This is a genomic window from Papillibacter cinnamivorans DSM 12816 (genome assembly GCF_900176335.1).
Lineage (GTDB): Bacteria > Bacillota > Clostridia > Oscillospirales > Oscillospiraceae > Papillibacter > Papillibacter cinnamivorans.
Window position 1 is genome coordinate 1 of sequence record NZ_FWXW01000002.1, and the last position, 423,394, is coordinate 423,394.

Sequence of the window (423,394 nt, forward strand, 5' to 3'; positions counted from 1 at the left end):
TTTGGCATCGTTTGCGGTTCCGTCCGAAGGGCGGGAGCAAACCGCGTCGTCAGCTAGGTATAATAGCCGATTTGCGGCTATTATACCACAAACGCGAAGCGCTTCGTGGTATACGGCATCGTTTGCGGTTTCGCCCGAAGGGCGGGAGCAAGCCGCGCCATTGAGCCCGGTATAATGGCTGCTTTGCGGTCATTATACCAGAAAAAAGATAAAAAAGTCTATTCTTTTCTCACCCCGCACCGGCTTCCCGGCAGGATGGATAAACTCTTCCGCGAAGGCAATACTGAATAAAAAAGGAGGTGCCTTCGCTCCATGGCAATCGCTTTCACCCGCTCGGTGGTCCTGTATCTGCTCATCGTCATGGGCCTTCGCTTTATGGGCAAGCGGCAGATCGGGGAACTGGAGCTCAGTGAGCTGGTGCTCGCCCTTTTGATTGCCGACCTGGCCGCCGTTCCCATGCAGGACTTCGGGATTCCGCTTCTCAATGGGCTCATCCCCATCTTCACCCTTCTGGCCCTTACTATGGTGATCTCCGTCCTGTCCATGAAAAGCGTCCGGATCCGCTCCTTTGTCTTTGGAAAACCCAGTATTCTGGTGGAAAAAGGCCGCCTTATCCGGGAAGAGATGCGAAAAAACCGGGTCACCATCGACGAGCTCTGCGAAGAACTCCGCCTCCAGGGCGTCACCGATCTTTCCACCATTCAGTATGCCATTCTGGAAACCAACGGCAAGCTCTCCGTCCTGCTCTTTCCCTCGAAGAAACCCGCTTCGGCGGAGCTGCAGAACTTAAAGCCCGAGGACCCCGGCCTTCCCGTGATCATCATCAACGACGGGCGCCTCCTGCGCAACAATATGCAGCTGCGCGCCCTGGATAAGAACTGGCTGGACGACAGGCTCCTGCAGTACGGGGTATCCTCGGTGGACGACGTTTTTCTGCTTTCTGTGGATGAGTCCGGCGGAACCTACTTTATCGGGAAGGAGCCCAAACCGTGAAATATCTTATGATAGCCCTGGCCCTCCTCGCCGCGATCTTCGCCTCCGTCATGGCAAACGCCTCCTATATCTCCGTGAAAACCGGGGAAATCACGGCCCTTTTAGAGGAAGCGGACCGCCGCGCCGACTCCGGAGACTGGACCGGGGCGGAGGATCTGACAAAAAAGGCGCATGAAGAGTGGACCTCTCTGGGAGACTACCTCCGGATTGTGCTGAGGCATGACCAGGTGGATGAAGCCGACCGCTCCTTTTCGGAGGTGCTGGGCTTCATCGAATGTCAGGAGGCCGCGGAATACTGTGCCACCAACGACTCCCTCGTCACGCACCTGAAGCAGATGAACGACATGGAGCAGCTGAGCCTCAGCAATTTTCTTTCCATCCCTTGTCTGCCAGCAGCTTGTTCAGCTCCGTCATGAAAGTGTTGATATCCTTGAATTGGCGGTAAACCGAGGCAAAGCGCACATAGGCCACCTCGTCCACCCGTTTGAGCTTCTCCATCACCATCTCGCCGATCTTGGCCGTGCTGACCTCCCGTTCCAGGGAGTTTTGCAGGGTCTGCTCGATTTCGTCGGTCATCCGTTCCATCTCCGCCAGGGGAACCGGCCGCTTTTCGCAGGCCCGCAGGATGCCGTTTAAGAGCTTTCTCCGGTCGAAGCTCTGGCGGCTTCCGTCCTTTTTGATCACCATGATGGGGAGACTTTCCACCGTCTCGTAGGTGGTAAACCGCTTCTGGCAGGAAAGGCACTCCCGGCGCCGCCGGATGCTGGTTCCCTCCTCCGCCGGGCGGGAATCCACAACCTTGCTCTCCGGATGGGAACAGTAAGGACATCTCATAGGAACCTTCCTCTCTTGTGGTTTTTCATCGTTGCCGACAGTCGGGCCGTTGAGGCATAGTATCGTTTACTTGTGCCTTATGTTTGATAGTATAGCATACAAACACCATATATTGTTATGTTCAAATATAAAATTTCATAATAACGCTCCCCGGCAGCGCAGCTGCCGGGGAGCACAGCTTATCGAAAAAGTCTTTCCGTCCTTTTCGCCACCGGCGAAAAGCTTTTGCGGATTTCGCGTTGCGTTCCGTGACCGAAATCCGCAAAAGATATAATTTCAATGCCTTGCGGGAATTCACTTCTCGCAAGGCATACTTTGCGCGCCTTCGGGAAGGCGCGGTCCATCCACCTGTTCCCGTCGGAAAACAGAGTTTTCCGACGGGATTCGCTCCCCGGCAGCGCAGCTGCCGGGGAGCGTTTGCTCTCTTTTTTATGCGGTGGTCTGCTGGTTGCTGAACTTCTGGTACGCCTGGCTGATCTTCTGGGCTTGCGCCTGCTCGGGATTATACCATCCGCGGCTCTGGGCGGCGTTGAACAAGTCGCTCTGGATCTTGTGTTCTTCGTTCAGAATGTTCAGGAAAGCATCCCGCAAAGAGGTGCTTACGCACTCGTTTGCAAAGGTGTCGTAGGTGCTGCAGATCTGCTTCTGGCTGGAGAGAAAATCGTCGATTCTCTCCTGGTCGCTCATGGCTTTCATCTGATCCATTCCGTCCTCCTACTGTAAAAATTTGATAAGGTTGTTGAAATGCTGCTGATGCCGGTTGGAGATGTCCTGGAAACTGGTTTTAAGAGCGCTGTCCGTACACTCGTTGGCCACGGTCTGGTATTTCTTGATCAAAACCTTCTCGTGGTTGAGCTGATCTTCCAGCGCCATGAGTTCTTTTGCGGTTAGGTTGGGCATCGTACCACTCCTTTTTATGAATTGTCACTGGTAGTATTGCCCTGCCCTCCCCGATTATTCACAAAACCGGCAGACCTTCCGGATTAAATTTGTAAACCGCGTAACTTTTGCCGTCGATTCCCGCGATGCGCGCAAAACAGAAGGCGGGCATCAGGGGAAAGGGCCGCGCGGTCTGGAAGGGAAATGCCAGGAGCCTGTATCCCTCTTCGGTCTTCGTAAGAGCTCCCTGGGCGCCCGCCGCCGCGGCCGCCAGGATCGGATCCTTTAAAAACCGTTCCGGATTCCGCACCGGCTGCCAGCCGGAACCAGCCGGCTTTTCCTGCGGCGGCTGAGGCGGCGGGGGAACCGGGTTTTTTTCGCTCCGTCTTTCGGAAAAAGGAACGCTGAGAAAGGCTTCCCCCGAGGTGATCTGGGAGACTCCGGCTCTTCCCATCTCGTCCCGGCTGAAGCTCCGGCGAACCATGAGCCTGCCCTTTTCCGGCGCCATGGCCCCCAGATTCAGTCTTCCTCCGGGCCCCACCGCCGCAGCCCGGTAGATTCCCGCTCCGTCGTCCGGACATTCGGCTTCGAATACCGTGCGAAGTCCCTCTTCCCGCACCCGCAGGCTTCCCCGCTCCGTCCCGTTGATCAGCAGCGGATATCTCTCTGCCACGGCGGCTCCCTCCTTCCCTTTTCCCCGACGGATGTCCCTTTCCGCCGGTCCTAAACCCCACTCCCCCGGCCCCGTCTTCGCTCCGCTTGTTTTTTCAGGGCGCGCAATGCCGTGTCGGCACAAAAGACCGCCCGTACATATTGTTATGCACGGGCGGCCGGATTCATGTCCCTCGGATAAAATTGCCTGGGGTGGATTACTTCACGGTGTACGTTCCCCGCACCAGCACCTTCACCGCTGCGGTGGCCTTGATGCCGCGGTTTTCAATGGTGGCCATGTACAGGTGGTTCTTCACCAGAGACGCGCCGTTGTTGAGAGTGCTGCCGTCGGTCATGTCGATGAGACCGGGGGAACTGGATGCCACGCATGCCGCGGTCCCCACCCGGAGCATGATCTCCGTTCCGATGGTCCCGGTAAGGGTCTGCCCGCTGTTGAGCGAAACCACGGCGTATGTACTGCTTGTCCCCGGTGTCTGCCCGCCCGTCTGCACGGCTGCGATTTTGGTATCCATCTGCTGTGTGAAGGCGTTGATCTGTTCCGTTAATGCCGAGGTCAGAAGGGTGTTGTTGGAAGTGATCTTGGCGTCCGTCTGCTGCAGGATGCCGGGCGTCAGCGTGTCGGTGAGATAGCTCAGGGTAATGAGGGGATCGGTCTGGCTCCCCGACTCCGCGGCCAGCACGCCAAAACCGGCGAGGGTGGCCACGACCAGCACTGCTGCCGCCGCCTTCAGCGGCCATTTCTTTCGTTTCACAGCGGTATCCTCCGTATGATAGTTTGGTGGAACAGGAGGCGCCGGGCGAAAAGTCATACCCTTCTATGTATTCCTTCCCACCCGGATATCCTTTCCTGTTATCGTTACTCTTAAGCCAATTGATTGTTCTGCAGCCCGAAGCTCACGGCAATCGCCGAGTCCACCTGCTGCATCAGCTCCTCGTCCAGCCTTCCCATCTTTTCCTTCAGGCGCCGTTTGTCCAGCGTGCGGATTTGCTCCAGCAGGACAACGGAATCCCTGGACAGCCCATAAGCCTTTGCGGAAAGCTCGATGTGCGTTGGCAGCCTTGCCTTGTTGATCTGAGACGTAATGGCTGCGGCGATTACCGTCGGGCTGTGCCGGTTACCCGTATCGTTCTGCACGATGAGTACGGGCCGGATGCCGCCCTGTTCGCTGCCGATGACGGGGCTGAGGTCGGCATAATAGATATCGCCTCTTTTTACGCTGTTATCCACAAACTTCACACTCCGCCGGAAAAAAGTGTCCCTCCTGCGGCATCTCCGCAGCCAGGTCACTATAATTCTCCCACGCGGCAGTGAAATTTATACTTCACCGGGGATATAAATTCACGGCCTGCCCGGCCTGCATCCTCCTAACGCATTGTATGCGCCGGACTCCGCTTTTGCTCTTAGGCTCTCGCCGGCAGAACCGCACACCGCTCCCCTTCCCGGAAAAACAGCCTCGGCACCCGCTTGGAAATCCCGCACAGCAGCTCGTAGGCGATGGTTCCCGAAAGCTCCGCCGCCCGGGACACCGGAAGGTGCTCCCCGAAAATCTCCACCTCGTCGCCGGGTCTTGCCTCGGGAATGTCCGTCACGTCCAGCATGGTCATGTCCATGCAGACCCTGCCCCGGATTCTCGCCGGCTTCCCCCTCAGCAGCACATCGTACTGGTTGGAAAGGCTCCGGGGCAGCCCGTCGGCGTACCCCGCGGACATGACGGCGATCCGGCTCTTCTTTTCCGTCCGGAAGGTCCTGCCGTAACTGACGGTGATGCCGCCGGGAAGTTCCTTGATTTCGCTCACCACGGTCTTAAGTGTCATCACCGGGCGCAGCCCCGCCCCGCATCCCGCCTTTTCGCAGGGGGAAACCCCGTAGAGCAGAATACCGGGCCTTGCCATATCCAGATGGGTCCAAGGATAGTGTAGCACGGCGCCGCTGTTGGCGCAATGGCAAATGGAAAAGGTAACGGCGTACTTCTCCCGGAGCATGTCCCTGAGACGGACAAACCGGTCGAACTGCAGCCGGGTATAATCCTCCTCGTTCTCGTCGTCGGAAGCCGCGAAGTGGGTGAACAGCCCCTCCGGCAGAAGACCCGGGAGCTTTGCGATATGGGCCGCCTCCCAGGCCGCTCCGTCAAGGCTGCCCTCGTCGCATACAAGGCCCAGGCGGGACATTCCGGTGTCCGCCTTGATGTGTACCCGGAGCCTCTTTCCCAGCTGCTCCGCCGCCCGGGAAAAGGCCTCCCCCGTCTCCGTTTCATAGATGGTCTGGGTGATATCGTAATCCAGCAGATCCTCCAGGCACTCCACGGGGGTGTAGCCCAGAATCAGGATGGGGAGACGGATGGAGGCATACCGCAGCTGCATGGCCTCCTCGATGTTGGAAACCGCCAGATAATCCGCCCCCAGCTCCTCCAGCAGCTTTGAAATCTGGACCGCCCCGTGTCCGTATGCGTCCGCCTTCACGACGCCCATAAAGCGGCATCCGGGCGCGAGCATTTTCCGGATGGCGCCGTAATTGTAAGCTGTGTTGTCAAGGGAAATCTCCGCCCAGGTCCTCCTCAGTATGTCCTTCAAGCCCTTCTACTTCCTTTTCATGTAAACTCAAATTCCGTCACCTCGCAGCGGATCACCGTGAAATCCTCCACGGAGGTCTCCGCCTGCAGGGGAATATAACTCTCTTCGTCGAACCACGCGCTGTGGACGATGGGATCGCCGTCGGAGCTCTCGGTTTCAAATGTAATACGCAGGGTCTTGGTTTTCCCCAGGGTCTCCGCTCCCTCCTCCGTGGCCGCCCATTCCTTCCAGGCCCGCACCATGGCGGGAAGCGCGTCCATGGGGGTCAGCCCGTCTCCCGACAGGCGCCCGGTTTCGAGGCTCGCCCCGTCGTAGATGAGCTCCAGCCCGTCCTCCCGCACCACGGCCTGGATTCCCGCGATGAGCTCGGGTTCCAGCACCTCGATCTGGCCGTCTCCGTCCTTCACGTAGGTGTACCGCAGGGTGTATTCGTAAACCCGTTCCCCATAGTCGGCCGTGACCTTTGCAGTCATTACGAAGCCTTCGGCCCCGGTATACGTCTCCCGTACCTGCCGCGTCTTCTCCCCCGGGCTCCCGCCGGTACATCCGGAGGCAAACAGCAGGATCATCATCAGTGCACAGATCCGCCTGCGCACGCTTCACCACATCCCTGTTTTGTTTTCATACTGATATGGGATGGAAACGATGAAAATAAAAATCGAGTATGTTTTTCGTCCCGCAAGGCAGACGACGCCGGCGGGCTCTATGCCCGCCAAGGAGGATAACGACGCGGGGCGGAAAACAGGCCGATTTTTATCATTGGATTCATCGCATATCAGTATCAGTACTGCATCGTTGCTTTTGGGATTGCCTCGATCATGTCCGTGGGCGTCATGCCGTATTCGCCCTTTTCCGAAGCGGTCGTGTCCCCGGCCCGCCCATGGAGCCAGACCGCGCCCCAGGCCGCCCTTTCCGGGGAAAGACCCTGCCCCAGAAGGGAAACCAGCATGCCCGAGAGCACGTCGCCGCTTCCCCCCTTGGCCATTCCGGGGTTTCCGGTGGTGTTGATATAGACCCGCCCGTCGGGGAGGGCCGTCACCGTCCGGTATCCCTTGAGGATCAGAATGCATCCGCTGGCCTGCGCAAATTCCCGCGCCTGTGAAATCCGGTCCGCTTTCATAGGACGGCCCAGAAGCCGCTGAAACTCCCCTTCGTGGGGCGTCAGGATAACGGGACAATTCCGTTTCCATATATCTATATTCCCGGCAAGCGCGTTTATTCCGTCCGCGTCTATCACCAGCGGCACCCTGCATGTCTCCAGCACGGCCCGCACCGCCGCCGAAACCCCCTCGCTTCTGCCGAGTCCCGGCCCTATGAGGCAGGCGTCGCAGCCGCGAAGCTGCTCTAAGATAACGGGAACCGCTCCGGGGGACAGCTTTCCTTCCTCCTCCGGCAAAGAGATCACCATGGCTTCGTCGTTTTTCTCCGCCTCGATGCCGTGGATGGAAGCGGGAACGCCCAGAAACACCAGTCCGGACCCCGTCCGGACCGCCGCCCGCGCGGAAAAGGCGGGAGCGCCGGTATAGTCCCGGCTGCCGCATACAAGCAGCACCCTGCCGTAATCCCCCTTGTGGGAATCCCGCCGTCTCCGGGGCAAAAGCTCCCGCGTGTCCTCATCGTCCACCGCGAAAATTTTATCCGGGATACGGCTCAGCGCCTCCTCCGGTATCCCGATTCCGGCCACCCGGAGATCGCCGCACAGAAGGCCTCCCTCGCCGCAGAAGTGCCCGATCTTAGGATATGTGAAGGTAATAGTCTTTACACATTTTGGTGCCGCTCCAAGTATCTGCCCCGTGTCGCTTTCCACGCCGCTGGCGATGTCTGCCGCCACTACGGGGACCTTCAGCCGGTTCATGAGCTCCACCGCCGCCAGGGGCCGTCCCCGCAGGGGCGAGTTCAGCCCGATGCCGAAGAGGGCGTCGATTAGAACGCTTGCCCCGGCGCACCAGGCCTCGCATTCCGGGTCCCCCGGAATAAATTCCTCCGGCTCTCCCCCGGCCGTTTCGTAACGGGCGAGCATTTCTTTCAGATCCGGTGTGAACTTTTCCCTGTCCCCCGTGAGAAACAGGCGGACCTCCGCGCCGTTTCTGGCGAGGATCCGCGCTGCCGCAGCGCCGTCTCCCCCGTTGTTGCCGCCGCCGCAGAATACCGCGATGCGCTCCCCCGGGTTCATGAGGCAGCCCGCGGCTTCCTCCGCCAGGGCCGCCGCGGCGTTTTCCATCAGCAGCAGAGAGGAAATGCCCAGGGTGTGGATAGCGTACCCGTCCAGCTCCTTCATTTGTCTCGCGGTGGCAAGCTTCATTACGCTCCTCCCGTTTCTCCCCATTGTCCTCCGGTGCCCCTATTTTTCAAAATAGGTATACATAATTATAGTGCAGCCGGCGCCTTTCGTCAATTTCATCTTGCACCTTTTGGAATAATATGATATAAGTAGTGGGTACGGCCCCCTGCCGCGCCGTTTCCGGGCGGGTGTGGGGGCAAAAAGACCAAAATATGCAAAAAGCGATGACCGGGAGCAAGCGTAAGCTCCGCCGCCCCAGAGAGGGACGCCATTTCGGCTGTGAGCGTCCTGCGGCTTTTGCGCGGATTCCCCCGTGAGCTCCGTTTTGAACTCCCCCGCGGGGAAAGTAGAGACAGGCGGCCGCCCTCCGTTAACGGGTGTGAGTGTGCGCGCCGCTTCGGGCGTGCAAATGACGGGTGGTACCGCGGAGGTCTTGGCTTTCGTCCCTTGTGGGGCGGGAGCCGTTTTCGTTATCAGAGGAATTTATTCCCGGGCGGCCGTCCGGGAGTATTTCGTAATACTAAAACTTCAATTAAAAATGTTGGCAAAACAAGTGAAACAGTATGGCTGGCTCCCGCCTCCGGCGGCGGGCAACCATACGTCTTGTTTCATCTTTTTAATTTAGAAATGGCATAAAACCATGAATGGGAGCTGGCAGTATGAAAAACGAGCTGGAACAAATCAGAAAGTCGGCGCTTGGCGCCTTTGCCGCCGCCGCGGGGACGGCCGAGCTGGAATCCCTCCGGGTCAGGTTCCTTGGCAAAAAGGGGGAGCTTACCGCGCTGCTCAAGCAGATGGGGTCCCTGTCTCCCGAGGAGCGTCCCGTCATGGGGCAGCTGGCCAACGCCCTCCGGGAGGAGCTGGAAGGGGCTCTGGATGCCCGCGTGCGCGTCCTGGAGCAGGAAGCCCTGGAGGCAAAGCTCAGAGATGAGATCATCGACGTCACCATTCCGGGTACCCCCGTGACCGTGGGCCACCGGCATCCCCTCACCATTGTTCTGGAGGAAGCCCTGGACATCTTCGTGGGCATGGGCTTTGAAATAGCGGAAGGGCCCGAGGTGGAGCTGGCGTCCTATAACTTCACGCGATTGAACACCCCGGAGGGGCATCCCGCCCGGGAGTGGCAGGACACCTTCTACCTGTCGGAGGACAGCGGCGTCCTTCTGCGCACCCAGACCTCTCCCGTGCAGGTCCGGGTGATGGAGAAAAAAGCGCCTCCCATCCGTATCGTGGCCCCCGGCCGGGTCTACCGCAAGGACGAGGTGGATGCCACCCACTCCCCCATGTTCCACCAGATGGAGGGACTTGTGGTGGACAAGGGAATCACCATGACCGACCTGAAGGGCACCCTGGAAACTTTGGTAAAAAAGCTTTATGGCCAGGAGAGCCGCGTCCGCTTCCGCCCCCACCATTTTCCTTTCACCGAACCCTCCTGCGAGGTGGACGTCCAGTGTTTCCAGTGTCACGGAGCGGGCTGCCGCGTCTGCAAGGGAGAGGGCTGGATCGAGCTTCTGGGCGCCGGGATGGTGCATCCCCGGGTCCTGGCCGGCTGCGGCATCGACACGGATGTGTACAGCGGCTTTGCCTTTGGCATAGGTCTGGAGCGCATGACCATGCGCCGCTTTGAAATTTCGGACCTTCGCCTGATGTTTGAAAACGACATGCGCTTCTTGTCGCAGTTTTGATGGGAGGAACGAGCTGTGAAATTATCGAGAAAATGGCTCTCCGAGTTTGTGGATATTGAGGCTTCAGACCGGGAATACGACGAGGCCATGACCCTGTCCGGCTCCAAGGTGGAACTCACCGAGGACATGGGCGCCGGAATTGTGAATGTGGTCGTGGGCCGCATTCTGTCACTGGAAAAGCATCCCCATGCGGACAAGCTGCAGATCTGCCGGGTGGACGTGGGCGCGGACTCTCCCCTTCAGATCGCCACGGGAGCGAAAAACGTCGCTCCGGAAGACCTGGTCCCCGTGGCTCTGGACGGCTCCGTCCTTCCCGGCGGAGTCCGTATCGACGCGGGCGAGCTCCGGGGCGTCGCTTCCCTGGGCATGCTCTGTTCTGTAAAGGAACTCGGCCTTACGATTCATGACGTCCCTTACGCCGTGGAGGACGGAATCCTGATCCTCCAGGAACCCTGCTCTCCCGGCCAGGATATCCGGGAGGTCCTGGGGCTTGACGACCACGTGGTGGAGTTTGAGATCACTCCCAACCGGCCCGACTGCCTGAGCGTCATCGGCTTGGCCCGGGAAACCTCGGCGGTCTTCGGAAAGCCCCTGCATCTTCATGAGCCAAAGGTCAAAGCGGGCTGCGGGTCTTTGGAAAAGCTCCTCGCCGTGGAGATCCGGGATCCCGACCTCTGCCCCCGGTACACCGCCCGGATGGTGAAAAACGTTAAGATCGCCCCCTCCCCCGCCTGGATGCGGGAGAGACTCCGAGCCTCCGGCGTCCGCCCCATCAACAATATCGTGGACATCACCAACTACGTGATGCTGGAATACGGCCAGCCCATGCACGCCTTTGACTTCGCCTGCGTGAATGGAGGCAGGATAGTGGTCCGCAGGGCAGCTCCCGGCGAGGAACTGGAAACCCTGGACGGGACCCGCCGCCGCCTGACCCCCGGCATGCTGGTGATCGCCGACGAGCACCGTCCCGTGGGCGTGGCCGGCGTCATGGGCGGAGCCAACAGCGAAATCACCGGCAGCACCGCTGCCGTGGTCTTCGAGTCGGCAAATTTTAACGGCACCTCCATCCGGCAGACGGCCGTCGCCCTGGGCATGCGCACCGATGCCTCCAGCCGGTTCGAAAAAGGTCTGGATCCCCAGGGAACGCTTCCCGCCGTCCAGCGGGCCTGCGAGCTGGTGGAGCTTCTGGGAGCGGGAGAAGTCCTGGACTCTGTGATCGACGTGAAAGCGGCCGATTTTCCCGCCACCGTCCTCTCTCTGGACGCCGAGCGGATCAACCGCCTCCTGGGCACGGAAATCCCGGCTCCTGAAATGGCCCAGTATCTTCGCTCTCTGGGGTTCGCCGTCACCGGGGACCGCGTGGAGGTTCCCTCCTGGCGCTCCGACATCGAGCATTATTCCGACCTTGCCGAAGAGGTGGCGAGGCTCTACGGTTACAATCTCCTGCCCACCACCATGATGCGGGGAGAGACCACCCAGGGCGGCTTTTCGGACGTTCAGCGCGCTCGGCGGCTCGCGGGGACCCTTTGCCGAGGCATGGGCTACAGCGAAATCCTCACCTATTCCTTTGTAAGCCCCTCCTGCTTCGATAAGATCCGCCTGCCGGCATCGAGTCCCCTGCGAAATGCAATACGGATCCTCAATCCTCTGGGGGAGGACACCGGCATCATGCGCACCACTGCGCTCCCTTCCATGATGGAGACTCTCTCGCGCAACTACAGCTACCGGAATCCCTCGGCGAGACTTTACGAGCTGGCCTCCGTTTACCTGCCCCGCGAGGGCGAGACACTGCCCGAGGAGCGGCAGCTTCTCCTTCTGGGCGGATACGGGGACATGGACTTCTTTGAGCTCAAGGGCGCCGTGGAGGCGGTTCTCGCCAATATGAACATCCGCGGAGTGACCTTCGCCGCGGAGTCGGAGCACTCCTCTTACCATCCCGGCCGCTGCGCCTCGGTATCCGCCGGGGGCGTCCCGATGGGAACGTTGGGGCAGATTCACCCCCTGGTAACGGAAGAATACGGCATGGACACCCCCGCATACGCCGCCCAGCTGGATTTCCCCGCCATGCTCGCCTGCCGCGCTCCCGAGGCCCGGTATGTCCCTCTTCCCCGCTTCCCCTCCGTCTCCCGGGACATCGCCGTGGTGTGCGATGCATCCATCCCCGTGGCGGTGCTGGAATCCTGCATAGCCAGGGGCGCCGCAGGTCTTCTCAAAGAGGTTCGCCTCTTTGACATCTATACCGGCAGCCCTGTCCCCGCCGGAAAAAAGAGCGTCGCCTTTTCCCTGACCCTGCGCTCCGACGACAGGACCCTCACCGACGCCGAGGCGGATGCGGACGTCCGGGTCATCCTAGACCTTCTGCACCGGGAGCTGGGAGCCGTCCTGCGCTGACACCGGCCGCGGGGACCCCTCGCATTTGCTGAGGGATATCCCATTTTTTCGGTAAAAACTTTGCAGGAACCTTGGCGCAACCTCTTTACACCGTTTCCTTTTTACGTTATGATATTTCCATGGTTGTTCCGCCGCTTCCCGTTGCGGCCGGGCAAACGGAATGCCGTCTCCCGGATTCGGCTTTCCGGTATATCGACAGATTGTCGGGGGGTGAGCTGATGTCGGATTATACGCGTAAATTTGACCTGGGGCACGACAAGGATCAGGAGATCAAGGCCATCCTTACCGCGGTGTACGACGCGCTCAAGGAAAAGGGCTATAATCCCATCAATCAGATTGTGGGATATATTCTGTCCGAGGACCCCACCTATATCACAAACTACAACCACGCCCGGACCCTGATCCGGAAGATCGACCGTGACGAACTGCTCCAGGAGTTGGTGCGCCACTATCTCACCTACTGATTGTTTTCAAGGAAAACCCCGCCGGAAGGCGGGGTTTTAGCTTGTCGTAAAAGTCCCATCATCCTTTTTGCCACTGGCGAAAAGCTTTTGTGGATTTCGTGTTGCGCTCCGTGACCGAAATCCGCAAAAGGTGAAATCTCAATGTCTTGCGGGAATTCACTTCTCGCAAGACATACTTTGCGCGCCTTCGCAAAGGCGTGATCTTTCTCTCGTTTCCGTCGAAAAACAGGGTTTTTCGACGGTCTGAAGCCCCGCCGGAAGGCGGGGTTTTTATATGAACGCATCCCCTTCCCCGGTAACTATTTGCCGTCCGGATCCATCTATTCCAATTGGAAATCCGCGGAGAAATCAAGAAAACCGTATAATAGAGGCCCTTTGTGCAAATTATATAGTTTGTATATTTTTACCATCTAAAATTTGACTAAACTGTTTGACAAACCGGAGGCAATGTGTTACAATTTGGTTACAAGGTTTTAAAAAGGGGGTTACCATCCTTTGGAAAAAAATGAAAAAGCGAATGTCCTTACGTATAAGGGACGTCCGCTCAGGAGAAAGGGAAATCTGATATATTACGGCAGCATGGCCGATAAATACGTGATTATGATGCAGATTCTCGAGAGCAGGGCCAACAAGGATCTGGAGGTCGGCACGAAAGTGTCCGTTCAGCTGCAGCTCACCGATCCGGATCTCAAGTCCAGAGACAGAGTGGTTAAAAAGAGCGAAAAAGACAACTTGTACAGCGCCATGGATGTGGCGGCCGTCTGGCTGGAGCGGGCACTCTCCTCGAAATAGCGTCATATGTTGTGTTGGGGGATATCGGATTCGATATAAGAATTGACAACAGGGCTGCGCTCTCCTTCCGGCACCAATGAATAAAAGGTGAAAACGGAGGTAAACATGAAAAACCTGAAAGGATTCTTGCGTTACGGACTCATCGCAGCCGCGCTGATGGTATGCCTCACGGTTGCGGCGGCAGCGGCCGGAACCAGCCTCGGCGTCGCCACGGTGGACGCTTCTTCTCTTCGGCTCAGGGAATCTCCCAGCACATCCTCCTCCATCCTGGGCACCGCTTCCACCGGAGACACGGTGGTGGTCCTGGAAAAGCTGGACGGATGGTATAAGGTGAACTTCAAGGCAACCGAAGGCTACATGTCCTCCGAATACCTGACTCTGAAGGAAACCGCAGATGTCACTATCGGGTACGGACTGGTAAAAGCCACCTCCCTGAATATGCGTTCCGGTCCCGGTACTACATACAGCCTGGTCTCCGCCATTCCGGGCTCCGCCATCGTCAGCATCGTGGGGATCGACTCCGGCTGGTATAAGGTTACATACGGCGGAAAAACCGGATATGTTCTCAGCGATTACTTGTCTATCACAAAAGAATCCGCCTCCTCCCGCGGCGCCGATGAAGTGGTGGCCGACTCCGGTTCCACCGCCGCCGGGGAAGAAGTGGTGGCCTATGCAAAGCAGTTTTTAGGTTATACATACATATACGGCACTGCCGGCCCCAATACTTTTGACTGCTCCGGCTTCACTCAGTACGTTTACAAGCACTTCGGATACTCTTTAAACCGCAGCGCTGCCTCCCAGATGTCTAATGGGACCTCGGTCTCCAAGGCGAACCTTCAGCCGGGCGACCTGGTTCTCTTCCGGGAAATCGGCTCCAGCAAGGCGGCCACCCATGTGGGTATCTACATCGGGGGAAATAAATTCATTCACTGCTCCAGCGCGGGCGGCCAGGTGCGGTACAACAGCCTCAGCGACTCCTGGTATGCCAAGACCTACGTGGGAGCCCGGCGCATTCTTTCCTAGTAAATAAAAAAATCAGCCCGGCGCGCGGAACCTTCCGCGCGCCGGGTTTTTGCATTTTATGTGCCGCGCGGCCGCGGCCGTTTGGTATGTTTTTTGGCAACTTTTCAGAAAAAAGTTACCTCCGGCGGGGAGCGCGTAGCTCCCGTCCAAACCTCTCGTAAATAGCCTTCCGCGGGGAGTTCGGGAAAAGGCACCCCAGCGGAGCGCCAAGCTCCTGTCCAAACCCTTCGTAAATCAAATTGATTTTCTGCCATGGATATTGTATTTTAAAATTAAGCAAAAACCGCAGCCGCGGCTCCTGATCGGTATTAAAACAGGCTGGGAATCACACCCGCTTCCACAAAGTGCTTATAGATTCCACAAATATTCATAAATAACAGCAAAGCTAAAAAACCCAGCGCACCCTTCAGAGCGCTTTTCACTGTTTCCGGGTCGTCCTTGTTTTTCCAATACCGGATCCCATCCGTCACGAAATAATCCGCGCAAAAAATAACGGACCACATCAGTGCCAAAAGCGCCGCGCTGTTCGGTTTATAGAAAAAGATGTCGACAGTGTTTCCCACCAGAAGGCAGGATATTAAAAGCGCTCTTTGTAAAGCCGCAAACTTTTTTGCCTTTTGGGGCGGCAGGGCAAGATTTGCGCCCAGCGTCAAAAGAATCAGGATAATGCTTGAAATAAAGAAAACCGGCATATGTATCTCCTAAAATCCGAATTTGCATAAAGGCGGGATTGCAGTTTTGCAGTCCCGCCTCCATATCCCAAATCTGTTTCCGAAAAGCTCTTTTTTCGGATGTGATTAGCTCCGCCATTCGCAGCAAAACGTTTATACAGAAAACGCGGATAAATTGATAGTGCCGGACTGGCTTTCTAAGAAGCGTAGATTATATTATATTGTAAATCTATCGTTATAGTATGTGCATTTCAATCTCGTTATGGTAATTTTACCATTTCATTGATATCATGTCAAATTTTATATAAATGGGCGGCAGGAACTCTTCGGAACCTTTGCTGAAAAAGTAAAAAAAATGCGCCTTGATTGAGCCAAAAAGCCAATTCAAGGCGTATTTCGATGTGACAAAGATATAAACCAGGCCGCCCTGTATCGTAAGAGTAACGAATATCAAGTTCTATGGGCGTGTCCTCATTGAGAAACGGCGGTAAGCGTCAAAACAGTCCTCTGATTACGCCGTCCGCGTCCACATCGATCTTCACGGCGGACGGAACTTTGGGAAGCCCCGGCATGGTCACGATCTCCCCGGTGTAGACGACCACGAATCCCGCCCCCGCCGCAACCTTGACGCGGCTGACGAAAACGGTGAAGTCCTTCGGTCTTCCCAGCTGTTTTGCGTCGTCCGACAGGGAGTACTGAGTCTTTGCCATGCATACGGGAAGCTTCCCATACCCCAGCTCCTCCAGCTGCCGCAGCTCCTTCCGGGCCTGGGGCGAGAACTCCGCTCCTTCCCCGCCGTAAACCTCCCGCACCAGGGTGTCGATCTTTTTCCGCAGAGGCAGGTCATCCTCGTAGGCAAAGCGGAAACCGTTCCGCCCTTCCTCGATCATCCGAAGGACCTCCCGGGCAAGCTCGGTGCCGCCCTCGCCCCCCTGCTCCCAGACGCGGGAGGAAACCACCCGGACCCCCTGCTCCCCGCACCGGCGGGAAATCAGCTCTATTTCCTCCTCCCTGTCCGTGAGGAAGCGGTTCACCGCCACCACCGCCGGCAGGCGGAACACGTTCCGGATGTTCTCAATATGTTTTAAAAGATTGGGCATTCCCCGCTCCAGGCTGTCGGTCTCTCCCCCGCTGCCGTCGTTTGCGGCGCCCCCGTGATGCTTCAGCGCCCGCACGGTGGTGACGATCACCACGGCGTCGGGATGAAGGCCCGCCGAACGGCACTTGATGTCCAGGAACTTTTCCGCTCCCAGATCTGCGCCGAATCCCGCCTCGGTGACCACGAAGTCCGCCAGCTTCAGCCCCGCCGTGGTGGCAAGGACGCTGTTGCAGCCGTGGGCAATGTTGGCAAAGGGCCCGCCGTGGATGATGGCCGGGGTGTGCTCCAGAGTTTGTACCAGATTGGGCTTCACCGCGTCCCGCAGAAGCGCCGCCATGGCGCCCTCGGCCCGGAGGTCTCCCGCGGTGATGGGCCTATCCTCCCGGCTGTATCCCACCACCATCCGGCCCAGGCGCTCCCGGAGGTCCGCGATGCTGTCGGCAAGACAGAGGACCGCCATCACCTCCGAGGCCACCGTGATGTCGAACCCGTCCTCCCGGGGTACCCCGTTCACCCGGCCGCCCAAACCGCAGACGATGCTCCGCAGCTGCCGGTCGTTCATATCCATACACCGCTTCCAGGTGATCCTCCGAACGTCGAAATCCAGCTCGTTTCCCTGCTGGATATGATTGTCCATCAGAGCGGCCAAAAGGTTGTTCGCCGCTCCCACCGCGTGAAAGTCCCCGGTAAAATGGAGGTTGATGTCCTCCATGGGCACCACCTGGGCAAACCCTCCTCCGGCCGCGCCTCCCTTGATGCCGAACACCGGCCCCAGAGAGGGCTCCCGGAGGGTAAGCACCGTCCTCTTCCCCAGCCTGGAAAGCCCGTCGGCCAGGCCCACGCTGGTGGTGGTCTTTCCCTCTCCCGCAGGAGTGGGGTTGATGGCCGTCACCAGGATCAGCTTTCCCCGTACAGGCTTGTCCCGGAAGGCGGCCAGGTCGATCTTCGCCTTGTACTTTCCGTATGTCTCCAGCGCGTCGCCCGTCAGCCCCAGCTTGGCGCCGATCTCCTCGATGGGTAGCAGCTTCGCGCTCTGTGCGATTTCGATGTCGCTTCTCATTCCCATGGACCTGTCTCCCGCCTACAGTTTCTGATGCAGCCCTGCCGCCTTGAGGGTGTTTTCCAGGAGCATGACCCGGGTCATGGGCCCAACGCCCCCGGGAACTGGTGTAATGTAACTTGCCTTTACACTAACTTCTTCAAAAGCGCAGTCCCCGCAGAGCTTTCCCGCCTCGTTCCGGTTCATGGCCACGTCGATAACCACCGCGCCGGGCTTCACCATGTCGCCGGTGATGACCCCCCGCTTTCCCACCGCGGATACCAGGATGTCTGCCTCCCGGGTCACTGAGGGCAGATCCGCCGTCCGGGAGTGGCAGACGGTCACCGTTCCGTTTCTCTGCAGCAGAAGCAGCGCCTGGGGCTTGCCCACGATGTTGGACCGCCCCACCACGACGCAGCGTTTTCCCTCCACGGGGATCTTATATTCGTCCAGTATGGCCATCACCCCCGCGGGTGTGCAGGGCAGAAACACCGGCTTCCCGGTGAGAATGAGCCCCACATTGTAGGGGTGAAAGGCGTCCACATCCTTTTGAGGATCGATGGCGGTAAGTATCCTGTCCTCCGAAATAGCTTCCGGCAGCGGAAGCTGCACCAGGATCCCGTCGATATCTCCGTCCCGGTTGAGCTCCGAGATGAGTCCCAGCAGCTCCTCTTCCCCCGTGTCTTCGGGCAGGGCGTATTCCCGGCTCAGGATGCCGCATTCCGCGCAGTCCCGCTTTTTGTTGTCCACATAGGTCCTGGAAGCTGGATTGTTTCCCACGATGATAACGGCGAGGCCCGGTTTTTGCTTCATCCCGGCAACCCGGGAGGCGATCTCCGTCTTTCGCTTTTTGGCCAGGGCTTTTCCGTCCAGTATCACTGCCGCCATTGGATTATTCTCCTTTGTCTTCTTTGTCAGGTCCCGTAGGTGCGATTTCACCTGTTTTCCCGGCTTCCGCGGCGGGTTTCCCGTCGGTCTCCGTCCCGGCGCTTCCGTCCGGCGTCTCCGCGCCGCCGGTTGCAGGATCCGGTGCCGCGGCGCGATCTTCCGGTAAGGTCTCCGCTTTTGTGCCATTGTCCGACCCGTTCTCCGCCAGGCCCGCTTCCGGTGCCGCCTCTGCCGCGGTCGCGGCTTCCGCTCCTGCTCCGCCGGTAGCGGTAAGCTTGGAGAGCTTTACCCGCCTGTGGATGAAGTAGATAATAAGCGCCGCCGCGCAGGATACGAAACCCACCACCTGGGAAACCCTCAGCCCCGTGCCCCACAGATACAGGCTGTCCGTCCGCAGGCCCTCGATAAGTCCACGTCCGAACCCGTACCACGCGACATAGAGAAGGAAGATTTGTCCGTTGAATTTTCTCCGTTTGGAGAGGGACGCCAGGAGGAAAAAGCCAATCACGTTCCACAGGGATTCGTAGAGGAAGGTGGGGTGCACCTCCACATAGCTTCCGCCCCGGGGTACGACGCCCATCCGCCAGGGAAGGTCCGTCAAAGCGCCGAAGGCCTCGCGGTTGATGAAATTGCCCCAGCGGCCCACGGCCTGTCCAATGAGAAGCCCCAGCGCGCCCAGATCGGCCACGGCGCCGAAGCTGATTTTCTTGATCCTGCAGAAGATAAACGCCGTAATCACCGCTGCGATGATGGACCCGTATACGGCCAGACCTCCGTCCCAGATGCGGAATATCTCCGCCCAGTTGACTTTGGTAACGCCGTTGTCCTGATATTGATACAGGGAAAAATAGAAGATCACGTAATAAATCCGCGAGCCGACGATGGCGATGGGCACTGCGTAAAGAAGCAGGTCCAGAAAATCGTCCTGCTTGACCCCGAAGCGGTGAGCCCGCTTGTAGGTGTACAGGACGGCCAGCAGAAAGCCCGCGGCGATGATGATTCCGTACCAGTAGATGTCGTGTCCGAACAGGGTGAAGGCCACCCTGTCCGGATTGAAGGACAGGCCCAGGCCTGGAAATTGGATGGGGGTATGGTTCATTGCGGTTCGCTCTCCTTTGGTTTTACAATGGAAACGGCGGTTTTTTCCGGCTGGATCGTCTCTGCGATATACTCTTCCGCGTCCCGGGCCGTAATCGCGTCGAAGATCTCCGGAAAATCAAAATAATCCGCCTTTAGGAAATGAAATTCTGCCATCTGCACACAGGTGCCGTCGAAGCTGTTGAGGGCCCGCAGCCGGTTCCCGAAGGACGCTTTCCGGGTCCTTTCGAAACGCTCCTTGTCCAGTCCCTCTCTGCCGACCCTCCGGGCCTCCGCCAGAATGGCCTCCCGGACGGCGTCCGGGTCCTTGCTCTCTCCGCCCACGGCGATAAAGGCTCCGCCGGCGATAGCCTCGTAATCCCCGCCGAAATTCCGGTTGATGAGCCCCTTGGAATAGAGGTCGGCGTAGAGCGGCGAGGAATCCCCGAAGAGAAGGTCGCAGGCAAGACGCGCCGTAAGCGTCCTGCGCAGCCCCTCTTTGCCCTCCGGGCGGGGGCTGTCCTTGTATCCCATGAGAAAAATAGGGGTGGAAACCTCCATCCGGGTCTCGATCCGTTCCTGATACGCATTGGGAGACTCCGTTTTGCCGTAGTCCCTCTGGATCTCTCCCAGCCCCTCCTTGGGAAGGATCTCCTCCGCCAGGCGGAAGATATTGTCCGGCTCGAAATTCCCCATGACGCAAAGGACCATGTTGGACGGATTGTAGAAAGCCTTGTGGCAGTCGTACAGGGTCTCCGCCGTGATACCGGCGATGCTCTCCACCGTCCCGGCCACGGTGGCCCGGATGGGATGGTTCTCGTAAAGCGCCCGGCTCAGGTTGGTGTAGACACACCAGTTGGGATCGTCCTCGATCATGCGGATCTCCTGGCCGATGATCCCCTGCTCCTTCTGGACGCTTTCCGGCGTGAAGTAGGGCACGGAGACGAAGTCCAGCATGATCCGCAGGTTGTTTTCAAACCGCTCGGTGCTGTCGAAGTAGTATGCCGTCATGTCGCTTCCGGTGAACGCGTTGGGGGAGGCTCCTCCCTTGGCCAGCTCCTGAAGGGCGTTTCCGTCCTTGGTGTCGAACATTTTATGCTCCAGAAAATGCGCCACGCCCGCCGGTGTGTCCATCCAGCGATCCCCCAGGCGGAATCTCATGTCGATTCCTCCGTAGTGGGTGGCAAACAGCGCGTAGCTCTTGGAATACTCCGGCTTGGGCACGGCATAGATGGTAAGTCCGTTTCCCAGGGTGATCCGCTCGACGGTTTCCCCCAGCCGGCTGTATCGCTTCTCCATTATTCTCCTCCTTTGTCGGGGCCCCTGAGAAAGTAAATCGTATCCAGCCGAGCGGCCTCCGCCGCCCGGCGGATCTCCTCCGCCGTCACTTTTTCAATTTGAGCGGCAAATTCCATGGGTCCGTAGGGAAGCTCCTCCAGGGCCTGTCCCAGATAGAAATCTTCCATCCGGGTCTGGGAATCCAGCGTGGAACGCATGGCGTTGACCACCGACCGTTTCGCCGCCTCCAGCTCCCAGTCCTCCAGTTTTCCCTCCTGGATCGCTTTCAGCTGAGCCAGGATCTCGTCCCGGGCCTTCTCGTAGTTTTTAAACTCGATGCCCGAGGAAACCGTGAGGATCCCCTTGCTCCGGTGGAGCGCCGAGCTTGCGAAGTAGCACAGGGAGAGCTTTTCCCGGACGTTTAAAAAGAGCTTGGAGGTGCTGGTGCCGCCGTATGCCGTGTGGAACAGGGTCTGTGCGGGATAGTCCGGCGCGCCCCTGCCTCCCAGCCGGAAGCCTATGGCCAGCTTTCCCTGGGTAACGTCCATGGATTCCGTCACCACCTGGGGCTCCTCCGGGGCCGCCTTCTTCACCGCGGTGTCGACGGGTTCCGTTGCGCCGGGCCTCGGCAGAGATTCCAGCGCGTAAAGCATCGCGCCCTCCACCCGTTCGGGCGAGGCCGAACCGCTGTAAAAGAGCTCCAGGCGGGAAGATGCCAGAAGGCGGTTGTACTGCTCGAAAAGCTTCTGTCCGCTCACCGCCGAGGCGGCCTCCTCGCTGCCCAGCTTGTCGACGCTGTAATCTTCCTCCCGGCACATGAGCTCGACGAGCCTCTTGTCCGCATATTGCCGTTTGTCGTTCACAATGGCGCGGATCCTGTCTTTTAGGTTGTTCTTCTCTCCCTCCACATATTCCGTATAAAACCTTCCGTTCCGGGTGGCGGGGGAAAGCAGCAGCTCTCCCAGAAGATCGGCCACCGGCTCTAAAAGCTTTTCCTGTCCCGGCGTCAGAGCCTCGTCGATAAAGCTGCTCACAAACCCGACGCACTGCACCTCGCCCTTTTTCCGCACCACGCTTTCGATCTGCGCGCCGTACAGGCTGTCCAGCGCCGCCGAAAGCTGCTCCATGTCGGGATATCTCGCGGTGCCGCGGCGCAGGACCGACGGCAGCATGGCGTTCTTGGACGCCGAGGCCGCCTTCAGGGGAGTCAGCAGATTCATGCTCAAAAGACCGGTTTTGAACTTTTTCGTGCGGAAGGAAGTCAGGAATACACCGGGCATGATCTCCTTTCGGACTGCGTTGGTCAATTCTCTCATTCCTTTCCATGAGCTCCGTTTCCATCGGCAGATTTTCCGGAGCCTCGTCTCGTCCGGGCGCGCAAAAAAGGAAGCGCGGTCGCTCTCCCCTCTCATATCCGCGGCGGGCCCGGAATGGGATAATGGATATATTATACACAATAATTCAAATTATTGCACGGATTTTTAATATCATGCTTCCCATCCTTCGTTTTCGTTTGGAAACAGCCGTCCGGCGTTCTTGGAGCGGCGATTCCGGCATTGAAAAATCGGCTCGCCGCGCCGTTAGAGCCAAACCGCGAAACACCGCGGTCGCGTCAATCTGCCCTCCCCGCCGCACCGTCTCCCGCGCTCTGCTCCGGCGCTCACAAGCCCTCTCGCCCTGCTCCCCGTATAAAGAAAAACCCCCTCCCCGCCGCCGGAGAAGGGACAATCCGACTGCGTCTCACGCGTCCCCTCCCGGTCCTCGTCCGCCTCGGTCTCAATTCTTATAAATTTTGTAAAATAGTAGCGTTTTTTATCCCCCGCCGTCTTTTTTTCTGGAATAATCAGGTATATAATTTTATTGGATAAGTTCTTAATTCCATTAAACTTAAAGGATGTAAATAGCATATTCTGAGGTTGGTAGTGTAACAGATAAGGGAAGAAAAAGACTCATTCAGAAAGATGTCATAAAGAATAAGCGGAAGTAATCAAATGTCTTGTGGCTATCCACGACACTTTTTAGGTTGTGATTTAATGCTTAATTCGTTGCTGCTAATTGGTCGCTATGTAATCAGAGTACTTGCCCTTTGGGTGCTATGCAGTATTAATTGCGAATTTAGAAATTATAGGTGGGGCCACAAGTATATAAAAGCTTTTGATGCTGAAACTCCATTTCAGTTCATTTTTACAATTCTACAATCTCGTAAAGACACGGCCTTTCTTGGTGCGATAACATATGTTGGGTACTATTGTAGCATTATTTCAACAATCGCGATTATTGGAACCGTTGCCATCTCAGTGGTTAATAATAATTTGTGGTATGTTTTTGATACTGCGTTTATTGTTTGCGCAGCATTGAATTTAGTAGGTTTTTTACTTCAGGTTTTTGATAGCGTATTGAACCGAATATTTTTTAAATAGCATTATAAATATAAATATTTATTCCCATTCCCCGTATCACATGCCACTAAACACAACGAAGGTCTCCATACCGGAGACCTTCGTTTGTTCGTAAATAATATAAGCCGTATTGAGAGCCCTATAGCATTCCCCCGGCAGAGCGGAAGGGAGACTGTAATGTTGCCCTCTCCCCCGCTCCCGGATAACGCCGTTTTAAATCCGGCTTTACTCCTGCTTTTTGTACCGCCGGGGCAGATTGTACCTGCCGATCTTCCGCTCCAGAGTGGAGATGTTGATCCCCAGGCGGCCCGCGATCTCCTGAAGGGTCGCGTCGGCACGGAGGCTCCGGAGGATAAGTCTTGCCTCCACCGCCTCCATCTTTTCCTTCAGAGTGCGGCCCTGATTCCCCGCCAGGAGAAGTCCCGTGTCCTCCGCCAGGGAGCACAGCTCCTCCGGCAGGTTTTCGGTGTCCAGAACGTTGTTCCGCGACAGCACGTACATCCGCTCGATGACGTTGTTCAGCTCCCGGACGTTGCCGGGCCAGTCGTAGGCCGTCAGGATCCCCTGGAGCTCGACGCCCAGGGTTTTTTTCGTCCCGTTTTCCCGGTTGAGCCGGGCAAGGACGTGATCGGTCAGGGGCAGGATGTCCTCCCGCCGCTCCCGCAGGGGCGGAATATAGACCGGGATAACGTTCAGCCGGTAATAGAGGTCGCCCCGGAAATTCCCGTTTGCCACCTCTTCCTTCAGGTTCCGGTTGGTGGCGGCGATGACCCGGGCGTTCATGGGCTGCTCTTTGGTTCCGCCGATGCGGAAAAACGTCCGGTCCTGCAGCACGGTGAGAAGCTTCACCTGCAGCTGCAGCGGCATTTCCCCGATTTCGTCCAGAAATACGATCCCGTTTCCCGCCAGCTCGAAAATTCCGGGTTTTCCGCTCTTCCCCGCTCCCGTAAATGCCCCCGGCTCGTAGCCGAAGAGCTCCGATTCCAGGAGGTTTTCCGGGATGGCGCCGCAGGAGATCTTGATGTAGGGCGCATCTCCCCCGCTGAATTTGTGAACCAGCTTGCAGAAGACGTCCTTCCCCGCCCCGGACTCCCCCGTGATGAGTACGGTGGAGTGCACGTGGCAGATCCGGTAGGCAAGCTCCACCAGGTCCCGCATCTGCTTGCTCTTGGCCACCGCCTCGGCGTCCCCGGTTTCCACCAGGAGCTCCAGGATCCGCTGCCAGAGGGCCTGGTTGGCCTCCTCCTGCTTTCGCAGCTCCTGCTTGTATTCCAGATGGGTGATCTCCATCTGCCGGCGCAGCTTCATGAGCTCGGTGAGGTCCCGCAGGTTCCCCACGATCCCCCGGAACACCCCCTCCGCGTCGTAAACGGGGACCAGGGTGACCATGATCTCCCGCTCCGATTTGTCGGAGTACCGGATGACCTCCGACTTGGTTTTCCGAGTCTTGAATACCTCCAGGCACATCCGGGAGATGGGGTACCCCTGCTTCACCAGCTCATGGATGGAATTGCCCAGGATAAACTCCTCCGGCAGCCCCGTGAGCTCGGAGTAGGTCTTGTTGATATAGGTGATATAGCCGTTTTCGTCCGTGTAGGTAAATCCGTCAAAGGAAGTGTCCAGGATCTTGTCCAGGAAACCTGTTTCCAGCAGCTTGTCAAACTGTTCCTTTTTGATAAGAAATCCCCCTTTCACGGCAGAAGGCCGGTAAACCTCCACCAATTCATGTAAATGAACAGTGCGCTGAAAATGACCACCGGCGTGATCAGCAGCCCGTATTTGGAGATGGTTTTGACGTTGTAATATCCCTTCCCGTCACCCAGCAGGATGACCACATGGTGAAACGGCAGAAGGAAATGGCTCACGACGCCTATGAACACGAGGAACATCAGGATTTCCACGGGAAGGACGCCCTGGGTGATGGACATGAGTCCCGGGATCATCACGGACAATGTGGTGAGGTCGCTTCCCAGCACCATGTGCATCGCCATGGAGGAAACCAGGATGATAAGCGCGTAGACCCAGGAAAAAGTGGCCGGGAACAGGCCCCCGAATTGGGAAAAGATCTGTTCCGCCGCGCCGCAGGTCTTCATGGTCCCGCCGATGGAAAACACCGCCGTAAGGAAAATCAGAAGCTTGATATCCACGGTTTTCAGATCCGGGAGCCGGAGTAAGCCCGCCGGAACCATCAGCGCCGTACCCGCCACCAGAATGATGGTGCCGGAGATTCCGTGTACCTGCTCCAGCGCCCACAGGACCACCACCCCCAGAATGAGGATCAGGTATCCCTTTTCCCGCTTCGTCAGGCGCGTCTCCTCCTTGGAGATCCGAAGAGGCCGAGGAGCAAATTCCCTGAGCTCGTTCCGGAACGCAATGCTGTATACCCCCGCCGCCAGGAAAAAGAAAATAAAGGTGGGCACCATCATGTACTGCATCCACTGCGCCTGGTTCAGATCCACTCCCGCAAGGGCCATGAGAGCCACGTTCAAAATGATGTCGCCCTGCAGAAACGCCGTGTTCAGAAGGACCGAAAACATGAAAAGGCCGAACATCAGAGCCTGTTTGGTTCTTCCGGCTATGCCCACTTTATCAAAATATACGCTGAAAATCAATGAAAGGATAATAATACGGGAAAAGGACTGCGGAATGATGAAGATGGACACCAGAACGAGGATGGCCATGACCGCGATAAGGCTCCCCACCCGCCTGGAAAACCGGGACAGCAGCGGCTCGATGAGCTTGTCGGCAAGATTGCTGTTGGCGATCCCCTGGGAAAACAGGAAGGAAACCACGATCAGCACAAAGTTTTCCGACAGCGGCAGGGTCAGTATAACTTTAACGGGCGTTTGCGCCAGAAGGAAAAGGACCATAAGTACCACGGCCGCGATGGTTCTGTCCACGAGATTTCCCACCCACCAGGTAAGCACCATGATGAGGGATGCCAGGACCAGGCTCTGGTTCCAGTCCATTCCGAAAGGCCGCAGCAGGAGTACCAGCGCGGGCAGGATCAGGCTGAGCAAAATTTTCACGGGTCTGCTGATTTTCATAGGGCACCTCGCAAATAGAGTATGGGGTATCGGAGGACCCGCTCCTCCCTATCCGGTCTGTATCGGATTCGGAAAAGCGGGTCTGTGCTGCATCCGGTGAACCGTGCGCTGTTATTCGGGGGAAAGAGGCGGGCGCTTCCGTATTCCGCTGCCGGCTGGTTTTAAGATGCGCGCCGCCTCTTTCGGTCTTATACCGTTCTCGGCGCATTACGCCAAAAACAATATCAAAGCTTGAAAAACGCCTTCTCAAACTCCTCCGATAGCTGGGCCTGGAACTTGGGATGGGCGATGGCGATAAGAGCCTTTGCCCGCTCCCGTATGCTCTTGCCCCGGAGCTTGGCGTATCCGTACTCGGTGACGGCGTAGTCCACGTCCGTCCGGGAGGTGGTTACAACCGATCCCCGCTCCAGGAAGGACACGATCTTGGAGATCTTTCCTCCCGCCGTGGTGGAGGAAAAGGCGAGAATGGATTTGCCGCCCCTGGACATGCTGGCGCCCCGGACGAAGTCCACCTGGCCGCCGATTCCGGAAAACTGCTTTCCGCCTATGGTCTCGGAGTTCACCTGTCCCAGCAGGTCCACCTGTAGGCAGGCGTTGATGGACACCAGGTTGTCATGCTGGCAGATGATCCTCACGTCGTTGGTATAGTCCACCGGGCGCAGCTCGAACCTGGGATTGTGATCCACGTAGTCGTAGAGCTTCTGCGTCCCGTTATAGATGGTGGCGATGCACTTGCCGGGATTGAAGGTCTTTTTCTTGTTGGTGATAACCCCCGCCTCGATGAGGTCGATGATCCCGTCTCCCAGCAGCTCCGTGTGCACGCCCAGGTCCCGCTTGCCTTTCAGCATGTGGAGCGTCGCCTCGGGGACCGCGCCGATCCCCACCTGGATGGTGGCGCCGTCCTCGATGAGGGACGCGCAGATCTCTCCGATGGCCTGTTCCACTTCCCCGATGGCGGGAGGCGGCACCTCGAAGATGGGCCGGGAAACCTCAACCAGATAGTCGATCTCCGAGATATGCAGATAGGTCCCGAAGGTATAGGGCATCCGATCGTTCACCTCGGCGATGACCAGCCTCGCAGTTTCCACCGCGGCGGGCAGGTTGGAAGCCATGGTGCCGTAACTGCAGTAGCCGTCTTTGTCCGGCGGGGAAACCAGAACCAAAGCGACGTCCGGCTTGATTTCCGTCCGGATGATCTCCGGTATCATGTGGAAAAAGCAGGGGATGAAATCTCCCGTGCCCCCGTTCACGGCGTCCCGGGTCTGCTTGCCTGCAAAAGTAGTGGCGGCACGGAAGTACGGCTCCATGCCCGGCTGGGCATATTTCACCTCGTCCTTGGGATCCATCTGATAGATGCTCACGTCCCGGAAATGCTCCTTGTTTCTCGCCATGGCGTCCAGCAGTTCCTTGGCGCTGTTAACCAGGTCTCCCGCCATCACCTTGTCGCCGTGCCGGATATGCATCACAGCTTCGTCAGCGGTGACTCTTTTCCTTTTATACTCTTCTTTCCACATAGGAATGCCTCCTTCTTGTCGTTTCCGGCAGACGGAGGGTTCCCCCTTGCCGGTGTGCTGATGCGGCGGGCAGCCGCACGGCCGCCCGCCGCATCAGCAGATTACCGCTTTTTCAGCTTAAGAATCTCTCTGGCCTCGGCGGGGGTCGCAACCTCCATGTCCAGCTCCCGGATGATGCGCACCATCCGCTCCACCAGCTGGGCGTTGCTCTTGGCAAGCTCTCCCTTGCGGTAGTAGACGTTATCTTCCATGCCCACCCGGACGTTGCCGCCCTTGAGAAGGGTAAGCACCGTGCCCTGGAGCTGATTGGCTCCGATGGCCAGAGTGCTGAAATTGACGAACTCGTTCTTGGGAAGTTTGCCGATCATGAAATTTAAGTTTTCTTCGCTGTAAGAAATGGAAGCCTGGCTTACTTTATCCATTCCCATGACGAAGGTCAGGGAGATGGGATCGTTGAGAACGCCCGCGGGCTTCAGAACGCCGAACACCTCTTCCACAGTCACAGGATTGAAGCACTCCAGCTCCGGCTTGATTCCCAGTTCCTTCATCCGGGCCGCCGTTTTGATGAGCCAGGGGCGGGTCCATTCGTAGATCCAGGTGAGATCCTGCCAGGAGGTGCTGATGAGAGAGCAGTCCAGAGAACACATATCCGGCAGCAGTTCGGGGGGCAGCGCCAGGGCGGCCAGGCCGTCGTCCGCTTTGGAACCGGGGCGGGTGGCGGGAGCCGTTGAATTCTGGATGATCATATTGCACTTGGAGCGGATACCGCTGTTGATTTCCGCGAAGGTGTTGGTATCGCAGCTGGACTTGCCTTCCTTGTCCCGGGTGTGGATATGGACGATGGAGGCGCCCGCGTTATAGCAGTCATAGGCGGAAGCCACAATCTCATGCGGCTGTTCGGGAAGATTGAGATTCACGTTTTTTCCGTGGAAAGCGCCGGTCTGGGCTACGGTGATGATCACTTTTTTTGCCATGTGTTTGTCATTCCTTTCGTCGTTCTCTTTGGAATCCGGCTCGGCGGGCTCCGGTCTCGTTCAGCGCCCGTAAGTCGCTTTTCGGTTCTGCAGATAATAACAGCAATCCTTATGCCATCTTCCGTCGCTGTTTATACGGATTCCGCGCGGGCATTGATACGCAAAGAAAAAAGAAATCGCTTCCGCCAAATCTCGTCTTTTTAAACTGCGCATTTGCGCAAAATATTTATCGCATTTGCATAATTAATTCTCAATATTGCGCAATTTAAAACCGCTGCAATTCCGGGGCTTTTCTTTGGTTTTAGGCATATTCTCTCCACAACCTTCATTTCTGCGCATTTCTCCGCATTTTAGCGCTATTTTTTTGCCGGTGAAAAAGGAGCGGAATTGAACTCCGCTCCTTTCCGTCTAAAATACCGCCCGCACCTCGTGCTTTCCGGGATGCTCCTCCGGCCGGAGCTCCGCCACCCGCCGCCCGTCCAGAAAGAGGCCTTTCTCTTCTCCCCGCTCCGCCGTGATGACAAATTCGGCCTCCCCGGATTTCCACACGGCGGAAAAGCCGTCCCAGTGTCCGGGAAGACTTGGACGGACTGTAAGCGCCCCGTTTCGGAGCCGGAGCCCCAGGAGATATTCCGCCGCCACCCGGAAATACCAGGCTGCGGCGCCGGTGTACCAGGTCCATCCGGCCCTTCCCGCCCGGTCTCCCTTGGAATATACGTCGGCCGCCAGCACATAGGGCTCCGCCTTGTAGGCCTCCTCCCGCTCCGAAGGCAGGAGCATGGTGAGGAGTCGCTCCCCCGCCTCCTCCATTCCGGAAAGAAGGCACCCCATGGCCAGCCACACGGCGGCGTGGGTGTATTGCCCGCCGTTTTCCCGCACCCCCGGCGGATATCCCCGGATATAACCCGGATTGCCGCCTCCGCCGTCAAAGGGCGGAGAAAAAAGCTTGATAAGGCCGTGGGTCTCGTCCGTGAGGAGGCGCGCCGCGCTCTCGATTCCCGTTTCCGTCTTCTCCCTGTCCGCTCCCCGGACCAGGGCGGCGAAGCTTTGGGCGATGGAGTCGATTTTGCACTCCCGGTCCGCTCCGCTCCCCAGCGGCTCCCCGCTGTCGTAATATCCCCGGAGGAACCATTCCCCGTCCCAGGCCCGGTTTCCCGCCTCCGCAAGGCTTTCGGCGGCCTTCTCATACCCCTCGGCCCGGTCCGCTTCCCCCTGTTCCCGGCACAGCGGCGCGAATCGCTCCAGCACGTGGACCAGAAACCAGGTCAGCCAGGTGCTCTCTCCCCGTCCCTCGATCCCTACCCGGTCGAAGCCGTCGTTCCAGTCCCCGCCGCCGATGAGCGCCAGGCCGTGCGCTCCCGTCCCCCGCTCCAGGGCGCGGTCCAGGGCGCGGACGCAGTGCCGGTAGATCGGTTCTTTCAGAGAGGATACGCAGGGGCTGTCGTACCGTTCCCGTTCCTCCTTCCGAAGGGGCGGAGAGCTCAGATAGGGCGCCGTTTCCCCGAGAAGGGTGCTGTCCCCCGTTTTCTCCGTGTACTCGCATGTGGCATAGGGAAGCCACAGCAAGTCGTCGCTGATCCGGGTGCGCACTCCCTTTTCTCCCGTGGAGCCGTCTTTGGCGCCCGTCCCCGGGTGCCACCAGTGCTGCACGTCCCCCTCCTCGAACTGATGGGCGGCGGCCCGGAAGATCTGTTCCCGGCAGAGATTTGGCGCGGTAAGCAGCAGGTTGCACGCGTCCTGGATCTGATCCCGGAACCCGTAGGCTCCCCCGCACTGATAGACGGAGGCCCGGGCGAAAAGCCGGCAGGCCGCGGCCTGATAGACTGCCCAGCCGTTCAGATACCGGTCCAGCCTCTCCTCCGGGGTTTTCACCCGCAGGGCCCCGGTGAGCCCTGACCAGTATTCCCGGGTCCGCAGGAGGGCTTCTTTGGCCGCTCCCGGGTCCGTCAGGGCCCGCAGCCGCTCCAGCTCCTCCTCCGTCTCAAAGCAGCCCGTCACCAGCACGATCTCCTTCCGAAACGGAAGGACGGCGCCGAGGCAGGGATTGAGCCCCCGTCCCGTAAGCCCGTCCAGGCGTCCCCGGCTCCAGCTCTCGGCGTCGCAGGTATAGGATGAAATGCCCCCGGTGGCGGCAAACAGAAAGGTGATGTGTCCGAAGTCGGTATTATAGGGATTCTGGGCCAGGATTGCGCCCTCCTCCGCCCGGGTGACGACGTGGGGCTGCATCTGCCGGTCCGGCCCTAAAAGAAGCTCCGCGAACCAGGCGAGTTCCCCCTCTCCCTCCGTCTCCGCCAGCAGCACCCGGGCGTTTGTCTCCGGCGGCACGAAGGCGGTAACGCGAAACTGCGCATCTCCCACCGTCTTTACCCATTTTGCATATCCGAACCCGTAGGTCACCCTGCAGGCCAAACCGTCGCGATCGGCGAAAAGAGAGTATTCCTTTCCCTCTCGCCGCAGGGCAATCCTTTCCCCTCCCCGAGTTTCCAGCGGATCGTTCACCCAGGGCGTGAGCTTGTTTTCCCGGGCGTTTTCCGCCCACATGTGCCCCGTTCCGGCGTCGGTGGCGATATAGCCGAAGCGGGGATTGGAAAGGACGTGGCTCCAGACGGTCTCCGGAAGACGCCCCCGCACGGTGAAGGAAAAACCGCCCTCGGGGAGCCATTCCTGCGAAACCTCCGCCGCGGCCTCTTCCCGGTATGCCTTCTCTTGAACGGGCGGGAGCGGGTCATCGTCCCGGAGCTCTTCCCCCTCTTCCCTCTCTTCCGCCAGATACGCGGCGTTTCCCCGAATCAGTTCCGCCGTGCCGGGAACGGAGCCGTCCAGCAGATGGATGCCTCCCCGGGCTCCCAAAAGCCGCTCGCATCCCATGGCCCGCAGGGCTTCCAGCATGGCGCTGCGCAAAGGTCTCCGGTAATCTCCCCCGTCCCGGATCAGCAGCACCAGGTCCGACGCGCCCCCGCACAAAGAAAGAAGCCGGTACTGTTTGGCCAATGTCAGCCCCCGGCGGCATTCCTCCTGGGAGTCGATCTCGGCGGCCAGGATGGGCAGGTCCCCGGAGATGCCGTGGGCCCAGAGGGCCCTTTGCCCCTGGAGTGCGTCGTTTGTTAATCCGGGAAGCCTTCTCCGGTTCCGGGTGAGAAACGTCATCCGGCGGAGGATCACCATCGCCCGGCCCACCTCCTCCGGCTCCATCCGCATCAGGCGCATTCCGATCTCCAGCCGTCCCGGTGTTCTCGCCTTCGGCAGTTTCAGCACAAATCGGGCCGCGTTTTCAGCTCCCGCACCCGTCGGCCCCGCCGCCAGGGCAAATCTCGCCTGGTACTGTCCCCCCGCTTTCAGCCGGAGCGGAATGCGTACCAGGACGCATGGATCCGCCGCGTCTGCCCCTGGCGATCCTTCTCCATCTAGCAAGCCCTCTCGGAGCTTTTTGCGCCCGCCTCTGCCCAGAGCCTGCTCCCGGGAGGTCTCAAACCGCGCTTCCCTGGCGTCGCATAAAAAGGCCAGATGGCGCTCCTCCCGGTTTCCCCAGGCCCTCCGCCGCACCAGTACGCCTCCCTCCGTAATTTCCGCGGCCAGGGCCAGCCGCGAAAAGGCAGGATGGGCCTCGAATTCCCGCCGGGGGGCCAGGACCGGCTCAAAATAGACGATTAGCTCCCCTTCCAGCTCTTCTTTTCCCCCGTTAGAAAGGCGCACCTCCCGCAGCTCGCAGTTTTCATTTTCCGGCACGCAGATTTCCACGCCGGTGGTAAGGTTCCCCTTCTTCCCGGTGATGCCGAAGACCGCCCCGTCCGTGTGAAACCCGTACTCGACGGAAGGGTCGAACCCGGGAGCGGGAGTCAGGGAAAAGCGCTCTTCTCCCAGATGCGCGTAAAACTCCATACCCATGGGCGCCTCCGTCTGCCGGGGCTCGAACCGGGTCAGCTCGTTCTCCCCCCAGACGGAGGAGGTGAGCCCCGTGTCGGTGGCCAGCACGGTATAGGAGCCGTTGGAGAGCAGGACGCACCGGGGCGTCCAGGGGTCGTAGCCCCCGCCTTTTTGGCGCCAGTTCTCCCCGGAGGCCCGTTTGATCCGCTCCGGCACCTCCCGCAGGGCGGATTGGATGGTCAACGCGCCCACCGGCACCTTTTCCTGCAGCAGCTCGCTGAAGGCGGCCATGGTCCCGTCCTTCATGAACCTCCGCTGCATGGTATTCTCCCTCAGTGCGTTGTCCAGGGCCACCATGCTCATCCCCAGATGATGGACCATGAAGCAGCGCACAATCTCATAGCGGCCCGCCCCCGTCTGCCGGACAGGGGTGAAATCCGCCGCCTCGTACATGCCGTATTTTCCTTCCATCCCCATCTCTCTGAGACTCCGAAGGTTCCTGACGGCGCTCCTGGGAGCCGTCTCCAGAGCCAGAAAAGTGGAATACGGCGAGATCACCAGTTCCCGGTTCAGGCCCCGCTTGAAGCCCAACTTCTGGACCCCGTGGGCTTTGTACTGGTAGTTTAGGGCTCCGTCGAAGGCGTAGAAGGCGCTCTCCGAGATTCCCCAGGGGATCCTCCTGCCCCAGGTCCTGCGCCTGTGCACATAGACACAAAAGCGCGCGCTCTCGTAGATCAGGGAATTCTTATAGCACGGCATGAGAAGGTTCGGCATCAGGTACTCGAACATCGTCCCCGTCCAGGAGGCCATCCCCCGGTAGTCGTTCTCGGACACCAGCGCCCGCCCCAGCCGCCGCCAGTGCCTGGGCTCCACCTCGCCCCTGGCGATGGCGATGTAGCTGGTCTGCCGCGCCTCGCTGGCCATCAGGTCGTACCATCCGTCCATGGGTTTTTCCCGTTCGATATCGTAGCCGATCCGAAAAAGCTTCCTGTTCCTGTCGAAGAGGACCCCGAAGCGCATTGCTGCGGAAAGCTCCTCCGCCCGCTGTGCAAGCTCCCTTGCCTCTCCGTCTTTCATTTCCAGCAGCCCCTCCCGCAGCACGGTGAGGCAGCCGCAGAGATTCCCGCTGTCCACGGTGGAAACGCACCGGGGACAGAGGCATTGCGCGGTGCGGGTGTCGTACCAGTTGTAAAAATGCCCGTTCCACCGCTCGAGCCCCTCCATGGAGGTGAGGATTTTACCGATAAGCTCCAGCGCTTTCTGCCTGCTTGTCAGCTCCAGGTCGGCGGCCGCCAGGCAGCACAGCAGCGCCATTCCCATGTTGGTGGGGGAGGTGCGCCGCGCAAGGCCCGCCGCGGGCTGCTCCTGGTAATTGTCCGGGGGAAGGAAATGGTCCTCCTCCGTGAGAAAATCGGTGAAATAGCGCCAGATCAGGGCGCTCTGCCGCAGAAGAAAGGCCCGGTCCGCCTCTCCCAGCTTCTGCTTTGCCGGTTCTGTCCTCCCCAGCTTCCAGGCGAAAACGGGGGACAACGCCCAGACGATCCCCACTCCGCTCCCTGCCGGATACTTGGAGAACACGATGGCTATGGCGCCGATGAGGATCGACGCCCACATTTTTCGGAGAATATTTTCCCCGGCCTTCCCCGCCGCGGCCTCCTCCGCGTCGGAGGTCACCCAGGCAAGAAGCCTCCGCCTGGAGATAAGCATCCGGTACAGGGCGGTGGCGATGGCCGAGAAGGCGACGTACGCGTGGTACGGAAGAAGAACAAGCTGCACCGCTGTCTGCAGTATCACCCCGCCGAACCCCGCAATGATGGTGGAGTGATACCGCGCCCGAAGCCCCGCTCCCCGCCGGAAGGCCAGCTCCGCTCCGGACAGCAGGAGGTTTGAAAGCGCGCAAAGGATCGCCACGCCCGAGGTAACGGCGAAAAATTCTCCGAAGAAGATCATTCCTAATAATAAGGATACAAGGGTCAGTACCGGCGTAAGGCTCCGGCGCAGGTTGTCGAAGATCTTCCACTTGGTCACGGGGGTGAGGGGATTTTTCTCCCGCTGCCCCTCCCCGGCAGGAACGCGCGGCAGCAGCCACGGGGCGATCTGCCAGTCTCCCCGGATCCAGCGATGGAGCCTTGAAAAATAGGAGGTGACCCGGGCCGGATAGCTGTCGGTGAGCTCGATGTCCCCGATGAGCCCCGCGTGAAGATATGCTCCCTCCAGAAGGTCGTGGGACAACACGGTGTTTTCCGGAAACCTCCTGTTCAGGCACAGGAGAAAGCAGTCCACGTCGATGATTCCCTTGCCGCTGTAAGTTCCCTCGTCGAAGAGGTCGTGATAGACATCGCTGGTGGTGCTGCCGTATGGGTCGATTCCCCCCTGTCCCGCGAAAATCCGGGAAAAGGCGGTCCGGTTGGCCGCCTCCAGTTCAACCGAGATCCGCGGCTGCAACAGCCCGTATCCCCCCGTGACGATCCTGCGGCTCTCGTCCGTCTCCGGCCGGTTGAGGGGATGGAGCATCGCCCCGATGAGTTCCCGCGCGGCACAGACGTTGAGCCGGGTGTCGGAGTCCAGGGTGATGACGTACCGGATGTTTCTGAGTTCCTCCGCGTCTCCGGAAATCACCCTCAGGCCGCTCTCCTCGTCCCGCAGCAGCCGCATGAGCTCTGTGAGGGCGCCCCGTTTCCGCTCCCAGCCCATGTAGCGCCCGTCCCTCCCGTTGAGCATCGGTTTGCGGAAGAAAAGAAAAAAACCGCCGCCGAAGCGCGCGTTGAGCGCCTCGATCTCCCGCTTGGCAAGGCGCACCGCCTCCGGCTCCTCCTCCGGCGGCTCCGCCGAATCCGGCAGGTCCGCCAGAATCCCAAAGAGGAGGTTTTCCCCCGCGTCCCGGTTTGCAAAGCGGTACTGCTCCAGGAGAGACGCAAAATGCGCCCCCGCCTCGGGCTTACTTAAGAGAGTGGAAATCACGCAGAGGGTGCGGCCCTCCCGGGGCACCCCCTCCTCCAGCTCCAGCCGCACCACCGGCCGGGGCCTCGTCAGGCGCACGATGAGAAAATCTGCGGTGTTCTTGACGATGTCGGACACCGGCACCAGAAGAAGGACCGTGGTCCATGGGTTTTCCAGGAGAAAACCCATGAGCAGGGTGAAAAACAGGGTGATGAACACGACCCCTCCCACATAGAGCGCTCCCGTGTTCTTTTTTGGGGGATCTCCCAGGGGGCGGGTAAAAATATAATATCCCACGTGCCGCTCCTTGCCCTTCCCCTCTTCCGCGAGTCCCAGGGCCATCTCCGAGGCTTCGTACTCCGTGATTTTTCGTTTCCTTGCAAGGCGGGAGATCTCCTGCCGGTACCACTGCCTGGATTTTTCGTCCATCCTTCCGTATACCCCGGCGGGGTCCCGGCGGAGGATTTCCTCCACGCGGCTCTCCCCCTCCAGGATCTCCGTCAGGTTTTCCGCGGACAGCATCCGAAGGGAGGTAAAGGCGTTGCCCATGAGGCGGGTGAGTTTTTCGTGCCGCTCGCCGGCCCTGCCGGCAAGCTCCAGCAGCTCCTTCGGGGGGGCCGTACCCGCTTCCCGGGCGCGGAATACCGCGGCCTCCGCCTGGAAGGGGTTTCCCTCCCCGCCCCGGCGGATTCCCGTCATGACCTCCTCCAGCTCTCCGCAAAGTCCCGCTAGGGCGCCGATCAGGGCCAGCTTCAGCATGGGGACGAAGAGGGCCAGCTCCTTCTCGCTGAGCACCCGGGCCTGCTGCGACGCGTGAAGGAACAGCTCGATCCTCTCCGGCGTCAGCTCGTTCTGCGCCGCCCGCACCAGGGCGGCTGCCAGGTCGAAAACGGCGGGGACTTTTTCCTCCCCGGCGATGTAAGGCAGCTTCCCCCCTCCCCGTAAGGCGGCGGACGCTTCCTTTCCCTCCCGTTCGGCAAGATACCAGTTGTCCAGGAGCCATTCTATCTCCCCCGGAACCCGTTTTTCCTTCCCGGAAAACAAAGTCGCCCGCTCAAAGCAGGCCCGGATCCGTTTGAGCCTGTCGGCCGTTTTCCGCCGCAGGGAAGAAACGCTCCGCCGCCCGATCTCCCTTTGCATCCGCGCGGTGTTTTCCGCAAAGTGGATCAGGTGCTTCCCTTCCACCGTCAAGTCCATATGTTTTTCCGTCATGTCCGTATCTCCAGTGCGCTTCATTAGCCTTCTGTCCCCCTGAAGGGCGAATATGGAAAAGGTTCGGAAATCCTTCTCTCGCAGACTCATGGCTTATCATCCCCTCTCGTCTGCGCAAATATACGGCGATTCCGTATCCCTGAAATTCCGTTTTTCCGTCGGATTTGCTCTTGACTTCCCGGGTAAAATGGTGTAGCATTATTTATGTAAAGTCTTTGAGCTTTACAGTTTGGAGGTGCCGTCCATGAAAAGTCAGGCGTACCGAATGGCAATGCTCTATGATTTTTACGGGAATCTGCTCACCGAGCGGCAGCGCGACCTCTTCGACCTGTATTATAATGAGGACCTCTCTCTGGCCGAGATCGCCGAAAACTGCGGCATCACCCGGCAGGGCGTGCGGGACGTCATCGTGCGCGCCGAAGCGATCCTCTCCGAGATGGAAGATAAGACCAACCTTGTGCGGCGCTATCAGGAAATGCGCTCGGGGATTGAAGCCATAGAGAATGCCGCCGAGGAAATTCTGACGATCAACCGCCGCCAGTATGACAACGCCCGGCTCGCCGCACTGGCGGAAACCGTCCGGCAGACGGCGGAATCCATGAAAGAATAGCCCTTTTCATCCGGGAGCGGGCAATAAGCATCCATCCTCTGCTCCCGCTTTAGCTTATGGTACCTGGAGGTTTCTGGTATGGCGTTTGAAGGATTAACTGAAAAGCTCTCCGCGGCCTTCAAGCGTCTGCGGGGAAAAGGCCGGCTCACCGAGGCGGATATCCGGGAGGCGATGCGGGAGATCCGTATGGCCCTGCTGGAGGCCGACGTGAGTTATAAGGTGGTCAAGGATTTTGTCGCCCGCGTCAGCGAACGGGCCGTGGGCGCCGACGTGCTGGAAAGCCTCACTCCCGCCCAGATGGTAGTTAAAATCGTGAATGAGGAGCTCGTCTCTCTCATGGGGGGAGCCAACGCAAAGCTGGCCGTTTCCTCCCGTCCTCCCACGGTGATCATGCTGGTGGGACTCCAGGGCGCTGGCAAAACCACCAACGGGGCCAAGCTCGCCGGATACCTGAAAAAGCAAAACAGCCGCCGTCCTCTCCTGGTTGCCTGCGACGTCTATCGTCCCGCCGCCATCAAACAGCTGGAGGTAGTGGGTGGCCAGCTGGGCATCCCTGTCTTTCAGATGGGCCAGGGGGACCCCGTGGAAATCGCCAAAGCCGCGGTTTCCCACGCCGTGCAGCACGGGAACGACCTGGTGCTCCTGGATACCGCCGGCAGGCTCCACGTTGACGAGGAGCTCATGGCGGAACTGAAGAATATAAAATCCGCCGTCCGCCCCGCCGAGATTCTTCTGGTGGTGGACGCCATGACCGGCCAGGATGCGGTGAACGCCGCCAAGGCCTTCGACGACGCCCTGGGGATCGACGGCGTCATGCTCACCAAGCTGGACGGAGACGCCCGGGGCGGCGCCGCCCTTTCGGTCAAGGCCACCACGGGCAAACCCATCAAATTCGTGGGCACCGGGGAAAAGCTGGACAGCATCGAGCCCTTCCACCCCGAGCGCATGGCCTCCCGCATTTTGGGCATGGGGGATATGCTTACCCTCATCGAAAAGGCGGAGCAGTCCTTTGACAAAAAGAAAGCCGCCGAGCTTCAGTCCCGGCTGCGCGCCAATAAATTCACCCTCACGGATTTTTACGATCAGATGGTGCAGCTGCGGAACATGGGCGGCCTCTCCGAGATTGCCGCGAGCCTCCCCGGCGCCGCAGGAAAGGCTCTCCAGGGAGCCAAGATGGACGAAAAGATCTTCACCCGCATGGAGGCCATTATCCTTTCCATGACCCCCGGCGAACGGGAGAACCCCTCTGTCCTGAATAACAGCCGGAAACGCCGCATCGCCGCCGGAAGCGGCACCGGAGTGGTGGATATCAACCGCCTTTTAAAGCAGTACGAGCTGCTTCAGTCCATGGCCAAGCAGATGGCCGGCGGCAAAATGCCCAGGGGGATGCCCGGAATGCCCGGGGGTTTCGGGATGGGCGGAAAGAAAGGCCGTTTCCCCTTTTAAATTGCTGAAAATATCCCTCCGGATATTTTTTAGAATCTTTCAGGAGGTGAATACAAGATGGTTAAAATCAGACTCCGCAGGCTGGGCGCCAAAAAAGCCCCCTTCTACAGAATCGTGGTGGCCGATTCCCGTTATCCCCGCGACGGACGGTTCATCGAGGAAATCGGCACTTACAATCCCTGCGTGCAGCCCGCCGAAATCAAGGTGGATGCAGACCGTGCCGCCGCCTGGATCAAAACGGGCGCTCAGCCCACCGATACCGTGAAGGCTCTGCTGAAAAAAGCAGGGGCTCTTTGATTGGAGAGAATCCTATGACAGAATTGCTGCTGTATATCGCAAAGAATCTGGTGGACCATCCCGAGCAGGTCTCCGTCAGCGAAAAGCAGGGAGAGAACGAGCTTGTGCTGGAGCTTCACGTGGCGCCGGAAGACATGGGAAAGGTCATCGGCCGCCAGGGCCGGATTGCCAAGGAGATCCGCACGGTGGTAAAGTCCTTGGCCCAGCGTTCGAATCAAAAGGTCTCGGTGGAAATCGTCGACTGAACGGACATGCTGCCGGCGGTGCAGAGCATCGGATCGTTTGTCCCGCCGGCCGTCCGCCGGTTCTTTCGGCGCGGGAATACTCCCGCGCCGTCGGCGTTTTAAAAGCTCTCCGGCTGTTCGCCGCCTGCGAAAAGAAACGAAGGAGGAACCCCGGTGAAAAAGGAGTTTCTGGAGGTTGGGGAAATCGTCGGTGTCCATGGGATCCGGGGTGAAGTCAAGGTGGTCCCCTGGTGCGACACCCCCGAGTATCTCAAACACTTCGACACGTTTTATATCGGCGCGCTCCCCCGGAAAGCGCGGTCCCTCCGGATCCACAAATCCTTTGTGCTCCTGACCCTGGAGGGGATCGACGATAGGGACAAGGCCCAGGCCCTGGTGGGGTCGGTCCTTGCGGTTCCCCGGGAAGCGGCTTCTCTGGCCGAGGGCCGGCATTTTATCGCCGATCTCATCGGCCTGGAGGTTCTCGACGCGGATACCGGTGCCTCCGTCGGCCGTCTGGAGGAGATCTTTCCCTCCCCCGCCCATGATATCTACGTAGTCCGTGGCAGGCGGGAATACCTGATCCCGGCGGTGTCCGAATTTATCCGCCAAATCGATCCGGAACACGGCTTTATCCGCGTCCGGATCCTGGAAGGAATGGCCGCCGATGAGAATTGACATCATGACCCTGTTCCCCGACACCGTGGGAGACATGCTCTGTGAAAGCGTCCTGGGCCGGGCCCAGGAGCGGGGCTATATCCGCATCGAATGTCATCAGATCCGGGACTATACGGTGAACAAACAGAAGCAGGTGGACGACGCGCCCTACGGCGGCGGCATGGGCATGGTCATGCAGGCCGATCCCCTTTACAGGTGCTGGGAACACATCTGCGGGGAAGCCGGTTTCCGGGTACACACCGTCTCCATGTCCCCCGCCGGCAAGCTGTTCCGGCAGGAAGACGCCAAGCGGCTCAAGGAATACGACCGGCTGATTCTGGTCTGCGGCCACTACGAGGGGATCGACGAGCGCTTCGTGGAAGAGTGTGTGGACGAGGAGCTCTCCATCGGCGACTTTGTCCTCACCGGCGGGGAAATTCCCGCCTTGGCGGTGGCGGATGCGGTCTGCCGCCTGGTTCCCGGCGTTCTGTCCGACGAATCCTGCTTCACCGAGGAGAGCCACTGGAACGGGCTGCTGGAGTATCCCCAGTATTCCCGCCCCGAGATCTGGCATGAGCGCCGGGTGCCGGAAATTCTCCTGTCCGGGCATCACGTCAACATCGCCAAATGGAGAAAGCGCCAGTCCCTCCTGCGGACCCTTTCCCGCCGGCCCGATCTGCTGAAAGACGCCCGGCTGGACAAGGACTCCGCAAAAGTCCTGGAGGAACTTCGCCTGGAACAGGATCATTCTTCCCCGGGGGAACCCTGACTGCGCATGCAGGTGGATTCTTCTTTTACAGCTTAAAACAGCGTCGCCGAGGCAGCCTCCTTTCCGGGGCTGCTTTTTGTTGTGATAATCGGTGCTCTGCCGGATAGATCCGCCCGCGATTGAGATCCGACCCCTTCGGTAATTTTTTCATTTGCCGCTGTGCTGCTGTCTTCCGACCGTCGCCCTCCTTTGCCGCCTATGTAAAAAGCGCCGCTTTCCCGTTTTTTCCGTCCGCCTTCCGTCAGCAGCTGGAACTCCCTGCGGTGTCTGTACTTTTTGTTTGATTTTGTAATAATATTGTAACGTTTTTCGACCGAATATTATCCATTATTCTCCTTTCCGTTGACATAATTCGGGCCAAGTGGGGCTGGTTTTCCTCTCTCGGCCCTCCCTATTGACTTATGTGGTGAACGGGAGTATAATTAGCCAATAGTTTTTCATATAATGAAATAATTACAGTTTGTAACCGTTCGTTTCCAACGGCTGATGCTCCGCTTCCGCCGGGAGCGTATTGCCCTCCGGCAGCCATCTTCCCGGCCGCTTCCAGGTTGGCGGCGCCGTTTCAGCCGGCATTCCGTTGCCCCTTGCGCCCTTGAAGGGGCAGGTTGCCCGAGGTTGTATAAGCAGCCTTAAAACAGGCAATAAATGGAATGGTACGAACGTGCCGCGTGCCCTCGCGGCGCAGCGTAAGGGAGGTAATTATGCCAAAGCAAATCCTGTCCGACGCTTTTCGCACGGTTTGGTCCGCGCGTTGGCGGATCGGAACCACACTGCTGGTCTTCTCGCTTTTTGTCGGTGTGCTGGCAAACACTGTATCTGCGAAAACCGTCTATATCGTTTCCGACTCGGAACAGACAGCACCCCTGGATGCTTACGATGAAACCAGTCACGATCTCTTGGTTCAGGCCGGTATCCAGGCGGACGTCTCGGGTGAGACGGGCGTCCTCGGTGCAAGCTCGTCCCAGCTTATCGTCAATCGCAGCCAGGTTGTCACGGTGAAGTATAACGGCGCAGCAAGCTCCATCATGGCAAATACAAATGAAACGGTGAGCAGCATCCTCTCCCGGTTGGGAATCGACGTCTCTTCCCGGGACATCGTGTCCGTGGACATCGGCGACACCGCCGAGTCCGGCATGGTGATTTCCGTCACCCGCAAGATGATCTATTACCAGCAGGTCAGCGAAACTCTCGGCTATGATACCCAGCGCGTTGCGGATCCGTCAGTGCCTCTGGGCACAGAAACGGTGACGCAGAGCGGAACGGCCGGGTCCAAAACCTGCACCTATGAAATCGTCTATGAGGACGGCGAAGAGATTTCCCGCCAGCTGGTAAACGAGGAAGTTGCCGTCGAACCGGTAGACGAGATTGTCACTTACGGCACCAGGGCTCTTAAAATCGGTTTCTCCGATCCCATCAAGTCCGTCAGCGCCTTTGCCGGCGGCGGAGGGATCATCACCACCAGCTCCGGCGCAACAATTCAGTTTTCAGATGCGATCACCTGCACCGCCACAGCCTACACTACGGAGGGCAAATCCTGGAAAACCACTTCAACGGGCACCACTGCCCGGTACGGCGCAATCGCGGTGGACCCCACGGTCATTCCCTACGGCACGAAAATGTATATCGTGAGCAATGACGGCAGATATATTTACGGCATTGCGGTGGCGGAGGACTGCGGCGGCTCCATCAAGGGCAAAAAAATCGACTTGTTTTTCGACACCTATGACGAGTGCATCACCTTTGGGCGCAGAGACTGCACCGTCTATATCCTGAACTGACACCCGCCTGTCACGGCGCGGGAAGACTTATCCTCCAAGATACGTCTTCCCGCGCTTTTCTTTGTATGATACTGTTCTTCTATTAAAAGCGAATAAGATTTGCGAAGGAAATTTTATGTCCTGCAAGGCCGAGGAGGAAAGCGGGCTGACGCCCGCCGACGACGAGAACGCGGCAGGGCGGAAAATTGACCGCAAAGATATTTGCTCTTTTAGCGGAAGAACAGTATGAAACGTCTTTCCCCGCTGCAAAGCCTGTATCCCGAGTCCGTGTCTTGCCCTGGGCTCCGCGTCTGTGTTATACTGGGAACGAATTTTCTTCCTCCGTGAGGTAAAAGAAAGGGTTGTGTCCGGGTGGATCTGTGCAGTGAAAAAGAAATCAAATCGCTTTTGGACAGGCACGGGTTTCGTTTTTCCCGTTCCAAAGGCCAGAATTTTCTCGTGGACGGCCGTGTCCCCGAGGAAATTGTCCGGCGCTCCGGGATCGGCGAGGACTGCGGCGTCCTGGAAATCGGCCCGGGTATCGGCGCTCTCACCGTCTGCCTCAGCCAGGCTGCGGGGCGTGTCCTCGCCGTGGAGCTGGACAGGGCTCTGCTTCCTCTTCTGTCCGAAACTCTTTCCGGCTGCGGCAATGTGGAGGTCCTGTCCGGGGATGTTCTGAAGCTGGACCTTCCCGAGTTGGTCCGCTCCCGTTTTGCCGGGTTTCGTCCCATGGTCTGCGCCAATCTTCCCTACAACATCACCTCTCCCGTCCTCACGGCGCTGCTGGAAAGTGAATGCTTCCAGGCTGTCACGGTGATGGTCCAGCGCGAGGTGGCCCTTCGGCTCACCGCCCGGCCCGGAACGTCGGAGTACGGTGCCTTTACCCTGTTCCTGCAGTATTACGCCGTGCCGGAGCTTCTGTTTGACGTGCCTCCCGAAAGCTTCCTCCCCCGCCCCAGAGTGACCTCCTCCGTAATCCGGCTGCGCATCCTGGACTCTCCGCCGGCGTCTGTTCCGGACAAAGCTTTCTTTTTCCGCGTCGTCCGGGGCGCTTTCGCCCAGCGGCGTAAAACTTTGGTGAACGCCCTTTCCGCCGCGTTGGGAATACCGGATAAAGACGTCCTTGTCCGGGTCCTGTCTTCCTGCGGCCTTTCCCCGGATATCCGGGGAGAACGCCTGTCCTTCGAGGAGTTTGCCCTCCTGTCCCGCAGCCTGAAGGAAGCGCTTTGAATTTTCCCTCCCCGCCGCGCAGGGCCGCCTTTTTCCCCGGCGGCGGAAAAGAAATCGGGGGGATTGCTCATTTTGGCTTGCAATATCCCTCCGTATTCTCTATTATTGTAAATATATTATGTGGGATATGAAAAAATGGATATTTTGAGGATAGATGATTCAAGGGAGGAAACCGAAAAAATGCCATTGACCAAGAACAAAGCGGTTTTAAGCTGGATCGACGAGATGGCGGCTATGACGCGCCCGGATCGAATGGAGTGGATCGACGGCTCCGAAGAGCAGCTGGAAAAGCTCCGCGCCGCCGCCTGTGGGACCGGTGAACTTTACCGGCTGAGCGAAGAGAAGCTCCCCGGCTGCTACCTGCACCGCACGGCGGTCAACGACGTGGCCCGGGTGGAGCACAGGACCTTCATCTGCTGCCGGCGTCAGGAGGACGCGGGTCCCACCAACAACTGGATGGCTCCGCAGGAAATGTACGCAAAGCTTAAAAAGCTGTACGCCGGTTCCATGGAAGGGCGCACCATGTATGTAATTCCCTACTCCATGGGCATTGTCGGCTCCCCCTTCGCCAAATACGGCATCGAGCTCACCGATTCCATCTACGTGGTTATGAACATGGTGATCATGACCCGGGTGGGTACCGAGGTGCTGGACGCGCTGGGCGACAGCGGAGATTTCGTCAGGGGGCTTCATTCCAAGGCCCAACTGGACGAGGAGAACCGGTATATATGCCATTTCCCCGAGGATAATACCATCATGTCGGTTAATTCCGGCTACGGAGGGAACGTCCTTCTGGGCAAAAAGTGCTTTGCCCTGCGCATTGCTTCGTTTTTAGGCAGAAACGAAGGCTGGATGGCCGAACATATGCTGATCCTGGGCGTCGAGAACCCCAAGGGAGAAGTACGGTACATCGCGGCCGCCTTCCCCTCCGCCTGCGGAAAAACCAACCTGGCAATGCTCATTCCTCCTGAAATCTATGCGAAAAAAGGTTATAAGGCCTGGTGCGTGGGAGATGATATCGCCTGGCTCCGGGTCGGCCCGGATGGGCGCCTGTGGGCGGTCAACCCCGAAAACGGCTTCTTCGGCGTCGCCCCCGGCACCAACGAAAAGTCCAATCCCAACGCTCTGGCTTCCACCCGCCGGAACACCATCTTCACCAATGTGGTCCACAACCTGGAAGACAACACCGTGTGGTGGGAAGGCCTCAATAAAACGCCTCCGGAGCACGCTCTGGATTGGAAAGGCCAGCCCTGGGACGCTTCCTTGGGCACCAAGGGAGCCCATCCCAACTCCCGCTTTACGGCGCCGGCTTCGGGATGCCCCTGCCTCTCCCATGAGTTTTATAATCCTCAGGGCGTTCCCATATCGGCCATCGTTTTCGGCGGCCGCCGGGCGAAGACCGCCCCCCTGGTGTATCAGTCCCGCAGCTGGCGGCACGGCGTCTTTGTGGGCTCGGTTATGGCTTCGGAAACCACTGCGGCCGCTTCCGGCGCCGTGGGCGTGGTGCGCCGCGACCCCATGGCCATGCTCCCCTTCTGCGGCTACCACATGGGAGATTACTGGCAGCACTGGCTGGATATGGGGGAAAAGATCGGGCAGAAACCCAAGATTTTCAATGTCAACTGGTTCCGCACGGACGATAAGGGCGATTTCATCTGGCCCGGCTTCGGAGACAACCTCCGGGTGATTGAATGGATTCTCGCCCGTGCCTTTGATGAGGCGGATGCCGCCGGCTCTCCCATCGGATTTTTGCCGAAACCCGGGGACATCAATCTGGAGGGTCTGGATCTTGCCCCGGAAACCATGGAAGAGCTGCTGCGGGTGGACCCCGCCCTCTGGCGCGCGGAAGTGGACAATATTCGGGAGTTCTACGGCAAATTTGGAGACAAGCTGCCCCGGGAACTGGCGGAGGAGCTGGAAACCCTCAGCAAAAATCTGCAGTAACCGGCGGAGAAAATGAAAATCTTCTGTTAGGAGGCGGCTCATGGAAGGCGAAGAGTATACCAAAGACCGGAAGGAAGACGAAACGGCCGGCAGCTCCCGGTATCCCTCCGGGGAAGACGGCGCGATAGACGAGCAGGCGGCAGTGTCTGAAGAAGAATCCCCGGAAGACGACGAATGGGACGAGGAAAGCGAAACCGGCGGGGAAACGGAAGACGGCGAAGAGGAAGAAGCCGAAGAGGAAGAGTACGAAGACGAGGAAGAGTACGAGGATGAAGACGAAAGCGGCAAGGAAGACGGATTCCCCGAGCGTCAAACAGGCCCCTCTTCCTGTTATGGAAGCTGCCCGGTGGGCCCCGCGCAGGACGGTCCGGATTTCAAGGGCTTTTCCATGCGCTGGTATATCTTTTTTGTCAATATCCTCATGCCGTTTATCATCGTTCTGTCTCTGTTCCAGCTGTATCGGATCATTATGAACTTTTCCAGCTTGGTGGAAAACATCGGTTTGTCGATATCTATCAGCCCTCTTGCGGGTGCTTACAGTATCGTAACTCTAATCTCCCTCTTTGTGATGTCCATTCTCAGCATTCTGGTATTCTGGAACCTCAGAAAGTATAAGCTCCTGGGCTATCGGCTGTATTGGGTATTTTTAGGCGCCTTTGTTCTGTTCCGCATTCTTCTCATTCTCATTGCGTATCTCCTCTTGCCGGAAAGCGGCATCGCCGAACTCTATCCCTCGTTTATGATTGTCGTTTACGGGTTGACCGGCCTGTATCTGAAAAAGCGAAAACCCATTTTCACCTGATACCCAATATAAAACGCGGCCGTAAAGGCCGCGTTTTATTATTCTCAGGCGGCCTTGATGAACATCTGCGTCCAGTACAGCGTGCCGTTGGACTTTTTTGCAACTCCCACGCCGATCTGGTTGTAGGCGGGGCTGAGAATATTGCTCCTGTGCCCTGCCGAATTCATCCACATGTTCATGACCTCCTGGGCGGTCCTGGCCCCGTAGGCGATGTTCTCCCCCGCCGCGGAGCATTTGATCCCGAAGTTGTCTATCATCACGAAGGGCGAGCCGTAGGTGGGCGACTGGTGGTCGAAATAATTTTTGTCGATCATGTCCTGGGATTTGTACCGGGCCACCCGGGAAAGCTGCCAGTTGGCCGTCAGGGTCTGAAGCCCCCGGTTCGCCCGTTCGATGTTCACCAGCCGGATCACCTCGTTTTCCAGCGTCTTGATGTCGTCGATGTTGGGAATGGAGAGCACCTGCCCCGGATAAATGAGGTCCGGGTTTTTAATCTGCGTATTCGCCGCTATGAGCTCGCTGATCCCGATCTGGTATTTCACCGCGATTTTCCACATGGTGTCCCCGCTCTTCACGGTATAGCTCCCCGCCGCCGCAAGGCCGCTCACCGGGACAAACGTCAGGGCAAATATTAAAAAGCAGACGCAGAATTTTTGAATTCTCTTTTTCATATCGATCCTCCTTATCCATAGTGTTCCGGCAATCCGTCCCTTTATCTCATTCCCGTGCCGCCGCATCCCGCTAAATTTTCTTCCATTTTCTTAAATTATCGCGGGCCGTTATATTCCGTCCCTCTCGGTAAGAAGCCGCCGGAAATCCTTATTTTGTAATTTGGTATGCGATGCCCCTTCCCCCGGCAAAGTGAATTCATGAGATTGCACTTGACAAAGCCTCAGAACTTTGTATAATATATCATGCACTGAGAAAGTGCTCCGTTGCGGGATTGTGTAATGGTAGCACGACAGACTCTGACTCTGTTTGTGAGGGTTCGAGCCCTTCTCCCGCAGCCAAAAGGGAATCCCCCGTACTGTATTTGTACGGGGGATTCCCTTTCTTATAGCGTGAGGGTGCCGCCATCCTCAAAAGTGCGGCCCGTGAACTTTTCTTTGTCCTACAGATACGAATATCGCAGCACGGGCTTCATCTGCATGTCCTTGGCAAGGGCGGCCAGGGCCTTTTCCGCGTCCCGCTCCAGCATGGCCCCCACGATTTCGGCATGACAGTTTACCTGTTTTTCAATAAGGGACGGATACTGGAAAACCGCCAGAGACGTGTCCCTCAGGTTTTTGTAGATGGTGTCCGCCAGCACCTGGTTGCCCGAGAGCTTTCCCAGCGAGGAGTGAAAATAGGTGTTGGAGGTGTTGTACGGGTCCATGATACCCTCCGTCCCGGGCGGCGTCTGTAAAAGCGCCGCGATTTCGGCGTCGCCTGCCTTTTGGATCGCAATCATGAGAGCCATGGACTCCACGTGGTACCGCACCTGCTGGAACTGCCGGATATACTCCTCCGTAAGCCGGTTAACGAGATATCCTTTCCGCGGAAACCGGATGAGATATCCCTCCTGGCACAGCCGCTGCAGAGCCTCCCGCACCGGAACGCGGCTGACCTGAAACTTTTCCGCGATCTCCCGCTCGGCCAGCATCTGGTTTGGCATATACACGCCGGAAAGCAGCTCTTCTCTCAGCTTCCGGCTGATGGATTCCGCGTTGTACTGGCTCATAAAAACATCCCCGTCCGTTCAGGTATACCAGTCGAAAACCGGCTGGCTTCTAGCTTGCCGCTCTCGGCCATGTATCTTCGCCCGGTCCGCCTCTGCCGTGCCGGTCTAAAACAATCTGCATTCTTATTTATTATATTAGTATACCATATCGACATTTGTTTGAATATCGGATATTTTGAAATTGACAGGCATGTACGCATATGGTATACTTCATGGCATACCAGTGGTATACCAGATGGAAGAGAAAGTGAACCATGGAGTACGAATTTGATGTCCTCGTTTCCCGGGAGCATACCGGCAGCGAAAAATACGACGGTCTGCCCGACGGCTTCAGGTCTTTGGGGGCCATTACATACGGCGGCGCGGAACTGGACGTGAAAACCGCGCCCTGCATCCGGGAAGCCTTGGAAAAGCGCGCCCGGGATGGGATCTACGGCTACACAAAGCCCGACGATGCGTATTTTGCCGCCGTGGAAGGCTGGATGCGCTCGGTGCGTTCCTGGGACATTCGGCGGGAGTGGATCGTCCCCTCCTATGGGACGATGCAGGCCGCCTGTGCCGCGATCCGCGCCTTTTCCGGGGAGGGCGACGGCGTCATCGTCCAGCCTCCCGTCTACGTCCTCTACCACCGGGAAATCGCCCGCACCCGCCGGGAAATCGTCAGCAATCCCCTGATTCTTGAAAACGGGCGCTACCGTATGGACTTCGATCATCTGGAACAGGTAATGTCCCATCCAAAAAATAAGCTCCTGCTCCTGTGCAATCCCCACAACCCCATCATGGACCACTGGGAGCGGGAGGATCTGGAGACCGTGGCTCGTCTGGCGGAAAAACACGGTGTCCTCGTCTTCTGCGACGAGATCTTCGCCGAGCATGTGTGCGGCGGCACTCTGGTCCCTTACGCCGAGGTGGGCGGGGACAACTGCATTGTCGCCACGTCTTTGGGCAAGGCTTTTAATTTTACCGGCTCCAGCCATGCAAACGTGATCATTCCCGGAAAGCTTGTCCGGGAAAAATACATGGAGCAGAGAAATTACGATCATTACGGCAGCATCGATCCCTTTATCTACACCGCGACGCTGGCCGCCTACACTCCCGGGGGGAAAGACTGGATCGACGCGCTTCTTGCCTATTCCGGAGAAAACATCCGCCTCCTGTCCGATTTTTTCGCGGAATATCTGCCCCGGGTGCGGCCCTGCCGGCACCGGGCGGGCACTCTGGTTTGGGTTGACTTCAACGGACTTGGCCTCGGCGAGAGTGCCTTATGGGACTTCTTCGAAAACGAGGCGGCTTTCACCGGCGACAGAGGAAGCATCTACGGCCTGGGGGGCAACGGTTTTGTGCGGTTCCAGATGGGGACCCCCAGAAGCATCCTCCTGAAAGCTCTGGACCGGTTTCGGGCCGCGGCGGAAAAACAAGGATGGCTTATGTGACCTGATACACTACCGTATATTACATAATGAAAGGCGAGAGAAAGATGAAAATGAGGTCCCGTAAAATTCTTGCCGGCGTGACGGCGCTTGCCCTGTGCCTCGTCCTGACGGCATGCGGCAGTTCCCAGAGCGCGGCCACTCCCTCCCCCAGTCCCTCCCCCACGGAAACACCCCAGCAGGTCATCAAAGTCGGCATGATGGCGACTCTGAAGCCCTTCGTGTATACCGACGACAGCGACAATATCATCGGTTACGACATCGACATGCTCAACGCCATAGATGAGCTTCTCCCCGACTATACTTTTGAGTATCAGAATCTCCAGTTCAGCGTCCTGTTCACCTCTCTGGAAAACGGGACGGTGGATATGCTTACCGGCACCATCGGCCGCAACGCCGAGCGCGAAGCCAAATACCTGGTGCCCTCTATTGATTCGGGCTATGTGGTTTCCTCTCTCGTGGTCCCGGAGGATGACACCGCCACCAATTCCTTTGACGACATGGCCGGCAAGAAGATCCCCATGGACCCCGCCCGCTATGAGTACAACGTCATGAAGGAATATAACGACGAACACCCGGACAAGGCCATGGTGATCGTGGAAATGGCCGATGTGACCCAGGCCGACTCCATGAAGATGGTGGCCGACGGCCGGTGCGACGCAGCCCTCATCTACCGGGATTCCTTCGAGGAAATTCAGAAAGAGCTGGATCTCCCCGTCCGCATGAGCGACGTCTACGCCGTCAAGCAGCCCTACTGCCAGCTCATCAATCCCTCCCTCACCGAGTTCGGCGCCAAGTATGAGGAAGCCCTTCAGACCCTCATCGACAACGGCACCATGAGCCAGATTTCGGTCAAATGGCTGGGCTACGATATGTTTGCCGATAACTGAAATTGACGGATTCGGCCCTGCCGGATATAATCTAGAAAATACGAAACTGTCATCCCGGAGCGAAGCGAAGGAGCTTGTCCCGCCGGAAAACTCCTTACGCTTCGTCCCCCGGGGTGACTGGTTTTCGTTTATCGAAGCGAAGATCGGGTGACGGATATGGGAAAACTCTTCAGCGTGTCATACTTTGGAAATGTGATACCGAAGCTGCTGTCTGCTCTGCCCAGTACGATCGGCATCGTCCTGGCCTCTCTTGCGTTTGGGCTGGTGCTGGGCTTTCTGGCCGCCGCTCTTCGGATCCGCGGCGGCCCGGTGATGAGCCGGATCGCCGCCTTCTACATATCCTTCATGCGGGGCGTGCCCCTCATAGCTCTTATGCTCCTGGTCTATTTCGGTTTTCCTCAGCTCATGTCCTTTTTGGGATTCGAAGCGGGCTCCTGGCCGAAGTATCCCCTGGTGATTGCCTCCTTTGCCCTGAACGTCTCCGGATATCTGGCGGAAAATATGCGCAGCGCCTATCTTTCCGTGGACAAAAGCCAGTTTGAGGCCGCCCACAGCATCGGGATGACGGGGCTTCAGGGCTTTGTCCACATCATCTTCCCTCAGGCCGTCACCAATGCTCTGCCCAGCGTGGGCAATACCGTCATCATGCTCATCAAGGACACCGCCCTGGCGTTTTCTTTGGGCGTCGTGGACATCATGGGCAAGGCCGTTCTGATAAACGCCAGGAACTACGGCGCGCGCCAGGTGGAAATCTTCGTCGCCGTGGGGCTCATCTACTGGGCGGTCTGCTTTGTTCTGGAGCGGATTCTGGACCTCCTGGAGAAGCGGGGCAGAAAGCCCCTGCGTCTCGGTTAGGGGGGAGATCATGAGACTGGACACCCAATTCATGCTGGACTCGATACCCATTATCCTCAAAGCCCTTCCCGTCACCGCCTTCATCTCGGTTTTCTCCATGCTGCTCGGCGGCCTCCTGGGCCTTCTCATCGCCCTGATCCGCTACTATAAAATTCCGGTTCTGGACCGGCTTTTTCGGGTATATGTCTCTTTGATCCGGGGCTTTCCCCTCATGGTGCAGCTCTATCTTGCCTACTTCGGGCTCCCCTTTTACATCAATATGTACTGTCAGTCCGTGGGCATCGACAATCTGGCCAAAAACATTCCTCCCCTGGCCTTTGCCGTTTTCGCTTTTTCCGTCAACACTTCCGCCTATGTCTCCGAGGTTTTCCGCTCCGCTCTGGACTCTCTGGACAAGGGCCAGCGTGAGGCCTGTTCCTCCATCGGCATGACCTCCTTTCAGACCATGGCACACATCCTGCTTCCCCAGGCCATGGTGGCGGCCATCCCCAACCTGGTGAACCTGTTTCTGGGCAATATCAAGGCCAGCACCCTGGCTTACATGATCTCCGTCCACGAGATGATGGGCGTGGCGGTGGTCCTTGCCAACCGGGCGTACAACTATCTGGAGATTTACATCGTCACCGCCGTCATCTACTGGCTCCTGTGCGTGCTGCTGGAGCGGGTCTTCGCCAGAATGGAATTTCGCTTTTCCAGGTATAAAGTGAGGGTCTAGTTATGATCAGGGTAACCAACGTGCATAAAAAATTCAAGGACCTGGAGGTCCTCCGGGGCGTGGACCTGGAGGTGAAGGACGGCGAGGTCATCTCCATCCTGGGGCCCAGCGGCTCCGGTAAGACCACCCTTCTCCGCTGCATCAACTTCCTGGAAAAGGCGGACGAAGGGGAGATGGAGATCGGGGACCGGAAATACTCCCTGAAATACGCCACCAAGAAGCAGAAACTGGAGGTCCAGCGGAAAACCGCCATGGTCTTCCAGCTTAATAACCTTTTCGCCAACAAGACCGTCCTGGAAAACGTCACCATCGGGCTTACCGTGGTGCAGAAGATGAACAAGGCCGACGCCCGCCGGGTGGCGGTCCGGTACCTGGAAAAAGTGGGTCTGGGCGACAGGCTCTCTTCTTACCCCGCCCAGCTCTCCGGAGGCCAGCAGCAGCGCGTGGGCATCGCCCGGGCCCTGGCCCTGAATCCCAGCGTCATCCTCTTCGACGAGCCCACCTCCGCCCTGGACCCGGAGCTCGTGGGCGAAGTCCTCTCCGTCATCCGCCAGGTGGCGGAGGAGCATATTACCATGGTGATCGTCACCCATGAGATGGCTTTCGCCCGGGATATCTCCGACAAGGTAGTCTTTATGGACGGCGGCGTGGTGGTGGAGTCCGGGACTCCCGAGGATATCTTTTTGAATCCGCAGAAAGAGCGCACCGTCCAGTTTCTCCAGCGGTTCAGGCAGGTCGGGGAGGCGGTAAAATGAAAACGGAACTTGTGCAAATCGAAGCGGCTGAGATATTCCGCAGCCTCACCATGGAGGCCTGTGTCCCCCTCATGGCGGACACGCTGAAAAATCTCTCCGCGGGCGGCACCTTTCAGCCTCCGCGGTCCGTTCACGTTTTGCCCGGCGGCGGCCTTTTCGGCTTCATGCCCGCGTATCTCGGGCCCGACGATTACTTCGGCGCCAAAGTGGTCACCGGCTTTCACTCGAACCAGGGGACCGAATATCCCTCCCACATGGGCAGCGTCCTGCTTTTCGACTCGAAATACGGCGCCCTGCGCGCCATGGCGGAAGCCGGCGCCGTCACCCAGATCCGCACCGGCGCCGTGAGCGGCGCCGCCACCGGCCTTCTGGCCAGACGCGATGCCTCTTCCCTCGCCCTCATCGGGGCCGGCGCCCAGGCCAGGTCCCACCTGGCGGCCATGTGCCTCGTCCGGCCCATCAAGCGCGTCACCGTCTGGGATTATTACCCCCAGGCGGCCGAAGCCCTGGCGAAGGAGATCCGGGAGACCCGCGGCCTGGAGGCTTCCGCCTGCCTTACGGTGGAGGATACGGCAAAGGATGCAGACATCGTCTGCACCGTCTCACTGTGTAAAGAGCCTGTCCTTTACGCCCGTCATGTAAAGCCCGGGGCGCACATCAACGCCGTGGGCGCCTTCACGCCCACCACCCGGGAAGTTGCCTCGGATCTGGTGGCTGCGTCCAAACTCTATGCCGACAGCCGGGAGGCCATGCTCCGGGAATGCGGGGAGTATCTTGTTCCCAAGGCCGAAGGTCTGCTAAATGACTCCCATATCCGGGGCGAGATCGGCGAAATCCTCCTGGGCAGGTGCCCCGGCCGGGAAAACGACTCTGAAATCACCCTCTTCGACGCCCTGGGCCTGGCCTCGGAAGACGTTGCCTGCGCCAAATATGTCTATCTCAAAAAGCTGGGAAGGCTGTAACTTCATTCAAATTGACTCTTGACAAGGGCAAGCCGGCCGGGTTACAATAGCAGCAATTCATCCAAAATGAATATCGTCCCATAAAAGACGATGACGGGAACAAGACATCTGAAACGGTCTTCAGAGAACCGGCGTTTGGTGCAAGCCGGTGTCCGCGCCGATGTGCATAGCTCATCCCCGAGTCGCCCGTTCGAAGGTCCTCCTAGAACGGGACGCCTGGACAGCGTTACGGGTCCGGACCTTGATGGAGGTCGGCGAGGGCCGTTCGGGTAACCGGCGGTCAAAGTAGGGTGGTACCGCGTGAATGCTCACGCCCCTGACTTATTTTAAGTCCGGGGCGTTTTGATTTGCCTCGGAACACGGAGACTGCAAGGAGGTAGCAAAAATGAATCAAGGCTTCAAAAAGTACATTCCCTTCCGCCCCGAGGTAATGCTCACCCGGGATTGGCCCTCCCGCGTGGTGACCCGTGCTCCCGTCTGGTGCAGCGTGGACCTCCGGGACGGGAACCAGGCCCTGGTGGACCCCATGGGCATGGAAGCCAAACTCGCCATGTTCAAAACCCTGGTGGAAATCGGCATCAAGGAAATCGAGGTGGGCTTCCCCTCCTCCTCCGAAACCGAGTACGAGATCATCCGGGAGCTCATCGAAGGGGGCCATATCCCTGACGACGTGACCATCCAGGTGCTGGTTCAGGCCCGTCCCGAACTCATTGAAAAGACCTTTGAGGCAATACAGGGCGCCAAAAACGTCATCGTTCACTTTTATAATTCCACCTCCACCCTCCAACGGAAGGTGGTCTTCCGCTCCGATATGGACGGGATCGTCGATATCGCCGTGAATGCCGCGCGGCTCATCCGGGAGCTGTCCAAAAAGATGGAGGGCAGCGGCACCAACCTGCGCTTTGAGTACTCCCCCGAGAGCTTCTCCGGCACCGAAATGGATAACGCCGTTCTGATCTGCCAGCGGGTCATCGAGGAGATCGGGGCAACGCCCGAAAACAAGATCATCCTGAACCTCCCCTCCACGGTGGAGGGAAGCATGCCCAACCTCTATGCAGACCAGCTGGAATACTTCTGCAAGCGCCTGCCCGGTATCGGCTCCGCCGTTATCAGCGTCCATCCCCACAACGACCGGGGCACCGCGGTTGCCACAGCCGAACTGGCCCTTCTGGCGGGAGCCGAGCGCATCGAGGGCACCCTCTTCGGAAACGGCGAGCGCACCGGGAACGTGGATCTGGTCACCCTGGCCATGAATATGTACTCCCAGGGGATCGACCCCGGCCTGGATTTCAGCGACATCAACCGCATCCGGGACGTCTACGAGAAGGCCACCGGCATGCGTGTCCATGAGCGGCATCCCTACGTCGGGGCCCTGGTCTTCACCGCCTTCTCCGGCTCCCATCAGGATGCAATCAGCAAGGGCATGAGCTACATGGTCTCCAGCAGCACTCCCTTCTGGGAGGTCCCCTACCTGCCTATCGACCCCGCGGACGTGGGCCGGCAGTACGAGCCCGTCATCCGCATCAACAACCAGTCCGGCAAGGGCGGCGCCGCCTTCATCATGCAGACCAATTTTGGCTTCGACCTGCCCAAGGCCATGCACCCGGAATTCGGCGCCGTGGTAAAAACCGAGTGCGACCGCACGGGGACCGAGCTGCCCCCAGAGGAGATTTTCCGTCTCTTCCAGCAGGAATACATCGATATCAAAGAGCCCTATTCCCTCATCCGGCATAAATTCCAGGAGGAAAACGGCGAGACCGGCGAGCCCCATGTGGTCTTTTCCGGCACCATTTGCTATAGCGGCAAGAATTTTGAAGTTACCGGAGAAGGCAACGGTCCCATCGACGCCTTCTTCAACGCCGTCGGCGGAATGCGCATCTCCGGCTTCAAGTTCCTCTCTTACAGCGAGCATGCCGTTTCCACCGGTTCGGATTCCATGGCGGTCGCCTATATCCAGCTCCTCTCTCCCGCCGGCGTCCCCGTCTTCGGCGTGGGCATCTCCCACAACATAAACCTCGCCTCCATCCGCGGAGTCCTCTGCGCCATCAACCGCGCGGTGAAAAAGGCTTAATACTGATATGCGATGGAAACGATGAAAATAAAAATCGAGGATGTTTTTCGTCCCGCAAGGTAGACGACGCCGGCGGGCTCTATGCCCGCCAAGGAGGATAACGACCCGGGGCGGAATACAGGCCGATTTTTATCATTGGGTTCATCGCATATTAGTATACATCAGGATCCCGGTTCAAAAAGAACGCGGCGGCCGCAAAATGCGGCCGCCGCGTTCTTTTTGAAATAACCGATCAGTCCGGCATTCCGTCCAGATTCTGTTTGCCAAGCGTCCGCTTGCCGGCTTCGATCTCCGAAACGACGCGTACTACCGCGTCGCAGTAGGGGGTCTCAATGCCGTATTTCCTCGCCGTGTCGGAAACCACGCCGTTGATGGCGAAGATCTCGCATTTTCTTCCCTTCCGCAGATCCTGCAGCATGGAGGCCTCGCCCTGGTTTCCTCCTAGGGTCTTGCGAACCACATCGATGGCGTTTTTCTCTCCCTCGGGAGTGGTGAAATCATATAGCTTGAAGAAATCCACGCCGAAAATCGGGGGCAGGACCATGTTCATGGCCTGGCAGACCTTCACCACTTCCCTGCCGATATGGACGATGCACTTGGCGCCCTTGTCGTCCGCCAGGGCATCGCCGAAGGTTCCGCCTATAACGGTGGACATGCCGGAGAAGGTGGAGTTGATGAGTACCTTGGACCAACGGTCCGCCATAAGGTTCTCCGTCAGATGAACCGGGCACATTTTTTCCAGGATCGCCTTGACTTCCAGCAACCACGGGGTGATGGGGCCTTCCACGGTGCCCAGGTGGAACGTGAAGAAGGGCGAATCCTCCGTGCAGCTCAGCTGGGATACGCCCGGCCCCAGGAAGGTTGCCGGCCAGCCCACAGGGGAGCCGCACACCTGGCTCTTGGGCCACTTTTCGGCTACCGCCAGCTCCGGCAGGCCGTTCTGACCGGTGCAGATGATGGTGTCCTTATGACAGTGAGCCACCATCTGAGGAATGGCGGTTGCGTTGAAGGTTTGTTTTGCAAGGTAGATAAACAAATCGAAGGTGCCTTCCATCTGGTCGGGGGTGCATGCCTTGACGGGAATGGTCATCTCCACTCCGCCCGTTACTCTGGCGCCCTTTGTGTTCAGCGCGTCCACGTGCTCCTTCCAGGCATCCACCAAAGTGACGTCCAGCCCCCCGCGGCTGAGATACGCTCCCAGGATGGTTCCCAGGGAGCCTACGCCCATAACTGCAATTCTCTTGATCATTTTTATCCTCCTTTATATAAATAAATGAATATGGATCGCGTTTGTGAAAGAGCGCGGTCCGTCCGGATTCTCGGTTTCTCAGTCTTTCCAGATTTTGAATACACCCTCGTCCTGCATGTTTTTCAGCAAAATTACAATCAGCGGCAAAAGGATCATTCCGGGGAATCCGAACAGATGCAGGCCCAGATACATGCAGATCAGCGTCACCAGCGGGTGAAGGCCGATCCGCGCGCCGATGATTCTCGGTTCGATGATGTTTCGCACCACGGTAATGGTTACGTACAGCAGAAGGATCGCGATCCCATGGCTGAACTGACCGATAATGAGGTATATGATCGCCCAGGGGATGAGAATCGTGCCGGTGCCCACCACCGGCAGGATATCCACAACGGCAACCACGGCCGCGATGATGACGGAATAGTCGACGCCGAGGAGCGTCAGCCCTATCGCCAGCTCTCCATAGGTGATAAGCATGATCAATGCATACCCCTGGAGCATCTTAACCAAAGTCAGCCCGCTGCTGTACCAGATCCTGCTGGCGACGCTCCGGTATTTCTCCGGAATCTGGCGCTTGAAAAACCGTTTGATGGAGTCAAACTCCACGCTGATAAAAAAGGTGGCGACAATAAAGATGATAAAACTGAGAAGAAGCCCGGGAAGCTTGGTTGCCCCGTTGGCCACGAATCCCACCGCGTTGGCGGACAGATCGGTGAGAGCGTTCTGAATGGAGGAAAGAAGATCATTCGTAATCTGGGAAATCTGACTTTCCCATTCCACGGGCATGTTGTTCAGGATTCCCTCCATCTGCGCTTTCAGAGCTCCGGCTACCGAAGGCGCTGTGTTCTGGAACCAGCCGGGCAGCGTCCTTACGAAGCTGATGGTCTCGTTGATGGCGCTGTAGGTAAGAAACCCCAAAGCCAGTACGATCACCACCACCGCCACCAGAGTCACCAGGGGCGCGACGATTCCACGTCTCGCCGAGGTTCTGCCGCAGATCCAGTTGATGGGCTTCTGGAGCATGACCGCAAGAATGAGGCCCACGATGAAGGGCGCAAGCCAGCTCAGCAGATATTCCATCGTTACATAAAAAATGACCAGGATGATCGCGACAAACAAGGCGTCGATGATGAATTTCTTTTTTCTGTCTGTGGTCAAGATATTACCTCTTTCTGATAAACGCATATCTACATAAAAATTGCGAATACGCGCAGAACCTGCTGCATGATTTTCCGGTACCAGGGCCGCTTTTTCCACTCTTCCAGGCTTATTTCGCGGCTTTGTTCCAGCGTTTTCCGGATATCTTCTGTGATAGCCGGAACCGCCGGAGTTCCGCACATCCAGGCGCCGCACTCATAGTGCATCCGGAAGCTCCGGTAATCCATGTTGATGCTGCCCTCCACCGCCGCCTCGCCGTCGCAGACGATGAGCTTTGCGTGGAGAAATCCGGGAGAATACTCGTACACCTTCACACCCCGGGAAATGAGCGTCCCGAAATAGGACTCCGCCACAAGATAGGTGTACCACTTGTCCGGGATGGCCGGTAGAAGGAGCCGCACGTCCACCCCGCTCTCCGCGGCGATGCACAGCGTGTCCAGCATGCCCTCTTCCACCGCGAAATATGGAGTTGTGATGTATACATAGCGCCTGGCGTTGGAGATCATCTGCATGTAGACCGATTCGGCCGGGTTGTCGGGATTGTTCAGCGGGCCGTCCGAAAAAGGCTGGCAGTAGCCCGCCCCTCCGCCGCCGGCCGGAGGCCGGTATGCGTCGTACCCCTTGGGAAGCTGCCCGCCGGACATCCTCCACATCTGAAGAAAAATCTTGGTGAGGCCCCACGCTCCGGGACCCTTGAGGCGGACCGCGGTGTCCTTCCAGTATCCGAACCGCCGGATCAGGTTGGCGTATTCGTCTCCGATGTTGACGCCTCCCGTATAGGCGATGTTCCCGTCCACCACAGCGACCTTCTGATGGTTCCGGTAGTTGAGGTACAGACGGCTGATGTATTTGAGCACAGGGTTGAAGACCGCGACCTGGATGCCTTCCTTCCGCAACCGGGCCGCCGCCTCGTCGGAAAACCGCAGGATGCTGCCGAAATCGTCCATCAGTACCTTGATCTCCACGCCCTGAGAGGCCTTCCGCAGAAGGATCTCCTCGATCCGGCTCCAGATCCGGCCTTCCGCCACAATGAAAAACTGGAGCAGAATATATTGCTGTGCCCCCTCCATGTCGTGAATCAGGCTCTCCAGCATCTCCTCCCCTGAGGGAAAGTGCCTCGTGGCGGTAGCTTCATAGAGCAGGAATCCCTCTCGGTTCAGATATCGGCCGATTCGGCCCCATGTGGGGTATTCCTTTTCGAGTCTGGAAACGGCCTCCCCGCTGCGGATCGCTTCTTCGTCCGGCTCCGTCACCGGGGGAGCCTGCTTGAGAATCTGGTGCTTGCCCTGTATGTTTCCTCCCCAGAGCAGGTACATGAAAACACCCACGACGGGCACCGTCAGAACCAATATGGACCAGGCGAGCTTGGAAGTCATGCTGGTTTCCCGGTTGATGAGCCGGATGATGCAGATAAAGCCGATAATCTGCATGGCAAGGTAGGCAAAGGTCGCAAACTCATGCAGCAGCTGCACGAACAGGACAATGACCAGCAACTGTGAAAGCGCCAGAATGATGGCCACGGTAACGCGGAAAAAACCGCTGATCACGCTTCCAGTTTTTATTTCCCTGCCGCCGCTCATTCCACGTCCTCCATCGTTTCGCCGGATAGTCTCCCTCTTCGCCCTTTCCCCTTTCGCCGCATTCCGCCGGAGATTTCCGTTCTGTATCCTCGGGCGGGCCGACACCGTCCGGTTTGAACCCTCTTGGAATTCAGTATAATTATATAGTAGAATACATCCCATAGCAACTGTTTCAAAAGATTTAAGGAATTCTTAAAACGCTTTCGATTCGGCGTCGGATCGGCTTTAGTCGCACAAAACGCGCTTGCTTCCCGCCGCGGAACATTCTTTTCGGCGGCTTCCTCCGGGTTCTCTTTGAAACCGTGGAAAAAGGTCTTCGGGTTACAGCAATATCTTGTAAAATGTCTAGAATTGTATTGAAAAAAAAAATCTTTGTGGTAAAATAGTTGCACTGTGTAAAAGGAGATGGATATTTTGGCTGTAGAAAACATGTTCTGGATCGGTCTGGTCGGAGCTGCGATCGCTCTGATTTTCGCCTTCACGAGAGCCCGTATGATTATGACTTACTCTGAGGGCACCGACCTTATGAAAGAAATCGCGGCGGCCGTTCGGGCTGGAGCCAACGCGTACCTCAGGCGGCAATACAGGGGTGTTGCCAAGTTCTTTGTCGTTATGATCATCATCCTCGCGGTGTTGGCCTTTTTGGGTCTCGTTTCCCCCTTTGTTCCCTTTGCCTTCACCACGGGCGGTATTTATTCCGGCCTCGCCGGCTTCATCGGCATGAAGATCGCCACTTCATCCAACGCGCGCACGGCGCATGCCGCTCACGAAAGCCTCAACCGCGGGCTCCGGGTCGCCTTTTCCTCCGGCGCGGTCATGGGCTTTACCGTGGTCGGTCTCGGTATGCTTGACGTTTCGATCTGGTTCCACATCCTGAAATACGCGTTCCACGCGGACGCCGCCACCATCGGCTCCACCATGGTTATGTTCGGTATGGGTGCTTCCAGCATGGCGCTATTTGCCCGGGTGGGCGGCGGCATCTTCACCAAGGCTGCCGACGTCGGCGCCGACCTGGTGGGTAAAGTGGAAGCCGGCATTCCGGAGGACGATCCCCGCAATCCCGCCGTTATCGCGGACAACGTGGGCGATAACGTGGGCGACGTTGCCGGCATGGGCGCCGACCTCTACGAATCCTATGTCGGTTCGATCCTTGCCTCCTTCGCTCTGGGCGTCTCCGCAGGATACGGCTGGAACGGGCTCTTTCTCCCCATGGCCATGGCGGTTGTGGGCATCATTGCCTCTCTCATCGGAACCTTCTTTATCCGCACCGGGGAGACAACCGATCAGAAAAACCTGTTAGGTGCCCTGCGCAAGGGCACGTATATCGCGGCGGGTCTTTCGGCCATTGCGGCCTTCCCCCTCACCTACTTCATCATGGACGGGAACATGGGGATTTTCGCCGCCATCGTATCCGGCCTGGTAGCCGGCGTTCTCATCGGATATTTCACCGAGTACTTTACCTCAGACACCTATAAGCCCACCCAGGAGCTGGCGGAGACCAGCAAGACCGGCCCCGCCACCGTCATCATCGGCGGCATCTCTCTGGGTATGAAATCCACCGCCATTCCCATCATCGTTATCGGCGCGGCCATCCTTGTGAGCTATTATGCGGCTGGCGGCGGAGCCAATGCGTCTCACGGGCTGTACGGCATCGGCATTGCGGCAGTGGGCATGCTCTCCACCCTGGGCATCACCCTGGCGACGGACGCTTACGGCCCTGTGGCGGATAACGCCGGCGGTATCGCCGAAATGTCCGGTCTGGGCGAGGAAGTCCGCAACCGTACCGACGCTCTGGACTCTCTGGGCAACACCACCGCCGCCACCGGCAAGGGCTTTGCCATCGGTTCCGCGGCTCTTACCGCGCTGGCTCTGCTGGTTTCCTACGTGGACATCGTCAGGACCAAGGACGCGGCCCTCCTGAATATCTCTCTCACCAATCCTCCCGTTCTCATCGGCTTGTTTATCGGCGCCATGACTGTCTTTCTCTTCGCGGCGCTCACCATGTCCGCCGTGGGCCGCGCGGCTCAGACCATCGTGGTGGAAGTCCGCCGTCAGTTCAGAGAAATCGTGGGCCTTATGGAAGGCAAGGCGAAACCCGATTATGAGACCTGCGTCGATCTGTGCACCCGGGGCGCTCAGAAAGAAATGGTTGCCCCCTCGCTCCTTGCAATCATTGTACCCGTTGTGACGGGTGTCATACTGGGAGTAAACGGCGTTATCGGCCTCCTTGCCGGCGCCACTGTAACCGGCTTCGTTATGGCGGTGTTTATGGCTAACGCGGGCGGTGCCTGGGACAACGCCAAGAAGTATATCGAAGGCGGGCATCTGGGCGGCAAGGGCAGCGACTGTCATAAGGCCGCCGTCGTGGGCGACACCGTGGGCGATCCCTTCAAGGACACTTCCGGTCCTTCCCTGAACATTCTCATCAAGCTCATCTCCACCGTGTCCATCGTATTCTCCATGCTGGTCATCAGCTTCCACATCTTCTGATACTGGAAAATTTATAACAAAGGACCGCGCAGGAAACTTCCTGCGCGGTCCTTTGTTCAGGGTTCTGGGACTCTTCGCGGCATCCCGCCCGCCGCGGTTCGGATATGCAGAGGATCCTGCGGATGAGGATCCGATCATGGCATATTTCCGTCAGAACGGAGCATGTGTTTCTTTGTAAACTTTGTGTAAAATACGTATTGTGCAAAGAGTAAAAAAATGATATCCTAAAACCGCTTGAATTTTGTACTTTGTTCTCAGTTTTTGCCATAAAAACGCTAAGAAAGTAGATTTGAGATGACTATACCATTCACCGGTTTTCTGCAGCAGATGGTTTCCAATCCGGCGCTCTTTATCACCGTCCTCCTGACCCTGGGAGTGGTTTTGGTCAACGGCTGGACGGACGCGCCCAACGCCATCGCCACCTGCATCTCTACCCGCTCCATGGCGCCTCAGCCCGCCATCATCATGGCGGCGATATTCAATTTTCTCGGTGCCCTGGTGATGACCTCCTTCAGCGCCACGGTGGCTCAAACCATCTACAAGATGGTGGACTTCGGCGGCGATTCCCACGTGGCCCTGGTCGCCCTCTGCGCCTCTCTCTTCGCCATCGTCCTCTGGGCGACGGCGGCCTGGTGGTTCGGTATCCCCACCAGCGAGAGCCATGCTCTCATCGCCGGAATCTCCGGCGCGGCCATCGCCCTTCAGGGTGGTATGGCCGGAATCAATATGTCCGAGTGGATTAAGGTCATCTACGGCCTGATCCTCTCCGTGGGCATCGGCTTCCTGTCCGGCTTCCTGGTGGTGAAGGGTGTCGAAGGCTCCTGCCGCAGCATCGACCGGAGGCATGCTCAGGGAATATTCCGGAATCTGCAGATTGTGGGCAGCGCGTGCATGGCGTTCATGCACGGAGCGCAGGACGGCCAGAAATTCATGGGTGTTTTCATGCTGGGCGTCTTTCTGGCCATGGGCCAGGGCAACGTCACGGAGTTTACCATTCCCCTGTGGCTGATTGTTCTTTGCTCCGTAGTCATGGCTCTTGGAACCTCCATCGGCGGATACCGCATCATCAAAGCCGTGGGCATGGACATGGTGAAGCTGGATAAGCACCAGGGGTTTTCCGCGGACCTTGCAGCCGCTCTCTGCCTTCTTGCCGCCACGCTTTTAGGTTTCCCGGTCAGCACCACCCACACGAAAACCACGTCCATTATGGGCGTCGGGGCTGCCAAGCGGATTTCTTCCGTAAACTGGGGCATTGTAAAAGAAATGGGGGTCGCCTGGTTTTTGACCTTCCCCGGCTGCGGACTGATCGGTTTTCTCATGGCTTTCCTCTTTATGCGGATATTCTGAGACCGGCCCCCTTCTGAATGGACGGGGCGGAAAAGGATGATAGTATGGCTAACAAAAAAGGCGAGGACTATTTTGCAATTTTTGTGGAGCTGGTGGACTTTTCCTGTAAATCCGCCGTGCTCCTCGGCGAAATCCTCAACGATTACCACTCCGGCGAGCTCCTGGAAAAAATGATTGAAATGCACTCTCTGGAACACGGGGGCGACGCGGCCAAGCATGTCATGCGGAAAAAGCTGGCCAAGGAGTTCATCACCCCCATCGAGCGGGAGGACATCATCGCCATGTCCGATGCCATCGACGACGTGACCGACGCCGTGGAGGACGTCCTCATGCGGATGTATATGTGCAATATTCAATCCGTCCGGGAAGACGCCCTCAAGATGGCAGATATCATCGTAAAGTGCTGCAACGCCCTGCGCCTTGCCCTGGCGGAGTTTGCGAATTTCCGGAAATCGGAGATTCTCCACGGCCTGATCGTCCAGATCAACCAGCTGGAGGAAGAGGGCGACCGGCTGTATACGGAGGCCATCCGGCGTCTGTACGTCGGCGCTCAGGATCACCTGGAGGTCATGGCCTGGGATCACGTCTTTCAGTATCTGGAAAAATGCTGCGACGCCTGCGAGGACGTGGCGGACGTTATCGAGAGCGTCATGCTGAAAAATTCATAACGGGACTGTGTTTTCCGGCTGCCGCAATATGCTGAAACTGCATATTGCGGCAGCCTTTTTTTCTTTCTTTCGGCATAATCCCGAAATGGCTGGGGAAGCTGCGTATTGCATTTGTGCCGTCAAGTTGCTATTATGGTATTTGGTTTCCTGAAATATATATCTCGGAGGTTCCGTATATGATATCCATTCAAAGAAGCGGCGCATACTGGTCGGACGGGCATTTCCTTTCTCCGTCGGAGGGGGCGGCCGCCGGATTTCCCGCGCCGGAAGAAGCAGCGCGCGGCACCATCGCCTATTCCATTCTGAAGTCGCACAACACTGGCGGCGACATGCGGAATCTTCATCTCAGGTTTGATGCCATTGCTTCCCATGACATCACCTATGTGGGCATTATTCAGACCGCCCGGGCCAGCGGCATGGAGTCCTTCCCCCTGCCATACGTCCTCACCAACTGCCATAACAGCCTCTGCGCCGTGGGAGGGACCATCAACGAGGACGACCATCTCTTTGGCCTTTCGGCGGCTAAAAAATACGGCGGCGAGTTTGTTCCCGCCCACCAGGCGGTCATCCATCAATACATGCGCGAACGGTACGCCGCTTCCGGAGCCATGATTTTAGCCTCGGACAGCCATACCCGGTACGGAGCCTACGGAACCCTCTCCATCGGGGAGGGCGGCCCGGAGCTGGCCCGCCAGCTGCTGCGGAAAACCTATGATCTTGCCTACCCAAAGGTGATCGCCGTCTGTCTGGAGGGCGCTCCTCGTCCCGGCGTCGGCCCGCAGGACGTGGCCCTCTCCCTCATTGGGGCCACCTTCAACGAGGGCGTCGTCAAGAACATGGTCATGGAGTTTATCGGCCCCGGCATTGCGAATCTTTCCATGGATTACAGAAACGGCATAGACGTCATGACCACCGAAACCTCCTGTCTCTCTTCCGTCTGGCAAACGGACGACGTAGTACGCCGCTCTTTGTCCGTCCATGGGCGGGAAAAGGATTACAAAACCCTCTCCCCCGCCCCCGTCGCCTGGTACGACGGCGTGATCCGCGTGGATCTCGGCAAGGTGGAACCCATGATCGCTCTTCCCTTCCACCCGGCCAACGCCTATCCCATCCGTGTTTTCAAAGAAAATATGGAGGACATTTTAAACCGCGTGGACGAGGACACCCTGCGCCAGCTGGAACCCAGCGAGCGTCCGGCGAGTCTGCGCAAAAAGATCGTGAACGGTGAATTCATAGCCGATCAGGGCGTCATCGCGGGCTGCTCCGGCGGCACCTATCAGAACCTGATGGCGGCATCCCGGATCCTGGGCGGCCATCCCGTGGGAAGCGACGCCTTCTGGCTGTCCGTTTATCCCGCCAGCATGCCCATCCTGCTGGAACTGACCCGGCTGGGCGTGATGTCCTCCTTTATGGCTTCCGGAGCCTCCGTCCGCTCCTGCTTCTGCGGCCCCTGCTTCGGCGCCGGAGACGTGCCGGCCAACGGCGGTTTTTCCATCCGGCATACCACCCGCAACTTCCCCAATCGGGAGGGCAGCAAACCCTCCGACGGGCAGATCGCTTACGTGGCTCTTATGGACGCCAGATCTATCGCTGCCACGGCTTTGAATCACGGCCGCCTCACTTCGGCCCTGGAACTGCCGGAGCCTCCCGCCGACCCCGCGGACGAGCCCTACCGGTATGACGACAGCGCCTACGAGGCCCGGGTTTACCGCGGCGTGGGTCATCCCCACCCGGAGACGCCTCTGGTGTTCGGTCCCAATATTGCCGACTGGCCGGAGCAGATCTCTCTGCCGGAAAATCTGCTGGTCACCGTGGCTTCCGCGATTTACGATCCCGTCACCACTACGGACGAACTCATTCCCTCGGGCGAGACCTCCTCTCTTCGTTCCAACCCCGTGCGCCTGGCGGATTTCACCCTTTCCCGCAAGGACCCGGGCTATGTGGGCAGAGCCAAGAACATTGCCGCCCTGGAAACCCTGCGCCGGAAAAACCCGGCCGATCCCGCCGTCCTGGCCGTCATGGACGGGTACGACCCGGCAGACACCGCTCTGGGCTCCGCCGTCATGGCCATCCGTCCGGGAGACGGTTCGGCCCGGGAGCAGGCCGCCTCCTGTCAGCGGGTTCTCGGGGGCGTTGCAAACCTCGCGGGGGAATACGCCACCAAGCGGTACCGCAGCAACGTGGTCAACTGGGGGATGCTCCCCTTTACGGTGAAGGATATCGCCTCTCTTGATCTCGCTCCGGGGGACAGACTGTATATCCCTGGTATCCGGGCCGCCCTGAGGGGGGACGCGGAAGAGATCTCCGCACTGCTCCTGAAAGACGGCGCCAGGCGTCCCGTCACCCTGAGCCTGCCGGGCCTCACCCGGGAAGAGCGGGACATCATCCTGGCCGGCTCTCTGATCAATTTCTACGCCCCGTGACAGGAACTGCGCGTCGGGAAAGAGATGTGCTCTTTTTCCCGGAACCCGCCTGCGGGCAGGCCGGCGTTCTGCGTTGTGTTGGACCTGTTCTGAAATGAATCCCGCCGGATTTTGTCCGGTGCATTCTCCCGCCGCCGAAGCGGCTATGCCATGATAATCGAGGTCTTGAACCATGGAGAAAACCGCGCAGCCCCATCCGAGCCTCCTGAAGATTTTTTTAATCACGCTCCGGGTGGGATTTTTCACCTTTGGCGGCGGTATGGTCATGTTCGCCATGCTGGAACGGGAATTCTCGGACAGGCAGGGCTGGCTCACAAAAGAGGAGATGATCGATCTTCTGGCCATCGCCCAGTCTCTTCCGGGCGTCATCGCCGTCAACTCCTCTCTCCTCATGGGGTACCGGCTGGCGGGCACCCTGGGCGCCCTGGTGGCGGTCCTGGGCAGCGTCATTCCTTCCTTTGTCGTGCTCGCCTTTGTCGCGATATTTTATGACGCTTTCATCACGAACCCGTATTTTGCCGGTGCTCTCCGGGGCGTTCAGGGCGCTGTGGTGGGCCTTCTGGTCTCGGTGCTGCTTTCTACCCGCAAGAAGTCTTTTTCCGCCCGCTGGGGCTATATCCTCTTCCCCGCCGCCCTCTGCGTCACCATCTTCATTCCGTCCTTCAACATCGTCTTTCTGCTGCTGGGGGGCGCCGCCATCGGCATTCTCGTGAATTTCGTCCTGATGAAAAAAAGGAGGCCTGAAGACTATGAGTGAGCTTTTGGACCTCTTTTTCATTTTCTTTAAAATCGGATTGTTCACCATCGGCGGCGGCTACGTGATCATCTCTCTGGTTCAGCAGGAGCTGGTCTCTTTGGGCTATATGACCCTGAAGGAGGCCATCGATATGGTGGCCATTTCCCAGATGACCCCCGGCGCCTTCGGGATCAACGCAGCCACCTTTACCGGAATGCGGCTGTACGGATTCTGGGGCGGCCTGGCCGCCACCCTGGGTGTCATGCTTCCCTCCGTTGTGATCTGCATCCTGGTGGCAAAATTCTTCTTCACCTTCAATAAAAAGCCTCTGGTCCAATCCGCCATGATGGGCCTTCGGCCCGTGGTCTTCGGGCTCATCACCTCCGCGCTTCTGACCATAGCCAAGGCCAGTCTCTTCCCTTCCGGATTTTTCGGATTCGACTGGCCGGTTGCGGTCATAGCCGTGGCGGTTTTTACCCTGATGGTGAAAACGAAAATCAATCCGGTATATCTCATTTTAGGTTCCGGAGTCCTGGGCGCGATCCTGTTCCATTGAAATCGGCGGGGGACCCGTTCGCGGATTATCCTCTTTGATTTACAAAACGCGTTTTTAGGGGTATAATACTTCCACGAATGATTACGCGCGTATGCCGTCCTGCGGAAAGGAATGGAAAATGAACGAAACGCAGAAGCGGATCCTTGCCCTGAAAGCCGAAAAAGGGGCTCTGATCCTGGCACATTATTATCAGACAATGGATATCCAGGAGATCGCCGACATCGTTGGCGATTCCTTTGAACTTGCAAAACAGGCCAAAGCCGCCGGGCAGCAAATCATCGTCCTCTGCGGCGTCAAATTCATGGCCGAAAGCGCGAAGATACTCAATCCCGGCAAGACCGTCCTCCTCCCCGTCCTGGATGCCGGCTGCCCCATGGCGGACATGATAACCCCCGATGACGTCCTGCGTCTTCGCAAAGAGCACCCCGATGCCGCCGTGGTCTGCTATATCAACTCCTCCGCCGCCGTGAAGGCGGTGAGCGACATCTGCTGTACCTCCTCCTCCGCCGTGCGGGTGGTGCGCTCCTTGCCCCAGAAAAAAATCGTCTTCATCCCGGATAAAAACCTGGGCGCCTATGTCGCCTCCCAGGTGCCGGAAAAGGAATTTGTCTTTTATAACGGCTTCTGCCCCGTCCACAACGGCGTGACCCTGCGGGACGTCCTGGCGGCCAAGGAAGCCCATCCCGGTGCCAAAGTACTGGTTCACCCGGAGTGCCGCCCCGAGGTCCTCTCCCACGCCGATTATATCGGGAGCACCAAGGGGATTCTGGAGTATGCCGCCGCCTCCGGCGCCGACGAGTTCGTCATCGGCACCGAAAAGGGCGTGGCCGAAAGGCTCGGCAGCCTTGCTCCGGACAAGCGGTACTATGTCATGACCGATCGGTTTACCTGTTCCGATATGAAAAAAACCCGGCTTTCCGACGTTTTGCGCTGCCTGGAGACCGGGACCTATGAGATTCAAATGACGCCGGAGGAGATTTCCGCGGCCTATCAGAGCCTCGACCGGATGATCCGGGTGCCCTGAGGTATCTGCAGGGCAAACGCGGCCGCGCGGTTCTCCGGGGTCTGTTGTCGCATGTCCCCGGGTTGTTTATTCGCCGGCCTGCGGGATTGATTTCTCTTCCGACACTCGTAAAAGGGGTTGCTCTCCATGCGGTATGTGTTCAGCGGCGATCTGAAGATTCAAAAAACGTCCCGGTACGACGTGCTCATCGTGGGTGCGGGCCTTGCGGGCCTGTATACCGCGCTCCACGTCAGTCCGGATCTGAAATGCGCCGTCCTCTCCAAAGAGGGGATCGATATCAGCAATTCCTGGCTTGCCCAGGGGGGGATTGCCGCCGCCGTCGCCAAGGACGACCGGCCCCGTTTCCATTACCAGGATACGTTGGTTGCCGGTGCCGGCCTCTGCGACAAGAAAGCGGTGCAGGTCCTGGTGGACGAGGGCCCCGGGGATATCCACACCCTCATGTCCCTTCACGTGCCCTTCGACCTGGACGAGGAGGGCGACCTGCAGATCACCCGGGAGGGCGGCCATAACCGCAACCGTGTGGTGCACGCCGGAGGGGACGCCACAGGGCGCGAAACGGTGAAGGTCCTGGCCGCTCTTGCCGGCCAGCGTCCCAACATCTCCTTCCTGGAACATACCTTTTTTGTGGACATCCTCACCGGCGGCCCCGGCGGCCCGGTCACCGGCGCCCTCATCTTCCGGGACGGTGCCTTTGAGCTGGTGTCCACCCGGAAAATCGTCATCTGCACCGGCGGGATCGGTCAGGTCTACCTGCACTCCACCAATCCCGCCGTTGCCACGGGGGACGGCATTGCCGCCGCCATGCGGGCCGGTGCGAAGCTCCGGAATATGGAGTTTATTCAGTTTCATCCCACGGGGCTCTGGTCGCCCCACCCCGAGGACAGGGCTTTCCTCATCTCCGAGGCGGTCCGGGGCGAAGGCGGTCTTCTGAAAAACAAAGACGGGACCCGCTTTATGGTGGGTGTCCATGAGCTTTGCGAACTGGCGCCCCGGGATATCGTGGCCCGGGCCATCGTCCGTGAAATGGCAAAGACCGGAACCGATCACGTCTTCCTGGACATCACCAGCAAACCGGAGCAGGCCCTTGCCGCCCGCTTCCCCACCATATACAACGAATGCCTCCGCCGCGGCATCAATATCGCCCGGGACTACATCCCCGTCTTCCCCGTCCAGCACTATCTCATGGGCGGGATTCAGACCGATCTGAACGGCATGACCAACATATCGGGGCTTTACGCCTGCGGCGAGGCCGCCTATACGGGGGTCCACGGGGCAAATCGCCTCGCCTCCAACTCCATGCTGGAGTGCCTGGTCTTCGGCCGCCGGGCGGCGATGCATATTGATAAAAATATCGAGAGGGAGCAGTCCGCTCCCCTGCCCGTTCTTCCCCAGGCTGCTCCGCGTCAGGCGGGAAACCTGGACTACAAGGCTCTCCGCAGGAAGATCCAGGTCACCATGAACGACTACGGGTATGTGATACGGACAAAAGCGGGCCTTACCGAGGCCCTGGCCGTCGTCAGCGGCATCCTGGAGCAGCTCCGGCAGTGCTGCGACAACAGCAAGGAGTACTATGAAGTGTACAACGTCGCCCTGGTGGCCCAGTCCATCCTGGAGGCGGCTCTTGCCCGCCGGGAAAGCGTGGGGGCCCACTACCGTGAAGACTGAAGGAGGCGAAACATTCCATGAACTATCTGGGCCTTGACCGGCTGCTTATGGACGCCCTGGAGGAGGACATCGGGACCGGGGATATCACCACCCTTTCCTGCGTCCCGGCCGGCAGCGTCTCCCGGGGCGTCTTCCGCGCCAAGGAGGATCTGGTGGTCTGCGGGCTGGAGGTGCTGCGATGCACCTTTCTGCTGGTGGACCCCGAGGTAAGCGTGACCTTTCTCACCCGGGACGGTGATTTTGTGAACAAGGGAGATATTATCGCCGAGATCTCCGGCCCCTCCCGCAGCGTTCTCACCGGAGAGCGCACCGCCCTGAACCTTCTCCAGCGCCTCTCCGGCGTCGCCACTGTCACCGCACGGGCGGTGAAGGCGGTTTCCGGCACCGGCGCCCGGATTGCAGACACTCGGAAAACTACCCCGGGCCTTCGTGTCCTGGAAAAATACGCGGTGAAGACGGGCGGGGGCGCCAATCACCGATTCGGCCTTTCCGACGGCGTTTTAATCAAGGACAATCACATCGTGGCTGCCGGCGGCATCGCTCCCGCGGTGGACGCGGTGCGTAAAAACGCCCCCCATACCCTGAAAATCGAGGTGGAGACCTCGAACCTCGACGAGGTGGAGGAGGCTCTTTCCGCCGGCGCGGATATCATCATGCTGGACAACATGGATTACGGTCAGATGGCGGAGGCCGTCCTCCGTATCGGCGGCCGCGCCCTGGTGGAGGCTTCCGGCAATATGGGAGACAAGGATCTGCGGAAGGTCGCCGAGACCGGCGTGGACATCATCTCCATCGGCGCCTTAACTCACAGCCCTAAGGCTTCCGACATCAGCCTCCAGTTTGCAAAATAACCTCCGGCGGGTGATCGTAAAGTATATTGAGCTAAAATGGGCGAGGCATACCTGATGCCTCGCCCAATCTGTCGAAAAAGCCTCGCGGAGTTTCGCCGCCGGGCGGCGAAATAAAATCGGATCATTTTCGGGCGCGGCGTGTACGTGTCCGAAAATACTTCTCCGGCTGCAAGCGTCAAACCGTCCGCCTGGGGCGGACGGCGAGGCGCGCGGCAGACTGCAAGTCTCTTTTGGAAAAAGGCGTTCCGCCTTTTTCCAAAAGCTCGGGCGAGGCATACCTGATGCCTCGCCCTTTATTGTTTCGGACTCAGACCAGGATTAAACCCTAAACTCCCTGATCGTCCAACCTCCAGGCACCGTCCGCGCTGTCCCGGACGAGGATCATCTTCCAGTTGGGATAGTAACCCCGAAAGGTCTCGTCGTCTTCAATGGTAAAGTTACACAGCAGGACGATTACGTTTTCTTCCGCCACCCCGTTTATACTGCCTCTTCCGTATTGCATGTATGAAACGCGGTCTGCCTCGCACGCCTCCTCGTCGAACCACAGGTCGTTCAGAACCCGGGAAGTCGCCGTTTCGGCAAAGTATGTTCTGACGCAGTCCATTGCTCCCTGGATTTCGTCCTCCGTATAGGCGATATCCGCCGCGTCATGCCCGGAAGCCGGGCCGCCGCTTATTTCCGAAGCTTCCGCGTTTGTTTCCGCTTTTTCTTCGCCGACGGTAAAATCAGCCCAAACCGTGCGCTTAGTTTGAGGAGCCGCTTCATTGGCGTACCATACTTCGGTAACGATACGGTAATTTCCGGTTTCCAGCTTGTAAGACAGCATATATGGCGTAAGTGTATAAGTCTTGCCGGTCCCGACGGAAAGCTCCGTCGCCGTTAAATAAAAAAGCGTATCCTCTGTGAAAGGTACTGTCCGCCAGCTACTGCCGACCTTTTTTACAAGAACGAATTCCTCACCGCACATCAGACCGCTTTCCATTTCCCGGTTCGTCAGCGTGGCCGTAATGGCTCCAAATTGCGGAGAATACGCTGCTGCGTCGGTGGTGAACGTGACCCTGTCATATTCGTAACTTGGAAACCGATATATTCCCCAGCGGGACGGGCTTGCTTCGTCAGCCGGATTGACTGCCAGCCCCACTCCCGCAGCCGCGGCGAGCGTTGCGGCCGCAATGATGACCCATGCCGCCGGCTTTCTGAAATTCAGCACGTTTTTGATCCGCCCCTCCACGTTCCCTTCCCCGAAAGCAAGAGGGCTGCCGTTTATCATGCGTTTCTCCGCCGCCAGCGAAAGGAGTGACGCGGAATAGGCTTTCCGGATCCCTCCGCCCATTTCCCGGATTACTCTCTCATCGCAGCATCGTTCCATATCCGTGCCCATTAAGACATAGGCGGCCCACACCAGCGGATTGAACCAATGGATGCTCAGAACCAAAAAGGCAAGCGGTTTGACAACATGGTCATACCTTCGGATATGCGTCAGCTCGTGTCGGACAATATAGCCTTTTTCCTCCTCCGCAAGTCCTGCGGGGATATAAATCCTCGGCCTTAAAATACCCAGGACGAAAGGCGTTTTCAGGTTGTCCGCCTCGTATAGATTCTGCCCCGTGTTACGAGCGCTTTTCAGGCGGCTTTTGAGAATAAAAATTGATAGGACGCTGTAGATCAGCATTACGGCAATGCCGGCGAACCAAACGACGCTCAATAGGGGAATCACGGAATTGGCCACTGTTTTCGGCTCCGAAATACCGTCTCCGGCTGTGACCACATAGCTGCCGCCCTCGTCGGCGGAAACCGGCGTCCTGCCGGATGCCACGGCCGCTTCATATTCCTTTGTATGATCGTGAAAATACCATGTCTCTCCGATATAGTCGTCTGTCCACGAGGACACAATGGAACCGTTTTGCAGCCCGGAAGGGATTGCTGAAACAGGGCAGCTCAGAGACAGAGGGCAGACGAGGCGGAATAAAGCTATGCTCCACAGGGCATACGAAATGACGCTCGGCGCTTTTTTCAGCGGCAGCCGGACCAGCATAATGAAGACAATCACATAGCTTGCGGTCAGGCTCAGGTTCAAAACCGACAGAAAGGCCTTTGTCACGGCGTTTCCTCCCTGTGCTCGTCAATCAGCTTTTTCAGCTCTTCGGCCTGCCGTTGGCTGAGCTTCCCGCTTCCTATAAAGGCTGTCAGAAACCGGGGGAGAGAACCTCCGAAGGTATCCTCCACGAAGCGTCTGCTCTCCCCGCCGTACAGTTCGTCTTTTTTGACAAGAGACGTGACCGTTGCGTCCTGATTCCGGAATATGCCCTTTTCGCATAAATTCTTTAAAACCGTGTAGGTTGTGGATTTCTTCCAGTTAAATTCCTTTTCGCACAGCTTCACCAGTTCGCCTGAGCCGATGGGCTCGTTCCGCCAGACAAGCTCCGCGAATTTCGCCTCGCTCTGCGCCAGCTTGGTATCCTTCATACGTGATCCCTCCTTGGTCTATATTTCATAGACCGCATTTCAAGTCTATTCCTTATAGACCAGAATGTCAAGAAGAATTATCGCAGATACTCTGCTTGGTTTGCTCGAAGAATCGTCTCCCCTCACGTTCCGCCGGAAAACAGGATTTTCAGCGGAAAGCCGCCTATTTGTTCTGCGCGGATTCATCCGAAACGCCCGTCTTATCCTTGCAGATAGTCTTCAGCAGACTGAACCAAAATAGGATAAGCAGAAGATCGTAATGATTGTGAGACAATTGATTCAGCGGCATGTTCGGCAGGTATAAAACAGCGAACAGCGCCGCCGTTATGACCGCATAACTCCAGTCGGCCCTCAGCCTCCCCTTCCGGAACCATTCTTTTATATGATCCATCAGGAAAAAAACAGCGATCACCAAAGTATAGACATGCAGCCAGACAAGGTATGGGATCATATCGTAGTACCTGGCCGTATGATATCGGACGATGGGGTCGATAAAATTCAATACCGCCAAAGTAATTGCAAGAAAGCCGATTTTACAGATACCATATAGTATCGCTTTTTTGTTGTTCAACAAACACATATCCCCCTTTTCCGATGGATCCGGCTGGCGGAACGAACAGGCCGTCTCTCGGCTTATTCAAGAAAAGCCCCGGCTGCAAATGCAGCCGGGGCCCGTTCTACTGTACTTATTCTTCGTCTTCGCAGCCGCAGCCGCAACCGCAGCCGTCCTCGCCCAGGTCGAACTCCAGCTTTTCGCCGCAGTTGGGGCACTGGACGCCGCCGCTTTTCAGAATCTCCTCGTCGATGGTGATTTTTTCCTCGCAGGTGGGGCATTCCACCTCGTAGTACTCTTCGTCGTCTTCGTCTTCTTCGTCCTCGTCGTAGACGATGTCTTCCACCTGCGCAAGATCCTCGCTCAGCTCGTCGATCTCGTCGCCCAGAGCCAGATGGTTTTCCTCCAGGTCGGCGATGCTCAGGCCCACGTCCTCCAAAATGTCGATGATGACGGAAAACAGCTTTCCTTCCTTGGTCTCGGTGTCAAGGGTCAGGCCTTCGCTCAAGCCTTTGAGGTAAGCCACTTTTTCAGAAATAGTCATTCGTATTCTCCTTTTAAAATGTCAGTTCTTGCAGCGTTCCAGGTATTCTCCTGTGCGCGTGTCCACCTTGATTCTGTCCCCGATGTCGATAAAGAGAGGCACTTTGATGGTGGCTCCCGTCTCCAGGGTGGCGGGCTTGGTTACGTTGGTGGCGGTGTCGCCCTTAAAGCCCGGGTCGGTCTGAGTAACTTCCAGCTCAACGAAGTTGGGGGGTTCGACGCCGAATACGTTTCCCTTGAAGGAAAGGATTTTGACAAGGGTGTTTTCCTTGATAAAGCGAAAGCTGTCTCCCAAAACACCCTTGTTGAGCGGGATCTGCTCGTAGCTTTCGGTGTCCATGAAATAATAGAGATCCCCGTCGTTATAGAGATATTCCAGATCCTTGCGCTCCACGTAGGCCGGCGGGAATTTGTCCGACGGATTGAACGTGGTCTCGGTTACGCTTCCGCTGATGACGTTGCGCATCTTCACCCGGACGAAAGCGGCGCCCTTGCCCGGCTTCACATGCTGAAACTCCACTACCTGCATGACGTTTCCGTCCATTTCGAAGGTAACCCCGTTGCGAAAATCGCTGGCTGAAATCATATACCGTCCTCCCGATCCAATCGCCCGGTCCCCCGGGCTGAGTTCTGTCGATTGCCACAAATCATTCTATAATAGAATCCGCTGTTTTGCAAGCATTATGTCCTGTTTTAAAGAATAATCAGGTCTTTTTGTGCCTTTGTGATCACGTCGCAGCCATAAGGCCGCAGCACCATCATGTCCTCGATGCGCACGCCGAATTTACCCGGCAGATAAATCCCCGGTTCCGCGGTCACCACCGCACCCTCCGGCATGGAAGTCTCGTCCCCCGGGGATGCGTTGGGTATCTCATGGATCTCAATGCCCACGCTGTGGCCGAAGCTGTGGCCGAAGTACTCTCCGTACCCCGCCCCGTCGATGACGTTCCGCGCCGCGGTGTCGATGCTTTTCCCCGTCTGGCCCGCCCGGGCGGCCGCGATACCGGCAAGCTGCGCCCGAAGAACGATATCATAGACCCGCCTCATCTCCTCGTCCGCAGATCCCAGGGCGACGGTGCGCGTCATGTCCGAGCAGTATCCTTCCGCGATGCAGCCGAAATCCATGGTCAAAAATTCGCCGGTTCTGAGAACACGGTCCGTTGGGACCCCGTGGGGCAGGCTGGAGTTGGGCCCGGACACCACGATGGGGTCAAAGGACATCTTCTCCGCTCCGCGGCGCAGCATGCGGTAGGCGAGCTCCGCCGCCACCGCTTTTTCCGTCAGACCGGGCCGGATTACATCCAGGATCTCCTCAAAGGCCCCCTCCGCGATCCGCTGGGCCTTCGTTATCGCCGCGATTTCGCTCTCGTCCTTGGCGGCTCTCAGTCCCGTGAGGATGCTCTGGGCGGGAATAAACTCGGTCTTGATGGCGGCGACATAGGCCCGGTATGCGCTTACGCTGAGATGATCCTCCTCGAAGCCCAGCCTGCGGATACCGCTGGCTGCCACCGCCTGGCGGATGGCGGCGTTATAATTTTTGCTTCTGTCCACCATTTCGACCTCGGCGTCTCCGATGGACGCCCTGGCGGCTTCGATAAAGCGCGAGTCAATGAAAAAGAAGTTTTTTGTTTTGGTAACGACGGCGATACCGTCCGTAGAGTCAAAGCCCGTGGCGTAAAAGCGGTTGGCCTGGCTGGTGAGCAGGAAGCCGTCCAGCTCCAGCTCCGGGAGCTTCTCCGCGATCTGAGCAAATCGGTTTTTCTTCATGTTATCCTCCTGTCCGCCGCAGTCGCGGCGAAATGGTACGGCGCTCCCTCTTTTCATCCGGTGCGCCGGGTATCCGCATCAGAACGATTCCCTATTTTCCACTCTCCTCCGGTAGAGCTCCTTCATGGCGGCGGCGTCCTCGCTCTGCTCTCCCGCGGATTCGCAGATGACGGTGGGCGTGTATCCCCGTTCCGCGATACCTGCGGCCAGCGGTTCGAAATCCGGCCCCCAGCCGGGATCGGAAAAGTTCAGGTGCCGTTTTTCGCCGCCCCGGGGACTGTACTCCACCTTGGAAAAATGGCAGTGAAACCCGGCCGCCCTCTCTTTTCCCAGCGCCCGTTCCATATCCGCCAGTACGCGTATCGTCTCTTCCGCTCCGAACAAGCCCAGGCTTCTGGCATACAGGTGTCCGAAATCGACGCAGGGAATCAGCCTTTCGCTTAAATAACACAGCTCCAGCACTTCGGTGAGGTCTCCCAGCTGATTTGTCTTTCCCATCGTCTCGATGCAGAAGAAAATGCGTCCGAATCCGGCCTCCTCCGTCTCGGTCAGGAGGCGGGCAAGGCTCTCCCGGGCGTTTTCCAGCGCCTGCCGCCGGGAAAGACCCATAAGGCCCCCGCAGTGCACCACCGCCCGCTCCGCTCCCATGGAAGCGGCCGCTCGGCAGCTGTCTAAAATATAGCGGCGGTTTTTCCCGTAGCCCTCGTCGCTCGTATTTGTAAGATTGATAAAATAGGGCGCATGGAGGGAAAGAGTGATCCCGTGCTCCTGCGCCGCCCGTCCAAGGTCCTCGGCGGCAGCCCTGCCGATGTGGACGCCCCTTCCGCACTGGTATTCATAGGCGTCCAGCCCGATGGAGGAAAGCCAGGCCGGAGCCGGCAGCGAGCTCCGGCTCACATTCTCCAGATACCTCCTGGAATTGCCCGCCGTGCCGAATTTCGCCTTCACCGGCCGGCCCCTCCTCTTTTCCTGCCCAGGATCCGTGCCGGGTTCTCCAGCCAGTACACCAGAATCCTCCCCGGTTCTCTCAGCGGTTCCACCGGGTCCACCATAATTGCTGTAAAGCCGCATCGCTTTGCTCCTATGATGTCGGTAAACAGCAGGTCTCCCGCCACGGCGGTCTCCTCCGCCCTCCCCCCGGCGGCCTGCAGGGCGCGCAGGAGGCCTCTCCTCCGGGGTTTTCCCGCCCTTCCGATATACGGTACCCCCAGAAACTGTGCGTACCGTTTCACGCGGTCCTCCGACCGGTTGTTGGAGACAATATACAGGCTGATCCCGTTTTCGGCGAGGCTCTTCGCCCAATCCATCACCTCGGCCGTAGGCTCGGAGACCCGGCGGGACGCCAGGGTATTGTCCAGATCGCACAGAAGAAGGCGAATTCCCCTCTCCCGCAGCAGTTCCGGAGTAATTTTCGTGAACCTGGAAAGAACCAGATCCGGCAGCATTGAAAAACTCATAACCGTCCTCATATCCGCATACTTTAAATCAGGGTCCGTTTGAAAAATGGAACGCAGTCCACAGTCGGTACATTCTCCAGCCGGGTTATGGCAGCGTCCTGTTTGTTTTGCATCGACCGAGTATTTCGCTTTATATTTGCAGCAATCCACACGCTGTTTTTCAAACGGACCCGCAATATTATAATAAATTCCTCATGAATTGCCGGGTATCCTCGGCCGGTCGCATGCCGCAGCCCATGGCGCCGGCGGGTCTTCTCCCGCGGGCGTAAAGGACACGCTGTTGCTTTTATTGAAAGTACAGCCGCGCCATTCGGCATGTATTATAGCCGATTGCGGTTACCTGGAATAATAACCGATTTGCGGCTGTTTTACCACAAACGCGCAGCGTTTCGTGGTATTTGGCATCGTTTGCGGTTCCGTCCGAAGGGCGGGAGCAAACCGCGCCGTTAACCTGGTATAATAGCCGATTTGCGGCTATTATACCACAAAACGGACTATAGAAACAGGGTGATGCGGTTTTGGTAAACATGACTGTAATTCTTGCCGCCCCGCCGGATCAGCAGGCGGCCCTGCGCTTCGGCGTGCCGGTCGCCCACATGGGATACCGGATCGGGCCGGGCGGCCGGCTTGCCCGCGGCAATCTTCCCTCCATGCTTCGCGGGGGGCTCCTGATGCTCAGCGACTGCGGCTTCACCTCTCAGCTCGGGTGGGAAAACCTGTGCCGTGAGATCCTCCGGGAGTGTCAGGACAGACACTTTGAGGGCGTGGTTGCGGATTTCGAGACCGAACTCAACCCCCAGCTGGGCACTCTTCTTGCCGAGCTGTTTCCTCAGCTGGAAAAGCAGAAGCTTTCCTTCTACGTGTCGGAGCCCTATGCCGGCTTCTGCGTCGGGGCCCGCGTCCTCGTTTCCACCGCGCTCTCCGGCGGAACGCTGGTGCAGAGGCTGGGAGAGGCTTCTCACAAATATGGCGCCGCCCGCATCGCCCTGGATGTCCAGCGGGTCTCCATGGAATTTCCTCTCCCCTGCCCCGGCGGGATCGGCGCGGCTCTGCCTCTCTTCTCCCTCCAGAAACTCCTGGCCGAGCGCGAGCCCCCGGTCTTTTTCTCCCCGGAGCTCTGCGCCTACTATTTTCTCCTTTTTGAAAAAGAAGAATACCGCCTGGTTCTGTATGACGACGCCTGCAGCATTCTTCAGAAGCTGCACCTGGCCCGCCAGTTCGGGATTCGGGAGGCCTTCCTGATTTTCCCGGAAGTGCAGGACATTGCAAGGGAAATTATCTGAATAAAACAGAATGCCCCCGAAGTATCTTCCGCAGTAACTTTCTTAGTACCGGCCGCTAAAAAGCCCTGTGCATTTTGCACAGGGCTTTCAGTCTGATTAACTCCGCGTCCGCGCCGGGCCTTATCAATAGAACTTCTTGTTCTTGTTCTTTCTCGCGGCTTCGGATTTTTTACGGCGCTTTACGCTGGGGCTTTCATAATGCTCCCTTTTCCGGAGCTCTGAGAGCACGCCGGATTTTGCGCAGTTCCTCTTGAATCTTTTCAGGGCGCTTTCTAACGACTCGTTTTCCTTAATTCGGACTTCCGACACTATTTTCCCTCCCTCCGATATACCAATGGGGGGTCCCGCAATCCGCTCACGGAACGGATCAGTAATGCTTTGATACAGATATTATATTAACCTTTTGTTCCATTGTCAAGTAAATGCCAAAGGATTTTCCGCGCGCGGAAACCTCCCCCGCGGCACGGAGAAAAGGAAACTTCCTATACTTCCGGCCGCAGAATGAGATTGATGAGCTTATCCTGGACATAGATCACCCGGACAAGCTTCATTCCCGCCGTCAGCCTTCCTATCTTCTCGTCCGCCTTCGCAGCTTCCAGGGCTGCCGCCTCTCCGGCTCCCAGCGGAATTTTCACGGTGCTTTTAAGCTTGCCGCCCACCTGTACCGCGATATCCACCTCTTCCTCCAGGGTCTTGGCCTCGTCGTACTCCGGCCAGCTCTGGCTGCAGGCCATACCCTTGCCGCCCAGCATCTCCCACAGCTCCTCGCAGATGTGGGGCGCGAAGGGAGACAGCAGGATTAGAAGCGTCCGCATATCCTTGCGTGTAACGCCGTTTGTCGCGAAATCGTTGACCAAAGACATAAGAGCAGCGATGGCCGTGTTGAATTTCATCGCCTCGATGTCCTCGCCCACCTTTTTGATGGTCCTATGGATTGCCCGCTCCGAAGCGGGGGTATATTCCTCCCCCGGCGCCGCCGTCTCCCCCAGGTTCCACACGCGGTCCAGGAAGCGCTTGCAGCCTTTCACCGCCGCGGAGGACCAGGGCGCGGCCTTCTCGAAGTCCCCGATGAACATGATGTAAAGACGCATGGTATCCGCGCCGTACTGCTCAACGATGTCGTTGGGGTTTACCACGTTGCCCCTGGACTTGGACATTTTTTCTCCGCCCTCGCCCAGTATCATCCCGTGGCTGGTCCGCTTCTGATAGGGCTCCTTGGTGGGTACCACGCCGATGTCGTACAGGAATTTATGCCAGAACCGGGAGTAGAGAAGGTGCAGCGTCGTGTGCTCCATGCCGCCGTTATACCAGTCCACCGGGGTCCAGTACTCTAACGCCTCAGGAGACGCCAGGGCCTTGTCGTCTTTCGGGTCGGTATACCGCAGGAAATACCAGGAGGAACCCGCCCACTGAGGCATGGTGTCCGTTTCCCGCTCCGCCTTTCCGCCGCAGCGGGGACAGGTAGTCTCCACCCAGTCCCGCATCTTCGCGATGGGCGACTCCCCCGTGTCCGTCGGCTCGTAGGAATCGACGTTGGGCAGTACCAACGGCAGATCGCTCTCCGGAATGGGCACGTATCCGCACTTCGGGCAGTGGACGATGGGGATCGGCTCCCCCCAGTACCTCTGCCGGGAGAAGACCCAGTCCCTGAGCTTGTAGTTCACCTTGGCCTCCCCCAACCCGCGCTCAATGAGCCAGCGGGTGATGGCCTCCTTGGCGTCGGCCACTTCCATGCCGTTTAGAAAACCGGAGTTGACCATCCTGCCGGTTTCAACATCTGTAAAGGCTTCTTCCTGTACATTTCCTCCCGCCACGACCTCCACGATGGGAAGGCCGAACTTCTTGGCAAACTCCCAGTCCCGGGTGTCGTGTCCGGGCACCGCCATAATGGCGCCGGTTCCGTACGTGGCCAGCACGTAGTCGGAAATGAAAATGGGAATTTCCTCTCCCGTCACGGGGTTCACGGCGCGTACGGCCAAAAGCTCCACGCCGGTCTTGTCCTTGGCCATTTCCGTGCGCTCAAAGTCCGATTTCCGGCCCGCCTGCTCGCAGTACTCCCGCACCGCCTCAGGATTTTTCAGCCTGTCGGACCACTTTTTCACATATTCGTGCTCCGGCGCCATCACCATATAGGTGGCGCCGAAAAGGGTGTCCGGCCGGGTGGTGAAAACCCGGAGCTTGTCCCCCGCCGTGGTGGCGAAATCCACCTCCGCGCCGGTGGACCGGCCGATCCAGTTGCGCTGCTGGGTCTTGACCCGCTCGATGAAGTCCAGATCGTCCAGATCGTCCAGCAGCCTCTGGGCGTATTCCGTAATTTTCAGCATCCATTGGCTTTTTTCCTTGCGGATCACGGGACTGCCGCAGCGCTCGCAGACGTTGTCCACCACCTCTTCGTTGGCCAGCACGCATTTACAGGAGGTGCACCAGTTCACAGGCATTTTCGCCTTGTAGGCAAGCCCATGTTCAAAAAGCTTGAGGAAAATCCATTGGGTCCATTTATAGTAAGAGGGATCGGTGGTGTTGATCTCCCTGGACCAGTCGAAGGAGTACCCCAGCATGTCCAGCTGGGAGCGGAAGAAGGCGATGTTTTCTTTCGTAACCTTGGCCGGATGGATATGATTGGCGATGGCGTAATTCTCCGTGGGCAGGCCGAAAGCGTCCCATCCCATGGGGAACAGGACGTTGTACCCCTGCATCCGCCGTTTCCGGGCGATGACGTCCATGGCGGTATAAGGCCTTGCGTGTCCCACGTGGAGGCCGTGCCCGGAAGGATAGGGAAACTCTATAAGCGCGTAATACTTGGGGCGCTTGTCCCCGTTTTCCGCCTGGAAACATTCCGCCTCGCGCCATTTGTCCTGCCACTTTTTTTCAATCCGGCCGTAATCGTACTTCAATCCGTTCAACCCTCTTGTTCTGCTTATTTATCCGTCCCTTTCATTTCCGCGGACGGCTTGTTTCTGTCGTTTCTCCGGGACTCCCCGGTATCTGGAGAAATTTACTGGGCCGTGATCCCTGGAATGCTTACGGGAACCGCGTCGTTCCACAGCCGTTCCAGACAGTAAAAGCTCCTGGCCTCGGCGGAAAACAGGTGGACCACCACGCTGGAAAAATCCAGCAGGACCCAGGTTCCTCCACGGTATCCCTCCATGTGGTGCAGCGGGATTCCCTGTTCCTTGAGTGCCTTTTCCGTTTCGTCAGCCAGGGCTTTGATATGTGTGCGGGATGTGGCGGTGCATATTACGAAATAATCCGCCAGCGTCGTGACCGCCTCGGTATCCAGTACCCGGATTTCCGTTCCCTTCTTGCTGTCCAGTACTTTTGCAATCAGTTCCGCTGTGTCTTTCGGTGTCATTAACCTTCCCCTTTCAAAGAATTCTGAATAAAAACGTGCCTTGTCGGCATCATGATGCGGTTGTGGAACCGGATCCCCCCGCCGCCGGTCCCGAGGTCGGCGTAGGCTCTGCCGATGCCTCGGTGGGTGCCGGTGTTTCGGTGGGTTCCGTGCTCGGTTCGGTGGGTTCCTCGCTCGGTTCGGCAGGTTCTCCGGAGGGCTCCGGTGTCGCCGTGGGGGTCGCCGTCATCTCCGGCGTTTCTTCCGTGGGCGTCGGCGTCTCCGATACGCTGGGAGTGGCGGTGGGCTTGGCCGTGGTATGAGCGGAACCGTCCCCGTTCAGAGTCCCCGTGCTGGAGGAAAGGCTCCCGTTTGACAGGATGGACATGATATCCAGCCGGGAAGCCGTGATGTCTTCATAATACGGGTTGAGCGTCGCGTTCACCAGAGTCAGAAGCTCATCCTCGTGCAGCGTCACATAGGACTGATTTCTGAACGTGCCCGTACTGTTGGGCAAGGTATAAAAACTGATGTCCTCGGAGTCCAGCTTCATAAACTGCTGTCCGAACCAGATCATATTGCCCACGCTCAGGTCGCTGTCCACATATTCGGAGAATATCTCGGCAAACTGGCGGATCTTCGTGAGATTTCCGATCCGCAGGGTCTGCTCCGCCACGGCTTTCAGAAACGCCTGCTGCGTTTTGATTCTGCCCAGGTCCGCGTCCGGATATCCCTTCCGGAACCGGACGACCCCGATGGCCTCCTCGCCGGTCAGGTGCTGCATACCCTTGTCGATATGGATATGCAGGTTTTGGGTGGGATCGTCGTAGTTCATGTTGATGGGCACGTCGAAGTCCACTCCCCCGATGGTGTCCACCACCTTTACGAAGGCTTCCAGATCCACCTTGATATAATAGTCCACGTGGAAGCCGATAATTTTGGAAAGCTCTTCCTCCAGCCGCTCCACCCCGCCTACGCCGTAGGCGGAATTGATCTTTTTGATGCTCCAGCTGACATTGATCATGGTGTCCCTGGGTACGCTCACGATATTCAGCTTCTGGTTTTCCACATCGTAAGACGCCACCATGATGGTGTCCGTGTTGCCGTTTCCGTCGTCGGTTCCGCACAGGAGGAAGGTGTAAAATTTATCTTTGCGGTCTGACAGTACGTTGCCGCCGGTTTCGTCGCCGGGATTGTCGCTGACTGTGGGATCCCCCGGAATCTCCGGGGCCCGCACGAAAACCGCGTAAGCGGCCAGGCATACGACCAGCAGCGCGGCCACGGCAATCAGCGCAATGACGCCCTTCTTCATTTTCTTTTTTTTCAATCTTTTGCCGCCGGCCTGTCCGGCGTCGTGTGAGTCGTTATGGTCCCGCTCTTTCATGCGTTGGTCTTTCCTTTCAGCCAGTCCTGCGCCCTGACGGTCGCCGGATGGACCGGGCTTCCTTTTTCCTTCATTTCCTCCACCGTCATTTCAAGGCCGCGGAGGAGCGCCGAGTCCAGATCCCGGTACGCGAGGGCGCGCAGTTCTTCCACGCCCGGGAAAACCCGGCTGGGCTCAATATAATCGGCAAGATAGATCACCTTCTCAAGAAGGGTCATATCCGCCTTGCCTGTGGTATGCCAGTAAATTGCGCCGTACACTTCGTCGGACACTCCGAAATTCTCTCTGGCGATGGTGGCGCCCGTCTTTGCATGCAGCAGTTTGTTTGCCGTTTCTTCAATTTTATCAAGTATAATACCATACTGCCGGCACAATTGCAACTGCTGGGGCAGCTCCAGCCGCTTGGTGCAGTCGTGCAGAAGCGCGGCAATTCTTGCCTTCTCCGGATCCGCGCCCCAGCGCCCGGCCAGCTTCACGGCCTCCTCCTCGCAGCCAAGCACGTGGGGCACCCGCTTGGGCGCCAGCATGGAAAGAGCGGCCGAACGCAGCCCGTCCAGATCCCGGACAGGCTCCCGCCCGGCCCGCATTCCGTAAAGCCCCCGGCATGCGATGTAGTTATAGACGTCCGGATGTAAGTACTCGCGTCCAAGGCCCTGCGCCAGCAGCTCCCGAAGGTGGGAGGAGGAGATGTCCACCGCGGTGTTGACGACCACGTCCACCCTGGCGCCATATGCCGCCGTGAGGTACTGCCTCTGCCGCTCGATGGCCGGAAGCCTGGGCTGGGACGCCCGGGGAAATACCGCCACCCGGACCATGGACAGGATCCTTTCACTCTGATACCAGTCCTGCAGGGTGAGGAACATGTCGGTCCCCACCAGCAGCCAGAACTCCGCGCCGGGATATCTCTCCTGCAGCTGCTCCAGCGTGTGCACCGTGTAGCTTTTTCCCCCCCGGCGCAGTTCCGTGTCGTCTGCCTCGGCGCAGCAAAGGCCCTTTGAGGCCATACGCAGCATTTCCATTCTGGCCTCCCCGTCCGGGGACTGGTCCGGCAGTTCCTTGTGGGGCGGCAGTGCCGAGGGCGTCAGCAGCAGGAGATCCAGCCGCAGCTGCTCCGCGGCGCTTTTCGCCGCCTGGATGTGCCCGATGTGAGGCGGATTGAAGGTTCCGCCGTATAAGCCGATTCTTTTGTAATCCAGCATTCACTGACCTTCTCGTTATAAAATTGAGAATATATCGTTCCTACGGTAGCTTTACCCTCTCGGCCCGCGGCTCCCTCCGCCCTGCTTCGGCCCCGATCGTTTCCCGAATCCGTCCCGCTTCACGGAGATTGCCGGCCGTTTCCCTCCGGCGGCGCTCCCTCCCGTTCCGGCGGGCCGCCGCACCTTTCCGGAAGCGGCCTTGACGAAAGCCTTTTTTCCCGGCCCGCCCTGCTTCAGGGCCGTCTTTCCCCCGGCCTTCGGCCCTTTTGGTTCTGGCCTTGCTTCCTTTTGCTTCTTGTCCGGATTTTCCCGGTAGAGAACGAACCGGCTGCCGATCACCTGGACGCCTTCGCTCTCTGTAAGCGCTGCCAGACGGTCACACGCCTCCCGTGCCGTGAGCATGGCTGTCTCCAGCACCCGGCACTTGATGAGCTCCCGGGCTGCCAGAGCGTCCCTCGCCTGCTTGACCACAGGCTCGGTGATTCCGTCCTTCCCGATGTGAAGGATGGTGTCCAGGGAGTTGGCCTCGGCCCGGAGGGCGGCTCTCTGCTTACCTGTCAGCATGGTATTTCCTCAATTCCTCTAAAAATTGGTTCAGCGCCCTCGCCCGATGGGACACTCGGTTTTTTTCTTCCGGCGTAAGCTCCGCCATGGTCCGCCTCAGCTCCGGAATGTAAAAAACGGGATCGTAGCCGAATCCGCCGCTTCCTCTGGGTTCCCGGAGCAGCTCTCCCCGGCACTCTCCACGGACTTTTACCGTGTCTCCGCCGGGAAATACGCAGGCGATGGCCGATACGAAACGGCACCGCCGGTTTTCTTCCCCTTCCATCTGACGAAGAAGCAGCTCCCAGCGTTCCCTGTCGGAAAGCCCTTCGCCGCCGTACCGGGCGGAATATACCCCCGGTTTTCCTCCCAGAGCGTCCACCATGAGGCCCGAATCATCCGCCACTGCCGGTAGATTCGACGCTTCCGAAGCCGCCCTCGCCTTGATAAGGGCGTTTTCCTCAAAGGTTTCCCCCGTCTCCTCCGGATTGGTGGAAATTCCCGCCTCCGACTGGAGCATGACCTGGATTCCCAGTCCCTCCAGGATGGCCCGCATTTCGGCAAGCTTGTGCCGGTTGTTGCTGGCAAGGATCAGTTTCATATAAGATCTCCCGTGATCGATTTCTGTATAGCGTTGAGCTCCCGGATTCCGGCCCCGGCAAGCCGCAGCAGCTTTTCCTGTTCCGCCGGGGTGAAGGGTCTTCCCTCCCCTGTGGCCTGGAGCTCGATGAGATTCCCCTCGGAAGTCATGACGCAGTTGAAATCCACTTCCGCCCGGCTGTCTTCTTCATAGCACAGGTCCAGAAGCGCCTCCCCGTTCACGATGCCGGAGCTCACGCCGGCCACAAAGGTCCGGATGGGGAGTTTCGCCAGCTTGCCCTCCGCAACCAGGCGGCGGCAGGCCAGCACCAGGGCCAGAAATCCTCCGGTGACCGACGCGGTGCGGGTTCCCCCGTCTCCCTGCAGCACGTCGCAGTCCACGATGATCTGCCGCGGCCCCAGAAGCTCCAGGTCCGCCGCGCTCCGGAGCGCCCGGCCGATCAGGCGCTGGATTTCCGCGCTGCGGGGTGAAAGTTTGAGTTTTGAGATGTCTCTGGCAGTGCGCTCCCGGTTGGCTCTGGGCAGCATGGAATACTCCGCCGTGATCCAGCCCCCGCTTTTCACATGCAGGGGCACTTTTTCCTCCACCGAGGCGGTGCAGAGGACCCGGGTCTCTCCCATCTCCATCAGCACGCAGCCCTCAGCGAATTTGGTATAATCGGAGGTGATCTTCACCGGGCGGAGCTGGTCCGCCCGCCTGCCGTCGATTCTTGTCATACTGCTCCTCCCGCGGAAACCGCGGTTCTTTCTTCGTTTTTCTTAAAAATCACGATATTTCGACAATCGGTCTGCGCCAAAGCGCCCTGCGCTTCTTGGAAATTTCTTTCCGTTACAGCAGCGCGTCCACAAAGGCTCTGGGATCGAACTCCACGAGGTCTTCGATCCGCTCGCCCACTCCGATGTATTTCACGGGGATCTTCAGAGCGTCCGCCACCGCGATGACGATGCCGCCCTTGGCGGTCCCGTCCAGCTTGGTGAGAACGATCCCGGTGACCCCCGCCGCTTCCTTGAACTGCCGGGCCTGCACCAGGCCGTTTTGCCCCGTGGTGGCGTCCAGCACCAGGAGGGTCTCCCGGTCCGCCCCCGGCAGCTCCCGGTCGATGATCCGGCTGATCTTGTTCAGTTCCATCATAAGGTTCTGCTTGTTATGGAGCCGCCCGGCCGTATCGCAGAGGATCACGTCCGTCCCTCTGGCCTTGGCGGCGGAAATGGAGTCGAATACCACGGCGGCAGGGTCCGCCCCCTCGTGCTGCCGCACGATGTCGATGCCGGAACGCTTGGCCCAGATTTCCAGCTGGTCGGCCGCCGCCGCCCGGAAGGTATCCGCCGCGCAAAAGAGGACCCGGCGTCCCTGGGCCTTGAGAAGGCTCCCCAGTTTCCCGATGGTGGTGGTCTTCCCCACCCCGTTGACTCCGATCACAAGGATGACGGAAGGGCGGGTCCCCAGCCTGGGCGCCCGGTCCCCGGTCTCCAGCATCTCCGTGAGGATGCTCTTGAGCTCCTCCCGGATCTCCTCCGCTCCCTTGAGTTTTTGGGTCCGGATCCGCTCCCGGAGCTCCTCCGTCACCCGGAGGGAGGTCTCCACCCCCAGATCCGCTAAAATCAGGGTTTCCTCCAACTCTTCGAAAAAAGCCTCGTCCGCCCTGGAAAAACTGCCGAACAGTCCCCCCAGGGAACCTCCGAGGGCCTTTCGGGTTTTGGAAAGGCCCTCCCGGATTCGGTCAAACAGATTCATGTCTTGTCTATCTCCCCTTTCGCCCGGAGCCTGTCCCCCGGGCGAAACTCAGTTTTTGATATTCAGTTCGCGTGCCATCTCGTTGAGATTGATGGTCAGCATCCGGGAAACCCCCATCTCCTGCATCGTCACCCCATACAGCGTGTCGGCTTCCTCCATGGTGCCCCGCCGGTGGGTGATCATGATGAACTGGGTTTTATCCGCCATGCTCCGAAGATACCGGGCAAAGCGGACCACGTTCACGTCGTCCAGGGCGGCCTCGATCTCGTCCATGACGCAAAACGGGGTGGGCCGTACCTTCAGAATGGCGAAATACAGCGCGATGGCGGCGAAAGCTTTTTCTCCTCCGGATAAAAGCGATATGGTCTTGAGGGCTTTTCCCGGCGGCTGCACCCGGATTTCAATCCCGCAGTTGAGGATGTCTCCCGCGTCCTCCAGCTCCAGGGTGGCGCTGCCTCCGCCGAAGAGCTCCAGGAAGGTCTCCTGGAAGCACCGGTTGATGATTCCGAACTGCTCCGAAAAGATTCGCTTCATCTCCCCCGTAATGCTGGCGATGATGCTCTCCAGTTCGCCTCTGGCCCGCTCCACGTCGTCCCGCTGGCCGGTTAGAAACTCATACCGGGTGTTGATCCGCTGGAATTCTTCGATGGCTCCCAGGTTGGGGGAGCCCAGAGAGGCGATTTCCCGCTTGAGCTCGCCGATGCGGCGCCCCGCCTTGGGAAGGCTCTCCAGCGGAACCCGCGCGGCCTGGGCCGCGGTGTGGCTGAGCTCGTAGTTGTCCCAAAGGCGGTCCAGGATCTGCTTTTCCTCCAGGGCAGCGGTGGTCTTTTTCTGCTCCAGCCGGGCGCATTCCCGTTCCATGGAGAGGATTTCCCGGTTTTTGTCCTGGCTCTCGCGCTCCCGTCTGACCCGCTCGGCCTCCAGGGCGAGCTTTTCGCCGCCCAGTTCCCTGATCGTCCGGCGTTCGGCCTCTGCCTTCTCAAGGAAACGGCCGATCTCCGTTTCCAGCCGCTCCGCCTTTTCCTTTGCGGCCTGTTCTTTTTCCTTATATTCCCCGATGGTTTTCATGCGGCTCTCCCTGTCGCTGAGAAGCTCTTTCCCCAGGGCCTCCAGCTCTCCCAGGGCTTTTTCCTCCGCGCTCTCCTCCGCCGCGAGGGCGGCGGATTCCACCTTGAGTCCGGAGATTTCCTCTGCCAGGCGTCCGCCCAGGCGCTCCATCTCCGTCCGGCTGGAAAGCCTCGCCTCCGCCTCCCGCCGGTATTCCGCGGCGGAAGCCTCATGCCCCTGTGCCTCCGTCTCAAGAGCCGCCTTCGCCTCCCGGCTTGCTTCCAGGCGGCGGGAGATTTCTCCCCGCTCCGATGCGAGATTCTCCAGGGCGCGGTCCAGCTCCGTGAGCAGGACCTCGTGCTGCTTTTCGTTCCCCTCCAGCTTCAGGATCCGGTCCTCCAGCTGACGCAGCTGGGTGGTCGCCACCTCCAGCTCGTAACGGGCGGCGGTTTCTGTCCGCCTGGCATCTTCCAGATCCTTCACGGCTGCGGCAAGCCTGCCGTCCGTTTCGGCCGCTCTTTCTTCCAGGCGCTTGAGCTCGTTTGCCCGGGTCAGCACCCCCGCCGTGCGGTTGACGCTGCCACCCGTCATGGACCCGCCGGGATTGAGTACCTGGCCGTCCAGGGTCACGATGCGGAACCGGTGGGAGTATTTCCGGGCGATGGCGATGGCCCGGTCCATATCCTCCACCACGGCGGTTCGCCCTAAAAGGGACTTTATAATACCCTCATACTGCTTTTCGTATTCCACAAGGCTGCTGGCGAGGCCCACAAACCCGGCCTCCCGGGCAAGGCCCTCCTCCCGCAGCTCTCCTCCCCGGACGGAGGTGAGGGGAAGGAAGGTGGCTCTCCCCGCGTCCTTCCGCCGGAGAGATTCGATGGCGGCTTTTCCGTCCTCTTCCCGGCCCACCACGATATGCTGCAGCGCGGGTCCCAGAGCGGTTTCAACGGCCACCGTGTATTCGTCCCGGGTCCGCAGGAGATTTGCCGCCGGCCCGTGAATGTTCTTCAGGATTCCCCTTTCCGCTTCCTGCATCACCGTGCGCACGGCCTTGGAAAACCCTTCGTATTCCTTTTCCATTTCCGTGAGCAGATGAAGCCGGGAGCGGATGTTGTTTTGTTCCAGAGACAGGGCGTTCTTTTTTTCGCCGGCGTCCGCGGCCCGCTTTTCCCGGTTCTGCAGACGAAGCCGGTACCCGCCTATGGTATTTTGCAGAGACGCCGCCTCTTCCCTGGCTTCTTTCAGCTGCCGGGCCGCCTCCTCCGCCGCGCTTCGGGCGGTCTGCGCCCGTGCCTTCGCTCCGGTCTCCTCTTCCGCCGCCGCCCTGTCCCGGGCCTCCAGCTCCCCGTCGGACGCGGCAAGAGCGGCGATCTTTCCCCGTCCCTCCGCGGCGGCGGACGCTTCCAGAGTTTCCTTGGCAAGCAGGGCTTCGATTTCCGCACCGATGTTCCCGGAGGAGCGCAAAGCCTCCTCCGCTTCCGTGGCAAGCTCCTCGGTCCTGTACTGAATTCCGTCCTTGCGCTCTGCGATTTCGGCCAGGCGCCGTTTCCTCTCCTCCGTCTGGGCGGAAAGTCCCGCAGCCCGCTCCGCCTGGGCGGAAAGCTCTTTGCTGATCCGCTCCGCGTTTTCCCGGCTGTGTTCCATTTCCCCCTTCAGGATGGCGCAGGCCCGTTCCGCCTCGGCTTTTTCCGCTTCCGCGGCCGCAAGCCGCGAGCGGGCGTTTTCCGTCTCCATGTCCTTTTCTCGCATCCGCTGGGAATACCCTTCGGCGGCGGCATACAGAGCCTCCAGAGTCCGGTTTCCCTCCTCCAGCTGCCCCTTTGCCGCCTCGAAGTCGCTTAAAGTCTTGATGGAGGAGGATCTCAGCTTGTCCAGCTGGTCCATCCAGACAGAGACCTCCAGGCTTCGAAGCTCGTCCCTCAGCACGAGATACCGCTTTGCTTTTTCCGCCTGCTCCCGCAGCGGCTCCACCTGGAGCTCCAACTCCGAAATCTTGTCTCCGATCCGCAGAAGATTGTCTCTCGTGTGCTGCAGCTTGCGCTCGGCCTCCTCCTTCTTGTGGCGGAAACGGGAAATGCCCGCCGCCTCCTCGAAGACCTCCCGCCGTTCCTCGCTTTTTACCGACAGAATCTCGTCGATCCGCCCCTGCCCGATGATGGAATAGCCCTCCCGGCCGAGGCCGGTGTCCATGAAAAGCTCGTTGATGTCCTTCAGCCGCACCGAGCGCCGGTTGATATAGTATTCGCTCTCCCCCGAGCGGTAATACCTGCGGGTCACCATAACCTCGCTGCCCTCGGCGGGGAGAATTTCCTCCGTGTTGTCGATGATGAGGGAAACCTCGGCAAAACCCACCTGACTGCGTTTCTGGGTCCCGCCGAAAATGACGTCCTCCATCTTTCCGCCCCGGAGCGCGCGGGTGCTCTGCTCTCCCATGACCCAGCAGATGGCGTCGGCAATATTGGATTTCCCGCTTCCGTTGGGACCCACAATGGCGGTGATGCTCTCTCCGAAGGTCAGAACGGTTTTTTCGGGAAACGATTTAAATCCTTGTATTTCCAGCGCTTTCAGATACACGGGCGCACCTCGCAGCATCCGGCGGGGAAAACCTGACCCGGTCTGCCTCCGCCGCGATGAAATCAAATGTAAAATTATTCCTGTTTTGTTTCAGGCACAATTTGTATTATATCATAAACGCAAAGACGTTTATGATATAATTTGCCATATGGCGTTTCCGGCGCCTCGGCATAAAATTGCGGCGCGTGTCCTCCTGGAGGACGCATGCGATATAATAACTGCGCAGCAGTTATTATATCAATTTTAAAAAGGCTTGGCAACTTCCAGCAGAACGATTTCCCCTCCGTCCGGAAAGACGGGGCGCACCCGCAGGGAATGAAGGCCGAATTCCGCCTGGAGCTTCCGGATGTTCTCCCGTTTCTGACCGATCATGGGCGACACCCACTCCCGGCGCACCCCCAGCACCGCGTCCGATCCCTCCGGCACGCCCGCGAGGACCCTTTTGGCTCTTTGATACAGAAACCGGGAGCGGGCCATCTCTCCCAGCGCGGGATGGTACGCTCCCGCCGCCGCCTGGCCGCCGCCCAGATCCTCCGAAGGATTCAGCCCCGTGCGGATCACGGGGATACCGGCTTCATGGAAGATCTCCAGCAGCTCCCCGCAGAGCTCCGCCGCCGCTTCCACGCTCTGAGGCTCGTACTCGCCCCTCCGCCAGAGTTCAAAAAGCGCCGTGTCCCGAAGCACCACCGCGGGATAGATTCTCACGCCGTCCGGCTGCAAAGCGGCGAGGACCCGGCCTGTTTCCAGGGCCTTTTCCCGGCTGTCTCCGGGAAGTCCCGTCATCATCTGCAGAATAAGCCTAAACCCCGCCGCCCGGACCAGCCCCGCCGCCCGCTCCGTGTCTTCGGCGGTGTGTCCCCGCCGGCTCATGCGCAGGACCTCCCCGTCCATGGACTGAGCACCCAGCTCCACCGTTTGGACGCCCCCCGCCCGGAGCCGCGCCAGAGTTTCCCCGTCGATGCAGTCCGGCCGGGTGGAGACCCGCAGGCCGGTGAGCTTTCCCGATTGAAGAAAAGGCTGAACGGCCTGTAAAAACGCCTCCTGCTCCGCAGCGGGAATCGCAGTGAAACTGCCGCCGTAAAACGCGGCCTGGGCGCTCTCGCCCCCCAGCTTCGAAAGCCCCGCTTTCAGCGTCTCCGCCGCCGTCCGGGGAGTGACCGGCACCTGCTCCCCTGAGATGCTGTTCTGATTGCAGAACACGCACCGGTGGGGGCAGCCCAGATGGGGAATAAAAATGGGAATGATGCGTTCTTTTGCCATGGGAGCCTCCTGTCAAACCGGTTCGCCCGTCATACTGGTCATCAGGTCCTTCGAAGTTCATATAAAATCCGGCCCGGTTTTGAAAGCGCCGGTCTCTGTTTGAAAGCAGTTTCAAACAGAGACCGGCGTTGGATTTCCGGTCTTTAAGGAAACAGCAGCTCGATGGCCGCGCTGGCCGCCGCCTGCTCCGCTTCCTTTTTGCTGTGCCCGGTTCCCTGTCCCGCCGGCCGGTCGTTGAGCAGCACCTCCACAAGGAAGGTCTTGCTGTGATCCGGCCCGGACTCCTCCAGGAGCCGGTAGCTGAGTACCTGTCCGGTTTCTCTCTGAACCAGCTCCTGCAGCGCCGTCTTGTAATCCCGCATGGGTTTTTTCCCCGAACGCTCCGTCCTAGCGAAGATCTCCCGGTAAATGATCTTCCGCGCGGTCTTGTATCCCCCGTCCAGATAGACGGCGGCCAGCACCGCTTCCACGGCGTCCGCCAGGATGGAGGGCCGCTGCCTTCCTCCTCCGGATTCCTCGCCGCGGCCCAGCCGGATATACTCCCCCAGGTCCAGCTCCTTTGCCACCAGCACCAGGCTCTGCTCGCAGACCAGCGAGGCACGGAGCCTTGTCAGTTCCCCTTCCGGCATCTCTCCGTACGTAAAAAACAGATATTCCGCCGTAATCATGCCCAGGATGGAATCCCCCAGGAATTCAAGCCGTTCATTGCTCTGAATGTTCCGGGAGCGGTTTTCGTTGGCGTAGGAACTGTGGTTGAGAGCCAGTTCCAAAAGCGCGGGGTTTTTAAACTGGTATTTCAGTTTTTCCTCCAGCGTATTTGGCGAATTCATAAGCTGCATCTCCCGTGAAAAATCGAAGCCCCGCAAAAAGCAGGGCCGGGTTCGATCCCGATATTTTAATCGTCCAGCTTGTTTTGAATGAAGCGGACCAGATCTCCCACCGTTTTAAGGGAAGTAATCTCCTCGTCTCCGATCTCTCCCAGGTCGAACTCTTCTTCCATCGCCATGGTGAGCTCCACTATATCAAGTGAATCTGCGCCCAAATCCTCCTCAAAAGAAGTATCCATCGTCACTTCATCAATATTGATGGAGAACTGTTCCGCAATCAATTCGCTGATCTTTTCAAAAATCATCGCTATCCCTCCACTGACGCTTGTAGCCGCTCAGGCGGCCTACTGCAAAAATAATATGCACAAATTTCTTCTCTGTCAATAGTATTTTGGCAACTGGGATAAAATTATTCCCCGGCGCCCGATAGCTTCATGTAGCCGATATTGTCCTGGATATCCTCGATGAGGCCCGAGGACGCGAACTGCTGCGCCTGCCGGATGGCGTTCCGGATGGCGTACGCGTCGGAAGAGCCGTGGGCCTTGATCACCGGCCTGGAAATGCCCAGAAGCGCCGTTCCGCCGATTTCCCGGTAGTCCATCATCTTCTTGAGTTCCTCCATCCCGCCCATAACCAGAAGCGCCGCGAATTTGGACAGCGCGTTTTTCTTGAAGATTTTTTTGAGCTTTCCGGCAAAGAAAAGTCCCGTTCCCTCTACGGTTTTGAGCATGACGTTCCCTGTGAACCCGTCGGTCACCGCCACGTCCACGGCTCCCATCATCACGTCCCGGCTCTCTACGTTTCCCAGAAAGTTGATCCTCTGCTCGCGCCCCGCCTTTTCCAGAAGCTCATAAGTCTCCTTCTGAAGCGATCCGCCCTTGCTCTCCTCGGCGCCGATGTTCAGAAGACCCACCCGGGGCTCCGGACGGCCCAGGATGTGGGAGGCGTAATAGCTGCCCATGAAAGCAAACTGCAGCAGGTACTCGGGAGTGCACTCCACATTGGCCCCGCAGTCGATGAGGATCGTGCCGCCGCCCCCGGTGGGGACCAGCGGTGCCATGGCCGCCCTGCGGATCCCCCGGATCCGCTTTGTGATCAGCGTGGCGGCGGAGAGAAGAGCCCCCGTGCTCCCGGCCGATACGAAGGCGTCTCCTTTTTTATCCCGGAGCAGTGTCAGTCCAACGGTCATGGAGGAATCCTTCTTGTCCTTGAACGCCGTGGCGGGATTGTCCTCCATATCGATGACCTCGGAGGCGTGGGCGATCTCCACCCGCTTGGGCAAAGATTTGATTCCGTTCTCCTCCATGGTTTTAAGTATCAGTTCCCCGCAGCCCACAAGAAGGATATCCACCTTGAATTCCTCGGCGGCCTGCAGTGCGCCCTTCACGATTTCGCCGGGGGCGTTGTCCCCGCCCATCGCGTCCACTATGATTTTCATATGAATCGGTTTCTCCAATCCGCCGCCTGAGCGGCACAAGTTGAACTCCTGGTTCAGATTCTGTATGACATGAGCATCGGGCGTCCTTTTTTGCCGGTATCGTTCCGGCCAGGTGCGATGTAAAATGCCAATCTAATATTATAATGTGTATCCCGTTCGGTTTCCCGTCTCTTTTCTCCTTGGGTCAGAATGCCGGGGCCGTCTCGTCGCCGGAGATCTTTTCCCGGATGATCTCCAGGGCCCGTCTGGACAGGGCGAGGTTTTTTTCCTTTTTTCCCCGGACTCTTTCTTCCAGAGGCGCCATGATGCCGAAATTCACGTTCATGGGCTGAAAATGGGTAACGGTTTCATCGCTGATATAGCGGGCCAGCGCTCCGGTGGCGGTTTCTCTGGGCAGGTCCAGCGGCGGCATTTGAAGAATGCTCCTGGCCGCCTCAATCCCCGCCGCGAGTCCCGAAGCCGTGGATTCCACATAGCCCTCCACACCGGTGAGCTGCCCCGCGAAACGCACCCTGGGCTCTCTTCTGGCCTCATACCGGTGATTTAAAAGCCTCGGGGAATCCAGATACGTATTCCGGTGCATCACCCCGTAGCGCACGATCTGAGCGCTGTGGAGCGCGGGGATCATGGAAAAAACACGCCGCTGCTCGGGAAAGGTCAGGTGGGTCTGAAACCCCACCAGATTATAGATGCTGCCGGCGGCGTTGTCCCGCCGGAGCTGCACCACGGCGTATGGATCCCGGCCCGTTTTGGGGTCGGGAAGGCCCACGGGCTTGAGGGGCCCGTACCGCAGGGTGTCCCTCCCCCGGCGCGCCATAACTTCCACTGGCATGCACCCTTCGAAGACCTTTCTGTCCTCAAAGCCGTGCACCTTTGCCTCCTGCGCCGCCGACAGCTCCCGGTGGAAAACCTCGTATTCCTCTTCGCTCATGGGACAGTTGATGTAATCCGCCCCTCCCCGCCCGTAGCGGGAGGCAAAATACGCCCTGTCCATGTCGATGCTCTCAAAGGTCACCAAAGGGGCCGCCGCGTCGTAAAAGTTCAGATACTCCGCTCCCCCGAAAAACGCACGGATAGCCTCCGACAGCGTCTGCGTGGTAAGCGGCCCCGTGGCGATGATCACCGGACCCTCCGGGGGTATTTCCGTGACCTCTCCGGTCTTTGTTTCAATGAGCGGGTGGCTCTTCACAGCCGCCGTGACGGCTCTGGAAAACCCCTCCCGGTCCACCGCCAGAGCGCCCCCCGCCTCCACCCGGTGTTCGTCCGCGCAGCGGAGGATCAGAGAACGCATCAGCCGCAGCTCTTCCTTTAAAAGCCCCACGGCGTTTTCCATCTGGTCGCTGCGCAGGGAATTGGAGCAGACCAGCTCCGCGAAGTGTTCGCTGGAATGGGCGGGCGTCATCCGCTCCGGCTTCATCTCCAGAAGCGTTACGGGCACTCCTCGCTGCGCCAGCTGCCAGGCCGCCTCGCAGCCTGCCAGGCCCGCGCCCGCCACCAGGACCTTGTCAACCATTCTCTCCTCCGGCCTTTCCGGACTTTTTCGCCGTCTTTTTCGGTGCAGAGGCGGTTTTTCCTTTGGCTTTCGGCGCCGCCTTGGCTTCGGTTTTGCCCGCCGCCTTTCCTTTCGTCCCGGCCGCTGTCTTCCCCGCAGTCTTTTTCGCCGCTTTCGCTTTGCTCCCTGCGGCCTTTTTCGCGCCCGCCGAACGGGTTTTTGCGGCTTCTTTGGGTTCGGTTTCCCCTTGCCCGGCGTTCTTTTCCGCTCCCTCGGTCTTCCTGCGGTATCCCCGCTTGTCCTCCGGGAGGAAATTGGGACAGGTTTCGTTAATACAGAAGGGGCGTTTGAACCCCTTGCCTGATTTTTTAAACAGGGTATGGCCGCACTCCGGGCAGGTCTCCTTAACGGGAACGTCCCATGTCATGAAGGAACACTCGGGGTTTTTCTCGCAGCCGTAATAGGCGAATCCTTTTTTCGAGGTCTTTTTCAGAATTCTTCCCCCGCAAAGCGGGCACTTCCCCGGCATTTCCACCACGATGGGTTTGGTGAATTTGCACTCCGGGTATCCCGGGCAGGCCAGAAACCGGCCGAACCGGCCGGACTTGATAACCAGTTTTCTCCCGCACAGGTCGCAGGTCTCGTCGGTGACCTCGTCGGGAACCCGGATGCGCTCTCCGTTGAGATCCGTCTCCGCCTTCTTCATGGACGCGTCGAACCCCCGGTAAAACTCTTCCAGGATGGCCTTCCAGTCCCGCTTGCCCTCTTCCACGCCGTCCAGGCTCTCTTCCATCCGGGCGGTGAATTCGGTATCCACGATGTCTGTGAACTTTTGCTTCATGAGCCCCGTTACCACCTCTCCCAGAGGGGTGGAGCGCAGGTATTTTCCTTCCTTCGCCACATATTCCCGGTCCAGAATGGTGGATATGGTGGGCGCGTAGGTGCTGGGCCGGCCGATTCCCTTCTCCTCCATGGCCCGGATGAGAGAGGCCTCCGTATACCGAACCGGCGGCTGGGTAAAGTGCTGCTCCTTGGCAAGGCCGGCCAGAGCCACCGTCTCGCCCTCCTTCAAATCGGGGAGCGCCGACGCCTTATCTTCTTTTTCTTCGTCCTGACCTTCCTCGTAGACGGCCGTATATCCCGCAAAGCGGAGCGCCGAGTGGTTGGCCCGGAAACGGTATCCGGCCGACTCCACCTCCACGGCGACGCTGTCATATACCGCGTTTGCCATCTGGCTGGCCAGAAAACGGCTCCAGATGAGCTTATACAGCCTATACTGTTCGCTGGTGAGGTCTTTTTTCACGTCCTCCGGGGAAAGGTTTACGTTGCTGGGCCGGATCGCCTCGTGGGCGTCTTGGGCTCCCGCCTTGGTCTTGAAGCGCCGTGTGGACGGAGGATAGTACGCCTCTCCGTACCGGCCGAGGATCAGTGTTTTCGCTTCCCGAAGTGCTTCCTCGGAAATCCGGAGGGAATCCGTTCTCATATAGGTGATAAGACCCACGGTCCCCTCCCCGGAAATATCCACGCCTTCGTACAGCTGCTGGGCCACTGACATGGTCCGCCTCGGCGTCATGTTCAGCTTCCGGGAAGCTTCCTGCTGCAGGGTGGAGGTGGTGAAAGGCGGGGCGGGAGAGCGCTGCTTGTCCGCCCGCTTGACGGATACGACCGTAAAAGGGGACTGCTTTACAGCCTCTGAGACTGCGTCCACTTCCCCTTCGTTTTTCAGTTCCAGCTTCTTTTTCGTGTTGCCGTAAAACCGGGCGGTAAACCTGCCCGGCTCGCCGATCCGGCTCAATTGCGCGTCCAGGGTCCAGTACTCCTCGGGAACGAATGCCCGGATCTCCTCCTCCCGGTCCACCACGATGCGCGTGGCCACCGACTGGACCCGTCCGGCGCTCAGGCCCCTGCGGATCTTTCTCCACAGAAGGGGGCTCAGCTGGTATCCCACGATCCGGTCCAGGATGCGCCGCGCCTGCTGGGCGTCGATCAGGTTCTGATCCAGCGCTCTGGGGGAGGCGATGCTGTCGTTTACCACCTTCTTGGTGATTTCGTTGAAGGTAACCCGCTTTGTCTTTTCGTCCGGTAGCTCGAGAAGCTCCTTCAGGTGCCAGGAAATGGCCTCGCCCTCCCGGTCCGGGTCGGTGGCGAGATAAACCGTGCCGCTGCTTTTGGCGGCCCGGCTTAAATCCGCTATGACCTCTTCCTTGCCCTTGATAGGCTGATAATTCGGAATGAATCCGCCCTCGATGTCCACTCCCATCGTGCTCTTGGGAAGATCCCGCAAATGCCCCATGCAGGCTTTGACCTTATAGCCGGTCCCCAGGTATTTCCCGATGGTCTTAGCCTTTGCGGGGGATTCCACGATCACGAGATTTGTTTTCGCCATGCTGTCCTCCCTGTGTCCTGAATATATAGAAGGAGAAAACGCAGTGTGTGCCCGCCGCGCTTCTCTGAAGTAAAATTCCATGGTATGGATGCGGTTCGGGGCATCAACCCGCAGCGGCCGAATCAGCCGTTACCGCGCTTCCGCCCTAATACCGGACGGGGGCCGTCGCCTCAAAGCGCTTGCCCTTGTGCTGACGGACCGTTCCCCGCACCTCCAGAAGAGTAAGCGCGGAAAGAGCTCTTGGCGCGGGGATCTGGGTTTCCTCTATGATCATGTCCACCTGCTTCGGTCCCTGGGACAGGGACAGGAGGATCTCCCGCTGGTCCTGGGTAAAAATACCCTCCGTCTTTAGGTCAATATAATCGCTTGCGTCTTCCTTGTCAACCTCTTTTTTCTCTCCCGTCTCCAGCCGGACCGCGGGACTTGCCACCTTCAGGTCGGCCTCTTCTCTGTAACGTCGCCCCCCGTATCCGGGCCCAAAAAGCTCCTGGTCGGGGCATTCCGTTATTTTATGAGGATACAGGGCAACATATTCCCGCAGCACGTCCCAGGCGCCGGTGACCAGAATGGCGCCCTCCTGGATCAGGCGGTTGGTGCCGGCGCTTTTGGGCGCGTCCACGTTTCCCGGGACGGCAAAGACGTCTCTCCCCTGCTCCAGGGCGGTGCGCGCGGTGATCAGTGCGCCGCTTCTCTCGGGAGCCTCCACGATTACGGTACCCAGGCACAGTCCGCTGATGATCCGGTTCCGTGCGGGAAAATTGCTCCGCAGCGCGGGCGTCCCGGGGGGATATTCGCTGAGGAGTCCTCCCCGGACGGAAATGTCCTCGTACAGGAAACGGTTTTCTCTGGGATAGACGATGTCCAGGCCGCAGCCCAGAACGGCCGCCGTGGGCGCTCCGGCCCGGAGCGCTCCCTTGTGAGCGGCGGTGTCCGCTCCCAGGGCCATGCCGGATACGATAAGGGCTCCGCTCCTGGCCAGCTGCCGTGCCAGCCGTTCGGCGGTGGACAGTCCGTATGGGGTGCACTCCCGCGTGCCCACCACGGCGACGGCCACCTCTTCGTCAAAGGCAAAGACCTTTCCCTTGGTATACAGTACGCAGGGAGGGTCGTATATATTTTTGAGCCTGTCGGGGTATTCCGCGTCCTGCAGCGTGACGATCCGCTGGCCCGTCCGCTCGCACTCCCCCAGAATCCTGTCGGCATTGTCAAGCGCCTTGTCTCCGAGCGCACCCAGCGCCGCCTCGGAGATGTCCGGGATCAGGCGGTATTCCCCGTCGTCCGCGTAATAGGCGTTTTCCGGGGTTCCGAAATGGTCAAGAATCCGAAGCTTCATGGCGCTTCCCACCCCGCGGAGCGTGGAGAGCCACAACCAGTATTTCAGTGACGACACATCCTTGACCCCCTAGCCTTCCGAAGAATTCAAATGTTTGGGTGCGGTTGGGTGTTGCCGGCGGCGGTCGATATACTATTACTATTATAGAATATCCTTGTTCATTTCCCACATCAAAATCGCGGCGGCCACCGCTGCATTCAGAGATTCACAGCGGCCTGCCATGGGGATTTTGACGCATCCCCGGCACAGGGCCCTGGCCTCCCGGGAAATGCCGGACCCCTCGCTTCCCACCACCGCGGCTGCCCTTTGAAGCTTCACGGCTCTCACATCCTCGGCGTCCGCGTCCAGCGCGGCGGCATACAGGGAAATCCCGTTTTCCAGTGAAAATTGCTTGAGTTCCGGGTAGCCCATTTCCGACAGCGGCATGCGGAAGACGGCGCCCATGGTTGCCCGCACGGTTTTGGGGTTATACGGGTCGGCACAGCCCGGCAGAAGGATGACCCGGTCCATGCCGAAGGCGTCCGCCGTCCGGAGAACGGTGCCCAGATTTCCCGGGTCCTGAATCCCCTCCAGTACGATGAGCCTGTCCCGTCCTTCCCCGTCCTTCATGGGCCATTCGGGAATACGGCAGGCAAACAGGACGCTTTGGGGATTTTGGAGGGGAGAAACCGAGCGTAATAGCTCTCCCGGAACCGAAATGACCCGCGCGCTCCCGGAGATCTCCGGCAGCGATTCCAGTTCCGACGTAACAACGGCCGTAATCTCCGCCTTCCACTTCATGGCCTCCTCCAGCAGCTTCCCGCCGTCGCAGAGAAACTCGCCCTGCTTCCCGCGGTAGCCCCTGTCGGCGCCCAGCTTTCGGATATGTGTCAAAAGGGGATTTGTCCTGGAAGTAATCCGCTCCATGGTTGTCCCTTCCCCTCCCGGTAACGCGCCTTCTCTTTGAAAAGTAATGCGCAAAACGGGAGAGTTTCCTTTTTGTTATTCCTCCTGGGAAATGTTCAGCGCCTCGTGGGTGCCCACGGCAAACAGCACGTCCCCGGGCTTCACCTCGTAGTCCGCCTGTGGGGAAATCTGTACGCCGTCCGTCCCGCTGCTGCGTACAGCGATGATATTGATACCGTATCTCACCCGGATGTTCAGCTCCCGGATGCTTTTTCCGAACCAGTGCTTCGGCGCGGAAATTTCCGCGATGCTGTAATCGTCGGACAACTCGATCAGATTGAGTATGTTGGAAGAGGACAGGTTGTGGGCCAGCTTCACTCCGGAGTCGTGCTCGGGGAATACAACCAGATCCGCGCCGATTTTTTGCAGAAGCTTCATATGCACGGAACTTTGGGCTTTGCAGATAATCTCCTTGATTCCCATTTCCTTCAGGATCAAAGTCGCCATGACGCTGTCGGATATGTCGCTTCCGATGGCGACGATGGCGCAGTCGTAATTTCGGACGCCCAGGGACTTTAAGACCGCCTCGTCCTTGGCGTCGCCCACCACCGCATGGGTCACGCGGTCGGCGATCCGCTGTATGTTTTCTTCGCTGTCGTCAATGGCCAGCACTTCATGGCCCAAAGAGCACAGCTCCTCTGCCACCGCGGCTCCGAAGCGTCCGATTCCGATTACCACATAGGATTTCATATAGTCTTTCCTTTCCATAATCCGGCCGTCAGCCGATCAGAACGTCGCACTGCGGGTACTTGATCTTTGCCGGATAGCTGGTGCGCATCATCAGCGCGATTCCGAAAGTGGTGACGCCCACCCTCCCCAGATACATCAGCCCGATCAGCACGATTCGTGAAACTGCCCCCAGAGTGGGGGTGATGCCCGTGGTGAGACCCACGGTGCAGAATGCGGATACGCTTTCAAAAATTGCCTTGGTAAATGACACGTTTTCTCCCGTTGAAAGAAACAGCGCGCCCACGAGGCACAACGACAGGGCCAGAAACGCGATGGTTATGGCGCTGAGGGCCTTGCTGGGAGAAATGGTGCGCTCGAACACGGTGATCTGTCCTTTCCCCTTCAGCGTGCTGATCACGGTCAGAAGCAGAACGCACATGGTCACGGTCTTGATGCCGCCCGCCGTGGATCCGCTGGACCCGCCGATAAACATGAGGATCATGGTGACGATCTTGGAGGCTTCCGCCATACCGTTCTCGTCGATGGTGTTGAATCCCGCCGTTCTGGAGGTGATGGACTGGAAGAAGGATGCCATAATCTTTTGCCAGACTGGCATGTCCGCCATGGTTGCGGAGTTGTCACTCTCCAGTAAAAAAATACACAATGCGCCCGCAAGAATGAGCACCGCCGTAGTGACCAGAACCAGCTTGGTATAGACATGCAGGTTTCGGAGCTTTCTCGCCCGGTACACGTCCTCCCACACAAAAAATCCCAGGCCGCCGATTACAATCAGGCACATCGCGGTGATGCAGACCGCCGGGTTGCCGGAATACCATATGAAACCCGTATATGCTCCTCTGCTTCCCATAAGGTCGAAGCCGGCATTGCAGAAGGCGGAAATGGAATGGAACACTCCCCGCCAGATGCCTCCGCCCAGCCCGAAGTCCGGGACAAAGCAAATGGAGAAAATAACGGCGCCTATCAGCTCAAAGAGAAATGTGCCCACCAAAATGTGCTTCATGATGCGCACCACGCCCGTAAGCTCGTTGAGGCTCAGGGACTGAGCCATGGCAAGCCTTTGCCGCAGGCCGATCTGCCGCCGCATGGCAAAGAAAAACAGGGAAACGATGCTCATGAAGCCGAGACCGCCGATCTGGATCAGCAGCAGGATCACGGTCTGGCCGAAAACCGTCCAGTAAGTATCGGTATCCACCACCACCAGACCTGTCACGCAAGTGGCGGAAGTCGCCGTGAACAGCGCCGTGAGAAAATTCGTAGTCTCCCCGCTCTTTGCGGATATGGGCAGCATCAGCAGCAGGGCTCCCGCCAGAATAATTCCCAGAAAGCCCAGAACAATCAGCCGCGTGGTGTTCTGACCCTTCTTCTGGTGAAGGGTCATTGTCAGGTGGAGAAAAAACCGCCTGCCCAAAGTCAGTTTCATAGGATGTATATCTTATTCCTTTCCCAAACTCCCCGTCCGTCCGTGCCTGTCCTTGAGGCGATGCCTCCGGATCTTCGGGAAGGTCCTGCCGTGTTTCCGGCGAAAACAGCACACCCGGTTTTGCTCCGGGTGTGCTGCCGAATGTGCATATCCCCGAAGCAACAGTCTGGAACGCCGTAAGAACTCACTGCTCCAGCGGCTTCATTGTCGGGAACAATATCACATCTCTGATCGATGCGCTGTCCGTCAGGAGCATGACCAGCCGGTCGATCCCGATTCCGCATCCCCCCGTGGGAGGAAGGCCGTATTCCAGCGCCGTTATATAATCTTCATCCATCATTCCTGCTTCTTCGTCCCCCGCCTCCCGGAGTCTTACCTGGCGGAGAAACCGTTCCCGCTGGTCCACGGGGTCGTTCAGCTCGGAGAAGGCGTTTGCCATCTCCCTGCGGGTGATAAACAGCTCGAACCGCTGCGTCAGCCTCGGATCCCAGGGGCACCGCTTGGCCAGCGGGGAAACCTCCACCGGATGGTCCAGAATGAAGGTCGGCTGAAGAAGCTTATCCTCCACTTTCTCGTCAAAGCAACGGTACAGAAGATCTCCCCAGGTATCGGTGCCCTTCACCGGCAAGCCGATTCCCTTTACAGCGTCCCGTGCTTCCTCGCTGCCGGAAAATGTCTGAAAATCCAAACCAGTGTGTTCTTTTACCGCTTCCGCCATGGTCAGGCGCTTCCATGGACCCGTGAGGTCCACTTCCTCGCCCTGGTAAGATAGTTTCGTCGTCCCCAGGATATCCCGGGCTGCGTTGGTGATGAGCTCCTCGGTCATGTCCATCATATCGTGATAATCCGCGTATGCCTGATAAAACTCTACCGTTGTGAACTCCGGGTTGTGCTTCGGGTCCATTCCCTCGTTCCGGAAAAGTCTTCCCACCTCATAGACCCGCTCCAGACCGCCCACCACCAGGCGCTTGAGATGAAGCTCGGTGGCGATCCGCATGTACATGTCGATGTCCAGCGTGTTGTGGTGGGTGATGAAAGGCCGGGCGTTGGCGCCCCCGGAAATGGTGTTGAGCACCGGGGTCTCCACCTCCAGGTACCCCTTCCCGTCCAGATAATTCCGGACGGCGCGGATCACCTTGGTCCGGATTTCGAAAATCCGCCGTACCTCCGGGTTCACGATCAGATCCACATACCGCTGCCGGTAACGCAACTCCTGATCCTTCAGGCCGTGGAACTTTTCCGGCAGGGGCAGCAGCGACTTGGAGAGAAGCTGAATGGACTGCACGTGGATCGTGACCTCTCCCATGCGGGTTTTGAACACGTACCCCGTGACGCCCAGAATATCGCCGATGTCGTACTTTTTAAATGAAGCGTAGCCTTCTTCTCCCAGCTCGTTGACTCGGACATAGAGCTGGATTCTCCCCTGTCCGTCCTGCAGATCGCAGAAAAAAGCCTTTCCCATATTGCGGCGGCTCATAATCCGCCCCGCTACGGAAACGGTCTGGTTCTCCATCTGTTCGAACCGCTCTTTGATCTCTTTGCTGGAGCTGGTCTGGGTAAACTGAGTTATGGTAAAAGGATCCTGCCCGCCCTCCTGCAGCTCCTTCAGCTTGTCGCGCCGGATCTGCAGGATTTCCGACAGGTCCTGCTCCGGTGAAGCCGCCTCATTGGTGAATTCCGGCATTGCCCTTCCTCCTAAGTAGCTCTGATACGGTTTTTGTTACTTCTGTATATTGTCGATGCGATATTTGATAATACCGGCGGGTACTTCAATGGAGACCTCCTGGCCGATCCTGCCGCCCACGAGCCCCTTGCCAAAGGGGGACTCCTCGGAGATCCTGCCGTTCATGGGGTCCGCCTCCTGGGAGCCTACGATCTGATACTCTTCCGTCTCCCCGGCGTCCAGGTCGGTTACCACCACCCGGCTGCCCACGCTGACCCTGTCGGTGGGAATTTCGCTGTCGTCGATGACCACGGCGTGGGCCAGGATATTCTCCACCTCCGCGATGCGGGAATAAAGCTTCCCCTGCTCGTTTTTCGCCTCGTCGTATTCGCTGTTCTCCGACAGATCTCCGAAGGAGCGAGCCTCCTTGATCTGATCGGAAATTTCTTTTTCGCGCACAGTCTTCATATAAACCAATTCTTCGGTCAGTTCCTTCAAACGTGCCGGACTGAGCTTATACTCTTTCTGCATATCTCTCTTTCCTCTCTGCTGATCGTAATAGAATGCGGGATCGCATCGGGTTGCCCCAACCGCAGGTATTCGTCCCTTCAAACAAGCATAAATCATCACGCGCCTTTCAGAGAACCGCCAATAGGCGGAAATCCGGGCGCGCAACGGTGATATGGGGACGACCTCATTGTCTCGGTGCCGCGGTCGCCGTATTATAACATTCGTCTGGGTAAAAAGCTTGGTTCAGCAAAGTACCTTATTTATATTAGTGTATTATAGAGAGTTTGGTGGTTTCTGTCAAGTACCTTGCGGGGAGTGTTGAACCCCGTCGGATTTTTCCCCGGCGGCTCCTCCTGTATCCGCGTCTTCCTTTTCTTTTTTCCCGTCCGTTCCCCAGAGGATGCTTTCAATCTGAATGTCCCCGGGCCCCACCGAGCCGGATTCCATCAGTGCCGCAAGAAGCTGGTTTGCGTCGCTGTCCGGCGGAACTTTTATATCCAGCTCCCGGGGCAGTCGGAAGAAAGCTCCCGTCGCCGTCCCGGCGTTTTCCTCGGCGCCCTCGTAAAGTGCCAGGATTGCGCCTCTCCCACCTCTGGAAAGCGTCTCCGGCCGTGAAAACAGCACCAGCACGTCCGCCGCCGCGATTTGTTTTCCCGTCGGATTGAAGACCACGGGAACACCGAGATCCCGGCGCAGGGTCCTGCACAGGGACTCCCCCCCGTAGGAGGCGGCGACGGCTATGTATCTCACCTGCCTGGACAGTGAAAGCGCCGCTTCGCGCATCGGATAGCTCACGTGCTCTCCACAGACGGCAACCGTGGCCCTCTCCGGTTTTACCCCCCTCTCCTCCATAATCCGGAACACCAGCTCCGCCGCCATCCTTTGATACAGCGGCAAAACGGGAACCGGTCCGATCCCGTGCCCTGCAAACTCCCTGTAAAAGGAAAAGTCCCTGGGGAAGACGGCCCAGCGGATTCCCCGTCCGGCAAGCTCCCTTGCGGCCTTTTCCATTCGCCGCCGGGCCGGTGCCCTTCTCTCTCCGGGAAAAAACGGAACGCGTGCTGTCAGCACCCTTGTGCCTGAAAGCTCCCCGGCGTGAAGCTCCGGCTTTCCGAATCGGCTGCGCAGCCGGCTGATGAAATCCTCCGGCGGCGCAACCATCTCAATGAGACCGAACATAGACCTTCCCTCGCATACCCCGCGCCGCCCGGCATCCCGTACGGAGCCTTCGGACTCTTTCCGTTTCGTAAAAACGGCGCCGGCATCGTTTCGCCGGCCGGTAACTTATAGTATTGCGGATACAGGCGGTTTATACCTGGAATTCTTTACCCTTTCGCTCAACCACCCCCGCCAGCTGCCCCTTGGCGGCCTTAAACTGCCCTTCAATTAAAAAGCGGGCTTCCGCCCGCTTTTTAGAATATCTGTTCATTAAAAATATACTGTTTTGACGAAACCCCTGTGTCAGGAAATAGTGACAGCCTGGCTTGCCTTTTCCTTGACGACCGCCAGCGCCTTCTGCAGCTGCGTGTCCTGGTCCCTGGAAAGGGTTCCCGCCTGAAGCTTCGTCTGGTCCTCTTCGCTCATCTCCACCGGGTAATCCGGGGTAAGTCCGGTTCCGATGAGGCTGACGCCGTGAGGCGTGAAATACTCGTTGGTGGACAGGATGATGGCCGACCCGTCGGACAGCCGGATGGGAATCTGGGAGTATCCTTTTCCGAAAGTCTGCTCCCCCACGACGGTCGCCCAGTTATACTCCTGGAGAGCGGCGGCGAAGAACTCCGCGGCGCTGTAGGAGCTGGCGTTCACCAATACCGCCATGGGGATTTCAATGCAGCTTGCGTCCGAGGTATAGGTCTTCTCGTTTCCCGCCTTGTCGCGGGATATGAAGGTCGTCCCTTCCGGCAGGATGAAATCCAGCAGGTCCAGCAGCTCCGACAGCTGTCCCCCGGGGTTGTTCCGTACATCGAAAATGATGCCCGTGACGCCGGAATTGATGAAGCGGTTGATGGCCTGCTCCGTCTCCTGGTCCGAGTTGTCGTCGAAATTGTCGATCGTAATGAGGCCGATGTTGCCGTCCAGCAGCTCCGTGCTCACCACGGGAATGTTCACCGCCCGCCGCACGACGCCGGTAGCCTTCACTTCGCTGCCGTCGGCCTTGGTCACCGTAAGGTCCACCGTGGTGCCCGCTTCTCCCCGGATGGCGGCCGTGGCGGTGTCGTATTCCATGTCCGAAATCAGAACGCCGTTTACCGCGGTTATGGTATCTCCCGCCGCAAGACCCGCTTCCTGTGCGGGGGAATTGGGATATACCTTTGTGATATGGAATCCGGTTTCCGTGTCCTTGGCGTCGATCACGGCTCCGATTCCCACATATTTGTTGTTGATGTTTTCCTGGTAGCTCTCGTATTCTTCGGCGCTGAGGTAGTGGGACCACCGGTCTCCCAGACCGTCCACCATGCCTTTGACGGCGCCGTCCAGCAGCTCCTCTTCCGTATAGTCTCCCACGAAGGATTTTTCGATATCCGTTCTTGCCTCAATATACTTGGAAAGTTCCTTGTCCAGTGCCGCCCTGTCCTCCAGCTTGCTGTTGAACTGCCACTGCACCAGGAGAAATGTCACTACGAAGGTAACGGCCGCCGCCGCCGCGGCAAAAGCCAATACGGTTCCCAGTCTGAATTTTTTTTCCATTCTGTCTCCTTAAAAGAATCCGTAGAATTAAAATTTGGTCTCCGGATCCACCCTGGTTCCGTTTTCCGTGATTTCAAAATGGACATGGGGCCCGGTGGACCAGCCGGTGCTTCCGGAATAGCCGATCACATCCCCCTGGGAGACCGTATCGCCCTCGCTCACCAGGCGTTTGCTCATGTGGGCGTATAGGGTGGTGTTGCCTCCGCCGTGGCTGATGACTATGTAATTTCCGTAGGAGGAACTGTATTGGGAAAGTATCACCGTGCCGCTCTTGGATGCCAGAACATTGTTCCCGGTGGCGACTCCTATGTCGATGCCGTAGTGGAACTTATATCCGCCCTGAGTGGGATGTTCCCGGTATCCGAAGGGCGAGGTGATCCGGTGGCTTGCCGGGACCGGCCAGAGGTAGTCGCTTTCGCTTACAGTATCTTTTCCCTGCCGTTCCAGTTCCTTGATCTTCGCCTCGATCTGGGCCTGAACTTCTTCCTCTTCCTTGTCGATGTCCGCCAGGGTCTGGCTGTATTTGTCCGACTGCTTTTCGATGTCGCTCACCAGGTCCTGTGCCGTCTGGAGCTGGGTCTGAAGTTCCGTCTGCCGGTCGGAAAGCTCGCTTCTGGCCGTTTCCACGTCCGCCTTGTCCGCTTCCAGCCCGGCCTTTGTCTCGGCGATCTTTTCTCTTGTGGCCTTGAGCTGGTCGATAATGCCCTGGTCGTAATCCATGATCTCGCCGATGATGTCCAGATTCCCCAGCAGATCGCTGAAGCTGGCGGAATTGAAAAGCACCGACCAGTAGGAGACCGTTCCGGTTTCCTCCATATCCCGGACCCGGGTGCAGAAGAGGGCGTACTGCTTCTTTTCCAGCTCTTCCGTCTTCGTAAGCTCCGTCTGCTGCTCCTCGATCTGCACGGTGTAGTCGTCGATCTGGCTGTTGAGGTTTTGGATCTGATCCTGTATCACGTCGATCTGCTGATCCAGCAGCTCTCTTTTTTGAATGGCCGCGTTTTGATTCGCCTCCAGCGCCGCCAGCTGGGAGGAAAGCTCCTTTTTCCGCTGGGCCAGCTCCTCCGCGTTTCCCTTGAGAGCGTCTATTTCGTCCTGAGTTACCGCGGACGCGGTGGCGGAAAGCACGGAAATCAGCAAAGTCAGGATAAACAGCGCCGCCAGCGCCAAAGACAGAATCATGATAATCTTTTTCTTCGTCTTCTGCTTCAATTGGCTACCTCCCGTATGTACGCCTTCTCCGCTTGTCTGACGGAAAAAGTCAGACCTTCAAAAACTTCCGTATGGCTAAAAGGCTTCCGCCGACGCCCACCAAAAAGCCCGTGGCAAGGAAAATTCCGGCCACCGGCGCCGCCAGCTGTGCATACGGAATGACGGTGATCAGGTGAATGGTGTCGTTTCCTGCGATCTGTTTGGATACCAGGCCGTATATGCCCCACTGGGCGAAAAATGCGATGGCCGCGCCGCTCAGTCCCAGAAGGAGCCCTTCGTACACAAAGGGCCAGCGGATAAAGCCGTTGGTGGCGCCCACCATCTTCATGATGGCGATCTCCTCCCGCCTGTCGAAGGTGGCAAGCTTGATGGTATTGGAAATGATAAAGACCGAAACCGCCAGCAGGATGAGAATCAGCGCCATGGAAACCGCTCCCGCGATATTCCGGACCGTGATGAATCCCTCGGAAATCTCCAGATTGGCCCGTACCTTCGCGATGCCGGGAACCGCTTCCAGCGCCTTCACCGTGTCCCGCATCAGCGAAATGTCGGTCATCTTCACGCTGTACCGGTGCCGGAGAATCGTGGGATCCATGTCGGTGAAGAGACTGTCCCCCTGATATTGGCTGACAAAGTTCTCCATGGCCGTTTCCCGGGAAATGAACTGGCAGGATGCCACGTTGGGAACCTGCTCGATAACAGCGCCCAGTGCCTGGGCTTCCTCGTCGCTGAGGCTCTCGTTCACATAGGCCAGCACCTCGTTTTCCCGCTCCAGGCTCTTGAGCATGCTGTCGGCGTTTACCGCCACCAGAGTAAAGCTCCCCATAATTATGAGACAAGCCACGATGATTCCCACCGCGGCAAAGGACATGAACCCATGGAGAAAAATATTGTGAACGCCCTCGTGGACAAAATAACCGAAATTATATCTTTTCATTCTGGTAGTACCCGTCCATTCCGTCGCTGACGACCCTTCCGCCGTCGATTGCCACCACCCGCTTGGTAAAGCGGTTGACCAGCTCCTTTTCGTGGGTCACCACCAGCACGGTGGTCCCCAGTGCGTTGATTCTCTCCAGCAGCAGCATGATTTCAAAGGAACGCGTGGGGTCCAGGTTTCCTGTGGGCTCGTCCGCGATGATCATGCTGGGGTTATTCACCAGGGCTCTGGCAATGGCAACCCTCTGCTGCTCCCCGCCGGACAGCTCGCAGGGCCGGCAGGACAGCTTGCAGTCCAGGCCCACCAGCTCCAGCACGTAGCCCACCCGCTTCCGGATCTCCTTGGGCGACGTTCCGACAGCCCGCATGGCAAAGGTCAGGTTTTCGCAGACCGTCTTCTTCTCGATCAGTCGAAAGTCCTGAAAAATGACCCCCAGCGTGCGCCGCATGAAGGGGATCTGTCCGTCCCGGATGGTGTTGAGGTTATAGCCGTTCACCATGATCCGGCCGCTGGTGGGGCGGATCTCTCCGGTGAGCAACTTGACGATGGTGGATTTCCCGGAGCCCGAAGGCCCCACCAGAAAGACAAACCCGCCGTCCTCAATGCGCAGGGAAACGCTCTCCAGCGCCCTGGTTCCGTTGTCGTATGCTTTGGAAACGTCGATTAAGCGTACCATTCGATCCTCCCGAGAATGCTGACGAGGGCGGCGCTTTTTTGTTCCGCCGCCCGGGGTGGTTGTGTCAGGATTCGATTCCCCTGGAAATCAGGTACTTCTTCACCATCAGAGCCACCTTGAACGTAATGGCGTCGTCGAATTCCCTCAGGTCGAGGCCGGTGAGCTTTTTGATCTTCTCCAGCCGGTATACCAGGGTGTTGCGGTGCACAAACAGCTTCCGGGCGGTTTCGGAAACATTCAGGTTGTTTTCGAAAAACCGGTTGATGGTAAAAAGGGTTTCCTGGTCCAGGGCGTCGATGGGATTTTTCTTGAAAACCTCCTGCAGGAACATCTCGCACAGGGTGGTGGGAAGCTGATAGATGAGCCGCCCGATTCCCAGGTTTTCGTAGTTGATGATGGTCTTCTCCGTATCGAAGACCTTGCCCACTTCAATGGCGATCTGGGCTTCCTTATAGGCCTTGGCAAACTCCCGCATATGGTTTGCGATGGTGCCGATGCCGATGACGCAGCGGATCTGAAGCTCGGAACTGAGAGTGTCCTCCACGGTCTTGGCAATCCGGTACAGATCTCTGGAATCGGCGTTTTCGGGCAGCTGCTTGATGAGGGCGATGTCGGTTTCGTTGATATTGAGAACGAAATCCACCTGCCGGTCCGGGAAAAGCCGCTGAAGAATGTCGATGGCGGACACGTCCGCTTTTCCCGTCTGCCGGATCAGGAATACGCCACGGGGCACGTCGGTGACGAAATGCAGCTCCTTGGCCCGGATATAGATATCCCCCAGCAAAATGTTGTCCGAAATAATGTTCTTGATGAAAGTTCCCTTGTCGTGCTTTTCCTCGTAGTAAAGCTTCGCGCCGTTGAGCGCCACCGCCGCCAAAGAGCAGACGGTGGAGGCCTGCTCTCCCTCGCCCTCCACGAACACGGCGTAGTCAAACTGAGAGCTCCAGCCGGTCAGGGTCTTGAAAGTCTTGCCCTTGTACGTGAGGATGCTGTGTTCCGAACCGTTCACCGCAGCGGCGGCGTCCGTCCATTTTTCTCCGATAATGGAAAGATCGCTGCTGGCGACGACGGTACCCTCGGAATCGATGACGCCAATCAGCCCCTGAACGGTATCCTTCATCTGCAGGACAACGCTCTGAAAGATTCTGCTTGACATTTCCGTGTCCTCCTTAATTGTGCGTATTCCCTTAACGCAGTGTTGTCCGCGGCTTCGGATTGTCTATTTTTACACATATCTATATAATACTGGCTTCTTCGTGGTTTTTCAATAGAAATTTCACGGAATTGTAGAAAATGAGGCCCGTTTTTTGTTGTTTTTTTACTGGTCCTTCCGGATGCTTTTCCCTGACAAGGAAATTTCCTTTCCAGGGCTTCGGATGGAGGCGATTTCCGTTTCCGTCAGTTCCCGGTACTCTCCCGGGCCCAGCGTGGGGTCCAGAACCAGGCTTCCCATGGAAAGGCGCTTGAGAAATACCACCGTCTTGCCCCTGGACAGGAGCATCCGCTTGACCTGATGGAACTTTCCCTCCCGCAGCGTGACCCTAGCTTCCCGTCCCGCGGTGTCCGGCAGGACTGAAAGCTCCGCCGGAAGGCAGAGCGTCCCGTCGGACAGAACGATTCCTTCCCGGAAGGCATCCTCGTCCCCGGCTGTCATCTCCAGGTCGGTTCGGACGAAATACACCTTGTCCACATGCCGCCTGGGCGCCGTGAGCGCGTGAGCCGTCTGCCCGTCGCTGGTGAGGAGCAGCAGGCCCTCCGTGTCCTTGTCCAGACGTCCTGCGGGAAACAGCCCGACCCTCCGCAGCCTCTCCGGGAGCAGATCCACCGCCGTCTTCTCTCTGGGATCCTCCGTGGCCGAGATCACTCCCGCCGGCTTGTTGAGCATGATATAGTAAAATTCTCTGTAAGAAAGAGGGGTCCCGTCCACCGTAAGCGCGGCTGTTTCCGGGTCCAGCTTTTTCTCCGGGGACGATAGTATTTTCCCGTCGGTCCGGACTCTTCCCGCGCAAATCATCTCCTTGGCTTCCTTCCGGGAAACAATGCCTGTGGAAGCCAGAATCCTGTCCAGCCTCTGTTTCTTCATATTGTGCTCCTCCCCTGTCATAAGTTTGCCCGCTCCTGAATACTCATTTACCGGGATGTTGTAAGAAAGCTGCGGGTAAACCGGTTTTTGCTCCCGGTCCCGGACCCGTCCGGTCCGGAGGAGACAGGACGGTCGGCTGCCCCGCGCATCGTCGTTCGGCAAAGGAGGAAAGAGGTCCGGTGTTTATCTTCACCACAAAATTGACCCGCAGAAAAGCCGTCGCGTTTGTCCTGATCGTTGCCGCAATTATATGTGCTTTGATCTTCCTTGCCGGCAGCCTGGATTCCCGCTCCTCGGGCGTTTCTTCCGCCGCCATAACGGGGATCGACTCCAACGAGGACCGTGTGGCCCTTCTGGAAAGCTACGGCTGGCAGGTAAAGGCGGAGCCGGTGGAAACCCAGGATCTGACGCTTCCCCGCAGTTTTGACGACACCTATGCCGCATATAACGAAATCCAGAAAGCCCAGGGCTTTGATCTGTCCGATTATACGGGAAAACGCGTCAGACGCTTCAGCTACGAGATTCTAAATTACCCGGGAGGAGAGACGGGTGTCATAGCGCACCTGGTCGTCTATAGAAACTCCGTGATCGCCGGGGATGTCGCTTCTCCCGAACTCAGCGGCTTCATGCACGGGCTCGCCATTCCGGAGCCCTGACTTATTGTACCACGGACGCCCCCCGGCAATCCAGCGGAGAATCAGATGGATTCCCGGGTTTGAACGGCGCGCCGAATTCGAAAAGACGGGGGGTGCGGAACGAACGCTTCATCCGCTATTGTCCGCAGAATGCGGATATAAGCCCTGCGAAAACGTATACCGTTTATACGCGCCAGGCGGCGGGATTTCCCGCCGCCTGGCGCGTATGGAGCAGCGCCCCTTCTCCACTGCGGGAAAAGGGGCGCTGTGTTTGTTGATTTACGGTTTTATTCCAAAATCCGCCCTGTGAATTCAGGAGTTGATCTTGGTGACGACGCCGGAGCCCACGGTCCTGCCGCCCTCGCGGATGGCGAAGCGGAGGCCTTCCTCGATGGCGATGGGGGTGATGAGTTCCACGTTGATATCCACGTGGTCGCCCGGCATGCACATCTCAACGCCTTCCGGCAGGGTGATGACGCCCGTCACGTCCGTGGTCCGGAAGTAGAACTGGGGCCGGTAGTTGTTGAAAAACGGAGTGTGCCGGCCGCCCTCTTCCTTGGACAGGACGTAAACTTTACCGAGAAACTTGGTGTGGGGATGAATGGAACCGGGCTTGGACAGAACCTGGCCTCGTTCCACTTCCTTCTTGGTGATGCCCCGAAGGAGGGTGCCGATGTTGTCTCCGGCTTCCGCGTAGTCCAGCAGTTTCCGGAACATCTCGACGCCGGTGACCACGGTCTTCTTTTTCTCTTCGGTGAGGCCCACGATTTCAACCTCGTCGCCCACTTTGACCTTTCCGCGCTCCACACGGCCGGTGGCCACGGTGCCGCGTCCGGTGATGGTGAAAACGTCTTCCACGGGCATAAGGAAGGGCAGGTCGGATTTCCGTTCGGGGGTCTTGATATAGGTATCCACGGCGTCCATCAGCTCATGGATGCACTGGTACTCCGGCGCGTTGGGGTCGGTGGAGGTGGACTCCAGGGCTTTGAGGGCGGAACCCTTGATGATGGGGATGTCGTCGCCCGGGAACTCGTACTTGGTGAGGGTCTCGCGGACTTCCATCTCCACCAGCTCGATGAGCTCGGGATCGTCCACCTGGTCGATCTTGTTGAGGAATACGACGATATAAGGCACACCCACCTGACGGGCCAGCAGGATGTGCTCCTTGGTCTGGGCCATGGGTCCGTCGGTTGCGGCGATAACCAGGATCGCGCCGTCCATCTGGGCGGCTCCGGTGATCATGTTCTTAATATAGTCGGCGTGGCCCGGGCAGTCGACGTGGGCATAGTGCCGGGTTGCAGTCTGATATTCCACGTGGGCGGTATTGATTGTGATGCCGCGGGCGCGCTCTTCGGGGGCCTTGTCGATCATATCATAAGCGGTAAAGGTGGCCGCCTTGGGATCGCCCAGAGCGAGGACCTTGGTGATAGCGGCGGTAAGAGTGGTCTTGCCATGATCCACGTGACCAATGGTGCCAATATTTACGTGGGGCTTCGTTCTTTCAAACTTCTGTTTAGCCATGGTGAATGAATCCTCCTTATTTAATACAGTATATAATTCCGTTTATCTGGTGCTATTTTATAGCATTTTACCCGCAGATGCAATAAAAAACCGTAATCTGCCGGGTCATGCGTTTTGCGGGAAGCGCTTGTCGATGATCTTCTCCTGGATGGACTTGGGGATCTCCACATAGTGGCTGGGTTCCATGCTGTACTGGCCCCGGCCCTGGGTACGGGAGCGCAGATCGGTGGCATATCCGAACATCTCCGACAGCGGAACGAAAGCGTCGATCTGCTGGGCCCCCGTGCGGGCTTCCATGCCCTGGATCTGGCCGCGCCTGGAGTTGAGATCGCCGATGACGTCGCCCATGTATTCCTCCGGAACGATGACGGAAACCTTCATGATGGGCTCCAGCAGGACGGGGTCCGCCTTCCGGCAAGCCTCCTTGAAGGCCATGGAGGCCGCGATCTTGAAAGCCATTTCCGAAGAGTCCACCTCATGGTAGGAGCCGTCGTACAGCGTTACCTTCACGTCCACCACCGGATAACCGGCCAGAACGCCGGCCTGCATCGCGCCCTGGATGCCCTGATCCACCGCGGGAATGAATTCCTTGGGGATGGCGCCTCCCACGACTTTGTTGATAAACTCATAGCCCTTGCCCGATTCGTTGGGCTCGGCGATGATCTTGACATGACCGTACTGGCCCTTGCCGCCGGACTGACGGGCGTATTTGTTGTCCACGTCCGCCGACTTGCGGATGGTCTCCTTGTAGGCCACCTGGGGCTTGCCTACGTTGGCCTCCACCTTGAACTCCCGAAGAAGCCTGTCGACGATGATCTCCAGGTGCAGCTCGCCCATGCCGGCGATGATGGTCTGACCCGTCTCCTCGTCCGTGTAGGTCTTGAAGGTGGGATCCTCCTCGGCCAGCTTCATAAGGGCGATGCCCATCTTCTCCTGGCCGGCCTTGGTCTTCGGCTCGATGGCCACCCGGATGACGGGCTCGGGAAACTCCATGGACTCCAGGATGATGGGGTGTTTCTCATCGCACAGGGTATCCCCCGTGGTGGTGTTCTTCAGTCCCACCGCCGCGGCGATGTCGCCCGAATAGACGATATCGATGTCCTCCCGGTGGTTGGCGTGCATCTGCAGGATCCGCCCGAAACGCTCCCGGTGGCCCTTCGTGGAATTGAGCACGGATGAGCCGGTGGTGAGGGTTCCGGAATAGACCCGGAAGAAGGAGAGCCTTCCCACGTACGGGTCGGTCATGATTTTAAACGCCAGCGCGGAAAACGGCGCCGAATCGTCGGACGGGCGGCTGTCCTCTTCCCCGGTTTCGGGGTCGACGCCCTTGATATCGGGGACGTCCAGAGGCGACGGCAGGTAGTCCACCACCGCATCCAGCAGCTTTTGGACTCCCTTGTTCTTGTAAGAGCTTCCGCAGGTGACGGGGATCATTTTCACGGCGACGGTGGCTGCCCGGATTGCTTTCCGGACGGAGTCCATCGGCACCGTTTCCCCTTCCAGGTATTTTTCCATGATCTCGTCATCAAAATCGGAGACGGCCTCCAGAAGCTTGATGTGATATTCCTCGGCCAGCTCTTTCATGTCCGCAGGGATCTCTTCCACGCGCATGTCCTTGCCCAGGTCGTCGTAATAGATGTCGGCCTTCATCTCCACCAGATCGATGATCCCCTTGAAAGTATCCTCGCTGCCGATGGGAAGCTGAATGGGAACGGCGTTGCATTTGAGCCGCTCCTCGATCATGCGCAGAACGTTGAAAAAGTCCGCCCCCATGATGTCCATCTTGTTGACGTACACCAGCCGCGGCACATGGTAATGGTCAGCCTGACGCCAGACGGTTTCCGACTGGGGCTCCACACCGCCTTTCGCGCACATAACGGTCACCGAGCCGTCCAGGACGCGCAGAGACCGCTCCACTTCCACGGTGAAATCCACATGGCCCGGAGTGTCGATGATATTGATGCGGTGATTCTTCCAGTGGCAGGTGGTTGCAGCGGAGGTGATGGTGATGCCCCGCTCCTGCTCCTGCTCCATCCAGTCCATCGTCGCATTTCCGTCATGGACCTCGCCCATCTTGTAGTTTACGCCGGTATAGTAGAGGATCCGTTCGGTGGTGGTCGTCTTGCCCGCGTCAATGTGGGCCATGATGCCGATATTTCTTGTTTTCTCCAGCGGGAATTGCCTTGGCATACTATTGTCTCCTTCTTACCAGCGGTAATGTGCGAACGCTTTGTTGGCTTCCGCCATCTTATGGGTGTCCTCGCGTTTCTTGACGGCGTTTCCAAGGCTGTTGCTTGCGTCCATGATCTCGCCGGCGAGACGTTCCCTCATAGTCTTTTCGCTTCTTGCGCGGGAATAATTGGTCAGCCAGCGCAGGCCGAGTGTCTGCCTGCGTTCCGGCCGGACCTCCATGGGTACCTGGTAGGTGGCGCCGCCTACGCGGCGTGCCTTTACCTCCAGGGACGGCATGATGTTGTCCAGCGCCTGGGTGAATACGTCCAAAGCGTCTTTTCCTGTTTTCTTGTTGATGATTTCAAACGCGCCGTAAACCACCTTTTGGGCCACGCCCTTTTTCCCGTCGTACATGATACCGTTTACAAGCTTGGTCACCAGGACGGAGTTGTATAAGGGGTCCGGTAAAATTTCTCTTTTGGGTACGTTTCCTCTTCTGGGCACTTTGCTTCCCTCCTTCACAATCTGATTTCATAGGTACTCGAAAGCATGCCCGCTTCCGTACGGACCGCCCGGAAAAAGACGGCCCGCTGTGCCTGCCCGAGGTTTATAAATAAACGTCAGGGCAAGGCGTTTACCTTGCGCCCAAGGTATGATGCTTCATTTTTAGGATATCGCAAACGGCCCTACTTCTTGGCTGCCGTTTTGCCCGCCTTCGGCCGCTTTGCTCCGTACTTGGAGCGCGCCTGCTTGCGGTTTGCCACGCCCTGGGTGTCCAGAGTGCCGCGGATGATGTGGTAACGGACGCCCGGAAGGTCCTTGACGCGTCCGCCGCGGATCATCACCACTGAGTGCTCCTGCAGGTTGTGTCCCACGCCCGGAATATAGGCCGTGACCTCATAACCGTTGGTCAGGCGCACACGGGCGATCTTCCGCAGGGCCGAGTTCGGCTTTTTCGGAGTGGAAGTTCTCACCGCGGTGCATACGCCCCGCTTCTGGGGAGAAGGCAGATCGGTCTCCTGGTTTTTCAGGGTGTTCAGACCGTGCTGCATGGCGGGAGACGTGGACTTGTAGGTGACCTGTTCTCTTCCCTTTCTCACGAGCTGATTGAATGTCGGCATGTTTTTCCTCCTTTCCTCAAGCGATGGGGTTTGCCGTGGCCCCCTGCCGGCGTCGCCGGTACGGGGCCGGGAACTCCCGCGCTATCCCTTTGATGGAATACACGCAAAAGTATATTTTTACGCAATATGGCATTCATATTCCGTAAAAAACAAAATTACTTCAGGAGAACCGCCGCGGCGGCTCCCACTTCGATGCCGCAGGCCCGCCCCAGTTCCAGCATGGTGGGAACGGCTTCCGCGGGCACCCCGTGCTGCTGGCACAGTTCCCCCATTGTCTCCCGGATCTCCGGATCCGCGTCCTGGGCGAGAAAAGCCCGTTCTGCTGCGCCTTCCCGGATTGCCTTGCGGGACTGCTTGATGCCGATTACTTTTTTCCCTGTGCTCAGTAAAGAGAGCAAGCTCTGTCCCTCCTGTCCGGTTTTCCGCATGATTCAGTCTGCGCAGTTCAACCTGCGCAAAGTGAAATTATACCATACGGAAAATGGCCCGTCAAGACCGGTTTTATATGGTTTTTTCCGGAATTGGAGCAGTCCCGCGCCTTTCCGGTTCCGAAAAGGCCGGGACGGGCTCACATACGGTTTCCCTTGGTATTACTGCTCCGCTCCCGCCGCCGCGGGGACCGGCTCCTGCCAGGCTTCCTCCGCCTCCTCGGGCTCCCGGTAAACATCCATTCCGGAACCGGCGGGGATGAGCTTGCCGATGATGACATTTTCCTTCAGGCCGACGAGGTGGTCCACCTTGCCCTTGATGGCGGCTTCGGTGAGCACCTTTGTGGTCTCCTGGAAGGAGGCCGCCGACAGGAAGGAATCGGTTGCCAAAGATGCCTTGGTGATGCCCATGAGCATCTGCACGCAGGTGGCTTCCCGGAGGTTTTCCTCTCCCGAGGCGATCCTTTCCCGGATCTCCCGGTTGGCATCCTCAAACTCGAACAGGTCCGCCGTGGTGCCGGACAGGAGCAGGGTATCTCCCGGGTCTTCCACCCGCACCTTGCGCATCATCTGGCGCACGATGACCTCGATATGCTTGTCGTTGATGTCCACGCCCTGCTGGCGGTACACCCGCAGGACCTCCTGGATCAGATAGTTGTGCACCGCGGAAATGCCCCGGATCCGGAGAACGTCGTGGGGGTTGAGGGCGCCGTCCATGAGGGCCGTTCCCTTTTTGATCTCCTGTCCGTTTTCCACCCGCATGGTGGAATAGGGCACCACATAGGTCCGGGTGTCCCCGTCCTGGGGATTGGTCACCGTGAGGGTGCACATGGAGCCCTTCCGGGTTTCCTCCAGGGTGACGATGCCGTCTGTCTCGCAGATGGTCGCCATCTTCTTGGGCTTTCTTGCTTCAAAGAGCTCCTCCACCCGGGGAAGACCCTGGGTGATGTCGTCTCCCGCGACGCCGCCGGTGTGGAAGGTACGCATGGTCAGCTGCGTGCCCGGTTCGCCGATGGACTGGGCCGCGATGATGCCCACCGCTTCGCCCTCGCTCACCGGCTCGCTGGTGGCCAGGTTCATACCGTAGCATTTGGCGCAGACGCCGGAGCGGGCGCGGCAGCGGAGCACGGTGCGGATCTCCGCCTCGCGGATCCCGTGAGCCTCCAGAAGCTTGGCGTCCTCCTCGGTCATCATCCGATCCTTTGAAATAAGAACGTTCCCGTTTTCATCCAGGATGTCGCGAACGGGGAACCTGCCCCGGATCCGATCGGAAAACCTCTCGATGATCTGCCCTGCCTCGCTGATCTCGGAAACCAGGATCCCTTCCTCGGTCCCGCAGTCGGCCTCCCGGATGATGACCTCCTGGGAGACGTCCACCAGGCGCCGGGTGAGATACCCGGAGTCTGCGGTCCGCAGAGCGGTGTCCGCCAAGCCCTTGCGGGCGCCTCTGGAGGAGATGAAGTATTCCAGAACGGAAAGGCCCTCGCGGAAATTGGCCTTGATGGGGATTTCGATGGTCTTGCCGGCGGTGTTGGCCATCAGGCCGCGCATGCCCGCCAGCTGCCGGATCTGGTTCATGGTGCCCCGGGCGCCGGAGGTCGCCATCATGAAGATGGGGTTGAACTCGTCCAGACTGTTCTGCAGGGCGGCGGTCACCGCCTTGGTGGTTTTGTCCCACTCGTCGATGACCAGGCGGTAGCGCTCGTCGTTGGTGATGAATCCGCGCTTGTACTGGTTTTCGATCTTCACGATCTTCCGCTCCGTCTCCTGGATGAGAGTCTTCTTTTCCTCTGGGACCGTCATGTCGGAGATGGAGATGGTGATGGCGCCCTTGGTGGAGTATTTGTACCCCATGGCCTTGATCTGGTCCAGCACCCCTGCCGAGACGGTGAAGCCGTGCTTCTTGATGCACTTTTCTATAATGGAGGAAAGCTGTTTCTTTCCCGTTACGAAGTTGATCTCGTATTCAAAGAGGTTTTCCGGTTTGGACCTATCCACAAAGCCCAGATCCTGGGGGATGTTTTCGTTGAAGATCACCCGGCCCACGGTGGTGTCCACCAGATGGCGCCGGACCTCCCCGTCGATGACCAGCTCACGTCTGACCTTGACGGGGGAATGGATGCCCACGGCACCCTCGTTATAGGCCATCAGAGCCTCGTTCTCGTTGGAGAAAATCTTGCCCGTCCCCTCCTCCTTCCGCTCGAAGGTGAGGTAATAGGAACCCAGCACCATGTCCTGGGACGGAACGGTCACGGGGCCGCCGTCCTGGGGCCGGAGCAGGTTGTTGGCCGAGAGCATGAGGATTCTCGCCTCCGCCTGGGCTTCCGCCGACAGGGGAACGTGTACCGCCATCTGGTCTCCGTCGAAGTCGGCGTTATAGGCGGTGCAGACCAAAGGATGGAGCTTCAGGGCGCGGCCTTCCACCAGGATGGGTTCAAAGGCCTGAATGCCCAGCCGGTGCAGCGTGGGAGCGCGGTTCAAGAGCACCGGGTGCTCCTTGATGATCCCTTCCAGGGCGTCCCACACCTCGGTGCGGCCCTTGTCCACCATCTTTTTGGCGCTCTTGATGTTGTTGGCCAGGCCTTCCTCCACCAGCTTCTTCATGACGAAGGGCCGGAAGAGCTCCAGGGCCATCTCCTTGGGCAGGCCGCACTGATAGATCTTCAGCTCCGGACCCACCACGATGACCGAACGGCCGGAATAGTCCACGCGCTTTCCCAGCAGGTTCTGACGGAACCGGCCCTGCTTGCCCTTGAGCATGTCGGACAAAGACTTGAGGGCCCGGTTGTTGGCCCCGGTCACCGCCCGGCCGCGCCGGCCGTTGTCGATGAGGGCGTCCACCGCCTCCTGGAGCATCCGCTTTTCGTTGCGCACGATGATGTCCGGGGCGTTGAGCTGGATCAGGCGCTTCAAACGGTTGTTGCGGTTGATCACCCTGCGGTACAGGTCGTTCAGATCCGAGGTGGCGAAACGGCCGCCGTCCAGCTGCACCATGGGCCGCAGCTCTGGGGGGATCACCGGCAGAACGTCGATGATCATCCATTCCGGCTTGTTGCCGGAAAGCCGGAAGGCTTCCACCACTTCCAGGCGCTTGACGAGCCGGGCCTTTTTCTGACCCGAGGCGTCCTTGAGCTCTGAATGCAGGTTCGCGGAAAGCTGTTCAATGTCGATGGCCGCCAGCAGTTCCTTCACCGCCTCGGCGCCCATGCCGGCCTTGAAGTCGTCCTCATATTTTTCCCGCATATCCCGGTATTCCCGCTCGCTGAGGATCTGGTTCCTGGCAAGCGGGGTCTCTCCCGGGTCGGTGACGATATAGGACGCAAAATACAGCACTTTTTCCAGAATGCGCGGGGAAATATCCAGCAGCAGCCCCATCCGGGAGGGGATGCCCTTGAAATACCAGATGTGGGAAACCGGGGCGGCCAGCTCGATGTGGCCCATCCGTTCACGGCGGACCTTCGCCCGGGTGACCTCCACGCCGCAGCGGTCGCAGATCTTTCCCTTGTAGCGGATCTTCTTATATTTGCCGCAGTGGCACTCCCAGTCCTTGGTGGGCCCGAAGATCCTCTCGCAGAAGAGGCCGTCCCGCTCGGGCTTGAGGGTTCGGTAGTTGATGGTTTCCGGCTTTTTAACTTCTCCGTATGACCACTCTCGGATCATCTCGGGGGAGGCAATTCCGATCTTTATCGCGTCAAAAGCGACATAACTCATATTCGCTTTCCTCCTTATATTTCAATCGAATGTCCCGTCCGGCGTCCCGGGGTTTCCCCGCGCCGGGCCAGAAGATTATTCGATGTCAAACAGCTCGCCGTCCGCTTCCCCTTCTTCTCCGTCGTCGAAGGTCAGATCGTCCTCTTCGTCCTCCACGTCCTCGATGCCGAAGCCGCCGGCGGCGATTTCCTCCTCCTCGGCGACGTAGACGTCGTCCTCGCCCCTGCGGCTCTGGAAGGTATCCATGTCCTCGTCGTCCTTGAGCTCGATCTCACTTCCGTTTTTGTCCAGCACCCGGATATCCAGGCACAAAGACTGCAGCTCTTTCACCAGCACCTTGAAGGACTCGGGAACCCCCGGTTTGGGGACGTTGTGCCCCTTTACGATGGCCTCGTAGGTCCGGACCCGTCCGGTGACGTCGTCGGACTTCACCGTGAGGATCTCCTGAAGGGTGTAGGCCGCGCCGTATGCCTCCAGCGCCCAGACTTCCATTTCGCCGAAGCGCTGACCGCCGAACTGCGCCTTGCCGCCCAAAGGCTGCTGGGTCACCAGGGAGTAAGGTCCCGTGGACCGGGCGTGGATTTTGTCGTCCACCAGGTGGTGCAGCTTCATGAAGTAGACATATCCCACGGTGACGGGGTTGTCGAACTGATCCCCCGTGCGTCCGTCGTACAGGATGCTCTTTCCGTCGGGTCTGAGACCCGCGAGCTTGAGGGTTTCTTCAATCTCCGTCTCGTTGGCGCCGTCGAAGATGGGACTTGCCACCTTCCAGCCCAGAACCTTTGCCGCGTATCCCAGATGGACCTCCAGAACCTGTCCGATATTCATACGGGAGGGAACGCCCAGGGGGTTGAGCACGATGTCAAGAGGCGTTCCGTCCGGCAGAAACGGCATGTCTTCCTGGGGCAGGATACGGGATACCACGCCCTTGTTTCCGTGGCGGCCGGCCATCTTGTCGCCCACGGAGATCTTTCTCTTCTGGGCGATGTAGCATCTCACCACCATGTTGACTCCCGGGTTCAGCTCGTCGCCGTTTTCCCGGGTGAATACCTTAACGTCCACCACGATGCCGCTCTCACCGTGAGGCACCTTCAAAGAGGTGTCCCTGACCTCCCGGGCTTTTTCGCCGAAAATGGCGCGTAGCAGCCGCTCCTCGGCGGTGAGGTCCGTTTCGCCCTTAGGCGTGACCTTGCCCACCAGAATATCTCCCGAGCGCACCTCCGCGCCCACGCGGATGATGCCCCTCTCGTCCAGATCCTTCAGCGCGTCCTCGCCCACGTTGGGGATGTCCCGGGTAATTTCCTCGGGTCCCAGCTTGGTGTCCCGCGCGTCGATTTCATACTCTTCGATGTGAATGGAGGAAAAGATGTCCTCCCGTACCAGTCTCTCGTTAATGAGGATGGCGTCCTCGTAGTTGTAGCCTTCCCAGGTCATAAAACCAACCAGGATGTTCCGGCCCAGGGAGATTTCCCCCTCGCTGGTGGAAGGGCCGTCCGCCAGCACCGCGGTGGGCCCCACCCGGTCTCCCGCCGTGACGATGGGCCGCTGGTTGATGCAGGTGCCGTGGTTGGAACGGAGGAATTTGGTAAGCCTGTAATTCTTGTTTTCCCCGCCATCGTAGCGCACGGAGATGGAATTGGCGCTCACGTTTGTAACCGTGCCATCCCCCTCCGCGATGAGAGCCACCTCAGAGTCGATACAGGCCTTGTGTTCGATGCCGGTGGCCACGATGGGCGCCTCGGTGATCAGCAGGGGCACCGCCTGGCGCTGCATGTTGGAACCCATGAGGGCGCGGTTTGCGTCGTCGTTTTCCAGGAAGGGAATCATAGCCGTAGCCACCGAAACCATCATCTTGCTGGAAACGTCCACATAGTCCACCCTGGCCCGGTCCAGTTCGATAATCTCGTCTCTGTGGCGGCAGGTGATGCGTTCGTTTTTCAGGCAGCTGTTCTCGTCCACCGGTTCGCTGGCCTGAGCAATAATGTACTGGTCCTCCACGTCGGCGGTCATGTACACCACTTCGTCGGTCACCCGGTGGGTCTTTTTGTCCACCCTGCGGTAAGGCGCCTCGATGAAGCCGTACTGGTTGATTCTCGCGTAAGTGGCGAGGTAGGAGATCAGTCCGATGTTGGGTCCTTCCGGCGTCTCAATGGGGCACATGCGGCCGTAATGGCTGTAGTGCACGTCGCGCACGTCCATATTGGCTCTCTCCCGGGAAAGGCCGCCGGGGCCCAGGGCGGAAAGCCTTCTCTTGTGGGTCAGCTCCGCCAGGGGGTTGGTCTGGTCCATGAACTGGGACAGGGGCGAGGAGCCGAAAAACTCCTTGATGGACGCCGTCACCGGCCGGATATTGATGAGGGACTGGGGCGTCACGATATCCAGGTCCTGAATGGTCATGCGCTCCCGGATCACCCGCTCCATCCGTGAAAACCCGATCCGGAACTGGTTCTGCAGAAGCTCGCCCACCGAACGGAGCCTCCGGTTTCCCAGATGGTCGATGTCGTCCGAGGTGGCAAGCCCGAAAGCCAGGCAGTTTAAAAAGTTGATGGAGGAGAAAATATCGTCGACGATGATGTGCTTGGGGATCAGATCGTCGATCCTCCGGCGCACCGCTTCCTGCACATCCTCGTTTTCCGCGTTCTCCAGGATCTCCCGGAGGACCGAAAGCCTTACCCGCTCGGTAACGCCCGCCGCCGCCGGATCAAATTCTACGAACCGGCCTATATTTACCATGTAGTTGGAAAATACCTTCACCTGCTGGCCGTCCACCAGGACGGTGGCTTCGCAGACGCCCAGCTCGTCCAGTTCGTGGGCCCGCTCCCGGGAAATGATTTCTCCGGCTTCCGCCACTACCTCTCCCGTCATGGGATCGGAAATGGGAAGGGCCAGCTCGCAGTCCACGATGCGCTGCCAGATCGCCAGCTTTTTGTTGAATTTATAGCGGCCCACCGCCGACAGGTCGTACCGGCGGGCATCAAAAAACAGATTGTTGATGAGGGTCTCGGAAGAGTCCACCGTGGGCGGCTCTCCGGGGCGCAGGCGGCGGTAGATCTCCAGCAGCGCTTCCTCGTAGGTCTTGCAGGGATCCTTATCCAGCGTCGCCACCATCCGGGGATCCTCTCCGAATTTCTCCAGGATCTGCCCGTCGGACGTAAGTCCCAGCGCCCGGATGAGGCAGGTGACGGGAAGCTTCCGGTTCTTGTCGATCCGGACGTAGAACAAATCGGCGGTGTCGGTCTCGTATTCCAGCCAGGCGCCCCGGTAGGGGATCACCGTGGTCCCGTATATGGGCGTGTCGCTTTTGGGATCCATGGTACGGCTGTAATAAATGCCCGGGGAGCGGACGATCTGAGATACGATCACCCGCTCGGCGCCGTTGATGATGAAGGTTCCGGCGGTGGTCATCAGGGGGAAATCCCCCATGAAGATTTCCTGCTCCTTGATTTCCTCCGTTTCCTTGTTGCGAAGGCGCACCCTGACCTTCAGGGGAGCCGCGTAGGTTGCGTCCCTTGCCTTGCACTCCTCCACGGAGTACTTGGGATTTTCATCGATTTTATAGTCGATAAAGGTGAGTTCCAGATTGCCGGCGTAATCCGTGATGGCGGCTACGTCCGAGAACACCTCCCGCAGGCCGGTGTCCAGAAACCACTTATAGGAACTTTTCTGAATCTCCAGCAGGTTTGGCATCTCCAAAAGCTCTTCCTGTCTGGCAAAGCTCTTGCGGAGGGTTCTGCCATACTGCACATCCTTGACCATTCAACAACCACTCTCCGTTTCAATTTGTCTTCGCCCCGGCCGCGTCGTGTTTTCGCCGGGTTTCTTATCAAAGCGAGTTAATATAAACTTAATGTTTCCATCTTCATGCTGCGCCGGAACGGATGCCAGGTTTTCAACGCTCGGGCGCGTTGTCGGTTTCATCACCGTGCCACTTGATTCTTTTCGGAGAAACTGCTATACTGTGATGTAATAGGTGGAATAGTGCTTAGCGATAGTCATAAACAAGTGCTTAATTATATCATCGTTTTTTTTTCATGTCAATAGATTTGAGGGAATAATCCGGAAAGTTCCGGGTTATTTTTTTATTCCCTCGGGAAAACCTCCAGAATTCTCCTGTAATCGCGCGGCGGCTTCCCCGTCTTGTCCTTGCATTCCTGTCCGATGTGCTATATGCTGTACTCATGCCGGGCCTTTGAAGCCGCGGCGGAAAAGGACGGTGCGGATTCGGATCATGAACACAGCGGAAACATGCCGTGCATATCTGGAAAAAGGTCTGGACTTTATCCGGGGCCATAGGAGCATATCGTTTGCGGCGGCAGGTGGAGCGCTGATTTTGCTGCTTCTTGCCGAGCGCAGCCTGCTTTTTCTAAGCCGGGGAACCATGGGCGACCGGATTGCGGTTTTGATCCTTTTCCTTCTGCTGTACGTTCTTTCTCTTTTCCTGCTGCACCGGTCCGGGTATGCCCCGGGGCTTCAGGCAATGCTGTATTCCTCTCTGCCTCTGGCCCTTGCCTTTTTCCTCCGGGCCCTGAGTATGGATCACGTGACCCAGGACTATTCGTATTTTCTTGCCAGATGGGTGGAGTTTTTCCGGGAGCACGGTGGATTTTCGGGTCTGGCCCTCTCCGTGGGGGATTACAATGTCCCCTATCTGTATTTTCTCGCCGCGTTTTCTTACCTGAAGATCCCCGATTTGTACCTAATCAAACTGCTCTCCGTTCTTTTTGATATTCTGCTGGCCTATTGGGGCATGAAGCTCGCCGGCGTTTTGGCGAAAGGAAACGCCCGTCCCCTTGCCGCTTTTTTTCTCCTCCTGCTGCTGCCCACGGTGATCCTCAATGGAGCTTATTGGGGCCAGTGCGACAGCATTTACGGGGCTTTTGCCGTCCTTGCCCTGTACCTCGCTCTGTCCGGCCGGCCCGCCGGCTCCGTTGCAGCCATGGCGGTTTCCTTCGCCTTTAAACTCCAGGCTGTTTTTCTCCTTCCCGTCTATTTTGTTTTGCTCTTTACCCGGCGGATTTCCCCAAGATATATTCCCATGTTCCCCCTTGCCTATCTGTGGGTGATTCTTCCGGCGATTTTTCTGGGAAAACCCGTGGGAGATATCCTGAACGTCTACTTCAAGCAGGCCGATAACTATTCCCAGTATCTCACCATGAACGCCCCCTCTCTTTTTGCCTTCGTCCGGACGCCGGTGGACACGGAGTGGTACAGCACCCTGGGGATTCTCGCCGCCTTTGTCTGTGTGGCGGTGCTGTATGTCGTTCTGTTTCTCTTCCGGAACAGGGTGGGAAACCGCATTCTTTTTCATTCCGCTCTTCTTTTCTCCTTGGGCATCCCCATGGTACTGCCCCATATGCACGAGCGGTATTTTTTCCTGGCGGACGTTTTTACCCTCATTCTGGCCTGTGTGGCCCCCCGGAGGTTTTTCATTCCCGCTCTGGTGGTCTTCGGCTCTTTTCTGGGGTACTACGCTTATTTGAATCAGCGGTACCTTCTTTCTCTGAAGTACGGCGCACTGGCCCTCGCTTTTGCCGCGGCCGTCCTCCTCTGGGATCTTTTCATCCTTCTCCGGCAAAACGGGAAGGCCCGCGGCGCCGCTTAGCGCCTCCTTATAAATCCCGCTTCCCTTCTTCGATTTTCATGTTGACAAATCCGCCCCGTATCGCTATAATAAGCAAGCGGTTGTACCCTGGTTTTCTTCTGAATCCGGCGGTCCGCACCGTTATTCCGGGCGGAAAATTTCATATGCGAGAGTGCTGGAACTGGTAGACAGGCACGTTTGAGGGGCGTGTGTCTTATGGCGTACGGGTTCAAGTCCCGTCTCTCGCACCAAAGAGCCGATGCAGAAATGCACCGGCTCTTTTCTTTGTACTGAAGTGTTTTTATTGTATTGTATTGCGGCGTGTTCACTTCGACTGCACGTCCTTATTATTTGCCTAATAGATCCGCCATGCCCTGGATGCGCCTCTTGACGTTTTCTGCCCCCAGAGGTCCTAGGTTTTTGCATCCGCTAAGACGCCGACAGTGCCGATATATTATTGCTTTGCTGGCTTTGATCGGGACGACCGGCAACCGGATCTCAGACAGGCCGGTGGCTTTGAGCAGGAATATCCATCGGCTTATACATCAGCGCTTCGGTAAGCTCCGCCAGAAATTCGACGGATTCTTCAAAACCGTTTTCTATCCAGGTTTCTATAATGCTGATAAGTACGGCCGATATCTGAGCCGCGATATATTTATACGCCCTGGCATCCACGGCATTTCTGTCCAGCTTGGTTAAAATATGATCTTCCGTAATGTATGCCGACATGCTCTTATACGCGAACCGGATCAGTCCCCTGCTGTAGAACAGTAAAAGAGCCTCGCGGTTCTCCGTCACAAACCTGAAAGCGTTTAAAAGGATTTCACGAACGCTCATGTTCCGCAAGTCCATTCCGGATTCCATCTCATGAAAAATATCGTCAATTAAATAATGCACCACATCGTCTTTCGAGTGGAAATTATTATAGAAGGTTTTTCGGACGACGTCGGCTTTTCTGCATAGATCCGTAACGGATATCTCCTCGTACGTATTCTCCCGGATTAAGGATAGGAACGCGCCGGCTATGGCGTTTTGCGTCCGCTTTGCCATACAGTTTGTCTCAGCCTTATACATTACTCATATCGCCCGCTTTGTGTAAGATGTATGTTTATATGCCATTTTAATTGATTTCCGCCGCCGTCATTATATAATATACTTAATACTTACACAACTGTGTAAAATAAGGGTGAGAAAACATGAACGGCCGGCTTTATCTGCTTACCGGGGCAACCGGACTTCTGGGCGGGAATATCGTGAGGGAACTGATCGCAAGAGGCGAACGCGTGCGGGCGCTTGCTTTGCCCAAAGATACCGCGATATCCGGTATTCCACATGGCGTGGAGGTCGTTGAAGGCGGTCTCTTGGACGTAGGGGCCCTGGACAGGTTCTTCTCCGTCCCGGAAACTGACGAATTAATCGTGATTCACGCCGCGGGCATCGTTACGATGGATCCGGAACCCAGCGAAACCGTGCGGGCGGTCAATGTGGACGGCACAGGGAATATCATAGAAAAATGTTTACAGTATAAAGTTAAAAAACTGGTTTACATCAGTTCGACAAGCGTGATCCCGGAGCTTCCCAGCGGGCAGGTGATTCGCGAGGTCGAAGACTATGATCCCGATAAAGTGATCGGTTATTACGCAAAAACCAAAGCCATGGCCACCGGCTTGGTAATGAAAGCCGTGCGTAAAAATGGTCTGGATGCGTCCGTCGTCTGCCCCAGCGGAATTTTCGGGCCGAACGATTACGGCTTCGGGATGATCACAAGCGCCCTGATCATGGTGGCGGAAGGCAAACTGCGCATCTCCGTAGGAGGTACGTTCAATTCGGTGGACGCCAGGGATTTGGCCGCCGGCATTATCGCCTGCGCGGAAAGAGGACGAAAAGGTGAAGCATATATTATGGCAAGCCGCTGTTATACCTTCAGCCAGCTGATGGATGCCATATGCAAAGAAGCCGGAGCAAAAAAATATCTGTTTACGGTGCCTCTGTGGCTTGTCCGGCCCTTTGCCGGCCTAGGTACGCTCTACGGCAGGATGACAAAGAAGCCCGCGTGGTTCAGCCGGTTTACCGTCTATAACCTGGCGCGGAACAATGACTATTCCGCTGAAAAAGCCGAAAGAGAACTGGGGTTTCGGTGCCGGTCGCTGGATGAATCCATCGCGGATACCGTCCGCTGGCTGAAGCGGGAAGGAAAAATCCATCCGAATGTCGGGTCATAATGACGGCGACGACGGAAGCGGTCCAGCCATAGATCATTACGATATTGCCAAAACTGATTTTAAGATGTCCGGGTCGTGCGGAATTTTCGTCACGGGTGGAAATATGAATTGGGGGGATATCAATGAAGACTCTGAATCAGCTCATCGGCGGCTACACCTGTCTTTTGAGGCAGGGAGAGCTTCAGGCCGCATATAAGGGCATATTAGAATTTATCGGCAGGTTGCGGTCCGATTTCATGAAAATGTATCCCGATAGCGATATAGGCGGCGTCTATCCCGGCTACATGGACATGTCCTATTTTTCGTTCAGTACGAAGCTTCTGAAAGATAAGGGACTTAAAATAGCTATCGTATACCTGCACGAAAAAGGATGCTTTGAAGTGTGGCTTTCCGCCCGGAACCGGGAGACAAAAAGGAGATATGAATCCGGCATAAAACATATGGTTTCGGTCAATCCCGATTTGTTCCACGACGAAACCAATCCGGACGCCATCATAGAATATACGTTGGAACCTGAACCGGATTTTGAAAATCAGGCTTTATTGATCCATACCATTGAACATGGCGTCGATCAGTTCATTACTTCGGTGGCCTGTCTCTTATAGCGGAAAACCCCGGCTGCCCGCCATGCCGGTCCCCGCCGTTCGTTTTCTGAAACCGTCCCCCGCTCGTGCGGATTTTTTTAAGTTTGCCGTTCTCGGCATCCGCCCAAAAAGAAGAGCAGGCTGTGCCTGCTCTTCTTTTTGAAATTCTTGAAATGGGGATTGAGAAAAGTTCCGGTCATCTTGCTCACAGGTTTTTCCAGCTTACCGCACTCCCGTGAACAGCAGACTACCGTCATGTCCGAACAGAAAGTATTTTTCTTCGAAGCCGGGCGCCAGGGCGCGGACTTTGTAGTAGGAGTCGTAATAGGCGTACTGGTCGTAAATCATCACATGGGTGAGAATCGGGCCCATGGCCTCCGGAAGCGGCGTGATGGGATGGGTCTTCCCTTTCATGTCCGTCATGCTGTCCGTCTGGGGAAAAAGAAAATAGGGCATGTAGAACAGGTCCCCCACGATGATGCGGGGACCCTTGTCCGTGGGTACTCCGATGCACATGCTGCCCCTGGTGTGCCCCGGCGTCAGGTATACTTTCAGGCCGTTTGCCAGCTCCGCGTCGCCGTCCAGCATGACGACGTTCTTCATTTTGCGGAAAATCTCGATGACCGTCTGGTCAAAATCTCCCCGGTAAATCTGAATGGGCAGGGGGTTCAGCAGGTTTTCCCATTCCGCTTTCATAAAGACGGTCTCCGCGTCGTGAAAAAGGTGGCAGGCCCCGGTGTGGTCATTGTGCAGGTGGGTGTAGAGCACCATGTGGATATCGTTCGGCTCGAGTCCCTCCTTCTTCAGCGCCTCCGTCACCCAGGACGTGCCGCCCTCTGCGGGGCAGTTGTTCCAGCGGGTGTGTCCGTTTACGATGTATCGCTCGTTGATTCCGGTGTCCACAAGAACATTTATTCCATCCTTCTGCAGCAGAAATCCCAGATAGGGTGCGTCTAAAACGAGGTCGGTATCCAGCCCGGGGGTAAACATGCACTTGGGAGAGGTGATGGTTCCGAAATGCAGCACTTTGATGGTCCAGTTCATCCCGTTCACTCCTTTTAGCAAATCTTTCCTGAGATCAGTACTATTATATAAAATTCTTAATAAAAAGAAAAATAATTCTGAAAATATTCTTGCTGCAGAAGCGGTCGGACGGATTTTCGAAACGGCTGTTAAATATTAAATTTATGCAAAAGGAACATTGTACGATTTACAGGCCGGTTTTTTATGATATGATTTTACTGATTCAGTCTGGAATATGGATACGAAAGAAGAGAAAACTATGCCGGCCTGTGCAGCTCATTATCAGTTTGGCCAGGATGTGCTCCATCGTCTGGATGAACATTGGAAATCCTGCGCTCTCGCCCATAAGCGGGAATATGATATCGGTCTTCAGGGGCCGGATCCGTTTTTTTATTATAAGCCCTACCGCCGCAACGAAGTGGTCCGCTACGGCGAGGAACGCCACGGCCTTCCCGCCTGCCGGATGTTCGTCCCGATCCTGGAGAAGGTGCACGAAGGGGCGGCCCTGTCGTATATGATGGGCCTTATCTGTCACTATTCTCTGGATAAAACCTGTCATCCCTATGTTTTTGCCCACTGTAAAACCATTGACCAGCATGAACAGATGGAGTCCGCCTTTGACAGGCAGATCCTGTCCGCCCGGGGATGGACGGAGCCCCGGTATCTGTGCCTCAATCCCGACGGGCTGGATTATCCGGCGATGGCCTCTCTCTGGCCCGGTATGGATGGGGAAACCCTGCGCAAGTGTGTGAAATCCCAGCGCCGTCTGATCCGGCTTCTGGACTACAAGCGGGTCCTGAAGGTCTGTCAGACGGTGATCAATAAACCCGGGCGGTTTACCGCCATGTCTCTTCCCTCCTGTGTTCCCGGCAATCAGGCAGAGCATGTTCGGCATCTGGACGCGCTCTACCGGAAAGCTTTGGAGGAGTGCCCGGAGCTGATCCGGGCGGCCTGCGAAAGCATGGGTAAAAAACCCGTGAGCTGCCGGGGCTTTGAGCAGAACTATAAAGGGGAACCGGCCCCCGGACAGGACGGAGCCGCGACGGTCACCCCGTAGTACCGCTTTTTTACGGGCTTGGAATTTCAGGCAGCCGGGACGGCAGGCTTCGGTCCGCCCGTCCCGTTTCTCTACTTACGGAAACGATGCGGCTTTCGGCTGCCCAGAGGATCCTTCCGATTCTTTTGGTATAATAAAAATTGGGTTTGCGCAGCCTCTTACTTTCCGGTGCGTGTAATAACAGACTATTACCCATACATATCAAACTTTCTTCTGAAACTGTGCGGCCACGATGCGCTCTGCAAGGACCTGACGCAGGATACGTTTGTGAAACGGATCCGGGGGATTGAAAAAAATCGATATTCATGGAAAAGCGTCCTTTTCCACCTGTTTATTGGCTGGCGCGAAAAACGGGTATATAGATTATCTGCGAAAAAACAAGTGGATTTGCTATAAATGCGGCGCGGTGCAGGATAAAACGAATCTGTACTGCACATTCTGCGGAGCAAAGATCGGCGATACCTGTGAATGCTGCCGTTCTGCCGTCTGCAGGAAAGACGCGTTCTGCAGAAACTACGGCAGCAAACTTAATCGGAAGCAGGCGGCGGAATGAATAAAAAAAATCTCTGGCTGGTGATTGTCCCCCTCATATTATTCGCCATGCTTGCCGTATGTGTGAAAGCGGGCCTTACGGTGGGCTTCGAAGGCTGGGCTTACAGCGAAACCGTTGAACACATGTCGCCTCTGTATACAGGTATTGTAAAGGCAATCACGCATATTGGGGACTCGGCGGTGGTGATTGTCTTCTGTCTGCTGCTGATCGCCCTGCCAAAATCGAGAAAAACCATTGCTCTGCCTGTTTCCCTTTCGGTAATCCTGTCGGCGGTGCTGAACATCGTTCTGAAAAACCTCTTCGTCAGGCAGCGGCCCGATATCCTGCGGCTGATCAACGAAACAAGCTACAGCTTTCCCAGCGGGCACGCCATGATTAACGCCACTTTGTACACAATGCTGATTCTTCTGATCTTCCGGTATGTACCTAATAAGCTCCGGAGGCTGGCGCTCTCTTTCCTCTGTCTTGCTCTCACGGCGGCCATCGGCTACAGCCGCGTTTATCTGGGCGTTCATTACGCCGGAGATGTCCTGGGCGGCTGGCTGATAGGCTTTGCCGTCTCTCTGCTCGTGTTTAACCTGTGGAAAGACAAGGTATGGAGCAAAAAGCAGCTTCAATGAATTTGCGGGGTACTGAAGATGCAGGCTTGGATTACCTCTGTGATCAACCAATCCGGGTATATCGGGAGCGCGCTGCTGATTGCCCTTGAAAATCTCTTCCCGCCCAGCCCGTCCGAATTGATTCCGACCTTCGGCGGCTTCATGGCAGCCCGGAGGCTTGTTGTCAGACGGATCCTTCGGAGAAAGGCCCCGAAAAAAGATAAAATCACCCGGGTTGAAACAGGTCCTTTATCCCTTAATCAGCCGGTCACAGCCGTCCGTGCAGACGCCGGCGCCGGCTTCTCACCGCCAGTTTGCCAATATTTGAAATATCTATTGACTTCTTGCTCTTCCGGTTGTATTCTTATTAAACACACCACTCAAAAAGTGTAATCTGATTAAAGAGGTATTTCATGTACAACGACAAAACATTGGTCTGCAAGGATTGCGGACAGGAGTTCATCTTCACCGCCAGAGAACAGGAATTCTACGCGGAAAAAGGCTTCACAAATGAACCGCAGCGCTGCAAAACCTGCCGCGACGCTCGCAAAGGCATCTCCCGGGGAGCCTCCCGCCAGATGTACGACGCGGTATGCGCGGAATGCGGAAAACCCTGCAAGGTTCCTTTCGAGCCGCGCAATGACCGCCCTGTGTACTGCAGCGACTGCTTCAGGAAATAAACTGCGACCGGCCAAGTGCGCCCCTGTAGGGGCGCCTTTTGGTGCGTCTGAAAATCCCGCCGTGGCATTGCCCGGCGGGATTTTTTTGCGTTTTTCACTCCTTTTTCCATTTCTCAGGTCATTTTCATAAATAACATGTTTTATCTCCTGCCGTATTGACTTTCCCAGGGTGCCGTGCTATCATGTTTATAGTGTATATACACTATTTATGCTCCATGCGTTTACCGAAGGAGGGTTTCTGCATGTATCAGGTTTTGGAACCGTTTCAGCTGAATGGTCTCCTGCTGAAAAACAGGATTGCCCGCTCCGCAACCTATTCCTATATGCACAATACGGACGGCTATGTCGGCGGCGATGAAATCGGAATATTCGAGACTTTGGCAAAAAACCAGATCGGGCTAATCCTCTCGGGACAGCTTTACGTCAATCCGGATGGGAAAATTTCCGATGAGGAGCCGGGCCTGGATGACGACGCATTTCTTCCCCGCCTGCGGGAGCTGACGCGGGCGGTGCATTCCCATGGAGCCAAAACGATTGCACAGATCAATCATGCCGGAGCAAGGTCGAATTTGCACGTACCCCTTTCCCCTTCTGAAATCAAGCTTGCGGACGGCCGGGTGACAATGGAATTGACCGCGGAGGAAATCCGGCGTATTGAAGAGGATTTTGTCTCGGCAGCCTTCCGGGCAAAGGAAGCGGGATTTGACGGCGTCCAGGTGCATGCGGCGCATGGGTATCTGCTTACCGAGTTTCTCTCCCCCGCTTCCAACAGCCGCTCTGATTTATATGGCGGTTCCCTGGAGAATCGTTTCCGCATTGTTAAGGAAATCCTGTCTGGCATACGGGACAAATGCGGAATGGATTTTCCCGTATTCGTCAAGATCAACAGCAACCGGGAAGACGATGCCGCCTATGAAGCGGAACTTGGGTATTTTCTGAATGAATTCAAGGCCTTTGGAGTGACGGCGGTGGAACTGAGCGGATACGAATGGAGAGCCCATAAGGCGGACGAACGGAACTATTATCTCCGCCGGGCGGCCGAAATGAGGCGGCTCGCGGATATTCCAATCATGCTGGTGGGCGGCGTGCGCACGCTGAAGGACATGGAACAGGTCATTGAATCCGGGATCGACATGGTATCCCTCTGCCGGCCTCTCATTTGCGAACCGGACTTGATTCCCAAGCTCGCCGCAGGCCAGGAAAAAGCCCGGTGCATCAGTTGCAGCAAGTGCTTCGGGCTCTATACCCAAACAGGCAAACGGTGCGCCTTGCACGCCTGACGGCGGATCGCTCAGAAAAGAAAAGAATTATAATATATATCGGGAGGTAATATCCATGAGCAAGGTCTTTGACCCCATGGAACTGAAAAACATCCGGCTGAAAAACAGGATCGTCCGCTCGGCGACCGTGGATCCCTTCGGAAACAAGGGCGGGACAGTCTCGGACGCCCAGGTGGAGCTCTACAGAACCCTGGCGGAAAACAATGTGGGCCTCATTATAGCCGCCCAGAGCGGCGTTGCAGACGCCGGCAGGATTTCCGATGATCAGAACCTGATATCCCGGGACAGCTTCATCGACAGTCACCGCCGCCTGACGGACGCGGTGCACAAAGCGGGCTCCAAAATCATCCTTCAGATCAGTCACTGCGGCGCCGGAGCCATGAGCATAGACGGCAATCCCCCAATGGCCCCGTCGGATGTTCCCTACCCCGGCTCCAAGGTGATCCCCCGCCCCCTCGCCGTTGCCGAAATCGAGGAGATCATCGGGCAGTTCATCGCGGCCGCCGTGCGGGCAAAGGCCGCCGGATACGACGGCGTGCAGGTCCACGGGGCTCATGGCTATCTTCTTTCCTCGTTCATCAATCCCGTACAGAACAAACGCACCGACGAATACGGCGGCGGCATCGAAAACCGCTTTAAAATGGCGGAAAAAGTGATTCGGGGCATCGTGAATGAGCTTGGCCCGGACTATCCCGTCCTTCTGAAAATCAACTCCAACATCGAGGAAAACGACGAGACGTATTACTCCGATCTGGTCTATGTGGCAAAAACCTGCAAATCCCTGGGCGTCTCGGCCATAGAGTACAGCGGATACAATTTCACCCCCCTGGGCCGGAAGGGGCTCCACAATTATTATATGGACCGGGTCTCCGCTCTGCGGCGCGAAGTGGACCTTCCGGTCATCCTGGTGGGCGGAGTCCGGAGCCTTCAGGATATGGACGCAGTCCTCTCCTCCGGCATCGATATGGTCTCCCTTTCCCGGCCCTTTATCTGCGAGCCCGATCTTGTGACCAGGCTTAGAAATGGTCAGGAAAAGGCAACATGTATCAGCTGCAGTAAATGCTTCTATCTGTATTATAAAGAAGGCAGAAGATGCGTTTTCCACGAGGCGAAAAGCTGAATTCAGCAAAAAGCGGCTCCCGCGCCGAAGGCGCGGGAGCCGCTTAATATTTAAAGCTCATCGTTTTCCCACTGTGAAAAAGAGTATTCCTCTTTCAACGGGTTAAAATCCCGCCCAGACGGTGACCTCGTCCACCTCGGCGCGGCGGCTTTTCAGGCGGTTTGCCGGAAAAGCCGGGTCGGGATAACCCAGGGCGATGCCGATAACCGGTTCCCTGTCCTCCGGCAGTCCCGTGTGCTTTCGGATCACGTCCGTGTATAAAACCCCCTGGGCTTCGATGCACGTTCCCAGACCCAGATCCTCGGCCGCGAGGCAGATGGTCTGGGACAGCGCTCCGATGTCGTGGATCGGCCAGGTTTCGCCCCTGAGAGATTTGCTTACTGAAAGGATGATGGCGACGGGCGCGTCAAAAAACCGGAAGCCCCGCAGCAGCCATTCTTTTCTCTTCGCCTTGTCCTCTCTCTGAATGTCCATGAGGCCGAACAGCTCGATGGCAAGCTCCACCCTCCGCCGCTGGTACGCCTCCGGAAGCTCCGGATGTTTGGCCGCGGGAGCGCCCGACAGCACATTTTCCACGTTGTCCCGCCGGATGCCTTCCAGAGGTGCTCCCGTCACCGCCGCAATATGCCAGGGCTGCATATTTTCCGCGGAAGGCGCCCGCAGGGCGGTCTCCAGGATCTGCCGGACGACCTCCCGGGGTACGGGCTTTGCCAGATATCCGCGGATGCTTTTCCGGCTCAGGATTGCGTCTTTTGTTTCCATAGGTTCCTCCCCTTGTTTTCCGCCCCCGTTCCACCGGGGCCGTGCTGAATGAGCCTATTGTACCCTGAAACCACGCTTTTTGTCAAAGTCTTCCGCAAAGGCGCCATTCAAAAAGGGGCTGATGCATGATTCGCAAAATGCACCAAAATACTGACATTTTAGAGGTATCCCCCCGCCAATGGCGGGGGGATACCTCTAAAAATTGTGAAATATGTGCATTTTGCAACAGCCCCTCAACTGTGCTTACTTTGCGTTTTTCAGGAGAAATCGGATGGTGAGACCACCCTGATCGCCGCTTTCCGCCCAGATGGTGCCCCCGTGATTTTCCACGATAGTCCTGCAGATGGACAGGCCCAGGCCCGCCACCCGCCTGCTGGCATCCGAAGTGTAGAAGGGCTCGAAAATCTTTTCCAGATGCTCCTTCCCCACTCCGGGCCCGTTGTCGGAAACGGAAAACAGCGTGCTGCCGTCCTTCTCTTCGCAAAGCACCGCGATTTCCGGTTCGGCTGACGCTGCGTATTTGATGCTGTTTCCGATAAGATTGCCGAACACTCGGCTGATCTTCGGAAGATCCACCTCCAGAAGGCTACCGGGACAGGAGCAGGTGACGGAAAACCGGATGCCCAAAGAGGAAAGCTCGTCCCGGTATTCCTCCTCCGTTCTGGCGCAAAGTTGCCCCGCCGTGATGCGCTTGAGGCTCAGTGCAGGCTCCATGCTGAAGCTGATATAGTCGTCAAACTCCTCCACCAGTTCCTGGATTCTTCTGGATTTGGCGTAAATCGTCCGCAGATAGCTGTCGAATCTCTCCTTGGAAATGTTTTCGTTCTGCAGCCTCTCGGCGTATCCCATCACCGAGGTGAGGGGAGTTTTGATATCATGGGAGATGGAGGCGATGATCCGGTACTGCAGCTGCTTTTCCCGGTCCAAAGAATCCGCCAGCTCCGCGAACCCGTTCTGCAGAAGCCCGATTTCGTCCTTTCGGGCGGTCCGGGTGGGCTTGATTCCCAGCTTGTAAAGCTCCATGTTCCGCTGCAGGCCCACCAGGGGGCGCACCGTGTTCATATATAAAAAAAGATTTAAAAGAAACAAAGTAATCGCAATGATAATGATTTCCGCAATCAGCAGCTCCGTCACCAGATTGATGGAAGATAAAAACCCCAGAGAAATCGGGCGCGTCACCTCCAGCAGCAGCTCCTCCGCCCCTTCCGAAAACGTGGCTGCGGCGGTCACATCGAAGGCAATCCTCTTTTTCTCGCCGGTTTCGAAAATCAAGTCCCCCGAAAGCGACTTGACTTTGAACACGTATTCGCTGTCCCCGGCCAGGTTGGAGAGCGTCTCCCGGTAGTCGGCGTCGTCTTCCAGCCCCCTGGCGATATCGAAAACCTCCACGGACAGCGTCTGGTAGTTTTCCCGGTTTTCCGCCGCGATGCTCCCGGAAAATTTCAGGTTGTAGTACAGGCCGATGAACAGGATGTTGAAAATGAAGAAAACCAGAATGTAGAGGGGAATTTTAAACTGGATGCTCATGCCGCCCCTCCCGCCGGATTTACCAGCTTATACCCCACTCCCCAGACCGTCCGGATATACGCTCCGCCCTCTCCCAGCTTGTCCCGCAGGTTTTTGATGTTTACCGTCACCGTTCCCACGTCGCCGAATTCTCCGCCCCATACGGCGTCGAAAATCTGCTCCCTGGAAAGGACCCGTCCCGCGTTCTCGCACAGGCAGAGCAGCACCTGGAATTCCCGGGTGGAAAGCTCCACCGGCTTGCTCCGGAAGAACGCCTCGTAGCTGTCCCGGTACAATTCCAGCTCGCCCACCTGGAGCTTTTCCTGCCGGGCCCGGGTGCTTCTCGCCTCCCGGCGCAGATGGGCCTTCACCCGGGCCACCAGTTCCTCCACCACGAAGGGCTTTGTGATATAGTCGTCTCCTCCCATCTCAAAGCCCAGAAGGGTGTCGAACACCCGGTTTTTTGCGGTGACGAACACAATGGGGCAGCTCACGTTTTCCCGGATCCGTCTGCACACCCCCAGGCCGTCCGTTTTTGGCATCATGATGTCCAGCAGGATCAATGAAATATCCCGGTTTGAAGAGAGAAGCCGGAGAGCCTCCTCCCCGTCGTAGGCAATCAGCGTCTCAAAGCCTTCGTCCGAAAGTGCGTCCGAAATCAAATCGGCGATTTCCCGCTCGTCATCCACCACCAGAATCTTCTGCATTTCCATCCCCCCCGCCGGACGCTCCGGCCCGATTTATGCCTGGTTCAGTAATCCCCTATGGCTGAGATTCATATTACGCTTCCTGATACAGACCGAACAGTTTCAGAAGCTTCTGCCAGAAATTCAGTTCCGGCTCCACCGCCTCCGTGGGCTGCTCTTTTTCCGCGGGCTCAAAGCCTTCCGTGCGGATCACGAACTGCACGGCCGCGACGTCGGTGTTTTTCTCCGAAAGGAAGGAGGTCGGCGTATATCCGCTGTTGGTGTATTCCGCGAGCATGTCGTCCACCTTGTCCTGGATTTTGGTGTCCAGACCGCTGGTGCTGCTTTTCAGCTCCCCGATCCCGTTCCTGAGGCCGCTGACTCCGCTGTGGAGCTTCTTATAGCTGTCCGCCAGGGAATTGACTCCCTGTACCAGCTGGGAGATCCCGGAGTCAAGCTGGCTGTAGCCTGCGGAAAGCTGGTTTAATCCGGAGGAGATCTGCTCCAGCGATGAAAGCTGGGCAAGATATCCGGCCGCAAGGGCCTGCACCTGAGGATCGGAGGATGCCGACAGGGCCGTCGCCAGCGTCTTCAGCTGTCCCGAGGAGGAAATCACCTGGGACAGTCCGTCCGCCGCCTGAGAAAGACCCGAACCGATCCCGGAAGATGCTTCCGTGAGGCTGCTCCCTCCTGCCGCGACGCTGCTGAGCCCTGATTTGAATTGAGAGGAGCCGTTCTCCAGCTCCTTCGCCCCATCGTCAAGCTCCCCGATTCCGTCGGTGAGCTTTGTAAAATCACTCTTCAGGCCGTCAAGACCGGTAAGCTCGATGCTCATGCTCAGCAAAATCCCGCTTACGGTGATGGGATCCATCTGGAAATCCGTGGCTTCCGCTTTTATTGTATAGTCTTTTTCCTCGCCGGGCAAGTGCGTAAAGGTGATGCTCTTGTTCTTCCCGGCGTTTGCAAGGGTGGCTCCCGATGCTTCGATGGAGGAGAAATGCTCCGTGTCCAGAGAAGCGGAAATCTGCAGGGTAAAATGCTGGAAATACTCCTCCCCGAATCCTTCGTTCTTCTTAATGGAAATGGTGATTTCCACCTCGCCGCTCTTCCCTGCAAGCTCGCCTGGATCTATTTTTTCCCCGTCCAGCGTATACGTAATCACGATCCTCCAGGGAAGCTCTTTTCTGACCATATCTCCCTGGTAGGAAAATCTTCCCGCCGGCGCCGCAACGGTTGCCGTATCGTCGGTATAGGAAATCTCGTCCGTGGTGGTGAGATTTCGCACGGAGGAGTAATCCCCGTAATCCGTGATCTCCCCGGCCGTCTGAAGCTCGAAGGAATTCACCGCGTAAAGATTGTTCACGTTTCCGCTGTTGTCCGTAACGGCGTAGATGGTCTCTTCCTTCCCCTGCCGCTCTCCGCTCGCCGCGGCGCCCGCCGCCGTGCTGCCCAGAAGCAGCAGAACCAGGCCCATGGAGATCGCCCGTTTTGCCGTCTTCATATGCATCACCCTTTCCTTTCCGGTTTGTAGAATTTCAGTCCCAAGGTCGTTTTTTGAATAATCCCGTCGCAGAAATACAGCATAGCGGGTAAAAACAGCAGCACCATAGCCGCCGACAGAGCGGCGCCCCGCCCGATTAAAATGCCGAACTCGCCCACCATCCCGTTGGAGGAAATCTCGCCCAGTATAAACCCTGCCGACGCGAGGATGCCCGCCGAGGTGAGAATGGAAGCCGTGGTATTGGCCACCGTCTGGGAGATCGCCGCTTTTTTCGCATGGCTCCTCCGGTTTTCAATATATCGGTTTGTCATCAGAATGGCGTAATCCACCGTGGCCCCCAGCTGGACCGAGCTGATGATGATGAATCCCAGATAAGCCATACTGTTTCCCAGGAAATAGGGGATCGACAGGTTGATCCAGATGGAGGTTTCGATGGTCAGAAGCAGAATAATCGGAATGGAAATCGATCGGAAGGTGAGCAGTACCACAAGCCCGATTCCGATAATGCCGATGATGGCCACCACCTTGTTGTCCGCGATCACCGTGTCCCGCATGTCGTAGACGTTGGCGCTTCCTCCCGCAAGGTAATATCCGTCCCCGTACACGTCCTCCGCCGTTTTCCGGATCTGCTCCACGGCGGTAAAGGCCTCGTTGCTTTCCTGGGATGCACCCACGGTGACAATCATCCGGCTGTAGCCGCCGGAAACCAGATATTCAAGGGAATCGGCGGGAACGAACTCCTGAGGAATGACGGTGCCCACCGAATTGGAATAGGAGACCACGGAGGTGACCGAGGGAATTTCGTCCAGCTCGTCTGTCAGGATTGCCTCCTTTGCGGCGTCTCCCGCCGGAACCAGAAGGACCATCTGGTTGAACTTTCCGAACAGCGCGTCGATGGCCTCCTCGTCCCTGTACACCTGGGAGGTCTCATCGCTGGACATGGCGGAGGAACCGAAAATAAAGTGGTTGTTCTGCTGTGCAAGATATGCCGGCACAATCACAATGGCGACCACAACCACCGCCGGAATGAATACCTTCGTCACCGCCTTGCCGAATCCCGCAAAGGAAGGCAGGAAAGAGCGGTGGTGGGTGATATCGATGATTTTATAGGTGAACACCGTGATGACCGGCAGGAAAAAGAGAACCGACAGCAGACTGAACACGATCCCCTTCGCCAGTACGATCCCCATGTCCGGTCCCAGCTTGAAGCGCATGAACAGAAGCGCCGCGAAGCCGATAACGGTGGTCAGAGCGCTGGCAAGGATGGAGGAAAAAGACTTCTCCATGGCGCGTGCCATGGCTTCCTTCACGTCCATGCCTTCTCTCCGGAATTCGGCGAACCGGTGGAGAAGAAAGATGGAATAGTCCATGGATACTGCCAGCTGCAGCACCGAAGCGGTGGTCATGGTGATAAAGGACACCTGGCCGAATATAAGATTGGTTCCGTTATTTAAAAGGATCGCCACCCCCACGGATACCATGAAAAGCAGCGGCTCGAACCAGGAACTGGTGCTGATAAAGAGGATGATGAGGGTCAGCGGAATGACCATCAGCATAATGAGCTTCATTTCGCTGCCCAGCGTCTGCCTTGTCTGGCTGAGGCTCGCCGCGTCCCCGGCGACCGCTCCCTGGTCACCCACGATGTTTCGGATCTCGGGGACGGCCGTATCCACCAGATCGCTGTCGACGGTGACGGAAAACAGGGCGTTCCCGTCCTTGTACCACGAATGGAGAGTTTCCTGATCCATGGTCTCGGTAGGCTCTTCCAGGCTAACCTCGTCGTCCAGCCAGGTGATCTCCGTGACTCCCTCCACCGCCCCGATTTCTTTCTTGTACTCCAGTGCTTCCGGGATGCTCACGTCCCGCACCATCACCCGCAGGTTGGGGACGGGCTTGTCAAAAGCCTCGTTCATGACGTCGAGAGCTATGGTGGAAGGCGAATCCTCCGGCAGATAGTCCATCAGCTGGTAGTTGACCTTAACCTGCCTTGCCAGCACCGCCGAAACGGCCGCCGCCGCCAGAAATAAAATCAGCACAAGCCACTTATGCCGCAGGATCCCCTGTGAAAATGCCTGCATTTTAATACCTCCCCGGCCGAATGCGTCTGAAGACAATGTACCACAAAAAAATGAGGAAAATATCGAAAAAAAATTAAAAATTATTATGCCCGCTGCCCGGCGGGGCGGGTTTTGTCCCCGTGCCGTCTCCGTGGGACGCAAAGAAAAAACCGGGTGTGGTTTCCCCCGCCCCGATCCGTCCGCCGGAAGGGGCGCCGGTCGGTTTTTCTTGTCCGGCGCACCCCCGCCATTTCCCGCAGGTTTTACGGAAAAAACCATTGACAATAAAATGCCCAGGTGGTATCATACTAAACACGCGATGGTCCCAAGACGGCGTGCTTTTTTAAGCCCTCCGGCCGCGGGAAGCACGAAAGGCTTATTGCTTTACATGCTTTTATTTTCGGGACAAACTTATATGCGCGAGTGGTGGAATTGGCAGACTCGCTAGTTTCAGGTACTAGTGCCCAACCGGGCGTGCGGGTTCAACTCCCGCCTCGCGCACCATCAAAAGCCTTGATTTCTTCGGAAATTGAGGCTTTTTTCATACTTTTTAAGGGTAATTGATATTAGCCTAATTTCGAATTTTCCCCTTTGTCTAACGTTTGTCTAAGATTTGGTTTTATTCCGCAACTTTTAATAGCTCATTCATCTTCTCAGACATCTTCTTTTTCGCTTTAAAATCCAAATGTCCGTAGATATCAGCTGTAGTTGCAATCTGCGAATGTCCCAATAGTTCTTTTATTTCGTATAACTCGCAACCCTCATTAAGCAACAGGCTGGCTAGTCTCTTATCATCAGGTAAGGAGTTAAATAGTTGTTCTAATTTATCACGCTGCCTCTTAATTTTTGTTTCTTTTTTTAATACAGCCAAAGAATCACCTTCCTTTCTCTAAAAGTATTGAACTATCGCTAAAGCTGTTCAAGACCGGCTATCTTTTTCAAATTCTTCGGAGAGGGGCACAGAGAGGGCCATTCCCGGTTTCCTTTACTTCAGGTTATCAATAGTGTTAGGGGGGATATATAACTTGCTTTAAATAAAACTCAAAATATATAAAGTAGCAGATTTAGTCCATAATCATCTTTATTTGCGAAATTAATGGGTGTATTATGGAAATATGTAAGATTTATGATAAGAAAATTTAGTAATTCTGAGAAGCTAATATGTGATCTAGAAACGGAGGATTAAAATGGGACTATTCCGAAGTGGAGCGCAGAAGAGAGCTGAAAAATATCTACAACTAGCAAATTCTTTTATAGGTAATATTGAAAATGATGTAAATATCTTTCCCAATAACGACGGGATGACCAGAAAGGCGTATGAACCACTCCTTGGCCTATGTGCTTTATTAACTGCTAGCTTTTGTGCTGATCCAGATGCCGCACTTGATATGTTACCAACGTTTCAAAAACAAGTATTGCGACATCCAATTACAAAAGAAGAATATGATGCAATGACTCAACGTATTGGAAAGTATTATCTCGAATATCGTGATGCAGCTATAGATATACAGGAGAACGTTAAAGAATGGTTGGAACCATTTATGCAAAAAACAGTTGAGCTTACAGAGAACTATCTCCAAATAACTCACAATGACGAATCTTCCCGTGCTATACAAGGACATATGCAGGAATATATTATGCGCGCAAGAATTGAAGTAAGAAATATGTAAAGATGAAGTGTAGATTTCTATGTTTTATTTAAAGGAGCATTGTTATGGGATTCATTGCAGATGTTAAAGCCATGAAGGATATTGCTCGTATAAAATCTGGTGGCACAGCAAAACTTTCCATATCACAGATAACTTGTCTTATTACAAATATTCCAGATGCCCAGAAAAATCTTTCTAGATCAGAGTTTGAATCCGTATATGCCCTCTACAAAGAATTACGAAAATGCAATACAAAGATGGAAATGGATAAGTATGGCTATATTGATACTGCAGTAACGATTATCAAGAAGTTCGATGAGATTGCTCCTTATGTAAAGTATAGTGGCGGCAACGAACTTGAGTTCTCTTTTATGATGGATGATATCAGGAAAGGATCCGGTTTGTCTGATATCTTTAATACGCAGAAACGAAAAGAAATCGTTTTTGACGATGAAGATCAAAAATATATGGATTATATTGTTGAGCAGTCATTGGGGCAAGTTAATCAAGATGATGCGCATGAAATCATGAGAGTTATATATCATTATCATGAGTATGGAAAGGCAGCGGCTCTGAAAGAATTTGATAATATAGCTAAAAAACTAATAGAAAAAAATGGCCTAGATGCAATATTTAAGATATCTTTTATATCGGGATTATTTTACCCCAATGGCATTTTGACTAAGGAGGAATCTGATGAATTGGGCAAAAAATACACCAATCAATTGATTGAAATTGAGCTTCAGAACATTAACTAAGTCAGTAGTTAAAACACTCGCTCAATAGCGGTACGATTAAAACTTATCATAAATGGAGTAACCGGGCAGCTGGCCGCGGGACAATTTATGCAATACCGGAAAGCTGGAAATTTACAGCTGATAGAATACAATACATGCTTGATACATTTGGTATTTAGAATGATTTAAAGGAAAAGCAGAGGTGGAGATATGCAGCCAGTTTTTACATTGCAATATGCAGAATACAAGGTGGCAAATAAATTAAATGAACTCTTTCATGAGTGCTCTGTATTTGTCCCGGCCTCAAGCCAAGAAAAAGGAATTGATTTGCTTTTATATAACAGGAATGATCACGTAAATCAGGTTATTACAATTCAGGTAAAATCCTCACGCGTGTATTTTGGAAAGAAAACCAACACATTTCAGAACTATTTATGGTTAAACCGCTTTGATATCCAGCAAAATGCAGACTGGTATTTAATTGCCGGTGTCTATCCACGATTTCCTTCTGGAAAGGCTGTGTCAGAAGTAAATTGCAATAGTATAAATTGGGAAACCTTAATTCTTGCCTTTACAAACAGAGAAATGACGGAATTACTTGCATCTATAAGGCAAAAACGCAACCCAGCAAAACCAGATATCATGTTTGGCTTCGGCTTTAATACTCCTGATCATATTTATCTGACTCGGGGACATCCGGAACCTGATGATATGACACAATTTCTATTAGAACGACGCATTAACGATATGCTAAAGATGTTATTTAAATAATTCTATGAAGTAATTATTGCGTATTGTAAATAGAAAGGTTAACTCACATTGATAAAATTTTAAAATTGCTCTATAACCTTCCTAAGCGTTCCATTTAGCGATTGCAAATTGTTTGTTTTACCTAGATTTAATAAGTAGGTCTGATTAAAAACACAAGTAACATTTTAATAATTTGACGTATTATTTTAGTTATTTATGTATTATAATTAACTATAACTTCTACAAACGAAAGGAGAAAAACCTATGGCATCAAGAAAAACAAAAGAAGAACGTTTAGCTCTAATTGAACAAAAAATTGGATTTCATAAAAGCAGAATCGATAAACTTGAAGACCAAAAGAAAGCTTTATTAGCTCCACGCCTAAAAAAGAAAACAAAAGCAGAAACACTGAATGAAATTGCCAAAGCAGCTAAAGCTTCGGGAAAGTCTTTAGACGAGGTTTTGGATATGTTAAAAGTAAAAGAATAACTTAATATAAATAACCTCTGCTTTACAAAAGCAGAGGTTATTTATATTAAGTTTAGGACTAACCAGATATATTCATGATTTATTTTATAAAAAAGTCACTATAAAGCCATATTAAAAATGCAATTATCGCAATTAAAATAAAAATAGGTTTAAAGAATGCAGCTAATATACCCAATATGATTCCGATAATAATTGGAACCGTCATATCTTTTTTCTTCTCTTGATTCTTACTTTCGCTATCGTCTTTTTCTTTGACGATACTAGATTCTTTGTTGTTAACATTTTTCGTTTCAATATATTTATTTAACGCATCAGTTTCAAATTTAATGGTTTTACCACAATACATGCAAAATATACTTTCATCTGGTATTTGTTTCCCGCACTTACTGCAAGTCATTTTACGTCCCCCCATATAATCATCTACCGTATTCTTCTCTGTAACAATAATGGCCTATATCATAATTACATCCATGTAATACAAAAACATCAGACTTTATTGCTCTACATTTTTGATAATTATAAATCACCATGTTAATTCCATTTTTATATAAAGAACTTTCAAATCTAAATCCATCAACATTTAGGTTTTTAATAAATTCAGATATAAATTGGGTTACTAAATAATCATCTTGATTATTGGTAGGCATAGAGAATAATTTCGAAATCTCATTAATTGCATCCTTTATTGAATAGTTTTCATCTATTATGTCAGGCATATATCTATCTCTTGCAAAATCTACTATTTTTATTCTTTTATCTACATTGATCTCAGCAACACTAACATATTGTTCAAATAATGGTTTTACTTCAATAATTGCTGTTTCAAGCTGCTCTGAAGCATAAAGTACAGGAATAAATTTGGGGTTTGCTCTACCTCCCGGAATGCAAGATAAAAGTGGAACAAATGAGTTCTCTTTATTATATCCTAAAAATTGGCCTTCTCTAAGTTGATTAAAGTTGAAGTTTTCTAAATGTTGATAATAATTAAGGATAACACGTCCTCCATTAGCATCAATAAACTTAATAGTTGGTGTATCCTTAATATCATTTACAATTCTTGCTCTATATAATTTTGTATCTTTCTCAACTATTTTGATATTTGCTTTCACATATTTTTTTAAGTCATTAAGTAAAGGATGTTTAGGAAAGTACCTATTATTATATTTCAACTCATCAACAAAGCTAAACCAATAATTATTTAATTTATACATATCAACACTTCCATTTAATTAATCCTTTATCTTTATATCAAAGTATAAGTATTACCGTACTGTTTTTCAACATATTTTTCCTATACTTACAATCTGCACTAGTTATTCAACAATTTTGACACTAGAGATTTTTAATGCTAGACAAATCTAAGTATTAAAGATTTTTTAATGTTAGGCAAATCTATACACTAGATTTTTAAAAATGCCTTTAAACCAATCGACATCACCTAGGGATAGTTCTAGTGCATACAATGTACCACGTTTTGTCTACAAAATCGAAAAATATTCATTTATTCACAAATATATACACTGCAATCGTTACAGGGCACATCAATACAAAAATGCCTTCTAACCGTTGCAGGAGTGTAGTTCTATTTAATCTTAGTTAATGTCAAAAAGTAAATAGAGGGCTTAACCAATCCATAATTATCCAGTTTCAGGTACTAGTGCCCAACCGGGCGTGCTGGTTCAACTCCCGCCTCGCGCACCATCAAAAAGAGGCAAAAAAGATTTTATCTTTTTTGCCTCTTTTTGATGGGTTCCGCGCCCCTTGGTGCTGCACCCGATTGATTCAATCTGCCGGGCGAAATGAATCCGCCCGGCATCAAGATTTAGGCATGCGGCCAAAACGCTTGGAGCGCGCGATTCCGCGCGGCTCGCGGTAATAAATTTTATTTACAGTATTTTCCCGGCAAAGACTCTGCAGCCGCAAAGGCTGCAGGATTTTTCTTATTTCCTTGCTATTGGGGCCCGCCGTATGAAACTTTACCGGAACAGGCTCATCGGGCACTCAAGCCGGCACAGCAAGCACCTATCCCCCATTCCGCGCTCCCCGCGCATCCGTGCCGCCGGAGCGCGATGTATCGGTCGGATAAAAACGGAATATGTATATGTCACGGGTGCAATTTATTTTCCATACAGTCGGAGCTAAATATTCCAATTATTTGATATACGACGCGGGCTGTGATAAAATGGATAATATTCGTCTGGATACATAAGCCTGGCTTGCCTGGCCCTCAGCGAAGTGGGCGAAAATGGGGTCTCACCGGCCGTATGTTTTCTTTGTATTCGATTGCCGGCGAAATGGAAGGCATGGTGAAACAGCAGTCTGCGGCTTATGCCGAAAGATGCCCCGAAACCTTCCGACGGGGGCGCAAAAGGCCGCGGCAGCAGTGTGGCGCATCGTTATGTGTGGGGGGTGACGGGTTGGAAGACAGGCGTTCGCCGGGAGGATTTCGGATTAATATGGACGAACGGAAGCTTTCCATTCTTGTCCATTCTCTGTTTTCCGCGTGGATGCTGGCTTTCCTCTTTGAAGGCCGGATCTTCTATGCCCTCGCCGATGCTTATGAAGTCGACCTTGCCGGAATGGTTTTCAGCGCGGTCGCGGCTGTTTTTGCCGGGCTGCTGCTGTGCGGTTTATTTATAAAAACAAAGAAAGCTGCGAAACGGCTGTTTTTGGGTTCTTATCTTTTTTCCATCGCCGCATCCTGCATTTTCTTCTTCCCTCCCACCGGGCTTTGGACTGCCGGGATCGTCGCGAGTTCGTTTCTGGCCGGAGGCTGCGTGGCAGCCTGGGCGTTCTACCTGAAAAGCGGCACGCCGAGAAACGAGCGCATCAAAACGGTCGCGGATATGCTGATCTTGTCCAATATCTTTATGATACTGCTCAATGTAGCGGCCATTCATATCTCGCCGCAGACAGGGCTGGCGCTGGCCATGCTGATGCTGCTGTGCGCCTTCGCGTTTGCCCTGAAGCTTCCGGAGGAGGACAGCGCCGCTCCCTCCGTTTCCGCAGGGCGGAAGGAAAGCTCTGTAAGCATTGGAAAACTGCTGGTATTCTTATGCCTGTTCATCGTCATTATCACGATTAACTCAGGACTCATGTATCAGGTTGTCAATCCCGCCTTTGCGCATCTTGAGTGGCTGGCAAGCTGGTATTGGGCCGTTCCTTATATTGCCGCGCTTTTTATCATGAGAAATTTGCCCCGGCGAGTAAACCGGACTTACATCCTCTATGTGGCGATTTCCATGATCGGGCTTTCGTTTATTGGCTTTTTGAGTTTTGAGCGCTCGGTGGCCGGCTATATCGCGGTCAATACGCTGATGCTTGGCGCCTTCGGGGTATACGACCTGTTTTGGTGGAGCATACTCGGCGAAATGCTGGAGCTTCACAAAAATCCCGCCCAGATTCTTGGGATCGGCCTTTCCGCAAATGTGTTGGGCGTGCTGCTGGGCGGGCTGATCGGCGAGGCCGTCACATCCGCGGATATACACGGTCCCGACCCCTCGCTGCTGGCGCTGGCGGTGGTTTGCGTGACGCTCATCCTCCTGCCCCCCCTGCACAGGCATCTTGCCTCTTTGCTCAAAGGCCATATGTATCTCTCGGCGTTTTCCGAAATGTCCGCGCAGGAACAGACCGACCGGATCGGTCACGCCGCAAGATTCGGGAATTTGTCGGAGCGGGAAAGCCAGGTCGCCGCTTTGCTGCTTCAGGGTAAAACATACAGGACCGTTGCCGGTGAACTTGCCATCAGCGAGAACACCGTCAAATATTATGTAAAAAACATATATTCCAAATTCGATATCCAAAGCCGTGCGGAGCTGATTAACATCATGCTGAAAAAAGAAGACGCGGCTGCGCCGGAATAACAGCTGTGAAAATCATATGATTTTTAGCCCCTACCCGAAAAAGGTGGGGGCTTTATTCACGCATACTACCCGGTCGGGTGAAGTAATTCAGGCTGGAGAATGCTATGCTGTGACAGGATAATTGGAGGATATCCCGAAAAATCTCGTCCGGGATTGGAAACGGTTGATCGGCAGATTCCATAGCGGCAATAAAAATGAGGGGGAGGCTGTTATCATGGCAGGAAAGGGAAAAATAAAGGCATTTCGCGTGGTGCTGGCACTGGTCATGCTTTTCTCGGTGGGGCTGCCGGGGGCGGCGGTGTCTGCAGCTGCGCCCGATATGCTGGGAGAATGGAGTATTACGGCGCATTCTTCCCGCGGAAGCATCAATATCACAACTCAATCGGGAAGCGAATTCAGCGGGACTGTAAGTATTGACGCAGGCAACACGGAAAAGCTCATAAACGGCCGGATCAGCGGGAATACCGTCACCTTCACGCGGGCATGGGATTCAGGCTCCCTGCGTCAGGACTATACCGGCACTTTAACGGTAAGCGGCAGCAGCGCCAGTATGAGCGGTACTTTTTCACAAAACGGCGCCGGATCCTACACTTGGAGCGCAACCAAAACGACGCCGATGTCATCTCCGGCCACACCCGAGCCGACCCCTGGCACGGCTCCCGGCGGCCTGATCCCCATATCGGGCGCGGTGCTCAACGACCAGCTCAGCTTTAAGTTGGACGGTAAATCAGTGGTGCCCGTAGGGGACGACGGTACGCCCGTGCTGCCCATATCCTATAGCGGCACCACATATCTGCCTGTGCGGGCCGTAGGCTATCTGCTGGGACTGGGCATCGACTGGGACGGCGCCACAAAAACCGTGCTCATTACCAGCACCACGACTAAAACGGCGCCTGCGGCGTCTGCAGCCGCCAAGACCGGCAAACTGATCCCCATCTCCGGCGCGGTGCTCAACGGCGAGCTGAAATTTAAGCTCGACGGCAAGGCTGCCGTTCCGGTGGGCGACAACGGCACACCGGTGCTCCCGATCTCCTACAACGGTACGACCTATCTGCCGGTGCGGGCCATGGGCTATCTGCTGGGGCTGGGCATCGACTGGGACGGTGCCACCAAAACCGTGCTCATCACCAGGAGCCAGAGCGGTCCCGGCTGGTATTTCACGAAATGGGAGTATGTCGTCAGCTCAGCGGACGGAACCAAAACCGGAAGTTTTGCCAACGGCGACATATATACCGAAACCAGTGAGACCGCCGGAGAAAAGAATAATTTCACCGTAACGGTCACGAGAGTGGACAAAAACGGAAAAACGATCGCCTCCGGATCGGCAACGACAGTCTGGACCGACCCCCCGGCATATTTTGGGGCAAACGACCTGCCTGTCATTACCGTTGCCAGGACGGTGGGGTCCTCATGGGGGATCTCGCAGTTCTCGGTCACCTTCGATTCATCCACAATTAATCCGGGATACGGCACCGCAGGGAAAATCAATTTTGCCACGCCCGCCGGAGAGACATATATACAGGCCTACTCGGGAACGATGCAGGCGCAGAAGATGATCGCAGGTTCCCCCGGGGCTGAAAAAGCCGTTATTCTCCATCTGAACGGGTATGGATTCAAGTATTACTACGAGTGGCGGGAATAAAAATTCCGGCAGGCGGCCTGTAACGGTATGACGATTGCTCCGGTCGCGGCAGATACCTTTATACGCTGGAAGTTTTTCGCTTTCCATACTATAATGGATACTGCTGAAAAAATTTTGATCGGAGCGCGGAAATGAAATACGACGCTGTAATCTTCGATATGGACGGAACCATACTGGATACTCTGGAGGATCTGGCCGCGGCCCTGAACGACGCGCTGGAACGAAACGGCCTGCCCCGGCGCACCCGGGAGGAAGTCCGGCGCTTCGTCGGCAACGGGATCCGAAAGCTGATCGAAAGGGGCGTTCCTGCGGGAACCGGAGCCAGCGTCGTCAACAAAGTCCAGGCTGCCTTTACCGAGTATTACCGCGTTCATTATGCGGATACGACGCGGCCCTACGGCGGCATCCCGGAGCTGATCCGCATCCTCCGGCAGGGCGGGTGCAAAACCGCGGTCGTTTCCAACAAGCCGGATTACGGCGTTCAGGAGCTTTGCGATAAGTACTTTGACGGTCTTTTTGACTACGCCGTGGGAGAACGGCAGGGAATCCGCAAAAAGCCCGCGCCGGACTCCGTGTTCGAGGTCCTGAAAAGATTTCAATGCCCTCCGGAAAGGGCTGTTTACATCGGGGATTCCGAAGTGGACGTCGAAACCGCCCGTAATGCGGGGGTCGCGTGTATCTGCGTGGACTGGGGATACCGGGACAGGGAGTTTCTCGCAATATCCGGAGCGGAAAACATCGTGTCCGACGCAAAGGCGCTCCTGTCGGAACTGTAAGTGGATTAAGATTTGTCGCGCCGCGTTGTATCACGGAAAAGGACCCTGCAGCCTATAAGGCTGCAGGGTCCTTTTCCGGTCGACGCATTGCGGTCCGGCTGTTCAGTGCCGATTATTCTTCATCCTCAACATACCCCTGTTCAATGGCGTCGAAGTCGGCGTCGATTTCAACCAGGTCCTTCATGAGGCGTTCCCTGCATTTTTCGGTGGTCTCGTGCTCGTCGTCCCGTCTCCATTTACCGATGGAATCCTCCAGTTCGGAGTCGGAGATGACGTAATCGCGCCAGTCCTCGGAGCTGCCCCACTGTTTCCAGCGATGCGGAACAATGAAATATCGAGCCATAATTGTCTCCTTTCTATTCCTTCTCCCGGTATTCTGCAAACAAGCTCGGCTTATGGTTGGGGGATAACTTTCTTCACTAGTATTGTATCATTTTATGCCGGTCTATACAAGCGGCCGGGCCGGAATATGCCTGATCCGCTCCGCTGCAGCGCGGCGTCGACTTTTTCCGTATTCTGTGATAAACTGAGGCGCAGAAGGAAAATTGTCGCCTGACAGTCTGGGATAAGGAGCGGATCGTATGCCATTTTCGAAATTGCCCATGGAAAAAGCCTTCATGCTTATCGAACCGGGGCCCGTCCTCCTGATCTCCACAAGAGACGGCGGCCGGGACAACATCATGACCCTCTCCTGGCATATGGTGATGGATTTTACCCCCAGGATCGCCATCGCCACCGGGCCGTGGAACCATTCCTTCCGGGCTCTTGTGAACACCCGGGAATGCGTCCTCGCGGTCCCCGCGGTGGATCTTGCGGAAACCGCGGTCCGGATCGGGGACTGCTCCGGCGCCGACGTGGATAAATTCGAAACCTTTGCCCTGACGCCCCTCCCCGCGGCCGAAGTGAAAGCCCCCCTCATCGCCGAGTGCCTTGCCTGCCTGGAGTGCCGCGTGGCCGAATACCTGGAGCCACAGGGCATATTTATCCTGGAGGGGCTCCGCGCCTGGATCGATGCGGAGCGGAAGGAGCGCCGGACCTTTCACGCCGTGGGGGACGGAACCTTTGTAGCCGACGGGGAAACCTTCAGCCTCCGCGGCCTCATGGAGGACAAGCTGCCTCCCGGCGTGTGACGCCCGCTGCCGCCACAAGCGCAATCGGGCTTAATTATTATCCAATAAAAGGATTAATCAAGACGTATGGTTGCCCCTCGCCGGAGGCGGGGGGCAACCATACCGCTTCACTTGTTGTATCAGCATTTTAATGAAATCTAGTGTCAAACTGCCGGAGGGGACAAAATGGAATGCATCATACGCCGGGCCTTGCCGGGAGAAGAAACAGAGGTGTCCCGCATCATGGTCCGCACCTGGAAAACCGCTTATGCCGGGATCGTGGACGGGGCGTACCTGAACGCTCTGGATGAAAAAAACGAAAAACGCATCTCTTCCCTTCTCCGTGACATTGAGGAGGGTAAAGTCCTCGTTGCGGTCCTGGAAAATACGGTTGTGGGCTTTGCAATATTCGGCCCGGCCAGAGAAAACCGGTATTCCGGCCTGGGGGAAATCTATGCCCTTTACGTTGTGGATCCTCTGCAGAAAAACGGTGTCGGCAGGCGCCTTGTGAACGCCGCGAAAGAGGAGCTGCATCAAACGGGATACACGGAATTTGTCGTCGGCTGTCTGACAGACAACCCGTCCTGCCGCTTTTATGAAAAGATGGGGGGAATAAAAACGGAGGAAAAAAACCTCGCCATCGGCGGCAGAGATTACAGGGAAACCGTCTATCTGTTTGTATTCCCCGACTGAATGGATTTGCGGGTCCTCTCGGATTTCTATGTTTATTCTGCTCCCTGGTATAATTTCACGCCTGCAATGAAAACTAACCCAGGGTGAATAAAATGGCGGTTTCCCATCGAACGGTGATCTCTTTCGGTCTGGTGGCAATTCCCGTGGCAATGTATACGGCGGTGCAGGACAACGACATTCATTTCAATCAGCTGCATAAGGAAGATCAGAGCCGTATTCGTTACAAGAAAATCTGCGCCCACTGCGGTAAGGAAATGGCTGTGGAAGATATCGTGCGGGGATACGAATTTGACAAGGACCATTTCGTGGTGATTTCCGATGATGAGATTGAAAAGAGCAAAACCGAAAAGGAAAAATCCATTCAGATCCTGCATTTTGCCAATCTCAATCAGATTTCCCCTGTCTATTACGAGAAAACCTATCAGGCCGTGCCGGAGCCCGGAGGAGAAAAGGCTTTCGAGCTTTTAAGAGCGGCTCTCATGAGCGAGCAGAAGATCGCCGTGGGAAAAACTGTCCTCGGCACGAAGGATACTCTGATGGCAATCATTCCCCGGAAAAACGGGGTCCTTATATCCGCCATGTTTTACTCGGACGATATCAAGCAGCTGCAGAAATCTTATGAAAAGCCCGAGATAGCCCAGCAGGAACTGACGATGGCGAAGGCTCTCATCAATTCCATGGACACGCCCTTCGATCCATCCCGGTACCGGGACGAATATCAGCAGAAGCTCAAAGACCTGATCGAGGCAAAAATTGCGGGTAAGGAAGTATCCGTCGCCGGTCCGGAAAAGGAAAATAACGTTATCAGCCTGATGGATGCCTTAAAAGCCAGCGTGGAACGGGCGCAGACGGAGAAAAAGGGCGCATGACGGATCTGTTTGAAACAAGAAGCATTAAACCCATGTTGATCGGCGGATCATCCGGGCCCTTTGACAGCCCCGACTATATCTTCGAGCTGAAAATGGACGGCGAGCGGTGCCTTGCCTACCTCGATCCGCTGGAGGGCACGGACCTTCGGAATAAGCGAAATATAAAGATGCTTCAAAAAGTACCGGAACTGTCCGAAATCCACAGTCAGGTGAAAACGCGCTGCATTCTGGACGGTGAGCTGGTGGTTATGAACGCCGGGAAACCGGATTTTTTTGAAATTCAGCGCCGGTCTCTCACGGGAAATGACTTTAAGCTGCGTCTGCAGTCCAGGAAGAATCCGGCAAGCTTTATCGCTTTCGATGTTCTCTATATAACGGATCGCGAAATTACTGCTCTGCCCCTCATGGAGCGGAAAAAACTTCTTTCCGGCGTCGTTTCGGAAAACGAGAGGCTGGCCGTGTCTCGGTTTGTGGAGGAAAGCGGAACCGCGTTTTACGATCTCACCGTCCGTGAAAATTTGGAAGGCATCGTTGCAAAACGAAGGGACAGCGGATACGCTTTCGATAAACGCACGAAGGATTGGCTGAAGATAAAGAACCTGCAGGACGATGATTTCGTGATTTGCGGGTATATTGAAAAAGAACAGGGGATAGCAAGCCTTATCCTGGGACAATACCGGGGTAAAAAATTGGTCTGTCGCGGCCATGTGACTCTGGGGGTATCGTCGGACGTATTTCGCCGTATGGCAAAGGTGAAAAAGACGGAAAATCCCCCTTTCCATGAATTGTCTCCTGGGAATGACGCTGCGGTCTGGCTGGTGCCCGAGCTGGTCTGTACTGTTAAATATATGATGAAATCCTCCTCCGGAGCAATGCGTCAGCCCGTGCTGAAAGGGCTGCGGGATGACAAGGCGCCCCGGGATTGTACGGTAAGTTGAATATTTCTCTGCAAGTGAAGACCGCCCCGCAAGGGGTGGTCTTCACTAATGTCGCTGTCTTAAACGTGGCTCTTTCAGAACTTGCTTTCCGCATTCAGACCGCCGGCCAGAAATCGGGGTGGGACAGCGGCTCGCCTCCCGAAAGGGCCAGCGCCGACACATCGTTTTCCACAAACTCGTCAATGAGTCCCATCTTTTTGTGAAGCGTCAGTTCATCGGGCAGTGCAGAATGGGCGTTTTGGTAGCAGTGCTCGCAGGCCAGATTGCACTGATTGGTGAAATTCCATACGATAAGGATCGGAGAGGAAAATTTCTGGGGCGGCTCCAGCCCGTATTCCGATATGCTCCGGGCGATATTGGAATACGTCCTCCGGTAAAACGGCTGGGAATAGAATTCGCTTTTAGTTTCTCCGGTTCCGTCTCAGGATACGGGGGTCCGGTCCAGAAAAAGAAAATACGGCAGCTCCCTTGCCCGTGCCTTCTCCTGCCCCGCGTAAGCGGAGAGCCCCTCGCCCATGAGGGTCCTTCCGTCTTCGTCCCGCTCCTCAGGCCGTTTCATCCTCCGCTGCACCAGCGGATTGCCCAGAAAATCGCGTACCCGTTCGGCTGTGACCATAAAAAAAGCAACTCCTTCCATCGGCAACGTGCTGAAAAGCAGGCCTTGCGGCATTGCCCGGATGAACAAGAGCGCCTATGTCGTACGCGGTTCCCGTTTGCGTAAACGTTATTGTCAGTGCGTCTGCCCCACGGCTGTCAGCACTTCAATTTTGCCATTATTATACATCAAAATGGCGAAATTTCAACCTTCCTGGCGCCGTGTTTTTGCCGGATAATCCTGAAGATATCCCGTTTTCTTATTGCGATTTAATAGAAAGCCTGCAAAATTCTCTTTTAACGGAAGGAATCGGGCCCGGGCGGAATCGTCCGGGCCCGCGATAAAGTAGCTGGGAGGCCGGATTGACAACGGCCTGCATCCCTTATATACTTTTTTTATGATATCGCTGCGGCCCGGCCAGTCCGCCGCGACGCCGGAACCCCGGTGTCCGCCCGGTCTCCGGCCGTTTTTGAATGGGAGGAACAGTCGGTGGAGATTCTGCGGCAAATCGGCGTCATTCTGGGGGTCTGTCTTGCGGGAGTACTTCTTTCCTCCTTCCTTCCCCTCCCGGTGCCCGCTAACGTCCTGGGCATTGTCCTTCTCTTTGCGCTCCTCTGCCTTCGTATAGTAAAGCCCAGCCATATTGAAAAAACCGGTGATTTTCTTCTCCGGAATATGTCCTTTTTCTTCATTCCCGCCAGCGTTGGGATCATGGAGTACTACGCCGTCGTAAAGGATCATTTGGTCCTCCTTCTCCTGATCTGTGCCATTACCGCCGTTTTGACCTTTGCCGTTACGGCCTATACCGTCACAGCCATCATCCGGCTGCAGGAGAGGAGGAAAAAGAAGGGTGAATGAATTTATCTCCTCCCCGTACTTTGGGCTCTCTCTGAGCATTCTGGCCTTTGCTTTCGGGACCTTTGCCAATCACAGGCTGAGATCTCCCTTTGTAAATCCCCTCCTGGTGGCCGTCGCCCTCATCATTCTCCTGCTGAACGTCTTTCACATACCCCTGGACGACTATATGGAAGGCGCGTCGGTGATCTCCCTCTTTCTCGCCCCCGCCACCGTGGTCCTCGCCCTGTCTGTTTACCGGCAGATTCAGGTCCTGAGGCGGTACTTCGTCCCCATCCTCTTGGGCTGCCTTGCCGGAGCGGTCACCGCCATGACCAGCGCGGCCCTTTTGTGCAGAGCCTTCGGCCTTGGAGACGAACTGATGTATTCCATGATCCCCAAATCGGTCACCACCCCCATCGCCATGGAAATATCCCGTGAACTGGGTGGGATTGTGCCGGTGACGATCGCTGCGGTGATCCTCACGGGGATTCTGGGGGCCGTCTTCTCTCCCCTGCTCATCCGCCTGTTCCGCATTCAGAATCCCATTGCGGCCGGCGTCGCCATCGGCGCCTCCAGCCACGCCATCGGCACCTCCCGGGCCATCCAGCTGGGAGAGGTTCAGGGCGCCATGAGCGGCCTGTCCCTGTGCGTCTCCGGAATCATCACGGTGATCTTGTCTCTCTTTCTCTGAACCCCATTATCCTTCTCCCCGTCTTTTCATATGGCAACCGCCTGTTCCGGTCTGAGATCGGCTCATCCAGTCTTTATCGCTGCGGCCCGTACAAAACGAATGGAGAGAATATATGAATAAGAAAGTCGTCTGGATCGGTTTTTCTCTGCTCTTGCTTCTGGGATTGTACATAGGCATCGCCCTCCCCTTCACGCCTGCGCTGGATCCCCTGGGCAACAGGGTGCTCATGATGCTCCTGATCACGGTGGGCATCTGGATTTTCAAGCCTCTGGGCATCTCCCAGGCCACCGGCGGCTGCCTGTTCGCGGCCTCCCTTCTTATCATGGGCGTAGCTCCCGCCAAAATCTTTTCCGGCTTCACCAGTACTGCCGTCTGGACGCTGATCCCGGCCCTCTTTTTCGGCTTTGTCCTGGCTAAAACCGGCCTGGGAAGGCGGATCGCCTATCTGGGCATGAAATACGCCCGCCTCACCTATCCGGGGATCTTGTTCATCTGGGTGGTCATCGGCGTGGTTCTTTCCCTCCTCACCCCCTCCATCACCGTGCGTGTGGTCATCATCACCCCCATCGCCATGAATTGCGTGGATCTCTGTCATCTGGAGGAAAAATCCCGGGGGCGCTCTCTCGTCCTTCTCACCGCCTGGGCCATGGCTCTCATTCCGGGCACGGGCTGGCTCACCGGGTCCCTCAATGGGCCGATTCTCTCCGGCCTGTACGCGGGCGTTCCCGAACTGGGCCCCATCGATTCTGCCGCCTGGCTCAGCGTCGCCATGCTGCCGGCGGCTCTCATCAGTGTCCTGGTGGTGGTGGGCGGGTATATCGTCCTCCGGCCGGCGGATCGCCTGAATATTCAAAAGGACGCCTTCCTGCTGGAATATAAAAAGCTCGGCCCCATGAGCCGGGACGAGAAAATAACGATGCTCATTCTGGTGGGGGCCTGTCTTTTCTTCGCCACCTCCTCCTTACATAAAATCCCGGACGCCGCGGTCTGCCTCGTGGCCTTTTTTCTCCTGGTGGTCCTGGGCGTGATCCGGCCCCAGGAGATCAACACCGGTATCAACTGGGACCTGATGATCTTTTACGGCGTGGCCATGAGCCTGAGCGCCGTCTTCCAGGCCGCCGGCGTGTCCGCCTGGCTGTCGGACCTCCTGGTGCCCCTGTTCGCTCCCATCTCGGGCAGTCCCTGGCTTTTCATCCTGGCCCTGATGCCCATCCTCTTTCTCCTGCGCTTTATCGACATCGCGCTCTTTGTCCCCAGCCTCGCGGTGCTGGTCCCTATCCTGCCCCAGGTTTTTCAGGTTTACGGGGTCCACCCCCTGGTTTGGATTCCCCTCTTCAACATCGCCATCAACGCCTGCTTTATGAGCTATCAGAACGTCTTTGCTCTCATCGCCGAATCCAATATGCAGGGCCGGGGCTGGGTCCCCTCCCACTTTACCCGCTTCGGCGTCGTCTATTTTGTCAGCAGTATGCTGGCCCTCCTGGTCGCCATCCCCTATTGGATCTCCATGGGCCTTTTCTCATGACGCGCCAGTGTGCGGCCCGGCATGTTTCCTCTGAGATCAGCCGCCAACGCGATACTCCCGACCATAAAAAAATCCGGCCCGTAAGGCCGGATTTTTATGTTTTATTTTACGTTCTCCGCTGCAAAAGCCGGCTCCCTCTCCCCGAGAGGCACATAATCCCTGTGCTTGGCAACGCTTTCGTAAGCCGGACGGATGATCTTCCCGTCGTTGATGAGCTCCTCCAGCCGGTGGGCGCTCCAGCCCGAAATCCGCGCGATGGCGAAGATCGGGGTGTACAGCTCCAAGGGCAGGTCCAGCATGTGATAGACAAACCCGCTGAAAAAGTCCACGTTGGCGCTGACTCCCTTGTAGATCTTCCGCTCCCCGGCGATCACCTCCGGGGCGAGGCGCTCCACCATGGAATACAGACGGAACTCCTCCAGCATGCCCTTCTCCTCGGAGAGACGCTCCACAAAAGATTTGAAGATGTTCGCCCTGGGGTCGGACAGGGAATACACCGCGTGCCCCATCCCGTAGATGAGCCCCGCCCGGTCGAAGGCCTTCTTATTCAGCAGCGCATCCAGATAAGCGCGGACCTCGTCCTCGTCCTTCCAGTCGGAGATGGAACGCTTCATGTCCTCGAACATCTGAATGACCTTGATGTTGGCCCCGCCGTGCCGCGGGCCCTTGAGGGAACCCAGTGAGGCCGCCACCGTGGAATAGGTGTCCGTCCCCGAGGAGGTGACCACGTGGGTGGTGAAGGTGGAGTTGTTGCCGCCCCCGTGCTCCGCGTGGAGGACCAGCGCCACATCCAGGATCCGCGCTTCCATTTCCGTGTATTTGCTGTCCGCCCGGAGCATGTACAGGATGTTTTCCGCCGTGGAAAGCTCCGCCTTGGGCGTATGTATCACCAGGCTCTGCCCTCCCTGGTAATGGCTGTAGGCGTGATAGCCGTACACCGAAAGAACCGGGAAATTGGCGATGAGCTGCAGACTCTGCCGCAGAACGTTGGGAACCGTTATATCGTTTGCCTTGTCGTCGTAAGCATACAGTGTCAGTACGCTCCGGGCCAGGGTATTCATCATATCCGGCGTGGGCGCCTTCAGAATGACGTCCCGCACGAAATTTGTGGGCAGCGTCCGGTATCCCGCCAGCATCTTCTGGAACTGCTCCAGCTCGGCCTTGTCTGGCAGCTCGCCGAACAGCAGCAGATAGGTTACTTCTTCAAATCCGAACCGTTTTTCCCGGACAAAACCCCTTACGATATCCTCGATGTCGATTCCCCTGTAAAACAGTTTTCCTTCACAGGGAACCGTCCGATCCCCGTCCTTCATACTGGCCCGGATCTCGGATATTTCCGTCAGTCCCGTGAGGACACCCTTTCCGTTTACGTCCCGCAGTCCCCGCTTAACGTCATATTGGCTGTAATATTCCGGGGCAATCGCGCTGTTTTTTTTGCACAGCGTAGTGAGGTCCAGGATTTCCTTCGTGATCTCGCAGTACTTGTTGTTTTTTTCCATGGCCTTCTCCTTTCCGTTTCCATCTATGCCAAATCCGGCATGCGCGTCGGTGTTATTATAGATAATCGGGTCGATCGCGTACGTCCGTTTGGATCGATGCTTTGTGGGTTCCTGTGTATATATGCTCCTCGAAGGGCGGATGAACCGGATTTTGCTTCGGCCGCCGGTGCTGGGCGGCACGGCGGGTACATTGTTGAGGGATAAGGACTGTCACGCTTTTGTTCTTCCGCTGGCGATAGGCGTTTCGTGGTACATGGCATCGTTTGCGGTTCCGTCCGAAGGACGGGAGCAAACCGCGCCACTCAGCCTGGTATAATAGCCGATTATGGCTATTATACCATATCCCGTCCTTTTCCCGCAACCGCGTACCTTGTCGGATTTTGCCCAAAATGCAAAGCGGCATCCGCAGAATCTGCGGATGCCGCTGAGGCCTGTAAAATAAAATTACCAGAGCATCGCCTTGTTGGCATAGTCCCGGAGCTCGCTCCGGAAGTTCGGATGGGCGACGGCAATCAGGTTTTCCACCCTTTGCCGCACGGTGCGCCCCCGCATGGGCGCGATGCCGTATTCGGTCACGATATAATCCACAATATTGCGGGAAATGGTTACGATGGATCCCGGTGTAAGGAAGGGCTGGATTCGGGAAATGGTTCCGCCCTTTGTCGTGGACCCGATGGCGATGATGCCTCGGCCCCCCTTGGAGTGAAACGCGCCGTAAGCAAAATCGGAGGCGCCTCCCGTGCCGGAATACTGTTTCGGTCCGATGCTCTCGCTGCAGACCTGCCCCGTGAGGTCGATCTGCAGGGCGGTGTTGATGGACACCATGTTGTCATTTTGAGCGATAACGAAAGGATCGTTCACATAGGCTGCCGGCATCATGTGGAAGACGGGATTCCCGTCCATGTAATCATACAGCTCCTGCGTCCCGAAAGCGAACGCTCCCACTACCTTTTCCCGGTGCAGCGTCTTTTTAAATCCTGTCACGGCCCCGGCCTTCATGAGCTTTGCCATGCCGGAGGTGATCATCTCCGTATGGATGCCCAGGTCGCGCTTGTCCATCAGCTCGGCGGTCACCGCGTTGGGCATTCCGCCGATTCCCATCTGAATCGTATCCCCGTCTTTCACCAGCGAGGACACATACTTCGCGATGGCCTTTTCCTCCTCGGTGGCGCTTCCCTCCGGCAGAACGGGCATCGGAGTATCCACTTCCACTACGTAGGTGGCCTTTTCAATGGGAATCTGGGTCAGACCGTGGACCAGCGGCAGGTTCGGATTGATCTCGAAAATCACCGTATCCGCCTCGTTGATGGACTCCTGGGTCCACTGCATGTCCAAAGAGGTCCTGACAAAGCCGAATTCGTCCATGGGAGTTACCGCTGCCAGAAACACATTGTGCCGCCCGTGGCGCATAATCTCCTGATATCCGCAGTGCAGATGGGTGGGAAGCAGGGTCACATTCCCCCGGGGATGCGCCTCCCGGCAGTTTTGCCCGTAAAAAACCGTCAGGGTATTGATTTTACCCGCCATGTCCGGCAGTACGTTGAAAAGATACCGGTCGTTGCCCAGGCCTACCCAGACGTTTACGTCCTTCACCCGGTCCGCGATGGTATGAAGCTGGCGGAGGAGATTGATAGGCTCGTCTCCGTATCCCGCGTGCATAATGGTGTCGCCCGATTGAATGACGTCGAGGCACTCTTGTAATGTCCGCTTTTTAGATTCGTAAAGCTCTTTCTTGGTCATCTGGACTGGCTCGCTCCTTCATCTAATAGTATGGCACGGCAGAGCACCGAAACCCGCCCTGTACGGCTCGCTTTTCTCCGTGCGAAGGATATAAAAAAGAGAGCATGACCTGTGCTTCTGGCCATAGCCGATCAGCAGCCATGCTCTCTCTTTTACTTTAAAATCTTATTTCTCCATCTCGAAGATGCCGGCGCCTCCCATGCCGCCGCCGATGCACATGGTGATCAGGGCGTATTTGCCGCCGGTCCGCTTCAGTTCAGACATAGCCTTGCAGACCAGGAACGCGCCAGTGGCGCCCAGGGGGTGACCCAGAGCCATTGCTCCGCCGTTGGGATTGACCTTGCTCATATCCATCTTCAGGGTCCGCATCACGGCAAGCGCCTGGGAAGCGAAGGCTTCGTTGAGTTCGATGGTGTCCATGTCCGCGAGGGAAAGACCCGTGAGCTTCATGACCTTGGGGATGGCAACGATGGGACCTACGCCCATGACATCCGCGGCGACGCCGCCCACGGCGAAGCCGACGAATTTGGCGATGGGCTTGATACCCAGCTTATCGGCCTTTTCTCTGGACATAAGAACCACAAAGCCGGTGCCGTCGGTCATCTGGGAGGAGGTGGCTGCGGTGACGACGCCGTCGGGCTTGAAGCAGGGCTTCAGGTTCGAAAGGCCTTCCAGCGTGGTGCTCTCACGGATGCCTTCGTCCTGGGTGACGACCTTTTCCTTGCCGTCGGGGCCTACTACGGTGACGGGGATGATCTCGTCCACAAACTTGCCGGCCTTCTGAGCGGCGGCGGCTTTCTTGTGGCTCTCCACGGCCAGGGCGTCCATGTCATGCCGGGATACGTTCCAGCGCTCCGCCACGTTTTCAGCGGTGATGCCCATGGGCATATAGGTTCCGATAATGTTCTCGTTGAGCCACGCGTCTGCGGTGGAAAGATCGGGAGCCATGGAAACCTTGGACATGTGCTCCACGCCGCCGCATACGACCACTTCATACTGGCCGGCCATGATGGCGTTGGCGCCGGTGGCGATGCTCTGGAGTCCGGAGGAGCAGAAACGGTTGACGGTCATGCCGGGCACTTCGTCGGGAAGGCCGGCTCTCTGGGCAATCAGGCGGCCGATGTTGAACCCGGTTACGCCCTGGGGAAACGCGCAGCCGACGATCACGTCGTCGATGTCTTTGGGATCCAGCTTGGGAACCTTCTTCAGGACGCCCTGAAGTGTCTGAGCCGCGTACTCCACGGGATGCGTCTCCACGAAGGAGCCCTTGAATGCTCTGCACATGGCGGATCTGCCGTATGCAACCAGTACTGCTTCTTTGATTTCTGCCATAAATTACCTTCCATTCTGCCTTATAGGCTTAGTTTACACATGAATGCACAGCTTGCGCCGCTTCTTTCCCTTTGCCGGGCGGGGCATCCTGGGAGAAACGCCGTTTTATGAAAACCCTCCCGGCCCGTGTGGCCGAAAGCCACCGGAATAAAGCCCGCGCAATCGTTTGCGATTTTATATTTTATCATACATCCTGATGAAATGAAAGATGTATTTTCCTGCTTTTTCTTTCGTTATATGAAAAAATTACGAATTCCTTTAATTCTTTCTCCGAATGTTTCAGTTTCCGCATTCCACGCTGATTTCGTTGAAGATTTTCAGCAGATCCGTAATGGTGTACTGCCGTTTTTCGTCTTCCGCTGCATCCAGCACGCACCGCCCCTGATGCATCATGAGGATCCGGTTTCCGTAGCTTGCCGCGAACCTCAGGTTGTGGGTCACCATAATGGTGGTGATGCCCTTCTCCCGGACGACCTTTTCCGTAAGCTCCATTACGGTATCCGAAGCCTTGGGGTCCAGAGCCGCGGTGTGTTCGTCCAGCACCAGAAGCTCGATAGGCGTCAGAGTGGAGATGAGCAGCGCCAGGGCCTGCCGCTGTCCTCCCGACAGCGCTCCCACCGGAAGGTGGAGCTTATCCTCCAGTCCCAGGTGCAGAAGCTCCAGCTGGGACCGGTAAAAATCCGCCCGGCGCCGGTTGATCCCGCTTCCCAGGCCGTAGCTTTTTCCCTTGTTGTCCGCCAGAGACATGTTTTCCAGAATGGTAAGGGACGGGCAGGTCCCCCTGGCGGGATCCTGAAATACCCGACCGATCCAGGCGGCTCTCTCATAGTCCTTAAGACCCGTGAGGTCCAACTCGCCCAGATAGATTCTCCCCTCGTCGGGAAACAGGGTGCCGCAGAGGAGATTGAGAAGGGTGGTCTTCCCCGAGCCGTTGCTCCCCACCACGGACACGAATTCCCCCTCCCGGACGGAGAGGCTGAAGTCCTCCAGCAGGACCACCTCGTTTACCGAACCCCGGTTAAAAGTCTTGTCGATGTGCTCGAACCGCACCTTCGCAGTCACGGAAACGGGCTTGTTATCCGATGGACTCATCCAGCTGCGCCTCCTTTCCCCGTTTGAGCACTCCGTTGGATACCAGAGCCACGGTAAGAAGCACCGCCATCAGGAGTTTTAAGTAATTGGTGGGAAGCCCCAGCTTCATTGCGGCCACCAGGCACGCCTTGTAGGCAATGGAACCCAGCACCGCCATAGTGGTAAGTTTCAGAAAGGATACTCTCTTTAAAAGGCTGGTGCCGATGATGACGGAGGCCAGCCCCATCACCACCATTCCCGTTCCGCTGCTGATATTGGCGTATTCCCCCTGCTGGGCCAGAATGCTTCCGGAGAGAGCCGTCAGGCCGTTTCCGATGGCAAGGCCCAGGATCTTCATCCGTCCGGGATTGATGGCAAGGGAGGTGACGAAGCGGGTGTTGTCCCCTGTGGCCTGTAAAATGAGCCCCGATTTCGTCCGGAGATACCGGTCCAGAAGAAGCTTCACCACCAGGGCGGCGACGAACGCGATAATCAGGATGCGGTAGGTGTAAATCCCTTTCGGCAGCATGGATGCGATTCCGGAATTGAAGATGGTGGGCATGTTGTAGAAGGGCTTCACTGCGCTGCCCCCCGTGATCACGAGATTCACCGACCACATTGCGGTCATCACCAGGATGCCGGACAGAAGATCGGTGATCCGGAGCTTCACGTGGAGAAGCCCCGTGACGCAGCCCGCGGCCGCTCCGCAGAGGAAAGCCGCGGCGCAGGCAAGCCATGGATTGACCCCGGCGAGAATGAGCACTGCCGTAATGCAGGCTCCCAGGGGAAAGGTACCGTCCACCGACAGATCGGGAAATTTGAGGATGCTGTAGCTGACGGTAACTCCCATCGCCATGATGCCGTAAATAAATCCCTCTTCCAGGACGTTTTTGATCAGGCCCAAAAGAATCTCCATAGTACCCGTCCGTTCCTCTGTGCTGTAAGGCTCTGCGCCTTCCGGAAAAGCAAAACCGAAACCATTATATTCTCCCCGGCCGGTCTTGGCAAGCCGTTTTCGGCGGCCTGTGCTCCAGCCTCTTTTCGGTTCGCGCCGCCGCGCCCGGAAACGCGGCGTTTCCGGGCGCGGTCTGTCTCTAATGCTGTTTTAGCCGGTAAATCGGTGATATCAGTCCGCGCTTACGCTTTCCGCGTCGGCATAATCCGCCGGCAGGCTGATGCCCAGCGTCTTGCATACCGCCTCGTTATAGACGGGCGCGGTGTCGGACACGGACAGGACCGGCATGGTCTCGGGCGTCGCCTCTCCAGAGAGAATTTTCGCCGCCATGGCGCCGGTCTGCCGGCCCAGGGCCACATAGTCGATGCTCTCTGACGCGATGCAGCCGTTCTTCACCTGTTCCACCTCGGAGCCGAATACGGGAATGCCCGCGGTGTCGGTCTCGTGAAGAAGGGTGGCAAGGTTGTTTACCACATTGTTGTCGGTAAAGTTGTTCACGCAGTCGACTCCCTTGGAAACCAAAGTCGCCGCTCCGCTCGCCACTTCGGAGGCGCTGGTGATGCCCACGTCCACGATGGTGAAACCGTAGGTAGGAGCCAGCTCTTTAAATTTCGCCAGATGGGACACGGAGTTGGGCTCGCTGGTGGTGTAAAGAACGCCGATAGTCTTGGCGTCCGGCAAAAATGCCCGGATCATCTTCATCTGGGCTTCAAGGTTTAAAACGTCGGAGGTGCCGGTGCAGTTGGTATTGGGGGCGTCCAGGCTCTCAACCAGGCCCGCCGCCAAGGGGTCGGACACGGCGCAGAAGACCACGGGGATCCCCTGCTCCTTGGTGGCGCTGTAAGCTGACATGGCCGCCGGCGTCGCGATGCCCAGGATCAGGTCATATTCGGAGGAAGCCATGTTCTTGGCGATGAGGTCCGAAGTGGACATGTCGCCCTGTGCGTTCTGGAAGTCGACGGTGATGTTGTCCCCGTCCACATACCCTGCGTCCGCAAGGCCTTCCAAAAATCCGGTGTAGCAGTTATCCAAAGACGGATGGGGAGCGTACTGAATGACGCCGATCTTGAGGGGTTCCGCCGCGGGTTCCGTGGCCGTGGGTGTGGGTGTGGGGGAAGCCGTCTGTGTTCCTCCGGAGCAGGCGGCCAGTGCCAGCGCCATAAGCGCCGCCAGTGCGAGAGCAAGCGTTTTTTTGCCGAAGAGTTTCATAGCCATTCTCCTTTTCATCATTTTCCGTATACCTATCTTCTGTCTGAAAAATAAAAGCTTCCGTCCCCGTAAACAGGGACAGAAGCTGAATGCTCCTGCGGTACCACCCACATTGGCCAAAAGCCCGCTCGCTTCGCGCACCGTCATGCGCGCCCGATGGATAACGGGAGGGATCCCGTCGGCATCTACTCCGGCAAAGCCGTTTCAAGCCGCCCTCGCAAGTCCATTCCCCGGTTCCCGCCTGCCCCGGTCCCATCCTCCGCGGCTCTCTGAAAAGCAAGGTTCTCCGGCTACTTCTCTTACTCATAGGTTTATTGAATTGAATTGAATTGAATTGAATTGAAACAAATTATAAAGGCTTCCCTCTCTTTTGTCAAGCGATTTTTCGGATCTCCGGCAGGATTTTTCCGGTCTTGTTTCGCCGTTGGCCGCAGTTTTCGGCGAAAAATGGATCGCATTAACAAATCAGTAAGAATATTTGTAAACTGGGGTTGCCGTTATTTTTCCGTTCTCAGCCCATCCGATTGATTTTTTCTCTTTTGCCGAATCGCCGGCTTTGGCCCTCCCGGTGCCGCCGCCGGGGAAGATCCGGCCGTTTCCGAGGCATACGTCTCCCGGGCTTTTGTATTTAAGATTGGGAAACCCTCCCGACCCATTCGGCGATGTCGTCGATCACAGCCTGCGATACATGTCCCGGGGTGTCGTATTCCGTGGTGTCCCGCTTTCCGTTCCAGGGCATGAACAGATGGTTGAGCCCATCGTAGAGATGCCCTGTCACCTGATTTCCCAGCGTTTCTGTCCAAAGAGGATAGTCGGTCTCCGGAAACACCCGGTAATCCTCCGTCCCCTGGAGAGCCAGAACGGGACAGGTAAGCTGCTTTGCAGTTTCGGCTCCGGTGGTCTCTCTGAGGCTCAGCCAATAGGCCGAGGGAATATCCAGCAAAATCTGTCCCGGAGAATCCGCGGTGAGGGCCTTCACCCTTTCTCCCGCCTCAGCCACCTGGGAGAGCAGAGCTTCCTTGTTCTCCAGAGTGATGTTCTCCTGCTCCGACAGCGCCGCCCGGTACTGGTCCAGAATCACGTCCTCCAGCCACCGCAGTGTCCCCGCCAGGGAAATGACACCCGCCACCTCAGGACGGTCCAGGGCGACTTTGGGAGCCAGCATGCCCCCAAGGCTATGCCCCAAAACAAAAATCGGTCCCAGCCTCTCGTCTGCCGCCGCCAGCGTTACCGCAGCGGAAGCGTCGTTTAAAATCTCGTCGTATACCGTGGCTTTGTCTCCCAACTCTGACACCTCCGTGGGGTACTGGTAAAACCGCTTGTTGAACCGGATGGTTGCGATCCCTTGCGCCGCTAAGCCTCTGGCGATTTCCAGAAACGGCTTGTTTTCCGCTGCCCCCAGGGTTTCATCCATGTCCGTGTTGCCCCAGCCCTGAATCAGGATCACCACCGGCGGTTTTTCCGCGTCCTTCGGCAATGTGAGAAGGCCCTCCACCTTGCTCTCCCCTGCTCCCACCCGGATGGAGATCTCTTCGTAAAACTCCCCGGCCGGCGTTCCGGTTTCCGTTCTTCCGCCGCAGGCGGCAAGCCCCACCAATGCGGCGGCGCAGAGAACCAAAGAAAGCGCTTTTCTGATCACTCTGTTTTCCTCCTCCTGTAATCTGCGTCTCCCCAAAAACCTGTAAGACCGGATTTTAATCGGGATTTTACAGGACCTTCCCGATAAAAACTATGCTTTAAAAAGCCGGGGCAATCCCGAAATTTTCTCTGCCGCTGTTTTAAACTAAAAAAATATAAAAACCGGGGAGGGATTCTGCATCCCCCCCGGTATCCGTTATGATTGGGAAACCCTCCCGATCCACGCGGCGATATCGTCGATCACCGTCTGCGAAACATGGCCCGCGATGTTGTATTCCGTCACGTCCCGCTTCCCGTTGGTGGTCATGAACAGGTGGTTGAGCCCATCGTAAAGGTGGCTTTCAAAGTCCGTCTTGCTCTTCAGGGTTTCCTCCCAGAGGGGATAGTCCTTGTCCGGGTAGACCTGGAAATCCGCAGACCCCTGCAGGACCAGCACCGGGCAGGTAAGACGCTCCGCGATCTCCGTCCCCGTGGATTCCTTCAGGCTCATCCAATAGACCGACGATATCCCCAGAATCGTAACGGACGCATCACCCTGGGTGAGCGCCTTGACCTTCTGCACCTCGGCTTCCACCTGAGTAAGGGTCTCCTGCTTCTTTTCGTCGGTCATATCCGCCGCGGCGATGGCTTCCCTGTTCTGGTCCAGGATCACGTCCTCCAGCCCCCGCAGCGTCCCCGCCATGGAAATGATTCCGGAGACCTCCGGATGGTCCAGGGCGATTTTAGGAGCCAGCATGCCGCCCAGGCTATGTCCCAGTATGAAAATTCTGTCACCGTCCAACCGCTCGTCCGAAGAAGCCAGTGCGACGGCGGCCGCCGCGTCACTGAGCACCTCGTCGCCGACGGTCAGGTTGCCTCCCAGTGCGGTTGCCTCGTCGGGATACTGATAAAAGCGCTTGTTGTACCGGACGGAGGCGATTCCCTTTTCGGCGAGGCCCCAGGCAAGATCTTGAAACGGCTTGTTCTGTGCCGTCCCGATGGTTTCGTCCATGTCGGTGGAGCCCGAGCCCTGGATGAAAATCACCACCGGCGGCTTCTCCACATTCTTCGGCAATGTGAGAAATCCGTCCACCTTGCTCTCCCCCGCTCCCACCTGGATCGGGATCTCCTCGTAAAGGTCCGTAGAGGTCGCTTCGGGGGCCTCCACCGCCTGATAACTGAACCACAGTCCGGCGATTTTCCCCTCCGAGTCGTAGGTGAGTTTCGTCATAAGCCCGTTTCCTTCAAACCGGCTGAGTACGTTCACCACATAGTAGCCCTTGCTCTCCTCGCCGGTGACCTCCAGGATCTCCTGGAAGCTTCCCAGGCTCCCCACGGTGGTGGTCCAGGCGTCCTCCAGTCCCTTCGCGTCCAGCTGCTTTGAAACGGTGGCGTTGAATTCCCCGACCACGGAATCATAGTCTCCCGAAACCAGGTTCTCCACGCACTGCCTGGCGTCCTTTTCCAGCGCCTCCGTGTCGAATCCCTCCTTCTCCGTCCCTCCGCAGGCGGTCAGTCCCAGGAAGATGCCAGCGCAGAGCAGCAGGCAGATCCATTTTTGTCGTTTCATTTCCATTCCTCCCCGTTGTACGGCGGAAAGGTCCCGCCGTTTGAATGCATTAAAAACATAGGCCGGATTTTTCGTGCCTCAGCCCATCCGTTATATATTATATATAACAGATGGAAAAAATGCAAGGGCACCGCCAAATTTTCTCCTTATAGATCACAATAAAATACCGCCCTTCCGGGCGGTATTTCATACTGTCGAAAAACCTCGCAGAGTTTCGCCGCCGGAGTGGCGAAAAAAAATCGGATGATTTTCGGGTGTGGCGTGTACGTGCCCGAAAATACTTCCCAGGCTGTAAGTGTCGAACCGTCCGCCATAGGCGGATGGCGAGGCGCGCGGCAGACTGCAGGCCCTTTTGTCGAAAAAGGCGGAACGCCTATTTCGACAAACTCAAATACCGCCCTTCTGGGCGGCATTTGAAGTCAGTTACCGCATCTCTTCCTCCGTTCCGGTAGGAACCTTCCCCATGCCTTCGGAAGCCGGATGCACCTTCTTCCCCAGAAAGGAAAACTTGGTCTCGGAACAGATGGTGGCGACGAATATAAGGGCAAACCCCATTAGCATTCTGGCCGTCACCTGCTCGTGGTAAAACAGGACGGAGCATATGACTCCGAAAACCGACTCCATGGTGAGCAGGATGGAGGCCGTCGTGGGCTCCGTGTACTTCTGGCCGATGTTCTGAAAGAGAAGTGCGATGCCCGTGGCAAAGATGCCGAGATAGAAAAGGCTTCCTGTCGTCGAAGCGCTCCAGACCGCGGGAAACGGCTCGGAGACAAAGCCGAAAACCCAGGCCAGAACCGCCGCGGTGACAAACTGGACCAGAGTGAGCATGAAGATATCTTTTTCCCTGGAGAATTTCGCCACGGCAATGATATGCCCCGCGTACAGAAAACCGCACAGGAGGGTTAAAAGGTCTCCCGGAAGGATGCTCATGTCGTCGTTGAGAGACACGAAACCGATTCCGGCAATACAGAGAATGGCGGCTGCGATGTTGTACCGGTCCGGCCGCTTGCGGAGAAAGAGCCAATAAAAAAAGGGAACGATTACGCAGTAAACGGCGGTGAGAAAGGCGTTTTTGGAGGGAGTGGTTCCCGCGAGGCCGAAGGTCTGGGACACATAGGCTCCCAGCAGCAGAAGCCCCATGATCCCCCCCGCCTTCCAGTACTCCCGGTTAAGATGCCTTAAATGCTTCCGGAACAACACCGCAATCAGGGCGGAAGCCATGGTGAAACGGATGGCCAGAAGATAAAAGGTGGGCATAGCCGAAAGGGTGTTCTTCATCACCACGAAAGAACTTCCCCAGATGAACGCGGCCCCCAAAAGAGCCAGCTTGGCCGTCCCGCTGTTGTGCTTGAGAATCATTGATATACTCACTTTCTTCCGCGGCTTCCGGTATCGAATCATCGCTGCAAACGGCGGATTCCTTTGCGTTTTTCGTTGCCAAACGGGTTCCGGGCGGATATGATAGAATGCAGGGGCTGAGGGAAACCGCCGCGTACGAGGAAAAGAAGCCGCGGCCCTCAAAGCCTTGATTTTGGGGAAGGAGCCGGTTCCATGCCAGTACTCGGCCGGGAATTCTATAACCGCGATACTCTCGCCGTGGCAGAGGATGTCATGGGGAAATATTTGGTGCGGACCCTGCCCGAAGAAACTTTGGTCTGCCGCATCGTGGAAACCGAGGCCTATGCCGGCCCCGGAGATAAAGCCTGCCATTCCTACGGATACCGGCGCACTCCGCGAAACAGCGTTATGTTCGGCCTTCCGGGTTGCGCCTATGTCTACTTCGTTTACGGGATGCACCATTGCCTTAACTTCGTCACCGAAGCCGAGGGCGAACCCTGCGCCGTCCTCATCCGGGCCCTGGAGCCGGTCGTCGGCGGAGACTCCATGGCTCTTCGCCGGTACGGCCTTCCCTATAACGCCCTCAGCGCCTACCGGAAAAAGAATCTTTTAAACGGCCCCGGAAAGCTATGCCAGGCTCTGGACATAACTAGGGCGCAGAACGGAGCCGACCTCACGGAGGGCCCGCTCCTTCTTCGGGACGACTTGCCCGGCGTTTTCCTGGAGGACGCAACTGCCCGGGCCATCCTGTCCGGCCCGCGGATCGGCATCGGTTATGCCCAGGAGGCAAAAGATTATCCCTATCGATTCTATTATGAAAATTCCAAATAGGAGGCTCTATGTATATTTTTGATCTGGACGGCACCCTGATTGATTCCAACGGCGTCTGGGTGCAGATCGACCTGGACTTTCTCTCCCGCCGCGGCCTTTCCGTGACGGAGGAATATACCGAATTCGTTACCCACGCCACCTATCAGAACGCGGCGGGCTTCACCAAAGAATACTTCTCTCTCCCCGAAACGCCGGAAGAGATCATGAAGGCCTGGTCCGACATGGCCTTCGACGCCTATGCCCATACCGTTCCTCTGAAAGACGGGGTCCGGGAATTTCTGTTTCGGTGCGGCCGGGAGGGCCTTCCCATGGCCGTGGCCACCTCCTGCATGCCCCATCTGTGCGACGCCGCTCTCCGGCAGCACGGCATCCGGGACCTCTTTCAGGCGGTGATCACCGCCGACGAGGCCGGCTGCGACAAGCGGAATCCGGAGATCTACCTCATGGCCGCCCGGCGGCTGGAAGCGGCCCCGGAAGAGTGCACCGTGTTTGAGGACTCTCCCGCCGCCGTACTCAGCGCTCGCTCGGCGGGCATGCGCGTGGTGGGCGTTTACGATTCGTTTTTCGCCCCCTGGGAAGAAGAGATGCGCCGCCGCTGTCATGGCTATATCCGCAGCTTCAGGGAGCTCCTGTAATCCGCCCGTGAGGTTGCCGCAAGCCTTTACAGCTTGGTAAGGTAGGGTGCCGCGGTCTTTGCCATCAGGCGCTTGGTCCCCTTCTCGTCGAAGGCGATTTCCAGAAGCGCGTCCCCTCCCATGGGCTGAACCGTAAGGATCATCCCCTGGCCGAACACCTTATGCCGCACCATATCCCCCTTCCGGAAGTCCGGTAGGCCGGATGCCGGGGCCCCGGCCTGGCGGAACGCGGCTTTCTCCTTGGGCCGGCCCGTCGGCGCCGAAGAATGGACGGGCCGGGGTGTCCCGCTGAAAGCGGAAGGGGTTCCCGGTGTGTGAGCCGCCGGAGGCGGATTATCCGATTTGGGCGGGAAATATCCCTCCTCCAGTACCAGTGCTTCCGGGATCTCGTCCACAAACCGGGACCGCCGGTTGCTGGCGGTAAAGCCGAACAGCGTCCGCTGCACCGCGCAGGTGATGAACAGCCGCTCTCTTGCCCGGGTGATGGCCACATAGCAGAGCCTCCGCTCCTCTTCCATCTCTTCCGGTTCGCCGATGGACCGCATTCCGGGGAAGACCCCCTCCTCCGCGCCCACCAGATACACGTTGGGAAATTCCAGCCCCTTTGCGCTGTGCATGGTCATGAGAAGGACGCTGTTTTCGTCGGTCATCTCATCTAGGTCGGTGTAAAGGGCGATTTCATTTAAAAAGCCGCCCAGCGAGGGCTCCGGATCGTTCTCCAGATAATTCACGATACTCGACCGCAGTTCCCGCACATTTTCGGCCCTTCCCTGGCTCTCCACATCCCCCTTGGTCTCCAGAGCGGCGAGATACCCGCTGCGTTCCAGGACCGCGTCGTAAAATTCCGGGAGAGGCAGGGTTTCCGAAAGCTCCCGGAGCTCCGAAATCGTCCGGGCAAAGGCTTCCAGCCTGGCGGAGGCCTTCCCCAGCTCCGGATAGCTCCCCGCCTGCGCGGCGGCCTGGAACAGGGGGATATCCAGGGTCAGAGCGATGGCTTCCGCCGTCTCTAGGGTTCGGGCCCCGATCCCTCTGGGGGGAGAGTTGATGATCCGTTTCAGGCGCAGGGTGTCTGTGGGATTGTTTATAACGCACAGATAAGAGAGCATGTCCTTGATCTCCGCCCGGTCGAAGAAGCGGGTTCCTCCGATGATCCGGTAAGGGATGCCGTTTTGCTTCAGTGCGTATTCCATGGGGCGGGACTGGGCGTTCATCCGGTATAGGATCGCGTGGTCCCGCCAGTTTTCTCCCCGGGCGACCCCGTCAATGATCTGTTTTGCCACGTACCGGGCCTCGTCGTGCTCGCTGGCCGCCGTATAGACCGTCACCTCGCGCCCGGGCCCCTGGTCGCACCAGAGCTTCTTTCCCTTCCGCCCCAGATTGTGCCCGATCACCGCGTTTGCGGCTTCCAGGATCCGTCCCGTGGAGCGGTAGTTCTGCTCCAGACGGATCACCCGGGCGCCGGGATACTGATCCTCAAAGCTGAGGATATTCTCGATGGTGGCGCCCCGGAACCGGTAGATGCTCTGGTCGTCGTCCCCGACGACGCAGATGTTTCCCCTGCTCCCGGTCAGAAGGCTCGCCAGGAGATACTGCAGGTGGTTGGTGTCCTGGTACTCGTCGATGAGCACATACCGGAATTTGTTTTGATAATAGCTCCTTACCTCTTCGAACCTGGAAAGCAGGGTCACCGTGTGTAAGATGATGTCGTCGAAATCCAGGGCGTTTGCCTCCCGCAGCCGTTTCTGGTACTCCCCGTAAGCCCTGGCAAAACGGATCAGCCGCCAGTCCCCGCTTTTTTCGCATTCCTCCCGGTATTCCTCGGGTGAAAGCCGCCGGTCCTTCGCCCGGCTCACGTGGGCCAGGATCTGCTTGGGGGGAAAGGTTTTTTCGTCCAGATTGAGATCCCGCACCACGGCCTTCATCACCCGCTCGCCGTCGTCGGTGTCGTAGATGGTGAAATCCCTGGAATACCCCAGCCGGTCGATCTCCCGCCGGAGGATCCGGGCGCAGGCCGCGTGGAAGGTAAAAGCCCAGACATCCAGAGCGGAGGCTCCCAGCATCCGGGACAGTCGTTCCTTCAGTTCTCCGGCCGCCTTGTTGGTAAAGGTGATGGCGATGATGCTCCAGGGCGGCGCGCTCTCCACGGCGCACAGCCGGAGGATCCGCTCGTCCGGCTCTCCCTTCCCCTTCCGGACATAGTCCTCCAGATACTTAAGATCCGCTTCCGTGGCCCGGGGCGGTACCTCTTCGCTGTCGGAGCCCCGGCCGTACCGGAGAAGGTTTGCGATCCGGTGGATGAGCACGGTGGTCTTTCCGCTCCCGGCGCCCGCCAGCAGCAGCAGGGGCCCCTCGGTGGCCAGAACGGCCCGGCGCTGCTCCGGGTTGAGCTTCATGTGCTCCAGCTCGATGGCCTCCCGCCGCGCCTTGCAGTATCTTTTTTTGAATTCCTGTTCCGTCATTTTTTCACCATTTTCCGTTCGTTTGCCCGCCGGGCCTCTGATAGAAAAGGCCGGCCTCCATACAAAAAGCGGTTTGGCAAAACTTCCGTCCTGCCAAACGTGCGTTTTAAGCTTCTCTTTGCCGGACCCTCCGGGCTTAAAGCCGGCACAACATATTGTAGTATATTTCCCCCATGGGGTCAACACTTCCCGGCAAGCTTCCCTTCGGATTTTCCCGGCAGCCGGATTTCCCCTTGCAAACGCCTCCCGCCGGAGGTACTATGAAAGATACGCGGGATTTTCTCTCCCGCCGGATCAGATACCCCGAAACGGAGGCGCCGGTATGCACAGCTTTAAAAACGACTACAGCGAGGGGGCCCATCCCCGGATTTTGAAGGCTCTGGAGGAAACCAATCTGAAACAGACGGACGGATACGGGCTGGACCCGTACTGCCGCGCGGCGGCGGACCTGCTCCGCGCCCGGATGGAGTCCGATGCGGAGATTCATTTCTTCGTGGGAGGCACCCAGGCAAACCTCACGGCCCTGGCCGCCTTCCTCCGGCCCCACGAGGCGGCGATTTCCCCCTCCACGGGGCACATCAACGTCCATGAGACCGGCGCCGTGGAGGCCACCGGCCACAAGGTGCTCACCGTCCCGGCAAAAGACGGAAAGCTCACCCCCAAAAACATCCTCCCCATACTCCGGGGGCATTCCGGGGAACACATGGTGCGCCCACGCCTGGTTTATATCTCCGATTCCACCGAGGTGGGCACCGTCTATACAAAAGGCGAGCTGGAGGCCCTGAGCCGTTTCTGTAAAGAAACCGGCCTCTACTTATATCTGGACGGGGCCCGTCTCGGCTCCGCCCTCACCGCCCCCGGAAGCGACCTGACCCTGCCGGATCTGGCAAGGCTCACCGACGCCTTTTATGTCGGCGGCACCAAAAACGGCGCCCTCTTCGGCGAAGCCATGGCCGTCTGCAATCCCGCCCTCCGGGAGGATTTCCGCTTCCTCATGAAGCAGCGGGGCGCGATCCTGGCCAAGGGCCGCCTTTTGGGGCTCCAGTTTGAGGCCCTCTTCCGGGATGATCTGTATTTTGAGCTTGCCCGGCACGCAAACCGTCTGGCGGCCAGACTTCAGGACGGCATAGCAGAACTGGGATACCCCCTGTATCTGTCCTCCCCCACGAACCAGCTTTTTCCCCTCTTCCCGGAGGAGACGCTTTCCAGGTTGTCGGAGGAGTTTTCCTTTGAAACCATGTGGGCGGAGGAAAACGGCGGGATCTGCATCCGCCTGGTGACCTCCTGGGCCACCCCGGAATCCGCTGTGGACGCTTGCCTGAAAACCCTGAAGGCAATCCGGGACAGCAATTGACCCCTCGCGCCGTTTCAGCTGCTCCGCCCTTTTCTGAACATCCGGTACAGAACATAGCCCGTCAGCGCTCCCGCCAGGTTTAAAATGATGTCGTCCACGTCGAAGCTCCCCCGCCGGGTGACAAGCTGCAGCGTCTCCACGGCCAGAAAAAGCGCGGCGGCGCACAGGATAAATCCCGGCGTTTTCTCCGCCCGCCTGAAAAAGGCAGGAAGAAAAAACCCCAGGGGGATAAACAGGAAGAAGTTTCCCGCCAGGTTATAGAGGGGAATAATGGGGCTGATACGGCCTGTCTCCAGCGCCCGGACATACGCCCTTATCGTTCGGAAGGGTACGAGATTGGTGGTCGCTCTCGCGTATTCCCAAAAGGGTGTCCCCGTCCGCGCGCCTCTGGCCCAGAACAGGAGATACGCCATGATCCCCCCATAGAGGGCAAATCCGGCGCCCAGGAGCGCCCGTCTTGCTTTTTTCATACCGCAGTTGCCTTTCGGATTCTTTTGGCCCCTTTTCCTGTGGGAAAAGGGGCCTTTCAGTCTGTTTAAGGCCGGAGGATATCCGGCCTATTTTGTGCTGCAGCCGGCCGCCGCGCAGGTGCGCTCCCGTCCGTCCAGGTAGTCCTCCGCCAGGATCCCGTAGTGCACCAGGTCCCAGAATAAGCCCCGCTCCTTGACCTCCTGCCGGCCCATGCCCTCGTAAAGCATGCCGCATTTGCTCATTACCCTGCCGGAGCCTTCGTTGCCCGCGTAATGGGACCCCTCCACCCGGCGCATGCCCAGCGGTCCGAACGCCAGGGCCAGAACAGCGTCCAGCGCCTCGGTCATATACCCTCGGTTCCAGTGTCTCCGGTTGAGCATATAGCCGAAACTGGCTTTCTCGTGGGCGGGCTCTGGGCGCAGGTCGATGCAGCCGATGCACTTTCCGCTCTCCTTCAGCTCGATGGCGTAGATTCCCGGGCGAGTCATGTAATAGTTTTGGATGCTGGCCATGCTCTGTTCCCGCCGTGTGTGCTTCTCCCAGGTCAGATACCGCGTCACCTCTTCGTCGGAGGCCATCTCGAAAACATCCTCCAGATCGTCGGGGGTAAACGGCCGCAGGATAAGCCGCTGGGTGCAGAGCACCTTGTGCCGCTCCAGTATTTCAGTATATTCTTTCACAGTATGCCCTCCTGATGCGTGGGGAATCGGGCCGGACCCCCGCGCCTTTTAGCCTCCGGCGGGATGGACGTTCCTCGTTCAGATTACGGAACGCCACCGCGTCCGCAGCACCATTGCCGTTGTAAGCACCGCCGCCACGGAGTTGGAAAACAGGTTGCCCCAGAACACCGCGTACACTCCCAGGGTCGGCTCCGTAAACCAGATGAAGATCATCCGGATGAGCCAGATACGGAGAAATCCAATGAGAAGCGGCATCCGCGTCCGTCCCATTCCCACGAAGGCGCCCAGCTGAACCTGGCAGACCGCGAAACCGATGATGGAGAAGGCATAGGTGTGAAGAGCCGGAACGGCCACCGCCAAAACCTCCGGGTTCCGTGTGAAGCATCCCGTAAGGACATTGCCCAAAGACATGAGAAACGCGATCATGATAAAGGACGTGACGATGCTCATGCCGGAAGCCGCGGTGCAGGCGTGCTTTGCCTTTTCCGGCTGCCCGGCTCCGATGTTCATGCTCACCATGGTGGTCACCGCCGCGCCGAAGGCGGCCGGTACGATAAAGCAGACGCCGGTGATATTGCTCGCGATCCCGGCGCCGTTGAGCACCACCGCGCCGTATTTCTGCACGTCGTTGTTGATCAGGAAAATGCCCAGGCTCATGGTGAGGTTGGAGAGCATGGTGGGGATGCCCAGGCGCACCAGGACGGCCGTCAGTTCCCGCTCAAACCGGAAGCCCTTCAGCCTCAGCCGTTCCGGGCCTTTCTTCAGAAACAGAACATAAAACATCCACAGGGAAATCAGAAGCTCGGAAATCCAGGAGGCCAGCACGCATCCGAAAATGTCCAGACCCAGCCATGCGATAAAAACATAATTGAACAGCGTCTTGAAAGCCAGAAGCAGCAGGGCCGGTATGAAGGTATCCTCAGGGTGTCCCATGGCGTTTCGGATGGCGTTGAAGGCGGTCTGAAAGAAGGCGAAGGGAAGAACGGCGGAATACAGGGCCAGATACCGGAATACGCCCGCTGAGATCTCCTGCGTTACATGCCAGGAAATGGGAAACGCCGCCCCGATGAGAAGCGGTACGGCAATGAAAGACAGCAGCATGGTGAAAGCGGTGATCTGCACCGCCATCCGCCGCGCGTTTTCATATTCCCCCCTGCCGTTGGTCTGCCCGATGAGCGCCATGGCGGCCACGCCCAGCCCCTGGGCGATGCCGATCACAAGGTTGATCACCGGCTCGCCGTACGTGACCGCGCTGGCCGAAATGGAACCGGAGTAATTGTTGATGTAGAGCCCGTCGGTAAGGGGTAGAAGCGACTGGACCAAAGACATCATAAGAGTAGGAAAAGCAAGCAGCAGCACCGTTTTGGAGATGCTGCCGCGGAGGATCAGCTCCATGCGCTCCTCTGTGCTCTGATGCAGAAGCTGATACTTCATACCGATGATACCGCTGCCCTTCCATCCGTTCTCTTGCCTGACAAATCCGTCCAATAGAGAGTATTATAATGCGCTTTTCAGCAAAACGCAATTCCAAGACGCGCACAATCGCGAATTTTGTCTCTCAGGAAAGAACCGCAGGAAAAAAGGCGGAAGGTTTCCCTTCCGCCTCGGGCTGCCGAAGAAATTCTCCCGTCCGCCCGCTACCGGCGAAAAGCTTTTCGGATTTTTCGCCCGGCTCCGTAATCGGAATCCGCAAAAAAAGAAATCCCAATGTTTTGCGGGATCGCAAGGCATACTTTGCGCGCCTTCGCAAAGGCGCGATTCTGCCCCCGTTCCCGTCGGAAAACATAGTTTTTCGACGGTCTCAGAAATGTTCCCGCAGCATCTCCACCGCCCGGCGCTCGACCCGGGAGATCTGAACCTGGGAGACCCCCATGACCCGGGCGGCCTGATCCTGAGTCAAAGATTTGAAATAGCGCAGGAGGATCACCATCCTCTCCCGCTCCGGAAGCGCCCGGATGGCTTCCCGGAGGGCCAGCTTCTCCACAATTTTATCCTCCATGTTCTCCGTCCCCAGCAGGTTTTCCAGGGTCAGGCCCTCTCCCACCTCCTGCTGCAGGGACTCCGCCGTTCCCGTGGCGATTTCCGCTACGGCGATGTCCTCCACGGCAAGACCGGTCTCCGCCGCGATTTCCGAGAGGGTGGGTTCCCGGCCCAGGGCATGCTCCAGCCTATCCCGGGCGTATCGGATGGTCTGCGCCCGTTCCTTGACGCCCCTGCCCACCTTCACGGTTCCGTCGTCCCGGAGAAACCGCCGGATCTCCCCGGCTATTTTGGGAACCGCATAGGTGGAGAACTGCGTCCCGAAGGAGGCGTCGAATCCCCGCACCGCTTTGAGAAACCCCAGGCATCCCAGTTGGTACAGATCCTCCGAATCCACTCCCCGGCCGCAGTAGCGCCTGACGATGCTCCAGATGAGTCCCGCGTTCTCCCGGAGCATCCTCTCGCAGGCGGCGTTGTCGCCCTCCTGGGCTGCCTTCAGGAGAGGCATGGTATCCGGGGCTGACATTTCAGTCCCGTCCCGCCGAGCGGGAGGCGATTCTCCGGCGCATGACGACGGTGGTCCCCTTCCCCACCGACGAGCGCACCCGGAGCTTGTCCATAAAGCTTTCCATGATGGTAAAACCCATGCCGGAGCGCTCCTCGCCCCCGGTGGTGTACATGGGCATTCGGGCCTGGGTAACATCTGCGATCCCGCGGCCCCAATCGCGGATGACGAATTCCACAATACCCCCCTCCAGGATTCTTCCCTTCAGAGTGATCTTCCCCAGGCTGTCCGGGTAGGCGTGGACGATGCAGTTGGTCACCGCCTCGCTCACCGCCGTCTTGATATCCCCCAGCTCGTCCAGGGTGGGATCCAGCTGCGCTGCGAAGCAGGCCGCCGCCGTCCTTGCGAAGGCCTCGTTGGCCGAACGGCTGGGAAAGGTAACGGATATGTAGTTGATCGCTTTCATTTGGCTTCCTCCTCTTGCGTAACGTTTTACGTATTGTTTCAGTCCGTTCGCCCGCGCCCGGGCGGGCGAACGGCGGCAGAATCCGCGGTTATCACCGGATGGAAATAAGCCGGGCAAGCCCCGTGGTCTGCATCACCCTCTTGATCTGGGGTCCCGCTCCCTCTACTGAAAAACTGCCGTCGATCTCCTCCGCCCGTCTCTTGGCGCGCAGCAGAACCGCGATCCCGGAGCTGTCCATGAAGGTGACGCCCGACAGGTCCAGCGTGCAGGACCGGGGCAGGTGGGTGTCGATAATCCTCCCGATCTCCGCCGAAATCTGTCGGGCCGCGTGATGGTCTATCTCGCCGAGGAGCCGGATTCTCGCGTTTCCATCCTTGCATGTATAGGTAACGTGCATCGTTATTTCCCTCCCGAACGCAAAAATTCACCGTGTTGTGAGCCAATCGGCTCAATACACGGTGAATTATATCGTATTATATCTGTCAATTTTTGCCAGCTTCTGTCAGCCCCGCAAATATGTTCGGGCTTTGCCCGCCAGCGTGATGGAACCGCAGATGAGAAGAAGTCCTCTCCCGCCGGCCAGCCGCCTTCCTTCCTTAATAGCGGCCTCCAGATCCTCCGAGACTCGGACATCCCCGCAGAATGGGGCCGCTGCGGCGGCGCAGACCTCCGCCCGGAGCGCCCGGGGTCCCTCCGGTGCCGCGGCGATAAAAATCCTGCTTCGGGAGGCGACCTGAAAAATAGACCTTCCGTAGTCCTTGTCGGCGAACATCCCCATGACGGTTACGGGCCGTGTCCCCGGAAAGCAGGAGTCCAGCGCAGCGACAAGAGCCGCCGCTCCCCCCGGATTGTGGGCGGAATCCAGCAGCACTCCCGGTTCCCCCGGAAAATACTCCAGCCTCCCCGGCCAGTACACTCTGCCGATCCCCTCCGCCGCGGCTCCGGGAAAAACCGGAACGCCTGCGGCGTTCAGGCACCGGAGGATCTCCAGGGCGGTCAGAGCGTTACACACCTGGTGCCCACCCATAAGGGGAATTCGGAAGGATTCTCCCCGGTACCGGATCTCCGAGCCCGAAGGTCCCGCAGACAGCATCTCCAGTTCTTTTAAATCAGGCACTGTAAGAGGGATACCCTTTGCATCGCAGTCCCGTCGGATTACCTCCATGGCTTCTGCGGGCTGGTCGGCACTTGCCACTGCCAGGCATCCGGTCTTCAGGATCCCGCACTTTTCCCGGGTAATTTCCGGCACAGTGTCTCCCAACACTTTTGTATGGTCCAGAGAAATGGAGGTAATGGCGGCAATCAGGGGCGGACGGATTGCGTTGGTGGCGTCAAAGCGCCCTCCCAGCCCCGTCTCCAGCACTGTAATGTCGCAGTTTTGCCGTAAAAATGCCAAAAAGGCGACGGCTGTCGTAACCTCGAATTCCCCCGGTGCTTCCATCCCTTCCGCCAGAAGGGCGTCCACCGCCTCCCGAACCTCCCCCGTGAGCTCCGCCAGAAGCTCCGGCCGTATGGTTTCCTCCCCGATCCGGATCCGTTCCCGAAAGCTCTCCAGGTAAGGCGAGGTGTACAGCCCCGTCCGGTGCCCCGCCGAAGAAAGCGCCGCGGCCGTCATGGCCGCGGTGCTGCCCTTTCCGTTGGTACCGGCGATGTGGACATACCGGAGGGAATCCTGGGGATTACCCAGGCGCGACAGAATGGCCCGGATCCGGCCGAGGCCCGGCGTGCCGGAAAAACGCCCGAACCCGTGGATGTACCGGAGGGCCTCCTCCTCCGTTCTCATTGCCGCATCTGCCGGGCGCTCTCGTCCAGCTTTTCAAGAAGGGATCTGAGCTTGTCGAATTTATCCCGCTCCGCCGCCACCACCGCTTCCGGCGCCTTGGCGGTAAAGCCTGGATTGTTCAGTTTGGCTTCCAGTCTGGAAATCTCCTGCTCCGTCTTCCGCCGTTCCTTCTCGATCCGCTCTAGCTCTTTTTCGATGTCCACCAGCTCGGCAAGAGGGATGAAGATCCTCGTCTCGTGGGTCATGGCGGAGATAAGCCCCTTGAGGTCCTCCGGCGCTTGATCGGTGATATCCAGATCCGATGCGAAGGCCAGCTTCCGGATGAAATCCTTCCCCTGTCCGAAGGTTTCCGCCTGTCCGGTCACCAGAATAAGCCTTGCCTTCCGGGATGGCGGAACCCCCATCTCCGCCCGGCGGGCACGCACCGCCCGGATGGCGTCCATGATGAGCTCCATCTTCTGCTCCTCCTCCGGGAAGCGGAGATCCTCCCGGAATTGGGGCCACCGGGAGGTCATGAGCATGTCTCCCTCGTGAGGCAGCGCCTGCCAGATTTCCTCCGTGATAAAGGGCATAAAGGGGTGCAGGAGCTTGAGTAGCTCCGTGAGCACATAGCAGAGAACCTGCTGGGCCCTCTCTTTTTCTTCCGTCGTCCGCTCGTAAGAAAGGCGCGGCTTGCACAGTTCGATATACCAGTCGCAGTAGGTGTCCCAGATAAAATCGTAAATCTTTCCCGCGGCGATCCCAAGCTCGAACTTCTCGATATTCTCGCTCACCTCGGCAATGAGGCCGTTAAGGCGGGAGAGGATCCACCTGTCCTCCAGCTCCAGGCACTCCGGCAGCCGGCAGGAATCGATGGTGAGGTTCATCATGAGAAAGCGCGAGGCGTTCCAGATCTTGTTGGCAAAATTCCGCATGGCTTCGCACCGCTCTACATAGAAGCGGATGTCATTGCCCGGACTGTTCCCGGTGACGATGTTGAAGCGCAGGGCGTCCGCCCCGTAGGTCTCGATCATCTCGATGGGGTCGATGCCGTTGCCCAAAGATTTGGACATCTTTCGCCCCTTCTCGTCCCGCACCAGGCCGTGGATGAATACCGTGTGGAAGGGGATCTGCTTCATGTGCTCCATGCCGGAAAAGATCATCCGGGCCACCCAGAAGAAGATGATGTCGTACCCCGTCACCAGCACGTCCGTAGGATAGAAGTAGGAGAGCTCCGGCGTCTTGTCCGGCCAGCCCAAAGTGGAAAACGGCCACAGCGCGGAGGAAAACCAGGTATCCAGCACGTCCTCGTCCTGGTGTACCGGCCCGCCGCAGACCTCGCACCGGTCCGGGTCCTCCCGGGAAACCGTGATATGGCCGCAGTTTTCACAATAGAACGCCGGGATCCGGTGTCCCCACCAGAGCTGCCGGGAGATACACCAGTCGTGGACATTCTCCATCCAGTTGATATAAATCTTGGAAAACCGGTCGGGCACGAAGCGGATCTCCCCGTCCTGCACTACCCGGATGGCCTCCTCGGCCAGGGGCTGCATCTTCACGAACCACTGGGCGGATACGATGGGCTCCACGTCGGTGCCGCAGCGGTAGCAGGTTCCCACGTTGTGGACATGGTCTTCGATCTTGTGAACGAGGCCCAGGGCCTCCAGGTCGGAGACGATGGCGCGCCTGGCCTCGTAGCGGTCCATGCCCTGGTATTTCCCGCCGTTTTCGTTGATTTTCGCATTGTCGTCCAGTACCAGAACCGACTCCAGGTTGTGCCGCAGGCCGATTTCAAAGTCGTTGGGGTCATGGCTGGGCGTGATTTTGACGCAGCCTGTCCCGAAGGACATATCCACGTATTCGTCCGCCACCACCGGGATCTCCCGGTTCACCAGGGGCAGAATCACCGTCTTTCCCACCAGGTGCTGATACCGGGGGTCCTCCGGGTGTACGGCCACCGCCGTGTCCCCCAGCATGGTCTCCGGACGCGTGGTGGCCACCACCACGTACTCCTCCGAGTCCTTCACCGGATAGCGAAGGTGCCAAAGATGGCTGGGTTTTTCCTTATATTCCACCTCCGCGTCGGAAAGCGCGGTGGTGCAGTGGGGACACCAGTTGATGATCCGGCTCCCCTTGTAGATGAGTCCCTTCTGGTAGAGTGTCACGAAGACCTCCCGCACGGCGCGGGAGCAGCCCTCGTCCATGGTGAAGCGCAGCCGGTCCCAGTCACAGGAGGAGCCCAGCTTTTTCAGCTGCTCTATGATGCGGTTGCCGTACTGTTCCTTCCAGGCCCATACCCGCTGCAGAAAGGCCTCCCGGCCGAGATCGTACCGGGTAATGCCTTCCTTCCGGAGCATTTCCTCCACTTTGATCTGGGTAGCGATACCCGCGTGGTCCGTCCCCGGGATCCAAAGGGCCGCATAGCCCTGCATCCGCTTGGTCCGGATGAGGATGTCCTGGAGGGTTTCGTCAAAGGCGTGCCCCAGGTGCAGCTGTCCCGTAACGTTGGGGGGCGGGATCACGATGGTGAAAGGCTTCCGCTCCGGGTCGATGACGCCCCGGAACCCTCCGCTTTTCATCCACATATCGTAAATCCGATCCTCCACCTCGCGGGGATCGTAGACTTTTGGCAGTTCCTTCGGCATTTCCTTCACTCCCAGATTTATTCCGTACTCCCGGAAACCGAGCGGTCCGTTCCAATGGCTGCGCCGCGGCGTAATGCCGGTCTGCGCCTGCGCGGATGCGCGCTTCCCATCCCGATTTTCTCCGGATTCGGCAGACTTTAGTCTACCATGTGCCATCTGAAAATGCAACACTTTCCGCCCCGCGCTCCCCTTCTGCGCCCGGATTCTCCCCCTGTATGCACAAATCGTCCGGAATCGGCAAGCCGGGGCTGTCCCGGTATGCCGACGGCATATCGGGACAGCCCCGGCGCGGTGTCGCAGAAGGCCCGCTTTGTTTACAGATTGGCTTCCAGCAGCGAGGCGTATTTGTCCTTGGGCATGACCCCCACCTCCCTGGCGATCTCCTTGCCATTGCGGAACAGGATCACGGTGGGGATGCTCATCACCTGATACCGCATCGCCAGCTCCGACTCTTCGTCCACATTGACCTTGCCGATGAGGGCTTTGCCGTTGTACTGGTCGGCCAGCTGCTCGATCACGGGGCCCACCATACGGCAGGGTCCGCACCAGGACGCCCAGAAGTCCACCAGAGCCACCTTATTTTGGGGAATTACCTCGTCAAAACTCTTTTCGTTCAGATGCACTGCCTTTTCGTTTGCCATTTTATGGCCCTCCTTAGTTTTCTTTTTTCATCTTATCGATGTATTCCGCGGCATAGAGCGCCGCTACCTGGCCCTCGCCCACCGCTTTGGCGATTTGATACGGCCTTCCCGTGCAGTCTCCCGCGGCGAACACTCCCGGTATGGAGGTCTCCATGCGCTTGTTTGTCACAATGCTGCCGTTTTCCACCTGGATGCCCTGCATGATATCCTGGGGCGAAATGGCCTGGCGCAGGATGAAAATGCCATCGGCGGGGATCTCCCGCCCGTCCGCAATCAGGGCCTCGGCCGCCTTGTCGCCCCGGATCTCCAGACGCTTGGCCGTAACGAGCTCCACTCCTTCGGCAAGTCCCCGGGTCCCCTCCTTGTCGGCCACAAAGGTCACCTGACATCCGATTTCATGCAGGTAATTGGCTTCCTCCACCGCGTCGGCCGATTTTCCCACCACGACGACCTTTCTGCCCCGGTAGAGCATGCCGTCGCAGGTGGCACAGTAACTTACGCCCTTCCCCAGAAACTCTCCCTCTCCCGGGAGCTTGCCCGCCGGTACGACCCCGGTGGTCAGAATTATGGTCTTTGCTTCCGCCACCTCGCTCTCGTAACTGAGGAAAAAGCTCTCTCCCATGGGCATGACGCTGATCACCCGTTTGTTGACCTCTTCCACTCCCTGGCTCTCCGCGTGCTTCCGGAACTGCTCCATAAGCTCCTGTCCGCCGAGGCCGGGAAGCCCCAGATAGTTGTCCACCCGCTCTGCTTTGGCAAGATAGCTGTCCTTGTAGTCGTTGGTGACCAGCAGGACGGTTTTGTTCCGGATCCTTGCGTTGATGGCGGCGGAAAGCCCTGCCGGACCTCCGCCGATAATTGCTATATCAGTCATCGTCGTGACCTCCTTCTATGAATACTGCCCCTTTGGATTCAAAGATCGCTTTGATAATGGGGACTATTTCATCGTTGCAGATTTCATAATGGATCTCATTGCCCACTCTGACCCCGCGGACGATTCCCGCTGCCTTCAGCCGGGTCAGATGCTGGGAAATGCTCGACTGTGAGCTGGGTATGCAGGTTTCTATCCCGGAAACATTGCTGCTCCCCTTCTCCATGATTCTCTGCACGATGCAAAGGCGCACGGGATGCCCGATTGCCTTCAGCAATTCCGCTTTATCTTCATAAACGTGCTTATCCTCCAACATAATCCTCACCCTGCTGTTAAGTATTGGATTGCGGCGCTTGTATAAATTTATTATATTTAAATTTTCTAATATTGCAATAAAAAATTTTATAAGAGCATGGAAAAATGAAAATTTTACATTTATTTTGAGGGCGCCGACGAAAATCCCGAAAATAATTCGAACATCCCTTTTCATTTTTTCAATAAATGAGGTATAATATTTAATCGTCATATGCTTGTCGATACTGCCGGCGCGGCATGTACCGGAAAAGCAACAGCATAGGAGTGGACCGTATGGCAGAAGAAGTGAAAACCCCTGATACCCTGGAGGGAAACGTCAATTTCATACACGCATTTGTCGCGGAAGACATTGCCCCCGGCGGTCGCTTTGAGGGCCTGACCGTGCACACCCGGTTTCCCCCGGAACCCAACGGGTACCTGCATATCGGACATGCAAAGGCCATCTGCATCGATTTTGGGACGGCGGAGCGCTTCGGCGGACTGTGCAACCTCCGCATGGACGACACGAATCCCACCAAGGAGGACGTGGAGTACGTCGACGCAATCCGGGAGGATATCCGCTGGCTGGGCTTTGACTGGGGCGACCGGTTTTACTATGCCTCGGATTATTTCGAGCAGATGTATCAGTTTGCCATCGGCCTCATCCGGAAAGGCCTGGCCTATGTCTGTGAGCTTTCTCCCGAGCAGATGAAAGAATGCCGGGGCGATCTCACCCACCCCGCCGTCTGTCCTTTCCGGGACCGGCCCGTTGAAGAAAGCCTGGATCTTTTTGCCCGCATGCGCGCCGGCGAGTTTCCAAACGGCGCCATGACCCTTCGGGCCAGGATCGACCCCGCCTCCGGCAATTTCAACCTCCGGGATCCGGCCATTTACCGCATCAATCACACCTCTCACCACCGGACGGGGGACGCTTGGTGCATCTATCCCATGTATGATTATGCCCATCCCATAGAGGACGCCCTGGAGGGGATCACACACTCCCTCTGTTCCCTGGAGTTTGAAGACCATCGGCCCCTGTACGACTGGGTGATCCGCAATATAGACACTGTGGCCAAACCCCGGCAGATCGAGTTTTCCCGTCTGGACATGAATTATACCGTCATGAGTAAGCGCAAGCTGCGGCTTCTGGTGGAAAAGGGCCTGGTGTCCGGTTGGGACGACCCCAGAATGCCCACCCTCTGCGGTCTCCGCCGCCGGGGATATACCCCCGCCTCCATCCGCAACTTCTGTGAGCGGATAGGAGTTTCCAAGGCCGCCAGCATTGTTCAGCGCGATTTTCTGGAGCACTGCCTGCGGGAGGACCTGAACCGTACTGCCCGGCGGGTCATGGCGGTTCTTCGCCCTGTGAAGCTGACGATTGCCAATTATCCCGAGGGAAAAGAAGAATTTTTCGAGGTGGAAAACCATCCCGAATACCCCGAGGAGGGTACCCGCCCGGTGTCCTTCTCCCGGGAGGTATGGATCGAAGCCGACGACTTCATGGAGGAACCCCCAAAAAAATACTACCGCCTCTTCCCCGGCAACGAAGTACGGCTGAAGGGCGCTTACGTGGTCCGGTGCACTGGCTGCAAAAAGGACGAATCCGGACGAGTCACCGAGGTTCTGGCCGAATACGATCCCTTGAGCCGGGGCGGTAATCCCGCCGACGGCCGCAAGATCAAAGGCACCATCCACTGGGTGGACATAAAGACCGCCGTGGATGCCCGGATCCGGCTCTACGATTCCCTTTTCACCGATATGGACCCCGACGGAGCGGACAATAACTTTCTCGAGTGTTTGAATCCCAATTCCCTGGAAGTGCTGGACGGCTGCAAGGTGGAGCAAAGCCTGGGCGCCTGTGCCGCAGGCTCCTATCAGTTCATGCGTCAGGGCTACTTCTGCCCCGACGGCAAAGACAGTCGTCCCGGCGCCCCGGTATTTAACCGTTCCGTGTCCCTGAAGGACAGCTTTAAGCCCGAGTAATCCATATTGACCGTTGAGAAACTTTTTAATGAATCATCAACTGAAAGCCGGCGGGAGTTTTCCTTTGGCTTTCAGCTTGCCGAAAAACCCTCTCCTCCGCTCGCCGCCTGCAAAAATCTTTTGTAGATTGAGTGCCCTCAGAAATGCGTCCTCATCCCGCCCGTTCCTGTCGGATAGCAGGGATTTTCGGGGGGAAACGCTCAATGCCCCGGCTGCCGATCCTTCGGCAGCCGGGGCATTGAGCTTCCGATTTGCATTTTTCCACGTTTTCATTCCGCCGTTTTTTGGAATCCCCTCGATTCCGTAGTACCGCGTTAATCGCCTCAGAGCCCGTGCGCGGGTGACTTTCGGCCAGTCTGCAAACCGCTCCGCCTGCGGCAGCCGACTCTGTCCGTTTCATAATTCATCGCATTCTTCTCCTAATTGGAAAGCCAGTCTTCCACAACGTAGGGCAGGGATACCGGTGTCACAAAATTGTCCGACAGCAGCTTGAGAAGCGTTTCGATCCCACGTACGCTCATGGTGATGTTTCCGATAGCCAATACATCCCCATCTTGATCCGGCGACGCGATTTTGACGCCGTAATTTTCGCACAGGAGATCGTTTCCCCCGGAGATTTCCTCAATCAGCATATAATAATCGAAGCGATATTTTATCCCTCCTTCTGCTTCCGCCTCTTTGCTGGTGAATAACAATTCCCTCATGCATTTTCCTCTCAATCCTCCGATATTGCAGACTGTAATGGTATTATGCCATAATTTTGGATAGGCCGACAGATTCAAATTTCGCATAATTCGACACGGCAAAAGGATTTAATACGGTATGTATTGAATACTTGTCGCAGTAGGTCGTAATTTGTAGTTATGTGTCGATATAAAACGGAATATTACAAATTTATCGCGGTAGAATGGAATTATTTTAATATTGCTTCTACTTTTTTCGACATGTTACTATAATACTATCCTGCCCGAAGGGAGGAAGCCATTCTGAAACGTATGCTCCGAAGCCTTGAGGCGATGCACGAAATTACATATTTTATAATGAAAAAAGGGATGCAGCTCACCTGTATTCTTCTTCTGTGCACCATCGTCATCCGCCTGTACGCGGGTCCCCTGGCGGTGGATACATATACGCTTCATGAATATGCAAAGCTCATGTTTCAGCTCTCCTTCGTCATCCTCCTGGAAACGGTCCTGGGCACGGCGATCCTGGAAGAGCAGCTGAGAAAAAGAAGCAAATAACACCCCGGAAAAATAATAAAAATCAGTGACTGACTTAAAATGCCGCGGCATTTATAATCAGTCACTTTCCTTCTCCCGTCAAAATTTCATAATACTGGACTTCAATAAAAATGTTGATACAACAAGTGAAGACGTATGGTTGTCCCCCGCCTCCGGCGGGGGACAACCATACGTCTTGTTTAATCTTTGAAGAAGAGCTGCAAATCGAACTTTTGCAGAATGGTTAACATAACACTTTAAGCAGCGTCCAAAATCATTGGAATTCCGAAATGTCTTAAATGCCAGGAAACTTTCGAATCAAAAATCTTCTTAAACGTCGAATAAGCTATATTTTCGCAGACCCAATAAGCCCCACAAACCAAAACCCGGAGAGCTCCGATGGCGGGCTGAAAAACAGACCTATGGACATAGAGCTGTTCGTGCGTTCGAAACTGCCGATAGTCAATCTGTCATTAAGAGCGCTTACGAAGCACCCACCTCCGGAGATCCAAAAGGCCAAAGCCTCTTGGTCTGTTTTTGGTGACTTTTTGCAGAAACAAAAAGTTACCCCCAGCGGGGAGCGCGCAGCTCCCATCTAAACCTCTCATAGTCTATCTCATAGTTGTTAAATGTATCAAATCCCCACAAAAACAGAAAATCCCCCTTCCCAAAGGGAAGGGGGCGGCGAATAGCGTCTTTCAAAGCTCCCCTTCGGTGGGAGAAAGCTCTTCTCCCAGCTCCGAAACGGCTTTTTTATATTCCTCATAGCTCATGAGGGCGTTTAGCACCTCGGTAAGGCCCTTCGTGTTCAGATGCTCGGGCAGATCCAGCCGGAGAAGCAGCTCCCGCCGCTTCTCCCCGCTCATTCTCCCGCCGGAGAACCCGTCTGCGTATAAGTCCGCCCGGGTGATTTCCCGTCCCCGCTCTTCCCGCGGAGGCGCCTCGCCGAAGGTGGCCCCCGCCGCTTTCAGCGCCCGGAGAAGAACGCCGCTCTCCATGCCCTCCACGCCCAGCTTGCCCTCCCGGCCCGCCCGGCGCTTTCTCCGTTCCTTGCCGGAAATATCCGGGATGTAGGCGTGCTTCACCCTGTCGGCAGGGAGCGCACCTTTCAGATAGTTCCGGATGACGAAGCCCGCCCCGTCACTGTCGGTGAGGACGATGATCCCCCGGGATTGGGCCAGCTTCCGTAAAAGCCCCAGTTTCTCCTCGTCGGAAAAAATCCCGAAACCGGAGGTTTCGATAATGGTGGCGTCCACCAGCTGCCGAAGAGTGTTCTTGTCGTACCGACCCTCCACCACGATGACCTCGCTTACTCGGATCACGCCTCCGCCTCCTTCTGGGCCAGGCGCAGAATCAGCAGCTTGAGGATATCCTCACTGTCCCCGAAAGAGCTCTTCATGGCCAGATCCGCCTCACAGCACAGGCGCACCGCTTTCCGGCACCAGGGCGTGGAAAACCGCCCTGCCGAGCGGAGAAGAAGCTGGGCCGGATAGGAAGAGCGCATTCCCCACAGCTCCATGAGCTTCGACGCGTCCCTTCCCGTGTCAAGGGCGAGCCTCGCCGAATACAGCTGCCGCATCTGCCGCCCGATCACCGCCAGCAGGCGCACGGGCGGCTCCTGCATTTTGAGAAGCGTCCCCAGGATGCCCGCCGCCTTGTCGAAATCCCGCTCGGCCATGGCGTCGGTCATCTGAAAGGCGACCGCGTCCAGCACCGGGGTGGCCACAGCGTCGATATCCTCTTTGGTGATCGTCCTGCCCTTGGCGTATGCGCCCACCTTTTCGATTTCGGAAACCAGTCCGGTCATAAGCCCTCCGCACAGAAAGATGAGATATTCCGCCCTTTTGCCGTCGATCTCCTTGTCCATGGCTTTGAAGCGGCGGCGGATCCAGGACACCAGGTCGCTTTGCTCCTGCCGCGAGAACTGAACCGTTTCGCCTTTCTCCCGGATGGTTTTTGTAAGCTTCAGCCGGGCGTCCGGTTTATATTCCAAAGTATCGTAGAGAAAGACCAGGCAGCAGGTGTCCGGCAGATCGGATAAAAACGCCGCCAGCTCCTCCTTCTGCTCCCCCGCCTTGAAAAGATCGTAGTCGCTCACCGTGACGAAGGTCTTTCCCGCTCCCATGGGAAAGGTGTCCACCGCCTCATTCAGCTCCCGGAGGGTGAGGTTCTTCCCCTGGAGCCTGCGGAAGTTGAATTCCTCCATGCCCGGCTCCACCAGGGCCTTTTTCATCTCGCCCAGACAAAAGTCCCGGAGATAGTCCTCTTCCCCGTAAAATACGTAAAGCTTTCCGATGTCCCCGTCGCTTACGGCCCTTCTCAGCCTCCTGTACCCAGCCTGGTCCGCCCCTGTTTTCGCCATGGAAATCCCCTCCTTTCCGCATTTTTTCAGGCTCGAACCGAGATCAGCTCTCTCCCGCATTTACCGTCACGGTGCCCATCGTGTCCGTCCGGAAGATCCGCACCTGGTGCCGGGAGAGACGCTCCAGAGTCTCCTCCGCGGGATGCCCGTAGCTGTTCCGTCCAACCGATATGATTGCGATCTCCGGGTCCGTCTCCGATAAAAGATCGTCGCCGGTGGAATTCTTGGAGCCGTGGTGCCCCGCCACCAGTACCTCGATGTCCGGGAGCGTTTTGTTCCGCAGGAGCCTTTCCTCCGTGCTTATGCTCATATCCCCGGTGATGAGCACGTCAAAGCTCCCGGCGGAGCACAAAACGGCCAGTCCCGCCTCGTTGTCCGAGCCTCCCGATAAAGGTGCGAATACCGTCGCCTCCGCGTTCCCGAACCGGAGTATCGTGTCCTCGGTGACAAAAAGGACCTCCGTCCCCGCCTCTTCCGCCAAAGACAGAATCTCTTCCCGGACACCCGCGTCGTCATACGTGTCCGGCACCAGCAGCCGGGTTACTTCCATCCGGGAGAGCAAAACGGGAAGTCCGTTCACGTGGTCTGAATCGTAATGGGTCAGCACCAGCAGGTCCAGCCTGCTCCGGCCCATGGAGGCAAGCCGCTCCGCCGCCGTGTCCCCCGGGTCGTCCGGACTGTTTCCCCCGCAGTCCACCAGCATGCAGGTTCCCCTGGAGGTAAACAGGATGCTCTCTCCCTGCCCCACGTCCAGGGCGGAAACCGTGAGCTCCGTGCTCCCCGCCTGAACGGACGGAAGCAGGACGGCAAGACACAGCCCCACGGCCGCGGCGGAGCCGAACAAGAGCAGCCCCCGTTTCCTGACTCTGCCCAGAATGCACAGTCCCAGTGTCAGATAAACGTAAACCAGCCATACTCTCACATATACGCTCACGGTATAGACCGCCGCGAAGGGAAACTTAGCAAGGCGCGGAATGAGAAACAGCAGGTAGTCCGTTCCCAAAGACACGATAAAAGCCAGATAGGTTCCCAGGGGAAGCCAGATAAGGCCGGCAAGAGTCGCGATGAGCCCTCCCACAAAGACAAAGGAGACCGCCCAAAGGCAAAGAAAGTTGGCAATGGGCGCCACCAGAGAGACGGTGTCGAAATAGACGGCGACCAGCGGGGTGGTGAAAGCCATGGCTCCCAGGGTACTGGAAACGCTGGCTGCCAGAAACCGGACGGCCTTTCTCTTAAGGCCCTTTTCCCGCTCCTTCTTCCCCTCTATGGCCAGATAGATTTTCGGAGAAAAGAGCGCGATGCCGGCGATGGCGGCGAAGGAGAGCTGAAGCCCGATCCCCGCCGCCGCGAAGGGATTCTGCAGCAGGATCAGCAGCAGGGCGAAGGAAAGGGTGGTGGGCGGGTCCTCCTCTCGCCCCAGCGCGGGTGCCAGAAGGATCATGATTTGCATGATCCCCGCCCGCGCCACGGAGGGGGTGTTCCCCACCACGGCCATGAAAAGCAGAATCAGCGGAATGGCAAAGAGCGCCGCCCGCCGCCGTCTGCGTGAAATCAGCAGGATAAAACCCACCAGGGCGGCGATGTGCATGCCGGAGACCGCCACCGTGTGGGACAGTCCCGAAACCGAGAGGGCCGAGGAGAAGGGATCGGAAAGCTCTCCCCTGTCCCCCAGGAGAAGCGCCTTCATAAAGGGAGCCTCGGCTTCCCCGAATATGGCCCCCATGGTCCCGCCCAGCTTTTTTGCCATCACCGCGGGATAATATCGGATCGGTATGGAATCCGCCGGAAGGATCGTCGCCTCCCCCTTCTGGTAGGCCAGGAGGAACACTCCCCGGGAGGTGAAGGTGGTAACATCCGTATCGTCAATCAAAAAGGAGACGGAAAGCCTGGCGTTGGTCTCGATCCTATCCCCCGGCTGGATCTCTAAAAGACTCTCGTCTCCGTAGAGAACGGTCCGGATTTTCCCACTCCCTTCCCCCAGGAGCAGCACCGTTATCTTTGAGCCGTAGCCCGTCTTCTGGGCGTAGTCCGCGGCCTCGGCGGTGATTTCCTTCACCTGCCCGTCCAAAGCCCGGGCCGGCTCCTGAAAAATCCGGGCGTAGAGCGTATTGTACCCCAGCCCGGCAAAAAATCCCGCCAGCAGAAGGATGGTCCGAAGCCGCCGACCCTCTTGTTTCATGAAAAAGGAGACGGCTCCGGCGGCGAGGCCGAGCAGAAGCGGAACCATCCCGCCGAAATATTGGGCGAGAAAAACCGCAGCGGAAAAGGAAAAGGCAAATATCGCCAGCTTCCGCATGGTTTCCTCTCACCCCCCATTTTAGAAAAAGGGAATCTCATCGGGATATGAGATTCCCTCGGCTTATCGTTCCGCCTTTGGCCTGTATCAGCCCGGAGGCCAGCTCATGTCGCGGCCGGCCAGCACGTGAAAATGCAGATGAGGAACGCTCTGTCCGCCCTGCTCTCCCACGTTGGTCACCACCCGGAACCCCTGGGCAAACCCCTCCCGGGCGGCGATGGCCGCGATCACCTCGAAAATATGCGCGACGATCCCGGCATTTTCCGGCCCCAGCTCCGCGGCGGAGGCGATGTGCGCCTTGGGAAGCACCAGAAAGTGCACCGGCGCCTTGGGATCGATGTCCCGGAAGGCATAAATCGTCTCGTCCTCATATACCTTCGCGGAGGGGATCTCCCCTGCTATGATTTTGCAGAACAGGCAGTCTTCCATGTCCTTGCCCTCCTTCGCAAATTCTCCGCCAAGCCTCCGAAATCGTTTCCCGGCAGAGTCGTTTTACTTCTTGATTCCCGCCTGTACGAACTCTTCCACCGCGGAAAGGGCCTTTTCCATCAGGGCGGGATCCTTGCCGCCGCCCATTGCGATGTCCGGCTTGCCTCCGCCGCTTCCGCCGGCGAGCTTCGTCACCGTCCGGATGAGGTCGCCGGCCTTGATGCCGGACTCCACCGCTTTTTTGCCGCAGACAGCCAGGAAGGTGAGCTTGTCCTCCCCCCTGGAGGCGAGAACGGCGACGATCCCATCCTCTTTGTCCCGCAGAAAATCTCCCATCTTCCGGAGCGTATCCGCATCCACCTGGGAAAGTCCCGCGGTCAATACCTTAAGCTCTCCCACCGGCTTTGCGGAGGAAAGAAGCTCTTCGGCCTTTCCCAGGGTCTGCTTCGCCTGCTGCCGCTCCAGCTGGCGGCGAAGCTCCCGGAGCTCTTCCGTCTGCTGTGCCGCCCGGACGGGCAGGTCCGCGGGCGTGGATTTCAGAAGCTCGGCGGCCTGCTTGAGAATCTCCTCATCGTGCTCCACCGACTCGATGGATGCAACCCCCACCGTGGCCTCGATCCGGCGGACGCCGGAAGCCACGGAGAATTCCGATCCGATGCGGAACAGCCCCGCCTTGGCGGTGTTGTCCAGATGGGTGCCGCCGCACAGCTCCGTGGAATAGTCCCCCATGCGTACAACGCGCACGACGTCGCCGTACTTTTCTCCGAACAGGGCCATGGCCCCCAGTTTTTTCGCCTCCGCGATGGGCATCTCGTCCACCCGGACGGGCATTCCCGCGAGAATCGCCCGGTTGACCTCCCGCTCGATGGTGTGAAGCTCCCCGGGGGTGACGGCCGAAAAATGGGTAAAGTCGAACCGCAGGACATCCGGCTGAACCAGAGATCCCGCCTGCTCCACGTGGGTGCCCAGCACCGAGCGCAGCGCCTTTTGAAGAAGGTGGGTCGAAGAGTGCGCGCGCATGATTGCCCGGCGGCGCTCGGCGTCGATTTTTGCCGTCACCGCCTCGTCCACCCGGATCTGTCCCTGTATTACCTTGCCGCTGTGCATGTATTTTCCGTCTTTGGACTTGTGGACGTCGCTCACCTCAAAGACCATGTCTCCGGCACAAATGGTTCCGGTGTCCGCCGTCTGTCCGCCCATTTCCGCGTAAAACGGCGTCCGGTCCAGCACCACCACGGCGCTCTCTCCCGTGTACGCGGTGCTCCGCAGCTCGTTTTCCGCCGCGATGGCCAGCACCTTCGCCGGGCTTTCAAATTCCGTGTACCCGGTGAATTCCGTTTTCAGATCCTTGTCCAGGCCCAGATCCAGGCCCACCCAGGCAAAGTCCCCCAGAGCCGCCGTTGCCGCCCTGGCCCGGGCCTTCTGCTCGTCCATGAGCTTGTCGAACCCTTCCCGGTCCGCGCTCATGCCCTGCTCTTCCAGGATCTCCACCGTCAGGTCGATGGGGAATCCGTAGGTATCGTACAGCCGGAAGGCGTCGGCTCCGTTTAAAACCGCGCTCCTATGCTTTTTTTCATCCTCTATCATGTCCAGCAGAATCTTGAGTCCCGCGTCGATGGTCTGGCTGAACCGCTCTTCCTCCGCCCGAATGATCCGTGTGATGTAGTCCCGCTTTTCCTCCAGCTCGGGGTAGGCTCCCCGGCTCTCCCGGATAACGGTCCCGGCCACCTCGTAAAGGAAGGGGCGGGTAACGCCCAGAAGCCTTCCGTGCCGGGCCGCGCGCCGCAGCAGCCGGCGCAGAACATAGCCTCTTCCCTCGTTGGAGGGAAGCACGCCGTCGCACACCATCATGGTGGTGGAGCGGATATGGTCGGTGATCACCCGCAGGGACACGTCCTTATTGTCGCTCTGTCCGTAGACAGCCCCCGTGATTTCGGAGACATGAGCGGTAATGTTCCGGATGGTGTCCACGTCGAAGAGGGAGTAAACGTTCTGCATGATGCAGGCAAGGCGCTCCAGACCCATGCCTGTGTCGATGTTCTTCTGCTTTAAGGGGGTGTAGTTCCCGTTCCCGTCGTTGTTAAACTGGGTGAAAACCAGGTTCCAGAATTCCACATACCGGTCGCAGTCGCAGCCCACGAAGCACTCCGGCCTGTCGCAGCCGTATTTCTCGCCCCGGTCGAAGTAGATCTCCGAGCAGGGTCCGCAGGGTCCGGCCCCGATCTCCCAGAAGTTGTCCTCCTTGCCCAGGCGCACCATATGGGACGGCTTGACACCGACTTCCTTTGTCCAGATGTCGTAGGCTTCGTCGTCGTCCTGATAAACCGACACGTAAAGCTTGTCCGTGGGAATCTCCAGCACCTGGGTGATGAACTCCCAGGCCCACGCCGTCGCCTCCCGCTTGAAATAATCCCCGAAGGAGAAATTGCCCAGCATTTCGAAGAAGGTGCCGTGCCGCGCGGTTTTGCCCACCCGCTCGATATCCGGCGTGCGGATGCATTTCTGGCAGGTGGTCATCCGTTTCCGCGGAGGCGTCACCTCACCGGAAAAATAGGGCTTTAAAGGAGCCATTCCGGAGTTAATCAGCAGCAGGCTGCTGTCCCCCTGGGGCACCAGGGGAAACGACGGATGGCGCAGATGGCCCTTGCTCTCGAAGAAGGTAAGGAATTTTTCTCTCAGTTCGTTCAGTCCCAGTTGTTCCATTGGCAAAAAGGCCTCCGTACTATAAAATCCCGGCGGAACGGCCGGCAGAAAATACGCAGAATGATTGTATACCTGTTTACTCCGGCCTGTCAATATCCGGCCCCCGGCGCCGCAGGATAGCTCCCGGCGGGGCCGCCTGGGGAAGACGCATCCGGAAGGGCATTTTCGGATGGGGCGTTGAAAAGATCCTCTCTCCGGCCTCGTCCTTTATCTCATCGGCTGTAAAGGAAATAGGCTTCACTCCGGGTGAGAGGAGCTCCAGGAGGTCTCCCTCAAAAATCCGGTTTCGCTGGGACAGAACCGCGTTCCCGTTTTCATCGCAGTTTTCCACCACCGCGGCCATGTCCCATCTGCGGATATAGCCGGAGCTCTCCCTGTACTGCCCGTCCTCTGGCGGGCCGAAATAAAAGCCGGTAAAATACGGCCGGTGGCTCACCTTTTCGACTTCCTCCAGCCAGACGGGGTCCACGGCCCGTCCCACCGCCGCGGCGTCCGCCGCCATGCGGTAGGCCTGGGTGATCACCGCCGCATAGTAGGCGGTCTTCATCCTTCCTTCGATCTTGAGGCTGGAAACCCCGGCGCGGAGGAGCTCCGGGATGTGCTCGATCATGCACAGATCCCGGGAGTTGAGGATATGGGTCCCCTCCCCGTCTTCAAAAACCGGGAAATATTCTCCCGGCCGCTTTTCCTCCATCAGGGTGTACCGGTAGCGGCAGGGCTGGGCGCATGCCCCCCGGTTGGCGTCTCTTCCCGTGAGATAGTTGGAAAGGACACACCTTCCGGAAAAGGAAACGCACACCGATCCGTGAACGAAGACCTCCAGTTCCAGCTCCGTCGGCGCCTTTTCCCGGATTTCGGCGATCTCTTTAAGGCTCAGCTCCCTGGCCAGGATCACCCGTTTGGCTCCCAGCTCGTAAAAAGCCCGGGCGCTCTCGTAATTGACGATTCCGGCCTGGGTGCTGATGTGGAGCTGCAGACCCGGGGCATGCCGCCCGGCAAGACGGAGTACCCCCAGGTCGGCCACGATGGCGGCGTCCGCCCCCATGGCGCAAAGCTCCTGAAAGTACTCCGGAAGGGCCTCCAGTTCCCCGTTTCTGGGAAGGGTGTTCACCGTCACGTAGGCGCGGGCCCCCTGCCGGTGGCAAAAGGCCACGGCCCGCCGCAGCTCGTCGGGTCCGAAATTCCCAGCGGCAGAGCGCATGCCGTACTCCCGCCCCGCCAGGTAAACGGCGTCGGCCCCGTATAAAAGCGCGGCCTCCAGCCTTTCCAAGTCCCCCGCGGGAGACAGCAGCTCTGGCCTATCCATTGGACAGGGAGTTTTTATAATTCACAAACTCCTGGTAGGTCTTGAAGAAGTGGTGGACACCGTCTTTCCCAAGAATATAGAAATAGTAGCTGGTGCTGGCCGGTTTCAGCGCCGCCTTGATGGAGGCGAGGCCGGGGTTTGCGATGGGTCCCGCGGGCAGGCCTTGGTACAGGTAGGTGTTGTAAGGGCTGTCGATCTTCAGATCCTCCTCCGTAAGCTGTTCCTTGCGTTCCGGAAGGGCGTACTGTACCGTTGCGTCGATTTGAAGATAAGGATAGGAACTGCTCCTCAGTCGGTTATAAATCACCGATGCGATCTTGGCTCTCTCCTCGTCGTTGGCCGCCTCTTTCTCAATCAGGGAGGCGATGATGACGATCTGGTGTTTGGAGTAACCCGTGTCCCCGACTTGGGCGCTCAGATCCTCGTCGAATTTCTTGCTGAAGTTCTTCAGCAGACGGTTGATGGCGTTTTCCGGGGATTCTCCCAGATAAAACTCGTAGGTGTCCGGGAAGAGGTATCCCTCCAGCCGTGTCGCGTCTCCCAGGGGAAGGTCCTTGAGAAAATCGTAGTCAAAGTCGTGGTTCGCCGCCGTATCCATGAGATCCTGGTAGTCGTTGACGCCTTTTTCCTCCAGGAGCTCAAAGGTCTGCTTGATAGTATAGCCCTCTGGGATGGTGACCGATACGGTCATCCGGCTGGCGGAGCGGCTCCCCATGGCGGTGACGATGGCCCGGTAATCCATGTCGGTGTTCAGTTCGTAGGAGCCCTCCGAAATCTTGCTATCCGCGTGGGAAACGGCTCCGTAGAAGAGGAACAGCCCCCTAAACTCGATGATCCCCGCTTTTTTCAGTTTGGTGGCCACGGTGCCCAAAGAGTCGCTCTCCCCTATCTCCACCACCGCCGTCAGCTCTTTTTTGTTCAGCGCCAGCACGTCATTGGCGCCGATCCATCCCAGAGCGGCCAGCAGCGCGGAGACACAGAGCACAAATACGATGTAAAGAGCCGGGTTTCCGAACAGTCCGCGGCTCCGGCGGCGGGGTTTTCTTCCGCCGTCTCTCGCGCTGCGTCCGGAATCGGAGGGTCTGCGGCCTCCCCGGTTGGATTTTTTGAATCTTTCCTCACCAGACATTTGTTTTCTCCGTTCTTTTTTAAAAAAAATTGAGAATTTCCCGCCGGACATGTTGCCCATGGCTCCGGCCCTACATAAGATGGCCCAGACAGCGATCAAGAGAGGTGATAAACATGTGCTTTGGCAATAACAGCTGCTTTTTCATCCTGATCATCCTGTGCGTCCTGTGCTGCTGCTGCGGCGGTTTCGGAAATAATTTCGATCCCGGCTTCAATGGCTGCAATTGCAACTGCAACTGTGGAAACAACTGAAAAAGCACGGTTCGGCGTAGGAACAACAAAAGCGCATGGGTGCGTATAAGATGCCGTGCGGATCCGGCTTGTGGATATTCCGCCGTTTTATGCGCGCCCGGGCAATTCACCCTCGGATCCCGGGCCGGATGGTTTCCTTTTCCGTAATCACCGCGTCCACCCTGCGGTCGTGCTCCAGCCTGACCAGACGCTCCCGGAGAAAAATCCCCCTGCACAGGCCAGCTGAAAAAGCGGAGCTTTTTTGAAGATACCGGTCGTAATATCCCCCGCCCCGTCCCAGACGGAACCCCTCTCTGTCAAAGCAGAGGGCGGGGACCAGAATAAAATCCATGGCGTCCGGAGGAAGGTTTGGCGATTGCTGTCCCGGCTCCAGTATGCCGAAGCGGCCCGGCCGCAGTTCTTCCGGAGAACAAATGAGCCTTGCCTCCATTTCTCCGCCCCCCCGGCACAGGGGAACGGCCGCCCGCTTCCCCGCCGCCAGCAGTTCCGGGATCAGCATCGCGGTATTCGGCTCGGCGCCGGTACCCACATAGAGAAAGACGACGGAAGCCTCCCGGAATTCCCGAAGCTCCCGGAGCCGGGCAAAAAGCTCCCCGTCGCTGCGCTCTCGGGTTTTGTCGTCTATCTTTTCCTGCTCAAAAACAAGCCGCCTGCGCAGGACGGCTTTTTCTTTTTCAGTCGCGTCGTGCACCGCCCGATGTCACTCCTTTTTCCTTCACCAGGGCATAGATCTCCTCGTGAATATCCTCCGGAGTCCTGAGGATAGCGCCCGGCGCGCATTCGATCCGCACCCAGCCGCAGTAGGCGGCCGCCTGGAGAGCGGCCTGCCTGCACCGGGCGAGGTATCCCTCGTCCAGCTCGTGGATGTCTCCCTTGGTGCCCGTTGCCCGCTCGCGGCTGCGCAGCATGGAAACCGCCGCCTCGGTGGGCATATCGAGAAAAAGTACCAGATCTGGCCTGGGCAGTTCCAGCAGCCGGTATTCAAAATCAAAAAGCCACCGGAAGAATTCTTCCCGCTCGCCGGCGTCCGCCTTTGCTCCCTGGTGCACCGCGTTGGAAGTGGTGTACCGGTCGGCCAGCACCAGCCCGCCCTTCCGGTAGTATTCCCCCCAGACCTTTTTATAGGAGGCATACCGGTCCACCGCGTAAAAGGTGGAGGCGGCGTAGGCGTTCACGTCCGACGGGTGTTTCCCGAATTCTCCGTTTAAATACATCCGCAGCAGGGCGGAAGAAGGTTCCGAATACTGCGGAAATATGAGTTTCTGAAATTCTGTTTTCTCCTCCTCCAGCCGCCGGCACAGCCGTGCGAACTGGGTGGATTTTCCCGAACCGTCGGTCCCCTCGAAAACGATTAGCTTACCTGCCATGCGGCCTTCTCCTCCGTCACCGGTCGTTTCCCCGTCCCCCCGCGATTACCGCCAGCAGGAACAGTGGGAGCTTCGCCATGCGCCCGATGCGCCTGGGTTCTTTTAAAAGGCGGTAGAACCATTCCAGGCCCAGCCGGATCATGAACTCCGGCGCCCGGGAGGCCTCTCCCGCGAATACGTCCAGAGACCCTCCCAGCCCCACGAGAAGGCTCGCCTGAAGAGCGTTTCGGTTTTTGCGCATCCAGAGCTCCTGCTTCGGAGCGCCCAGGCATACGAAAACCGCCTGCGCGCCGCTTTCGTTGATCCGCGCGACAACGGGTCCGTCGTCCTTAAAATATCCGTCAGCCGTGCCGGCGATGATCAGGCCGGGATTGGCGGTTCGGAGGGCCTCGGCCGCCCTTTCCGCGATACCGGGCTTTGCCCCCAGAAGAAACAGGCTCCTGCCCTCTTCGGCCAGGACCGCCGTCAGCCGTACGGCGAAATCGATTCCCGCCGTCTTGCCCTTCAGCGGCCGGCCCAGAATCCTGGAAGCGTAGACGATGCCGATTCCGTCCGGCAGCACCAGATCCGCCCCGTTCACGGCTTCTGCCAGGGCTCTGTCCGTCCTGCACATATATACGATCTCCGGATTGGGCGTGACCACGCAGTGACTCCCGCCCTCGGCGAGAAATCCCCGGGCGGCGGATACCGCCTCGTCCAGAGTCACGTTGTCGAATCCCACGTCCAGTATTCCGATCCTCAAGCTTCCGCCCCCGTGCGCTTCCCCGCAGCATCCTTGCCGGGCGCGCGCTGTCTTTATAATTTGTCAAGACATTTTACCATATACCGCCCGGAATGTCCATGGACATTCGCCGAAAACAAAACCGGGCAAAAAAACTTCGTCCTGCCTGTTGACAAAACGGGCCTCCGTCCTGTATAATGCACTTTAACAGCACAAAGTGTAAAAGTGATGACCAGGAAGCAGTAGAAACGAAATCGGCCCACAGAGAGTTCCCGGACGGTGCGAGGGGCGGGCGCGGCGTTTTGAATTCACCCTGCGAGCTGCCCATACGAGGGGGTCTCCCAAGGATGGTGCCGGAGCTTCGTCCGTTATCGCGAGAGGGTATGCTTTTTGTATACCCGTCAAGGCCGGCGCCGCGAGGCGGCGGCAAACCGAGGTGGTACCACGGGCATGGATCTCGTCCTCCGATTGTTTCGGAGGGCGTTTTTGTTTTGCATGGCAAATCGGTTCATTCCATCTGCCGCTCGGGCAGCTGCCTGAGAGCATCGCCGCGGTCCTCGGTTCCCTTTTGGTAGTTTGAATTTGGGTAAAGAAATGAAGGAGGAAAAGAAATGAAAAAGACATCCCGGCTCTTAGCGCTCTCTCTTGCTCTGGCCATGGTGCTGGCCCTGGCGGGCTGCACCTCCGGCGGAAGCACCGCCACGGCCACCCCCACCGCCACCCCCGCGCCCACGGAACAGGCAAGCTTCTCCGTTGGCATCATTCAGTACGTGGAGCACGCCGCCCTGGATGCTTCCCGGGAGGGCTTCGTACAGGCTCTGGCGGACAACGGCTATGTGGAAGGTCAGAACCTGACCCTGGACCTGCAGAACGCCCAGGCCGACCAGAATAACCTCAAGACCATCAGCCAGCGCTTTGTCAACAACAAGGTGGACCTGATCCTTGCCATAGCCACCCCCGCGGCCCAGGCCATGGCTTCCGAAACCACCGAGATCCCGATTCTGGGCACCGCTATCACCGACTACGTGGCTGCCAAGCTCGTCGACTCCAACGAGGCCCCCGGGGGCAACGTCTCCGGCACCACCGATATGAACCCCGTCAAGGAACAGATCGACCTGCTGGTCAAGCTGGTGCCCGATGTTAAAACCGTTGGAATCCTTTATACCTCCAGCGAAGACAACTCCGTGGTTCAGGCCAACATGGTCAAGGAAGCCTGCGAGGCTCTGAACCTCGCCGTGGAGGAGGCCACCGTCACCTCCGTCAACGACGTGCAGCAGGCGGCCCAGTCTTTGGTGGGCAAAGTGGACGCTATCTACATCCCCACGGATAACATCCTGGCCTCCGCCATGCCTGTTGTCTCCACCGTGACCAACGAAGCCAAGATCCCCACCATCTGCGGCGAATCCAACATGGTACTGGCCGGCGGCCTTGCCACCCTTGGCATCAACTACTATAACCTGGGCTACCAGACCGGCGAGATGGCTGTCCGCCTCTTCAAGGGCGAGGCAAAAATCTCCGAGATGCCCATCGAGTCTCTCACCAACTATGATTTCACCATCAACGGCGAAGTGGCCAAGACCATCGGCGTCACCATTCCCGAGGATCTGCAGCAGTATGTCGTAAATCCCTCCTGACGGGGAAACCGGAAATTTCAGCCGGAATATAGACCTAAAACGCCCGGGCCGTGAGGTCCGGGCGTTTTTCCGGCAGTTCTTTCCGTCTCTTTTACTCTTTGCACCGGCAGAGAAAACGGTTGACATTCCGCCTGCAAACCGATATAATGCTAAGCAAATGTAAAAGCGATGATCGGGAGCAAGTAGGTGCGGCGCGCCCCTTTCAGAGAGTTTCCGGCCGGTGCGAGGAAACGGGGGAACCGCGCGGAATTCGTCCCGTACGCTGCGCGCTGAATGCCTTTGGGCAAGTAGGCTGCCGCCGGTCTCCGTCCGTTATCGCGGCAGGGCAGTTCTGCCCGCTGAGGTTGCCGCCGCAAGACGGCGACAAACCGAGGTGGTACCACGGGTATCTGGCGCCCGTCCTCTGATGGATTGTTGGGGGGACGGGTGTTTTCATTTGCCCGGGCGCTTCGGTTTCCTCCGGGTTTTTATTTCCGTTATCCACGCGGCGGTGGCGCCGCCATGAGGGGCCGGATAGATTCCGGTATGCATTGAAAAGGGTTGGGTGGAGCGAAATGATTCTGATTCTGCAGGGCGCCGTCTCTTTGGGCCTTCTTTGGGCCGTGATGACCATCGGCGTATTCATTACATACCGCATTCTGGACTATGCCGACCTCACCGTGGAGGGAAGCATAACCACGGGTGCATCTGTGGCTGCGACTCTCATCTCCGGCGGATGGAATCCCTATGCGGCCACCTTCTTGGCCATGATAAGCGGTATGGTGGCGGGCCTGGCTACGGGGCTCCTGCATACCAAGCTGAAAATCCCGCCGCTTCTTTCCGGTATCCTCAGTATGATCGCTCTGTACTCCATCAATCTTCGGATCATGGGAAAGGCAAACATCTCCCTTTTGAAAACCGATACGATTTACACTCCCTTCATCAACCTGGGCCTCGGCAGCCGCAATGCGGTGATTTTATTCGGCCTGATCTGCGTTGTTATCCTGATTGCGCTGCTGTATTGGTTTTTCGGTACGGAAATCGGATGCGCCATCCGGGCCACGGGCAACAACCCCAACATGATCCGGGCTCAGGGAGTCAACACCGACAGCACCAAGATCCTGGGGCTGGTCATCAGCAACGGCCTGGTGGCTCTGGCCGGCGCCCTCATCGCCCAGTATCAGAGCTTTTCCGACGTGGGCATGGGGATCGGCTCCATCGTCATCGGCCTTGCCTCCGTCATCATCGGCGAGGTTCTCTTCGGGACCCGCAACTTCCTGAATACTCTGATTTCTCTTGTCCTGGGCGCCATCACCTACCGGGTTATCATCGCCCTGGTTCTGGAAATGGGTATGCGGCCCACCGACCTGCGTCTCTTCACAGCCATCACCGTAACCGTCGCCCTTTCTCTCCCCCTGTTCCGCGGATATCTGAATACCTTTATCCGATCCGCGAAGAATGAGAAAGGAGGTGCTTGACATGCTTACCGTAACGAACCTCCGCAAGACCTTCAACGCCGGCACCATCAATGAAAAAACCGCCCTGGACGGCGTCAGCCTCCAGCTGGAGGAGGGAGATTTCGTCACCGTCATCGGCGGCAACGGCTCCGGCAAGTCCACCCTTCTCAATTGCGTCGCCGGGGTTCACTATGTGGACAGCGGCACAATTATGATTGACGGCGTCAACGTGACCAAACTTCCCGAATACCGCCGTGCCCGTCTTCTTGGCCGCGTCTTTCAGGACCCCATGATGGGCACTGCAGCCAACATGGGTATCGAGGAAAATCTGGCTCTGGCTTATCGCCGGGGGCAGCGGCGCGGCCTCGGCTGGGGCATCTCCAACAAGGAGCGGGAGCTCTACCAAAAGCTCCTCAAACCCCTGGACCTGGGCCTGGAAAACCGGCTTTCCGCCAAGGTTGGCCTTCTCTCCGGCGGCCAGCGCCAGGCCCTCACTCTGTTAATGGCGACATTGAAGAAACCCAAGCTGCTTCTTCTGGATGAACACACGGCCGCCCTGGACCCTAAAACGGCCGCAACGGTTCTGGATATGAGCGAGCGCATCGTCCGGGAAAATAACCTCACCACCATGATGGTGACCCACAACATGCGCGACGCCATCCGCCACGGCAACCGCCTTATCATGATGTACGAGGGAAAGGTCGTCGTGGACATTTCCGGCGAGGAAAAAAAATGCCTCAAGGTGGACGATCTCCTGGCCAAGTTCCAGCAGGTCAGCGGTGACGACGAGGTCAACGACCGCATGCTTCTGTCGTAAAATAAAAGCGCAGCCGCAAGGCTGCGTTTTTGCGCTTTAATAATAGAATTTCCGGTCTTGCAGAGCTTTCGCCGCAGGCAAAAAATTTTGATCCGTGTGCACCGGAGCATGCGCCTGGGGAGTCCGCCGCTGTCTGCGGCTTAGTATCTGTGAGGGGCTGTGTCCCCCCGGGATGTTTCATACCTGGGACAGAATTTCCCCGATCTTCCCTTCCATTATGTAGTCCGCGCCGCTGTCGCTGAGGGTGGGCGTCTTGTTGATGATCACCAGCTTATCGCCGGAATAATACCGGATGAGGCCCGCCGCGGGGTACACCACCAGAGAAGTTCCCCCCACGATGAGAAGGTCCGCCTTGGAAATCGCCCTAGCCGCTTTGTTCATCACTTCCCCGTCCAGCACCTCCTCGTATAGCACCACGTCGGGCCGCACCATTCCGCCGCAGGCGCATCGGGGGACTATATCCGGCGAGCGGAGCACATAGTCGAGATCGTATTTCTTCCCGCACCTGACGCAGTAGTTCCGGTGCACCGAACCGTGCAGCTCATACACGTTGCGGCTTCCCGCCGCCTGATGGAGCCCGTCGATGTTCTGGGTCACCACCGCGCTGAGCTTTCCCTCCCGCTCCCACTGGGCAAGCTTCAGATGGGCCGCGTTGGGCCTGGCGTCGGTAAAAATCATCTTTTCCCTGTAAAAACGGAAGAATTCCTCCGGACGGTTTTCAAAAAAGGTGTGGCTCAGCATGACCTCCGGCGGATAGGCGTACTTCTGGCTGTACAGGCCGTCCACGCTGCGGAAATCCGGAATGCCGCTCTCGGTGGAGACCCCCGCTCCCCCGAAAAAGACGATATTCCCGCTGGACTCCACCAGCTCGCGGAGTACTTTCACCGTGTTTTCCAACTGGATCCCTCCTGACTTTGATGCGAAAGAGGCAGTGCCGTGAACATTCAGATTTTCGGTTCCTCCAAATCCTTCGACAGCAAAAAAGCCGAGCGCTGGTTCAAAGAGCGCGGCATCCGTTATCAGTATATCGACCTTCCCCGCTATGGCATGAGCCGCCGGGAGCTGGAAAGTGTCCGGGTCAAAGTGGGCCTGGAGGAGCTGATAAACCGCAAGTCCCGGGAATACGAGGAACTTTTTATCCAGTATATCACACCCGGGGCCGCGGAGGAAAAGATTTTTGAAAACCCGGGGCTGCTGAATGTCCCCATCGTCCGCAACGGACGGGAAGCCACTGTGGGGTATCGTCCCGAAATTTGGAACACCTGGTATTGAGTCCCTGATTAGTATTCCAGTTTGCAGGATATCCGTCGCTTCCTGCAATTTTCCGGCGCCGTTGTTCATGAGCCGCTTTAAATGCTTTTATTGCATTCGAGGCGGTTTTTCCATGCCGCGCAGAAGGCTTTCCCATTCTCTCGTTTCTTCTTCCAGCTGCATTTGCCGTTTCTTCTTCATTTGCAATTTCTACAATTTTCGACATTCATTTTCCAGGGATATGTTTCCTTTTTCCACGTTGGCCAATATGGTGGTTCGATATTACATATATGATATTAATACTATAAAATAATTGCATAAAACTGAGTTTGTTCATAAATATGAGCATGATTGTTAAAAAATAATCATTGAATTTCCTCCTATTTTATTTACATATCATATATCCTGTGCTACACTTTCTATAACCGCAGAGGAGGGGGTGAATATCCGTTTGCAAGGCATAGCGTGTGTCTTGCATTTTTTCTATCTGAAAATGATCGTATATAAAGGAGGAAGGAAAATCATCCTGCACAGTTTCCAATCGGTCGACAGTCCTTAGGCATACGGCCGTTTGCGGGATATCAGCGGGGTCGGTGCCCCTGTTGCAAATGCAAGACGGCTGGCAAAATGGGTGACGGCGGAAATTCACTGAAGCAGAAATTCCGTTTATGGATGATGGGTCCTGAATATGGTTTCTATCAAATCATGCAACCTTTGGCTACACTAATTGGATAGAAAGAAGGAATAATGGTGTTTAAGAAATTTACCAATGGATGCGTAAATTTGGTAAATAAATATCTGCCGGATGCATTCCTGTTCGCCATCGTTTTGACAATTATTGTTTTCCTTGCCGGCATGGGAATTACCCAGCAGACCCCCATGGCTATGGTAAAGCATTGGGGCACCGGGTTCTGGTCTTTGCTTTCCTTCTCCATGCAGATGGTCCTGGTCCTTGTTCTCGGTACCGCCATGGCTAAAGCGCCGGTATTTGAGCGTCTTCTCACAGCCATCGCCATGAGCGCGAAAACCCCGGGCCGCGCCGTCGTGATCACCGCCGTCGTCGCCACCGTTGCCTGCTGGCTCAACTGGGGCTTCGGGCTGATCATCGGTGTTCTGATCGCGAAAGAAATGGCAAAGCGGGTTAAGGGCGTGGATTACCGGCTTCTCATCGCCACAGGATACGCCGGCATGATCGTGTGGCACGGCGGAATTTCCGGTTCGATTCCGCTGCAGATCGCCAGCGGTTCAGCGGAGAGTCTCGCGCAGCAGACCGCCGGGGCCCTTACGGCGCAGGTCCCGACTTCCGAAACAATCTTCGCTCCTTTCAATCTGATTATCTGCCTTTTGTTTTTGATCTTCCTTCCTTTGGTAGCCCATGCGATGATGCCCACAAAGGAAAATACCGTCACGGTGGATCCGCGGATTTTCGAAGAACCCCCCGCGCCTCCCGCCCACAAGTTTACGCCGGCGGAGAATTTCGAGCGCAACAGAGTAATGTGGATTATTACGCTCGCTCTGGGTTACATATACATCGTTTATAATCTGGTAACCACAAACTTCAATCTCGGTCTGAACATCGTCAACATGATTTTCCTCTTCGTCGGCCTGACCCTTCACGGGAACCTGCGGCGGTACATCGACGCACTGATGGCTTCCGCTTCCACGGCAGGCGGAATCATCCTGCAGTTCCCCTTCTACGCCGGCATCATGGGCATGATGACGGGAGTCAGCGCAGCCACGGGCACTTCTCTCGCCCAGGTGATCTCCAACGCCTTCGTCAGTATAGCGACGCCTGTCACCTTCCCGCTGTTCACCTACCTGAGCGCGGGCATCGTAAACCTCTTTGTCCCGTCCGGCGGCGGCCAATGGGCGGTCCAGGGCCCGATTATGATGCCGGCCGGCGTTGCCCTTGGAGTCAAGCCGGCGGTCACGGCCATGGGCATCGCCTGGGGCGATGCCTGGACCAATATGATTCAGCCTTTCTGGGCTCTTCCCGCTCTGGGCATCGCGGGACTGAGCGCAAGGGACATCATGGGCTACTGCGTAATCGTTCTCATCATGGGCGGCATCATCACCTCCGCCGTTTTTCTTCTCTTCGGCGGCATGGGCTGGTTCTGATCCTCGTCTTCCCGCTAAAAACACTTGTGCATAGAATAAAACATCTTATCGTCTCAGACATAGGAGCCGTCACCGGGAAGCAAAGCGGCCTAACCGGCTGTTTTGCTTCCCTTTCCCGCCTGTTTCGCAACCGCCTGTCCTCCCCGTATCTGATAAATAATAAAATCCCTGTTTTCTAAAAGAAAACAGGGATCAGCCTGTAGAAAAAGCCTCGCAGAGTTTCGCCGCCGGAGCGGCGAAAAAAAATCAGATCATTTTCGGGCGCGGCGTGCACGTGCCCGAAAATACTTCTCAGGCTGCAAGCGTCAAACCGTCCCCGCCTGCGGCGGACGGCGAGGCGCGCGGCAGGCTGCAAGCCTTTTTGCCGAAAAAGGCGTTCCGCCTTTTTCGGCAAGCTAAAATCCCTGTTTTCTAAAAGAAAACAGGGATTTTATTATCGTTGTTTTACGGGTTCATGGTGTAGTTGGGCGCTTCCTTGGTGATATAGATGTCGTGGGGATGGCTTTCCCGGAGTCCCGCGCTGGTGATCCGGATAAACCGGGTCTCGGTCTGGAGGCTGGGGATATCCTTCGTCCCGCAGTAGCCCATACCGGAGCGCAGACCTCCCATGAGCTGGAATACGGTCTCGGAAACCAGTCCCTTATAGGGTACGCGGCCCTCCACCCCCTCGGGCACCAGCTTGGTGCTCTCCTCCTGGAAGTAGCGGTCCCGGCTTCCCCTGGCCATGGCCGAGAGGGAACCCATTCCCCGGTAGACCTTGAACTTTCTGCCCTGGTAGACCTCGCTCTCGCCGGGGCTCTCCTCGCACCCGGCCAGCAGCGACCCGATCATCACGACGCTTGCTCCCGCCGCCAGGGCCTTGACGATGTCGCCGGAATATTTGATGCCTCCGTCCGCGATCACCGGAACGCCCCGTTTGGAGGCGGCCGCCGCCGCGTCGCAGATGGCCGTGATCTGGGGCACGCCGATACCGGCCACCACCCGCGTCGTGCAGATGGATCCCGGGCCGATGCCCACCTTCACACAGTCCGCTCCCGAGTCGATGAGGGCCTTCGCCCCTTCTTCGGTGGCCACGTTTCCTGCGATGACGGGCAGGTCCGGATAGGCCGCCTTGACCTTTTCCAGGCACTTGAGAATATTGCGGGAATGCCCATGGGCAGAGTCCAGCGCCACCGCATCCGCTCCCGCCGCCGCCAGCGCGGCCACCCGGTCCAGCACGTCCGCCGTGGCTCCGATGGCGGCGCCCACCAGTAGCCTGCCCTTTTCGTCTCTGGCGGAATTGGGGTACATGACGGCCTTTTCAATGTCCTTGATGGTGATAAGTCCCTTGAGCATGAAGTTTTCGTCCACGATGGGGAGCTTTTCCACCTTGTGCCGCCGCAGGATCTCCTTTGCCTCGGCAAGGGTGGTGCCCTCCCTGGCGGTGACCAGGTTGTCCCGGGTCATCACGTCGTCGATGATACGCTCCATGTCTTCCTCGAACTTCATGTCCCGGTTGGTAATGATGCCGATGAGCTTCCCTCCGTCCACGATGGGAACGCCCGAGATCCGGTATTTCCGCATGAGCTCGTCGGCCTCGGAAAGCTTGTGGCCCGGCCCTAAATAAAAAGGATTGGTGATCACCCCGTTTTCTGAGCGCTTCACCAGGTCCACCTGCTCGGCCTGCTCGGCGATGCTCATATTTTTGTGGATGATTCCAATCCCGCCCTCACGGGCCACGGCAATCGCCATGCGGTATTCCGTCACGGTATCCATGGCGGAGCTCATAAGAGGAATATTGAGCCGTATTTTTGAAGTCAGACAGGTTGTCAGGTTGATATCCCCGGGGAGCACGCTGCTCTCCGCCGGGACCAACAGTACGTCGTCAAATGTGAGACCTTCCTTGCCGAATCTGTCCTTTGCCTCTGGTTTAATCATATTCCGCACCCTCCCCAATCCGTTGCTGAATGCTTCCCTGTTAAGCCCTGTCTTTGAATATTTTATCTATTTTACTCTGCGGCGCCCACCGTGTCAACCTCCGAAATCGGATTTCCCTCCTCGAATATTTTCCTGCTGATGGAGGTGAACATGTCCTCGGCCATCGTGTAAACCTGCTTCAGTCGGACCGGATTAAAAGGAGTGGGAACGTCGGTGGGATACCGGGTCTCGATATAAAACCGGTTCAGAGCCGCGCTCTCGTCCATATACTCCGTAAAGCCCTCGTCCTGCCTGGCCGCCTGCCTGCACAGATAGGTCAGGTTATGCCCGTCGAAATGCCTGCCGGTGGTAAACAGGAGATACCCCTTCAGCGCCTTTTCGATGGCCTGCTGGCAGTGAAAGGCCGCGTTCCTCCAGTCCCCGTCGTAAGCCATGAGGATTCGGGCGGAATGCAGGTCTGACTGGGCTCTGTCCAGCCATGCGTAATAGCGCTTGCTGTCGCTGCGTCCTCCGGAATTCCGATACGACATCTAGTCCTCCTTCCCCGCTTCGGAAGGCCGGGCCTCCGAAGCGTCGTAGAGGATGGTTCCCCTTTCCAGGATCCGCGAGGCATAGCTCTGGGGATCTTCCAGGAGGCACTCCCATTCGTCGGGCGTATAAACAATGATGTCGAAGGAGACCTCGCTGTCGATTTTCAGGTACAGCTTTTTTTCGACGGCCTGCTTATCCGCGGTGTCCAGCACCAGGCAGAATTTGGCCTCCCCCGTTTTTCCGGAGGAAACCACCTTTTTTTCCCCGTACAGGATGATCTTTTCCGGGTGGCTGATAGCAATGATTTCATCCCGGATCCGCACGAGTTCGTTCATCGCCTTTCTCCTTTCAGCGTCCCGCTAAACGTATCATTTTGATCCCTTCTAAGCCATCTTATCCAGCGTTAAGCTGCCCTCGAACCGCGCTTTGCCTTCCGCATCTGCGCCTTTAACAAACCATTGGTTTACCAGGCTCGCCATGTCCAGTCCGATCTTCTCCCCGGGCCTGCACTCTGCCAGATAGCCGATCTGCATGCTCTTGGGGTACACGCCCTCCTGCTGATCCAAAGCGATCGTGTCGCACAGGATATCGGCGTATCTCGCGTTGTTTACGTGGCCGTTGATATCCGCGTCGCTGTATACCATGGTCCGGACCCCGGCGGCCGCCAGTTCTCCCGGCATTCTCAGCCGCGGAAGGGCCGTCTGCTTCCCGTCTGTAACCGCCGTCTGTTCCGTTGCGGGCAGTACCGAGCCGATCCGCAGCAGCGAATGGGTAACGGCATCGGCCACCACCCAAAGGCTCACCGCCTCCCCCACGGTCTCTCCCTCCGCCTCAATGGAAAAATCCCGGTACATGCTGGCTCCCCCGGCCCTTCTGTGCCAGGTCCGGATTTTCAGCGTCTCTCCTCCCCGGATGGGCCGGATGAGCTCATAGCGGATGCGCACCAGCATCCAGATGGCGTTGTGTCTTTCGATGAGTTCCTCCCGGGATATGCCCAGGGCGACGGAGTGCTCCCCCGCGGCCTCCTGAAAAAAGCGCAGCAGTGCCGAAGGCCGGCACAGGTCGAACAGGTCGGTCTCCCCGGACGCCACCGTGTAGACCGATTCGTAAATACTTCCCATAGTATGTTCTCCTTTGGTGTAATAACAAACTTCATGCAGCATGAAGTTTGTTATTGTGGCCGTATGGGGGCTAAAGCGCCCATGGCCATAAATGAATTGTTTATGTTGTTATCCCTCTTTCAACGGGATTGCAGCGTAAATCCCCTGCCTTTATGATTTGCCGGCGGCTCCCCGGATGGTGATGCGGTCCAGACAGCACAGGCTGTCCAGATCCTCGTCCGTCGCGGCGGGAATGCGGAGCTTCGCGCCGCATTCCCCGCAGGTAAGCTCCACCGAGCCGTATAAAACGCGCATTCCCCACTTGCGGGAACCGCAGGTGCAGGAAATTTTGTTCCGGGCGGCGATCTCCCGCAGCTCCGAGAGGACCTCGTGCATGACGGTTTCGTTCAGGAAGGTCCCTTCTGCGGACTCGTCCAGCATTTCTCCCGCCTGCCGGAGCCGCTGCGCTGCGGCCTTTGCGGCGGTCTCCTCCGTCAGGTAGCAGCACTCCGCGCCGGTCTTCGGGCAGGAGAGCACCAGCGTTTTTTTGCCGAGAAGGCTCCCCGCCGGGATCTCGGCCCTGTGCTCCCCGCCGCAGAAGGCGCAGGGCACCCGCAGCAAAAACTTTCCGGCCGCCTCCTCGACGATGGAAAGGCTCGAGTCCTTGCAGGAACAGGCAATACTCTGAGGCCCCGCCTGCAGCGCGAACGCGGTGCGGGATTCCGTCACCGGCTGCCTGCACACCGGGCAGAGATAGACGATGGTCTTCGCGTCTTCCATGATCTCCTCCGTTTATCCTTCCGGATGGACGGCCGGGCTGCGGCGGTCATCCCGCGCATTCCTTCCCGGCGCCCCCGGACCTCTCGTAAAAAAATATGTACTGCTGGGCGATCCCTGCGTTTTCCCCGAAGGCGGAGGGGTCGAACCGATCTCCTTGGCGCTCCATCGCCCGCCTGACCCAGACGTCCACCGGAAAGGCATCCGTCCGTCCCATACCGAAGAGGAGCACGCAGTCGGCCACCTTACGCCCCACTCCCGGCAGGCTTGCCAGCGCCCGGCGGGCCTCCTCCGTGGATACTCCGGCCAGGGCCTCAAAATTGAGGCTGCCATCGGTTACGGCCCGGGCGGCAGACAGGATATAAGGCGCCCGGTATCCGCTGCGCAGCACCTCCAGATCGCCAAGCGAAAGCTCCGCGACCCGTTCAGCTTTTGGAAATGTATAGACTATACGGTTCTCAAATTCAATCGGCTCTCCGTAAGTGCTGCAAAGAGTCTCCACAATTTGCCGGATCCGGGGGATGTGGTTGCACTGGGAAAAGAGGAAGGAACACAGCGCCTCCCATGGCTCCTGGCGGAGAATGCGGATTCCCGCGCCGTATTCCGCCGCCGCGTGCATCCTGGGGTCTTGGGAAATTTCCCACCGTACGCTGCCGTAATCCCGCTCAAGGTCGAAATACGGAAACCACACGGCCTCAAACTCCGCCCGTCCGCCGCTGAACAGGATCTTGTCCCCTTCCCGCCGGACCCGGGCCGCCTTTTCCATGGCCACTCCCAAAAAGCTGCCGTCGGCCTGCCGCCTCCAGCGGAAACACTGCCCGCATTCAAATATTTTTTCCGGGTCAAAGTCGGAAACACCCGTGATTTCCACCCGGCCGTCTGCTTCGGTAACGCGCATCTGATCCTCCCCGGTCCCGAATCGCACCTTCAGAGTGACGCCGTCCGGTTTCTGTTAATTGTACTATTATACCCTTTCCGCTTATCTGGCGCAACCTTTGAAATCGGACTCATATTTTGAAAATTTTCGTTTACACTAACGGAAGCGGCGGACGGATACGGTTCTTCCGCGCCGCCGCGTTCTGCAGCATGTGCAAGAGCCCCGCCCCAAGGAGGTATTTATTTGGATTCAAAACGCGTGGGAAAACGCACCGTGCGCTTTTCCAGCCCCCCTTCCATTGCCGGAGAGGCCTGCGTGGTGGGCAGAAAAGAGGGGGACGGACCTCTTGCCGCCACCTTCGACTACATCAGCCAGGACCCCACCTTTGGGGAGACATCCTGGGAAAAGGCGGAGTCCCGGATGCAGAAGGACGCCCTGAACCGGGCTCTGGACAAAGCGGGCATTCCGGCCTCTTCCCTGGAATACATTTTCGCCGGGGATCTGCTGAACCAGTGCATCGGGACCTCCTTCGGGCTCCGGGAATTCGGCGTACCCTTTTACGGGCTGTACGGCGCCTGCTCCACCATGGCCGAGAGCCTTTCCCTGGCCGCCATGGCCGTGGACGGCGGCTTTGCCTCCTGGGCGGCGGCCCTCACCTCGTCCCATTTCTGTTCCGCCGAGCGCCAGTACCGCACCCCTCTGGAATACGGAGGCCAGCGCACCCCCACCGCCCAGTGGACGGTCACCGGCTCCGGGGCCTGCATTCTGACCCGGGACGGACCCGGACCCTATATCACCCACGCCACCGCCGGAAAAATCGTGGACAAGGGCATAAAGGATGCCGCCAACATGGGCGCTGCCATGGCTCCCGCGGCTTACGAAACTTTGGTTTCTTTTTTTACCGATACAAACACCACTCCTCGCCAGTATGACCTTATCGTCACCGGCGACCTGGGCCTTTTAGGAAAGGAAATCGTTACGGACTTTTTCGCAAAAGACGGGCTGGACGTCTCCGCGAATTATACCGACTGCGGCGTTTTGATCTACGACATCGAAAAACAGGATATGCACATGGGAGCCTCCGGCTGCGGTTGCTCCGCGGTGGTCCTTGCCGGACACCTGCTCTCCGGTCTCCGGGAAGGCCGCTACGGGAAAATCCTCTTTGCCGGCACCGGCGCTCTCCTCTCCCCCGTCTCCACCCAGCAGGGGGAGAGCATTCCCTCCGTCTGCCATCTGGTCTGCATATCCAACGGGAAGGACTGAAAACCACTTGGAGTATCTTAACGCCTTTCTCTGCGGCGGTCTTTTATGCGCCGTCGGTCAGATCCTCATCGATAAAACCAAGCTGTCGCCGGCCCGGATTCTGGTCTCCTATGTGGTGGCCGGCGTGGTGCTGGGCGCTGTGGGACTGTATCAGCCATTGGTGGAATGGGGTGGTGCCGGAGCCACCGTGCCACTCACCGGCTTCGGCTACAATCTCGCCAAGGGGGTCGGCGAGGCGGTGGCGGAGAAGGGCTTTCTGGGCGCTTTGTCCGGTGGTGTCAAAGCCGCTGCCGCCGGGATTTCCGCCGCCGTATTTTTTGGATATCTCGTGGCCCTGGTCTTCAAACCGGGAGACAAGAACTGACCTTTCCGAAAGACACGAACCGGTTCTTTCCATTTTTATAAAACCAGGCTGCATTTCAAACGTTTTCATCTTACGGGCCCGTATTTTCCTCTCTTTCCTTTCTGCCGCCTCTTGACACCCGCAGCCGGAGAATATATAATACCAATAAGATACCCCACGGGGGTGGGGTAATAGAAAGGAGGCGTTGGAGTTGAAGGAAAAATTCGATGTCACGGGCATGACCTGTTCCGCCTGCTCCGCCCATGTGGAAAACGCCGTTCATAAGCTGCCCGGAGTGGATTCCGTCTCCGTGAATCTGCTCACCGGAAGCATGGAGGTGTCCTACCGGCCGGACGCTCTGTCCGAAGAGCAGATTGCCGGCGCGGTGACTAACGCAGGCTACGGCGCCGCTCCCGTCCGCTCCGGGTCGGAAAAGGCAGCGGTTCCCGCCTCGTCCGCTGGGGACGAACTTTCCGGAATGAAGCACCGGCTGATTGTCTCCGCCGTTTTTCTGATCCCCCTATTTTACCTGTCCATGGGCCATATGCTCTCCTTTCCCCTGCCCGCAGTCTTTCATAGCGGGGAAAACGCTCTGGTTCTGGCCCTGGCCCAGCTGTTTCTCTGCCTTCCCATTGTCTATGTAAACGACAAATATTATAAGACGGGCTTCCGCGCACTCTTTCACGGAGCTCCCACCATGGATACCCTCATCGCGGTGGGTTCCGCCGCCTCGGTGATTTACGGCGTCGCGGCCATCTTTTTCATCGCTTGGGGAATGGGGCACGGAGATACGGGACTGGTGGAGCGATACTCCATGGAGCTCTACTTCGAGTCCGCCGGCATGATTCTCACCCTCATCACCCTGGGAAAATTCCTGGAGACCCGCTCCAAACGCCGCACCACCGATTCCATAGCAAAGCTCGTGGCCCTTGCCCCCAAAACCGCTTTGATTAGTAAGGATGGGGCCGAAACCGAGGTGCCCGTGGAGCAGGTGGCGGTGGGAGATGTGGTGATAGTCAAGCCGGGGGGCAGCATCCCCGTGGACGGAATCATCCTGGAGGGCTCCTCCGCGGTGGATGAGTCCGCCATCACGGGGGAGAGCCTCCCCGTGGATAAGGCCCCCGGGGACACGGTGGTGGCCGCAGCCATCAACCGTTCCGGCTCCTTCCGTTTCCGGGCGACCCGCGTGGGAAACGACACCGCCCTGGCCCAGATCATCCGCCTGGTGGAGGAGGCAAGTGCCTCCAAGGCCCCCATCGCGCGCCTGGCCGACCGGGTGAGCGGCGTCTTTGTCCCCGTGGTCATCGTCATTGCCGTTCTGGCGGCGGTCGTTTGGCTCCTCCTGGGCCAGAGCGTGGAATTCGCCCTTTCCGTGGGAGTGGGCGTACTGGTCATCTCCTGCCCCTGCGCCCTGGGGCTGGCTACCCCCGTGGCCATCATGGTGGGAACCGGCAAGGGCGCGGAAAACGGAATTTTGATTAAATCCGGCGAAGCCCTGGAGACGGCCCATCTGGTGGACACCGTGGTGCTGGACAAAACCGGCACCGTCACGGAAGGCACCCCCCGGGTGACCGACGTCTCTCCCGCCCCGGGGACCTCCCGGGAAGAACTTCTGTGTCTCTTCGCCTCTCTGGAAAAGTCCTCCGAGCACCCCTTTGCCTCCGCCCTGGTGGAGGAAGCCGAAAAATGGAACATTCCCCTCTGCCCCGTCTCCGATTTCCGCGCCGTCACCGGGCTGGGCGTGGAAGGCACGGTGGACGGCATGGAGCTTTTTGCCGGAAGCGCCAGGTTCCTCCGGGAGCGCGGCCTGGATCCGGCGCCCCTGGAAGACGCCGCCCGGTCCTTTTCCGACGAGGGGAAGACGCCCTTGTACCTTGCCTGTCGGGATCGGATTCTGGGCCTCGTAGCGGTGGCGGACGTGGTGAAGACCACCAGTCGCAAAGCGGTGGAAGCTTTCCGGGCCCTGGGGATCGACGTGGTCATGCTCACCGGGGACAATGCCCGCACCGCCGCCGCCATCGGGCGGCAGCTGGGCATCGATTCTGTCTCCGCAGAGGTCCTCCCCGCCGACAAGGAAAAGGAGGTCGCGGCCCTTCAGGCAAAGGGCCGGAAGGTGGCTATGATCGGGGACGGCATCAACGACGCTCCGGCCCTGGTACGAGCCGACGTGGGCATCGCCATCGGCGCAGGGACCGACGTGGCTGTGGAATCCGCGGACATCGTTCTCATGAAAAGTGACCTTGTGGACGCGGTTTCCGCCGTACAGCTCAGCCGCGCGGTCATCCGGAACATCCGGCAGAACCTCTTCTGGGCCTTTTTCTACAACGTTCTCGGCATACCCCTGGCGGCCGGCGTCTTTTACCCCCTGCTGGGTCTGCGCTTAAATCCCATGTTCGGCGCCGCTGCCATGAGCCTCAGCTCCCTCTTCGTAGTCACCAACGCCCTGCGTCTCCGGCGTTTTAAACCCTCCCTGCCCAAAAACGATACGGTCCCGGAAAAAACCGGAATCCAGCCGCTGAAAGGAGAAGTCATTATGAAAAAAGAACTGAAGATCGAGGGCATGAGCTGCTCCCATTGCTCCGCCCGGGTGGAAAAGGCCCTCTCCGCCCTCCCCGGGGTCAGCGCCTCGGTGGATCTCGCCTCGAAAACCGCCGTAGTGGAGTCCGCCGCCGAGATAAGCGACGAGACCCTCTCCCGCGCCGTCACGGACGCAGGGTACGAGGTTGTCTCCGTCAAGAAGGTGTGACCCGTGCGCGCGGACAGATCGCAGGTTTCCCGCCTGCTGAAGACCGCCCGCGGGCAGATCGACGGGATTCTCCGCATGGTGGAGGAGGACCGGTATTGCCTGGACATCTCCGATCAGCTGATGGCCACCCAGGCCATCCTCTCACGGGTGAACCGGGAGATCCTTCGCGCCCACATGAAGGGCTGCGTCAGGGAGGCCTTCGCCTCCGGAGACGCAGAGCAAAAGGTGGACGAGCTTGTCTCTTTGGTGGACAAGCTCGCCCGGTAGGATAATGATTTGTATTTTCACTGTAATGGTCAATTCCTTTACGGCGTCTGAACCCCCTGGGTTTCGGACGCCGTAAAATTGTGCGCTTTCTTTTATCCCAGGGCCACGTCCAGAATCATCATCACCAGGAAGCCCAGCATGACGCCCCCCGTCCCCACATGGGAATGCTCTCCCAGATGGGCCTCCGGGATCAGTTCCTCCACCACCACATAGATCATGGCTCCCGCGGCAAAGGAGAGAAACCAGGGCATCAGCGGCTGCACCGTCCCGGCCACCAGTACGGCTGCAACGCCTCCCATGGGCTCCACCAGGCCGGAGGCCGCGCCGAAAAGGAACGCCTTCCCGTTGGACAGGCCCTCCCGCTTCATGGGAAGGGCAACGGCCGCGCCCTCAGGAATATTCTGCAGCGCGATGCCCGTAGCCAGGGCGAAAGCGGCCGCCAGGGTGACTCCCGAGCCCGCCTGCGCCGCGAGCCCGAAAGAGAGCCCCACCGCCATTCCCTCGGGGATGTTGTGCAGCGTCACCGCAAGCACCAGGAGTGTGGATCGTCCCAAAGGGCTTTTAGGCCCCTCAGGGTTCCTGCTTCCCGGATGCAGATGGGGGATGAGCCTGTCTAAAAGCAGCAGGAAAAGCCCGCCCGTCACGAAGCCTCCCGCCGCGGGGACCCATCCGATGCTCCCCTGCTCCTCCGCCATTTCGATGGCGGGGATCAGAAGGGACCAGACCGAAGCCGCGATCATCACGCCGGCGGCAAATCCCAGAAAGCCCCGTTCCCATTGGGGGCTTACTTCCTTTTTAAAAAAGAATACGGCCGAAGCGCCCAGGACCGTGGCCAGAAACGTGATCCCGGTTCCTTCCAGCGCCAGCAGCAGCGGACTGAAATCGTTCAGTCTCCCCACCTCCTCCGAATAGCAAAATCGTGTTATTATTGTACCCGAACAGGCCCCGGCCTGCAACTGTAAATCCTGATTCCCCGCCTATTTCCTGAAATCTCCGAAAAGCGGAAACGGAGAGGCCGCCGTTTCCGGCGCCTCCCCGCTCCCGCGATGTCTGCCGTATATCCCGACGGCCCTTCTAACCATTTTGTTTCCTCAGGCGCGCAGGGCAAAAATACTGCGTCGCCTCAGCCGAAGCTGTGCTTGAGGATGATCCACATATCGTGGCCCGTGAGGTACCACTGGGGCTTGAAATCCTCCGCCAGCAGCATCAGCTTGTTGAAGCTGGCGTAGGCCGCGTAGTGGTCGTATATGACGCTGTTGAACAGGAACGGCATCATGTTGTCCGGCGCCGGCGTGATGTCCGCCCAGCCCCCGTCCAGCAGCTGCATTTTATCCATCTTGGGAAACAGGGAGATCCCCAGGTGGGGAATATCCCCTGTAAGTACGTACCGTCCTTCCGACGTGGGGACCACGATGCCGATGCTCCCCGAGGTGTGCCCCGGCAGTTTATACAGCTCCAGCCCGTTGGCGAGTTTCACGTCTCCTTCGATCATGCAGATGTTTTTCAGCTTTTTGATATCCCCGGGCGTCCGTTTGTCGAAATCCGAGCGGATCTTCTGCGTCGGCAGCGGATCCAGCAGATTGGCATATTCGTCCTTCTGAAAGATGGTGAAGGCGTCCGGGAACAGAAGGGCGCACCCCGCGTGGTCGTTGTGCAGGTGGGTGTAGATCACGGTGTCGATGTCCTTGGGCTTAAGCCCTTCCTTTTCAAGGGATTCAAGGACATACCGGCTTCCTCCCTCCGCAGGGCATCCGGCCCATGCCTTGCCGTCCACGATGTTGTCCTCATGGATCCCCGTGTCCACCAGAATGTTTTGCTTGCCGTCCTGCAGAAGATACCCCATATAGGGAAAATCCAGAAGGAGCTCGGGATCCAGTCCGCAGGAGAGGTTCCCCTTGGGCACGGTGATCTTGCCGTAGTACAGTGATTTGATCTTCCAGTTGTTCACAGTTGTCCCTCTTTCCTTGCAGTCTTTGTGTTTCGCTGCCCATACGGATCTTATTACTTTCGTCTATGCAAAAACCGTGCCAGAATGACATTCCGGCATCTTTGCTTGTCTCCCAGCGCTTTCCGGTTTTTCTCCTTTCCGCCGGATTTTCACTTGACGTATGGTTTGCACCCGTCTGTGGCCAAAAGACCCCATTCCCAGCGGGTTGCGGGTTTGTACACTTTTCCTTGCATGTTAACCAAACCGTACATTTTTAAATTTGTCCGCCGGGGCTACAGGAAATTTTTCCCGAAATCCGAACCCGTTTCGGAACATTATTGGCCTTGCCCCGTCAAACATGGTAAGATCAAGAAAAAACCTGCCAAGACGGAAGAAAGGGGATTGGTATGAAAATAACGAAAAAACTCGCGGCCGGACTGCTGGCCCTTGCTCTTCTCTCCTCCCTCGCGCTGCCTGCTCTGGCCGCCGGGGCGGATCTGGACGCGCGGCTGAAGGCTGTGACCCTGAAAGTGAAGGAAACCCTGGATATAGGAGACGACTATACGGAATTCACCGGGAACCTGACGGAGAGCGACCCCGCCGCCCAGTGGAGCCTGTACTGGAGCAAGGATGACGAGAGCCTCCAGGTCCGGGCGACGGAAGAGGGTAAAATCCTTTACTATTCCCTCTACCGGAACACGGACATCTATTCCGGCGACGACGGGAACATCGCCAAATTCCCGGATTCCGCAGGCACCGCCCGGGCGAAAGATGCGGCCGAGGCCTTCCTGGCCAAAGTTCTGGACACCGGAATCGAGTCCGTGGACCTTGAAAGCTATACCGACTCCGTGCTGCGGTATTATTCCTCGGGCAGCTGTTCCTTTTACGGTACTCTGAAGCTCAATGGCACGGACACCCCCATCAGCGTCAATCTCTCCGTGGATACCGGCGACATGCAGGTCGTCTCCTTCTATCGCAGCGACAGCGGCGAAGACTACTCCTCTCTGTCGGTCCCCGGGCAGGCGATCTCTGTTTCAGCGGCTTCTCCCGTTTTGTTTTCCACGGTAAACATGTATCTGTCCTACGCCCTCAGAGACGGCGACGATAAGACGGCGTATCTCCAGTACACCCCCGTGTCGGACGGCTCTTACGCCGTGGACGCCGTCACCGGAAAGCTGGTTTCCCTGAATACCTATCTCGCATACATGGGTTATGAAAATGCAAAGAGCCCCAGCGTTGCCTATGACAGCGCGTCCGGCCTTACCCAGGTGGAACTGGACACTGCCGCCGGCCTGAAGGACGTCCTTTCCCGGGATACCCTGGAAGCGGCCGCCCGGAACATCTCCGAGTTTGGCATCACCTCGGACTTTTCTCTCCGGTCTGTAAATTATTACGCCGGTACGGGGGACTCCGCCGGCAGCGTCACGGCCTACCTTTCCTTCTATTCCGGCGGGACCGCCTCTGCCTCTGCCTCTGTCTCCTCCGGAGTAGCCGTTCCGGCCTCGGATAAGGTTTCCTCCGGTTCGGTCAGCAGCTATAAATACGTCACTCTGGACGCCAAGACCGCCGCTCTTATCTCCTTCTCCTCCTACCGCGGTTCCGACGATAAGAACCCCGAGCTTCTCTATACCCGGTCCCAGGCCGAAACCGTCGCCCGGAATTTCCTTGCAAAATACGAGAAGGACCGTCTCGCGGTAACCTCTCTGGCCTCTTCCGAGGACGCGGAAGGCAGCGAAACCTGCACCTTTGTATATCAGCATACGGTAAACGGCATCCCCTTCCCCCAGAATTCCCTCTATGTGACCGTGGACGCCGTAACCGGAAATATTTCCGCCTTCAGCGTTTCCTGGACCGACGATATTGAATTTGTCTCCGCGGCGAATGTCATCCCTGCCGAGTCCGCCAAAGGGCTGTATACGGCGGCCGAGGATCTGGTCCTGTCCTATGTATACGTGTCGGAGGATACGGAGGACGGCTTTGCGGATTCCCATCTTCTCCTGGCCTACACCTTTGATTCCCGGAACACCGTATGGGGTGTGGACGCCGTGTCGGGAGCGCTTCTTCGCAGCGAGTCCTCCGGGGATACAAAGCTTGCTTATGACGACATTTCCTCCCATTACGCCAGGGATAAGATTGAAAAGCTTGCCCAGTACGGGATTGGATTTTCCGGCGGTTCCTTCTTCCCGGACCGGCAGCTCACCCAGAAGGATCTGCTTACCCTCCTGATCGCCGCCTGCGGGAATTATTACGGCACCCCCGTTTCCGAAACCGAGGAGGATTCTCTCTATCTCAGCGCTTATTCCCTTGGCATCCTCACAAAAGAGGAAAAAGCCCCCGATTCCCTCGTCACCCGTGCCGAGCTTGTGAAGCTGGTGCTCCGCGCCGCGGGATACGGCCGGGCGGCCGAGATACCCGACATCTATGTGGTGAAGTTTGCGGACGCATCGGCGGTGCCTTCCGGCCTCACCGGATATGTTGCCATCGCCCGGGGCCTCGGGATCATCAGCGGAACGCCCGAGGGAAAATTCCTGCCCAGTCAGGTCGCCACACGGGCCGAGGCCGCCGTGGTCCTCTATAACTACATGAGCACCTGAAGCGGACACAATCCTTAAAGAAAGTTCCCCCTCTATCCTCAATCTATATGGGGAGCCGCCCGCGCCAATATGACGCGGGCGGCTCCCTGTGTATATGAATAAAAACGTCAGGCCGCTTTATTCATCGCTTTCCCTCTTTTTTCGGAATCCCTCGATAAGCTGCGAAACCATACGAACACTGCTTTGCGCCAGATCGCCCTTTCCGTCGGAGAAGATCCAGTCCAGGGTGACGCCCCGCAGTCCCGTCACCAGCAGAGATGCAATCTCCCGGGAATCCACATCCTCCCGCAGTTCCCCGCACGCCTGTCCTCTCTCCGCCAGTTCCCGGGTTTTAATGTACAGCGGCCGGGTCTCGTCGGTGAGATAGCGCCGCTTTGCCCGGGGAGCCAGCTCCTCGTGATAGAGGGTCCGAAAGATCTCCATTCCGCACTGTCGGACGTAGTTTGCCTGAAATTCCGCGAATTTCAGCAGGCGCTCCACGCAGGACGCTTCCGGCGGCAGCGCCTCGAAAATCTTCATCTGCTCCTCGTCGATTTCCCGGATCTGCCCGACAATGAGATCGTGTTTGGAAGAAAAACAGGCGTAGAACACGTTTTTGGAAAGACCAGCCGCCTGGCAGATTTCGTCCACGGTCACCCCGTCGTACCCCTTTTGGGCAAAAAGCCGCTTGGCGGCGGCAAAGAGCTTGTCCCGCGTGCGGTCCGTTTTCTTTTTTCCCGGAGTCGCGTTTTTTTCCTTCATACCCTTCTCCTCGTTCGGGCAAAGCCTTTCTCCTGCGTCGGCCAAACTTCACCTGTATGCGGCGGTATGTAATTTTATACTAGTAAACTTCGGAGAAATTGTCAATACCCGGAGTCCTCCGTCAGTTTCCGCTTCCATGTGGACGGATGCCGGCCTTCGGATATCCTGACCCGGGGGCGCGGCTTTCAAAACCGCGCCCCCCGCTGTCATGCGTATTTCCGGAAACCTATTCTCTCCCCGATGGATCCTTTCCCTGCCGCCTACTGTATTCGGCTTCCTCCTTGATTTCCCGGCGCATGCCCCGCAGCGCCTCTTCCCTTCGCTCGTTTTTTTCCCGCAGCTCCCGCTCCTTCTTTTCGTCATGGGTCTTTGCCATCAGCTCGTCCGCCGCCTCCATTTTCCGGAGGGTGGCTCCGATATTCTTCTGAATGCGTTCCGCGTTGTCCCTTCTGTCGTCCGGATTGTGCTTCATATTTTTTCCCTTTCTTTAAAATTCGTTTGGACAGCCAAAATAGTATAAGCGGTCCATGTCCGTTTATTCTCCCTTCGAAGGCCCGCGGCGGGACGGTCTTGCCCGGCTTTGGCCCGCCGTGTTACAATCAATCTGAAAAGAGGCAAATCGTGTACCCCCTTTGTCCGAATATCCGATCTGTTTTTATAGGCCGTCAAAGGGACCGCCGTGTCTTTTACGGTAAAATTCATTCTGAGGAGGGATCGTGTGGCGGAGCTGTTGCAGGAAGGCGGCGTCTGGCTTTACGTATTCATTTTTGTGGGAAAAATTCTGGAAGTTTCGGTCTCCACAGTCAGGCTCGTCCTCATTAACCGGGGCGAGCGTGTCCGGGGGGCCGCCATTGCCTTTGTGGAAATTCTTCTCTGGCTCGCGGTCACGGGGACCGTGCTGGCGGGCTTTCAAAGCGACTGGATCCGCGTTTTGGTTTTTGCCGCCGCCTTTGCCATCGGAAATTATGTGGGTTCCTGGGTGGAAGACAGGCTGGCCTTCGGTCTCTGCTCCATTCAGGTGATCGTCCCCGACTGCGTGGAGAGCCTGGATATAGCAACCAGATTGCGGGAAAACAAATTTGCCGTCACCGTTCTTCAGGGTCAGGGAAAAGACGGGCCCCGGGAGCTCATGCTCCTTCATATCAAGCGCAAGCGCATCCCCCAGGCAGTACAGATTATCCGCTCGGAGCTGGATACCGCCGTCATTACCGTCAACGACTCCAAGATCCTGCACGGAGGCTTTATCGGAAAATAACCTTATCCGCCGGTTGCAGGCATGGTTTTTCATTTGACAAACCTGTCCAAGCTGGTATACTGGTTTCGTGACGGCTCGGATCTGCCGCGTCGTCGGAGTAGTATCACATCGAAAGGGGAACTGGCCATGCCGGATCTGATCCGATGCCCCGCGTGCAACGCCAAGGTGCCCGCAGACGCCCAGGTCTGCCGGAATTGCGGAAACATTATTGGAGAACTCGTCTGCCCCAAGTGCGGTTCCAAGGAAACGGAAAAACTCCAGGGCATGCGTCAGGCCGCTTACGCCGTGATCTTCGGCTCTCTGAACTCTTTCAGGGCATACCACTGTAGATCCTGCGGCAAGATCTTCAGGCCGAAATAAGCCGTACCCGGCAAATGAAACAAAAAGAAGACAGGCGGAGCGCCTGTCTTCTTTTTATTCCTTCTTCGTTTTATATCTGCGCTCTTTCGAATAAATTCCCTCCCGCCTGTCAAACTACGCTGTACAGGGGGGCGTTTTTATTGGCGGAGGAGATCCTGCAGACCGCGCTGAAATCGGTATTCTCCATTGTCCTTTTGTTTATCCTTACCAGAATCATGGGCAAAAAACAGATTTCCCAGCTGACGTTCTTCGATTACGTCTCCGGAATTTCCATCGGTTCCATTGCCGCCGCCTTCGCGGTGGACGATTCAGTGGGGTATTTAAAGGGAATAACGGGGCTTATCGTCTATGCTCTCTTTCCGGTCCTGCTGTCCGCCGTCAGCCTGAAAAGCTACCGTGGCAGAAAATTTCTGGACGGATCGCCCACTGTACTGATCCGAAACGGAAAAATCGTGGAAAGCGGGCTGAAAAGATCCAGGATGAACATCAACGACCTGCTGGAGGAATGCCGGCTTAAGAACGCCTTCAACCTTGCGGACGTGGAGTCCGCCGTCCTGGAAACCAACGGAAAGCTCAGCGTCCAGATGAAAGCTCCCTGCCGGCCCCTGACACCCCGGGACATGAGCATTCCCGTCGCGCCCCAGGGGCTTATGACCAAGCTGATTGTGGACGGAAAAGTCCTGAAAACCCAGCTCGTAAGCGTCGGCAAAGACGAGGCCTGGCTGGAAGAGCAGCTGCTGGGACAGGGAATTTCCCATCCCTCCGAAGTCCTGCTTGCCGTGCTGGCCTCTACGGGTGTTCTGCACGTCTTTCCGAAAAGCGATCCTTTCCCCTCCGCGCCCCCTCTTTGACGCCCGCAAATCAAAATCGTGCCTATCCTCCCCGGATAGGCACGATTTTTCCTGCAGACGGATCCCCTGCCGGATGCGTCTGCGCCCGGCAGGCCTTCACGTCGCCTTGACGGCCCGGAAGCTCAGATAGGCCTGATGGTCCGTCTTTCTTTTGTCGTATATGCCCCCGTGGTACACGATGATGCATGCCCGGGTTTCATCTTCGCCGGAGGTATCCGCCGTCCAGTAGTAGATCACCTTGGAATGTACGTCCCATAGAGGAGACTCCTTGTCCGGCGTTTTTTCATAGACGGCCGTCTTGGCTGCGATGTCCCATACGCCGCCGGCGTTCTCCCCGTGAATCGTCATGGAACGGACCGCCTCCTCGGCGGTGGGCAGGCGCCAGATATTCTGCTCCGTTTCCATGACCGTAAGTCCGTCCTCGGACAGATATCTGCAGATCTCCCGCGCCTCCTCCCAGGACACTCCCCGGTCTGGCCAGCCCGGTCCCCTGGGTGCCCAGGCGAGGGTAACCCCGTTCCCCTCCACGATCCTGGTGCCGAGGTCTCCGTCGTCCAGCCGCTGCGCCGCCCTGATCCCCTGGGGAACCGAGACTGCCAGAGTAATGATCAGCGGCACGAAGAGGATCAGGCGGTATGCCCACTTCAGGGGATACGGCTCCCCGTAGTAATAGAGGAGCCCCAGCGCCGCGAAGGGAATCACAATGAGAAGCCCCAGCACGCTGAAGCTGGCCCCGGAAAAAAACCAGACGCAGAATACGCCCGCGAGCAGGTGCAGGATGAGCCCCGCCTTTTTCCACCGCAGGATGACCAGCGCCAGTATGACAAAAACGATGGCGAACAGCAGGTACTGAAAAAAGAACAGAAAGAGGTTTTCCAAAAGGGATTGGGAATACCATCCCTCGTGGAAATTCTCAACGGCGCCCCACCATGCCCATATGCCGGAGAGCACCACTGTGACGGACACCCCGGCCCACCCCAATATCCTCTTTTTTTTCATGCCGCCCCCCCTTCGCTGCGCTTCGGTCAAACCCGCCGCACCAGAATAGATTCCATTTGAATTCTTCATTCGATGTGATACCGCTTTATTTTTTCATATAAAAGACTGCGGGGAATATGGAGCAGTTGGGACGCCTTGGTTTTATTGCCGCCGGTCTTCAGCAGGGCGCTTCGGATCGCATCGCTCTCCGCCTTCCGCTTCTGATCCTGCAGAGAGTCGGAAGAGAGAGTATCGCCGGACTGAAATGCTCTCGGCAGGAAAAATCTGAAATCCTCCGGCTCCAGCACGCCGGACGGGGAAAGCACTGCGGCTCTCTCCAGAACATGCTCCAATTCCCGCACGTTTCCCGGCCATGAATACTTCTGGAAAATCTCCAGCATCCGGTCTGAAATCCCGGAAACCATGCAGCCGTGGTTTCGATTGATTTTATCGATGAAGAATCGGCATAATGCGGGCAGGTCCTCCAGCCTTTCCCTGAGGGGAGGGAGAAAAAGCTCGATTACGTTGATGCGGTAATAGAGATCCTGCCGGAAATCCCCCCGTGCCGCCATTTCATCTAAATTTTGATTCGTATTGCATATGACCCGGAAATCCAGCTTCTTGGTTTTGAGTCCTCCGATGCGTTCCACCTCCCGCTCCTGCAGAACGCGCAGCAGCTTGCTCTGAAGATCCAGAGAAAGGTCTCCGATTTCATCCAGCAAAATCGTTCCGTGATTGGCCTGTTCGAACTTACCTGCCTTGCCCCCCTTGGCTGCCCCCGAAAAAGCGCCCTCCGAATATCCGAAAAGCTCGGCTTCCAGGAGATCTTTGGGGATGGCTGCGCAGTTTACTTTTATATAGGGTCCCGACTTGCGTCCGCTGAGCTGGTGTAAGGCGTTGGCGAATATCTCCTTGCCCACTCCCGTTTCTCCCGTGATCAAAACGGTAAGATCCGTGTTGGCGACCATCCCGATTTCTTCCTTGAGCTGCTGGATGGAAGAAGAACCGCCGATAACGAAATCCAGCGTGAAGGGCGTTCGCGTAAGGCTTCCCAGCTGCTTCTGATAGATCTTGTTTTCCATCCGCAGATGCTTCAGCTCTTCGCTCAGCCTTTCCACCAGATCGAGATTCTGGAACGTTGCCGTCGAAAAGGCTCCCTGAACGGTTCCGTCCTCCCCCAGGATGGGAAACCGGTTGCAGATGGTGGCCTCTCCGTTGTGCATGATGAAAATCTCGCCCGGGATCGGCTTTCCGCTTTTGACCACTTCGGGCAGTTTTGTGTTGGGGATAACTGCGCGCACATCTTTCCCTATGATATTCTCCCGGTCCGACTCCAGGATGTTCGCATACGCCTGGCTGATATATCTCACAATATCGCCGGCGTCGATGACAATGCAAAGATAAAGCGCGTCCACCAGATGTTTCAGAAGCTCGTCCTGTTCGATCGGCGCTCCCATACGCCCCCTCCCTTCGTCCCCTTTCGTTTATAGTATACCAAGCGGTCGTCGTTTTCAAGACGGCGGGGTATCGTCCGGATAATCGGACAGTTGTTTGTCCTGAAAAAAGGACGGATTCATGGAAATGCCCAAATAAAATACGGAAAATACGCCGCTTCATGATTGGCATCTGTTTTGCTTGATTCAGTAACGGACAAATTAAAAACTGAAAGGAGATTCCCGGAATGAAAAGAATTGCCATCATGGGCATCGGTTCCCTTGGGACGATCATGGGGGCCATTATCTCCAAAAACGGCGGAAAAATCACGCTGATTGACGCCAATCAGGCGCATGTGGACGCTCTCAATCAAAACGGCGCCACGGTCATCGGAAAGATGGATCTGAAAAACGTCCCCGTTACCGCCATAACTCCCGATCAAATGGAGGGGATATACGACATCGTCATTCTCCTGGTCAAGCAGACCTATAACGACGTCGCGCTGCCTCAGCTTCTTCCTCATCTCGGGCCCGACAGCGTGGTCTGCACCCTTCAGAACGGTATTCCCGAAGAAAGCGTCAGCGAGGTCCTGGGCGCCGGGCGCGTCATCGGCGGTACCGTGGGTTGGGGCGCGACCTGGATCGGACCGGGAGTCTCGGAACTCACCAGCGACCCGTCCTGCATCCGCGTGGATATCGGCGAGCAGGACGGAAAAATCACCCCCCGGCTGAAAGAAGTGCAGCAGCTTTTAAAGATGGCGGGAGAATGCGTGATCGTGGACAACCTGCCCGGTATCCGCTGGTCCAAGCTGATCCAGAATGCCACCCTCAGCGGCATGTCCGCCGCCCTGGGCTGCACCTATGCAAAAATCCTGGATAACGAAAAGGCGACCGCCGCGGCCGCGTGGGTCGGAAACGAAATGTGCAAGATCGTCCGCAAGCGCAATATCATCCTGGAAGACCTGGTTCCCGGCTGGAGCTATTACTCCCTTGAATTTACCGACAAAGCGGGCCTTGAAAAATCCATGCAGTGGCTCCGGGATTACTTCAAGCCTCACCGTCCTCTGAAGGCCAGCATGCTCCAGGACATGGAAAAAGGGCGCCGCTGCGAGATCGACCAGATCGTGGGCACCGCCTGCAAATGGGGAAAGACCCTGGGGATAGCCACGCCCACCTGTCAGACCATCGTCGATATCGTTAAGGATTTTGAAGCCGGAAATATCCCCATGCCGACGATGGAGTGCCTGGACCGCTTTCAGCTGCCGCAGCCGTAAGGGCGGATATCACTCTCCCTAGAACAAGCATATAAAAAATAAAAACCCTGCAACCACTTTGGTTGCAGGGTTTTTTCTGGAGCTGGCAAAGTGACTTGAACACTCGACCTGCTGATTACGAATCAGCTGCTCTACCGACTGAGCTATGCCAGCACATGATCAAATTTTCCGGTACCCGCTCCCGCTGCCCTCCTGCGCCGGAAAGCTCCCGCGCGGAAAAACCATGTAATATCCGGGACCTGCCGAAGAAAAATGATACCATACTTTTCGCGGTTCGTCAACCTGCACTTTGGCTTTTCCGGGCCTTCAAATGTTTGTTCGAATACAGTCGGTATACCGCTCCGTCACCTATCCAGACATGCGGAAATTTTGGTGCCCGATTTATTCCGCTTTACCGCTTTTTCGCCTGTCGTCCCGGCCCGTGCCAACTTTTGTGTTTCATGAACAGCCGATTTTGGAAAAAAAGTACGTTGTATGTCCTCTGGGGAAGAACCGAAAGAATGGAAAAGAACGTATAAAGTTTACGTAAAGGTTTCTTCACTCAGATTTTACAAATAGTTATTCACATTATCCACATAGTTTTCCACACGGACATATCCCTTGCGTCCCTAGGGGTCTAATCAAATTAACCAGATTTATACATCCTCTGCAAACCCTTTTTGCCCTTTGGGGCTCTTTCCGATTAGGTTACCATAACAAATTATATCCCTGTATTTTACATTTTTTCCTTTTAACCAACTGCATCCGTCAAATCGACCGAATTCTCCATGGCAGTCGAAAAAATCTGCTGCTTCGACAAAATCCTCTTTCAGCCCCGGCTGATATCCAGTGTGGCGTAAGCGTTGAGGTCCATTCCGGCGCGTTTTCCGGCGATATATTCGTAATAGCCCTGGCATCCGATCATGGCCGCGTTGTCTCCGCAGAGAGCCGTCGGGGGGAGGAATAGCTGGAAACCGTTTTCCGCCGCCGCCCTTGTAAGGTCCTCCCGGATCCGGGAATTGGCGGCCACTCCGCCCCCCGCCACGACGGTCCTGCGTCCGAGCATTCTCGCCGCCTCCACGGCGCGGGGCACTAGAACCTCGCTCACCGCTTTGGTAAAGGAGGCGGCGAAAGAGGCCTCGTCCAGAGTCTCCCCCTTTTGTCTTGCGTTGTGAATGAGATTGATGGCGGCGGTCTTCAGCCCCGAAAAGGACATGTCCAGCTCCGCGTCTTCCACTTTGGCTCTGGGAAGCGCGTATCTGGAGTCGTCCCCGCCCCGGGCCAGCCGGTCCATGGCGGCGCCGCCGGGATAACCCAGCCCCAGGACTCTGGCCACCTTGTCGAAGCACTCCCCCGCCGCGTCGTCCCTGGAAGCCCCCACGATATGCATATCCGTATAGTCCCTCACGTCCACGAGGAGCGTGTTGCCCCCCGAGATGGCAAGGCTAAGAAAAGGCGGCTCCAGCTCCGGAAAGGCGATGTACCCCGCCGCGATGTGTCCCCGGACGTGGTGCACGGGAATCAGCGGCACCCCGAGCCCGTAGGACGCCGCCTTGGCGAAGTTTACCCCCACCAATAGCGCGCCGATGAGCCCCGGGGCGTAGGTCACCGCCACGGCGTCGATCTCCTCCCGCCGGAGCCCCGCTTCCGCCAGCGCCTGCTCGGCAAGGCCGCCCACGGCCTCCACATGCCTGCGGGAAGCGATTTCCGGCACCACGCCGCCGTAAACGGCGTGCATGTCCGCCTGGGACAAAACCACGTCAGACAGCACCTCCCGCCCGTTCCGGCAGATGGCCGCCGCCGTTTCGTCGCAGGAGCTCTCGATTGCCAGGATGTTCATGCGTGTCTCTCCTTCAGCCAAAGGGTCATGAGGACGGCGTCCTCCTTCGGTTCCTCATAATACCCGCTCCTGCGCCCCGCTTCCTCGAATCCGCAGGATGTGTAAAGTGTTATCGCTTCACGGTTTCCCGCCCGGGCCTCCAGCGTGAGAAAGGCTAGGCCGGTGTCCCGTCCATAACCGACCAGCGTTTGCACCAGCGCGTTTCCGATGCCTTGCCGGCGTGCGTCGGGGTGTACCGCCACGTTTGTGATATACCCCTCGTCCACAACGGCGTGCATCCCCGCGTAGCCCAGCACGCGCACATGATTCAGCGCCACCGCGTAAACAGCGTGGGGGTTTGTAAGCTCTCCCGCCAGCATCTCCTCGGTCCAGGGCGTGGAAAAGCACAGCCGCTCGATTTCCGCCATCCCCCGGATGTGCTCCGGCGAAAGGGATACGATGGAATAGTCCCGTCCTCCCATTTCACGCCTTCGCCTCATACCAGTTTTCCCCGCTGCCGGCGTCCGCCTCCAGGGGGACGGACAAAGACATGACGCCCTCCATCTCTTCCACCAGAAGAGTCTTCACCCGCTCCACCTCGTCCCGGGGGGCCTCCACGATGAGCTCGTCGTGTACCTGCAGGATGAGCCTTGCCCGGAGCCCTTCTCTATTCAGGCGGTCGTGCACCCGCACCATGGCAAGCTTGATGATGTCCGCCGCCGTCCCCTGGATGGGCATGTTTAAAGCCACCCGCTCTCCGAAGCTGCGGATGTTGTGGTCCTTGGAATTGAGCTCCGGCAGCGCCCGCCGCCGGTTCATGAGGGTCACGACGTAGCCGTCGTGTTTGGCCCGCTCCACGATTTCCTTCATATAGGCCCGCACCCCGGAGTATTTCTCCAGGTAAGTGCGGATATAGTGCCTGGCCTCGGCGACGGTTACCCCGATGTCCTGGGAAAGGGAATAGTCCGAGATGCCGTACACGATCCCGAAATTCACCGCCTTGGCCCGGGTCCGCATCAGATGGGTCACCTCGTCCTGGGAAACCCCGAAGACCTGGGAGGCCGTCACCCGGTGGATGTCCTCCCCGGTGAGGAACGCCTGGCACATCACCGGATCTTTGGAGATATGGGCCAGCAGCCGCAGCTCGATCTGGGAATAGTCGGCGTCCACCAGCACCTGCCCCTCCGCAGGGATGAACATTTTTCGGATTTCGCTCCCCAGATCCGTTCGGACGGGGATGTTCTGCAGGTTTGGTTCGGTGGAGCTCAGCCGCCCCGTGGCGGTCACCGTCATCTGGAAGCAGGTGTGGATCCTCCCGTCCGGCCCGATGACCTTCAGAAGCCCGTCGGCGTAAGTGGACTTGAGCTTGGAAAACTGCCGGTACTCCAGGATCATGGGGATGACGGGGTGGGATTCCCTCAGCTTGTCCAGCACGTCCGCGTTGGTGGAATATCCCGTCTTGGTCTTCTTCATGGCGGGCAGCCCCAGCCTCTCGAAGAGGACCTCCCCCAGCTGCTTGGGCGAGTTGAGGTTGAACGGTCCCCCCGCGATGCGGTAGATCTCCTCCTCCAACTCCCCGATCCGGGAAGAGAGCATCTCCCCGAACTCCCGGAGCCGTTTGGGGTCCACCCGGAAGCCCGCCCTCTCCATGTCCGCCAGTACCCGGCACAGAGGCATCTCCACGGTGCTGAAAAGCTCCGTCATTCCCATTTCCTTCAGCTTCCCGGATAAGACCCCATACAGCCGCCCGGCGGCGGAGGCCCAGGCGGCCATGGCGCGACCCGCCGCTTCCCGGTCCCCCAGGGCCGAAAAGGCTCCCTGGGCGGCAAAGGCGTCCCTCGTCGGAATGCTTTCGGAAAGATAGGCCGCCGCCAGCTTGTCCAGGGTATAGCTGTTGCTGGTGGCGCTGATGAGATACCCCGCCAGCGCCGTGTCGAACAGAAACCCGTCTGCGGCGGGAATCCCCGCCTCCGGAAGCGTCCCCATGAGTTCCTTGACCTCGTGGGAAACCTTTTTCACCCTATTGCTGAACAAAACCCCCAAAAACCGGTCGTATTCGTCTCCCAGATCGTCCGCCGCAACCAGACTCACCCGGTTTTCCTCGGCTATGGCCACGGCCTCCAGCCCGGGATGGCAGACGACCGATATGAAGGGAGCCGCCTCCAGGCGCCCGGTAAGCTCCTCCAGGGCTTTCCCGTCGGCGATCCACGCCGTTTCCGGCGCTGGCCGGTCCGGGTCTCCCTTCGCCCCCTCCCCGGTCTCGTTAAGGCCGAACTTGTCCATGAATTTGAAAAACTCCAGCCGGCGGAAAAGCTCCCCCAGCTTCTTTTTGTCGGCTTCCCGGCGAAGGGCGTCCGCAGGCGCAAACTCCATGGGCACCTGCCGGTCTATGGTGGCCAGACGGTAGGACATTTCCGCCTTGTCCCGCCCCTCGCTGAGCTTTTTCCGTACGCTGTCCTTGATTCCCGGGCTCTCCAGCTCCTCGTAAAGCCTGGAGACCGAGCCGAAGCGGCGGACCAGGTCCATGGCCGTCTTCTCCCCCACCCCCGGGACCCCCGGGATGTGGTCGGAGGGGTCCCCCATGAGGGCCTTCAGGTCCACCATCCCCGCCGGGGGAAAACCGTACTGCTCCGTGAAGGCCGCCTCGTCGTAGTTTCGCTCCTCCGTCTGCCCCATGCGGGTGGAAACCAGCTTCACCCGCACCCGGGGGGAAATCAGCTGCAGGCTGTCCTTGTCCCCCGTGGCGATGACGCACTCCCAGCCCTCCGCCTCACAGATCCGGCTCACGGTGCCAATGATGTCGTCGGCCTCGAAGCCCTCCTGTTCGTATCGGGGGATGTTCATGGCGTCCAGCGTTTCCTTCAGAAGAGGGATCTGGGAGGCCAGCTCGTCAGGCATGGGGCGCCGCCCCGCCTTGTAGTCCTCGTACTCCGCGTGCCGGAAGGTGGGCGCCTTGAGATCGAAGGCGCAGCACACCGCGTCGGGCTTTTCCTCCTCCAGGAGTTTTCCCAGGATGGCGATGAAGCCGTACACGGCGTTGGTGCAGACCCCTTCCCGTGTGGAAAGAAGCCGGATCCCGTAAAAGGCCCGGTTGACGATGCTGTTCCCGTCCAGAATCATGAGTTTCATGGTTCTTGTCCCCTTCTTTCCCGTTTCCTATGTTCCCATTATATCACAGGTGGTCGCCAATTCTGCGGGAATTGTGAAGCGTTCATCGCCTATTGTTTCATTGAAACCGGCCTAAGCCTTCTTCCACTTTACCCCCTGGGGCGTATCCTCCAGAAGGATGCCCATTTCCTTGAGCTGGTCCCGGATCCGGTCGGCCTCCCTGAAATTCTTTGCCTTTCTCGCCGCCTGCCTGGCCTCAATGAGTGCCTCCACCTCGTCGTCCAAAGAATTCTCGTTTCTGCCGTAGAGAAGGCCCAGCACGTCGGCAAGCTCCCGCACCATGGCAAGGCACTCGGCGGCGAAACCTCTCGTGGGCTTGTTCTCCTGGGCTGTGGCGGCATTCGCCGCCCGTACCAGCTCAAAGAGGACCGACACCGCGTCGGCGGTGTTGAAGTCGTCGTCCATGGCATCAATGAACCGCGCCCGATACCCTCCGAAGGTATCCGTGAATGCGGTCTCCTCGGGTGTCTTGGGCAGGTCCGGCGCGGTTTCCGAGAGAAACTTCAGGTTGTCTGCGGCGGTATACAGCCGGTCCAGAGCGGCCTTGGCCTGCATGAGAGACTCCTCGGAATAGTTTAAGGGGCTGCGGTAATGGGCCGAGAGCATGAACATCCGAATGGTCTCGTAACCGTAGGCCCCCGCCGCCTCCCGGACGGTGAAGAAATTCCCCAGAGATTTGGACATTTTCCGGTTGTCGATGCTGAGAAACCCGTTGTGCATCCAGTAGTGCACAAAGTCGCAGCCATTGTGGGCCTCGCTCTGGGCGATCTCGTTTTCATGGTGGGGGAAGATCAGGTCCTGCCCGCCGCAGTGGATGTCGATGGTCTCGCCCAGATACCGGCCCGCCATCACCGAGCACTCGATGTGCCAGCCCGGCCTGCCCCTGCCCCAGGGGGCGTCCCAGGCGGGCTCTCCCGGCTTTGCCGCCTTCCAGAGGGCGAAGTCCATGGGCGCGCGCTTGCTCTCGCTCACTCCCACACGGGCCCCCGCCTCCAGGTCCTCCAGCGGCTGATGGGACAGCTTTCCGTACTCGGGGAACTGTTCCGTGCTGTAATACACGTCCCCTTCCGAGACATAGGCATACCCCTTGTCGATAAGCCCCTGGATAAAGGCGATGATTTCCTCTATGTTTTCCGTGGCCTTGGGGTGGATATCCGCGTCCCGCACGCCCAGACCGTGGGCGTCGGCGAAGTATTCCCCGATATAGCGCTCCGCGATTTTATCGTAGGTGGTGCCCTCTTCGTTGGCTTTGCCTATCACCTTGTCGTCCACATCGGTGAAGTTCTGCACGAAGGTCACCTTGTACCCCCGGTATTCCAGGTACCTCCGGAAGGTGTCGAAGAGGATGATGGGCCGGGCGTTTCCCACATGGATGAAATTGTAGACCGTGGGACCGCAGGTGTAGATCTTCACCTCGCCCTTCGTTATGGGGACGAACTCCTCCTTTTTCCTCGTCAGCGTGTTATATATCTTCATGCCTTTTCTCCTCCAGTTCCCGCATGGCCTTTTCAAGCCGCCGGGTGCATTCGGTAAGCTTCTGTATCTCCAGGGAAACGGGGTCCGGAGTGTGGATCTGGTCCAGCTCCTTGGTGTAATTGACCCGCTCCCCGGCCACCTTGACGATTTGCGCCGGGACGCCCACCGCCGTACTGTTGGGCGGCATTTCCGCCACCACAACGGCCCCCGCCGCGATCCGGGAGTTGTCCCCCACCTTGAAGGACCCCAGGACCCGGGCGCCCGAGCCGATCATCACGTTGTTGCCGATGGTGGGATGCCGTTTCCCTTTCTCCTTGCCGGAGCCCCCCAGGGTGACTCCCTGGTAGAGGAGCACGTCGTCCCCGATCTCGGCGGTCTCGCCGATCACGACCCCCATGCCGTGGTCGATGACGAAGCGCCTTCCTATGGTTGCCCCCGGGTGGATTTCTATTCCCGTCCAGAACCGGCTCCATTGGGAGACGAAGCGGGCCAGGAAAAAGAGCCTGTGCCGGTACAGAAAATGGGCGAACTTATGATAGATGGTGGCGTGCACTCCGGGATACAGCAGGAAAATCTCGACGCCCGAGCGGGCGGCGGGGTCTCGCTCCTGATAGGCCCGTATGGTTTCCCTCAGTCCCTTGAACATATGATATTCTCCTCCGGCAAATGGATGTTGGGGCAGTCGTTCCTCCGGCTTTCGGAAAAAAAGAAATCCGCCTTTTGGACGCTGTAATCCAAGAGGCGGGCTTTCGCTCGCGGTTCCACTCTGATTTATCACTCGCGGCCCCGGGGGCCGTCTTCGGCGGTAACGCTGCCGGGCGGAGGGCTCCTTCGTCCCCCATGCTCGCGGATGCACTTCATATGAATTTCGCACAAAGCCGTTTTCAGCCGGTGGCGGCTTCTCTCTGAGGGGAAATCCATGCTACTCTTTCCGTTCATCGCATGATTCAGTTGTATCGCTTAAATGTATTGTAGTATATTATCATTTCCTTCTTTTGGTGTCAAGTCCTCCCGCCCAGGACATCCCGGTTGCGGATGAAATATTCCGTTCCGGACCAGACCGTGGTCACAAGGATGACCGCCACGGCCAAAGTGTTCAACGTAAAGCCTCCGAGAGGGATCTCCGTCAGCGGGGTCATCATGACGGATAGGCAGACCAGCGAGCTGGCGGTCTTGACCTTGCCCGATACTCCCGCCGCGATCACCCGTCCGCCGTCCACCGCCACCAGCCGCAGCGCCGTCACCGCGAATTCCCGTGCGATGACGACAAGGGCGACCCAGGCCGGCAGCTGTCCCCGCTCCACGAAGACCAGGACCGCCGCCATGACCAGCAGCTTGTCTGCCAGGGGGTCCATGAATTTCCCGAAATCCGTGATCTGATTGCAGTGCCGGGCGATGTACCCGTCCACCCAGTCCGTGGCGCTGGCAAAAATGAAGATCCCCAGCGCCCAGTAGCCCGCGTGCGGGAGCCCCGAATAGGAAACCACTACGAAAACGGGGATCAGAATCACCCGCAGCAGGGTAATTTTATTGGCGGTATTCAATCGTCATCTTCCTTGTCGTCGTTTTCTTCCAGGCGGCCCACGTTCGTCCCGTCCTCGGCGCCCAGGATGCGCACGGGGACCATCTCTCCCGGGGAAACGGTCCTGTCCGCGGTAAAGAGGATCCTGCCGTCCACATCCGGGGATTCGGCCCAGCTCCGTCCCTGAAACAGGCCCGTCTCCTCGTCGATCCCCTCGCACAGGACGGTGAGAAGCCTTCCCCGGAGGCCTTCGTTGAACCGGTCCATGATCTCCGACTGCAGTTCGGTGAGAAGCATTCTCCGGCGCTCTGCCGTCTCCCGGTCCGCCTGGTCCGGCATATCGCAGGCGGCGGTCCCTTCCTCCGGGGAAAAGGGGAAAATCCCGGCCCGCTCGATCTTCGCCTCCCGCAGAAAATCGCACAGCTCCTCGAACTCGGCCTCTCCCTCTCCAGGCAGCCCGCAGATGATACTGGTGCGCAGCACGAGGTCCGATATCTCCTCCCGCAGGCGGCGGAAAAGCGCCGTGATCTCTTCCTTCGTTCCCCTCCGGTTCATCCGCCGGAGGATTTCGTCGTTCACATGCTGGATGGGGATGTCCAGGTATTTTAAAATTTTATCCTCCCGGGCGATCGTCCGGATGAGCTCCCCGTCGATCTCGTCGGGATAGAGATAGTGCAGGCGGATCCACCGAAAGTCTTCGATCCGGCACAAAAAGCGCAGAAGCTCCGGCAGCATCCGCTTTCCGTAGCGGTCGGTGCCGTACCGGGTGATATCCTGGGCCACTACGATGAGCTCCCGGACACCCCGCCGTGCCAGCTCTTCCGCCTCCCGGACAATCTCCTCCATGCTCCTGCTGCGGTACCTCCCCCGGAGGGACGGGATGACGCAGTAGGCGCACCGGTTGTCGCACCCCTCGGCGATCTTCAGATAGGCGGTGTACCAGGGCGTTGCCTGGATCCGGGGGATCTCCGCCTCCGGGGCGTCGACGTCCCCGAACAGGCAGGGCGTCTCCCCCCGCAGCGCGGCCTCGATCCCGGAGACCACCTCGTGGAAGCTTCCGCAGCCCAAAAGGCCGTCCGCCTCGGGCAGCTCCTCCAGGATCTCCTGCCGGTAGCGCTCCGCCAGGCAGCCGGCCACCAGGATTTTCCCGATCCGCCCTTCCCGCTTGAGTTCTCCCAGGCGCAGAATGTGGTCGATGGCCTCGCTCTTGGCGCTGTCGATAAATCCGCAGGTGTTGAGCACCACCGCCGAGGCTCCCTCCGGCTCCCCCGTGACGGTATACCCCGCCTGCTCCGTCAGATACATCATCTGCTCGCTGTTTACCAGGTTCTTGGCGCACCCCAGCGAGATAAAACAAATTGTCGGCTTCATATCTTCTCTTCCGTCCGGCCGGGCAGTCTTCCCCGCCGGGCGTTCTTTCTCCGTCTCTCGGTTTCCGGCTCACCGGTATCGGTCCATGGGCAAAATCGTCAGTCCGTAACGTCCTCGCCGTACCGCCGCAGCCCCGCGGCGATCTCCTCCCAGGCAAATCCCCGGCGCAGGAGGGCCTCGGTCACCTTTCCCAGCTCCTTCCGGTCCGGTTGTTTCCCACGGAGTTTTTGGGCGATGAGCTTATCGACGCTCTCCTCCGGAGCCTGGGCGCCGTTTAGGGCTTCCTCCCAGAGCTCCCGGGGCACGCCCCGGCGCCGGAGCTCCTCCCGGAGCCGCCTTTCCCCGTACCCTCTTCCGGAGTAACGGTTCACGATGGCCCCTGCGTACTCCGCGTCGTTGACGGCGCCCAGCTTTTCCAGCCAGTCGGCCGCCTCCGCAGCCGCCTCGGGGCTCTCCCCCTTGGCCTCCAGCTTTTCCCGGAGCTCCCGCTTGGAATAGGCCCGTTTGCCCGTCATGGCGGCGCCCCGGATTCTCGCTTTCTCCTGTGCCGACTCCCGGAGCATTTCTCCGAGCTCCTCCTCGGAGATTTCCGCGCCCGGCTTTAGGCACCGGTTTATCAGCGCGTTTTCATAGACCTTCCGGGTCCGGCCGTCTTCGAAGTGCAGAAGGTACCGTCCTCGCCCCGCCGGCTCAATCCTCAGAAGACGCATCTTCGAAGTCCTCCGCCGAGACGTCCACCGGACGGCCCGCGGCCTTCGCAGCCGCCCTGGACTGGGAAGTCATGAGCTTGTATGCGTTCTTCCGGATGTCGGCCTCCAGCCTGGCCGCCGTCTCTGGGTTTTCCTTCAGATACTGCTTCACCGCGTCCCTTCCCTGGCCCAGGCGCATCTCCCCCATGGAATACCAGGATCCGCTCTTCTGTAGGAGGTCCAGCCGGGTGGCAAGATCCACGATCTCGCCGGTGTGGGAGATTCCCTCCCCGTACATGATGTCGAACTCCGCCTCCCGGAAGGGGGGCGCCACTTTATTTTTGACCACCTTAGCCCGGGTGCGGTTGCCCACCATTTCCCCCGCGTTTTTCAGCGTCTCGATCCTGCGCACGTCGATACGCACGCTGGAATAAAACTTCAGCGCCCGCCCGCCGGTGGTCACCTCGGGATTTCCGTAGGCGATGCCCACCTTCTCCCGAAGCTGGTTAATGAAGATCACGATGCAGTTGGTCTTGGAAATGGAGCCCGCCAGCTTCCGCAGCGCCTGGGACATGAGCCGCGCCTGAAGCCCCACGTAGGCGTCCCCCATCTCCCCCTCGATTTCCGCCCGAGGCACCAGCGCCGCCACCGAGTCCACCACGATGGCGTCGATAGCGCCGGAGCGCACCAATGCTTCGGTGATCTCCAGGGCCTGCTCTCCGGTGTCCGGCTGGGAAATGAGCATGCTGTCGATATCCACTCCCAGGGCCCTTGCGTAGGTGGCGTCCAGTGCGTGCTCGGCGTCCACGAAAGCCACCTCGCCTCCCTTCCGCTGCGCCTCCGCCAGGACGTGGAGTGCCAGGGTGGTTTTGCCTGAGGACTCTGGCCCATAAATTTCGACGATCCTTCCCTTGGGAAGCCCGCCGATTCCCAGCGCCAGGTCCAGGGAAAGGGAACCCGTGGGGATTACCTCCACGTTGGTCCCCGCGCTCTCGCCCAGACGCATCACGGCGCCTTTTCCGTAGGCCCGCTCAATCTGTGCCAGGGCGGTTTCCAGGGCTCTCTTTTTGTCCGACGCGGGCACAGCCGGCGCGGTCTGCGGTCTTTTCTTATCGTTTGCCATTTGCATCAACCTCATCCACTCTAAATTTGAGATTCCCTTCGCCCGGAAACCACCCGTTCGATCCCCTGGCCGTCCCGGATGGTCTCGATATCGCCGAATCCGCTCAATTGCATGATTTTATAAACCCGGGGAGCCTGCCCCGCCCCGCACTCGAAGAGGAGCCTTCCCCCCTGCTTCAGCGCCTGCTTCCATAGGGAAGAGACCGAATGAAAAAACGCCAGCCCGTCCTCTCCCCCGTCCAGAGCCGTCCTGGGCTCGTACCGGGAAACCGACGGATCCAGGCCCTCGATTTCCCCCGAGGGAATGTAGGGAGGATTGCAGACAATGCAGTCGAATTCCCCGAAAGCCGCGGGAGGCTTGCCCCGCGCGTCCGCCCGTGCGGTGGAGACCCGCGCGGTGAGCTCGTTTCTTCTGGTGTTTTCCCGGCCCAGGCGGATGGCCTCGTCCATGAGATCCGCCAGCAGCACCCGGCACTCCGGTGCGTTTGCCGCTACGGCAAGGCCCACGCACCCGCTCCCGGCGCACAGGTCCAGTACCCGGGCTCCCGGGGGACGGGAGCGGACAAAGGCGATGGCCGCCTCTGCCAGCACCTCGGTGTCCGTCCTGGGGATCAGCACGCCCGGGGAGATGGAAAGAGGAAGCCCGTAAAACTCCCATTCCCCTATGAGGTAAGCCGCCGGCTCTCCCGCCAGGCGGCGGCGCAGCAGCTCCCGCGCCTGCCTTTCCGGCTCCTCCCCCATATAAAGGCCCAGATCCCGCAGAAACTCTTCCTTCGTCTTGTCGGAAGCCCGGCACAGGATTTCCCGCGCCTCAAGGGAGGCAGCGGCAATCCCCGCCCGGGCAAGCTCCCGCCGTATGTCCAGATACAAGTTGTTGTAGGTCGTCATCCCGTCACCCCAGTGCTCCAAAACCGCTGCCGCTTCCGCCCAAAAGGCTCACCAGCGGTCCGAGCCCTTTTCCTCGGGGATCACCCGCCGGAGGGCCTCGATCCCCACCTCGATCATGGAGTCGTCCGGCTCGTTGGTGGTGAATTTCTGCAGCCACAGGCCGGGGGCCGTCAGAAACCGGGTAAATGCGTTGTCGTGCCTCCCCGTGAAGCGGTTGATCTCATAGCTGATGCCCACCACGACGGGCAGCAGCAGGATGCGGAACAAAAGCCGCAGCCACAAGTTGGGGAAGGAAGCCACCGAAAACACCAGGATGCTGATGATCATCACCACGAAGAGAAAGCTGGTGCCGCAGCGGGGATGGAACCGGGACTGGCGGCGAACGTTTTCCACCGTCAGCTCCTCGCCCTTTTCGTAGCAGAAGATGGTTTTGTGCTCCGCGCCGTGGTAGGAAAACACCCTGCGTATGTCCTTCTGTCTGGAAATGGTGATGAGATACCCCAGAAACAGCGCCACCCGGATGGCCCCTTCGATCAGGTTCCGCGCCACGGGGGACTGGATTCTTGCGTCGAACAGGCCCACCAGCAGCGTGGGCAGCAAAATGAAAAGGCCCACAGCAAAGAAAATTCCCAGGGCGGTGGCAAGGCCGATAAACGCCTTTTCCGCCCGCTCTCCCCCCAGCTTTTCGGTGAGCCACTTTTCAAACCGGGAGGGTTCCTCCGCCTCCTCCTCCGGGAGGTACTCGGCGGAAAACATCAGGGCCTGGACGCCCTTGACCATGGAGTCGATAAAAACAGCCGATCCCCGGATGAGGGGAAGGCCCAGAATGGGATAGCGCTCCTTCACCAGCTTGAGCTCTTCCTCCCGGGCAACCAGTCCCTCGGGGGTTCTCACCACGATGGACTGCTTTTTCGGCCCGCGCATCATGATTCCTTCTATCAGGGCCTGTCCGCCGATGGTGGTGCGGAAGCAGGCCTGCGCCTTGTCCGGCGAATTTGCCATTGCATAGTCTCCTTTTTCTGTGTCTCATAACCCGCCGGCGAAAGCCGAAGAAAACCCGGCCTCCCGGCGGAAAGTACGGGCCGGGCCCGGGGCCCCGCCGGCATTTGTATCATATCAGAAGCTCCCGGACAATACAAGACCGGGAAAGGCTCCTCTCTCCCGGTCAGGTTCCGCCCAGGGGAAGCCGGATGGTGACCAGAAGGCCTCCCGGGGGCGGCGCGTTTTCCAGAATGAGCTGGCCGTTGTGCCGGGTCACGATCTCCTCGCAGACCGCCAGTCCGATGCCGCTGCCCCGGGCCTTGGAGCTTCCCTTGTAGAACATGTACTTCAGGTGCGGCAGCTCCTCCGGCAGCACGCCCGGCCCGTAGTCCCGGATTTTCACCTCGGCGAAGTTGCCGTCTCGCTGGACCCAGGCCGTGATCTTCTTCCCCGAACCCCCGTGCTTGGCGGCGTTGTCCAGAATGTTGCAGAACACCTGGCGGAGCCGTTCCGGATCTCCCGATATGGGCGGGATCTCCTCTTCCTCCTCGTGATATTCCAGCTCGATGCCCTCCTGCCGGAAGAACTCCCGGTAGGTGTAGATAGCGTCCTCGAATTCCGCCTGCAGGTCCACCGGTTCGATCCGGAGGGTGAATCGCCCGTCCTCCATCTTGTTGAACTCCAGAAGCTCCTCCACCATAGTGGTGAGCCTCCGTGACTCCTTGAGGATAATCCCCACTCCCTTTTTCAGGTCCTCCGGATCCATGTTGTTTTCATGCATCAGCGTCTCGCCCCAGCCGTTGATGGCGGTGAGGGGCGTGCGCAGCTCGTGGGAAATGGAGGAAATGAACTCCCGCTTGACCTTTTCTGTGTAGCTGATTTTATTGGACATGTCGTTGATGGTGTCGATGAGCTCCCCGATCTCGTCCTCATGCTTCTTTTCGATCTGCACCCCGTAGCTTCCCGAGGCGATGCGCTTGGTCGTGGCCGTGATTTCGGCCACCGGCTCCACGATGGACCGGATAAAGTACAGGTTGGACACGATCACCAAAACGAGGATCAGCGCCCCCACCCCCAGGGCCAGGGCCATCCCCTTGAGGATCTGCAGATCCACCACCTTCAGAGCGGTGACGTACCGCATGACGCCCACTACCGTGCCGCTGAACACCATGGGGCTGGAAACCGCCATCACCCGCTCCCCCGTCAGGGGGTCGTTTCCCGTCCAGGAGGAGATTTCCCCCGTCCGGATGGCCTCCTCAATCTCGGGAGTCCGGGGGGACGTGCCCGCGGTCAGCCCGTAGGTGGAGATTTCGATGTTGCCTGCGGCGTTGATGAACTGCAGTTCCAGCCGGTCCTTCTCGTCGAATTTCTGGGTAAAGCTGTAGGCCGTCTGGTAGTATTCGCTGTAGCTTTTCAGCATGTAATTGCTGAAAAACTCCGAAGCCGTCTTCGCCTTGGCTTCCAACCCCGTGCGGACGCTGGAGTAATAATAGCTGGAAAGTGCCATGGAAAAGGCGGACACACCGATCAGGACGATCAGCAGCATCGCGCTGACGCTGTTGAACATCCATCGCCGCTTGATTCCCTTGAGCAGTGTCATGTTCGGTACTCCTTGGCTGCCTCTCCTTGCCGGAGGGGTCAGAAGCCCCATTTATAGCCGTACCCCCACACTGTGGTGATATAGGCGGGATTCGTGGGGTCGTCCTCGATTTTGATTCGCAGTCTGCGCATGTTGACGTCCACAATTTTGAGCTCCCCGAAGTAGTCCCTGCCCCAGACCAGGTCCAGGATCTCCTCCCGGGACAGGGCTTTGCCCGGATTGTCCATGAACATCTTCATGATGGCGTATTCCACCTGGGTGAGCTTGATTCGCTGGCCGCTTTTCTCCAGCGTGCGGTTGCGGGTGTTGAGCAGAAACGGATCCTGCCGGATCTCGCTGGATTCGGCTTCCCCGCTGCCCCCGGTTCTCCGGTAAAGTGCGTCGATCCTGGCCGTCAGCTCCGCGGGGGAAAAGGGCTTGGTGACATAGTCGTCGGCTCCCGTCATGAGCCCCGTCACCTTGTCCATCTCCTGGGTGCGGGCCGTGAGCATGATGATCCCGATTCTCGTATTTGTGGCCCGGATCCGCCGGCATACCTCGAATCCGTCGATCCCGGGCAGCATGATGTCCAGAATGGCCACCTTCACGTCGGGATTGAGCCGGAGCTTCTCCAGAGCCTCTTCCCCGCTCTCCGCCTCGATGGCCTCGTATCCCGCGCGTTTGAGATTGATTACGATAAAGCTCCGGATGCTGGATTCGTCTTCAAGTACCAGCACTTTCTTCATGTTTCGACTCTCCTCGCCTTATGAATTATACCCCGTAATCCATTCTTTCTTGATGAGATTGAATCTTGAAATCAGCTCATCCTGGCTGATGGCATAGCTCCAGTTGTTGTTGCCCGCAAGGAATTCCGCGGCGTAAATCGCCTCCACCTGCTTTTTCAGGATGAAGCGGTTGCCGATCTGGCTCCGGGCCTCCCGGTTATCCCCCGTAAGAGTATAGATCGCGAGAAACTCCACGGGTTTCGTATTTTCGTCGGTCCAGATGGAGAATATGATCGCCCGCTCCCCGGTAACGGTGTCTCTGCGGGAAACGGTGATCCGGTCCTCCCAGCCGTCGGGCAGCACCAGGTACCACCCGTCGGCGTTGTTGTGATAGGTGGTGCTCACCCGGGTGACCTTTGCCGAAAGGGAATACTGTCTCCAGTAGATCTTCAGATAGACGTCGGCGGTCTTTTTGTCTTTATACGTGGGAAACGGCACGGGCTGGGGCAGCTCCATGATACCGTCCCCGTTGATGTCGGTGGCGTAGACCGCGTAGTACCGGGCGGTCTCGATGCTGATCCCCGTGTCCGCGTTCATGGTGATGTTGGTGAGCACGCCGTTCTGGCTGGCCAGAATGTCGGTGATCAGCCCGCTGACGCCGTAGGTTCCCGCGATGAAGACCGCCGGGACGTCCTCCTGCAGATATCCCGTTACCACCCGGGTAAGGCTGTCCTGGGTCACGGAAAGCCGCACCTGAGAGTTGAGCTCCATTCCCTTGCCCTGCCAGCTGTAGGCCTCGGCGATGCCGACCCCGTCCGACGTGTCGAAGCGCAGGAGCACGATGTCGTCCAGCCCGTCATTGTTCATATCGAAGACCAGAAGCTTGGAATAGCTGCTCACCATGAGCTCCGTAATCACATAGTCCTTTACGGAATAGACGGCCATGGCGTGGATTTCCGTGCTGATCTGCCAGCCCACGATAAATTCGCTCACGCCGTCCCCGTTAAGGTCGGCGTACTGAATGGTGTTGATGGCCGTCCCGCTTCCCTCGATCACCGCCATCGTCTGATAGGCGGCGTCCACCCGCTTGAAGATATAGATCTTCAGCGGCTTGTCGCCGGAAAAGCGGAAACAGGCGATGGCTTCCGACTCCCCGTCCCCGTCCACATCCACCAGCTGCACCGACTGGCTGTTGGGCCCCGCCGTGGGAGCGGCGTATTCCGCGCCGGTTGCCAGCACCTCTTCGATTTTCTTCTGCAGCTCCACATAGTTTTCCGGCGGCTTGGGCAGGGCGTACAGTTCGTCCCCCGACTCGAAGAAGCAGCCGGAAAGCTGCCCCACGGCGGCGGCCAGAAGCAGTATGGCGATCAGTTTTCGTGCTTTTAACATATGGCTCCCGTCCTGTCCCGCAGCGCCTTCCCGGACCGCTGTCCGCCCCGGGCGCCGGCCGGCTCCGCCCGGGGCGCAGCGTGCGTCGTCCTGCCGTCCCGCCGGTCTGCCGGGCGTCTCGTTGAAAAAATCGCGGCGCATTCTCCCCAGGGGCACATGCGCGTTGAATAAACCGCTATCCCGATTATTTTATCATATTTCGGAAAACATGTGTAGTATTTCAAACATAAATTGCAAAAACCCCTCGTACTGCGCGCAATGCCCGAAAAATGCCCTTGAATTCGCTTCGCGCATCCTGTATAATTTATCAGGCCAGCCATGCCGGTGTGATGGAATTGGCAGACGTGCCGGACTCAAAATCCGGTGGTGGCGACACCGTACCGGTTCGACCCCGGTCACCGGCACCAAAAACAGAGGAGAAATTCGCAAGAATTTCTCCTCTGTTTTTGGCTCAGGCGGCAAAACCGCCTGAGCGCCATCAGATCATTGAACGGCGGAAGTGAATTACGCCTATGAAAATTCTCCGCTTCGCTTCGAATTTACGCGCGACTGCGCGCGCCCCGCCGCCGGCGGGGTACCTTTCTCTGTTTCTTCTTTTTGGGTTCCACCCTCTTCGGCGGCTTCCCCTGACTCCCCGGTTATGCAAACTCGCCTTCCGTCAAGGCAAACCATATCTTCCCCAGTGCGGAATAATATGGTATCATCAATTTGTGAGTAGCCTTCGTAATAACATAAACAGGGATAATCCCCCGAGGTAGTAATATGCTGGAGCGTTATAAAGAGCGTTATAAATCCTGGTCAAATATAAAGAAAAAAGCGGAAGGATTAATATGTGACTCACTTCAGCAAAGGATAACTTATTTTTATACCAGTTATCACGATGTACACGATGCTTACGGCAGAGCAGCCATAAGGCTGGACGGAAAAGAATTGGTCTGCTTTTCTTGGATCGAACGGTATCGGCAGGGACAAGATATTTCCGCATTTCGTAATGACGATCCTGAAATAAAATATAAAGACACAAATGAGAAACTACAGGCCATTTGCAAAAAACATAAGCCCACCTGGGATACCAATTGTACTTATTGTGAGTCGGATTTTATCGCAGCAGTTCAACGATTTTTCCATCTGCCGATTGAAGACGCACTTTCCGACGATGATTTTATTATTAGAATCCTATCCATTCTCAACAGAAGAACCGGCAAGAGAACAGTAAAGCGTATCAAAGAATCAGGAGAATATTTAGATTATCCTGATTGGGTCCAGCCCTTTTATCGCTTGCGCTTTGATGTCGAAGCAATATAGCTCCCACATTCACCTCTTAGAACCGGCCGGGGCCGAACGCAATGTATGCGTTCGGCCCCGGTTTGTATTTTCCCCTTATGAATTTCGTATTCCCGACCTGTAATAGAAACGCTTGCCGATCTCCGTCGTGACGATATAGAGCGCGGCGATGCCCAAGAGCGCCAGGAGCATGTTCGGCGGAAGGGAAACAAGGCTCAGGTACCCGTGTCCCGGCAGATATGGGAGGGCCAGAGCCAAAATCCCCACCCCCACGGTGGCGCGGACCAGCATGGGCGCGGGCCTGCTTTTGAAGAAAGGCCCCCGCGTGCGCGCCACCAGCAGGATCAGCAGCTCCGTCAGAATGGACAGCACGAACCATCCGCTCTGGAACAGCTCCTCCGGCGCGTGGAACACGAGAAGCAGAACGGCGAAGGTGAAAAAGTCAAAGGCGGAGCTGATAAATCCGAAAAGGAACATGAAGTTCCGGATAGAGCGGATGTCCCACCGGCGCGGCGAGCGGATCATGTTTTCGTCCACATAGTCCCCCGCGATGGTCATGGCGGGGAAATCCGTGATGAGGTTCACCAGCAGGATCTGCTTGGGAAGCATGGGCAGAAACGGCAGCAGCAGCGAAAACCCGGCCATGCTGAACATGTTTCCGAAATTGGCGCTGGTGGTGATGTAGATGTACTTGAGGGTGTTGGCAAAGATGGTGCGCCCCAGTTCGATGCCGCGGTCCAGGACCATCAGGCTCTTTTCCTGAAGCACGAAATCCGCCGACTCCTTGGCCACGTCCACCGCTGTGTTGACGGAGATGCTCACGTCGGCCGAATGCAGGGCCAGCGCGTCGTTGATGCCGTCCCCCATGAAGCCCACGATGTGTCCCTTCTTCTTCAGGGCTTGGATGATGCGCTCCTTCTGCTCGGGCGTCACCTCCGCGAAGAGGGTGACCGGCTCGATGCTCTCGGGCAGTGCCTCGTCGGCCAGCTTCGACAGCTCCTCCCCCGTCAGGATGTGCTCGGCCTCCAGTCCGATGGCCTTTGCGATATGGGCTGCCACCAGCCGGTTGTCTCCGGTGATGAGCCGCAGCTGGACCCCCTTCTTTTTAAGCTCCCCGATCACCAGGGGCACGTCCTCCTTGGGCGGATCGAAGAAAAGCAGAAAACCCATGAAGGTCATGTCCGCCTCGTCCCGGACCTCATAGTCTTCCTTTTCGGCTATGGGCTTCTGGGCGACGCCGATGACGCGGAATCCCTGTCCGCTCCAGTCGGTCATCCTCCCCCGGATGCCGTCCAGGGCGGCCTGGTCCAGCGCCTGTTCCGCCCCTCCGGCCTGTATTCTGGTGCAGACCCCGAGAACATGGTTCAAAGCGCCCTTGACGATCAGCCTGCAGCCGGTTTCCTCCCGGACCGCGACGCCCACCCGCATCCGCGTGAAGTCGAAGGGGATCTCCCCCTGCTTGGCGGTGTCGCCGATCTCCAGGTCCTTGTACGCGCTCACCGCTGCGTCCAGATCGTTGATCATTCCGGTCTGCAGCCTGGCGTTGAGATAGGCAAGCCGGAAAACCTCCTCCGACTCCTTCCCGTCTGCGTCCAGGGCCCCGTCCAGCCGGATGACCCCTTCCGTCAGAGTTCCGGTCTTATCGGTACAGAGGATGTCCATCCCTCCGAAATTTTCAATGGCGTTGAGCCGCCGGACGATGACGCCCTCCTTTGCCATGGCTTGGGAGCCCTTGGCCAGGGTGATGTTGATGATGGCCGGCAGCAGCTGAGGCGTGATTCCGATGGCAAGAGCCACGGAAAAGAGCAGCGAGTCGATTACGGGCTTGTTGAACACGACGTTGACCACGAAAACAAGCACCGTGAGGATGAGCATGATAAGCGCCAACAGGTAACTGAACCGGCGGATCCCCCTGCTGAACTCCGTCTCCGGCGGGCGCCGCACCAGTTCCTTGGCGATCTTTCCGAATTCTGTTGCTTCGCCGGTCCGGGTCACCAGCATGGTGGCGCTTCCGCTGCGCACGTTGGTGCCCATAAAGACGCAGTTGTCCCGTTTGGAAACGTCCGCGTCCTCCGGGACCGGGCCCGCCCGCTTTTCCACCGAGTAGGATTCCCCCGTGAGAACGGACTGGTTCACGTTGAAAAGGTCGCATTTCAGAAGCAACCCGTCCGCTGGGATCAGGCTTCCCGCCGAAAGCAGCACGATGTCGCCGGGCACCAGCTCCGCGGCGGGGACCTCCCGGGCCTCGCCTCCCCGGAGGACCGAGGACTGGATCCGGATTCGGGAGCGCAGCTCGTTCACGGCGTTGCTGGCGCTGTACTCCTGCAGGGCGCTGAGCACGATGCTCACCATCACTATGGCGAAGATGATCAAAGAGTTTACAAGATCCCCCGTGGCGGCCGAAATGACGGTGGCGATCATCATGATCCAGATGATGAGGTTTTTGAACTGATTGAAGAAGATTGTGAGCGCAGTCGTCTTCTCCTGTGCCTTGATCTGGTTTGCCCCGTATTCCTTCAGCCGGGTCCCCGCTTCCTCCTCCGAAATTCCCTTCGGGGAGGAACCCAGCTGCTCCAGCACCGTTTCCGCCGGCAAACTCCAGTATTTGATGGCAGCCTTTTTCTCCATGGCAGATCGCGCTCCCTGTCCAGCCGGGTGTCCGGCAGTCCCTTTGGTATAGTGTCAAAAACAGTATGACAAAATTATGCAGATTTAATAATAGTCTGAGTCAAATCGTTTGTCAATATCGCTTCCTCCGTCCCGCCGGATTGACTGGAATGCGGAAAAAAGGTATGATTTCTAAAGCGGCGGGCATCCCGCCTCCCAATCGAAAAATTGTATGCCCCCGCTCCAGCGCGGGGCTTGCGGGAGGGTGCGTTATGCACGAAAGCTCCAGGGAAAACATGCGGGTATTCATCGAAAAATATGTCCGTGGGGGCACCCGGCTCCTGGACGTGGGAAGCCGGGAGGTCGACGGGCAGTCCGGGAGCTCCTACCGCGGCCTTCTCGCCGGAATGGACGTCGAATACACGGGCTGCGACATGGACCCCGGGCAGAACGTCGACGTGGTCCTCCGGCGTCCCTACGCCTGGAGCGAACTGCCGGCGGGGAGCTTCGACTATGTCGTCTCGGGGCAGATGCTCGAGCACGCGGAGTTTCCGTGGCTCACCCTTCTGGAGATTCACCGTGTCCTGCGCCCCGGCGGGATTTGCTGCGTCATCGCCCCCTCCGCGGGTTTTATGCACAACTATCCGCTGGACTGCTACCGGTACTATCCGGATGGAATGGTAGCCCTGGCGCACACCGCCCATCTGCAGGTGCTGGAGGCGTATACCAACTGGAGCTATGAAGGGTACCCCTGGCTGGATCCCGTCTGGAAGGATACCGTACTCATCGCCCGGAAAGAGAAAAAGCTTCTTCGGAACTGGGCGGCCGGCGTCAAGCGCGCGGCGTATCACGCGGTCTCCCCCAGAAGCCTGGGACCGGTCTCCCGCACCTCCCTGAATTCCTCGGGTCCCGGCTGCCCCCCTCCCTCCGAAAGCCGCCCCGCTCCGTCTTCGGACGAAGCGCAGCAGCGGGACTTGTTCCGGCGCCTGACCGCAGGGAAACCCCTCAACGATCTGGAAAGATTTTTCGGAGAAGAAGAGCACCTTCCCATTTACAAATGTCTCAATTATTTCGATGTTTACGACCGGTATTTTTCCCGGTACCGGGGCAGCCCGGTCACCATCCTGGAAATCGGGGTCGCCGGGGGCGGCTCCCTCCAGATGTGGAAAAACTACTTCGGCCCCCTCTCCCGCGTGGTCGGGGTGGATATCGACCCCGAATGCAAAAAGCGGGAGGAGGCGGGAATTGAGATCTTCATCGGCGACCAGCGGGACAGGGACTTCTGGCGGGCGCTGAAAGCGGCCGTTCCCCGGGTGGACATTTTGTTGGACGACGGCGGCCACACCATGGAGCAGCAGGCGGTCGCCTTCGAGGAGATGTTCCCCCACCTGGCCCCCGACGGGCTGTACCTCTGCGAGGATCTGCACACGTCCTACCGGCCCGGATACGGCGGCGGCTATCTGCGGCCGGGCACCTTCGTGGAGCGGGCCAAGGCTCTGGTGGACTCTCTCAATGCCTGGCATTCGGAAACTCCCGCCCTCCGTCCGGACGTGTATACCCGCAGCATCCGGGGGCTGCATTTTTACGATGGGATCGTGGTGGTGGAAAAAGGGAGCCGGACGGGTCCCCCGGATATTCTCAGAATCTGAGTCGCCGCGCCGGGCAGGTATGCCCGGCGCGGTCTTTTTCTGCAAATATTTATTCCCCTTTGCTCCGGAGGGCGCGGCATACTCTCTTCGCCGCGGACTTGAGGGCGCGCGCTGCCGAAGAAACGGGCATGGAAAGTACACGCTCCATGATTTCGTCCGAAACGCCCCGGATTATCGCGGCCTCCGCCGCCACTTTCGAAACCGTTCTCCCCCGGATTCCGGAAATGCCGATCTGGGGGTCCCTTCAGAAAAACCAGAAGGCCGTCCGCCTTTATCCCGTTTGTGGAAACGTCTTTGCCCGCAAACTCCTTTGCCGTGCCGTCGACGAATTCAATGCGGATGCGCACGTCGCCCAGCAGAATGCCTCCGTGCTCCGTGGGATCCCACCGGAGGGAGCGCAGCGGGCCGAACTCCGCCAGCCCTTCAAACTCTGCCCGTACGCGGGCGCTGTCCGAATCGAAGCGCAGCTGCTTTTTTACGCACCCCGCCTCGGAGTATCCGCCCCCCGTATCCAGATAAAGCGCGCTCAGATAGGAAAAGTTCCCCTCCGGCGGGCCGCTCTCCCGGAGCCATTCCCCGCCGTGCAGGCGGGACTTGTAAAACGCTTCCAGGGCCGCGGCGCCCGACGGCATAAAAAACGGGATTTCCCCGAGCTTGGCGCGGATCCGGCCGGCGTTGAAATCCCACTCCTCCCGGCTGTGCGCGGTGGAGGCGTTTTCGCCGTTTGCCCAGCGCCGGTAAATGCCGGTGGGGGTTCGGATGTCCTCGACTCCGCAGAGGCTGGCGGTCCGTATCAGGAAATCCCAGTCCTCCGTGGTGCTCAGCGACTCGTCGAACCGTACGCCGAACTGCCGGAACGGGAAGGCGGGGAACGCAAGCCCGATGGGAGGGCATCGGTTCTCCTCCAGCTGAAGGAACGGATCGTAGTCCCGGCAGTAAAGCGTCCCGGGAGAGGAAACGGCCCGCAGGGCGCCGCCGTCCAGGACCTCCCACTCCTGGGTGACCGTGTAGGCGTGGAGGACGCTTCCGGGGCCGGCAAGGGCGCGGCGGTGGAATTCCTCCACCCAGTTGCCGAATACCAGATCGTCGTCGTCAAAAATGGAAACATACCGGCCCTTCGCCTCCTCGAACCCGACGTTGAGGGGCGCGGTGCGGTTCCCGTAGTCCACGGGGATGAACCGGATTTTTTCCCGCAGCCATTCCGGCGTGTCGCCGATGATCTGCCGTACCGTCCGGGCTTCCTCTCCTCCCAGCCGATGTCCCAGGATCAGGACTTCGAAATCCGTGTCCGTCTGCGCCGTCAGGCATAAAAGCGCCTCCCGGAGTCCCTCCGGCCGCCTTCCCTGCGTCCGCATGACGACGGACAGAAAGGGAGCCTGCTCTTCCGGTGTTCTGTCCTTCGCCGTTTTCTCCGCGGCCTCTGATGGAACATAGGCCCGGACGAACTGATAGACCTCCCCGTTGGGGTCCGTCATGGTCTTGATTTTCTCCAAAGCCTGATAAACGGCGCTGCCCCGGGAAAGAAAGGAGTGCTCCCCGGGAAAATGCTGGTCCGAAAGCTTCTGGTGTATGTCGTTTCTGAGAACTTCGGAAAACCCGCACTCCTCCATGGCGGAAACGAGCCTTTTTTCGGTGAAGAGAGAAACGTGCGTCCGGTCCAGCAGACCGGTTTCCGTATATTCGAAGTCTCCCGCCAGCAGCTTGAAGGCGATGTCTCTGTGGGAGACGTTGGGGACCGAAACCACCAGGGGGATGCCGAATTCCAGGCAGAACCGGCGCAGCACCCGGATGAGCTCTTCCGGCTCGGGCAGATGCTCCAGCAGGTCCAGGGCCGTGACCGCCGCGGGCCTGCGCTCTTTCAGGATGTCTCGGAGAAACGCATAGTCCCGCTCCTCGTCCCCCTCCCCGAAGCGGTACCGGTACGCCTCCGTCCCGTCCTCCAGCAGGGCGTCCACCGCGGCCCCGTCGCCGTCGATCCCGATGTATCCGATGCCCAGCTTCTCCCGGATGCGCCCTCTGACGGCTCCGTACCCGCAGCCGATATCCAGGTGCGCGTCCCCGGAAATCTTCAGCTGCTCCAGAAGGTCCGCGGCGCGGCCGTAGGTGCCGTCCTCGGAATAGGCTATGTCGTACTTTCCCCGCATTTCTCTTCTTTCCTCCCGCCCCCGGCCGTCACAGGAAAAACCTGTGCTTTGCGTATCTCCCGTCTGAAAACCGGGAAACCTTGTGCTCCGGGTCGATGGGCCCGGGCAGCAGGCCCCGCTTTCTTTTTTCCTTGAACTCCGCGTCCGCCCTCCGCAGCTCTCCGTCCCCGCAGGTCCTGTAGAATGCCAGCAGACTTTCCTCCAGAGCGGGATTGGACCACTTGTGCGCCAGGATCAGGTCGGACACGGCCGAATGATACCTCTGGGTCTTCTCGGGAACGAATTTCCCGCTGCTGTCCAGACGCTTGGAATGATAGACGGGGCAGGCCGGCCGGTAGAGAAGCCTGTATCCCAGAAGGCGAAGCCTCCAGGAAAGGTCCACGTCCTCGCAGTACAGGAAAAATGCCTCGTCGAAACCCCCCGCCCGGTGAAACAGCTCCGCCGGCATTGCGATGCAGGCGCCGGCGGCCCAGCCGGTCTCCCCGGTCTCCCTGTCGTATTCCTTGGGGTGCTCCACGGGGGACTGCCTCGCCTCCGTAAGGCCCGTGCGCGCCTCCGGCGAAAATTTTTCCCCCTTCCAGAAAATGCCCTTGATTTTCGCTGTCTATGGCATATAATAATAGAACAAATGTTCTATAGGTGATGCTCATGGACCGCGTCGTGCTCCACTCCGATCTCAATAATTTTTATGCCTCGGTGGAATGCCTGTACCGCCCCGACCTCCGGGAAAAGCCCGTGGCCGTGGGCGGAGACCCGGAACTCCGCCACGGGATCGTGCTGTCCAAAAATTACGTGGCCAAGCGGTACGGGATCATCACCGGGGAGACCCTTCTGGAGGCTCGCCAAAAGTGCCGCGATCTCGTCGTCCTGCCCCCTTCCTACCGGAAATATCTCCGTTTTTCGGACCGGGTGCGGAAGATTTACGGCGACTATACCGACCGGGTGGAACCCTTCGGTCTGGATGAGTGCTGGCTGGACCTCACCGGCAGCCTGGACGTTTTGGGTCTGGACGGCGCGGCCGCGGCGGACGAGATCCGTCGGCGGATCCGGGAGGAACTGGGTATCACCGCCTCCATCGGCGTGAGCTTCAATAAAATCTTCGCCAAACTGGGAAGCGACCTGAAAAAGCCGGATGCCACCACTCCCATTACCCGGGAAAACTATAAATCCGTCGTCTGGCCTCTCCCCGCCGGCGACCTGCTTTACGTGGGGTACGCCACCCGGCGAAAGCTCTCCGCGAAAAACATCCGCACCATAGGGGACCTGGCCAGCACCGACCCCCTGTACCTTGAAGCCTGGTTCGGCAAATGGGGCCTGGTGCTCCACTGCTTTGCAAACGGGCGGGACTCCTCCCCCGTGGCGGAATACGGCCAGGAGGCGGTGATCAAGTCCGTGGGCAACAGCACCACCGCGCCCCGGGACCTGGTGGACCGCGAGGACGTGAAAATCACCCTCTGGGCCCTCTCCGAGAGCGTCGCCATGCGCCTGCGGGAGCAGGGGCTCTCCTGCGGCACCGTGGAGATCCAGGTGCGGGACACCGCTCTGTTTTCCTTTGTCCGCCAGAAGAAGCTTCCCCGGCCCACCTCCCTTGCCTCCGAGATCCTGAAGGCGGGCATGGAGCTCTTCGAGGCCGGTTACGACTGGAAAAAGCCCATCCGCAGCCTTGGCATCCGGGGCTGCGGCCTGGTGCCGGAGTCCTTTCCGGAACAGTACACTCTCTTTGAGGACCCTGAAAAACGGGAAAAGCTTCTTGCCCTGGAGAAAACCGCCGACCAGGTCCGCCGCCGCTTCGGCAATCTCAGCCTGCGCCGGGCCGCCACTCTGGTCCACCGGGACCTGGGCGATCTGGACGCCAAGGCCGACCACGTCATCCACCCCGTGGGCTACTTTTAAGGAGGGAGAGCCATGGATCCCGACGGGAATCCCTATAAGGTATATGTGAACGTCTGCGCGGAATTTAACGCCGACGGCTCCCTTGTGCCTTTGTCCTTTGTATGGGAGGACGGAACGAGGTATACTATAGACAGGGTCACCGACGTGCGCCTGGCCGCCAGCCTTAAGGCGGGGGGCATCGGGATGCGCTATACCTGCCGGGTCCGGGGCCGGCTGACCTACCTGTTTCTGGACGACAACCGCTGGTTTATGGAGCGGAAAGGAGTGTAGAAAATGTGCGGGCGCTATATTCTCCCGGCCGACCGGGACATTCAGGAAATCCGTGAAATTCTCGACGAGATCAACCGCAAATATAAGGATACCCGGGTCAGTCTGGGGGAGATTTATCCCACGAATACCGCCCCCGTGCTGCTGTCCGGCGCAGAGGGGGACCTGAGCCCCCGCCCCATGACCTGGGGCTTTCCCCAATGGAAAGGCCCCGGCGTCATCATCAACGCCAGATCCGAAACCGCCCTGCAAAAACCCACCTTCCGCCGGGCCTTTCTCTCCCGCCGCTGCGTCGTCCCCTCCGCCGGCTTCTTCGAGTGGTCGAAAAAAGAAGGCGCCCCCAAAAAGGAGAAGTATCTCTTCACCCTTCCCGGGGAGCCCATGCTCTATATGGCGGGGCTTTACGACGAGTCCCCGGAGGGCCTTCCCCGCTTCGTCATCCTCACCACCGCGGCCAACCCCTCCGTGGCCGAAATTCACAGCCGCATGCCCGTGGTCCTTCGGAAATCGGAACTCCCCTCCTGGACCCAAAATCTCCAAACAGCTTCCGAATACCTCACCCGTGTCCCCCCGGCCCTCACCCGTCAAAACGCGGGATAAAAACACTCTTGCACCATATGCGTTCTTAATAATAGATGCCTATTCCCCCGTTCCCTCAATTTGCTAACTCCCACCAAAATTTTTCATAATATCCTAAAAGTATTTGTGAAGGTGACCATCCCTTCATATGCTTCAATTCTTCTAGAATCGAATAGGCTATACGATAATTCCCGGAGTAGATTTGGGTTTCAAATTTGGTTATCCAATCTTGTAAACCCAGTGGCAATTCTTTTCTTAATTGATTAATCAATAGGCTGGAGATATCTTGGTTCACTGCTTGTCCCCCTCTCCTTTCATTGATCCTGAGCGTGATGAATACACTTTATTATTGATAATGACCTTCTGCGTACAAAAAAACAAATAGTAGTATTTACATTTTCCATCATATTCCGTACTCATTACCATGTAAAGTGAGCCACAGCGTCAGCAATTGAATTGATTAAGCCGTGCGCTATCATGCTCGTACCGATGCTTCTGGAGCGCCACGCTAATAAGCCCAAAATAAGAGCTGAAACGGGTACGATAATCCAAAAAGAATAATTATAAACACCCAGATAGTAAACGTGCCCTATCATAAATAACGCTGCCTGGAATGCCCATATCCAGGTCTCTTTACAATGTGCGTTTTTGAGATATCCCCATAAAAATCCCCTGAAAAGGGGTTCTTCCATCACCGCAGCATTGCTCAGCTGTACAAAAAAAGCATAAATCACATAGCAGAAAGACGGCCGGTACGCAAGTCTTCCACTCCCCTGAAGACTTGCTATATTCCCCATTATCACGCCGCCGCAAATACCGGCGGCAACCGCAATCAATAGCCAGAATAGAATTTCTTTGGAGCTTCTCTTGCGCAGTTTCGGATGAAAGATAAGCAGCAGGATAAAAAGGCATATGGAAACAGCAATTTGAAACCAGGGATAAGGTAGCAGCGAAAACATTGCCGTATACCGTATGCTGAGTAATTTAAAAAAAGGCGCGGCCAAAAAAACAGCAAGCGAATAAAAGCCTATGTTATATTTTGAAAGCGAATCACGCATGATCAGAATCAGTACCGCGGTTATTAAATATGTCACGTTTCCAAATATAATGTTCCCCATGTCTTTAGGGATTGGGATTACCCCGTACGATACCGAAATTAGAAAAGGAAAACGCAATATAAAAAGCCCAAGCAACAATAACAAGAAAACAGAATCTCTTTTCTTGCTTTGAACCAGTACTTTTCCTTTCACCTTATCCTCCATTTTAACAAGTGCCGGCTGAAACAACACTATGGCAGATTCATATCAGGTTTCCATCATCTTCCTGGATTTATTATACCCCGCCGTCTTTCTCCCCGCAATCCCCGGAAATCATCCTACCCTTCCCCAATCAAAAAAGAGCCTGCGGCGGTTTCGCTCCGCCCCAGGCTCTTCATTTTTTCACAATCCGTCCCGGTCTTATACTACCTCCGCAAACGAAAACGGCACAGCCCGACGCAGCTCTTCCGGCGTAAGCTCCACCTGGTATCCGATCTTTCCCGCGCTGAAAATGATGGTTTCAAAGCCCGCCGCCGAGGCGTCCACCGTGGTGCGGAAGGGCTTTTTCATCCCGATGGGGGAGCATCCCCCGTGGATGTAGCCCGTTAAAGGCAGAAGGTCCTTGGATTTGATCATCTCCACGGACTTTTCCCCCACGCTCGCCGCCGCCTTTTTCAGGTCCAGCTCCAGCGCCACGGGGATCATGAACACATAATGACTTCCCGACTTCCCCGCGGTCACCAGGGTCTTGAACACCCGCGCGGGGTCCGCGCCGATAATCGCGGCGACCTCCGTCCCGCTGAGAGCCTCTCCTTCCCCGTACCGGTGGGTCTTATACGGGATTTTCATGCTGTCCAGCTTCCGCATGACGTTGGTTTTGTATTCCATCGTTATCACCTGTAAAACCGGCGGATCGGATCCGATCCGCCGTTGTTTATTCTAATTTTTCGGCAATTCTTCCTCTTCCCGCTCCGGCGCCCGCGTGTCCGCGATCTTCTGCAGGCAGCGGATCAGCGTCTCCGCCGTCTCGGGGTCGAACCGGCTGAGCACCTCTTCGTTCACCTCGTCCACCGCCCGGAGCACATCCGCCTCCAGGGCGCGCCCCGCGGGGGTGAGCACCACCTGGATGCTCCGCCGGTCATCCGGGTCCAGCAGCCGGTCGATGAGTCCCTTCTTCTGCATGCGGTCCAGAACGCCGGAGATCGTGGAATTCTCCAGGCTCAGCTCCCGGGCAAGGTCCTTGGGGTTTGCCTGCTCCTTCTCCCAGAGATAGCTGAGAACGCCGTACTGGCCGGGCGTGACGCCGTATTGGGAAAGCCGGTCGCTGAGGAGCCCGAACACCTCATGCTGCGACGCGGTCAGCAGATAATTGATGCACGTTTTGAATCTCACCGGTTATTCATCCCCCGAAATTCTGCCTTCTGCAGCGGATTGGCGCGATGCGCTCCACCGGACGCGGCGCTTTGCAACGGGCCGCCGTTCGGCTGTTTCTTACAGATTATAACACAGGGCTCGCCGGATTACAATCTTTTGACGAAAAATATTTCGTATTAAAAAATATTTGTTTACAATTCTATTTTGCCATGATATAATTCGTTCGTAATACGAAATAATGGTCAAAGAAACCGGACAAAATAGACTTACATATGGAAAGGATGCATGATTGTGATTGATTTTACTCCCACTTCCGAGCAGGCCGAAATGCGGGAATTCTACCGCAAGTTTGCCGAAGAGAGCGTTAAGCCCCTGGCCCGCGAGATGGACGAGAAGGAAAAATACTCCATGGAGCTCCTGAAGGAGATTCGGCAATGCGGCTTCATGGGGATCCCCTTCCCCGAGACTTACGGCGGCGCCGGCAGCGACGTTCTCTCCTACGCCATGTGCGTGGAGGAGATGTCCCGGGTGGACGCCAGCACCGGCCTCACCATCTCCGTCCATACCTCCCTGTGCGCCGCCTCCATCCAGGAGTTCGGCACCGAGGAGCAGAAGGAGAAGTTTCTCCGTCCCCTGGCAAACGGCAGCAAGGTCGGCTGCTTCAGCCTTACCGAGCCGGGCGCCGGCTCCGACGTGGCGGCGGGCCGCTCCACCGCGGTGAAGGACGGCGACTCATACATTCTCAACGGCAACAAGATTTTCACCACCAACTCCGGCTTTGCGGACATCTTTCTGGTCTTCGCCCTCACCGATAAGGAAGCCGGCGCCAAGGGCATGTCCGCCTTCGTTGTGGAGCGGGACACTCCCGGCCTCTCCGTGAGCCCCGACATCCCCCGCATGGGCATCCGCGCCGCCTCCAACGCGGAGGTGGTATATGAAAACGTCCGCGTCCCGGCGGCCAATCTTCTGGGCGGCGAGGGCAAGGGCTTCAAGATCGCCATGAAGGCGCTGGACGGCGGCCGCATCGGCATCGCCGCCCAGTCCGTGGGCATCGCTCAGGGCGCCATCGACGAGGCGGTGCGCTATGTCAAGGAACGCGTGCAGTTCGGGAAGCCCATCGCCGCCTTCCAGAACACCCAGTTTAAACTGGCCGAGATGCAGACCCAGGTGGACGCCGCCCGCCTCATGACCTACCGCGCCGCGGTGGCCAAGGACAAGGGCGAAAATTACGGCGTATACGCCGCCATGGCGAAGCTCATGGCCTCCGACGTCGCCAATATTGTCACCCGCGGCTGCGTCCAGCTCCTGGGCGGCTACGGTTACGCCAGGGAATACAGCGTGGAGCGCATGATGCGCGACGCCAAGATCACCGAGATCTACGAGGGCACCTCCGAAGTGATGAAGATGGTCATCTCCGGTTCCATGAACCTGAAATAGTCCCACCACACTCCTTTTTTACGGAAAGCCCCCCGAAAGGGGGGTTTCCGTTTGCAACGGCTCCTCCCAGCGTTTCACCGCCGGAGCGGCGAAATGAAATCGGATCCTTTTCGGGCGCGGCATATACGTGCCCGAAAATACTTCTCAGGCCGCCGTTTTGTTCGCCCCATACGCATAAATACGCCAAAATATGTCCGATAATGTCGTATTTTATGCAAATTTGTGAAAATGAATTTGCATTTTTCATTTCAAATGGTATACTAGACAATGGCTAAAATGAGGTTGGGGGCAGTTTAAGGGTGGGAAAATCGAAGTATTACAAAATCATGTCGAGTCTCAACGAGCTGAAATGGTCGGTTGCGGCCAAGGGCGTGGCGTCGGGTTTCATCGCGGGCCTGCTCGTCGTTCTGTACAGAACCGGCATCGAATACGGAACCGAAAAGGCGGTTCTGATATTTTCCTATTTGCGGGCGCATCCCTGGGCGATACTGCCCTGGCTGGCCGTGTCCGTAGCTCTCGGCCTGCTTCTTTCCTGGCTGGTAAAACTGGAACCCATGGCTACCGGCAGCGGAATTCCCCAGGTCAAGGGGCTCCTGCTCTACGGCATGAAGATGAAGTGGGCTTCCATCATCGTTGTGCGCTTCGCCGCCGGATTTGTCGCCTCCTTCTTCGGGCTCTCTCTGGGCCGCGAAGGCCCCTCCATCCAGATCGGCGCCATGGGCAGCCAGGCGCTGGCCGAGCGCTCCAGCAAAAACAAGGTGGAAGAAAATTATCTTATCACCGGAGGCGCGGCGGCGGGGCTTTCGGCCGCTTTCAACGCGCCTCTCGCGGCGATTGTCTTCGCCCTGGAGGAAGTCCACAGAAGCTTTTCGCCCACGCTGCTTGTGGCCGCCACCACCGCGTCCCTCACCGCCGACATCGTTTCAAAATATTTTTTCGGCCTGCGGCCGGTGCTGAGCTTCGTTTCGATTCCCCAGCTTCCGCAGACTCTTTATATCTGGATTTTGCCCCTGGGTCTTCTCACCGGGCTGTTCGGTGTCCTATTGAACAAAGCCCTCCTGGGATTCCAGACGCTGTATAATCGGATGCCGGCGCGCTTTCGTCCTATGGCGGCGCTGATGATAGCTCTTCCCTGCGGCCTTTTCCTTCCCCAGGTGCTGGGCGGCGGACAGGGCCTGATTAAGATGGCGGAAACCTGGGACAGCGGCGCGGCCCTGCTTTTCATTATCCTGGTGGTCAAGCTGATATTCACCTGTACCAGCTTCGGAAGCGGCCTGCCTGGCGGCATTTTCCTGCCCATTCTCTCCGTGGGGGCGCTCTCCGGGAGCCTTCTGGGCCTGGTTGCGGTCCATTTCGGCATGCCGGCCGAGTATATTCCCGATTTTGCCGTCTGCGGTATGGCGGGGGCGCTCTCCGGTTCGGTGAAGGCCCCTGTGACCAGCATACTGCTGACGGCGGAAATGACCGGATCCTTGGTCCATCTGCTGCCCGTGGCCGCCTGTTCCTTCATCGCTTTGCTTCTTTCCGACATCCTGAAAGTCGCGCCGATTTACGACGCGCTGCTGGACCGCATGATGGAAAAGAACGAGACGGCTCTCATCAAGGACAAGGCGGGGGCCCTGCTGGAAATTCCCGTGGAGTTTGGCTGCGCCGTCTCCGGCAAAACCGTAGGCGAGGTTTGCTGGCCCCAGGGAATGCTCATTGTCGGGCTGCACCGGGGTGACGAGGACATCGTGCCAAACGGCAGCACGAGGATCGAGGCGGGAGATTATCTGGTGGTTCTGTCCTCTGAGGTTACCTATAAGGATATGCATACCAATATCCGGGAGCTTTGCCACGTAAAGCAGTGAGCTCCGTTCGGGGATCGTTCGGATTGCTGGCGTCCCGCCCTCTGCCCTTGTCGGAAGCGGAACATTTTTGCGTTGACGGCGGCATGGAGGTCTGCTATACTCAAATGCGGGAATGAAGTTCTCCCCAGGCAATGGCCTGAAGTGCCTTAACGGCTGATGACTTCTGCAGCGTAAGCAGAAGTCTTTTTTTATATTTTTTCGGTAAATGAGGAGACAAAAATATGACGCAGTGCATCATGGTCGGCCTGGGAGGCTTTGTGGGGGCGGTATGCCGTTATTTATTCGGGCTGATTCCCTTGGGAACGGACCGGTTTCCCCTGGGCACCTTTCTCATCAATCTGGTGGGAGCGGTCCTGATCGGCGCGATTTCGGCGGTATGGGAGCTGAATCCTCACTTCGACCGGAATATACTGCTGCTTCTCACGGTGGGGCTGTGCGGGGGCTTCACCACCTTCTCCACCTTTACCCTGGAATCCTTGGGACTGATTGAAAAGGGCCGCGTTGGAGCGGCGGCGGCCTATATGCTCCTGAGCGTGTCCTTTTGCCTCCTGGGAGTGATGATAGGCCGCGGCGCGGTCCGCGCAATCCTCTGAATCTCCCGGGAAACCGCTTTTCCTTTCTCCATGCGCCGCCGCGAAATACAAACGTGCGTCCCGCCCTTGCGGAACGCACGTTTCAGTTTTTTCAATAATTTAAATATAGAACATAAAATCGGAATTGGCTCTGTGCCGCTCGGTCTCCGCCACCAGATCGTAGAGGGTGATCTGCCGGAGCGCCGCCTCCATCACCCTGGAAAGGGGTTTGAAAACGGCGACCTGCATGGCCGACTCGATTTCCGGAGATTTTCTCGCCACGGTTTTTTCCGGCTTTTCCAGGAGGGAGTTTTCCGTAGCCGACAGAATTTCGAAGGCGGTGATCCGTTTCGGCGCCCTCGCCAGCCGGTATCCGCCCTGGGCGCCCTTCACCGAGGCCACGAGGCCCGCCCGCTTCAGTTGGGAAAAGACCTGTTCCAGATAGATTTTGGATATCCCCAGCTTTTCCGCGATACTGCTCACGGTGATGTATTCCTTTGCGGAATAGCTCTGTGATATACTGATCATGGCGGCAAGGCCATACCGTCCTTTTGCTGAAACCTTCATATGCTTCCTCCCAGGCACTCAATGGACCCGACGCAGCGGCGGAATTCGGCAGGCGGACCTGCCGATTACATATCAATTATGTATGTTTAGCTAAATTATAAGTGATAATACTGTAAATGTCAAATTCTTTGCATGCTTCCGCGCCCGGCAGTTTTTCTGTGACGGATCGCCTTCCTTCTGTTGACAAAATCCGCCCTGAGCACTACCATAAACATGAACGCATTATGTATTTGCCCGTCCGGGCCGCTCGGTACGTCGGGAGGCTTTTCGCCGGCGGCGCCGGTTTATCACGGATAAATAAGGAGTGGATGGTCTTGCCAAGGATCTATGCGAGTCTGACAGATTTGATCGGGGGAACTCCCCTTCTGGAGCTGCGCAGCTACGCGGAAAAGCACAGCCTGAAATCCCGGCTCCTGGCCAAGATGGAATATCTCAATCCGGCCCACAGCGTCAAGGACAGGATTGCCAAAGCCATGATTGAGGATGCGGAGAAAAGAGGGCTCCTGAAGGAAGGTTCGGTCATTATAGAACCCACCAGCGGCAATACGGGGATCAGTCTTGCCTCCGTTGCCGCCGCCCGGGGATACCGCGTCATCATCACCACGCCCGACACCATGAGCATGGAGCGGCGGAGCCTGCTCACTGCTTACGGCGTCGAGCTGGTGCTTACGGAAGGCAGCAAGGGCATGAAGGGCTCCATGGCCAAGGCGGCCGAGCTCACCGCCAAGATGCCGGGCGCTTTCAGCCCCTGTCAGTTTATGAATCCGGCAAACCCCGCCGTGCACCGGGCCACCACGGGTCCCGAGATCTGGAACGATACCGACGGGCAGGTGGACATCTTCGTCTGCGGTGCCGGGACCGGCGGAACCATCACCGGCGTGGGGGAATACCTGAAATCCCGCAATCCGAAGATCCAGATCGTCGCCGTGGAACCGGCCGGCTCCCCTGTTTTATCCAAAGGCGTCCCCGGTCCTCACGATATTCCCGGGCTGGGCCCCGGCTTCATTCCCGAGGTCTTGAACCGCGATATTCTAGACGAGGTTATCGCGGTGGAGGACGAGGACGCTTACCGGGCCGAGCGGGAACTGGCGAGAACCGAGGGCTTCCTCGCGGGAGTTTCCTCCGGCGCCGTCCTCTGGGCGGCCGCCAAGGTGGCCAAGCGCCCGCAGAACAGCGGGAAAATGATCGTTCTCATCATGGCGGACACCGGAGGGCGCTATATCTCCAGCCCTCTGTTCCAGGAAAACCTTTGAGCCGGCGTCCGTCCGGCGGAGTATGGAGAAAATAAAACCCGATGAACAACAAAGTAATGGTCGCCATGAGCGGCGGAGTGGACAGTTCCGTGGCCGCCCTGCTTCTCCGGGAGCGGGGATACGAGGTCTGCGGCGCCACCCTGAAGCTCTTTGACGGCGCATCGCCTCAAAACGGGCCGCCCCCGGAGGACGCGGAGGCCGCCCGCCTCGTCGCCCACTCCCTGGATATGGACCACCATGTCTTTTCCTTCGGCCCCCAGTTCCGGCGGGACGTGATGGACCGCTTCGCAGAGGGCTACCGGAAGGGGGAGACCCCCAATCCCTGTGTCGACTGCAACCGGTTTGTTAAATTCGGTCTTCTTCTGGACAAAGCGCGGCTTCTGGGGTACGACCGCATCGCCACGGGGCACTACGCCACGGTGGTTTATGACGAAGCAAGAGGCCGGTATCTTCTGAAAAAGGCCAAAGACGTCTCCAAGGATCAAACCTATGTGCTCTATACCCTCCGCCAGGAGGAGCTCTCCCGCGTTCTCTTTCCCCTGGGGGACCTTCTCAAGAGCGAAGTGCGGTCTCTGGCTGCGCAGCGCGGTCTTGCCAGCGCCCAGCGGAAGGAAAGCCAGGACATCTGCTTTATCAAAGACGGGGACTATGTGAGTTTTCTGAAAAATGTCATGGGCGTGGCGGCCGAGCCCGGGGATTTCGTGGACGGTACGGGCCGGATTCTGGGGAGGCACCGGGGCCTTCTCGCCTATACCGTGGGGCAGCGGAAGGGCCTGGGTCTCGCTTTTCCCCGGCCCATGTATGTGGTTTCCAAAGACCCGGGATCAAACCGGGTCGTCCTGGGCCCCCATGAGGAGCTCTTTTCCGCCCGGCTCACCGCCCGGGACGTGAACCTCATCTCCGTGGACCGTCTGGAGGGCCCCGTTCCCGTGCAGGTCAAGACCCGGTACAGCCAGAAGGCTGCCTCCGCCGTGGTGACTCCCCTGGGAAACGGCCGCGTCCTCGTGGAGTTTGAGGAAAAGCAGCGGGCGGTTACCCCGGGCCAGGCCGCGGTGTTCTATCAGGACGATATCGTTTTGGGCGGCGGGACCATCGAGGGCCCCGCCCTGCCGTAACGCCGGGGATTGCCCGGAAAGGATGGGAGAACTTGAACATCATCGTCACCTCCGGGGGGACCCGGGAAAAGATCGACGAGGTCCGCACCATCGCCAACAGCGCCACCGGCGCCCTGGGCAGCCTCATCGCCTCCGAGCTTCTCCGCCGCCTTCCCGCCGGAGGCAATACCCTTTACTATCTCTGCGGCGCGGGAGCCGTGACCCCCGGGGCCGATCCCCGGCTGGAAGTCCTCCCCGCCCCGGACACGGGGAGCCTGGAGAGCGCCATGCGCACCCTTCTGGAAACCCGGAAGATCGACGCGGTGATCCACGCTATGGCCGTCAGCGATTACCGCGTGGGAGCCGCCACCACGCCGGACCGCCTCGCCGCGGCCCTCTCCTCTCTGTCTTCCTTGCCCGCCTCCCCGGAGGAATGGGAAAAGGTGCTCACAAAGGCGCTTTTTCAGCGTGCCCTGGAGCCCGGCGGGAAAATCAGCTCCGAGCTGGCTCACCCCATTCTGGTCCTGGAAAAAACGCCGAAGATCATCCATATGATAAAAGAACTGAGCCCCGATACCCTTCTGGTGGGTTTCAAGCTCTTAAGCGGCGTTTCCGAGGAGACCCTTCTGGAAGTTGCCGGACGGCTTATGGAAACGAACCGCTGCGACTTCGTTCTGGCAAACGACACCGTCTCTTTGAAAAGCGGCGTCCACGTGGGGTATCTTCTCTGCCGCCGCGGCGAAACCGAAAAGTATACCGGCAAGGAAGCCATCGCCTCTGGGATTGCCTCCCGGATTCTTAAACGATTGGAGGAACAGGCCGTATGAAACATCTGCTCCTGGGCGTCACCGGCAGCATCGCCGCCTACAAGGCCGCCGACATCGCCCACGCCTTTTATAAACAGGGCGTAGACGTGGAGGTCATCATGACCGAGGGGGCCACAAAGCTCATCGCCCCCCTCACCTTCCGCTCCCTCACCAAGCACCGGGCCTATACCGACGTCTTCGACGAAAACTATCCCGACGACGTGGAGCATATCGCCCTGGCCCAGAAGGCCGACGCGGTGCTCATCGCCCCGGCCACGGCCAATATCATCGGCAAGCTGGCCTCCGGCATCGCCGACGACATGCTCACCACAACGGTGCTGGCCGTGAAAGGCAAGCCCATTTACATCGCCCCCGCCATGAACACCAACATGTGGGAAAACCCCATCGTGCAGGACAATATAGCAAAGCTCCGGCGCTTCGGCTTCCGCTTCATCGAGCCAAAGGAGAGCATTCTTGCCTGCGGCGCGGTGGGCAAAGGCGCCCTGGCGGATCCATCAGAGATTGTAAAGGCGGTATTGGACGGTGAAAATAACTAGTCTTCAGGAAGTGCCCATCGGGGAGCTCGCCGCCTTTCAGATCGGCAGCGCCGGAAACGAGGAAGCGGGCACGGGGTGCACCGTGATCCTCTGCCCGGAAGGGGCCGTTGCGGGCGTGGACGTCCGGGGCGGCTCTCCCAGCACCCGGGAAACCGACGCCTTGAACCCCACCAGCCTCCGCCCCAATATCCACGCGGTTCTTCTGGCGGGAGGCAGCGCCTTCGGGCTGGACGCGGCGGCCGGCGTCATGCGGTATCTGGAGGAACGGGACATCGGCCGGGACGTGGCGGTGGCCAAGGTGCCCATCGTCTGCGGCGCCATCCTGTTCGACCTGAAATGCGGCCGCTCCGATATCCGGCCGGATCTGCAGATGGGTTACGAGGCCTGCAAAAACGTCGGAAAGCCCTTTCTCTGCGGCAATTACGGCGCGGGCACCGGAGCCACCGTGGGCAAATCCCGGGGGCCGGAGTTCGCCATGAAGGGCGGCCTCGGCGCTGCCTGCTTCCGCCTGGGAGACCTTATGGTGGGCGCCGTCATGGCCGTCAACTGCATGGGGGACGTCCTGGACCCGGAAAGCGGAGCGCTCCTCGCCGGTATGTTGGACGATACCAAAACCGTTCTTGCCGACACCGAGGCGTATTTGATGACGGACTATAAAAGCAAGACCGACCTTTTCAGCGGCAATACCATTATCGGCACGGTCCTCACCAACGCCGCCCTCACCAAGGCGGAGGCCAACAAGGTGGCGTCTTTGTCCCATAACGGCATTGCCCGGATAATCCGCCCGGCCCATTCCATGTACGACGGGGACACCATGTTCGTCATGTCCTCCGGCACCGCCGACGTCCGTCCCGACGTGGTGGGCATCCTGGCGGTGAACGCCGTGGAGCAGGCCATCCTCCGCGCGGTAAAGAACGCCCGCACCCTTCACGGCTTCAAGGCCTCCCGGGATCTCTCCCCCCGCCGCGGCATCTGACGGGATCTTCTCCCTTCCCGCAAAAACTCACCCCATCACCTCCAAATCGCCCCCTCACAAAAATGGTAAGACAGCGCCGGACTTTGCCCGCCGCTGTCTTTCTTTCCGGAAAAACCGGGTGTAATATAAGAATTGCCAAAACGCCCTATGGATCAAAGGAGTTGTTGAATTGAAGGCTTACGAACGTTTTCTCGGTTATGTAAAAATAAATACCGCGTCGGACGCTGAAAAGTCCGATTGCCCCAGTACGCCGGGCCAGAAAGAGCTTGCGCTGTCGATTGTGAAGGAAATGAAAGAGCTCGGGATCGGCGATGCCCATATGGATGAGTATGGCTATGTGTATGGAACGCTTGAGGCGAACTGCGGGCAAAAAACGCCTGTATTGGGGCTCATTGCCCATATGGATACCAGCGACGCGGTAAGCGGTGAAAATATCCGCCCCACTATCATCAGAAACTATGACGGCGCGGATATTGTCCTGAACCCTGATAAGGGGATCGTCATGCGCGTCGGGGAACATGAAAGTCTTTTGGAGTATGTCGGCGAGGATCTGATCGTAACCGACGGCACGACTTTGCTTGGGTCCGACGATAAAGCGGGGATTGCGGAAATCCTGACCGCCATAGAAACGCTTCAGAAAGATAAAATCAGGCACGGCACGGTTAAAATCGCGTTTACGCCGGACGAGGAAATCGGCCGCGGCGCGGACAGATTCGATGTAAAGTCGTTTGGAGCGGATTTTGCGTATACCGTCGACGGCGGAAAACTCGGTGAGATCGAATATGAGAATTTCAATGCGGCTTCGGCGGACGTCATTGTGCACGGCGTGAACATCCATCCGGGAAATGCGAAGGACAAGATGAGAAATGCGGTTTTGATCGGAATGGCCTTTAACGCGATGCTGCCCGCAAATGAGATTCCCGCCTGCACCGAAGGATATGAGGGCTTCTATCATCTGTCCGGCATGGCGGGAAGAGAAGAAAAGGCCGAGCTTCATTATATTGTCCGGGATCATGATAAAAATAAATTTGAAGCGAGAAAGCGCCGGCTTGAAAAAACAGCGGACTTTATAAACGATCAGTATGGCGCCGCCGTGATCGAACTCCGGATAAAAGATTCCTATTACAATATGAAAGAAAAAATAGAGCCGTATCCGTTTCTCATCGAAAATGTGGAAAAAGCCATGGTAAAAGCGGGTGTCACGCCGAAAATTACGCCGATTCGCGGCGGAACTGACGGGGCGCGCCTCTCCTATATGGGACTTCCCTGCCCGAATCTCTCGACGGGCGGGCATAATTTTCACGGCAGATTTGAGTACATCCCGATCCAGTCCATGGACCGCATGGTGGATGTATTGGTCAATCTTGTCGGCGTCTGATCCCCGCGGTGCTGCCGGATTCCCATTCTGTTAATAAGAAGAATGCAGCCCCCGCCGTGACCTCTCCCCCGCCGGGGCCTCTGACGAATCCCCCTCAATTCCCGCAAAAATTCCCTCATTATCCCTCAAACACCCCCTCACGAAAATTGTAAGACAGCGCCGGATTTTGTCCGCCGCTGTCTTTCTTTCTGGAAAATTTGGGTGTAATATGGAAATATAATGGTTATTGTTTAGTTAAAATGCGAAGTTTGTTCAATAGGGAAAACACCTAATATTATCAGTATATTATCAATTGGAATCCGTTACTCTTGCCTCTGGTTATTAGAATCGTTGAAAAATTGTTCAATACAATCAAATAATAAATGCTATTATGAGATCGCTTTTATACCACAATTTGTAATCGGATATATGAGCAAAGCAAATTTAATTTTTTAAGTTTCCAAACTTTTCAAACGCAAAAAAGGAGAGGTCAATTTTTAAGGGTGAAACAGATGATTAAAATTACTCATAAAAAAATAAAGGAAATAATGAAGCAGTTTCAATTTCCTATTTCAAAGATTGAAGATATGCAGGCAATCGACGTTTATCATACTCACAATTGGGACCATATTATTAAGCATTGGGATGAAGATTCAAAACGGAACGAAAACCCTGCTTTAAGAGAATTTTATTTTGATTTGCAGGACATGCTGGAATTTTTATCAGACTATCTAAGTACTCTAACATATAAAGAAGCTATATTTGCTTCTTTATATGGTGGACGTTTTGTTGGAATACCGTATACTAAAGAATTCATACCTTGTGTCGATGAACTGACAAAATGGCTACATGCAAACAATATGCGAATAAACTCATCTGCCGGATTACTTGTAACAAAAAAGGAATTGTTAGATTGCATTGGTATGATTTCTGAATGCGGCTTCATGGGAATGACAAGGTTATTCATTTTAATCCCCGAGTCAGGTGTTGCAATCACTGCCCATCACCATATGAATTATTTAATCTATACTAATGATTTTAATAAGCAACGGTTAATCATTAAAAAAATCATCGATATGCAAAATACTATCGATGTTTATTTTTCCAAATAAAATTAATAGGAAGGTCTATTGGTCGTCGATGGTTTCCGTTATGTGTATATATAATAAGTTCTGGTCGCCAACAATCCATAACCTGGGAGGCTGAAATGAGAAATTACAAAATTATATATTATGTTGGCGAATCAATAGGCTTAGAGACTATAGTAAATAAAGGTGTCTTGACTGAAGAAAATGAGAAAGCATATATAATTTCAAAAACAGAACGGATTCCTTTAAATGCGATCTATAGTTGTGAATTAATTAAGCTGAGTGGCCTCGGTACAATGATTAAAGTAGTGAATGATCCCAAAACAATATTTCTTGCAGCTTACAGAATATTTTTAAACATAGGTGCGGGCTTTGTTATAGCTAATTATTTTGGTACGATAAATGTTAAAAGGCACTTGGATGCTATTTGCAAACGCACAAGCTGATAACTATTTTGATATTACATAACAGGAAGGCCTCCCCGCTGGGAGGCCTTCCTGTATGTATTCCCTATTAACCCCTCACCCGCACAGGCTCACGATCGCCCGGGCGAAAATCTTCGCCGAGGTGACCAGATCCTCCGCGATGGAGAACTCATCCGCGCCGTGCATGTTGGTGTCGATCCCGGGCATCACGCATCCGCAGGCGACGCCGCCTGGGATCCCGTGGACGTAAGTGCCGCCGCCTGTGGAAAGGCATTCTCCTTTACATCCGGTGAACTCCTCGTAGGCCGCCAGCAGTGCCCGGATCAGGGGAGAGTCCGGCGGCGTGTGGTGCGGCTCCATAACGCTCTTGGCCCCGATCTCCATCCCGGCGCCCGCGAATTTCCGCTGCATTCCCCGGATCAGCGCCACCCCGTCGGCGCAAAGGGGCGTCCTGCTGTCGAACTCCCCTTCCAGCCCCTCTTCCCCGAAGTGGAAGAGGCTGAAATTCGCGGTGAGCTCCCCGGAAACTTCGTCCGCCGCGGCGATTCCCGCGGCCCGGCCCAGCCCGTCCCCGTGGGGGAACATGGCGTTCACCGTCCTCAGCCTCTCAAGGCCCGTGGAGGGTGCGAAGGGCATAAGCAGCAGCGCGTGGATCAGGGCGGTGACGGCGTTATTTCCCTTTTCCGGCGTGGAAGCGTGGGCTCCCGCCCCGTGGGCGAAAATACGCACGCCCTGCGGCGTCTCCTCCAGGGTGAATTTCGCCCCCGTCTCCGCCTCCGCTCTGGCGCAGCAGCTCCGCGCCTCGTCGATGCTCAGCCCCTCCGTCAGCGCTTCCGCCTCCGGCGGCACCACGTTGAGCCGGTATCCTCCCTGTATGGAAACGATCCGGGGCAGGGCCCCGTCCTTCGGCCAGGAGGCCCGGAAAGCGCCGTTCAGCCGCCCCTTCTCGGTGTTGATCACGGGAAAATCAGAGTCCGGGGTAAAGACCATGGGAGGCGGCGCCTCCTTCCGAAAATAATAGGCGATGTCGCTGCTCCCGCTCTCCTCGTCGGTCCCCAAAATCAGCCGTACGTTGTATTGAAGCGGGATTCCCAGCTCCCGCACCGCCCGCATGGCGTACAGGGCCGCGACCGCGGGCCCCTTGTCGTCGCTGACGCCCCGGCCGTAAAGCTTCCCGTCCTTGAAAACGGGGTGGAAGGGCTCGCAGACGGTCCATCCCGTCCCCTCCCCCACCACGTCCAGGTGCGCGAGGATCCCCAGCTTCGTCTCTTTGCCGTTCAGGTCCGCGGTACCCACGTAGTTTTCGTGGTTTTTTGCCGCGAACCCGTAACCCTCCGCCATGGAGAGCGCCAGGGCCAGCGCCTTCGCCGGTCCCTCGCCGAAGGGCATCCCCGGCTCCGCCTCCCCCCGTACGCTGGGGATTTCCACTAAGCGCTTGATATCCTCGAAAAGCTCATCCCTGTGGGCTTCAAAATAGTCGTCGATTTCCTTTCTGTACATCCGAAAGCTCCTTCCGCCGCTAAATCTGTGAGTATACCGTTCCTTACCCCCGGCCCCTTCAGTCCGGGAACCGGCCCGTGGTCACCAGGGTCATGTATCTGAGCTCGATCCTGCCGTCCTTCTGGAATCGGTCGAACAGCTCCCCCATCTCCGCCACATAGGTTTCAAACAGGCTCTCCCCCTCCTTGGGGACATAGGAGATGGAAAGGCACTGGCCGATAAACTCCGCCCGGGTCAGCCATTGGGTGTTGTCGAACCGGGTCTTTTCAAAGTTCCCGCCGAAAAACTCCCTCCTCTGGGCGTCGAAATCCTCGGCGTCGTTTCGGATCATGGCCTCGTCCCGGTACTTGCCGTTTCGCTTTTTATACTCTGATGCAAACTCCCCGTCGTCCCGGAGGATGTTCCAGAGGATAATGACCGGCCCGCCGGGTTTTAGGATCCGTTTGAATTCCGCCCGGCATTTCGGTTTGTCGAACCAGTGGAAGGCCTGGGCGGCCGTAATGGCGTCCACGCTCCCGGCGTCAAGCCCAGTCTCCTCCGCCCTCGCCTGGACGTATTCCACGTTATTATCTCCCGCGCAGTAGGCCCGGCAGGCATTCAGCATGTCCCCGTTGGGCTCCACGGCTAAGACCCGGCAGCCGCATTGGGCCAGCACATGGGTAAAAAGCCCCGTCCCCGCGCCGATGTCCGCCGCGGTGGAACCCGGGCCGATCCCCAGAGAGCGGATATATTCTACAGCCGCCTCCGGATAGGACGGGCGAAAGCGCGCGTACCCCTCCGCCTTGCCGCTGAATCTCGTGGTGGAATCCATAAAATCCCTCCCCGCTTCGTCGTTACCCGTATATTATCTTCCGTTTTCAGGCAAAAAGCAAGGGCGCGCCGGAACCTGCAAAAATTCCGGGCGCCCCGCTCTGTTTGTTTCAGTCCTTCCCTTTCCTCAGGCCGCCGTATTGTCCATCACGCCGATGAAAACGGGAAGGTTGTTGGCAAGGTCCACCACCGCGTAGACAAAGGGCCGGTCGAAACGCAGCGTCACATAATCCATGGGCATCGACGTCCCCGACATTTCCACAATGGTGGCCGCCGCCGCCTCGGTCCCCTTTTCATCCACCTTGAGGACCGTCCTGTGCAGCACGGAGCCGACGTAGACGTTCCCCTGGGAAAGCTTCCCCATGGCCGAAAAGTCCGCTTTGTCCGGGTCGAAGGCCGTCACAAGCCCCATGGCCTTCAGCGTATCGTTGAGGGTCAGGCCGCACTCCGCCTTGAATTTCGGCAGGCCCAGCAGCACGCTGGTGTCTTCCGCCGCCGCGATCAGGTTCCCGATGGAGTCCCCGTCCAAAGACGCGGCGTAGTCGGAAGCGGAAGTTCCTTCTTCAGGCAGCAGCGCCAGAAAAGCCAGCTTCCCGTCGTCATAGGGAAGCAAAACCCCCGTTTCGTCCCCCGTGTCGATGTACTGCTCGCGGGAGATCCCCTTGGTCATGAAGGTCGCCGGCACCGCCGTCCCCTCCTCCGTGGTAAACTCCCCGTCGTAGTTGTCGTTGGGGTCGAACTCCGACTGCCACGTCGCCTTCAGATACAAGGCGTTGATGAGGAACATCACCGTTTCCGCGTCGATCTTGTCCAGCATTTTGGGGATGAGTCCCCCCGTTGCCTCCTCGATCCAGGCGTTCACCTCGTCCGCCGTCCCGGAGTCCCGGAAGCTCTTCTGAAACGCCGGGGCGCCGAAATAGTCCGCGTCCGTCTGCAAAAAAGCCTTTTCCGCGGCAAAGCCCTCGTCGTACCAGATGGAGTTCGCGATGCGCAGCACCGTGCTGCCCCCCGTGTCCCCGTATTGCTCCATGAGGGCCTTGCAGGCAAGGTCGATCTGCGTAAGGCTCAGCCCCTCCTGTCCGAGGACGGCTTCAAACTCCTTTAACATGTCTCCCGAGGCCCCGTTTGCCGTGAGCGCCAGGGCAAGGAGCACCGACGTAGGGGAAACCAGCGTGTTCTCCTCCCCGGAGACCAGGCTCTGCCGGAAAAGCTCCATGGAAAACGACCGTAGGGAATCCAGTGCCTCGTCCGTGAGCGCCCCCTCCGTGTTTACGGAATTGGCGGTATACCCCGCCGTGAGATCTGCCGCCTTTGCCTGGATACAGCCCGTAAAGCTGCCGAATAATAATCCTATGCAGATAAGACCGGCCAATACTCTTCTTTTCATTCTCTATCGCCTCTCTTTCCGGGTCTTTACCGCTATAGACGTTAAGGGGCGGGTTTGGTTCCCCATGCCTCTCCTGGAAGACTGTTCCTCGCCTTCCCGGTACTCCTGCGGAGCTCCCCGGCAGTTCCCGGCGCAGGAATCCTATTTCTTAAAGAATCCTTAATCATTTTAACCCTTTGGTTTTAATCTTTTTCTGTTATCCTAGGAAAGGATTCCCCGGGAAGGGCTGATAGTCCGCCGGGAATATGGTATGATAAGGTTGCCGGGACAAACTCCGGCGCCTCCCCCGCCGGCGGGTTTTGCGGGGGGAAAGGAGCGGGCCATGCATAATATCCTCATCTGCGACGACGACCGGGACATTGTCTCAGCCCTGAGTATTTATCTCACGGGGGAGGGATACGGCGTCTATGCCGCCTACAACGGGCGGGAAGCCCTGGATGTGGTGCGGAAAAATGAGATTCACCTCATCCTCATGGACGTCATGATGCCCCAGCTGGACGGGATCCGGGCCACGGCGAAGCTCCGGGAGGACTGCAACGTGCCCATCATCCTCCTCACCGCCAAGGGCGAGGATACCGACAAGGTCCTGGGCCTGAACATCGGCGCGGACGACTATATCACAAAACCCTTCAACCCCCTGGAGGTCATCGCCCGGGTCAAGTCCCAGCTGCGCCGGTACACCAATCTGGGCGGCATGCCCCGGAAAGACTCCTTCCTGTCCTCGGGCGGCGTCGTCATGGACGACGAGGCCAAGACCGTGACGGTGGACGGAGAACCCGTCTCCCTCACCCCCCTGGAATACAGCATCCTGCATCTCCTGCTGTCCAACAAGGGGAAGGTCTTTTCCACCGCTCAGATTTACGAGCAGGTCTGGAACGACCCCTCTCTCGGCTGCGAGAACACCGTGGCGGTGCATATCCGCCATCTCAGGGAAAAGATCGAAATCAGTCCCGCCGAACCCCGCTATCTCAAGGTGGTCTGGGGCCTGGGCTATAAAATGGAGAAACTGGACGCATGAACAGACTGAAAGAGAGCCTGGCGGCAAAGATCGTCGCCTATTTCCTGCTGGTTGCCTTCGCCTGCGCCTTTGCCGTTTCGGCGGGGTACCTTGTGATCTGCGCCGACGCCGGATACCTTGGGACAGATTATTTCCACTCCGGCAGCTTTAAAAATTCCCTGCAGAGCGATTATTACAGCCTTTTAAATGCCGTTTCCCAATATGAGGATTCCGCCCAGTCCGACGCTTACCTGGAGACCTCCGCCCAGCTTCCCGGTTACTTCGCGCCGGGGGCATATACGAATTTTCTTTATCAGGTGGAGCATGAGGGCGTCGTGGTCTTTACGAATTACTCGGGAGAGGATTTCCGCTCCGCCGTGGCGGATGTTAACACCGGCGTGTATTCCACCACCTCCTCCGAATACTACATCACTTACGGGGTGGACGCCTCTCTTTCCGCCAAGGACGAATACCTGGCCGGGTCCCAGCAGTTCGACCGGTATTACCGCTATGTGCCCCTGGCCGTTGTCGCTGCCGCCGTCTCTCTCGTCCTGGGCATCGCCGTCTTCGTTTTTTCCCTTTCCGCCGCGGGCCGCCGGAGGGGAACCGCAGAAATACGCCTGAACGTCCTTGACAGGATACCCTTCGATCTTCTGTGCCTCGGCATGGTCCTTCTTTTTTCCCTCGCCGTCTCCGTTACAGACTCCCTGAGCTATTACCTCAGCAGCGCGAATCTTCCGTATTTGCTCGTTCCCTTTGTTTTCTACGGAACCGCGCTCTTTCTCTTCTTCGTCACCCTCGCCAAACGCGTAAAGGCGGGCACCCTGATCCGCGACACCCTCATCGCCCTGCTGATCCGGGGCATAGCGGCGCTCCTGCGCAATATCGGGCTTTTGTGGAAGCTGGTGCTCCTGTTCATTTTATATGCCCTTTTAAGTGTTCTTTTTTTCAATTCTCCCCTGCTGTATCTCTCCCTTCAGGTGCTGGCCCTTATTCTCCTGTGCTGGTGGGGAGTGCAGGCAGCCTCGCTGTTAAAGGGCGCCCGGCGGATCGCGGAGGGAGACCTGGACTATAAGATCGAGAACCGGCGCATGTTCTGGAATCTGAAAAAGCTGGCGGACTATCTCAACAATGTCGGCCAAGGCATGAGCCGGGCGGTCTCCGCCCAGCTGAAAAGCGAGCGTTTCCGCGCCGAACTCATCACCAACGTGTCCCACGATCTGAAAACCCCCCTCACCTCCATCATCAATTACATCGACCTTCTCAAAAAAGAACCAGCGGATAATCCTAAAATCGCCGAATATGTGGAGGTCCTGGACCGCAAGTCCCAGTGGCTCAAAAAGCTCACCGAGGACCTGGTGGAGGCCTCCAAGGCCAGCACCGGCAATATTTCCATCCGCCGGGAGAAAATCGACGTAACGGAGCTTCTGCGCCAGGCGATGGGCGAGTTTTCCGAAAAGCTGGAGGGCAGGAGCCTGGAGGTGGTTGCGGACATCCCTGAAACGCCCCTGTCCGTCAGCGCCGACGGCCGCTACCTCTGGCGCATCATCGACAATATCTTCTCCAACGTCTGTAAATACGCGCTTCCCGGCACCCGGGTTTATCTGGACGCCCGGGAGGAAGATTCCGCCGTTGTCTTTTCCGTCAAAAACATCTCCGCCGCCCGCCTGAACATCGACCCGGAGGAACTGCTGGAACGCTTTGTCCGGGGAGACGAATCCCGGACCACCGAGGGCAGCGGCCTGGGACTCGCCATCGCCCGGGATCTCACCCAGCTTCAGGGCGGCTCCTTTTCCCTGAATATTGACGGGGATCTGTTCAAGGCCACCGTCTCCTTCCCCGCCCTGAAAGGCTGACGTTCCCTTTGCCTGTTTTCTCCCCTCCGTATCCCGGTCCTCCGTCCGGGATGCGGAGGGGTTTCGGGTCATTCTTGCCGATATTTCACGGATTATTAAGGAATATGGTTGACGCTCATGGTATAATAACCGCAAAGTGGCCATTATACCGAGCCTCATGGCGCGTCTGCTCTCTTTAAAAGCGCGGGACGCGCCGCAGGCGTATTATAGCGGGCTGAAAATCATGGTATAATACCATAAAGCAGGTATAATTTCCGCTGCGCGCCGTCCGGCGCGTCAAAAAATGATTCGTTGAAGCAGGCGGGGCAGCCCGGACGAATTCCCCTTCCCCACCCTAAAAAAAGGAGCACTGGTAATGCAGGCTTGGATCGTCAGCGTCATGGAGCAGTTCGGATACCTGGGTGTATTCTTCATGATCGCCCTGGAAAACATTTTTCCCCCCATTCCCTCCGAGCTGATCCTCTCCTTCGGCGGTTTCATGACCACCCGGACAAGCCTTTCCCTACCCGGCGTCATCGTAAGCGCGACGGCCGGAAGCGTTTTCGGTGCCGCCGTGCTCTACCGGATCGGCCTCTTCCTGGGCGGAAGCAAAGTCCGCGAACTCGTACGCCGGCGGGGAAAATTGCTGAAAATCACCGTTGCCGATATGAGGCGGGCCGTGGCCTGGTATGAAAAATACGAATATAAGGCGGTCTTTTTCTGCCGGATGGTCCCCGTCCTGCGCAGCATCATCTCCATTCCGGCGGGCATGGCCAAAATGCCTTTTCTCCCTTTTCTCGCCCTCACCGCCGTTGGCTCTTTGATCTGGAACACCGTTCTGGTCTGGGCCGGCTCCCTCCTGGGAGACAACTGGCAGGGGATCACCTTATATGTGGAAAAGTACTCTTTGTTCTTTTATATCCTCCTGGGCGCGGGCGTCGCGGTTTTCATCGTCCTGTGGCTGCGAAAACGCGTCTTTCGGAAGAACCCCTCCAAATAGTGCCCGGCGGCAAAGCCGTTTTTTGAATCTCTCGGTAAGGCTTAGGAGTTAACATAATGCGGAAAGCCGCCTGTGGAAGCATCGGGATCCTGAAGTTTTTCATAGGCCGGGACGCTAACAGCAAGCGAATCTTCTAAAACGCCGCACTATGCAGGTTTTGCAGACCCCGTGATCCCCACGGGCCAAAACACGGAGAGTCCCAATCGCGGGCTAAATATAGACATCTTACAACTGGGCTGTCCGTGCGCTCGAAACTACCGATAGTCAGTCTGTCATTCAGAGCGCCTGCCGGAGCACCCTTCCCCCGGAGATCCAAGAGGCCGCGGCCTCTTGGCATCCTTTTCGTATCTTTTCCCATGCGGGAAAAGATACCCCCAGCGGGGAGCGCGCTGCTCTCGTCCAAACCACTCGTAGAATTTTTTCTGTAAATAAGTACATACATCGAAAATGACCACGAAAAATAAAAGGACCGTCTCAAAGTGCAACTGGCATTTTGAGACGGTCCTTTTTTCTGGTTTTGGTCTGTTATAAAACCGAGATTTCGGAGGACAAAACTCGATAAATGCTTCCGCTTCGACGTCGCAGAGAGAAGGTTCAATAAATATTCCGCGGCAAGAAAGCGGACCCGAAAGCGGCTTAAAATGGACCGGCGGTAAAAATCCTCAGACTCTCTCCCGGATGGCGGCGATAAACTCCATGCTGTTGACGGCTCTGGGAGTGATTCCCTCGCACAGCCCCGCCAGGTCCTTCGTCATTATGCCGTCGGTCAGCGTTTTCAGCGCCGCCGCCTCCAGCCTGTCGGCAAAGGCCATGAGAGCCTCGTTCCCGTCCAGCTCGCCCCGCTTTTTCAGGGCCCCCGTCCAGGCGAACAGGGTGGCCATGGAATTGGTGGAGGTCTTTTCCCCCTTCAGATGCCGGTAATAATGCTGGGTCACCGTGCCGTGGGCCGCCTCATACTCGTATTTCCCGTCGGGGCTCACCAGGACGCTGGTCATCATGGCCAGAGACCCGAAGGCGGTGGACACCATGTCGCTCATCACGTCACCGTCGTAGTTCTTCAGCGCCCAGACGAATCCGCCCTCCGAGCGGATCACCCTGGCCACGGCGTCGTCGATCAGGGTGTAGAAATAGGTGATCCCGGCTTTTTCGAAGGCTTCCCTGTACTCCGTTTCGTAAAGGCGGGCGAAAATATCCTTGAAGGTGTGGTCGTATTTCTTGGAGATCGTGTCCTTGGTGGAAAACCACAGGTCCTGCCGGGCGTTCAGCGCGAACTGGAAGCAGGAACGGGCGAAGGACTCGATGGAGCTGTCCTTGTTGAACTGCCCCTGGATCACTCCCGGCCCCTCGAAATCGTAGATGGTCTCCCGGACGGCCTTTCCGTCCGCGCCGGTGAACACCAGCTCAGCCTTTCCCGTCCCCGGTACCCGGTATTCCGCCGCCTTGTAGACGTCCCCGTAGGCGTGACGCGCGATGGTGATGGGTTTTTTCCAGTTGCGCACCACAGGTCGGATGGCGGGGGTCAGAATGGGGGTTCGGAATACTGTTCCATCCAGCGCCGCCCGTATGGTACCGTTGGGGCTCTTCCACATTTCTGTAAGGTTATATTCCTTTACTCTCTGGGCGTTGGGAGTGATGGTGGCGCATTTGACGCCTACCCCCAGCCGGCGGATGGCCTCGGCCGCTTCCAGGGTGATCCGGTCGCCCGTCCTCTCCCGCTCGGGAAGTCCCAGATCGTAGTACTCCGTTTTCAGCTCCACATACGGCTCTATCAGCTCTTCCTTGATGGCCTTCCACAGAATGCGGGTCATCTCGTCCCCGTCCAGCTCCGCCAGCGGGGTCGTCATCCGTATTTTTTCCATAGTTCCTCCTTGCGCCGCCGGTGCCTTTCAAACGGGGAATGCCGGTGCAGAAATTGGGTTTCCGTTGGCTGTCCGCCGGAGAGTATTATAGCAGACCTGCCCCCGGAAAAGCAAATGTGTCTTCGCCGTCTCAGAACCGGAGCGTGGCAAAGTAGTCCGCCGGCGTCTCGGCCCGGCGGATCATCTGGGTGCTCCCGTCCTCCCGCAGCAGGATCTCGGCGGACCGCAGCTTCCCGTTATAGTTGTATCCCATGGAATACCCGTGGGCGCCCGTGTCGTGGATCACCAGCAGGTCCCCCATATCCACCTTCGGCAGCATCCGGTCGATGGCGAATTTATCGTTGTTTTCGCACAGCGACCCCACCACGTCGTATTTGTGGTCGGCGGGCTCATCCTCCTTGCCCATCACCGTGATATGGTGGTACGCCCCGTACATGGCCGGGCGCATCAGGTTCACCGCGCAGGCATCCACCCCGATGTACTCCTTGTAAATATGCTTCTCCCGGATCGCCCGGGTCACCAGTACCCCGTAAGGCCCCAGCATATAACGGCCCAGCTCGGTGTAAAGGGCGACGTTCCCCATCCCCGAGGGCACCAGGATCTCCTCGTAGGCCCGGCGCACCCCCTCCCCGATGGCCTCGATGTGGTTGACATGTTCACCGGGCCGGTAGGGGATGCCGACGCCGCCGGACAGATTGATGAAGGTGATATCGGCCCCGGTCTTCTCCTTCAGCTCCGCCGCCAGGTGGAATAAAACCGCCGCCAGCGCCGGATAATACTTGTCCGTCAGCGTGTTGCTGGCCAGAAAGGCGTGAAGTCCGAAGTGCTTTGCCCCCAATCCCATGAGCTTTGTGAAGCCTTCGATGAGCTGCTCCTTGGTAAAGCCGTATTTGGCGTCCCCGGGACTGTCCATGATACTGTTGGAAATGGAGAATTTTCCCCCGGGATTATATCGGCAGCTGATGGTTTCCGGGATCCCCACCAGGTCTTTCAATATGTCGATATGGGTAAAGTCGTCCAGGTTGATCACCGCGCCCAGCTTGTGCGCCAGGATAAATTCCTCGTCGGGCGTCTCGTTGGAGGAAAACATGATCTCGCTCCCGGAAAAGCCGACCTCCTGGACCAGCATCAGTTCGGTAAGGGAAGAGCAGTCCGCGCCGCACCCCTCCTCCCGGAGGATTTTCAAAATGGTAGGATTTGGCGTTGCCTTGACGGCAAAGTATTCCCTATACCCCGGGTTCCAGGCAAAGGCCTGTTTCAGCCGCCTGGCGTTTTCCCGGATTCCTCGTTCGTCGTAAAGGTGGAAGGGGGTGGGATACCGGGCGGTGATTTCCTTCAGCTTATCCAGCGTGACAAATGGCTTCTTCATCCTTCGGCAGTTCCTTTCCTCAGTTCGATCAGGCTGATCTCGTTTTTCAGTGCGGTTTTAAAGAGGTCCACCAGGTTTTTCCGCTTGGAATACAGGCAGGAGGAGGCTTCCTTTTGTCCCAGCTCCCCGGTGAGGACGCTGCTGGAATCCACGATCAGGCCGATCTGGTCCGGCCGCTTCTCCGCGTGATGCACAGTGGCCCCCACAAGCTCGAAGGGCGCGCCGGTGATCACCACCACCTTGCATCCGGCGCGGATCAGCGCCTCCAGCTCCGGCTGAAGCTGCCGCAGCGGCTCTCCCGCGGCGGACAGATACACCCGGGCTTCGCAGGCGCGCAGCATGTTCCGCGCCTTGTCCATGATGTGGCGGTCCCCCGTGATGGTCACGTATCCCCCGCTATCGCTTTGCCGCTCGGGCAGGTCCTTGGAAAGCGCCTTCATGAGCTCCTGCATCCGGTGGATCTTGTTCCGGCAGAATTCCCGGACGGGGACCGGGCTGTAGCGCAGCGCGGTGTCCTCCACGACGTAGGCCGCTCCCTTGGCCACCAGCTCCGCCAGGGCGCCGTAGGCGTTGGAACGGGAAATGCCCGTGAGCTTGGCAGCCTCGTATCCGCTCAAAGCGCCTTCCGCGGTCAGCGTGATATAAATCAGCGCCTCCTGGCGGGTCAGGCCGAACTGCATCAGCATTTCGACGCTTTCCATCCCCCTCGCCTCCCATTCGTATTCCTTTTTAGTACTACTATAGGCATCTCTCCGGTTTTTGTCAATTGCTCTGCATAGAAAAATATGTCGAAAATCAAAACTCCCTCTGGATTTCCGTCGTTTCCTGTGGTAGACTGTCAAAGGTTGTGCACAAGCACAATTTAAATTGAACAAAGGGTGGGATAGCATGTCGGAAATTACTCCAACACGTAGGATCATCCAGGTGGATGAAAAAGTGCCTTTCGGTCCCGGAGTCCTTCTGAGCTTTCAGCATCTGTTTGCCATGTTCAGCGCCTCGGTTCTGGTTCCGTTCCTTTTCAATCAGGCGGCGGGAGAACAGGTTCTCAATCCGGCTCTGGCCCTTCTGATGAACGGAATCGGCACTCTCATTTTCTTCTTCGTGTGCCGGCACAGGGCTCCGGCGTTCCTCGGTTCCAGCTTCGCGTACATCTCGCCGGCGTGTGCCATCATTGCAAGCGCGGCCTATCCAAAGGAAGGCTTTGCAATGGCACTCGGCGGCTTTGTTGTGTCGGGGCTCCTTATGTGCCTGGTGGCCTTCATCATCGGGAGGGTCGGCACGAAATGGCTGGATGTGGTGCTGCCCCCCGCCGCCATGGGCCCCATCGTGGCCATCATCGGGCTTGAGCTGGCCGGTACCGCGGCAAGTATGGCCGGGATCATCCCCACCACCGTCACCCAGGAACTCATCGACCAGACGGGCAATACCTCTCTGGTCCTGGGTGCGACCTACTACAACATGACCGCCGTGACCATCTCCATGTTCACCCTGGCCGTGGTGGTCTTCGGTTCGATTCTCTTCCGTAAATTCTTCAGCGTCATCCCGGTCCTCATTGCGGTGGGCGCGGGCTACGGCCTGTCCATGGCTCTGGGGTATGTGGATTACGGCGCCATCTCCGGCGCCGCCTGGCTGACCGTTCCCACCTTCACCTTCCCCATCTTCAATTTAAACGCCATTCTGATCATCGCCCCCGCGACTCTGGTGGTCCTGGCCGAACACATCGGTCACATCGTGGTGACCAGCAATATCGTGGGCCGGGATCTCACAAAGGACCCCGGACTTCACCGGACCATGTTCAGCGACGGGTTTTCAAGCGCCCTGTCCGGTTTTCTGGGTTCCTGCCCCACCACCACCTACGGGGAAAACATGGGCGTCATGGCCGTCACTCGGGTGTACAGCTCCTATGTCATCGCCGGCGCCGGCGCCATCTCCATCATTATGGCCTTCCTGGGCAAGGTCACCGGGTTCATCTCCAGCATACCGACTCCCGTCATGGGGGGCATCTCTCTGCTCCTCTTCGGCATGATAGCCTCCTCCGGTATTCGGATGATCGTGGAAACCAAAGTGGACTACGGCAAATCCAAGAATATTGTGCTCAGCTCCGTGATTTTCATCATCGGCCTTTCCGGCGCCTCCATTGAAATCGGTTCCATCTCCCTCACGGGCATGGCCCTTGCCTCTGTGGTGGGAATCGTCCTCAGCCTCGTTTTTCACCTGCTGGATAAGGCAAAGCTCACCAACGAGTAGTGCTGGACTTCAATAAAAAATATCGATACAACAAATGAGATAATACGGTTGTGCCCCCGCCGGAGGCGGGGGCACAACCGTATTATCTTGTTTAATCTTTCTATTGGATACTGGTATAAGCCTGCCTTCTCAAATCCGCTTCTTTCTAAAAAATTATTTGGGGAGCAAAGGGGATTGACCTTTGCTCCCCGATGTTCTTATCCGTATTTTTTCGTTGCCCGTCCGCGGGTCTATTTGGAATAGTCGTAGAATCCCCTGCCGCTCTTTTTACCCAACAGGCCTCCCCTGACCATTTTTCTCAGCAGGGGATGCGCCGCGTATTTGGGATCCCCCGTCTCACGGAAAATGGTGTCCAGAATATTCAGGCAGATATCCAGGCCGATAAAATCCGCCAGGGTCAGCGGTCCCATGGGGTGGTTGGCGCCCAGCATCATGGCCTTGTCGATATCCGCCACGGAAGCAATGCCCTCGGCATGCAGTCCGACAGCCTCGTTGATCATGGGGATCAGCACCTTGTTGACCACAAACGCGGGGGCCTCCTGCACCTCGACGGGGTCTTTCCCGATTTCCGCCGCCAGATCGTACACTGCGCGGAAGGTCTCGTCCGAGGTCCGCGCTCCCCGGATCACCTCCACCAATCTCATAACGGGAGCGGGGTTAAAAAAATGCATGCCGATGAACTGATCCGGCCGCCTGGTGGCGGATGCAATCTCCGTGATGGAAATGGAGGATGTGTTGGAAGCAAAAACGGTTCTGGGCCCGCAAATTTCTTCCAGCTCGTGAAACAGCTTCTTTTTGATCTCCAGATTCTCTAGAACGGCCTCTACGACCAGCTCTGCGTCCGCAGCCTTGCCCAGATCGGTGGTAAATTCCATTCTTCCCAGCACCCCGGTTTTTTCCGTCTCGGACAATTTCCCCTTTTCCGCCAGCTTGGACAAGCTTTTTTGCAGATTTGCCTGCGCCCTGCTGATAATTTCATCCGCGATATCACGGACGACGACCTCCTTGCCCTTTACGGCAAAGGCCTGTGCAATGCCGAGTCCCATGGTTCCGGCGCCGACTACGAAAATTTTGTTCATAAATGATCCCTCCTGAATATTTAATATTCCATACCGTTTCTTGCACGTTGCTGCAAATTTATGTCATACTTTAAATGAGTGCTCCGAAATGCGTTTGCTGCATCTAAAAAGGCGGCGAGCGGTGTGTCCGGTTGTCCGTACCGCATGGATGCGGATGGATTGTGCCACCAGGTATGGCACAATCCATCCAAGTAAGGAGGGCATGCGCAAGCAAACCAGGTATTCGCGTCCGATACCCCAGTCTGTTTTCCTATCCGGCAGACGGTTACGCTTTTGGCGGCATAACCACTGCCTCTCCGGAAATAACCGTCTTTCCGTCCTGGTTCGTGCAGGTGGTCTTTAATCTTACCTTGTTTTTATCGGCCAGGATTTCAATCACCTCCGCCTCCGCCCGGATGGTGTCGCCGAAGCGGACGGGAGCGGTGAATTTAAGCTCCTGGCTCAGATAGATCGTACCCGGTCCCGGCAGCTGCATCCCCAAAACGGTGGAAATCAGCCCGGATACCAGAATCCCGTGGGCGATTCTGCCCTTGAACATGGTCTTTTCCGCCTCGGCCTGGTTGACATGCGCGGGATTCAGGTCTCCGGTGATCCCCGCGAAAAGGTAAACATCCGTCTCGCTGATGGTTTTTTCGGTAAAGGCCTTGTCGCCTATTTGAATCTCTTGGATCATCCTGCCCATGAAAAGCACCCCCGTTTTAAATAGTCCGCCGTTATTGTTTCACATTACACCACGCCGAAGCTCGCGAGAATGATACAGATGATAACTGCGAGAGTCGGGATCACCACGGTGCACATTCCGATATCCGCATAGGACTGCCTGTGTGTCAGGCCCGTGATCCCCAGCAGAGTAATGACCGCGCCGTTGTGTGGAAGGGTATCCAGTCCGCCGCAGGCAATGGAGGCAATTCTGTGGAAGGCTTCCGGATTGATGCCCAGCGCTACTGCCTTCTGCAGATAGACGTCGCCCAGCGCGCCCAGGGCGATGCTCATTCCGCCGGAAGCCGAACCGGTGATTCCGGCCAGCACGCTGGTTGCCACTGCCAGAGAAATAAGAGGCGTTCCGGGAATTGCCAGAATGGCCGATTTCAGCAGCGAGAACGCTCCCAGGGTTTTGATTACGTTGCCGTAGCCCACCTCGGCGGAGGTGTTGGATATCGGCAGCAAAGAACTGATCGCGCCGGTGTTGAGCGTTTTGAGCGTGTTCTTCAGGTTTTTCCGCATCAGCAAAACCGCGATAATAATGGATAATACCAGGGCAAGGATCAGGCTCCAGATCCCCTTCACGCTGCTGATGCTTGTGTTGTAATTGGCCAGATATTCCGCCTTCTGGCTCCCGAAATAAATACCCAGAAACAGGTTCAGCGCGAGGACGGCGATAATGGGGATGATGGAAACGGTAAACTTCGGAAGCTGGGACTCATCCATCACCTCAATATTGCCGTCATGATGGTCCCCATACCCTTCGCCGGCCTCCATCGCCTTCTTGGATCTTCTGCCGAGCCACATCATTCCGAGTCCGAACATCACGATGGTGGCAACAATACCCAGGATGGGAGCCGCCCAGGCGGTGGTATGGAAAAATGCCATAGGGATCGCATTCTGGATCTGCGGGCTGCCGGGCAGCGCGGTCATTGTGAAGGTAAAGGCGCCCAGGGCAATTGCGCCGGGCATGAAGCGCTTCGGCACATTGGCCGCCCGGAAGAGCTCGACGGCAATGGGATATACGGCGAAGGTAACGACAAATAGGGATACGCCGCCGTATGTCAGCACGGCGCAGGACAGCACCACGGCCAAAATCGCCTTGTCTTTCCCGACCTTGTTCGCTATGGTCAAGGCAATGGATTTGGCGGCTCCGGTATCATCCATCACTTTTCCGAAAATCGCGCCTAACATAAAGATCGGCAGGTAGGTTTTCGCGTAGGCCGCAAAATTGGCCATAAAAACTTCCGTGTAACTTGCGAATATCGGAGTGTTTCCTGAAAAAACAACGGCAAGCAGTGCCAGAAGGGGCGCGAGAATAAGAACCGTGATTCCTCTGTATGCAAGATACATCAGCAGTGCCAGCGAAATGATAATACCTATAACACCTAGCATGCGCTTCCCTCTTTTCTTTTTCTATAATTTAAAACTTGCTTTCCCTGACCTCCGTTTTCACATTCATTTTTACAGCTTGAGCCCCATGACCTCCGCCCTGAATATCCTTTCGTCCATCTTTTTCAGGTCGGGGGCGATGAGAGGCTGGAATTCCATGCGGGACAATATGTCTCTGTCCAGATCGACGCCAGGTGCGATCTCTGTAAGCATAAGGCCGTCCTCCTGCAGTGAAAATACCGCGCGCTCCGTTACGTATAGAACCTTCTGGCCTGCTTCCCGGGCATATTCCCCGCTGAACGTGATCTGCTCCACCTGGTCGATGAATTTTTTCGCTTTCCCCTCTTTCTCAATGGCAAGAGTTCCGTTTCCGGTGGAAATCTCCAGCCCGCCGGCGGTAAACGTTCCACAGTAGACCACCTTTTTAGCGTTCTGGGTGATGTTGATAAAGCCGCCGCATCCGGCTATTCTGGGTCCGAATTTGCTGACGTTGACGTTTCCCTTCCTATCGCATTGCGCGAGTCCCAGAAAAGCGATATCAAGACCGCCGCCGTCATAAAAGTCAAACTGATACGGTTGATCCAGTACGCATTCGGCGTTGGTTGAAGCGCCGAAGCTCTGCCCCCCGGCCGGCACTCCGCCGATGGGCCCGGCTTCGACGGTCAGCGTCATCTCCTCGCCGATACCCTCTTCGTTGGCCACCGAGGCAACTCCCTCGGGAACGCCGATCCCCAGATTTACCGCCGCATTGGGGACCAGTTCCATAGCCGCCCGCCTGGAAATGATTTTTCTTTCATCCAGAGGCAGGGGCCTGGCTGAGCTGAGCGGTACCCTGATATCTCCGCAGTAGGAAGGATTGAACTGTTCCCCGAACGTCTGCATATGATTGTCCTGCCGGGCCACTACCAGCGCGTCCACATAAATGCCGGGCACCTTGACGAGGCGCGGATCCAGGCTTCCGTTTTTCACAATTGCCTGTACCTGGGCGATTACGATGCCTCCTGAATTTTTCGCGGCCTGCGCAATGGATAGAGTTTCCAGAGTTCCTGCTTCCTTCTCCATGGAGATGTTTCCCTTCTCGTCGGCATAGGTTCCTCTTATGATTGCCGCGTCGATAGGAAAAGCTTTGTATAAAAGTCTTTCCTCTCCTTCGATTTGGATCACCTTTACAATGTCTTCTTTGGTCGCCTCGTTGAGCTTTCCGCCTTCTACGCGGGGATCCACGAAGGTTTTCAGGCCCACATGCGTGATGGTTCCCACTTTTTTGGCAGCGATATCCCGAAACATATGGGAAATGACCCCTTGAGGAAGGTTGTACGCCTGCAGCTTGTTTTCCAGCGCCAGCGCCTGCAGTTTTGGCGCGAGGCCCCAATGTCCTCCGATAATCTTCGTCACGAGTTTTTCGTGTCCCAGATGATTAAGTCCCCTGTCTTTACCGTCGCCCTGCCCGGCCGCATATACCAGCGTAAGATTGTTGGGTTCTCCGGATGCCAGAAAGGCTTTCTCGATCTCCTGTGTCACTTCTTCCGGATGCCCGTTCCCTACGAAGCCGGATACTGCGACCGTGCTTCCGTTTTTGATCATCCGCACCGCCTGCTGGGCGGTTTTCACTTTTCCCAACTCATTCCTCTCCCTTCAATATTTGCTCGGACCGTTGCGGTACTGTCACCCGGTGTTCGCTTGATTCATACGCCTCCTCAATTTTTATATAAAGCAAAATCCATACCAATAAAAAGTGGTTATACCGCAAAGGTATAACCACTAACCAATTCAGGGTTTTCCAAGATTCTTTTATCGGAAATACTCTCAGGGTCTTAATACCGATTGTCCTCCGTATGTTACAAAACGCATAATACGACAAAATCATTGTACTAGTTTCATTACACAATCTCTGTAACGAAAAAAAATCTGCGCAGGTTTTGGTACAACTGAACAAAATAATCGCATTAATTACAGGATTTTATGTTTATTTAGCTTTTCATAGAGCGTGTTTCTGCTGATTCCCAGCAGCTTAGCCGTCCTGATTTTGTTCCCTCCGCATGCATCCATCGCGCTGAAAATGGCGTTTCTCTCCGCTTTATCCAGAGCGTCTTTGAGGCAGAGAACGTCTTTCTCTTTCTTGTTTCCAGTGATTTCCCGGGGCAAATGCTTGGGAAGCAGCACATTTTCTCCTTCCTCCATAATGTTCAGCGCGCGTTCTATCACGTTTTCCAGCTGCCGGACGTTTCCTTCCCATTGGCAGTTTTTCATATGGTCAAGCGCCCTTTCAGAAATTTTGCACGCCGGCTTGTTAAGCTTTCTTGCTATTTTGCTGACCAAAAAAAGCGCCAGCAGGGGAATATCGTCCTTTCTTTCCCGCAGCGGCGGAATCCTGATTGTGACCACATTCAGCCTGTAATAGAGATCCTCCCTGAATTTTTTCTCTCTGACCATCGCTTCGAGATTCTGATTGGTTGCCGCAATGATCCTGATGTCTATGTTCTTAGGCAGAATGGAACCTACCGGTTCCACCTCTCTTTCCTGAAGCACCCGGAGAAGCTTGACCTGCATATGCAGAGGCATCTCCCCGATTTCGTCCAAGAAGATCGTACCCCCGTCGGCTAGCTCGAATTTTCCCATTTTCCCTTCCTTCTTTGCTCCGGTAAACGCGCCCCGCTCGTACCCGAACAATTCGGATTCCAGCAGATCGGAAGGAATAGCCGCACAGTTTACCTTGACGAAACGACCGTACACTCTGTTGCTGCTTCTGTGGATCGAATGAGCGAAGATCTCTTTTCCGGTCCCGCTTTCACCGATGAGCAGTACGTTGGAATCGGTAAGCGCCGCTTTGCGGGCCAGCTTTTTCGCCTCCAGTATCTCCTTGTCGTTGCCTATGATATCCGAAAACAAATATCTCGCGCTGTATTGCTGCAGTATTTCCTCCTTGTAATCCTCCAGTTCCTTCTGAAACTTGCTGAATTTCTTATATAAAAAGTCCAGCTCCTTGACGTTCCTGAAAAGGACCTTACCCACTGCGCCCTTGATCTCGCCGTCTATCACAATGGGGATTCTGCTGGCAACCATGTATCTGTTTTTTATTTTTTGGAATTGCGCCTCCTCCGGTTTTCCGGTTTTAACAACGATATGCATTCTCGAATTCTCAATAACCTCTGTAACATGTCTGCCGATGGGATTGATATTATCTATCCCTAAAAACTCCATATATGCTTTGCTGATTGCAGTGATGTAGCCTTCCTTATCCACAATCACGATTCCTTCATACGCCATATCCAGCGCAAAACGCAGTATCTCATTATACTCTCTCTCCTCGCTCAGTCTTTTATCGAGTTCTTCATACTCTACGGTACAGCCGCCATTGCCGCTTCGAATCTGTTCCATCCCTGCTTCCCCTTCCTTCCCCGCATAAAAAACCGCCGAACCAACGCCCCGCGCAGTCGTTCTGTTTCTTCTTTCACAACATCGCGGGCAGGCGTTTCTTTGCTTTTCCGAGTCAAATCCGGGTCCAAAGAAAGTGAATTAAAAAGCTTCTGTTTTTAGGCCGGCTGTACATAGAAACAAAATTACCCCCGGCATTTCTAAGGACACTGCCTGATATTCCCTGCTTTCATATTATCCGTATTTCCTTTTATTGTCAACGTCTGTCTTTCCTGTACCGCCATGCTGCGGCCCGGAGTCCACAATGGAAGAAAATGTGGCAGGCCCGATCCGGGGCGGCGTGGGAAAGTATAAAAGGGCTCCTTTCAGATTTTCTGTCAGGCTCGCGCAGCTGCAGGGCGCAAATACCGGTGTCCGGTATCATTCGTCCATTGCAGCGAGCCGGGGGAATCCGGACCGGACCTGCTTTTGTGGTGGGAATTGTCCTCAGCCGCTCTTTCCGCCTGCCAAACAAGGCAGAGCTTTGCAATGGGTAATCACAGATAAAAGAAAGAAGCCGGAAGGCAGTGCCTTCCGGCTTCTTTTTCATTGATTGCTGCTTGGTGCCTCCTGCTTTCTCCCTTGCTTTCCCTTCCGTTTTGCCAGCTTCACGGCCTCATACCATAAAACCGACGCTGCGGAGACGCCCAGCGCCAGGAGGAGCTGCGCGATACCCAGGGGAGCAAGCTTAAGGACATCCGCGGCAGGCGTGTAAAGAATAACGGCCAATCCCGCTGCGGTTCCCGCGGAAACTGCCCACATCACCTTGTCTTTGAGCAGATACCGGAACGTAACCGCGATGGAGTCGATGTCTGAGCTGTTTACCTGCACCAGAAACAGATTGGAAAGCATCAGCACCGAGATTCCCATGGCCCTCGCCTCCGGCGCGCTGCCGGCCGAAAACGGGTCGGCGGCCAAATACGTCCCGAAGGACGCTGCGAATACCGCAAGTCCCTGGACAATGCTTTTTGCGAGTGTTTTCGCCGTCAGTATCTTTTCCTTCGGGTCACGGGGCGGCCGGTGCATGCTGTCCCGCTCCGCCGGCTGCCGTTCCAGTACGATGGAGCAGGTGGGATCGATGATGAGCTCCAGCAGCACCACGTGGAGTGGTAAAAGCATCAGGTTGGCGGGCGCTATGTTCAGGAAAGGAGCCAGGAGGGATGCAAGTGCAATGGGAATGTGGATGGTAAACACATAGCCGATGGCCTTCCGGACGTTGTCATAAATCCTCCGTCCATCCTGAACGGTGTCCACGATAGTGGAAAAATTATCGTCCATCAGGATCAGGTCGGCGGCCTCCCTGGAAACCTCCGAGCCCCGTTTCCCCATGGCGATCCCAATGTCGGCATGTTTAAGTGCCGGCGCGTCGTTCACGCCGTCCCCCGTCATGGCCACGATGTGTCCGTTTGCCTGGAACGCCTTGACAATGCGCATCTTGTGCTCGGGGATCACACGGGAGAAGATGCTGATCTCCCCGATTCTTCTTGACAGTTCCTCGTCCGTCATAGAATCCAGCTCGTCGCCCGTCATGATACGGCCCGCTCCGGCCATGCCGGTTTGCCGTGCGATGCTGGCCGCCGTGATACCGTTGTCCCCTGTGATCATGACCACCCGTATCCCGGCGTCATAGCAACGGGCGATATCGGCCTTCACTGTCTCTCTGGGGGGATCTGCAAGGCCCACCAGGCCAAGAAAAGTCAGCCTGCAGTCCTTGAGTTCTGCGGGAACATCCGCTTCCTTTGCCGGATGCGCCTCCGCCACAGCGATGACGCGAAGGCCCCGCCCGGACATCTCCGCCGCTTTGCTCTCTGCCTCCCCGCGTTGGGCACCCGAAAGGCGGCACAGGTCCAAAAGGCTTTCGGGCGACCCTTTTGCGGCAATCACAATTTCCCCGTCGTGCCGCCAGACGTGTCCCATTCTCTTACTTTCGTTGGTAAAAGGGTATTCTGTGATAAAATAGCTCTCAAAAAGATGTTCCCGGGTAACTCCATTCTCGGTACAATACAGAAGCATCGCTTTTTCCATGGGATCATATGTGTCTGTTTCGCACCCCAGGCCCATTGTCTCCGTAAAATGCTCCTGTGTTCCCTCTTTTACCCAGACCTCCCGTACGGTCATCTGGTTTTTGGTTATGGTGCCTGTTTTGTCAACGCAGAGAACGGATACCGAACCCAGGGTTTCGACAGAGGGAAGCCTCCGGACCAGGGCCTGCTTTTTCGCGATTCTCCACGCCCCCATGGAAAGAAACACTGCAAGAATGACGGGAAACTCCTCCGGGATCATGGCCATGGCCAAAGTGACACCGGACAGGATACTTTCAATCACCCGGCTTCCAAAGGCGTGATCCTGAAGGTTGTAATAGGTGATGATGCAAACCAGCACGAAGAGAACGCCCGCGATGCCTGCGCACAGCCGGACAAGGCTGCCGGTCTGTTTCTGCAGGGGAGATGGGTTATCGGGTGCTTCGGCGACGTTTTTTCCAATCTTTCCATATTCCGTGCCGCTGCCGATCCGATCGACAATTACCTGCCCGCTCCCTTGCGTAACAAGGGTCCCCGCGTAGCAATAGTCTTTTCGCCAGTAACCGGAAGGCGGCTGCGTGCTCTCCGGCGATTTCCATACGCCTTCGGATTCTCCGGTGAGGGAGGATTCGTCCACGCGGAGATCGTTGGCGCTCAGCACTGTTCCATCGGCCGGAATCTTCACTCCCTCGGAAATCAGCAGCAGGTCTCCGGGCACCAGATCAGTACTGGCGATCAGCGTCTCCCTTCCGTCCCGGATCACCCGGCTTTGGGGTGCGGACAGATCCCGCAGAGCCTCAAGTGTCCGGTCCGTTTTCCACTCCTGAGCAATGTCAATTCCGATCATGCCCAGGACAAAGATCAGCATGATCAGGCCGTCTCTGGGCTCTCCCAGGAAAAAGTAGATTACCGCCGCCGCCAGCAGCAGCAGGAACATGGGTTCGCTGAGGATCTGCAGAATTTTCCTGAAAAAACTCTTTTTCTTTTCCCCGATCGCCTCGTTATTTCCATACTGCCGCCGGCGCTCCAGCACCTCCTCGGTGGTAAGTCCAGGGTACGCATTTTTGCTTTCGGTCATACAAGAAACCTCCGTTTTCCGCTTTTCGCGGATGTAAGTTTTCTCTGTACCTCGCAAAACGCTCAGCCGTCCCGTTCCGTATGTATAAAAAACACACCTGCGGAACATACCACTGTCCCACAGATGTGCATATCATCTGTTGCCTCGAAAGGCCCAGCCCCACGGATCCTCCCGGATCCATCGCCTGCTCAGTTTGTACTGTAGCAAAATGCAGTGCAAAGAGATCAAATTGTATTCTAGCTTATGCCGGTCTCCTTGTCAATATGCTTGACGATCCGCTTTGTTTCGGCTGTTTTGCATAAAACCGGTGAAATCTTTCCCGGCCGGCGCGGAAAACCGCGCCGGCCGGGAAAGATTGAATATAGCGTTTTCAAATCTCGAGGCCCATTGACTCCGTGCGGAAAATTCTCTCGTCCATGGTTTTCAGGTTCGGGTCGATGGGTGACGCAAACCCCATATGGGCCAGGATGTCCCTCTCTAGGTCCACGCCCGGCGCGATTTCCGTGAGGGTCACCCCATCTTGCCTCAGCTCGAATACCGCCCGCTCGGTGATATACAGGACCTTCTGTCCGGTCTCCTTGGCGTACTCCCCGCTGAACGTGATCTGTTCCACCCGCTCGATGAATTTATTCGCCTTGCCTTCCTTTTCAATAACCAGCCTGCCTTCTCCGGTGGAGATCTCCAGGCCTCCGGCGGTAAATGTCCCGCAGTACACGACCTTTTTTGCGTTCTGGGTGATATTGATGAATCCCCCGCAGCCGGCAATCTTTGGCCCGAATTTGCTCACGTTTACGTTGCCCTCCCTGTCGCACTGCGCGAGCCCCAGGAAAGCGACGTCGAGCCCTCCGCCGTCGTAAAAATCGAACTGATACGGCTGGTCCAGGATGCACTCGGCGTTCACCGTGGCGCCGAAGCTCTGCCCGCCCGCCGGTATCCCTCCGATAGGCCCGGCCTCAACGGTCAGGGTCATCGTCTCCCCGATGCCCTCCTCGTTTGCCACCGAAGCCACTCCTTCCGGTACGCCGATTCCCAGGTTCACGATGGAATTGGGGACCAGTTCCATGGCGGCCCGCCTGGATATGATCTTTCTTTCGTCCAGAGGCATAGTCCTGGCGGAGCTGGCGGTAACCTTGATATCCCCGCAGTAAGCCGGATTGAAGTGCTCGGCGAAAGTCTGCATGTGGTTGACGGGCTGGGCGACCACAATAGCGTCTACATAAATTCCCGGAACCTTGACCTTGCGCGGGTCGAGGCTTCCGTATCGGGCCATCGCTTCCACCTGGGCGATTACGATGCCGCCGGAATTTTTAGCGGCCTGGGCGATGGAAAGGGTCTCCAGCGTCCCTGCTTCCTTTTCCATCGTGATATTGCCCTTCTCGTCGGCGTATGTGCCCCGGATGATCGCCACATGGATAGGAAATGCCTTGTATAAAAGCCGCTCCACCCCGTCGATTTCAACGACCTTGACGATGTCTTCCGTGGTGACTTCATTGAGCTTGCCGCCTTCCACCCGCGGATCCACGAAGGTTTTCAGTCCCACGTGGGTGATGGTCCCCACCTTTCCCGCCGCAATATCCCGGAACAGGTGGGATATGACCCCCTGGGGCAGATTGTACGCCACCACCTTGTTCTCCATGGCGAGCTTCTGCAGCTTCGGGGCCAGTCCCCAGTGTCCTCCGATGATTTTCGTCACAAGGGTTTCGTGTCCCAGGTGGTTGAGTCCCTTTTCTCTGGAATCTCCCTGCCCCGCCGCGTATACCAGCGTCAGGTGATTGGGTTCTCCGGTCGCCAAAAAGCATTTTTCGATGGTTGTCGTCAGTTCCTCCGGATGACCGTTCCCCACAAAACCGGTCACCGCCACCGTACTGCCGTTTGGAATCATGCGTACGGCCTCTTCGGCTGTTCTCACTTTCCCCGTCATATTCATCTTCCCTTCCGATAATTTTGGACCGCCGTGGCCACCTTATGCGTTTCTCCGCGCCTCCTCTCTTTCGTTAAATGGCGAATCCGGATCGGCACAAAATTTTGCAGCTGCAATATTATTTGTCTTTTCTCCGAATAATCCGCCGCTCCGATTAGGAAGGGTTTATTCTTATATTTTAAACGTTATTGAATTTATAAAATATACTTATAATTATAATATGCGACTTTATTTCCGTCAATATTTTATATTGCAATATCGCTTACACGATAATCGGTAAATTGTCAGTAGAAATGCAGCAATGTCAAAGAAAGACAGATAGTTGGGGACCAGCCCCTGGATTTTGTAAAAGAAAGCTTTATTGCGTTGAAAAGATACGTTTCAATGCAATAAAGCTTTCTGGAAGTACGGAAATGTGAGAAGATTCTTAAAAGCATTCGTTACTATTATTGTATCGGTTCATAAAACATTTTGTCAATCAAAATTTTATAGGTAAAATCTGCATCTTCCGTGCTATTTTCCCGGGTAAATGCAGCAAACTGCCCGTAAAAATGGGCGGTTTGCTGGAAATTAAAGGTTTGATTACCTGGCGTGCTTTTCTTCCGTGTACTTCTTGATCGCTTCGGTGAGCTTGGGAACGACGACGTTTACGTCGCCCACGATGCCCACGTCGGCCACGTCGAAGATCGGCGCGGTGTTGTTCTTGTTGACGGCGATGATAAGGTCGGAACCCTCCATGCCGGTAGGATATAGTTTCGTCCCGATAGTCAGCTCAATATCCCATTAAAAAGCTTGTTTTCGAGACTGTTCGGAATAGTCGTAGAACCCTCTTCCGCTTTTTTTGCCCAGCAGTCCGCCCCTGACCATTTTTCTCAGCAGGGGATGCGCCGCATATTTGGGATCCCCCGTTTCACGGTGAATGGTATCCAAAATGCTAATGCAGATATCCAGACCGATAAAATCTCCCAATGCCAGCGGTCCCATGGGATGATTGGCTCCCAGCATCATGGCTTTGTCAATATCCGCCGCAGATGCGATCCCCTCGGAAAGCAGGCCTACGGCTTCGTTGATCATGGGAATCAGCACCTTATTGACCACAAAGGCGGGAGCCTCCTGCACTTCGATAGGGTCTTTCCCAATTTCCGCCGCCAGATCGTACACTGCATGGAAAGTCTTGTCCGACGTCCGCGCTCCCCGGATCACCTCCACCAGTCTCATAACGGGAGCGGGGTTAAAAAAGTGCATGCCGATGAACTGATCCGGCCGTTTAGTGGCGGACGCGACCTCCGTGATGGAAATGGAGGATGTATTTGATGCAAAAATAGCCGCGGGTTCGCATATGCCATCCAGATCCTGAAAAAGCTTCTTTTTAATCTCCGAATTTTCCAAAACGGCTTCTATCACCAACTCTGCATTCGCAGCTTCACTTAAATCCGTGGTAAACCTTACTCTCCCGAGAACATCGGCTTTCTCCGTTTCGGATATTTTTTTCTTTTCCGCCAATTTGGACAGGTCATTTTGCAGCTTTATCCGGGCCCTGTCGATAATTTCGTCCGTAATATCGCGGATGACAACCTCTTTGCCTTTTGCTGCAAAGGTTTGTGCGATTCCAAGCCCCATGGTACCGGCACCGACTGTAAAAATTTGATTCATAAGTGATTCCTCCTAAATGATATCCATTCCGTATCGGTTTATTATGTCGCTGAAAATTTTATGTTTAGTTCCCTTAACCGCATTGATGCGGATGGATTGTGCCAAAAAATGGCACAATCCATCCATGTAAGGAGGGCATATGCAAGTAAAAAATGATTAAGGAGCCCTGGGCAGCGGACATTTTGCCCTGCTGCGCCTTTTTTTGATATTCCCTATAATTTAAGACCCATAGCCTCTGCCCTGAATATCCTTTTATCCATCTTTTTCAGGTCAGGGGCGATGAGAGGCTTGAAATCCATACAGGACGATACGTCTTTCTCCAGATCGACGCCCGGAGCGATTTCTGTAAGCGTCAGGCCTTCTCTTTCCAGAGAGAAAACCGCGCGCTCCGTTATGTAGAGAACTTTCTGGCCTGTTTCCCGGGCATATTCCCCGCTGAACGTGATCTGCTCCACCTGGTCGATAAATTTTTTTGCTTTCCCCTCTTTCATAATGACAAGCGTCCCGTTTTCGGTGGAAATTTCCAGCCCGCCGGCGGTAAACGTTCCACAGTATATCACCTTTTTAGCGTTCTGGGTGATGTTGATAAATCCGCCGCATCCGGCTATCCTGGGGCCGAATTTGCTGACGTTGACGTTTCCCCTTTTATCGCACTGCGCCAATCCCAGAAAAGCAATGTCAAGACCGCCTCCGTCATAAAAATCAAACTGATACGGCTGATCCAGGATACATTCGCAGTTGACGGAGGCGCCGAAGCTCTGTCCCCCCGCCGGCACTCCCCCTACAGGACCGGCTTCTACAGTAAGTGTCATGGCTTCTCCTATCCCCTCTTCGTTAGCCACCGCAGCCACTCCCTCCGGAACGCCGATCCCCAGATTTACCGCCGCGTTGGAAACCAGCTCCATGGCTGCCCGCCTGGATATGATTTTCCTTTCATTCAAAGGCATCGGTTTGGTCGAGCCGAGAGGTATTCTGATATCGCCGCAGTAAGCGGGATTAAACTGCTCCGCAAAAGTCTGCATGTGATTGGCGGGCTGAGCTACAACTACTGCGTCCACATAGATTCCCGGGATTTTTACCATGCGCGGATCCAGGCTGCCGTTTTTTACGACGGATTCCACTTGAGCAACTACAACTCCGCCGGAATTTTTAGCAGCCTGGGCGATGGAGAGGGTCTCAAGCGTCCCCGCTTCCTTTTCCATGGAGATGTTTCCCTTCTCGTCGGCATACGTGCCTCGTATGATTGCCGCGTCAATGGGAAACGCCTTATATAAAAGTCTTTCTTCTCCCTCGATCCGGATTACCTTGACAATATCCTCTTCCGTTATTGTGTTGAGTTTTCCACCCCCAATGCGGGGATCGACAAAGGTTTTCAGGCCTACATGGGTGACGGTTCCCACTTTTTTGGCCGCTATATCCCGGAACAGATGAGATATAACGCCCTGGGGAAGGTTGTACGCCTGTACCTTATTATTCATCGCCAGTGCTTGCAGTTTCGGTGCAAGGCCCCAGTGCCCGCCAATAATTTTTGTTACGAGCCCCTCATGGCCCAGATGATTTAGCCCCTTCTCCTTCCCGTCTCCCTGTCCGGCGGCATATACCAGCGTGAGACGATTGGGTTCTCCGGAAGCAAGAAACGCTCTTTCCATCTCTGCCGTTATTTCCTCGGGATGGCCGTTTCCTACAAAACCGGATATTGCGACCGTGCTTCCACTTTTGATCATCCGCACCGCCTGCTGGGCGGTTTTTACTTTATTCAACCCTTTCGTCTTCCCCTCTGCTGTTTTTTACGGTAAGATTGCCCCATATCAGCTCTGTCCGTTTTCAGGCAAAGAATATGTAACTCGGAAAAATCACAATACCCGGGCGACAGCTCGTCTTTCCGGTCTGTACGGGGGTCAGCAATCGATCCGATACCTGCCGGGCACCCGACCGTCAACCTCAAAATCGGCATCAGTAATCTTCTGCAGCTCCTCAACGGTCATATCTTCGGATAGTTCTTCCAGCAGCAGTCCTCTCGGTGTCACTCGGAAGACCGCTCTTTCAGTGATAATTGTATCCACGACGCCCTTGCCCGTTATGGGCAGCGTGCAGGCGCGAAGCACTTTGGAACTCCCCTGCTTGTCGCAGTGCTGGAGCACTGCGATGACTTTTCTGGCGCCGCCCACAAGATCCATGGCTCCGCCCATACCCGGCAGATATTTCCCCTCTTCAAAAGGAATGGCCCAATTTGCAATATTGCCTTCCTGATCCACTTCCAGTGCTCCCAGAATGGTGGCATCAACATGTCCGCCCCGGATAATGGCAAAGGAGGTGGCAATGTCGAAAATACTTGCGCCGGGGAGCAACGTGATAGGCTGGGACGCGGCGTTTGCCGTGTCGGAATCATCGTCTCCCCATCCGGGTGTGGGGCCGAACATCAAAGCTCCATTTTCCGTCTGGAAGACAATGTTCTTCTCAGCCGGAATGCAGTTGGCAACTCCCACGGGCATACCGAACCCCAGGTTCACCACTTCTCCATCCTGCAGCTCCAGCGCCGCCCGCCGGATAATTCGTTCTCTTGCATCCACGATTAACACCTTCTGTCACTTCAATTAAGCGATTGTCTCGCGCAGATATCCGCTTTTTGTCCACATTCGCCGGTAGATCTCCTGCTGCTGCGGCAGCGAATACCCCTGCACCACGGAGTTTACAAAGATACCGGGTGTTCCAACGCGTTCCGGGTCAATTTCTCCAGGTGCGACAATTTCATTGACCTCCGCAACGGTATACTCTGCGGCGGAGGCGATGACGGGATTGCTGTTAATGGAAATTCCCCTGTATTGGACATTGCCGGTTGTGTCTGCCCGGTAGCCTTTGATAAACGCCATGTCCGCCCGAAGAGGCAGCTCCACCAGATATTCCTTTCCTCCAATGGTTAGCTTTTCTTTTCCCTGTTCCACCAAAGTACCCACCCCGATAGGGGTAACCACCGCGCCTAGTCCTGCGCCGCCCGCACGAATTTTTTCAATGAGGGTGCCCATGGGATAATATTCGATTTCAAGCTCTCCGCTTTTAAAAGCCCGAACTGCCTCAGGACAAGTGCCCGCATGCGCCGTGATAAATTTCCGGACCCGCCTTCGCTCAAAAAGCGCCGCCAGATCAAAGCTTCCGCCGGGATAAGAGTTGACAATGGCAATCACCGTCAGATCCTTCACATCTTTCTGCGCCAGCTTTTCCAGGCAGTTCAGAGGAGAACCCACCCCGAGAAAGCCTCCGATCATAATAGTCATACCGTCTTGAACCCGGTCAATTACCTCTCCGATTTCCGCTGTCTTATTCATCGGTACCCTCCCTTTGTCCGCAATGTGATTGATATCCGTTTTCCCCATACACAGGGAAGGAACCCGTTCCCTCCCTGTGTATGGTTTTCTTTTCCCATCAGGCGAAGCACTTATCCGCAAAGGCTTTTATTGTGCTTTGCAGTCCGGGGCTGTCTTTATGCATCATGGTAAAGTGATTTTCCTCGGTAATATAGAAGTCCAGATTCTTGATAAGCGCCTTGGTTTTATCGTACGCCTTTTCGTAATACAGCGGGGCGCTGCCTAAAATTCCCTTTGCGTAAACCAGCAGTGTGGGGCAGCAGATATACGGCAGAATCTTCTCGTGCGGGTACTCCATCAGGCTGATCAGATCGCTGTGGATGGCGCCGGGGTCTCCCTTGCATTTATACTTCCCGTCCGGAGTCCGTCCGATTTCATGGTCGACACTGTTGCCGAGCATCTCATTCCAGTCCAGCCCCATGGATTTATAGGACTCGCGTGCGCCTTCTATATAGTCTTCCTTGCGCTCGAAGACGTTGCTCACCCGTTCCAGGGCGGGCTCGATGTTTTTGACATCCTGCTCGGTCACAACCCCGGCGCCGTCCAGCAGCACCAGGCCCCGCACATCCTTTCTGCGGGAAGCAACGATGGCCGCCGTATAAGCTCCCATGGAATGTCCGATGATCAGGGGATTTTTCAGGCCCAAATCGTCCATGATGGCAATGGCGTCGTCGGCATGCTTCATGACATTGCTGTCCTTGTCGGCCGGAGAGCTGTCGCCCCGTCCCCTGAGGTCATAGGAAATTACCTGATATTCAGGCGTAAGGGTCTTGGCGATCAGCTGAAAATGGTTGGCGTTTCCGGTCAGGGCATGAATACAGAAAACAGGTCCTTTCTGCCCCTCCCACTTTATCAGTTGGAACTCATACTTGCCGATTTTCTTACTGTACTCTCTTTTCATGAATTAGATTTTGCCTCCTATTTTTATGCTTTCACAGCGGATTTACAGATCCATCGCCGCCTGGACCCTGGGATCCAGCGCGTTGCCCTTGGCTCCCTTGGTGAAGAGCGAAACCACAACGGTAACAATGATGGACAGAGCGATGACGTTCATATACCAGGGCAGCCCGCCGGGCCACTTGACCCCCTTGCTCACCAGGATCATGCAGACAATGTTCAGCACCAGCGATACCAGAAGTCCGCAGAATGTGCCCTCCTTGCTGCAGCCTTTCCAAAGAAGGCCGATGACGAAAACAGGGAAAGTGGCTGTGATGAAGGTGCCGTAACCCAATGTTGTCAGCATTGCCACCATGGAGCCGCTCTTCAGGGTGAACGCGATGGTGGCGATGCCCAGGATCACCATGACAACGCGTCCCACGGTTACCTGTTTCCGGGTGTCAAGCTTCATTCCCAACGCATCCGGAACATCCCTGGCCACCATGCCGGAAGCCATTGTTAAAAACATGCTGGCGGTGGACAGCGCCGCGCTGATCACTGCGGCATATGTAAAGACCTGGCACACAATACCTACATGCTCGGAGAAAGCGAGGATTGCGCTGTCCGCGTTCTCCAGCGGAAGAATCCTGCCGCTGGCAACCAGATACATTGCGCCCATGCCGGCCACTACTGCCAGAAAAGACACAAACAGATGGGATACGGAAGCAAACAGCCCCATTTTAGGCATATCTCTTGGGTCTTTGAGTGCATACATTCTGGATAGAATGGCGGGCTGGCCAAGAAGGCCGATCATGGGCATGATGACAAATGCCATGGTCGTTCCGTTGGTTGCTGCGCCCCAGCCGTCCAGCATATTTGGAGACAGAGCCTTGGTGATGCCGCCCCCTGTCACCTCTCCGGCGTTGGCAATGGTCATAACCGCGTTTTCCATACCGCCGGTGATCATATAGAAGGAAATAACCAGGATGATTCCCGCCACAACCATCACGAAGCCTTGAAATGCCTGGGTCAAAAGGCCGCCCACGTCGCCGCTGATAGCCGTGTAGACGATGAGAATACCGAAGATAACCAGCGCCGAGGTAAGGGGCGACCAGCCCAGCAGATACCCGAACAGCACGGTTACACCTTTGATCTGAGAGGAAAGGTAGGCTATGCTGGCAAGAAAAATCAATATGGCGAAAATGAATTTGATGCCTTTGTGGTTTTCAAACCGCAGGGCCGCCACGTCGCCCAGAGTGGATATCGGCCCCAGTTCGGCCATGGCGCGCATTTTCTTGCCCAGAATGATGTAGCTCAGCGCAAAACCGCCGGAAGATAAAATCCATAGATTGATGGTGTTGCCCAGTACATAGAAGTTACCGGGAACGCCCATAACCGCGAATACGCTGGCTGCCGCGGCCATGGTGGCCAGTCCCACTGAAACCGGCCCGAACAGCGCCGTGCTTCCGAAAAAAGACTGAGCGCTGCTCATCTTTTTTTTAGACCACCAGCCGATTAAAAGGGAAACCACTACCACACCGAATGCACACAGCGCGATGGCAATTCTTGCTCCGCCGCTCATGTTATTTGACCCCCTTGCTCAATTCCTGATTCATGCGCTTGATTTTAGCCTGATACTCTTCCCAGTCTTTCCGGGACAGCCATTTGTCCCTGTTGATATAAAAGCCGAGAGAAAGGGTCAGGACCGATCCAACCCACGCGATAAACACCCATGCGAAGGACGGGTGAAATCCAAGAAGCGTAAACGTTGGTGCCGAACCTCGGAACATGGAGGAATAGTATCCCACCAGTCCGAAACTTACTACCCAAAGCACAAACCAGGAAAGAATGGGGTAAACCATGAATGATTTATCCAGTTTGCCGTTGAGTCTTGCCCCTGTGATCAGATACAGCAGCATCATGACAAGAGAAACAAAGATCCCCTGGTACCAGTAGCCATACCACGCCATAAGAGTCACGGCTACCCAAAGAATTCCGGTGACCACCACAAAGATTCCGTTTTTGTTTGAAGATCCAGTCATGTTAACCCTCCCCAAATTGTATGTAGTGCCTTTAGCCGCTCTAGAAAAATATGATGTCTCTCAACCCTCCTCACGCCCGGATTGTGCCTGGGCCTCTGCACATTTCACGGCGATTTTCAAGTTCTCTCCGAATTGTTCGGTAAAATGGATAGCGTAAGTATACCTCCCTGCCTCGATTTTGTGAAATACTTATAATTCATAATCTATAACCAGTGGCTATAATTACAATTTGGTCATTGATTTTTGCTTAAGCTGTGCTATACTGAAAAAAAGCACACCAAACGGATGACGGAAAATACTCAGAATCAGGTTGGCGAAAGCGTGAAAAAAACAACCATCTGCGCAAGACTAATATAATTAAGGGGATACTTGGATGCCGAGACATTTTTCATCTGAAGAAAAAGAGATCATCCGGGATAAGCTCCTGGATGCGGGCATGTATTTGTTCACCAAATACGGAGTTGGAAAAACAACAATTGAAGATGTTACGAAAGAGGCCGGCGTTGGAAAAGGTACGTTTTATTTGTTCTACGGCTCAAAAGGAGCTTTTTATCTGGACTTGTATGAACGGGAGTGGAAAATACTCAATGAAAAGATGGAGGAGCTGTTTCTGTATAAGAAAGGCAACTTATCCGATCTGTTGTTGGAATATATATTTGAGAACAGGCGGCACTTACTGGAACACCCGATTCTGTCAAAAGCTTATGACCCTTCAACCGTATCTTCTATTTTTGATCAGGCCGGCCACGAAAGGCTGCGGGAATTTAAACGTCTGAGCAGTGAAAAACTCTGCCGTATTATTGACAGCTGGATTTCGGCAAACGATCTGATTTGTCCGATCAATACGAAAGTGGTTGCCGCAATGATGAGAAGCCTTAGCTTCTTGAATTACCATCGGATGGAAATCGGGGAGGATATTTTGGATGAAGTAGTCAGAAGATTTGCTGACAGCATTGCATTGATGGTGAAAGAAGCAACAATCGCTGGATCTGAATAAAAGGTTGTGATTCTTTGGATATTAAGCAGCTAACATATTTTGTTGAAATAGCGAAAGAAAAGAGTTTCACCAAGGCGGCCGCTAATTGCTACATATCTCAGCCTGCGCTCAGCAAATCCATCAGACAGCTGGAGGAAGAACTGAATACCAAATTGTTTATCAGAGACTATCCCACCTTTGAGCTGACCCAGGAAGGCGAGATTTTACTTGCCGATGCCATAGATATCATCGATACTTTCAATAATATTAAGGCGAGAATCAAAATGATTCGGACAAAGGTGGAGCATCCCATTAAATTCGCAGTATCGCCGCTTTGCGGGAACGCGTGTTTCGGCAATATAATCGCGAAGTTCTGCGAATTGAATCCTGGCATACCCATCGATTATTATGAGACGGACAGGATCGCAAGCCAAAGTTTCATGAAGGAAATGGATATTTCTATAGTATTGCTGCCTCAGAAGATTACTGAGCTTTCAAAAGATCATCTCGTTACGGACATTGCTTCGTGCAATCTCGTCGGATTGGTATCCGGTCAGTACGAATCGGAAAAAATGAAAAAACTGAGTCTGAAATCCTTCTTGGAGGAAACCGTCGTCACTTCGGAAGACGTTCTGCACATCATATATGCGAATGAGTTGAACCTGATCGGGAAAAAGCATATTTTTTCGTCTTATAACGCTGATTATGTGCAGAAAATGATTTTACAGAAAGAAGGCTTTATCGTTCTGCCTGATTTCATTGCGCGTTCAATGGCCGCCGATCCTTTATACAGGCTCGTTCCGCTCGAATATGATATTTTATGCAGGCTTGTTTTAGTCACAAAAAGAAATGCCAGATACAGTCAGGTAATGGAACGGATTCAAAATTACATTTTAAGTGAGTTTGCCTTAAAATATAAAAGTACATAAAAGCAACGTATGTTGCATTGACTGTTTCCTGCTGCTGAAAGAAAAAGGATGGGATGCGGTTTACCCGCATCCCATCCTTTTTCTTTACATTTTAACCGATGTTACCTGGCGCACTTTTCTTCCGTGTACTTTTTGATCGCTTCGGTAAGCTTGGGAACGACGACGTTCACGTCGCCCACGATGCCCACGTCGGCCACGTCGAAGATCGGCGCGGTGTTGTTCTTGTTGATGGCGATGATAAGGTCGGAACCCTCCATGCCGGCAAGATGCTGGATGGCGCCGGAAATGCCGCAGGCAAGATAGAGGTTGGGCCGCACGGTCTTGCCGGTCTGCCCTACCTGACGCTCCTTGCCGATCCAGCCGGCGTCCACGTTGGCGCGGGAGGAAGAAATCTCCCCGCCCAGCACGTCCGCCAGGTCCTTGAGCATCTCAAACTTGTCGGCCTTGCCGATTCCGCGGCCGCCGGAAATCAGGATCTTGCACTCGGTGATGTCGGTGGCCTTCTTTGCGGCCTTGACCACCTTGCGGATCTTCACATTCATGTCCTCGGCGGCAAAGGGTACCGTAAACTTCGTGACCTTGCCCTTGACCTTGGTGTCCATGGGGCAGCTCTGCATCACGCCCGGCCGGACGGTGGCCATCTGGGGCCGGAAATCGGGGCACACGATGGTGGCCATGATGTTTCCGCCGAAAGCGGGGCGGGTCATGAGAAGGTTCTTGGTCTCCGGGTCGATGGCAAGCCCTGTGCAGTCGGCGGTAAGTCCCGTGTGGATCCGGGCCGACACTCTGGGCGCCAAGTCCCGCCCGATGGCGGTGGCGCCGTACAGCACGATCTCGGGATCAAATTCATGAATCACGGCCGCGATCGCTTTGGCGTAAGGCTCGGTGACGTATTCGGCAAGCATTTTGTCGTCCACGAGGATCACTTCGTCCGCCCCGTAGGCGACGAGACGCTCGGCCTGTCCCTCCACCTTGTGGCCCAGGAGGATCGCAACCACTTTTTCGCCCAAAGTATTTGCCAGCTCCCTGGCTTTGCCGATCAGCTCAAAGGAGACCTTCTGGATCTCGCCGTCCCTCTGCTCGGCAAACACAAATACGTTTTTACTCATTTTCGTCGCCCTCCAGCCTATATAATGAATTTCTCTGCCAGCTTGGTCATGATGATGTTGACGGCTTCGTCCGCCCCAACCTCATACTTGCTGCCAGCGCCCTTCGCCTGCTTGGTGAAGGACTTCTTGACCTTTGTGGGAGAGCCGGCAAGGCCGACGTTTGCCATATCGATGGTGTCTTTGATCGTATCCAGGCTCCACACCTGGACCGTCTTTTCCCTGTAGGCGTCGAAGATCCCGCCCACGGACATGTACCGGGGAGGATTGAGCTCCGCCAGGGTGGTGATCAGGCAGGGATATTTCACCTCTACGATGTGATACCTGTCTTCAAACTGCCTTTTGAGCACGATCTTCTTGTTCGTGACCTCTTCGATGCCCTCCACATAACTCACCTGGGGGATTCCCAGATGCTCGGCGATCTGGGGACCCACCTGAGCGGTGTCTCCGTCGATGGCCTGACGCCCTGCGATTACAAGGTCGAAGTCCAGTTTCTTCAGGGCCGCGGCAATGGTGGAAGAGGTTGCCCAGGTGTCCGCGCCGGCAAAAGCCCGGTCGGTGAGCAGAATCGCCTCGTCGGCGCCCATGGCCAGGGCTTCCCGCAGGGCAACGTCCGCCTGGGGCGGGCCCATGGAAAGGATGGTGACCATTCCGCCCACCTGATCCTTAATCCGAAGCGCCGCTTCGATTCCCGCCTTGTCGTCGGGATTGATGATGCTGGGAACGCCGTCCCGGATGAGAGTACCCGTTACCGGATCCAGTTTGACCTCGGTCGTATCGGGGACCTGTTTGACACATACGACTATTTTCATATCGTTTTTTACCTCCAAGCGCATCGCACAAATTTGTATGAGCTTCCGCAGTATGGAAGCCTCCGGTTGCCGCGGCTTTTCAGCGGACCGGTTCCGGGGTTCAGTTCACCTTCAGGAAGCCGGAAATAACCATTCTCTGCACTTCGCTGGTGCCCTCGTAAATCTCGGTGATCTTGGCGTCCCGCATCATGCGCTCCAGAGGATATTCCCGCGTGTATCCGTATCCGCCCAGAAGCTGGACGGCTCTGCGGGTCACGTCGCTGGCCATTTCCGCGCAGTACAGCTTCGCCATGGCGGCAAGGTGCCCGTAGGGCTCCTTGTCCTGCTTGGCGCAGGCGGCCTTGTATACCAGCATCTGACCGGCCTGGGCCTTAGTGTACATGTCGGCCAGCTGGAACTGGGTGTTCTGGAACTGGGAAATCCTCTTCCCGAACTGCTTGCGCTCCTTGACGTACTTGACGGCCTCGTCGATGGCTCCCTCTGCGATGCCCAGCGCCTGGGCCGCGATGCCGATCCGGCCGCCGTCCAGCGTCTTCATGGCGATGCCGAAGCCCTGTCCCTCTTTGCCGATGAGGTTCTCCTTGGGGATAACGCAGTTTTCAAAGATGAGCTCGCAGGTGGAAGAGCCGCGGATGCCCATCTTCTTTTCCTTCTTGCCCACGGTGAAGCCCGGGGTGTCCTTTTCCACGATGAAGGCGGAAATTCCCTTGGTCCCCTTGGACTTGTCGGTCATTGCGATGATGATATAGACATCGGCGTAACCGGAATTTGTGATGAATATCTTGGTTCCGTTGAGGATATACTTGTCGCCGTCCAGGACCGCCTTGGTCTGCTGCATGGAGGCGTCCGTGCCCGCGTTGGGCTCGGTGAGTCCGAAAGCGCCCAGTTTCTCGCCCTTGAGCAGAGAGGGGAGGTACTTTTTCTTCTGCTCCTCGGTGCCGAACTCATAGATGGGCGCGCAGCACAGCGACACGTGAGCCGACAGGACGACGCCGGTGGTGGCGCAGACCTTGGAAATCTCTTCGATGGCCATGGCGTACGACAGATAGTCTCCGCCCTGGCCGCCGTATTCCTTCGGGAAAGGAAGGCCCAAAAAGCCGTACCGGGCCAGTTTCGGGACCGTCTCCACAGGGAAACGCTCCTCCTCGTCCAGTTCCTCCGCCAGAGGTTTTACTTCCTTCTCGGCAAATTCCCTGTACATCTCCTGTAAAAGAAGATGCTCGCGCGAAAGCTTGAAATCCATAACATTTCCCTCCAAATTTACTTTGAATAATCGTAGAAGCCCTTGCCGCTCTTTTTGCCCAGGATTCCGCCTCTGACCATCTTCCGGAGCAGCGGGTGCGCAGCGTATCTGGGATCACCGGTTTCACTGTAGATCGTGTCCAGAACGTGCAGAACGATATCCAACCCGACAAAATCTGCCAGGGTCAGAGGGCCCATGGGATGGTTCGCGCCCAGCATCATCGCTTTGTCGATGTCTGCCACCGAGGCGGTTCCCTGCGCGTACAGCGCGATTGCTTCGTTTATCATCGGAATGAGGATCCGGTTGACCACAAAGGCGGGAGCCTCCTGTACTTCCACAGGCTCCTTTCCGATATAGGAGGACAGATCGTAAACCTTTTTGAAGGTCTCGTCCGTGGTGTGCGCTCCCCGGATCACTTCGATGAGCTTCATCACCGTGGCGGGATTAAAGAAGTGCATTCCGATAAACCGATCGGGCCGTTTGGTAGCCGAGGCGATTTCCGTGATGGAGATGGAGGAGGTGTTGGATGCGAAAATGGTTTCCGGCTTGCAGATGCCGTCCAGCTCCTTAAAGAGGGATTTCTTGACATCCAGGACTTCCAGGACGGCTTCCACCACCAGGTCCACATCCGCCGCAGCCTTCAGGTCGGTGGTGAAGGTGATGTGTTTCAGGACGCCGGTTCTTGCCTCTTCCGTCATCCTGCCCTTTTCCACCAGCTTCGCCATGCCTTTTTCCAGCTTGTCCTTGGCTCTGACAAGAATCTCGTCGGAAATGTCGCGGACCGTAACGTCCAGGTCCTTCTTTGCGAAGACCTGTGCGATGTCAAGTCCCATAGTGCCGGCGCCTACAACGAGTATTTTTTTCATAATGCCCTCCTGTTATCTGTTCTTGAATCCGTTGAGCTTTCTCTTCTCAACGAATGCCTGCATTGCGTCCTTCTGATCCTCGGTGGCAAAGCACAGGGCGACCGCTTCCGCTTCGTATGCAAGACCCGTCTTGATGTCGCACTGCATGCCCCTGTTGGCCGCGGCCTTGCACTGGCGGACCGCCACCTGGGCGTTTGCCGCGATGGCCTTTGCAAGCTCCATGGCTGTGTTCATGAGTTCCTCGGCGGGGACCACTTTGCTAACCAGGCCGATCTCCAGCGCTTCCTGTGCGCCGATAATCCGGCAGGTCCACATGAGTTCCTTGGCCTTTGCCAATCCCACGATCCGAGGAAGCCTCTGGGTTCCGCCGAAGCCCGGAGTAATGCCCAGGCCTGCCTCCGGCTGCCCGAACTTGGCCTTTTCGCTGGCGATCCGGATGTCGCAGCACATGGCAAGCTCGCATCCGCCGCCCAGAGCGAAACCGTTCACCGCCGCGATGACGGGCTTGCCCATATCCTCAAGCCTTGTGAGGATCCTCTGTCCCTCCGTAATAAATACTTTTGCCGGGGCCACCGACAGATCCTTCATCATGGCGATGTCGGCGCCGGCGATGAACGATTTTCCTCCGCCGGTCACGATGACGACATAGATTTCCTCATCCTGCTCGATGGTGTTAAGGGCGGCGTCCAGGTCCTTAAGAACGTCGGCGTTGATGGCATTGAGCGCCTCCGGGCGGTTCATAGTGAGAATTCCGATGTTTCCCTGTTTTTCCAGATTGACGTACATTTGTAATCCTCCCTTTACTGATTTGGATTATATGATAAATGGTAATCCATGCGCTGATTGAATAAAATCCGCCTTTTTACCGGCCGTAAAAACTGAACACGCTCATGTGATTGTTAATTTTTTAACTAATTCATTCCATTGAAAACCGCACCAAATAATCAGGTACGGCGAATAGTTCTCTGTTCCGTTTTTTATCCATTTCACACACTCTAAAAACCCAAACCCGGCTTTCTGCAGGCGCGGACATGCTGCGCCCTTTATAAAAACAGTATACATCCTTACCCCCCCGGAATCAAGCATTTTGTTTTTAGTAAAATACACGAAATATGGGCTGTCGTTTTTACCGATTCATACATTTGAGGTCGTTTCTCCCGACTTTTTTGTTTATATTCTGCTTTCAGTTCATGATTGTCAATCAAAACATGAATCGGAGGCGGACCTGCCGTCTCCGATTCGTCATGTTTCCATTTGCGGCGCCATGCGCCGGTATGCGTTTTGCAGCCTTCCGCCGTGCGGATTTTCCGATGCCTTCCCCTATTTGTTTTTAAAAGGCTCGGGCTTCCTTTTTTCCAGAAAAGCTCCCATGGCGTTTTTCTGATCCTCGGAGGAATAGCACAGGGCCAGCGCCGAAATCTCCAATTCAATTCCGCTCTGAAGATCGCACTGGGCTCCCCGGCGAATCACCGTCTTGTCTAAACGTACCGGAACCTGAGGTTTTGATGCGATGGTCCGGGCAAGGCCCAGGGCGGCCTCCATCAGTTCCTCATGGGGCACCACCCGGTTCACGAGCCCGATCGCCAGCGCTTCTCCCGCGTCCAGCACAGTTCCGGTCCAGATGAGCTCCATGGCTTTGGGCATTCCCACGATCCGCTGCAGCCGCTGGGTTCCTCCCGCGGCCGGAGTGATCCCGAAATTGACTTCCGGTTGGCCCAGCTTGGCTTTATCGCTGGCGATCCGGATATCGCAGCTCATGGCCAGCTCGCAGCCGCCCCCCAGAGCGACGCCGTTGACTGCCGCGATCACCGGCTGCGGCAGACTCTCCAGTCTCGAAAAGACCCGGTTGGCCTCAAAGGAAAATTCTCTGGCTTCCAGAACGGTCCAGTCCTTCATGGACGACAGGTCCCCTCCCGCCGCGAACGCCCTTCCGGCTCCCGTGAGAATAACGGCGTAGATGGTCTCGTCCGTCTCCAGCGCCGAGATGGCGGCGTCCAGATCCCGGGTGACCTCCGGACTGATGGTGTTGAGCGCTTCGGGACGGTTGAGTGTCAGGATCCCTATGTTCCCCTGCTTTTCCAGTTTTACAAACATACGTTGCCCTCCCTGAATTTAAAATGATGCTTTCCTTTTCGTTTTCCGCACGAGTGTAATTACACTCGTGTATATACACATTTATAAGTATACATCATTTTTCCTTGAGTGCAAGAGTCATTTTGAATGAAAAACGGTTTTTCCGGAATGTCCGGAAAAACCGCTGTTTATACTATTATCCAATGCAGGATTAAAAAAGACAGTATGGTTGTCGAAAAAGCCTCGCAGAATTTTGCCGCCGGAGCGGCGAAATAAAATCGGATTATTTTCGGGCGCGGCATGTACGTGCCCGAAAATACTTCTCAGGCTGCAAGCATCGAACCGTCCGCCTATGGCGGACGGCGAGGCGTGCGGCAGACTGCAAGCCCTTTTGTCGAAAAGGCGGAACGCCTTTTCGACAAGCTCAAGACGTATGGTTGTCCTCCGCCGATGGCGGGGGACAACCATACGGTTCCACTTGTTGTATCAGCATTTTTATTGAAGTCTGCTATTGAGCATATGCGCAAAGCTTCTAGAACAGGGAAACGAGCCAGCTGGCAAAGGGTATGTATGCAATGGGAAGAAAAATGGCGGGCAGCATATTCCCCACCCGGATCCTGTTCTTCCCGATTCCCAGCATGTTCAGGCCGATCCCGATGATGATGGCTCCCCCCACCGCCGACATTTCCGTCACCACGCTCTCGCTGAGCAGCGGCCCCACCCAGCCCGCCAGCAGCGTCAGAGCGCCCTGGTAAATGAGAATGGGAAGGGCGGAAAAGGCAACGCCGATCCCCATGGCGGCCGCGAAAGTGATGGAAGTGACTCCGTCGATCACTCCCTTGGAGATGATGATGCTGTAATTGTGGTTGATACCCGCCTCCAGGCTCCCCATCACCGCCATGGAACCCACGCAGAAAAGGACGGATGCGGTCACAAACCCCTCGGTAAACCGGCTGTTTTCCCCCCGCCCGGCCAGTCTGCTCCTCAAGAATTCCCCGATGCCGTCCAGCCGGTCTTCGATCCGGGCGGCTTCCCCGATGAGGGTCCCCAGCACCATGCAGATAATTACCGTGAGGATGTTCTCCGTTCGGATCGCGCTGATGATGCCGATGGTGATGACGCAAAGGCCCAGTCCCATTACCAGGCTGGAGGAAAACCGTTCGTGGATCCTGTTTTTGAACAGAATCCCGATCAGGCTGCCGGCCAGTACCAGCACGGCGTTGATAACGGTGGCAATCATGGTAAGGCTCCGTAAGCCTGCCCGGCGGGTTGGGAGCGTGTCTCCCGGCGCCGTGCGCGGCTGCCGCTTTTCCGGCATTCGGCTTGCCGATTTTCTGTCCGCTCCGCTGCCGGACGCATCGCGTTTTGCTCCTCGCCTCCATGGTTCGTCGGAGTACGCAGAAAAACGCCCGGCGGCGTCTTTTTAGGTCGAAATTCCATGAGGGAAAAGAGAATTAGCATTATCATACATGTTTTGTCCCGGCTTGTAAAGAGTCCGCGCCGCCTTCCCCGCTGCCCGGCGCTTCCCTCTCCCGGGTTTCCTGCGGCTCCTTCTTTACAGGCTCCGTTTCCCTGTGCTATGATAGGCCTGATTCATATCCCCCGCCGGAGCGGCCCGCCGCTTCCCGGGGCATCGACAGGCCGGGTGAGCATAATGCGAATGCGGAAAAAGAAAAATCTGATCCCCCGTATGGATAAATGCCGGCATCTGCTGGCGGAAGCCCCCGCGGAGCACAAGGGTTCCTGGCGGGACCTTCTCCGCCCCGGGTGCCAGCTTCGCTTGGAGCTGGGCTGCGGCAAGGGCCGCTTCACCGTGGCTTCCGCCGAGGCCGAACCCGGCGTGCTTTTTATCGCCGTGGAAAAGGTGGCCGACGCCATGATCATCGCCATGGAGCGGGCAAAGGAGGCGGGGCTGGAGAACGTCCGTTTTATCCACGGAGATGTCTCTCTCCTGCCCGAGATCTTCGCCCCCGGCGAGGTGGACCTCATTTATATCAATTTCTGCGATCCCTGGCCCTCCAGCCGGCACATCCGGCGGCGCCTGACCTCGGAGGGCTTTCTGCAAAGCTATCGGAAGGTCCTGCGGCCCGGCGGTTCCCTGCGCTTTAAAACCGACAACCGGCCCCTCTTCGAGTTTTCTCTGTCCCAGCTGCCAAAAAACGGCTTTGCCCTTGCGGATGTTTCCTATCATCTTCACGAAAAAGGTCCCGCGGAGATTATGACCGATTACGAGGCGAAGTTTTACGAGCAGGGGCTCCCCATATGCCGCTGCTCGGCGGTGATGGAACCGATGCCGCCGGATCCCGGGCGAACGGAGCTCTCCTCTCCCGGTCTCTGAACGGTTTCCCGGCGCCGCCCGCTGAAATAGAATCCGCGTTTTGCGGCACAATAGGCCCGGGAGGGTTGCAGTTTGGATATCCGCTTCGACGGGGTATATTACGAGCCTGCCGCGCTTACCTATGAGCTTGGACGAATCTTGAGAAAAAAGTACGCGGATCTTCCCTGGACAGAGATCGCAAGCCACAACCGCATTCCGGAGTTCAGCGCTCTGGGCAACAAGGAATTTCCCAGGCTCAAGCGGCACCTTGTCGTCGGAGTGCGCAAGACCCATAAATACGTGCCCAACCGAAAGGTGTCCGACTGGCTGGTGCCCTACACCTCCTCCGGCTGCTATGCCATGTGTCTCTATTGTTATCTGGTGTGCAACTACAACAAGTGCTCCTATCTCCGCCTGTTCGTCAACCGGGAGGAGATGCTGGACCGGCTTTTGCAGAAAGACGCCGGCGCTCCGGCGCCCCAGACCTTTGAAATCGGCAGCAACAGCGACCTGGTGCTGGAAAACGCGGTCACGGGGAACCTCCCCTGGACCATTGAACGCTTTGCTCGGGAAGGCCGGGGCCGCCTTACCTTTCCCACGAAGTTCGAAATGGTGCAGCCGCTGCTGGATATAAACCACGGGGGAAAGACCGTCTTCCGAATGAGCGTGAACCCGCCGGAGATCATACGCCGGATCGAGATCGGCACCTCGCCCCTGGACGCCCGTATCCGCGCCCTTAATACGATGTGCGCGGCGGGATACCCCGTGGGCCTTCTGCTGGCCCCGGTCATCCTTCTGCCGGACTGGAAAAGGCTTTACGGGGATCTCATCGATACCCTGGCGGACTCTCTGGACGCCGGGGTGAAACGCCGCGGGTTCATCGAAATTATCCTCATGACCTACAGTTACGTCCAGAACGCCATCAACACGGAGGCCTTCCCCGGGGCCCTCCAGCCCTACGATCCCGCCCTCATGACGGGGCGCGGCCGGGGCAAATACTGCTATCGTCCCGAGGTCCGCCGGGAGGCCGAGGCCTTTCTTCGGGAAAAGCTGGCCCGGAGCCTGGGGGAAATGCCCGTCCTGTATATCGCCTAGCCGGGCGGCCTACGCGCACGGTCTCCGTTTTTTTCTTGCGGTTTCCGCCCCCTGTAAAAAAAACCCCCGCCGCCTTTCGGCGGCGAGGCTCTGGCTGTCAAGGAAGTCATCCTGCCCTTTTCGCCACGGGCGAAAAGCTTTTTCGGATTTTGTGTTGCGATCCGTGACCAAAATCCGAAAAAATTTAATCTCAATGCCTTGCGGGAATTCACTTCCCGCAAGGCATACTTTGCACGCCTTCGCAAAAGCGCGGTTCTTCCCCCGTACCCGTCGGAAAACAGAGTTTCCGACGACTCAAAAACCCCCGCCGCCTTTTGGCGGCAGGGGGTTTAAATTCACGCGGTCAGCTTGCTTTTTGCGGTTTCCACCAGGGCGGTGAAAGCGGCTTTATCGTTGACGGCCATCTCGGCCAGCATTTTCCGGTTGATGGAAATGTCCGCGAGCTTGAGCCCGTGCATCAGCCTGGAATAGTTGATTCCGTTGATCTTCGCCGCGGCGTTGATCCGGGTGATCCACAGCTGGCGGAAATCGCGCTTTTTCAGGCGGCGGCCCGTATACGCATAGGTGAGAGACTTCATAACCGCCTGGTTGGCCATTTTAAAATGCCTGGACTTGGCTCCCCAATATCCTTTGGCTAATCCGATAATCTTTTTTCTTCTCTTGCGCGACATCATCGCGCCCTTCACTCTTGCCATGATTGCAGCCTCCTATTTGTTGTAGCGGTTCATTCTCATTTGTAAGGGATCATGCGCTTTATGGCGGCCACGTTGGTGACGTCCGCATAGGTAGCCGTACGGAGGCCTCTCTTGCGCTTGGTGTCTTTCTTGGTCAGTATATGGCTTTTATACGCTTTGGCCCGTTTTACCTTCCCGGTTTTGGTCAGGTTAAATCTCTTTTTTGCCCCGCTGTGTGTTTTGATCTTGATCTTAGGCATGGTGGTGTTACTCCTTCCGTATATTGCGCTCGTCTGTTGCAGAAATCACTGCGGTTTGGCAGCCTTGGGCGACAGGAACATGGTCATGTGCCGCCCGTCAAGCTTCGGGTTCTTGTCCACGGCGGCCACCTCTTTGCACTGTTCCGCAAAGCGCAGAAGCAGCTGCTCCCCTATGTTGGTGTGGGCCATCTCACGGCCCCGGAACCGGACGGCCACCTTCACTCTGTCGCCCTCGGTCAAAAACTTCTGCGCCATCTTCAGTTTGACGTTGAAATCGTTGATGTCGATGCCCGGCGACATGCGAACTTCCTTGACCTCCACAATACGCTGGTTCTTTTTCGCCTCTTTATCCCGCTTGGCCTGTTCAAAGCGAAATTTCCCGTAATCCATGATCTTGCATACGGGAGGATTGGCATTGGGCGAAATCTTGACCAGGTCCAGATTTTTCTCAATGGCAATTTCCATGGCGGCCCTGACGGACATAATCCCCAGCTGCTGCCCGTCCGTGCCGATCAGGCGGATCTCCTTATCGCGGATGTCTTCGTTGATTTGATGACCTAAATTGCTAATTCTAAAACACCTCCACTGCTGCAAAACGCGGATACCGTTTAGGCACCCGCGTAAAATAACTGGCGAAAAACCGAATTTTTCGGTTTCTTCTTCCATGTTAACCCACACACTGTAAGTGCCAGGTGAGGACGGGGCCACCGATCCTGCTTTGTTGTACGAAAGGATTATATCAGCCCTGTCTGCTCCTGTCAATCATTTTTCTGATGAAAATCTTCTCTCCCACTGTTAAATCCGGCTCTTTTCTGGTAGAATACACATGGTAGAGGCTACTTTGGTGGGAGGCGCCGTTTATGGCAAAGAAAATCGTGGCTCCGGTTGTGATTACGGTTCTTCTGGTGGTATATTTCATCTTTTGGCTCTGGCTGTGCGTCACGATGCCGGGCATCCCCCTGGCTTTGAAAATCATCGGGGCCGTCATCCCCTGCGCTCTCATCGGCGTGTCTGTTTTTGTTCTCATGGAGCGAATCAAAGAAGTAAGGAGCGGTGAAGAAGATGATCTTGGTAAATACTGATTACATCACGGGAAAAGAGCTTGAAATGCTGGGTCTCGTCAAGGGCAGCACCATTCAGTCGAAGAACATCGGCCGCGATATCACTCAGGGCTTCAAAACCCTGGTGGGCGGAGAACTGAAGGCCTACAACGAAATGATGAACGAAGCCCGCGCCATCGCCACCAAGAGGATGGTCGCGGAGGCGGAGGAACTGAAAGCCGACGCCGTGGTCAACATCCGGTACGCCTCCGCCGCCATCATGCAGGGCGCGGCGGAAGTCATCGCCTACGGCACGGCGGTAAAATTTAAATAAACGCAAGTCCGGCCCGATATCGCCGCTCCGCCCGGAGCGGCGATATTTTTACTGTATTCGGGCTTGACACTTTCGTGTTCCATCGTTACAATTATTATTATGATTTATTATTTGTAAGGAGATGTTGCCGTGAAAACCGTCGTACTTTCCGGGGAAAAGGAGCTGCGGATCTTTTCTCTGCCCCTGCGGCAGCGCATTTTGCGGGAGATGAGCAGGCTGGGGACCCCGGTTACCGCGAAGGAAATCGCCGACCGGCTGGGCATCACGCCCTCCTCCGCCCAGCACCATATGACGAAGCTCGCTTCCATCGGGCTTCTGGAACAGGACCACACTGAGCTGATCCACGGCATTCAGGCAAAATTCATGCGCCTCACAAATGTCACCGTAAGCATCGGCCAGCAGTATGCCGACGATCTCTCCTCTTCCCGGGATGCCGTAATGCGCAGGCTTCTCCTGGACGCTTACGACGGATACCTGAAAGCGGTGGAAAAAGCCCGCGCGCGGGGCATTTCGGAACAACCCGGCGCCGAAAAATATGCCGACGTTATGTCGTCCGTCGTCCACCTCACCGACGAGCAGGCAAACTCTCTCCGCGATTTGGTTTCCGATTATCTGAAAAACTGCGGTCGGGCGGGAGAGAACACCCACCCTTGGGAGGCGGCTTTCCTGTTCTACCGTATGGATCTCGTGGAAAGCGCGGGCGAAGGACAGGAAAATAAATGAATATGCACCGCTATACCGCTGTCCTTCTTCTTTCCTGGTTTTCTCAGGGGCTTCTGGTCCCCGTTCTGAGCCTGGTCTTTATGGAAAAAGGTCTTTCTCTGTCAAACCTTACCCTCGGCATCGGGGTCTATTCCGCGGTTGTGGTCCTCCTGGAGATCCCCACGGGCGTCGCGGCGGACCTGCTGGGCAAACGGAACATCTTTCTCCTGTCCCAGCTCACGGGAGCGGCCGCTTTTCTCCTGCTCCTCATGGGATCCGGCGTCCTTCGTATCCTCGCCGCCGCCGGACTCCTCGGCGCGGCAAGAGCTTTGTCCTCCGGCAGCTTTGAAGCTCTCGTGATCGAACGGTACCGGCAGGACGGCGGGCCGGACCGGCTTCCCTCGGCGATCCGCCTTTTATCAGTCTCCGAGTCGGTGGGGCTTTCCGCCGGTTCTCTCGCGGGGGGCCTTCTCCCTCTTTTTTCCCGCCGGTTCCCTGTATTCTCCGGCGCCTATGATCTGAACCTTCTTCTTCGGCTTCTCCTTTCCCTCGTGCTGGTCCTCCTGCTTCTGCTGCTCATCCCCCGGGATTTGCCTGCGGGCACCGAAAAAAGAACGCCGCTGGGAGCGCATCTGCGGCAAAGCACCTCCCTCCTTCGCGGCAGCATGCTTTTAAGGCGCATCCTACTGGCCGGGATGGGGATCGGCCTGGTCCTTTGCGTCCTGGAATCCTACTGGCAGCCGAAGTTTCTGGGCATGCTGGATACGCCGGAAGCCGAAACGTTCCTCCTTGGCGTTTTGTCTTTGCTCTATATGGCGTCCGTCGCCGGAGGAAACCTGCTTTCGGAAAAACTTGTGAGGAGCTCTCGGATCGGTTTCAAGTCCGTCTTCATCGGGGCCCGGCTGGCCATGCTCTCTTTTGTGGCCCTGGCCGCCGTATCCCTCCGGCCGCTGTCCTTTGCCCTGTGCTACTGTCTTCTCTATTTCTGCTTCGGCATATCCAATATCGCCGAGGGTACGATGATAAACGCCGCGGTGCCCGACGAAAATCGGGCCACCTTTCTCTCCCTTCAGTCCTTTGCCCTTCAGCTGGGAGCAATCGCCGCGGCATTCGGAAGCTCTTTGCTGGGCGTGCGGTCCGTCGGAACGCTCTGGCTCTTAGCGTCCGGAATGGCGCTGGTCCTGCTGCTTCCGTCCTTGAAAATCAGGCTCCCTTCCGCCCGGGAAAAAACCGGCGGTGCGGTGCCGCCGGTTCAGGAAAAAACCTCGGGCTGAGCGAATCGCTCAGCCCGAGGTTTTAGTTATCGTGTAAAGTACATTTTCCTTACAGTCCCAGCTCGCTCTTCAATTTGGCAAGCTCGTCATCCACGGCGCTGGGTCCCTGGGAGGCATACTTCTCCTCCAAGGCCTTGGCCTCATCCACCGGCGCTGTGTTCAGCTCGGACATGGCGTTGGCCTCGTCCAGCATCCGGTTGGCCTTCTCCTCCATGCGGCCGAAAGCATTCATGGCGCTCTCGGTCTTGCCAACGGAAGCGGAGGCCTGGTTGAGGGTCTGCTGGGTCTTGGCGACGGCCACCTTGGCGTGGATCATCGCTCTGCGGGCCTTCAGCGACTCGATATCCGCCACCAGCTTGTCGTGCATCTGGCGCATCTTCAGCGCGTTTTCATGGGCGGTGGCGTAGGCCGTCATCAGGCCGGCGCCCGCGTTTTCCAGCTCCTGTTTCTTGGCGATGAACGTCCGGGCGTCTCCGTCGTTTTTGGCCAGCAGCGCCTTTTTCGCAAGCTCGGCGTACCGGGCTACCTCCGCGTGGTTTTCGTCCACCAGGCGCTTTGTGCGGGTTTCTTCCGCCATCACTCCCGCCGTGCTCTGCTTCACCTCGGCCAGATCCTCCATCATGTCCCGGAGATACTGGTCGATCATTTTCGACGGGTCTTCCATTTTATCCAACACGGCGTTGATGTTCGCTTTGATGATGTCGTTGAACCTGTCCAGAATTGCCATTACATTTCCTCCTTTGTGTTATTCCCTGTCTCTTTCGTCGTCTTCATATTTTTTTGCGGCTTCTTCCGCCTCCGTGTCCCCGAATTTTTCCAGGGGCGTATTGAGCATGTCCTCCGTCTGTTTTGCCTCCAGGTTCTTCTGCTTCACCCGGTGCCTCCACCAGACGAAGAGAACGATCACCACCGCGGCCACGCCCAGAACGATGAGCACCGGGATCCACGGGGATGTGGTCACGGTCATGATCCGGTCCGCCGTGTCCGAGAAAACCTTGCTGAACATCTCGGAATCCGACAGACTCCCGTAGTAATACCGGTCCACATAGTCCAGCAGAATGTCCGCCGCTTCCTGGTCGATTACGGTCTTGGCCTGGGTGCCGCAGATGTACCAGTCCATATACTGGCTGTTGCTGTTGTATTCAAAAAACACCAGCAGGATATGCGCCTCGTCTGTGAACAGCTGGTCGTACAGTCCCTCGGCAAAGCTTTGCAGCTCCGCGGACGTAGGGGAATGAGAGCCGTTCACCGTGTCGGTGATATACAGGTAAGGCTGCACGCCGGTCTCCTGATAAAAGTGCTTCATTCCGTTTAAAAGTGTGGTCTTGTTGTCGATCCAGCCCAGCTCGTCCGTATAATACCCGGTCTCGTTCACCGATCCTGCCGGCAGGGGTTCCCGCGCGATGGTGGACGCAGTGATTCCGGAGCTGCCGGAGCTTGAAAAGCCCGTCCCGGACGAAAACCCGATGATCAGCGCAAACACGACCGCGATAATGATAACCGCCGCGATCGCCGTGCCGCATCCGCAGCCGCCGGGGCCGCCGTAGTATCGCCTGCGAGGCCAACCGAAAACCGGTCCGAAAAAGATCGGCCCCCGAAACCCGCCTCCGAAACCGCCCGGTCCCGGTCCCGGACCGCCGAAACCGCCGGGGCCGCCCATGGAACCGCCGCCGCGCCCGGTGCCGAAACCGCCGGTGCGGCCGCCGCCGCTCCGGTTTCCGCCGAAGGATCCGCCGCCGCTTCTGCCGCCGAAACCGCCCCCGAAGCTGCCGCCTCCGAAACCGCCGCCTCCGAAGCCGCCGCCTCCGCCGCCTCCGCCTCTGCCCATTGCCTATCATCTCCTTTGAAGGAAAAACCTATATAAAATCTAGCATACGTGTCCTGCTATGTCAAATTAAATAAAGGTTAAATAATGGTAAAGGCGTCCGCCGAAAAGCGCTGTTTTGTCGGCGGACGCCCTCCCCTGCGCGTTTTAATCCGGCTTTCGGAAATGTCCGCCGGCGCCCGTCCCTGCCGGCGGGCTCATCTGCCGGTAAAAGGCTTCGGCGGCCGTTTTTCCAGGTACGCCGTATATGCTTCCCGGAGGTCCTCCGTGGCATACAGCTGCGCAAAAAGATTTGCCTCCAGCCGGATTCCCCGTGTAATGTCGCACTGCATGCCTTCGTTTACGGAGATTTTAACGGCGCTCACCGCGATCGGCGGCCGGCCCGCGATGGTCCCTGCCAGCTTCAGCGCCTCGTCCATCAGCTCCTCCGCCCTGACTACCCTGTCCGCCAGCCCGATCCGGAGCGCCTCCTGGGCGCTGATCTTTTCGCAGGTCATCATCAGTTCTTTGGCCCTGGAGGCGCCCACGATTCTGGGAAGGCGCTGCGTTCCGCCCCACCCGGGATAAGTCCCCAGCGACACCTCCGGCGAACCCAGCACGGCGCTGTCGGCGGCCAGGCGTATGTCGCACGCCATGGCGAATTCCAGCCCTCCGCCCAGGCAGTAACCGTTGATCGCCGCGATAATGGGCACCCGCAGCCGTTCCATTTTCTCCATCAGCCGGTCTCCCGTCACGGCAAATTCAAAGGCGGCCTGCACGCCCTTGCCGCTCTCCTCGTCGATGTCTCCTCCGGCGCAAAAGGCCCTGCCCTCTCCCGTGAGGACCGCGCACCGCACCTCCCGGTCGGCCTCGATCTCGTCCAGCAGCCGGGAGAACTCCCCGGCGGTTTCCGTGTCAACAGCGTTTAAAACCTTGGGCCGGTTGAACCGGATGATTCCTACGTTTCCTCTTTTCTCGTACAGCAGCCCGTTCACCGCTCATCGCCCCCTGTCCGGCCGGTTTCTCATCTGGCCATTTCCTTCAGAATGACGAGCCGCTGGATCTGGTTCGTCCCCTCGAAGATCTGGAAAATCTTTGCGTCCCGCATGAGTTTTTCCACCGGATACTCCTTGCTGTATCCGTATCCGCCCATGATCTGCACGGCGTCGGTTGTCACCTTCATGGCGGCGTCCGCGCAGAAGCACTTGCAGATGGCGGCCTCCTTGGTAATCTTTTTCCCCTCGTCCGCCATGCTCATGGCGTTGTAAGCCAGCTGCCGCGCCGCCTCCGTATAGATTTCCATGTCCGCCAGCATCATGCCCACCGCCTGGTGCTGGATGATGGGCACCCCGAAGGTCCGCCGCTCCTTGGCGTATCTGACGCAGGCGTCCACCGCCCCCTGGCAGATCCCCACGGCGATGGAACCGTTGTACGCCCTGCCCTCGTCCAGGCCCTCCATGGCGATTTTGAATCCCTCGCCTTCTTTTCCCAGAAGATTTTTGGCCGGCACCCTCACGTCCTGGAAAATCACGTCGCAGGTGTTGGAAAGGCGCAGGCCCATCTTGTTCTCGTGCTTGCCCACCGAAAGACCGGGAGTGCCCTTTTCCACGATGAAGGCGCAGATTCCTTTCGCCCCCAGCTTTCGGTCCAAAGTCGCAAATACGATGTAGACGTCGGCATACCCCCCGTTGGTGGAAAAGCACTTGCTGCCGTTTAGCACATAGTCGTCCCCGTCTTTTACAACACTGGTTCTCAAAGACGCGGCGTCAGAGCCGGAGTCCGGCTCGGTGAGGCAGAACGCTCCGAACCCACCCGGCATCAGGATGTCGGCCACCCGCTGGATCTGCTCCTGGTTCTTCCCCACCAGTACGCACTTCATCGCCAGAGAGGTGCACAGCATGGTAATCGCCATGGCCGGCTCCACCTTCCCGATTTCCTCCAGGATGACGCACATGGTCTTGTTGTCAAGCCCGATCCCGCCGTTTCCCTCGGGGATATCCAGGCAGTGAAACCCCAGCTCGAAAGATTTCCGGTAGATTTCCAGCGGAAATTCTCCTTTTTCGTCAAACTCCGAAATATAGGGTTTCACCTCTCCGGCCATAAAGTCCCGCACCAGGTCTCTTAGCTGGATCTGCTCTTCCGTCAGTACGATAGCCATTTTTGGCCCTCCTTTATATTCAGCAATTGTTTATGCCCAGGTCATTCCCATGGCGCTGATGAGAATCAGCAGCAAAATAGTCTGCAGCAGGGTGATCACCACGGATACGATGAAGATGTCGAAGTACCCCTCCTTGTGGGTTGTCTTGGAGAAATTCAGGAAGGTTACGACGCCGCCGTTATGGGGCATGGAGTCCAGTCCGCTGCTGGCCACCGTAAGCACCCGGTGCAGCGCCTGGGCGTTGACTCCCAAGGGAAGGAAGATCTGCCCGATGAGGGGCGTGGCGATTCCCAGGCCCCCGGAGGAGGAACCGCTGATTCCGGCAAGGCACGTGGTGGCGACGGCGGCCGCGACGAGAGGATTTCCCCCCAGGTTGGTGACGGCCGGGATCAGGCCCGCGAACGCGGCGGTGGAGGCCACTACCTTGCCGAAGCCTACGGTGGTGCCCGTGTTGGTGATCGCCATGGTGGCGTCCGTGATCGCCTGGTAGAAGCTCTTCACCAGGAATTTAAAATCCTTCGGTATGTACGGGAAATACAGGACGATCCCGGAGATCACTCCTGCCAGCAGGGCTCCCTCGATGGGGAACTTCAGAACGTTCAGGGTGAAGATCAGGATCACCAGCGGGAGGATCGACAGAATAAAATTCGGCCGCTTCGCGTCCTCCTGGATGACGACGTCCTCGGTTAAAGAGACAAAGTGCTCCCCCGCGAGCCTGACCTTTTTCACCCGCCACTGCATGTACAGGATTCCCAGCACGGCGCAGAAGACGGCCGTAATGACGCCGGGCACCGCCGCGGCGGCCACGGTGGTCCCCAGGTAGGTGGTGGGGATCACGTTCTGGATCGCCGGCGAAAACGGCCCCGTCATGGTGAACGTGCCCGCGCCGCACATGTAGCACGCCGCAAAGAGCCGCCGGGGCATATCCGCCTGCTTGAAAAGGCTCATGGAAATGGGATACAGGGCGAAAAGCGCCACATAGACGGACACGCCCCCCATGGTGAGGATCGCCGCCGCGATGATGACCCCCGCCGCTACGTATTTTTCTCCGAACCTACCGGTAATCGTCCGGGAAATGGTTTCCGCGGCGCCGCTGAGCTCCACGATCTTCCCGAAGAAGGCGCCCAGTAGGAAGATGATGAAGTAGTTGGTGATAAACGCCGTCATCCCGGGCATGAAGACCGTTTTGAACGTGGTCAGCACATCCAGCCCCGAAAGCAGCATGACAATGAGAGACGAGAGAAACGCTGCGATTACGATTGGGATCCCTTTCAGGGCAAACAGGCTCAGGCACACAAGGCCCAGTATCAATACCGCTACTCCCACGTGACTCCCTCCAGCTTTATAAAATTAAATTGGACTCCCCCTGTTGAAATTCGGTTTCCGTTTCTCCAGAAACGCGCGGATGCCTTCCTCCCTGTCCCCGGAGGAAAAATTCACCGCGAAGATGGCCGCCTCGTGCTCGATTCCCCGGAGCAGGTCCAGAGAAAGCCCCTCGTTGATCGCCGTCTTTGCCATGCTCACGGCGATGAGACTGTTTTTCGCGATGGAACCGGCCAGCTCCCTGCAGTATTCCGTCAGCTCCGCCCCATCCTCCACCACTTCGTTTACAAGTCCGATCTCCTTTGCCTTTCCCGCGGTGATCTGCTTCCCGGTATACACCATCATCTTGGCGTTCCCCGCGCCCACCAGGCGGGGCAGCCTTTGGGTCCCGGCGAAGCCCGGGATCATGCCGAGGCCGACTTCCGGCAGCGCGAACCTGCTTTTTTTCGTGGCGATGCGGATGTCGCAGGCCAGCGCCAGCTCGCAGCCGCCTCCCAGGGCGTACCCGTCGATCGCCGCGATCACCGCTTTCCTCATGGCTTCCAGCCTGTTGAAGACCCTCTGCCCATACTCCACGTACCCTTTGGAACCGAACACGTCCAGGCTGCTCAGGTATCCGATGTCCGCCCCCGAGACAAAGGCTCTGCTCCCCGCGCCTTTGAGGATCACCGCGGAGACATCGTCTTTGGCCGTGAGATCGTCGATCACCTCGTTCAGTTCGTCCAGCACATCCAGGTTGATGCAGTTGAGGACCTCCGGGCGGTTCATCGTCACATACGCGATCTTTCCCTCATATTCCAGCAAAACCGTCTTGTTATACATGTTCTCCTTCTTCCTTCCATGGATTTGACGTCTGTTTTAATGCGGTTTCATACCCGCTGAACAAAACAAAACCAAGTCATATCAATTCATTAAATCAGCGGACATTATTTTATGATTCCTCCGGCTCTGAACCCCTTGATTTCCTCCGGGGTATATCCGTGTCTCTTCAGCACCTCCGCCGTGTCGCGTCCGATGGCGCCGGAGGCTCTTGACTCCGGCAACCCCATGTTCTTCATCAGGACCGGTGTCCGGACGATAGTGACCTCGTCCCCCGTGGGATACTTCATCTTTTGAAGGATATCGTTTTCCCACGCCTGCTCGTCTTTCAGAATCTCCTCGAACTCATATGCCTTCTCGCAGGGCAGCTGGTTTTCCTTAAAAATTGCGACCCACTCGTCCACGGTCTTTTCCTTCATTTTCTCCTCGATGATGGCGATCAGTTCCCCGTTGGTGCCCAGCCTGGTAAGAGTGGCGATCTTGTCGAACCTTTCGTCCTTTGCCAGATCCCCCCGTCCGATGAGCGTGATGAATTTGCTGTAATACCGGTCGTATTCCGGCACGCAAAGCTGCATCCACCTGCCGTTCGAGCCCTGATAGGTGTTGATGGTGGGGCAGTTCACCGATCTGCGGTTCTTGGGATAGTGGTTGCCGAATGCCGCCGCCATGATCGCCCAGTTGAACATGTACACCGCCGTGTGGTGGAGGCTCACGGTGACCTTTTCTCCCATCCCCGTCTTCTGCCTGCCGATATATGCCCCCAGGATGCCTGCCGCAAGTGTGATCGACGCCTGAAAGTCCCCGTAGGCGGTGATGGCGTTGATCGGCTCGCCCCCCGCCTGATGCAGCGACCCGATGAGTCCGCCCCGGGCCCCGTAGGCCGTGTAGTCATACCCCGGCGTGTCCTTTTCGCTTCCCGCCTCGCCGTAGCCCAGGATCTGCGCGAAAATCAGCCGTGGAAACCGCTCGCTGAGGATCTCATAGGTGAGGCCCATTTTTTTCAGCGCGTCGGTCCGGAAATTGGTGAGAACCGCGTCGGCCTCCTCCAGGAGCCGGAACAAAATCGCCTTGGCTTCCGCTTTTTTCAGGTCCAGGGATATGAGCTTCTTGTTCATCGCCGTTGTGTCGAAGGTGGGATTGGCCCCGTCCTCGCCGGGCATCCGGTTGAGCGTGCCCATGAACCGGTTGGGGTCTCCCCCCGGCGCTTCGATCTTGATCACCTCCGCCCCCCAGTCCGCCAGCAGCCGCGAAGATGCCGGCGCCGCCACGAAGTTTGCAATCTCCACGATTTTGATTCCTTCCAGCGGTTTCAATATACATTCTCCTTTCTTTTGTCCCGTCTGCACCGGGTATTCCTCCGGGCCGTCCTGCCCGCCGCGGCCCCGCTGCTCTTCTCCGCGTCCTCGTTTCGGGACGGGTTTGTCTTATATAAATATGAAGAAAATCGGACAATTAGCATTCAATCGGACGGTTCATTGACAAATCTTTCACATGGTAAACAAACGCTGCATCATGCCCGCCGGAAATAAAACGGCAAAGACCCCGGGCGCCGGATATCATCCGGGGCCCGGGGTCAGCCTGTCAAAGCAGTCCCATCGTCCTTTTCGCCACCGCCGAAAAGCTTTTTGGGATTTTGCGTTGCGCTCCGTGACCAATATCCCAAAAAAACGAAATCCCAATGCCCTGCGGGAATTCACTTCCCGCAGGGCATACTTTGCGCGACTTCGCAAAGGCGCGGTCCTTCCCCCGTTTTTGTCGGAAAACAGAGTTTTCCGACAAAAATAAGTCCGGGCGCCGGATATCATCCGGGGCCCGGGCTCTTTGAATCCGTATTAGATTGGAAAGCATGTTTTCCGTCCCCGCCAAAGCCTGTATTCTCCTATTCGGCGCGGTCTCCGGTCCTTCTGCGGAAAACCGCCGCCAGAATAAAAGATGCGGTCATGATTGCCAGATAGGCGGCATAGACCGGATACGCCGCTGCGTTTCCTCCGGGAAACGACTGCTCCGGGTGATTCAGGGCATACCATACGAAGCCCAGCGCAAAAAGGAGCATCGCGCTTCCCAGCATCGCCAGACAGAACGAATATTTCCCTCGTTTTCTCATGCTTTTCCTCTCTTCCCGAAGCGGAACCGGCCGGTGCGTATGTACTTGTCGTAGACAAAAAGGTTGAGCAAAGATTTCCGATAGGGCAGATTCCCCGGTTCGATCAGCCGTACCTTCTTGATTTCCATGGAGCCCAACCGCCGTTCGTTTCTCGTTGTTATACAGTATATCAATTAAATGGAAGCTTAGCAATGCACATCCATCCGGACCTCTCCGCTCAATCCCGGATATGAAACGCGCCGTGTTGTATGTAAACCGTAGGGAGGCCTCCGCACACCGGCAAAAAATGATAGCCGCCGCCCGTTGATCTTTCCCGGGCGGCGGCCGCTTGCTTATTTTATCAGCTTGGGCCGGACAATCGTTCCCCGGTCCTTCAGTCCTTTGCCTCGATGATGACCGTCTGCGTATCTCCGTCCCAGCTTACCTCACAGTTCAGGCTTTCCGCGATAAACCGGGCCGGAACCATTGTCCTCCCGTCGATCGCAGTCGCCGGAACGTCCAGGGTCAGGCTCTTCCCGTTGACGGTCGCCTGGCTGCTTCCCAGGGTCAGTTGGATAACGGTGTCGTCCTTCCTGCCGGTGACGGTCTGCGTCGCCTGATCCCACTCCACTTCGGCGCCCAGCGCATTGAAGATGGCGCGCAGCGGCACCAGCGTCCTTCCGCTGATTGCGGCAGGCGCCACGTCGAAGGAAACGGGGATCCCGTCCACCGTGACCTTGATAATATCCCGCGGCACAGCCGTGATCACCGTGCCGCTGTATCCCGCCGCCACATACCGGTATCCGTTCCAGGAGACGGCGTTAATCAAATCGTCGCGGCCGGTTTCGATTTCCGTCCAGGTCTCCGCGTCGGCGGAAACCAGCGCCTTTCCGCCGTATGCCACGGCTATATATGCCTTCCCGTTCCAGGTAATATCCTTGATTTCATATTCGGAGGGAGACGCGGTCGCTTTCCATTTGACGCCGTCCGATGAAACCGCGATGGTTTTCCAGCTTCCCACCGCGACAAAACGGGAATCGGCCCAGATCACCGCATTCAGGTTGTTCCTGGTATAAGAATTCTGAGTTGTCCAGTTCACTGCGTCAGGCGAGGTAATGATGACGCCGAACATACCTACGACCACATAACTCTTTCCGTTCCACGCAATGGAGTTAAGCCAATCGTCTTCAGAGGTATAATCCCATGTCTGCTGGGTCCAGTTCTCCCCGTCCGGCGAGGTAAGAATCAGATTATGGCGTCCCACGATCACATATTGGCTGCCCGACCATACGATCTGCGACGGTTCCACGATCTGGCTGTAGACCTTTTTTGTCCACTGAATCCCGTCGTCGGAGGTCAGAAACGTCCCCGCGTCCCCGATGGCGATAAACCGGCTGCCGTCCCAGAGGACGTCCCGCAGCGTATCGGAAGTCAGCGGCGTCTGTTCTTCCCACGAGATTCCGTCCGTCGAAGTGAGAATCAGTCCGGAGCCTCCCACCGCAACGAACAGCCTGCCGTTATTGGTGACGCTGGTGATAAAATAGTCGGGGGGTTTTTCCACCGTCTGCGTCCAGTATGAAAGGTCGCCCGATACCAGCAGGATCTCTCCGAAGCCCGATATGAAATATTTCCCGTTCAGACAGGTAAGATCGCTTAAATAGTTGTCGGTTGGCAGGTACCACGCGCCCCAGTTGATTCCGTTGGAAGAGGCTATGTAAATCCCCTCCTCCGACAAAGCGATAAATCTGCTACCGTCCCAGACAACGCTGACGAAAAACGGTTGGAGCGTCAGCTCTTGTTTGGTCCAGGTCTGCCCGTCGGAAGAAGTAAGGATCAGCCCGTCGCCTCCCACTGCGGTAAATTTCGACCCGTTCCACGCAATGCTGGAGATCCAGCCGGAAGTATATCCTGTTTCCAGGACCGACCAGTTGAGGCCGTCGCCGGACCAATAGAATTTGCCGCTGTCACAGGGTATGAGATACAGTTCCCCATTGGTGCAGATACCGTTGAAAACCAGCTGGGGATCAGCGGATACTGTTTCCCAGGTGATCGCGTCCGCGGAGTGCAGGATTGCATTGTGAAGGGTGGCATAGGCTTCCTCTCTGGCCAGATAGCTCCATCCCACGGCAATGTATTGTGTTCCGTCCCATAAGATGTCGTTCAGACTGATCTCCGTGCCGGAAGCGGAAGCGGACCAGTTTGCCCCGTCCGATGAAGTCAGGATCGTACCGTCCGTACCCACCGCTACGTATTGGTCTGCGCCCCAGATGACCTTCTTCAGGGTCTCGGTGGTACCCGAATATTGTCTTGACCAGTTCGTTCCATTGGAAGAGGTTCGGATATTTCCGCCCGTTCCCACCACCACATACTGGTCTTTTCCGTTGTAAGCCGTGCTTGTAAAATTGCAGCTTTCGGATATGACCGTGCTCCATTCAAGTTTGCTGTCGGAAGCGGCCGTGCCGCAAACCGGCAGCATGAGCAGCGCCGCCAGAAGACATACCGCTGTTTTTACAAACTTAACCTTCCTGCCCATTTAACCATTCCCTTCGTAATTCCGTTTCTTCTTTTTTCATCAGCCTTTCCCATATTTTATCATATTAAATCATTTATGGCAACTGTTTCCAGCCCCTGCCGCCCAAAAATCAGGCGCCTGCCATTGGCGCCTGATTTGGCCGGTACCGCCTCCGTAATTTCTATCCGTGCTCCGCCGCGTCGGAATCGGCCTTTGTGAGGTGCACGGTCCCCTGCGGATGGTGGGGCGGCGCGTAAATGGAATAGAGCTTCAGCGGGCAGCGCCCCGTGTTGAGCAGGTTGTGCCATTTTCCCGCCGGAATCAGTATGGCGTAGCCGTCGCAGACGATCCTCTGGAAGCCCAGATCGTCTCTGCTGTTTCCCATCTGGACCAGGCCCCTGCCCGTTTCCACGCGGATAAACTGGTCGGTGCAGGGGTGCATCTCCAGCCCCACCTCTCCCCCCGCCGGAATGCACATCAACGTCACCTGCAGGTGCTCACCCGTCCAGACGGTGGTGCGGAAGGTCCCGTTCTGCTCCGCCGCCCGGGATATGTTCAGAGTAAAAGGCTCCGGCCCGTTATCGGCGGACATGCGCCCGCGGTAAGCTCCGGCGGGGATGAAATCCGCCTCGCCGCCGCGGCCTGTGTTTTTGGATCGGTACATAGAATTCCCCTTTCAAAGAATCTGTTTCCTGGCAGGCATGCGTATCCGTTAAATCAATTCGGTCCCGCGGTGTTTTCCTCTCCCGGTTCCTCGTTGGAGCCGCCGGCGGGATGGATGTCCTCCGCGAAAACGTACACATTGGGCTCCACGGTAATGAAATATCCCAATTCCATGCCTCCTCACCTTCAGACTCGATACAGAATACTCAGAAAGGGGCCCGGAAGTGACGATTTTGAGAAAAAACGTAAAAAGCGGTCGTCCGCTCCTCGGATTTTTCATTTTTTGCCTGGCCTGCGCAGCCCGCGGCCCAAAAGGAGAGCCGAAGCTTCCGCTCCGGCTCTGCGCTTTCGTGTTGCTCCTCAGCATTCGTCTTCCGGAGTGCCGGGAACCAAAACGTCGTCTTTATTGAAAAGGTACGCGATAAACCTCAGATGCGCTACATTGTATACCAGGTTCTCTTCCTTGCAGAAGTCCACATGCTTCACCTGGACATAGCACTTTTTATCCGAACATTTCCCGTCCTGCCTAAGGGGGAAGCAAAGGGAAAACATCCTCTCGTCGTAGGTGAAATACTTGCTTTGGTTCAGACGGTACACCAGGTTCTTTTCCAGGTTCACCGCCAGCCGCAGTTTCGCTCCGCAGAGCACGGCGGACGAAAAGCTGTCGATAACGTCGTTGAGGCACTCCACCCGCGCCGTGCTGTTCACGCAAATGAGACTGCTGTAAACGATTTCGGCGTCGATCTTTTGGCACAGGATACCTGCGAACAGATCCAGCTCTCTGATCCCGCCGTCCCCGTCGGCTTGGGCGGGTAACGCGGGGGTCTCGGGTGCCATTTCGACGTCGGTCTGGATATCGGCGTCCGACTGCAGCACCAGAGCTAAAAATTTATCTCTGTATCCTTCCTTTTCAAACAGCACGGTGTAAGTGCCTGCGGGCAAATGGAGCTCGTACTGTCCGCTGAAAGTATCTGTTCCTATGATTTTGCATCTGGAATTATATATCGTCGCCGAAACGTCTTCCAGCGGTTCGCCGGTTTGGCAGTCCCGGATCTCTCCGCTGACCTTGATCGGATGTGGTATCGCCGCGGGCAGCACGTCGATGCCCGTATCCTGGAATGTGACCGTTTCCATGCACTGGTCGAAAATGGACCCTGTGTCGAAAGTGAAGTGTCCCTCGCCGGAGAAAAATCCCGTTACGGTGATGAGAAGCGTCTCCGAGGAATTGCCCGCCAGGTTGCTGATGGTCCATGTGATTTCCTTCCCGAGAATACTCACGGTGCCCGCGCTGGCGGTGAACTGCGGGCCCGATTCGATGGTGAAGGCGCTGCTGAACTGGTCGATGACGATGACATTCGGGATATCGCTCTCGCCGGTATTGGTAACGGTGATGCGGAGCGTCCAGGTGGATATCTTGCAGCTTTCCACGGTGAGCGGGCCCGAAACGATCTCCTTGTCGGCTGTCAGTTGATCCTGCCCGTAAACCAGAATGCCGTGGTCCCCGAATATAATCGGCGTGAGGTCCGTCCCGGTTACGGTTCCTGAATTCAGTATATAGTGGCCCGGCATTACGAAGGAGCCGCTAATAATGATGGTGAGGGCGACGGTATCTCCCGGATTGATGGTGCCGACGTTCCATGTGGCTGTGCGCGGAACGTAGACGACATTTGCGCTGGGTATGAACACCGGAGGGGAGGATAAGACAATATCGCTGCTGATCGTATCCGTCAATACCACGTTTGTAACCGGGACCGTGCCGCAGTTATATAAGGTGATTACCAAAACCCATGTATGGATATCGTCCGTGCATACGGTGGTGGGGCCTGACACGATCTGCTTGGTTACACAGAGGACCGGGGTCCCCGCCGGCGGGTTGAGGATCATTCCGCAGACGAATTCCTTGTTGATGACAATGTCCTGCGTGGAGGTGAAGTAGCACAGCCGGTAGGTGGAGGACACGAAGTTGAATCCGGCGAATGCGCTGGTGGGAAGCGTGAAATCCAGAAAATAGTCCTCGTCGGGCATGACAGGGCTGGCGCACGGGAAATGTGCTCCCGCGTCGGCCACCCTCACGTTATCCGACGGCTGGGATGGGCTGTTCAGCGCGATGGGCTCGTTGTAAACCAGAGTGGATGTGGAGTCCCTCACCTGCAGCCTGTAAACGCTCCCGCTTGCGTTTACGAGAATGGTGAAAAGAACTGCGTTGAAGTGGCTGCGGATCACCACGCCCCATACGAATTCCTTCAGCTTGTACTCCAGCGGGTTCAGGCTCAGCGGGTTCCCGTTGAGCCGCATCCGGAACGCGACTTCCGTGGGGTTGGGGTCCGGGGTGGGAGAAAGATAATAATACGCGGCCGGATACTGCGTGTCGCCTACGATGTCGACCCAGCAGGGTTGCTCATTATTTGGCACTGCGGTTTGTATATAAGTAATCCAATCGTTGTCGTTGGGCGGAAACATACTTTCACTCCTTGTGTTTTATAGATTGTATTACCATTTTATTTTGGAATATGGAATCTGCTACAGCCGCTCTCCGTCTCGGGTCGAATTTGCTCTCGGTCAGGGGCGATTGCTTTTTGCTTCCGTCTTATTTATAATGATGTCTGCAAGTGATTGCCTCGGGAAGTGGGAGAATATATGAACATATACGGCAAATATTTCGCCAGATATCGGTTCCTCTTTATCATGGCCGTCCTCTGCGTGCTTTTGGAGGCGGCGTGCGATCTTCTGCAGCCCACCGTCATGGCCCGTATCATCGACGACGGCATAAAGTACGGAAGTGTCGGCACCGTGATTAGATACGGGCTGCTGATGCTGTCCGTCACGGCCCTGGGAGCCTGCTTCGCCGCCGTCCGGAACATTCTGGCCAGCCGCGTGTCTCAGAGCGTGGGGGCTGATCTTCGCGGCGACGTTTTTGAGAAGATCCTGCGGTTTTCGGAAGCCGGCGCAGATAAAATTGAAAGCGGCTCGCTCATCACCCGCATGACCAACGACACCTCCCAGGTGACCCAGTTTGTAAACGGCCTTATGCGGATCTATGTAAAGGCGCCCATCACCTGCGCCGGCAGCATTGTGCTGGCGGTGCTCCTCAGCCCCAGTCTGAGCACGGTTCTGTGGGCCGTGGTGGCCGTGGTGGCCCTTTGGATCGTCATCAGCATGAAGCTCAGCTACGTCCGCTTTGCCAGGATGCAGGCCGCCATCGATAAGGTCAATACCGTGGTTCAGGAATACCTCATGGGAGTGCGCCTCGTGAAGGCCTTCGGGCGCTTCGAAAGCGAGGAGGAGCGGTTTGAAGAGGCAAACGGGAACCTGGCGGATCGGTCCGTCTCCTCCCAGCTGGTCTTCTCTTACTTTTCCCCCCTGATGTCCCTGTCCGTCAACGTCGGCATCGTGATGATTCTATATTTCGGCAGTCTCCTCTTTCAGGCCGGCAGTATCGAGGTCGGCAGAATTTCGGCCTTCATCAGCTATATGGCCCAGATTCTTCTGTCCCTCATCATGATTACGAATATATTCAACACTCTGGTGCGCACCAAGGCTTCCACCGGGAGGATCCGGGAAATCCTCGACAGCGGGGAGGATTTCCCGGCGGATGGGGAAACCTTCGTCTACGGCGAGGAAGCCGGAGTCGGACTGGAATTTGAAAATGTGACCTTCTCCTATCCCGGCGGCAGCGGGATCCCTGCTGTCAAAAACCTGTCTTTTTCGGTGAATCCCGGGGAAACCCTGGCGGTCATAGGGCCCACCGGCTCCGGAAAATCCACCCTTGCCTGGCTGTGCCTGCGCTTTTACGACGTCGATTCCGGCTCCATCCGAATAAACGGCCGTGATATCCGCTCCGTGGGCAGCGGAGCGCTCCGGAAAAGCATCGCCCTGGCTCCCCAGAAGAGCATGCTCTTTTCCGGCACGGTCTCCCAGAATATCGCCTGGGGCAATCCGGAAGCCTCCCCGGAAGAAATCAGTAAGGCCGCGAAAGCCGCCCAGGCGGACGGTTTCATCAACGAGATGCCGCAGAAATACGAGAGCCTTCTCGGCCAGGGCGCCATCAACCTCTCCGGCGGCCAGAAGCAGCGTCTTTCCATCGCCAGGGCTCTTGTGAGCAGAGCGCCTGTGCTGATCCTGGACGACTGCACCAGCGCCCTGGACGCGGTCACGGAGGCAAAGGTCCGGCGCGCCGTCTCGGAAGAAAGCGCTCGGGATAAACGGACGGTGATCCTCATTACCCAGCGGATCGGGACGGCCGTCGGCGCGGACAGGATTCTGGTGCTGGAAAACGGCGAGAGGGTGGGCTTCGGGAGCCACCGGGAACTCATGGACTCGTGCCGGGTCTACAGGGAAATTTACGATTCGCAGATTGGCGGCGACAGATAGAGCGTATGGCGGAGATAAACAGCAGTTATGAAAAAATGCCGGGTCTGGGCCGTCCCGGCGCCGGGGCGCAGCGCTTTGCCCCCGGAGAAAAACCGAAGAATGCCAGGGAAGTCCTCAGGCGGCTGCTGTCGCTTCTGCTGGACTTCCGCAAATCTTTGATCCTGGCGGTGTTCCTCGCCGGGATCTCCTCAGCCGTTGCCATTACGGCTCCGTTTTTGATCGGAAAGGCCGTCAACACCTTCGACCCTTTCACCGGCGGCGTGGATTCGCAGCTTCTCTCGGTGGTGCTCATTTCCCTTGCCGCCTGCTACTGCACCGCCTGGATCGTCGATACGGTAAACGGCGTCATTATGGCGAAGGTAACCCAGAGGCTTGTTAAAAGGCTTCGCCGGGACTTCTTTGCAAAGCTCCAGAAGCTGCCTCTCCGCTTTTTTGACACCCGTTCCCACGGGGATACCATGAGCCGCGTTACCAACGATGTGGATAACATCAGCAGCACCATCGCCCAGGCGGTCACACAGCTTATCGCCGGCGTTTTCACCATCGGCGGGACCCTGGTCATGATGCTGCTTTTAAGTCCGCCTCTCACTGCCGTGGCGCTGGTTTCCATCCCCCTTTTCGCCCTTCTGTCCGGGACGATTGCGGTCAGAAGCCGGCAGTATTTTCTGGAGCAGCAGCGCAGGCTCGGCGCCCTCAACGCCATGGTGGAAGAAAACATCGTGGGGCTTAAAATGGTGAAGGCCTTCAACCGCCGGCCGGAGGTTCTGTCCGATTTCAGCGTCGTCAACCGGGAGCTGCAGGGCTATTCCACCAAAGCCCAGACCTGGGCGGGCTTTATGATGCCTTTTATGAACGTCATCAACAACCTGAGCTTTGCTCTCATCGCCTGCGTCGGCGGCATCCTCACCGTAAAGGGAATGGCGACGGTGGGCCTGGTGGTGAGTTTTCTTACCTATTCCAAGCAGTTCGGGATGCCCCTGAACAATCTGGCCGGCATGTTCAATAACATCCAGTCCGCCCTGGCCGGTGCCGAGCGGGTCTTTGAAATTCTGGACGAAGCTGAGGAAATCCCGGACCGCGAGGGTGCCAAAGAGCTGCGCGATGTAAAAGGCGCGGTGGAATTTCAGAACGTCTCCTTTTCCTACGTGCCCGGAAAGCCCGTTTTGAAGAACGTCAGCTTCTCCGTGCGGCCCGGCGAAGTGGTGGCCCTGGTGGGGGAAACGGGAGCGGGCAAAACCACCGTCGTCAATCTGCTCACGCGCTTTTACGAGCTGGAAAGCGGCAGGATTTTGGTGGACGGGACCGATATCGTCGACATCACCCGTCAGTCGCTTCACAGCTGCTTTTCGGTTGTCCTCCAGGATACCTGCCTGTTTTCCGGGACGATTTTCGACAATATCAGATACTCCCGGCCCGATGCTTCGGAGGAGGAGGTCGTCCGGGCCGCAAAGCTTGCCCGGGCGGACGGCTTTATCTCCCGCCTGCCTCAGGGATACCGCACGGCCGTCACCGGCAGCGCCGATACTTTGAGCCTCGGCCAGCGCCAGCTCATCGCCATTGCCCGGGCGATCTTATGCGACGCGCCCATACTGATTCTGGACGAGGCTACCAGCAGCGTGGATACCAAGACGGAAAAAGAGATCCAGCGGGCGCTTCTGACCCTGATGCGCAGCCGCACCAGCTTTCTCATTGCCCACCGCCTTTCCACCATCCGCGACGCCGACAAGATCATGGTCATCGAGCGCGGCGAAATCGTGGAAATGGGGACCCATGATGAGCTGATGGACAAAAAGTGCCTGTATTCCGAAATGGTGAAGAGCCAGCTGGGCCTGAACCCCGCCGCCTTCGGATAATGATACTATTTCCGAATTAAATAGATTAAACAAGAAGTAAGGTTGCTCCCCGCCTTCGGCGGGGGGGCAGCCTTACTTCTTCATTTGTTTTATCTATATTTTTATTGAGGTTTAGTATGAATCGTGAATCCGGACAGAACAAAAAACCGGAACAGGTGCTTGCATCTGTTCCGGTTTCATTTTGGAAAAAACGAAAATGTTTCTGTCTCCGCAGCCTGCGTTAAGAAGATTTTCCGGTAGTACGGCGTATTCCCCTCCGTCTGTGGAAGCGTTCCGTTTCCATGGAGTCTCGGGATAGGATGCCTTTTTGCGCAGCGCTAAAAGCTTGTCCTGTACAGGGGGATCACATGGATGACCGGTACCTCATAGGGATGCACCTTTTTGACGGCCTCCACCGTGATGTCGGCCTTCTCCCGCAGGCAGACGACCTCCACCTTCAGCTCGGGCTGCGAACTGAGGGCCCCCTCCTCCCCGATATAGGGGCTGCTCCCCTCCAGCGGGCGCCAGCAGCCCGTGACCTGGCTGTAGGACAGGCAGCTGTCGTAGCTTCCGATATGGCCCGCGTCCACGCTCCGCAGAGCGTCCTGCAGGACGGCCAGGTGGGTCTCGGGAATAAAGATCTCAATTTTGCAATATAGAAAGTGATTCATAATTACTTCTCCGGACGGTTTTATGTGGTTGTTGCCTGATACGGCGGGGTGTTCTCCAGGTATCTTCTTGTGTAAGGGCAGATCTCGATGCATTTCCCGCAAAGCGTGATTTCCTCGTGGATCGCTTCCGCCGCCAGCTCTCTTGCCTTCTTCCTGCATTTGAGCGGGTCGAACAGCTCTTCCCGTTCCAGGCCGGGTACCCATTCTCTCCCTTGGATCGCCTCTCCCGGGCATGCCCGGGTGCAGAGCATGCACTTGCCGCACCGGCTCTGGGTAACCGGCGTTCCGGTCTGAAGCGGCGTGTCGGTGAGAAGGGAGGAGATCCGCACCGCGGGTCCGTACTCCTCGGTCACCAGCAGCGCGCTCTTTCCGATCCAGCCCAGCCCCGCCCGGACGGCCACCGTTTTGTGGGGCATCCTCGTCCGGTAAACCCCGAATTCCCGGACGGCGTTCGTCGTCTGGGCAAACGCGTTGTAGCCGCACTCCCGTATATACTCCGCTCCCGCCGTAACGATTTCGTTCAGCCTGGCGTTTCTCTCGTGATACGCCTCGAAGTAAGCCCGGCTGGGTCCGTCGTGGATGGACGCGATCACTTCCCCCGGCAGCCTCACGGCCACGGAAACTCCGTATGGCTCCTCCGGCGGCAGCATCCCGGACAGATCGGCGTATCCGACCAGGTCCGCTCCGTGCTCGCGCAGCACCTTCTCCAGTTTGCTCTGCATAAACTTCATTACCGTTCATCTCCGAAACCAGGTTTTACTGATGATAGCACAAAAGGAAGAAAAAAACCAGCTTACGCAGTTTCCCGAATATGCTCCGCTCTGTTTGTCCTTGTCTGGCCTTTTTATCTTTGATACAATTTAAATAACGGCAAGTGCAGATAAATGCTCGTTGCATCAGGATAAAGAGCGGCTTGTGGGTCGATATCTGACGTAAGGGGAAGGGTATTCTATGAAGCATTTAGGAACTGTATTTATGCAGAATGATAGCCCGATCTTGCAGAACAGCACGCCCTTTAAAATGCTGATTGCATGCTTTTTATCATGCGTCGTGGGCGTTGTCCTCATGGCGGCAACGTCCAACTTTTTACTTATGGGTGTGTTTATAGGCATCCTTCTGTGCATCGTTGTGGCCGCCCGGTTGTTCTCTGCGGGTAAAATCAGCATTGAGACGGCGTGCCTTGCTCCGATGCTGCTCCTTTGCTTTGCATACACGCCTCTCAGCTGGTTTGCGTATAACGGTCTGCTGGGCTGCACGCCTTATCTTTCCATCCTTTTTATAGCGGTGATTGTCCTTACGTATTACAGTAAAATCCAGCTGTTTATGCTTTCTCTGTATACCGCTCTTTTGCTGGGGCTTACAGTTCACTGGTTTGTAACCTGGCCGGGCGAAAAGGACACGAACCAGATCGTCAACATTTTGGTGGCCTATGTCCTGACCGCTTCGGTGATTGTTTTTTTAGTGGAGGGCATCAAGCGTAAAAATCGTGAAATCAACCGGCGCATGACGGACCTTTCCATGCGCGACGATCTTACGGGGCTTCTAAACCGCCGGTCTATTCAACAGGTGCTTGACAGGATGGAACGTATTTTTATAAAAGAAGGCTCCGAATATGGAATCGTTATGATGGACATCGATCATTTTAAAAGCATAAACGATCTTTATGGACATAATTGGGGCGATTCGGCGCTTAAAAGTCTGGCGGCGTGCATTCTGAAAAGTATTCGTTCGTTGGATTATGCCTTTCGTTTCGGCGGCGATGAGTTCTTGCTCATTCTCCCCGATGTGGACCGGGAGACCTTATGGCAGATATGCGCCCGTATCGAAGAGGCCTCGCGCGGGATGCATGGGTTTGACTTCCCGGTCGCAATGAGCACCGGTTGCGCCTTGCGCTCGGAAAGCTCAGATTCCGCAGCGGTATTGGAGCTGGCTGACAGTCGTATGTATGCCGCCAAAGAGAGCCAGAGTAAATAATTTTATGATCCGCTGAGGGCGTTTCGTGAAAAGAAACGCCCTTTTGACATTTCAGAATGGATCGGATCCGGTCCCGGCTCTCCGGAGCTCTTATTCCTCATACAGATCGCCGCTGTTTTCCTTGTTCAGCGTTTCTTCCAGCTCGATCATGAGGAATTTTGTCAGGGCTTTGACCACGGGTCTGTGTCTCGTGCCTTTTGGAACAATGATGCATTCGCCTTCCTCGACCCTGATGCAGTTTTCTTCCGTTTCCAGCTCAAAGCCGCCTTCAATTACATAAAACAGCTCGTCGGAAGAATCGTGAACATGAAAATCCAATGTGCGGTTTTCTACCCTGACCACGCTGAGCACATGTCCGTTCAGCCGCCCCACCTTTTGGTATACGTACAGTTTTTCCAGGGCGTCGACTTCCGTTTTGAGATTTATTTTGTCAATCATGTCCGCTCCCCCTTTACAATATCATGCCGATAGAATAACATGGGTTATATCAATCTGTAAAACTGATTGTTTTTATTATTGCAATCGAATATTTAGATTGCTGTGGAGGAGCCTATGGACATTCGGCAGCTAAGCGCCTTCTGTCAATTGTGTCGGCTGAAAAACTTTACGAAGACAGCCGGTGCGCTCGGATATGCTCAGTCCAGTATCACCTTCCAGATTAAGCAGCTGGAGGCCGAGCTGGGGACAAAGCTTTTTGAGAGGATTGGGAAATCCGTGTACCTCACAGAAAGCGGGCGAAGGATTCTTCCCCACGCCCAGAAAATGCTCTTTCTTGCCAAGGATATTAAGGAAGCGGCAAATGGGGACGCTTCTTTTAAAGGTACCATTGCCATAGGCGCGGCCGAATCCATCTGCACATATCGCCTGCCCTATCTGCTCAAAACGTATAAGGCGGCTCATCCGGATGTGGAAGTCTGTCTCCGGCTTATGGATTATGATGATTTTCTCCCGGCGCTCAATGAGAACAGGATCGATATTGCATTTTCAATAGGAGTTCCGCTCAACGCCCCGTCTGTGGATATTCTGTTGGAACATCCGGAGTCCATCGCCGTTCTTTCTGCGCCCGGCCACCCGCTTGCCGGGAAAGAATGTATCTCGGCGCAGGATTTTTCCGGAGAAAAATTTCTCCTTACAAGTGTGGAATGTCAATATCATAAGGCCTTTATGAACGATATGTCGGAAAAAGGTGTGACCGTCTGTCCGGTACTGGAAACCGAAAGCCTGCAGGCCATTAAAAAAATGACCGCAATAGGGTTTGGGCTGTGCGTCCTTCCCGAAGTAGCCGTCCTCGACGAAATTGGCGGTCAATCGCTTTTCAGGCTTCCTTATAAAACGGAGTATCGTATTGTCTCTCAGGTGCTCGTTCATAAAGACAAGTGGATTTCTCCCCTGCTGGACGAGTTCGTCCATACGGTGCTGGACGAATACGCCAAATCGGAATAAGAAGCAAAGCAGGAATTGGAGAAAGACTTTGCGGATTTGCCAAGGGCGCAAAGGAGCGGACCATGCCGTTCAACAAAAAGAGCGTCGGAGCAAACTTTGCCCCGACGCTCAGCTTGTCGAAAAGTCCCATCGTCCTTTTCGCCGTCGGCGAAAAGCTTTTGTGGATTTCGTGTTGCGTTCCGTGACCGAAATCCGCAAAAGATAAAATCTCAATGCCCTGCGGGAATTCACTTCTCGCAAGGCATACATTGCGCGCCTTCGCAAAGACGCGATCCTTCTCCCGCTTCCGTCGGAAAACGGAGTTTTTCGATGGTCTCAGCGTCGGAGCAAACTTTGCTCCGATGCGAAAGACCGGGACGGAAAAGATGTAAATGCGTATTATGCCGATTGCAGCAGTCCGCTGAGATTGCCGCTGGTGATGTCGGATAAATGCCGCAGTATTTTTTCATAGGGCCAGTCCCACCAGCACAGCTGCAATAACGCCTTGACGACGTCATGCCCGAACCTTTTTCTGATTTCTTTCGCCGGAATGCCTCCCACGATGGTATAGGGCGGAACGTCCCTTGTAACGACCGTCCTTGTCCCGATGATTGCGCCGTCTCCGATGTGTACTCCCTGCGTAATGACCGCCTCGTACCCGATCCAGACGTCGTTGCCGATTACAATATTCCCTTTGTTGTCCCATGCGTCGGTTACATGATTCCAGTCTAAATTCCATGCGTCGGCAAAAATCGGAAAAGGATAGGTTGACAGGGATCTCAGCGTATGGTTCGCGCTTGTGAATATAAACTTGGCCCCGCAGGCTATGGAACAGAATTTGCCGATGACCAGCTTGTCATGATTGACAGGATAATGGTAAAGGACATTGTTCTTTTCAAACCGTGTGGGATCATTGATAAAATCGTTATAGAACGTGTAGTCGCCGACGAGAATATTGGGGTCCGTAATCACATTCTTGAGATAAACGGTTTCATGGTCGTTGCGCGGATATATTTCTTTTCCCGGAACAGTCATTTCGATTTTCCTCGCTTTACTTCATATTTTGGCTGACTATTCCGGCAGATACAATGCAGAGTTTCACGGCTTCACCGCCTTGTGCAATTTCGGTAACCGATTGTAAGTATATCACAAAGCTCATCATGTGTAAAAATCCATGTGCGGGTTAAAACCGGACACATGGATTTTTAGCAGATTAGCGGATATCGTCTGCGCCTAGCAGCTCATGGATTTTAAGCAGTGTCTTCCGGTTCCGGAAGGTCATCGGAGCTCCGGGTTTTGAAAGCGAAGCCGCCAGTTTTGAATCCCGCACGCCGTGAGAACAAAGCAGATGAAGCTCGCGTTTCCTGACAAACAGCATATCCTCCCCGCCATAAGCCAGACGCAGTGTCTCTGCGGCGGCTGGGTCGATATTGCCGTCCGACAAAAAAACATACAAATGCTCAACTTCAGGGTTTTTCGCTTCGGCTTGCTCGATATCCTCTTTCGCAAACGGCTCCGCCGACAGTATTTCGGATATTTCATCGCCGGAGCGCAAAACGACAGGGCTCTTAAAACCGAACCGCTCCGTGAAGGCATGTGAAATCAGATCAGGCAGCAAATGCTCCGCTTCATCGGATTCGAAAAGCACATTTCCGCTTTGAATATACGTCTGCACCCTGCCAAAGCCGCAATCTTGGAAGAGCTGTTTTAAGTCGGCCATTTTCACTTTATTTTTTCCGCCGACATTGATTCCGCGGAAAAAAGCCGCATATTTCATATAACACTCACCGTTCATTTATCAAAATGGATTGACTAAACCCATATAGCAAAATCGCCGTATTCGAAAATCCCGCCGCCGTGGTGCAGCTTGTTTTCCGCTTTCAGCTGCCGGAAAGCATCCTGCATTCTTAAGAGGATTTCCGGATGAATATCCAAGCTGTGATGCGCCGGGAAAACCCGCTTTACCGGAAGCGCGGCGACGCGCTCGATTGATTTCAGATAGGCTTCCGGATCCGTGGATGGATAATAAGCGAACAGGGTATCTTTATAAACCAGATCGCCGGTAAAAAGCCAGCCCCGTTCCTTTTCATAAAAGCACATGTGCCCCGGCGAATGGCCGGGTGTATGCAGCACCTGCAGAACGCGCCCGCCGATGCCGATCGCGTCCTTGTCTTTCAGCACCCTTGAGGGTGTCCCCTGAAAGAATTCATAGCGGTCCACGTCATATCCTTCCGGCAGATCGCAGCGGTCCGCCACCATGCCCTTGATCTGTTCCATAGTCAGCGGGAACTCTCCGCCGAGCCAATCCAGCTCATTCTCATGTGCGTAAAAATCCGGGAAGTACTTGTGACCGCCGATGTGATCCCAGTGAATATGTGTTGCAACGGCGGTGACGGGCTTATCGGTCAGTTTCCTCACTTCGTCGTAAATATTGCAGATGCCGAGTCCGGTGTCGATCAGGAGCGCTTTTTCTGTGCCGATGAGCAAATAGCTGTGCGTTTCCTCCCAATGCCGGTACTCACTGATGATATGGGTATCCTCACTGATATGGTTTACCGTGAACCAATCGCTCATTTGAATATGTCCTTTTACACTTGTCTGCAGACAAGCCTTTCGAATTCATGTTTTTCCGGGAGCGATTCCCACTAGATTATAGCAGAGCGGAAAACAAAAAGAAACGTGCGAAACAAAAGCAGGCCGATTTATTGTCGGCCTGCTTTTGTCGTTATAAACACTTAAGGTCCATTTAAGGTGGTGTGAATTTTCTTACCGCATTTATACGAAAAAACCAGTAATATCAACGGTATTACGGCAGTCAATGAGCGGTGTTTACACTAAAAATTCGAATAATAGCTTGGCAAAGTCGATGACAAATTGCGCATCTTTTATTCCGAGTTTGGCATTGTAATAATGCCCGACTGAATTTGTCTCCGATATTCGGTTCAGCAGGTCTCCGGGGTCTGCATGGGCAATTTCCTCTATGTTCTTATATCCGCTTTCATACAAGGTTCTTGCTGCGGCGGCCCCGACGCCGTTTATCCTGACAAGGTTGCACAAGGAGTACAATTCGTTAAGCGCGATTTCGCCGACACCGGTTTTAGAGCTTATCGCTTCGTCCCCTCCCGCTGCCATAAACATGTTATAAAAATCCTTCGATGTTTTAATACTGTGTTCCAACAACCTGTGGACGGTCTGTTCGTTTACGCCTGGAAAATCAGAGATGGGAACAGGTTTTTGATCGAAGCTGCTAAGCTCTCTTTTCAGAATGACCAGGTAGTCCTCCGGAATCTTTGTTTTTGCCGACAATGCCGAAAGCTTCTGAGGAGTCGACAGGTTGTTTTTCAATTCAAACAGGTTGCCGATACCTGCATCTGCCATTCTCCTGAACCTCTCTTCGAGCGCATTAAGCAGGCTCCTGCGGCCCGGCAGCAGATTCTGATTTTTCAGAATTCCCCTGTACACCTGAATCGATATTCGCTTCAAATCGATTGTATAACTCATACGAACGGGCACCCCCGGCATTTTCTTTTTATCCTATTATAAACCGTCATTCCGGAAAATTGAACTCCCGGCTCCAGTCAAACCCCTCGTTCGCTTCGAGACAATCGGGCCAGTGCTTGCACCAATCAGGCATTCTGACGTCGCGCACCTTGTCTATGGATGGCTCGTACGGTTTGATATCCAGAACTGGAGTGCCGTCTTCGGCGTCGATGTATCCGACCTCAAGCCTCGATGCTTTCCCGTCAAGCGCGATAAGGGCGCAGGCCGTGACCGCTATGGGATTCGGCCGGACCGGAGATCTGCTGGCCAGCACTCCGACTTTCTCCGGACCGTTCTTATAAGGCTGATCCATTACAAAGTAGTTTCTTGACTCTTCGCTGTCATACAAATTGAACCACCATATTACCTCGATATGGCTGTATTCCTGTAGCCCCAGCGTCGCTTCAAAATACTTCTCTTCAAGCTCGATATAATAGCGGTTGCTTTCGACTTTTACCTTTCCGATAGGATTAAATATTACCGACATACGAATTCCTCCATTCAATATAATTCATTCTTGATTATAGCGTCAGTTCGTTCTGTTATCTTGATGATTATTGCTTCAATATGGCCGCATTCTGTGATAAAATGCAAGCAGTTTGATGATTTGTGCTCAAGGAGAAATCGTATGAAAACAGAATTGATTCATCTGAATTCCCTGCTACTGGGAGGTGTCAGTTTTTACGGAGACCCCTTCAGCAGGAAGGGCTGCTGGGACTCTGAAAATGAGATTGGAAAGACGTGGAGTCGGTTTATGAGCCATATCTCCGCAAACCCCGAACGGCCATACTCCCGCAATGAGCCGTATTTGTATGAGATTCATATTTACGGAAGCGAAACGGCTGCCAAAGGCTATTTTGAAGTGTTTGTGGGTGAAGAGGTAAATACCGCGAAGCTGCCATACTCATTGAGTTCAAAGTTTTTTCCCGAATCGGATTACCTGAAAGTAACGCTCTATGGACAGGAAATTACGGGCGACTGGTGGCAGACACTTGACACGGACATCATACCCGAATGCGGCGTGAGTCGGAACGCTTCTTTTATTATTCAGGCCTATGACGAGCGATTTATGGGAATGGATCATTTGGACGACTCTGTGTTGGACGCGTATATTCCGGTAAAAGTATGAGCCTGACTATGCTTGAATCTGTAATGCAAAGCATCGCTTTCATTGAATCCAACCTTCATAACGACATAGGCGTGTGCGATGTCGCAAACGCTGTTTCCTACTCCCAGTTTTATTTTTCGAGGGAGTTTTCAAAGCATACCCATATTTCCGTCTATGACTATATCCTGAGAAGAAAAATATCTGAATCATATAAAGACCTTTTTAATAAGAAGATTAAAATCGTTGACCTTGCATTCCGGTATGGCTTTCAGTCACACGAGGTATATACGAGGGCATTCAGGAAGGTGTTCGGAGAGAATCCCAGCGAAGCGACCGTATATAAACCCCTTGCCGTATATGAGCCGATTGATGAACCTTATTTAAATTTTCTAAGCGGGCTGCGCGTCGAAATAATTGACAAGCTCAGCGAGGATTGCTTCTTTGAAGTAAACCGCGTATCTTCGGTATCCGAAGTGAATTCTGGAGGCAGTTATCTCATACTCTTGTCAAAAAAGAATTTGTTTAACTTAAATTGCGTTTTTCAGGGAAATCCGAGTCGCAGCGAAAATGAAATTCTGTCCTTCAGGCTAAGTCCCCTGAGACAAAAATTCCGGATTTATCATACCGATGCAAAGCTTGCTTTCAGGTATTTTATTGATTACTTCTATGATGTCGACGAAATGAGCAGTAATTTCTTTATGATTCAAAAAGAGGAAGACCATATAGATATACTTGTACCATATGTGTCTTTGCTTTCTTGAAAAATAATATTGATTGATGAATGAACTTGACATCAAAGAATCAGTTCCTTCTATTCTGTGCGATAGCAAAACAAAATAGGTTCTATCACCAACACCTCAAATGCGAGTGTTCTTACAGCATTTCTTCGTCAGATAAGATAGCATAGCGGGTAAATCGAAAAAGACAAGGAAAAAGAGAGCAGAGCCGTCAGATTTGGCGGCTCTGCTGCTGGTCTGAGTGTTCATAACGATAAACTCGGGAACCTGCATAAAATAAAGATTTTTTTGGCATTGCGCAAACAACTATTAAAAAAGCGGATAATGGTGAAGATTTAGCAGGCGTTTGATAAAATTAACCTTTAGCCCTTATTTGTTTCAGCATTTCATACAGACCTATACTGAGCCCTATGCCAATACCAAAAAATACTATGAACGGAAGACTACCCAAATGGGGTACACCAAGGACGTTCAAGAAATTGTCCAGCCGCCCCGAATTCAGAGCATCTACAAAAAATCCCAACGGTATGGACAAAATGCCGCCAACAGCGGCAAACAACCAGACGGATTTACGGCCATAGGTAATTGCCCCGAATAATCCGCCGACCAAGGCTCCCATCAGAATGAAGGCGAGCACATCCGGAACGCGAGTATCCGCAATGAAAGGAATTTCGGAAAATACATATCCCGAAAAGAAACTTACCCAAAAACCCACCGGCACTGCCACGACCCCGGCAATGGTCATTGTCCCTATTTTTTGTTGCATTCGAAGGAATACGCCAAGTAAAAGTCCGCCTATTGCTCCGGCAATAATCGTATCTAAAATAACTATATCCATGCGTAATGATATGATGAAAACGATTACTCCGCCGATAAAAAATGAGATTGCCCCTGCCAAAGTTGACCAAAGTATATAAGCTATTGGGGAATTATTGATTTTAGGCATCTTCTTCACCCCTTATATAAAAATTTGCGGGCATTAAGTTATTATCGGGAAATCATGAATGGAATATCTTTTCCATGATCTCTTCAGTTTCCTTTAGACTAAAAGAGACATACATTCTATGGTTTTCCTGATCTAATAGCCGATAATGCCGCGAAAACAGATTCTGTTGAATACGGTAGCCTTTTTTTTCGCTGATTGTTTTCCACCAAACCTTGCCTCCCCAAGTTTTTGGGTAGTCAACCTCTATATTCTTAAATGCCATGGCAATGATAAAGCCGGATATATCTCCTCCTATTGCATCATGAAGTATCGTACTGTCTGAAAATATGCTTCCCAAGGCAACCGAATTCGTCCAACCCAGACTTTTTCTGTTCTTTTCTATTTCGATCAATGTCTTTTTCGAAATACCCAATATAGCTGCCATTTTATCCTGTGTTAATCCGTATTCCGTTCGAATCAGTTTAAGTTTTTCATCCATTAAATTAACAAATTGCTTTTTTTCCATATTTCTACCCTCAATTTTAGCTGTGCTTTATAGTGTAATTATACACTATATGGTCACATATTTCAATATTAAAAAAGTCTGCACATAAAGTTTTTTGATATCATATATCCGAAAAAGCTCTGTATTTCAAACGGTAAACCACGACTCGTTTTGCGCACCCCGATTTGCAGCGTGTATTTTATGACTGCCTGATTCACAGGTTTGAGGGTGCGACGATTTTCGAGGTTATTAAAACCATTGCCATAGACTCCACCCATGCAGAGTCAGCGCCGACAATAGCAAATATGGAACTGTCTTGCCGTCGTGGAATCACGGGAGTATCTGGGCAGGCTGAAACGACAAAACTATCATTGCATAACAAAAACAGGCTGGTTTAGCCAGCCTGTTTTTGTCGTTATGAACACTTGAGGTCCATTTAAGATGGTGCGGGCGACAGGACTTGAACCTGCACGCTTGCGCAATGGCTCCTAAGACCATCGTGTCTGCCAGTTCCACCACGCCCGCATATCCGGCCTCCCCGGCCGGCTCAGTATGTAGTATTATACCAAAGCGGTACGAAAAGTCAATCCGAAGCCGAAGCGCCCGTTCAGGCGTCTGCCTGTTTTGTCCCATTGCCCCTGCTCCCCTTCCCTGCCGGGCAAATCGTGTCCTTCCCCGGAGCGTCCGGGAATTTGCAATTGTCAGATGCGCTCTTCCGGTATATAATAGAAAAATTATAAAGGAGTGAGCGCCCATGCCGTGTCCCCGCGTCGCCGCTATCCATGATATGTCGGGCTTCGGCCGCTGTTCCCTGACGGTGGCCCTGCCGGTCCTGTCCGCCATGGGGGTGCAGTGCTGTCCCCTGCCCACGGCCTTCCTGTCCACCCATACGGGCGGATTCGAGGGATATACCTTTCTGGACATGACGGATGAGATGCCGAGAATCGCCGATCACTGGCGGAGCCTGGGCCTGAAGTTTGATGCCGTTTACAGCGGCTTTATGGGCTCGGAGCGGCAGATGGACATCGTGCGGCGTTTTATTGAGGATTTCAGGAGTGAAAATACCCTCGTCCTGGTGGACCCCGTCATGGGGGATCACGGCCGGATGTACCGGACCTACACTCCGGAAATGTGCCGTAAAATGGGGGACCTGGCCCTCTCCGCAGGCCTCATTACCCCCAACCTTACGGAAGCCGCCTTCTTGCTCGGCCGCCCCTACGAAAGCCTTTCCCGGACAAAAGTAGGCGTCACGGAGCTTCTCTCCGCCCTGTCTTTGGGAAAAACCCGCTCGGTGGTGATAACCGGTGTCTCCTTTGACGACGGGCTTCTCGGCGCCGCGTGCTATGACGCCGACCTGGACGAGGTGAGCTTTGCCTTCTCTCCCCAGATCGGAGCGGAATTTCACGGCACGGGGGACCTCTTTGCCAGCGTCCTTCTGGGAGCGCGCCTCCGGGGAAAAAGTCTTGCGGAGGCGTCGAAGGCGGCGGTCTCCTTCGTGCACGCCTGCGCCCTGCGCACCTATAACGAGGGGCTCCCCCTTCGCGACGGCGTAGAATTCGAACCTCTCATGGGCAGCCTCATCCTGTGATGCTTCCCTGTGCTGCGCAGGACCCGCCGGGGTTTCCGGCGGGTCCTGATTTTTTATTTTATCCTTTCCGCCGCGGCACCCTGATGAACGGAACGGGCACCCCCAGAAGAAGCAGGATCATAAGGTAGGCCGCCCCGCCCCCCGCCGTGGCGGCGGCCCCCCGGAAGAGCTCTGCTCCCGGGAAGGGCAGAGCCCCCAGCAAAAACCGCAGGCTCAGAAACATCCCCGCCGCCGCCGCGCCCGGGGCCAGAAACCACCGTCTGAGCTCCATACGCAGACCGATGACTTTGGTAAGGCAGATGAGGTTCAGAAAAAACCCCAGCGCGGAGCTCACGGCGAGCCCCGCGATGAATCCCGACATCCCCACACCGGGAATGGCGGTAAAATACCAGGTGAACCCCAGCTGGACCACGTCGCTCAGGATGGAGATCACCGCCGTGGGCCTGTGGATTCCGATTCCGTTGAGGCAGCAGCCGGTGATCCCCTGGAGAAAAACAAAAAAGACGCCCGGGGCCATGGCCGGAAGCGCGGTCCCCGCCGAAGCTTCGTGGAACAGGGCGCTCCCCAGGTCTTCCCCGAAGAAAAGAAGGAACACCAGAGACGGCAGGATGAGAAGGACCGTCGCGGCGATCGCCTTGGATATTCTCTGCCGGATCTCGTCCGTTTTCCCCAGGGCGCGGCCTTCCGCCAGCTTGGGCATCAGTGTCAGGCTCAAAGCGCCGAAGAAAGCCCCCGGCAGCATCATCATGGGGATGGTCATCCCAAAGAGAATACCGAAGCTCTCCATGGCCTTTTCCGCCGGCATCCCGGATAAAATGAGCCTCCGGGGGATCAGGACGGCGTTTGCCGAGGTCATGATGCTCCCCAGCACGCTGGTGGCCCCCACGGGGAGCGCGATATCCCCGATGTTTTTCCGAAGCGTCTCCGCGGGCATCCCTCTGCCTCCCCTGCCCGGGCTCCCGCCGTATCTGCGGTACAAAACGGCGAGGGTGGAGGCGCTGAACACCTCGCAGATGGCCATGCCAGCCACTACGAGGCCCACCATGGTCTCGTCGGAGCAGGGGCAGAATACGGCCAGGAGCGTCAGCACCGCCGCGGTCCGGATGACCTGCTCGGCAAGCTCCGTGAGGGCGGGGGGGCGAATGCGCCCCGTCCCGTAAAAATAGTATTTGTACAGGTTCTCGATGCCGGTGAAAAAGATGCAGGGCAGCAAAATTAAAAGCCCCATCTGGGTCCTGGCGTCTCCCAGCAGCGTCACCGAGATGGGGTCGTTCAGCAGTATCACCACGGCCGCGAAAACGGAAAACATCAGAAAGAAAAAGAGGCGGCACTGCCGCAGCACCTGGTATATCGCCCTCCCGTTGCCCACCGCATGGTATTCCGCCGAAAGCCGTGACACCGAAGCCGTGAGCCCTACGGAGAGGACCGCCATGGCCGCCGAATACACCGGCATCAGGAGCTGGAAAAGCCCCATGTTTTCCGCGCCGATGGCCCGGCTTAAAAAAATACGGTAGACGAACGCCACCGCCTGGGACGCGACGCTGGTTCCCGTCAGGATCAGCGCGTTCCGTGTCAGCGAGTCCCGGTTCTGCTTCAAGGCCAATCCCCCTTTCCAAAAGGATATGCCCTTTGAAACCAAAGCAGAACCCCGCTCCTTCTGTCTGCGCCGACGTCCTGTATCCCCTCCGGTTTATGTCCCGATTCCTTAGCGTCCGCCTCTTGCCCCCGTCCCCCCGTCCTTTCCTCGCCCCGCTTCGCTTCTTGTTCTTCGCCTGCCGCCCCAGCTCTCGCGCTCCCGCTCTTCGTCCCCCGCCGTCCCGCCCGTACCATGTCGCCGTCGTACGCTCTTTCCCGCTCCCCCGCGGACCGCTCCCGTCCCGCCAGAAATCCCTTGCAAGCCCCCGGCAAATACGGTATACTATCCTATGTTCCGCCGGTTCCGGCGCGGATCGTCAGCGGCATAAATGCCCCGCGGGCCTTCCGTCGCCCCTCCGTTGTCTTCGGAACAAAACGAAATATCCGGGTGTAGCGCAGCTGGTAGCGCGGGTGGTTTGGGACCATCAGGCCGCAGGTTCGAATCCTGTCACTCGGACCAAAATCGTTTCTATGGGATTTGAGAAATCCTCCTGTAGAAACGATTTTTACTTTATGTCGGTGTTTCTGGTAATGCAGAGTATGATACAATTGGAGTATGAGCACGACTTTCTTGGAGGAAAACCAGAATGAAGAAAATCATCATTTTAAATATTGAAATGACATATGGGAACATTCATGACACAATCCATCCCGTTGTACTTTCCGATGAAAGTAATTGTGACGTCATCCATAGAAACGCCCTATATTTCCGGGGCTCGGAAGTCGCTTCGGCTGGAACAGGCTGAGCAGTTGCAAAAAACTTTGCCGCCCGAGCAGCGGGCATTTGGAGAGGCATTTTGCGGCCTTTTACGTACTGTCGAACCCGTTCAAATTGACCGCCGGCTTTGCGGGGATGATTTGCTGCCCTTTTGCGGGGGCTGTCAGGTTATTGCAACGCCCGGTCATACTCCGGGGCATATCTCGCTCTATCTCCCGGGATTTGATACTGTCATTTCCGGCGATGCAATGGCATTAGAAAACGGAAAACCTATAATAGCCAATCCTCAATTTACATTAGATATGGAGGAAGCGATAGCTTCCATGGAGCGTTTACTCTCCTTCCCTGCAAAAAGAATGATTTGTTATCATGGGGGCGTGCTTGATTTATAAAAACGGTGCGTAAATATGCCTTTCCGGAAGAGGCGACAAGGTATGATACAATACATGGTATAAACTTGAATTTTTAAGGAGCCGGAATATGAGCAGGCCGCGAAAAATGCTGTCGGAATGGGATGCGCCATATATTCAGTCGCTGGTGAAACGAGTTGAGACGCAAAGTAAACCAACGCTTGCCAATTGGTGCGTTTCTTACTGCGAAACGCATATTCTGCCGATTTACGAAAAAAACCGTCCCGACGACGCCCGTCCTCGAAACGCGCTGATCGCCGCCCATGAATGGCTCGACGGCAAAATCAAGCTGCCGCAGGCAAAGGCAGCCATTCTGGAATGTCATGCCGCCGCCCGCGAACTTGAAACCAACCCGACCGGGCAGGCCTCGGCAAGGGCGATCGGGCAATGCGCATCCACAGTACACTCGGCTTCGCATTGCTTGGGGTTGGCCTGTTACGGCGCGCTGGCGGTCGCCTATGACAAATTGGGTGTCAGTGCCCCGTGGGCGCAGCTCGAAGCCTGTGCCGCCGAGGAATGCGGACGCATGGAAGCGGCATTGCGTGCCATAGCGGTAGAAAACGAGCCGAATCCGGCGAAATTTACGTGGCAGTGTAAGAGGTGAGTTTATGAGCAATAAGAAATGCCCCCGGTGCGGACGGGAACTTGAAAGCACAAATCTGGATCATTGCTGCGATAAAGAAAACGCGATCGATGCGTATATCGCCGCACAGCCCTCCGGGGTGCAGCCCCTTCTGCAGAGGATCCGTGAAACCATACACGCTGCCGCCCCAAACGCCATTGAGAAGATTTCATGGCGTATGCCGACCTTCTGGCAGGGCGAGAACCTTATCCACTTTGCGGCGTTTAAGAAGCATATCGGTCTTTACCCCGGCGGCGAGGCGGTCGGCGTGTTCGCGGAGCGTCTGGCAGGATACAAAACCTCCAAGGGAGCGATTCAGCTTCCTCTCGATAAGCCGATGGATCACAAGCTGATTGCCGACATTGTGCGCTGGAGAGTGGAGAACTTGAATGGATAGCTTTACGAAAGAAGATTTGGAAGAAGCTCTCCGGGCTATCGCTTCAACGATCAGCAAATGTGAGAAAGTACAGCCGAAATTGAAAGAGGGCTCTCCGCAGCACACGCTGCTCATACGCCGGATCAAGGCGCTCATCATCGCATCGGCACTCATAAAAAGAGAATTGGGCTTGGACTAAGCCGCCGGGTAAAGGCTTTATACTTTGTTGATTTCGTCTTGTTGATATATTCCCCACCACGTGGTGGAGCGGGGGCGGACATAAATTGGCGATAATGTCTATACTAAAGATTAACTATTAAAAGTCAAGCCCTGAATTAAGGATTGTGGACAAAAACCAGATGGCTCAAAAAGGTATAGCAAAGCAGGGGCGCATTAAAGCCCCATGCCGGCTATTGAGTGAAAGCTACGCTGCCAAGCGATAAGGTTCTCCGGACTTTTCTAAGGCGTAAATGAGCCGTACCAGCTTTTTGGCAGCATGAGAGATTGCGACGTTGTAGTGCTTGCCCTCCGCCCGTTTCTTAGCAAGGTAGGCAGAGAATGTCGGATCCCAGAGGCAGACATACTTTGCGGCATTGAATATGGCGTAACGCAGGTATCTGGAGCCGCGCTTCTCCATATGGGCATAGCAATTCCTGAGTTGCCCGGATTGGTATGTTGAAGGTGAAAGCCCGGCGTAGGCCAGCAGCTTGTCCGGAGAATCAAACCGGGAGAAGTCGCCAGCCTCGGCAAGGATCATGGCCCCCATGCGGGTGCCAATACCCGGGATCGTCGTAATGGGCGAATGAAGCTCGTCCATGATGTGCCGGATGGCGGACTCGATTTCCGCAATCTCGGCATCCAGTTCCCGAATAAGCCGGATGGTGTGCCGCAGCTCCAGCGACTTCGCCGGCATTTCAGAACCGACGGAAGCTCTGGCAGTATCCCGAATATTCACGGCCAGGTCCCGTCCGTAGCGACCTCTGGAAGCGTCATGTAAAAGCGTTTTCAGCCGCGTCAGATGTGCCTGGGCAATCTGTTTGGCTCCGGGGAATTCCACCAGCAAGGCGTAAACGGAGACTATGTGAAGCGTCGGCACCAGTTTTTCCAGTTCAGGGAACAGGATGCAGACCAGGCGGGCAATAGACTGCTTAAGCTTACCGCGCTCTTTCACCTTGTCAAAGCGGTATCTCGTGAGTGACTTTAGCTCCTCATTGTGGTAAGCTGTGTCTGTGTAGGGCTTGAGGCCCACATCGGACAAAAGCATAGCCGCAATCGTTCGCGCATCGACACGGTCTGTCTTCGTCTTTCTGAGGCTGAGGCTTTTCCGGTACATGTTCGTGTGCAAGGGGTTCAAGACATAGGTGGGAAGACCGTTGTCAAGAAGAAACCCAAGGATGTTGCAGCTGTAATGCCCGGTAGCCTCAAGTCCTACTTTTATCTTGTCTTGGGGCGAGGAGCAGTCTCGGATCCTTTGCAGCAGGCGGTGAAAGCCATCCATGCTGTTTGGAACGGTGAACACATCCGCAAGAACTTCCCCTTCCGAGTCGATGATGAAGCAATCGTGTTTGTCCTTGGCAACGTCGATTCCAACAGAAATCATAGCAAAACCTCCGGCGGTAAAATTATGATGCTGCATCCACAGGACACTTTGCTCTTGTAACCTTGTTCCACATAAACCGTCGGGCGGTATTTAACTGATTAACAAACCTGCAAAGGGCTGTGGTTGGAACCTTTCGTGAACCATCGCGTGGTAGGGGTTTCAAACCAATCCACAGCATCCCTTACAGTGTAGCACAAGCCCTTGGAGAGGGGCTCTAATAACTACTACTCTATAATACAAGGGGTAACAAAAATGGAGCGGAAAACGCCGCTGTACGAATGTCATCTGGAGCGGGGCGGCAAGATTGTGCCCTTCGCGGGGTATCTTCTCCCCGTCCAGTACGAAACCGGGGTAATTAAGGAGCACCTGGCGGTGCGCACAGCCTGCGGTCTCTTCGACGTTTCTCACATGGGGGAGTTCACTCTTCGCGGAAAAGGCGCCCTTGACGTTTTGCAGCGTCTGCTCACCAACGATTTCCGGGGCATGGAGGACGGCCATGCCCGGTACAGCCCCATGTGCAATGAATCGGGGGGCACGGTGGACGATTTGCTGGTTTATCGCTTTTCCGGGGAACACTATATGCTGGTGGTCAACGCCTCCAACCGGGACAAGGATTTTGCCTGGATCCGGGACCGTCTCTTCGGGGACTGCGTCCTGGAGGACATCTCCGATACCGTCGCCCAGCTCGCCCTTCAGGGTCCGGAAGCCGAAGCGATTTTAAAGCCCCTTGCGGATTCTCCTCTTCCCGAAAAATATTATACCTTCACTTTAAAAGCGGACGTGGGCGGCGTCTCCTGCCTGGTCTCCCGGACGGGCTACACCGGGGAGGACGGCTTTGAGCTCTACTGCGCTCCCGGGGACGCCCCCGCCCTCTGGAACCTGCTGCTCCGGGCGGGGGAGGGGAGAGGCGTCATCCCCTGCGGCCTGGGCGCCCGGGACACCCTGCGTCTGGAGGCCGCCATGCCTCTCTACGGCCACGAGCTCCGGGAGGACATCACTCCCCGGGAGGCGGGCCTGGGGATCTTCGTGAAGATGGATAAGCCGGACTTCGTGGGCCGTGCCGCCCTGGAAAAGGCGGGGATCCCGTCCCGCAAACGGGTGGGCCTCCGGGTGACCGGAGGGATCGCACGGGAAAATTGTCCCGTATTTTCAGACGGCGCCCCCGTGGGCTTCACCACCTCCGGCACCCACTGCCCCTATCTGGGGTACGCCGTCGCCATGGCCCTGGTGCCCCGCGCCGTATCCGAGCCCGGCCGGGTTCTGGAGGTGGAGGTCCGGGGCCGCAGGCTCAGAGCCGAAATCGTCCCCCTGCCTTTTTACTCCAGAAAAAAATAAAAAGTCTGTCATGAATCATATAGGGAGGAATCGTCATGCATTTTCCTGAAAATCTTCAGTATTCCGAATCCCACGAATGGGTCTCCTTTTCTGAGGACAAAACGGCTCTCGTCGGCCTCACCGACTACGCCCAGCACGAGCTGGGAGACCTGGTCTTCGTCACTCTCCCTGAAGAGGGAGACGGCGTTACGGCGGGGGACCCCTTCGGTGAGGTGGAGTCCGTCAAGGCGGTCTCCGAGGTGCTCAGTCCCGTCACCGGCGTCGTGTTGGAAATCAACGTGGCGCTCCAGGATTCTCCCGCCTCCATCAACGAATCCCCCTATGAAGCCTGGTTTGTCAGGGTGGGGGAGATCACCGGGAAGGTCCGCCTCATGAACGCTTCGGAGTATGAAGCCTTCGTGGAGGGAAAGTAAATGGGCGGTTATATCCCCTCCCCGGATACCGAACGCCGGGAGATGCTCGCCGCCCTGGGTCTTGAATCCGCTTCGGATCTGTTTTCTCATATTCCCGGCGGGGTGAAGCTCTCCGCCCCCCTGGATCTGCCCGGGGGAAAGAGCGAGCTGGAGGTACGGCGGGAGGTCTCCGCCCTGGCCGCCCGAAATACCGTCTTTCCCACCGTCCTGCGCGGAGCGGGGGCCTACCGGCACTATATCCCCTCGGTGGTGAAGTATATCCCCGCCAAGGAGGAGTTTCTCACCGCCTATACCCCCTATCAGGCGGAGATCAGCCAGGGGATTCTCCAGGCCATCTTCGAATATCAGACCATGATCTGTGAACTCACGGGCATGGACGTCTCCAACGCCTCGGTTTACGACGGAGCTTCCGCCGCCGCCGAGGCCGCCGCCATGTGCCGGGAGCGGAAGCGGACGAAAACTCTTGTCTCCGCCGCCGCGAGTCCCGAAACCATAGCCACCCTGCGCACCTACTCCGAAGGCGCGGGCGCCGAAGTTGTTCTCATTCCGGCCCCGGAGGGCAAAACCGATCCGTCTGCCCTGGTCGCTCTTCTGGACGGGGAAACGGCCTGCGTCTATATCCAGCAGCCCAACTTCTTCGGTCTTCTGGAGCCCTGTGAAGCCCTGGCCGCAGCTACCCATACTGCCGGGGCCAAATTCGTCATGGGTGTCAACCCCATCTCTCTGGGGCTTATAAAATCTCCCTCCGAGTGCGGAGCCGACGTGGCCGTGGGGGAGGGCCAGCCCCTGGGCCTGCCTCTTTCCTGGGGAGGGCCCTATCTGGGCTTCATGGCGGCAAGCCGCGCCCTTATGCGCCGCCTTCCCGGCCGCCTGGTGGGCCAGACTCATGATGCCGAAGGAAACCGCGTCTTCGTCCTTACCCTCCAGGCCCGGGAACAGCACATCCGGAGAGAAAAGGCGGGAAGCAACATCTGCTCCAACGAGGCCCTCTGCGCCCTCACCGCCGCCGTATACATGGCCGCCATGGGCCCCGGCGGCGTCAAAGACGCCGCCTCCCAATCCGTGAGCAAGGCCCACTATCTGGCAGGTCGGCTCTGCCGGATCCCCGGCGTTTCTCTCGCCTATCCCGGCGAGTTTTTCCATGAATTCGTGACGACCCTCCCCGTTTCCCGGGAAACAGCCCTCGCCGCCCTGGAAAAAGGGGGAATCCTGGGAGGTCTCCCCGTGGACAGGGGACTTCTCTGGTGCGTCACCGAGGTGGTCTCCCGGGCCGAGCTGGATAAAACCGCCGAAATTCTGGAGGAGGTGTGCCGGAAATGAAGCTGCTTTTTGAAAAAAGCCTCCCCGGCTCCTGCGGAAGATATCTGCCGGACTCGGACGTCCCGGAATACGCCCTTCCGGAGGATGCCCTGCGGAAAACCCCTCCCGCTCTGCCGGAGCTTTCCGAAACCGAACTGAGCCGCCACTATTCCGCCCTGTCCCGCCGGACCTATGGCGTCAACTGCGGCTTCTATCCCCTGGGCTCCTGCACCATGAAGTACAATCCCCGCATCAACGAGGAACTGGCCGCCCTTCCCGGCTTTACGGAGGTTCATCCCCTCCAGCCGGAACACACCGTTTCCGGCTGCCGGGCGGTCCTGGATCTGGCTGAGGACGCCCTCTGCCGCGTCACCGGGATGGACGCCATGAGCTTCCAGCCCGCCGCCGGCGCCCACGGGGAATTTACCGGCCTTCTTCTCATCCGGGCCTATCACCGCGCCCGGGGGGACTTCAAGCGCATGAAAATCCTGGTGCCCGACTCGGCCCACGGCACCAACCCCGCCAGCGCCGCCATGGCCGGCTTCGACGTGGTGAATCTCCCCTCCCGGGAGGACGGCCTCGTGGACCTGGATGCCCTGCGCCGGGCGGCTGGGGAAGACACCGCCGGCCTCATGCTCACCAATCCCAACACACTGGGGCTATTTGACACCGGCATCCGGGAGATCGCGGACATCGTCCACGAAGCGGGCGGTCTTCTCTATTACGACGGGGCCAACTTAAACGCCGTCCTTGGCGTCGCCCGTCCCGGGGACATGGGCTTCGACGTGGTGCATTTAAATCTCCACAAGACCTTCTCCACCCCTCACGGCGGGGGAGGCCCCGGCAGCGGCCCCGTGGGCTGCAAAGAGGCCCTGCGCCCTTATCTTCCCGCTTCCCGCCTTGCCGGCGCGGTTTCCCCGGAGAGCATCGGGCAGGTGCGGGCCTTTCACGGCAATTTCCTGGTGGTGGTCCGGGCCCTGGCGTATCTTCTCTCTCTGGGAAGCGACGGCCTGCTGGAGGCCTCCGAGACCGCGGTCTTAAACGCAAACTACCTGCTGCACAGGCTCTCGCCTAAATATAAGGCGGCCTATTCCGGCAGGTGCATGCACGAATTCGTCCTCACCCTGGAGGACCTGAAAAGCGAAACCGGCGTTTCCGCCCTGGACCTGGCCAAGGCCCTGGCCGACCGGGGCATCCATCCGCCCACCATGTATTTCCCCCTCATCGTCCACGAGGCCCTTATGCTGGAACCCACCGAGACCGAGACCAAGGAAACCCTGGACGAGGCGGCGGATCTCTTCCTTGAATTATATAAAGCCGCTCATGATCGGCCGGAACTTCTGAAAAACGCCCCCCTGAACACTCCCGTCCGCCGCCCCGACGAGGTAGCCGCCGCCCGCAATCCCGTCCTCCGGTATACCCCCGGCGAGGCGGCGCAGGAATGAGGTTTTTATGATCTCCCAGCTTTTCACCTTCCGCAGCCCCGGAACGCATCCTTTCGAAAACCAGGCCCTGGAGTCCTTTTTCCTGGAGGCGGTTCCGGACGATGCCTGCGTTCTCTACCTCTGGCGCAACGACCGCACCGTGGTCATTGGCAAAAACCAGAACGCATGGAAGGAATGCCGGGTCTCCCGGCTGGAAGGGGAGGGAGGGCATCTGGCCCGCCGCATCTCCGGCGGCGGCGCCGTGTATCACGACCTGCACAATCTCAACTTCACCTTTCTTCTCCCCACCCGGGAGTACGACGAGGACCGGCAGCTGGAGGTGATCCTCCGCGCCGTGCGGGACCTGGGGATCGATGCCTCCAAGTCCGGGCGCAACGATCTGACCGCGGAAGGCCGAAAGTTTTCCGGCAGCGCCTACTGGCACGGCCGGGGCCGCTCGCTGCACCATGGGACTCTCCTGGTGGGCTCCGACCTGGATACCCTCACCCGGTATCTGAGCGTGTCCCCGGATAAGCTTAAATCCAAGGGCGTGGAGTCCGTGCGCTCCCGCGTGGTGAACCTGGCCCAGCTTTGTCCGGGCCTCACCGTGGAATCGCTGGTTCCGCGCCTGACGGAAGCCTTCGGCGAAGTCTGCGGCCTCCGCCCCCGCGCCTGGGAACTCACGGGGAAGGACAGAGAGCGGGTTTCGGAGCTCACGGGGCGCTTTTCCTCCCGGGAATGGCGCTTCGGGCAGAATGTTCCCTTTACCGCCGAACTGTCCCGGCGTTTTCCCTGGGGCGGCGTGGAGCTGTCCCTCCGCGTGGAGGGCGGCATCGTCCGCCAGGCCGCCGTCTATACCGACGCCATGGAAACCGAACTTTTTGACACTCTCTCCCGGAGCCTGGAGGGCGCCCCGTTTTCCTCCCGGGACCTTGTAAAGCATTTATCCTTTTCAGACTCTGCTCTTCTGGCCGACCTTCGCGCCTGGCTGGAAACCGAAGCGATGTAGGAGGTGCCCCAAATGGATTCTTTCGACCTGATCGTGGTGGGCGCGGGCCCGGGAGGGCTCGCCGCCGCCGTCCGCGCCGCCCGTCTGGGCATGAAAACCGCCCTGGTGGAATCCCGGGAGCTGGGAGGCACCTGCTTAAACCGCGGGTGCGTTCCCACCAAGGCCCTCCTGCGCAGCGCGGAGATCCTCCGGGGCGCCCGGGAGCTGGGGCTATCCGTTCCCGGTCCGGAAGAACTGGATTTCGGCGCCCTCCGCGCAAAAAAAGACGAGGCCGTGGAGCGCCTTCGCGCCGGGACGGAAGCCCTGGTGAAATCCTGGAAAATCTCCCTCTTTCGCGCCGAGGCCCGGGTGCTGGGCTCCGGCCGGGTGTCCGCGGGTGAGCTGCTGCTTACCGGGAAGCGCATTCTGGTTTCCCCCGGAGGACGGCCCGCGCTGCCTCCCATTCCCGGCATAAAGCTGCCCGGCGTCTATACCAGCGACGGGCTGCTGGAATCCGGCTCGCCGCTCTTTCAGAGCCTCGTGATCCTGGGCGGCGGGGTGGTGGGAGCGGAAATGGCGAGCCTTTATGCCGCCCTGGGCTGCCGCGTCACTCTCCTGGAGCTCACGGACAGACTGGTGCCCTCCATGGACCGGGAGCTTTCCCAGAGCCTGGCCCAGCTTCTGAAAAAGCAGGGGGTACAGATAATCCTCTCAGCCAAAGTGTCGGAAATCCGGAAGTCGGATGGCGGCCTTGCCTGCGTGTATGCCGCAGGGGAGCGGGAAGGTCTCGCGGAGGGTTCCGCCGTCCTCGTGGCCGCGGGTCGAAGGCCCGCTCTGGATCGCCTTTTCGATCCCGGTTTGGAGATAAAAACCGAGAAGGGCTATATTGCGGTAAACGGGGACTTCGAGACCTCGGTTCCCGGCGTCTTCGCCGTGGGGGACGCCGTGGGGGGCATGCAGCTGGCTCATAAGGCCGAAGCGGAGGGCGTCTTCTCCGTGGAGCGCATGGCGGGCCTTGCACCGGAGGCCGATCTTTCCCTGATTCCCTCCTGCGTCTATACCGAACCGGAGCTTGCCTCCGTGGGGCTGACGCCGGACGAAGCCAAACTCCGGGGAATCCCGGTGAAAACAGGAAAAAGCCTCATGACCAGTAACGCCCGGAACGTCATCGAGGGCGGCCAGCGGGGCTTTGTGCGCCTTGTCTTCCATGGGGAGACCGAGGTTTTGCTGGGGGCCCAGCTTCTCTGTCCCAAGGCCTCCGAGCTCATCGGCGGCCTGACCGCGGCCGCCGCCGCGAAGATGACGCGCACGCAGCTTCTGAAAGGTGTCCGCCCCCACCCCTCTTTCTCCGAGGGGATCTTCGAGGCCCTGGCAGCGGTGGACGGCCGCTCGGTTCACACCTCTCCCGGCCTGGGGCGCTGAAACTTTGTTTTCCCTCACCATTCTCTTTTTTAGACAAAACCCGGACCGCGATCATTCGCAGTCCGGGTTTTGTCTGTTTTTTCTGCTCGGCGCGGTTTCTATTTGGGACAGGTCCGGCATATAGTTTCCCAAGGGGGGATTTGCCTTGGAAATCGATCGCCCGGGGCTGGAGCGGGTCAAGCGTGAATGGATGCTCTCGGCCCTGAAAAAGCTCCTGGAGGAACAAATCGTCACGGAAGAAGCGTACCGCCGGACAAGGTCCGCGCTTTTAAAAGAGCGCCCGCCCCATGCCGGCGCCGCCGGAAAATCTGATACCGGGAGGGGATAGCGCAAAACATGGATCTCTACCGTCTGAAACAGGAACTGGAGGCAGGCAGGACGATTTACGACCTGCCCCTGCGCGTGTCCTATTACGCCAGGGTCTCCACCGAGAAGGACGAGCAGCTTCACTCTCTCAAAGCCCAGGTGGAATATTTCTCCGGCTTCATCCGGAGAAATCCCAACTGGGTCCTGGTGGGCGGCTACGTGGACGAAGGGCTCAGCGGCACCAGCGTTATAAAGCGGGAAAATTTCCTGCGGATGCTGGAGGACGCCCGCCTGGGCCGGTTTGACTTTCTGGTCACAAAAGAAATCTCCCGCTTTTCCCGCAGCACCCTGGACAGCATCCGGTACACCCGGGAGCTCCTGGGCTGCGGAGTGGGAGTCCTCTTTCAGTCGGACAACATCAACACCCTGGCCCCCGACGCGGAGCTCCGCCTGGCCATCCTCTCCAGCATTGCCCAGGACGAAGTGCGCAAAATCTCCGAGCGGGTCACCTTCGGCTTCCGCCGGGCGGTGGAACGGGGCGTGGTCCTGGGAAACGGCAGCATCTGGGGCTACCGGAAGGAAGACGGCCGGCTCATCGTGAAAGAGGACGAGGCGGTTCTGGTGCGGGAAATCTTCGAGCTCTATGCCGACCGGGGGATGAGTATCCGGGGCGTCTGCGCCCATCTGTCACAGCGGGGCCTGAAAAACTCCCGGGGAGGGGACTTTTCCTTCAGCACCATCCGCGGGATTCTTTCAAATCCCAAATACAAAGGCTACTACTGCGGCGGAAAATCCCGCAAGCTGGACTACAGGGAGGCCGCCCGCGCCCGCCTGGACCCCTCGGAGTGGGTCCTGTATAAGGACGAGGATACCGTGCCCCCCATCGTCTCCGAGGAGCTCTGGGACCGCGCGGGCCGCATGCTGGACGCCCGGGGCGGGAAAGGGAAGGGGAGCGCCCCCTGCCGCAGCCTTTACCCCTACAGCGGCAAGCTCTTTTGCTCGGTTCACGGCGCGCCCTTCTACCGCGCGGCCTACCGCGGTGCCGGCGGGCTCCGGGAGGTCTGGCAGTGCAGGGAATACGCCTCCGGGGGAAGGGCCGCCTGCTCCGTTCCCGTGGTATATACCGAGGAGCTGGATAGGCTTCTCCGGGAAGCCCTGGAGCTGGCGGGCGTCCGCCGGGAAGAGCTGGCCCGGGCTCTCGCGGACCTTCTTTCGGAACCCGCGGTCTCTCCCGTCCGGGAAAAGGAGCGCTCGTCCCTTCTCCGGGAGCGCGGCCGTTTGAGCGCCCGGAAGGACCGTCTTTTGGACCTCTGCGTCCGGGGCTCCCTTTCGGAGGAGGAGTTCCGGGAGCGGAACGAGGGCTTCAACCGGGAGCTGGAAAGCCTCGCCGCCCGCCTGGAGGCCCTGGAGTCCTCCGTCCCGGAGGAAAAGCCACTTTCCGTGGAAACCCTGCTATCCGCCGCCGCGGCCGCCCTGGAGCTTTCCGGAGGCTTTGACAGGGCCCTTGCGGACACGCTCCTGGACAGGGCGGAAGTTTCGGCGGGGGAGGGGGGCGCGGTGCTCGTCACGGCGAAGCTCCGATTCCTGAAGGAACCCCTGTCCTTTGTAATACGGCGCTGCCGGGGCAAGGCTTCCGTCTGCTCCGTGCAATACATATGATCCGCGCCGATATCAAGACGGAGGTATCTCCCATCGTGGGCAGCGAAAAGCAGTCCGAAGATTTGATCAATTATCTCCTCCAGGAGTTTGAGGGAGACACCAGCAAGATCTGGAAGTCCAACATCTTCGGCAAATCCTTCCACGAGCTGGTGAGCGAGGACCTCCATGCCAAGCTTAAGCGCATGCCCGAGGATGCCCGGGGCAAGCTCCGGGAGACCCTCCAGCGCATTATCAACGAAGGCAGCGGCGGCCTCATCTGCATTATCCTGTAAACCGCCTGAAATTGGGAATGCTGAATCGTCCTGCCGGACCGCAGTATAAAAACCGCTGATAACAAACATGGAAGCGGATCGAAAAATCCACAGGATTTTTCGATCCGCTTCCGTTTTCTCTGCCCCCTGGATAAATTTCGGCAATCGTGATATTCTTAGATCATAGATCCGGAATAAAGAATTCCGCCGGATCTCCGGGAGGAATCATGGGTACGGTTACGTTTGAAACCATCAAAAACTCGCCTGAGATTCAGGCCTATATCCGCCAGGCGGACGTGACGCTGGAAGCCCTGGGCTATACCGAGCACTCTTTGGCCCATGTGACAAAGTGCGCCGAGGTGGCCAGCGATATCCTGCAGCGTCTGGGCTATTCCCATCGGGAAATCGAGCTTTCCCGCATCGCCGCCTTCATGCACGACATCGGCAACATGGTAAACCGCGTGGACCACGCCCAGAGCGGCGCGGTGATCGCCTTTCAGATCCTCAGCCGCATGGGGATGGACCCCGAGGACATCACTGTGGTGGTCTCCTCCATCGGAAATCACGACGAGGCCTCCGCCATCCCGGTAAACGCCGCCTCCGCGGCCCTGATTCTGGCCGACAAGACCGACGTGCGCCGCAGCCGGGTGCGAAACCCGGACTCTTCGAAATTCGATATTCACGACCGGGTCAACTACGCGGTGTACGACTCCTCTCTGGACCTGGATACCGAACAGAAAACCATAACTCTGAGCCTGCGAATCGACACCGAAATCAGCGCCGTCATGGACTATTTCGAGATTTTTTTAAACCGGATGCTCCTGTGCCGCCGGGCTGCCGACTACCTCGGCCTCCGCTTCCGCCTGGACATCAACGACGTCATCCTGCTGTAAAAACTTATTGAAAAAGGGAGCTGCCCAAAAGCGCTTTTGGGCAGCTCTTTTACATTACTTAGTTTGGACGGGAGCTGCGCGCTCCCGTCCAAAGCTTTCGTAGGCGGTCTTTTCAAAAGGCTAAGATAACGAGTATTACGCGCCTCCGGCGGGGGGCCATTTTCCCCCTCGCAGGGAAAAGTGGCCGAAAAAGGTGCGCCAAGAGGCTCCGGCCCCTTGGATCCCAAAGAAGAGTTTTGCGGCAAATGCGCCTCCGAAAGAACCCGGCCATCGGCAGGAAGAACCGCACGAATAGCTCAAAAAACAGGAACTCCATTTTTCAGCCCGCGACAGGCCTTCCGAAAATCAGTCCCGACGGCTCAGAAAATCTGCTAAAACCTTCTGCCAGCAACATCGAAGAAGATAGTAAAGCAATCCCCATATTGTTAACATAATACAAAAAGCAACAGTCGGAAGCTTTGAAATTCTGAAGTGTCCCATAGACCAGACGCTTTTAAAAAAGTTAATCCTCTCAATCGTCGTATAAACTCGGTTTTCGCAGACTCCTTGAGCCCCACAGTCCAAAACCTGGAGAGCTCCGATCGCGGGCTCAAAACAGACCTCTTGCCATAGAGCTGTCCGTGCGCTCGAAATTACCGATAGTCAATTACTCATTAAGAGCGTCTCAAGGAGCACCCGTCCCATGGAGATCCAAGAGGCCGGGGCCTCTTGGTCTGTTTTTGGTGACTTTTTGCAGAAACAAAAAGTTACCGCCAGCGGGGAGCGCGTAACTCCCATCCAAGCTTATAAATATCAATAATAAATGCTGAAAAGCCTTGCAACCGCCGAAAAACAAAAGCACCCTATATCCCCGCAAAATGCCTCAGTTCCTCCCGTTTGAGGATCCGTATCTTCCGGTACCCCGTATCGATCCAGCCCAGGCGTTCGAACTCCCCCAGCACCCGGCTCACCGTCACCCGGCTCACCCCGGCGGAGGAGCCCAGCTCCTCGTGGGTGCAGAAGATGTCCTCGTCCCTCTCCTGGAGGTTAACAAGCAGCCGCGCGATCCGCCGGTCGGCCTGGAGGAAGGTCATGTTGTCCACCTGGGCCGAGAGCATCCGTACCGTCCGTGCCAGGTACCGGAGCATGGAAAGGGCCAGAGAGGGATCCTGGGCAAACTGCTCGGCCACCACCTCCCGCGAGATGGAGACGATCCGGGAGCGCGTCAGGGCTCTTGCCGAGGAGACCCGGGGCATCCCGTCGAAAAACGACGCCTCTCCGAAAATGTGCCCTGCCTGGTAGACCGTGAGGATCTTTTCCTCCCCCTCGCCGGAGCTGATGAAGGTCTTGACCCGGCCTTCCGTGAGATAATAGAACCGTTCCGCCGTCTCCCCCTGCCAGTAGATCATCCGGTCCTTTTCATAGACCCGGGGCGGCAGGGCGGAGGCAAACCTATGCCACACGTCGGGAGCAAGCCCCAGCTCCCGGGTGTTGAAATACTCGTATCGGTACTGCATGCTTCCTCCTTTCCGGTCCGGATAATCCGTTCCGGAAATCTTCTTGGTAAGATTGTATCACAGTTTACATTCTTGCGGCAAGAGTCCTTTTATACTGGAACTATCCTACCACCCCCATTATCAGGATTTTATCCCGGCTCCGGCAGGGCAGGGGAGGCGGACACACGAGTTTCGGAGCGTCCCCGCGTTGCAAACAAAAACGGCCGGTGCTATAATACTGACACCGGCCTGTAAAGGAGGAAAAGCCATGGCAATGACGATGACCCAGAAAATCCTGGCCAAACACGCGGGCCTTCCCGAGGTGAAGGCCGGACAGCTCATCGAGGCGAAGCTGGACCTGGTCATGGGAAACGACATCACCGCCCCCGTGGCCATCAAGGAATTTGAAAAGGCGGGCTTTACCCGTGTCTTCGACAAGGACCGGGTCTGCATCGTCCTGGACCACTTCACCCCCAACAAGGACATCAAGGCCGCCCAGCAGAGCAGCGAGTCCCGCGCTTTTGCAAAAAAGCACGGCCTCACCAACTTTTTCGACGTGGGGAACATGGGTATCGAGCACGCCCTGCTTCCCGAAAAGGGTCTGGTGGCACCCGGCGAGACGGTCATCGGGGCCGACTCCCATACCTGCACCTACGGGGCCCTGGGCGCTTTTTCCACCGGCGTGGGCAGTACCGACATGGCGGCCGGCATGGCGGCCGGCGTTGCCTGGTTCAAGGTACCCTCCGCCATCCGCTTCAACCTGATTGGCAAACTGCGTCCCTGGGTGGGCGGCAAGGACGTCATCCTCCACATCATCGGCAGAATCGGAGTGGACGGCGCTCTTTATAAATCCATGGAGTTTACCGGCCCCGGAGTTAAGGAGCTCACCATGGACGACCGGTTCACCATCGCCAACATGGCCATCGAGGCGGGGGCCAAAAACGGGATCTTCCCCGTGGACCAGGCCGTGCGGGACTATGTGAAAGACAGGGTCACCCGCCCCTGGGAGGCCTTCGAGGCCGACCCCGACGCGGAATACGACGAGGAGATCACCATCGACCTGTCCGAGATCGAACCCACGGTTTCACTGCCCCATCTGCCCTCCAACGCCCAGAAGGTCAGCCAGGTCCGCGGCCTTAAGATCGACCAGAGCGTCATCGGCTCCTGCACCAACGGGCGTCTGGGCGACCTGCGTATCGCCGCTTCCATCCTGAAGGGCCGCAAGGTGGCCCCCGGAGTCAGATGCATCGTCATCCCCGCCACCCAGCAGGTCTATCTGGACGCCCTGGCGGAAGGGCTCATCGAGATCTTCGTGAAAGCCGGCTGCGCCGTGAGCACCCCCACCTGCGGGCCCTGCATCGGCGGCCACATGGGCGTCCTCTACAAGGGCGAGCGGGCCGTAGCCACCACCAACCGCAATTTTGTCGGCCGCATGGGACATACGGAATCTGAAATTATTCTGGCAAGCCCGGCGGTCGCTGCGGCTTCCGCCGTGGCGGGGGTCGTTGCCTCCCCCGACGAACTGTGAGGAGGGAGAAAAGAATATGAAAACCACCGGAACCGTTTTCAGATACGGAGACAACGTGGATACCGACGTCATCATCCCCGCGAGGTACTTGAACACCTCCGACCCCGCGGAGTTGGCTAAGCACTGCATGGAGGATATCGACGCCTCCTTTGTTGGCAAGGTACAAAAGAACGACCTGATCGTGGCCGGAGCCAATTTCGGCTGCGGCTCCTCCCGGGAACACGCGCCCATCGCCATCCGGGCCTGCGGCGTCTCCTGCGTCATCGCGGGCAGCTTTGCCCGGATCTTCTACAGAAACGCCATCAACATCGGCCTTCCCATCATGGAATCCCCCGAGGCGGCAGCGGACATTAAACCCGGGGATCAGGTGAGCGTGGACTTCGATACCGGACTCATTGTAAACGAGACCACGGGCCGCTCCTTTCAGTCGGCCCCCTTCCCGGAATTCGTGACCAATATCATCCGCGCCGGCGGCCTTCTCAATTCTCTCAAGGAAAGGGGCGTCTGAGGTTGAACTTCAAGATTGCTCTCATCCGGGGCGACGGCATCGGCCCCGAGGTGGTGGAAGAGGCCGTGGGCGTCCTGGAGACCGTGGGAGCCCGCTTCGGCCACAGCTACGAATGGATCGACGTCCTCATGGGCGGCTGCGCTTACGACGCAAAGGGAACGCCCTATCCCGAGGGGACAAAGGAGGCCTGTCAGCGGGCCGACGCCGTTTTGCTGGGCGCCGTGGGCGGGCCCAAATGGGACAATCTGCCTCCCGCTCTCCGTCCGGAAAAGGCACTTTTGGCCATCCGTTCCGACCTGGGGCTTTACGCAAACCTCCGCCCGGCGGCCCTCCGCCCGGCTCTGAAGGCCGCCTGCCCTCTGAGGAGCGATATAGCGGATAAGGGCTTCGATCTCATGCTCTTGAGGGAGCTCACCGGGGGAATCTACTTCGGAGAGCGGAAACGGTATCAGACCGAGGACAGGGGAGAGGAAGCCTCCGATCTCATGAAGTACAGCGAGATGGAGATCGAGCGGATCGGCCGCCGCGCCTTCGAGCTGGCCCGCCTGCGCCGGAAAAAGGTCGTGAGCGTGGACAAGGCAAACGTCCTGGAAACCTCCCGCCTCTGGCGTGCCGTCATGCACCGGCTGGCCGCGGAGTACCCCGACGTGGCCTATTCCGACATGCTGGTGGACAACTGCGCCATGCAGCTGGTGCGGGACCCCTCCTTCTTCGACGTCCTGGTGACCGAGAACATGTTCGGGGACATCCTATCGGACGAAGCCAGCATGCTCACCGGCTCCATCGGCCTTCTGCCGTCGGCCTCCATAGGGGACAGGACCCCCGGCCTTTACGAGCCCATCCACGGCTCCGCCCCCGACATAGCCGGTCAGGACAAGGCAAATCCCGTGGCCGCCATCCTGTCCGCTGCCATGATGTTCCGCTATTCCTTCCGTCTCGCCGGGGAAGCCGCCGCCATTGAAAAGGCGGTGGATCTTGCCCTCTCTTCCGGCTGCCGGACCGCCGACATGGCGGGCTCCGGCGCTCCCCTGGGTACCCGGGAGATGGGAAAAATCATCCGAGGCAATATCTGACGTCGTCTTTCGCCCTTTTACGTCCTGAACAATCCCCAGGGCTCTGCACGTTCGTTTTAGTAAATCAGAAAGGCTCAGAGCCGGCCGCGCCCGCGGCCGGCTGAGCTCCCAAACAGCATGAATGGAGGTATCGCCGTGAACGTAACCGAAGCATTGTCGGCCCGCCGCTCCTGCCGGGCGTTTAAACCCGATCCCGTGAACCGCAGCGTCATTCTGCAGCTTCTGGAAGCCGCAGCCCGCACGCCCTCCTGGGCCAACACCCAGCCCTGGGAGGTTTACGTCGCAGCGGGCGACGTCCTTCAGGCAATCAAGGACGGCTTCCTGGAACGGTTTGGCAGCGGGACGCCGCCGTGTCCCGATCTCCCGCGCCCGAAAAGCTGGCCGGAGGAACACAAAAAACGCACCCAGCAGCTCACGGCGGACATGGCCCTGGCCGCGGGGGAAGCGGTAAAACAGTTCGGGCAGCTGAACCTGAAGGGGTTTTACGCCCCCGCCGTCATCTATCTGTGCATGGACAAAACACTCACACCCTGGTCCATCTTCGACCTTGGGGCCTTCAGCCAGAGCATCATGCTGGAAGCGGCCCAGCGCGGCCTTTCCACCATTCCCGCCGTCAATCTGGTCCATTATCCGGATGTGATCCGAAGGGAACTGGGTATCCCCGATACTCTTTCCGTGATCTTCGGCATCGCCATAGGGTACGAGGATACGTCCCATCCCATCAACGCCTTCCGGAGCGCCCGCAGGCCGGCGGGCGAGTTTGCCGTCCTGAAGGGATTTGACTGAGTAACCGCCCCGCGGACGTTTTGGCTTCCTCTCTTCGGCTTTGGTAACTGCTTATTGGGATAAAGGGGGATCTGTCATGCTTCTGGCCATCGATATCGGAAATTCCACCATCTCCGTGGGCCTGTTCGGCGAGGGCGCGCGGCTGGTCTTCATCTCTTCGCTCAACACCGACAAGAACGCCACCTGCGACCAGTGCGCCATCGCCATCATGAACCTGTTCCGGCTCTATAAGTGCGACCTGGCCGCCGTTACCGGGGCCATCGTCTGCAGCGTGGTGCCTCCCGTCACCTCCAGTGTGGCCGCGGCCATCGAAACGCTTTTCGGGAAGCCCCCCATGGTGGTGGGGCCTGGCATCAAGACCGGGCTAAATATCAAAACGGAAATTCACGCCCAGCTGGGTTCCGACATCGTGGCCAGCGCGGTTTCCGCACTCAATAAGTACAAGACTCCCATCGTCGTCATCGACATGGGAACCGCCACCACATTTTCCCTCATCAGCGAGCGCAACACCTTCGAAGGCTGCATCATCTTTCCCGGCGTGCGCATCGCCCTGGAGGCCCTCTCCGAGCATGCCGCCCAGCTTCCCTTTATCTCCATCGATACACCGGACTCCCTCATCGGGAAAAACACCATCGACTCCATGCGCTCCGGTATCCTGTACGGCAACGCCGGCATGATCGACAATGTCATCGGCCGCATTGAGGAGACGGCCGGCTCCGTCTCCACCGTGGTGGCCACCGGGGGCAACGCTCCCCTTATTCTTCCTCAGTGCCGCCGCAGCATCATCTACAATAAGGATCTCCTCATGGAGGGTTTGTACCTTATCTATTACCGCAACGCCGAGTGCTGCCGGTAAGCTCCGGCAAAACGGCTGCGGGGCAGGGTATTGGACAGAATAGAAAGGTCGGGGCGGATACTGACAGGATTTTTGTCACTATTCGCCCTGCTTTTTGGGTCAATTTTGCTGTATAATGAGTTCTCTGCCGCCCGTATCCTTCCCTCGGGGATTTTTTCCCGCATGTTGTTTGTGAAATTGAATCATCCTTCGCCGCCGCATTCAGATTTCATGATTTTTTTGTAAATTTTCTTGCAATTCTGCAAGTTGGAACATATAATGTTGTAAAACCAAATTCCGTATAAAAAAGGGCTGCAGGAACTGCGGCCTTTGCAGCGAACAGGGGAGTAGAGTATGAAAGAAGTATCCAGAATCGCCGCCGCGGTCACCCCGTCCACCACCATGGCCATCGACGCGATGTATAAAAAGATGAAGGCGGACGGGATCGACGTCATCGGCTTCGGCGCCGGCGAACCGGATTTCGACACGCCGGACAATATTAAAAAGGCCGCCGTCGCCGCCATTGAGGCGAATTTCACCCGGTACACCCCCACGCCGGGTATCGAGCCGCTGCGCGCGGCCGTCTGCCGCCGGCTGGAGGCCGACTGCGGCGTTTCCTACGCTCCTTCCCAGATCACCGTGGCCAGCGGGGCCAAGCACAATGTGTATATCGCCCTGCAGGTGCTCCTCAATCCCGGGGACGAGGTCATCCTGCCCGCGCCATACTGGGTCAGCTATTACGAGATGATCAAGATGGCGGGGGGAGTTCCCGTTGTCGTAAACGCCCCGGAGGAAGATGACTTCAAGCTGAACATAGACAAGCTGCGCTCAGCCGTCACGGAAAAAACCAAGGCGATGATTTTAAATTCCCCCTCCAATCCCACGGGAATGGTGTATAATAGAGAAGAGCTTTCCTCCATCGCCCGCATCTGCGTGGAAAACGAGATCTATCTCATCTCCGACGAGATCTACTACAAGCTGATCTACGACGGCCTGCCCTTTGTGAGCGTGCCCTCTTTGGGGGAGGATATCAAGGAGCTCACCATCCTGGTAAACGGCGTGTCCAAGTCCTATGCCATGACGGGCTGGCGCGTGGGCTACGCCGCGGCGAACCAGCGCCTTTCCTCCCTCATGTCCGCCTATCTCAGCCACTCCACCTCCGCCCCCAGCTCCATCTCCCAGATGGCCGCCCTGGAAGCCCTCACCGGCCCCCAGGACAGCGTGGAGCGCATGCGGGAAGCCTTTGAGGAACGTCGGAATTACATCGTCTCCCGGATGAACTCCATCTCCGGCGTGAGCTGCCTGAAGCCCTCGGGAGCCTTCTATGTGATGATGAACCTCAAGCGGCAGCTGGGCCGGACCCTGGGAGGAATCGAAATCCGCGACTCCGACGATTTTGCGAAGGCTTTCCTCAAAACGGGTCTCGTGGCCCTGGTGCCCTGCTCCGGTTTCGGAGCGCCGGACTTTGTCCGCTGGTCTTACGCCACATCCATGGAGAACATTAAAAAGGGGCTCGACCGCCTTGAACAATTCTTAAAAGGATAGGGTATGATGAAAGACACCTATGAAAGCCCGCTGGCCTCCCGCTACGCCAGCGACGAGATGCTCGCCCTCTTTTCTCCCGACCGGAAGTTTTCCACCTGGCGCCGCCTCTGGATCGCCCTTGCCCGGGCGGAAAAATCTCTGGGCCTGCCCGTTTCCGGCGAGCAGATCGCCCAGATGGAAGCCCATAAGGACGACATCAACTACGACTCCGCCGCCCGCTGGGAAAAGGAACTGCGCCATGACGTCATGGCGCATATCCACGCTTACGGCGAGCAGTGCCCCGCGGCCATGCCCATTATCCACCTGGGGGCCACCAGCTGCTACGTGGGGGACAATACCGACCTGATCCTTATGCGGGAGGGGCTCACGCTGCTGAAGGCCGGCCTTCTCCGGGTGATCGCCGCCCTTTCGGAATTTGCTTCGGAATACAAAGCCCTTCCCACCCTGGGCTTCACCCATTTTCAGCCCGCCCAGCTCACCACCGTTGGTAAGCGCGCCACTCTCTGGATCCAGGATTTTCTCACGGATCTGGAGGAGGTGGAATACCGCCTGGAGCATTTGAAGCTCCTGGGTTCCAAGGGGACCACCGGTACCCAGGCCAGTTTCCTGGCCCTCTTCGACGGGGATCATGAAAAGGTGAAAAAGTTGGATGCCATGATCGCCGAGGAAATGGGCTTTTCCGGCGTGGTGCCGGTTTCCGGGCAGACCTATTCCCGGAAGACGGACGCCGCGGTCTGCGCCACCCTTTCGGGCATCGCCCAGAGCGCTTCCAAATTTGCCACCGACCTGCGCCTTTTGGCCCACCTCAAGGAGGTGGAGGAACCCTTCGAGGCTAAGCAGGTGGGCTCTTCCGCCATGCCCTATAAGCGCAACCCCATGCGCTCCGAGCGGATCTGCTCCCTTTCCCGGTATGTGATGACAGATGCTCTGAACCCCGCCTTTACCGCCGCCTCCCAGTGGCTGGAGCGCACCCTGGACGACTCGGCCAACAAGCGCATCGCCATTCCCGAGGCCTTTCTCGCATCCGACGCCATCCTGATCCTCTGCGAAAACGTCGCCTCCGGCCTCGTGGTCCACGATAAAGTCGTTTTGAAGCACGTCCGGGAGGAGCTGCCCTTCATGGCGGAGGAAAATATCCTCATGGAGGCCGTCAAGCGGGGAGGCGACCGCCAGGAGCTTCACGAGCGCCTCCGGGTCCACTCTCTGGAAGCCGGACGGAACGTGAAGGACCTGGGGCTTCCCAACAACCTGATAGAGCTCATCGCGGGGGATCCCGCCTTCGGCATGACCCTGGAGGAGCTCTCCGGACATCTGGAGCCCGCCCGGTATACGGGCCGGGCCAAGGAGCAGACGGAGGAATTTTTAAATGGGGAAGTGTCGCCCGTCCTTCGGCGCTGTGCCGATCTGATGAAGGACGGCGCGAAACCGAAGGTATAGGCCGCCGGGCGGAAAGAAAATAGGTGCGCCGCCGGAGCGTCGACGGAAGCGTAGGCGCTCTTTTTCACTGTCAAAATGGAAGAATTGCAGAAAAGCTCTTGCCTTTTGGGCAAACTGAGGTATACTTGATATTTGTTCAATTAATATACCTGGAACGAACTGGAGGAATGCGTATATGGGATCTGCGCGGATGAAACCTGCCTTTTTCATTGTTGTGCTGATCACGGCGTTTGCCCTGTATGTGGCGCTCTTCGGCCTGAAGCTGGGGGGCCTGACGCTCAACGGCGCCAACAACATGCGGTTCGGCATCGATATCCGGGGCGGTGTGGAGGCCGTCTATTCGCCCAAGGATCTGGACCGCGCGCCCACGGATGACGAACTGGAAGCGGCCAAGGCCATCATCGAAACCCGAATGGACGCCCAGAACATCACCGACCGGGATGTAAAAATCGACTCCGCCAACGGACAAATCATCGTGCAGTTTCCCTGGAAGTCCGATGAAACCGATTTTGATCCCCAGAAAGCGGTCTCCGAGCTGGGCGAAACCGCACACCTCACCTTCCGCGACCCTGACGGGAACATCGTTCTGGAAGGCTCAGACGTGAAAAAGAGCTACGCTGATTTCACAAGCACCACCAAGACTCCCATCGTCGTGCTGGAGCTCACCGACGATGGAGCCACCAAGTTCTCCGAGGCCACCGGGCGTCTGGTGGGCCAGAAGATTTCCATCTACATGGACGATACCCTCATTTCCGCTCCCACGGTAAAAACCCAGATCACCGGCGGCGAGGCGTATATCGACAACATGGAAAGCGAAGATGCCGCAGCAGCTCTGGCTCAGAAGATCAGCTCCGGCGCGCTGCCCTTTTCCATGGAGGCGAAAACCACCAATATCATCAGTCCCACACTGGGAACCGGCGCTCTCAACGTCATGGTTCTGGCCGGCGAGGTGGCCTTCGCTCTGGTGTGCCTGTTCATGCTGCTGTACTATAGGGTGCCCGGCCTTGTGGCCTGCGTCGCCCTGGCTCTTCAGGTGACGGGCCAGCTTCTGGCCCTGTCTATTCCTCAGTTCACCCTCACCCTCCCGGGCATCGCGGGCGTGATCCTCTCGGTGGGCATGGGAGTGGACGCAAACGTCATCGTCTCCGAACGCATCAAGGAGGAGCTGAACTCCGGCAAGACCCTCCGCTCCGCCATCGACACCGGCTTCTCCCGCGCCTTCTCCTCGGTTTTCGACGGCAATATCACGACCATTATCGTGGCCATCATCCTCCTCATCTTCGGTTCCGGGTCCCTTCTGTCCTTCGGTTACACCCTCCTGTGGGGCATCATCATGAACTTTGTGGCGGGCATCTCGGCCTCCCGGCTCATGATCCGCTCTCTGGCGGAGTATAAGGGACTGCGCAAACCCCAGTATTTCGGCGCGAGGAGGCTTGCACAATGAACGTCAAGAGAGTTTTCTTTTTCAAACACCGCTATGTGTATTTCGCCATTTCCATCGCCGTCATCCTTACCGGCGTTATTTTCACCCTGGTAAACGGCCTTCAGTTGGACATCAAGTTCAAGGGCGGCACCATTCTGAATTACTCCTGCGTCGGCGACGTGGACGTCACCAAGGCCGAATCCGTGATAGGGAGCACACTGGGGCAGACCGTCGACTGTCAGATCCAGACCAATATCACAAACGGTGGGCAGACGCTGGTGATAAACCTGGCGGGGAATGAGGGCATCACTTCCCAGGATCAGCAGACCGTCACCCAGGTCCTCACCGTCACTTTCCCGGACGCCAATATGAACCTTACGAACTCCCAAACCGTGGAGCCTTCTTACGGAGCGCGATTTTTCAAAAACGGGATGATTGCCATCGCCCTTTCCTTCATTTTGATTTTGATTTATGTGGGCATCCGTTTTAGGAATATCGGAGGCTTCTCCGCCGGCGCAATGGCCATCGTCGCCCTGATTCACGACGTTCTGGTGGTCACCTCGGTCTTTGCCATCTTCCAGATTCCCGTAGGAGATTCCTATATCGCCGCGGTCCTTACCATCATCGGCTTTTCCATCAACGACACCATCGTTATCTACGACCGGATCCGTGAAAACGCGCGCCTTCTGGGCAAAAAGGTGAATACGGAGGAGCTGGTGGACATCTCCATCACCCAGTCCATTTCCCGCTCCATCAACACCAACATCACCGTCTTCGTCAGCATCACCATCGTCTTTATATTCGCCCAGATTTACAATATCACGTCCATCCGCACCTTCGCCCTTCCCATGATGTTCGGTACCATTTCCGGCTGCTATTCCACCGTTTGTATCGCCGGCCCCCTCTGGACCATGTGGAAGAACTATAAGAGCAGAAAGCGCGCCGCCCGGGCGTAGGTCCCGGAAAGCTCGGTTTTCCCAAAATCATCATAGGATATGCAGTGGGCTGCTGAAAATCCAAAGGATTTTCAGCAGCCCATTAAACACGATATCCCCCCTTCCCCCCGGGAAGGGGGAAGAGGGATGGGGTTCATACTTCCGAAGTCAATACCTTTTTGAGCCTTGCAAAGCGAGGAAGGGAATCTTCTTTGGGAAGATGCGGCTCCCCCTGGATGAGGGGCAGCGCGTAGTCGATAAACTCCTGTTTCATGCCGTTCCCCGCCTCGTTGATCCACTCCCGGGGAACCTTCTTCTCCAGGTTCGCCACCTGGTGCAGATCGATAAGCTCCGTCCGGCAGAGGTATTCTCCCCGGGTTCCGGTATCCCGCCGGAAGGCCACCATCTTGTCCGTCTCACCGCCGATGGCCGCCTCCACCGCGGCCTGCCCGGCCAGATACGCCTCCCGGATGTCCGTGAGAGAGGCCAGATGGGCCGCGCATCGCTGCAGCAGGCTCAGCTCGATTCCCCTCACCTTGGCCCCGGTGCGCTCCTGGAGAAGGGAAGCCAGGGTCGTGGCGAGGCCCCCCATCTGGGCGTGGCCAAAGGCGTCCTTCTGTTGGGCCATGGCCGAGCCGTATTCGGAAATATACGTCCCTTTTTCGTCTCGGATGCCCTCGGAAACTCCGATGATCACCTTGCCGGTCCGGCGGTAAATCTCCTCCACGTCGATATAGAACCGTTCCAAAGAGAAGGGAAGCTCCGGCAGGTAGACGAGGTCGGGCCCCGCGCCCTTGAGGCATGCCAGGGAAGCCGCCGCGGCCAGCCACCCGGCGTTTCTCCCCATGATCTCGATGACGGTGATCATCCCCGTGTCGTAGACCCGGGCGTCCTGATAGACCTCCATGCAGGTAGTGGCGATGAATTTGGCGGCGCTGCCGTAGCCGGGGCAGTGGTCGGTGCCGTACAGATCGTTGTCGATGGTCTTGGGGATGCCGATGACCCGGCACTCGTGCCCCGAGCGGCGCATGAATTTGCTGATCTTGTTGCAGGTGTCCATGGAGTCGTTGCCGCCGTTATAAAAGAAATATCGCACGTCGTATTTCCGGAAGATCTCCAGAATCCGCTCGTAGTCCTTCGGGTCCTTGTCCGGGTCCTTCATTTTATAGCGCACCGAGCCCAGGGCGGAGGACGGGGTGTAACGAAGAAGCTCCAGCTCCGCCGGGTCTTCCTTGCCCATGTCGTAGAGCCTGTCGTCCAGCACGCCCCGAATCCCGTGGGCGGCTCCCAGTACCCTTGTGATTGTTCCGGAGTCCAGCGCGGTCCGTATGGCGCCCAGAGCGCTGGCGTTGATGACCGAGGTGGGTCCGCCCGACTGCCCGATGATGCACGCGCCTTTTAGTTCCTTCATTGGTGAGTCCCCCTTGCCCGTATGTTTTAGGCCGGATTTTCCGGCCGTTAATTCTGGTAAAAAAATCATATCACGGAAACCCGATAAAATCAAACCGCCCGTTCATACTGATAGGAGTACGGTGCATACTATCCCGCAGCGTTTCCCCCACAGCGTCGATTTTTCTTGCAATCCGCCCAAAAAGCTGGTAAAATTTATGTAGAATTTCTACAAGGAGATGGGTTCAATGCTTGTCACATCCAAGGAGATGTTCCGGAAGGCCTACGAGGGCGGATATGCCATCGGCGCCTTCAACGTCAATAATATGGAGATCATTCAGGGCATTACGGAAGCGGCCAAGGAAACCATGTCCCCCCTGATCCTGCAGGTTTCCGCCGGCGCCCGGAAATACGCGAAGCATGTCTATCTCATGAAGCTCATCGAGGCTGCCATAGAAGACACGGGGCTTCCCATCTGCGTTCACCTGGACCACGGGGAGGATTTTGAAATCTGCAAATCCTGCATCGACGGCGGCTTTACCTCCGTGATGATCGACGGCTCCAAGCACTCTTTTAAAGACAACATCCGCCTGACGAAGCAGGTGGTGGACTACGCCCACGAAAAGGGAGTGGTGGTGGAAGGGGAACTGGGCCGTCTGGCCGGCATTGAGGACGCAGTTAATGTGTCCGCCGAGGACTCGTCCTATACCGATCCCGGCCAGGTGGAGGAGTTTGTCCGCTCCACCGGCGTCGACTCTCTGGCCATCGCCATCGGCACCAGCCACGGGGCGTATAAATTCAAGCCCGGGCAGAAGCCTCAGCTCCGCTTCGATATCCTGGAGGAAGTGGAAAAAAGGCTTCCCGGATTTCCCATCGTCCTCCACGGGGCCTCTTCGGTGATCCCCGAGTATGTGGCCCAGATCAATGAGTTCGGCGGCGCCATGCCAAACGCCATTGGAGTTCCCGAAGACATGCTGCGCAAAGCCGCTCATATGGCGGTGTGCAAGATCAACATCGACTCGGATCTCCGCCTGGCCATGACCGCCGGAGTCCGCAAACACCTGGCGGAACACCCGGACCACTTTGATCCCAGACAGTATCTGACTCCCGGCCGGGACAACATCCGGGCCCTTGTTGCCCACAAGATGATCCATGTCCTCGGCTGCAACGGGAAAGCATATTGATTCCTGCCGGAATAAAAAACCGAGGCGCGCGGGCTATTAAGCCCGCGCGCCTCGGTTTTATAAGCCTGACGGAATCGGGAAAGTGCCCCGAGACCGTCCGTACCTATATGGAGTCAGCCCGGAATCTTATTCAACCTCTTGACAAAATCGGGAAAGGGAAGTAGTATGAACGTATGAACAATTGTTCATACGTTCATACTTATTTTGTGATATGTTGTCCGCAAGGGAGGCGCCGATATTGAATAAAGAAACCCATTTCTCCGACTGCTGTGAAACTACGGTGATTCACGAGGAGGCTTTGTCCGAGGTCCGGAAGAAAATGCCCCCGGAGGATCCGCTCATCGAGGTGGCCGAACTCTTCAAGGTCTTCGGGGATTCCACGAGAGCGAGGATCATCTGCGCTCTGAACCTCTCCGAGCTCTGCGTCTGCGACCTGTCGGTCCTGCTGGGCATGTCTCAGTCCGCCGTTTCCCACCAGCTCCGTATTCTCAAGCAGGCGCGCATGGTGAAATTCCGCAGGAGCGGCAAGGTGGTCTATTATTCCCTGGACGACGAGCACATCGGCCAGATTTTTGCCGTGGCGTTCCAGCACGTTCAGGAGGGATCCGCATGACCGGCAGGAAAAAGAGCCGCCCCGGTCCCCGTCATGGCGGCACAAGCGAATCCGCCTGCGCCTGCCGGGAGGATCCCTGCAGCAGTTCCGCATCCGCACAGGACTGCGCCTGCTGCGCGTGTCACGATCACAGCCATGCCCACGGCGGCTCCGGCGAAGAGGGAAGGGGAGCCTCCCGGCTCCGGCTGATTGTCTCGGGGCTTCTTCTGGCGCTTGCCTTTCTCCCCGGTCTGCCGGGGCCGCTGTCTTTTTTGCTGGGCGCCGCGGCTTATCTTCTGGCCGGCTGGGATGTTCTGCTCCGGGCGGGAAGAAATCTCGCCGCGGGCCGCGTCTTTGACGAAAATTTCCTCATGTCTTTGGCCAGCCTCGGCGCCTTTTTCATCGGCCAGCGGGCGGAAGCCGCGGCGGTCATGCTCTTTTATCAGGTGGGCGAGCTCTTTCAGGGGTACGCGGTGGACCGTTCCAGAAGATCCGTCAGGGAACTTATGGACCTTCGGCCTGACAGGGCCTTCCGCATCGTGGACGGCCGTCCGGTGGAAACAAACCCCGAGGATATCGCCGTGGGAGATCTCATTCTGGTGCATCCCGGCGAAAAGATCCCCCTGGACGGCGATGTGCTGGAAGGGGAGTCCTGGCTGGACACCTCCGCCCTCACGGGAGAGTCTGAGCCCCGGCCCGCGAATCCCGGGTCTCCCGTCCTCTCCGGCTTTCTCAACCAAAGCGGCGTCCTCAAGGTCCGGGTACAAAAAACCTATGGAGATTCCACCGCCTCCAGGATCCTGCGTCTGGTGGAGGACTCGGCGGAAAACAAAGCCGTACCCGAGCAGTTCATCACGAAGTTTGCCGGAATCTATACCCCCGCGGTGGTGGCTGTGGCAATCATCCTCGCTCTTCTGCTCCCGCCTCTCGCCGGTATCGGCTGGGCCGAGGGGCTGCACCGGGCGCTTATCTTTCTGGTGGTTTCCTGTCCCTGTGCCCTGGTGATCTCCGTCCCCATGGGCTATTTTGCCGGGATCGGCAGGGCCTCCCGGGCCGGGGTGCTGGTCAAGGGCGGCAACTACCTGGAAGCCCTGTGCCATGCGGAAATTGCCGTCTTTGATAAGACGGGGACCCTCACCCGGGGAAAATTCCGCGTGGTGAAGCTCGCTCCTGTTTCCGTAAGCGACAAGGAGCTTCTGGAATATGCCGCTCTTGTGGAAAGCCTGTCTTCCCATCCTGTGGCGCGGTCTATCCGGGAAGCCTGGGGGGGATCGGCCGATACCACCCGCATCTCGGAGTATACCGAGCTTCCCGGAAAAGGCGTCCGTGCTCGTGTGGACGGGCAAAGCGTCTGGGCCGGAACCAGGATCCTTATGGAAGATCTGGGCCTTTCCGTCCCCGGGGACGATCCCGGCGAGACGGTCGTCCACGTGGCAAAAGGCGGCGCGTATCTGGGCGGCGTCTTCCTGCGGGACACTCTGAAAAAAGACACGGCGGAAGCTCTCCGGGCTTTGAAGTCCGCCGGCGTGCGAAAGACCGTCATGCTCACCGGCGACAGGGAGGAAGTGGCCGCCCGGATCGGCAAGGAGGCGGGAATCGACGAGGTTGTGTCGGGCCTTCTCCCGATCGACAAGGTATCCCGGATAGAAGTGCTCCTAAAGGAAACCTCTCCCGGCAGGACCCTTCTTTACGCCGGCGACGGGATCAACGACGCTCCGGCCCTCCGCCGGGCTGACGTGGGCGTCGCCATGGGGGCCCTTGGGTCCGACGCCGCAATGGAGGCCGCCGACGTGGTCATCATGACCGACGAGCTGTCCTCTTTGGTTTCCGCCATGAAAATCGCCCGTTCCACCCGGCGGATCGTGCAGGAAAATATCGCCTTTGCCATATCGGTGAAGCTCCTTGTTCTGGTGATGGGCGCCCTGGGCCTTGCCGGTATGTGGCAGGCCGTTTTCGCGGACGTGGGCGTTTCCCTCCTTGCCGTGGCAAATGCCATGCGCCTGCTGCGTTTTCGTGTGAACGAATGAAATTGACTTTAAGAAAAAAGTCCCAGTAAGAAAACATCACGAAAGGCGAATAAATCAGGCTCTGCCTCCGTCTTGGTATCATCCGCTCCCGCCCCGGCATACTATGGACCAAGGCGAGGAGGATAACGCAGCCAACCGCGCGTCAGGCTTCCGGAAACCGGGTCAGGTTCGACTCTCCTCGCCTTAATACGGCGGAAAAGGGGATAGAGTGTGTGCCGCTGAGAATCGTGGAATACAACCGCAGCGCGGCGGTCAAGTACGCGCACCGCTGGGCATACGCCCGCAATCCTGCCTATTATGACTACGGGTCTTTGGGCGGAAACTGCACCAATTTTGCCTCCCAGTGCATCTATGCCGGCAGCAGGGTGATGAATTACACTCCCACTTTCGGCTGGTACTACCGTAATGCCGGAGACAAAGCCCCCGCCTGGACCGGAGTCGCTTACCTCTACAATTTCATGACCCGCAAAACGGAGAGCATCGGCCCCTTTGGAAGGGAAGCGCCCCTGAGCGAGGCAAGGCCCGGGGATATCGTGCAGATTTCCTTTGACGGAATGTCTTTTCAGCATTCCCCCGTGGTGGTCCAGACCGGACAGAATCCGGCCCCGGAAAATATTCTGGTTGCCGCCCACACCCAGGACGCGGATTACCGTCCGCTGGGCACCTATACATACAAGAAGCTGCGGCTGATTCATTTCCTCGGCGTCCGCCGGTAGCACAAGTACCGAAACGAGCAAGGCAGACCCGGTCTGAAAAAACCGGGCCTGCCTTGCTTTGATCATATCGCTTTGACAGGATGGCGCAATATGTAAATCCATGAGGGGAACAGCCTTCATCGGCTGCACCTTGAACAAGCGAATAATCAGAAAAACAATAGAAAAAGCCTTGACAATCTAGAACAAGTGTTCTATATTGGAATCAGCCGATATCCCCGCAGGATCACCCGCTCCGTTTCTTGTTCCGGCGCACCCGGGAGAGGGGATTGGCCCGGGCGGCCGTGCGCAGCGCCTCGTTGTCCACATGGGTGTAAATCTCCGTGGTGTTGAGGTGCTCGTGACCCAGCACCTCCTGAAGGGCCCGCACGTCCACGCCGTTTTGGAGCATCAGGGTGGCCGCCGTGTGCCGCAGCTTATGGGACGAATACTTATCGCTGTCCAGCCCCGCCTCGGCCAGATGGTGCTTCACGAGGCTGTGGACCGTTGCGCGGCTGATCCTTTTGTGCTGCTGGGAGAGGAAAAGGGCTCCCTTGTCTCCCACGGCGCTCTTGCTCCGGATCTCCCGGTAGGCTTTCAGTGCATCCAGACAGGCGTCGTTGAGATAGACGATCCGTTCCTTTCCGCCTTTTCCAAGGACCCGCAGATGGTCCTCCCGCACATCGGAGACATTGAGTCCCGTAAGCTCGGAAATCCGCAGACCGCAGTTTAAAAACAGCGTCAGGATGCAGTAATCCCGCTCCGGGTGCTTTCCACCCACGTTGGAGAGCAAAATAATGCTTTCCTCCAGAGAGAGATAGCGGGGGAGACTCCGCTTGAGCTTGGGGGAGTCCAGGTCCTTCACCGGGTTTTCCTCCATGAGTCTCGCCTTGTTGGTCAGATATTTATAAAACGATCGGATGCAGGCCACCTTTCTGGCCCTGGAAGCCGCGTTAAGCCCGTATTCCGGGTTCCTGCTCTTATGGTTTTTCACCTTGTCCCGGCTTAAAAAGCTCATATATTCGTAAATATCGGTAAGCGTAACGGATTTGACAAGCTCCAGATCCACGTCCAGGATGGAGACGTTCTCCATATCGGTCTCCCGGGGAACCTTGTCCCGCCGAATCTTCAGATAGCGGAAGAAGTTTCGAAGGTCCAAAAAATATTCGTCCACAGTCTTCTTGGAATGCCCTTTGATGGTCTCATGATAGGCCAGAAAGTCCCGCAGGATTCCCGGCGCTTCGTTTCTGTAGTCCATTCCGCCCCTCCTTCAATATTATCTCATATAGCGATATCCCTGTATGTGTTATTTCGGGTCTTTTTTAATCCGTCGTGCCGGATGCTGCGTTCCCCGGACATTCACCGTTTTATATTGAGTCATCGCCACGCCGCAAAAAACAGTCGTTTTGATAAGCCATCCGGAACAGAGTTTAACAATAAAACCGCATGGAGTGAAACCGATCACACGCATTTTTTATTTGTGCACCGTTTATCCTGAAATTGCGCGATTTCCGTAACACCTATATACAATAAATTTTGGCTTTGAATCAGCCGGCCGGATTCAGGCGGCGCTGTGCGTGGTCCGGTCGGCCGCCGCGGAATAACTCTGACGCGGAAGAATTCAGATAACGCAGCGTATCACGGTCCATGCGGCAGGCGGTTTTCATTTTTGCATGTTCCGCGTTCTGAAGTATCCGGCAGAACCAACGGCTCAAGTCCCCGGAGAAACCCCCGGGAACCCCCCTTCCGAGTCGTTTTCTTCCCCTCTATTTTAAACAAAATTTTTATTTTGTTTAATTATAAATCCGCAGAGTTTTTTTGTCAAGTCTTTCTTTTCTCCTCCTCCCTCCGGCAGGAGGATTTCTGCGTACCTGAACATTTCTGTTACAGCCATTCGTGCCTCCGCTCTCTCCCGGCCGGCTCTCCGGAATGCCTTGCGTTTCTGTGCCGCCCCTTCCGTTTTTCGCAGCGGTTTGCCGATAAACCCAGCGGAGCTTTTCCGGCATATCGCCGCATCCCGCAGCTCCCCGCCGTATTGAGGGAAATTTCATAGCTCTTCCAGCGCAGGCAGCAGAGAGCCCGCGTCAAAGACCGGCTCCTCCGTCAGATATTCCGCCGTCATACCCTGCGCCGCGATAAACCTCAGGATCGCCTCGTGGTCGGGGTGCCCGTCCAGACGTCCCGTAAAGGCGATCCTGCGCGGCCCCAGTTTTCCGCAGCAGCCCCCGATAAATCCCGTGTCGTATCCCGGCAGCAGGATATGTCCCGGCCGGATGAGAAGAATCTCCAGGCCCCGGTTTTGCAGTGCGGCGGCAATTCCGGTATCCGAAGTAATAGCGGCCTTTTCGGACAGAATACAGAGAGAACACTTTGCGTATCCCTGTCGGACGTGGATCATTTCCAGCCCCTTTTGCAGCAAAATCTTTTCCAGCACCGGATCGCACTTGTCTCCGCAGACGGCAAGCCGTCCCATAACGGCCGCGTTGAGGCCGCAGTCGCGGGGATATTCCGGACTTTGGCTCCCCTCGTCTTTTTGCATTCCGGCCTTCTCCCCCCAGGCCGTGAAGAACCGGTTCTTGAGTGTTATGTAAACTGATTCGGCGGCAATCCAGTCCCCTTCCCCGGCGTGGCAGACCGATAAATCGGCGTGTCCCCGCAGCGGCGAGGCCACAAGCGGGTTCTCAGGAACGGGGATTGTCTCCGCTCCCCTTGCCGCAAGACCGGGCCGCAGCTTTTCAAAATAGGTCTCCCCTGTCAGTACGGCAAGGACTCTTCCTTCCGGCAGATTGGGTTTTCTCAGAAACCTCCTCATGTTTTCCGTTCCTTTTCTCCTTAAAAATATCCTTGTCAAATGAATCCTGTTTAGTTTCTTGTGCCCGGGTCAAACTACGGATAGAAAATCCCATTTTATCAACCGGTGAAAGGACGTTGCTGTATGAGCCTGATTGCCTGTACGAGTCATTGCGTATACCAGCAGGACGGCTTCTGTTCCCTGGAACGGGCCGCTTCCTCAGGAGAACCCTCCGGCGACAACGCATGCGTCAATTTTGTCCCGCTGCGCGGAAAAAGCGCCTCTCCCCTTCCCTATCCGGCCGGGTCCGGTGATAAAAATCCGAGCTAAATAGTAGACATAACATTATTATTGTAAACTATATTGCTGGTCCCTTACCGGCTTATAAAACCGACCCGTCCGCCGCGCCCGATACTCAGGCGCGGCGGATCGGTTATTTCCCGCATTCTTTCAGAACGGTGCGCAGCGCGTCCCGGACGCTGTTGGCGCGGAGAAGCTCCAGTCCTTCCGGACCGGCCTTGAGCTTTTCCGCGCTCCGCCCCGGAATGACGCATCGGGTGAATCCCAGTCTGCGCGCCTCGCTCAGCCTCTGCTCCAGCGCGCTCACGGGGCGCAGCTCTCCCGTGAGCCCCACTTCCCCAACGGCCGCGAGCCCCGTGGGTACGGGCTTGTCCAGGTAGCTGGACGCCAGGGCGATCACCAGGGCCAGATCGGCCGCGGGTTCGTCCAGGCTCAGGCCTCCCACGACGTTGATATAGCAGTCGCAGCCTCCTACCGGCAGTCCTCCCCGTTTCTCCAGCACTGCTAAAAGCATCATGGCCCGGTTATAGTCGAAACCGTTGCTGCTCTTTCGGGGAACGCCCAGAACGCTGGGGGTGACCAGGGCCTGCACCTCCGCCAGAATAGGCCTGGCTCCTTCCATCACACAGGCCACACAGGTTCCCGGCGTGTCTTCGGGCCGCCCGGACAGAAGCATTTCCGAGGGATTGGGCACCTCCCGCAGTCCCGAATCCTGCATCTCGAATACCCCGATTTCATTGGTGGCCCCAAACCGGTTTTTCGCTGCCCGGAGGATCCGGTAGCTCATGTGCTGCTCCCCTTCGAAGTACAAAACGCAGTCCACCATGTGCTCGAGTACCTTCGGTCCCGCGATGGAACCCTCCTTGTTGATGTGTCCGATGACGAAAACGGTGATCCCTTCCCCTTTCGCCAGCTGCATGAGGGCAAGGGTGCAGTCCTTCACCTGCCCCACGCTGCCGGGAGGCGTGTCCAGTTCCCCGTTGTACATCGTCTGAATGGAGTCCACAATGAGGATGTCCGGCCCCAGCTCCCGAACCGCCTCCAGCACGTCTTCCATCCGGGTTTCCGCCAGGACGTGAAGCCGCTCCCCGCGCACCCCCAGCCTGTCCGCCCGCAGCTTCAGCTGCCGGACGGATTCCTCTCCGGACACATACAGAACGGTGGCCGAACGGCAGAGGCTGTCGCAGATTTGGAGCAGCAGGGTGGATTTTCCGATTCCCGGCGCTCCCCCCACCAGCACCATGGAGCCGTTAACGGCGCCTCCGCCCAGTACCCGGTCCAGCTCCGCCATTCCCGTGGAAAAGCGCAGCTCCTCCGAGGCTTCCACCTGATCGATGGGCCGGGCCGTATTCCGTTCCCCCGGCTTCTGTTTTCCGGAGGCGGCTCCCTTCCGTGCGGCCGGCCGTTCCGCCAGGGTGTTCCAGCTCCCACAGGCGGGACATTTCCCCTGCCATTTAAGCGTCTCGTTGCCGCATTCCGTGCAGAAAAAAACTGTTTTTTCCTTCATGTCTCTCTTTCCCGTCTTTCGTATTCGTTATGCCGGACCCGTTCCCCCGGCAGAGCTTACCCCCTGGTCTCCTGATATCCCAGATAGGCGATGCACAGGGAGAGGGCGATTTTTTTCTGATATGTATCGCTTTTCAGCAGCTGCGCTTCCCCCGGATTGGACAAAAAGCCGCATTCCACAAGGATTCCGGGGCAGGTGATATGGTTCATGAGATATACCGTTTGGGGAATTTTGGCAGCCTTCCGCCGGTTTGTGTCGTCCAGCACGGCCCGGAGAATCTCTTGTGCCGCGGTTGCAAAAGCCAGGCTGCTCTCCTCGTCGGCATAAAAGACCTGGGCTCCGCGCAGGCTTTTGTCGGGAAACTTGTTCTGGTGGATACTGATGAGAACTCCGTCCCCCACTCCGTTAATGAGCTCCACCCGGTTCTTGAGATCCGATTTTTTCTTTTCCCGCAGGCTTTCCGCCCCTTCGGAATGCAGGGAAATGTCCTCCCGCCGGGTCAGTATCGTGTTCACGCCGAAAAGGCCCATGAGCTGCTCCGTCCGCAGAGCGATATCCAGGTTCAGGCCGCTCTCCTCCTGCCCGTCCGCCGATTCCGCTCCGCCGTCTTCTCCGCCGTGCCCCGCGTCCAGAATCAGGGTACCCGTGGAATAACTGTCCGGATGAAAAAATACCGGCTCGGCCATCCGGCGGTAAAGCCATGCGCTTCCCGCCCCCAGCATCAAAACGGCGCAGAGCAGAGCCGCGATCCATTGTCTTTTTGAAATCAGAATGAACAAAGCGGATCCCTCCCTCTGTACCTTATGAGGACATCCGATTTGTTATTCCTTTCAAATGAAATCGGGATTCCACGCAAATCGGGATGTTTGTCGCGAAAAAGCGCCGCCGTCCTCCCAAAAGGGAATCGTACAGCCTCTGCACCGGTTTTTCAGGCGGTTTCCATTGTCCTTGCCTCATCATAAAATAGATGGAAGACAGATGTCTTTCAAATAAAGCAGAAGGAGGAACAGATTTGAATTCTGAAAACGGCACGGGCAGCGCCTGCGGGTATCGGAGCGGTATCCTTCCCGAATGCGCGCCCCTCGCCTTCCCGTATATCCCGTTTCAGCAGAGCAACACGCGGATGTACGGTCAGGGAGAAGGCCTCAGTAAAGGCACCCTTTTTCCGGGCCTGAATCTTCCGTATCAGGAGAAAACGGAGCCCCACGGCGAACTGGCAAACAACGCCCTCACCGAGCTCATGGCCCTTGGTTTTGCGATCGTAGATTTGGGCCTGTATCTGGACACTCATCGGGAGGACACGGAAGCACTTGAGCTTTACACCTATTACGTGAAGCTCTATCAGGAATCCCGGGCAAGCTACGAAAAGCTCTATGGCCCCATCGTTCAGACCAATGTCACCATGAAAACCGGCTATACCTGGCTTAACGACCCCTGGCCCTGGGAGCGCACGGAAGGGGGAGCAAAATAGTATGTTCGTCTACGAGAAAAAACTGCAGTATCCCATCAACATTAAAAATTCCAACCCCAGGCTGGCTTCGTACATCATCAGCCAGTACGGCGGACCGGACGGCGAGCTGGGCGCTTCCCTCCGGTATCTGAGTCAGAGATACTCCATGCCGTACCCAGAACTGAAAGGACTTCTCACCGACATAGGTACGGAAGAATCCGGACCGCGGGATTCTCTCTGAACCGCCGCGAATATTTCCTGTGTCGCGTGCAAATTATGTACAGTGTATTTACTTTACATGTTGACCTTTCATCTCTCTCGCATTCTGTATGTGATGTCAATTCCTTTACATGCGGCGCGAGAGAGCTTTACACCTTCCGTTCAGCCGGCTCTCATGCTTGCGTTCCATTGTCTTTTATCGGAAATACAGATTTCTTAAAGCCGGATCTCGCCTTCGAGATATAATACGGCGTTCCCCGCAATCCCGACCCGCTCCCCTCTGTTTTCACAGAACAGAGTCCCTCCCCGCTTGGACAGCTGCTTGGCCGTCATCTGATTTTTGCCGAGTCTTGCGCTCCAGAACGGGATCAGGGTGCTGTGGGAAGAACCCGTCACGGGATCCTCCGGGATTCCGGCTCCCGGAGTGAAAAAACGGGAGACAAAATCGGCGCTTTCTCCTTTTGCGGTCACCACTGCCGCATGTCCCAGCTGCAGGCGCTCCAGGGCTTCCATATCCGGCCGCAGGTTCCGGACGGTTTCCTCGTTTTCCAAAAGCGCCACAAGATCACGGGACCGGTGGGTTTCCAGCACTTTTGCTCCCAAAGCATTTTCCAGTCCCTCCGGAATGGGAACCGCTTCCGGAGGTCTCGCAGGAAAGTCCATTTCCAGCCGCTCTCCCCTTCTCTCCACCGTCAGCTCCCCGCTCATGGTCCGAAACCGGATCGTTTTCGCCTCCGGTTTTACAAAGCGGAACAGTACGAACGCGCTTGCAAGAGTGCCGTGTCCGCACAGGTCGATTTCCGTTTCCGGTGTGAACCATTTAAGTTCGTAATATCCCCCGGCCGGCTTCAGAAACGCGGTCTCCGGCAGGTTGTTTTCCGCCGCGATAGACTGTAGCCTGTCCCTCTCCGGCCACTCCTCCAACAGGCACACTCCCGCCGGATTTCCATGGAACGGTTCCTGGGTAAAGGCGTCTACAATGTAATACTTCATGTCGTCCTCTCCTTTGACAGGCTGTCGGGTCAAAAAACAGCCGTTTTCCAGCATGCTGCCCATCTGATATGATAAAATTCCGCCTGATACGGCTTATTTTTACTTCATTTTAACGTTCATAATCCTTCTTTGGACGGGAAAACTACATTTGATTCATGAAAATGAATCACCGCCGCCGCTTCGCGGCGCCGGAAATCACAGCATCCCATTGGGTTGGAAACAGGAGGACACAGGCAAACCGCCTTTCGGCGATATGCCGGAAACGGAGATTCTTTCTGAAAACGCAGCGGATACGGATAAAGGAGGAAGCGATATGCATAAAAGCATTATGTCGGAAAATCTGAAAACGGAGATCGCAAAACGGATGGGCGTTTACGACACGGTAAGCACCAGAGGCTGGGGCGAGGTATCGTCCCGGGATTGCGGAAAGATGGTTCGCACGGCCATTGAGATCGCCGAGCAGAGCGCCGGCAGCCGCTAGTGTCTCTTCCCGCGTTCCCCCGGAAAGGAGCGGCAAATGGCTGACCGCGCAACAAAGGAAGCCCTCAATAAACTGAAAATGGAGGCCGCCCGGGAAATCGGAAGGCTCCAGTACGTGAAGGAAAACAACGACCATTACAAGGGCGACCTGCCTTCCCGCGTAAACGGCGAGCAGGGCGGCCCCATCGGAGGGCAGATGGTCAAGAAAATGATTTCGGCATATGAAAGCCAGGATCTGACGTAAGAGGCCTTTTTCGCCGGAATACAGCAGTCCGCCGTCCGGGTTCCGGGCGGCGGATTGTATTGCAGCCTGTCCGTATCCTGAAAATAGTATACTACATAAATACGTTTCAGCGGAAGAGACTTCCGGTTCGAATTTCAGTCAAAGGCGGCGGGGACTTAATCATGGAGCGCAATCCATCTGCCTTGCGGATGCTTTCGCTCCGCCGTGTTGCCTTCGTCTGCATCCGGAGTTCTTGTGAAACGCGGTTCGGGCCTCTTCCCTGCTGACGGCTGGAAAGCGGCCCGAACGGTTCAGTCCCCGAAGCTGTCGTGATAGCGCTTGAGGATTACGGCGAATTGTTCCCTGGTCAAAGACTCCTGCCAGCGGAGGTTCCCGTTCTCATCTCCCAGGATGAGCTTTTCCTCTGTTGCCCACTCGGCTCCCTCCTCCGCCCAGCTGCTGGGCCGGCCGCCCTCCGGTTCCGTATCCGCGGCGCCGTCCGGCTGCCCGGATTCTGCCTCCTCGGCCTTCCCGAAGGTGGCAATCGTCTCTGCGCTTCCGTTTTTGCTCTTTTGGATCCAGCGGACCTTTCCGCTGCGCACATCCACATGGGTGAAACCGCCCTCGTATTCGTACAGACCGATTCCGCCCGCCTCCAGTATCTCGGCGTACCGGGCCACCTCGCGGCTGGTAGCACCGTTCACCCGGATGTCCGCGGCTTTCCCCAGAACATGCTGGGATTTAGAAGCGCCGCCGATTTTTGCGTTGTATTCCGGCGTCCGGTATGCACTGGTGATGGAAACGGCCGCCTCAAAGTGCTCCCGGATCTTTTCCAGTAGCGCGTTTAGTTCTTCCGAAATCAGGATTTTATCCGTTCCGTCGTGACAGGCAAATTCCCGGACCCGGAAATGTTCCGACAGCTTCCGGTCCCCGTCGGTCCGGAGGCTGTAAGGGATCACCATCTGGGGCACCCTCCGGGCCTGTTACAGCCCCAGGGGCCGCCGACCCACCACCAGAACGGCGGCGGACAGGGGCGTCCCGGGCCGCAGCCCCCGCCCCACCAGGGTCCGGGTCCCGGTCCCGGTCCTGGGCCTGGACCCGGGCCCGGGCCTGGACCCGGCCTTCCCGGACCTCTGAACATTGGATTTCTCATGCTTTTTACCTCCTTATGGGATTGGATACGATTGTGTCCCGCCTGCCCGCCGGTTTTATCGGCAGACAGGCGGGTCCATATGGCATAGGATCAGCTGATGTCGATCTCGTCGTTTTTTACTTTCTTCTGCTTATCCGGCCAAAGGTTGTTTTTACTGAGGTTTTCCAGCAGGGCCTTGCAGGCGTAGACGGCGAAAACCCCCAGGATTTCCGTGACCACGGCCTTGGACAGGGATTCTGCGATTTCCTCCTTGCCCAGGTAAGCCAAATAATAGCTCAGGTAGGTCCAGATCGTGCCGTTGAGCAGCAGCCAGCCGACGATGATTTTTGTATACTCCGTTTTTTTGCGGTTTTTCAACCAGTCGGTCATTTTAGTAATCAGTCTCTTTAACACAGGTACCCTTCTTCCGCTGCGGAAGTTGCCTGCACTCCATTGTATTCAGCGCCGTGCTCTCTCGCTCCGCCGTCCGAAAGGCACTGAAAACCTGCCGGATGCGAAAAACCCTCTTTCCCCTCGCAAAACGGTCCTCTTCCCGCCTCTTAAGCCCGATCCGCGGCTTGTTTTCCCTTGCTCCCTGTGCTACTATTTTTTTATACTTCCAGGCCCCCGCGCCGGAAAGGACATGTGATATGATCGGACGAATCGGCCCCCTCGTGGGGGAAATGATCGGTTTCTTCGGAAGCGATACGAGGCGGATAGGCCATTTTCTGAAGGTTTGGGGATTTGCCGCTGCCATCGGGAAGCTGGAGGGCCTGGATCCGGAAACCCAGGAGATCCTGGAAGCCGCCGCCGTGGTACACGATATCGGCATCCGGCCCAGCGAGGAGAAGTACGGCTCCTCCGCGGGGCACTATCAGGAGCTGGAGGGTCCCCCGCTGGCAAAGGAAATGCTCCGGCGCCTGGGATATCCCGAAGGGCTTACGGCCCGGGTTTCCTTTCTCGTGGGGCATCACCACACTTATGGGAGCATAGACGGAATCGATTATCAGATCCTGGTGGAAGCGGATTTTCTGGTCAACATCTCCGAGGATCGGATGGACGCGGATGCGGTGTCCCGGATTCGCGGCAAAATCTTCCGGACCAAAACCGGTCTTGATTTCCTGGACGCCCAGTATCCCCCGGCATAAGTCTGGAAGCGTCGGACCCTGTCCGCCCTGCTTTGAATCTCCCCGCTCTGAGTCTTTCTTCAGCTGAAATGTCAGGACCCTCCGCGGCCTAAACCGGAATGTTTTCCCGTCCGGCCGCGGAGGGTCCTTTCTGTTTTCTTCTGCTTTCGCTTTCACGGCATACCCCGGAGCCCGCCTCCATACAATTTTCTTGCGAAGGATTTTCAAATTCCGAAAGGAGGCAAAAGATGCCCTACTGCATGTATCTCAGAAAATCCAGGGCCGACGCGGAGGCCGAGGCTCGGTGCCCCGGAGACACCCTGCTGCGTCATGAGCAGGCGCTTACCGAACTGGCCGCCCGCCTGACCCTCCCTATAGAAGCCGTTTACCGGGAGCTGGTCTCCGGAGAATCCATCGATGCCCGGCCCGTGATGCGCCGCCTGCTCTCCGAGGTGGAGCGGGGGTGCTGGGAGGGGGTCCTCGTGATGGAAGTGGAGCGCCTCGCCCGGGGCGACACCGTGGATCAGGGTGTGGTGGCAAGAGCCTTCAAATACGCCGGAGCTAAAATCGTCACTCCCCTGAAAACATTTGATCCCTCCGACGAGTTTGACGAGGAGTATTTTGAGTTCGGCCTTTTCATGAGCCGCCGGGAGTACAAAGTGATCAACCGGCGTCTTCAGCGGGGCCGCCTGGCCTCGGTTCGGGAGGGAAAATTTGTGGGCAGCCGGGCTCCCTTCGGCTACCGCAGGATTCGCCGGGAGGGAAAAAACGGCTTTATTCTGGAACCAGATCCCCAGGAGGCCGACGCGGTGCGCCTCGTCTTCGGCTGGTTTGCCGGGGAAATATCAGACGGCGGCGGCGTCCGGCCCGGCCTTCGGGAAATCGCCCGCCGCCTGGACGCGCTGGGGATTTCTTCTCCCGGCGGCTGCGTCTGGAGCCCCGCCGCCATAGGATGCATGCTCCGCAATCCCGTATACGCCGGATGGATCCGGTGGAATTTCCGAAAAACCGTAAAGTCGCCCGCGGACGGAAGCATAAAAGCCTCCCGTCCCCGCTCCCGTCCGGAGAATTGGATTCTGGTCCGCGGCCTGCACAATCCCCTTATAAGCCCCGGGCTTTTTGAAAAAACCCGTCTCCTGCTGCAAAGCCGTCCCATAAAACCCGGCCCTGTTTCCCGCTCCAAAAAAAATCCCCTCTCCGGCCTTCTTTACTGCGCCCTGTGCGGCCGCGCTATGATCCGCCGGCCCGGAAAAAGCGGCTCTCCCGATTCTCTTTTCTGTCCCTCCCCGGGCTGCCCCACGGTGGGCGGTTACCTGTCCGCCGCGGAGGATTGTCTCCTCGCCGCCCTTGAATACTGGTACATCCTGCCTCATCCTCTGTCTCCGGCGCGCGCCGGCTCAGTCCCGGATTCTTCCCGCCTGATCCGAAGGCGGCTGGACACTGTGGTCCGGCAGAAAGATTCCCTCTGCGGTCTTCTGGAGCGGGGCGTATACGACGAGGAGACCTTTCTCCGGCGCAGAGAAACCCTGGAAACGAAGGAAACGGAGCTTCTCGTCCTGCTCCGGGACACTCTCCGGGTACCCGACGCTCCGCTTCCTGACCTCTCCTCTCCGGTTTCTATGGCCGCGCTGTACCGCGCCGCACCGTCGCCGGAGGAAAAAAACCGTCTTCTCCGAAGCCTCCTGGAAAAGGCGGAATACCGCAAGGAAGGACGCCTGCGGTTTAACGGCGGGCGGGAAACCCTGGTCCTCCCCCTCTATCCCCGCCTGCCCCCCGCCATGCTCAGCGCGAATCCCGCGGTCCGGAAGAATTGGGACACCTGGAGATGATAGGCGCCATTGTCTATCAGCTCACCCGGAATTTAAGCGAGGAAGAAATCAAGCAAAGCGGCTTTGGCCCCTATTTCATCGATCATACCACGGGGGTCTACCCCACCGCGGCCTCCGGCTTCCCCTGGAGCGCGGCGGGCATGGCCGTTAAGGGCGACGTCATCGCCGATCTCACCGAGGACCTGGCCGCCGAACAGAAGGCCCGGGTCACCTACGACAACATCCTGCGCATGAGCGACGACCCGGACGTCAGCAATGTCATCCGCTTCCTCCGGGCCCGTGAAATCGTCCACTTCCAGCGCTTCGGCGAAGGCCTGCGCCTTGCAAAGGAGCGCCTGGACCAGAAGAATTTATATTATGTAAACCCCTCTCTCGATGCGTAATCCTTCCCGCGAATTTACATTCCAGCTAAACAGAAGGCCGCTTCCCTGACCGGAAGCGGCCGCTGTCTGATCGTTTTCAGGTCTGTCTGAGCCTCTTCTTTCTGATCCATCCCGCCAGATAAAGGATTCCGATGAGAAACGCCGGCCCCGAGATGATGAGGCTCCAGGTCAGGGCGGTAAGCGGCGGCACGGATGCTCTGAAAAATACCAGAAAGACGTACAGTGCGCCCACGGCAAGAAACGCGATCCCGCCCACAATCTCGCGCTTCCAGGACAGGATCACTATGAAAAGCAGGATCAGAGATGGAATGTTGTGCATGAATAATCCCAGCGCAATCTCCCCGGCGCTGAGTCCCGGTTCAAACACATCCAGGGAAAACAGAGCCAGAAAGAGGATAAACGCTATGGACAGGATGCGGGGAACCCAGAAAATCCAGCCTCGTTTGTCTTCCAATTCTCTTGCGCCTCCCATCCGCAGAATCTGAATTCTTTCCTCTTTCTTTGTATGCGTTGTCTTGCCCTCTGATGTCCGAAAATACTCCCTCGGCGTTATTTTACTCCCTCATGTCCGAATGATTAGCCCTCACAGCCCCGGTTTAAGGCGCCGTCATCCTGTGTCGTCCGTGTCCGGGCGTCTGCTCCCAGGCGGCCGGAACCTTCTCCGAACGCTGACGCTTTAAATGAGCCGCTTCATTTCCTTTTCTTACAATCTGATTATATCCTGCCCCGTAAACCCATACAACTCTCCTCTTAATCCGGCGTCATACAAGAGAACCGGCAGAGGCTTTTCGAAGCGGAAAGCCTCTGTCGGCGCTGCGGAGCGTTTTAATTATATAAGAATGATCTTCAGCTTCATTTCTCCGCGGGAAATCGGTAATGCCCCACCAGTATGTCCGCCCACCCTGCAAGGCAGTCTTCCTCCCGGGGCATTCCGTCGGGATGGTGGATCACATAGGGCACCCCGTCCCGGTTTCGCTTGTCCGAAAGGATTCCGATGTGGTACTGGTCTCCGCTTTTGACGATGACGATGTCTCCTCCCTGCCACTGATACAGGTTTTCCGCGTTGCCGGGCTGCAGATCCAGCGTGAGGACGGCTGCCTTCCGGGAAAAAAACACATTCAGGTTGGCAACCCTGCGAAAATCGATATTGGGGTCCGGCGCACCCGCCACGCGGGGATACTCCGAGGTATTTTCCGCGATATCCTCGTCCACCATGGCCTTCAGATCGTATCCCGCATGCTGGAACGCCCTCCAGATCACGTCCGAGCACACGCCCTCGCTCTCCGGCGGATATCCGCCTTCATAGTAAGTGCTTAAGTATACCGGCCGGGCTTCCACTGACACTCTGGCCCCCTCCACCAGGTCGGCAAGGTCGTGCAGCCCGTCCCCGTCCGCGTCCGAGGACAGCTCCAGAGATTCCACATGAATGACGGGCCGATTCTGCCAGAGCAGAAACGCGGCCGCCCCTCCCAGAATGAAAAGGACCAGAATCAGCGCCGCGGATCCTCTTTTCTTTCTTTTTCTCTTCTTCATCTAGCCTTCGCCTTTCGGTTTTTCTGAAGGTATCATACCGCATTTACCTCCGGCGGAAATAAAGTTTTCTTTAAGGGAACGTTACAATTTTCTGAAATCTTTGGGACAATCAGGAATATGGCAGCTCCCTTTAAAGCTTTCTTCCATCTCCTGTCGCCATCCATCCGGCCGGTAATAGGTGTATAGCTCTTTCACTTTATATAATAAAACCGCGGACGGTCGTATGCCGTCCGCGGTTTCTGTTGCTATGTTTACTGTGAAAGCATGCTCTCCAGCTCTGCCTCCGTCAGCACCGGGATGCCCAGTTCCCCTGCCTTCGTGAGCTTGCTTCCCGCGTTTTCTCCCGCCACCACGTAAGTGGTCTTCTTGGAAACCGAGGAGCTGACCTTCCCGCCCCGGGCCTCGATTCGCTCCGTTGCCTCCTCCCGGGTCATCCGGGACAGGGCGCCCGTCAGCACAAAGGTTTCCCCCGCGAGCCCCCTGTCTCCCGATGCAAGGTGGCTTTCCATGGATACCCCCGCCTCGCGCAGCCGCGAGATGAGATGATCGGACTGAGGATTGCGAAACCAGGTGACGATATTGTCGGCGGTAATCTCCCCGATTTCCGGGATTTGCGTCAGCTCCTCCGCCGTGGCCCGCCGCAGATCGTCCAGGTGACGATAACACCCGGCCAGGAGCTTTGCGGCCTTCTGACCCACCTGGCGGATCCCGAAGGCATAGAGAAGCCGGGAAAGCCCCGCCTCCTTAGATCCCTCGACGGCGGCCACGAGGTTCTCCGCAGACTTGTCCCCCATGCGCTCCAGGGCCGCTATCGATTCCTTTTTCAGATAATATACATCTGCCGCCGAGTGTACCAGCCCTGCCGAAACCAGCTGCTGAAGGACCGCGGGGCCCAGCCCCTCGATATCCATGGCGTCCCGGGAGGCAAAATGTGCCAGGTTCCGGAGAAGCTGCGCGGGGCATTCCGCGCCGGTGCACCGGACCGCCGCTCCGTCCGGGTCCCGGGTCACGGGAGATCCGCAGGCGGGGCAGGTCTTGGGTAAAAAGTAAGGCTGAGTACCCTCCGGGCGCTTGTCCAGTGCTACCTCCAGGATCTCCGGGATGATCTCCCCCGCCTTCTGTACCAATACGGTGTCCCCCACCCGGATGTCCTTTTCGCTGATAAAGTCCTGGTTGTGGAGCGTGGCGTTGGTCACCACGGTGCCGGCCAGCCGCACCGGCGCGATCACCGCCTTGGGCGTCAGCACCCCCGTGCGTCCCACCTGTACCACGATGTCCCGCACCTGCGAGAGCTTGCGCTCCGGCGGGTATTTATAAGCCACCGCCCAGCGGGGTGCCTTTGCGGTGCTCCCAAGGCGTCTCCTGTCAGGCAAGTAGTTTAACTTTACAACGGCGCCGTCGATGTCGAAGGGATACGCGTTCCTGTTTTCCCCCATGACGCCGATTTCCCGCACCACGTCCGCCATGGTGTCCGTCACCCGGTGCGGGATCACCTTGAAAAACTGCTTCGCCAGATATTCCAGACTCTCCGAATGCCTAACAAAAAAAACCCCCTCCGCCAGCTGCACGTTGAAAACCTGGATGTCCAGCCGCCGTTCCGCGGCGATCTTGGAATCCAGCTGGCGCAGAGAGCCCGCGGCGGCGTTCCGGGGATTCGCGAAAAGGGGCTGCCCCGCGGCGTCCCTCTCCTCGTTTAGGGTTTCGAACACCCGTCTGGGCATATAGACCTCTCCCCGGACGATGAGAAGAGGCGGGGTGTCCGCAAGGCGCATGGGGATGGACCGGATGGTCCGGAGGTTTTCCGTCACATCCTCTCCCGTCACTCCGTCGCCCCGGGTGGCCCCCCGGAAGAAAATACCGTCCCGGTACTCCAGAGCCACCGACAGCCCGTCCACCTTGGGCTCGAGGCAGTATTCCGGCGTCGCTCCTGCCTCTTTGATCCGGGTCTCGAAAGTATAGAGCTCCTCCATGGAAAAAACGTCCTGGAGGCTCTCCAGGGGTACCGCGTGCGTGACCGGCCGAAACGCCTCCAGCGGCCGCCCTCCCACCCGCTGAGTGGGAGAGTCGGGCGTCACAAGCTCCGGGTTTTCCGCCTCCAGCTCCTCCAGGCGCCGCAGCATCCTGTCGTACTCGTAGTCGGAAATGACGGGAGCGTCCTTGACGTAATACAGATACCCGTGCCGGTTCAGCTCCTCCCGGAGCCTCCGGATCTCATCCTTAGTTTCCATGGCCGCCTCCGATTGTTCCGGCGCATGCCGATGCGCCGTTGTCTATTGCAGGTTGAAATAATCCTCGATTGCTTGCTGGGCGTCCTCCACACCGCTGAAGAAGGTGTAGCTCTCGGGGACGCTCCCCACGATCACGGTCTCCGCCACGTTCATCTGCTGCTCCACCGTGGCGGAAGTGGAAAACCCCGGCACAAGGATGCTGATCTGCACCTTGATGTTCAATATGATCTGATGCCGGGTCTGGTTGATCCCGGCGGAGGTGAACTGGTTTGCGAAGCTTGCCGTGGCCGAGCTTACGGACAGAATGCGCACGGGAATCCTGAAGCCCCGGCCGGACAGCAGGCTGATCCCCGTGAGGTTTCCGATGGGGATGTTCAGATCCGCCGTGTTGGTCTCCGAAATCCGCTCCACCAGAGCTATGACGATGCCGGACTGAAGGCGGTTGATTTCCGCCATGTTGCTGCGCAGGGCGGTGATTTTCCCATCCGAGTCCTTTTCAAAGGAGATGAGCTTTTCATAGCTGATCTCCCCCTCGTTCAGCTCGTCGGTCACCGTTTCGTTGATGGCCCGCGTCACGGAGTTGGAAACCTTGGCCACAGCCATGTTGCTGAGAAGGGGCTTCAGGTAGATTCCTGCCGCCAGCAGCACAAGAATGGCTCCCGCAGCCAAAAACAGAAAAAACAGCGCGCCGCCGCCTCTCCCGCTCCTCCGCCGGGCGGAATAAAGGCGCATTCTCCGGTATAGGTCCGTCCGGCGCATCACTTCTCACCCCCAAAGAAGTATATGCGCCGCCCGGCTTGTTTGAATACCTCGGGTCCTGTCTGGCTCCTACTCTTCCTCCGGATACAGCAGGGTCTGGACCCCGCTGAGTACTCCCAGCTTGCCCGATTCAAAGGTGAGTCCTCCCTGGAGATAGACCGCAAACGGCTCCCGCATGGGCGCATCGCAGGACAGCTCCACGGAAGCTCCCTGGATAAAGGTCCCCGCCGCCATGATCACCTGGCAGCCGTACCCCGGCATGTCCCAGGGCTCCGGCGTTACGTAGGAATCCACGGGAGATCCCTTCTGGATTCCCCGGCAGAACCGCTTGAGCGCCTCCGGCTCCCCGAAAAGGATCCTTTGGACGATATCCCGCCTGATATCACCCGGGGCGGGGTCCGTCCCATATCCCAGCAGCTCCATGACGCGGGATGCGAAAACCGCCGTTTTCAGCGCCTGGGCCGTCACGTGAGGGGCCAGGAAAAGCCCCTGGTATAAAAGCCGGTTTTGCCCCAGAGAGGGTCCGCATTCCTTTCCGATCCCCGGCGCCGTAAGGTGCATGGCCGCCCGGCGCACCAGTTCCCGGCGCCCCGCGATGTATCCCCCGGTGGGAGCCAGCCCCCCTCCCGGGTTTTTGATGAGAGAACCGGCCACAAGATCCGCTCCGGCCTGCGCGGGTTCGGTCCTCTCCACGAATTCTCCGTAACAGTTGTCGACCACAACGGCGGCTTCCGGGTTGACTGCCCGGATCCGGGCGCAGATTTCCCCGATGTCGGACACCGAAAGGGTCCGCCGCCCCGAATACCCCCGGCTCCTCTGCACCAGTACGCACCGGACGCTGGGATCCGCGGCAGCTGCGGCAATGGCGTCCAGGTCCGCGCTCCCGTCGCTCCGGGGCTCCGCCTGCCGGTATCCCACGCCGAACTCCCGCAAAGACCCCGGTCCCCTGTCCTCTATCCCGATGACGCCCTGGAGCGTGTCGTAGGGCGCGCCCACGGCGGACAGCAGCACGTCGCCGGGCCGCAGGACGCCGAAGAGAGCCGTAGCGATGGCGTGGGTTCCGTTGACGAATCCTACCCGCACAAGGGCGTCCTCCGCCCGGAACACGTCCGCGTAAACCGCGTCCAGCATGTCCCGTCCCCTGTCGTCGTATCCGTACCCCGTGGTCCCGGCGAAATACCCGTCGGACACCCGGTTTTTGCGGAATGCGGAGAGCACCTTCCGTGTATTCTCCTCCGCTGTGGCGTCGATTTGGGAAAACTGCCCGGTAAGAGAGCTCTGGGCCCGGTCTCCCAGCTTCAATATATCTTCCTTCAGCTCAAATGAATCCTTGATGGCCGCTTCCTCCTTGGTATCAGGTCATGGGTGCTCCCAGCGCCGGATGCAGGTGACGAAGCCGCCCCGCCGTTCCCCGCGCCCGAGCCTCCCCGCGCTTTCCGACATTATTGCGGCTCCAGCATGGCTGCCGCCGCCACCAGCCGTACGCAGGCCTCGATGTCCCCGGGGTCCGCCATCTCGTTGGGGCTGTGGATATACCGGGTGGGAATGGAAATCCCTCCGCAGGGGACTCCCTCCCGGGAAACGTGGATGGCCCCGGAGTCCGTCCCCCCCGCCTGGATCACGTCCCGCTGAACGGGGATTTCCTGTGCTCCCGCCGCCCGTTCCAGAAGCTCCACCGCCTTGGGATGGGCGATGAAGGAGGAGTCCATGATTTTGATCGCCGCGCCCTTTCCCAGGCTGCAGTGGTTCTTCACCTTCACGCCGGGCACGTCCCCGATGTCGGTCACGTCCACCGCGAAGGCATAGTCCGGGTCGATGGCGAAGGCCGCGGTCTTGGCCCCCCGGAGCCCCACCTCCTCCTGGGAGGTGAAGACGAAATACAAATCGTTTTGCGTTTTTCCGATCCGCTCCAGCGCCAGCAGCAGGACGATACATCCGATCCGGTCGTCCAGGTAGGGAGAGACCAGCCGGTCCCCCGCAAGGTAGGTCTCCGAGGCGAACACCGCCGTGTCCCCCACCCGGATCTTCCCCCTGGCGTCCTCCTCGTCTTTGGCCCCGATGTCGACGAACAGATCCTCCACGGCAAGCTTCTGGAGGTCCGCCTTCTCCTCCTTGCAGACCACGCCCCGCACGCCGTTTTGGAATACCACCGGCGTGTTGATGGTCTCGGCGGGAAAAATCCCTCCCACCTTGCCGAAGCGGACAAAGCCTTCCTTTTCAATATAAGTGGCGATGAGGCCGATGGAATCCATATGCGCGGCAAAGAGGAGCTTTTTCCCCTCTCCCCGCCGATGGACCACCAGATTTCCCAGAATGTCCGTATAGCATTCGTCCGCGTAAGGCGCGGCCAGTTTTAAAATTTCCTCGGCGACGGCGCCCTCGTTTCCGGATACGGCCCGGATTGCCGTCAGCTTTCTGGTCAGTTCCAATAGATCCGTCATACTTCCGTTCCTCCCGTGATTTCAATAAATCCCCTGGCAAGGGCCGTAAGGGCGTCCAGGTCCTTTATACTGAAAACGCATGCCGGCGAGTGGATATACCGCACCGCCGCGGCGATTCCCGCCGTCCTGACTCCCGCCCGGCTCCGCTGGATCGCCTTGGCGTCCGTGCCTCCCGAGATAAACTGCTTCATCTGCCAGGGGATCTTTTTATTTTCCGCGTGCTCCCGCAGCGCCTCAAACAGCCGCCTGTCGTAAATGGTTCCCCCGTCCATGGCGACCAGCACCGCGCCCTTTCCGGGGGCGCAGACCTGCTTGTGGGGCTCCAGACCGGGCATGTCCGCCGCCGTGGTCGCCTCCACCGTCAAAGCGTAGTCCGGCCTTAGGGCAAAGGCGGCGCCGAAGGCTCCCCGGGTCCCCACCTCTTCCTGCACCGTGAAGACGAACCAGGTGTCGGCGGCCGGGTCCTCCTCGATCAGCCTGAGGAGCACCGCGCAGCCGATCCGGTCGTCCAGCGCCTTAGCCTTGAAGAATCCTTCGCCGAATTCCTCCCCCACGCTCTCAAAAGCCCCGTATTCTCCAAGAGAGACCAGGCGCTCGGCCTCTTCCCTGCCGGAAGCCCCGATGTCGATATACAGTTCCGTGAGCTTCGGGACCTTTTTCCGCTCCTCCTCGGTCACCAGGTGGATCGCCTTAAGGCCGATTACCCCGGAAACCCGGGCCTCCCCCAGGAAAATGCGCCTTCCCAGGGCCACCCTGCGGTCCACCCCTCCCACGAAGTCGAATTTCAGGTATCCCTCGTCCGTAATCGCCGTCACCATGACGCCCACCTCGTCCATATGGGCGCAGAGCATCCGGGTCTTTCCGTTGTTGCTGCTCCCCCGGCGAAATACCATGAGGTTCCCGTTGATATCCTCCCGGATCTCCTGTGCGTATGGTTCCGCTTTTTTCCGGATATAGGAGCGCACCTCGTCTTCAAAGCCGGACACGCCGTCTAAAGCGCACAGCTCCTTGAGCGTCTGCAGCATTTCATCGTGCATCTCAGTTCCCTCCCTTCAGCGACCGGGCGTAGGCGGCGATGAGCTTTGCCGCCGCCTCGGCGTCGTCGGGGCAGATGGTCTCCACGGGGCTGTGCATGTATTTCAGGGGAATGGAGAGTATCGCCGTGGCGATCCCTTCCCGCACGATCTGCATTTCCCACCCGTTGGTCCCCGTGTCCCCGGCCATGGGCTCTATGGCATAGGGAATTCCCTGATCCTTGCATAAAGCGATGAGGTCCCGGGACATTTTCCGGTTCATATTGGGGCCCACGCCGATCACCGCGCCGCATCCCAGGGCGAATGTCCGCTCTTTCGGCGCGTCCGGCGTTCTCCCGTGGGTTACGTCCACGGCGATGCACAGGTCCGGGTTCACGGCAAAGGTCCCCGTGATGGCTCCCCGCCCTCCGGTTTCCTCCTGGACGCTTCCCATCACGTATAGGTCCGCCTCCAGCGCTTCCCCCTGCAGCAGCTCCAGCGCCCGCAGCAGAACGGCGAAGCACGCCCGGTCGTCCAGCGCCCGGGAGCACAGCTGCTTTTCTCCCAGGGCCCGGCAGCCTCCGGCGAACACAGCCGGGGTTCCGATGGGGATTTGTATTTCCGCCGACTCCTGGGAAAGCCCCGCGTCGATATACAGCTCCTCCACGGGAACCGGTTTGTTCCGGGTCTCTTTCGTGGTGAGGTGGGGCGGCGTGGAAATGACGACGCCCCGCAGAGGCTTCCCGGCCAAAACGGTAATCTCCCGCCCCGGCAGCATCCGCGCGTCCACGCCTCCGATGGTCCGAAACCGGAGGAATCCCTCCTCCCAGCCGGTAATCAGAAAGCCGATCTCGTCCAGATGCGCGTCCAGCAGCAGCCGTTTAGCTCCTTCCTTTCCGCACCTGCGCACGCCGATGACGTTTCCCAGCGCATCGATCCGGACCTCGTCCATGTATGGCCCCAGAAGCTCCGCCGCCCGTTCCGCCGCCCGGCCCTCGAAACCGGAGGGCCCCGGCTCCGCCGTCAGGGCCAGAATGGTCTCCCGTATGCTCATGTCTCGCTTCCTCCCATTTCCTGCACGAGTTTCTTGAAATGCTCGCCCCGCTGGGCGAAATTCTTGAAGCGGTCGAAGGAGGCGCAGGCCGGCGATAAAATCACCGTGTCCCCCGGCTTTGCCTCCCCCGCCGCCGTTTTCACAGCCTCGTCAAACTCCGGTATCATTATAATTTTCGGCTTTCCCTCCCGGTACTCCGGCGCCTTTTCCACCGATTCCCGGATCTTCTCCGCCGTGCTCCCCGTGAGAACCAGAGTCTTCACGTGCCGTACGACCTCCGGGCCCAGAACGTCGAAGGGGATATGCTTGTCGTACCCTCCGGCAATGAGGATAACCTTATCGGGGAAGGAGCGCAGCCCCGCGATGGTCCTGGACGGGCTGGAAGCGATGGAATCGTTGTAATAGGCCGCCCCGCCCAATTTCCTCACCAGCTCGATCCGGTGCTCCACGCCGGGAAAGCTCGCCGCCAGAGACCGGACGGTCTCGTCCCGCACCAGGCCTTCCGTGGCCGCGATGGCCGCCATGTAGTTTTCCACATTGTGCATTCCCGGAATCAGGATGCCGGAAACCGGCAGCACCGCCCGCTCCTTTCCGCCCCTTCTGCTCCATATGGTGTCTCCCCGCAGGAAAACGCCCTCCTCCGGCTCGGTGAAGCGGCTGAACAGGCGCACGCGGCCCGGCGCCTTTTTCGCAAACCCTCGGGTGATCTCATTGTCCCCGTTGAATATCGCGATATCGTTCTTCTTCTGGTGTGTAAAGATATTTTCCTTTGCGGCAATATACTCCTCCATGGAGGTGTGCATATCCAGGTGGTTGGGGGCGAGATTGGTCACCACTGCAATGTGCGGGCTGCGTTCCATGGTCATAAGCTGGAAGGAGGAGAGCTCCAGCACGGCGAAATCACCGTGTTTCATGCCCCCGGCGTCCGACAGCAGCGGCCGCCCGATATTGCCTCCCAGGTGGACCCTCTTCCCCTCGCTCCGGAGCATTTCCGCGATGAGGGTGGTGGTGGTGGTCTTCCCGTCGCTTCCTGTGACCCCGATAAGGGTGCAGGGGCAGACCTCGAAAAAAGCCTCCATCTCCGAGGTAACGACGCTCCCGCGCTCCTTTGCCCGAAGCAGCTCCGGCAGATCCGGCCGCATCCCCGGCGTCCGGAAGATGACGTCCTCGGTGAGGTCCCGGAGGTAATCTTTCCCCAGCCGGAGCTCCGCTCCCAGGCTGATAAGCTCCTCCGCCTCGTCTCCCAGCTGCTCCATGGTTTTTTTATCGCAGGCGGTAACGGAAATCCCGGTTTTCAGCAGAAGCTGCACCAGGGGCGTGTTGCTCACGCCGATGCCCATCACCGCCACTCGTTTTCCCTTCAGTGCCGCGAGATACTCATGAATGGTTACGCTCATATTTGCTCCCGAAAGAGCGGCGCCGGATTCCCGTTTTCCCCTCAGGGACAGAATCTGCGCCGTTTCCGCCGCTTAGCGGCCGGCGGAGGCCGAATTTGCTGTTTCCGGATATCAAATCCCATTGCCGGCCGAAAGACGGCATGAAGATTATATAGTATTTTACCCAGAATTTCAATCAAACCGCAAATCTTTCCTCCCTTCGCGCATATACAAAGATATCCTTTGACATTGGCTTTACAGTCGGTTACAATAATTCTGCGAGTAAACCAGGCAGCCGCGTGGGCATGCGCCGAAAGGCCGTTCACGAGGAAAGTCCGGGCTCCATAGGGCAAGGATAACGGGTAACGCCCGCCGAAGGCGACTTCAGGAAAAGTGCAACAGAGATATACCGCCGGGGTTTTCCCGGTAAGGGTGGAAAGGCGAGGTAAGAGCTCACCGGCCGCCGGGGAACCGGCCGGCCCTGTAAACTCTATCCGGAGCAACACCGCAGAGGGGACATTGGTCGGCCCGGCCGTCCCCGGGTAGGTGGCTTGAGCCCGGTGGCGACGCCGGGCCTAGACAGATGGCTGTCATTGACAGAACCCGGCTTACAGGTTTGCTCGCAGAAAAGAGCGCCCGGCATTTAAAATGCCGGGCGCTCTTTTCTTGGTATCTGAATATTTTGATAAACAGGGCTCCGCACGTTAACGTGCGGAGCCCTGTTTTATGCCTTTGCGTTGTATTGTTCCGAACCGGATTATGATTTTTCGAGGGTGAAGGTCAGGTCCGCCGCGGCCCTCGCCCAGGAGGAAACCGTGCTGTAAGCGATGTTGCCGCCCGCATATGTCCCCACACCTTTCACCGCGTACAGGGTGATCTCATAGGAACCGATGGCCTGCCCGTCCGTCAGGGCGAAGGTATGGTTCGCGCCCACCATCTGGTTGAACCGCTCGCAGGCCGCATTGGAAACCGGCAGGCTCAACGCCTTGTAATACGCCTTGGTAAGGGAATAGGTGCTGCCGGTTATCAGGGAATCGGAATCAAATGTCAGGGTGACCGGCGTCAGCTCGTTCTTCTGCCAGACGATGCTGGTGACCCCTTCCGGCAGCACGATCCATGTGTCGGAAGCCATTGTGTTCGCAGCAGTGCCCGCCGCCGCGGTGTAGGTAACGGCAGCCGTAGCGCCGGCGCCCGTCACAGACGCGGAACCGTAAGTCACAAAGGGAAGCGCGGAATCCAGATGCGTGACCGAGGCCGTGAACGTAAAGGTCTTCACCTCGTCGCTTGCGTTCTTGGCAACGATCTTGACTGCGGTGGAGGCCGGAGTCAGCAGGCTCCAGTCGGAAACTACAGCCGCGCTCAGCGTTGCCGCGCCGTTTCCGGCCACCGGGATATTTACGTACAGTTTTCCCGAATCGGTGATCACCGATCCGCCTTCGCCGTCATAATAGACGTCGGTCACCGTGCCGTAGTCACCCAGCTGCCGTCGTCCACATATACGGCGTTCACCACAGAACCGTCTGCCGTGACCACGCGGACAGCTCCGTCGTCGGTCTTTTCACTTACCGGCAGCTTCACCAGCGTTCAGATCCGCGCGGACGTCACCGTAAACGCCGTGGGCGCCGCCATTACCAATCTGGCGGTATCCGGCGGAACGGCCACCGTGAATGTGGACGCAAGCTCCCATGTGGGGACGCTGACGGCCAACGTATCCGTCACCGTCAATAACAGCGGCACGATTACGACGGCGGTTGTCAACGCCGACAACGTTGTGGTGGACGGCAACAGGCCCTCCAGCATCCAGGTAAACGATGCCGTTACCGTGGCTCCCGTGGACGGGAACGGGAACTCCCTGGTCACTACGCCGATTTCCGGCGGAGGGGATTATACACCGGTGGTAACGCTGGGCAATGTGAGCGTTTCCAAGATCGCATCGGGCAGTCTGCTTGACACCATGCCCGGATACGCAGCCGCGCAGGCCGGCTGATGGGATATCAGACCCAGAGTTCCAACCGCTTTTCCGATCTGGGACAGGCCTTTTATACCCAGGCCGTTTTAAAGGCGAACGCAGCCGGAGTGATCCAGGGTTACGGAGACAAGATCCGGCCGCTGGACAACATCACCCGGGAAGAAGCGGCCGCAATGCTGGGGCGGGCACTGGGACTTTTAACATCCGATTCTACATCCGTCCGTTTTTCCGACACCGGCAGCATTTCCGACTGGGCGGCGGGATATGTGAACGCAATGGCGAATCACGGATATATGCAGGGCTATGGGGGAAAATTCAACCCCGGCGCCGACATCAGCCGGGCCGAGGTGGTTACGGTTCTGGACAATTCGATTAAGGGCCTGTTCAACGAGGCGAAGGAGTACACCGGGAACGTGGCCGGGAGCGCCATCGTCAGCGCGGACGGGGCTGTGCTCCGGAACATGGTGATTACAGGCGATCTCATCATCGCCCAGGGTGTGGGCGACGGAAACGTCACGCTCACAAACGTCACCGTCCAGGGCAGGACCATCGTACGGGGCGGCGGAGCCAACTCCATTCACATCACCGGAAGCAGCAGCCAGGGGGAACTCTTCATCCCAGCTCGCTCCATTTTTCGGCGGCTGCCTGCCCCCAATGCCCGTCCACGTCGGAAAATGCCGCCAGTGCGGCGGCGGGCAGCAGAGAGATCAGCATCGCTGCCGTTACCAGAAAACTCAATACCTTTTTCTTCATGTTTACCTCCGTCTTTCAGTTTAATTTTATTTCTGCCGACTCTTGCAATGCCATTTTATTTTTACGGCCGCGTTCATGGGGCTTTCATGCCGCTGCCGCAAACTTCACCCGGTACAGAATAAAAATGAGCAAAATAAAAGGAGATGGCAAGCCCATCCCCGAAAAAAAATACAACTGGCTGCCGTTCGTTAAGAGATAGGCCCTATAGCTTTGCGCCCCTGTCTTTCGGCAGGTTTGCCCAGTATTTAATTTTAAAAATCAACAATTCCCATAAATAGAAGTATATGCCATTATTTCCGAAAAAGCAATCGTTTCCGGGGAATTTTTCATTGTATGGAACGGCTTACTTTCTGAGGTTTTTATGGGTTCTGTTCCCAATTCATATTATCGAACAAAATCCCCTCCGTATTAATAGGGAACTGTTGTAAAATGCACATATTTAAAATTTTAGTGGGATTCCCCCGCCAACGGCGGGGGGAATCCCACTAAAATGTCAATATTCCTACAAATTTTGTGAATGCTTCAACAAACCCGCTCATGTTCATGATTCTCTCGTAAGAAGAAGCCGCTGATATCCTTTACTCCTCCGTGATCTCCAGCGCAACCTCCCCGTCCGGCAGGCTCACGCTGTAGCGGTAGACTCCCTTCTCGTGGAGAAACATTTCCGAATCCAGGCCCTCGTCGATAACCGCCCGGTAGGTAAAGGTAACCTCATAATATAAGGTCGCTTTGTCCTCGGAAAGGCGCAGGTTTTCCGGCTCGGAAGGATTCCCCCACCCGCTCTCCTTCGGCAGCGGCAGCGAAACCATGGATCCGTCGTATCCCACCACATACAGGAAATAATACGGCGCGTGGGGGATCCCGCCCAGCACCCCGTATAAAACGGTGCAGTCCTTGCCCTCCAGCTGTTCCTGGACGGTCATCCCCGTGCCGGAGAGCACCTCCTGAAGAGCCTGCTCATAGGTAGGCTGATAGGCCTCGAAGACCTCGGTCCGGTAAGTTTCCGCTCTTTTGTCGCAGACCTTCTGCATGAAGCTCAGGTCCCCTCCGACATCCGAGTACAAAGAGAGAACGTCGTCGGAAAACCTGGACTGGAGGCTGGCCTCGGGATCGCTTTCCGTGTCCCATAAACTCCAGTAATCCGTCTCACTATAGGTTCCGTCGCTCCCCTGCCGCAGGGCAATGGAAGCCAGGGAGGAATAGGCGGCGCTTCCGGAACCGCCGTCTTTGGAGAAGTGGTAGATACAGGAATAGTAGAGCGCCGAGACCCGGATGGTGTCCCCCTCCCGGGCGGTCTCCAGCAGCACATGGCTTTCCGTGCCGAAGTAAAAAGCGCTGAGCCCCTCCCGGCCTTCATGGGCCTGGATAGCTGCAGATACCGCCGCGTCCAGCGCCTTCCAGTCCAGGATCGTGTTCTCATCGATTGCCGCCTCATACTGCTCCCGGCTGAACGCGCCCTGCTCCTCCAGCCGCTCGGCAAGCGTCTGTCCGCCGTCTTTCAAAGACGCCGCCAGCGCGGCGTAGAGATCCGTCACCGCGTCTGCCCGTAAAAAGATATCCCCCTTCATGCCTTCCGGCAGGATTCCGCAGTCCGAGGCCAGGGCCCAGGGAGTGTCCCAGGCGAAATCCTCGTCCATAGCGTCGGAATACCCAAGCGCCCGCAGAAGAAAGGTCAGGAACATCGCCTCGCTGCAGGTCTCCCCCGCCCCGAACTTCGTTTCGGACTCGCCGTTGGTAAGCCCGTTTTCATAGGCGTATCCCACGTAGGCCGCCGCCCAGTCCGGTACGTCCGCAAAGGAATACGTCCAGGAGCCTGCCAGAGCTTCGCTCTCCTTCCCCAGCGCCCGGACCAGAAGGACGATCCCTTCCTCCCGCGTGGGGGCCCGGTCCAGGGCAAAGTCCGTGTCGCTTATCCCCCGGAAGAGTCCCAGGTTCTTTAAATCCTCCGCCAGCGCCTCTTCCCGGGAAACGTCTCTCCCGCTCCCCGCCGCCATTCCCGGCAGAGCCAGGGCCAGGCACAGGCAGCCACCGACGGCTGCGGCAAGCAGTCTCCTTACCGTTTGCTTCATGTTGTCCTCCTTCTCCCATTGACGTACGTTCTCATGCTCGGCCGGTTCATAAAATCCATCCCCGGAAGACCCGGGGAGGAACCGTATGCTTCGGATTTTCCTCGCCATTTGTTTTATGTAAACTACATGTAAGTATCTGCGTAAAAAGGAATAATATATACGGTTCACGGCAAGTATAGCATAAATACATGGGGTCATTCAAGCTTCAAACGGTCTGTCCCCGCTCCCTGCGCCGTTTCTGTCACTTAATCCGAAAACTCCGCATGTACAAAGGAGGTAAGATGTCATGCCGAAAGACAGCCAACCGGATAATAAACGGGCCCGGCGGGAAAAGGCCCGCGGTCAGACCGCCATCACCCGCGAAAATCAGAATCAAAATAAAAACGCAAAAAAGCAGTCCGTTGAAAACGACGATGTCTGAATGCTTATCTCCTGCGCTGCCGCCAAATAACGTCGGTCACGCTTTTTTAAAATGTAGGATTCCATAGAATGGCAGCCGATAGTGTCATAGCAGTCGAAAATAGGAGCATACTATTATCCGGGTACGATTCGCGTACCTCATTGAGCAAAGATTTAATTGGATTCGGGAGATGATCGGAATGGACCGGCTTATCTTTGAACCCGTAATGATTCGGGCCGTTTAGTCTGATGAAGGATGGCGGATGGTTAAGTTGTTATTCTTCATTTCTCCGGGGATAATTAAATAACTGGCCAAAAGGCAGGGGCTCTGAAAGGAGCTCCTGCCTCTGTTTGACAATAAAGTTCCCGTCCTTTTCGCCGGTATAAATCAACCCTTTTGCCCTATACTAAGTACGTTCGCAAATTCCGTGGGCATTGGGAAGGGAGCGCTATGGACAACAATAAAAACCGGAGGAAGGACAGACCCAAAAGCAACCCCGAGCTCAGAAAAATCAAACCGAAAGAGAACTCCGGCGCCGGCATGATTCACGGCAAAAAAATCGGTTTACATGACGCCGGGCGGGAAAAAACAAGGGAGGACAGCAGATGAATCATCTGATGTGCCGTATTTCAGGGATTCAAAACAAAGAGCACAAGACGCAGCTCAAGAACGCTTTGGATAAAATCGAGGGGGTCGGCAAAGTAGACGTCGATCTGTCTGCAGGCACAATTGAAATCAAATATAACCAGCCGGCATCGGAAAACAGCATCAAGGACTGTATCTGGGAAAGCGGATTCAAGATAATCGGCGGGTAACGCTCCGCTTCAATTGGACGCAGGACGGATAGCGACCGGAAAGAGGAAATTACCATGGGAAATGATAATAAAAAGAAAAGCACGGCAAACCGGAAAAAGGAAGACGGTTCGTTTCATTCCAGGAAGATAAAGCACGACCCCAACGCCGAGAGCGCAAGGGCGGTTTCTGGCCTGAAGGAAAAGCCCGAAAAGGAAACCCGTAAATAGGATGGTTTCAATACTGAGGGAAGCGGATCGGCACGTCTGCAGCGGCCTGAACCGGTCTTTTCGAAATCTCTGTTAAAAATATAGAAAGCCTTCCTGATGCGCCGCTCTCGCGTGTCTCAGGAAGGCTTAAATTCTAAATGTTCTATTCTTCCCAGTTGTGCCAGACGTTCTGCACGTCGTCGTTATCCTCCAGCAGCTCCAGGAGGCTCTGCATTTTCCTGACGTCGTCCTCCGACTGGAGGGCGATGTAGTTCTGGGGCACCATTTCCACCTCCGCGCTCACGAAGACGTAGCCCTTTTTCGCAAGAGCTTCCGTCACCGTGCCGCAGTCGTCCGGTTCGGTGTAGATCTCATAGACCTCGCCCTCGTTGGAGAAATCCGAGGCACCCGTCTCCAGGGCGTCCTCCAGTACCTTGTCCTCGTCCAGGTCCTCGCTCTCCACCACGATGACGCCCTTTTTGTCAAACAGCCACGAAACGCAGCCGGTGGCACCCAGGTTTCCGCCATATTTGTCGAAATAATGCCGCATTTCCGAGGCGGTCCGGTTCCGGTTGTCCGTCATGGTCTCCACGATCACGGCCACGCCGCTGGGTCCGTACCCCTCGTATACGATGGTCTCGTAATTGGTCCCGTCGTTCCCGGCGGCTTTTTCAATCACCCTGCGGATATTGTCGCTTGGCACGTTGACTGCCCTCGCCTTGGCAATACAGTCCTTCAGGCGGGAGTTGGCCGCGGGATCCGGGCCGCCCCCCTCTTTCACCGCCACGATAATTTCACGGGACATCTTGGTAAATACCTTGGCCCGCTGAGAATCGGTCTTTTCTTTCTTATGCAGTATGTTTTTCCATTTGGAATGTCCTGACATGCCCATCTTCCCTTCCTGAAATCAGCATTATTACTCTATCACATCGGGTGAAAAAACTCAAGGGCGTATAAAATACGGCCTCCGGAGCAATCTATTTCCAGCCATTCTGGGAAAATTCTGCGAAAGGAGGATCATTGTGGGCAAAGACGAGAAAAAGAAAGACGGCAAGGATACAAACAAAAGCCGGGGAACCCTGCCCTCCGAGCGGACGGGAAAAACCGCAGGTACCGACCCCTCCAGTAAACCGACTCCCAAATACCATTATACGGACGCCCTGTAACCCGCCGGAGACCGGCTCCCGGCCATTAAAATGAAACCCCTGCCCCGCGGATAAAAGCTCCGGCTTTATCCGCAATTTTTTTGGGTAACGGCCACCTCCGAAAAGGCATTTATCTTATAAATACCGGATGACCTCCCGGTGCCTCGCCGATTTAACAACCGTAAGCTCCGGGTATTTTCCCCGGATGCGCTGTACCAGGACGGGGATTACCGTGTCCTCCGTGGGATAGTGACCCGCGTCCGCGAGGTTTATGCCGATCGCCGCGGCTTCCAGAAACACATTGTATTTCACGTCCGCAGTCAGATAGGTGTCGCATCCCCGCGCCGCCGCTTCTTCCAAAAGGTCTCCGCAGGCACCGCCGCCGACGCCGACCCGGAAAACCGGCCTCCCGGCGTCAAAGCACCGCAGTCCCCCGCAGCCCAGCTCTTTCTTGACCCTCCGGCAGAAGTCCTCCATGGGGAGAGCCTCCCTCAGCGTTCCGATCCGCCCCAGCCCGTAAACTTCGCCGTCCGGGCCCTTTCCCTCCATGTGAAGGATTTCCGCATTACACAGCCCAAGCCGCTGCGCCAGAGCGTCGTTAACCCCACCGTTTGAAAGATCCAGATTGGTGTGCATGCAGATGGCGGCGATCTGGCTCCGGATGAGGCGGATCACCCGCCGCCCCTCGGCGTCCTCGTCGGTAACATGCTTCAGGGGGGTAAAGATCAGGGGATGATGGGCCACGATGAGCTCCGCCCCCATCTTCTCCGCCTCGGAAATCACGTCGTCGGTGATATCAAGGGCCGCCAGCACTTTCGTAACGGCTTTGTCCCGCTCCCCGGCCAGCAGCCCCACGTTGTCGAAAGACATCTTCGTCTCCATGGGCGCCAGTGTATCCAGAAAATTCAGGATCTCTCTTACCGTCGGCATATGCTCCACTCCTTTTTCAGTTCCGCGAGGCCCTCCAATACCTGTCGGTATTGCTCCGCCCTGCCGGCATCCTCCGGCTTGCCAGAACGCGCAAGCCCCAGTAGAGCACGCTCCGTTTTCCGGCTCAGCTCCGCAAGGTACTCTTCGGGAAGTCCCGGTTCCCCGGCCTCGGGACGGGAAAATCCCGCCGCCAGCCGGGCGGGCGTCATGGGAGGCGTCTTCCCTCCCCCCGCCAGCAGGATCGTTCGTATTTTCCCCCGCTCCCGGACAAGCTTTTCCCGGGAAATGGCATACCCCGCGCCGGCAAGCCAGCCCCGCAGATCCGGGAGCTTGGACATGGGCTGCAGGATCAGCCGCTTGCCCTCCCGGGTCCAGCTTGCCGCCTCCAGAATGGAGGCGATGGTCTCCCCGCCCATCCCCGCGATGATGACGGTGTCAGCCTCCTCCGGCAGTATCCCGGAAAGCCCGTCGCACAGGCGAAATTCGATCCTGTCTCCCAGGCCGTACCGCTCCGCCGTCTTTACCGCCCTGGAAAGAGGCTCCGGGCGCAGATCCGTGGCGATCACCCGCTCTGCCGAACCGCAGAGCATCAGCCAGACCGGCAGAAAGCCGTGGTCCGTCCCGATGTCCGCCGCCCGGGCGCCGGGCGGCACCCACTCCGCGACGGCGGAAAGCCGGGCGGAAAGCTCCGGTCTCCGTGTTTCCATGGCCAGCTCCCCCCTGTCCGCGTCCTGCCGCACTCTGCGGTTTGCTTCGGATACCGTCTGTGCGGTTGTCCCGCTGTGCGGCGGTCTATTTCTCTTCAAAATCCTTGTATAAAAGGCTCGGCTGGATGCCGGTGTTGTTCTGGTATTTTCCGCTCCGGTAGGGATCGTAGTCCCCCTGGATGGTGTGATAATAGATCTGGCAGACCTCCACGCCGGGGTAAATGCGGATGGGCTGGATACAGAACATCTCCAGCGTCCAGAACCCGGAGAAGCCCACGTCTCCGAACCCCGCGGTCACGTGGATAAAGAGGCCGAGGCGTCCCGTGGAGGATCTCCCTTCCAGCATGGGCACAAAGCCGTCTGTCTTGGTGTACTCTCTGGTTCTCCCCAGATACAGCCGGTTGGTCTCCAGCAGAAGGCCCTCCTCCGGTATGACGATCTTCCGCGTTTCATTGGGCTTCTTCATGTCCAGAATCCGGTTTTCATAGACCAGAAGCTCGTTGTGCAGCGAAAGGTTGTAGCTGTTGGGGTTGACTTTTTGGGGGTCGAAGGGGTCTATCACGATCTCCCGCCCCATGTGTCTGAGGATTTCTCTTCCGGACAGTATCATATCTCTCCACTTCCTCGGCAAAAATGGGAAAACGCTCGGACTCAATCCGTATTTCCGTCGTTTCTTGTCCGTTTCATTTCTTCCAGCAGCCGGTTTACCAGTTCCCGCTCCAGGATTCCCTGCCCCTTCAGGGGAAACCGCGGGACCACCGAAAGGGCCCGTCCGCAGAGCTCAAGAGCCTTTTCCCGGTCGCCCTCGGCGTAAAAGGCATAGGCCGCCTTCACCCGCAGGCCGTTGGCGTCCATATCTCTGTCCAGCGTCTTCCGGCATGCTTCCCGAAACCGTTTCGCGCCGTCTGGATCCCCGGCAAGGCAGCGCATATAGCAAAGCTCGTAATACACCCCCGGAAGCGACGGGGCGGGAAGCTTCTCGATAGACATCTCCATCTCCCGGGCAAACTGCCGGGCGCTCTCCGTGTCGCCTTCGTCCAGGGCCTTGAGATACCGGAAAAACAGGATTTGGCCCCCCGCCGCTCCAGGCTCCGCGAGCCCTTCTCCCAGTACCAGGTTTTTAGGGCGGACGCCCGAGGCGAGCTGCGAAGCCGCGCGGTTATATTCCATAATCCGCCGGGCGGAGGATTTATGGAACAGAAAGCTCCAGAGAATCATCCCGTCCGTGGGATTGTTGCCCGAATAGAACGGAAAAAGGTTTATGCCTCCCGCCAGAAGTCCCATCAGGAAAAGATCCGTCAGAAACGTGCCCGGGCCTCCGGAAACCCCTGCGGATAAAAAGGGATAGACTGCCGCCGCGGTAAGAAAATTGACGAGAATCCCGCCGGAGTAGTACAGTACGCTCACGGCGGCGGATGCGTTTTCCGGCGGCACCATGGCGCAAAGCCCGCTGTATCCCCGGTTGGGGATCCAGGTAAATTTCATTCTCCCGTTTTCATTGTTCCAGGACAGAGGGCCCACCCGGAAAGAAAACAGCCGCCAGCCAGTGAGCGTACCCGCCAGCAGGTGCCCCAGCTCGTGAAGCTGAACGGTGAGAAAAATTGCCGCGAAGAGGAGCAAAAATACGGTAAGCAGGCTTTCCCCTTCCCCCGCCGAATGAAAAAAGCGGTAAACTCCGGTAAATCCCAATGCCGTACCGATGACGGCTCCCACGGCAAGCTGGACGAGAAATCCGGAACGACGCCGTTTTTTCTTCTCTTTTCTCTTCAACGGGGACCCCCTTGTCTGTCCCGGAGGAAAGCGGTCCGCCCTGAAGCCCGGTAACGCTTGTCTCCGCCTGTCCCACGCCGCCGGGTATTTTCGTATATCTCCCCCGGCTGCCGTGTTTTATACGAATTTTGATTAGATGCGATTCTTTGAGCGGGAATCTTTTATGTCGTCCCATGGCGCAAAAAGCCGCCGGTCTGTTCCTAGCTGCCGCCGTAATCGGCAGTATACATTTTACCACGTACGCCACCGGCTGAAAAGTCCGCATTTTGCGGCTTCCTGTCCGCCCCATGAAAATGCCCCTCAAAAGACCGTCTTTTGAGGGGCTGAATTCTCCGTGTTATTTTTTCTCCGCCAGCAGGGAATTGAGCTTCTTCAAAAGTGCCTCCGTGTCCACTCCGTGAACCATGCAGGCCTCATCCACCGTCTCTCCCCGGGAGGCCGGGCAGCCCAGGCAGTGCATTCCGATGGACAGGAAGATAGGGGTGGTTTCCGGCGCAAAGTCCAGAATCTCTCCGATAATGGTATCTTTTTTGATTTCCCTCATGTTTTTTTAACCTCCGAAATGGTTTGGTATAGATCTTCATGCGCGAAGGTGAATCGCGATAAACGCGAAAGCCGCGGCGCATGAAGTTTTTGCGCATTCGCTCGTTGAAGCGCCCGCGCGCCGGGATTTCACGCCGCTGCCCGCTCAGAGCGCGGCACGGCCGTTTCTGCTGAAACTTGCATAGCAAAACAATACGCTTGTCCGGTTTCGTTACAGGAATACCGCTCTTCTGGCTGACCCCGGCGGTGCCGCAATCGGCCCTGCTGCCGGCGCCGCCGTAAAAGCATGCGCTGCCTTTCTCCGACAAAAGCGGAGAATAGCAGTATTATACCCGTATACCCGCAAGGATTCAAGTGAATTCTCGGAAATTCGCAAAGTAGAGCGCCCGCCTTTCGGCGGGCGCTCAGGTCGTCCAAATTAGTTGTTGTTGTTCTCCCGGATACGAGCGAAGCAGTCGCTGCAGTAAACGGGTCTGTCGGATTTCGGCTCGAAGGGAACCTTCGCTTCTCCTCCGCAGGCGGCGCACACGGCCGTGAAATACTCTCTCGGCGCTCTGGCGGCGTTCTTGCGGGCGTCCCGGCAAGCTTTGCAGCGCTGAGGCTCGTTCTGGAAGCCACGCTCTGCGTAGAATTCCTGCTCACCGGCGGTGAACACAAACGTCTGGCCACATTCCTTGCAAGTTAGTGTTTTGTCTTCGTACATTTTTGAACCCTCTCTTTGACAAAATGATTGCCCCCGACTAGTCGCACCGATTCTGGATGAACTAATTATCTTGTTTCAGGGCATATATGCGCTCAGCTTTTACTGAAGTCGCCTGGATTAATTTGCTGTGCCAATTTGCGCCGGATGCGCTGGACAGCGTTGTCCACCGATTTTGGGGACCGATTTACTTCGGCTGCGATTTCAAGATACGAAAGTCCCTTCAGGTAATACCCCAAAATCTTTGCTTCAAACTCTGACAATTGGCCTTTTAGACCGTCCAAACGTTCAGCAAATTCTTCCCTTCCGATAATCAGTTCCTCGGGGTTGTTTTGCCGGAGATTGGATGCTCTATACGTCATGAGGTCGGTATTTTTGTCAAAGAAGGGTGTTTCCAGCGGAATGGAACGATTCAAAGGAGTATGCTTGTCACGGGCCGCTGCCTTGATGGCGGAATACAATCTGCTACGTATGCAGATTTCCGCATACGTTCGAAAAGAGGCCTGCTTGGCGGGATCGTATTCCCTGACCGCCTTGAGTAATCCTACCATGCCCTCCTGGATCAGGTCCTCGCTGTCCCCGCCCGCAAGAAAATAAGGACGCGCACACGCGCGCACCAGACGGTTATAGCGGGTGACGATCGCCTCTTCTGCCTTTCGGTCGCCGTTGGAGACCATACTGCACAGCTGATCGTCTGTATACTCAGTCCAAGAGTTCATTAAAGTCCCTCAAGCCTTATAGTCCTTAAATAGTATAACCGGTTTTTTGCAGTTCTGTCAAGGGTTTATGCAAAATAATTTAACATTTCCCTCCAGCGTCCAGTATTTTTATTACTTTTGCTAAATCTTCGGCGCATTTTTTGGCTGTATTCGACTCTCCCGCCTCCACCATAACGCGGATAAGCGCCTCCGTGCCGGAGGGACGCACCAGAATCCTTCCATCCCCTCCGAGTGCTTTTTCCTCTTTAAGAATGCGCTCCCTGAGAACGGGCGAATTCATGAGCCTGCTCTTCGCCTCCCTGTCCCCGGAAACGGGGACATTCACCAGCACCTGGGGATATTGGGGAACCTGGGATACCAGCTCCGACACCCGTTTTCCCGAAGCGCACAGGACGCTGAGAAACTGCAGCGCCGCAAGCTGTCCGTCCCCCGTGGTGGCGTGCTCCAAGAAAATGAGATGCCCCGACTGCTCCCCGCCAAGGACGAAGCCGCCTTCCAGCATCCGCTCCAGCACGTTCCTGTCCCCCACGTCGGTACACTCCAGACGAATTCCGGCACTTTCCGCGAACTTATGAAATCCCAGGTTGGACATCACCGTAGCCACGATGGTGTCCCCCGCGAGTCTTCCCCTTTTCTTCATAGCCTGGCCGCAAACGGCCATAATTCTGTCCCCGTCCACCGCCCGGCCTTTCTCGTCCACCACCAGACAGCGATCCGCGTCTCCGTCGAAGGCGATTCCCAGGTCGTATCCGCCCTCCTTCACCCTCCGGCTGAGTCCCTCCAGGTGGGTGGAGCCGCAGCCGTCGTTGATGTTCACGCCGTCGGGTTCGTCGTTGATAAAATCCGCTTCCAGGGGAAAGCGGGAAAAGAGCTCCCGCGCCATCCTGGACGCTGCTCCGTTGGCGCAGTCCACCGCGAGGTGCAGCCCCGCCGGCTCTTCTTCTAAGGTAGACGCAAGATGTCCGATGTAGGTGCGGATCTCCTTTTCTCCTCCGTCCCGTACCCGGCCCAACTCGCCCCGGGTCTTTACCGGCAGCGGTTTCCCCGACAGAATGAGCTCCTCGATCTTTTCCTCCAACCGGTCGGAGAGCTTGAAGCCCTGTCCGTTGAAGATCTTGATCCCGTTATGCTCAAAGGGATTGTGGGATGCCGAGATGACCACTCCCGCGTCGCCCTTCAGATGTACCGTAAGGTAGGCTACTGCCGGCGTGGGCATGACTCCCAGACGCAGAACATCTGCCCCGCAGGAGCAGAGCCCCGCAGTCAGAGCGTTTTCCAGCATGTCGGAGGAGATCCGCGTGTCCTTGCCGATGAGAAAAAGCGCCCGGCCGTGTTTTTCCTCCCCCAGCACGATGGCCGCCGCCTGCCCAGCCCGGAAAGCAAGAGCCGCGTCCAGCCCTTCGTTGACCACGCCCCGGATTCCGTCCGTCCCGAATAATTTACCCATAAAACCTCCCATGCGCTCTGCGCGTATTAACTGATTAAATGGTCTCTCCGCATGGGAGGTTTTTGTCCGTCATTTTCGGTTGCCGCGAAGCGGCGAGAAAATGGGACTAATATCTTATGTGGTTCGTGTGAATATCACACGAACCTCCCATGTGCCATATGCGTA

384 protein-coding genes, 7 tRNA genes, 1 other RNA gene, 4 pseudogenes, 3 riboswitches and 2 other annotated features are annotated in these 423,394 nt (G+C 57.1%); of the genes and pseudogenes, 160 read left to right on the plus strand and 236 right to left on the minus strand.

The genetic code is table 11. The annotated features are described in order from the left end of the window. Positions 1-312: 312 nt before the first annotated feature. Together B9A13_RS02905 and B9A13_RS02910 are read left to right on the plus strand one after the other, a co-directional pair. A complete protein-coding gene (locus tag B9A13_RS02905) occupies positions 313-993 on the plus strand; it encodes a DUF421 domain-containing protein (protein WP_084233563.1) in 681 nt (226 codons plus the stop codon). Then, positions 990-1,409, plus strand: coding sequence for a DUF4363 family protein (locus tag B9A13_RS02910; protein WP_084233564.1), 420 nt, complete (start codon positions 990-992; stop codon positions 1,407-1,409). The genes B9A13_RS02905 and B9A13_RS02910 overlap by 4 nt, the downstream gene beginning before the upstream one ends. On the opposite strand, the gene nrdR is transcribed toward B9A13_RS02910, so the two are convergent. The 9 genes from nrdR to B9A13_RS02955 all read right to left on the minus strand — a co-directional run bounded on the left by nrdR (position 1,354) and on the right by B9A13_RS02955 (position 8,251). Beyond that, on the minus strand, positions 1,354-1,827 hold the full coding sequence (gene nrdR, locus B9A13_RS02915) for a transcriptional regulator NrdR (protein WP_084233565.1): 474 nt from the start codon (positions 1,825-1,827) through the stop codon (positions 1,354-1,356). The two genes, B9A13_RS02910 and nrdR, sit on opposite strands and share 56 nt — an antisense overlap. 429 nt (positions 1,828-2,256) lie before the next feature. Continuing rightward, positions 2,257-2,532, minus strand: coding sequence for a spore coat protein (locus B9A13_RS02920; RefSeq protein ID WP_084233566.1), 276 nt, complete (start codon positions 2,530-2,532; stop codon positions 2,257-2,259). A gap of 9 nt (positions 2,533-2,541) precedes the next feature. After that, positions 2,542-2,727 carry a spore coat protein gene (locus B9A13_RS02925; RefSeq protein ID WP_084233567.1) on the minus strand — a complete coding sequence of 62 codons (186 nt, stop codon included), beginning with the start codon at positions 2,725-2,727 and terminating at the stop codon, positions 2,542-2,544. Between the two features lie 58 nt (positions 2,728-2,785). Continuing rightward, positions 2,786-3,379 carry a hypothetical protein gene (locus B9A13_RS02930; RefSeq protein ID WP_084233568.1) on the minus strand — a complete coding sequence of 198 codons (594 nt, stop codon included), beginning with the start codon at positions 3,377-3,379 and terminating at the stop codon, positions 2,786-2,788. 196 nt (positions 3,380-3,575) lie between these two features. Beyond that, a complete protein-coding gene (locus tag B9A13_RS02935) occupies positions 3,576-4,130 on the minus strand; it encodes a hypothetical protein (RefSeq protein WP_084233569.1) in 555 nt (184 codons plus the stop codon). A gap of 110 nt (positions 4,131-4,240) precedes the next feature. Further along, complete coding sequence (locus B9A13_RS02940; protein ID WP_084233922.1) at positions 4,241-4,606, minus strand: type II toxin-antitoxin system PemK/MazF family toxin; 366 nt, start codon at positions 4,604-4,606, stop codon at positions 4,241-4,243. A 173-nt stretch (positions 4,607-4,779) separates the two neighbouring features. Further along, on the minus strand, positions 4,780-5,949 hold the full coding sequence (gene alr, locus B9A13_RS02945) for an alanine racemase (RefSeq protein ID WP_084233570.1): 1,170 nt from the start codon (positions 5,947-5,949) through the stop codon (positions 4,780-4,782). Positions 5,950-5,966: 17 nt separating this feature from the next. After that, the gene (locus B9A13_RS02950) at positions 5,967-6,521 is read right to left on the minus strand and encodes a hypothetical protein (RefSeq protein WP_084233571.1); all 555 of its coding nucleotides are present in this window, start codon (positions 6,519-6,521) and stop codon (positions 5,967-5,969) included. 209 nt (positions 6,522-6,730) lie between these two features. Then, entirely contained in the window at positions 6,731-8,251 is a 1,521-nt protein-coding gene (locus B9A13_RS02955) for an NAD(P)H-hydrate dehydratase (RefSeq protein ID WP_084233572.1), read from the minus strand. A gap of 638 nt (positions 8,252-8,889) precedes the next feature. On the opposite strand from B9A13_RS02955, the gene pheS reads away from it, so the two are divergent. From pheS to B9A13_RS02985, 5 genes are all read left to right on the plus strand, one after another. Next, positions 8,890-9,915, plus strand: a complete 1,026-nt coding sequence (gene pheS / locus B9A13_RS02965) for a phenylalanine--tRNA ligase subunit alpha (protein WP_084233574.1) — start codon at positions 8,890-8,892, stop codon at positions 9,913-9,915. 15 nt (positions 9,916-9,930) lie between these two features. Further along, positions 9,931-12,306 (plus strand): phenylalanine--tRNA ligase subunit beta, encoded by a 2,376-nt coding sequence (pheT, locus tag B9A13_RS02970; protein ID WP_084233575.1) that lies wholly within the window; start codon positions 9,931-9,933, stop codon positions 12,304-12,306. Between the two features lie 218 nt (positions 12,307-12,524). Continuing rightward, entirely contained in the window at positions 12,525-12,770 is a 246-nt protein-coding gene (locus tag B9A13_RS02975) for an IreB family regulatory phosphoprotein (protein ID WP_084233923.1), read from the plus strand. A gap of 495 nt (positions 12,771-13,265) precedes the next feature. Beyond that, the gene (locus tag B9A13_RS02980; protein WP_084233576.1) at positions 13,266-13,562 is read left to right on the plus strand and encodes a hypothetical protein; all 297 of its coding nucleotides are present in this window, start codon (positions 13,266-13,268) and stop codon (positions 13,560-13,562) included. A gap of 105 nt (positions 13,563-13,667) precedes the next feature. Continuing rightward, the gene (locus B9A13_RS02985) at positions 13,668-14,585 is read left to right on the plus strand and encodes a C40 family peptidase (protein WP_084233577.1); all 918 of its coding nucleotides are present in this window, start codon (positions 13,668-13,670) and stop codon (positions 14,583-14,585) included. Between the two features lie 308 nt (positions 14,586-14,893). Here the strand turns inward: B9A13_RS02985 and B9A13_RS02990 are convergent, their stop codons facing one another. The 11 genes from B9A13_RS02990 to B9A13_RS14065 all read right to left on the minus strand — a co-directional run bounded on the left by B9A13_RS02990 (position 14,894) and on the right by B9A13_RS14065 (position 36,677). Next, complete coding sequence (locus tag B9A13_RS02990; protein WP_084233578.1) at positions 14,894-15,277, minus strand: hypothetical protein; 384 nt, start codon at positions 15,275-15,277, stop codon at positions 14,894-14,896. A 473-nt stretch (positions 15,278-15,750) separates the two neighbouring features. After that, positions 15,751-17,421 (minus strand): formate--tetrahydrofolate ligase, encoded by a 1,671-nt coding sequence (locus B9A13_RS03000; protein ID WP_084233580.1) that lies wholly within the window; start codon positions 17,419-17,421, stop codon positions 15,751-15,753. Positions 17,422-17,436: 15 nt separating this feature from the next. Continuing rightward, on the minus strand, positions 17,437-18,282 hold the full coding sequence (folD, locus tag B9A13_RS03005; protein ID WP_084233581.1) for a bifunctional methylenetetrahydrofolate dehydrogenase/methenyltetrahydrofolate cyclohydrolase FolD: 846 nt from the start codon (positions 18,280-18,282) through the stop codon (positions 17,437-17,439). A 4-nt stretch (positions 18,283-18,286) separates the two neighbouring features. Beyond that, positions 18,287-19,381, minus strand: a complete 1,095-nt coding sequence (gene lgt, locus B9A13_RS03010) for a prolipoprotein diacylglyceryl transferase (RefSeq protein ID WP_084233582.1) — start codon at positions 19,379-19,381, stop codon at positions 18,287-18,289. Continuing rightward, positions 19,378-20,658 (minus strand): EF-P 5-aminopentanol modification-associated protein YfmH, encoded by a 1,281-nt coding sequence (gene yfmH, locus B9A13_RS03015; protein WP_242942760.1) that lies wholly within the window; start codon positions 20,656-20,658, stop codon positions 19,378-19,380. Before yfmH ends, lgt begins: the two co-directional genes overlap by 4 nt. Further along, on the minus strand, positions 20,658-21,944 hold the full coding sequence (yfmF, locus tag B9A13_RS03020; protein ID WP_242942761.1) for an EF-P 5-aminopentanol modification-associated protein YfmF: 1,287 nt from the start codon (positions 21,942-21,944) through the stop codon (positions 20,658-20,660). Before yfmF ends, yfmH begins: the two co-directional genes overlap by 1 nt. A gap of 1,317 nt (positions 21,945-23,261) precedes the next feature. After that, on the minus strand, positions 23,262-24,731 hold the full coding sequence (locus B9A13_RS03025; RefSeq protein ID WP_143806863.1) for a sigma-54 interaction domain-containing protein: 1,470 nt from the start codon (positions 24,729-24,731) through the stop codon (positions 23,262-23,264). Further along, positions 24,728-26,083, minus strand: coding sequence for an SLC13 family permease (locus tag B9A13_RS03030; protein WP_084233586.1), 1,356 nt, complete (start codon positions 26,081-26,083; stop codon positions 24,728-24,730). Before B9A13_RS03030 ends, B9A13_RS03025 begins: the two co-directional genes overlap by 4 nt. A gap of 224 nt (positions 26,084-26,307) precedes the next feature. Continuing rightward, on the minus strand, positions 26,308-27,597 hold the full coding sequence (locus B9A13_RS03035) for an acetyl-CoA hydrolase/transferase family protein (protein ID WP_084233587.1): 1,290 nt from the start codon (positions 27,595-27,597) through the stop codon (positions 26,308-26,310). Positions 27,598-27,698: 101 nt separating this feature from the next. Further along, positions 27,699-28,571: a beta-keto acid cleavage family enzyme gene (locus B9A13_RS03040; RefSeq protein ID WP_084233588.1), complete on the minus strand. Its 873-nt coding sequence runs from the start codon at positions 28,569-28,571 to the stop codon at positions 27,699-27,701. A 408-nt stretch (positions 28,572-28,979) separates the two neighbouring features. After that, complete coding sequence (locus B9A13_RS14065; RefSeq protein ID WP_159448004.1) at positions 28,980-36,677, minus strand: GH36-type glycosyl hydrolase domain-containing protein; 7,698 nt, start codon at positions 36,675-36,677, stop codon at positions 28,980-28,982. A 154-nt stretch (positions 36,678-36,831) separates the two neighbouring features. On the opposite strand from B9A13_RS14065, the gene ylxM reads away from it, so the two are divergent. The 10 genes from ylxM (at position 36,832) to B9A13_RS03095 (ending at position 46,323) form a co-directional block, all read left to right on the plus strand. Next, the gene (ylxM, locus tag B9A13_RS03050) at positions 36,832-37,197 is read left to right on the plus strand and encodes a YlxM family DNA-binding protein (protein ID WP_084233590.1); all 366 of its coding nucleotides are present in this window, start codon (positions 36,832-36,834) and stop codon (positions 37,195-37,197) included. A 78-nt stretch (positions 37,198-37,275) separates the two neighbouring features. Continuing rightward, positions 37,276-38,643, plus strand: a complete 1,368-nt coding sequence (gene ffh / locus B9A13_RS03055; protein ID WP_084233591.1) for a signal recognition particle protein — start codon at positions 37,276-37,278, stop codon at positions 38,641-38,643. A gap of 57 nt (positions 38,644-38,700) precedes the next feature. After that, the gene (gene rpsP, locus B9A13_RS03060) at positions 38,701-38,940 is read left to right on the plus strand and encodes a 30S ribosomal protein S16 (RefSeq protein ID WP_084233592.1); all 240 of its coding nucleotides are present in this window, start codon (positions 38,701-38,703) and stop codon (positions 38,938-38,940) included. Positions 38,941-38,954: 14 nt separating this feature from the next. After that, positions 38,955-39,185, plus strand: a complete 231-nt coding sequence (locus tag B9A13_RS03065) for a KH domain-containing protein (RefSeq protein WP_084233593.1) — start codon at positions 38,955-38,957, stop codon at positions 39,183-39,185. Between the two features lie 153 nt (positions 39,186-39,338). After that, on the plus strand, positions 39,339-39,842 hold the full coding sequence (gene rimM / locus B9A13_RS03070) for a ribosome maturation factor RimM (RefSeq protein ID WP_084233594.1): 504 nt from the start codon (positions 39,339-39,341) through the stop codon (positions 39,840-39,842). Continuing rightward, on the plus strand, positions 39,832-40,590 hold the full coding sequence (trmD, locus tag B9A13_RS03075; protein WP_084233595.1) for a tRNA (guanosine(37)-N1)-methyltransferase TrmD: 759 nt from the start codon (positions 39,832-39,834) through the stop codon (positions 40,588-40,590). The genes rimM and trmD overlap by 11 nt, the downstream gene beginning before the upstream one ends. A gap of 701 nt (positions 40,591-41,291) precedes the next feature. Further along, the gene (locus B9A13_RS03080; RefSeq protein ID WP_159448005.1) at positions 41,292-42,368 is read left to right on the plus strand and encodes a G5 domain-containing protein; all 1,077 of its coding nucleotides are present in this window, start codon (positions 41,292-41,294) and stop codon (positions 42,366-42,368) included. A 351-nt stretch (positions 42,369-42,719) separates the two neighbouring features. Beyond that, entirely contained in the window at positions 42,720-43,577 is an 858-nt protein-coding gene (gene rsmA, locus B9A13_RS03085; RefSeq protein ID WP_084233597.1) for a 16S rRNA (adenine(1518)-N(6)/adenine(1519)-N(6))-dimethyltransferase RsmA, read from the plus strand. A gap of 135 nt (positions 43,578-43,712) precedes the next feature. Further along, positions 43,713-45,521, plus strand: coding sequence for a phosphoenolpyruvate carboxykinase (GTP) (locus B9A13_RS03090; RefSeq protein ID WP_084233598.1), 1,809 nt, complete (start codon positions 43,713-43,715; stop codon positions 45,519-45,521). 40 nt (positions 45,522-45,561) lie between these two features. Then, on the plus strand, positions 45,562-46,323 hold the full coding sequence (locus tag B9A13_RS03095; protein ID WP_084233599.1) for a hypothetical protein: 762 nt from the start codon (positions 45,562-45,564) through the stop codon (positions 46,321-46,323). A 44-nt stretch (positions 46,324-46,367) separates the two neighbouring features. On the opposite strand, the gene safA is transcribed toward B9A13_RS03095, so the two are convergent. Next, positions 46,368-46,994 carry a SafA/ExsA family spore coat assembly protein gene (gene safA / locus B9A13_RS03100; protein ID WP_084233600.1) on the minus strand — a complete coding sequence of 209 codons (627 nt, stop codon included), beginning with the start codon at positions 46,992-46,994 and terminating at the stop codon, positions 46,368-46,370. A gap of 265 nt (positions 46,995-47,259) precedes the next feature. Between safA and B9A13_RS03105 the strand changes: the two genes are divergently transcribed. Then, a tRNA-Gln gene (locus B9A13_RS03105) sits at positions 47,260-47,333 on the plus strand. Positions 47,334-47,434: 101 nt separating this feature from the next. Here B9A13_RS03105 and B9A13_RS03110 read toward each other — a convergent pair. After that, positions 47,435-48,043 carry a GntR family transcriptional regulator gene (locus B9A13_RS03110; RefSeq protein WP_084233601.1) on the minus strand — a complete coding sequence of 203 codons (609 nt, stop codon included), beginning with the start codon at positions 48,041-48,043 and terminating at the stop codon, positions 47,435-47,437. Between the two features lie 254 nt (positions 48,044-48,297). Here B9A13_RS03110 and B9A13_RS03115 point away from each other — a divergent pair, with 254 nt between their 5' ends. The 7 genes from B9A13_RS03115 (at position 48,298) to leuA (ending at position 55,721) form a co-directional block, all read left to right on the plus strand. Next, positions 48,298-49,476 (plus strand): MalY/PatB family protein, encoded by a 1,179-nt coding sequence (locus B9A13_RS03115; RefSeq protein WP_084233602.1) that lies wholly within the window; start codon positions 48,298-48,300, stop codon positions 49,474-49,476. A gap of 44 nt (positions 49,477-49,520) precedes the next feature. Further along, a complete protein-coding gene (locus B9A13_RS03120; RefSeq protein ID WP_159448006.1) occupies positions 49,521-50,363 on the plus strand; it encodes a transporter substrate-binding domain-containing protein in 843 nt (280 codons plus the stop codon). 156 nt (positions 50,364-50,519) lie between these two features. Then, positions 50,520-51,218 (plus strand): amino acid ABC transporter permease, encoded by a 699-nt coding sequence (locus B9A13_RS03125; protein ID WP_084233604.1) that lies wholly within the window; start codon positions 50,520-50,522, stop codon positions 51,216-51,218. A gap of 10 nt (positions 51,219-51,228) precedes the next feature. Next, entirely contained in the window at positions 51,229-51,933 is a 705-nt protein-coding gene (locus B9A13_RS03130; RefSeq protein WP_084233605.1) for an amino acid ABC transporter permease, read from the plus strand. Positions 51,934-51,935: 2 nt separating this feature from the next. Then, the gene (locus B9A13_RS03135) at positions 51,936-52,688 is read left to right on the plus strand and encodes an amino acid ABC transporter ATP-binding protein (protein WP_084233606.1); all 753 of its coding nucleotides are present in this window, start codon (positions 51,936-51,938) and stop codon (positions 52,686-52,688) included. Continuing rightward, the gene (locus B9A13_RS03140) at positions 52,685-53,650 is read left to right on the plus strand and encodes an ornithine cyclodeaminase family protein (protein ID WP_084233607.1); all 966 of its coding nucleotides are present in this window, start codon (positions 52,685-52,687) and stop codon (positions 53,648-53,650) included. Before B9A13_RS03135 ends, B9A13_RS03140 begins: the two co-directional genes overlap by 4 nt. Positions 53,651-53,731: 81 nt before the next feature. Further along, positions 53,732-53,971 (plus strand) — a binding site (T-box leader). Between the two features lie 64 nt (positions 53,972-54,035). Further along, complete coding sequence (gene leuA, locus B9A13_RS03145; RefSeq protein ID WP_084233608.1) at positions 54,036-55,721, plus strand: 2-isopropylmalate synthase; 1,686 nt, start codon at positions 54,036-54,038, stop codon at positions 55,719-55,721. A 232-nt stretch (positions 55,722-55,953) separates the two neighbouring features. Here leuA and B9A13_RS03150 read toward each other — a convergent pair whose 3' ends face one another. The 3 genes from B9A13_RS03150 to cls all read right to left on the minus strand — a co-directional run bounded on the left by B9A13_RS03150 (position 55,954) and on the right by cls (position 59,705). After that, positions 55,954-56,970 carry a ketopantoate reductase family protein gene (locus B9A13_RS03150; RefSeq protein WP_084233609.1) on the minus strand — a complete coding sequence of 339 codons (1,017 nt, stop codon included), beginning with the start codon at positions 56,968-56,970 and terminating at the stop codon, positions 55,954-55,956. A 78-nt stretch (positions 56,971-57,048) separates the two neighbouring features. Further along, entirely contained in the window at positions 57,049-58,125 is a 1,077-nt protein-coding gene (ytvI, locus tag B9A13_RS03155) for a sporulation integral membrane protein YtvI (RefSeq protein ID WP_159448007.1), read from the minus strand. A 29-nt stretch (positions 58,126-58,154) separates the two neighbouring features. After that, positions 58,155-59,705 carry a cardiolipin synthase gene (gene cls / locus B9A13_RS03160; protein WP_159448008.1) on the minus strand — a complete coding sequence of 517 codons (1,551 nt, stop codon included), beginning with the start codon at positions 59,703-59,705 and terminating at the stop codon, positions 58,155-58,157. Between the two features lie 405 nt (positions 59,706-60,110). Between cls and B9A13_RS03165 the strand changes: the two genes are divergently transcribed. The 9 genes from B9A13_RS03165 (at position 60,111) to nadC (ending at position 71,468) form a co-directional block, all read left to right on the plus strand. Further along, entirely contained in the window at positions 60,111-62,195 is a 2,085-nt protein-coding gene (locus B9A13_RS03165) for a sodium-translocating pyrophosphatase (RefSeq protein ID WP_084233612.1), read from the plus strand. A gap of 294 nt (positions 62,196-62,489) precedes the next feature. Further along, the gene (locus B9A13_RS03170; RefSeq protein ID WP_084233613.1) at positions 62,490-63,542 is read left to right on the plus strand and encodes an inorganic phosphate transporter; all 1,053 of its coding nucleotides are present in this window, start codon (positions 62,490-62,492) and stop codon (positions 63,540-63,542) included. 44 nt (positions 63,543-63,586) lie between these two features. Beyond that, positions 63,587-64,210, plus strand: coding sequence for a DUF47 domain-containing protein (locus B9A13_RS03175; protein WP_084233614.1), 624 nt, complete (start codon positions 63,587-63,589; stop codon positions 64,208-64,210). A gap of 176 nt (positions 64,211-64,386) precedes the next feature. Next, the gene (locus tag B9A13_RS03180; protein WP_084233615.1) at positions 64,387-66,633 is read left to right on the plus strand and encodes a hydratase; all 2,247 of its coding nucleotides are present in this window, start codon (positions 64,387-64,389) and stop codon (positions 66,631-66,633) included. A gap of 172 nt (positions 66,634-66,805) precedes the next feature. Next, positions 66,806-67,390 carry a chromate transporter gene (locus B9A13_RS03185; RefSeq protein WP_084233616.1) on the plus strand — a complete coding sequence of 195 codons (585 nt, stop codon included), beginning with the start codon at positions 66,806-66,808 and terminating at the stop codon, positions 67,388-67,390. Further along, positions 67,383-67,925 carry a chromate transporter gene (locus B9A13_RS03190; protein ID WP_084233617.1) on the plus strand — a complete coding sequence of 181 codons (543 nt, stop codon included), beginning with the start codon at positions 67,383-67,385 and terminating at the stop codon, positions 67,923-67,925. Before B9A13_RS03185 ends, B9A13_RS03190 begins: the two co-directional genes overlap by 8 nt. A gap of 118 nt (positions 67,926-68,043) precedes the next feature. Further along, positions 68,044-68,949 carry a quinolinate synthase NadA gene (gene nadA / locus B9A13_RS03195; RefSeq protein ID WP_084233618.1) on the plus strand — a complete coding sequence of 302 codons (906 nt, stop codon included), beginning with the start codon at positions 68,044-68,046 and terminating at the stop codon, positions 68,947-68,949. A 126-nt stretch (positions 68,950-69,075) separates the two neighbouring features. Then, entirely contained in the window at positions 69,076-70,617 is a 1,542-nt protein-coding gene (gene nadB / locus B9A13_RS03200; RefSeq protein ID WP_084233619.1) for an L-aspartate oxidase, read from the plus strand. A 17-nt stretch (positions 70,618-70,634) separates the two neighbouring features. Beyond that, a complete protein-coding gene (gene nadC, locus B9A13_RS03205; RefSeq protein WP_084233620.1) occupies positions 70,635-71,468 on the plus strand; it encodes a carboxylating nicotinate-nucleotide diphosphorylase in 834 nt (277 codons plus the stop codon). A gap of 325 nt (positions 71,469-71,793) precedes the next feature. Here the strand turns inward: nadC and B9A13_RS03210 are convergent, their stop codons facing one another. From B9A13_RS03210 to B9A13_RS03245, 8 genes are all read right to left on the minus strand, one after another. Continuing rightward, positions 71,794-73,569 (minus strand): M56 family metallopeptidase, encoded by a 1,776-nt coding sequence (locus B9A13_RS03210; protein WP_084233621.1) that lies wholly within the window; start codon positions 73,567-73,569, stop codon positions 71,794-71,796. Next, the gene (locus B9A13_RS03215) at positions 73,566-73,934 is read right to left on the minus strand and encodes a BlaI/MecI/CopY family transcriptional regulator (protein WP_084233622.1); all 369 of its coding nucleotides are present in this window, start codon (positions 73,932-73,934) and stop codon (positions 73,566-73,568) included. Before B9A13_RS03215 ends, B9A13_RS03210 begins: the two co-directional genes overlap by 4 nt. Before the next feature lie 163 nt (positions 73,935-74,097). After that, positions 74,098-74,508 (minus strand): hypothetical protein, encoded by a 411-nt coding sequence (locus B9A13_RS03220; protein ID WP_143806864.1) that lies wholly within the window; start codon positions 74,506-74,508, stop codon positions 74,098-74,100. A 112-nt stretch (positions 74,509-74,620) separates the two neighbouring features. Further along, positions 74,621-75,031, minus strand: a complete 411-nt coding sequence (locus B9A13_RS03225) for a CD1247 N-terminal domain-containing protein (RefSeq protein ID WP_084233624.1) — start codon at positions 75,029-75,031, stop codon at positions 74,621-74,623. A gap of 21 nt (positions 75,032-75,052) precedes the next feature. Next, complete coding sequence (efp, locus tag B9A13_RS03230) at positions 75,053-75,616, minus strand: elongation factor P (protein WP_084233625.1); 564 nt, start codon at positions 75,614-75,616, stop codon at positions 75,053-75,055. Positions 75,617-75,723: 107 nt separating this feature from the next. Then, positions 75,724-76,797 (minus strand): M24 family metallopeptidase, encoded by a 1,074-nt coding sequence (locus B9A13_RS03235; RefSeq protein WP_084233626.1) that lies wholly within the window; start codon positions 76,795-76,797, stop codon positions 75,724-75,726. 78 nt (positions 76,798-76,875) lie between these two features. Then, positions 76,876-77,745: a TIM barrel protein gene (locus B9A13_RS03240; RefSeq protein ID WP_084233627.1), complete on the minus strand. Its 870-nt coding sequence runs from the start codon at positions 77,743-77,745 to the stop codon at positions 76,876-76,878. Beyond that, a complete protein-coding gene (locus B9A13_RS03245; RefSeq protein ID WP_159448009.1) occupies positions 77,742-78,254 on the minus strand; it encodes a YqeG family HAD IIIA-type phosphatase in 513 nt (170 codons plus the stop codon). The genes B9A13_RS03240 and B9A13_RS03245 overlap by 4 nt, the downstream gene beginning before the upstream one ends. Positions 78,255-78,772: 518 nt before the next feature. Between B9A13_RS03245 and B9A13_RS03250 the strand changes: the two genes are divergently transcribed. After that, entirely contained in the window at positions 78,773-79,537 is a 765-nt protein-coding gene (locus B9A13_RS03250) for a hypothetical protein (protein WP_084233629.1), read from the plus strand. A 123-nt stretch (positions 79,538-79,660) separates the two neighbouring features. Here the strand turns inward: B9A13_RS03250 and rpsU are convergent, their stop codons facing one another. The 29 genes from rpsU to B9A13_RS03395 all read right to left on the minus strand — a co-directional run bounded on the left by rpsU (position 79,661) and on the right by B9A13_RS03395 (position 113,510). After that, complete coding sequence (gene rpsU / locus B9A13_RS03255) at positions 79,661-79,846, minus strand: 30S ribosomal protein S21 (RefSeq protein ID WP_084233630.1); 186 nt, start codon at positions 79,844-79,846, stop codon at positions 79,661-79,663. Positions 79,847-80,019: 173 nt separating this feature from the next. Further along, a complete protein-coding gene (gene leuS, locus B9A13_RS03260) occupies positions 80,020-82,431 on the minus strand; it encodes a leucine--tRNA ligase (RefSeq protein ID WP_084233924.1) in 2,412 nt (803 codons plus the stop codon). 101 nt (positions 82,432-82,532) lie between these two features. Beyond that, a complete protein-coding gene (gene rsfS / locus B9A13_RS03265) occupies positions 82,533-82,889 on the minus strand; it encodes a ribosome silencing factor (protein ID WP_084233631.1) in 357 nt (118 codons plus the stop codon). Between the two features lie 49 nt (positions 82,890-82,938). Beyond that, positions 82,939-84,195, minus strand: a complete 1,257-nt coding sequence (locus B9A13_RS03270; RefSeq protein ID WP_159448010.1) for an LCP family protein — start codon at positions 84,193-84,195, stop codon at positions 82,939-82,941. A gap of 53 nt (positions 84,196-84,248) precedes the next feature. Next, entirely contained in the window at positions 84,249-85,451 is a 1,203-nt protein-coding gene (nadD, locus tag B9A13_RS03275) for a nicotinate (nicotinamide) nucleotide adenylyltransferase (RefSeq protein ID WP_084233633.1), read from the minus strand. 51 nt (positions 85,452-85,502) lie between these two features. Next, positions 85,503-86,015 carry a YhbY family RNA-binding protein gene (locus B9A13_RS14645; protein ID WP_084233634.1) on the minus strand — a complete coding sequence of 171 codons (513 nt, stop codon included), beginning with the start codon at positions 86,013-86,015 and terminating at the stop codon, positions 85,503-85,505. Continuing rightward, entirely contained in the window at positions 86,002-86,595 is a 594-nt protein-coding gene (locus tag B9A13_RS03285; RefSeq protein WP_084233635.1) for an XTP/dITP diphosphatase, read from the minus strand. Before B9A13_RS03285 ends, B9A13_RS14645 begins: the two co-directional genes overlap by 14 nt. Then, positions 86,592-87,311 carry a ribonuclease PH gene (gene rph, locus B9A13_RS03290; RefSeq protein ID WP_084233636.1) on the minus strand — a complete coding sequence of 240 codons (720 nt, stop codon included), beginning with the start codon at positions 87,309-87,311 and terminating at the stop codon, positions 86,592-86,594. The genes B9A13_RS03285 and rph overlap by 4 nt, the downstream gene beginning before the upstream one ends. Before the next feature lie 112 nt (positions 87,312-87,423). Then, positions 87,424-88,329 carry a signal recognition particle-docking protein FtsY gene (ftsY, locus tag B9A13_RS03295; RefSeq protein WP_084233637.1) on the minus strand — a complete coding sequence of 302 codons (906 nt, stop codon included), beginning with the start codon at positions 88,327-88,329 and terminating at the stop codon, positions 87,424-87,426. Between the two features lie 48 nt (positions 88,330-88,377). Further along, positions 88,378-91,950: a chromosome segregation protein SMC gene (smc, locus tag B9A13_RS03300; protein WP_242942763.1), complete on the minus strand. Its 3,573-nt coding sequence runs from the start codon at positions 91,948-91,950 to the stop codon at positions 88,378-88,380. Positions 91,951-92,193: 243 nt separating this feature from the next. Then, positions 92,194-93,210, minus strand: coding sequence for an elongator complex protein 3 (locus tag B9A13_RS03305; RefSeq protein ID WP_084233639.1), 1,017 nt, complete (start codon positions 93,208-93,210; stop codon positions 92,194-92,196). Positions 93,211-93,353: 143 nt separating this feature from the next. Then, positions 93,354-94,040: a ribonuclease III gene (rnc, locus tag B9A13_RS03310; RefSeq protein WP_084233640.1), complete on the minus strand. Its 687-nt coding sequence runs from the start codon at positions 94,038-94,040 to the stop codon at positions 93,354-93,356. Positions 94,041-94,105: 65 nt separating this feature from the next. Then, positions 94,106-94,342, minus strand: coding sequence for an acyl carrier protein (gene acpP, locus B9A13_RS03315; RefSeq protein WP_084233641.1), 237 nt, complete (start codon positions 94,340-94,342; stop codon positions 94,106-94,108). Positions 94,343-94,446: 104 nt separating this feature from the next. After that, positions 94,447-95,475 carry a phosphate acyltransferase PlsX gene (gene plsX / locus B9A13_RS03320; RefSeq protein ID WP_084233642.1) on the minus strand — a complete coding sequence of 343 codons (1,029 nt, stop codon included), beginning with the start codon at positions 95,473-95,475 and terminating at the stop codon, positions 94,447-94,449. Positions 95,476-95,659: 184 nt separating this feature from the next. Then, positions 95,660-96,988, minus strand: a complete 1,329-nt coding sequence (gene trmFO, locus B9A13_RS03325) for a methylenetetrahydrofolate--tRNA-(uracil(54)-C(5))-methyltransferase (FADH(2)-oxidizing) TrmFO (RefSeq protein WP_084233643.1) — start codon at positions 96,986-96,988, stop codon at positions 95,660-95,662. Then, positions 96,981-99,353, minus strand: a complete 2,373-nt coding sequence (gene topA / locus B9A13_RS03330) for a type I DNA topoisomerase (RefSeq protein ID WP_084233644.1) — start codon at positions 99,351-99,353, stop codon at positions 96,981-96,983. The genes trmFO and topA overlap by 8 nt, the downstream gene beginning before the upstream one ends. Before the next feature lie 145 nt (positions 99,354-99,498). Continuing rightward, on the minus strand, positions 99,499-100,743 hold the full coding sequence (gene dprA, locus B9A13_RS03335; protein WP_084233645.1) for a DNA-processing protein DprA: 1,245 nt from the start codon (positions 100,741-100,743) through the stop codon (positions 99,499-99,501). Between the two features lie 84 nt (positions 100,744-100,827). Continuing rightward, on the minus strand, positions 100,828-101,592 hold the full coding sequence (locus tag B9A13_RS03340) for a TrmH family RNA methyltransferase (protein ID WP_084233646.1): 765 nt from the start codon (positions 101,590-101,592) through the stop codon (positions 100,828-100,830). A 75-nt stretch (positions 101,593-101,667) separates the two neighbouring features. Then, positions 101,668-102,321 carry a potassium channel family protein gene (locus B9A13_RS03345; RefSeq protein WP_084233647.1) on the minus strand — a complete coding sequence of 218 codons (654 nt, stop codon included), beginning with the start codon at positions 102,319-102,321 and terminating at the stop codon, positions 101,668-101,670. A 28-nt stretch (positions 102,322-102,349) separates the two neighbouring features. Further along, positions 102,350-103,741 (minus strand): TrkH family potassium uptake protein, encoded by a 1,392-nt coding sequence (locus B9A13_RS03350; protein WP_242942764.1) that lies wholly within the window; start codon positions 103,739-103,741, stop codon positions 102,350-102,352. 184 nt (positions 103,742-103,925) lie between these two features. Then, positions 103,926-105,425, minus strand: a complete 1,500-nt coding sequence (lysS, locus tag B9A13_RS03355) for a lysine--tRNA ligase (RefSeq protein WP_084233648.1) — start codon at positions 105,423-105,425, stop codon at positions 103,926-103,928. Positions 105,426-105,461: 36 nt separating this feature from the next. Beyond that, positions 105,462-105,935 carry a transcription elongation factor GreA gene (gene greA / locus B9A13_RS03360; RefSeq protein WP_084233649.1) on the minus strand — a complete coding sequence of 158 codons (474 nt, stop codon included), beginning with the start codon at positions 105,933-105,935 and terminating at the stop codon, positions 105,462-105,464. Between the two features lie 276 nt (positions 105,936-106,211). Then, entirely contained in the window at positions 106,212-107,093 is an 882-nt protein-coding gene (locus tag B9A13_RS03365) for a hypothetical protein (RefSeq protein WP_084233650.1), read from the minus strand. Between the two features lie 282 nt (positions 107,094-107,375). Then, positions 107,376-108,602, minus strand: coding sequence for a S41 family peptidase (locus tag B9A13_RS03370; RefSeq protein ID WP_084233651.1), 1,227 nt, complete (start codon positions 108,600-108,602; stop codon positions 107,376-107,378). Between the two features lie 27 nt (positions 108,603-108,629). Further along, entirely contained in the window at positions 108,630-109,814 is a 1,185-nt protein-coding gene (locus B9A13_RS03375) for a murein hydrolase activator EnvC family protein (RefSeq protein ID WP_084233652.1), read from the minus strand. 49 nt (positions 109,815-109,863) lie between these two features. Beyond that, positions 109,864-110,751 (minus strand): permease-like cell division protein FtsX, encoded by an 888-nt coding sequence (ftsX, locus tag B9A13_RS03380; RefSeq protein ID WP_084233653.1) that lies wholly within the window; start codon positions 110,749-110,751, stop codon positions 109,864-109,866. Further along, on the minus strand, positions 110,738-111,427 hold the full coding sequence (ftsE, locus tag B9A13_RS03385) for a cell division ATP-binding protein FtsE (protein ID WP_084233654.1): 690 nt from the start codon (positions 111,425-111,427) through the stop codon (positions 110,738-110,740). Before ftsE ends, ftsX begins: the two co-directional genes overlap by 14 nt. A gap of 64 nt (positions 111,428-111,491) precedes the next feature. Next, positions 111,492-112,583, minus strand: coding sequence for a PucR family transcriptional regulator (locus B9A13_RS03390; RefSeq protein WP_084233655.1), 1,092 nt, complete (start codon positions 112,581-112,583; stop codon positions 111,492-111,494). Between the two features lie 162 nt (positions 112,584-112,745). Further along, positions 112,746-113,510 (minus strand): pseudouridine synthase, encoded by a 765-nt coding sequence (locus B9A13_RS03395; protein ID WP_084233656.1) that lies wholly within the window; start codon positions 113,508-113,510, stop codon positions 112,746-112,748. A 179-nt stretch (positions 113,511-113,689) separates the two neighbouring features. Between B9A13_RS03395 and B9A13_RS03400 the strand changes: the two genes are divergently transcribed. Continuing rightward, positions 113,690-114,166, plus strand: coding sequence for a DUF4830 domain-containing protein (locus B9A13_RS03400; protein ID WP_242942765.1), 477 nt, complete (start codon positions 113,690-113,692; stop codon positions 114,164-114,166). A gap of 291 nt (positions 114,167-114,457) precedes the next feature. On the opposite strand, the gene tuf is transcribed toward B9A13_RS03400, so the two are convergent. From tuf to rpoB, 7 genes are all read right to left on the minus strand, one after another. Continuing rightward, positions 114,458-115,666 (minus strand): elongation factor Tu, encoded by a 1,209-nt coding sequence (gene tuf, locus B9A13_RS03410; RefSeq protein ID WP_084233659.1) that lies wholly within the window; start codon positions 115,664-115,666, stop codon positions 114,458-114,460. Between the two features lie 105 nt (positions 115,667-115,771). Then, positions 115,772-117,856, minus strand: a complete 2,085-nt coding sequence (gene fusA / locus B9A13_RS03415) for an elongation factor G (protein ID WP_084233660.1) — start codon at positions 117,854-117,856, stop codon at positions 115,772-115,774. Positions 117,857-117,871: 15 nt separating this feature from the next. Beyond that, entirely contained in the window at positions 117,872-118,342 is a 471-nt protein-coding gene (gene rpsG, locus B9A13_RS03420) for a 30S ribosomal protein S7 (RefSeq protein ID WP_200809673.1), read from the minus strand. A gap of 182 nt (positions 118,343-118,524) precedes the next feature. Then, complete coding sequence (gene rpsL, locus B9A13_RS03425) at positions 118,525-118,959, minus strand: 30S ribosomal protein S12 (RefSeq protein WP_084233662.1); 435 nt, start codon at positions 118,957-118,959, stop codon at positions 118,525-118,527. A 155-nt stretch (positions 118,960-119,114) separates the two neighbouring features. Next, positions 119,115-119,357 (minus strand): ribosomal L7Ae/L30e/S12e/Gadd45 family protein, encoded by a 243-nt coding sequence (locus B9A13_RS03430; RefSeq protein ID WP_200809674.1) that lies wholly within the window; start codon positions 119,355-119,357, stop codon positions 119,115-119,117. Between the two features lie 192 nt (positions 119,358-119,549). After that, the gene (rpoC, locus tag B9A13_RS03435; protein ID WP_084233664.1) at positions 119,550-123,098 is read right to left on the minus strand and encodes a DNA-directed RNA polymerase subunit beta'; all 3,549 of its coding nucleotides are present in this window, start codon (positions 123,096-123,098) and stop codon (positions 119,550-119,552) included. A gap of 75 nt (positions 123,099-123,173) precedes the next feature. Beyond that, positions 123,174-126,854, minus strand: coding sequence for a DNA-directed RNA polymerase subunit beta (gene rpoB, locus B9A13_RS03440; protein ID WP_084233665.1), 3,681 nt, complete (start codon positions 126,852-126,854; stop codon positions 123,174-123,176). 472 nt (positions 126,855-127,326) lie between these two features. On the opposite strand from rpoB, the gene B9A13_RS03445 reads away from it, so the two are divergent. Further along, positions 127,327-128,700, plus strand: a complete 1,374-nt coding sequence (locus B9A13_RS03445; RefSeq protein WP_143806866.1) for a conjugal transfer protein TraL — start codon at positions 127,327-127,329, stop codon at positions 128,698-128,700. Positions 128,701-128,845: 145 nt separating this feature from the next. Next, a tRNA-Leu gene (locus B9A13_RS03450) sits at positions 128,846-128,930 on the plus strand. Positions 128,931-129,177: 247 nt separating this feature from the next. Here B9A13_RS03450 and B9A13_RS03455 read toward each other — a convergent pair. Beyond that, a complete protein-coding gene (locus B9A13_RS03455) occupies positions 129,178-129,729 on the minus strand; it encodes a TetR/AcrR family transcriptional regulator (RefSeq protein ID WP_159448011.1) in 552 nt (183 codons plus the stop codon). Positions 129,730-129,875: 146 nt separating this feature from the next. On the opposite strand from B9A13_RS03455, the gene B9A13_RS03460 reads away from it, so the two are divergent. After that, the gene (locus B9A13_RS03460) at positions 129,876-130,901 is read left to right on the plus strand and encodes an NAD-dependent epimerase/dehydratase family protein (RefSeq protein ID WP_084233668.1); all 1,026 of its coding nucleotides are present in this window, start codon (positions 129,876-129,878) and stop codon (positions 130,899-130,901) included. Between the two features lie 122 nt (positions 130,902-131,023). After that, a complete protein-coding gene (locus B9A13_RS03465; RefSeq protein ID WP_084233669.1) occupies positions 131,024-131,506 on the plus strand; it encodes a DUF7000 family protein in 483 nt (160 codons plus the stop codon). Positions 131,507-131,707: 201 nt separating this feature from the next. On the opposite strand, the gene B9A13_RS03470 is transcribed toward B9A13_RS03465, so the two are convergent. Then, positions 131,708-132,529, minus strand: coding sequence for an MBL fold metallo-hydrolase (locus tag B9A13_RS03470; RefSeq protein ID WP_084233670.1), 822 nt, complete (start codon positions 132,527-132,529; stop codon positions 131,708-131,710). 238 nt (positions 132,530-132,767) lie between these two features. Between B9A13_RS03470 and B9A13_RS03475 the strand changes: the two genes are divergently transcribed. The 6 genes from B9A13_RS03475 (at position 132,768) to B9A13_RS03505 (ending at position 137,797) form a co-directional block, all read left to right on the plus strand. Beyond that, positions 132,768-133,565, plus strand: a complete 798-nt coding sequence (locus tag B9A13_RS03475) for a zinc dependent phospholipase C family protein (RefSeq protein ID WP_084233671.1) — start codon at positions 132,768-132,770, stop codon at positions 133,563-133,565. A gap of 549 nt (positions 133,566-134,114) precedes the next feature. After that, a complete protein-coding gene (locus B9A13_RS03485; protein ID WP_084233673.1) occupies positions 134,115-134,738 on the plus strand; it encodes a phosphatase PAP2 family protein in 624 nt (207 codons plus the stop codon). Between the two features lie 18 nt (positions 134,739-134,756). Beyond that, positions 134,757-135,110 (plus strand): hypothetical protein, encoded by a 354-nt coding sequence (locus B9A13_RS14620; protein ID WP_200809675.1) that lies wholly within the window; start codon positions 134,757-134,759, stop codon positions 135,108-135,110. Positions 135,111-135,130: 20 nt separating this feature from the next. Then, the gene (locus B9A13_RS03495; protein WP_084233674.1) at positions 135,131-135,397 is read left to right on the plus strand and encodes a zinc-ribbon domain containing protein; all 267 of its coding nucleotides are present in this window, start codon (positions 135,131-135,133) and stop codon (positions 135,395-135,397) included. A gap of 242 nt (positions 135,398-135,639) precedes the next feature. Continuing rightward, positions 135,640-136,677: an oxidoreductase gene (locus tag B9A13_RS03500; RefSeq protein ID WP_143806868.1), complete on the plus strand. Its 1,038-nt coding sequence runs from the start codon at positions 135,640-135,642 to the stop codon at positions 136,675-136,677. 55 nt (positions 136,678-136,732) lie between these two features. Beyond that, positions 136,733-137,797 (plus strand): oxidoreductase, encoded by a 1,065-nt coding sequence (locus B9A13_RS03505; RefSeq protein WP_084233675.1) that lies wholly within the window; start codon positions 136,733-136,735, stop codon positions 137,795-137,797. Positions 137,798-137,899: 102 nt separating this feature from the next. Here the strand turns inward: B9A13_RS03505 and B9A13_RS03510 are convergent, their stop codons facing one another. From B9A13_RS03510 to B9A13_RS03530, 5 genes are all read right to left on the minus strand, one after another. Continuing rightward, positions 137,900-138,559 (minus strand): nitroreductase, encoded by a 660-nt coding sequence (locus B9A13_RS03510; protein ID WP_084233676.1) that lies wholly within the window; start codon positions 138,557-138,559, stop codon positions 137,900-137,902. A gap of 243 nt (positions 138,560-138,802) precedes the next feature. Continuing rightward, positions 138,803-140,086, minus strand: a complete 1,284-nt coding sequence (locus B9A13_RS03515; RefSeq protein ID WP_084233677.1) for a sensor histidine kinase — start codon at positions 140,084-140,086, stop codon at positions 138,803-138,805. Continuing rightward, on the minus strand, positions 140,083-140,772 hold the full coding sequence (locus B9A13_RS03520) for a response regulator transcription factor (RefSeq protein ID WP_084233927.1): 690 nt from the start codon (positions 140,770-140,772) through the stop codon (positions 140,083-140,085). Before B9A13_RS03520 ends, B9A13_RS03515 begins: the two co-directional genes overlap by 4 nt. A 73-nt stretch (positions 140,773-140,845) precedes the next feature. Continuing rightward, positions 140,846-142,252, minus strand: a complete 1,407-nt coding sequence (locus B9A13_RS03525) for a hypothetical protein (protein ID WP_159448013.1) — start codon at positions 142,250-142,252, stop codon at positions 140,846-140,848. Positions 142,253-142,257: 5 nt separating this feature from the next. Beyond that, positions 142,258-144,330: an efflux RND transporter permease subunit gene (locus B9A13_RS03530; protein ID WP_143806869.1), complete on the minus strand. Its 2,073-nt coding sequence runs from the start codon at positions 144,328-144,330 to the stop codon at positions 142,258-142,260. A gap of 396 nt (positions 144,331-144,726) precedes the next feature. Between B9A13_RS03530 and B9A13_RS03535 the strand changes: the two genes are divergently transcribed. Next, positions 144,727-144,813: transfer RNA gene (locus B9A13_RS03535), tRNA-Leu, on the plus strand. 115 nt (positions 144,814-144,928) lie between these two features. On the opposite strand, the gene B9A13_RS03540 is transcribed toward B9A13_RS03535, so the two are convergent. After that, positions 144,929-145,180 (minus strand): tyrosine-type recombinase/integrase, encoded by a 252-nt coding sequence (locus tag B9A13_RS03540; RefSeq protein ID WP_084233680.1) that lies wholly within the window; start codon positions 145,178-145,180, stop codon positions 144,929-144,931. 316 nt (positions 145,181-145,496) lie between these two features. Between B9A13_RS03540 and B9A13_RS03545 the strand changes: the two genes are divergently transcribed. From B9A13_RS03545 to B9A13_RS03560, 4 genes are all read left to right on the plus strand, one after another. Next, the gene (locus B9A13_RS03545; RefSeq protein WP_084233681.1) at positions 145,497-145,979 is read left to right on the plus strand and encodes a hypothetical protein; all 483 of its coding nucleotides are present in this window, start codon (positions 145,497-145,499) and stop codon (positions 145,977-145,979) included. Between the two features lie 44 nt (positions 145,980-146,023). Further along, the gene (locus B9A13_RS03550; RefSeq protein WP_084233682.1) at positions 146,024-146,716 is read left to right on the plus strand and encodes a hypothetical protein; all 693 of its coding nucleotides are present in this window, start codon (positions 146,024-146,026) and stop codon (positions 146,714-146,716) included. A gap of 189 nt (positions 146,717-146,905) precedes the next feature. Further along, positions 146,906-147,466 carry a hypothetical protein gene (locus B9A13_RS03555; RefSeq protein ID WP_084233683.1) on the plus strand — a complete coding sequence of 187 codons (561 nt, stop codon included), beginning with the start codon at positions 146,906-146,908 and terminating at the stop codon, positions 147,464-147,466. A gap of 243 nt (positions 147,467-147,709) precedes the next feature. Continuing rightward, positions 147,710-147,934, plus strand: coding sequence for a hypothetical protein (locus B9A13_RS03560; protein ID WP_084233684.1), 225 nt, complete (start codon positions 147,710-147,712; stop codon positions 147,932-147,934). 79 nt (positions 147,935-148,013) lie between these two features. Here B9A13_RS03560 and B9A13_RS03565 read toward each other — a convergent pair whose 3' ends face one another. Together B9A13_RS03565 and B9A13_RS03570 are read right to left on the minus strand one after the other, a co-directional pair. Next, positions 148,014-148,331: a zinc ribbon domain-containing protein gene (locus tag B9A13_RS03565; protein WP_159448014.1), complete on the minus strand. Its 318-nt coding sequence runs from the start codon at positions 148,329-148,331 to the stop codon at positions 148,014-148,016. A 19-nt stretch (positions 148,332-148,350) separates the two neighbouring features. Continuing rightward, positions 148,351-149,145: an RES family NAD+ phosphorylase gene (locus B9A13_RS03570; protein ID WP_084233686.1), complete on the minus strand. Its 795-nt coding sequence runs from the start codon at positions 149,143-149,145 to the stop codon at positions 148,351-148,353. A 1,245-nt stretch (positions 149,146-150,390) separates the two neighbouring features. On the opposite strand from B9A13_RS03570, the gene B9A13_RS03575 reads away from it, so the two are divergent. The 3 genes from B9A13_RS03575 (at position 150,391) to B9A13_RS03585 (ending at position 154,215) form a co-directional block, all read left to right on the plus strand. Further along, a complete protein-coding gene (locus B9A13_RS03575; RefSeq protein ID WP_084233687.1) occupies positions 150,391-151,797 on the plus strand; it encodes a helix-turn-helix transcriptional regulator in 1,407 nt (468 codons plus the stop codon). Positions 151,798-152,011: 214 nt separating this feature from the next. After that, entirely contained in the window at positions 152,012-153,439 is a 1,428-nt protein-coding gene (locus tag B9A13_RS03580) for a copper amine oxidase N-terminal domain-containing protein (RefSeq protein ID WP_084233688.1), read from the plus strand. A gap of 131 nt (positions 153,440-153,570) precedes the next feature. Continuing rightward, entirely contained in the window at positions 153,571-154,215 is a 645-nt protein-coding gene (locus B9A13_RS03585) for an HAD family hydrolase (protein WP_084233689.1), read from the plus strand. Positions 154,216-154,327: 112 nt separating this feature from the next. Here B9A13_RS03585 and B9A13_RS03590 read toward each other — a convergent pair whose 3' ends face one another. After that, positions 154,328-154,558 (minus strand): hypothetical protein, encoded by a 231-nt coding sequence (locus tag B9A13_RS03590; protein WP_084233690.1) that lies wholly within the window; start codon positions 154,556-154,558, stop codon positions 154,328-154,330. Between the two features lie 238 nt (positions 154,559-154,796). Between B9A13_RS03590 and B9A13_RS03595 the strand changes: the two genes are divergently transcribed. The 4 genes from B9A13_RS03595 (at position 154,797) to B9A13_RS03610 (ending at position 157,824) form a co-directional block, all read left to right on the plus strand. After that, positions 154,797-155,345, plus strand: a complete 549-nt coding sequence (locus B9A13_RS03595) for a flavin reductase family protein (RefSeq protein ID WP_084233691.1) — start codon at positions 154,797-154,799, stop codon at positions 155,343-155,345. A gap of 165 nt (positions 155,346-155,510) precedes the next feature. After that, positions 155,511-156,017, plus strand: a complete 507-nt coding sequence (locus B9A13_RS03600; RefSeq protein WP_084233692.1) for a GNAT family N-acetyltransferase — start codon at positions 155,511-155,513, stop codon at positions 156,015-156,017. A 92-nt stretch (positions 156,018-156,109) separates the two neighbouring features. After that, complete coding sequence (ku, locus tag B9A13_RS03605) at positions 156,110-156,886, plus strand: non-homologous end joining protein Ku (protein WP_084233693.1); 777 nt, start codon at positions 156,110-156,112, stop codon at positions 156,884-156,886. After that, on the plus strand, positions 156,883-157,824 hold the full coding sequence (locus B9A13_RS03610) for an ATP-dependent DNA ligase (protein WP_084233694.1): 942 nt from the start codon (positions 156,883-156,885) through the stop codon (positions 157,822-157,824). Before ku ends, B9A13_RS03610 begins: the two co-directional genes overlap by 4 nt. Positions 157,825-157,918: 94 nt before the next feature. Here the strand turns inward: B9A13_RS03610 and B9A13_RS14390 are convergent, their stop codons facing one another. Together B9A13_RS14390 and B9A13_RS03620 are read right to left on the minus strand one after the other, a co-directional pair. After that, on the minus strand, positions 157,919-158,179 hold the full coding sequence (locus B9A13_RS14390; protein WP_084233695.1) for a radical SAM protein: 261 nt from the start codon (positions 158,177-158,179) through the stop codon (positions 157,919-157,921). A gap of 66 nt (positions 158,180-158,245) precedes the next feature. Next, complete coding sequence (locus B9A13_RS03620; protein WP_084233696.1) at positions 158,246-158,440, minus strand: hypothetical protein; 195 nt, start codon at positions 158,438-158,440, stop codon at positions 158,246-158,248. A gap of 468 nt (positions 158,441-158,908) precedes the next feature. On the opposite strand from B9A13_RS03620, the gene B9A13_RS03625 reads away from it, so the two are divergent. The 3 genes from B9A13_RS03625 to B9A13_RS03635 all read left to right on the plus strand — a co-directional run bounded on the left by B9A13_RS03625 (position 158,909) and on the right by B9A13_RS03635 (position 161,472). Then, positions 158,909-159,277 (plus strand): CidA/LrgA family protein, encoded by a 369-nt coding sequence (locus B9A13_RS03625; protein WP_084233928.1) that lies wholly within the window; start codon positions 158,909-158,911, stop codon positions 159,275-159,277. Then, on the plus strand, positions 159,270-159,947 hold the full coding sequence (locus tag B9A13_RS03630; RefSeq protein ID WP_084233697.1) for an LrgB family protein: 678 nt from the start codon (positions 159,270-159,272) through the stop codon (positions 159,945-159,947). The genes B9A13_RS03625 and B9A13_RS03630 overlap by 8 nt, the downstream gene beginning before the upstream one ends. Before the next feature lie 112 nt (positions 159,948-160,059). Continuing rightward, the gene (locus B9A13_RS03635) at positions 160,060-161,472 is read left to right on the plus strand and encodes an SLC13 family permease (RefSeq protein ID WP_084233698.1); all 1,413 of its coding nucleotides are present in this window, start codon (positions 160,060-160,062) and stop codon (positions 161,470-161,472) included. 101 nt (positions 161,473-161,573) lie between these two features. Here the strand turns inward: B9A13_RS03635 and B9A13_RS03640 are convergent, their stop codons facing one another. The 9 genes from B9A13_RS03640 to B9A13_RS03680 all read right to left on the minus strand — a co-directional run bounded on the left by B9A13_RS03640 (position 161,574) and on the right by B9A13_RS03680 (position 173,836). After that, entirely contained in the window at positions 161,574-162,971 is a 1,398-nt protein-coding gene (locus B9A13_RS03640; protein ID WP_084233699.1) for a citrate/2-methylcitrate synthase, read from the minus strand. A gap of 444 nt (positions 162,972-163,415) precedes the next feature. Then, on the minus strand, positions 163,416-164,711 hold the full coding sequence (locus tag B9A13_RS03645; RefSeq protein ID WP_084233700.1) for an acetyl-CoA hydrolase/transferase family protein: 1,296 nt from the start codon (positions 164,709-164,711) through the stop codon (positions 163,416-163,418). A 165-nt stretch (positions 164,712-164,876) separates the two neighbouring features. After that, a complete protein-coding gene (locus tag B9A13_RS03650; protein ID WP_200809676.1) occupies positions 164,877-166,043 on the minus strand; it encodes a thiolase family protein in 1,167 nt (388 codons plus the stop codon). Between the two features lie 279 nt (positions 166,044-166,322). Next, a complete protein-coding gene (locus tag B9A13_RS03655; RefSeq protein WP_084233701.1) occupies positions 166,323-167,135 on the minus strand; it encodes an ABC transporter ATP-binding protein in 813 nt (270 codons plus the stop codon). After that, positions 167,119-168,030, minus strand: coding sequence for an ABC transporter permease (locus B9A13_RS03660; protein WP_084233702.1), 912 nt, complete (start codon positions 168,028-168,030; stop codon positions 167,119-167,121). The genes B9A13_RS03655 and B9A13_RS03660 overlap by 17 nt, the downstream gene beginning before the upstream one ends. A 210-nt stretch (positions 168,031-168,240) precedes the next feature. Beyond that, positions 168,241-169,278, minus strand: a complete 1,038-nt coding sequence (locus B9A13_RS03665) for an ABC transporter substrate-binding protein (RefSeq protein ID WP_200809677.1) — start codon at positions 169,276-169,278, stop codon at positions 168,241-168,243. Between the two features lie 628 nt (positions 169,279-169,906). Next, positions 169,907-170,917 (minus strand): alpha/beta hydrolase, encoded by a 1,011-nt coding sequence (locus tag B9A13_RS03670; protein ID WP_084233704.1) that lies wholly within the window; start codon positions 170,915-170,917, stop codon positions 169,907-169,909. Positions 170,918-171,112: 195 nt separating this feature from the next. Next, positions 171,113-172,465 (minus strand): alpha/beta hydrolase, encoded by a 1,353-nt coding sequence (locus tag B9A13_RS03675; protein WP_159448015.1) that lies wholly within the window; start codon positions 172,463-172,465, stop codon positions 171,113-171,115. A gap of 423 nt (positions 172,466-172,888) precedes the next feature. Beyond that, a complete protein-coding gene (locus B9A13_RS03680) occupies positions 172,889-173,836 on the minus strand; it encodes a DMT family transporter (protein WP_242942766.1) in 948 nt (315 codons plus the stop codon). A gap of 180 nt (positions 173,837-174,016) precedes the next feature. On the opposite strand from B9A13_RS03680, the gene B9A13_RS03685 reads away from it, so the two are divergent. Further along, positions 174,017-174,634, plus strand: a complete 618-nt coding sequence (locus B9A13_RS03685) for a DNA-3-methyladenine glycosylase (RefSeq protein WP_084233707.1) — start codon at positions 174,017-174,019, stop codon at positions 174,632-174,634. 8 nt (positions 174,635-174,642) lie between these two features. Further along, on the plus strand, positions 174,643-175,269 hold the full coding sequence (locus tag B9A13_RS03690) for an HAD family hydrolase (protein WP_084233708.1): 627 nt from the start codon (positions 174,643-174,645) through the stop codon (positions 175,267-175,269). A gap of 26 nt (positions 175,270-175,295) precedes the next feature. On the opposite strand, the gene B9A13_RS03695 is transcribed toward B9A13_RS03690, so the two are convergent. Continuing rightward, positions 175,296-177,728, minus strand: coding sequence for an ATP-dependent helicase (locus B9A13_RS03695; RefSeq protein WP_084233709.1), 2,433 nt, complete (start codon positions 177,726-177,728; stop codon positions 175,296-175,298). A gap of 322 nt (positions 177,729-178,050) precedes the next feature. Here B9A13_RS03695 and B9A13_RS03705 point away from each other — a divergent pair, with 322 nt between their 5' ends. Beyond that, entirely contained in the window at positions 178,051-179,082 is a 1,032-nt protein-coding gene (locus B9A13_RS03705; protein WP_084233711.1) for a threonine aldolase family protein, read from the plus strand. A gap of 14 nt (positions 179,083-179,096) precedes the next feature. On the opposite strand, the gene B9A13_RS03710 is transcribed toward B9A13_RS03705, so the two are convergent. From B9A13_RS03710 to B9A13_RS14395, 11 genes are all read right to left on the minus strand, one after another. Further along, on the minus strand, positions 179,097-179,552 hold the full coding sequence (locus tag B9A13_RS03710; RefSeq protein WP_084233712.1) for a VanZ family protein: 456 nt from the start codon (positions 179,550-179,552) through the stop codon (positions 179,097-179,099). Between the two features lie 87 nt (positions 179,553-179,639). After that, positions 179,640-180,233 carry a GNAT family N-acetyltransferase gene (locus tag B9A13_RS03715; RefSeq protein WP_159448016.1) on the minus strand — a complete coding sequence of 198 codons (594 nt, stop codon included), beginning with the start codon at positions 180,231-180,233 and terminating at the stop codon, positions 179,640-179,642. A gap of 78 nt (positions 180,234-180,311) precedes the next feature. Further along, positions 180,312-181,667, minus strand: coding sequence for an MATE family efflux transporter (locus B9A13_RS03720; protein ID WP_084233714.1), 1,356 nt, complete (start codon positions 181,665-181,667; stop codon positions 180,312-180,314). Between the two features lie 367 nt (positions 181,668-182,034). Next, positions 182,035-182,739 (minus strand): sigma-70 family RNA polymerase sigma factor, encoded by a 705-nt coding sequence (locus B9A13_RS03725; protein WP_084233715.1) that lies wholly within the window; start codon positions 182,737-182,739, stop codon positions 182,035-182,037. A 1-nt stretch (position 182,740) separates the two neighbouring features. Next, positions 182,741-183,184 (minus strand): anti-sigma F factor, encoded by a 444-nt coding sequence (gene spoIIAB / locus B9A13_RS03730; RefSeq protein WP_084233716.1) that lies wholly within the window; start codon positions 183,182-183,184, stop codon positions 182,741-182,743. 91 nt (positions 183,185-183,275) lie between these two features. Then, on the minus strand, positions 183,276-183,581 hold the full coding sequence (locus B9A13_RS03735) for an STAS domain-containing protein (protein WP_084233717.1): 306 nt from the start codon (positions 183,579-183,581) through the stop codon (positions 183,276-183,278). Positions 183,582-183,686: 105 nt separating this feature from the next. After that, positions 183,687-184,967 (minus strand): bifunctional folylpolyglutamate synthase/dihydrofolate synthase, encoded by a 1,281-nt coding sequence (locus tag B9A13_RS03740; RefSeq protein WP_084233718.1) that lies wholly within the window; start codon positions 184,965-184,967, stop codon positions 183,687-183,689. Beyond that, complete coding sequence (locus B9A13_RS03745) at positions 184,964-187,591, minus strand: valine--tRNA ligase (RefSeq protein WP_084233719.1); 2,628 nt, start codon at positions 187,589-187,591, stop codon at positions 184,964-184,966. Before B9A13_RS03745 ends, B9A13_RS03740 begins: the two co-directional genes overlap by 4 nt. A 314-nt stretch (positions 187,592-187,905) precedes the next feature. Then, a complete protein-coding gene (gene trxA, locus B9A13_RS03750) occupies positions 187,906-188,232 on the minus strand; it encodes a thioredoxin (protein WP_084233720.1) in 327 nt (108 codons plus the stop codon). Between the two features lie 13 nt (positions 188,233-188,245). Beyond that, positions 188,246-189,106: an NAD(P)/FAD-dependent oxidoreductase gene (locus B9A13_RS03755; RefSeq protein WP_084233721.1), complete on the minus strand. Its 861-nt coding sequence runs from the start codon at positions 189,104-189,106 to the stop codon at positions 188,246-188,248. Then, positions 189,099-189,629, minus strand: a complete 531-nt coding sequence (locus tag B9A13_RS14395) for an ArsR/SmtB family transcription factor (protein ID WP_242942767.1) — start codon at positions 189,627-189,629, stop codon at positions 189,099-189,101. The genes B9A13_RS03755 and B9A13_RS14395 overlap by 8 nt, the downstream gene beginning before the upstream one ends. 62 nt (positions 189,630-189,691) lie before the next feature. Here B9A13_RS14395 and B9A13_RS03765 point away from each other — a divergent pair, with 62 nt between their 5' ends. After that, a complete protein-coding gene (locus tag B9A13_RS03765; protein WP_084233722.1) occupies positions 189,692-191,380 on the plus strand; it encodes a glutamine--tRNA ligase/YqeY domain fusion protein in 1,689 nt (562 codons plus the stop codon). Between the two features lie 419 nt (positions 191,381-191,799). On the opposite strand, the gene B9A13_RS03775 is transcribed toward B9A13_RS03765, so the two are convergent. Beyond that, entirely contained in the window at positions 191,800-192,084 is a 285-nt protein-coding gene (locus tag B9A13_RS03775) for a DUF6514 family protein (protein WP_084233724.1), read from the minus strand. Positions 192,085-192,375: 291 nt separating this feature from the next. Here B9A13_RS03775 and B9A13_RS03780 point away from each other — a divergent pair, with 291 nt between their 5' ends. Beyond that, entirely contained in the window at positions 192,376-192,621 is a 246-nt protein-coding gene (locus B9A13_RS03780) for a hypothetical protein (protein ID WP_084233725.1), read from the plus strand. Between the two features lie 677 nt (positions 192,622-193,298). Here the strand turns inward: B9A13_RS03780 and B9A13_RS03785 are convergent. The 10 genes from B9A13_RS03785 to B9A13_RS03830 all read right to left on the minus strand — a co-directional run bounded on the left by B9A13_RS03785 (position 193,299) and on the right by B9A13_RS03830 (position 205,185). After that, entirely contained in the window at positions 193,299-193,922 is a 624-nt protein-coding gene (locus B9A13_RS03785) for a ribonuclease M5 (RefSeq protein WP_084233726.1), read from the minus strand. Beyond that, positions 193,919-194,962, minus strand: a complete 1,044-nt coding sequence (gene holA, locus B9A13_RS03790; RefSeq protein WP_084233727.1) for a DNA polymerase III subunit delta — start codon at positions 194,960-194,962, stop codon at positions 193,919-193,921. The genes B9A13_RS03785 and holA overlap by 4 nt, the downstream gene beginning before the upstream one ends. 43 nt (positions 194,963-195,005) lie before the next feature. Beyond that, positions 195,006-197,258 carry a DNA internalization-related competence protein ComEC/Rec2 gene (locus B9A13_RS03795; protein WP_084233728.1) on the minus strand — a complete coding sequence of 751 codons (2,253 nt, stop codon included), beginning with the start codon at positions 197,256-197,258 and terminating at the stop codon, positions 195,006-195,008. Between the two features lie 87 nt (positions 197,259-197,345). After that, entirely contained in the window at positions 197,346-197,687 is a 342-nt protein-coding gene (locus tag B9A13_RS03800; protein ID WP_084233729.1) for a histidine triad nucleotide-binding protein, read from the minus strand. 63 nt (positions 197,688-197,750) lie between these two features. Beyond that, on the minus strand, positions 197,751-200,390 hold the full coding sequence (gene alaS, locus B9A13_RS03805; protein WP_084233730.1) for an alanine--tRNA ligase: 2,640 nt from the start codon (positions 200,388-200,390) through the stop codon (positions 197,751-197,753). 76 nt (positions 200,391-200,466) lie between these two features. Then, complete coding sequence (locus B9A13_RS03810) at positions 200,467-201,696, minus strand: peptidase U32 family protein (RefSeq protein WP_084233731.1); 1,230 nt, start codon at positions 201,694-201,696, stop codon at positions 200,467-200,469. Beyond that, positions 201,689-202,825 carry an endolytic transglycosylase MltG gene (mltG, locus tag B9A13_RS03815; protein ID WP_084233931.1) on the minus strand — a complete coding sequence of 379 codons (1,137 nt, stop codon included), beginning with the start codon at positions 202,823-202,825 and terminating at the stop codon, positions 201,689-201,691. Before mltG ends, B9A13_RS03810 begins: the two co-directional genes overlap by 8 nt. 357 nt (positions 202,826-203,182) lie before the next feature. Next, the gene (locus B9A13_RS03820) at positions 203,183-203,767 is read right to left on the minus strand and encodes a 5-formyltetrahydrofolate cyclo-ligase (RefSeq protein ID WP_084233732.1); all 585 of its coding nucleotides are present in this window, start codon (positions 203,765-203,767) and stop codon (positions 203,183-203,185) included. Further along, complete coding sequence (locus B9A13_RS03825; protein ID WP_084233733.1) at positions 203,751-204,443, minus strand: dTMP kinase; 693 nt, start codon at positions 204,441-204,443, stop codon at positions 203,751-203,753. Before B9A13_RS03825 ends, B9A13_RS03820 begins: the two co-directional genes overlap by 17 nt. 16 nt (positions 204,444-204,459) lie before the next feature. Next, positions 204,460-205,185, minus strand: a complete 726-nt coding sequence (locus tag B9A13_RS03830) for a WecB/TagA/CpsF family glycosyltransferase (RefSeq protein ID WP_084233734.1) — start codon at positions 205,183-205,185, stop codon at positions 204,460-204,462. 590 nt (positions 205,186-205,775) lie between these two features. Here B9A13_RS03830 and B9A13_RS03835 point away from each other — a divergent pair. From B9A13_RS03835 to B9A13_RS03845, 3 genes are all read left to right on the plus strand, one after another. Then, complete coding sequence (locus B9A13_RS03835; protein WP_084233735.1) at positions 205,776-206,798, plus strand: ABC transporter substrate-binding protein; 1,023 nt, start codon at positions 205,776-205,778, stop codon at positions 206,796-206,798. Between the two features lie 159 nt (positions 206,799-206,957). Continuing rightward, positions 206,958-207,205 (plus strand) — a binding site (T-box leader). 147 nt (positions 207,206-207,352) lie between these two features. Further along, positions 207,353-208,255, plus strand: coding sequence for an ABC transporter permease (locus tag B9A13_RS03840; protein WP_084233736.1), 903 nt, complete (start codon positions 207,353-207,355; stop codon positions 208,253-208,255). Position 208,256: 1 nt separating this feature from the next. Next, complete coding sequence (locus tag B9A13_RS03845; RefSeq protein WP_084233737.1) at positions 208,257-209,051, plus strand: ABC transporter ATP-binding protein; 795 nt, start codon at positions 208,257-208,259, stop codon at positions 209,049-209,051. A gap of 177 nt (positions 209,052-209,228) precedes the next feature. Here B9A13_RS03845 and B9A13_RS03850 read toward each other — a convergent pair whose 3' ends face one another. Then, the gene (locus B9A13_RS03850; RefSeq protein WP_423241259.1) at positions 209,229-209,954 is read right to left on the minus strand and encodes an NAD-dependent protein deacylase; all 726 of its coding nucleotides are present in this window, start codon (positions 209,952-209,954) and stop codon (positions 209,229-209,231) included. Positions 209,955-209,987: 33 nt separating this feature from the next. Here B9A13_RS03850 and B9A13_RS03855 point away from each other — a divergent pair, with 33 nt between their 5' ends. Together B9A13_RS03855 and B9A13_RS03860 are read left to right on the plus strand one after the other, a co-directional pair. Further along, positions 209,988-210,323 carry an arsenate reductase family protein gene (locus B9A13_RS03855; RefSeq protein WP_084233739.1) on the plus strand — a complete coding sequence of 112 codons (336 nt, stop codon included), beginning with the start codon at positions 209,988-209,990 and terminating at the stop codon, positions 210,321-210,323. Positions 210,324-211,049: 726 nt separating this feature from the next. Continuing rightward, the gene (locus tag B9A13_RS03860; protein WP_341456014.1) at positions 211,050-212,420 is read left to right on the plus strand and encodes a short-chain fatty acid transporter; all 1,371 of its coding nucleotides are present in this window, start codon (positions 211,050-211,052) and stop codon (positions 212,418-212,420) included. Positions 212,421-212,864: 444 nt separating this feature from the next. Here B9A13_RS03860 and guaB read toward each other — a convergent pair whose 3' ends face one another. From guaB to B9A13_RS03895, 6 genes are all read right to left on the minus strand, one after another. Then, positions 212,865-214,337 (minus strand): IMP dehydrogenase, encoded by a 1,473-nt coding sequence (guaB, locus tag B9A13_RS03870; protein WP_084233741.1) that lies wholly within the window; start codon positions 214,335-214,337, stop codon positions 212,865-212,867. A 71-nt stretch (positions 214,338-214,408) separates the two neighbouring features. Then, a complete protein-coding gene (locus B9A13_RS03875) occupies positions 214,409-214,867 on the minus strand; it encodes a HEPN domain-containing protein (protein ID WP_084233742.1) in 459 nt (152 codons plus the stop codon). Further along, positions 214,868-215,203 carry a hypothetical protein gene (locus B9A13_RS03880; protein ID WP_084233743.1) on the minus strand — a complete coding sequence of 112 codons (336 nt, stop codon included), beginning with the start codon at positions 215,201-215,203 and terminating at the stop codon, positions 214,868-214,870. A 48-nt stretch (positions 215,204-215,251) separates the two neighbouring features. Next, positions 215,252-215,989, minus strand: a complete 738-nt coding sequence (locus tag B9A13_RS03885) for an acyl-[acyl-carrier-protein] thioesterase (protein ID WP_159448017.1) — start codon at positions 215,987-215,989, stop codon at positions 215,252-215,254. Between the two features lie 150 nt (positions 215,990-216,139). After that, on the minus strand, positions 216,140-216,748 hold the full coding sequence (locus B9A13_RS03890) for a hypothetical protein (RefSeq protein WP_084233745.1): 609 nt from the start codon (positions 216,746-216,748) through the stop codon (positions 216,140-216,142). Positions 216,749-216,794: 46 nt separating this feature from the next. Further along, entirely contained in the window at positions 216,795-217,643 is an 849-nt protein-coding gene (locus tag B9A13_RS03895; RefSeq protein ID WP_084233746.1) for a DNA-3-methyladenine glycosylase family protein, read from the minus strand. A gap of 222 nt (positions 217,644-217,865) precedes the next feature. Here B9A13_RS03895 and spoVAD point away from each other — a divergent pair, with 222 nt between their 5' ends. The 4 genes from spoVAD to B9A13_RS03915 all read left to right on the plus strand — a co-directional run bounded on the left by spoVAD (position 217,866) and on the right by B9A13_RS03915 (position 222,241). After that, the gene (spoVAD, locus tag B9A13_RS03900) at positions 217,866-218,885 is read left to right on the plus strand and encodes a stage V sporulation protein AD (protein ID WP_084233747.1); all 1,020 of its coding nucleotides are present in this window, start codon (positions 217,866-217,868) and stop codon (positions 218,883-218,885) included. A 7-nt stretch (positions 218,886-218,892) separates the two neighbouring features. Next, on the plus strand, positions 218,893-219,249 hold the full coding sequence (gene spoVAE, locus B9A13_RS03905; RefSeq protein ID WP_084233748.1) for a stage V sporulation protein AE: 357 nt from the start codon (positions 218,893-218,895) through the stop codon (positions 219,247-219,249). Between the two features lie 190 nt (positions 219,250-219,439). Next, positions 219,440-221,974: a heavy metal translocating P-type ATPase gene (locus B9A13_RS03910; RefSeq protein WP_084233749.1), complete on the plus strand. Its 2,535-nt coding sequence runs from the start codon at positions 219,440-219,442 to the stop codon at positions 221,972-221,974. A 3-nt stretch (positions 221,975-221,977) separates the two neighbouring features. After that, entirely contained in the window at positions 221,978-222,241 is a 264-nt protein-coding gene (locus tag B9A13_RS03915) for a metal-sensing transcriptional repressor (RefSeq protein WP_084233750.1), read from the plus strand. Between the two features lie 92 nt (positions 222,242-222,333). Here B9A13_RS03915 and B9A13_RS03920 read toward each other — a convergent pair whose 3' ends face one another. Beyond that, the gene (locus tag B9A13_RS03920) at positions 222,334-223,140 is read right to left on the minus strand and encodes a ZIP family metal transporter (RefSeq protein WP_423241258.1); all 807 of its coding nucleotides are present in this window, start codon (positions 223,138-223,140) and stop codon (positions 222,334-222,336) included. A 224-nt stretch (positions 223,141-223,364) separates the two neighbouring features. Continuing rightward, positions 223,365-224,189 (minus strand): N-acyl homoserine lactonase family protein, encoded by an 825-nt coding sequence (locus B9A13_RS03925; RefSeq protein ID WP_084233751.1) that lies wholly within the window; start codon positions 224,187-224,189, stop codon positions 223,365-223,367. 386 nt (positions 224,190-224,575) lie between these two features. Here B9A13_RS03925 and B9A13_RS03930 point away from each other — a divergent pair, with 386 nt between their 5' ends. Next, positions 224,576-226,762 carry a YcdB/YcdC domain-containing protein gene (locus B9A13_RS03930; protein WP_084233752.1) on the plus strand — a complete coding sequence of 729 codons (2,187 nt, stop codon included), beginning with the start codon at positions 224,576-224,578 and terminating at the stop codon, positions 226,760-226,762. 117 nt (positions 226,763-226,879) lie between these two features. Here the strand turns inward: B9A13_RS03930 and B9A13_RS03935 are convergent, their stop codons facing one another. Beyond that, a complete protein-coding gene (locus B9A13_RS03935) occupies positions 226,880-227,503 on the minus strand; it encodes a TetR/AcrR family transcriptional regulator (RefSeq protein ID WP_084233753.1) in 624 nt (207 codons plus the stop codon). A 226-nt stretch (positions 227,504-227,729) separates the two neighbouring features. Continuing rightward, on the minus strand, positions 227,730-227,975 hold the full coding sequence (locus tag B9A13_RS03940) for a small acid-soluble spore protein Tlp (protein WP_084233754.1): 246 nt from the start codon (positions 227,973-227,975) through the stop codon (positions 227,730-227,732). Positions 227,976-228,221: 246 nt separating this feature from the next. On the opposite strand from B9A13_RS03940, the gene B9A13_RS03945 reads away from it, so the two are divergent. From B9A13_RS03945 to B9A13_RS03955, 3 genes are all read left to right on the plus strand, one after another. Then, a complete protein-coding gene (locus B9A13_RS03945; RefSeq protein WP_084233755.1) occupies positions 228,222-228,758 on the plus strand; it encodes a DUF2179 domain-containing protein in 537 nt (178 codons plus the stop codon). Positions 228,759-228,884: 126 nt separating this feature from the next. Continuing rightward, entirely contained in the window at positions 228,885-229,118 is a 234-nt protein-coding gene (locus B9A13_RS03950; protein ID WP_084233756.1) for a double zinc ribbon domain-containing protein, read from the plus strand. A 140-nt stretch (positions 229,119-229,258) separates the two neighbouring features. Then, positions 229,259-229,969, plus strand: a complete 711-nt coding sequence (locus B9A13_RS03955) for a DUF421 domain-containing protein (RefSeq protein ID WP_084233757.1) — start codon at positions 229,259-229,261, stop codon at positions 229,967-229,969. A 96-nt stretch (positions 229,970-230,065) separates the two neighbouring features. On the opposite strand, the gene B9A13_RS03960 is transcribed toward B9A13_RS03955, so the two are convergent. Next, on the minus strand, positions 230,066-230,968 hold the full coding sequence (locus B9A13_RS03960) for a formylglycine-generating enzyme family protein (protein ID WP_084233758.1): 903 nt from the start codon (positions 230,966-230,968) through the stop codon (positions 230,066-230,068). Between the two features lie 65 nt (positions 230,969-231,033). Next, on the minus strand, positions 231,034-232,404 hold the full coding sequence (locus tag B9A13_RS03965) for a sigma-54 interaction domain-containing protein (RefSeq protein WP_084233759.1): 1,371 nt from the start codon (positions 232,402-232,404) through the stop codon (positions 231,034-231,036). A 224-nt stretch (positions 232,405-232,628) separates the two neighbouring features. On the opposite strand from B9A13_RS03965, the gene B9A13_RS03970 reads away from it, so the two are divergent. Beyond that, complete coding sequence (locus B9A13_RS03970; protein ID WP_084233760.1) at positions 232,629-233,654, plus strand: ketopantoate reductase family protein; 1,026 nt, start codon at positions 232,629-232,631, stop codon at positions 233,652-233,654. A gap of 77 nt (positions 233,655-233,731) precedes the next feature. On the opposite strand, the gene B9A13_RS03975 is transcribed toward B9A13_RS03970, so the two are convergent. From B9A13_RS03975 to B9A13_RS04045, 15 genes are all read right to left on the minus strand, one after another. Further along, a tRNA-Thr gene (locus B9A13_RS03975) sits at positions 233,732-233,807 on the minus strand. Between the two features lie 655 nt (positions 233,808-234,462). Then, complete coding sequence (tsaD, locus tag B9A13_RS03980; protein ID WP_084233761.1) at positions 234,463-235,473, minus strand: tRNA (adenosine(37)-N6)-threonylcarbamoyltransferase complex transferase subunit TsaD; 1,011 nt, start codon at positions 235,471-235,473, stop codon at positions 234,463-234,465. Beyond that, positions 235,470-235,952 (minus strand): ribosomal protein S18-alanine N-acetyltransferase, encoded by a 483-nt coding sequence (gene rimI / locus B9A13_RS03985; RefSeq protein WP_242942768.1) that lies wholly within the window; start codon positions 235,950-235,952, stop codon positions 235,470-235,472. Before rimI ends, tsaD begins: the two co-directional genes overlap by 4 nt. Further along, the gene (polA, locus tag B9A13_RS03990; protein ID WP_084233762.1) at positions 235,936-238,581 is read right to left on the minus strand and encodes a DNA polymerase I; all 2,646 of its coding nucleotides are present in this window, start codon (positions 238,579-238,581) and stop codon (positions 235,936-235,938) included. The genes rimI and polA overlap by 17 nt, the downstream gene beginning before the upstream one ends. 111 nt (positions 238,582-238,692) lie before the next feature. After that, complete coding sequence (gene cysS, locus B9A13_RS03995) at positions 238,693-240,096, minus strand: cysteine--tRNA ligase (RefSeq protein WP_084233763.1); 1,404 nt, start codon at positions 240,094-240,096, stop codon at positions 238,693-238,695. Next, entirely contained in the window at positions 240,083-240,742 is a 660-nt protein-coding gene (gene epsC, locus B9A13_RS04000; RefSeq protein WP_084233764.1) for a serine O-acetyltransferase EpsC, read from the minus strand. Before epsC ends, cysS begins: the two co-directional genes overlap by 14 nt. A 355-nt stretch (positions 240,743-241,097) precedes the next feature. Next, complete coding sequence (gene pgsA, locus B9A13_RS04005; protein WP_084233765.1) at positions 241,098-241,640, minus strand: CDP-diacylglycerol--glycerol-3-phosphate 3-phosphatidyltransferase; 543 nt, start codon at positions 241,638-241,640, stop codon at positions 241,098-241,100. Next, complete coding sequence (rimO, locus tag B9A13_RS04010; RefSeq protein ID WP_084233766.1) at positions 241,637-242,989, minus strand: 30S ribosomal protein S12 methylthiotransferase RimO; 1,353 nt, start codon at positions 242,987-242,989, stop codon at positions 241,637-241,639. Before rimO ends, pgsA begins: the two co-directional genes overlap by 4 nt. A 98-nt stretch (positions 242,990-243,087) precedes the next feature. Further along, on the minus strand, positions 243,088-243,699 hold the full coding sequence (locus B9A13_RS14550; RefSeq protein ID WP_084233767.1) for a regulatory protein RecX: 612 nt from the start codon (positions 243,697-243,699) through the stop codon (positions 243,088-243,090). Beyond that, positions 243,680-244,801 carry a recombinase RecA gene (gene recA / locus B9A13_RS04020; protein ID WP_084233768.1) on the minus strand — a complete coding sequence of 374 codons (1,122 nt, stop codon included), beginning with the start codon at positions 244,799-244,801 and terminating at the stop codon, positions 243,680-243,682. Before recA ends, B9A13_RS14550 begins: the two co-directional genes overlap by 20 nt. 20 nt (positions 244,802-244,821) lie before the next feature. After that, positions 244,822-245,709, minus strand: coding sequence for a peptide chain release factor N(5)-glutamine methyltransferase (gene prmC / locus B9A13_RS04025; protein ID WP_242942769.1), 888 nt, complete (start codon positions 245,707-245,709; stop codon positions 244,822-244,824). A gap of 27 nt (positions 245,710-245,736) precedes the next feature. After that, a complete protein-coding gene (locus B9A13_RS04030; RefSeq protein WP_084233770.1) occupies positions 245,737-246,690 on the minus strand; it encodes a DUF1385 domain-containing protein in 954 nt (317 codons plus the stop codon). A 163-nt stretch (positions 246,691-246,853) separates the two neighbouring features. Then, positions 246,854-248,269 carry a sensor histidine kinase gene (locus tag B9A13_RS04035; protein WP_084233771.1) on the minus strand — a complete coding sequence of 472 codons (1,416 nt, stop codon included), beginning with the start codon at positions 248,267-248,269 and terminating at the stop codon, positions 246,854-246,856. A 38-nt stretch (positions 248,270-248,307) separates the two neighbouring features. Then, positions 248,308-248,994: a response regulator transcription factor gene (locus B9A13_RS04040; RefSeq protein ID WP_084233772.1), complete on the minus strand. Its 687-nt coding sequence runs from the start codon at positions 248,992-248,994 to the stop codon at positions 248,308-248,310. 18 nt (positions 248,995-249,012) lie between these two features. Further along, the gene (locus B9A13_RS04045) at positions 249,013-250,362 is read right to left on the minus strand and encodes an FG-GAP repeat domain-containing protein (RefSeq protein ID WP_143806872.1); all 1,350 of its coding nucleotides are present in this window, start codon (positions 250,360-250,362) and stop codon (positions 249,013-249,015) included. Positions 250,363-250,682: 320 nt separating this feature from the next. Here B9A13_RS04045 and B9A13_RS04050 point away from each other — a divergent pair. Both B9A13_RS04050 and B9A13_RS04055 read left to right on the plus strand, forming a co-directional pair. Beyond that, positions 250,683-250,769, plus strand: a tRNA-Leu gene (locus B9A13_RS04050). 355 nt (positions 250,770-251,124) lie between these two features. Continuing rightward, complete coding sequence (locus B9A13_RS04055) at positions 251,125-251,667, plus strand: SF0329 family protein (RefSeq protein ID WP_084233774.1); 543 nt, start codon at positions 251,125-251,127, stop codon at positions 251,665-251,667. 75 nt (positions 251,668-251,742) lie between these two features. Here the strand turns inward: B9A13_RS04055 and mgtA are convergent, their stop codons facing one another. Beyond that, on the minus strand, positions 251,743-254,274 hold the full coding sequence (mgtA, locus tag B9A13_RS04060) for a magnesium-translocating P-type ATPase (protein WP_084233775.1): 2,532 nt from the start codon (positions 254,272-254,274) through the stop codon (positions 251,743-251,745). Between the two features lie 251 nt (positions 254,275-254,525). Here mgtA and B9A13_RS04065 point away from each other — a divergent pair, with 251 nt between their 5' ends. Further along, the gene (locus B9A13_RS04065) at positions 254,526-255,902 is read left to right on the plus strand and encodes a methyltransferase domain-containing protein (RefSeq protein WP_159448018.1); all 1,377 of its coding nucleotides are present in this window, start codon (positions 254,526-254,528) and stop codon (positions 255,900-255,902) included. On the opposite strand, the gene B9A13_RS04070 is transcribed toward B9A13_RS04065, so the two are convergent. Both B9A13_RS04070 and B9A13_RS14555 read right to left on the minus strand, forming a co-directional pair. Next, positions 255,836-258,046 carry a methyltransferase domain-containing protein gene (locus tag B9A13_RS04070; protein ID WP_084233777.1) on the minus strand — a complete coding sequence of 737 codons (2,211 nt, stop codon included), beginning with the start codon at positions 258,044-258,046 and terminating at the stop codon, positions 255,836-255,838. The two genes, B9A13_RS04065 and B9A13_RS04070, sit on opposite strands and share 67 nt — an antisense overlap. A gap of 28 nt (positions 258,047-258,074) precedes the next feature. After that, positions 258,075-258,563: a glycosyltransferase family 2 protein gene (locus B9A13_RS14555; protein WP_084233778.1), complete on the minus strand. Its 489-nt coding sequence runs from the start codon at positions 258,561-258,563 to the stop codon at positions 258,075-258,077. A gap of 131 nt (positions 258,564-258,694) precedes the next feature. On the opposite strand from B9A13_RS14555, the gene B9A13_RS04080 reads away from it, so the two are divergent. The 3 genes from B9A13_RS04080 to B9A13_RS04090 are packed head-to-tail and all read left to right on the plus strand — an operon-like array spanning position 258,695 to position 260,806. Then, complete coding sequence (locus B9A13_RS04080; RefSeq protein ID WP_084233779.1) at positions 258,695-259,939, plus strand: DNA polymerase Y family protein; 1,245 nt, start codon at positions 258,695-258,697, stop codon at positions 259,937-259,939. Positions 259,940-259,951: 12 nt separating this feature from the next. Continuing rightward, complete coding sequence (locus tag B9A13_RS04085) at positions 259,952-260,209, plus strand: hypothetical protein (protein WP_084233780.1); 258 nt, start codon at positions 259,952-259,954, stop codon at positions 260,207-260,209. 3 nt (positions 260,210-260,212) lie between these two features. After that, positions 260,213-260,806, plus strand: a complete 594-nt coding sequence (locus tag B9A13_RS04090; RefSeq protein ID WP_084233781.1) for an SOS response-associated peptidase — start codon at positions 260,213-260,215, stop codon at positions 260,804-260,806. Between the two features lie 55 nt (positions 260,807-260,861). Here B9A13_RS04090 and B9A13_RS13870 read toward each other — a convergent pair whose 3' ends face one another. The 4 genes from B9A13_RS13870 to B9A13_RS04105 form a co-directional block, all read right to left on the minus strand. After that, positions 260,862-261,080 (minus strand): hypothetical protein, encoded by a 219-nt coding sequence (locus tag B9A13_RS13870; protein WP_143806873.1) that lies wholly within the window; start codon positions 261,078-261,080, stop codon positions 260,862-260,864. 124 nt (positions 261,081-261,204) lie between these two features. After that, complete coding sequence (locus B9A13_RS04095; RefSeq protein ID WP_159448019.1) at positions 261,205-262,035, minus strand: CPBP family intramembrane glutamic endopeptidase; 831 nt, start codon at positions 262,033-262,035, stop codon at positions 261,205-261,207. A gap of 207 nt (positions 262,036-262,242) precedes the next feature. Beyond that, positions 262,243-262,710: a Cys-tRNA(Pro) deacylase gene (ybaK, locus tag B9A13_RS04100; RefSeq protein ID WP_084233783.1), complete on the minus strand. Its 468-nt coding sequence runs from the start codon at positions 262,708-262,710 to the stop codon at positions 262,243-262,245. 51 nt (positions 262,711-262,761) lie between these two features. Continuing rightward, positions 262,762-263,214: a MarR family winged helix-turn-helix transcriptional regulator gene (locus tag B9A13_RS04105; RefSeq protein WP_084233784.1), complete on the minus strand. Its 453-nt coding sequence runs from the start codon at positions 263,212-263,214 to the stop codon at positions 262,762-262,764. Between the two features lie 276 nt (positions 263,215-263,490). On the opposite strand from B9A13_RS04105, the gene B9A13_RS04110 reads away from it, so the two are divergent. From B9A13_RS04110 to crcB, 3 genes are all read left to right on the plus strand, one after another. Continuing rightward, positions 263,491-264,633: an acyl-CoA dehydrogenase gene (locus tag B9A13_RS04110; RefSeq protein ID WP_341456016.1), complete on the plus strand. Its 1,143-nt coding sequence runs from the start codon at positions 263,491-263,493 to the stop codon at positions 264,631-264,633. A gap of 299 nt (positions 264,634-264,932) precedes the next feature. Beyond that, entirely contained in the window at positions 264,933-266,483 is a 1,551-nt protein-coding gene (locus B9A13_RS04115) for a ClC family H(+)/Cl(-) exchange transporter (RefSeq protein ID WP_242942770.1), read from the plus strand. A gap of 99 nt (positions 266,484-266,582) precedes the next feature. After that, a riboswitch (Fluoride riboswitch) is annotated at positions 266,583-266,656 on the plus strand. 48 nt (positions 266,657-266,704) lie between these two features. Next, positions 266,705-267,076, plus strand: a complete 372-nt coding sequence (crcB, locus tag B9A13_RS04120; protein WP_084233786.1) for a fluoride efflux transporter CrcB — start codon at positions 266,705-266,707, stop codon at positions 267,074-267,076. A 99-nt stretch (positions 267,077-267,175) separates the two neighbouring features. Here the strand turns inward: crcB and B9A13_RS04125 are convergent, their stop codons facing one another. Then, complete coding sequence (locus B9A13_RS04125; protein WP_084233787.1) at positions 267,176-267,622, minus strand: RrF2 family transcriptional regulator; 447 nt, start codon at positions 267,620-267,622, stop codon at positions 267,176-267,178. A gap of 314 nt (positions 267,623-267,936) precedes the next feature. On the opposite strand from B9A13_RS04125, the gene cysK reads away from it, so the two are divergent. The 8 genes from cysK to B9A13_RS04165 all read left to right on the plus strand — a co-directional run bounded on the left by cysK (position 267,937) and on the right by B9A13_RS04165 (position 275,199). After that, entirely contained in the window at positions 267,937-268,875 is a 939-nt protein-coding gene (cysK, locus tag B9A13_RS04130; protein ID WP_084233788.1) for a cysteine synthase A, read from the plus strand. A 41-nt stretch (positions 268,876-268,916) separates the two neighbouring features. Then, a complete protein-coding gene (mnmA, locus tag B9A13_RS04135) occupies positions 268,917-269,990 on the plus strand; it encodes a tRNA 2-thiouridine(34) synthase MnmA (protein WP_084233789.1) in 1,074 nt (357 codons plus the stop codon). Between the two features lie 32 nt (positions 269,991-270,022). Beyond that, entirely contained in the window at positions 270,023-270,796 is a 774-nt protein-coding gene (locus B9A13_RS04140; RefSeq protein ID WP_084233790.1) for a phosphopantothenoylcysteine decarboxylase domain-containing protein, read from the plus strand. Then, positions 270,793-271,332, plus strand: a complete 540-nt coding sequence (coaBC, locus tag B9A13_RS04145; protein ID WP_084233791.1) for a bifunctional phosphopantothenoylcysteine decarboxylase/phosphopantothenate--cysteine ligase CoaBC — start codon at positions 270,793-270,795, stop codon at positions 271,330-271,332. The genes B9A13_RS04140 and coaBC overlap by 4 nt, the downstream gene beginning before the upstream one ends. Then, on the plus strand, positions 271,319-272,308 hold the full coding sequence (locus B9A13_RS04150; RefSeq protein ID WP_084233792.1) for a P1 family peptidase: 990 nt from the start codon (positions 271,319-271,321) through the stop codon (positions 272,306-272,308). The genes coaBC and B9A13_RS04150 overlap by 14 nt, the downstream gene beginning before the upstream one ends. Before the next feature lie 169 nt (positions 272,309-272,477). Continuing rightward, positions 272,478-273,686, plus strand: coding sequence for a peptidase T (pepT, locus tag B9A13_RS04155; protein ID WP_084233793.1), 1,209 nt, complete (start codon positions 272,478-272,480; stop codon positions 273,684-273,686). A gap of 491 nt (positions 273,687-274,177) precedes the next feature. Continuing rightward, a complete protein-coding gene (locus B9A13_RS04160; protein ID WP_084233794.1) occupies positions 274,178-274,777 on the plus strand; it encodes a hypothetical protein in 600 nt (199 codons plus the stop codon). A 95-nt stretch (positions 274,778-274,872) separates the two neighbouring features. Next, positions 274,873-275,199, plus strand: coding sequence for a hypothetical protein (locus B9A13_RS04165; RefSeq protein ID WP_084233795.1), 327 nt, complete (start codon positions 274,873-274,875; stop codon positions 275,197-275,199). Positions 275,200-275,274: 75 nt separating this feature from the next. Here B9A13_RS04165 and B9A13_RS04170 read toward each other — a convergent pair whose 3' ends face one another. The 3 genes from B9A13_RS04170 to B9A13_RS04180 all read right to left on the minus strand — a co-directional run bounded on the left by B9A13_RS04170 (position 275,275) and on the right by B9A13_RS04180 (position 278,875). Further along, positions 275,275-276,678, minus strand: coding sequence for a Sapep family Mn(2+)-dependent dipeptidase (locus B9A13_RS04170; protein WP_084233796.1), 1,404 nt, complete (start codon positions 276,676-276,678; stop codon positions 275,275-275,277). Positions 276,679-276,736: 58 nt separating this feature from the next. Beyond that, positions 276,737-277,489, minus strand: coding sequence for a class I SAM-dependent methyltransferase (locus B9A13_RS04175; RefSeq protein WP_084233797.1), 753 nt, complete (start codon positions 277,487-277,489; stop codon positions 276,737-276,739). A gap of 126 nt (positions 277,490-277,615) precedes the next feature. After that, on the minus strand, positions 277,616-278,875 hold the full coding sequence (locus B9A13_RS04180) for a serpin family protein (RefSeq protein ID WP_084233798.1): 1,260 nt from the start codon (positions 278,873-278,875) through the stop codon (positions 277,616-277,618). Positions 278,876-279,197: 322 nt separating this feature from the next. Here B9A13_RS04180 and B9A13_RS04185 point away from each other — a divergent pair, with 322 nt between their 5' ends. The 3 genes from B9A13_RS04185 (at position 279,198) to B9A13_RS04195 (ending at position 282,707) form a co-directional block, all read left to right on the plus strand. After that, complete coding sequence (locus B9A13_RS04185; RefSeq protein WP_084233799.1) at positions 279,198-279,893, plus strand: response regulator transcription factor; 696 nt, start codon at positions 279,198-279,200, stop codon at positions 279,891-279,893. After that, positions 279,890-281,728, plus strand: a complete 1,839-nt coding sequence (locus tag B9A13_RS04190; protein WP_084233800.1) for a sensor histidine kinase — start codon at positions 279,890-279,892, stop codon at positions 281,726-281,728. The genes B9A13_RS04185 and B9A13_RS04190 overlap by 4 nt, the downstream gene beginning before the upstream one ends. Positions 281,729-282,083: 355 nt before the next feature. Then, a complete protein-coding gene (locus tag B9A13_RS04195; protein WP_084233801.1) occupies positions 282,084-282,707 on the plus strand; it encodes a DedA family protein in 624 nt (207 codons plus the stop codon). 662 nt (positions 282,708-283,369) lie between these two features. Here B9A13_RS04195 and B9A13_RS04200 read toward each other — a convergent pair. From B9A13_RS04200 to B9A13_RS04210, 3 genes are all read right to left on the minus strand, one after another. After that, positions 283,370-284,566: an NADP-dependent isocitrate dehydrogenase gene (locus tag B9A13_RS04200; RefSeq protein ID WP_084233802.1), complete on the minus strand. Its 1,197-nt coding sequence runs from the start codon at positions 284,564-284,566 to the stop codon at positions 283,370-283,372. A 130-nt stretch (positions 284,567-284,696) separates the two neighbouring features. Beyond that, positions 284,697-285,935 carry a diaminopimelate decarboxylase gene (locus B9A13_RS04205; protein WP_084233803.1) on the minus strand — a complete coding sequence of 413 codons (1,239 nt, stop codon included), beginning with the start codon at positions 285,933-285,935 and terminating at the stop codon, positions 284,697-284,699. Beyond that, on the minus strand, positions 285,932-286,636 hold the full coding sequence (locus B9A13_RS04210; protein ID WP_084233804.1) for a TrmB family transcriptional regulator: 705 nt from the start codon (positions 286,634-286,636) through the stop codon (positions 285,932-285,934). Before B9A13_RS04210 ends, B9A13_RS04205 begins: the two co-directional genes overlap by 4 nt. Before the next feature lie 187 nt (positions 286,637-286,823). Between B9A13_RS04210 and uraA the strand changes: the two genes are divergently transcribed. Beyond that, positions 286,824-288,182 carry a uracil permease gene (gene uraA, locus B9A13_RS04215; RefSeq protein WP_084233805.1) on the plus strand — a complete coding sequence of 453 codons (1,359 nt, stop codon included), beginning with the start codon at positions 286,824-286,826 and terminating at the stop codon, positions 288,180-288,182. 230 nt (positions 288,183-288,412) lie between these two features. Here the strand turns inward: uraA and B9A13_RS04220 are convergent, their stop codons facing one another. The 15 genes and pseudogenes from B9A13_RS04220 to B9A13_RS04290 all read right to left on the minus strand — a co-directional run bounded on the left by B9A13_RS04220 (position 288,413) and on the right by B9A13_RS04290 (position 307,722). Beyond that, on the minus strand, positions 288,413-289,261 hold the full coding sequence (locus B9A13_RS04220; RefSeq protein WP_084233806.1) for a 3-hydroxybutyryl-CoA dehydrogenase: 849 nt from the start codon (positions 289,259-289,261) through the stop codon (positions 288,413-288,415). A gap of 265 nt (positions 289,262-289,526) precedes the next feature. Beyond that, positions 289,527-289,943: a MaoC family dehydratase gene (locus tag B9A13_RS04225; protein ID WP_084233807.1), complete on the minus strand. Its 417-nt coding sequence runs from the start codon at positions 289,941-289,943 to the stop codon at positions 289,527-289,529. A gap of 44 nt (positions 289,944-289,987) precedes the next feature. Continuing rightward, complete coding sequence (locus tag B9A13_RS04230) at positions 289,988-291,358, minus strand: GntP family permease (protein WP_084233808.1); 1,371 nt, start codon at positions 291,356-291,358, stop codon at positions 289,988-289,990. Positions 291,359-291,427: 69 nt separating this feature from the next. Further along, positions 291,428-292,975, minus strand: coding sequence for an acyl CoA:acetate/3-ketoacid CoA transferase (locus B9A13_RS04235; protein WP_084233809.1), 1,548 nt, complete (start codon positions 292,973-292,975; stop codon positions 291,428-291,430). 330 nt (positions 292,976-293,305) lie between these two features. Next, a complete protein-coding gene (locus B9A13_RS04240; RefSeq protein WP_084233810.1) occupies positions 293,306-294,733 on the minus strand; it encodes a sigma-54 interaction domain-containing protein in 1,428 nt (475 codons plus the stop codon). A gap of 582 nt (positions 294,734-295,315) precedes the next feature. Next, positions 295,316-297,868 carry a cation-translocating P-type ATPase gene (locus B9A13_RS04250; protein WP_084233812.1) on the minus strand — a complete coding sequence of 851 codons (2,553 nt, stop codon included), beginning with the start codon at positions 297,866-297,868 and terminating at the stop codon, positions 295,316-295,318. Positions 297,869-297,978: 110 nt separating this feature from the next. Further along, positions 297,979-298,070: riboswitch (NiCo riboswitch) on the minus strand. Positions 298,071-298,238: 168 nt separating this feature from the next. Continuing rightward, positions 298,239-299,789, minus strand: a complete 1,551-nt coding sequence (locus B9A13_RS04255) for an acyl CoA:acetate/3-ketoacid CoA transferase (RefSeq protein WP_084233936.1) — start codon at positions 299,787-299,789, stop codon at positions 298,239-298,241. Positions 299,790-300,371: 582 nt separating this feature from the next. After that, positions 300,372-300,533: pseudogene (locus B9A13_RS13875) on the minus strand (electron transfer flavoprotein subunit alpha/FixB family protein); the annotation flags it as partial. Positions 300,534-300,572: 39 nt separating this feature from the next. Further along, positions 300,573-301,442 carry a 3-hydroxybutyryl-CoA dehydrogenase gene (locus B9A13_RS04260; protein ID WP_084233813.1) on the minus strand — a complete coding sequence of 290 codons (870 nt, stop codon included), beginning with the start codon at positions 301,440-301,442 and terminating at the stop codon, positions 300,573-300,575. Positions 301,443-301,654: 212 nt separating this feature from the next. Next, positions 301,655-303,202, minus strand: a complete 1,548-nt coding sequence (locus tag B9A13_RS04265) for an acyl CoA:acetate/3-ketoacid CoA transferase (RefSeq protein ID WP_084233814.1) — start codon at positions 303,200-303,202, stop codon at positions 301,655-301,657. Between the two features lie 138 nt (positions 303,203-303,340). Further along, complete coding sequence (locus B9A13_RS04270) at positions 303,341-304,012, minus strand: 3-oxoacid CoA-transferase subunit B (protein WP_143806875.1); 672 nt, start codon at positions 304,010-304,012, stop codon at positions 303,341-303,343. 24 nt (positions 304,013-304,036) lie between these two features. Then, positions 304,037-304,765, minus strand: a complete 729-nt coding sequence (locus B9A13_RS04275; RefSeq protein WP_084233938.1) for a CoA transferase subunit A — start codon at positions 304,763-304,765, stop codon at positions 304,037-304,039. A gap of 97 nt (positions 304,766-304,862) precedes the next feature. After that, positions 304,863-305,705, minus strand: coding sequence for an alpha/beta fold hydrolase (locus B9A13_RS04280; RefSeq protein WP_084233815.1), 843 nt, complete (start codon positions 305,703-305,705; stop codon positions 304,863-304,865). A 42-nt stretch (positions 305,706-305,747) separates the two neighbouring features. Continuing rightward, on the minus strand, positions 305,748-307,262 hold the full coding sequence (locus B9A13_RS04285; protein ID WP_084233816.1) for a sodium:solute symporter family protein: 1,515 nt from the start codon (positions 307,260-307,262) through the stop codon (positions 305,748-305,750). Position 307,263: 1 nt separating this feature from the next. Further along, positions 307,264-307,722, minus strand: a complete 459-nt coding sequence (locus B9A13_RS04290; protein ID WP_084233817.1) for a hypothetical protein — start codon at positions 307,720-307,722, stop codon at positions 307,264-307,266. Positions 307,723-308,095: 373 nt separating this feature from the next. Between B9A13_RS04290 and B9A13_RS04295 the strand changes: the two genes are divergently transcribed. Both B9A13_RS04295 and B9A13_RS04300 read left to right on the plus strand, forming a co-directional pair. Then, the gene (locus B9A13_RS04295; protein ID WP_084233818.1) at positions 308,096-308,719 is read left to right on the plus strand and encodes a TetR/AcrR family transcriptional regulator; all 624 of its coding nucleotides are present in this window, start codon (positions 308,096-308,098) and stop codon (positions 308,717-308,719) included. 14 nt (positions 308,720-308,733) lie between these two features. After that, positions 308,734-309,627, plus strand: coding sequence for a LysR family transcriptional regulator (locus tag B9A13_RS04300; RefSeq protein ID WP_084233819.1), 894 nt, complete (start codon positions 308,734-308,736; stop codon positions 309,625-309,627). A 101-nt stretch (positions 309,628-309,728) separates the two neighbouring features. Here the strand turns inward: B9A13_RS04300 and B9A13_RS04305 are convergent, their stop codons facing one another. From B9A13_RS04305 to B9A13_RS04330, 6 genes are all read right to left on the minus strand, one after another. Beyond that, a complete protein-coding gene (locus B9A13_RS04305) occupies positions 309,729-310,736 on the minus strand; it encodes an electron transfer flavoprotein subunit alpha/FixB family protein (RefSeq protein WP_084233820.1) in 1,008 nt (335 codons plus the stop codon). Between the two features lie 17 nt (positions 310,737-310,753). After that, positions 310,754-311,545 (minus strand): electron transfer flavoprotein subunit beta/FixA family protein, encoded by a 792-nt coding sequence (locus B9A13_RS04310; protein ID WP_084233939.1) that lies wholly within the window; start codon positions 311,543-311,545, stop codon positions 310,754-310,756. A 100-nt stretch (positions 311,546-311,645) separates the two neighbouring features. Continuing rightward, positions 311,646-312,788, minus strand: coding sequence for an acyl-CoA dehydrogenase (locus B9A13_RS04315; protein WP_084233821.1), 1,143 nt, complete (start codon positions 312,786-312,788; stop codon positions 311,646-311,648). A 17-nt stretch (positions 312,789-312,805) separates the two neighbouring features. Further along, positions 312,806-313,654: a 3-hydroxyacyl-CoA dehydrogenase family protein gene (locus tag B9A13_RS04320; protein ID WP_084233822.1), complete on the minus strand. Its 849-nt coding sequence runs from the start codon at positions 313,652-313,654 to the stop codon at positions 312,806-312,808. Between the two features lie 12 nt (positions 313,655-313,666). Continuing rightward, on the minus strand, positions 313,667-314,440 hold the full coding sequence (locus B9A13_RS04325) for a short-chain-enoyl-CoA hydratase (protein ID WP_084233823.1): 774 nt from the start codon (positions 314,438-314,440) through the stop codon (positions 313,667-313,669). A 534-nt stretch (positions 314,441-314,974) separates the two neighbouring features. Next, entirely contained in the window at positions 314,975-315,748 is a 774-nt protein-coding gene (locus B9A13_RS04330) for an enoyl-CoA hydratase-related protein (protein ID WP_084233824.1), read from the minus strand. Positions 315,749-315,874: 126 nt separating this feature from the next. Between B9A13_RS04330 and B9A13_RS14560 the strand changes: the two genes are divergently transcribed. Beyond that, positions 315,875-316,003 (plus strand): hypothetical protein, encoded by a 129-nt coding sequence (locus tag B9A13_RS14560; protein ID WP_278308997.1) that lies wholly within the window; start codon positions 315,875-315,877, stop codon positions 316,001-316,003. A 256-nt stretch (positions 316,004-316,259) separates the two neighbouring features. On the opposite strand, the gene B9A13_RS04335 is transcribed toward B9A13_RS14560, so the two are convergent. Continuing rightward, on the minus strand, positions 316,260-316,967 hold the full coding sequence (locus B9A13_RS04335) for a DUF554 domain-containing protein (protein WP_084233825.1): 708 nt from the start codon (positions 316,965-316,967) through the stop codon (positions 316,260-316,262). Between the two features lie 420 nt (positions 316,968-317,387). Here B9A13_RS04335 and trmB point away from each other — a divergent pair, with 420 nt between their 5' ends. Both trmB and B9A13_RS04345 read left to right on the plus strand, forming a co-directional pair. Beyond that, positions 317,388-318,065 (plus strand): tRNA (guanosine(46)-N7)-methyltransferase TrmB, encoded by a 678-nt coding sequence (gene trmB, locus B9A13_RS04340; RefSeq protein ID WP_084233826.1) that lies wholly within the window; start codon positions 317,388-317,390, stop codon positions 318,063-318,065. 78 nt (positions 318,066-318,143) lie between these two features. After that, positions 318,144-319,139 carry an SPL family radical SAM protein gene (locus B9A13_RS04345; protein WP_084233940.1) on the plus strand — a complete coding sequence of 332 codons (996 nt, stop codon included), beginning with the start codon at positions 318,144-318,146 and terminating at the stop codon, positions 319,137-319,139. A 335-nt stretch (positions 319,140-319,474) separates the two neighbouring features. Here B9A13_RS04345 and rplT read toward each other — a convergent pair whose 3' ends face one another. The 3 genes from rplT to infC are packed head-to-tail and all read right to left on the minus strand — an operon-like array spanning position 319,475 to position 320,667. Then, a complete protein-coding gene (rplT, locus tag B9A13_RS04350; RefSeq protein ID WP_084233827.1) occupies positions 319,475-319,834 on the minus strand; it encodes a 50S ribosomal protein L20 in 360 nt (119 codons plus the stop codon). 35 nt (positions 319,835-319,869) lie between these two features. Further along, complete coding sequence (gene rpmI / locus B9A13_RS04355) at positions 319,870-320,073, minus strand: 50S ribosomal protein L35 (protein ID WP_084233828.1); 204 nt, start codon at positions 320,071-320,073, stop codon at positions 319,870-319,872. A gap of 45 nt (positions 320,074-320,118) precedes the next feature. Continuing rightward, positions 320,119-320,667, minus strand: coding sequence for a translation initiation factor IF-3 (infC, locus tag B9A13_RS04360; protein WP_242942771.1), 549 nt, complete (start codon positions 320,665-320,667; stop codon positions 320,119-320,121). 266 nt (positions 320,668-320,933) lie between these two features. Here infC and B9A13_RS04365 point away from each other — a divergent pair, with 266 nt between their 5' ends. The 4 genes from B9A13_RS04365 to B9A13_RS04380 all read left to right on the plus strand — a co-directional run bounded on the left by B9A13_RS04365 (position 320,934) and on the right by B9A13_RS04380 (position 323,423). Next, the gene (locus B9A13_RS04365; protein WP_084233830.1) at positions 320,934-321,155 is read left to right on the plus strand and encodes a hypothetical protein; all 222 of its coding nucleotides are present in this window, start codon (positions 320,934-320,936) and stop codon (positions 321,153-321,155) included. Then, positions 321,136-321,447 (plus strand): YbjQ family protein, encoded by a 312-nt coding sequence (locus tag B9A13_RS04370; RefSeq protein WP_084233831.1) that lies wholly within the window; start codon positions 321,136-321,138, stop codon positions 321,445-321,447. Before B9A13_RS04365 ends, B9A13_RS04370 begins: the two co-directional genes overlap by 20 nt. A gap of 129 nt (positions 321,448-321,576) precedes the next feature. Continuing rightward, complete coding sequence (locus B9A13_RS04375) at positions 321,577-322,170, plus strand: helix-turn-helix domain-containing protein (RefSeq protein WP_084233832.1); 594 nt, start codon at positions 321,577-321,579, stop codon at positions 322,168-322,170. 2 nt (positions 322,171-322,172) lie between these two features. Beyond that, a complete protein-coding gene (locus tag B9A13_RS04380) occupies positions 322,173-323,423 on the plus strand; it encodes an MFS transporter (RefSeq protein WP_159448020.1) in 1,251 nt (416 codons plus the stop codon). Between the two features lie 49 nt (positions 323,424-323,472). Here B9A13_RS04380 and B9A13_RS04385 read toward each other — a convergent pair whose 3' ends face one another. From B9A13_RS04385 to B9A13_RS04445, 12 genes and pseudogenes are all read right to left on the minus strand, one after another. Then, positions 323,473-324,150: a PspA/IM30 family protein gene (locus B9A13_RS04385; protein ID WP_084233834.1), complete on the minus strand. Its 678-nt coding sequence runs from the start codon at positions 324,148-324,150 to the stop codon at positions 323,473-323,475. 18 nt (positions 324,151-324,168) lie between these two features. Next, positions 324,169-325,251, minus strand: coding sequence for a hypothetical protein (locus tag B9A13_RS04390; protein WP_242942772.1), 1,083 nt, complete (start codon positions 325,249-325,251; stop codon positions 324,169-324,171). Positions 325,252-325,445: 194 nt separating this feature from the next. Continuing rightward, a complete protein-coding gene (locus tag B9A13_RS04400; protein ID WP_084233835.1) occupies positions 325,446-326,222 on the minus strand; it encodes an enoyl-CoA hydratase/isomerase family protein in 777 nt (258 codons plus the stop codon). A 29-nt stretch (positions 326,223-326,251) separates the two neighbouring features. After that, complete coding sequence (locus tag B9A13_RS04405; protein WP_084233836.1) at positions 326,252-327,385, minus strand: acyl-CoA dehydrogenase family protein; 1,134 nt, start codon at positions 327,383-327,385, stop codon at positions 326,252-326,254. 30 nt (positions 327,386-327,415) lie between these two features. Then, positions 327,416-328,711, minus strand: a complete 1,296-nt coding sequence (locus tag B9A13_RS04410; RefSeq protein ID WP_084233837.1) for a GntP family permease — start codon at positions 328,709-328,711, stop codon at positions 327,416-327,418. Positions 328,712-328,735: 24 nt separating this feature from the next. After that, a complete protein-coding gene (locus B9A13_RS04415; RefSeq protein WP_084233838.1) occupies positions 328,736-329,530 on the minus strand; it encodes an enoyl-CoA hydratase/isomerase family protein in 795 nt (264 codons plus the stop codon). Positions 329,531-329,634: 104 nt separating this feature from the next. Then, positions 329,635-330,840 carry a CaiB/BaiF CoA transferase family protein gene (locus B9A13_RS04420; RefSeq protein ID WP_084233839.1) on the minus strand — a complete coding sequence of 402 codons (1,206 nt, stop codon included), beginning with the start codon at positions 330,838-330,840 and terminating at the stop codon, positions 329,635-329,637. A 566-nt stretch (positions 330,841-331,406) separates the two neighbouring features. Next, complete coding sequence (locus B9A13_RS04430; protein ID WP_084233841.1) at positions 331,407-331,631, minus strand: hypothetical protein; 225 nt, start codon at positions 331,629-331,631, stop codon at positions 331,407-331,409. Next, on the minus strand, positions 331,628-331,759 hold the full coding sequence (locus tag B9A13_RS14565; protein WP_278308998.1) for a hypothetical protein: 132 nt from the start codon (positions 331,757-331,759) through the stop codon (positions 331,628-331,630). Before B9A13_RS14565 ends, B9A13_RS04430 begins: the two co-directional genes overlap by 4 nt. A gap of 245 nt (positions 331,760-332,004) precedes the next feature. Then, positions 332,005-334,143: a stalk domain-containing protein gene (locus tag B9A13_RS14415; protein ID WP_242942773.1), complete on the minus strand. Its 2,139-nt coding sequence runs from the start codon at positions 334,141-334,143 to the stop codon at positions 332,005-332,007. A gap of 160 nt (positions 334,144-334,303) precedes the next feature. Continuing rightward, a pseudogene (locus B9A13_RS04440) lies at positions 334,304-334,705 on the minus strand (cupin domain-containing protein); the annotation flags it as partial. 440 nt (positions 334,706-335,145) lie between these two features. After that, positions 335,146-337,245, minus strand: a complete 2,100-nt coding sequence (locus tag B9A13_RS04445) for a DUF11 domain-containing protein (RefSeq protein ID WP_084233843.1) — start codon at positions 337,243-337,245, stop codon at positions 335,146-335,148. Positions 337,246-337,422: 177 nt separating this feature from the next. Here B9A13_RS04445 and B9A13_RS04450 point away from each other — a divergent pair, with 177 nt between their 5' ends. Further along, on the plus strand, positions 337,423-339,156 hold the full coding sequence (locus tag B9A13_RS04450; RefSeq protein ID WP_084233844.1) for an ABC transporter ATP-binding protein: 1,734 nt from the start codon (positions 337,423-337,425) through the stop codon (positions 339,154-339,156). A 5-nt stretch (positions 339,157-339,161) separates the two neighbouring features. Further along, positions 339,162-341,009 carry an ABC transporter ATP-binding protein gene (locus B9A13_RS04455; RefSeq protein ID WP_084233845.1) on the plus strand — a complete coding sequence of 616 codons (1,848 nt, stop codon included), beginning with the start codon at positions 339,162-339,164 and terminating at the stop codon, positions 341,007-341,009. A 317-nt stretch (positions 341,010-341,326) separates the two neighbouring features. Here the strand turns inward: B9A13_RS04455 and B9A13_RS04460 are convergent, their stop codons facing one another. Continuing rightward, on the minus strand, positions 341,327-341,659 hold the full coding sequence (locus B9A13_RS04460) for a YqfO family protein (RefSeq protein WP_084233846.1): 333 nt from the start codon (positions 341,657-341,659) through the stop codon (positions 341,327-341,329). A 20-nt stretch (positions 341,660-341,679) separates the two neighbouring features. Next, on the minus strand, positions 341,680-342,390 hold the full coding sequence (locus B9A13_RS04465; protein WP_084233847.1) for a 4Fe-4S double cluster binding domain-containing protein: 711 nt from the start codon (positions 342,388-342,390) through the stop codon (positions 341,680-341,682). Between the two features lie 220 nt (positions 342,391-342,610). On the opposite strand from B9A13_RS04465, the gene B9A13_RS04470 reads away from it, so the two are divergent. Beyond that, complete coding sequence (locus B9A13_RS04470; RefSeq protein WP_084233848.1) at positions 342,611-343,633, plus strand: GGDEF domain-containing protein; 1,023 nt, start codon at positions 342,611-342,613, stop codon at positions 343,631-343,633. Between the two features lie 90 nt (positions 343,634-343,723). Here the strand turns inward: B9A13_RS04470 and B9A13_RS04475 are convergent, their stop codons facing one another. Continuing rightward, positions 343,724-344,071, minus strand: a complete 348-nt coding sequence (locus B9A13_RS04475) for a cupin domain-containing protein (protein ID WP_084233849.1) — start codon at positions 344,069-344,071, stop codon at positions 343,724-343,726. Between the two features lie 114 nt (positions 344,072-344,185). On the opposite strand from B9A13_RS04475, the gene B9A13_RS04480 reads away from it, so the two are divergent. Continuing rightward, entirely contained in the window at positions 344,186-345,076 is an 891-nt protein-coding gene (locus B9A13_RS04480; protein WP_084233850.1) for a LysR family transcriptional regulator, read from the plus strand. Positions 345,077-345,454: 378 nt separating this feature from the next. Here the strand turns inward: B9A13_RS04480 and B9A13_RS04485 are convergent, their stop codons facing one another. From B9A13_RS04485 to B9A13_RS04505, 5 genes are all read right to left on the minus strand, one after another. After that, the gene (locus tag B9A13_RS04485; RefSeq protein ID WP_084233851.1) at positions 345,455-346,090 is read right to left on the minus strand and encodes a CatB-related O-acetyltransferase; all 636 of its coding nucleotides are present in this window, start codon (positions 346,088-346,090) and stop codon (positions 345,455-345,457) included. Between the two features lie 178 nt (positions 346,091-346,268). Next, complete coding sequence (locus B9A13_RS04490) at positions 346,269-346,832, minus strand: DUF1697 domain-containing protein (protein ID WP_159448022.1); 564 nt, start codon at positions 346,830-346,832, stop codon at positions 346,269-346,271. A 35-nt stretch (positions 346,833-346,867) separates the two neighbouring features. Beyond that, the gene (locus B9A13_RS04495) at positions 346,868-347,629 is read right to left on the minus strand and encodes an MBL fold metallo-hydrolase (RefSeq protein WP_084233853.1); all 762 of its coding nucleotides are present in this window, start codon (positions 347,627-347,629) and stop codon (positions 346,868-346,870) included. A gap of 255 nt (positions 347,630-347,884) precedes the next feature. Beyond that, the gene (locus tag B9A13_RS04500; RefSeq protein WP_159448023.1) at positions 347,885-348,556 is read right to left on the minus strand and encodes a DUF4332 domain-containing protein; all 672 of its coding nucleotides are present in this window, start codon (positions 348,554-348,556) and stop codon (positions 347,885-347,887) included. Between the two features lie 46 nt (positions 348,557-348,602). Next, entirely contained in the window at positions 348,603-349,082 is a 480-nt protein-coding gene (locus B9A13_RS04505) for an SAM-dependent methyltransferase (RefSeq protein ID WP_084233855.1), read from the minus strand. Between the two features lie 141 nt (positions 349,083-349,223). Between B9A13_RS04505 and B9A13_RS04510 the strand changes: the two genes are divergently transcribed. Both B9A13_RS04510 and B9A13_RS04515 read left to right on the plus strand, forming a co-directional pair. Beyond that, positions 349,224-349,724 (plus strand): GyrI-like domain-containing protein, encoded by a 501-nt coding sequence (locus B9A13_RS04510; RefSeq protein ID WP_159448024.1) that lies wholly within the window; start codon positions 349,224-349,226, stop codon positions 349,722-349,724. A gap of 8 nt (positions 349,725-349,732) precedes the next feature. Then, positions 349,733-350,464: a helix-turn-helix transcriptional regulator gene (locus B9A13_RS04515; RefSeq protein WP_159448025.1), complete on the plus strand. Its 732-nt coding sequence runs from the start codon at positions 349,733-349,735 to the stop codon at positions 350,462-350,464. A gap of 331 nt (positions 350,465-350,795) precedes the next feature. On the opposite strand, the gene B9A13_RS04520 is transcribed toward B9A13_RS04515, so the two are convergent. The 3 genes from B9A13_RS04520 to B9A13_RS04530 form a co-directional block, all read right to left on the minus strand. Continuing rightward, a complete protein-coding gene (locus B9A13_RS04520; protein WP_084233858.1) occupies positions 350,796-351,386 on the minus strand; it encodes a hypothetical protein in 591 nt (196 codons plus the stop codon). A 52-nt stretch (positions 351,387-351,438) separates the two neighbouring features. After that, positions 351,439-351,891, minus strand: coding sequence for a helix-turn-helix transcriptional regulator (locus tag B9A13_RS04525; RefSeq protein ID WP_084233859.1), 453 nt, complete (start codon positions 351,889-351,891; stop codon positions 351,439-351,441). 421 nt (positions 351,892-352,312) lie between these two features. Continuing rightward, a tRNA-Leu gene (locus tag B9A13_RS04530) sits at positions 352,313-352,395 on the minus strand. A 229-nt stretch (positions 352,396-352,624) separates the two neighbouring features. Between B9A13_RS04530 and B9A13_RS04535 the strand changes: the two genes are divergently transcribed. After that, entirely contained in the window at positions 352,625-353,458 is an 834-nt protein-coding gene (locus B9A13_RS04535; RefSeq protein ID WP_084233860.1) for a pyridoxamine kinase, read from the plus strand. Between the two features lie 58 nt (positions 353,459-353,516). On the opposite strand, the gene B9A13_RS04540 is transcribed toward B9A13_RS04535, so the two are convergent. Continuing rightward, the gene (locus tag B9A13_RS04540) at positions 353,517-355,055 is read right to left on the minus strand and encodes an oligosaccharide flippase family protein (RefSeq protein ID WP_159448026.1); all 1,539 of its coding nucleotides are present in this window, start codon (positions 355,053-355,055) and stop codon (positions 353,517-353,519) included. Between the two features lie 422 nt (positions 355,056-355,477). Between B9A13_RS04540 and B9A13_RS04545 the strand changes: the two genes are divergently transcribed. The 5 genes from B9A13_RS04545 to B9A13_RS04565 all read left to right on the plus strand — a co-directional run bounded on the left by B9A13_RS04545 (position 355,478) and on the right by B9A13_RS04565 (position 357,418). Beyond that, positions 355,478-355,553: transfer RNA gene (locus B9A13_RS04545), tRNA-Pro, on the plus strand. Positions 355,554-355,729: 176 nt separating this feature from the next. Continuing rightward, positions 355,730-356,203 (plus strand): MBL fold metallo-hydrolase, encoded by a 474-nt coding sequence (locus tag B9A13_RS04550; protein ID WP_242942774.1) that lies wholly within the window; start codon positions 355,730-355,732, stop codon positions 356,201-356,203. An 88-nt stretch (positions 356,204-356,291) separates the two neighbouring features. Next, positions 356,292-356,825 carry a putative immunity protein gene (locus B9A13_RS04555; protein WP_084233862.1) on the plus strand — a complete coding sequence of 178 codons (534 nt, stop codon included), beginning with the start codon at positions 356,292-356,294 and terminating at the stop codon, positions 356,823-356,825. 4 nt (positions 356,826-356,829) lie between these two features. Next, the gene (locus B9A13_RS04560; RefSeq protein WP_084233863.1) at positions 356,830-357,240 is read left to right on the plus strand and encodes an iron chaperone; all 411 of its coding nucleotides are present in this window, start codon (positions 356,830-356,832) and stop codon (positions 357,238-357,240) included. Next, on the plus strand, positions 357,233-357,418 hold the full coding sequence (locus B9A13_RS04565) for a hypothetical protein (RefSeq protein WP_084233864.1): 186 nt from the start codon (positions 357,233-357,235) through the stop codon (positions 357,416-357,418). The genes B9A13_RS04560 and B9A13_RS04565 overlap by 8 nt, the downstream gene beginning before the upstream one ends. A 225-nt stretch (positions 357,419-357,643) precedes the next feature. Here B9A13_RS04565 and B9A13_RS04570 read toward each other — a convergent pair whose 3' ends face one another. Further along, complete coding sequence (locus tag B9A13_RS04570; protein ID WP_084233337.1) at positions 357,644-358,819, minus strand: IS110 family RNA-guided transposase; 1,176 nt, start codon at positions 358,817-358,819, stop codon at positions 357,644-357,646. A 252-nt stretch (positions 358,820-359,071) separates the two neighbouring features. On the opposite strand from B9A13_RS04570, the gene gcvT reads away from it, so the two are divergent. The 10 genes and pseudogenes from gcvT (at position 359,072) to B9A13_RS04620 (ending at position 368,809) form a co-directional block, all read left to right on the plus strand. Then, complete coding sequence (gene gcvT, locus B9A13_RS04575; RefSeq protein ID WP_084233865.1) at positions 359,072-360,154, plus strand: glycine cleavage system aminomethyltransferase GcvT; 1,083 nt, start codon at positions 359,072-359,074, stop codon at positions 360,152-360,154. A gap of 35 nt (positions 360,155-360,189) precedes the next feature. Then, on the plus strand, positions 360,190-360,567 hold the full coding sequence (gene gcvH, locus B9A13_RS04580; RefSeq protein WP_084233866.1) for a glycine cleavage system protein GcvH: 378 nt from the start codon (positions 360,190-360,192) through the stop codon (positions 360,565-360,567). Further along, positions 360,568-361,887 (plus strand): aminomethyl-transferring glycine dehydrogenase subunit GcvPA, encoded by a 1,320-nt coding sequence (gene gcvPA / locus B9A13_RS04585; RefSeq protein WP_084233867.1) that lies wholly within the window; start codon positions 360,568-360,570, stop codon positions 361,885-361,887. Continuing rightward, entirely contained in the window at positions 361,884-363,311 is a 1,428-nt protein-coding gene (gene gcvPB, locus B9A13_RS04590; RefSeq protein WP_084233868.1) for an aminomethyl-transferring glycine dehydrogenase subunit GcvPB, read from the plus strand. Before gcvPA ends, gcvPB begins: the two co-directional genes overlap by 4 nt. A 7-nt stretch (positions 363,312-363,318) precedes the next feature. Further along, on the plus strand, positions 363,319-364,299 hold the full coding sequence (gene lplA / locus B9A13_RS04595) for a lipoate--protein ligase (RefSeq protein WP_084233869.1): 981 nt from the start codon (positions 363,319-363,321) through the stop codon (positions 364,297-364,299). A 12-nt stretch (positions 364,300-364,311) separates the two neighbouring features. Next, positions 364,312-365,700 carry a dihydrolipoyl dehydrogenase gene (gene lpdA / locus B9A13_RS04600; protein ID WP_084233870.1) on the plus strand — a complete coding sequence of 463 codons (1,389 nt, stop codon included), beginning with the start codon at positions 364,312-364,314 and terminating at the stop codon, positions 365,698-365,700. A 145-nt stretch (positions 365,701-365,845) separates the two neighbouring features. Next, positions 365,846-366,028 (plus strand): hypothetical protein, encoded by a 183-nt coding sequence (locus tag B9A13_RS04605; RefSeq protein WP_084233871.1) that lies wholly within the window; start codon positions 365,846-365,848, stop codon positions 366,026-366,028. An 8-nt stretch (positions 366,029-366,036) separates the two neighbouring features. Further along, complete coding sequence (locus B9A13_RS04610) at positions 366,037-367,665, plus strand: recombinase family protein (protein WP_084233872.1); 1,629 nt, start codon at positions 366,037-366,039, stop codon at positions 367,663-367,665. Then, positions 367,653-367,937 (plus strand): annotated as a pseudogene (locus B9A13_RS04615) (sporulation stage IV protein A); the annotation flags it as partial. The gene B9A13_RS04610 and the pseudogene B9A13_RS04615, both read left to right, overlap by 13 nt. A gap of 206 nt (positions 367,938-368,143) precedes the next feature. Next, positions 368,144-368,809: an HD domain-containing protein gene (locus B9A13_RS04620; RefSeq protein WP_084233873.1), complete on the plus strand. Its 666-nt coding sequence runs from the start codon at positions 368,144-368,146 to the stop codon at positions 368,807-368,809. An 842-nt stretch (positions 368,810-369,651) separates the two neighbouring features. Here B9A13_RS04620 and B9A13_RS04630 read toward each other — a convergent pair. Further along, entirely contained in the window at positions 369,652-370,305 is a 654-nt protein-coding gene (locus B9A13_RS04630) for a Crp/Fnr family transcriptional regulator (protein ID WP_084233875.1), read from the minus strand. Positions 370,306-370,552: 247 nt separating this feature from the next. Between B9A13_RS04630 and leuC the strand changes: the two genes are divergently transcribed. The 9 genes from leuC to secF all read left to right on the plus strand — a co-directional run bounded on the left by leuC (position 370,553) and on the right by secF (position 380,375). Next, entirely contained in the window at positions 370,553-371,812 is a 1,260-nt protein-coding gene (gene leuC / locus B9A13_RS04635; RefSeq protein WP_084233876.1) for a 3-isopropylmalate dehydratase large subunit, read from the plus strand. Positions 371,813-371,828: 16 nt separating this feature from the next. Then, a complete protein-coding gene (leuD, locus tag B9A13_RS04640; protein ID WP_084233877.1) occupies positions 371,829-372,320 on the plus strand; it encodes a 3-isopropylmalate dehydratase small subunit in 492 nt (163 codons plus the stop codon). Between the two features lie 2 nt (positions 372,321-372,322). Next, entirely contained in the window at positions 372,323-373,393 is a 1,071-nt protein-coding gene (leuB, locus tag B9A13_RS04645) for a 3-isopropylmalate dehydrogenase (RefSeq protein ID WP_084233878.1), read from the plus strand. 135 nt (positions 373,394-373,528) lie between these two features. Next, a complete protein-coding gene (locus B9A13_RS04650) occupies positions 373,529-374,179 on the plus strand; it encodes a nitroreductase (RefSeq protein WP_159448027.1) in 651 nt (216 codons plus the stop codon). Between the two features lie 76 nt (positions 374,180-374,255). Then, positions 374,256-375,035 (plus strand): type III pantothenate kinase, encoded by a 780-nt coding sequence (locus B9A13_RS04655; protein WP_084233880.1) that lies wholly within the window; start codon positions 374,256-374,258, stop codon positions 375,033-375,035. 333 nt (positions 375,036-375,368) lie between these two features. Then, positions 375,369-376,559: a pyridoxal phosphate-dependent aminotransferase gene (locus B9A13_RS04660; protein ID WP_084233881.1), complete on the plus strand. Its 1,191-nt coding sequence runs from the start codon at positions 375,369-375,371 to the stop codon at positions 376,557-376,559. A gap of 6 nt (positions 376,560-376,565) precedes the next feature. Next, entirely contained in the window at positions 376,566-377,996 is a 1,431-nt protein-coding gene (gene purB / locus B9A13_RS04665; protein WP_084233882.1) for an adenylosuccinate lyase, read from the plus strand. 190 nt (positions 377,997-378,186) lie between these two features. Further along, positions 378,187-379,440, plus strand: coding sequence for a protein translocase subunit SecD (gene secD / locus B9A13_RS14420; protein WP_242942775.1), 1,254 nt, complete (start codon positions 378,187-378,189; stop codon positions 379,438-379,440). Further along, complete coding sequence (gene secF, locus B9A13_RS14425) at positions 379,437-380,375, plus strand: protein translocase subunit SecF (RefSeq protein WP_084233884.1); 939 nt, start codon at positions 379,437-379,439, stop codon at positions 380,373-380,375. The genes secD and secF overlap by 4 nt, the downstream gene beginning before the upstream one ends. A gap of 133 nt (positions 380,376-380,508) precedes the next feature. On the opposite strand, the gene B9A13_RS04680 is transcribed toward secF, so the two are convergent. Further along, positions 380,509-381,765, minus strand: a complete 1,257-nt coding sequence (locus B9A13_RS04680; protein WP_084233885.1) for a 6-phosphofructokinase — start codon at positions 381,763-381,765, stop codon at positions 380,509-380,511. A gap of 226 nt (positions 381,766-381,991) precedes the next feature. Between B9A13_RS04680 and fba the strand changes: the two genes are divergently transcribed. The 4 genes from fba to B9A13_RS04700 all read left to right on the plus strand — a co-directional run bounded on the left by fba (position 381,992) and on the right by B9A13_RS04700 (position 386,262). Then, positions 381,992-382,927, plus strand: a complete 936-nt coding sequence (gene fba, locus B9A13_RS04685; RefSeq protein WP_084233886.1) for a class II fructose-1,6-bisphosphate aldolase — start codon at positions 381,992-381,994, stop codon at positions 382,925-382,927. A gap of 211 nt (positions 382,928-383,138) precedes the next feature. After that, complete coding sequence (locus tag B9A13_RS04690) at positions 383,139-383,540, plus strand: ArsR/SmtB family transcription factor (protein WP_143806878.1); 402 nt, start codon at positions 383,139-383,141, stop codon at positions 383,538-383,540. Further along, positions 383,537-385,546, plus strand: coding sequence for a heavy metal translocating P-type ATPase (locus tag B9A13_RS04695; protein WP_084233888.1), 2,010 nt, complete (start codon positions 383,537-383,539; stop codon positions 385,544-385,546). Before B9A13_RS04690 ends, B9A13_RS04695 begins: the two co-directional genes overlap by 4 nt. A 212-nt stretch (positions 385,547-385,758) precedes the next feature. Beyond that, positions 385,759-386,262, plus strand: a complete 504-nt coding sequence (locus tag B9A13_RS04700) for an amidase domain-containing protein (RefSeq protein WP_341456015.1) — start codon at positions 385,759-385,761, stop codon at positions 386,260-386,262. A 223-nt stretch (positions 386,263-386,485) separates the two neighbouring features. Here B9A13_RS04700 and B9A13_RS04705 read toward each other — a convergent pair whose 3' ends face one another. The 5 genes from B9A13_RS04705 to B9A13_RS04730 form a co-directional block, all read right to left on the minus strand. Continuing rightward, a complete protein-coding gene (locus tag B9A13_RS04705) occupies positions 386,486-387,496 on the minus strand; it encodes a tyrosine recombinase XerC (protein WP_084233889.1) in 1,011 nt (336 codons plus the stop codon). 513 nt (positions 387,497-388,009) lie between these two features. Next, complete coding sequence (locus B9A13_RS14570; protein WP_278308999.1) at positions 388,010-388,132, minus strand: hypothetical protein; 123 nt, start codon at positions 388,130-388,132, stop codon at positions 388,010-388,012. Positions 388,133-388,285: 153 nt separating this feature from the next. Continuing rightward, complete coding sequence (locus B9A13_RS04715) at positions 388,286-389,050, minus strand: DUF6873 family GME fold protein (protein WP_084233891.1); 765 nt, start codon at positions 389,048-389,050, stop codon at positions 388,286-388,288. A 412-nt stretch (positions 389,051-389,462) separates the two neighbouring features. Beyond that, entirely contained in the window at positions 389,463-390,836 is a 1,374-nt protein-coding gene (gene radA / locus B9A13_RS04725; protein ID WP_084233893.1) for a DNA repair protein RadA, read from the minus strand. 56 nt (positions 390,837-390,892) lie between these two features. Next, positions 390,893-391,615, minus strand: a complete 723-nt coding sequence (locus B9A13_RS04730; protein WP_084233894.1) for an N-acetylmuramoyl-L-alanine amidase — start codon at positions 391,613-391,615, stop codon at positions 390,893-390,895. Positions 391,616-391,848: 233 nt separating this feature from the next. Here B9A13_RS04730 and B9A13_RS04735 point away from each other — a divergent pair, with 233 nt between their 5' ends. Together B9A13_RS04735 and B9A13_RS04740 are read left to right on the plus strand one after the other, a co-directional pair. After that, complete coding sequence (locus tag B9A13_RS04735) at positions 391,849-392,307, plus strand: spore coat protein CotJB (protein ID WP_242942776.1); 459 nt, start codon at positions 391,849-391,851, stop codon at positions 392,305-392,307. Position 392,308: 1 nt separating this feature from the next. Continuing rightward, positions 392,309-392,509, plus strand: a pseudogene (locus B9A13_RS04740) (manganese catalase family protein); the annotation flags it as partial. A 212-nt stretch (positions 392,510-392,721) separates the two neighbouring features. On the opposite strand, the gene B9A13_RS04745 reads toward B9A13_RS04740, so the two are convergent. Beyond that, positions 392,722-393,498 (minus strand): PhzF family phenazine biosynthesis protein, encoded by a 777-nt coding sequence (locus B9A13_RS04745; protein ID WP_084233944.1) that lies wholly within the window; start codon positions 393,496-393,498, stop codon positions 392,722-392,724. Positions 393,499-393,811: 313 nt separating this feature from the next. Between B9A13_RS04745 and B9A13_RS04750 the strand changes: the two genes are divergently transcribed. Further along, positions 393,812-393,979 (plus strand): small, acid-soluble spore protein, alpha/beta type, encoded by a 168-nt coding sequence (locus B9A13_RS04750; RefSeq protein ID WP_084233945.1) that lies wholly within the window; start codon positions 393,812-393,814, stop codon positions 393,977-393,979. Between the two features lie 36 nt (positions 393,980-394,015). Then, entirely contained in the window at positions 394,016-394,222 is a 207-nt protein-coding gene (locus tag B9A13_RS04755; RefSeq protein ID WP_084233897.1) for an alpha/beta-type small acid-soluble spore protein, read from the plus strand. Positions 394,223-394,512: 290 nt separating this feature from the next. Here the strand turns inward: B9A13_RS04755 and B9A13_RS14625 are convergent, their stop codons facing one another. Further along, positions 394,513-395,163, minus strand: a complete 651-nt coding sequence (locus tag B9A13_RS14625) for a D-Ala-D-Ala carboxypeptidase family metallohydrolase (RefSeq protein WP_084233898.1) — start codon at positions 395,161-395,163, stop codon at positions 394,513-394,515. Between the two features lie 281 nt (positions 395,164-395,444). Continuing rightward, positions 395,445-395,747, minus strand: a complete 303-nt coding sequence (locus B9A13_RS04770; RefSeq protein ID WP_143806880.1) for a hypothetical protein — start codon at positions 395,745-395,747, stop codon at positions 395,445-395,447. A 236-nt stretch (positions 395,748-395,983) separates the two neighbouring features. Here B9A13_RS04770 and B9A13_RS04775 point away from each other — a divergent pair, with 236 nt between their 5' ends. From B9A13_RS04775 to B9A13_RS04785, 3 genes are all read left to right on the plus strand, one after another. Next, positions 395,984-396,481, plus strand: coding sequence for an HD domain-containing protein (locus B9A13_RS04775; RefSeq protein WP_084233901.1), 498 nt, complete (start codon positions 395,984-395,986; stop codon positions 396,479-396,481). 227 nt (positions 396,482-396,708) lie between these two features. Beyond that, the gene (locus B9A13_RS04780; RefSeq protein WP_159448028.1) at positions 396,709-398,289 is read left to right on the plus strand and encodes a recombinase family protein; all 1,581 of its coding nucleotides are present in this window, start codon (positions 396,709-396,711) and stop codon (positions 398,287-398,289) included. Beyond that, positions 398,271-398,672, plus strand: coding sequence for a manganese catalase family protein (locus tag B9A13_RS04785; RefSeq protein WP_242942777.1), 402 nt, complete (start codon positions 398,271-398,273; stop codon positions 398,670-398,672). The genes B9A13_RS04780 and B9A13_RS04785 overlap by 19 nt, the downstream gene beginning before the upstream one ends. 76 nt (positions 398,673-398,748) lie before the next feature. Here B9A13_RS04785 and B9A13_RS04790 read toward each other — a convergent pair whose 3' ends face one another. The 9 genes from B9A13_RS04790 to murD all read right to left on the minus strand — a co-directional run bounded on the left by B9A13_RS04790 (position 398,749) and on the right by murD (position 409,097). Beyond that, positions 398,749-399,126, minus strand: a complete 378-nt coding sequence (locus B9A13_RS04790; RefSeq protein WP_084233904.1) for a DUF7670 domain-containing protein — start codon at positions 399,124-399,126, stop codon at positions 398,749-398,751. Between the two features lie 398 nt (positions 399,127-399,524). Beyond that, the gene (locus tag B9A13_RS04795; protein WP_084233905.1) at positions 399,525-400,205 is read right to left on the minus strand and encodes a DUF1287 domain-containing protein; all 681 of its coding nucleotides are present in this window, start codon (positions 400,203-400,205) and stop codon (positions 399,525-399,527) included. A gap of 251 nt (positions 400,206-400,456) precedes the next feature. Beyond that, positions 400,457-402,433, minus strand: coding sequence for an NAD-dependent DNA ligase LigA (gene ligA, locus B9A13_RS04800; RefSeq protein ID WP_084233906.1), 1,977 nt, complete (start codon positions 402,431-402,433; stop codon positions 400,457-400,459). 42 nt (positions 402,434-402,475) lie between these two features. Next, positions 402,476-403,192 (minus strand): sporulation protein YunB, encoded by a 717-nt coding sequence (gene yunB / locus B9A13_RS04805; protein ID WP_143806881.1) that lies wholly within the window; start codon positions 403,190-403,192, stop codon positions 402,476-402,478. A gap of 69 nt (positions 403,193-403,261) precedes the next feature. Further along, positions 403,262-404,494, minus strand: a complete 1,233-nt coding sequence (locus B9A13_RS04810; RefSeq protein WP_242942778.1) for a methionine gamma-lyase family protein — start codon at positions 404,492-404,494, stop codon at positions 403,262-403,264. Positions 404,495-404,634: 140 nt separating this feature from the next. Continuing rightward, the gene (locus B9A13_RS04815; RefSeq protein ID WP_084233908.1) at positions 404,635-405,633 is read right to left on the minus strand and encodes a M42 family metallopeptidase; all 999 of its coding nucleotides are present in this window, start codon (positions 405,631-405,633) and stop codon (positions 404,635-404,637) included. Next, entirely contained in the window at positions 405,630-406,670 is a 1,041-nt protein-coding gene (locus B9A13_RS04820; RefSeq protein ID WP_242942779.1) for a M42 family metallopeptidase, read from the minus strand. Before B9A13_RS04820 ends, B9A13_RS04815 begins: the two co-directional genes overlap by 4 nt. 1 nt (position 406,671) lies before the next feature. Further along, the gene (locus B9A13_RS04825; protein ID WP_143806882.1) at positions 406,672-407,700 is read right to left on the minus strand and encodes a zinc-binding metallopeptidase family protein; all 1,029 of its coding nucleotides are present in this window, start codon (positions 407,698-407,700) and stop codon (positions 406,672-406,674) included. After that, positions 407,697-409,097 (minus strand): UDP-N-acetylmuramoyl-L-alanine--D-glutamate ligase, encoded by a 1,401-nt coding sequence (gene murD / locus B9A13_RS04830; protein WP_084233909.1) that lies wholly within the window; start codon positions 409,095-409,097, stop codon positions 407,697-407,699. Before murD ends, B9A13_RS04825 begins: the two co-directional genes overlap by 4 nt. A gap of 258 nt (positions 409,098-409,355) precedes the next feature. Here murD and rnpB point away from each other — a divergent pair. Beyond that, positions 409,356-409,703: RNase P RNA component class A (rnpB, locus tag B9A13_RS04835), an RNA gene on the plus strand. A gap of 130 nt (positions 409,704-409,833) precedes the next feature. Here the strand turns inward: rnpB and B9A13_RS04840 are convergent. Continuing rightward, complete coding sequence (locus B9A13_RS04840; RefSeq protein ID WP_084233910.1) at positions 409,834-410,538, minus strand: hypothetical protein; 705 nt, start codon at positions 410,536-410,538, stop codon at positions 409,834-409,836. Positions 410,539-410,601: 63 nt separating this feature from the next. Between B9A13_RS04840 and B9A13_RS04845 the strand changes: the two genes are divergently transcribed. Further along, positions 410,602-411,063, plus strand: a complete 462-nt coding sequence (locus B9A13_RS04845; RefSeq protein ID WP_084233911.1) for a hypothetical protein — start codon at positions 410,602-410,604, stop codon at positions 411,061-411,063. After that, positions 411,063-411,920, plus strand: coding sequence for an S-layer homology domain-containing protein (locus tag B9A13_RS04850; protein WP_084233912.1), 858 nt, complete (start codon positions 411,063-411,065; stop codon positions 411,918-411,920). The genes B9A13_RS04845 and B9A13_RS04850 overlap by 1 nt, the downstream gene beginning before the upstream one ends. 44 nt (positions 411,921-411,964) lie before the next feature. Then, positions 411,965-412,047: riboswitch (cyclic di-GMP riboswitch) on the minus strand. Positions 412,048-412,376: 329 nt separating this feature from the next. On the opposite strand, the gene B9A13_RS04855 is transcribed toward B9A13_RS04850, so the two are convergent. Then, the gene (locus B9A13_RS04855; RefSeq protein ID WP_084233913.1) at positions 412,377-413,867 is read right to left on the minus strand and encodes a hypothetical protein; all 1,491 of its coding nucleotides are present in this window, start codon (positions 413,865-413,867) and stop codon (positions 412,377-412,379) included. A 286-nt stretch (positions 413,868-414,153) separates the two neighbouring features. Between B9A13_RS04855 and B9A13_RS14580 the strand changes: the two genes are divergently transcribed. The 4 genes from B9A13_RS14580 (at position 414,154) to B9A13_RS14260 (ending at position 415,289) form a co-directional block, all read left to right on the plus strand. Next, on the plus strand, positions 414,154-414,288 hold the full coding sequence (locus B9A13_RS14580; RefSeq protein ID WP_278309000.1) for a hypothetical protein: 135 nt from the start codon (positions 414,154-414,156) through the stop codon (positions 414,286-414,288). Positions 414,289-414,717: 429 nt separating this feature from the next. Beyond that, positions 414,718-414,876, plus strand: a complete 159-nt coding sequence (locus B9A13_RS14255; protein WP_200809682.1) for a hypothetical protein — start codon at positions 414,718-414,720, stop codon at positions 414,874-414,876. Further along, entirely contained in the window at positions 414,873-415,082 is a 210-nt protein-coding gene (locus B9A13_RS04860; protein WP_084233914.1) for a heavy-metal-associated domain-containing protein, read from the plus strand. The genes B9A13_RS14255 and B9A13_RS04860 overlap by 4 nt, the downstream gene beginning before the upstream one ends. 54 nt (positions 415,083-415,136) lie before the next feature. Next, complete coding sequence (locus tag B9A13_RS14260) at positions 415,137-415,289, plus strand: CPC_1213 family protein (protein WP_200809683.1); 153 nt, start codon at positions 415,137-415,139, stop codon at positions 415,287-415,289. Positions 415,290-415,431: 142 nt separating this feature from the next. On the opposite strand, the gene B9A13_RS04865 is transcribed toward B9A13_RS14260, so the two are convergent. Continuing rightward, positions 415,432-416,154, minus strand: a complete 723-nt coding sequence (locus B9A13_RS04865) for a YebC/PmpR family DNA-binding transcriptional regulator (RefSeq protein ID WP_084233949.1) — start codon at positions 416,152-416,154, stop codon at positions 415,432-415,434. Positions 416,155-416,290: 136 nt separating this feature from the next. On the opposite strand from B9A13_RS04865, the gene B9A13_RS14080 reads away from it, so the two are divergent. Further along, positions 416,291-416,434: a hypothetical protein gene (locus B9A13_RS14080; RefSeq protein ID WP_159448030.1), complete on the plus strand. Its 144-nt coding sequence runs from the start codon at positions 416,291-416,293 to the stop codon at positions 416,432-416,434. 114 nt (positions 416,435-416,548) lie between these two features. Here B9A13_RS14080 and B9A13_RS04870 read toward each other — a convergent pair whose 3' ends face one another. The 8 genes from B9A13_RS04870 to glmM form a co-directional block, all read right to left on the minus strand. Continuing rightward, positions 416,549-417,343, minus strand: a complete 795-nt coding sequence (locus tag B9A13_RS04870; protein WP_084233915.1) for a Nif3-like dinuclear metal center hexameric protein — start codon at positions 417,341-417,343, stop codon at positions 416,549-416,551. Further along, positions 417,331-418,050 (minus strand): class I SAM-dependent methyltransferase, encoded by a 720-nt coding sequence (locus tag B9A13_RS04875; RefSeq protein ID WP_084233950.1) that lies wholly within the window; start codon positions 418,048-418,050, stop codon positions 417,331-417,333. The genes B9A13_RS04870 and B9A13_RS04875 overlap by 13 nt, the downstream gene beginning before the upstream one ends. Positions 418,051-418,135: 85 nt before the next feature. Beyond that, a complete protein-coding gene (gene dcd / locus B9A13_RS04880; protein WP_084233916.1) occupies positions 418,136-418,660 on the minus strand; it encodes a dCTP deaminase in 525 nt (174 codons plus the stop codon). Between the two features lie 41 nt (positions 418,661-418,701). Then, a complete protein-coding gene (locus B9A13_RS04885; protein ID WP_084233917.1) occupies positions 418,702-419,820 on the minus strand; it encodes a M50 family metallopeptidase in 1,119 nt (372 codons plus the stop codon). 337 nt (positions 419,821-420,157) lie between these two features. Further along, positions 420,158-420,364, minus strand: coding sequence for a DUF1858 domain-containing protein (locus B9A13_RS04890; protein WP_084233918.1), 207 nt, complete (start codon positions 420,362-420,364; stop codon positions 420,158-420,160). 417 nt (positions 420,365-420,781) lie between these two features. Continuing rightward, positions 420,782-421,066: a zinc-ribbon domain containing protein gene (locus B9A13_RS04895; protein ID WP_084233919.1), complete on the minus strand. Its 285-nt coding sequence runs from the start codon at positions 421,064-421,066 to the stop codon at positions 420,782-420,784. Positions 421,067-421,158: 92 nt separating this feature from the next. Further along, complete coding sequence (locus B9A13_RS04900; RefSeq protein WP_084233920.1) at positions 421,159-421,782, minus strand: sigma-70 family RNA polymerase sigma factor; 624 nt, start codon at positions 421,780-421,782, stop codon at positions 421,159-421,161. Between the two features lie 79 nt (positions 421,783-421,861). Beyond that, complete coding sequence (glmM, locus tag B9A13_RS04905; protein ID WP_084233921.1) at positions 421,862-423,229, minus strand: phosphoglucosamine mutase; 1,368 nt, start codon at positions 423,227-423,229, stop codon at positions 421,862-421,864. Positions 423,230-423,394: the final 165 nt, after the last annotated feature.

Bases quoted from the DNA above. Each gene is read 5' to 3' on its own strand.
- B9A13_RS02905 (WP_084233563.1), top strand. From the start codon at position 313: ATGGCAATCGCTTTCACCCGCTCGGTGGTCCTGTATCTGCTCATCGTC.
- nrdR (WP_084233565.1), bottom strand. From the start codon at position 1,827: ATGAGATGTCCTTACTGTTCCCATCCGGAGAGCAAGGTTGTGGATTCC.
- B9A13_RS02920 (WP_084233566.1), bottom strand. From the start codon at position 2,532: ATGGATCAGATGAAAGCCATGAGCGACCAGGAGAGAATCGACGATTTT.
- B9A13_RS02925 (WP_084233567.1), bottom strand. From the start codon at position 2,727: ATGCCCAACCTAACCGCAAAAGAACTCATGGCGCTGGAAGATCAGCTC.
- B9A13_RS02950 (WP_084233571.1), bottom strand. From the start codon at position 6,521: ATGATGATCCTGCTGTTTGCCTCCGGATGTACCGGCGGGAGCCCGGGG.
- B9A13_RS02955 (WP_084233572.1), bottom strand. From the start codon at position 8,251: ATGAAGCTTGCCACCGCGAGACAAATGAAGGAGCTGGACGGGTACGCT.
- pheS (WP_084233574.1), top strand. From the start codon at position 8,890: ATGAAAAACGAGCTGGAACAAATCAGAAAGTCGGCGCTTGGCGCCTTT.
- B9A13_RS02975 (WP_084233923.1), top strand. From the start codon at position 12,525: ATGTCGGATTATACGCGTAAATTTGACCTGGGGCACGACAAGGATCAG.
- B9A13_RS02985 (WP_084233577.1), top strand. From the start codon at position 13,668: ATGAAAAACCTGAAAGGATTCTTGCGTTACGGACTCATCGCAGCCGCG.
- B9A13_RS02990 (WP_084233578.1), bottom strand. From the start codon at position 15,277: ATGCCGGTTTTCTTTATTTCAAGCATTATCCTGATTCTTTTGACGCTG.
- B9A13_RS03000 (WP_084233580.1), bottom strand. From the start codon at position 17,421: ATGGGAATGAGAAGCGACATCGAAATCGCACAGAGCGCGAAGCTGCTA.
- folD (WP_084233581.1), bottom strand. From the start codon at position 18,282: ATGGCGGCAGTGATACTGGACGGAAAAGCCCTGGCCAAAAAGCGAAAG.
- lgt (WP_084233582.1), bottom strand. From the start codon at position 19,381: ATGAACCATACCCCCATCCAATTTCCAGGCCTGGGCCTGTCCTTCAAT.
- yfmH (WP_242942760.1), bottom strand. From the start codon at position 20,658: ATGGAGAAGCGATACAGCCGGCTGGGGGAAACCGTCGAGCGGATCACC.
- B9A13_RS03030 (WP_084233586.1), bottom strand. From the start codon at position 26,083: ATGAAAATCAGCAGACCCGTGAAAATTTTGCTCAGCCTGATCCTGCCC.
- B9A13_RS03035 (WP_084233587.1), bottom strand. From the start codon at position 27,597: ATGTGGAAAGAAGAGTATAAAAGGAAAAGAGTCACCGCTGACGAAGCT.
- B9A13_RS03040 (WP_084233588.1), bottom strand. From the start codon at position 28,571: ATGGCAAAAAAAGTGATCATCACCGTAGCCCAGACCGGCGCTTTCCAC.
- B9A13_RS14065 (WP_159448004.1), bottom strand. From the start codon at position 36,677: ATGAGTCTGCGAGAGAAGGATTTCCGAACCTTTTCCATATTCGCCCTT.
- ylxM (WP_084233590.1), top strand. From the start codon at position 36,832: ATGAAAAGTCAGGCGTACCGAATGGCAATGCTCTATGATTTTTACGGG.
- ffh (WP_084233591.1), top strand. From the start codon at position 37,276: ATGGCGTTTGAAGGATTAACTGAAAAGCTCTCCGCGGCCTTCAAGCGT.
- rpsP (WP_084233592.1), top strand. From the start codon at position 38,701: ATGGTTAAAATCAGACTCCGCAGGCTGGGCGCCAAAAAAGCCCCCTTC.
- B9A13_RS03065 (WP_084233593.1), top strand. From the start codon at position 38,955: ATGACAGAATTGCTGCTGTATATCGCAAAGAATCTGGTGGACCATCCC.
- trmD (WP_084233595.1), top strand. From the start codon at position 39,832: ATGAGAATTGACATCATGACCCTGTTCCCCGACACCGTGGGAGACATG.
- B9A13_RS03080 (WP_159448005.1), top strand. From the start codon at position 41,292: ATGCCAAAGCAAATCCTGTCCGACGCTTTTCGCACGGTTTGGTCCGCG.
- B9A13_RS03090 (WP_084233598.1), top strand. From the start codon at position 43,713: ATGGATATTTTGAGGATAGATGATTCAAGGGAGGAAACCGAAAAAATG.
- B9A13_RS03095 (WP_084233599.1), top strand. From the start codon at position 45,562: ATGGAAGGCGAAGAGTATACCAAAGACCGGAAGGAAGACGAAACGGCC.
- safA (WP_084233600.1), bottom strand. From the start codon at position 46,994: ATGAAAAAGAGAATTCAAAAATTCTGCGTCTGCTTTTTAATATTTGCC.
- B9A13_RS03110 (WP_084233601.1), bottom strand. From the start codon at position 48,043: ATGAGCCAGTACAACGCGGAATCCATCAGCCGGAAGCTGAGAGAAGAG.
- B9A13_RS03115 (WP_084233602.1), top strand. From the start codon at position 48,298: ATGGAGTACGAATTTGATGTCCTCGTTTCCCGGGAGCATACCGGCAGC.
- B9A13_RS03120 (WP_159448006.1), top strand. From the start codon at position 49,521: ATGAAAATGAGGTCCCGTAAAATTCTTGCCGGCGTGACGGCGCTTGCC.
- B9A13_RS03125 (WP_084233604.1), top strand. From the start codon at position 50,520: ATGGGAAAACTCTTCAGCGTGTCATACTTTGGAAATGTGATACCGAAG.
- B9A13_RS03130 (WP_084233605.1), top strand. From the start codon at position 51,229: ATGAGACTGGACACCCAATTCATGCTGGACTCGATACCCATTATCCTC.
- B9A13_RS03135 (WP_084233606.1), top strand. From the start codon at position 51,936: ATGATCAGGGTAACCAACGTGCATAAAAAATTCAAGGACCTGGAGGTC.
- B9A13_RS03140 (WP_084233607.1), top strand. From the start codon at position 52,685: ATGAAAACGGAACTTGTGCAAATCGAAGCGGCTGAGATATTCCGCAGC.
- leuA (WP_084233608.1), top strand. From the start codon at position 54,036: ATGAATCAAGGCTTCAAAAAGTACATTCCCTTCCGCCCCGAGGTAATG.
- B9A13_RS03150 (WP_084233609.1), bottom strand. From the start codon at position 56,970: ATGATCAAGAGAATTGCAGTTATGGGCGTAGGCTCCCTGGGAACCATC.
- cls (WP_159448008.1), bottom strand. From the start codon at position 59,705: ATGAGCGGCGGCAGGGAAATAAAAACTGGAAGCGTGATCAGCGGTTTT.
- B9A13_RS03165 (WP_084233612.1), top strand. From the start codon at position 60,111: ATGGATATTTTGGCTGTAGAAAACATGTTCTGGATCGGTCTGGTCGGA.
- B9A13_RS03170 (WP_084233613.1), top strand. From the start codon at position 62,490: ATGACTATACCATTCACCGGTTTTCTGCAGCAGATGGTTTCCAATCCG.
- B9A13_RS03175 (WP_084233614.1), top strand. From the start codon at position 63,587: ATGGCTAACAAAAAAGGCGAGGACTATTTTGCAATTTTTGTGGAGCTG.
- B9A13_RS03180 (WP_084233615.1), top strand. From the start codon at position 64,387: ATGATATCCATTCAAAGAAGCGGCGCATACTGGTCGGACGGGCATTTC.
- B9A13_RS03185 (WP_084233616.1), top strand. From the start codon at position 66,806: ATGGAGAAAACCGCGCAGCCCCATCCGAGCCTCCTGAAGATTTTTTTA.
- B9A13_RS03190 (WP_084233617.1), top strand. From the start codon at position 67,383: ATGAGTGAGCTTTTGGACCTCTTTTTCATTTTCTTTAAAATCGGATTG.
- nadA (WP_084233618.1), top strand. From the start codon at position 68,044: ATGAACGAAACGCAGAAGCGGATCCTTGCCCTGAAAGCCGAAAAAGGG.
- nadB (WP_084233619.1), top strand. From the start codon at position 69,076: ATGCGGTATGTGTTCAGCGGCGATCTGAAGATTCAAAAAACGTCCCGG.
- nadC (WP_084233620.1), top strand. From the start codon at position 70,635: ATGAACTATCTGGGCCTTGACCGGCTGCTTATGGACGCCCTGGAGGAG.
- B9A13_RS03215 (WP_084233622.1), bottom strand. From the start codon at position 73,934: ATGAAGGATACCAAGCTGGCGCAGAGCGAGGCGAAATTCGCGGAGCTT.
- B9A13_RS03225 (WP_084233624.1), bottom strand. From the start codon at position 75,031: ATGACTATTTCTGAAAAAGTGGCTTACCTCAAAGGCTTGAGCGAAGGC.
- efp (WP_084233625.1), bottom strand. From the start codon at position 75,616: ATGATTTCAGCCAGCGATTTTCGCAACGGGGTTACCTTCGAAATGGAC.
- B9A13_RS03235 (WP_084233626.1), bottom strand. From the start codon at position 76,797: ATGAAGAAAAACCGATTTGCTCAGATCGCGGAGAAGCTCCCGGAGCTG.
- B9A13_RS03245 (WP_159448009.1), bottom strand. From the start codon at position 78,254: ATGAGTTTTTCAATGCTGCCGGATCTGGTTCTTTCCAGGTTCACGAAA.
- rsfS (WP_084233631.1), bottom strand. From the start codon at position 82,889: ATGACACCGAAAGACACAGCGGAACTGATTGCAAAAGTACTGGACAGC.
- nadD (WP_084233633.1), bottom strand. From the start codon at position 85,451: ATGCTGGATTACAAAAGAATCGGCTTATACGGCGGAACCTTCAATCCG.
- B9A13_RS14645 (WP_084233634.1), bottom strand. From the start codon at position 86,015: ATGCTGACAGGTAAGCAGAGAGCCGCCCTCCGGGCCGAGGCCAACTCC.
- B9A13_RS03285 (WP_084233635.1), bottom strand. From the start codon at position 86,595: ATGAAACTGATCCTTGCCAGCAACAACCGGCACAAGCTTGCCGAAATG.
- rph (WP_084233636.1), bottom strand. From the start codon at position 87,311: ATGACAAGAATCGACGGCAGGCGGGCGGACCAGCTCCGCCCGGTGAAG.
- ftsY (WP_084233637.1), bottom strand. From the start codon at position 88,329: ATGAATCTGTTTGACCGAATCCGGGAGGGCCTTTCCAAAACCCGAAAG.
- B9A13_RS03305 (WP_084233639.1), bottom strand. From the start codon at position 93,210: ATGGCAAAAGAACGCATCATTCCCATTTTTATTCCCCATCTGGGCTGC.
- rnc (WP_084233640.1), bottom strand. From the start codon at position 94,040: ATGAATTCGCCAAATACGCTGGAGGAAAAACTGAAATACCAGTTTAAA.
- acpP (WP_084233641.1), bottom strand. From the start codon at position 94,342: ATGATTTTTGAAAAGATCAGCGAATTGATTGCGGAACAGTTCTCCATC.
- plsX (WP_084233642.1), bottom strand. From the start codon at position 95,475: ATGAAAATCATAGTGGACGCGATGGGCGGGGACAACGCCCCCGGCGAA.
- trmFO (WP_084233643.1), bottom strand. From the start codon at position 96,988: ATGGTTGACAAGGTCCTGGTGGCGGGCGCGGGCCTGGCAGGCTGCGAG.
- topA (WP_084233644.1), bottom strand. From the start codon at position 99,353: ATGGCGAAAACAAATCTCGTGATCGTGGAATCCCCCGCAAAGGCTAAG.
- B9A13_RS03340 (WP_084233646.1), bottom strand. From the start codon at position 101,592: ATGGAGCGGATTACTTCCAGGACAAATCCCCTTTTGACACATATCCGA.
- B9A13_RS03345 (WP_084233647.1), bottom strand. From the start codon at position 102,321: ATGAAATCCTATGTGGTAATCGGAATCGGACGCTTCGGAGCCGCGGTG.
- B9A13_RS03350 (WP_242942764.1), bottom strand. From the start codon at position 103,741: ATGAAACTGACTTTGGGCAGGCGGTTTTTTCTCCACCTGACAATGACC.
- lysS (WP_084233648.1), bottom strand. From the start codon at position 105,425: ATGCCGGAATTCACCAATGAGGCGGCTTCACCGGAGCAGGACCTGTCG.
- greA (WP_084233649.1), bottom strand. From the start codon at position 105,935: ATGCAGAAAGAGTATAAGCTCAGTCCGGCACGTTTGAAGGAACTGACC.
- B9A13_RS03365 (WP_084233650.1), bottom strand. From the start codon at position 107,093: ATGTTCGGTCTCATTGAGATGGTTGCGCCGCCGGAGGATTTCATCAGC.
- B9A13_RS03370 (WP_084233651.1), bottom strand. From the start codon at position 108,602: ATGGAAAAAAAATTCAGACTGGGAACCGTATTGGCTTTTGCCGCGGCG.
- ftsX (WP_084233653.1), bottom strand. From the start codon at position 110,751: ATGAAAAGATATAATTTCGGTTATTTTGTCCACGAGGGCGTTCACAAT.
- ftsE (WP_084233654.1), bottom strand. From the start codon at position 111,427: ATGGTACGCTTAATCGACGTTTCCAAAGCATACGACAACGGAACCAGG.
- B9A13_RS03390 (WP_084233655.1), bottom strand. From the start codon at position 112,583: ATGTCAAGCAGAATCTTTCAGAGCGTTGTCCTGCAGATGAAGGATACC.
- B9A13_RS03395 (WP_084233656.1), bottom strand. From the start codon at position 113,510: ATGAAGAAACAGAGGCTGGACAGGATTCTGGCTTCCACAGGCATTGTT.
- tuf (WP_084233659.1), bottom strand. From the start codon at position 115,666: ATGGCTAAACAGAAGTTTGAAAGAACGAAGCCCCACGTAAATATTGGC.
- fusA (WP_084233660.1), bottom strand. From the start codon at position 117,856: ATGCCAAGGCAATTCCCGCTGGAGAAAACAAGAAATATCGGCATCATG.
- rpsL (WP_084233662.1), bottom strand. From the start codon at position 118,959: ATGCCGACATTCAATCAGCTCGTGAGAAAGGGAAGAGAACAGGTCACC.
- rpoC (WP_084233664.1), bottom strand. From the start codon at position 123,098: ATGAGTTATGTCGCTTTTGACGCGATAAAGATCGGAATTGCCTCCCCC.
- rpoB (WP_084233665.1), bottom strand. From the start codon at position 126,854: ATGGTCAAGGATGTGCAGTATGGCAGAACCCTCCGCAAGAGCTTTGCC.
- B9A13_RS03445 (WP_143806866.1), top strand. From the start codon at position 127,327: ATGAACACAGCGGAAACATGCCGTGCATATCTGGAAAAAGGTCTGGAC.
- B9A13_RS03455 (WP_159448011.1), bottom strand. From the start codon at position 129,729: ATGGCAAAGCGGACGCAAAACGCCATAGCCGGCGCGTTCCTATCCTTA.
- B9A13_RS03460 (WP_084233668.1), top strand. From the start codon at position 129,876: ATGAACGGCCGGCTTTATCTGCTTACCGGGGCAACCGGACTTCTGGGC.
- B9A13_RS03465 (WP_084233669.1), top strand. From the start codon at position 131,024: ATGAAGACTCTGAATCAGCTCATCGGCGGCTACACCTGTCTTTTGAGG.
- B9A13_RS03470 (WP_084233670.1), bottom strand. From the start codon at position 132,529: ATGAACTGGACCATCAAAGTGCTGCATTTCGGAACCATCACCTCTCCC.
- B9A13_RS03475 (WP_084233671.1), top strand. From the start codon at position 132,768: ATGCCGGCCTGTGCAGCTCATTATCAGTTTGGCCAGGATGTGCTCCAT.
- B9A13_RS03485 (WP_084233673.1), top strand. From the start codon at position 134,115: ATGAATAAAAAAAATCTCTGGCTGGTGATTGTCCCCCTCATATTATTC.
- B9A13_RS14620 (WP_200809675.1), top strand. From the start codon at position 134,757: ATGCAGGCTTGGATTACCTCTGTGATCAACCAATCCGGGTATATCGGG.
- B9A13_RS03495 (WP_084233674.1), top strand. From the start codon at position 135,131: ATGTACAACGACAAAACATTGGTCTGCAAGGATTGCGGACAGGAGTTC.
- B9A13_RS03500 (WP_143806868.1), top strand. From the start codon at position 135,640: ATGTATCAGGTTTTGGAACCGTTTCAGCTGAATGGTCTCCTGCTGAAA.
- B9A13_RS03505 (WP_084233675.1), top strand. From the start codon at position 136,733: ATGAGCAAGGTCTTTGACCCCATGGAACTGAAAAACATCCGGCTGAAA.
- B9A13_RS03510 (WP_084233676.1), bottom strand. From the start codon at position 138,559: ATGGAAACAAAAGACGCAATCCTGAGCCGGAAAAGCATCCGCGGATAT.
- B9A13_RS03515 (WP_084233677.1), bottom strand. From the start codon at position 140,086: ATGAGCATCCAGTTTAAAATTCCCCTCTACATTCTGGTTTTCTTCATT.
- B9A13_RS03520 (WP_084233927.1), bottom strand. From the start codon at position 140,772: ATGCAGAAGATTCTGGTGGTGGATGACGAGCGGGAAATCGCCGATTTG.
- B9A13_RS03525 (WP_159448013.1), bottom strand. From the start codon at position 142,252: ATGAAGACGGCAAAACGGGCGATCTCCATGGGCCTGGTTCTGCTGCTT.
- B9A13_RS03530 (WP_143806869.1), bottom strand. From the start codon at position 144,330: ATGCAGGCATTTTCACAGGGGATCCTGCGGCATAAGTGGCTTGTGCTG.
- B9A13_RS03545 (WP_084233681.1), top strand. From the start codon at position 145,497: ATGGGACTATTCCGAAGTGGAGCGCAGAAGAGAGCTGAAAAATATCTA.
- B9A13_RS03550 (WP_084233682.1), top strand. From the start codon at position 146,024: ATGGGATTCATTGCAGATGTTAAAGCCATGAAGGATATTGCTCGTATA.
- B9A13_RS03555 (WP_084233683.1), top strand. From the start codon at position 146,906: ATGCAGCCAGTTTTTACATTGCAATATGCAGAATACAAGGTGGCAAAT.
- B9A13_RS03560 (WP_084233684.1), top strand. From the start codon at position 147,710: ATGGCATCAAGAAAAACAAAAGAAGAACGTTTAGCTCTAATTGAACAA.
- B9A13_RS03565 (WP_159448014.1), bottom strand. From the start codon at position 148,331: ATGACTTGCAGTAAGTGCGGGAAACAAATACCAGATGAAAGTATATTT.
- B9A13_RS03570 (WP_084233686.1), bottom strand. From the start codon at position 149,145: ATGTATAAATTAAATAATTATTGGTTTAGCTTTGTTGATGAGTTGAAA.
- B9A13_RS03575 (WP_084233687.1), top strand. From the start codon at position 150,391: ATGGACGAACGGAAGCTTTCCATTCTTGTCCATTCTCTGTTTTCCGCG.
- B9A13_RS03580 (WP_084233688.1), top strand. From the start codon at position 152,012: ATGGCAGGAAAGGGAAAAATAAAGGCATTTCGCGTGGTGCTGGCACTG.
- B9A13_RS03585 (WP_084233689.1), top strand. From the start codon at position 153,571: ATGAAATACGACGCTGTAATCTTCGATATGGACGGAACCATACTGGAT.
- B9A13_RS03590 (WP_084233690.1), bottom strand. From the start codon at position 154,558: ATGGCTCGATATTTCATTGTTCCGCATCGCTGGAAACAGTGGGGCAGC.
- B9A13_RS03595 (WP_084233691.1), top strand. From the start codon at position 154,797: ATGCCATTTTCGAAATTGCCCATGGAAAAAGCCTTCATGCTTATCGAA.
- B9A13_RS03600 (WP_084233692.1), top strand. From the start codon at position 155,511: ATGGAATGCATCATACGCCGGGCCTTGCCGGGAGAAGAAACAGAGGTG.
- ku (WP_084233693.1), top strand. From the start codon at position 156,110: ATGGCGGTTTCCCATCGAACGGTGATCTCTTTCGGTCTGGTGGCAATT.
- B9A13_RS03610 (WP_084233694.1), top strand. From the start codon at position 156,883: ATGACGGATCTGTTTGAAACAAGAAGCATTAAACCCATGTTGATCGGC.
- B9A13_RS03620 (WP_084233696.1), bottom strand. From the start codon at position 158,440: ATGGTCACAGCCGAACGGGTACGCGATTTTCTGGGCAATCCGCTGGTG.
- B9A13_RS03635 (WP_084233698.1), top strand. From the start codon at position 160,060: ATGAATAAGAAAGTCGTCTGGATCGGTTTTTCTCTGCTCTTGCTTCTG.
- B9A13_RS03640 (WP_084233699.1), bottom strand. From the start codon at position 162,971: ATGGAAAAAAACAACAAGTACTGCGAGATCACGAAGGAAATCCTGGAC.
- B9A13_RS03645 (WP_084233700.1), bottom strand. From the start codon at position 164,711: ATGACCAAGAAAGAGCTTTACGAATCTAAAAAGCGGACATTACAAGAG.
- B9A13_RS03650 (WP_200809676.1), bottom strand. From the start codon at position 166,043: ATGGCAGAAATCAAAGAAGCAGTACTGGTTGCATACGGCAGATCCGCC.
- B9A13_RS03655 (WP_084233701.1), bottom strand. From the start codon at position 167,135: ATGAGTCCATCGGATAACAAGCCCGTTTCCGTGACTGCGAAGGTGCGG.
- B9A13_RS03660 (WP_084233702.1), bottom strand. From the start codon at position 168,030: ATGGAGATTCTTTTGGGCCTGATCAAAAACGTCCTGGAAGAGGGATTT.
- B9A13_RS03665 (WP_200809677.1), bottom strand. From the start codon at position 169,278: ATGAAACTCTTCGGCAAAAAAACGCTTGCTCTCGCACTGGCGGCGCTT.
- B9A13_RS03675 (WP_159448015.1), bottom strand. From the start codon at position 172,465: ATGAAACGACAAAAATGGATCTGCCTGCTGCTCTGCGCTGGCATCTTC.
- B9A13_RS03685 (WP_084233707.1), top strand. From the start codon at position 174,017: ATGCCAGTACTCGGCCGGGAATTCTATAACCGCGATACTCTCGCCGTG.
- B9A13_RS03690 (WP_084233708.1), top strand. From the start codon at position 174,643: ATGTATATTTTTGATCTGGACGGCACCCTGATTGATTCCAACGGCGTC.
- B9A13_RS03695 (WP_084233709.1), bottom strand. From the start codon at position 177,728: ATGACGGAACAGGAATTCAAAAAAAGATACTGCAAGGCGCGGCGGGAG.
- B9A13_RS03705 (WP_084233711.1), top strand. From the start codon at position 178,051: ATGCACAGCTTTAAAAACGACTACAGCGAGGGGGCCCATCCCCGGATT.
- B9A13_RS03710 (WP_084233712.1), bottom strand. From the start codon at position 179,552: ATGAAAAAAGCAAGACGGGCGCTCCTGGGCGCCGGATTTGCCCTCTAT.
- B9A13_RS03720 (WP_084233714.1), bottom strand. From the start codon at position 181,667: ATGAAGTATCAGCTTCTGCATCAGAGCACAGAGGAGCGCATGGAGCTG.
- B9A13_RS03725 (WP_084233715.1), bottom strand. From the start codon at position 182,739: ATGTCAGCCCCGGATACCATGCCTCTCCTGAAGGCAGCCCAGGAGGGC.
- spoIIAB (WP_084233716.1), bottom strand. From the start codon at position 183,184: ATGAAAGCGATCAACTACATATCCGTTACCTTTCCCAGCCGTTCGGCC.
- B9A13_RS03735 (WP_084233717.1), bottom strand. From the start codon at position 183,581: ATGCACGTTACCTATACATGCAAGGATGGAAACGCGAGAATCCGGCTC.
- B9A13_RS03740 (WP_084233718.1), bottom strand. From the start codon at position 184,967: ATGAGAACGGAGGAGGAGGCCCTCCGGTACATCCACGGGTTCGGGCGT.
- B9A13_RS03745 (WP_084233719.1), bottom strand. From the start codon at position 187,591: ATGCCGAAGGAACTGCCAAAAGTCTACGATCCCCGCGAGGTGGAGGAT.
- trxA (WP_084233720.1), bottom strand. From the start codon at position 188,232: ATGGCAAACGAAAAGGCAGTGCATCTGAACGAAAAGAGTTTTGACGAG.
- B9A13_RS03755 (WP_084233721.1), bottom strand. From the start codon at position 189,106: ATGACTGATATAGCAATTATCGGCGGAGGTCCGGCAGGGCTTTCCGCC.
- B9A13_RS14395 (WP_242942767.1), bottom strand. From the start codon at position 189,629: ATGACGATTAAATATTATACCTCATTTATTGAAAAAATGAAAAGGGAT.
- B9A13_RS03765 (WP_084233722.1), top strand. From the start codon at position 189,692: ATGGCAGAAGAAGTGAAAACCCCTGATACCCTGGAGGGAAACGTCAAT.
- B9A13_RS03775 (WP_084233724.1), bottom strand. From the start codon at position 192,084: ATGAGGGAATTGTTATTCACCAGCAAAGAGGCGGAAGCAGAAGGAGGG.
- B9A13_RS03780 (WP_084233725.1), top strand. From the start codon at position 192,376: ATGCTCCGAAGCCTTGAGGCGATGCACGAAATTACATATTTTATAATG.
- holA (WP_084233727.1), bottom strand. From the start codon at position 194,962: ATGGCGAAAACAGGGGCGGACCAGGCTGGGTACAGGAGGCTGAGAAGG.
- B9A13_RS03795 (WP_084233728.1), bottom strand. From the start codon at position 197,258: ATGCGGAAGCTGGCGATATTTGCCTTTTCCTTTTCCGCTGCGGTTTTT.
- B9A13_RS03800 (WP_084233729.1), bottom strand. From the start codon at position 197,687: ATGGAAGACTGCCTGTTCTGCAAAATCATAGCAGGGGAGATCCCCTCC.
- alaS (WP_084233730.1), bottom strand. From the start codon at position 200,390: ATGGAACAACTGGGACTGAACGAACTGAGAGAAAAATTCCTTACCTTC.
- B9A13_RS03810 (WP_084233731.1), bottom strand. From the start codon at position 201,696: ATGGATAGGCCAGAGCTGCTGTCTCCCGCGGGGGACTTGGAAAGGCTG.
- mltG (WP_084233931.1), bottom strand. From the start codon at position 202,825: ATGTCTGGTGAGGAAAGATTCAAAAAATCCAACCGGGGAGGCCGCAGA.
- B9A13_RS03825 (WP_084233733.1), bottom strand. From the start codon at position 204,443: ATGGCAGGTAAGCTAATCGTTTTCGAGGGGACCGACGGTTCGGGAAAA.
- B9A13_RS03835 (WP_084233735.1), top strand. From the start codon at position 205,776: ATGAAAAAGACATCCCGGCTCTTAGCGCTCTCTCTTGCTCTGGCCATG.
- B9A13_RS03840 (WP_084233736.1), top strand. From the start codon at position 207,353: ATGATTCTGATTCTGCAGGGCGCCGTCTCTTTGGGCCTTCTTTGGGCC.
- B9A13_RS03845 (WP_084233737.1), top strand. From the start codon at position 208,257: ATGCTTACCGTAACGAACCTCCGCAAGACCTTCAACGCCGGCACCATC.
- B9A13_RS03860 (WP_341456014.1), top strand. From the start codon at position 211,050: ATGGTGTTTAAGAAATTTACCAATGGATGCGTAAATTTGGTAAATAAA.
- guaB (WP_084233741.1), bottom strand. From the start codon at position 214,337: ATGATTAAACCAGAGGCAAAGGACAGATTCGGCAAGGAAGGTCTCACA.
- B9A13_RS03875 (WP_084233742.1), bottom strand. From the start codon at position 214,867: ATGTCGTATCGGAATTCCGGAGGACGCAGCGACAGCAAGCGCTATTAC.
- B9A13_RS03880 (WP_084233743.1), bottom strand. From the start codon at position 215,203: ATGAACGAACTCGTGCGGATCCGGGATGAAATCATTGCTATCAGCCAC.
- B9A13_RS03885 (WP_159448017.1), bottom strand. From the start codon at position 215,989: ATGGGAAGTATTTACGAATCGGTCTACACGGTGGCGTCCGGGGAGACC.
- B9A13_RS03890 (WP_084233745.1), bottom strand. From the start codon at position 216,748: ATGGAAGACGCGAAGACCATCGTCTATCTCTGCCCGGTGTGCAGGCAG.
- B9A13_RS03895 (WP_084233746.1), bottom strand. From the start codon at position 217,643: ATGCGCGTTACCGAAGCAGACGGCCGGGTGGAAATCACGGGTGTTTCC.
- B9A13_RS03930 (WP_084233752.1), top strand. From the start codon at position 224,576: ATGAAAATAACGAAAAAACTCGCGGCCGGACTGCTGGCCCTTGCTCTT.
- B9A13_RS03935 (WP_084233753.1), bottom strand. From the start codon at position 227,503: ATGAAGGAAAAAAACGCGACTCCGGGAAAAAAGAAAACGGACCGCACG.
- B9A13_RS03940 (WP_084233754.1), bottom strand. From the start codon at position 227,975: ATGAAGCACAATCCGGACGACAGAAGGGACAACGCGGAACGCATTCAG.
- B9A13_RS03950 (WP_084233756.1), top strand. From the start codon at position 228,885: ATGCCGGATCTGATCCGATGCCCCGCGTGCAACGCCAAGGTGCCCGCA.
- B9A13_RS03960 (WP_084233758.1), bottom strand. From the start codon at position 230,968: ATGAAAAAAAAGAGGATATTGGGGTGGGCCGGGGTGTCCGTCACAGTG.
- B9A13_RS03965 (WP_084233759.1), bottom strand. From the start codon at position 232,404: ATGGGAGCGCCGATCGAACAGGACGAGCTTCTGAAACATCTGGTGGAC.
- B9A13_RS03970 (WP_084233760.1), top strand. From the start codon at position 232,629: ATGAAAAGAATTGCCATCATGGGCATCGGTTCCCTTGGGACGATCATG.
- tsaD (WP_084233761.1), bottom strand. From the start codon at position 235,473: ATGAACATCCTGGCAATCGAGAGCTCCTGCGACGAAACGGCGGCGGCC.
- rimI (WP_242942768.1), bottom strand. From the start codon at position 235,952: ATGAGGCGAAGGCGTGAAATGGGAGGACGGGACTATTCCATCGTATCC.
- polA (WP_084233762.1), bottom strand. From the start codon at position 238,581: ATGAAACTCATGATTCTGGACGGGAACAGCATCGTCAACCGGGCCTTT.
- cysS (WP_084233763.1), bottom strand. From the start codon at position 240,096: ATGAAGATATATAACACGCTGACGAGGAAAAAGGAGGAGTTCGTCCCC.
- epsC (WP_084233764.1), bottom strand. From the start codon at position 240,742: ATGTTCAAGGGACTGAGGGAAACCATACGGGCCTATCAGGAGCGAGAC.
- rimO (WP_084233766.1), bottom strand. From the start codon at position 242,989: ATGAAGCCGACAATTTGTTTTATCTCGCTGGGGTGCGCCAAGAACCTG.
- B9A13_RS14550 (WP_084233767.1), bottom strand. From the start codon at position 243,699: ATGCGTCTTCTGAGGATTGAGCCGGCGGGGCGAGGACGGTACCTTCTG.
- recA (WP_084233768.1), bottom strand. From the start codon at position 244,801: ATGGCAAACGATAAGAAAAGACCGCAGACCGCGCCGGCTGTGCCCGCG.
- B9A13_RS04030 (WP_084233770.1), bottom strand. From the start codon at position 246,690: ATGGCAAATTCGCCGGACAAGGCGCAGGCCTGCTTCCGCACCACCATC.
- B9A13_RS04035 (WP_084233771.1), bottom strand. From the start codon at position 248,269: ATGACACTGCTCAAGGGAATCAAGCGGCGATGGATGTTCAACAGCGTC.
- B9A13_RS04040 (WP_084233772.1), bottom strand. From the start codon at position 248,994: ATGAAGAAAGTGCTGGTACTTGAAGACGAATCCAGCATCCGGAGCTTT.
- B9A13_RS04045 (WP_143806872.1), bottom strand. From the start codon at position 250,362: ATGTTAAAAGCACGAAAACTGATCGCCATACTGCTTCTGGCCGCCGCC.
- B9A13_RS04055 (WP_084233774.1), top strand. From the start codon at position 251,125: ATGCTGGAGCGTTATAAAGAGCGTTATAAATCCTGGTCAAATATAAAG.
- mgtA (WP_084233775.1), bottom strand. From the start codon at position 254,274: ATGGAGAAAAAGGCTGCCATCAAATACTGGAGTTTGCCGGCGGAAACG.
- B9A13_RS04065 (WP_159448018.1), top strand. From the start codon at position 254,526: ATGCACGAAAGCTCCAGGGAAAACATGCGGGTATTCATCGAAAAATAT.
- B9A13_RS04070 (WP_084233777.1), bottom strand. From the start codon at position 258,046: ATGCGGGGAAAGTACGACATAGCCTATTCCGAGGACGGCACCTACGGC.
- B9A13_RS04080 (WP_084233779.1), top strand. From the start codon at position 258,695: ATGGACCGCGTCGTGCTCCACTCCGATCTCAATAATTTTTATGCCTCG.
- B9A13_RS04085 (WP_084233780.1), top strand. From the start codon at position 259,952: ATGGATCCCGACGGGAATCCCTATAAGGTATATGTGAACGTCTGCGCG.
- B9A13_RS04090 (WP_084233781.1), top strand. From the start codon at position 260,213: ATGTGCGGGCGCTATATTCTCCCGGCCGACCGGGACATTCAGGAAATC.
- ybaK (WP_084233783.1), bottom strand. From the start codon at position 262,710: ATGGAATACAAAACCAACGTCATGCGGAAGCTGGACAGCATGAAAATC.
- crcB (WP_084233786.1), top strand. From the start codon at position 266,705: ATGACGCAGTGCATCATGGTCGGCCTGGGAGGCTTTGTGGGGGCGGTA.
- B9A13_RS04125 (WP_084233787.1), bottom strand. From the start codon at position 267,622: ATGAAGGTTTCAGCAAAAGGACGGTATGGCCTTGCCGCCATGATCAGT.
- mnmA (WP_084233789.1), top strand. From the start codon at position 268,917: ATGAACAACAAAGTAATGGTCGCCATGAGCGGCGGAGTGGACAGTTCC.
- coaBC (WP_084233791.1), top strand. From the start codon at position 270,793: ATGAAACATCTGCTCCTGGGCGTCACCGGCAGCATCGCCGCCTACAAG.
- B9A13_RS04160 (WP_084233794.1), top strand. From the start codon at position 274,178: ATGATTAAAATTACTCATAAAAAAATAAAGGAAATAATGAAGCAGTTT.
- B9A13_RS04165 (WP_084233795.1), top strand. From the start codon at position 274,873: ATGAGAAATTACAAAATTATATATTATGTTGGCGAATCAATAGGCTTA.
- B9A13_RS04170 (WP_084233796.1), bottom strand. From the start codon at position 276,678: ATGTACAGAAAGGAAATCGACGACTATTTTGAAGCCCACAGGGATGAG.
- B9A13_RS04175 (WP_084233797.1), bottom strand. From the start codon at position 277,489: ATGGATTCCACCACGAGATTCAGCGGCAAGGCGGAGGGGTACGCGCGC.
- B9A13_RS04180 (WP_084233798.1), bottom strand. From the start codon at position 278,875: ATGAAAAGAAGAGTATTGGCCGGTCTTATCTGCATAGGATTATTATTC.
- B9A13_RS04185 (WP_084233799.1), top strand. From the start codon at position 279,198: ATGCATAATATCCTCATCTGCGACGACGACCGGGACATTGTCTCAGCC.
- B9A13_RS04190 (WP_084233800.1), top strand. From the start codon at position 279,890: ATGAACAGACTGAAAGAGAGCCTGGCGGCAAAGATCGTCGCCTATTTC.
- B9A13_RS04195 (WP_084233801.1), top strand. From the start codon at position 282,084: ATGCAGGCTTGGATCGTCAGCGTCATGGAGCAGTTCGGATACCTGGGT.
- B9A13_RS04200 (WP_084233802.1), bottom strand. From the start codon at position 284,566: ATGGAAAAAATACGGATGACGACCCCGCTGGCGGAGCTGGACGGGGAC.
- B9A13_RS04205 (WP_084233803.1), bottom strand. From the start codon at position 285,935: ATGAAGAAGCCATTTGTCACGCTGGATAAGCTGAAGGAAATCACCGCC.
- B9A13_RS04210 (WP_084233804.1), bottom strand. From the start codon at position 286,636: ATGGAAAGCGTCGAAATGCTGATGCAGTTCGGCCTGACCCGCCAGGAG.
- uraA (WP_084233805.1), top strand. From the start codon at position 286,824: ATGTCGGAAATTACTCCAACACGTAGGATCATCCAGGTGGATGAAAAA.
- B9A13_RS04220 (WP_084233806.1), bottom strand. From the start codon at position 289,261: ATGAACAAAATTTTCGTAGTCGGCGCCGGAACCATGGGACTCGGCATT.
- B9A13_RS04225 (WP_084233807.1), bottom strand. From the start codon at position 289,943: ATGGGCAGGATGATCCAAGAGATTCAAATAGGCGACAAGGCCTTTACC.
- B9A13_RS04230 (WP_084233808.1), bottom strand. From the start codon at position 291,358: ATGCTAGGTGTTATAGGTATTATCATTTCGCTGGCACTGCTGATGTAT.
- B9A13_RS04240 (WP_084233810.1), bottom strand. From the start codon at position 294,733: ATGGAACAGATTCGAAGCGGCAATGGCGGCTGTACCGTAGAGTATGAA.
- B9A13_RS04250 (WP_084233812.1), bottom strand. From the start codon at position 297,868: ATGACCGAAAGCAAAAATGCGTACCCTGGACTTACCACCGAGGAGGTG.
- B9A13_RS04255 (WP_084233936.1), bottom strand. From the start codon at position 299,789: ATGACGGGGAAAGTGAGAACAGCCGAAGAGGCCGTACGCATGATTCCA.
- B9A13_RS04260 (WP_084233813.1), bottom strand. From the start codon at position 301,442: ATGAATCAAATTTTTACAGTCGGTGCCGGTACCATGGGGCTTGGAATC.
- B9A13_RS04275 (WP_084233938.1), bottom strand. From the start codon at position 304,765: ATGAATAAGACAGCGGAAATCGGAGAGGTAATTGACCGGGTTCAAGAC.
- B9A13_RS04280 (WP_084233815.1), bottom strand. From the start codon at position 305,705: ATGAAAAGAGAGTACAGTAAGAAAATCGGCAAGTATGAGTTCCAACTG.
- B9A13_RS04285 (WP_084233816.1), bottom strand. From the start codon at position 307,262: ATGAGCGGCGGAGCAAGAATTGCCATCGCGCTGTGTGCATTCGGTGTG.
- B9A13_RS04290 (WP_084233817.1), bottom strand. From the start codon at position 307,722: ATGACTGGATCTTCAAACAAAAACGGAATCTTTGTGGTGGTCACCGGA.
- B9A13_RS04295 (WP_084233818.1), top strand. From the start codon at position 308,096: ATGCCGAGACATTTTTCATCTGAAGAAAAAGAGATCATCCGGGATAAG.
- B9A13_RS04305 (WP_084233820.1), bottom strand. From the start codon at position 310,736: ATGAGTAAAAACGTATTTGTGTTTGCCGAGCAGAGGGACGGCGAGATC.
- B9A13_RS04310 (WP_084233939.1), bottom strand. From the start codon at position 311,545: ATGAAAATAGTCGTATGTGTCAAACAGGTCCCCGATACGACCGAGGTC.
- B9A13_RS04315 (WP_084233821.1), bottom strand. From the start codon at position 312,788: ATGGATTTCAAGCTTTCGCGCGAGCATCTTCTTTTACAGGAGATGTAC.
- B9A13_RS04320 (WP_084233822.1), bottom strand. From the start codon at position 313,654: ATGAAAAAAATACTCGTTGTAGGCGCCGGCACTATGGGACTTGACATC.
- B9A13_RS04325 (WP_084233823.1), bottom strand. From the start codon at position 314,440: ATGTACGTCAATCTGGAAAAACAGGGAAACATCGGAATTCTCACTATG.
- B9A13_RS04330 (WP_084233824.1), bottom strand. From the start codon at position 315,748: ATGTTTGTAAAACTGGAAAAGCAGGGGAACATAGGGATCCTGACACTC.
- B9A13_RS14560 (WP_278308997.1), top strand. From the start codon at position 315,875: ATGAAAAACGGTTTTTCCGGAATGTCCGGAAAAACCGCTGTTTATACT.
- B9A13_RS04335 (WP_084233825.1), bottom strand. From the start codon at position 316,967: ATGATTGCCACCGTTATCAACGCCGTGCTGGTACTGGCCGGCAGCCTG.
- trmB (WP_084233826.1), top strand. From the start codon at position 317,388: ATGCGGAAAAAGAAAAATCTGATCCCCCGTATGGATAAATGCCGGCAT.
- rplT (WP_084233827.1), bottom strand. From the start codon at position 319,834: ATGGCAAGAGTGAAGGGCGCGATGATGTCGCGCAAGAGAAGAAAAAAG.
- rpmI (WP_084233828.1), bottom strand. From the start codon at position 320,073: ATGCCTAAGATCAAGATCAAAACACACAGCGGGGCAAAAAAGAGATTT.
- B9A13_RS04365 (WP_084233830.1), top strand. From the start codon at position 320,934: ATGGCAAAGAAAATCGTGGCTCCGGTTGTGATTACGGTTCTTCTGGTG.
- B9A13_RS04370 (WP_084233831.1), top strand. From the start codon at position 321,136: ATGATCTTGGTAAATACTGATTACATCACGGGAAAAGAGCTTGAAATG.
- B9A13_RS04380 (WP_159448020.1), top strand. From the start codon at position 322,173: ATGCACCGCTATACCGCTGTCCTTCTTCTTTCCTGGTTTTCTCAGGGG.
- B9A13_RS04385 (WP_084233834.1), bottom strand. From the start codon at position 324,150: ATGGCAATTCTGGACAGGTTCAACGACATCATCAAAGCGAACATCAAC.
- B9A13_RS04390 (WP_242942772.1), bottom strand. From the start codon at position 325,251: ATGGGCAGAGGCGGAGGCGGCGGAGGCGGCGGCTTCGGAGGCGGCGGT.
- B9A13_RS04405 (WP_084233836.1), bottom strand. From the start codon at position 327,385: ATGGCTATCGTACTGACGGAAGAGCAGATCCAGCTAAGAGACCTGGTG.
- B9A13_RS04415 (WP_084233838.1), bottom strand. From the start codon at position 329,530: ATGTATAACAAGACGGTTTTGCTGGAATATGAGGGAAAGATCGCGTAT.
- B9A13_RS04430 (WP_084233841.1), bottom strand. From the start codon at position 331,631: ATGAGAAAACGAGGGAAATATTCGTTCTGTCTGGCGATGCTGGGAAGC.
- B9A13_RS14565 (WP_278308998.1), bottom strand. From the start codon at position 331,759: ATGGAAATCAAGAAGGTACGGCTGATCGAACCGGGGAATCTGCCCTAT.
- B9A13_RS14415 (WP_242942773.1), bottom strand. From the start codon at position 334,143: ATGGGCAGGAAGGTTAAGTTTGTAAAAACAGCGGTATGTCTTCTGGCG.
- B9A13_RS04445 (WP_084233843.1), bottom strand. From the start codon at position 337,245: ATGTTTCCGCCCAACGACAACGATTGGATTACTTATATACAAACCGCA.
- B9A13_RS04450 (WP_084233844.1), top strand. From the start codon at position 337,423: ATGAACATATACGGCAAATATTTCGCCAGATATCGGTTCCTCTTTATC.
- B9A13_RS04455 (WP_084233845.1), top strand. From the start codon at position 339,162: ATGGCGGAGATAAACAGCAGTTATGAAAAAATGCCGGGTCTGGGCCGT.
- B9A13_RS04460 (WP_084233846.1), bottom strand. From the start codon at position 341,659: ATGAATCACTTTCTATATTGCAAAATTGAGATCTTTATTCCCGAGACC.
- B9A13_RS04465 (WP_084233847.1), bottom strand. From the start codon at position 342,390: ATGAAGTTTATGCAGAGCAAACTGGAGAAGGTGCTGCGCGAGCACGGA.
- B9A13_RS04470 (WP_084233848.1), top strand. From the start codon at position 342,611: ATGAAGCATTTAGGAACTGTATTTATGCAGAATGATAGCCCGATCTTG.
- B9A13_RS04475 (WP_084233849.1), bottom strand. From the start codon at position 344,071: ATGATTGACAAAATAAATCTCAAAACGGAAGTCGACGCCCTGGAAAAA.
- B9A13_RS04480 (WP_084233850.1), top strand. From the start codon at position 344,186: ATGGACATTCGGCAGCTAAGCGCCTTCTGTCAATTGTGTCGGCTGAAA.
- B9A13_RS04485 (WP_084233851.1), bottom strand. From the start codon at position 346,090: ATGACTGTTCCGGGAAAAGAAATATATCCGCGCAACGACCATGAAACC.
- B9A13_RS04490 (WP_159448022.1), bottom strand. From the start codon at position 346,832: ATGAAATATGCGGCTTTTTTCCGCGGAATCAATGTCGGCGGAAAAAAT.
- B9A13_RS04495 (WP_084233853.1), bottom strand. From the start codon at position 347,629: ATGAGCGATTGGTTCACGGTAAACCATATCAGTGAGGATACCCATATC.
- B9A13_RS04500 (WP_159448023.1), bottom strand. From the start codon at position 348,556: ATGAGTTATACAATCGATTTGAAGCGAATATCGATTCAGGTGTACAGG.
- B9A13_RS04505 (WP_084233855.1), bottom strand. From the start codon at position 349,082: ATGTCGGTAATATTTAATCCTATCGGAAAGGTAAAAGTCGAAAGCAAC.
- B9A13_RS04510 (WP_159448024.1), top strand. From the start codon at position 349,224: ATGAAAACAGAATTGATTCATCTGAATTCCCTGCTACTGGGAGGTGTC.
- B9A13_RS04515 (WP_159448025.1), top strand. From the start codon at position 349,733: ATGCTTGAATCTGTAATGCAAAGCATCGCTTTCATTGAATCCAACCTT.
- B9A13_RS04520 (WP_084233858.1), bottom strand. From the start codon at position 351,386: ATGCCTAAAATCAATAATTCCCCAATAGCTTATATACTTTGGTCAACT.
- B9A13_RS04525 (WP_084233859.1), bottom strand. From the start codon at position 351,891: ATGGAAAAAAAGCAATTTGTTAATTTAATGGATGAAAAACTTAAACTG.
- B9A13_RS04535 (WP_084233860.1), top strand. From the start codon at position 352,625: ATGCCGTGTCCCCGCGTCGCCGCTATCCATGATATGTCGGGCTTCGGC.
- B9A13_RS04550 (WP_242942774.1), top strand. From the start codon at position 355,730: ATGACACAATCCATCCCGTTGTACTTTCCGATGAAAGTAATTGTGACG.
- B9A13_RS04555 (WP_084233862.1), top strand. From the start codon at position 356,292: ATGAGCAGGCCGCGAAAAATGCTGTCGGAATGGGATGCGCCATATATT.
- B9A13_RS04560 (WP_084233863.1), top strand. From the start codon at position 356,830: ATGAGCAATAAGAAATGCCCCCGGTGCGGACGGGAACTTGAAAGCACA.
- B9A13_RS04565 (WP_084233864.1), top strand. From the start codon at position 357,233: ATGGATAGCTTTACGAAAGAAGATTTGGAAGAAGCTCTCCGGGCTATC.
- B9A13_RS04570 (WP_084233337.1), bottom strand. From the start codon at position 358,819: ATGATTTCTGTTGGAATCGACGTTGCCAAGGACAAACACGATTGCTTC.
- gcvT (WP_084233865.1), top strand. From the start codon at position 359,072: ATGGAGCGGAAAACGCCGCTGTACGAATGTCATCTGGAGCGGGGCGGC.
- gcvH (WP_084233866.1), top strand. From the start codon at position 360,190: ATGCATTTTCCTGAAAATCTTCAGTATTCCGAATCCCACGAATGGGTC.
- gcvPA (WP_084233867.1), top strand. From the start codon at position 360,568: ATGGGCGGTTATATCCCCTCCCCGGATACCGAACGCCGGGAGATGCTC.
- gcvPB (WP_084233868.1), top strand. From the start codon at position 361,884: ATGAAGCTGCTTTTTGAAAAAAGCCTCCCCGGCTCCTGCGGAAGATAT.
- lplA (WP_084233869.1), top strand. From the start codon at position 363,319: ATGATCTCCCAGCTTTTCACCTTCCGCAGCCCCGGAACGCATCCTTTC.
- lpdA (WP_084233870.1), top strand. From the start codon at position 364,312: ATGGATTCTTTCGACCTGATCGTGGTGGGCGCGGGCCCGGGAGGGCTC.
- B9A13_RS04610 (WP_084233872.1), top strand. From the start codon at position 366,037: ATGGATCTCTACCGTCTGAAACAGGAACTGGAGGCAGGCAGGACGATT.
- B9A13_RS04620 (WP_084233873.1), top strand. From the start codon at position 368,144: ATGGGTACGGTTACGTTTGAAACCATCAAAAACTCGCCTGAGATTCAG.
- B9A13_RS04630 (WP_084233875.1), bottom strand. From the start codon at position 370,305: ATGCAGTACCGATACGAGTATTTCAACACCCGGGAGCTGGGGCTTGCT.
- leuC (WP_084233876.1), top strand. From the start codon at position 370,553: ATGGCAATGACGATGACCCAGAAAATCCTGGCCAAACACGCGGGCCTT.
- leuD (WP_084233877.1), top strand. From the start codon at position 371,829: ATGAAAACCACCGGAACCGTTTTCAGATACGGAGACAACGTGGATACC.
- B9A13_RS04655 (WP_084233880.1), top strand. From the start codon at position 374,256: ATGCTTCTGGCCATCGATATCGGAAATTCCACCATCTCCGTGGGCCTG.
- B9A13_RS04660 (WP_084233881.1), top strand. From the start codon at position 375,369: ATGAAAGAAGTATCCAGAATCGCCGCCGCGGTCACCCCGTCCACCACC.
- purB (WP_084233882.1), top strand. From the start codon at position 376,566: ATGAAAGACACCTATGAAAGCCCGCTGGCCTCCCGCTACGCCAGCGAC.
- secD (WP_242942775.1), top strand. From the start codon at position 378,187: ATGAAACCTGCCTTTTTCATTGTTGTGCTGATCACGGCGTTTGCCCTG.
- secF (WP_084233884.1), top strand. From the start codon at position 379,437: ATGAACGTCAAGAGAGTTTTCTTTTTCAAACACCGCTATGTGTATTTC.
- B9A13_RS04680 (WP_084233885.1), bottom strand. From the start codon at position 381,765: ATGAAGGAACTAAAAGGCGCGTGCATCATCGGGCAGTCGGGCGGACCC.
- fba (WP_084233886.1), top strand. From the start codon at position 381,992: ATGCTTGTCACATCCAAGGAGATGTTCCGGAAGGCCTACGAGGGCGGA.
- B9A13_RS04690 (WP_143806878.1), top strand. From the start codon at position 383,139: ATGTTGTCCGCAAGGGAGGCGCCGATATTGAATAAAGAAACCCATTTC.
- B9A13_RS04695 (WP_084233888.1), top strand. From the start codon at position 383,537: ATGACCGGCAGGAAAAAGAGCCGCCCCGGTCCCCGTCATGGCGGCACA.
- B9A13_RS04705 (WP_084233889.1), bottom strand. From the start codon at position 387,496: ATGGACTACAGAAACGAAGCGCCGGGAATCCTGCGGGACTTTCTGGCC.
- B9A13_RS14570 (WP_278308999.1), bottom strand. From the start codon at position 388,132: ATGGCTGTAACAGAAATGTTCAGGTACGCAGAAATCCTCCTGCCGGAG.
- B9A13_RS04715 (WP_084233891.1), bottom strand. From the start codon at position 389,050: ATGAGGAGGTTTCTGAGAAAACCCAATCTGCCGGAAGGAAGAGTCCTT.
- radA (WP_084233893.1), bottom strand. From the start codon at position 390,836: ATGAAGGAAAAAACAGTTTTTTTCTGCACGGAATGCGGCAACGAGACG.
- B9A13_RS04745 (WP_084233944.1), bottom strand. From the start codon at position 393,498: ATGAAGTATTACATTGTAGACGCCTTTACCCAGGAACCGTTCCATGGA.
- B9A13_RS04750 (WP_084233945.1), top strand. From the start codon at position 393,812: ATGCATAAAAGCATTATGTCGGAAAATCTGAAAACGGAGATCGCAAAA.
- B9A13_RS04755 (WP_084233897.1), top strand. From the start codon at position 394,016: ATGGCTGACCGCGCAACAAAGGAAGCCCTCAATAAACTGAAAATGGAG.
- B9A13_RS14625 (WP_084233898.1), bottom strand. From the start codon at position 395,163: ATGGTGATCCCTTACAGCCTCCGGACCGACGGGGACCGGAAGCTGTCG.
- B9A13_RS04775 (WP_084233901.1), top strand. From the start codon at position 395,984: ATGATCGGACGAATCGGCCCCCTCGTGGGGGAAATGATCGGTTTCTTC.
- B9A13_RS04780 (WP_159448028.1), top strand. From the start codon at position 396,709: ATGCCCTACTGCATGTATCTCAGAAAATCCAGGGCCGACGCGGAGGCC.
- B9A13_RS04795 (WP_084233905.1), bottom strand. From the start codon at position 400,205: ATGAAGAAGAGAAAAAGAAAGAAAAGAGGATCCGCGGCGCTGATTCTG.
- ligA (WP_084233906.1), bottom strand. From the start codon at position 402,433: ATGGAAACTAAGGATGAGATCCGGAGGCTCCGGGAGGAGCTGAACCGG.
- yunB (WP_143806881.1), bottom strand. From the start codon at position 403,192: ATGCGCCGGACGGACCTATACCGGAGAATGCGCCTTTATTCCGCCCGG.
- B9A13_RS04815 (WP_084233908.1), bottom strand. From the start codon at position 405,633: ATGACGGATCTATTGGAACTGACCAGAAAGCTGACGGCAATCCGGGCC.
- B9A13_RS04820 (WP_242942779.1), bottom strand. From the start codon at position 406,670: ATGCACGATGAAATGCTGCAGACGCTCAAGGAGCTGTGCGCTTTAGAC.
- B9A13_RS04825 (WP_143806882.1), bottom strand. From the start codon at position 407,700: ATGAGCATACGGGAGACCATTCTGGCCCTGACGGCGGAGCCGGGGCCC.
- murD (WP_084233909.1), bottom strand. From the start codon at position 409,097: ATGAGCGTAACCATTCATGAGTATCTCGCGGCACTGAAGGGAAAACGA.
- B9A13_RS04850 (WP_084233912.1), top strand. From the start codon at position 411,063: ATGGGATATCAGACCCAGAGTTCCAACCGCTTTTCCGATCTGGGACAG.
- B9A13_RS04855 (WP_084233913.1), bottom strand. From the start codon at position 413,867: ATGAAGCAAACGGTAAGGAGACTGCTTGCCGCAGCCGTCGGTGGCTGC.
- B9A13_RS14580 (WP_278309000.1), top strand. From the start codon at position 414,154: ATGCCGAAAGACAGCCAACCGGATAATAAACGGGCCCGGCGGGAAAAG.
- B9A13_RS14255 (WP_200809682.1), top strand. From the start codon at position 414,718: ATGGACAACAATAAAAACCGGAGGAAGGACAGACCCAAAAGCAACCCC.
- B9A13_RS04860 (WP_084233914.1), top strand. From the start codon at position 414,873: ATGAATCATCTGATGTGCCGTATTTCAGGGATTCAAAACAAAGAGCAC.
- B9A13_RS14260 (WP_200809683.1), top strand. From the start codon at position 415,137: ATGGGAAATGATAATAAAAAGAAAAGCACGGCAAACCGGAAAAAGGAA.
- B9A13_RS04865 (WP_084233949.1), bottom strand. From the start codon at position 416,154: ATGTCAGGACATTCCAAATGGAAAAACATACTGCATAAGAAAGAAAAG.
- B9A13_RS04870 (WP_084233915.1), bottom strand. From the start codon at position 417,343: ATGCCGACGGTAAGAGAGATCCTGAATTTTCTGGATACACTGGCGCCC.
- B9A13_RS04875 (WP_084233950.1), bottom strand. From the start codon at position 418,050: ATGGAAACACGGAGACCGGAGCTTTCCGCCCGGCTTTCCGCCGTCGCG.
- dcd (WP_084233916.1), bottom strand. From the start codon at position 418,660: ATGATACTGTCCGGAAGAGAAATCCTCAGACACATGGGGCGGGAGATC.
- B9A13_RS04890 (WP_084233918.1), bottom strand. From the start codon at position 420,364: ATGAGGGAAATCAAAAAAGATACCATTATCGGAGAGATTCTGGACTTT.
- B9A13_RS04895 (WP_084233919.1), bottom strand. From the start codon at position 421,066: ATGTACGAAGACAAAACACTAACTTGCAAGGAATGTGGCCAGACGTTT.
- B9A13_RS04900 (WP_084233920.1), bottom strand. From the start codon at position 421,782: ATGAACTCTTGGACTGAGTATACAGACGATCAGCTGTGCAGTATGGTC.
- glmM (WP_084233921.1), bottom strand. From the start codon at position 423,229: ATGGGTAAATTATTCGGGACGGACGGAATCCGGGGCGTGGTCAACGAA.